This window comes from Candidatus Symbiopectobacterium endolongispinus (genome assembly GCF_018777385.1).
Lineage (GTDB): Bacteria > Pseudomonadota > Gammaproteobacteria > Enterobacterales > Enterobacteriaceae > Symbiopectobacterium > Symbiopectobacterium endolongispinus.
Genome location: NZ_JAFJYB010000004.1, coordinates 115,343 through 576,715 on the forward strand (window position 1 = coordinate 115,343; position 461,373 = coordinate 576,715).

At 52.6% G+C, this 461,373-nt stretch carries 380 protein-coding genes, 9 tRNA genes, 6 rRNA genes, 143 pseudogenes and 1 riboswitch; of the genes and pseudogenes, 239 read left to right on the top strand and 299 right to left on the bottom strand.

Translation table 11 applies throughout. The features are described from left to right. Window positions 1–126: 126 nt before the first annotated feature. A pseudogene (locus JZM30_RS15840) lies at window positions 127–273 on the top strand (GreA/GreB family elongation factor); the annotation flags it as partial. A 44-nt stretch (window positions 274–317) separates the two neighbouring features. On the opposite strand, the gene pmbA reads toward JZM30_RS15840, so the two are convergent. Next, a complete protein-coding gene (gene pmbA, locus JZM30_RS15845) occupies window positions 318–1,658 on the bottom strand; it encodes a metalloprotease PmbA (protein WP_252319830.1) in 1,341 nt (446 codons plus the stop codon). Between the two features lie 196 nt (window positions 1,659–1,854). Here pmbA and yjgA point away from each other — a divergent pair, with 196 nt between their 5' ends. After that, window positions 1,855–2,412: a ribosome biogenesis factor YjgA gene (yjgA, locus tag JZM30_RS15850; protein WP_252319832.1), complete on the top strand. Its 558-nt coding sequence runs from the start codon at window positions 1,855–1,857 to the stop codon at window positions 2,410–2,412. 42 nt (window positions 2,413–2,454) lie between these two features. Here yjgA and aaeB read toward each other — a convergent pair whose 3' ends face one another. Genes aaeB through aaeX form a run of 3 tightly spaced genes read right to left on the bottom strand, consistent with a single transcriptional unit; the run spans window position 2,455 to window position 5,539 of the window. Further along, window positions 2,455–4,416, bottom strand: a complete 1,962-nt coding sequence (gene aaeB, locus JZM30_RS15855) for a p-hydroxybenzoic acid efflux pump subunit AaeB (protein ID WP_252320583.1) — start codon at window positions 4,414–4,416, stop codon at window positions 2,455–2,457. A 12-nt stretch (window positions 4,417–4,428) separates the two neighbouring features. Further along, on the bottom strand, window positions 4,429–5,328 hold the full coding sequence (aaeA, locus tag JZM30_RS15860; RefSeq protein WP_252319834.1) for a p-hydroxybenzoic acid efflux pump subunit AaeA: 900 nt from the start codon (window positions 5,326–5,328) through the stop codon (window positions 4,429–4,431). Between the two features lie 7 nt (window positions 5,329–5,335). Then, a complete protein-coding gene (aaeX, locus tag JZM30_RS15865) occupies window positions 5,336–5,539 on the bottom strand; it encodes a p-hydroxybenzoic acid efflux pump operon protein AaeX (RefSeq protein WP_252319836.1) in 204 nt (67 codons plus the stop codon). A 321-nt stretch (window positions 5,540–5,860) separates the two neighbouring features. On the opposite strand from aaeX, the pseudogene aaeR reads away from it, so the two are divergent. Beyond that, window positions 5,861–6,775, top strand: a pseudogene (gene aaeR, locus JZM30_RS15870) (HTH-type transcriptional activator AaeR). A 213-nt stretch (window positions 6,776–6,988) separates the two neighbouring features. Continuing rightward, window positions 6,989–7,747 (top strand): hypothetical protein, encoded by a 759-nt coding sequence (locus JZM30_RS15875; protein WP_252319838.1) that lies wholly within the window; start codon window positions 6,989–6,991, stop codon window positions 7,745–7,747. A 49-nt stretch (window positions 7,748–7,796) separates the two neighbouring features. Here the strand turns inward: JZM30_RS15875 and tldD are convergent, their stop codons facing one another. The 9 genes and pseudogenes from tldD to csrD all read right to left on the bottom strand — a co-directional run bounded on the left by tldD (window position 7,797) and on the right by csrD (window position 20,333). After that, on the bottom strand, window positions 7,797–9,242 hold the full coding sequence (gene tldD, locus JZM30_RS15880) for a metalloprotease TldD (protein ID WP_252319840.1): 1,446 nt from the start codon (window positions 9,240–9,242) through the stop codon (window positions 7,797–7,799). 68 nt (window positions 9,243–9,310) lie between these two features. Then, window positions 9,311–13,136: pseudogene (gene yhdP / locus JZM30_RS15885) on the bottom strand (AsmA2 domain-containing protein YhdP). A 72-nt stretch (window positions 13,137–13,208) separates the two neighbouring features. After that, window positions 13,209–14,678: a ribonuclease G gene (gene rng, locus JZM30_RS15890; protein WP_252319842.1), complete on the bottom strand. Its 1,470-nt coding sequence runs from the start codon at window positions 14,676–14,678 to the stop codon at window positions 13,209–13,211. Then, a complete protein-coding gene (locus tag JZM30_RS15895; protein WP_252319844.1) occupies window positions 14,668–15,261 on the bottom strand; it encodes a Maf family protein in 594 nt (197 codons plus the stop codon). The genes rng and JZM30_RS15895 overlap by 11 nt, the downstream gene beginning before the upstream one ends. Window positions 15,262–15,332: 71 nt before the next feature. Beyond that, window positions 15,333–15,821, bottom strand: coding sequence for a rod shape-determining protein MreD (gene mreD / locus JZM30_RS15900; protein WP_252319846.1), 489 nt, complete (start codon window positions 15,819–15,821; stop codon window positions 15,333–15,335). Continuing rightward, window positions 15,818–16,789, bottom strand: coding sequence for a rod shape-determining protein MreC (gene mreC / locus JZM30_RS15905; RefSeq protein ID WP_252319848.1), 972 nt, complete (start codon window positions 16,787–16,789; stop codon window positions 15,818–15,820). Before mreC ends, mreD begins: the two co-directional genes overlap by 4 nt. Window positions 16,790–17,039: 250 nt before the next feature. Next, entirely contained in the window at window positions 17,040–18,083 is a 1,044-nt protein-coding gene (mreB, locus tag JZM30_RS15910) for a rod shape-determining protein MreB (RefSeq protein WP_252319850.1), read from the bottom strand. Between the two features lie 44 nt (window positions 18,084–18,127). Continuing rightward, window positions 18,128–18,316: a hypothetical protein gene (locus JZM30_RS15915; RefSeq protein WP_252319852.1), complete on the bottom strand. Its 189-nt coding sequence runs from the start codon at window positions 18,314–18,316 to the stop codon at window positions 18,128–18,130. An 84-nt stretch (window positions 18,317–18,400) separates the two neighbouring features. Next, window positions 18,401–20,333 (bottom strand): annotated as a pseudogene (csrD, locus tag JZM30_RS15920) (RNase E specificity factor CsrD). Window positions 20,334–20,620: 287 nt separating this feature from the next. Between csrD and msrP the strand changes: the two are divergent. The 9 genes and pseudogenes from msrP to fis all read left to right on the top strand — a co-directional run bounded on the left by msrP (window position 20,621) and on the right by fis (window position 28,822). Next, window positions 20,621–21,637, top strand: a pseudogene (gene msrP / locus JZM30_RS15925) (protein-methionine-sulfoxide reductase catalytic subunit MsrP). Continuing rightward, window positions 21,638–22,237: a protein-methionine-sulfoxide reductase heme-binding subunit MsrQ gene (gene msrQ / locus JZM30_RS15930; protein ID WP_252319854.1), complete on the top strand. Its 600-nt coding sequence runs from the start codon at window positions 21,638–21,640 to the stop codon at window positions 22,235–22,237. A 231-nt stretch (window positions 22,238–22,468) separates the two neighbouring features. Next, window positions 22,469–22,921: a type II 3-dehydroquinate dehydratase gene (gene aroQ, locus JZM30_RS15935; RefSeq protein WP_252319856.1), complete on the top strand. Its 453-nt coding sequence runs from the start codon at window positions 22,469–22,471 to the stop codon at window positions 22,919–22,921. A 38-nt stretch (window positions 22,922–22,959) separates the two neighbouring features. After that, entirely contained in the window at window positions 22,960–23,400 is a 441-nt protein-coding gene (gene accB / locus JZM30_RS15940; protein ID WP_252319858.1) for an acetyl-CoA carboxylase biotin carboxyl carrier protein, read from the top strand. A gap of 11 nt (window positions 23,401–23,411) precedes the next feature. Further along, a complete protein-coding gene (gene accC / locus JZM30_RS15945) occupies window positions 23,412–24,743 on the top strand; it encodes an acetyl-CoA carboxylase biotin carboxylase subunit (RefSeq protein WP_252319860.1) in 1,332 nt (443 codons plus the stop codon). An 87-nt stretch (window positions 24,744–24,830) separates the two neighbouring features. Beyond that, on the top strand, window positions 24,831–25,073 hold the full coding sequence (locus JZM30_RS15950; RefSeq protein WP_252320585.1) for a YhdT family protein: 243 nt from the start codon (window positions 24,831–24,833) through the stop codon (window positions 25,071–25,073). Further along, window positions 25,063–27,180 carry a sodium/pantothenate symporter gene (gene panF / locus JZM30_RS23650; RefSeq protein ID WP_286673610.1) on the top strand — a complete coding sequence of 706 codons (2,118 nt, stop codon included), beginning with the start codon at window positions 25,063–25,065 and terminating at the stop codon, window positions 27,178–27,180. Before JZM30_RS15950 ends, panF begins: the two co-directional genes overlap by 11 nt. 356 nt (window positions 27,181–27,536) lie before the next feature. Next, window positions 27,537–28,502 (top strand): annotated as a pseudogene (dusB, locus tag JZM30_RS15965) (tRNA dihydrouridine synthase DusB). A gap of 23 nt (window positions 28,503–28,525) precedes the next feature. Next, entirely contained in the window at window positions 28,526–28,822 is a 297-nt protein-coding gene (fis, locus tag JZM30_RS15970; protein WP_252319862.1) for a DNA-binding transcriptional regulator Fis, read from the top strand. 190 nt (window positions 28,823–29,012) lie between these two features. Here fis and JZM30_RS15975 read toward each other — a convergent pair whose 3' ends face one another. The 6 genes and pseudogenes from JZM30_RS15975 to JZM30_RS16005 form a co-directional block, all read right to left on the bottom strand. Next, on the bottom strand, window positions 29,013–29,324 hold the full coding sequence (locus JZM30_RS15975; protein ID WP_252319864.1) for a hypothetical protein: 312 nt from the start codon (window positions 29,322–29,324) through the stop codon (window positions 29,013–29,015). Window positions 29,325–29,381: 57 nt separating this feature from the next. Then, window positions 29,382–30,101, bottom strand: a complete 720-nt coding sequence (locus JZM30_RS15980; RefSeq protein WP_252319866.1) for a scabin-related ADP-ribosyltransferase — start codon at window positions 30,099–30,101, stop codon at window positions 29,382–29,384. Window positions 30,102–30,916: 815 nt separating this feature from the next. Beyond that, complete coding sequence (locus tag JZM30_RS15985; protein WP_252319868.1) at window positions 30,917–31,129, bottom strand: RraA family protein; 213 nt, start codon at window positions 31,127–31,129, stop codon at window positions 30,917–30,919. A 9-nt stretch (window positions 31,130–31,138) separates the two neighbouring features. Then, a pseudogene (locus tag JZM30_RS15990) lies at window positions 31,139–31,422 on the bottom strand (RraA family protein); the annotation flags it as partial. Next, on the bottom strand, window positions 31,419–31,580 hold the full coding sequence (locus JZM30_RS15995; RefSeq protein WP_252319872.1) for an RraA family protein: 162 nt from the start codon (window positions 31,578–31,580) through the stop codon (window positions 31,419–31,421). The gene JZM30_RS15995 and the pseudogene JZM30_RS15990, both read right to left, overlap by 4 nt. An 18-nt stretch (window positions 31,581–31,598) precedes the next feature. Then, window positions 31,599–32,854, bottom strand: a pseudogene (locus JZM30_RS16005) (mandelate racemase/muconate lactonizing enzyme family protein). A gap of 363 nt (window positions 32,855–33,217) precedes the next feature. Here JZM30_RS16005 and JZM30_RS16010 point away from each other — a divergent pair. The 6 genes and pseudogenes from JZM30_RS16010 to JZM30_RS16035 all read left to right on the top strand — a co-directional run bounded on the left by JZM30_RS16010 (window position 33,218) and on the right by JZM30_RS16035 (window position 37,699). After that, complete coding sequence (locus tag JZM30_RS16010; RefSeq protein ID WP_252319877.1) at window positions 33,218–33,421, top strand: RraA family protein; 204 nt, start codon at window positions 33,218–33,220, stop codon at window positions 33,419–33,421. A gap of 1 nt (window position 33,422) precedes the next feature. Next, on the top strand, window positions 33,423–33,824 hold the full coding sequence (locus JZM30_RS16015) for an RraA family protein (RefSeq protein ID WP_252319879.1): 402 nt from the start codon (window positions 33,423–33,425) through the stop codon (window positions 33,822–33,824). 60 nt (window positions 33,825–33,884) lie between these two features. Beyond that, a pseudogene (locus JZM30_RS16020) lies at window positions 33,885–34,882 on the top strand (Bug family tripartite tricarboxylate transporter substrate binding protein). Window positions 34,883–34,896: 14 nt separating this feature from the next. Next, window positions 34,897–35,672, top strand: a pseudogene (locus tag JZM30_RS16025) (RraA family protein). Between the two features lie 57 nt (window positions 35,673–35,729). Next, window positions 35,730–36,197, top strand: a complete 468-nt coding sequence (locus tag JZM30_RS16030; protein ID WP_252319881.1) for a tripartite tricarboxylate transporter TctB family protein — start codon at window positions 35,730–35,732, stop codon at window positions 36,195–36,197. Further along, window positions 36,194–37,699, top strand: a pseudogene (locus JZM30_RS16035) (tripartite tricarboxylate transporter permease). The gene JZM30_RS16030 and the pseudogene JZM30_RS16035 overlap by 4 nt, the downstream one beginning before the upstream one ends. 58 nt (window positions 37,700–37,757) lie before the next feature. Here JZM30_RS16035 and JZM30_RS16040 read toward each other — a convergent pair. Genes JZM30_RS16040 through JZM30_RS16050 form a run of 3 tightly spaced genes read right to left on the bottom strand, consistent with a single transcriptional unit; the run spans window position 37,758 to window position 39,392 of the window. Next, entirely contained in the window at window positions 37,758–38,117 is a 360-nt protein-coding gene (locus JZM30_RS16040) for a ketopantoate reductase family protein (RefSeq protein ID WP_252319883.1), read from the bottom strand. Window positions 38,118–38,163: 46 nt separating this feature from the next. After that, window positions 38,164–38,799, bottom strand: coding sequence for a ketopantoate reductase family protein (locus JZM30_RS16045; RefSeq protein ID WP_252319885.1), 636 nt, complete (start codon window positions 38,797–38,799; stop codon window positions 38,164–38,166). Window positions 38,800–38,816: 17 nt separating this feature from the next. After that, on the bottom strand, window positions 38,817–39,392 hold the full coding sequence (locus JZM30_RS16050) for a peroxidase-related enzyme (RefSeq protein ID WP_252319887.1): 576 nt from the start codon (window positions 39,390–39,392) through the stop codon (window positions 38,817–38,819). Between the two features lie 260 nt (window positions 39,393–39,652). Here JZM30_RS16050 and JZM30_RS16055 point away from each other — a divergent pair, with 260 nt between their 5' ends. The 9 genes and pseudogenes from JZM30_RS16055 to JZM30_RS24380 all read left to right on the top strand — a co-directional run bounded on the left by JZM30_RS16055 (window position 39,653) and on the right by JZM30_RS24380 (window position 45,930). Beyond that, complete coding sequence (locus JZM30_RS16055) at window positions 39,653–40,624, top strand: ABC transporter permease (protein WP_252319889.1); 972 nt, start codon at window positions 39,653–39,655, stop codon at window positions 40,622–40,624. After that, a complete protein-coding gene (locus tag JZM30_RS16060; RefSeq protein ID WP_252319891.1) occupies window positions 40,621–41,454 on the top strand; it encodes an ABC transporter permease in 834 nt (277 codons plus the stop codon). The genes JZM30_RS16055 and JZM30_RS16060 overlap by 4 nt, the downstream gene beginning before the upstream one ends. Then, window positions 41,451–42,308, top strand: a pseudogene (locus JZM30_RS16065) (ATP-binding cassette domain-containing protein). The gene JZM30_RS16060 and the pseudogene JZM30_RS16065 overlap by 4 nt, the downstream one beginning before the upstream one ends. Next, window positions 42,308–42,856 (top strand): ATP-binding cassette domain-containing protein, encoded by a 549-nt coding sequence (locus JZM30_RS16070; protein ID WP_252319893.1) that lies wholly within the window; start codon window positions 42,308–42,310, stop codon window positions 42,854–42,856. The pseudogene JZM30_RS16065 and the gene JZM30_RS16070 overlap by 1 nt, the downstream one beginning before the upstream one ends. Beyond that, window positions 42,802–43,269 (top strand): oligopeptide/dipeptide ABC transporter ATP-binding protein, encoded by a 468-nt coding sequence (locus tag JZM30_RS16075; protein WP_252319895.1) that lies wholly within the window; start codon window positions 42,802–42,804, stop codon window positions 43,267–43,269. The genes JZM30_RS16070 and JZM30_RS16075 overlap by 55 nt, the downstream gene beginning before the upstream one ends. Window positions 43,270–43,568: 299 nt before the next feature. Then, window positions 43,569–44,717 (top strand): annotated as a pseudogene (locus JZM30_RS16080) (ABC transporter substrate-binding protein). Next, a complete protein-coding gene (locus JZM30_RS16085; RefSeq protein WP_252319897.1) occupies window positions 44,674–44,949 on the top strand; it encodes a hypothetical protein in 276 nt (91 codons plus the stop codon). The pseudogene JZM30_RS16080 and the gene JZM30_RS16085 overlap by 44 nt, the downstream one beginning before the upstream one ends. After that, window positions 44,946–45,761: a ketopantoate reductase family protein gene (locus JZM30_RS16090; RefSeq protein ID WP_252319899.1), complete on the top strand. Its 816-nt coding sequence runs from the start codon at window positions 44,946–44,948 to the stop codon at window positions 45,759–45,761. Before JZM30_RS16085 ends, JZM30_RS16090 begins: the two co-directional genes overlap by 4 nt. Next, window positions 45,706–45,930 carry a ketopantoate reductase family protein gene (locus tag JZM30_RS24380; protein WP_291829429.1) on the top strand — a complete coding sequence of 75 codons (225 nt, stop codon included), beginning with the start codon at window positions 45,706–45,708 and terminating at the stop codon, window positions 45,928–45,930. The genes JZM30_RS16090 and JZM30_RS24380 overlap by 56 nt, the downstream gene beginning before the upstream one ends. A gap of 3 nt (window positions 45,931–45,933) precedes the next feature. Here JZM30_RS24380 and JZM30_RS16095 read toward each other — a convergent pair whose 3' ends face one another. The 11 genes and pseudogenes from JZM30_RS16095 to JZM30_RS16145 form a co-directional block, all read right to left on the bottom strand. Next, window positions 45,934–46,443 (bottom strand): isochorismatase family protein, encoded by a 510-nt coding sequence (locus tag JZM30_RS16095; RefSeq protein WP_252319901.1) that lies wholly within the window; start codon window positions 46,441–46,443, stop codon window positions 45,934–45,936. A gap of 9 nt (window positions 46,444–46,452) precedes the next feature. Continuing rightward, a complete protein-coding gene (locus tag JZM30_RS16100; RefSeq protein WP_252319903.1) occupies window positions 46,453–46,761 on the bottom strand; it encodes a helix-turn-helix domain-containing protein in 309 nt (102 codons plus the stop codon). A 253-nt stretch (window positions 46,762–47,014) separates the two neighbouring features. Next, window positions 47,015–47,416 carry an amidase family protein gene (locus JZM30_RS24805; protein ID WP_252319905.1) on the bottom strand — a complete coding sequence of 134 codons (402 nt, stop codon included), beginning with the start codon at window positions 47,414–47,416 and terminating at the stop codon, window positions 47,015–47,017. 27 nt (window positions 47,417–47,443) lie between these two features. Next, on the bottom strand, window positions 47,444–48,409 hold the full coding sequence (locus JZM30_RS16110) for an amidase (protein ID WP_252319907.1): 966 nt from the start codon (window positions 48,407–48,409) through the stop codon (window positions 47,444–47,446). Between the two features lie 15 nt (window positions 48,410–48,424). Beyond that, a pseudogene (locus JZM30_RS16115) lies at window positions 48,425–49,396 on the bottom strand (ABC transporter substrate-binding protein). Further along, window positions 49,393–49,752: an ABC transporter permease gene (locus JZM30_RS16120; RefSeq protein WP_252319909.1), complete on the bottom strand. Its 360-nt coding sequence runs from the start codon at window positions 49,750–49,752 to the stop codon at window positions 49,393–49,395. The pseudogene JZM30_RS16115 and the gene JZM30_RS16120 overlap by 4 nt, the downstream one beginning before the upstream one ends. Window positions 49,753–49,771: 19 nt before the next feature. Then, on the bottom strand, window positions 49,772–50,125 hold the full coding sequence (locus JZM30_RS16125; protein ID WP_252319911.1) for an ABC transporter permease: 354 nt from the start codon (window positions 50,123–50,125) through the stop codon (window positions 49,772–49,774). Between the two features lie 21 nt (window positions 50,126–50,146). Beyond that, entirely contained in the window at window positions 50,147–50,287 is a 141-nt protein-coding gene (locus JZM30_RS16130; protein ID WP_252319913.1) for a hypothetical protein, read from the bottom strand. Beyond that, on the bottom strand, window positions 50,284–51,036 hold the full coding sequence (locus JZM30_RS16135; RefSeq protein WP_252319915.1) for an ABC transporter ATP-binding protein: 753 nt from the start codon (window positions 51,034–51,036) through the stop codon (window positions 50,284–50,286). The genes JZM30_RS16130 and JZM30_RS16135 overlap by 4 nt, the downstream gene beginning before the upstream one ends. A 380-nt stretch (window positions 51,037–51,416) precedes the next feature. After that, window positions 51,417–52,025 (bottom strand): NAD(P)-dependent oxidoreductase, encoded by a 609-nt coding sequence (locus tag JZM30_RS16140; protein ID WP_252319917.1) that lies wholly within the window; start codon window positions 52,023–52,025, stop codon window positions 51,417–51,419. 245 nt (window positions 52,026–52,270) lie between these two features. Next, window positions 52,271–52,714: an RcnB family protein gene (locus JZM30_RS16145; RefSeq protein WP_252319919.1), complete on the bottom strand. Its 444-nt coding sequence runs from the start codon at window positions 52,712–52,714 to the stop codon at window positions 52,271–52,273. Window positions 52,715–53,026: 312 nt separating this feature from the next. Here JZM30_RS16145 and JZM30_RS16150 point away from each other — a divergent pair. The 3 genes and pseudogenes from JZM30_RS16150 (at window position 53,027) to JZM30_RS16160 (ending at window position 55,831) form a co-directional block, all read left to right on the top strand. Next, a pseudogene (locus tag JZM30_RS16150) lies at window positions 53,027–53,786 on the top strand (amino acid ABC transporter substrate-binding protein). 24 nt (window positions 53,787–53,810) lie between these two features. Next, window positions 53,811–54,476, top strand: coding sequence for an amino acid ABC transporter permease (locus JZM30_RS16155; protein WP_252319921.1), 666 nt, complete (start codon window positions 53,811–53,813; stop codon window positions 54,474–54,476). Between the two features lie 329 nt (window positions 54,477–54,805). After that, a complete protein-coding gene (locus JZM30_RS16160) occupies window positions 54,806–55,831 on the top strand; it encodes an amino acid ABC transporter substrate-binding protein (RefSeq protein ID WP_252319923.1) in 1,026 nt (341 codons plus the stop codon). Between the two features lie 124 nt (window positions 55,832–55,955). On the opposite strand, the gene JZM30_RS24810 is transcribed toward JZM30_RS16160, so the two are convergent. After that, window positions 55,956–56,123: a hypothetical protein gene (locus JZM30_RS24810; protein ID WP_438801513.1), complete on the bottom strand. Its 168-nt coding sequence runs from the start codon at window positions 56,121–56,123 to the stop codon at window positions 55,956–55,958. A gap of 119 nt (window positions 56,124–56,242) precedes the next feature. Here JZM30_RS24810 and JZM30_RS16165 point away from each other — a divergent pair, with 119 nt between their 5' ends. The 3 genes and pseudogenes from JZM30_RS16165 to JZM30_RS16175 all read left to right on the top strand — a co-directional run bounded on the left by JZM30_RS16165 (window position 56,243) and on the right by JZM30_RS16175 (window position 58,837). Continuing rightward, a complete protein-coding gene (locus JZM30_RS16165) occupies window positions 56,243–57,094 on the top strand; it encodes an amino acid ABC transporter permease (protein ID WP_438801522.1) in 852 nt (283 codons plus the stop codon). An 8-nt stretch (window positions 57,095–57,102) separates the two neighbouring features. Then, window positions 57,103–58,073 (top strand): annotated as a pseudogene (locus tag JZM30_RS16170) (amino acid ABC transporter permease). Window positions 58,074–58,080: 7 nt separating this feature from the next. Continuing rightward, window positions 58,081–58,837, top strand: a pseudogene (locus JZM30_RS16175) (amino acid ABC transporter ATP-binding protein). 46 nt (window positions 58,838–58,883) lie between these two features. Here JZM30_RS16175 and JZM30_RS16180 read toward each other — a convergent pair. From JZM30_RS16180 to JZM30_RS16210, 7 genes are all read right to left on the bottom strand, one after another. After that, entirely contained in the window at window positions 58,884–59,960 is a 1,077-nt protein-coding gene (locus JZM30_RS16180) for a DUF1176 domain-containing protein (protein WP_252319925.1), read from the bottom strand. A gap of 96 nt (window positions 59,961–60,056) precedes the next feature. After that, window positions 60,057–60,132: transfer RNA gene (locus JZM30_RS16185), tRNA-Trp, on the bottom strand. A gap of 8 nt (window positions 60,133–60,140) precedes the next feature. Then, window positions 60,141–60,217: transfer RNA gene (locus JZM30_RS16190), tRNA-Asp, on the bottom strand. A 47-nt stretch (window positions 60,218–60,264) separates the two neighbouring features. Next, window positions 60,265–60,380: ribosomal RNA gene (gene rrf / locus JZM30_RS16195) — 5S ribosomal RNA — on the bottom strand. A gap of 188 nt (window positions 60,381–60,568) precedes the next feature. After that, window positions 60,569–63,473, bottom strand: a 23S ribosomal RNA gene (locus tag JZM30_RS16200). A 206-nt stretch (window positions 63,474–63,679) separates the two neighbouring features. Beyond that, window positions 63,680–63,755 (bottom strand) — tRNA-Glu (locus tag JZM30_RS16205). Window positions 63,756–63,894: 139 nt separating this feature from the next. Next, window positions 63,895–65,436: ribosomal RNA gene (locus tag JZM30_RS16210) — 16S ribosomal RNA — on the bottom strand. Together the 16S, 23S and 5S rRNA genes with 3 tRNA genes alongside form the textbook arrangement of a ribosomal RNA operon. 529 nt (window positions 65,437–65,965) lie before the next feature. On the opposite strand from JZM30_RS16210, the pseudogene JZM30_RS16215 reads away from it, so the two are divergent. Continuing rightward, window positions 65,966–66,514, top strand: a pseudogene (locus JZM30_RS16215) (gamma carbonic anhydrase family protein). Here JZM30_RS16215 and JZM30_RS16220 read toward each other — a convergent pair. From JZM30_RS16220 to dprA, 6 genes and pseudogenes are all read right to left on the bottom strand, one after another. Then, entirely contained in the window at window positions 66,499–66,702 is a 204-nt protein-coding gene (locus JZM30_RS16220; protein ID WP_252319927.1) for a DUF1488 family protein, read from the bottom strand. The pseudogene JZM30_RS16215 and the gene JZM30_RS16220 overlap by 16 nt on opposite strands. Before the next feature lie 50 nt (window positions 66,703–66,752). Then, complete coding sequence (gene aroE, locus JZM30_RS16225; protein ID WP_252319929.1) at window positions 66,753–67,580, bottom strand: shikimate dehydrogenase; 828 nt, start codon at window positions 67,578–67,580, stop codon at window positions 66,753–66,755. A 15-nt stretch (window positions 67,581–67,595) separates the two neighbouring features. Further along, complete coding sequence (tsaC, locus tag JZM30_RS16230; protein WP_252319931.1) at window positions 67,596–68,165, bottom strand: L-threonylcarbamoyladenylate synthase type 1 TsaC; 570 nt, start codon at window positions 68,163–68,165, stop codon at window positions 67,596–67,598. After that, a complete protein-coding gene (locus tag JZM30_RS16235) occupies window positions 68,158–68,715 on the bottom strand; it encodes a DNA topoisomerase family protein (protein WP_252319933.1) in 558 nt (185 codons plus the stop codon). The genes tsaC and JZM30_RS16235 overlap by 8 nt, the downstream gene beginning before the upstream one ends. A 21-nt stretch (window positions 68,716–68,736) precedes the next feature. After that, a complete protein-coding gene (locus tag JZM30_RS16240; RefSeq protein ID WP_252319935.1) occupies window positions 68,737–69,210 on the bottom strand; it encodes a DUF494 family protein in 474 nt (157 codons plus the stop codon). Continuing rightward, window positions 69,182–70,326, bottom strand: a pseudogene (gene dprA / locus JZM30_RS16245) (DNA-protecting protein DprA). The gene JZM30_RS16240 and the pseudogene dprA overlap by 29 nt, the downstream one beginning before the upstream one ends. Before the next feature lie 107 nt (window positions 70,327–70,433). Here dprA and def point away from each other — a divergent pair. From def to mscL, 5 genes and pseudogenes are all read left to right on the top strand, one after another. After that, window positions 70,434–70,943: a peptide deformylase gene (gene def / locus JZM30_RS16250; protein ID WP_252319937.1), complete on the top strand. Its 510-nt coding sequence runs from the start codon at window positions 70,434–70,436 to the stop codon at window positions 70,941–70,943. Window positions 70,944–70,968: 25 nt separating this feature from the next. Beyond that, window positions 70,969–71,919, top strand: a complete 951-nt coding sequence (gene fmt, locus JZM30_RS16255) for a methionyl-tRNA formyltransferase (protein ID WP_252319939.1) — start codon at window positions 70,969–70,971, stop codon at window positions 71,917–71,919. Between the two features lie 73 nt (window positions 71,920–71,992). After that, complete coding sequence (rsmB, locus tag JZM30_RS16260; RefSeq protein ID WP_252319941.1) at window positions 71,993–73,288, top strand: 16S rRNA (cytosine(967)-C(5))-methyltransferase RsmB; 1,296 nt, start codon at window positions 71,993–71,995, stop codon at window positions 73,286–73,288. Between the two features lie 24 nt (window positions 73,289–73,312). Further along, window positions 73,313–74,689 (top strand): annotated as a pseudogene (trkA, locus tag JZM30_RS16265) (Trk system potassium transporter TrkA). A 119-nt stretch (window positions 74,690–74,808) separates the two neighbouring features. After that, window positions 74,809–75,156, top strand: coding sequence for a large-conductance mechanosensitive channel protein MscL (gene mscL / locus JZM30_RS16270; RefSeq protein ID WP_252319943.1), 348 nt, complete (start codon window positions 74,809–74,811; stop codon window positions 75,154–75,156). 38 nt (window positions 75,157–75,194) lie between these two features. Here mscL and JZM30_RS16275 read toward each other — a convergent pair whose 3' ends face one another. The 37 genes from JZM30_RS16275 to JZM30_RS16455 all read right to left on the bottom strand — a co-directional run bounded on the left by JZM30_RS16275 (window position 75,195) and on the right by JZM30_RS16455 (window position 92,665). Continuing rightward, window positions 75,195–75,446, bottom strand: a complete 252-nt coding sequence (locus tag JZM30_RS16275; RefSeq protein WP_252319944.1) for an alternative ribosome-rescue factor A — start codon at window positions 75,444–75,446, stop codon at window positions 75,195–75,197. Between the two features lie 122 nt (window positions 75,447–75,568). Next, window positions 75,569–75,898: a DnaJ family domain-containing protein gene (locus JZM30_RS16280; RefSeq protein WP_252319946.1), complete on the bottom strand. Its 330-nt coding sequence runs from the start codon at window positions 75,896–75,898 to the stop codon at window positions 75,569–75,571. A 133-nt stretch (window positions 75,899–76,031) separates the two neighbouring features. Next, on the bottom strand, window positions 76,032–76,424 hold the full coding sequence (gene rplQ, locus JZM30_RS16285) for a 50S ribosomal protein L17 (RefSeq protein WP_195316372.1): 393 nt from the start codon (window positions 76,422–76,424) through the stop codon (window positions 76,032–76,034). Between the two features lie 40 nt (window positions 76,425–76,464). Then, window positions 76,465–77,454: a DNA-directed RNA polymerase subunit alpha gene (locus JZM30_RS16290; RefSeq protein WP_252319948.1), complete on the bottom strand. Its 990-nt coding sequence runs from the start codon at window positions 77,452–77,454 to the stop codon at window positions 76,465–76,467. A 25-nt stretch (window positions 77,455–77,479) separates the two neighbouring features. Then, window positions 77,480–78,100, bottom strand: coding sequence for a 30S ribosomal protein S4 (gene rpsD, locus JZM30_RS16295; RefSeq protein ID WP_252319950.1), 621 nt, complete (start codon window positions 78,098–78,100; stop codon window positions 77,480–77,482). A 30-nt stretch (window positions 78,101–78,130) separates the two neighbouring features. Next, complete coding sequence (gene rpsK / locus JZM30_RS16300) at window positions 78,131–78,520, bottom strand: 30S ribosomal protein S11 (protein ID WP_002919257.1); 390 nt, start codon at window positions 78,518–78,520, stop codon at window positions 78,131–78,133. A 16-nt stretch (window positions 78,521–78,536) separates the two neighbouring features. Continuing rightward, window positions 78,537–78,893 (bottom strand): 30S ribosomal protein S13, encoded by a 357-nt coding sequence (rpsM, locus tag JZM30_RS16305; protein ID WP_252319952.1) that lies wholly within the window; start codon window positions 78,891–78,893, stop codon window positions 78,537–78,539. 146 nt (window positions 78,894–79,039) lie between these two features. Next, complete coding sequence (gene rpmJ, locus JZM30_RS16310) at window positions 79,040–79,156, bottom strand: 50S ribosomal protein L36 (RefSeq protein WP_002227352.1); 117 nt, start codon at window positions 79,154–79,156, stop codon at window positions 79,040–79,042. 32 nt (window positions 79,157–79,188) lie between these two features. Beyond that, window positions 79,189–80,520: a preprotein translocase subunit SecY gene (gene secY / locus JZM30_RS16315; RefSeq protein ID WP_252319954.1), complete on the bottom strand. Its 1,332-nt coding sequence runs from the start codon at window positions 80,518–80,520 to the stop codon at window positions 79,189–79,191. Between the two features lie 7 nt (window positions 80,521–80,527). Then, window positions 80,528–80,962 carry a 50S ribosomal protein L15 gene (gene rplO / locus JZM30_RS16320; protein ID WP_252319956.1) on the bottom strand — a complete coding sequence of 145 codons (435 nt, stop codon included), beginning with the start codon at window positions 80,960–80,962 and terminating at the stop codon, window positions 80,528–80,530. Window positions 80,963–80,965: 3 nt separating this feature from the next. After that, window positions 80,966–81,145, bottom strand: a complete 180-nt coding sequence (gene rpmD / locus JZM30_RS16325; protein ID WP_252319958.1) for a 50S ribosomal protein L30 — start codon at window positions 81,143–81,145, stop codon at window positions 80,966–80,968. A gap of 6 nt (window positions 81,146–81,151) precedes the next feature. Then, complete coding sequence (rpsE, locus tag JZM30_RS16330; protein ID WP_252319960.1) at window positions 81,152–81,652, bottom strand: 30S ribosomal protein S5; 501 nt, start codon at window positions 81,650–81,652, stop codon at window positions 81,152–81,154. Window positions 81,653–81,666: 14 nt separating this feature from the next. Further along, the gene (gene rplR, locus JZM30_RS16335) at window positions 81,667–82,020 is read right to left on the bottom strand and encodes a 50S ribosomal protein L18 (RefSeq protein WP_252319962.1); all 354 of its coding nucleotides are present in this window, start codon (window positions 82,018–82,020) and stop codon (window positions 81,667–81,669) included. Between the two features lie 9 nt (window positions 82,021–82,029). After that, a complete protein-coding gene (gene rplF / locus JZM30_RS16340; protein ID WP_252319964.1) occupies window positions 82,030–82,563 on the bottom strand; it encodes a 50S ribosomal protein L6 in 534 nt (177 codons plus the stop codon). Window positions 82,564–82,575: 12 nt separating this feature from the next. Beyond that, the gene (gene rpsH / locus JZM30_RS16345) at window positions 82,576–82,968 is read right to left on the bottom strand and encodes a 30S ribosomal protein S8 (protein ID WP_252319966.1); all 393 of its coding nucleotides are present in this window, start codon (window positions 82,966–82,968) and stop codon (window positions 82,576–82,578) included. Between the two features lie 33 nt (window positions 82,969–83,001). Continuing rightward, complete coding sequence (gene rpsN, locus JZM30_RS16350) at window positions 83,002–83,307, bottom strand: 30S ribosomal protein S14 (protein WP_252319968.1); 306 nt, start codon at window positions 83,305–83,307, stop codon at window positions 83,002–83,004. A gap of 8 nt (window positions 83,308–83,315) precedes the next feature. Next, window positions 83,316–83,861: a 50S ribosomal protein L5 gene (gene rplE, locus JZM30_RS16355; RefSeq protein ID WP_252319970.1), complete on the bottom strand. Its 546-nt coding sequence runs from the start codon at window positions 83,859–83,861 to the stop codon at window positions 83,316–83,318. 14 nt (window positions 83,862–83,875) lie between these two features. Beyond that, on the bottom strand, window positions 83,876–84,190 hold the full coding sequence (gene rplX, locus JZM30_RS16360; protein WP_222158733.1) for a 50S ribosomal protein L24: 315 nt from the start codon (window positions 84,188–84,190) through the stop codon (window positions 83,876–83,878). Window positions 84,191–84,200: 10 nt separating this feature from the next. After that, complete coding sequence (gene rplN / locus JZM30_RS16365; protein WP_252319972.1) at window positions 84,201–84,572, bottom strand: 50S ribosomal protein L14; 372 nt, start codon at window positions 84,570–84,572, stop codon at window positions 84,201–84,203. Window positions 84,573–84,736: 164 nt separating this feature from the next. Continuing rightward, window positions 84,737–84,991, bottom strand: a complete 255-nt coding sequence (gene rpsQ / locus JZM30_RS16370) for a 30S ribosomal protein S17 (protein WP_252319974.1) — start codon at window positions 84,989–84,991, stop codon at window positions 84,737–84,739. Then, on the bottom strand, window positions 84,991–85,182 hold the full coding sequence (rpmC, locus tag JZM30_RS16375) for a 50S ribosomal protein L29 (protein ID WP_024107517.1): 192 nt from the start codon (window positions 85,180–85,182) through the stop codon (window positions 84,991–84,993). Before rpmC ends, rpsQ begins: the two co-directional genes overlap by 1 nt. After that, window positions 85,182–85,592, bottom strand: a complete 411-nt coding sequence (gene rplP, locus JZM30_RS16380; protein WP_009111208.1) for a 50S ribosomal protein L16 — start codon at window positions 85,590–85,592, stop codon at window positions 85,182–85,184. Before rplP ends, rpmC begins: the two co-directional genes overlap by 1 nt. Before the next feature lie 12 nt (window positions 85,593–85,604). Continuing rightward, window positions 85,605–86,306, bottom strand: a complete 702-nt coding sequence (gene rpsC / locus JZM30_RS16385) for a 30S ribosomal protein S3 (RefSeq protein ID WP_252319976.1) — start codon at window positions 86,304–86,306, stop codon at window positions 85,605–85,607. 17 nt (window positions 86,307–86,323) lie between these two features. Then, window positions 86,324–86,656 carry a 50S ribosomal protein L22 gene (rplV, locus tag JZM30_RS16390; RefSeq protein ID WP_196908040.1) on the bottom strand — a complete coding sequence of 111 codons (333 nt, stop codon included), beginning with the start codon at window positions 86,654–86,656 and terminating at the stop codon, window positions 86,324–86,326. Next, window positions 86,640–86,948, bottom strand: coding sequence for a 30S ribosomal protein S19 (gene rpsS / locus JZM30_RS16395; RefSeq protein WP_252319978.1), 309 nt, complete (start codon window positions 86,946–86,948; stop codon window positions 86,640–86,642). The genes rplV and rpsS overlap by 17 nt, the downstream gene beginning before the upstream one ends. Before the next feature lie 16 nt (window positions 86,949–86,964). Continuing rightward, window positions 86,965–87,786, bottom strand: coding sequence for a 50S ribosomal protein L2 (gene rplB / locus JZM30_RS16400; RefSeq protein WP_252319980.1), 822 nt, complete (start codon window positions 87,784–87,786; stop codon window positions 86,965–86,967). A 19-nt stretch (window positions 87,787–87,805) separates the two neighbouring features. Then, the gene (gene rplW, locus JZM30_RS16405; protein WP_195316357.1) at window positions 87,806–88,108 is read right to left on the bottom strand and encodes a 50S ribosomal protein L23; all 303 of its coding nucleotides are present in this window, start codon (window positions 88,106–88,108) and stop codon (window positions 87,806–87,808) included. Continuing rightward, window positions 88,105–88,710, bottom strand: a complete 606-nt coding sequence (gene rplD, locus JZM30_RS16410) for a 50S ribosomal protein L4 (protein WP_252319982.1) — start codon at window positions 88,708–88,710, stop codon at window positions 88,105–88,107. The genes rplW and rplD overlap by 4 nt, the downstream gene beginning before the upstream one ends. A 10-nt stretch (window positions 88,711–88,720) precedes the next feature. Further along, the gene (gene rplC, locus JZM30_RS16415; protein ID WP_252319984.1) at window positions 88,721–89,350 is read right to left on the bottom strand and encodes a 50S ribosomal protein L3; all 630 of its coding nucleotides are present in this window, start codon (window positions 89,348–89,350) and stop codon (window positions 88,721–88,723) included. A gap of 32 nt (window positions 89,351–89,382) precedes the next feature. Further along, entirely contained in the window at window positions 89,383–89,694 is a 312-nt protein-coding gene (rpsJ, locus tag JZM30_RS16420; RefSeq protein ID WP_252319986.1) for a 30S ribosomal protein S10, read from the bottom strand. Window positions 89,695–89,949: 255 nt separating this feature from the next. After that, complete coding sequence (bfr, locus tag JZM30_RS16425; protein WP_252319988.1) at window positions 89,950–90,423, bottom strand: bacterioferritin; 474 nt, start codon at window positions 90,421–90,423, stop codon at window positions 89,950–89,952. Between the two features lie 109 nt (window positions 90,424–90,532). Then, complete coding sequence (gene bfd / locus JZM30_RS16430; RefSeq protein ID WP_252319990.1) at window positions 90,533–90,718, bottom strand: bacterioferritin-associated ferredoxin; 186 nt, start codon at window positions 90,716–90,718, stop codon at window positions 90,533–90,535. 219 nt (window positions 90,719–90,937) lie between these two features. Beyond that, entirely contained in the window at window positions 90,938–92,122 is a 1,185-nt protein-coding gene (gene tuf / locus JZM30_RS16435) for an elongation factor Tu (protein WP_252319992.1), read from the bottom strand. Between the two features lie 105 nt (window positions 92,123–92,227). After that, window positions 92,228–92,303, bottom strand: a tRNA-Thr gene (locus JZM30_RS16440). Between the two features lie 6 nt (window positions 92,304–92,309). After that, window positions 92,310–92,384 (bottom strand) — tRNA-Gly (locus JZM30_RS16445). A gap of 105 nt (window positions 92,385–92,489) precedes the next feature. Beyond that, window positions 92,490–92,574, bottom strand: a tRNA-Tyr gene (locus JZM30_RS16450). A 15-nt stretch (window positions 92,575–92,589) separates the two neighbouring features. Continuing rightward, window positions 92,590–92,665, bottom strand: a tRNA-Thr gene (locus tag JZM30_RS16455). A 363-nt stretch (window positions 92,666–93,028) separates the two neighbouring features. Here JZM30_RS16455 and JZM30_RS16460 point away from each other — a divergent pair. After that, window positions 93,029–93,560: pseudogene (locus JZM30_RS16460) on the top strand (GNAT family N-acetyltransferase). 200 nt (window positions 93,561–93,760) lie between these two features. Continuing rightward, window positions 93,761–94,711 carry a type I pantothenate kinase gene (gene coaA / locus JZM30_RS16465; protein WP_252319994.1) on the top strand — a complete coding sequence of 317 codons (951 nt, stop codon included), beginning with the start codon at window positions 93,761–93,763 and terminating at the stop codon, window positions 94,709–94,711. 38 nt (window positions 94,712–94,749) lie between these two features. Here the strand turns inward: coaA and birA are convergent, their stop codons facing one another. The 9 genes and pseudogenes from birA to btuB form a co-directional block, all read right to left on the bottom strand. Beyond that, window positions 94,750–95,709, bottom strand: coding sequence for a bifunctional biotin--[acetyl-CoA-carboxylase] ligase/biotin operon repressor BirA (gene birA / locus JZM30_RS16470; RefSeq protein ID WP_252319996.1), 960 nt, complete (start codon window positions 95,707–95,709; stop codon window positions 94,750–94,752). Further along, on the bottom strand, window positions 95,706–96,743 hold the full coding sequence (murB, locus tag JZM30_RS16475; protein WP_252319998.1) for a UDP-N-acetylmuramate dehydrogenase: 1,038 nt from the start codon (window positions 96,741–96,743) through the stop codon (window positions 95,706–95,708). Before murB ends, birA begins: the two co-directional genes overlap by 4 nt. A gap of 198 nt (window positions 96,744–96,941) precedes the next feature. After that, a 5S ribosomal RNA gene (gene rrf / locus JZM30_RS16480) occupies window positions 96,942–97,057 on the bottom strand. A 188-nt stretch (window positions 97,058–97,245) separates the two neighbouring features. Continuing rightward, window positions 97,246–100,150: ribosomal RNA gene (locus JZM30_RS16485) — 23S ribosomal RNA — on the bottom strand. 162 nt (window positions 100,151–100,312) lie between these two features. Then, window positions 100,313–100,388: transfer RNA gene (locus JZM30_RS16490), tRNA-Ala, on the bottom strand. Between the two features lie 103 nt (window positions 100,389–100,491). Then, a tRNA-OTHER gene (locus tag JZM30_RS16495) sits at window positions 100,492–100,567 on the bottom strand. Between the two features lie 75 nt (window positions 100,568–100,642). Further along, window positions 100,643–102,184 (bottom strand): 16S ribosomal RNA (locus JZM30_RS16500). A 390-nt stretch (window positions 102,185–102,574) separates the two neighbouring features. Next, entirely contained in the window at window positions 102,575–103,435 is an 861-nt protein-coding gene (gene murI / locus JZM30_RS16505) for a glutamate racemase (RefSeq protein ID WP_252320000.1), read from the bottom strand. Then, window positions 103,416–105,216, bottom strand: a pseudogene (btuB, locus tag JZM30_RS16510) (TonB-dependent vitamin B12 receptor BtuB). Before btuB ends, murI begins: the two are co-directional and overlap by 20 nt. A gap of 87 nt (window positions 105,217–105,303) precedes the next feature. Next, window positions 105,304–105,515, bottom strand: a riboswitch (cobalamin riboswitch). Between the two features lie 139 nt (window positions 105,516–105,654). Here btuB and trmA point away from each other — a divergent pair. Continuing rightward, on the top strand, window positions 105,655–106,761 hold the full coding sequence (trmA, locus tag JZM30_RS16515; protein ID WP_252320589.1) for a tRNA (uridine(54)-C5)-methyltransferase TrmA: 1,107 nt from the start codon (window positions 105,655–105,657) through the stop codon (window positions 106,759–106,761). A gap of 140 nt (window positions 106,762–106,901) precedes the next feature. Here the strand turns inward: trmA and JZM30_RS16520 are convergent, their stop codons facing one another. After that, window positions 106,902–107,273, bottom strand: a complete 372-nt coding sequence (locus JZM30_RS16520) for a YijD family membrane protein (protein ID WP_252320002.1) — start codon at window positions 107,271–107,273, stop codon at window positions 106,902–106,904. Window positions 107,274–107,383: 110 nt separating this feature from the next. Next, window positions 107,384–108,019 (bottom strand): HTH-type transcriptional repressor FabR, encoded by a 636-nt coding sequence (fabR, locus tag JZM30_RS16525; RefSeq protein WP_252320005.1) that lies wholly within the window; start codon window positions 108,017–108,019, stop codon window positions 107,384–107,386. Between the two features lie 196 nt (window positions 108,020–108,215). Between fabR and sthA the strand changes: the two genes are divergently transcribed. Next, entirely contained in the window at window positions 108,216–109,634 is a 1,419-nt protein-coding gene (gene sthA, locus JZM30_RS16530) for a Si-specific NAD(P)(+) transhydrogenase (RefSeq protein WP_252320007.1), read from the top strand. Here the strand turns inward: sthA and oxyR are convergent. Next, window positions 109,617–110,534 carry a DNA-binding transcriptional regulator OxyR gene (oxyR, locus tag JZM30_RS16535; protein ID WP_252320009.1) on the bottom strand — a complete coding sequence of 306 codons (918 nt, stop codon included), beginning with the start codon at window positions 110,532–110,534 and terminating at the stop codon, window positions 109,617–109,619. The genes sthA and oxyR overlap by 18 nt on opposite strands. Window positions 110,535–110,956: 422 nt before the next feature. Between oxyR and JZM30_RS16540 the strand changes: the two genes are divergently transcribed. Then, window positions 110,957–111,376 (top strand): hypothetical protein, encoded by a 420-nt coding sequence (locus JZM30_RS16540; RefSeq protein ID WP_252320011.1) that lies wholly within the window; start codon window positions 110,957–110,959, stop codon window positions 111,374–111,376. Window positions 111,377–111,418: 42 nt separating this feature from the next. On the opposite strand, the pseudogene metF reads toward JZM30_RS16540, so the two are convergent. The 12 genes and pseudogenes from metF to metB form a co-directional block, all read right to left on the bottom strand. Continuing rightward, window positions 111,419–112,148: pseudogene (gene metF, locus JZM30_RS16545) on the bottom strand (methylenetetrahydrofolate reductase). Between the two features lie 274 nt (window positions 112,149–112,422). Continuing rightward, entirely contained in the window at window positions 112,423–112,734 is a 312-nt protein-coding gene (locus JZM30_RS16550) for a metallophosphoesterase family protein (RefSeq protein WP_252320013.1), read from the bottom strand. 36 nt (window positions 112,735–112,770) lie between these two features. Then, complete coding sequence (locus JZM30_RS16555; protein WP_252320015.1) at window positions 112,771–113,118, bottom strand: metallophosphoesterase; 348 nt, start codon at window positions 113,116–113,118, stop codon at window positions 112,771–112,773. A 43-nt stretch (window positions 113,119–113,161) separates the two neighbouring features. Continuing rightward, the gene (locus JZM30_RS16560; RefSeq protein ID WP_252320017.1) at window positions 113,162–113,350 is read right to left on the bottom strand and encodes a substrate-binding domain-containing protein; all 189 of its coding nucleotides are present in this window, start codon (window positions 113,348–113,350) and stop codon (window positions 113,162–113,164) included. A 31-nt stretch (window positions 113,351–113,381) separates the two neighbouring features. Then, on the bottom strand, window positions 113,382–113,450 hold the full coding sequence (locus JZM30_RS24385; RefSeq protein WP_368858842.1) for a hypothetical protein: 69 nt from the start codon (window positions 113,448–113,450) through the stop codon (window positions 113,382–113,384). Beyond that, window positions 113,450–114,076, bottom strand: a complete 627-nt coding sequence (locus JZM30_RS16570; RefSeq protein ID WP_286673640.1) for a type 1 periplasmic-binding domain-containing protein — start codon at window positions 114,074–114,076, stop codon at window positions 113,450–113,452. Before JZM30_RS16570 ends, JZM30_RS24385 begins: the two co-directional genes overlap by 1 nt. A 69-nt stretch (window positions 114,077–114,145) precedes the next feature. Then, a pseudogene (locus JZM30_RS16575) lies at window positions 114,146–114,676 on the bottom strand (ABC transporter permease); the annotation flags it as partial. Window positions 114,677–114,953: 277 nt separating this feature from the next. Continuing rightward, the gene (locus tag JZM30_RS16580) at window positions 114,954–115,397 is read right to left on the bottom strand and encodes an ABC transporter permease family protein (RefSeq protein WP_252320021.1); all 444 of its coding nucleotides are present in this window, start codon (window positions 115,395–115,397) and stop codon (window positions 114,954–114,956) included. Window positions 115,398–115,469: 72 nt separating this feature from the next. Continuing rightward, window positions 115,470–116,603 (bottom strand): ABC transporter substrate-binding protein, encoded by a 1,134-nt coding sequence (locus JZM30_RS16585; protein ID WP_438801514.1) that lies wholly within the window; start codon window positions 116,601–116,603, stop codon window positions 115,470–115,472. A 1-nt stretch (window position 116,604) separates the two neighbouring features. Continuing rightward, window positions 116,605–117,798: an ABC transporter ATP-binding protein gene (locus JZM30_RS16590; RefSeq protein WP_252320023.1), complete on the bottom strand. Its 1,194-nt coding sequence runs from the start codon at window positions 117,796–117,798 to the stop codon at window positions 116,605–116,607. Between the two features lie 292 nt (window positions 117,799–118,090). Then, window positions 118,091–120,257, bottom strand: a pseudogene (locus tag JZM30_RS16595) (bifunctional aspartate kinase/homoserine dehydrogenase II). Beyond that, window positions 120,254–121,420: pseudogene (gene metB / locus JZM30_RS16600) on the bottom strand (cystathionine gamma-synthase). Before metB ends, JZM30_RS16595 begins: the two co-directional pseudogenes overlap by 4 nt. A gap of 186 nt (window positions 121,421–121,606) precedes the next feature. Here metB and metJ point away from each other — a divergent pair. Continuing rightward, entirely contained in the window at window positions 121,607–121,924 is a 318-nt protein-coding gene (gene metJ / locus JZM30_RS16605) for a met regulon transcriptional regulator MetJ (RefSeq protein ID WP_252320025.1), read from the top strand. Window positions 121,925–122,005: 81 nt separating this feature from the next. Here metJ and mnmE read toward each other — a convergent pair whose 3' ends face one another. From mnmE to rpmH, 5 genes are all read right to left on the bottom strand, one after another. Beyond that, window positions 122,006–123,370 carry a tRNA uridine-5-carboxymethylaminomethyl(34) synthesis GTPase MnmE gene (mnmE, locus tag JZM30_RS16610; RefSeq protein WP_252320027.1) on the bottom strand — a complete coding sequence of 455 codons (1,365 nt, stop codon included), beginning with the start codon at window positions 123,368–123,370 and terminating at the stop codon, window positions 122,006–122,008. A gap of 77 nt (window positions 123,371–123,447) precedes the next feature. Next, complete coding sequence (gene yidC / locus JZM30_RS16615; RefSeq protein ID WP_252320029.1) at window positions 123,448–125,094, bottom strand: membrane protein insertase YidC; 1,647 nt, start codon at window positions 125,092–125,094, stop codon at window positions 123,448–123,450. A 2-nt stretch (window positions 125,095–125,096) separates the two neighbouring features. Then, window positions 125,097–125,354 (bottom strand): membrane protein insertion efficiency factor YidD, encoded by a 258-nt coding sequence (gene yidD, locus JZM30_RS16620; protein WP_222159001.1) that lies wholly within the window; start codon window positions 125,352–125,354, stop codon window positions 125,097–125,099. Next, window positions 125,318–125,677 carry a ribonuclease P protein component gene (gene rnpA, locus JZM30_RS16625; RefSeq protein WP_252320031.1) on the bottom strand — a complete coding sequence of 120 codons (360 nt, stop codon included), beginning with the start codon at window positions 125,675–125,677 and terminating at the stop codon, window positions 125,318–125,320. Before rnpA ends, yidD begins: the two co-directional genes overlap by 37 nt. An 18-nt stretch (window positions 125,678–125,695) precedes the next feature. Next, on the bottom strand, window positions 125,696–125,836 hold the full coding sequence (rpmH, locus tag JZM30_RS16630; RefSeq protein ID WP_004093983.1) for a 50S ribosomal protein L34: 141 nt from the start codon (window positions 125,834–125,836) through the stop codon (window positions 125,696–125,698). Window positions 125,837–126,483: 647 nt separating this feature from the next. Here rpmH and dnaA point away from each other — a divergent pair. The 4 genes from dnaA to gyrB all read left to right on the top strand — a co-directional run bounded on the left by dnaA (window position 126,484) and on the right by gyrB (window position 132,581). Next, a complete protein-coding gene (dnaA, locus tag JZM30_RS16635; protein ID WP_252320033.1) occupies window positions 126,484–127,866 on the top strand; it encodes a chromosomal replication initiator protein DnaA in 1,383 nt (460 codons plus the stop codon). Between the two features lie 4 nt (window positions 127,867–127,870). Continuing rightward, window positions 127,871–128,971 carry a DNA polymerase III subunit beta gene (dnaN, locus tag JZM30_RS16640; protein ID WP_252320035.1) on the top strand — a complete coding sequence of 367 codons (1,101 nt, stop codon included), beginning with the start codon at window positions 127,871–127,873 and terminating at the stop codon, window positions 128,969–128,971. A gap of 94 nt (window positions 128,972–129,065) precedes the next feature. Further along, complete coding sequence (recF, locus tag JZM30_RS16645) at window positions 129,066–130,151, top strand: DNA replication/repair protein RecF (protein ID WP_252320595.1); 1,086 nt, start codon at window positions 129,066–129,068, stop codon at window positions 130,149–130,151. 18 nt (window positions 130,152–130,169) lie between these two features. After that, entirely contained in the window at window positions 130,170–132,581 is a 2,412-nt protein-coding gene (gene gyrB, locus JZM30_RS16650) for a DNA topoisomerase (ATP-hydrolyzing) subunit B (RefSeq protein ID WP_252320037.1), read from the top strand. A 27-nt stretch (window positions 132,582–132,608) separates the two neighbouring features. On the opposite strand, the pseudogene JZM30_RS16655 reads toward gyrB, so the two are convergent. Together JZM30_RS16655 and JZM30_RS23655 are read right to left on the bottom strand one after the other, a co-directional pair. Further along, window positions 132,609–133,804 (bottom strand): annotated as a pseudogene (locus JZM30_RS16655) (MFS transporter); the annotation flags it as partial. 77 nt (window positions 133,805–133,881) lie between these two features. Continuing rightward, window positions 133,882–135,786, bottom strand: a pseudogene (locus JZM30_RS23655) (methyl-accepting chemotaxis protein). Window positions 135,787–136,144: 358 nt separating this feature from the next. Here JZM30_RS23655 and yidA point away from each other — a divergent pair. After that, a pseudogene (gene yidA / locus JZM30_RS16670) lies at window positions 136,145–136,967 on the top strand (sugar-phosphatase). Between the two features lie 71 nt (window positions 136,968–137,038). Here the strand turns inward: yidA and bhsA are convergent. Continuing rightward, window positions 137,039–137,299 carry a multiple stress resistance protein BhsA gene (gene bhsA / locus JZM30_RS16675; RefSeq protein ID WP_222159009.1) on the bottom strand — a complete coding sequence of 87 codons (261 nt, stop codon included), beginning with the start codon at window positions 137,297–137,299 and terminating at the stop codon, window positions 137,039–137,041. Between the two features lie 1,295 nt (window positions 137,300–138,594). Between bhsA and JZM30_RS16680 the strand changes: the two genes are divergently transcribed. From JZM30_RS16680 to JZM30_RS16725, 9 genes and pseudogenes are all read left to right on the top strand, one after another. Next, window positions 138,595–140,169: an FGGY-family carbohydrate kinase gene (locus JZM30_RS16680; RefSeq protein ID WP_438801515.1), complete on the top strand. Its 1,575-nt coding sequence runs from the start codon at window positions 138,595–138,597 to the stop codon at window positions 140,167–140,169. Between the two features lie 124 nt (window positions 140,170–140,293). Further along, window positions 140,294–141,889 (top strand): annotated as a pseudogene (locus JZM30_RS16685) (signal transduction protein). Window positions 141,890–142,024: 135 nt separating this feature from the next. After that, window positions 142,025–142,729, top strand: a complete 705-nt coding sequence (locus tag JZM30_RS16695; RefSeq protein ID WP_252320045.1) for a dihydrodipicolinate synthase family protein — start codon at window positions 142,025–142,027, stop codon at window positions 142,727–142,729. A 9-nt stretch (window positions 142,730–142,738) separates the two neighbouring features. Then, a pseudogene (locus JZM30_RS16700) lies at window positions 142,739–143,785 on the top strand (sialidase family protein). Window positions 143,786–143,830: 45 nt separating this feature from the next. Beyond that, window positions 143,831–144,811: a tripartite tricarboxylate transporter substrate binding protein gene (locus JZM30_RS16705; RefSeq protein ID WP_252320047.1), complete on the top strand. Its 981-nt coding sequence runs from the start codon at window positions 143,831–143,833 to the stop codon at window positions 144,809–144,811. Window positions 144,812–144,860: 49 nt separating this feature from the next. Then, window positions 144,861–145,328: a tripartite tricarboxylate transporter TctB family protein gene (locus JZM30_RS16710; RefSeq protein WP_252320049.1), complete on the top strand. Its 468-nt coding sequence runs from the start codon at window positions 144,861–144,863 to the stop codon at window positions 145,326–145,328. 81 nt (window positions 145,329–145,409) lie between these two features. After that, window positions 145,410–147,089, top strand: a complete 1,680-nt coding sequence (locus JZM30_RS16715; RefSeq protein ID WP_252320052.1) for a tripartite tricarboxylate transporter permease — start codon at window positions 145,410–145,412, stop codon at window positions 147,087–147,089. Next, window positions 147,053–148,095: pseudogene (locus tag JZM30_RS16720) on the top strand (LacI family DNA-binding transcriptional regulator). Before JZM30_RS16715 ends, JZM30_RS16720 begins: the two are co-directional and overlap by 37 nt. Window positions 148,096–148,278: 183 nt before the next feature. Next, window positions 148,279–148,632, top strand: coding sequence for a hypothetical protein (locus JZM30_RS16725; protein WP_252320054.1), 354 nt, complete (start codon window positions 148,279–148,281; stop codon window positions 148,630–148,632). On the opposite strand, the gene JZM30_RS24390 is transcribed toward JZM30_RS16725, so the two are convergent. The 8 genes from JZM30_RS24390 to JZM30_RS16760 are packed head-to-tail and all read right to left on the bottom strand — an operon-like array spanning window position 148,601 to window position 153,501. Beyond that, window positions 148,601–148,957, bottom strand: a complete 357-nt coding sequence (locus JZM30_RS24390; RefSeq protein WP_367115778.1) for a bacterioferritin-associated ferredoxin — start codon at window positions 148,955–148,957, stop codon at window positions 148,601–148,603. The genes JZM30_RS16725 and JZM30_RS24390 overlap by 32 nt on opposite strands. Window positions 148,958–148,969: 12 nt before the next feature. Next, the gene (locus JZM30_RS16730; RefSeq protein WP_252320056.1) at window positions 148,970–150,133 is read right to left on the bottom strand and encodes an NAD(P)/FAD-dependent oxidoreductase; all 1,164 of its coding nucleotides are present in this window, start codon (window positions 150,131–150,133) and stop codon (window positions 148,970–148,972) included. Continuing rightward, a complete protein-coding gene (locus tag JZM30_RS16735; RefSeq protein WP_252320058.1) occupies window positions 150,130–150,438 on the bottom strand; it encodes a (2Fe-2S)-binding protein in 309 nt (102 codons plus the stop codon). Before JZM30_RS16735 ends, JZM30_RS16730 begins: the two co-directional genes overlap by 4 nt. Next, window positions 150,398–150,940, bottom strand: a complete 543-nt coding sequence (locus JZM30_RS16740; protein ID WP_367115780.1) for an NAD(P)/FAD-dependent oxidoreductase — start codon at window positions 150,938–150,940, stop codon at window positions 150,398–150,400. Before JZM30_RS16740 ends, JZM30_RS16735 begins: the two co-directional genes overlap by 41 nt. Further along, the gene (locus tag JZM30_RS16745) at window positions 150,883–151,140 is read right to left on the bottom strand and encodes an FAD-dependent oxidoreductase (protein ID WP_252320060.1); all 258 of its coding nucleotides are present in this window, start codon (window positions 151,138–151,140) and stop codon (window positions 150,883–150,885) included. The genes JZM30_RS16740 and JZM30_RS16745 overlap by 58 nt, the downstream gene beginning before the upstream one ends. A gap of 1 nt (window position 151,141) precedes the next feature. Further along, entirely contained in the window at window positions 151,142–151,516 is a 375-nt protein-coding gene (locus JZM30_RS16750) for an FAD-dependent oxidoreductase (protein WP_252320062.1), read from the bottom strand. A gap of 25 nt (window positions 151,517–151,541) precedes the next feature. Next, window positions 151,542–152,279, bottom strand: a complete 738-nt coding sequence (locus tag JZM30_RS16755) for an aspartate/glutamate racemase family protein (RefSeq protein ID WP_252320064.1) — start codon at window positions 152,277–152,279, stop codon at window positions 151,542–151,544. A gap of 13 nt (window positions 152,280–152,292) precedes the next feature. Continuing rightward, on the bottom strand, window positions 152,293–153,501 hold the full coding sequence (locus tag JZM30_RS16760) for a MalY/PatB family protein (protein ID WP_252320066.1): 1,209 nt from the start codon (window positions 153,499–153,501) through the stop codon (window positions 152,293–152,295). 248 nt (window positions 153,502–153,749) lie between these two features. Here JZM30_RS16760 and JZM30_RS16765 point away from each other — a divergent pair, with 248 nt between their 5' ends. Beyond that, window positions 153,750–154,466, top strand: coding sequence for a GntR family transcriptional regulator (locus JZM30_RS16765; RefSeq protein WP_252320068.1), 717 nt, complete (start codon window positions 153,750–153,752; stop codon window positions 154,464–154,466). 16 nt (window positions 154,467–154,482) lie between these two features. Here JZM30_RS16765 and JZM30_RS16770 read toward each other — a convergent pair whose 3' ends face one another. Both JZM30_RS16770 and JZM30_RS16775 read right to left on the bottom strand, forming a co-directional pair. Continuing rightward, complete coding sequence (locus JZM30_RS16770; RefSeq protein ID WP_252320070.1) at window positions 154,483–156,081, bottom strand: ABC transporter substrate-binding protein; 1,599 nt, start codon at window positions 156,079–156,081, stop codon at window positions 154,483–154,485. Between the two features lie 537 nt (window positions 156,082–156,618). Next, window positions 156,619–156,972 carry a YceK/YidQ family lipoprotein gene (locus JZM30_RS16775; protein ID WP_196905842.1) on the bottom strand — a complete coding sequence of 118 codons (354 nt, stop codon included), beginning with the start codon at window positions 156,970–156,972 and terminating at the stop codon, window positions 156,619–156,621. 289 nt (window positions 156,973–157,261) lie between these two features. Between JZM30_RS16775 and ibpA the strand changes: the two genes are divergently transcribed. The 6 genes and pseudogenes from ibpA (at window position 157,262) to dcuR (ending at window position 164,155) form a co-directional block, all read left to right on the top strand. Next, complete coding sequence (gene ibpA / locus JZM30_RS16780) at window positions 157,262–157,675, top strand: small heat shock chaperone IbpA (protein WP_252320072.1); 414 nt, start codon at window positions 157,262–157,264, stop codon at window positions 157,673–157,675. A 117-nt stretch (window positions 157,676–157,792) separates the two neighbouring features. Continuing rightward, window positions 157,793–158,248: a small heat shock chaperone IbpB gene (ibpB, locus tag JZM30_RS16785; protein WP_252320074.1), complete on the top strand. Its 456-nt coding sequence runs from the start codon at window positions 157,793–157,795 to the stop codon at window positions 158,246–158,248. A 198-nt stretch (window positions 158,249–158,446) separates the two neighbouring features. After that, a pseudogene (locus JZM30_RS16790) lies at window positions 158,447–159,849 on the top strand (Yide family putative transporter). Window positions 159,850–160,316: 467 nt separating this feature from the next. Continuing rightward, window positions 160,317–161,724 (top strand): annotated as a pseudogene (locus JZM30_RS16795) (anion permease). A gap of 113 nt (window positions 161,725–161,837) precedes the next feature. After that, window positions 161,838–163,455 (top strand): annotated as a pseudogene (locus tag JZM30_RS16800) (sensor histidine kinase). After that, window positions 163,433–164,155, top strand: coding sequence for a two-component system response regulator DcuR (gene dcuR / locus JZM30_RS16805; RefSeq protein WP_252320076.1), 723 nt, complete (start codon window positions 163,433–163,435; stop codon window positions 164,153–164,155). Before JZM30_RS16800 ends, dcuR begins: the two are co-directional and overlap by 23 nt. A gap of 93 nt (window positions 164,156–164,248) precedes the next feature. On the opposite strand, the gene JZM30_RS16810 is transcribed toward dcuR, so the two are convergent. Together JZM30_RS16810 and JZM30_RS16815 are read right to left on the bottom strand one after the other, a co-directional pair. Further along, window positions 164,249–164,632 (bottom strand): VOC family protein, encoded by a 384-nt coding sequence (locus JZM30_RS16810; RefSeq protein WP_252320078.1) that lies wholly within the window; start codon window positions 164,630–164,632, stop codon window positions 164,249–164,251. A 282-nt stretch (window positions 164,633–164,914) separates the two neighbouring features. Continuing rightward, window positions 164,915–166,262 (bottom strand): annotated as a pseudogene (locus JZM30_RS16815) (2-hydroxycarboxylate transporter family protein). A gap of 1,026 nt (window positions 166,263–167,288) precedes the next feature. Here JZM30_RS16815 and JZM30_RS16820 point away from each other — a divergent pair. From JZM30_RS16820 to dppD, 4 pseudogenes are all read left to right on the top strand, one after another. After that, window positions 167,289–168,711 (top strand): annotated as a pseudogene (locus JZM30_RS16820) (ABC transporter substrate-binding protein); the annotation flags it as partial. Window positions 168,712–168,725: 14 nt separating this feature from the next. Then, a pseudogene (locus JZM30_RS24400) lies at window positions 168,726–169,549 on the top strand (ABC transporter permease subunit); the annotation flags it as partial. Between the two features lie 14 nt (window positions 169,550–169,563). Beyond that, window positions 169,564–170,304: pseudogene (locus JZM30_RS24405) on the top strand (ABC transporter permease subunit); the annotation flags it as partial. A 16-nt stretch (window positions 170,305–170,320) separates the two neighbouring features. Further along, window positions 170,321–171,301, top strand: a pseudogene (gene dppD / locus JZM30_RS16830) (dipeptide ABC transporter ATP-binding protein). Window positions 171,302–171,372: 71 nt separating this feature from the next. Here the strand turns inward: dppD and JZM30_RS16835 are convergent. Then, window positions 171,373–172,167, bottom strand: coding sequence for an SDR family NAD(P)-dependent oxidoreductase (locus tag JZM30_RS16835; RefSeq protein WP_252320080.1), 795 nt, complete (start codon window positions 172,165–172,167; stop codon window positions 171,373–171,375). Between the two features lie 290 nt (window positions 172,168–172,457). On the opposite strand from JZM30_RS16835, the pseudogene JZM30_RS16840 reads away from it, so the two are divergent. The 5 genes and pseudogenes from JZM30_RS16840 to JZM30_RS16855 form a co-directional block, all read left to right on the top strand. Beyond that, window positions 172,458–173,374, top strand: a pseudogene (locus JZM30_RS16840) (EamA family transporter). A 125-nt stretch (window positions 173,375–173,499) separates the two neighbouring features. After that, window positions 173,500–173,622: a hypothetical protein gene (locus tag JZM30_RS23660; RefSeq protein ID WP_286673613.1), complete on the top strand. Its 123-nt coding sequence runs from the start codon at window positions 173,500–173,502 to the stop codon at window positions 173,620–173,622. Between the two features lie 264 nt (window positions 173,623–173,886). Continuing rightward, window positions 173,887–176,040: pseudogene (locus tag JZM30_RS16845) on the top strand (carbon starvation CstA family protein). A gap of 106 nt (window positions 176,041–176,146) precedes the next feature. Beyond that, window positions 176,147–176,350 carry a YbdD/YjiX family protein gene (locus tag JZM30_RS16850; RefSeq protein ID WP_195313178.1) on the top strand — a complete coding sequence of 68 codons (204 nt, stop codon included), beginning with the start codon at window positions 176,147–176,149 and terminating at the stop codon, window positions 176,348–176,350. Window position 176,351: 1 nt separating this feature from the next. Continuing rightward, window positions 176,352–176,877, top strand: a pseudogene (locus JZM30_RS16855) (GTP-binding protein); the annotation flags it as partial. 57 nt (window positions 176,878–176,934) lie between these two features. Here JZM30_RS16855 and JZM30_RS16860 read toward each other — a convergent pair. The 4 genes and pseudogenes from JZM30_RS16860 to JZM30_RS16875 form a co-directional block, all read right to left on the bottom strand. Further along, window positions 176,935–178,160 (bottom strand): annotated as a pseudogene (locus JZM30_RS16860) (MFS transporter). A gap of 162 nt (window positions 178,161–178,322) precedes the next feature. Beyond that, a pseudogene (locus JZM30_RS16865) lies at window positions 178,323–179,053 on the bottom strand (pyrroline-5-carboxylate reductase family protein). Between the two features lie 25 nt (window positions 179,054–179,078). Next, a pseudogene (gene proC, locus JZM30_RS16870) lies at window positions 179,079–179,900 on the bottom strand (pyrroline-5-carboxylate reductase). A 46-nt stretch (window positions 179,901–179,946) separates the two neighbouring features. Further along, on the bottom strand, window positions 179,947–180,435 hold the full coding sequence (locus tag JZM30_RS16875; RefSeq protein ID WP_252320082.1) for a VOC family protein: 489 nt from the start codon (window positions 180,433–180,435) through the stop codon (window positions 179,947–179,949). A gap of 41 nt (window positions 180,436–180,476) precedes the next feature. Between JZM30_RS16875 and JZM30_RS16880 the strand changes: the two genes are divergently transcribed. The 8 genes from JZM30_RS16880 to JZM30_RS16915 all read left to right on the top strand — a co-directional run bounded on the left by JZM30_RS16880 (window position 180,477) and on the right by JZM30_RS16915 (window position 184,749). Next, window positions 180,477–180,734: an ABC transporter substrate-binding protein gene (locus JZM30_RS16880; RefSeq protein ID WP_252320084.1), complete on the top strand. Its 258-nt coding sequence runs from the start codon at window positions 180,477–180,479 to the stop codon at window positions 180,732–180,734. Window positions 180,735–180,776: 42 nt separating this feature from the next. Continuing rightward, on the top strand, window positions 180,777–181,139 hold the full coding sequence (locus JZM30_RS16885; RefSeq protein ID WP_252320086.1) for an ABC transporter substrate-binding protein: 363 nt from the start codon (window positions 180,777–180,779) through the stop codon (window positions 181,137–181,139). A 15-nt stretch (window positions 181,140–181,154) separates the two neighbouring features. Continuing rightward, window positions 181,155–181,451, top strand: coding sequence for a hypothetical protein (locus JZM30_RS16890; RefSeq protein WP_252320088.1), 297 nt, complete (start codon window positions 181,155–181,157; stop codon window positions 181,449–181,451). 110 nt (window positions 181,452–181,561) lie between these two features. Continuing rightward, on the top strand, window positions 181,562–182,260 hold the full coding sequence (locus JZM30_RS16895; protein ID WP_252320090.1) for an ABC transporter permease: 699 nt from the start codon (window positions 181,562–181,564) through the stop codon (window positions 182,258–182,260). Next, window positions 182,260–183,075 carry an ABC transporter permease gene (locus JZM30_RS16900; protein WP_252320092.1) on the top strand — a complete coding sequence of 272 codons (816 nt, stop codon included), beginning with the start codon at window positions 182,260–182,262 and terminating at the stop codon, window positions 183,073–183,075. The genes JZM30_RS16895 and JZM30_RS16900 overlap by 1 nt, the downstream gene beginning before the upstream one ends. Beyond that, on the top strand, window positions 183,072–183,881 hold the full coding sequence (locus JZM30_RS16905; protein WP_252320094.1) for an ABC transporter ATP-binding protein: 810 nt from the start codon (window positions 183,072–183,074) through the stop codon (window positions 183,879–183,881). The genes JZM30_RS16900 and JZM30_RS16905 overlap by 4 nt, the downstream gene beginning before the upstream one ends. Before the next feature lie 158 nt (window positions 183,882–184,039). Then, window positions 184,040–184,285, top strand: coding sequence for an ATP-binding cassette domain-containing protein (locus JZM30_RS16910; RefSeq protein WP_252320096.1), 246 nt, complete (start codon window positions 184,040–184,042; stop codon window positions 184,283–184,285). Window positions 184,286–184,428: 143 nt separating this feature from the next. Further along, window positions 184,429–184,749 carry an ABC transporter ATP-binding protein gene (locus JZM30_RS16915; protein ID WP_368858843.1) on the top strand — a complete coding sequence of 107 codons (321 nt, stop codon included), beginning with the start codon at window positions 184,429–184,431 and terminating at the stop codon, window positions 184,747–184,749. A gap of 459 nt (window positions 184,750–185,208) precedes the next feature. On the opposite strand, the gene JZM30_RS16920 is transcribed toward JZM30_RS16915, so the two are convergent. Next, window positions 185,209–185,769, bottom strand: a complete 561-nt coding sequence (locus tag JZM30_RS16920) for a nucleotidyltransferase family protein (protein ID WP_252320598.1) — start codon at window positions 185,767–185,769, stop codon at window positions 185,209–185,211. A gap of 515 nt (window positions 185,770–186,284) precedes the next feature. Between JZM30_RS16920 and JZM30_RS16925 the strand changes: the two genes are divergently transcribed. The 3 genes and pseudogenes from JZM30_RS16925 to JZM30_RS16935 all read left to right on the top strand — a co-directional run bounded on the left by JZM30_RS16925 (window position 186,285) and on the right by JZM30_RS16935 (window position 187,490). Then, on the top strand, window positions 186,285–186,485 hold the full coding sequence (locus tag JZM30_RS16925) for a hypothetical protein (protein ID WP_252320100.1): 201 nt from the start codon (window positions 186,285–186,287) through the stop codon (window positions 186,483–186,485). After that, window positions 186,486–186,656: a nuclear transport factor 2 family protein gene (locus JZM30_RS16930; RefSeq protein ID WP_252320102.1), complete on the top strand. Its 171-nt coding sequence runs from the start codon at window positions 186,486–186,488 to the stop codon at window positions 186,654–186,656. Between the two features lie 93 nt (window positions 186,657–186,749). After that, window positions 186,750–187,490 (top strand): annotated as a pseudogene (locus JZM30_RS16935) (nitroreductase family protein). A 29-nt stretch (window positions 187,491–187,519) separates the two neighbouring features. Here the strand turns inward: JZM30_RS16935 and JZM30_RS16940 are convergent. Genes JZM30_RS16940 through JZM30_RS16960 form a run of 6 tightly spaced genes read right to left on the bottom strand, consistent with a single transcriptional unit; the run spans window position 187,520 to window position 190,584 of the window. Next, complete coding sequence (locus JZM30_RS16940) at window positions 187,520–188,395, bottom strand: arginase family protein (RefSeq protein WP_252320104.1); 876 nt, start codon at window positions 188,393–188,395, stop codon at window positions 187,520–187,522. Window positions 188,396–188,407: 12 nt separating this feature from the next. Beyond that, window positions 188,408–188,872, bottom strand: coding sequence for an MFS transporter (locus JZM30_RS16945; protein ID WP_252320106.1), 465 nt, complete (start codon window positions 188,870–188,872; stop codon window positions 188,408–188,410). A gap of 23 nt (window positions 188,873–188,895) precedes the next feature. Further along, on the bottom strand, window positions 188,896–189,618 hold the full coding sequence (locus JZM30_RS16950; RefSeq protein ID WP_252320108.1) for an MFS transporter: 723 nt from the start codon (window positions 189,616–189,618) through the stop codon (window positions 188,896–188,898). Continuing rightward, a complete protein-coding gene (locus JZM30_RS23665; protein WP_286673615.1) occupies window positions 189,618–189,752 on the bottom strand; it encodes a hypothetical protein in 135 nt (44 codons plus the stop codon). The genes JZM30_RS16950 and JZM30_RS23665 overlap by 1 nt, the downstream gene beginning before the upstream one ends. Continuing rightward, a complete protein-coding gene (locus JZM30_RS16955; protein WP_308167189.1) occupies window positions 189,752–190,150 on the bottom strand; it encodes a zinc-binding dehydrogenase in 399 nt (132 codons plus the stop codon). The genes JZM30_RS23665 and JZM30_RS16955 overlap by 1 nt, the downstream gene beginning before the upstream one ends. A 44-nt stretch (window positions 190,151–190,194) precedes the next feature. Then, a complete protein-coding gene (locus JZM30_RS16960; protein WP_252320112.1) occupies window positions 190,195–190,584 on the bottom strand; it encodes a quinone oxidoreductase family protein in 390 nt (129 codons plus the stop codon). A 174-nt stretch (window positions 190,585–190,758) separates the two neighbouring features. Between JZM30_RS16960 and JZM30_RS16965 the strand changes: the two genes are divergently transcribed. After that, window positions 190,759–191,451, top strand: coding sequence for a LysR family transcriptional regulator (locus JZM30_RS16965; RefSeq protein WP_252320114.1), 693 nt, complete (start codon window positions 190,759–190,761; stop codon window positions 191,449–191,451). Next, window positions 191,448–191,645 (top strand): LysR substrate-binding domain-containing protein, encoded by a 198-nt coding sequence (locus JZM30_RS16970; protein WP_252320116.1) that lies wholly within the window; start codon window positions 191,448–191,450, stop codon window positions 191,643–191,645. The genes JZM30_RS16965 and JZM30_RS16970 overlap by 4 nt, the downstream gene beginning before the upstream one ends. Window positions 191,646–191,771: 126 nt before the next feature. On the opposite strand, the gene JZM30_RS16975 is transcribed toward JZM30_RS16970, so the two are convergent. Further along, the gene (locus tag JZM30_RS16975; RefSeq protein WP_252320118.1) at window positions 191,772–192,119 is read right to left on the bottom strand and encodes a hypothetical protein; all 348 of its coding nucleotides are present in this window, start codon (window positions 192,117–192,119) and stop codon (window positions 191,772–191,774) included. A 605-nt stretch (window positions 192,120–192,724) separates the two neighbouring features. Next, a complete protein-coding gene (locus JZM30_RS16980; RefSeq protein ID WP_252320119.1) occupies window positions 192,725–193,609 on the bottom strand; it encodes a LysR family transcriptional regulator in 885 nt (294 codons plus the stop codon). A gap of 180 nt (window positions 193,610–193,789) precedes the next feature. Here JZM30_RS16980 and JZM30_RS16985 point away from each other — a divergent pair, with 180 nt between their 5' ends. The 4 genes and pseudogenes from JZM30_RS16985 to JZM30_RS17000 form a co-directional block, all read left to right on the top strand. Continuing rightward, a complete protein-coding gene (locus JZM30_RS16985; protein ID WP_252320121.1) occupies window positions 193,790–194,932 on the top strand; it encodes an alkene reductase in 1,143 nt (380 codons plus the stop codon). A gap of 336 nt (window positions 194,933–195,268) precedes the next feature. After that, window positions 195,269–195,490: pseudogene (locus tag JZM30_RS16990) on the top strand (EthD family reductase); the annotation flags it as partial. Between the two features lie 3 nt (window positions 195,491–195,493). Then, a pseudogene (locus tag JZM30_RS16995) lies at window positions 195,494–196,639 on the top strand (dicarboxylate/amino acid:cation symporter); the annotation flags it as partial. A gap of 67 nt (window positions 196,640–196,706) precedes the next feature. Next, a pseudogene (locus JZM30_RS17000) lies at window positions 196,707–197,327 on the top strand (insulinase family protein); the annotation flags it as partial. Window positions 197,328–197,456: 129 nt separating this feature from the next. On the opposite strand, the pseudogene kdgK reads toward JZM30_RS17000, so the two are convergent. The 3 genes and pseudogenes from kdgK to yhjD form a co-directional block, all read right to left on the bottom strand. Continuing rightward, window positions 197,457–198,364 (bottom strand): annotated as a pseudogene (gene kdgK / locus JZM30_RS17005) (2-dehydro-3-deoxygluconokinase). Between the two features lie 179 nt (window positions 198,365–198,543). Further along, window positions 198,544–198,747: a 2-hydroxymuconate tautomerase family protein gene (locus JZM30_RS17010; protein WP_252320123.1), complete on the bottom strand. Its 204-nt coding sequence runs from the start codon at window positions 198,745–198,747 to the stop codon at window positions 198,544–198,546. A gap of 18 nt (window positions 198,748–198,765) precedes the next feature. After that, window positions 198,766–199,746 (bottom strand): inner membrane protein YhjD, encoded by a 981-nt coding sequence (yhjD, locus tag JZM30_RS17015; RefSeq protein ID WP_252320125.1) that lies wholly within the window; start codon window positions 199,744–199,746, stop codon window positions 198,766–198,768. 386 nt (window positions 199,747–200,132) lie between these two features. Here yhjD and JZM30_RS17020 point away from each other — a divergent pair, with 386 nt between their 5' ends. The 4 genes from JZM30_RS17020 to JZM30_RS17035 all read left to right on the top strand — a co-directional run bounded on the left by JZM30_RS17020 (window position 200,133) and on the right by JZM30_RS17035 (window position 203,088). Then, window positions 200,133–201,344, top strand: coding sequence for an MFS transporter (locus JZM30_RS17020; protein ID WP_252320127.1), 1,212 nt, complete (start codon window positions 200,133–200,135; stop codon window positions 201,342–201,344). 270 nt (window positions 201,345–201,614) lie between these two features. Next, on the top strand, window positions 201,615–202,712 hold the full coding sequence (locus JZM30_RS17025; RefSeq protein ID WP_252320129.1) for an FAD-binding protein: 1,098 nt from the start codon (window positions 201,615–201,617) through the stop codon (window positions 202,710–202,712). Window positions 202,713–202,715: 3 nt separating this feature from the next. Continuing rightward, a complete protein-coding gene (locus tag JZM30_RS17030) occupies window positions 202,716–202,922 on the top strand; it encodes a hypothetical protein (protein WP_252320131.1) in 207 nt (68 codons plus the stop codon). Further along, complete coding sequence (locus JZM30_RS17035; RefSeq protein WP_252320133.1) at window positions 202,864–203,088, top strand: FAD-binding protein; 225 nt, start codon at window positions 202,864–202,866, stop codon at window positions 203,086–203,088. Before JZM30_RS17030 ends, JZM30_RS17035 begins: the two co-directional genes overlap by 59 nt. A gap of 41 nt (window positions 203,089–203,129) precedes the next feature. Here JZM30_RS17035 and JZM30_RS17040 read toward each other — a convergent pair whose 3' ends face one another. Together JZM30_RS17040 and JZM30_RS17045 are read right to left on the bottom strand one after the other, a co-directional pair. Next, entirely contained in the window at window positions 203,130–203,696 is a 567-nt protein-coding gene (locus tag JZM30_RS17040) for a DcrB family lipoprotein (protein ID WP_252320135.1), read from the bottom strand. 246 nt (window positions 203,697–203,942) lie between these two features. Next, a pseudogene (locus JZM30_RS17045) lies at window positions 203,943–204,566 on the bottom strand (7-cyano-7-deazaguanine/7-aminomethyl-7-deazaguanine transporter); the annotation flags it as partial. Between the two features lie 282 nt (window positions 204,567–204,848). On the opposite strand from JZM30_RS17045, the gene tusA reads away from it, so the two are divergent. After that, window positions 204,849–205,091: a sulfurtransferase TusA gene (tusA, locus tag JZM30_RS17050; protein ID WP_252320600.1), complete on the top strand. Its 243-nt coding sequence runs from the start codon at window positions 204,849–204,851 to the stop codon at window positions 205,089–205,091. An 11-nt stretch (window positions 205,092–205,102) separates the two neighbouring features. On the opposite strand, the pseudogene JZM30_RS17055 reads toward tusA, so the two are convergent. Continuing rightward, window positions 205,103–207,143 (bottom strand): annotated as a pseudogene (locus tag JZM30_RS17055) (zinc/cadmium/mercury/lead-transporting ATPase); the annotation flags it as partial. 332 nt (window positions 207,144–207,475) lie between these two features. Beyond that, window positions 207,476–208,105 carry a lysoplasmalogenase gene (locus tag JZM30_RS17060; protein ID WP_252320137.1) on the bottom strand — a complete coding sequence of 210 codons (630 nt, stop codon included), beginning with the start codon at window positions 208,103–208,105 and terminating at the stop codon, window positions 207,476–207,478. Window positions 208,106–208,284: 179 nt separating this feature from the next. Between JZM30_RS17060 and JZM30_RS17065 the strand changes: the two genes are divergently transcribed. After that, entirely contained in the window at window positions 208,285–208,605 is a 321-nt protein-coding gene (locus JZM30_RS17065; protein WP_252320139.1) for a DUF1820 family protein, read from the top strand. Window positions 208,606–208,609: 4 nt separating this feature from the next. Then, entirely contained in the window at window positions 208,610–208,963 is a 354-nt protein-coding gene (locus JZM30_RS17070; protein WP_252320141.1) for a DUF2500 family protein, read from the top strand. A gap of 34 nt (window positions 208,964–208,997) precedes the next feature. On the opposite strand, the pseudogene JZM30_RS17075 reads toward JZM30_RS17070, so the two are convergent. Together JZM30_RS17075 and rsmD are read right to left on the bottom strand one after the other, a co-directional pair. Further along, window positions 208,998–209,257: pseudogene (locus JZM30_RS17075) on the bottom strand (DUF1145 family protein); the annotation flags it as partial. Continuing rightward, complete coding sequence (rsmD, locus tag JZM30_RS17080; protein ID WP_252320143.1) at window positions 209,244–209,861, bottom strand: 16S rRNA (guanine(966)-N(2))-methyltransferase; 618 nt, start codon at window positions 209,859–209,861, stop codon at window positions 209,244–209,246. The pseudogene JZM30_RS17075 and the gene rsmD, both read right to left, overlap by 14 nt. Before the next feature lie 312 nt (window positions 209,862–210,173). On the opposite strand from rsmD, the gene ftsY reads away from it, so the two are divergent. From ftsY to rpoH, 4 genes and pseudogenes are all read left to right on the top strand, one after another. Further along, entirely contained in the window at window positions 210,174–211,526 is a 1,353-nt protein-coding gene (ftsY, locus tag JZM30_RS17085; RefSeq protein WP_252320602.1) for a signal recognition particle-docking protein FtsY, read from the top strand. Window positions 211,527–211,568: 42 nt separating this feature from the next. Beyond that, a pseudogene (gene ftsE, locus JZM30_RS17090) lies at window positions 211,569–212,238 on the top strand (cell division ATP-binding protein FtsE). Continuing rightward, window positions 212,228–213,188: pseudogene (ftsX, locus tag JZM30_RS17095) on the top strand (permease-like cell division protein FtsX). Before ftsE ends, ftsX begins: the two co-directional pseudogenes overlap by 11 nt. Window positions 213,189–213,438: 250 nt before the next feature. Continuing rightward, entirely contained in the window at window positions 213,439–214,296 is an 858-nt protein-coding gene (gene rpoH / locus JZM30_RS17100) for an RNA polymerase sigma factor RpoH (RefSeq protein WP_252320145.1), read from the top strand. A 576-nt stretch (window positions 214,297–214,872) separates the two neighbouring features. On the opposite strand, the gene JZM30_RS17105 is transcribed toward rpoH, so the two are convergent. Together JZM30_RS17105 and panM are read right to left on the bottom strand one after the other, a co-directional pair. Further along, window positions 214,873–215,199: a hypothetical protein gene (locus tag JZM30_RS17105; protein ID WP_252320147.1), complete on the bottom strand. Its 327-nt coding sequence runs from the start codon at window positions 215,197–215,199 to the stop codon at window positions 214,873–214,875. 359 nt (window positions 215,200–215,558) lie between these two features. Further along, window positions 215,559–215,960, bottom strand: coding sequence for an aspartate 1-decarboxylase autocleavage activator PanM (gene panM / locus JZM30_RS17110; RefSeq protein WP_252320149.1), 402 nt, complete (start codon window positions 215,958–215,960; stop codon window positions 215,559–215,561). A gap of 447 nt (window positions 215,961–216,407) precedes the next feature. Between panM and JZM30_RS17115 the strand changes: the two are divergent. From JZM30_RS17115 to JZM30_RS17130, 4 genes and pseudogenes are all read left to right on the top strand, one after another. Then, window positions 216,408–217,501: pseudogene (locus JZM30_RS17115) on the top strand (branched-chain amino acid ABC transporter substrate-binding protein). 100 nt (window positions 217,502–217,601) lie between these two features. Continuing rightward, window positions 217,602–219,614 (top strand): high-affinity branched-chain amino acid ABC transporter permease LivH, encoded by a 2,013-nt coding sequence (livH, locus tag JZM30_RS17120; protein WP_286673616.1) that lies wholly within the window; start codon window positions 217,602–217,604, stop codon window positions 219,612–219,614. Between the two features lie 35 nt (window positions 219,615–219,649). Continuing rightward, window positions 219,650–220,313, top strand: a pseudogene (locus tag JZM30_RS17125) (ATP-binding cassette domain-containing protein). Between the two features lie 101 nt (window positions 220,314–220,414). After that, window positions 220,415–221,520 (top strand): annotated as a pseudogene (locus JZM30_RS17130) (aminotransferase-like domain-containing protein). Between the two features lie 58 nt (window positions 221,521–221,578). Here the strand turns inward: JZM30_RS17130 and JZM30_RS17135 are convergent. Both JZM30_RS17135 and JZM30_RS24410 read right to left on the bottom strand, forming a co-directional pair. Further along, entirely contained in the window at window positions 221,579–222,361 is a 783-nt protein-coding gene (locus JZM30_RS17135; RefSeq protein WP_252320151.1) for a LysR family transcriptional regulator, read from the bottom strand. Window positions 222,362–222,438: 77 nt separating this feature from the next. After that, window positions 222,439–222,492, bottom strand: a pseudogene (locus JZM30_RS24410) (hypothetical protein); the annotation flags it as partial. 380 nt (window positions 222,493–222,872) lie between these two features. Here JZM30_RS24410 and JZM30_RS17140 point away from each other — a divergent pair. The 3 genes and pseudogenes from JZM30_RS17140 to JZM30_RS17150 all read left to right on the top strand — a co-directional run bounded on the left by JZM30_RS17140 (window position 222,873) and on the right by JZM30_RS17150 (window position 225,941). Beyond that, window positions 222,873–224,177 (top strand): annotated as a pseudogene (locus tag JZM30_RS17140) (MFS transporter). Between the two features lie 32 nt (window positions 224,178–224,209). Then, window positions 224,210–224,701, top strand: a complete 492-nt coding sequence (locus JZM30_RS17145) for a fumarate hydratase (RefSeq protein ID WP_252320153.1) — start codon at window positions 224,210–224,212, stop codon at window positions 224,699–224,701. 19 nt (window positions 224,702–224,720) lie between these two features. After that, complete coding sequence (locus JZM30_RS17150; protein ID WP_252320155.1) at window positions 224,721–225,941, top strand: ISL3 family transposase; 1,221 nt, start codon at window positions 224,721–224,723, stop codon at window positions 225,939–225,941. Here JZM30_RS17150 and JZM30_RS17155 read toward each other — a convergent pair. Beyond that, a complete protein-coding gene (locus tag JZM30_RS17155; RefSeq protein ID WP_252320157.1) occupies window positions 225,936–226,550 on the bottom strand; it encodes an FAD-dependent oxidoreductase in 615 nt (204 codons plus the stop codon). The genes JZM30_RS17150 and JZM30_RS17155 overlap by 6 nt on opposite strands. Before the next feature lie 490 nt (window positions 226,551–227,040). On the opposite strand from JZM30_RS17155, the gene JZM30_RS17160 reads away from it, so the two are divergent. From JZM30_RS17160 to JZM30_RS17175, 4 genes and pseudogenes are all read left to right on the top strand, one after another. Beyond that, the gene (locus JZM30_RS17160) at window positions 227,041–227,634 is read left to right on the top strand and encodes a DUF1454 family protein (protein WP_252320159.1); all 594 of its coding nucleotides are present in this window, start codon (window positions 227,041–227,043) and stop codon (window positions 227,632–227,634) included. A 103-nt stretch (window positions 227,635–227,737) separates the two neighbouring features. Continuing rightward, window positions 227,738–228,505, top strand: coding sequence for a triose-phosphate isomerase (tpiA, locus tag JZM30_RS17165; RefSeq protein ID WP_252320161.1), 768 nt, complete (start codon window positions 227,738–227,740; stop codon window positions 228,503–228,505). A gap of 390 nt (window positions 228,506–228,895) precedes the next feature. After that, on the top strand, window positions 228,896–229,903 hold the full coding sequence (glsA, locus tag JZM30_RS17170) for a glutaminase A (RefSeq protein WP_252320605.1): 1,008 nt from the start codon (window positions 228,896–228,898) through the stop codon (window positions 229,901–229,903). A gap of 66 nt (window positions 229,904–229,969) precedes the next feature. Beyond that, window positions 229,970–231,599 (top strand): annotated as a pseudogene (locus tag JZM30_RS17175) (MFS transporter). Window positions 231,600–231,797: 198 nt separating this feature from the next. Here the strand turns inward: JZM30_RS17175 and aguA are convergent. The 7 genes and pseudogenes from aguA to cpxP form a co-directional block, all read right to left on the bottom strand. Further along, window positions 231,798–232,699: pseudogene (gene aguA / locus JZM30_RS17180) on the bottom strand (agmatine deiminase); the annotation flags it as partial. Between the two features lie 9 nt (window positions 232,700–232,708). Further along, a pseudogene (gene aguB, locus JZM30_RS17185) lies at window positions 232,709–233,448 on the bottom strand (N-carbamoylputrescine amidase); the annotation flags it as partial. A 71-nt stretch (window positions 233,449–233,519) separates the two neighbouring features. After that, on the bottom strand, window positions 233,520–233,996 hold the full coding sequence (locus JZM30_RS17190; protein WP_252320163.1) for a 2TM domain-containing protein: 477 nt from the start codon (window positions 233,994–233,996) through the stop codon (window positions 233,520–233,522). Window positions 233,997–234,195: 199 nt separating this feature from the next. After that, complete coding sequence (pfkA, locus tag JZM30_RS17195; protein ID WP_252320165.1) at window positions 234,196–235,164, bottom strand: 6-phosphofructokinase; 969 nt, start codon at window positions 235,162–235,164, stop codon at window positions 234,196–234,198. 190 nt (window positions 235,165–235,354) lie between these two features. Then, window positions 235,355–236,253 (bottom strand): annotated as a pseudogene (gene fieF / locus JZM30_RS17200) (CDF family cation-efflux transporter FieF); the annotation flags it as partial. A 42-nt stretch (window positions 236,254–236,295) separates the two neighbouring features. Next, a pseudogene (locus tag JZM30_RS17205) lies at window positions 236,296–237,466 on the bottom strand (sugar transporter). Window positions 237,467–237,902: 436 nt separating this feature from the next. Further along, complete coding sequence (cpxP, locus tag JZM30_RS17210; protein ID WP_286673650.1) at window positions 237,903–238,418, bottom strand: cell-envelope stress modulator CpxP; 516 nt, start codon at window positions 238,416–238,418, stop codon at window positions 237,903–237,905. Window positions 238,419–238,570: 152 nt separating this feature from the next. Between cpxP and cpxR the strand changes: the two genes are divergently transcribed. Together cpxR and cpxA are read left to right on the top strand one after the other, a co-directional pair. Beyond that, window positions 238,571–239,269 (top strand): envelope stress response regulator transcription factor CpxR, encoded by a 699-nt coding sequence (gene cpxR / locus JZM30_RS17215; protein ID WP_252320167.1) that lies wholly within the window; start codon window positions 238,571–238,573, stop codon window positions 239,267–239,269. A gap of 16 nt (window positions 239,270–239,285) precedes the next feature. Continuing rightward, complete coding sequence (gene cpxA / locus JZM30_RS17220; RefSeq protein ID WP_252320169.1) at window positions 239,286–240,659, top strand: envelope stress sensor histidine kinase CpxA; 1,374 nt, start codon at window positions 239,286–239,288, stop codon at window positions 240,657–240,659. Between the two features lie 42 nt (window positions 240,660–240,701). Here the strand turns inward: cpxA and JZM30_RS17225 are convergent, their stop codons facing one another. From JZM30_RS17225 to JZM30_RS17250, 6 genes are read right to left on the bottom strand one after another with little or no spacing between them, the layout of a single operon-like run. Next, window positions 240,702–241,049, bottom strand: coding sequence for a metal-sensitive transcriptional regulator (locus tag JZM30_RS17225; protein WP_286673617.1), 348 nt, complete (start codon window positions 241,047–241,049; stop codon window positions 240,702–240,704). Further along, window positions 241,030–241,245, bottom strand: a complete 216-nt coding sequence (locus tag JZM30_RS17230; RefSeq protein WP_252320171.1) for a cation transporter — start codon at window positions 241,243–241,245, stop codon at window positions 241,030–241,032. The genes JZM30_RS17225 and JZM30_RS17230 overlap by 20 nt, the downstream gene beginning before the upstream one ends. A 57-nt stretch (window positions 241,246–241,302) precedes the next feature. Continuing rightward, window positions 241,303–241,986 (bottom strand): heavy metal translocating P-type ATPase, encoded by a 684-nt coding sequence (locus JZM30_RS17235; protein ID WP_252320173.1) that lies wholly within the window; start codon window positions 241,984–241,986, stop codon window positions 241,303–241,305. 26 nt (window positions 241,987–242,012) lie between these two features. Next, window positions 242,013–242,951: an HAD-IC family P-type ATPase gene (locus JZM30_RS17240; RefSeq protein ID WP_252320175.1), complete on the bottom strand. Its 939-nt coding sequence runs from the start codon at window positions 242,949–242,951 to the stop codon at window positions 242,013–242,015. Then, entirely contained in the window at window positions 242,860–243,375 is a 516-nt protein-coding gene (locus JZM30_RS17245) for a cation transporter (RefSeq protein WP_252320177.1), read from the bottom strand. The genes JZM30_RS17240 and JZM30_RS17245 overlap by 92 nt, the downstream gene beginning before the upstream one ends. Further along, window positions 243,332–243,604, bottom strand: coding sequence for a cation transporter (locus tag JZM30_RS17250; RefSeq protein WP_252320179.1), 273 nt, complete (start codon window positions 243,602–243,604; stop codon window positions 243,332–243,334). The genes JZM30_RS17245 and JZM30_RS17250 overlap by 44 nt, the downstream gene beginning before the upstream one ends. A gap of 47 nt (window positions 243,605–243,651) precedes the next feature. Here JZM30_RS17250 and JZM30_RS17255 point away from each other — a divergent pair, with 47 nt between their 5' ends. The 3 genes and pseudogenes from JZM30_RS17255 (at window position 243,652) to JZM30_RS17265 (ending at window position 245,598) form a co-directional block, all read left to right on the top strand. Next, window positions 243,652–244,626 carry a hypothetical protein gene (locus JZM30_RS17255; RefSeq protein ID WP_252320181.1) on the top strand — a complete coding sequence of 325 codons (975 nt, stop codon included), beginning with the start codon at window positions 243,652–243,654 and terminating at the stop codon, window positions 244,624–244,626. A 41-nt stretch (window positions 244,627–244,667) separates the two neighbouring features. Further along, window positions 244,668–244,883, top strand: coding sequence for a hypothetical protein (locus tag JZM30_RS17260; protein WP_252320183.1), 216 nt, complete (start codon window positions 244,668–244,670; stop codon window positions 244,881–244,883). Beyond that, window positions 244,853–245,598: pseudogene (locus JZM30_RS17265) on the top strand (DUF3142 domain-containing protein). Before JZM30_RS17260 ends, JZM30_RS17265 begins: the two are co-directional and overlap by 31 nt. Here the strand turns inward: JZM30_RS17265 and JZM30_RS17270 are convergent. The 8 genes and pseudogenes from JZM30_RS17270 to ugpB all read right to left on the bottom strand — a co-directional run bounded on the left by JZM30_RS17270 (window position 245,532) and on the right by ugpB (window position 252,480). Beyond that, a pseudogene (locus JZM30_RS17270) lies at window positions 245,532–246,025 on the bottom strand (tRNA (cytidine(34)-2'-O)-methyltransferase). The pseudogenes JZM30_RS17265 and JZM30_RS17270 sit on opposite strands and share 67 nt — an antisense overlap. 67 nt (window positions 246,026–246,092) lie before the next feature. Continuing rightward, complete coding sequence (locus JZM30_RS17275; protein WP_252320185.1) at window positions 246,093–246,410, bottom strand: hypothetical protein; 318 nt, start codon at window positions 246,408–246,410, stop codon at window positions 246,093–246,095. Between the two features lie 22 nt (window positions 246,411–246,432). Then, window positions 246,433–247,389: an AEC family transporter gene (locus JZM30_RS17280; protein WP_252320611.1), complete on the bottom strand. Its 957-nt coding sequence runs from the start codon at window positions 247,387–247,389 to the stop codon at window positions 246,433–246,435. Between the two features lie 175 nt (window positions 247,390–247,564). Beyond that, the gene (locus tag JZM30_RS17285) at window positions 247,565–248,254 is read right to left on the bottom strand and encodes a glycerophosphoryl diester phosphodiesterase (protein ID WP_252320613.1); all 690 of its coding nucleotides are present in this window, start codon (window positions 248,252–248,254) and stop codon (window positions 247,565–247,567) included. Continuing rightward, window positions 248,229–249,305 carry a sn-glycerol-3-phosphate import ATP-binding protein UgpC gene (locus JZM30_RS17290; RefSeq protein ID WP_252320187.1) on the bottom strand — a complete coding sequence of 359 codons (1,077 nt, stop codon included), beginning with the start codon at window positions 249,303–249,305 and terminating at the stop codon, window positions 248,229–248,231. The genes JZM30_RS17285 and JZM30_RS17290 overlap by 26 nt, the downstream gene beginning before the upstream one ends. Before the next feature lie 6 nt (window positions 249,306–249,311). Then, complete coding sequence (ugpE, locus tag JZM30_RS17295; RefSeq protein WP_252320188.1) at window positions 249,312–250,157, bottom strand: sn-glycerol-3-phosphate ABC transporter permease UgpE; 846 nt, start codon at window positions 250,155–250,157, stop codon at window positions 249,312–249,314. A gap of 11 nt (window positions 250,158–250,168) precedes the next feature. Beyond that, a complete protein-coding gene (gene ugpA, locus JZM30_RS17300; protein ID WP_252320189.1) occupies window positions 250,169–251,050 on the bottom strand; it encodes a sn-glycerol-3-phosphate ABC transporter permease UgpA in 882 nt (293 codons plus the stop codon). A gap of 96 nt (window positions 251,051–251,146) precedes the next feature. Beyond that, window positions 251,147–252,480, bottom strand: a pseudogene (gene ugpB / locus JZM30_RS17305) (sn-glycerol-3-phosphate ABC transporter substrate-binding protein UgpB). 435 nt (window positions 252,481–252,915) lie between these two features. Here ugpB and JZM30_RS17310 point away from each other — a divergent pair. The 3 genes and pseudogenes from JZM30_RS17310 (at window position 252,916) to JZM30_RS17320 (ending at window position 257,282) form a co-directional block, all read left to right on the top strand. After that, window positions 252,916–254,483: pseudogene (locus JZM30_RS17310) on the top strand (methyl-accepting chemotaxis protein). Window positions 254,484–254,991: 508 nt separating this feature from the next. Then, window positions 254,992–255,390: pseudogene (locus JZM30_RS24815) on the top strand (hypothetical protein); the annotation flags it as partial. 239 nt (window positions 255,391–255,629) lie between these two features. Then, complete coding sequence (locus tag JZM30_RS17320; protein WP_252320190.1) at window positions 255,630–257,282, top strand: methyl-accepting chemotaxis protein; 1,653 nt, start codon at window positions 255,630–255,632, stop codon at window positions 257,280–257,282. A 33-nt stretch (window positions 257,283–257,315) separates the two neighbouring features. Here the strand turns inward: JZM30_RS17320 and JZM30_RS17325 are convergent. The 4 genes and pseudogenes from JZM30_RS17325 to JZM30_RS17340 all read right to left on the bottom strand — a co-directional run bounded on the left by JZM30_RS17325 (window position 257,316) and on the right by JZM30_RS17340 (window position 260,514). After that, a pseudogene (locus JZM30_RS17325) lies at window positions 257,316–258,150 on the bottom strand (fumarylacetoacetate hydrolase family protein). 42 nt (window positions 258,151–258,192) lie between these two features. Further along, window positions 258,193–258,801, bottom strand: a complete 609-nt coding sequence (gene ttdB / locus JZM30_RS17330) for a L(+)-tartrate dehydratase subunit beta (RefSeq protein WP_252320191.1) — start codon at window positions 258,799–258,801, stop codon at window positions 258,193–258,195. Next, a pseudogene (locus JZM30_RS17335) lies at window positions 258,798–259,250 on the bottom strand (fumarate hydratase); the annotation flags it as partial. The pseudogene JZM30_RS17335 and the gene ttdB, both read right to left, overlap by 4 nt. A 43-nt stretch (window positions 259,251–259,293) precedes the next feature. Continuing rightward, window positions 259,294–260,514 carry an ISL3 family transposase gene (locus tag JZM30_RS17340; protein WP_252317149.1) on the bottom strand — a complete coding sequence of 407 codons (1,221 nt, stop codon included), beginning with the start codon at window positions 260,512–260,514 and terminating at the stop codon, window positions 259,294–259,296. On the opposite strand from JZM30_RS17340, the gene JZM30_RS17345 reads away from it, so the two are divergent. Then, complete coding sequence (locus tag JZM30_RS17345; protein WP_252320192.1) at window positions 260,488–261,114, top strand: SDR family oxidoreductase; 627 nt, start codon at window positions 260,488–260,490, stop codon at window positions 261,112–261,114. The two genes, JZM30_RS17340 and JZM30_RS17345, sit on opposite strands and share 27 nt — an antisense overlap. A gap of 252 nt (window positions 261,115–261,366) precedes the next feature. After that, entirely contained in the window at window positions 261,367–261,870 is a 504-nt protein-coding gene (locus JZM30_RS17350; RefSeq protein WP_252320193.1) for a DUF2569 family protein, read from the top strand. 272 nt (window positions 261,871–262,142) lie between these two features. On the opposite strand, the gene JZM30_RS17355 is transcribed toward JZM30_RS17350, so the two are convergent. The 4 genes from JZM30_RS17355 to JZM30_RS17370 form a co-directional block, all read right to left on the bottom strand. Next, window positions 262,143–262,427 carry an FmdB family zinc ribbon protein gene (locus JZM30_RS17355; protein WP_252320194.1) on the bottom strand — a complete coding sequence of 95 codons (285 nt, stop codon included), beginning with the start codon at window positions 262,425–262,427 and terminating at the stop codon, window positions 262,143–262,145. A gap of 229 nt (window positions 262,428–262,656) precedes the next feature. Next, window positions 262,657–263,043, bottom strand: a complete 387-nt coding sequence (locus JZM30_RS17360; protein WP_252320195.1) for a hypothetical protein — start codon at window positions 263,041–263,043, stop codon at window positions 262,657–262,659. Window positions 263,044–263,345: 302 nt separating this feature from the next. Further along, entirely contained in the window at window positions 263,346–263,852 is a 507-nt protein-coding gene (locus tag JZM30_RS17365; protein ID WP_252320197.1) for a LemA family protein, read from the bottom strand. A 212-nt stretch (window positions 263,853–264,064) separates the two neighbouring features. After that, the gene (locus JZM30_RS17370) at window positions 264,065–264,484 is read right to left on the bottom strand and encodes a winged helix-turn-helix transcriptional regulator (protein WP_252320199.1); all 420 of its coding nucleotides are present in this window, start codon (window positions 264,482–264,484) and stop codon (window positions 264,065–264,067) included. A gap of 230 nt (window positions 264,485–264,714) precedes the next feature. On the opposite strand from JZM30_RS17370, the gene JZM30_RS17375 reads away from it, so the two are divergent. Together JZM30_RS17375 and JZM30_RS17380 are read left to right on the top strand one after the other, a co-directional pair. Continuing rightward, the gene (locus JZM30_RS17375) at window positions 264,715–265,458 is read left to right on the top strand and encodes an SDR family oxidoreductase (protein WP_252320201.1); all 744 of its coding nucleotides are present in this window, start codon (window positions 264,715–264,717) and stop codon (window positions 265,456–265,458) included. 229 nt (window positions 265,459–265,687) lie between these two features. Further along, a complete protein-coding gene (locus JZM30_RS17380) occupies window positions 265,688–266,035 on the top strand; it encodes a hypothetical protein (RefSeq protein ID WP_252320203.1) in 348 nt (115 codons plus the stop codon). Window positions 266,036–266,067: 32 nt separating this feature from the next. Here the strand turns inward: JZM30_RS17380 and JZM30_RS17385 are convergent. The 11 genes and pseudogenes from JZM30_RS17385 to tssB form a co-directional block, all read right to left on the bottom strand. Further along, window positions 266,068–266,862: pseudogene (locus JZM30_RS17385) on the bottom strand (sigma 54-interacting transcriptional regulator); the annotation flags it as partial. An 8-nt stretch (window positions 266,863–266,870) separates the two neighbouring features. Further along, a pseudogene (tssH, locus tag JZM30_RS17390) lies at window positions 266,871–269,589 on the bottom strand (type VI secretion system ATPase TssH). A 13-nt stretch (window positions 269,590–269,602) separates the two neighbouring features. Beyond that, a complete protein-coding gene (gene icmH, locus JZM30_RS17395; protein ID WP_252320205.1) occupies window positions 269,603–270,376 on the bottom strand; it encodes a type IVB secretion system protein IcmH/DotU in 774 nt (257 codons plus the stop codon). Between the two features lie 12 nt (window positions 270,377–270,388). After that, window positions 270,389–271,729, bottom strand: a pseudogene (tssK, locus tag JZM30_RS17400) (type VI secretion system baseplate subunit TssK). A 2-nt stretch (window positions 271,730–271,731) separates the two neighbouring features. After that, a pseudogene (gene tssJ / locus JZM30_RS17405) lies at window positions 271,732–272,257 on the bottom strand (type VI secretion system lipoprotein TssJ). Further along, window positions 272,254–273,473, bottom strand: a pseudogene (tagH, locus tag JZM30_RS17415) (type VI secretion system-associated FHA domain protein TagH). Before tagH ends, tssJ begins: the two co-directional pseudogenes overlap by 4 nt. 38 nt (window positions 273,474–273,511) lie before the next feature. Beyond that, window positions 273,512–274,511, bottom strand: a pseudogene (tssG, locus tag JZM30_RS17420) (type VI secretion system baseplate subunit TssG). Next, a pseudogene (gene tssF, locus JZM30_RS17425) lies at window positions 274,475–276,241 on the bottom strand (type VI secretion system baseplate subunit TssF). Before tssF ends, tssG begins: the two co-directional pseudogenes overlap by 37 nt. 18 nt (window positions 276,242–276,259) lie before the next feature. Further along, window positions 276,260–276,691, bottom strand: coding sequence for a type VI secretion system baseplate subunit TssE (gene tssE, locus JZM30_RS17430; protein ID WP_252320211.1), 432 nt, complete (start codon window positions 276,689–276,691; stop codon window positions 276,260–276,262). Between the two features lie 5 nt (window positions 276,692–276,696). Next, window positions 276,697–278,176 (bottom strand): annotated as a pseudogene (tssC, locus tag JZM30_RS17435) (type VI secretion system contractile sheath large subunit). 32 nt (window positions 278,177–278,208) lie between these two features. Then, window positions 278,209–278,712, bottom strand: a complete 504-nt coding sequence (gene tssB / locus JZM30_RS17440) for a type VI secretion system contractile sheath small subunit (protein ID WP_252320213.1) — start codon at window positions 278,710–278,712, stop codon at window positions 278,209–278,211. Between the two features lie 1,086 nt (window positions 278,713–279,798). Here tssB and JZM30_RS17445 point away from each other — a divergent pair. The 8 genes from JZM30_RS17445 (at window position 279,799) to JZM30_RS17480 (ending at window position 286,138) form a co-directional block, all read left to right on the top strand. Beyond that, window positions 279,799–281,619 carry an ABC transporter permease gene (locus tag JZM30_RS17445; RefSeq protein WP_252320215.1) on the top strand — a complete coding sequence of 607 codons (1,821 nt, stop codon included), beginning with the start codon at window positions 279,799–279,801 and terminating at the stop codon, window positions 281,617–281,619. A 1-nt stretch (window position 281,620) separates the two neighbouring features. Beyond that, window positions 281,621–282,241 (top strand): ABC transporter ATP-binding protein, encoded by a 621-nt coding sequence (locus JZM30_RS17450; RefSeq protein WP_252320217.1) that lies wholly within the window; start codon window positions 281,621–281,623, stop codon window positions 282,239–282,241. A 9-nt stretch (window positions 282,242–282,250) separates the two neighbouring features. Further along, window positions 282,251–282,715, top strand: a complete 465-nt coding sequence (locus JZM30_RS17455; protein ID WP_252320219.1) for a TOBE domain-containing protein — start codon at window positions 282,251–282,253, stop codon at window positions 282,713–282,715. A 114-nt stretch (window positions 282,716–282,829) separates the two neighbouring features. Next, entirely contained in the window at window positions 282,830–283,639 is an 810-nt protein-coding gene (locus JZM30_RS17460; protein WP_252320220.1) for a substrate-binding domain-containing protein, read from the top strand. A 55-nt stretch (window positions 283,640–283,694) separates the two neighbouring features. Next, the gene (locus JZM30_RS17465) at window positions 283,695–284,168 is read left to right on the top strand and encodes an inositol monophosphatase family protein (protein ID WP_252320222.1); all 474 of its coding nucleotides are present in this window, start codon (window positions 283,695–283,697) and stop codon (window positions 284,166–284,168) included. Next, window positions 284,155–285,132 carry an inositol monophosphatase family protein gene (locus JZM30_RS17470; RefSeq protein ID WP_252320224.1) on the top strand — a complete coding sequence of 326 codons (978 nt, stop codon included), beginning with the start codon at window positions 284,155–284,157 and terminating at the stop codon, window positions 285,130–285,132. Before JZM30_RS17465 ends, JZM30_RS17470 begins: the two co-directional genes overlap by 14 nt. A gap of 52 nt (window positions 285,133–285,184) precedes the next feature. Beyond that, window positions 285,185–285,553 (top strand): LacI family DNA-binding transcriptional regulator, encoded by a 369-nt coding sequence (locus JZM30_RS17475; RefSeq protein ID WP_252320226.1) that lies wholly within the window; start codon window positions 285,185–285,187, stop codon window positions 285,551–285,553. A 42-nt stretch (window positions 285,554–285,595) separates the two neighbouring features. Beyond that, a complete protein-coding gene (locus JZM30_RS17480) occupies window positions 285,596–286,138 on the top strand; it encodes a substrate-binding domain-containing protein (protein ID WP_252320228.1) in 543 nt (180 codons plus the stop codon). A 28-nt stretch (window positions 286,139–286,166) separates the two neighbouring features. Here the strand turns inward: JZM30_RS17480 and JZM30_RS17485 are convergent. Further along, a pseudogene (locus tag JZM30_RS17485) lies at window positions 286,167–286,637 on the bottom strand (MarR family winged helix-turn-helix transcriptional regulator). A gap of 117 nt (window positions 286,638–286,754) precedes the next feature. On the opposite strand from JZM30_RS17485, the gene JZM30_RS17490 reads away from it, so the two are divergent. Next, a complete protein-coding gene (locus tag JZM30_RS17490; RefSeq protein WP_252320230.1) occupies window positions 286,755–287,636 on the top strand; it encodes an EamA family transporter in 882 nt (293 codons plus the stop codon). A 2-nt stretch (window positions 287,637–287,638) separates the two neighbouring features. Here the strand turns inward: JZM30_RS17490 and narP are convergent, their stop codons facing one another. Beyond that, complete coding sequence (gene narP, locus JZM30_RS17495; protein ID WP_252320232.1) at window positions 287,639–288,271, bottom strand: nitrate/nitrite response regulator protein NarP; 633 nt, start codon at window positions 288,269–288,271, stop codon at window positions 287,639–287,641. A 210-nt stretch (window positions 288,272–288,481) separates the two neighbouring features. Continuing rightward, a pseudogene (locus JZM30_RS17500) lies at window positions 288,482–290,036 on the bottom strand (nitrate/nitrite sensor histidine kinase). Window positions 290,037–290,284: 248 nt separating this feature from the next. On the opposite strand from JZM30_RS17500, the gene napF reads away from it, so the two are divergent. The 7 genes and pseudogenes from napF (at window position 290,285) to napC (ending at window position 295,790) form a co-directional block, all read left to right on the top strand. Beyond that, window positions 290,285–290,803 (top strand): ferredoxin-type protein NapF, encoded by a 519-nt coding sequence (gene napF, locus JZM30_RS17505; protein ID WP_252320234.1) that lies wholly within the window; start codon window positions 290,285–290,287, stop codon window positions 290,801–290,803. Then, complete coding sequence (napD, locus tag JZM30_RS17510; protein WP_252320236.1) at window positions 290,800–291,069, top strand: chaperone NapD; 270 nt, start codon at window positions 290,800–290,802, stop codon at window positions 291,067–291,069. Before napF ends, napD begins: the two co-directional genes overlap by 4 nt. Then, a pseudogene (napA, locus tag JZM30_RS17515) lies at window positions 291,066–293,550 on the top strand (nitrate reductase catalytic subunit NapA). The gene napD and the pseudogene napA overlap by 4 nt, the downstream one beginning before the upstream one ends. A 5-nt stretch (window positions 293,551–293,555) precedes the next feature. After that, window positions 293,556–294,248: pseudogene (napG, locus tag JZM30_RS17520) on the top strand (ferredoxin-type protein NapG). Continuing rightward, window positions 294,235–294,735: pseudogene (locus tag JZM30_RS17525) on the top strand (4Fe-4S dicluster domain-containing protein). The pseudogenes napG and JZM30_RS17525 overlap by 14 nt, the downstream one beginning before the upstream one ends. After that, on the top strand, window positions 294,735–295,181 hold the full coding sequence (gene napB, locus JZM30_RS17530; protein ID WP_252320238.1) for a nitrate reductase cytochrome c-type subunit: 447 nt from the start codon (window positions 294,735–294,737) through the stop codon (window positions 295,179–295,181). The pseudogene JZM30_RS17525 and the gene napB overlap by 1 nt, the downstream one beginning before the upstream one ends. Before the next feature lie 31 nt (window positions 295,182–295,212). After that, window positions 295,213–295,790: pseudogene (napC, locus tag JZM30_RS17535) on the top strand (cytochrome c-type protein NapC). Window positions 295,791–296,125: 335 nt separating this feature from the next. Here the strand turns inward: napC and JZM30_RS17540 are convergent. The 20 genes and pseudogenes from JZM30_RS17540 to JZM30_RS17630 form a co-directional block, all read right to left on the bottom strand. After that, window positions 296,126–296,641, bottom strand: a complete 516-nt coding sequence (locus tag JZM30_RS17540) for a tetratricopeptide repeat protein (RefSeq protein ID WP_252320240.1) — start codon at window positions 296,639–296,641, stop codon at window positions 296,126–296,128. Between the two features lie 30 nt (window positions 296,642–296,671). After that, entirely contained in the window at window positions 296,672–296,950 is a 279-nt protein-coding gene (gene ccmI, locus JZM30_RS17545) for a c-type cytochrome biogenesis protein CcmI (protein ID WP_252320242.1), read from the bottom strand. Between the two features lie 48 nt (window positions 296,951–296,998). Further along, on the bottom strand, window positions 296,999–297,460 hold the full coding sequence (locus JZM30_RS17550) for a cytochrome c-type biogenesis protein (RefSeq protein WP_252320244.1): 462 nt from the start codon (window positions 297,458–297,460) through the stop codon (window positions 296,999–297,001). A gap of 8 nt (window positions 297,461–297,468) precedes the next feature. Beyond that, on the bottom strand, window positions 297,469–297,936 hold the full coding sequence (locus JZM30_RS17555; protein WP_252320246.1) for a DsbE family thiol:disulfide interchange protein: 468 nt from the start codon (window positions 297,934–297,936) through the stop codon (window positions 297,469–297,471). Further along, window positions 297,933–298,954 (bottom strand): annotated as a pseudogene (locus JZM30_RS17560) (cytochrome c-type biogenesis CcmF C-terminal domain-containing protein); the annotation flags it as partial. The gene JZM30_RS17555 and the pseudogene JZM30_RS17560, both read right to left, overlap by 4 nt. Before the next feature lie 158 nt (window positions 298,955–299,112). After that, window positions 299,113–299,598 (bottom strand): annotated as a pseudogene (ccmE, locus tag JZM30_RS17565) (cytochrome c maturation protein CcmE). Then, window positions 299,595–299,813: a heme exporter protein CcmD gene (gene ccmD, locus JZM30_RS17570; protein WP_252320248.1), complete on the bottom strand. Its 219-nt coding sequence runs from the start codon at window positions 299,811–299,813 to the stop codon at window positions 299,595–299,597. The pseudogene ccmE and the gene ccmD overlap by 4 nt, the downstream one beginning before the upstream one ends. Then, a pseudogene (locus JZM30_RS17575) lies at window positions 299,810–300,471 on the bottom strand (heme ABC transporter permease). The gene ccmD and the pseudogene JZM30_RS17575 overlap by 4 nt, the downstream one beginning before the upstream one ends. A gap of 140 nt (window positions 300,472–300,611) precedes the next feature. After that, window positions 300,612–301,268: a heme exporter protein CcmB gene (ccmB, locus tag JZM30_RS17580; RefSeq protein WP_252320250.1), complete on the bottom strand. Its 657-nt coding sequence runs from the start codon at window positions 301,266–301,268 to the stop codon at window positions 300,612–300,614. Between the two features lie 22 nt (window positions 301,269–301,290). Then, window positions 301,291–301,886: pseudogene (gene ccmA, locus JZM30_RS17585) on the bottom strand (cytochrome c biogenesis heme-transporting ATPase CcmA). 138 nt (window positions 301,887–302,024) lie between these two features. Next, window positions 302,025–302,842 (bottom strand): annotated as a pseudogene (gene nrfG, locus JZM30_RS17590) (heme lyase NrfEFG subunit NrfG). Further along, window positions 302,839–303,217, bottom strand: a pseudogene (gene nrfF, locus JZM30_RS17595) (heme lyase NrfEFG subunit NrfF). Before nrfF ends, nrfG begins: the two co-directional pseudogenes overlap by 4 nt. Then, window positions 303,210–303,929, bottom strand: a complete 720-nt coding sequence (locus JZM30_RS24820; protein ID WP_498038017.1) for a cytochrome c-type biogenesis CcmF C-terminal domain-containing protein — start codon at window positions 303,927–303,929, stop codon at window positions 303,210–303,212. The pseudogene nrfF and the gene JZM30_RS24820 overlap by 8 nt, the downstream one beginning before the upstream one ends. After that, window positions 303,832–304,578: a cytochrome c biogenesis protein CcsA gene (gene ccsA / locus JZM30_RS25010; RefSeq protein ID WP_498038001.1), complete on the bottom strand. Its 747-nt coding sequence runs from the start codon at window positions 304,576–304,578 to the stop codon at window positions 303,832–303,834. The genes JZM30_RS24820 and ccsA overlap by 98 nt, the downstream gene beginning before the upstream one ends. Before the next feature lie 21 nt (window positions 304,579–304,599). Beyond that, window positions 304,600–305,527: pseudogene (gene nrfD, locus JZM30_RS17605) on the bottom strand (cytochrome c nitrite reductase subunit NrfD). Further along, window positions 305,524–306,194: pseudogene (locus JZM30_RS17610) on the bottom strand (4Fe-4S dicluster domain-containing protein). The pseudogenes nrfD and JZM30_RS17610 overlap by 4 nt, the downstream one beginning before the upstream one ends. After that, window positions 306,191–306,755, bottom strand: a pseudogene (nrfB, locus tag JZM30_RS17615) (cytochrome c nitrite reductase pentaheme subunit). Before nrfB ends, JZM30_RS17610 begins: the two co-directional pseudogenes overlap by 4 nt. Window positions 306,756–306,798: 43 nt before the next feature. Further along, on the bottom strand, window positions 306,799–308,235 hold the full coding sequence (gene nrfA / locus JZM30_RS17620) for an ammonia-forming nitrite reductase cytochrome c552 subunit (protein ID WP_438801517.1): 1,437 nt from the start codon (window positions 308,233–308,235) through the stop codon (window positions 306,799–306,801). 348 nt (window positions 308,236–308,583) lie between these two features. Then, window positions 308,584–308,856: an EAL domain-containing protein gene (locus tag JZM30_RS17625; RefSeq protein WP_252320254.1), complete on the bottom strand. Its 273-nt coding sequence runs from the start codon at window positions 308,854–308,856 to the stop codon at window positions 308,584–308,586. Window positions 308,857–308,872: 16 nt separating this feature from the next. Further along, entirely contained in the window at window positions 308,873–309,439 is a 567-nt protein-coding gene (locus tag JZM30_RS17630) for an EAL domain-containing protein (RefSeq protein ID WP_252320256.1), read from the bottom strand. Between the two features lie 684 nt (window positions 309,440–310,123). Between JZM30_RS17630 and JZM30_RS17635 the strand changes: the two genes are divergently transcribed. From JZM30_RS17635 to JZM30_RS17645, 3 genes are read left to right on the top strand one after another with little or no spacing between them, the layout of a single operon-like run. After that, window positions 310,124–310,264: a hypothetical protein gene (locus JZM30_RS17635; protein WP_252320258.1), complete on the top strand. Its 141-nt coding sequence runs from the start codon at window positions 310,124–310,126 to the stop codon at window positions 310,262–310,264. Window positions 310,265–310,294: 30 nt separating this feature from the next. Further along, the gene (locus JZM30_RS17640; RefSeq protein ID WP_252320260.1) at window positions 310,295–310,873 is read left to right on the top strand and encodes a PilZ domain-containing protein; all 579 of its coding nucleotides are present in this window, start codon (window positions 310,295–310,297) and stop codon (window positions 310,871–310,873) included. A 1-nt stretch (window position 310,874) separates the two neighbouring features. Next, the gene (locus JZM30_RS17645; RefSeq protein ID WP_252320262.1) at window positions 310,875–311,552 is read left to right on the top strand and encodes an HD-GYP domain-containing protein; all 678 of its coding nucleotides are present in this window, start codon (window positions 310,875–310,877) and stop codon (window positions 311,550–311,552) included. Window positions 311,553–311,559: 7 nt separating this feature from the next. Here the strand turns inward: JZM30_RS17645 and JZM30_RS17650 are convergent, their stop codons facing one another. Then, window positions 311,560–312,315: a DeoR/GlpR family DNA-binding transcription regulator gene (locus tag JZM30_RS17650; RefSeq protein WP_252320264.1), complete on the bottom strand. Its 756-nt coding sequence runs from the start codon at window positions 312,313–312,315 to the stop codon at window positions 311,560–311,562. Window positions 312,316–312,396: 81 nt separating this feature from the next. Between JZM30_RS17650 and JZM30_RS17655 the strand changes: the two genes are divergently transcribed. Both JZM30_RS17655 and JZM30_RS17660 read left to right on the top strand, forming a co-directional pair. Further along, the gene (locus JZM30_RS17655; protein WP_252320266.1) at window positions 312,397–312,981 is read left to right on the top strand and encodes an NUDIX hydrolase; all 585 of its coding nucleotides are present in this window, start codon (window positions 312,397–312,399) and stop codon (window positions 312,979–312,981) included. A 37-nt stretch (window positions 312,982–313,018) separates the two neighbouring features. Further along, window positions 313,019–313,377, top strand: a pseudogene (locus JZM30_RS17660) (NUDIX hydrolase). Between the two features lie 13 nt (window positions 313,378–313,390). On the opposite strand, the pseudogene JZM30_RS17665 reads toward JZM30_RS17660, so the two are convergent. The 4 genes and pseudogenes from JZM30_RS17665 to JZM30_RS17680 all read right to left on the bottom strand — a co-directional run bounded on the left by JZM30_RS17665 (window position 313,391) and on the right by JZM30_RS17680 (window position 315,448). After that, window positions 313,391–314,152: pseudogene (locus JZM30_RS17665) on the bottom strand (DeoR family transcriptional regulator). A gap of 91 nt (window positions 314,153–314,243) precedes the next feature. Beyond that, on the bottom strand, window positions 314,244–315,026 hold the full coding sequence (otnI, locus tag JZM30_RS17670; RefSeq protein WP_252320615.1) for a 2-oxo-tetronate isomerase: 783 nt from the start codon (window positions 315,024–315,026) through the stop codon (window positions 314,244–314,246). Window positions 315,027–315,044: 18 nt separating this feature from the next. Beyond that, window positions 315,045–315,332: pseudogene (locus JZM30_RS17675) on the bottom strand (class II aldolase/adducin family protein); the annotation flags it as partial. Continuing rightward, window positions 315,302–315,448, bottom strand: a complete 147-nt coding sequence (locus tag JZM30_RS17680) for a nucleotide-binding domain containing protein (RefSeq protein WP_252320617.1) — start codon at window positions 315,446–315,448, stop codon at window positions 315,302–315,304. The pseudogene JZM30_RS17675 and the gene JZM30_RS17680, both read right to left, overlap by 31 nt. Between JZM30_RS17680 and JZM30_RS24050 the strand changes: the two genes are divergently transcribed. Further along, a complete protein-coding gene (locus tag JZM30_RS24050; protein WP_252320649.1) occupies window positions 315,377–315,541 on the top strand; it encodes a hypothetical protein in 165 nt (54 codons plus the stop codon). The two genes, JZM30_RS17680 and JZM30_RS24050, sit on opposite strands and share 72 nt — an antisense overlap. Before the next feature lie 21 nt (window positions 315,542–315,562). Here JZM30_RS24050 and otnK read toward each other — a convergent pair. After that, a pseudogene (gene otnK, locus JZM30_RS17690) lies at window positions 315,563–316,563 on the bottom strand (3-oxo-tetronate kinase). Between the two features lie 413 nt (window positions 316,564–316,976). On the opposite strand from otnK, the gene JZM30_RS17700 reads away from it, so the two are divergent. The 9 genes and pseudogenes from JZM30_RS17700 (at window position 316,977) to JZM30_RS17735 (ending at window position 321,245) form a co-directional block, all read left to right on the top strand. After that, on the top strand, window positions 316,977–317,435 hold the full coding sequence (locus JZM30_RS17700; protein WP_252320272.1) for a TRAP transporter substrate-binding protein: 459 nt from the start codon (window positions 316,977–316,979) through the stop codon (window positions 317,433–317,435). 29 nt (window positions 317,436–317,464) lie between these two features. Next, a pseudogene (locus JZM30_RS17705) lies at window positions 317,465–317,971 on the top strand (TRAP transporter substrate-binding protein). A gap of 197 nt (window positions 317,972–318,168) precedes the next feature. Then, complete coding sequence (locus tag JZM30_RS17710; RefSeq protein WP_252320274.1) at window positions 318,169–318,681, top strand: TRAP transporter small permease; 513 nt, start codon at window positions 318,169–318,171, stop codon at window positions 318,679–318,681. Further along, complete coding sequence (locus JZM30_RS17715) at window positions 318,648–319,295, top strand: TRAP transporter large permease subunit (protein ID WP_252320276.1); 648 nt, start codon at window positions 318,648–318,650, stop codon at window positions 319,293–319,295. The genes JZM30_RS17710 and JZM30_RS17715 overlap by 34 nt, the downstream gene beginning before the upstream one ends. Continuing rightward, window positions 319,253–319,630: pseudogene (locus JZM30_RS24415) on the top strand (TRAP transporter large permease subunit); the annotation flags it as partial. The gene JZM30_RS17715 and the pseudogene JZM30_RS24415, both read left to right, overlap by 43 nt. Window positions 319,631–319,706: 76 nt before the next feature. Then, on the top strand, window positions 319,707–319,964 hold the full coding sequence (locus tag JZM30_RS24420) for a TRAP transporter large permease subunit (protein WP_367115875.1): 258 nt from the start codon (window positions 319,707–319,709) through the stop codon (window positions 319,962–319,964). A gap of 31 nt (window positions 319,965–319,995) precedes the next feature. After that, window positions 319,996–320,283: a GlcG/HbpS family heme-binding protein gene (locus JZM30_RS17725; protein ID WP_286673655.1), complete on the top strand. Its 288-nt coding sequence runs from the start codon at window positions 319,996–319,998 to the stop codon at window positions 320,281–320,283. Window positions 320,284–320,296: 13 nt separating this feature from the next. Continuing rightward, entirely contained in the window at window positions 320,297–320,869 is a 573-nt protein-coding gene (locus JZM30_RS17730) for an aspartate/glutamate racemase family protein (protein WP_252320282.1), read from the top strand. Beyond that, entirely contained in the window at window positions 320,814–321,245 is a 432-nt protein-coding gene (locus tag JZM30_RS17735) for a 3-keto-5-aminohexanoate cleavage protein (RefSeq protein WP_252320284.1), read from the top strand. Before JZM30_RS17730 ends, JZM30_RS17735 begins: the two co-directional genes overlap by 56 nt. 52 nt (window positions 321,246–321,297) lie before the next feature. Here JZM30_RS17735 and JZM30_RS17740 read toward each other — a convergent pair whose 3' ends face one another. Both JZM30_RS17740 and JZM30_RS17745 read right to left on the bottom strand, forming a co-directional pair. Beyond that, on the bottom strand, window positions 321,298–321,468 hold the full coding sequence (locus JZM30_RS17740; protein WP_252320286.1) for a DUF1869 domain-containing protein: 171 nt from the start codon (window positions 321,466–321,468) through the stop codon (window positions 321,298–321,300). After that, a complete protein-coding gene (locus JZM30_RS17745) occupies window positions 321,465–321,833 on the bottom strand; it encodes a TehB family protein (protein WP_252320287.1) in 369 nt (122 codons plus the stop codon). The genes JZM30_RS17740 and JZM30_RS17745 overlap by 4 nt, the downstream gene beginning before the upstream one ends. A 626-nt stretch (window positions 321,834–322,459) precedes the next feature. On the opposite strand from JZM30_RS17745, the gene JZM30_RS17750 reads away from it, so the two are divergent. The 5 genes and pseudogenes from JZM30_RS17750 to JZM30_RS17770 all read left to right on the top strand — a co-directional run bounded on the left by JZM30_RS17750 (window position 322,460) and on the right by JZM30_RS17770 (window position 326,667). Continuing rightward, window positions 322,460–322,717, top strand: a complete 258-nt coding sequence (locus tag JZM30_RS17750; protein WP_252320290.1) for a hypothetical protein — start codon at window positions 322,460–322,462, stop codon at window positions 322,715–322,717. A 126-nt stretch (window positions 322,718–322,843) separates the two neighbouring features. Further along, window positions 322,844–323,692 carry an inverse autotransporter beta domain-containing protein gene (locus tag JZM30_RS17755; protein ID WP_252320292.1) on the top strand — a complete coding sequence of 283 codons (849 nt, stop codon included), beginning with the start codon at window positions 322,844–322,846 and terminating at the stop codon, window positions 323,690–323,692. Then, entirely contained in the window at window positions 323,683–324,942 is a 1,260-nt protein-coding gene (locus JZM30_RS17760; RefSeq protein WP_252320293.1) for an Ig-like domain-containing protein, read from the top strand. Before JZM30_RS17755 ends, JZM30_RS17760 begins: the two co-directional genes overlap by 10 nt. A gap of 217 nt (window positions 324,943–325,159) precedes the next feature. After that, a pseudogene (locus tag JZM30_RS17765) lies at window positions 325,160–325,615 on the top strand (glutathione S-transferase family protein); the annotation flags it as partial. Next, window positions 325,594–326,667 (top strand): annotated as a pseudogene (locus tag JZM30_RS17770) (site-specific integrase). The pseudogenes JZM30_RS17765 and JZM30_RS17770, both read left to right, overlap by 22 nt. Here JZM30_RS17770 and JZM30_RS17775 read toward each other — a convergent pair. The 8 genes and pseudogenes from JZM30_RS17775 to rdgC all read right to left on the bottom strand — a co-directional run bounded on the left by JZM30_RS17775 (window position 326,662) and on the right by rdgC (window position 331,143). After that, on the bottom strand, window positions 326,662–326,916 hold the full coding sequence (locus tag JZM30_RS17775; RefSeq protein ID WP_252320619.1) for a pyocin activator PrtN family protein: 255 nt from the start codon (window positions 326,914–326,916) through the stop codon (window positions 326,662–326,664). The pseudogene JZM30_RS17770 and the gene JZM30_RS17775 overlap by 6 nt on opposite strands. A gap of 14 nt (window positions 326,917–326,930) precedes the next feature. Then, window positions 326,931–327,494, bottom strand: a complete 564-nt coding sequence (locus JZM30_RS17780; RefSeq protein ID WP_252320295.1) for a 3'-5' exonuclease — start codon at window positions 327,492–327,494, stop codon at window positions 326,931–326,933. A gap of 215 nt (window positions 327,495–327,709) precedes the next feature. Then, a complete protein-coding gene (locus JZM30_RS17785; protein WP_252320297.1) occupies window positions 327,710–328,099 on the bottom strand; it encodes a hypothetical protein in 390 nt (129 codons plus the stop codon). Then, on the bottom strand, window positions 328,093–328,407 hold the full coding sequence (locus JZM30_RS17790) for a hypothetical protein (RefSeq protein ID WP_252320299.1): 315 nt from the start codon (window positions 328,405–328,407) through the stop codon (window positions 328,093–328,095). The genes JZM30_RS17785 and JZM30_RS17790 overlap by 7 nt, the downstream gene beginning before the upstream one ends. Further along, window positions 328,404–329,207 carry a ParB/RepB/Spo0J family partition protein gene (locus JZM30_RS17795; RefSeq protein WP_252320301.1) on the bottom strand — a complete coding sequence of 268 codons (804 nt, stop codon included), beginning with the start codon at window positions 329,205–329,207 and terminating at the stop codon, window positions 328,404–328,406. Before JZM30_RS17795 ends, JZM30_RS17790 begins: the two co-directional genes overlap by 4 nt. Beyond that, window positions 329,200–329,757: an HD family hydrolase gene (locus tag JZM30_RS17800; protein ID WP_252320303.1), complete on the bottom strand. Its 558-nt coding sequence runs from the start codon at window positions 329,755–329,757 to the stop codon at window positions 329,200–329,202. The genes JZM30_RS17795 and JZM30_RS17800 overlap by 8 nt, the downstream gene beginning before the upstream one ends. Beyond that, window positions 329,757–330,152 carry a hypothetical protein gene (locus tag JZM30_RS17805; RefSeq protein ID WP_252320305.1) on the bottom strand — a complete coding sequence of 132 codons (396 nt, stop codon included), beginning with the start codon at window positions 330,150–330,152 and terminating at the stop codon, window positions 329,757–329,759. The genes JZM30_RS17800 and JZM30_RS17805 overlap by 1 nt, the downstream gene beginning before the upstream one ends. Window positions 330,153–330,230: 78 nt before the next feature. Beyond that, a pseudogene (gene rdgC, locus JZM30_RS17810) lies at window positions 330,231–331,143 on the bottom strand (recombination-associated protein RdgC). Between the two features lie 484 nt (window positions 331,144–331,627). Between rdgC and JZM30_RS17815 the strand changes: the two are divergent. Continuing rightward, window positions 331,628–332,122 carry a hypothetical protein gene (locus JZM30_RS17815; protein ID WP_252320307.1) on the top strand — a complete coding sequence of 165 codons (495 nt, stop codon included), beginning with the start codon at window positions 331,628–331,630 and terminating at the stop codon, window positions 332,120–332,122. 335 nt (window positions 332,123–332,457) lie between these two features. Here the strand turns inward: JZM30_RS17815 and JZM30_RS17820 are convergent, their stop codons facing one another. The 4 genes from JZM30_RS17820 to JZM30_RS17835 all read right to left on the bottom strand — a co-directional run bounded on the left by JZM30_RS17820 (window position 332,458) and on the right by JZM30_RS17835 (window position 334,261). Next, a complete protein-coding gene (locus JZM30_RS17820; RefSeq protein WP_252320309.1) occupies window positions 332,458–332,793 on the bottom strand; it encodes a hypothetical protein in 336 nt (111 codons plus the stop codon). Window positions 332,794–332,955: 162 nt separating this feature from the next. Then, window positions 332,956–333,333, bottom strand: a complete 378-nt coding sequence (locus JZM30_RS17825) for a hemolysin XhlA family protein (RefSeq protein ID WP_252320311.1) — start codon at window positions 333,331–333,333, stop codon at window positions 332,956–332,958. A 3-nt stretch (window positions 333,334–333,336) separates the two neighbouring features. Then, window positions 333,337–333,759, bottom strand: coding sequence for a hypothetical protein (locus JZM30_RS17830; protein WP_252320313.1), 423 nt, complete (start codon window positions 333,757–333,759; stop codon window positions 333,337–333,339). A gap of 52 nt (window positions 333,760–333,811) precedes the next feature. Continuing rightward, on the bottom strand, window positions 333,812–334,261 hold the full coding sequence (locus JZM30_RS17835; protein ID WP_252320315.1) for a hypothetical protein: 450 nt from the start codon (window positions 334,259–334,261) through the stop codon (window positions 333,812–333,814). A gap of 161 nt (window positions 334,262–334,422) precedes the next feature. On the opposite strand from JZM30_RS17835, the gene JZM30_RS17840 reads away from it, so the two are divergent. The 24 genes and pseudogenes from JZM30_RS17840 to JZM30_RS17955 all read left to right on the top strand — a co-directional run bounded on the left by JZM30_RS17840 (window position 334,423) and on the right by JZM30_RS17955 (window position 349,478). Further along, a complete protein-coding gene (locus tag JZM30_RS17840; protein WP_252320621.1) occupies window positions 334,423–334,656 on the top strand; it encodes a transcriptional regulator in 234 nt (77 codons plus the stop codon). A gap of 530 nt (window positions 334,657–335,186) precedes the next feature. Beyond that, the gene (locus JZM30_RS17845; protein ID WP_252320317.1) at window positions 335,187–335,726 is read left to right on the top strand and encodes a YmfL family putative regulatory protein; all 540 of its coding nucleotides are present in this window, start codon (window positions 335,187–335,189) and stop codon (window positions 335,724–335,726) included. Window positions 335,727–335,912: 186 nt separating this feature from the next. Continuing rightward, window positions 335,913–336,077, top strand: a complete 165-nt coding sequence (locus JZM30_RS17850; RefSeq protein ID WP_252320319.1) for a DUF4222 domain-containing protein — start codon at window positions 335,913–335,915, stop codon at window positions 336,075–336,077. A gap of 8 nt (window positions 336,078–336,085) precedes the next feature. Beyond that, a complete protein-coding gene (locus tag JZM30_RS17855; protein WP_252320651.1) occupies window positions 336,086–336,277 on the top strand; it encodes an ash family protein in 192 nt (63 codons plus the stop codon). A 1-nt stretch (window position 336,278) separates the two neighbouring features. After that, window positions 336,279–336,332: pseudogene (locus tag JZM30_RS24055) on the top strand (hypothetical protein); the annotation flags it as partial. A 39-nt stretch (window positions 336,333–336,371) separates the two neighbouring features. Then, complete coding sequence (locus JZM30_RS24060; protein ID WP_308167191.1) at window positions 336,372–336,944, top strand: Rha family transcriptional regulator; 573 nt, start codon at window positions 336,372–336,374, stop codon at window positions 336,942–336,944. Next, window positions 336,932–337,345 (top strand): hypothetical protein, encoded by a 414-nt coding sequence (locus JZM30_RS24830; protein ID WP_252320321.1) that lies wholly within the window; start codon window positions 336,932–336,934, stop codon window positions 337,343–337,345. Before JZM30_RS24060 ends, JZM30_RS24830 begins: the two co-directional genes overlap by 13 nt. Then, on the top strand, window positions 337,314–337,787 hold the full coding sequence (locus tag JZM30_RS24835) for a conserved phage C-terminal domain-containing protein (RefSeq protein WP_252320323.1): 474 nt from the start codon (window positions 337,314–337,316) through the stop codon (window positions 337,785–337,787). The genes JZM30_RS24830 and JZM30_RS24835 overlap by 32 nt, the downstream gene beginning before the upstream one ends. Next, window positions 337,768–337,989 carry a hypothetical protein gene (locus JZM30_RS17875; RefSeq protein WP_252320325.1) on the top strand — a complete coding sequence of 74 codons (222 nt, stop codon included), beginning with the start codon at window positions 337,768–337,770 and terminating at the stop codon, window positions 337,987–337,989. Before JZM30_RS24835 ends, JZM30_RS17875 begins: the two co-directional genes overlap by 20 nt. Continuing rightward, entirely contained in the window at window positions 337,986–338,210 is a 225-nt protein-coding gene (locus tag JZM30_RS17880) for a PerC family transcriptional regulator (protein WP_252320327.1), read from the top strand. Before JZM30_RS17875 ends, JZM30_RS17880 begins: the two co-directional genes overlap by 4 nt. 28 nt (window positions 338,211–338,238) lie before the next feature. After that, window positions 338,239–338,847 (top strand): annotated as a pseudogene (locus JZM30_RS17885) (phage N-6-adenine-methyltransferase); the annotation flags it as partial. 17 nt (window positions 338,848–338,864) lie between these two features. Further along, window positions 338,865–339,278, top strand: a complete 414-nt coding sequence (locus tag JZM30_RS17890; protein WP_252320329.1) for a hypothetical protein — start codon at window positions 338,865–338,867, stop codon at window positions 339,276–339,278. Between the two features lie 107 nt (window positions 339,279–339,385). Further along, entirely contained in the window at window positions 339,386–340,180 is a 795-nt protein-coding gene (locus JZM30_RS17895) for a KilA-N domain-containing protein (protein WP_252320625.1), read from the top strand. A gap of 100 nt (window positions 340,181–340,280) precedes the next feature. Further along, complete coding sequence (locus tag JZM30_RS24070; RefSeq protein ID WP_252320331.1) at window positions 340,281–340,961, top strand: DUF1133 family protein; 681 nt, start codon at window positions 340,281–340,283, stop codon at window positions 340,959–340,961. A gap of 767 nt (window positions 340,962–341,728) precedes the next feature. Then, window positions 341,729–342,049: a hypothetical protein gene (locus JZM30_RS17905; RefSeq protein ID WP_252320333.1), complete on the top strand. Its 321-nt coding sequence runs from the start codon at window positions 341,729–341,731 to the stop codon at window positions 342,047–342,049. Between the two features lie 273 nt (window positions 342,050–342,322). Then, window positions 342,323–342,529 (top strand): class II holin family protein, encoded by a 207-nt coding sequence (locus JZM30_RS17910; RefSeq protein WP_252320335.1) that lies wholly within the window; start codon window positions 342,323–342,325, stop codon window positions 342,527–342,529. Then, window positions 342,529–343,056, top strand: a complete 528-nt coding sequence (locus tag JZM30_RS17915; protein WP_252320337.1) for a lysozyme — start codon at window positions 342,529–342,531, stop codon at window positions 343,054–343,056. The genes JZM30_RS17910 and JZM30_RS17915 overlap by 1 nt, the downstream gene beginning before the upstream one ends. Further along, window positions 343,053–343,433, top strand: a complete 381-nt coding sequence (locus JZM30_RS17920) for a lysis protein (RefSeq protein WP_438801518.1) — start codon at window positions 343,053–343,055, stop codon at window positions 343,431–343,433. Before JZM30_RS17915 ends, JZM30_RS17920 begins: the two co-directional genes overlap by 4 nt. A gap of 214 nt (window positions 343,434–343,647) precedes the next feature. Continuing rightward, a pseudogene (locus JZM30_RS17930) lies at window positions 343,648–344,223 on the top strand (phage antirepressor N-terminal domain-containing protein). A gap of 276 nt (window positions 344,224–344,499) precedes the next feature. After that, on the top strand, window positions 344,500–344,757 hold the full coding sequence (locus JZM30_RS17935; protein WP_308167184.1) for a hypothetical protein: 258 nt from the start codon (window positions 344,500–344,502) through the stop codon (window positions 344,755–344,757). 75 nt (window positions 344,758–344,832) lie between these two features. Continuing rightward, a pseudogene (locus JZM30_RS17940) lies at window positions 344,833–345,652 on the top strand (IS3 family transposase); the annotation flags it as partial. 77 nt (window positions 345,653–345,729) lie between these two features. After that, window positions 345,730–347,154: a tail fiber protein gene (locus tag JZM30_RS17945; protein WP_252320341.1), complete on the top strand. Its 1,425-nt coding sequence runs from the start codon at window positions 345,730–345,732 to the stop codon at window positions 347,152–347,154. A 1,172-nt stretch (window positions 347,155–348,326) separates the two neighbouring features. Beyond that, the gene (locus JZM30_RS17950) at window positions 348,327–349,142 is read left to right on the top strand and encodes a T3SS effector SopD family protein (RefSeq protein ID WP_252320343.1); all 816 of its coding nucleotides are present in this window, start codon (window positions 348,327–348,329) and stop codon (window positions 349,140–349,142) included. Window positions 349,143–349,178: 36 nt separating this feature from the next. Further along, complete coding sequence (locus tag JZM30_RS17955; protein WP_252320345.1) at window positions 349,179–349,478, top strand: hypothetical protein; 300 nt, start codon at window positions 349,179–349,181, stop codon at window positions 349,476–349,478. 165 nt (window positions 349,479–349,643) lie between these two features. Here JZM30_RS17955 and JZM30_RS17960 read toward each other — a convergent pair whose 3' ends face one another. Continuing rightward, complete coding sequence (locus JZM30_RS17960; protein ID WP_252320347.1) at window positions 349,644–350,567, bottom strand: IS5 family transposase; 924 nt, start codon at window positions 350,565–350,567, stop codon at window positions 349,644–349,646. A 146-nt stretch (window positions 350,568–350,713) separates the two neighbouring features. Here JZM30_RS17960 and JZM30_RS17965 point away from each other — a divergent pair. Further along, window positions 350,714–350,937 (top strand): annotated as a pseudogene (locus JZM30_RS17965) (transposase); the annotation flags it as partial. Window positions 350,938–351,332: 395 nt separating this feature from the next. Then, window positions 351,333–352,477: pseudogene (locus JZM30_RS17970) on the top strand (tyrosine-type recombinase/integrase). A gap of 300 nt (window positions 352,478–352,777) precedes the next feature. Here JZM30_RS17970 and JZM30_RS17975 read toward each other — a convergent pair. The 13 genes and pseudogenes from JZM30_RS17975 to JZM30_RS18035 all read right to left on the bottom strand — a co-directional run bounded on the left by JZM30_RS17975 (window position 352,778) and on the right by JZM30_RS18035 (window position 367,471). Next, the gene (locus tag JZM30_RS17975; protein WP_252320349.1) at window positions 352,778–353,230 is read right to left on the bottom strand and encodes a carbon-nitrogen hydrolase family protein; all 453 of its coding nucleotides are present in this window, start codon (window positions 353,228–353,230) and stop codon (window positions 352,778–352,780) included. Between the two features lie 27 nt (window positions 353,231–353,257). After that, window positions 353,258–355,438, bottom strand: a complete 2,181-nt coding sequence (locus JZM30_RS17980) for an RNA-directed DNA polymerase (RefSeq protein WP_252320351.1) — start codon at window positions 355,436–355,438, stop codon at window positions 353,258–353,260. Beyond that, window positions 355,438–355,794 (bottom strand): hypothetical protein, encoded by a 357-nt coding sequence (locus tag JZM30_RS17985; RefSeq protein WP_252320353.1) that lies wholly within the window; start codon window positions 355,792–355,794, stop codon window positions 355,438–355,440. The genes JZM30_RS17980 and JZM30_RS17985 overlap by 1 nt, the downstream gene beginning before the upstream one ends. A 179-nt stretch (window positions 355,795–355,973) precedes the next feature. Beyond that, a complete protein-coding gene (locus JZM30_RS17990) occupies window positions 355,974–357,077 on the bottom strand; it encodes a DUF8606 domain-containing protein (RefSeq protein ID WP_252320356.1) in 1,104 nt (367 codons plus the stop codon). Window positions 357,078–357,169: 92 nt separating this feature from the next. Continuing rightward, a complete protein-coding gene (locus JZM30_RS17995; RefSeq protein ID WP_252320358.1) occupies window positions 357,170–358,837 on the bottom strand; it encodes a restriction endonuclease subunit S in 1,668 nt (555 codons plus the stop codon). Continuing rightward, window positions 358,837–360,309 (bottom strand): annotated as a pseudogene (locus JZM30_RS18000) (N-6 DNA methylase). Before JZM30_RS18000 ends, JZM30_RS17995 begins: the two are co-directional and overlap by 1 nt. Window positions 360,310–360,381: 72 nt before the next feature. Continuing rightward, window positions 360,382–362,823, bottom strand: a pseudogene (gene hsdR, locus JZM30_RS18005) (EcoAI/FtnUII family type I restriction enzme subunit R). Window positions 362,824–363,002: 179 nt separating this feature from the next. Then, window positions 363,003–363,677: a hypothetical protein gene (locus tag JZM30_RS18010; RefSeq protein WP_252320360.1), complete on the bottom strand. Its 675-nt coding sequence runs from the start codon at window positions 363,675–363,677 to the stop codon at window positions 363,003–363,005. A 618-nt stretch (window positions 363,678–364,295) separates the two neighbouring features. Next, a pseudogene (locus JZM30_RS18015) lies at window positions 364,296–364,544 on the bottom strand (nuclease); the annotation flags it as partial. Window positions 364,545–364,730: 186 nt separating this feature from the next. Continuing rightward, entirely contained in the window at window positions 364,731–364,958 is a 228-nt protein-coding gene (locus tag JZM30_RS18020; RefSeq protein WP_252320629.1) for a YdgH/BhsA/McbA-like domain containing protein, read from the bottom strand. A 203-nt stretch (window positions 364,959–365,161) separates the two neighbouring features. After that, on the bottom strand, window positions 365,162–366,040 hold the full coding sequence (gene cho, locus JZM30_RS18025; RefSeq protein WP_438801519.1) for an excinuclease Cho: 879 nt from the start codon (window positions 366,038–366,040) through the stop codon (window positions 365,162–365,164). A gap of 41 nt (window positions 366,041–366,081) precedes the next feature. Next, window positions 366,082–367,302, bottom strand: a complete 1,221-nt coding sequence (locus tag JZM30_RS18030) for an ISL3 family transposase (RefSeq protein WP_252320362.1) — start codon at window positions 367,300–367,302, stop codon at window positions 366,082–366,084. 19 nt (window positions 367,303–367,321) lie between these two features. Next, a complete protein-coding gene (locus tag JZM30_RS18035) occupies window positions 367,322–367,471 on the bottom strand; it encodes a hypothetical protein (RefSeq protein WP_252320364.1) in 150 nt (49 codons plus the stop codon). Between the two features lie 74 nt (window positions 367,472–367,545). On the opposite strand from JZM30_RS18035, the gene uvrA reads away from it, so the two are divergent. Both uvrA and JZM30_RS18045 read left to right on the top strand, forming a co-directional pair. Next, a complete protein-coding gene (uvrA, locus tag JZM30_RS18040; RefSeq protein ID WP_252320366.1) occupies window positions 367,546–370,377 on the top strand; it encodes an excinuclease ABC subunit UvrA in 2,832 nt (943 codons plus the stop codon). A gap of 655 nt (window positions 370,378–371,032) precedes the next feature. Beyond that, window positions 371,033–372,700 (top strand): annotated as a pseudogene (locus tag JZM30_RS18045) (methyl-accepting chemotaxis protein). Between the two features lie 55 nt (window positions 372,701–372,755). Here the strand turns inward: JZM30_RS18045 and JZM30_RS24075 are convergent. The 4 genes from JZM30_RS24075 to JZM30_RS18060 all read right to left on the bottom strand — a co-directional run bounded on the left by JZM30_RS24075 (window position 372,756) and on the right by JZM30_RS18060 (window position 376,589). Continuing rightward, window positions 372,756–373,652, bottom strand: coding sequence for a GGDEF domain-containing protein (locus JZM30_RS24075; RefSeq protein WP_308167185.1), 897 nt, complete (start codon window positions 373,650–373,652; stop codon window positions 372,756–372,758). Between the two features lie 102 nt (window positions 373,653–373,754). Beyond that, the gene (locus JZM30_RS24080; protein ID WP_308167186.1) at window positions 373,755–374,111 is read right to left on the bottom strand and encodes a PDC sensor domain-containing protein; all 357 of its coding nucleotides are present in this window, start codon (window positions 374,109–374,111) and stop codon (window positions 373,755–373,757) included. A 604-nt stretch (window positions 374,112–374,715) separates the two neighbouring features. Next, complete coding sequence (locus JZM30_RS18055; RefSeq protein ID WP_252320368.1) at window positions 374,716–375,909, bottom strand: amino acid aminotransferase; 1,194 nt, start codon at window positions 375,907–375,909, stop codon at window positions 374,716–374,718. A 65-nt stretch (window positions 375,910–375,974) separates the two neighbouring features. Further along, window positions 375,975–376,589: a YitT family protein gene (locus tag JZM30_RS18060; protein WP_252320371.1), complete on the bottom strand. Its 615-nt coding sequence runs from the start codon at window positions 376,587–376,589 to the stop codon at window positions 375,975–375,977. A 10-nt stretch (window positions 376,590–376,599) separates the two neighbouring features. Between JZM30_RS18060 and JZM30_RS18065 the strand changes: the two genes are divergently transcribed. Continuing rightward, the gene (locus JZM30_RS18065; protein WP_252320373.1) at window positions 376,600–376,740 is read left to right on the top strand and encodes a hypothetical protein; all 141 of its coding nucleotides are present in this window, start codon (window positions 376,600–376,602) and stop codon (window positions 376,738–376,740) included. 168 nt (window positions 376,741–376,908) lie between these two features. Here the strand turns inward: JZM30_RS18065 and JZM30_RS18070 are convergent, their stop codons facing one another. Further along, window positions 376,909–377,373 carry an Lrp/AsnC family transcriptional regulator gene (locus JZM30_RS18070; RefSeq protein ID WP_252320375.1) on the bottom strand — a complete coding sequence of 155 codons (465 nt, stop codon included), beginning with the start codon at window positions 377,371–377,373 and terminating at the stop codon, window positions 376,909–376,911. Between the two features lie 362 nt (window positions 377,374–377,735). On the opposite strand from JZM30_RS18070, the pseudogene JZM30_RS18075 reads away from it, so the two are divergent. Further along, window positions 377,736–379,116: pseudogene (locus JZM30_RS18075) on the top strand (amino acid permease). Between the two features lie 139 nt (window positions 379,117–379,255). Here JZM30_RS18075 and alr read toward each other — a convergent pair. Both alr and dnaB read right to left on the bottom strand, forming a co-directional pair. Then, a complete protein-coding gene (gene alr, locus JZM30_RS18080) occupies window positions 379,256–380,335 on the bottom strand; it encodes an alanine racemase (protein ID WP_252320377.1) in 1,080 nt (359 codons plus the stop codon). Between the two features lie 38 nt (window positions 380,336–380,373). Beyond that, complete coding sequence (gene dnaB, locus JZM30_RS18085; protein ID WP_252320379.1) at window positions 380,374–381,780, bottom strand: replicative DNA helicase; 1,407 nt, start codon at window positions 381,778–381,780, stop codon at window positions 380,374–380,376. Between the two features lie 116 nt (window positions 381,781–381,896). Here dnaB and JZM30_RS18090 point away from each other — a divergent pair, with 116 nt between their 5' ends. Then, a complete protein-coding gene (locus JZM30_RS18090) occupies window positions 381,897–382,886 on the top strand; it encodes a quinone oxidoreductase (protein ID WP_252320381.1) in 990 nt (329 codons plus the stop codon). 406 nt (window positions 382,887–383,292) lie between these two features. On the opposite strand, the pseudogene pspG reads toward JZM30_RS18090, so the two are convergent. The 4 genes and pseudogenes from pspG to JZM30_RS18110 all read right to left on the bottom strand — a co-directional run bounded on the left by pspG (window position 383,293) and on the right by JZM30_RS18110 (window position 386,291). Beyond that, window positions 383,293–383,515: pseudogene (gene pspG / locus JZM30_RS18095) on the bottom strand (envelope stress response protein PspG). 163 nt (window positions 383,516–383,678) lie between these two features. Next, complete coding sequence (gene dusA / locus JZM30_RS18100; RefSeq protein ID WP_252320383.1) at window positions 383,679–384,683, bottom strand: tRNA dihydrouridine(20/20a) synthase DusA; 1,005 nt, start codon at window positions 384,681–384,683, stop codon at window positions 383,679–383,681. Between the two features lie 109 nt (window positions 384,684–384,792). Further along, window positions 384,793–385,437, bottom strand: a complete 645-nt coding sequence (locus JZM30_RS18105) for a DsbA family protein (protein ID WP_252320385.1) — start codon at window positions 385,435–385,437, stop codon at window positions 384,793–384,795. Beyond that, window positions 385,425–386,291 (bottom strand): MBL fold metallo-hydrolase, encoded by an 867-nt coding sequence (locus tag JZM30_RS18110; protein ID WP_252320387.1) that lies wholly within the window; start codon window positions 386,289–386,291, stop codon window positions 385,425–385,427. Before JZM30_RS18110 ends, JZM30_RS18105 begins: the two co-directional genes overlap by 13 nt. A 117-nt stretch (window positions 386,292–386,408) precedes the next feature. Here JZM30_RS18110 and JZM30_RS18115 point away from each other — a divergent pair. Beyond that, window positions 386,409–386,570 (top strand): annotated as a pseudogene (locus tag JZM30_RS18115) (helix-turn-helix domain-containing protein); the annotation flags it as partial. On the opposite strand, the pseudogene JZM30_RS18120 reads toward JZM30_RS18115, so the two are convergent. Next, a pseudogene (locus tag JZM30_RS18120) lies at window positions 386,547–387,218 on the bottom strand (LysR family transcriptional regulator); the annotation flags it as partial. The pseudogenes JZM30_RS18115 and JZM30_RS18120 sit on opposite strands and share 24 nt — an antisense overlap. A gap of 453 nt (window positions 387,219–387,671) precedes the next feature. On the opposite strand from JZM30_RS18120, the gene JZM30_RS18125 reads away from it, so the two are divergent. From JZM30_RS18125 to JZM30_RS18170, 10 genes and pseudogenes are all read left to right on the top strand, one after another. Beyond that, on the top strand, window positions 387,672–388,742 hold the full coding sequence (locus JZM30_RS18125; RefSeq protein ID WP_252320633.1) for an ABC transporter substrate-binding protein: 1,071 nt from the start codon (window positions 387,672–387,674) through the stop codon (window positions 388,740–388,742). An 85-nt stretch (window positions 388,743–388,827) separates the two neighbouring features. Next, window positions 388,828–389,662 (top strand): annotated as a pseudogene (locus JZM30_RS18130) (ABC transporter permease). A gap of 17 nt (window positions 389,663–389,679) precedes the next feature. Continuing rightward, window positions 389,680–390,465: an ABC transporter permease gene (locus JZM30_RS18135; protein WP_252320389.1), complete on the top strand. Its 786-nt coding sequence runs from the start codon at window positions 389,680–389,682 to the stop codon at window positions 390,463–390,465. A 1-nt stretch (window position 390,466) separates the two neighbouring features. After that, window positions 390,467–391,435 (top strand): annotated as a pseudogene (locus JZM30_RS18140) (ABC transporter ATP-binding protein). Between the two features lie 108 nt (window positions 391,436–391,543). Then, the gene (gene lysA, locus JZM30_RS18145) at window positions 391,544–392,806 is read left to right on the top strand and encodes a diaminopimelate decarboxylase (RefSeq protein ID WP_252320391.1); all 1,263 of its coding nucleotides are present in this window, start codon (window positions 391,544–391,546) and stop codon (window positions 392,804–392,806) included. A gap of 385 nt (window positions 392,807–393,191) precedes the next feature. Then, window positions 393,192–394,247, top strand: coding sequence for a GntT/GntP/DsdX family permease (locus JZM30_RS18150; RefSeq protein ID WP_252320393.1), 1,056 nt, complete (start codon window positions 393,192–393,194; stop codon window positions 394,245–394,247). 11 nt (window positions 394,248–394,258) lie between these two features. After that, window positions 394,259–394,489 (top strand): hypothetical protein, encoded by a 231-nt coding sequence (locus JZM30_RS18155; protein WP_252320653.1) that lies wholly within the window; start codon window positions 394,259–394,261, stop codon window positions 394,487–394,489. A gap of 65 nt (window positions 394,490–394,554) precedes the next feature. Continuing rightward, window positions 394,555–395,650 (top strand): annotated as a pseudogene (locus JZM30_RS18160) (glycerate kinase family protein). Between the two features lie 30 nt (window positions 395,651–395,680). Then, window positions 395,681–397,123 (top strand): pyruvate kinase, encoded by a 1,443-nt coding sequence (pyk, locus tag JZM30_RS18165; protein WP_252320395.1) that lies wholly within the window; start codon window positions 395,681–395,683, stop codon window positions 397,121–397,123. Between the two features lie 293 nt (window positions 397,124–397,416). After that, window positions 397,417–398,571, top strand: a pseudogene (locus JZM30_RS18170) (CdaR family transcriptional regulator). Between the two features lie 21 nt (window positions 398,572–398,592). Here the strand turns inward: JZM30_RS18170 and JZM30_RS18175 are convergent. Next, on the bottom strand, window positions 398,593–398,913 hold the full coding sequence (locus JZM30_RS18175) for a PTS lactose/cellobiose transporter subunit IIA (protein ID WP_252320397.1): 321 nt from the start codon (window positions 398,911–398,913) through the stop codon (window positions 398,593–398,595). Between the two features lie 213 nt (window positions 398,914–399,126). Between JZM30_RS18175 and JZM30_RS18180 the strand changes: the two genes are divergently transcribed. The 5 genes and pseudogenes from JZM30_RS18180 (at window position 399,127) to JZM30_RS18200 (ending at window position 403,533) form a co-directional block, all read left to right on the top strand. Further along, entirely contained in the window at window positions 399,127–400,344 is a 1,218-nt protein-coding gene (locus tag JZM30_RS18180) for a PTS sugar transporter subunit IIC (RefSeq protein WP_252320399.1), read from the top strand. A gap of 20 nt (window positions 400,345–400,364) precedes the next feature. After that, window positions 400,365–401,792: pseudogene (locus JZM30_RS18185) on the top strand (glycoside hydrolase family 1 protein). An 18-nt stretch (window positions 401,793–401,810) separates the two neighbouring features. Next, the gene (locus tag JZM30_RS18190; RefSeq protein WP_252320401.1) at window positions 401,811–402,128 is read left to right on the top strand and encodes a PTS sugar transporter subunit IIB; all 318 of its coding nucleotides are present in this window, start codon (window positions 401,811–401,813) and stop codon (window positions 402,126–402,128) included. A gap of 125 nt (window positions 402,129–402,253) precedes the next feature. Beyond that, window positions 402,254–403,021 carry an FCD domain-containing protein gene (locus tag JZM30_RS18195; RefSeq protein WP_252320403.1) on the top strand — a complete coding sequence of 256 codons (768 nt, stop codon included), beginning with the start codon at window positions 402,254–402,256 and terminating at the stop codon, window positions 403,019–403,021. A gap of 49 nt (window positions 403,022–403,070) precedes the next feature. Next, window positions 403,071–403,533 (top strand): annotated as a pseudogene (locus JZM30_RS18200) (GNAT family N-acetyltransferase). 156 nt (window positions 403,534–403,689) lie between these two features. Here JZM30_RS18200 and JZM30_RS24840 read toward each other — a convergent pair. Beyond that, a pseudogene (locus tag JZM30_RS24840) lies at window positions 403,690–405,365 on the bottom strand (methyl-accepting chemotaxis protein). 722 nt (window positions 405,366–406,087) lie between these two features. Here JZM30_RS24840 and aas point away from each other — a divergent pair. The 3 pseudogenes from aas to JZM30_RS18225 all read left to right on the top strand — a co-directional run bounded on the left by aas (window position 406,088) and on the right by JZM30_RS18225 (window position 409,904). Continuing rightward, window positions 406,088–408,192: pseudogene (gene aas / locus JZM30_RS18210) on the top strand (bifunctional acyl-ACP--phospholipid O-acyltransferase/long-chain-fatty-acid--ACP ligase). Next, window positions 408,189–409,409: pseudogene (lplT, locus tag JZM30_RS18220) on the top strand (lysophospholipid transporter LplT). The pseudogenes aas and lplT overlap by 4 nt, the downstream one beginning before the upstream one ends. Before the next feature lie 32 nt (window positions 409,410–409,441). Beyond that, window positions 409,442–409,904: pseudogene (locus tag JZM30_RS18225) on the top strand (GNAT family N-acetyltransferase). On the opposite strand, the gene JZM30_RS18230 reads toward JZM30_RS18225, so the two are convergent. From JZM30_RS18230 to JZM30_RS18265, 8 genes and pseudogenes are all read right to left on the bottom strand, one after another. Beyond that, window positions 409,898–410,242: a hypothetical protein gene (locus tag JZM30_RS18230; protein ID WP_252320407.1), complete on the bottom strand. Its 345-nt coding sequence runs from the start codon at window positions 410,240–410,242 to the stop codon at window positions 409,898–409,900. The pseudogene JZM30_RS18225 and the gene JZM30_RS18230 sit on opposite strands and share 7 nt — an antisense overlap. An 807-nt stretch (window positions 410,243–411,049) precedes the next feature. After that, a complete protein-coding gene (locus JZM30_RS18235) occupies window positions 411,050–411,358 on the bottom strand; it encodes a hypothetical protein (protein WP_252320409.1) in 309 nt (102 codons plus the stop codon). A 152-nt stretch (window positions 411,359–411,510) separates the two neighbouring features. Beyond that, window positions 411,511–412,647: a radical SAM family heme chaperone HemW gene (hemW, locus tag JZM30_RS18240; RefSeq protein ID WP_252320412.1), complete on the bottom strand. Its 1,137-nt coding sequence runs from the start codon at window positions 412,645–412,647 to the stop codon at window positions 411,511–411,513. Beyond that, window positions 412,640–413,245 (bottom strand): RdgB/HAM1 family non-canonical purine NTP pyrophosphatase, encoded by a 606-nt coding sequence (gene rdgB, locus JZM30_RS18245; RefSeq protein ID WP_252320414.1) that lies wholly within the window; start codon window positions 413,243–413,245, stop codon window positions 412,640–412,642. The genes hemW and rdgB overlap by 8 nt, the downstream gene beginning before the upstream one ends. An 88-nt stretch (window positions 413,246–413,333) precedes the next feature. Continuing rightward, window positions 413,334–413,603 carry a DUF167 family protein YggU gene (gene yggU / locus JZM30_RS18250; protein WP_286673662.1) on the bottom strand — a complete coding sequence of 90 codons (270 nt, stop codon included), beginning with the start codon at window positions 413,601–413,603 and terminating at the stop codon, window positions 413,334–413,336. 14 nt (window positions 413,604–413,617) lie between these two features. After that, window positions 413,618–414,172 carry a YggT family protein gene (locus JZM30_RS18255; RefSeq protein WP_252320418.1) on the bottom strand — a complete coding sequence of 185 codons (555 nt, stop codon included), beginning with the start codon at window positions 414,170–414,172 and terminating at the stop codon, window positions 413,618–413,620. A gap of 44 nt (window positions 414,173–414,216) precedes the next feature. Then, window positions 414,217–415,041: pseudogene (gene proC, locus JZM30_RS18260) on the bottom strand (pyrroline-5-carboxylate reductase). A 90-nt stretch (window positions 415,042–415,131) separates the two neighbouring features. Next, window positions 415,132–415,839, bottom strand: a complete 708-nt coding sequence (locus JZM30_RS18265; RefSeq protein WP_252320635.1) for a YggS family pyridoxal phosphate-dependent enzyme — start codon at window positions 415,837–415,839, stop codon at window positions 415,132–415,134. A gap of 22 nt (window positions 415,840–415,861) precedes the next feature. Here JZM30_RS18265 and JZM30_RS18270 point away from each other — a divergent pair. Beyond that, window positions 415,862–416,894 (top strand): annotated as a pseudogene (locus JZM30_RS18270) (type IV pilus twitching motility protein PilT). 65 nt (window positions 416,895–416,959) lie between these two features. Here the strand turns inward: JZM30_RS18270 and JZM30_RS18275 are convergent. The 5 genes and pseudogenes from JZM30_RS18275 to JZM30_RS18295 all read right to left on the bottom strand — a co-directional run bounded on the left by JZM30_RS18275 (window position 416,960) and on the right by JZM30_RS18295 (window position 420,510). Continuing rightward, complete coding sequence (locus JZM30_RS18275; RefSeq protein ID WP_252320420.1) at window positions 416,960–417,646, bottom strand: glycoside hydrolase family 88/105 protein; 687 nt, start codon at window positions 417,644–417,646, stop codon at window positions 416,960–416,962. After that, window positions 417,615–417,887, bottom strand: a complete 273-nt coding sequence (locus JZM30_RS18280; RefSeq protein ID WP_252320422.1) for a glycoside hydrolase family 88 protein — start codon at window positions 417,885–417,887, stop codon at window positions 417,615–417,617. The genes JZM30_RS18275 and JZM30_RS18280 overlap by 32 nt, the downstream gene beginning before the upstream one ends. A gap of 15 nt (window positions 417,888–417,902) precedes the next feature. Then, window positions 417,903–418,073, bottom strand: a complete 171-nt coding sequence (locus JZM30_RS18285; RefSeq protein WP_252320424.1) for a hypothetical protein — start codon at window positions 418,071–418,073, stop codon at window positions 417,903–417,905. Between the two features lie 57 nt (window positions 418,074–418,130). Beyond that, window positions 418,131–419,462: pseudogene (locus tag JZM30_RS18290) on the bottom strand (ABC transporter substrate-binding protein). Window positions 419,463–419,521: 59 nt separating this feature from the next. Then, window positions 419,522–420,510: pseudogene (locus JZM30_RS18295) on the bottom strand (zinc-binding alcohol dehydrogenase family protein). A 151-nt stretch (window positions 420,511–420,661) separates the two neighbouring features. On the opposite strand from JZM30_RS18295, the gene JZM30_RS18300 reads away from it, so the two are divergent. Beyond that, on the top strand, window positions 420,662–421,582 hold the full coding sequence (locus JZM30_RS18300; protein ID WP_252320426.1) for a GntR family transcriptional regulator: 921 nt from the start codon (window positions 420,662–420,664) through the stop codon (window positions 421,580–421,582). A 25-nt stretch (window positions 421,583–421,607) separates the two neighbouring features. Here JZM30_RS18300 and JZM30_RS18305 read toward each other — a convergent pair. From JZM30_RS18305 to codB, 3 genes and pseudogenes are all read right to left on the bottom strand, one after another. Next, window positions 421,608–422,764 (bottom strand): annotated as a pseudogene (locus JZM30_RS18305) (amidohydrolase family protein). Beyond that, window positions 422,761–423,996, bottom strand: a pseudogene (locus JZM30_RS18310) (PucR family transcriptional regulator). Before JZM30_RS18310 ends, JZM30_RS18305 begins: the two co-directional pseudogenes overlap by 4 nt. Before the next feature lie 3 nt (window positions 423,997–423,999). Further along, a complete protein-coding gene (codB, locus tag JZM30_RS18315) occupies window positions 424,000–425,259 on the bottom strand; it encodes a cytosine permease (RefSeq protein WP_252320428.1) in 1,260 nt (419 codons plus the stop codon). A 499-nt stretch (window positions 425,260–425,758) separates the two neighbouring features. On the opposite strand from codB, the gene nsrR reads away from it, so the two are divergent. The 3 genes from nsrR (at window position 425,759) to rlmB (ending at window position 429,487) form a co-directional block, all read left to right on the top strand. After that, window positions 425,759–426,184, top strand: a complete 426-nt coding sequence (gene nsrR / locus JZM30_RS18320) for a nitric oxide-sensing transcriptional repressor NsrR (RefSeq protein WP_252320430.1) — start codon at window positions 425,759–425,761, stop codon at window positions 426,182–426,184. Between the two features lie 41 nt (window positions 426,185–426,225). Next, the gene (gene rnr / locus JZM30_RS18325; RefSeq protein WP_252320432.1) at window positions 426,226–428,691 is read left to right on the top strand and encodes a ribonuclease R; all 2,466 of its coding nucleotides are present in this window, start codon (window positions 426,226–426,228) and stop codon (window positions 428,689–428,691) included. Window positions 428,692–428,752: 61 nt separating this feature from the next. Then, entirely contained in the window at window positions 428,753–429,487 is a 735-nt protein-coding gene (rlmB, locus tag JZM30_RS18330; RefSeq protein WP_252320434.1) for a 23S rRNA (guanosine(2251)-2'-O)-methyltransferase RlmB, read from the top strand. A gap of 74 nt (window positions 429,488–429,561) precedes the next feature. Here the strand turns inward: rlmB and bsmA are convergent, their stop codons facing one another. Both bsmA and JZM30_RS18340 read right to left on the bottom strand, forming a co-directional pair. Further along, window positions 429,562–429,828, bottom strand: a complete 267-nt coding sequence (gene bsmA, locus JZM30_RS18335; RefSeq protein WP_252320436.1) for a biofilm peroxide resistance protein BsmA — start codon at window positions 429,826–429,828, stop codon at window positions 429,562–429,564. A gap of 89 nt (window positions 429,829–429,917) precedes the next feature. Further along, window positions 429,918–430,301 (bottom strand): annotated as a pseudogene (locus tag JZM30_RS18340) (YgiW/YdeI family stress tolerance OB fold protein). Between the two features lie 432 nt (window positions 430,302–430,733). Here JZM30_RS18340 and JZM30_RS18345 point away from each other — a divergent pair. From JZM30_RS18345 to JZM30_RS18365, 5 genes are read left to right on the top strand one after another with little or no spacing between them, the layout of a single operon-like run. Beyond that, the gene (locus JZM30_RS18345) at window positions 430,734–430,937 is read left to right on the top strand and encodes a hypothetical protein (protein WP_252320655.1); all 204 of its coding nucleotides are present in this window, start codon (window positions 430,734–430,736) and stop codon (window positions 430,935–430,937) included. A gap of 5 nt (window positions 430,938–430,942) precedes the next feature. Further along, a complete protein-coding gene (locus JZM30_RS18350) occupies window positions 430,943–431,416 on the top strand; it encodes a hypothetical protein (protein ID WP_252320657.1) in 474 nt (157 codons plus the stop codon). Window positions 431,417–431,472: 56 nt separating this feature from the next. Continuing rightward, window positions 431,473–432,768 carry a hypothetical protein gene (locus tag JZM30_RS18355; RefSeq protein WP_252320438.1) on the top strand — a complete coding sequence of 432 codons (1,296 nt, stop codon included), beginning with the start codon at window positions 431,473–431,475 and terminating at the stop codon, window positions 432,766–432,768. Beyond that, window positions 432,725–433,198 carry a putative adhesin gene (locus tag JZM30_RS18360; RefSeq protein WP_252320440.1) on the top strand — a complete coding sequence of 158 codons (474 nt, stop codon included), beginning with the start codon at window positions 432,725–432,727 and terminating at the stop codon, window positions 433,196–433,198. Before JZM30_RS18355 ends, JZM30_RS18360 begins: the two co-directional genes overlap by 44 nt. An 8-nt stretch (window positions 433,199–433,206) precedes the next feature. Next, entirely contained in the window at window positions 433,207–433,518 is a 312-nt protein-coding gene (locus JZM30_RS18365; protein ID WP_252320442.1) for a hypothetical protein, read from the top strand. A 175-nt stretch (window positions 433,519–433,693) separates the two neighbouring features. On the opposite strand, the pseudogene JZM30_RS18370 reads toward JZM30_RS18365, so the two are convergent. Next, a pseudogene (locus tag JZM30_RS18370) lies at window positions 433,694–435,458 on the bottom strand (methyl-accepting chemotaxis protein); the annotation flags it as partial. Window positions 435,459–435,816: 358 nt separating this feature from the next. On the opposite strand from JZM30_RS18370, the pseudogene yjfP reads away from it, so the two are divergent. Further along, a pseudogene (gene yjfP / locus JZM30_RS18375) lies at window positions 435,817–436,589 on the top strand (esterase). A 48-nt stretch (window positions 436,590–436,637) separates the two neighbouring features. Here yjfP and JZM30_RS18380 read toward each other — a convergent pair. Then, a pseudogene (locus JZM30_RS18380) lies at window positions 436,638–438,116 on the bottom strand (glycoside hydrolase family 32 protein). A 366-nt stretch (window positions 438,117–438,482) separates the two neighbouring features. Here JZM30_RS18380 and rpsF point away from each other — a divergent pair. From rpsF to JZM30_RS18405, 5 genes are all read left to right on the top strand, one after another. Then, the gene (gene rpsF / locus JZM30_RS18385; protein ID WP_252320444.1) at window positions 438,483–438,875 is read left to right on the top strand and encodes a 30S ribosomal protein S6; all 393 of its coding nucleotides are present in this window, start codon (window positions 438,483–438,485) and stop codon (window positions 438,873–438,875) included. 5 nt (window positions 438,876–438,880) lie between these two features. Beyond that, window positions 438,881–439,201, top strand: coding sequence for a primosomal replication protein N (gene priB / locus JZM30_RS18390; RefSeq protein ID WP_291831555.1), 321 nt, complete (start codon window positions 438,881–438,883; stop codon window positions 439,199–439,201). 4 nt (window positions 439,202–439,205) lie between these two features. After that, window positions 439,206–439,433, top strand: a complete 228-nt coding sequence (rpsR, locus tag JZM30_RS18395) for a 30S ribosomal protein S18 (RefSeq protein ID WP_000135199.1) — start codon at window positions 439,206–439,208, stop codon at window positions 439,431–439,433. A 41-nt stretch (window positions 439,434–439,474) separates the two neighbouring features. Beyond that, entirely contained in the window at window positions 439,475–439,924 is a 450-nt protein-coding gene (gene rplI, locus JZM30_RS18400; RefSeq protein ID WP_252320446.1) for a 50S ribosomal protein L9, read from the top strand. A gap of 145 nt (window positions 439,925–440,069) precedes the next feature. After that, window positions 440,070–440,447 carry a DUF488 domain-containing protein gene (locus JZM30_RS18405; protein WP_252320448.1) on the top strand — a complete coding sequence of 126 codons (378 nt, stop codon included), beginning with the start codon at window positions 440,070–440,072 and terminating at the stop codon, window positions 440,445–440,447. Here the strand turns inward: JZM30_RS18405 and JZM30_RS24425 are convergent. Beyond that, window positions 440,399–440,686, bottom strand: coding sequence for an OapA N-terminal domain-containing protein (locus tag JZM30_RS24425; protein WP_367115926.1), 288 nt, complete (start codon window positions 440,684–440,686; stop codon window positions 440,399–440,401). The two genes, JZM30_RS18405 and JZM30_RS24425, sit on opposite strands and share 49 nt — an antisense overlap. A 553-nt stretch (window positions 440,687–441,239) precedes the next feature. On the opposite strand from JZM30_RS24425, the gene bamJ reads away from it, so the two are divergent. Beyond that, complete coding sequence (gene bamJ / locus JZM30_RS18410) at window positions 441,240–441,860, top strand: BamJ family beta-barrel-assembly machinery protein (protein ID WP_252320450.1); 621 nt, start codon at window positions 441,240–441,242, stop codon at window positions 441,858–441,860. A gap of 161 nt (window positions 441,861–442,021) precedes the next feature. On the opposite strand, the gene JZM30_RS18415 is transcribed toward bamJ, so the two are convergent. From JZM30_RS18415 to JZM30_RS18440, 6 genes and pseudogenes are all read right to left on the bottom strand, one after another. Beyond that, entirely contained in the window at window positions 442,022–442,330 is a 309-nt protein-coding gene (locus JZM30_RS18415; protein ID WP_252320452.1) for a P-loop NTPase family protein, read from the bottom strand. A 325-nt stretch (window positions 442,331–442,655) separates the two neighbouring features. Continuing rightward, entirely contained in the window at window positions 442,656–443,321 is a 666-nt protein-coding gene (ytfE, locus tag JZM30_RS18420) for an iron-sulfur cluster repair protein YtfE (RefSeq protein WP_252320454.1), read from the bottom strand. Between the two features lie 202 nt (window positions 443,322–443,523). Then, window positions 443,524–444,120 carry a hypothetical protein gene (locus JZM30_RS18425; RefSeq protein ID WP_252320456.1) on the bottom strand — a complete coding sequence of 199 codons (597 nt, stop codon included), beginning with the start codon at window positions 444,118–444,120 and terminating at the stop codon, window positions 443,524–443,526. A 321-nt stretch (window positions 444,121–444,441) separates the two neighbouring features. Continuing rightward, a pseudogene (locus JZM30_RS18430) lies at window positions 444,442–446,390 on the bottom strand (bifunctional 2',3'-cyclic-nucleotide 2'-phosphodiesterase/3'-nucleotidase). Between the two features lie 183 nt (window positions 446,391–446,573). After that, complete coding sequence (locus tag JZM30_RS18435; RefSeq protein WP_438801520.1) at window positions 446,574–446,849, bottom strand: YtfJ family protein; 276 nt, start codon at window positions 446,847–446,849, stop codon at window positions 446,574–446,576. Continuing rightward, complete coding sequence (locus tag JZM30_RS18440; protein ID WP_252320458.1) at window positions 446,849–446,992, bottom strand: hypothetical protein; 144 nt, start codon at window positions 446,990–446,992, stop codon at window positions 446,849–446,851. Before JZM30_RS18440 ends, JZM30_RS18435 begins: the two co-directional genes overlap by 1 nt. A gap of 312 nt (window positions 446,993–447,304) precedes the next feature. Here JZM30_RS18440 and JZM30_RS18445 point away from each other — a divergent pair, with 312 nt between their 5' ends. Continuing rightward, window positions 447,305–447,511, top strand: a complete 207-nt coding sequence (locus JZM30_RS18445; RefSeq protein ID WP_252320460.1) for a DUF1107 domain-containing protein — start codon at window positions 447,305–447,307, stop codon at window positions 447,509–447,511. 79 nt (window positions 447,512–447,590) lie between these two features. On the opposite strand, the pseudogene paeA reads toward JZM30_RS18445, so the two are convergent. Continuing rightward, window positions 447,591–448,909, bottom strand: a pseudogene (gene paeA, locus JZM30_RS18450) (polyamine export protein PaeA). A 176-nt stretch (window positions 448,910–449,085) separates the two neighbouring features. After that, on the bottom strand, window positions 449,086–449,751 hold the full coding sequence (msrA, locus tag JZM30_RS18455) for a peptide-methionine (S)-S-oxide reductase MsrA (protein WP_252320462.1): 666 nt from the start codon (window positions 449,749–449,751) through the stop codon (window positions 449,086–449,088). Window positions 449,752–449,963: 212 nt separating this feature from the next. Here msrA and tamA point away from each other — a divergent pair, with 212 nt between their 5' ends. From tamA to JZM30_RS18475, 4 genes and pseudogenes are all read left to right on the top strand, one after another. Then, window positions 449,964–451,700: an autotransporter assembly complex protein TamA gene (gene tamA / locus JZM30_RS18460; RefSeq protein WP_252320464.1), complete on the top strand. Its 1,737-nt coding sequence runs from the start codon at window positions 449,964–449,966 to the stop codon at window positions 451,698–451,700. Continuing rightward, window positions 451,697–455,566, top strand: coding sequence for an autotransporter assembly complex protein TamB (gene tamB, locus JZM30_RS18465; RefSeq protein WP_252320466.1), 3,870 nt, complete (start codon window positions 451,697–451,699; stop codon window positions 455,564–455,566). The genes tamA and tamB overlap by 4 nt, the downstream gene beginning before the upstream one ends. Window positions 455,567–455,568: 2 nt before the next feature. Further along, window positions 455,569–455,910: a gamma-glutamylcyclotransferase family protein gene (locus JZM30_RS18470; RefSeq protein WP_252320468.1), complete on the top strand. Its 342-nt coding sequence runs from the start codon at window positions 455,569–455,571 to the stop codon at window positions 455,908–455,910. A 209-nt stretch (window positions 455,911–456,119) separates the two neighbouring features. Beyond that, window positions 456,120–457,027: pseudogene (locus JZM30_RS18475) on the top strand (siderophore-interacting protein). A gap of 68 nt (window positions 457,028–457,095) precedes the next feature. On the opposite strand, the gene ppa reads toward JZM30_RS18475, so the two are convergent. After that, complete coding sequence (ppa, locus tag JZM30_RS18480; protein WP_252320472.1) at window positions 457,096–457,623, bottom strand: inorganic diphosphatase; 528 nt, start codon at window positions 457,621–457,623, stop codon at window positions 457,096–457,098. Window positions 457,624–457,717: 94 nt separating this feature from the next. Next, entirely contained in the window at window positions 457,718–458,344 is a 627-nt protein-coding gene (gene plsY, locus JZM30_RS18485) for a glycerol-3-phosphate 1-O-acyltransferase PlsY (RefSeq protein ID WP_252320474.1), read from the bottom strand. 107 nt (window positions 458,345–458,451) lie between these two features. Here plsY and folB point away from each other — a divergent pair, with 107 nt between their 5' ends. Continuing rightward, window positions 458,452–458,805, top strand: a complete 354-nt coding sequence (gene folB / locus JZM30_RS18490; RefSeq protein WP_252320476.1) for a bifunctional dihydroneopterin aldolase/7,8-dihydroneopterin epimerase — start codon at window positions 458,452–458,454, stop codon at window positions 458,803–458,805. A 172-nt stretch (window positions 458,806–458,977) separates the two neighbouring features. Continuing rightward, complete coding sequence (gene bacA / locus JZM30_RS18495) at window positions 458,978–459,796, top strand: undecaprenyl-diphosphate phosphatase (RefSeq protein WP_252320478.1); 819 nt, start codon at window positions 458,978–458,980, stop codon at window positions 459,794–459,796. A 1-nt stretch (window position 459,797) separates the two neighbouring features. On the opposite strand, the gene JZM30_RS18500 is transcribed toward bacA, so the two are convergent. Next, a complete protein-coding gene (locus tag JZM30_RS18500; RefSeq protein ID WP_252320480.1) occupies window positions 459,798–460,526 on the bottom strand; it encodes a Crp/Fnr family transcriptional regulator in 729 nt (242 codons plus the stop codon). A gap of 110 nt (window positions 460,527–460,636) precedes the next feature. Here JZM30_RS18500 and JZM30_RS18505 point away from each other — a divergent pair. Continuing rightward, window positions 460,637–461,350, top strand: a pseudogene (locus JZM30_RS18505) (SAM-dependent methyltransferase). Window positions 461,351–461,373 lie beyond the last annotated feature (23 nt).

Below are 461,373 nucleotides of genomic sequence, written 5' to 3' on the forward strand. Positions count from 1 at the left end.
ACGTGCTTATATCCCTATGAACCTTGATCTTATTGCCATGACGTAACGTTGTTTGTTACCGCTATGCGTTTTATCAAGGGTTATGTTTTACCAACCTATTGGAGAGGAGTATGACGAAACCTAACTTCTGTGATGGCGCCGCTCGGCGCAGCCCTGCTGGGTCTGCGCGTTGGGAATACCATTAACTGGCAGTTGCATAACGGTACGGAAACTCGCGTGGAAGTGCTGGAATTGCTCTATCAGCCTGAGGCCGCTGGCGAATATCATCGCTAAGCACGCGCCCACTGCCCTGATTTCAGGGCAGTCATGTTGCCTGATTATATCCCGGCGATCTTCATGCCAGGCAGCAGAGCCGAACCGCACTGGATATTGCTGCGGGTTTCAATATCATCCCCCAACGTCACCATATCGCGCAGCATGGTTTTCAGGTTACCGGCAATAGTGATTTCACTCACCGGATACTGAATCTCGCCATTTTCCACCCAGAATCCTGACGCACCGCGCGAGTAATCGCCCGTGACCGCACTCACACCCTGCCCCATCAGTTCGGTCACCAGCAGGCCTTTATCCATCTGCTTGAGCATCTGTTGGAAATTAAGCCCCTGACCCGCAATACGCCAGTTGTGAATGCCGCCGGCATGGCCAGTGCTCTTCATACCAAGTTTACGCGCTGCATAGCTGGTCAACAGCCAGGTTTGCAGCACGCCGTCTTTAACGATGTCACGCTGCGCGGTACGTACCCCTTCACTGTCGAACGGGGTAGACGCCAGCCCTTTACGCAAATGCGGCAGCTCTTCGATGGTGAGCCAGTCCGGCAGGATCTGTTGGCCCAGCTTATCGAGCAGGAAAGTCGATTTACGGTACACGTTGCCGCCGCTGATCGCCCCCACCAAGTGGCCGAACAGGCCGGTAGCCACTTCGGCGGCAAACATCACTGGTGCTTCCATGGTCGGCAACTTGCGCGGTGATAAACGTGAGAGCGTGCGGCGAGCGCACTCTTCGCCGACCCATTCCGGACTTTGCAGATCGTCCAGCGCGCGCCCTACGGTGTAAGCGTAATCGCGCTCCATATCGCCGTTCACTTCGGCAATCACACAGCTCGACATAGAGTGGCGGCTCGACAAATAGCTTTGCAGCATGCCGTGGCTGTTGCCAAACACTTTGATACCGTAGTGGCTGTTAAAGCTGCCCCCTTCGGTATTGGTAATGCGCGTATCGGCTTTCAGCGCCGCCTGCTCGGCGCGCGCAGCCAGCTCAATACCCTTTTCCGCATCCAAGGCAGCAGGATGAAACAGGTCGAGATCGGGAGCGTCAAATGCCAGCAGTTCTTGTTCTGCCGGGCCAGAAAAAGGATCGGGCGAAGTATAACGGGCAATATCCAGCGCAGCCTGCACGGTGCGGGCGATAGCCTCCTGGCTCAAGTCGGTCGATGACGCACTGCCTTTACGCTGCTGGTGGTATACGGTAATTCCCAACGCGCCATCGCTGTTGAATTCCACATTTTCAACCTCGCCGTAGCGCGTGCTGACGCTGATCCCTGTGGTTTTGGAAATGGCCACCTCTGCCGCATCTGAAGCGGCGCGCGCCAGCTCCAACGCCTGTGCGACTGCCTGCTCCAATGCTTTACGCTGTTCTGCAACCTGAGTGATTATTGTCATCGTTCTGCCATACTGAGTTAAAAGCCGTTCAGAAGCCGGGAAATGGCGTCTGCCTTGCCCCTCTTCTGCGCCTAAAGGTGTATGCTTGAGTCTAACAGGATATCAGGATAATTTCGCAAAAAGCCCAAACCTGTTAGGATCGGCGTCTTTTTTATGGCGTTAACCGCGTCACATGCCCGAACTGTTACGGAAAGAGATGGTAAACAAACACCCTGAAGAGTGGCTGGACGACGTACCGGACCCGCACGCCGAAGATGATGAAGACGATGAGATCATCTGGGTCAGTAAAAGTGAAATCAAACGCGATGCAAAAGCACTGAAAGATCTTGGCGTGGAGCTGATTGAGCTCGGTAAAAATGCGCTGGAGCGCATCCCGCTGGATGACGATCTGCGTGCTGCGGTTGAGCTGGCGCAACGCATCAAAAAAGAAGGCCGCCGCCATCAGGTGCAACTGATCGGTAAGATGCTGCGTGCCCGCGATCCAGAACCGATTCAAATCGCACTGGATAAGCTGAAGAACCGTCACAACCATCAGGTCGCTCTGTTTCACAAACTGGAACAACTGCGCGACAGACTGATTGAGGAAGGGGATGATGCCATCCCGGATATCCTCGGGCTCTACCCGGCCGCCGACCGCCAGCAGTTGCGCTCACTGGTGCGCAATGCGCAGAAAGAAAAAGCCGCTAACAAGCCGCCCAAGTCTTACCGTCAAATTTTCCAGTATCTGCGCGAACTGGCCGAAGATCAGGCCTAGTCCCCAGAGGTAAATCACCCTGTGGTGGAGTCGCCCTTGGCGTTACTCCACCAACGCATGCTGATAGCGGTGCAGTATCTCCGTGATACGGCCACCAACCGATGCACCGATCTTCGGTGCTATCTGACGCTGGCATAGCGCAATCTGATACTCATCCAACATGGTCAACAACTGGGTAAAAGCGTGACGCCGGGAAATCTCTCGTCGCGCGTCACTGACCTGCTCTGCCGCCTGACGAAGACGACGATGAAATGCCGACAGTTCACTGTCCATCGGCAACGGCAGATTCCGCATACGTTGGTGCAGAATAATCAGCGACAACGCCAGACGGTATTTGGCAATGTCGTTGGGAAACAGGGTCAGCAGCAGGTAGAGCTGCTGATAGAGCGCAGGTAAGTGGTTTTCACGCCGTTTGGTTGGGTTGGTGGTCAGTGCCGATACCGCACTGTAAACAAAGCGGTTAAGTAGCGCCTGCCCAGTACGAGCACGTGAATTATCTCGAATCAACAAGATAACCAGCCACGCCAGCAAGCAGCCGATAACCTGCCCAATCGCGCTGTCCAGAAAGTGGCTGAGATTAAACGTCATCGGGTTATCCAACACCAGAATATTGATGGTGCTGGCCAGCGCCCCCAGCGATCCCATACGCCGCTTTTGCACCTCAATACCGATGATGAAGGCCATAATGCCCAGACTGAGGCACAGCAGCAGCATGCTTTGCTGCGTGGATGGCAATACAAACATGAACAGCAGCGATCCCAACGGCAAGGCATAGACCGTGCCGACCAGGAAATCGACCGCCATGCGTTTTGGGTTAGGCAGGCGCATCGCCAGCGCAGTCACCACAGCAATCATCACCATGCAGGCACTACCTGAGGTCCAACCGGTGATAAGCCAAAATAAACACCCTACAGCCGTCGCCACGCCGGTGCGCCAGCCGTTGATCATCGCATGATGGCGCTCAGCGGACGCCGCTTTCACCATCACTTCATCACGCAGCAGTTCGCCCTCAACCTGCGTCAGACGGGCGTTGGTCTGAATCCATTTAGCCAGTAACAGATAGCGCGTTGCGGTCCACACCCAGCCAATCAGCGTCGGCGGCACAGTCTTGCGCTCACCGGCTGCAATCGCGTGGCGCAGTTGCTTAACCCGTTTACGCACATCGGCCATCGACGCTACCGGCGCATTGATCAACAATGCCAGACTGGTTCTGAGCGGCTCAGGTTTATCCTGTAGCACCAAATAGGTCTCACACGCCTGAGTAATCAGAGTAAATGATTGCGCCAGCAGCGCCTTAATGCGCCGATGGCTATTTTGCCAGCGCGCTGATTCCAGCAACAGCGGATTGCCCATACCAGCCAATGCGGTGCTTTTACGCACCAGCCCATGCCAGGCAACGTCAAGCTCTTCACGCGATGCACCCCGAATACACAGTTGCAACAGGCGATAGTGATCCAGCAGCAGCCCTTCCAGGCTGCTGTCGATATGGTGTTTGATGGAACGTGGGGTAAACAGCAGATCGGCCACAATGGCACAAACAATACCCAAAACAATTTCGCTACAGCGTTCAACGGCGAACTGCGGCGTCAGCAGCGGCGCACTCTGGGTGGATACTATGATAATTAATGCGGTATAGCCCGCCAATCCCCATACGTAGGCGTTTTCTACCTTAACCAGCGATGACACCCAGGTGCAAAACCCCACCCATATGCAGCACAGCAGCAACATCACCACGGGTGCACGAATGGTCGCGATGATAATCACCAGCGCACCGGCACAGCCGATAAAGGTGCCCACAATACGCAATATCCCGCGATGATGAATCGCCCCGGAAAAGGGATCGCCACCGGCGGCAAAAGCAGGGCCAGCCGCGACGATGGCCGCAGTGAGCACTGACCAACGTAGCGTTTCCAACTGAAAGTGGAAACCGAGAAACAGTGACAGCACAACGGCAACGCTGAGTTTGCAGGCAAAACGCCAATGGGGAAAAGCAGGCATTTTCATCATGAGCTCGTCTTAACCAAACTCACGCAGCCGATAGAGCAAACGAATCAACGGTGAAGGCTGCTTGTTTTGCGGGGTGTCTGCCTGCGCGATCACCACGGTGGTCGTGGTGCCCGCCGGATAAGGAATATCTCGCTGTTGATCCAGATGGATTCTTACCAGCACGCGCTGTGCCAACCGCACCCATTCCAGATTGGCGTCCACCGCCGCCAGTCCTTTACTGTCTATGTTGGCGCTGCTGTTGGTGATCGCCGCCGCCACGCTGTCAACCGTACCGTAAAACAGCCGATCACTACCCAGCGGCGTGATCTCAACCCTGTCGCCAGCATGAACGCTTGCCAGCTTGGTCTCTTCCATATAGGCCACCAGATAGAACGAGTCCTTTTTCACCAGCGCCACGGCGGTCGCGCCGCGCGTAATGTATTCCCCACGCTGCACGTTGAGGTTGGTCACCCAACCGTCCGCTGGCGCGCGAATCACGGTACGTTCCAGATCCAACTTCGCCAGCGCCAACGTCGCTTGCGCCTTGGCTAACTGATGCTGCGCGGTTTCCAACGCGCTGCTAGACTGATCGATCGCTTCCTGCGACATAGCCTGTACGCCGAGGCGTGTGCGACGTCCAGACTCACGCCGCTTTTCATTGACCAGCGCCAGGTAGTAGTCCACATCCGCCTGTGCTTGCTGAAAACGGGGTGGATCGACCACAAAAAGCACATCCCCCTTTTTCACCTGCTGATTGTCATGCACCAATACCTCTGTCAGCAGCCCGCTGACATCCGGTGCGATCGCCACAACGTCTGCGCTGAACTTCGCATCTCGCGTCCACGGCGATTCGGTATAGAACGCCCAAACGCGCAGCAGCTTTTTGGTTATCAGCGAGACAACAGGAAATTTTATAGCAAGGGTTTTCACAGTGACCTCAAAGGGAGAAGCGAAAGATCAGATAAAACAGGCAGCAAAACAGAGCGGTGTTAAACAGCGCCGGATGCCATACCACGTCATAAACGCCGGTGGGCTGTAAAACACGGTTCAACACAAAAAACAGTACCAGCGATACCAGCAACACAAATAATACGGGCGGGAAGGACAGGCCAAACAGCACCATCACCGGGAGTGAACTCATCCTCTTTTCCTTTTCATTTCAATTGACGAATAAACAATACCGACCGTGTCACAGTAGACACAGGCATGGGGGTTCATTACCAACGACGACACAGGCCTTTCGCCATCAATGCTAAAAGGCATGAAGGGCATTACACTGATCAAGAGAGATTGCAGGTTGTTTAGTAGAAGCGAACGCAGCCTGTTACCTGATGGAAACAAGTAGCACGAAGCACACCGGTATTCTTCCCGCCCTATTCGTTCGAATGCGGTGTATTATGGATGTTTATTTGCATTTCATCTACTATTTGTGATCTAAATCACTTCTAAGCCAGAGTGAATAATGGAAAGACTAAAGAGCATGTCGGTCTTTGCGCGTGTAGTGCAGTGTGGCTCGTTTACCGCCGCAGCCCGACAATTGAACATGAGCGTTTCTGCCGTCAGCCAAACGGTGACCCGGCAGGAAGAAGAGCTACAGATCAAGCTGCTCAATCGCAGCACGCGCAGCATTGGGCTTACAGAAGGCGGCAAGATCTACTACCACGGCTGTCGGCGTATGCTGCATGAGGCGCACGATCAGCTCTACGCCTTTAACAACACGCCGATCGGCACACTGCGCATTGGCAGTTCCTCCACCATGGCGCAAAATGTGCTGGCGGCCATGACAGCAGAGATGCTGCTAAAATACCCAGGGCTCTCGGTCAATCAGGTCACCGGCATTCCCGCCCCCGACCTGATTGCAGACGGGTTGGATATCGTTATCCGCGTGGGTGCCTTGCAGGACTCCAGCCTGTTTGCCAAACGTCTCGGTTCTATGCCAATGGTGGTGTGCGCCGCCAAACGTTATTTGACCCAGCACGGCACTCCGGAAAAACCGTCAGACGTGGAAAGTTTCTCCTGGTTGGAGTACACCGTGCGTGCAGACAGTGAATTCTAACTGATCGCCCCAGAGGGCATTTCCACCAAAATCGCACCGCAGGGTCGTTTTGCCACTAACGATCCGCAGACGCTGGTACGCTGGCTCAAAACTGGCGCAGGCATCGCCTATATCCCATTGATGTGGATCATCGACGAGATTGCGCGCGGCGAAGTGGAAATTCTGTTCAGCCGCTATCACTCCGATCCGCGCCCGGTTTACGCGTTGTATACACGCAAGGATAATTTGCCGCTCAAAGTACAACTGTGCATCAACTATATGACAGAGTATTTTAAGAACGTTGCTCAGATTTATCAAAGCCATAGGGAAGAGACGTTGTGAAAATAATTATTTTCACACTACGGTATTAACCTGAAAATTAAGTTCAGTATAGATTATCTTCACGTTCACGCTGTTACACTGTGCTTTATTTAACCAAGGGGGCATTTATGACAACAGTATGTAGTATCTCAGGGAGTTTGTTTCCAAGAACGATTTCATTGAATGAAATAAAAAGAAATCAAAAATGCCAAAAATCCAAGTGAAATAAAAAGATTGTGGGATAGAATTGCAGACTGGTTTTGTGGAACTGATAAAGAAAATGCCAAAAAAGCGTTGTTTGAACTATTCAATAATGATGATGCCAATATAAAAATAGACGCCTTTAATCAGTTAAAGGCCATGGCGTCACCCGCGTTTAAAGATGCATTCACCTACACGACGACAGCGATAAATGATACCGCGTTTACCGTCAATCTGTCTATTGGCGCTCTGTTTTCTACGGGTGAGATCTCTACGGCGGGCGAAACAATCAACCTGAGTGACCATATCAAGACGTTCACGGAAAGATGTTTTAGCCAGGACGAGGACACTAATTATTTTATCCAATTAAAAAATATACCAAGAAGTACAATTTATTTTTATAACGCCAACGACGAGAAGACCCAATTCAAAATAGAAGATTTATCGAGCCTCGAGAATACAATATCAGAAAAACAGAAAAAATCGCTAAATGTGGCATTATCTCAAATAGGAGCAATTGATATAATACAGCAAATAAATGCACGATCAAAGGAGATACCAATTGTCGGAAATCCGAGTAAAAAGACATCTTTTTCTTTAGATGAGAAGGGGAATATCTCTGTAGAAATACATTTATTTCAAAACCTTGATGCTTATCATCATTCTGTTTATCAAAAACATTTCCCCGATTCAAAATATCCCTGTTTACACGCGAAAGCACGAGTCAATATAGCCAGCAACGGCAATTGTGATATCGTCGAAGCAACCCCATCACACCCTGGAATTGAGTAACCACCGCCACGCATTTTTACAATAACATGGCGGTGACAATTGCGCAGAATTACGCCGTACCGCTCACCGTCATGCTGTCCAGTTTCAGCGTCGGCTGCCCAACGCCAACGGGTAGGCTTTGGCCCTCTTTGCCACACACGCCAACGCCTTTATCAAATGCCAAATCGTTACCCACCATGGATATCTGCTGCATGGCTTCGATACCCGAGCCAATCAGGGTTGCCCCTTTAACCGGCGTCGTGACTTTACCATTTTCAATCAGATAGGCTTCGGAGGTTGAGAACACGAACTTGCCGGAGGTGATATCTACTTGGCCACCGCCAAAGTTAGGCGCATATAAACCGTATTCAACGCTGGAAATAATCTCTTCCGGCGTCGATTTACCCGCCAACATGTAAGTATTGGTCATGCGTGGCATCGGCAAATGGGCATAAGATTCGCGGCGACCATTACCGGTCGGCGCCACCCCCATCAAACGCGCGTTGAGCTTGTCTTGTATGTAACCTTTAAGCACACCGTTCTCAATCAGCACGTTGTATTGCCCGGCCACGCCTTCGTCATCCATCGCCAGCGAACCGCGGCGTCCTTCCAGCGTACCATCATCCACCACAGTACACAGTTCAGAGGCAACCAGCTTGCCCATCTGCCCGCTGAACACCGACGTGCCACGGCGGTTAAAATCCCCTTCCAGTCCGTGTCCGACAGCTTCATGCAGCAGCACACCCGGCCAGCCCGCGCCCAGTACCACCGGCATCGTGCCCGCAGGCGCAGCAACAGCGGAAAGGTTGACCAGCGCCATACGCACCGCTTCTTTCGCCCAGGCCTCCACCCGAGCTTCTCCGTACACCACTTGCCAGAAGTAGTCGTAACCTACGCGCGCGCCACCGCCGCTGGCACCGCGTTCACGTTTACCATCCTGCTCAACCAGCACGCTGATAGACAGGCGCACCAACGGACGCACATCAGCTGCCAGCGTGCCGTCGGTTGCCGCCACCAACACGTGTTCATAGACACCGGTCAGGCTGACGCTCACTTCCTGCACGCGGGCATCGGCCGTGCGCGCCACACTGTCTGCGCGTTGCAGCAGTGCCAGTTTCTCTTCACGGCTCAGGCTGTCCAGCGGATTGAGCTGCGGATACAGCGCACGATGAGCGTTTTCCCCCAGCGTGCGAACGCGGCCAGTGCCCTGCTCGCGCACGATGCTACGCGCGGCCTGGGCGCTTTGGTGCAGCGCATTGAGCGTGATTTGGTCTGCATAGGCAAACCCGGTTTTTTCCCCGCTTACCGCGCGAATACCGACCCCTTGATCGATATTGTAAGAGCCATCTTTAATGATGCGGTCTTCCAACACCCAGGATTCATGGTAACTGGATTGAAAATAGAGATCGGCATAATCCAGGCAACGTTCATTCAATACCTCTAACACCGAGAACAGGTCTTGCTGGCTCAAGTTGTTAGCAGTGAGTAACTGTCCACTGACAAACGAAAGACTCATATTTTTTCCACTTTAATTCACATGAAACCAATGAATAAACGGCACGTGGCCATCACTATGCTGGCGTATTAACGCCGCTCCTGCACCGCATTTTTTTGCGGCTCGCGCAGGATTTCCTTAATCGTAGGCTGATCCAGGCTGCCATGAATCTGGTAGCGAATCAGCGAGATTTTGTTCCAGAGCGGTGCCAGCACCTTGCTGGCCGCAAACACGGCAGCACCAATCACCGGGTTGACCACAAAGGCGGTAGCCGCACCCACCGTGGCTGATATTTCCGGTGCAATCACCGCTTCCATGGCAATTTGGCGGTTAGCCAGATCGACACTGCCCTTCATGGCGATATCGGCTTCCAATCCGTCTACCAGCAGATCGTCGGTATGCAACACACCGTCTTTAATCCAGGCCGTGCTACAGATGGAATCAAAATAGAAACCCTTGCCAAAGGTATCGCTAAAATCAAACTGCAATTTGCGCAGTAACGCATCAAAGCTCACCAGACGCAGCAAGCGTTCCGCTTGACCAGTACCCGCATTGACAAATATCGCCCTTGCCAATACGCGTGTGCAAAATACCGCTCAGGCTCGCCAGATGTGGTGCCCACGGCGAACCGTGCCAATAGAGATCATAGTCAACATCAAAGGTTGCTGCGCGCAGCGGCGTATCAATACCAAACCAGTCGGCATTTTGTTCCAGCGTACCGCCCGTCAAACGCCCTTTGAGTTCGGTGCGAACTCCTTTGGCATTCTCCTGCCAACTGCCGCTGGCAGTCAGCTTGGCTTTACCGGTATCGATCACCCCCTCACTGAGCGTCAGCTTATCTTTTTCTGGTTGCAGTGTCGCCGTGATTCGGCCCAGGTTCTGCCTGACAATCCAGCATTCCCAGCAGGCAAGCTGCAACGCGGGCCAGTCTTCAAAGCGGATGCTGGGGTCATTGAGCGGTGATTTCTTCTCCGCCAGCGCCACGGGGTTGGTTGCTTCATCCCCTTCCCACTGCGGGTTGTAGTAGAGATAGCGAATATCCGCGCGCCACATGCCGTTCTGTGGGACTGTCAAGTTAGCATCAATCTCACGCCCGGTAGTGTGAATTTCATTGCCCTGCGGCGTATTGCGGCTATTGAGTACCACGTCATGCCACTGCTGACCGAGCAGTTGCAGCGCGGGCGTACGCAGCGTCACGCTTTCCGGCACATGGAGATTGCTTTGCGCCCCTTTGCGCAAGGCGGTATCGCCACGCAGGGCAGGCAGTAATCCCAACCAACGCTCCGCATCCAGCGCGGGCAGAGCCAACACCAGTTCAGACTGTTCCGGCAGCGTGGGAGGCGTTTGCTCCCCCTGCTGCCAGATTGCGCGCGCTAACGTCAGCACATCGCCACGCAATAACCACTGGCTGTTAAACTGTGCCGTTTTTCCCAGACTGCCTGAAAGCGTGAACCCTTTGAGATCCCCTTTAGCGGCAATCTTGAGCGGCACCGTCGTCCCCTGTGCTTTATTGAGCGGCTCAGGTAAGCTAGTGCTTACATTTTTCAGGTCGGCATCGACGCTGACCTCATAGGTCTCAACACCTTTATAGGGCAGATGCACCGTTACATCGCTACGCCAGGTGGCGGTTCCCGACAGTGCGGTTTGCAATGTTTTTGGCTGACCGGGGAACAGCGCCGGTGCCCATTCACCATTCAGACCCACCTTTACCAGAAAAGCTTTTTCCTGCTCTTCGGTGTTGAAACTGAACGTGACGGGCTGCCCTAACCAGTTAGCCGCAATATCATCGCTGTTCAGGGTGCCATTGCGATAATGGAAGCGCCCTTTGAGCTGTTTCAGCGTGCTATTCAGCGGTTTGATATACAGGCTATTGTTACTGAGTTGAATATCGCCACTGGCCTCCACTGCGCCGTGTGCCAGGGGAATATCGAGGTGAAGCGTACCATTGACGTTACCGCCAATTTGCAGTTGCTTTAACGCACTCCCCACGCTGTCCTTGAGCGGCGTTTGTTCAAAATAGTGTCCGACATCGGGCCCTTCCCCTTGAAGTTCGCCATCGATCAGCAACTTTTCTTTGCTGTAGTCAGGGATAGCGGCAAGAATATTTCTGCCGGCAACATTCCCTAACTGCGTTGATGGCGCGTACATCCACAGGCCGTTGTTGGCAAAATTGAGATCGATATCCAACGGTGACAGCGCGGGCCAGCCTGCTTCAAATTCAAAAGTAGCCGCGCGTAGCGGCACCCACACCTGAAACTGACCTTCGTTATGCTCAAAGGGGAAATGCGACGGGTTACCGGCAAAAATCAGCGTGGCGTTGTCGACGTGCCCCCCTTTTAATGCACGGGTCAAGTAGTTCACCAGTTGCGCCCCCATCAGCGGTTCTGGGAAGTAACGCCAGGCTTCAGAGGCATCGGCTAGCCGAATTCCCGCCAGAATATCCAGACGTGGCTGCCCATTCACCGGATGACGGTATTGAAAATCGCCCTGATCCTGTAGCGCACGTGCCTGTACATTCAGCCCTTTACTCCACACTTCCCAGCCGTCGGCGGCATTGATCCAATCTACAGCACCGTTTGCCTGCTGAATCTCGAACGGTGCCCGGAACTGATTACCGCTGGGCAGTACACTTTGCGGCAACGCAAAGGTGACGCGCCCGCGTTCGACGCTGCCACTCAGCGTGCCAGCCAGCTTTTCGCCGCCCGGCAACCATTCCCACGCTTTCCAGCGCAGATCGCGCCATGCCGCTTGAAAACGACTTTTTTCCGGTTGTTTTAAGGGAATATCAAGGGCCAGTTGTGTCAGAAGCCCTTCCGGTTGCAGCGCCTCCCAGCGCGTTTTAAGCTCGGGCGTCACCGTGGACAGCAGCGGCAGCAAATCACGCAAACGTGCCAGGCTCAGTTCACTGGCACGCACACGCAGCATATCTTGTTGTTCTGCCGACGACGCTGGTATCCAGCTCGCCGCCAGACTCCCTTTCGGCCAAGCAACGCCGTTCGTAGCCAGATTCAAGACAGGCACGGCAACCTGCCAGCCTTCGCCTTCCCGCGTGGCATGCAGTGCCAGTTCGTCTACGCTCAGACGATGGATGTTGTCTCCTTCTTTCCAGGCTGCCGAGCCCTGAACCAAAAAGACATCGCTGGCAACCAGCGCTCCGCTGCGCACCTGCAACCAGGCTGCAAGATTGAAATTGGCGCTATCCAGCCCGGTATTATTTTTTAGCCATCGGCTGATCCAAGGCTTCATATCAATATTGTCAGCCTGTAGGTACACCGTGCCGTCATTCAGATGACCCTGAATAGCCTGCAAATCCATGCGTACCTGCACCACGCCGTGCTGCCCATTGAAACTCGACAGGCTGATTTGCCCTTCGGCACGATGTCGGTTGTTGCGGTTCAACCAGGTCAATTGTGGGATGGCGAGCTCCGCACGATCGCCAGAAGGCGTGAGGAAAGAGGGGCGGCTGTCGCGCAGATCGAAATGATCGAACTGCTGGAGGAACAGTGTGCTGAGATGATCGGTTTCGATCAGGCTACCGTCGGCGCGCTGCCCGGTCAATGTGGCATCCAGCGTCAAGTGCATGCGGTGGAACGTCAGATCGCGAAACTGCCAGCGCGCATGCAGCAATGACTGCCACACATCCAGCGCGAGCGTGATGCACTCTGCCCGCCAGCGCGCAGCAGGCGACTCGCTCGTCAGGCCATCGATCGAAAGCGTCGGCCCAAAAGAAGCCCAACTGCCAGTAAGGCGTTGCGCGTCAACCGATACGCCCGTCGTCGACGTAACCCACGCCATGATTTGCAGCCGAAAACGATCGAGCTGCGGCATCGCTAATCGTAAACCACTGACGATCAGCGCCACGACAACAACAATCGTAGCACCCGTCATCAGCAATAGGCCGGGCAGTCGCCTCACACTATTCTCCTTGATCTTCGTCGCAGGCGACGCGTGGAAGTCATTCTGTTCGGTTTATCATCGACATGGGGACTACATCATCACCACATCAAACTGTTCCTGGCTGTACAACGGCTCAATCTGCACCTTGACCTGTTTACCGACAAAAATTTCCACTTCTGCCAGGGCGTGGGACTCTTCGCTTTTCAATACCTCAGCCACCGCAGGCGATGCGTACACCAGGAAGCGATCGGTGTCATAGGCATGGTGCACCCGCACAATTTCACGCATGATTTCATAGCAAACGGTCTCGACGCTTTTCACCCTGCCGCGGCCATGGCAAGTCGGGCACTGATGACACAGCACATGTTCAATGCTCTCACGAGTGCGCTTACGCGTCATCTCCACTAATCCTAGTTGAGAGAAGCCGTTAATACTGGTTTTAACCCGATCTTTGGCGAGCGCCTGCTCCAGAGAGTGCAGCACCCGGCGACGGTGGTCCTCATTACTCATGTCGATGAAATCGATAATGATAATACCACCCATGTTGCGCAGCCTCAGTTGGCGGGCAATGTCCTGCGTCGCTTCGATATTGGTGTTAAAGATGGTCTCATCCAGATTGCGATGACCGACAAAGGCCCCGGTATTGATGTCTATCGTCGTCATCGCCTCGGTTTGATCGATGATCAGATAACCACCGGATTTCAGCTCAACCTTTCTGTCCAGCGAACGCTGAATTTCATTCTCCACGTCATAGAGATCGAAAATCGGCTGGCGTCCGGCGTAATGCTCCAGCTTATTGGTGGTTTCCGGAATATAGTCCGTGGTGAACTCCAGCAGCGCGTCATAAGTCAGACGGGAGTCGATGCGGATGCGATCCAACGCCGCACCGGCAAAATCACGCAGGATACGCTGTGCCAGCGCCACTTCACCGTACAGCTTACATTTGGTCTGGTTACGTTTTTTTCGCTCGCTGACTTTGGTCCACAGGCGTTTGAGGAACGCGGCGTCTGAAGAAAGCTCATCTTCCCCAATCCCCTCTGCCGCTGTGCGGATAATAAACCCACCCTGCTCGTCGCAATATTCACTGACGATTTTCTTCAGGCGTTCACGTTCCACTTCACTTTCAATACGCTGTGAAACCCCAACGTGGGCCGCGCCGGGCATGAAAACCAGATAGCGCGATGGCAGCGTAATATCGGTGGTCAGTCGGGCACCTTTGGTACCGAGCGGGTCTTTCACCACCTGCACCATCAAGTCCTGCCCCTGGCGCACCAGTTCAGCAATATCGCGCACGTGGAAGTTTTTCTGTTCTTCCCCGGCCACGCATTCAGTGTGGGGCATGATATCTGACGCGTGCAAAAACGCCGCTTTATCCAACCCGATATCCACGAACGCGGCCTGCATGCCCGGCAATACCCGGCTGACACGGCCTTTATAGATATTGCCCACGATGCCGCGTTTCGCTTCGCGCTCAATATGGATCTCTTGCAGTATTCCGCCGTCAATGTAGGCAACGCGCGTTTCCGACGGCGTCACGTTGACCAGTAACTCAGCTGTCATTTTCTGCTCCTGCCGTTCGTAACGCTATAATCTGATTATACAATTCATGTGTTTCCACCAGCGGCAAACCGACAACCGCGTGGTAACTGCCAGCGATCGCTTTGACGAAACAGCCGCCTTTACCTTGAATGCCGTAGGCTCCCGCTTTATCCATCGGCTCGCCGCTGGCAACGTAGTGGGTAATGTCCTGCGGCGTCAGCGCGCGAAACGTCACGTCGGTCACCACCAGCGCGCTGCACTGGGTGCGACGATCGGCCAACGTGACAGCTGTCATCACCTGATGCTGTCGCCCTGAAAGCATCGATAAGATGTGCGCGGCATGGGCTTCGTCGCGCGGTTTTTCCAGTACCTGCCCTTCCAGCACCACGATGGTATCGGCCCCCAACACTGGCAAATCTTGCGGTGCGGCAGCAACCCCCGCCTGCGCTTTATCCTGCGCTAGACGGCGTACATAGACCTCTGCCGTTTCATGTGCTGCCCGATGCTCGATAACATCAACACGCAACAGTTCAAAAGGGATATCCAGCAACGTAAGCAGTTCGCGACGGCGCGGTGAACCCGAGGCCAGATAGAGCGCAGTCATATATCCTCGCTACGTAGTCACTCTACGTATTCTACTGTAGGCGCTCCGGTTAAGGACTACGCCCTTATTGATTATTGTACTGTGAACTGACGGCGAATTTTGCGCATCAACAGGAATAGCCAGGGCCACAACACGCCATCGATCACACAGTTCCACAAATTTTCCGGCCTGAATGACACATTGCTTACCAGGAACTCTGCCCAGAAAACAATCAGATCCATCACCAGCGAAAGCACCATAACGATCATGGCTTGTTGCCAGAGCGCCATATTGCGGAACAGTTGAAACTTGAAGGCCACCAGATAGGCGACAATGCTGAGTGCCAGCGCACGCACGCCGAGCGTGGACCCTAAAATAAGATCCATCACCATTCCCAGCACAAAGCCGGTACCAACGTTAACCCGATGCGGCAACGCCATTACCCAATAAATCAGAAACAGCGAGAGCCACGATGGCCGGAAATGATAGAACTGATCCGGCCACGGCATGATTTGCAGCACCATGGCGATCAGGAACGATAACCAGATGATCCAGTTGCCGTGACGGCGATAGCGGTTCATTGGCGTCCTCCCTGTGCTGGCGTAGCAGCAGGCGGTGCCGGCGGGCCCATTTCATCGGGAGAAGGCAGAACCTGCGGCATCATCTGCATCAAGCGTTCGTTGGCGACACGATGCACTTCTTGCGGCGGCAACCCTTTGCCCGACACGTCGTCAACGCCCCATAGCAACAGCAGATAGCGTAAACGTTGCAGACCGGCAGTAGGATGCGCCTTGATAACGGTGTAGGCGCGTTGCGTATCCACCTTCACTTCGGAGACGACGCCCACCGGATACCCTTCAGGGAAACGACCACCCAGTCCGGATGTCACCAGCACATCACCGACGCGAATATCGGTGTTGTTGGGCAAATGCTCCAGTTGCAAATCGTCAGTGCAGCCATTACCGGCAGCAATCACGCGGATATCATTGCGCAGCACCTGAATCGGCAGCGCATGGGAAACATCGCAGATCAGCAGCACACGGCTGGTCAACTGACCGACCGCGACAACCTGTCCGACCACCCCTTTATCACTGATAACCGGTTGCCCTTCGTAGACCCCGTGCGCCGCCCCTTTATCAATCACCACCTGATCGCTATAGGGGTCTGTGCCTGCGGAAATCACCTGGGTCACCATTTTCTGCTCGTCCTGACGCAGCGGTGACCCCAACAGTTCGCGCAGACGCGCGTTTTCCTGTTTCAGTTGGCCGAGCAGCAGCAGATCGCTGTTACGTAGTTGCAGTTCCTGGCGTAACGCACGGTTTTCCAGCGCCAGCTGATTTTTGGTCGCCAGCGATTCAGAGACATTATCCAATACTTCACGCGGCCCGCTGGCGAGAAAATAGAACGGACTGACCGCCGTATCCATATAGGTACGGATCTTGAGAAACGTCCCCAAGCGGCTATCGGCGATAATGATCGCCATCGCCGTGAAGACGGCAAGAAAAAGTCGCAATTGCAGGGAAGGTCCCCTGCTAAAAATCGGCTTCATAAAGGTTGCGTATTCCTCAACGCAAATAAAGAACGCCCGACACGCTCGAAACGAAAGCTAACATTCGTGTTATTAACCGCCGTCATGCCCGCAGAAACGCAGGGGCAGAGGGGCGTCGGGCGCAGGGAATTACGCTAATGGCGATACCCGAGAAAACGACTCGCCACAAAATAAAAAAGAGGGGCTACCCTACGGGATGAAAAACAACGCTGTTTCCCCATACGGTTCCCCTTCCTTTTATTAGGCACTCTTACTCTTCGCTGAACAGATCACCGCCGTGCATGTCGATCATTTCCAGCGCTTTACCGCCACCGCGAGCCACGCAGGTCAGCGGATCTTCGGCAACCACGACGGGGATGCCGGTCTCTTCCATCAGCAGGCGATCCAGGTTACGCAGCAGTGCGCCACCACCGGTCAACACCATGCCGCGTTCAGAAATATCGGAAGCCAGCTCTGGCGGGCACTGTTCCAGCGCAACCATCACCGCGCTCACGATGCCGGTCAACGGCTCCTGCAACGCTTCCAGAATCTCGTTAGAGTTAAGGGTAAAGCCGCGCGGTACGCCCTCAGCCAGGTTACGACCACGCACTTCGATTTCGCGTACTTCATCGCCCGGATACGCAGAACCAATTTCGTGCTTGATGCGTTCCGTCGTTGCTTCACCGATCAGTGAGCCGTAGTTACGGCGCACATAATTGATGATAGCTTCATCGAAGCGGTCACCACCAATACGCACGGAAGAAGAGTAGACCACACCGTTCAGGGAGATAACCGCCACTTCTGTGGTACCGCCACCGATATCCACCACCATGGAGCCCGTTGCTTCAGAAACCGGCAGTCCAGCACCGATAGCCGCCGCCATCGGTTCTTCAATCAGGAACACTTCGCGCGCCCCGGCCCCTTGCGCAGATTCGCGAATGGCACGACGTTCAACCTGAGTAGCACCGACTGGCACACACACCAGTACGCGTGGGCTCGGACGCATAAAGCTGTTGCTGTGCACTTGTTTGATAAAGTGCTGCAACATTTTCTCGGTCACGAAAAAGTCGGCGATAACACCGTCTTTCATCGGGCGGATAGCTGCGATATTACCCGGAGTACGACCAAGCATCTGTTTGGCTTCATGGCCTACGGCAGCGACGCTCTTAGGCGAACCGGCACGATCCTGACGGATAGCGACCACAGACGGCTCATTCAGTACAATGCCCTGCCCTTTAACATAAATCAGGGTATTGGCGGTACCCAGGTCGATGGACAAGTCGTTGGAAAACACGCCACGAAATTTTTTAAACATAACGAAAGGATAATCCTGCAAGCTGGGGGCGAAAAGAAATCCGCCTACTTTACCAACCACACGGTGCAGCGACAAGGCACGACAGCGCTCTGCATCAGTGAAAAATTCCCCTGTGTCATACGCATCACGTTCCCCTGAAAAACCGTCGGGGCGATATTTCTTTGTGCGGTAAAGCGAGTTACCGCTTTTTCACGCAGTCGGATGGCATCAACACAGGGCACAAAATCTAACATTTTATCGGCCAGTCCATGCAATAAGCACACACTAACCGATTTATAAACCACGCATTCTACGTCAATTTACCTGCGACATTCACCCTAAACACGATGCCGAGATGAATATTTTTTCAACTCATCGCTGACAGGGATAGACGCCGCGAAAAAATCGCCCAGGCCACCATAAACACCGCGACTCGATAACGTATTCCACTCTTCCTGAGTTCTGACGCCTGCGGCAAACACGTTGGCGGAGGTTCCCTTGCAGGCTTCTATCAGGCTTTGTACAAAAAGTTGATTTTCCGTTCTGCGTTCAAAACGGCGCACCAGACCTGGATGCAACTTGATGATTTCCACCTGCAACGTTCTAATATAGGTCGTGCTGACCAAGGTCAGCCCGGCTTGCGTCACCGCCAGCCGACACCCCAATCCCACCAGCGTATTCAGAATAGGACGCAAGCGCCCGATATACTGACACACATCTGACTCAGCAAGTTCAAACAATATGCGTTGACGCTGTTGTTTCGGGCATTGCAATAGCACTTCTTGTAACCAACGCCAGAAAGGACTGCAACAGCGAATCCACATTGACGGGCATCGCCAGCGTCTCCTGCGGCCAGGAAGCAGACAACGCGATGATTTGTGTCACCAGCAGCCGATCATAATTGGGCGTCAGCCCCAATTGCTGTACCAGCGGCATATATTCGGCGGCCAGCAGAACCTGATCGCCATCGGTGATACGCGGCATGATTTCCCGATGATGCACCACGCCATCGCGCGTCACCGCCGGTTTTTGATACAGATGCGGGCCACCTTTTGCCGGCGTCTGTTCCAGCAATGTGCGCCATTTCACGCTGCCGCGCCCCTTGTCTGGCACCTGCCGGTCAAATACGCACCAGCCGTTTCCTCCCTGCAATACCGCATTGCGCGTAGCATCCTCCACACTCTCCATCACCTGCTCAGAGCTCTGCCCGCTGGCATAGGCACAGATGCCGATATGCAGTACATCCTCACGATCGATAAGCGGAGTGATCGGCAGAATATCCAGCGCTTTGACTAACTGCGCCGCAATAATATCCGCTTCTTTCAGCGAACGGTGTGGCAGCAGCACGGCAAAATCACTATTGAAATAGCGCGCCAGCAGCGCGGAGGGATAACGCATGACAAAGGTCGATAGCATATTGACCAGCGTATTGCGGTACTCACGCAGTTCATTGGCATAGCGATGCGTTTCCTGCAAGGTATCGAAATCCGGCAGACGAATCATCATTACCACGCCGTGGGTGCCGACATTTTCAGCGTCTTCCAACTGCGTGGTGAGTTGGTTATCGAAAAACAGGCGATTACTCAATCCGGTTTCCGCATCCTGGGCGGCGAATGCGCGGATCAGCGTATCCAGTCGGCTGCGTTCCTCGCGTGCGTCGGCAAGGTCCGACAGCAACTGATCGAACGCACCGCTAGCGCTATCGGGCCATTCGTGCACCGAACCGCGCGCCACCGATTCGCGTTCACCGCGCAGAATGTGGTTTGCGCGCGTCTCCAACTGTTCGTGCCCTGCCACCTTGCGGCGAAAACGCCGCACGGCAAACACCAGTAGCGCAGGCATGCACGCCATCGCCACCACCATGGCGATAGTGGAGAAAATACAGCGCGGCGAACCGAAAAAGGGATCAAGATAGGTAAGGTTGACGAGAAAATCGGCGTTTTGCATCAGCGGCAGTTGCATCACATGGTGCACATAATCGCCTTCTGCGCTCATCAGTTCCGGCAATCGCAGCGAAAATTGCAGGTTGTGATCTAGGTCCCGGATCTCCAGGAGCACAACCCCCGCCGCCTTCATCATTGAGGGCAGCCAAAAGCATAACAGTTCAGGAGGTTGTACCAACAGCGCCTGATCGATGCTGGTCGCGATAGAATGAAGCTGGTTATCAACCTGCTGTAGATTATCATCAACAATGGTGACTAACCCTATGATAAACAGCAGGGATATGACGACTATCAGCACCATCGTCATTAATGAAGAAAATTTCGTCATTCGCCCATCCCTGCATCCTCTCGCCGCACGAGGTCACACCCCGGTACCGTATTCACCACTGTTGTTAATACTACCTGTTACAAATATAGACACTAAAGGATTTTCCCTGACTTTTCCTCTCTGGTCACAATCACATCGCGATCGTGACGTGAACGCAACCGATAACCACCGACAGTTTCCCCTTCAGGCGAGTGGTGCAACGCTCTGCAATGAACTCTTTTTTGCTCGTGCCGTCTTATCTTCCATACTTACTGTACGCAGTCGTCGTAACCCATGGAGACATCATCATGTCTGACTCTCATCGTCAACGCCAACCGAGCGCCGCCGACGTTACCCCTGATGGGATTTTTCACCAGCGCCGCGCCGTGATGAAAGAGCTGGGTATCGCCGCCGCCTCACTGAGCCTGCCGCTTAGCGCACAGGCGGATGTGCTGGACTGGCTCACCGGCGGCGGCAAAAAAAACCGACAACACCGCCACCCACGCCGCTCAGTTTCACACCGGAACCCAATGCGCCAGCGTCACTCACGCTGACGCCCGAGGACAAGGTTACCGGCTACAACAACTTCTATGAATTCGGACTGGATAAAGCCGACCCGGCCGCCAATGCTGGCGGGTTGCGCACGGAAGGCTGGAAGATACAAATAGAAGGGGTAAATCGCCAGACCAGTCACGATGGATATCGATGACATTATCAAGCGCTTTCCGCTGGAAGAGCGCATCTATAGCTTTCGCTGTGTCAAGGCATGGTCAATGGTGATTCCCTGGGTGGGATTTCCCTTGGAGAAACTGATTCAGTTCGTAGAGCCGACCAGCGCCGCGCGCTATGTTGCCTTTCAAACCCTGCACGATCCCGAACAGATGCCAGGGCAGAAAGATCGCTTTCTCGGTGGCGGGCTTGACTATCCTTATGTAGAAAGCTTAACCATGGAAGAGGCGCTACATCCTTTTACTCTGCCGGCGCTGGGGGTTTACGGCAAAACCTTGCCACCACAGAACGGCGCCCCCATCCGTCTGGTGACACCGTGGAAATACGGGTTCAAGAACATCAAGTCCATCGTGAAAATCCGCTTTACGCGCGAACGACCGCCCTCAACCTGGAATCTGGCTGCACCGGATGAATATGGTTTTTATGTCAATGTGAACCCGGATGTTGACCACACGCGCTGGTCGCAGGCCAGCGAACGGGTGATTGGCGCAGGCGGATTGCTTAACGTTCAGCGCCAACCGACACTACTGTTTAATGGCTATGCCGAACAGGTAGCACACCTGTATCGCCGCCTGAATCTGCGGGATAATTTCTAAATGCGTCTGACACTCCGCCAGATGTTCTGGCTGAAAATCGTCTTGCATGCTGCCGCATGGTTACCGCTGCTGTGGCTGCTTTATGCCATTCAACAAGGGGCGTTGAGCGCCGATCCGGCTAAAGATATCCAGCATTTTACCGGACGAATGGCGCTAAAACTGCTGCTGGCAACGCTGATGGTGACACCGCTGGCGCGCTACGGCAAACAGCCGTTGTTGATCCGCTGCCGCCGCATGCTCGGCCTGTGGTGTTTTGCCTGGGCTACGCTGCATATGACCAGCTATGCGTTGTTTGAGCTCGGGCTCGCCAACCTCGCCTTGTTGGGCCAGGAGTTGATTAACCGCCCTTATCTTACGCTGGGCGCACTCAGTTGGATGCTGCTGCTAGCCTTGGCGGTAACCTCATTTCAGGCGGCACAACGTGCGCTTGGCAGTAACTGGCAGCGCTTACACAACCTTATCTATGTCATCGCGGTGCTCGCACCCATTCATTATTTGTGGTCGGTAAAAATCTTATCGCCGCAACCGATGATCTATGGGCTAAGTGCGCTGATCTTGTTGGCGCTGCGTTACAAAAAGTTCCGCCAGTGGCGGCGTTAATGCCGGGAAAGCGACTGTGGCGCAATGCCACACGCGGCGGGGGGTGTCAAAGCTATTTGCGTAGATAAGACCAGTATTTAGCTGCTAATTGCCACGATATGGTTATAATGCCCGACCTTATAGCCCTGTGAACAATTTACGTTGCCAAAAGGTGACAAACGATGTGCTTCGCGCTATGTTGTGCTACACGTTTTTCTACAAACTGGGTGTATCGCGGGAGATAGCTGCACAATGGCAGAGAGATTTCACATTTTGCTTTTGAACGGTCCCAACCTGAATCTGCTGGGAACCCGTGAGCCAGAGAAGTACGGCAGCACTACGCTTGCAGAGATCGTCAGCGGTCTGGAACATCAAGCGCAGGCGCTCAATGTACACTTCTCCCATGTCCAATCCAACGCTGAGCATGTGCTGATTGATACTATTCATCAGGCACGCGGCAATACGGATTTTATTTTAATTAACCCGGCGGCATTTACCCACACCAGCGTTGCATTACGTGATGCGCTACTGGCCGTTGAAATTCCGTTTATTGAGATCCATCTGAGCAACGTGCACGCTCGCGAGCCGTTCCGTCATCACTCTTACTTGTCCGATGTGGCGGTGGGTGTGATTTGCGGCCTGGGCGCGGATGGATATGGCTATGCGTTACAGACGGCGGTAAAACGCCTGTCCACGTCAAACTAAATAAACCCATTTCAACAAATGAGTACGGAACCACATCCATGGATATTCGTAAAATCAAGAAACTGATCGAACTGGTTGAAGAATCTGGCATCGCCGAACTGGAAATTTCAGAAGGTGAAGAATCAGTACGTATCAGTCGTGCCCCTGCTGCACCGAGCTACCCGATGATGCAGCAACCGGCCCCTGCGCTGGCAACCGCCGTGGCCCCGGAAGCAGCTGTTGCCGCAGCGCCTGCGGCCGTTAGCGGTCACACCGTGCGCTCTCCCATGGTTGGTACGTTCTACCGTACCCCAAGCCCGGATGCCAAGGCATTCGTTGAAGTGGGGCAACATGTTAACGTCGGCGATACCTTGTGCATCGTTGAAGCCATGAAAATGATGAACCAAATCGAAGCCGATAAAGCAGGCGTGGTGAAAGCCGTGCTGGTTGAAAACGGCCAACCGGTTGAGTTTGATGAGCCTTTGGTTGTCATCGAATAACGAGGCTTACCATGCTAGATAAAATCGTTATCGCGAACCGCGGAGAGATTGCGCTGCGTATTTTGCGCGCCTGTAAAGAACTGGGCATCAAAACCGTTGCCGTTCACTCCAGTGCCGACCGCGATCTGAAACATGTGCTGCTGGCCGATGAGACCGTGTGTATCGGTCCGGCTCCGTCGACCAAAAGCTACCTGAACATCCCGGCGATCATTTCCGCCGCGGAAATCACCGGTGCCGTGGCCATTCACCCCGGCTACGGCTTTTTGTCCGAAAATGCGGATTTTGCCGAGCAGGTCGAGCGTTCTGGCTTTATCTTCATTGGCCCACGCGCAGACACCATCCGCCTGATGGGTGACAAAGTCTCTGCCATTTCTGCCATGAAGAAAGCGGGCGTACCGTGCGTACCGGGTTCTGACGGCCCTCTGGGCGACGACATGGACAAGAACCGCGCCTTTGGCAAACGCATCGGCTACCCGGTTATTATCAAAGCCTCTGGCGGCGGCGGCGGTCGCGGCATGCGCGTGGTGCGCAGCGAGAAAGATCTGGAACAATCCATCCTCATGACCCGTGCGGAAGCGAAAGCCGCTTTCAATAACGACATGGTGTATATGGAAAAATACCTGGAAAACCCGCGTCACGTGGAAATTCAGGTATTGGCTGACGGTCAGGGCAACGCTATCTATCTGGCGGAACGCGACTGCTCCATGCAGCGTCGTCACCAGAAAGTGGTGGAAGAAGCGCCTGCACCGGGCATCACGGCAGATTTGCGTCGCTACATCGGCGATCGCTGCGCTAAAGCCTGTGTGGATATCGGCTATCGCGGTGCCGGTACGTTTGAATTCCTGTTTGAAAACGGTGAGTTCTACTTTATCGAGATGAACACCCGTATTCAGGTTGAGCATCCGGTAACGGAGATGATCACTGGCGTCGATCTGATCAAAGAGCAGCTGCGCATCGCTGCTGGTCAACCGTTGTCGATCAAACAGGAAGAGGTCAACGTGCGCGGTCATGCGGTGGAATGCCGTATCAACGCTGAAGATCCCAACACCTTCCTGCCAAGTCCGGGCAAGATCACCCGTTTCCACGCACCGGGCGGTTTTGGTGTACGCTGGGAATCGCACATTTACGCAGGCTATACCGTGCCGCCGTACTACGATTCCATGATCGGCAAGTTGATCACTTACGGTGAAAGTCGCGATATCGCGATTTCCCGAATGAAAAACGCCTTGGCGGAACTGATCATTGATGGTATTAAAACCAACATTGAGTTGCAGTTGAAGATTATGAACGACGAGAACTTCCAGCACGGTGGAACCAATATCCACTATCTGGAAAAAAGCTAGGTCTGCAATAATCTGCATCGTACAAGCGTATAAAGGCCAGCCATGCTGGCCTTTTTGCATGTTGGTACCGCTTTACAGGGAAAAACCATGGACAAACGTTTCCCCCAAGCGCACAAAGAGGCGCGATGGGCACTGTTCCTGACGCTATTTTACCTCGTAGGCTGGGTAGTCACCACCTACGTGTCTGACAACACCGCCGGGTTGACCGGGCTGCCGCGCTGGTTTGAGTTCTCCTGCCTGCTGCTGCCGCTGGTGTTTATCGTGCTGTGCTGGCTTATGACGCACCTGGTATTTCGCGATATTCCGTTAGGAGACGACGATGCACAATGATGTGATTCTGCCGCTGGTCGTCTACCTGATGCTGGTGTTTGGGTTGTCGATTTACACCTATCTGCGCCGCCGCGAGGGCAATTTCCTCAACGAGTACTTCCTTGGTAGCCGCTCAATGGGTGGGTTTGTGCTCGCCATGACGCTGATTGGCACCTATGTCAGCGCCAGTTCGTTTATCGGTGGGCCAGGTGCTGCCTATAAATACGGTCTGGGCTGGGTACTATTGGCGGTGATCCAGGTGCCAACCATGCTGCTTTCTCTCGGCATTCTAGGGAAAAAATTCGCCATTCTGGCACGACGCTACAACGCCATTACGCTGAACGATATGCTGTATGCACGTTACGGCAGTCGCCTGCTGGTATGGTTTGCCAGCCTGAGCCCGCTGGTGGCCTTTATCGGGGCAATGGCAGTGCAGTTTATCGGTGGCGCTCGCCTGCTGGAAACTGCCGCTAACGTGCCCTACGACGTTGGCCTGCTGATTTTCGGCGTTACGATAGCGCTTTACACCACCTTCGGCGGTTTTCGCGCCAGCGTGCTCAATGATGCGATGCAGGGCGTGGTGATGCTGATCGGCACAGTATTGCTACTGGTGGCGATTATTTCTGCCGCTGGCGGACTGGGCAGCGCGGTAGAAACGCTGCGTCAGATCGATCCGGCCTTGTTAGACCTGCACGGCAGCGGCCAGACGCTCACCTTCCCGTTTATGGCCTCATTCTGGGTATTGGTGTGCTTCGGCGTCATCGGCCTGTCTAACACCGCCGTACGCTGCATCCCTTACAAAGATAGCAAAGCGCTGCATCGCGGCATCATTATCGGTACCATCGTCATCACCGTGCTGATGCTGGGTATGCATATGGCCGGCGCGCTGGGACGCGCTATAATGCCGAACCTGACCATTCCCGATCAGGTACTGCCGGAACTGATGGTGAAAGTGCTGCCGCCGCTGGCAGAGGGCATCTTCCTCGCCGCGCCCATGTCCGCCATTATGGCCAACATCAACGCACACCTGCTGCAAGCGTCTGCCACCATTATCAAAGATCTGTATCTGAGCGTAAAACCGCACCAAGCACAGAATGAACGCCATATCAAATGGCTCTCCAGCGCCACCACGCTGCTGCTCGGCGTGCTGACGCTGCTGGCCTCCTGGCGACCGCCTGAAATGATTATCTGGCTCAATCTGCTGGCGTTTGGCGGCCTGGAAGCGGTATTCCTGTGGCCACTGGTGCTCGGACTTTATTGGGAACGCGCCAATGCGACCGGCGCGCAGGCTGAACAACTGGGCGATGCGCTTATCGAGAGCGGTGCGGTGTCCGTCACCTTTCAGGACACCCACGATACGCCAGTATTTGAGCCGCTGCCGGGTGAAACCAGTTTATGGGGCGATACCGATGTGATTGGGCTGTACGACGCCGAAACCGAGATGCCGGACGTGATTACCCAACTGGGGCAAGAACCGTTACTGGGTGCCGGTTTTCGCCATAAAATCGAGCAGTTGGAAGATAAGGACTGGGAACGGGAGTGGATGGACAACTTCCACCCGATGCAGTTTGGCAAACGCCTGTGGATATGCCCGAGCTGGCGTGACATCCCCGATCCGAATGCCGTTAACGTGATGTTGGATCCCGGTCTGGCCTTTGGTACCGGCACGCACCCCACCACCTCCCTGTGCCTGCAATGGCTCGACAGTCTGGATTTGGCTGGCAAGACGGTTATCGATTTTGGCTGTGGGTCTGGTATTTTGGCGATCGCGGCATTGAAACTGGGTGCCGCACAGGCGATTGGCATCGATATCGATCCTCATGCCATTCAAGCCAGCCGCGATAACGCACAGCGTAACGGCGTCTCAGAGCGTTTGGCGCTCTATCTGCCGAAAGACCAGCCCAATGACCTCTCTGCCGACGTCGTGGTCGCCAATATCCTTGCAGGCCCACTGCGCGAGCTGTCACCGCTGATTAGCACACTGCCCAAGGCGGGAGGACATTTAGGATTATCAGGCATTCTGGCTTCACAGGCAGAAAACGTGGCAGCAGCTTACACCGACCTGTTCGACCTCGACCCGACCGTTGAGAAAGAAGAGTGGTGCCGCATTACGGGCGTCAAGCGCTAAGCGTTACGGCGAGTGCCCTTAGCCGTTTCACGGTGGTTGGCGGCACTCGTCAGGCCTTTAGATAAAGCCATTGCGCGAGAAACCACCCGTTATTGCGCATGAAAACGCCACCGGGCGCGGTCTGTTCAGGCATTTGCGTACTGTTGCACAGAAATGTTTGATCGTACAATGGTTGGACCAATGAGTGACTTTTCTTATAACATGCTGTAATAAAAAGACAATTATAAAATTTAATTGCGCGAAGACACATTTCCTTGATCTGTTACGCTCAATTGCTCAAAGTTTGGCCTTTCATCTGGCGTAAAAAATGCGTAATATACGTGCCCTTGCAGACACAGTATGGTCACTCTTTGTCTATGCATATTGGACAATTTCAGCTAGCTAATCGATTGATCGCCGCCCCCATGGCTGGCGTCAGCGATAGCCCTTTCAGGACGCTCTGTCATGACATGGGGGCTGGGATGACGGTCTCCGAAATGCTCTCCTACAATCCGGAGGTATGGCGTTCGGATAAGTTGCGTCTGCGCATGGTACACAGCGATGAACCTGGGATCCGCGCCGTGCAGATTGCCGGAAGCGACCCTGATGAGATGGCTGCGGCAGCCAGAATCAACACCGATTTCGGCGCGCAAATCATTGATATCAACATGGGGTGTCCTGCAAAGAAGGTAAACCGCAAGATGGCGGGTTCTGCGCTGTCGCAGTATCCGGATTTGGTAAAACAAATCCTCTCCGCCGTGGTTAAGGCGGTGGACGTACCGGTCACGCTGAAAATTCGTACTGGCTAGGCACCGGAGCACCGTAACTGTGTAGACATTGCCAGACTGGCCGAAGCCTGTGGTATCCAGGCGCTCACCGTACATGGCCGCACGCGTGCGTGCTTGTTCAACGGTGAGGCAGAATACGACAGCATTCGGGCGGTTAAGCAGGCCGTTGCCATTCCCGTTATCGCGAATGGCGACATTACAAGCCCGCATAAAGCCAGAGCGGTTTTTGATTACACCGGGGCAGATGCCCTGATGATAGGACGGGCTGCTCAGGGAAGACCCTGGATCTTTCGGGAAATCCAGCGTTATCTGGACACGGGGGAGCAACTGGCACCGATGCCGTTGGCAGAAGTGAAGCGTTTGCTCTTCAAGCACATACGGGAATTGCACGACTTTTATGGTCCGGGCAAGGGATTCCTTATTGCTCGTAAGTACGTCTCCTGGTATCTCCAGGAGAACGCCCCCAATGACCAGTTTAGGCGCACATTCAACGCCATTGAGGATGCCAGCGAACAGCTGGAGGCGTTGGAGGCATATTTTGAAAATCTTGCGTAAATAGAAAAAGAGCTGACAGAACTATGTTCGAACAACGCGTGAATTCTGACGTACTGACCGTTTCTACCGTAAACTCTCAGGCTCAGGTAACCCAAAAACCCCTGCGCAACTCGGTTAAACAGGCACTGAAGAACTATTTCGCTCAACTTAACGGCCAGGATGTGAATGACCTGTATGAGCTGGTATTGGCTGAAGTTGAACAGCCACTGTTGGACATGGTGATGCAGTACACCCGTGGTAACCAGACCCGCGCGGCCCTGATGATGGGTATCAACCGCGGTACGCTGCGCAAGAAATTGAAAAAATACGGCATGAACTGATACTGGTTCATTACCGTTGGTTTTTTGTTATACAGCGATCTGTTTAATGAGGTTCTGAAATAGCTCAGCGGTTCACTAACGCTTTTGCTTTGTTCTACCATGTTTGCCATCCATTGAAATCGCCTTAAACCTGGACGACGGATAAGTGCAGTGTAATAGCAAGAATACCAACACCTCGATAGCAAGAACATCAATGGGTTGGTCTGTGAGATAAAATTTCAATACCGAGTAAGTAGCCATCTCCCGTTCTATCCAGACAAACATTGACCGGAATGCCCATGGCATTGGCCATTCTCGTAGTGCTAGAGAATTGATCCCTATATACGTCTTTCTCTTTTTCACTTCTTAGTACAACTTTAAACCATTCTTTTAGCACCCTGACATAAAACCCATATTCTTCACTAGGGAGAATGGTATTGATACTGTATCCGTCGATATAAACATCTTTCTTAAACTCAGCGCCTCTGGTATTACATGCATCCTCCATATTTTCTATTTTCATTGCCATTACATTCATCGGCATAGTTAAATAAAAAACGAAAAGAATAAAAAAACATTCTCATACGCACCTCATTAACATTGACATTTCACTCACCAAAAAAACCTCAAGATGCTTATGGCTGCACATAAGCCACAACTCAAATTCGTATTTGATACTCCTTTTAAATTTATTTACTGGCAAATTAATATCACAACCAGTACAGTTCCGCGGCTCATTTATATGTTCTGCAGGAAGATCAGGAATACTGTAAACAGTATCATTTGGTGCGCTGTCGGCATCAATGTAGGCTGCATTTGGATATTCCCTTATCAGGGTTGCTTCTTGGTGGGGGCCGTGACTCTGATATTCTATGGCACTGTGAATCTGTTGAGGACTAATCCCTCCTTCTGCAAACCATTCATCTTCAAGCATATAATACAAGTACGCCTCAAAAAATCGCTCATCATGCGTTCGGTTCATTGCTGCTTGTACGCTATTCATAGAGTTATAGAAGTTATCCGTTGGTCGAATTCGATATAAATAGTAATTTGAACCTATCGGGGTATTTGCATTTGCCATTTCCATTGCCATAAATTCTGATGACGATGTAGAAATAAATCTGGAATTTGCGTTACGATCAAAACAACTAACACCAGTGACGTGTTGATACACATTGCTATTGTTACCTAATGGAAGAAAACCCTGTTGGAAAACCTGTTCAGGAGGAACCACTGAGTAGCGAAAAAAGAATGCAGAGTATGCACCACCACTAAATAAACACACAACAAAAATCAACATAATTCTACCCATTTGATTCACCATAACTAGTACAAGCGCAAGAAAATAGCACAAGCGAAAGAACAATTTTTTTATTATTGAATTTTGCGATCAAGCTCGATTTTTTATTTTCACTCAAGCGTATTTGATAAAAACAATGTACTTAAGATAAATACATAACAAAAAAGAGAAATCATAATATTTCCAAAAAACCTACTCATAGGAACATTATATATTTATCTGATTCAGCGGATTTACCGTATAGGTATAAAAAGGTGTTATCTAAGAGGTACACCATACTTGATACAACATACCTGAAGTAGAGAGATCACTAAAGGTGAAAGCACAACGTTTTATTAACCTTATTTATTGCATCAACGATGAACCAGGTAATTTCACGATTAAGATCTGCATCCACACGCGCCATTTTATGAAGCAGAAAAAATATACGAGGAGAAAGTAGAAGGTCGCAAGCACATTAACAGGTGATGCACACAGAACATTCAATAAGTAGTGGATGCTTCTGCATCTTCAAGGGGAAAACCAGTTCCACTAAATAATGAGATAAATAGGAGGAGCGCCACACCACGCCCAACACAAAAGCGTGTTACCATGCAGCACTCATCCAGCAGGTTGTTTAGAATTAGACAGCTTGCATATACGTTAGATGTTAGTTACAAATGCCTTGATTGCGCTTGCTATTCGGCCCATAACGATTCCTCGCCGCAAGCGCCGTTCAAAACATAAACGTAATGTCCTGCAACTCGAACAACGCAGGCTATACAGCACTGGCTCACTCCATGACCTGCAGCGATCATGTAAATGTCGCGTGCAGATCAAATATCAACATCAATACCGTTACGCTTTAACAGCGCATTAAAATTATGCAGTCCCCAGATGGTTTTTCCCTGCTGAATTTGCGCTCGCAGTTTCACTTCTTTTTCATCACGGCTGCGCGAAGCGGCAAGCACTTCTTCAATCTTCTCGAGCGGGATCGCAACGACGCCATCATCATCGCCGATGATCAGATCGCCAGAGTTAATCGTCACGCCGCCAAAAGCGATCGGCTGATTGATTTCACCAAAGGTTTCTTTGACAGTGCCTTTGATGGAAATAGAGCGGGAAAAATTGGGAAACCCAACTTGTGAATACGTCCCACATCTCGTACCCCGCCGTTGGTGACCAATCCGGCGATACCGCGGCTAAGGGCCGCCGTCGCCATGACATCGCCAAACGAGCCTTGCTCCGTGTAGTCTCCGGCATCAATCACCAGCACATCTCCTGGTTTGGCTAACTGGAGTGCCGCATGGATAGTGAAATTATCCACGGCAGGGGTTTTCACCGTAAATGCGGAGCCCAGCCGGGGTAAATTGGCTTGATGGCGGAGTCGACCGCACTGCGTCGGCCAAAAGCCTCATGGGCTGTGGCAGCGGTGATGTCTTTAAAAGCGTCAATCAGTTCCTGGTCTGGGCGTATGAAATCTTGAGTAAGTTTTGACATGATCGTATTTTCCGTGAATCAGGCTGGGTTAAAGACATTAGGGGCGACGGCAGCGACTTTGCGCGGGAATTCCTCGCGGTAATCGCGCAGTCCTTTACCCGGTAAGGGGCTATAAGGGCGTTTCTTGAGTTCATTGATATCCAGATCGATTCCCAATCCCGGCGCATCCGGCACGTCAGCCCAGCCGTTGGCAATCGTAATGCCTGGCGTGGCAATCCCCTGCGTCGGTTCAATCAGGTTGACAAACACTTCCGCGATATTGAAGTTAGGAATAACGGCCGAGAGATGGGCCGTCGCTGCCAGCCCGACAATCGGACTGTTGTAGTTATGCGGTGTTACCGCCACGCCGTGCGGAGCGGCCAGCGCAGCAATCTCCAGCATGGATAACAGCCACCAACCGCACAAATATCCGGGTTGATAATGTCCGCCGCGCGTTTCTCAAACACCGGCACAAACCATTCTTTGGTGTAGAGCCATTCACCCAGCACGATAGGCGTGTGAGTACTGCGTTTAACCTCGACGGTAAGATCGATGTTTTCTGGTGGGCAGGGCTCTTCGTACCAGCCAATATCATATTCTTCCAGACGTTCAATCACGCGGATCGCATGATTCGGTGCCAAACGACGATGGCCGTCAATCAGCAATTCCACGTTTGGTCCAACGGCCTCGCGCACCGCCTTCACATTCTCCACGGCAGCGGTTTCATCAGCGCGGGAAATAAAAGTGCGCCACGGGCCGGGGAAGGGATCCCATTTGATGGCGTCATACCCTTGAGCAACCACGTTCAATGCGCGTTTTACCGTATCGTCAATGCTCTTGGCACCGAACCACCAGACGTTGGCGTAAAGACGAATTTTTTCGCGCACCGCGCCACCCAGAATACGGTGCAGCGGCAGCCCGGCTTTCTTGCCGACGATATCCCACAGCGCCAGTTCGATGGCACTCCAGGCGCACAGCAGGTCAACCGAATTACGACGAATCGCAAAATCATCAAGCAACGTCTGCCCAAGGTGACGGATATGGTAGGCTTCACGCCCAATCACCAGCGGAGAGATGGCATTAAGATATTCACTGACGACCTTCTCTTTGGTATTCATCACATAGGCTTCGCCCCAACCGTAAATGCCTTCATCGGTATCTACTTTGACAAAAAGCAGGTTTTTCCCGACCCCTGGATGATAAAAAAAGGTTTCAATATTTGTGATTTTCATTGTGGCCCTTATTATAAAAAAGCGCAGGGCGACAAGATATAACGCAAAATTGATGGGTAACATAGCCAATATAATTCTAACTATTTTCACTTACCGAATAATCGAATTTGTAATTAGAAAAAAACCATGACTGTTTAGCATTATTAATCTATTCGCTTCTTATTTAGAAAATAATTAGCCCTTATTTGAATAATGATCTATGGGATAATCACTAGACAAAAAAATTAATCGCCTTATTCTCGGTAACATCATCTTATTATTACGCCTTTTGTCGTTATTTTCGTATCTGTTTACTGGGTATGATTTATTGCACTCTGCCTGATTCATATATAAAAAACTTATGACACGTTAAAATGCTATTTATCGGGAGATAATCCTTTGGCCACCGTAATAAAAACAGATTTTCCCCGGCCCAATGCAAATCAATTGGCGGTCTTCAAAACGGCCAGTACCGCACTGATTTATCAGGCCGCAGGACAACACGGTGCACTGCATTCCACCATAAAACCGCTGCGCCCGGGATGTCGATTGCTGGGTGCCGCGTTTACCGCCGCCGGTTTTCCCGGCGACAACCTGACGGGGCACGCCGCCATCACGCTGGCACTGCCGGGGGGACATCCTGGTGTATAGCGTGGACGGTTTCACCCAGGGTGCCTCCTTCGGTGACATGATGGCGACGCTGGCTGCCAACCGCAGGCTGGGCGGTATCCTGATTGACGGTGCCATTCGCTATGCCGCGCTATTGCGCACCTGGGACCTCCCCATCTTTGCCCGTGGCATCAGCCTGAAAAGCCGGGGCGAAAAGGCCCAACTCGGCCCGCTGGCGACCCCGCTGACGGTGGCTGGCGTAGAAATCGCTCCTGGTGACCTGATTGTGGGCGATGACGACGGGGTGATCGCCATTCCCTATGCCCTGATTGATGACACGATTGCGCGTTTACGGCAATTACAGGACGAAAAAGCGCGCTTGCTACAGCGTTTCGCTTCCACCGCAACCCCAGAGGACTGGCAAGCGCTGAAAACATGGGAATAGCCCGCGCCATGACGGAATGAACACCATACCAACAATAAAATCATAGAGGAGTAACACGTTATGAATACATCGGGGATAACACGCCGTCGCTGGCTACAGTTCGCATCCGCATCGTTAGTGGCCGCAGGGATCACATTATGGTCACCCGCTGTGGCAGCGAACGCTGACTGGCCCACCAAAACCGTCAAGCTGGTGGTGCCTTTCCCACCCGGCGGAGGCACCGATCTGTTGGCGCGCGCGTTGGCGGAACGCCTGAGTAAATCGTTCGGTCAGACGTTTGTAGTGGAAAACCGTCCCGTAGCAGGGGCGGCTGGCGGCACCGAATACGTGGCGCGGGCAACCGACGGTCACACCTTCCTGTTCGCCTCATCCAATCACGTGACCGTACCGGCACTCAACACCCACTTGCGCTATGACATTTTCAAGGATTTCAAATCCATCTCTCTGGTGAGCGATCAGGCGAGCGTCTTCGCCGTCTCGCCCGATCTGCCGGGGAAAACCTCACAGAAGTGCTGGCGCACATCAAAGCCAATCCGGGTAAATACAACTACGGCACAGCGGGCATTGGATCCGGCCAGCATCTCAGCACCGCCTATTTACAACAGTTAACGGGTATTGATGTGGTGCATGTGCCGCTCAAAGGTCAGGGCGAAATCATTTCAGAGCTGCTAGGCAAGCGGATTCAACTGGGCTTCCTGGTGTTGAGCACAGCAGTGCCCTACTTTGAGGCAGGCACCATTCGCCCACTGGGCGTTTCAACCGAACAGCGCAGTCCGTTTGCCCCCGATATTCCTACCCTTTCAGAAGCTGGTGTCCCTAACTTTGTTGCCCGTTCCTGGCTGGGGCTGCTTGGCCCGGCATCGACGCCAGATAGTGTAGTTGCGCGACTGCACGATTCCGTGGTCGGGTACCAGAACGACCCGAGCTACATCGCGATCACCGATAAGGCAGGCATGACATTGGTCAACAGCACGCCAGCGGAATTCGATGCTGAAATCAAACGCGGTTACGAACAATGGCGCACCGTAGTGACCAATGCCAATATCCAGCAGCAATAGGTCAGGAGAGCACCATGAGTGAGACAAAATCAATAGCACAACAGTTGTTGCCTTATGCCGGTCGCCTGCTGGGCACGCTAAACCAGCCGTTAATCAGGCAAGTGGAGATCACCCGTCCCACCGCTAAGGTGATTCAGGGGTTTTTATCACTACCAGATCTCACTTCAGTAGTGGCGGACATCCTTGATGAACTTGGCTATGACACCGCGATTCCGGCACAGACGCTACGGCCACTTGCACCGGGGCAACGCATCGTCGGACCGGCGGTGACAGCGCGTCAGAGCCGCGCCAGACAGTTACCCGGTTTCACGTTGTCCGCAGGCAACGCGCCGCAAGGCGGCGGTATCGACCAAATCACGCTAACGCAATCCGGCGATGTGTTCGTGGTTGAAGCGGCAGGCAGCACCGATGCCTCCAGCTTTGGCGGCATTCTTGCGACGGCGGCTAAGGCCAAAGGGCTCGCAGGCGTAGTGGTTGACGGTGCCGTGCGCGACAGCAGCAGCATCGTTGAATCGGGGCTGAAAGTCTGGTCACGCCGCGCACCGGCAAGCGTCGTCTGGAGCTAGTGGCGTTTAACGATGTGGTCAATATCGGCGGCGTTCAGGTTAGGCCCGGCGATCTGATTCTGGCTGATAACGATGGCGTGATTATCGTTCCCAGCGATATTACGCAGACCGTGCTGGATCGCGCGCTGCAAGCGGCAGAAAAAGAGAGCCATCTATTGAAAGCGCTGGAACAGGGCGCATCGGCGCTCGACGCGGCGGGTATTCTGGCCCCCGGCAAGTGGTGATACCCCCGCGTATCGTCAAAACATCACGCTTAAACCATGATCAATTGAGGTAGACCCATGTCTGCAACGCACAAACATTTACAGGGCGAATTCCTGTCCGGCATCGCGATTGCCCTGCTTGGCGCAGGTGCCATTGCGATCGCCAATACCGAGTATACGCTCGGTACCGCCGCCAGAATGGGTGCCGGTTACATGCCGACCATTCTGGGTGCACTGCTGTTGCTGTTAGGGGGATTGATTGCCGTGCGTGCCTGGCTGTCATCGCCACGCCGTCGCTCCCCCGATGAAGCTGGTTTCACGCTGCGCGCTCCGCTATTGATGCTGGGCGCGGTGATTTTATTTGCCCTGTTGGTCGATCAGTGGGGCATCATTGTTGCCAGCCTGCTAACCGTGATTACCGCCGCCGTTGGCAGTCGCGAAGCAAAACTCAAAGAAACGCTGGCGCTGGCGACGGTACTGGCGTTTTCTGTTCCGCTGCTGTTTGTTCAGGTGCTGGGCTTACCGCTTAAGGTATGGCCGCTATGATCCCAGATGTATGGCAGGGGTTGTTCCACGGCCTGTCGATAGCACTGTTACCGAACAACCTGTTCTATTGCTTTTGCGGTGCGCTGTTTGGCACGCGGGTAGGCGTCTTGCCCGGCGTCGGGCCACTGGTCACCATCGCGTTGTTGTTGCCGTTTACCTTCACGCTGGAACCGACCAGTGCACTGATCATGATGGCAGGTATTTATTACGGTGCGCAATATGGCGGTTCTACCACGTCGATTCTGCTGAATATGCCGGGTGAAACCTCCTCGGTAATCACCTGTCTGGATGGGCACGCCATGGCGAAACAGGGTCGTGCCGGTCCCGCATTGGCGATTGCTGCGCTGGGGTCGTTTTTTTTGCCGGAACGCTGGCGACCTTTGTAATTGGTTTTTCCCCCGTCGCTCGCCAGTATAGCCATTCGCTTCGGGCCGACCGACTATTTTTCGCTGCTGGTGTTGGGACTCATTGGCGCGGTAGTACTGGCACAAGGCTCGCTGCTAAAAGCCATCACCATGGTAGTGGTTGGGCTGCTGCTCGGATTGGTGGGCACCGACATCAACTCCGGTGAATTACGCTTCACCTTTGGTATTCCCGAACTCGCTGACGGCATCGATTTTGTGCCGCTGGCAATGGGTGTGTTTGGTATTGGTGAAATTATCCGCGTGTTGGTGCAGCAGGAAAAAAGCGGCGGCACCGTGATTGAACAAGGTAAGCTGATGCCAAGCGCGCAGGATATCCGCCAGGCTTCGCCCGCCGTTTTGCGCGGTTCCTTACTGGGGTCAGTGCTCGGCCGGCTGCCGGGCGGCGGGGCTGCACTCGCCTCTTTCGCCGCCTACACGGTGGAAAAGAAGCTGGCAAAAGATCCTTCCCGGTTCGGCCAAGGAGCCATCGAAGGGGTCGCTGCGCCGGAGTCCGCCAATAACGCAGCGGCGCAAACCTCGTTTATTCCATTGCTCACGTTGGGATTACCGTCAAACGCCATTATGGCCTTGATGGTGGGTGCCATGATGATCCACGGTATTAATCCAGGCCCGCGCATTATGCAGAGCGAACCTGACCTGTTCTGGGGAATGGTGGCAAGCATGTGGGTGGGAAACGCGATGCTGCTGGTGCTCAACTTACCGATGGTCGGCGTGTGGGTCCGTCTGTTAAAAATACCTTACCGCTTGTTTTACCCGGCCATTGTGCTGTTTAGCTGCGTCGGCATTTACAGCGTATCCAATAATCCATTCAATCTGTTTTTGGCCGCTCTGTTTGCCTTATTAGGGTATACCCTGGCGATGCTGCGCTTTGAGCTCGCGCCGCTGCTGTTAGGCTTTATTCTCGGACCAATGATGGAGGAGAATTTACGCCGGGCGCTGATCATCTCACGCGGAGATTTCGGTATTTTCGTGCATGAGCCCATCAGCTTAGGGCTATTGATTGCATCGGGATTACTGCTGTTGATGACGCTGGCACCGATGGTGCGTTTGGGGCGGGATAAAATCTTCGTTGAATAGCTGGGAAAAAGCAGGATTAGATACGGAGAGTGAGCATGAAACCCACTCTCCGTATTCATCAGCGCTGCAATGATTCATCCAACTGGACGATCAATTCTGGTGAGGGTGAAAGCTGCCCGCGTTCAATCTTATGGATAGCATCAACAATCGTGGCATTCGCCGGAGTAGGCACGCCAACCTGTTGGCCGACCTCAACGATAAGGCCGTTCATATAATCGATTTCGGTGCGCCGCTGGCGGCGGATATCCTGTCCCATCGAGGGGCGCTGATGTTCACTTTGCGTCCCCAGTTCCACATAAGATAAAAAGTTCGCCTCTGCCTCCGCCAGCGCGAGCGAGTCACCTTGCGCAGCCTTAACCAATACCTCTGGCGTACTGCGGTTAATAGCATCCAGAGCCAGCCCCTGCGCCAGCCCCACCTGTGCCGCTTATCCTCCTAACCGGATGGCAAAGCGCCGAATCCGTTCATGACTTACCGGTCAGGCCGCTGGCTGCGGCAATCGAATTACGCATCGCGTTGATGCTGAGTTTGGTCCAACGGTGGGCGTACAAGTCAGGGGTCACCAGCACTAAATCGACAGGCTGTAACAGCTCACCCACACGCTGCAAACGCGGCATAGTGCCACCGCCAAACTCACCCACGCGCAGCGTTCCCGGCGCACCACGCTGATTACCGCGACGCACCTTGCCCGGTGCATACAGCTCGGCAGCGATGGTAATGACAATGCCCAGCGTATTCTCCTTGCCGGCAACCGACGCCACGCGTGCATCGTTGATACAATTCTGTGCGGAAGCAATCACGCCCTCCGGTCGGATAAAGGGACGGATAAACTGCGTAGCCCACAGCGTGTCGTAAGACTTGAGCACCACCAGACCAATATCAAACGGTGGTTCCAGGTGCAAGCGCTGCGCCTCGCCAAGGTGAAGAATGTTTAACGGCACGGTAAAATGCTCTTCCGGCGTCAGTCCTTCCAACGACAACCCGTCACGCCGGAGCGCCTCGACATTTTCTGCCCAGGGATCGATAAGCGTGACCTGACGCCCGGCACGAGTCAGGTATGCGCCAAGATAGCCGCCAATCGCCCCCCCGCCGATAGGCAAGGCGAGGCTTAGCGGAATTAAAGGAACGGCTCTTGGTTGGGTTGGACGCCAAGCCCGCTGTTGATGCGGTTACTGAAGTTAAAATAAGCGGCAATAGCAACCACCTCAATAATCTCCTGCTCCGTGACGCCACTTGCACGCAGCGGTGCCAAATCGCGCTCTTCCACGGTTTCCGGCGCTTCCGTCAACTTTTGCACATAGTCGGCAATCGCCCGCTCACGTGGGCTTAATTCCGCGTCACGGTAGTTCACTTCTATACCGCCAACCCAGAGTGCATCGCCAGTGATCTGGCGCAATTTCGCCGCGTGCCCCCAAACGCAAGGACGGCAACGGTTTTGTACGCTCACCACCAACGCAATCAATTCACGCTCTTTACCGTTCAATCCTCCCTCGTATTCCACAGTCAGCGCGCGGCTTAGTGCATCCTGTGCCAGCAACACGGCAGGAAATTGTCCCAATACCGCCTGCATATTGCGGATGAAACCGCGTGTTTCGATGGAGTCTTCGAATAGCTTTCCTGTCTCTTGCGTCGTTGTTGTATTTTTCAGTTTTAACCAAGAGATATTCTTTGTTTTCACATTCTTGATGGACATAGCCGGTGTTTCCCTTATTGATTTAGCGATACGGATGTTTAATGAATAAGGTCTGCATTAAGTGTCATTACTTTATTAATACTTAATAAAGTAATGAATAGGTTGTTTTAACGCTGGCATTAAAATAAGAAAAACATAATTAAAGAAGACAATCCAGTGCTATTTACATTGCCAATATTGGACTATTTATAGCTAAGACACGAAAGGCATTCTCCGTATGATTATTGGGATTAGTGACTAATCAGGACACACTGACTGAAATGATGCATTATCTATTTCGCCGGCTTGCACAGGTCAGTATTGTTGCCGGATTAGTGATATTGGGAAATTTTATTTTACTCAAATCGGTACCGGGAGATTTGGCGGATGTTATTGCCGGAGAATTTGGTGCAGCAACGCCAGAATATATGGAGATGTTGCGCGCGCAATTTGGTCTCTACCGCTCCGGTTTTGAACAACTTGCTACTTATTTTTCTCAGATAGCTCATTTCGATCTGTGGTTCTCGTTTCGCTATAACTTGCCAGTACAAACATTAATTCTGGAGCGACTGCCCGCCACGTTGCTGCTGATGGGCAGCAGCCTGCTGTTTTCCGTAATATTTGGCGTGATCCTGGGGTGTTTTGCCGCGCGCTATCGCCATGGCCTTTTCGATCAGGGCGTTACGCTGTTTTCCGCCGTCGTGTTTGCCATACCGGTGTTCTGGTTCGGCTTGATGGGCATTGTGTTGTTCGCGGTTCATTTACGTTGGCTGCCCATCGGTGGCATGGTCACAGTGGGCGCCACACCCGGCACACTGGGGGTGGCTGGCGATGTCGCCTGGCATCTGATTATGCCCGCCGTCACGCTGGGTTTATCGCATTTAGCACTGTATGCCCGCGTGACACGCGCCTCGATGCTGGAAGTATACCCGCTCGATTTTGTGCGCACCGCGCGGGCGAAAGGCATCAGCGAAACGGCAGTCACCCTGCGCCACATTTTACGTAACTCACTGTTGCCCGTGGTTACACTCACCGGTTTACAGCTCGGCACGCTGCTTGGTGGTGCCGTGGTGGTCGAAACCGTGTTTTCCTGGCCGGGTATGGGCAGACTGGCTTTCGAGGCTGTGTCCGATCGCGATATCAATCTGTTACTCAGCCTGTTCCTCTGCAACTCGCTGTTGGTAGTCTTGAGTAGCCTGTTGATTGATATTCTGTATGGCGTGCTCGATCCACGCATTGGATTGGCGTCATGAAAAACCGCTCTGACGCCCATCTCAATGTGTACCTGCGCATCTGGGCCTACCTGTTAGCAGGGCTGTTGGTTATCGCCGCCTGCGCCGGACTGCTGTTCCCTGGCGATCCCCAGGCAATGGTGGGGCCGCGCACGCTGTGGCCGCTGCAAAATGCGCAATTTCCGTTGGGCACCGATCAACTTGGGCGCGACGTGGCCGCACAGTTGGCGCACGGCGCACGGGTATCATTAGCCATTGGTTTCGGTGCCGCACTCATTGCCACGGTGATTGGCGTCAGCGTGGGTGCTGCCGCAGGCTATCTCGGCGGGTGGTATGACGATGTGCTGATCCGCATTTGCGAATACTTTCAAACCATCCCGACCTTTCTGTTTTCAATGGTGCTGGTCGCGCTGCTCTCCCTATCGCTGGGCAGCGTGGCGCTGGCAATCGGCCTCACGTCTTGGACTGAAATTGCACGTCTGACCCGTGCCGAAGTGTTCAAAATCCGTCACGCCGATTATGTACTGGCCGCCGAAACCATGGGTATCGGTCATCTCGGCATCGTACGCCAGCACATCCTTCCGAACAGTACCGCTCCGGTCATCGTGATGATTTCCGTGGTGATCGCCCATGCCATTCTGGTCGAAGCCGCACTCGCGTTTCTCGGCCTGGGTGATCCCAATACCGTGTCGTGGGGCGCGATGATTCGCAACGCCAGACCGTTACTGAGAACCGCCTGGTATCTCATCGCGTTGCCGGGGCTGGCGATCTTTATCACTGTCATGAGCTTTACGTTGTTAAGTAACGGCCTTACGGATCTGCTCAATCCACACAAGGGGATAACAAAATGACCGCACCGCTGCTTCAGGTTCAGGATCTCACCGTTGCGTTTTCGGCCCGCGATGCGTTACCACAACGCGTGGTACACGGCATCAGTTTCGATCTTTTCGCAGGTCAAACGTTGGCACTGGTGGGGGAATCCGGCTGTGGTAAAAGCGTGACCGAGCTAACGCTGATGGGGTTATTACCCGAGGCGCACAGCACTGGACACGTCCTACTAGGCAGCACCGATATTTTGCATACCACCCCGCGCCAGCGCCGTCAGCGCGGCGGCCCCGCATTGGCCATGGTATTTCAAGACCCGATGAGCGCGTTGAATCCGGTGTTGACCATTGGCAGTCAGTTGGTTTAGGCGATACTTGCCGCCAGCCCACTTTCCCAGCGCGAAGCAAAGACGCGCGCACTCGATCTGCTGCTACAAGTGCGTATTCCAGAACCCGAACACCGTTTTAACGAGTATCCGCACAAGCTCTCTGGCGGAATGCGTCAGCGGGTGGTTATCGCATTGGCACTGGCTACGCGCCCGGCCGTATTGATTGCCGATGAGCCGACCACTGCACTGGATGTCACCATTCAGGTCCGGATACTACAACTGCTGGTCAGCCTTAAAGACGAACTGGATATGTCACTGCTGCTGATTACCCACGACCTCGGGGTGATCGCCGAAACCGCCGACCGCGTCGCCGTGATGCGCCACGGCGTCATCGTTGAAGAGCAGGATGTGTTTTCCTTTTTTGATGGTCCACACCATCCCTATAGCCGCCAGTTGCTGCTGGCACGCCCCCAGCCGCGTGCACGTCATGGCACAAGGCCGCGTCTCCACAGTATCAATGATGCCCGCAGCAACACCGAGGAGGCCGCGTAATGTTACAGGTGCAAGATTCACATGTAACCTACCCCACCCCGCAAGGCAAGGCGTATGCCGTCAACGGCATCAACCTTGAGGTTGCGGCGGGCGAAACGGTCGGTATTGTCGGTGAGTCCGGCTGTGGCAAACCCCCACTGGCCCGAGCCGTGATGCGACTGCTGGAACCGAGCGCCGGACGCATTGTGATCGGTGATGTAGACGTAACCTCACTTCCGAAACGAAAGCTGCACCCGTTGCGCCAGCGCATTCAGATGGTGTTTCAAGATCCGGCGGCATCCCTCGATCCGCGTTTCACGGTGGGGCAACTGATTGGCGAGCCGTTAACGCTGACGGAAAAACACCGGGCTACGCGGAATAAACGCGTGCTGGCATTGATGGATGACGTCGGGTTACCCGTTGCGCTGTTCGACCGTTTCCCACACCAGCTTTCCGGCGGACAGCGTCAGCTGGTCGCCATTGCACGCGCCATCGCCCCCGTCCGGACATCATCGTGCTGGATGAGCCGGTCTCCGCACTGGACGTCTCGTTGCAGGCGCAGGTGTTGAATTTACTGGTGGATTTGCAGCAGCAGTACCGTATGGCGTACCTGTTTGTCAGCCATGATATCGGCGTGGTACAGCACATGGCGGACCGGATTGCCGTGATGTATTTAGGGCGCATTGTAGAAATAGCGCCTTATGCCGACATCATGGAATCGCCGCAGCATCCGTACACCCAGGCATTACTTCAGGCGATCCCGGTGATGGATCCGCGCCGTTCACGTATTGCCGATAAACAGATACTCACCGGAGATGTCCCCAGTCCGCTCACGATTCCCAGCGGGTGCGCGTTCCATACCCGCTGCCGTTTTGCTACCGATCGCTGTCGCCGCAGCGTTCCACCCCTGCATTCCGTCGGTTCGGATTCTCTCGTTGCTTGTCATTTATCCGCACCTTCAACGGAAAGCCCGTTCAACTGAAAGCCCGTGAAGTCACAACAATAAAAACCTTAACCACGTATTACACAACAGTAAGGGGAAATTTCATGCCTAAATACATCCGTTTTCTAAAGTACATTCATTTTCTAACGCGCCTGTTGATAGGCACTCTGTTGTTGAGTGGCTGTCTGGCCTACGCTGCTGAACCTGTGCGCGGCGGCACGCTGATCGCCGTCATTAATCCAGCGCCGAGTGTGCTGAGCAGTGCCATCAACAACCACTTCTCGGTTAACGCGGTATCGCCCAATGTGTTCGATGGTCTGCTTTCTTACGACAAAGACATGAACCCGCAGCCGAGCCTGGCGCTGAGTTGGGAAACCGCCGCAGACGGTCTCTCCGTACGCTTCAACTTGCGCCCCAACGTAAAATGGCACGATGGCGAACCCTTTACCTCACAGGATATTCGTTACAGCGCGTTGGAACTGTGGAAAAAACTGCACCCGCGCGGGCGCACCACCTTTGCCAATCTGGTGGATGTAGAAACGCCCGATCCACTGACGGCGATATTTAAACTGTCTCAACCCTCACCGATCTTGCTCATCGCACTGAGTGCGGCAGAATCGCAGGTATTGCCCGCGCATCTGTATCAGGGCAGCGATCCACTGAAAAACCCACATAACATTGCGCCGATCGGTACCGGCCCGTTCCGTTTCGTGAGCTGGCGTCGGGGCGAGTTCATCGAGTTGGCGCGTAATGAAAACTATTGAGATCAGGGCAAACCCTATCTCGACAAACTGATTTTCCGCCTGATTCCGGACGATGCGCCACGAGCTGCCACGTTTGAAACCGGAGAGGTAAAATACGGCCCGTTCGATCCGGTTCCGCTGGCCGATATTGCCCGGTTGAAAAAAAATCCGGCGCTGAAAATTACCAGCGAAGGCTATAACTGGCTCCCCCCGTTATTTACCTTTGAATTCAACACGCAAGACCCGATTCTGCGTCAGGTAAACGTGCGACAGGCGCTGACTTACGCGATTGATCGTCAGGGATTGATCGACAGCGCGTGGTACGGCATTGGTAAGGTGGCTACCAGCCCTATTCCGCACTATCAAAAATATTTCACCAATGATGTTCCACATTACCCTTACGACGCCAAGAAAGCGGAACAACTACTGGATGTGGCAGGCTACCCGCGTGGTGCCAACGGTGAACGCTTCTCGCTGTTTTTCGACTATGAGGGCAACAATGAATCCTTGCAGAATACCACGGGGTTTTTGCGCCAGAACCTGAAGCAAGTTGGCGTGACGCTAAAGCTGCGCACACAGGACACACCAACCTACTACCGTCGGATTTACACCGATTATGACTTCCAAACCCGTGCCTGTCAGTTCTCCGCGATGATCGATCCGGCCATGGGGCTATACCGCCTGTATGGCACCGACTCCATTGTCAAAGGCGTGCCAAACACCAACGGGGGCGCGTTACTCTAACCCGACGCTGGATGCGATTATCAAAACCACACAAACCGATACCAACCCCGCTAACCGCCTGAAAGCGTTCCATGAATGGCAGCGTATTGCGATGACGGATTTGCCTAACCTGCCGTTGTTCGAGTTACAACGTCAGACCATTTACAGTTCGCACTTGCACGGCATCAGCGACACGCCCGACCAAACCTTCAGTTCGCTGAAAAATGTCTGGCTGAATAAGGAGGGCCAATGATGGCTCCACACATTGCGGTTGTCGGTGCCGGCGCGGTGGGTGGGTTCATTGGTGCGCGTCTGGCCGCCGCGGGAGAAAACGTGACTCTTATCGACCGCTGGCGGGAACACGGAGACACCGCGCGCCGCAACGGTCTGCGCATTGACGGTGCCGTGCCGCAGGATAACGCCATCGCGCCAGTGCGTATTCTGGCTGACGACGACATTGACAGCCTAAAGGCACTGCCGCCGCTCGATATCGTCTTCATCAGCGTGAAATCCTATGACACCCGCTGGGCCGCCGAATTGGTGTTGCCCTATCTTCACGCGGATGCCGTGGTTGTCTCGGCACAAAATGGCTGCAACGAGGCGACGCTTGCCGAGATTGTCGGCGCGTCGCGAACTGCCGGGTTGATCGCCGCGCGTATCGGGGAACTGGACGGGCAGCGCAGTGCGCGCATCGAAACGCTGGCAACGTTGCTACGGCAGGTGGATTCCGTTGCGGTGATTGATAATCTGGCTGGGGAGCGCTGGTCCAAACTGGCGGTCAATGCGATGCGCAATGGCGTTTCTGCCGCTACGGGATTGACCATAGATGCGTTAGACAGCCACCAGCAACTGCGGCGTTTTTCCATCAAAGTGGCGGGAGAAGAGGTGCGTGTCGGACAACGATTGGGCTATTCGCTGACCGCGCTCGGCGCCATTCCCGCCGCATTATTTGCCGCCGCCACAGACGGCAGTGCGACAGCGCTCGCGGAGATCGAACAGCGCCTGATCGATGCGGCGCAGCGCGGCGCGGTCGGGCAACGACCGTCCATGGGGGCAGGATATTGAGAAAGGTCGCCGCACGGAAATCGATGAGATCTACGGCCTGGTTATTCAACGTGCCGCAGAACTCGAGATTCCGGTTCCGGCAAATCAAACCGTGTATGACCTGGTGCGAGCCATTGAAAATGGCACGCTCGCGCCCGCACCGGAAAATCTTTTGGACACAGTAGAGTAACGGTTATTCACTCAGTGCATCAGACTGGCGGTGACGGGTCGTTGACTCGCTCACCGCCATCGGCAAGGTTGCCAGCCAACCGGATACTTCCTCAAGGCTGAGCACATCGGCATAGCGCGCATTGAGATCCAGCAGGGTGAAATCCAGCAACGACTGGCTGCGATCGCCAATCACTTCGCGCGGCAACATCACATGAAACCCCATCTGGAATGCTTCAATGGCCGTGGCACGAATACTGCCGCTGGCGGTCACGCCGCCCAGAATCAGGGTGTCGATACCTTGTTGCTTCAGCCATGCAGCCAAATCATGGCCATAAAAATCGGACACATAACAGGTGGAATGATTACGCTCAAAAGGTGCATCCCCCAGAGCTTCATCAATGCGGTTCAGGTAGGCATCTTCCGTCAGCGTGGTGATAAACGGGTATTTTTTTCCCCATAGCCAGGAAAAGGGATGCTCTGGCCGATAAACCGTGCGGGTAAACACCGTCGGTAACCCACGCTGTGCCGCCATGGTCAGTAATCAATGTAGCCCCGCTTTATCAAACGGGGTATCAATCGCCAACGTCGAGTCGAAGTCCATGTAGGCGTAGGTCACATCCCGCACCAAAATCGCCGCTTTGGAACCAAAGCCTATTTTGTGGGCAAAACCGGTCTGAGAGAAAACGCGTTGAATCTCGTCGGCAAGGTAACGGCGCTGACCGCCGGGGGTGTAAACCACCTTCAGCCCATAGGTTTTGACTTCTCCGTTATCTTCCAGCCGACGCAGCGTGCTGGCGGAGATACCCAGCATTTTAGCCGCATCAGAAACCGTCAATAATTTATCGTACATTACATAGTGTCCCATTGACCGGAAAAGCGTGCTGTAGACAAAACCGGTGCTCCCTGCACGTGTGATCGCGAGCAGCCTTCTGAAAAGAAGGCGCAGACTGATGACAAAGTCACTTTACTCCTCGTCATCCTTGGTTTCCCTCTCGTCATCCTCGGCGAAAGCCGGGGATCTCTATGAGAACAAACGCGTTTCTTCCGTAAGAGATTCCCGCTTTCGCGGGAATGACTGTTTTAGGTAAGTCAGTGATCATCTGTTATGCCTGACAGAATGGCGGCAGGCAAGCATGCCAGTCCGTTATCTGCTGGTAAAGCATACCCAAATCCACCAGCGCCTGTTCATTGCCATGGCGGGCAATCCACAGCATCCCCATTGGCAGTCCCGTTGCGGAAATGCCCACCGGCAGCGCCAAGGTTGGCACACCAGCGTTGGTAAACGGCATATTGTAAGCAGGAGACCCGGTCGCCACCAGACCGTGTGGGGCTAATGTCGGCGTCACTGGCGTCATCAGCATATCCACGTCGTCGAACAAGGTCGCCAGTTCGTGGCGATAACGGGCACGCACCTGCTGCGCCTGTATGTACGCCTGCGCAGAGACAGCGAGGCCTTGTTGCATAAATTCCTGCAAATAGGCACCGAACAGCGTGGGCGTCTGCAAGAATGTGTCGCGGTGATAAGCAGCGCATTAGGCCTGCATCACAATATGGTGCGCACGGCAGGCATCGTCAAAACTGTCTGGTAGCGTGATACGTTTAAGCTTCACGCCACGCCCGGCCAGGGCATCCATTGCCTGCAAACAGGCCGCGCCAATTTCAGCATCCCCCCCCCCCCCGGCATAATAGGGATGCTCGACGATCCCCACCGTGTAATCGTGCTTCTCGCGCAGTTGCAACGGCGTATAGGGCAATGACAGCGTAGTGTCATCACGTGGGTCTGGGCCAGAGAGTGCATTAAACACCAGCGCCGCATCTTCCACCGTATGGGTGAAGGCTCCCACATGATCCAGCGACCAACTGGCGGGAATCACCCCCGCCTTGCTGATGCGCCCATAGGTGGCTTTCAACACCGTCACTCCGTTGAACGCCGCCGGGCGAGACAACGAGCCAGCCGTTTGAGTACCCAATGCCATCAGCGCCATACGCGCACCAACGGCAGCGGCAGAACCGCTGCTTGAGCCACCGGGGGTATACGCCGGGTTCCAGGCATTGCCGGTCTTGGGCGGCGTCCCCAGATTAGCAAACTCTGTGGTGGTCAGTTTCCCCAGCAGCAGGGCCCCCATGCCATCGAACTTATCGATCACGCTGGCGTTTTCACTGGAGATATTACCCTCCAGTACCTTAGAGCCGCCTTCCGTCGGTAAACCGCGCGTGTGGAAGATATCCTTGGCGCCGTAAGGGATACCAAACAGTGCGGACTTGCAGGCGATGGCCCCCATTTGTTGATCCAATTCCAGGGCGCGCTGGCGCGCCCCTTCTTTATCAAGATAGCGCCACGCCTTGATGTCGCCGTCGCGTTGCTCGATACGCGCCAGAAAATGGCTCAACAACTCGCTTGGAGAAACCTTGCGCGCGGCCAGTTGCCGCCGGGTGGCGGCAATCGTGGCAAAGGGCGAGGCATCCAACATGGTTTTCATACCCAATATAGCGTTCATGCCTTGATGTCCTTGTTATGGCTTGGCAGCAAACTGACCGTCAACGATTTGCGTATAAGGCATATCTTGCGTGATGTTGCCGACAAATTTCTGAATATCAATGGCCGTAGTAAAGGCTTCTGGCGAAATGACTGCGTTGGCCGGATAGACGTTGCTGTCGATCATCCGCTGTACTGCCGCATCCACCACGCTACCGTCCAATGCCGCGAACTCCTGGCGCGCCACCTGTTTGGCAACATCGGGATTCTGATGAATAAATGCCAGAGATTCGTTGATGGTTTTCACGAAGCGCGCCACCAGTTGCGGGTTATCAGCAATCATTTTCTCTGAGGTGTTGATGGTAGAGAATGCGTACTCAGGATAGTCGCGGGTGAAATCTTAAATCACTTTCAGCCCTTGCCCCACATCCTGATCCGCCTGCGGTTCATACACCACGGCGGCATCCGCACGGCCCGCTAACAGTGGCCCCAGTTCCGAACCGTTTTGCACTTCATTAATCGCCACATCCGTCTTCGGGTTTAACCCGGTCTGGCCGAGCAGGCGCAGCAACAGCGTGTTAGAGGTTCCCGGGGCCAGCCCCACCACCACACGTTTGCCTTTCAAATCCGCCGGTGAGGTGAATTTGAAATCGGGCTTAGCCACAATCCATACTGGCGCGCTGTTGGCCACCGCGCTCACCACCTTGGCCTTACCGCCTTTTTGCTGGGCGAACCCGACATGTTCAGGGCCATGTACGGAGAACTGCGCTTCACCGGACAGCACCGCCGCCAGCGCGGTCGGGCCTGAACCCGCCGAACGAATCGACGTTACGTCTATCTGATTTTTTTCGAATAACCCTTGGTGTTTGGCAACATATACCGGTAAGTACAACAAAGAGTGGAAAGCCTCCGTCACCAGCACGCGATCGGGCTTGGCATCAGCCGCTGACGCATTGACGGAACCCGCTGTAAACAGCGCCGCGCACACCCATGCAACGATTTTATTCATCTCACTTTCCTTCTTAACCAGTTAAGGAACAACGGAACGGATACCACTAGCGATGTGTTTGCTGACGCTCCCAAGGCAGCAGCCAGCGTTTGCAGTTGAACCACCACCAGATAGAGCACGATGGCGACCACCAGCAACGTAAAGACACCGACCCACACCACATTGAGATTGAAAAGATTGCCTGCGACGAAAATCATTTTCCCCAGACCATAATCGGAAGAGATAAACTCGCCGCCGATGTCGGCAATCAGGGCAAAACCGATATTTAGCCGGAAAGTGGCGATAATCCATGGCAGGGTCGACGGTACCACCACCTTGCGGAAAATCTGGTTGCGATTGGCCCCGAGGGAGCGCATCAGGTTGACCTGACTATCATCAATCTGGTGCGTGCTGCCACGCGGAGAGCAGCGCCACGACATAGGTAGCGATAAAGGCCAGCGCAATTTTGGAAAACAGTCCGGAGCCGAACCAAATGATGATGATGGGGGCCAACGCAATCTTCGGCAGGCTGTTTAGCGCGATGAAAAACGGGTCGAGAATGCGCGCCAGCGTCGGTGTATGCCTCAGCAATAGCCCGGAAAAGGAACCGAGCAAGCTGCCCAGCACAAATCCGGTCACGGTGGCATACACCGTGACATAGGTGTTCTGCAACAGTTCGCCGTTACCCACCAGGCGCACAAATTCCTGCCAAATCCCTGCCGGATAGCCCATTAAGAATGCATTGACCACGCCGGCATTCACCCCGAACTGTCACAACGCGACAATGCTGGCGAGCAGTAAGGCGCGCCACCCATTGTCGCGCAGTATCGACAACCAGCGCTTTCTGCGCTGACTTCCCTGACGTGAACGACCCGAGGCCGTTTTATCAGTAACGACAGCAGACTTGTTCATGCATGATCCCCCAGTTGGATATCCATATCAGCCCAGATCGCATCGAAGAAGGATTGGAACTCGGGATCTTTACGCGCGCCCATGGCGGAACCGTGCCGCTTGGCGAGGCCAATATCGTAGGTTTTCTTGTTCCAGGTGGGCCGCTGTGACATCACAGCAATGCGATCGGACATGGCAATGGCTTCACCAATGTCATGGGTGATCAACACCACGGCTTTGCCGTATTCGTTGAGGATCGTCAGGATCTCCTCTTCCAGCACCAGTCGGGTTTGGTAATCCAGCGCCGAGGGATAGGCGTGAGCAAAATCGCGCAGTCCATACTTATCGAGGTAGGTCATCGCCCGCTCGTGGCGTTCTTTCTTCGGCATCTCGCTGATTTCCAGCCCGAGACAGACGTTATCCAGAATGGTGCGCCACGGAAACAGCAGGTCTTTTTGCAACATGTAACCCACTCGCCCTTTGCCGGGCATGGCGTAGTACGGGTCGAACACCTGAATTTCGCCCGCAGTCGGAGGCAGTAGCCCCGCGATAATGTTAAACATGGTGGTTTTGCCGCAACCTCTCGGCCCGACAATGCTGATAAATTCCTGGTGATAAATATCAAGGGAAATGTCTTTGATAACGTCGACTGCGTTATCGTCTTGATCTAAAAACTGTTTTTTACGCCTTTCATGGCAATCGCCACCGCGGGAGCGGCAGGATCGCCAGAAGGCATTTTTTCTCTTGCAGGTGAAGGGGTCATCATACACTCCTGACTAACGGCGTTTCCGACTGCCAAAAACGCGAAGCCGGATAACAAGGATGTCGATTGCGCGCACTTCACCGTGCAATAACTTGTCAAACTTGTCTAATAAGACAAACTTATCATTCCTTCCATCAGGTTGGCATCAGACCGCACCAGCAAACGAGTACAGCGCCAGTCTCCCCCCTTTCAGGCATAAAAAAAGCGTCTGCCTGAAAAGCAGACGCTCAAACTGCTGACGAAGCCTATCAGCCTCTTTGTCGTTCTCGGCGTAGACCGGGGACCTCTGACAGAATGAACGCGTCTAGTCTGTAGGAGATTCCCGCCTTCGCTGGAATGACCGGGGGGATGTGGGAATACGCGTGTTAGGCAGGTTTGTCAGCAACCTCAATAACCGACGGTAAAGCGCAATTTCAGATGGTTGCCCTGCTCCAGTTCATCCACCAGTGCGACGGAAAAGTCACCCGCCGAAATGGCGCTGTTGCCCGCCTCATCGACCAGCAGGGTATCTTTGCCCAGACGGAAGTGCCCGGTGCGTGGCCCCGGCGTGAACAGCGCGGAAGAAGATAGGAACGACCATGACAGCTCATCGTGCTGGCGCAACACAGCCAGGAACTCAGCGCCTCGCGTGGCTTCCGGGCGATAGGCATCGGGGAAGTCTGGGGTATCCAACAAGCGGGTGCCCGCGACATCGAGTGAGCCTGCACCGCCCACCACCAGATAGCGTTTTACGCCCGACGGGCTGACAGCCTCAATCAGTTGCGACGGTTCGACCACCTGAAAGCGTACTGCACTGATCGCAGCATCATGGCCGCGCAGCGCGGCGCTTAATCCATCGCGATCGCTGACATCTAATGCCAGCGGCGTCACGGCGTCATGCTGTAGGATGGCAGTGGTGTTACGCGCAATCGCCGTTACCTGATGACCACGCGCCACCAACTCTTTCAGAATTTCGCTACCGGCCATGCCGGTTGCACCAATCAGGGCAACTTTCATCGTGTTCTCCGTAATCAGATCGTTTTACCAAGCTCATCGGTTGAGCTTGCCACTGACCTTAGTGTAAGACATCGCGTGAACAAGATAAGGCCTGATATCCGAGCAGCACTGTTGCAGCATTCGCACAAATATCCAGAAATGGTACGCGAATGCAGCTGGATTGGTACAAAAAAGGGAGCAATTCTGAGGCATCCCGGCAATCTATCAAACGAATAGCGCCGGGATGATCGACCGTTAAAGGCGTATCAGTTGAACGCCTGATTGAGCAGAATGGAGGTGATCACGCCCGTTGCCACCGCAATCAGCACGTAATTACCGTAGATATAGCGCCACTGGTGGCCAGGCGTAGGGCTGGGCAGGCCATAGCCACGCCAGTCACGTACCCAGTAGCGATCGCCGCGGTACGGACCGGGAATCGGATGCCCGGCACGAAAATCATAGCCACGCCAGCGGAAATGGTCGCGCCTGTCATCATAGCGCCCCCAATCACCCCTTGGGCCATTATCCCAGCGCGGACCGTGTCCTCGCCCGCGATCCCAACCGGGGCCGCCATTGCCACGCGGGCCGTCATCCCAATGACGTCCCCCTTCGCCTCTCGGGTCATCAGGACCGTGCGCATAAGCAAAGGAAGCAGAGAGTGGACCGAGAACCATAGCGGTCATGACGAGCGTCAGAATGGTTTTGCGCATGTGCGTATCCTCAAGATAACGACGGCAGCCACCGTTGCCGCTACTATCTGCCTTCGCCTCACGCGCGAATATCTCCTGTATTCCTAATTACACGGCGCCTTACGCGACTTTACATTGCTTAACGCTTTCCTCACTCAAAGCCTGATGGCAATAGCAAAAAGCACGGCTAAAACGCAGAAATCAGCATCTGGGCTATATTCATTTCAGTTCTAAATCATAGTCGAATGTGATTTAGAACCTTATGGCTTACGTCGTAGATTATTCAGCATCGAACGTTATATAACGTTCTCCACTACACGATAGGTAAACGCAATGAAAACACTGGCTTTGGCAGCATTCACTGGCGCACTGTTGATGGCGGGTACAGCCGCACAGGCACAAGACGATCTCAGCGCCATCAAGGCCGCTGGCGTACTCAAGATCGGTACAGAAGGCACCTATGCGCCTTACTATTTCCATGATAAATCAGGAAAACTTCAGGGCTTCGATGTGGATATCGGCCGTGCTGTTGCTGAAAAACTGGGGGTAAAAGCCGAGTTTGTGGAAGGTCGCTGGGACGGTTTGATTGCCGGTGTGGACGCAAAGCGCTATGACGCGGCGATTAACCAGGTGGGTATCACCCAAGAGCGTCGAGCCAAATTTGATTTCTCCAAACCCTATATCGATTCCAAAGCGGTACTGGTGGTGCGTAGCGACAACGATACCATCAGACCTCAAAGGCCGTAAATCGGCACAGAACCTGACCAGCAACTTCTCAAAACTGGCCAGCAGTCACGGTGCCGAAATTGTTCCCACCGACGGTTTCAACCAATCGCTGGAACTGGTACTGAGTGGGCGTGCCGAAGCAACGTTGAATGACAATCTGTCATACCTGGACTTCAAAAAACAGAAGCCGGATGCCAAGGTCAAAGTGGCAGCAACCGCTGCGGAAGGTGATCCTTCAGGGATTCTGGTGCGCAAAAACCAGCCGGAACTGGTGGCAGCCTTGAACAAAGCGTTGGATGAAATCAAAGCAGACGGTACCTATAAAACGATAGCGGTGCGATACTTTGGGGAAGATGTTTCCCAATAATCGTCGCGTTCGAGGTCACTATTGATGCCACCATGGCTACAACTTACGGCAGACTCCTTCTGGAGTCTGCTTTCTGCTGGGTTACAGTTTACCGTTCCGCTCGCCATTCTCTCTTTTGTGCTCGGACTAGCACTGGGCATTCTGGTGACGTTGATCCGTCTCTATGGGCCCAAGCCGCTGAAATGGTTGGCGGATTTTTACGTGTGGGTGATTCGCGGCACGCCGTTGCTGGTGCAGTTGTTTTTAATTTTCTATGGGCTGCCTAATGCAGGCATCACGCTGGATGCCTTTCCGGCTGCACTGATTGGCTTCACGCTCAACGTGGGAGCCTACAGTTCGGAAATCGTGCGCGGAGCCATCCTTTCAGTGGCTAACGGTCAGTGGAATGCCGCGGCCTCGCTGAGCATGAATCGACGCCAGACGCTGTGCTGGGTGATTATTCCACAGTCGATTTTTGTCTCTATCCCGCCGCTCTCCAATACATTCATTTCGCTGATCAAAGACACCTCGCTCGCCGCCGTCATCACGGTCCCGGAGATGTTTCTGGCGGCACAGCGTATTGTTTCCGTCACCTACGAACCCTTGATCCTGTACGTGGAAGCAGCGCTGATCTATTTGCTGTTCAGCACGGTACTGAGCAAGCTACAAACCCGGCTCGAAACCCACTATCAACGCCACATTCCCCACTGATTTTGCTTCCCTGCCTCGTCTTGGGGCAGGTGGCTTTTCTCCGCACAGTTCCTTCACCCAAAAGTGGGCACTTTGCACTCAAATAGCGCATATTTTGCAGCAAAGTGCCATTTAAGTGCACCTCAACCGAATAAACCTTATCGCGACTCGGCAATTTTTCTATTTTCTTGTTATTTATCATCAAAATAAATTATTGGCATCGGTTTTGCTTAACCCTGTCACGGCACGCTACCGTCTGACAAAACAACGGTGCCGACAGACAGGAATGGTGCAGCCGGATGGCCGCTACCTCACAGCAACACACAACGACTGAGCTACATAGGATCATTATGAAAAGAATGCTACTTTCCACGCTGGTTGCCGGCGCATCCCTCTTCGCCGTCATCAATCAAGCCCATGCGGGTGCAACATTGGATGCCATTCAGAAAAAAGGATTTGTTCAGTGTGGTATCAGTGACGGCTTGCCTGGCTTCTCCTATGCAGATGCCAGCGGGAAATACTCAGGTATTGACGTAGACGTTTGCCGCGGCGTCGCTGCCGCCGTGTTTGGCGATGCCAGCAAAGTGAAATACACCACGCTGACCGCTAAAGAGCGTTTCACCGCACTGCAATCTGGTGAAGTTGATATTCTGTCGCGTAACACCACCTGGACCTCTTCCCGTGACGCCGGGATGGGCATGCTGTTTACTGGCGTGACGTACTACGATGGCATCGGCTTCCTGACTCACAATAAAGCTGGCCTGACCAGCGCGAAAGAGCTCGACGGCGCAACCGTTTGTATTCAGGCCGGTACCGATACCGAACTGAACGTGGCGGATTACTTCAAAACCCACAACATGAAATACACCCCGGTCACTTTCGACCGCTCTGACGAAAGCGCCAAGGCGCTGGAGTCCGGCCGCTGCGATACCCTGGCGTCCGACAAGTCTCAACTGTACGCGCTGCGTATCAAGCTGAGCAAACCGGCTGAATTCATCGTATTACCGGAAGTTATCTCCAAAGAGCCGCTGGGACCGGTCGTACGTCGCGGTGATGAAGAGTGGTTCTCGATCGTACGTTGGACCCTGTTTGCCATGCTGAATGCGGAAGAAATGGGTGTGACCTCGAAGAACGTTGACGCGCTGGCCGCTAAGCCGACCACCCCAGACATGTCTCACCTGCTGGGTCATGAAGGTAACTACGGCAAAGATCTGAAACTGCCAGCTGATTGGGCTTTCAAAATCATCAAGCAAGTCGGTAACTACGGTGAAATTTTCGAACGCAATGTCGGTATGGACAGCGAGCTGAAAATCAAACGTGGCCTGAATGAGCTGTGGAACAAAGGCGGTATCCAGTACGCCCCAGCGGTGCGTTAATCGCTAACAGAAAACGGGTGCCGCGCCAGTGTGCGGCACCTCGGTATTCCCGCTTTTTCCGTGTTCCTGCTATTGAGGCACTCGCATGCAACAACGCCCAACCGTGAAACGTGATTTTTCACTATCAAATCCAGAGGTGCGCGCCTGGCTGTATCAACTTCTCGTCATCGTTATTGTGATTGCCGTGGCGGGTTATCTGTTGCACAACACCGTAACCAATCTGGCCCAGCGTGGTATTACCTCCGGCTTCGCGTTTCTGAATAACAGCGCAGGCTTCGGTATTGTCCAGCACCTTATCGACTACCAGCAGGGCGATACTTATGCCCGCGTGTTTCTGGTAGGGCTGCTCAACACGCTGCTGGTTTCAGCGCTCTGTATTGTTTTCGCTCAGTGCTGGGCTTTATGCTCGGGATGGCTCGGCTCTCGGATAACTGGCTGTTACGCAAACTGTCCACGGTTTATATCGAAACGTTTCGTAATACTCCCCCGATTTTACAGATCTTCTTCTGGTATTTTGCCGTATTGCGTAACCTTCCCGGTCCGCGCCAGGCGCTTAACACGCTTGATATTGCGTTCCTGAGTAACCGCGGTTTATACCTTCCCGCCGGAGAATTTGGCCCCGGCGCGCTGGGCGCTCTCTTCGCGTTGCTCATTCCGTTGGTGGTCGGCGTTATTCTGTATCGGCGCAATAAACAGATTCACACCCTTACCGGACAATATCACCGCACCTGGCCTATCGTTCTAGCACTGTTGGTGGTACTTCTTGGCGTGAGCCACGCGCTGTTTGGTCCTGCACTGCACCGGGATATCCCGCAGTTGAAGGGGTTCAACTTCCAGGGCGGCATGGTGCTGATCCCGGAACTGGCGGCGTTGACGCTGGCGTTGTCTGTCTACACCTCTGCGTTTACCGCAGAGATTATCCGTTCCGGCATTCAGTCTGTCTCCTACTGGCAACATGAAGCGGCTCGCTCCCTGGGGCTACCCAATCCGATCACGCTGCGTAAGGTGATTTTGCCGCAGGTGCTGCGCGTCATCATTCCGCCGTTAACCAGCCAGTACCTGAATATCGTGAAGAACTCGTCGCTCGCCGCTGCGATTGGTTACCCGGATATGGTTTCCCTGTTTGCCGGCATCGTGCTCAACCAGACCGGTCAGGCGATTGAAACCATTGCTATTACCATGTCGGTATACCTGATTATCAGCCTGATCATCTCCCTGCTGATGAACCTGTATAACCGCAAAATCGCGCTCGTGGAACGCTAGAGGCCGCTATGACGACATTGTCACAACCACATCGTCAGGCCCCACTCTTTGCGCTGTGGCACTGGGCCAAAAAGAACCTGTTTTCCAGCATCCCAAACAGCCTGATGACGCTGCTCTGTGTGGCACATTCTGCCGCCGCTATTGAACTGGACGCTGCTTCAGGCGAACTGGGTCGGTGAGACCCGCGCTGACTGCACCCGCGACGGTGCCTGCTGGGTGTTTATTAAGGCACGTTTCGGCCACTTTATGTATGGGCTGTATCCGGCGGAAGAGATCTGGCGCATTAACTTTGCACTGGTTTTGGGCTTACTCAGTATTCTGCCGATGTTCTGGCGTCGCATGCCGCGCCGTGGGCGCTATATCGCAATCTGGGCGGTGTGTTATCCATTATTAGCCTGGTGGCTGCTGTATGGCGGATTAGGCGGGCTGACACGTGTGGAAACGCGCCAGTGGGGTGGGCTGACGCTTACCCTGATCATAGCGGCGTACCGCTGATCACCGTGTTGTTTATGTCCTCCTGGTGATGCTACCGCTGTTTCTCACCGAAGGCACCAGCATCGATAAACTGCTGCGTGCACTGGTCGGCGTCATCCTGTTCCAGTCAGCCTATGTGGCAGAAGTGGTCAGAGGCGGGCTTCAGGCATTACCGAAAGGGCAATATGAGGCGTCCGCTGCACTAGGGCTGGGCTACTGGCGTATGCAGGGGCTGATCATCCTGCCTCAGGCGCTGAAGCTGGTCATTCCTGGGCTGGTGAATACCATCATCGCACTGTTCAAGGACACCAGTCTGGTCATCATCATCGGCCTGTTAGATCTGTTCAGCAGTATCCAGCAGGCGACCGTTGATCCAACCTGGTTGGGGATGTCGACCGAAGACTATGTTTTTGCCGCCATGATCTATTGAATCTTCTGTTTCAGCACGTCGCGCTACAGCCAGCATCTGGAAAAACGTTTTAACACCGGACACAAGTCGCATTGAGGCTCTTATGAACCAGAACGCATTAACATCAGATAACTATATGATCACACTGGACAATGTGAACAAGTGGTATGGTCAATTCCACGTACTGAAAAACATCAACCTGCACATGAAGCAGGGGGGAGCGCATTGTGCTGTGCGGGCCGTCTGGCTCTGGAAAATCGACGACGATTCGCTGCATCAATCACCTGGAAGAGCATCAGCAAGGCAAGATCACGGTTGATGGCACCGAATTGGACGGAGATCTGCGTAATATCGAGAAGATCCGTACCGAAGTGGGGATGGTGTTTCAGCACTTTAACCTGTTTCCACACCTGACCGTGCTGCAAAACTGCACGCTGGCCCCATGCTGGGTGCGCCATATGCCGAAGAAAGAAGCGGAAGAACTGGCGATGCGCTATCTGGAGCGCGTGCGCATTGCCGCACATGCGCACAAGTTCCCAGGCCAGCTTTCCGGTGGGCAGCAGAGTGTAGCGATTGCCCGCTCTCTGTGCATGAAGCCGAAAATCATGCTGTTCGATGAACCCACCCCAGCACTCGATCCGGAAATGGTAAAGGAAGTGCTGGATACTATGCTCTGGTTGGCGCAAGACGGCATGACCATGTTGTGTGTAACGCATGAAATGGGCTTTGCCAAAACGGTAGCCGGCCGGGTGATCTTTATGGATCAGGGGGAAATTGTGGAACAGGCTGCACCGGAAGCGTTCTTCAGCAACCCGCGTTCAGAACGTACACGCACCTTCCTGTCGCAGATTCTGCACTAAGGGGTGTAACGGCCCGCGCCAAATGTGGTCCGTTATTGTGCTACCGTCATGGCTGCACAACGGTAGTAACAAAATCGGACACGTTCCAGGTGCCCACGTTACGAATCAGATGGCAACGCCCCGTATTTCCGGCATAGCTGTGGACAAAAGCGTCACCATTCCATATCCAGCGTTCTCTGACCAAGCAATCACCCAGTCCACGCGCACGTTGCAGGGAATCAATTTCACCGTTGTTATACACGGTGCCGCTTTCCGTCACGCGTTGCGCGGGAGATTTCATTTCATTATCAACAACCCAGAATATTTCGCCCCAGTTGTAAGCGGCCATCCAGCAAGAGGCCGAAACGAGAGACTGTCGATCATTCAATCTGGCGATTTGCCAAGGCAGTTCGGGATTATCAAGACGCTCTTCAGTGCAATCATAGTCCTTGTGCTCAGCCAAACTGTTCATTAGATAAGGTTTATAAAAAGCTAATTCCTGTGCATTCATCACACGCAGTTCTGCTTCTTCGGCGCGCATTTTCACAATCACTGGAGCAATGACAGGTGCTTTAACACCAGACTCGTCTTTGACACCCTTTTTAAAAAGGGCGCTACGTGTGTCAACTCTTCCCTGCACATCATCCATTTTTAACAACACGGCGCTGGACCCCGCGCTGGAAAGCGGGTAAGTCCCCCATTTATCCTGGAAGGTAATTTGGCTACCACGGCGAAGTGCTCTGAGAAAAGCAGAAAACTGAGTCGCATTCATGCGCCATCGTTGACTCTGCTCATCAGCCCATTGAAGCGCCCCCAATCCATGGCCATCAATCAGTAAATGTGGTGTTCCTCGATGCGGCAGCGCTTCCGCATTATCCAATAAATCGGTCAGCATCACTTGGTTCTCCAGTGGCGTGGACGAACCCGCAAAACGAGTCAGTAATACCGCCACACTATAGAGTTCGTTGTCCGGAGAATAGCCTTGAGCACGACAAGTCAAGGTATTATCACACACCAAATACCACTGCTTGTGAGAGAAGTAAACCGGTATATTCTCAGCCTGTACGCGCGGGATCGTACAACTCAGGGCGATGAGTACGCCAGCAGCAAGCAGGGATAAGCGGGAAGATACAGTGGCATTCATTTAAGGATTCCTTTCCCAAAAAAGAAACAGTTTGCACCTGGTATAAAAGGCAAACAAAAAACCCTCCGTCTTTCGACGGAAGGTTTTTTGTTTGCCTGGCAGGGGCGGAGAGACTCGAACTCCCAACACCCGGTTTTGGAGACCGGTGCTCTACCAATTGAACTACGCCCCTAAATAGGGTGGCGGAACGGACGGGACTCGAACCCGCGACCCCCTGCGTGACAGGCAGGTATTCTAACCGACTGAACTACCGCTCCACCGATACTTTTTCATTACCAGACACCGTCTGATAATCGATATAAAAGCCTGGCAGTTCCCTACTCTCACATGGGGAAGCCCCACACTACCATCGGCGCTACGGCGTTTCACTTCTGAGTTCGGCATGGGGTCAGGTGGGACCACCGCGCTATCGCCGCCAGGCATATTCTGTTTTACATCCACCGCTTCTCAGCCATGAATGCCAATCTGTCAACAAGCTGAACTTCTCGAGCACGTGATTATTCGTATCATCCTGATACTCACCCCTTCGGGGCCAGCGCTCCGCGCTGTTCAAAATCGTTCCAGACGATTTTGTCTCTCAATCAACACCAAAACATCTTCGGCGTTGTAAGGTTAAGCCTCACAGGTCATTAGTACTGGTTAGCTCAATGCATCGCTGCACTTACACACCCAGCCTATTTACGTCGTCGTCTTTAACGGCCTTTCAGCGTCCTCTAGGGACAAGGGAGAACTCATCTCGGGGCAAGTTTCGTGCTTAGATGCTTTCAGCACTTATCTCTTCCGCACGTAGCTACCGGGCAATGCCATTGGCATGACAACCCGAACACCAGTGGTGCGTTCACTCCGGTCCTCTCGTACTAGGAGTAACCCCCCTCAATTCTCCAACGCCCACGGCAGATAGGGACCGAACTGTCTCACGACGTTCTAAACCCAGCTCGCGTACCACTTTAAATGGCGAACAGCCATACCCTTGGGACCTACTTCAGCCCCAGGATGTGATGAGCCGACATCGAGGTGCCAAACACCGCCGTCGATATGAACTCTTGGGCGGTATCAGCCTGTTATCCCCGGAGTACCTTTTATCCGTTGAGCGATGGCCCTTCCATTCAGAACCACCGGATCACTAAGACCTACTTTCGTACCTGCTCGAGCCGTCACTCTCGCAGTCAAGCTAGCTTATGCCTTTGCACTAACCTCCTGATGTCCGACCAGGATTAGCTAACCTTCGTGCTCCTCCGTTACTCTTTGGGAGGAGACCGCCCCAGTCAAACTACCCACCAGACACTGTCCCCAGTCCGGATTACGGACCCAGGTTAGAACATCAAACATTAAAGGGTGGTATTTCAAGGTTGGCTCCATGCAGACTGGCGTCCACGCTTCAAAGCCTCCCACCTATCCTACACATCAAGGCTCAAGGTTCAGTGTCAAGCTATAGTAAAGGTTCACGGGGTCTTTCCGTCTTGCCGCGGGTACACTGCATCTTCACAGCGAGTTCAATTTCACTGAGTCTCGGGTGGAGACAGCCTGGCCATCATTACGCCATTCGTGCAGGTCGGAACTTACCCGACAAGGAATTTCGCTACCTTAGGACCGTTATAGTTACGGCCGCCGTTTACTGGGGCTTCGATCAAGAGCTTCTCCTTACGGATAACCCCATCAATTAACCTTCCAGCACCGGGCAGGCGTCACACCGTATACGTCCACTTTCGTGTTTGCACAGTACTGTGTTTTTATTAAACAGTTGCAGCCAGCTGGTATCTGCGACTGCGCAAAGCTTCAGGAGTAAATCCCTACACCTCGCACAGCGTGCCTTCTCCCGAAGTTACGGCACCATTTTGCCTAGTTCCTTCACCCGAGTTCTCTCAAGCGCCTTGGTATTCTCTACCTGACCACCTGTGTCGGTTTGGGGTACGATTCAATGTTACCTGATGCTTAGAGGCTTTTCCTGGAAGCTTGGCATCTGTCACTTCAGTATCGTAGTACCTCGTCATCACGCCTCAGTGTTAACAGTGACCCGGATTTACCAAAGTCACACCTACACGCTTAAACCGGGACAACCGTCGCCCGGATGACATAGCCTTCTCCGTCCCCCCTTCGCAGTAACACCAAGTACAGGAATATTAACCTGTTTCCCATCGACTACGCCTTTCGGCCTCGCCTTAGGGGTCGACTCACCCTGCCCCGATTAACGTTGGACAGGAACCCTTGGTCTTCCGGCGAGCGGGCTTTTCACCCGCTTTATCGTTACTTATGTCAGCATTCGCACTTCTGATACCTCCAGCAAACCTCACAGTTCACCTTCAACGGCTTACAGAACGCTCCCCTACCCAACAACACCTAAGTGTCGCTGCCGCAGCTTCGGTGCATGGTTTAGCCCTGTTACATCTTCCGCGCAGGCCGACTCGACCAGTGAGCTATTACGCTTTCTTTAAATGATGGCTGCTTCTAAGCCAACATCCTGACTGTCTATGCCTTCCCACATCGTTTCCCACTTAACCGTGACTTTGGGACCTTAGCTGGCGGTCTGGGTTGTTTCCCTCTTCACGACGAACGTTAGCACCCGCCGTGTGTCTCCCGTGATAACATTCTTCGGTATTCGTAGTTTGCATCGGGTTGGTAAGTCGGGATGACCCCCTAGCCGAAACAGTGCTCTACCCCCGAAGATGAATTCACGAGGCGCTACCTAAATAGCTTTCGGGGAGAACCAGCTATCTCCCGGTTTGATTGGCCTTTCACCCCCAGCCACAAGTCATCCGCTAATTTTTCAACATTAGTCGGTTCGGTCCTCCAGTTAGTGTTACCCAACCTTCAACCTGCCCATGGCTAGATCACCGGGTTTCGGGTCTATACCCTGCAACTTAACGCCCAGTTAAGACTCGGTTTCCCTACGGCTCCCCTATGCGGTTAACCTTGCTACAGAATATAAGTCGCTGACCCATTATACAAAAGGTACGCAGTCACACCCCTAAGGATGCTCCCACTGCTTGTACGTACACGGTTTCAGGTTCTATTTCACTCCCCTCGCCGGGGTTCTTTTCGCCTTTCCCTCACGGTACTGGTTCACTATCGGTCAGTCAGGAGTATTTAGCCTTGGAGGATGGTCCCCCCATATTCAGACAGGATAACACGTGTCCCGCCCTACTCATCGAACTCACAACCTGTGCATCTTCGTGTACGGGACTATCACCCTTTACTGTGCGACTTTTCAGACGCTTCCACTGACACACAAGCTGATTCAGACTCTGGGCTCTTCCCCGTTCGCTCGCCGCTACTGGGGGAATCTCGGTTGATTTCTTTTCCTCGGGGTACTGAGATGTTTCAGTTCCCCCGGTTCGCCTCATGCCACTATGTATTCATGACATGATAGTGCAACGAATTGCACTGGGTTTCCCCATTCGGGTATCGTCGGTTGTAACGCTTCATATCAGCTTACCGACGCTTTTCGCAGATTAGCACGCCCTTCATCGCCTCTGACTGCCTAGGCATCCACCGTGTACGCTTATTCACTTAACCTCACAACCCGAAAATGTCTCGGGTGTGAAAGCTTGAGAGAATCACAATATTGGTAGTGAGCCACTATTGCTCGTTTCAATTTTCAGCTTGTTTCAGCTTGTTTCAGATTGTTAAAGAGCAAATATCGTAAACACGACTCGTAAGTTATCTTTACGTTATTGTCGGTTCCGCAGAACCGGTGATATGTCTTTTACTCATTATCGGTATGGCGTCCCCAAGGGGATTCGAACCCCTGTTACCGCCGTGAAAGGGCAGTGTCCTAGGCCTCTAGACGATGGGGACACGAAAACCAGATTAACTCAACTGCTCTAATCGGTTCGTATCAGCATGAGTCAGAGACTCATTCATCAACAGATGCTTTTTGCTCAGCATTTTCATCAGACAATCTGTGTGAACACTTCACAGAATCAGTATCATTAGGTAAGGAGGTGATCCAACCGCAGGTTCCCCTACGGTTACCTTGTTACGACTTCACCCCAGTCATGAATCACAAAGTGGTAAGCGCCCTCCCGAAGGTTAAGCTACCTACTTCTTTTGCAACCCACTCCCATGGTGTGACGGGCGGTGTGTACAAGGCCCGGGAACGTATTCACCGTAGCATTCTGATCTACGATTACTAGCGATTCCGACTTCATGGAGTCGAGTTGCAGACTCCAATCCGGACTACGACGTACTTTATGAGGTCCGCTTGCTCTCGCGAGGTCGCTTCTCTTTGTATACGCCATTGTAGCACGTGTGTAGCCCTACTCGTAAGGGCCATGATGACTTGACGTCATCCCCACCTTCCTCCAGTTTATCACTGGCAGTCTCCTTTGAGTTCCCGACCGAATCGCTGGCAACAAAGGATAAGGGTTGCGCTCGTTGCGGGACTTAACCCAACATTTCACAACACGAGCTGACGACAGCCATGCAGCACCTGTCTCAGAGTTCCCGAAGGCACCAAGGCATCTCTACCAAGTTCTCTGGATGTCAAGAGTAGGTAAGGTTCTTCGCGTTGCATCGAATTAAACCACATGCTCCACCGCTTGTGCGGGCCCCCGTCAATTCATTTGAGTTTTAACCTTGCGGCCGTACTCCCCAGGCGGTCGATTTAACGCGTTAGCTCCGGAAGCCACGCCTCAAGGGCACAACCTCCAAATCGACATCGTTTACAGCGTGGACTACCAGGGTATCTAATCCTGTTTGCTCCCCACGCTTTCGCACCTGAGCGTCAGTCTTCGTCCAGGGGGCCGCCTTCGCCACCGGTATTCCTCCAGATCTCTACGCATTTCACCGCTACACCTGGAATTCTACCCCCCTCTACGAGACTCTAGCTTGCCAGTTTTGAATGCAGTTCCCAGGTTAAGCCCGGGGATTTCACATCCAACTTAACAAACCGCCTGCGTGCGCTTTACGCCCAGTCATTCCGATTAACGCTTGCACCCTCCGTATTACCGCGGCTGCTGGCACGGAGTTAGCCGGTGCTTCTTCTGCGAGTAACGTCAATCAGCAAGGTTATTAACCTTACTGCCTTCCTCCTCGCTGAAAGTGCTTTACAACCCGAAGGCCTTCTTCACACACGCGGCATGGCTGCATCAGGCTTGCGCCCATTGTGCAATATTCCCCACTGCTGCCTCCCGTAGGAGTCTGGACCGTGTCTCAGTTCCAGTGTGGCTGGTCATCCTCTCAGACCAGCTAGGGATCGTCGCCTAGGTGAGCCGTTACCCCACCTACTAGCTAATCCCATCTGGGCACATCTGATGACGTGAGGCCCGAAGGTCCCCCACTTTGGTCTTGCGACGTTATGCGGTATTAGCTACCGTTTCCAGTAGTTATCCCCCTCCATCAGGCAGTTTCCCAGACATTACTCACCCGTCCGCCGCTCGTCACCCGGAGAGCAAGCTCTCCTGTGCTACCGCTCGACTTGCATGTGTTAGGCCTGCCGCCAGCGTTCAATCTGAGCCATGATCAAACTCTTCAATTTAAAGTTTGATTTGCTTCTGCTCGAGAAGCGATGCTCAAAGAATTATTACTGTTAGTTCGTAATGAATTAACTGTTGTTCACTCTTCAAGACTTTTATTTTTTAAGCCCTAAGGCTTTACGATAAAGTCCTGTGAGTGCCCACACAGATTGTCTGATTAATTGTTAAAGAGCGTTGCGACGCGGCTTGCAGCCTGCTGTCGCGAGGTGGCGTATACTACGCTTTCCTCTTTAAGAGTCAACGATTATTTTCATTTGAAAGTGAATCGTTTTTCTCTTGCTGACCTCGCCTTGAATCGCTTCGTGTCAGTGGAGGCGCAGTATATGGATCCCAATAATTTACACAACCCCTTTTTGGATCTTTTTTTCTGTTCGCGCGTTTTTTACCCCCCTTCGTTGAGATCCTGCGCAACCCGCGCTATTTTCAACCTACTTTTGCTGCTTCTGGCAGCAGCAGGACCACAATTAGGGTAATTTACTCTTTTCGAATGTATTGAGAGGTAAATATGGGCTCCCACGCATTGCGTTCTTATTGGGCTCCCACGCATTGCGTTCTTATAAGGATGCGTTACCCACTGTCGGGAAAAACGTGATGATCGATCCATCCAGCGTTGTGATCGGCAACACGACGCTTGGTGATGATGTCAGCATCTGGCCATTAGTCACGATCCGTGGCGACGTACATGAAATCCACATCGGCGCACGCACCAATATCCAGGATGGCAGCGTATTGCACGTAACCCACCGCTCAGCGAGCAACCCGCAGGGTAATCCGTTGATCATTGGTGAAGAGGCCACCGTAGGCCACAAAGCCATGCTACACGGCTGCACCATCGGCAACCGCGTATTGGTCGGTATTGGATCGATCCTGCTTGATGGCGTTATCGTAGAAGATGACGTGATGATTGGAGCGGGCAGTCTGGTACTGCCTAGTAAGCGCTTGCAGAGTGGTTATCTCTATCTTGGCAGCCCAGTGAAACAAATCCGCCCACTGACAGCAGAATAGATCGAGGGTTTACGCTACTCCGCCAATAACTACGCCACGTGGAAGAACGACTATCTGGCTCAGGACAGCGAGTAATATCCCTCACTGTCATCCTGTTCATTGAGCACCCTAGCTTCGAAAAGATCTTCGATATCCCAGCGGTGCTCTCTGAACAACGCCAGCCAGCTATCCGCATCAGTTCCCCCAAAACGCGTCTGAAGTTGCGCGGCACTGATACGGCATTCACGCTGAAAACCACCGATCAATACAGGTAAGTAGATCATACGATCCTCTTCGCTCCACGCTTAGCGATCGGGGAACTGGATCGCCTGATTCATGCGTTAAGTGCTTTTTTCATCTGTTCGATCACCGGGGTGGTATCTGGCATCACGCCGTGCCAGAGGAAGAACGCGTGTGCCGCCTGATTGATCAACATACCAAAACCATCTGCCAACTGTGATGCCCCCTGCTGCTGGCACCACAATAAAAACGGTGTCAGGCTGGCCTGATAGAACATGTCATAACAGCGCGTAGAGGCCGTGATCAACGAGGCAGGCAGATCGGGAATATCGCCGGCGATCCCTGACGAGGTGGCGTTGATGATCAAATCGAAGTTTTCGCCTTCCAGTCCATCCAGTGGCAACGCGTCAATCGGCCCCACCGGCTGAAACAGTGTCGCGAGCGCTTCCGCCTTGGCAAACGTCCGATTGGTCACCACCAGCGAACACCCATGGCTTAATAACGGCTGAATAACGCCACGGCTGGCACCACCCGCACCGATTAACAGCACCCGATCCTGCGGTGTCACCAGCGCAAGACGCTGCAAGTCGCTAAGCAGCCCAATGCCGTCGGTATTATCCCCCAACAGCCGACCGTCTTCGAGCCGCTTCACGGTATTGACCGCTCCCGCTAACGAGGCGCGTTGGCTCAGCTCATCGACTTCCTGATAGGCACGCTCCTTGAAAGGCATGGTGATATTCGTCCCCAACGCCCCCGCCTGAAAAAAATCACGCAGCGTTTGTTCAAAGCTGTCCAGCGGTGCCAACAGGCGTTCATACGTCAAGGGGATGCCGGTTTGCTCAGAAAACAGCGCATGTATCTGCGGCGATTTGCTGTGCGCAATAGGATGACCAAAAACCGCGAATGACGTTACTTCAGACACCGTTATCTCCACTTTTTAACCTTGCCGTATCAGGTTGCCCGTCAAGACATCCAGAATTTCAGACGGATTCTGCCGCCCGGATGTTTCTCCGTGCAGAACAGGAAAGGCCTCACCAAACTGGGTTAGAACCTCTTGTGCCGTGCGGCACGGCGGCAGTCCGGTCAGATTAGCGCTGGTTGACACGATTGGCTTGCCAAACGCCAGGCAGAGCTCACGTACTAGAGGATGCGCACTGACGCGCACCGCCAACGATGAGAATTGCCCGGTCAACCAACGTGGCGTACTCGGCCTGGCCGGCATCACCCACGTTACCGGTCCAGGCCAGGAGGCAAACATCACCGCCTTTTGCTCAGCTCTGAGCTGGCTGTCATCAATATAGGGGATGAGCTGTTGATAATCAGCCGCGATAAGGATAAGCCCCTTCTCGACAGGCCGTTGTTTCAAGGCCAGCAGTTGCATCACTGCGGCTTCGCTGTCAGGATCGCACCCCAAGCCGAAAACCGCTTCGGTAGGATAGGCGATGACATTCTGCTTTATCAGTTCCTGAATGACAGAAACCGGTTGTTCATTCACTACATTACTCATTGGTATCAATTTCTGCCGTTACCGGCTTTCCACAGGCTTTACTGGCGCAAAAACGTTTGACGCCCTGCGCCGTTTTCTTTTCGAACAATAGCGGATAGTGGCAGGTTGGACACGTCCCCGCCACCGGTTTATGGTTGAGCGCAAATTGGCACTCCGGGTAACGCTCACAGGCGTGGAACACTTTGCCAAAGCGCGATTTACGTTGCAGCAGTTTACCTTTGCCACATTGTGGACAGGTTAATGCGGTTTCATCAGGACGGTCGATGACCTCGGTATGGTCACACGCCGGGTAGTTGCTACAGCCAATAAACATGCCATAACGCCCCTGCCGCAACACCAGCGTCCCCTGACAGTGCGGGCAGAGTTGCCCAGACAGTTCCTTCACAATATGACCATCCGCATTGGCTTTCAGCGGACGAACGTATTCACACTCCGGGTAGCGCGAGCAGCCCAAAAAAGGGCCGCGGCGGCTGGAGCGAATCACCAGCGGCGCGCCGCACTCAGGGCAGCACTCCGCCTTTTTATCCGCTATAAGCGCAGGGATTACCATGGTTTATTCTGACTTGTCGATTTAATGCAAATACTCCTCACCTGCTTCAAACAGCAGATCTTCCATTTGCTGGTAGGAGTTTTCACATCCGGGTAGATTGAACAACACCATGAGGATCACCCATTTAAGATCGTCCAGATCGAACGATAAGGTATCCAGCGCCATCACGCGATCGATCACCATCTCACGCGTTTCAAGATTCAACACGTTGATTTGCCCCAGGAACAACAAAAAGCCCAGGCACTCGGTGTCGAAGCGCTGCTCCTCTTCCTGCGTATAAATGCGCAGTGCATGGGGATCGCTTGCCAAGGCAAAAGGCACTTCTTTGCCTTCCTGCAAATCCGCCAGACGCTCCAGCCAGTTCAATGCGCTATAGGTATCAGCACGATCGAACCCCGCCCGCGTGAGGTCATCAGTTAACGCATCCTGATCAACGCGTAGTTCCGTTTCGTTGTGGATGTAAGTTTCAAACAAGTACATGAGTACGTCGAACATGGCCAGCCATCCTCAATCGGACATAGCCGCCGGATACTGCTCCTATCCATCCAGCTAACTCCAGATCCAGCAACTTACCTACTACTTCTGGCACAGGTTGGCCCGCACGTTCAGCGACAACATCAACAGGTGTAACCTCATCTCCTACGTTAGCCAACACGTCGGCAAATGGCAATTCCACATCGGCGTCCATAGCATAAATAGTTTCATTTTCGCCAAGGGGCAGCCACGATAACCCACTGCCCAACTGTTCAATGATGTCTTTGGGACAGGTAACCAGATAAGCTCCCTTCTGGATGAGCCAGTGCGTACCTTGTGTAATTGGGTTATCCAGCGCGCCCGGTAGCGCGAAGAGATCGCGATTCTGCTCCAGCGCACAGCGCGCGGTGACTAAAGATCCGCTGCGCATGGAAGCCTCGACAATCAGCACACCGAGGCTCATCCCACTGATAATACGATTACGGCGGGGAAAGTTGATTGCCCTCGGGGGCTCATTCAGTGGAAATTCAGAGACAACCGCACCGCCTTGCTCCACCAACCGCTCTGCCAATGCGCGATGGCGGCGGGGATACGTCTGCTGCAATCCATTACGCAGCACCGCTACGCTTTTCCCGCCTGCATCCAGCGCCGCCAGATGCGCCACGCCATCGGTGCCTAATGCCAAACCGCTGGTGATAACAAAACCATTCAACGCCAGTTCCTGCGCAAAATAGTGTCCCCCACTGCGCGCCATACGCAGAAGGGTGACGGCTGCCGACCATAGCAAGTTGAGGGGCACAGAGAAGCTGAGGGTTACCACGCACAAACAGTGCCCGGGGAGAAGCAGGTATCTGCCGCAATAATGGGGGGGTAACGCGAGTCTGCGTACGTAAGCAGATGGTGAGTCGGTTCCTCCAGCCAGCGTAATACCGTTTCACACTCCCTTTCATCCTGCGTGAGAAATTGCGCGACCTGCTCTTCCGACAAGGCCAGCGCGGACAGTACCTCGGCAGTTACCTCTGCCAGCGGACGCAATTGCTCCACCAATTGCACCTTTTTCACCGCGTTGAGGCGTAGCACGTTCATTAACCGCAGCCACAAACCGCAGCCACAGCTCCACGTCCTGCATGCGTTCATCCTTGTGCCATTGCGCTTTACAGGGCAAATGCTGTCAATCAGAACCGGAAATGTCTAGAATAGATCCAGATACGCTTTCATCAACCGGATAAAGATCGAAATCAACTATGTCAGTTTTGCAGGTATTACATTTTCCAGACGAGCGGCTTCGCACTATCGCGAAACCTGTCGCAGAGGTTAATGCAGAAATTCAGCGCATCGTCGATGATATGTTCGACACCATGTACGAAGAAGAAGGCATCGGCCTTGCTGCGAGCCAGGTGGACGTGCATCAGCGCATTATCGTGATTGACGTTTCCGAAGAACGCGATCAGCGTTTGGTGTTGATCAACCCAGAGCTGCTGGAAAAAGACGGCGATACCGGTATTGAAGAGGGTTGTCTGTCCATTCCTGAAACCCGTGCGCTGGTGCCGCGCGCTGAGCGCGTGAAGGTCAAAGCGCTGGACCGGGAAGGTAACCCCTTTGAGCTGGAAGCTGATGGCCTGTTGGCAATCTGTATCCAACACGAAATGGACCATCTGGTTGGCAAGCTGTTTATTGATTATCTCTCGCAGTTAAAACGCCAGAGAATTCGCCAAAAGCTGGAAAAAATGGCCCGACTAAACGGTCGTCCATAATCTTATCACTACCACAGGAAACGCCGTGTCCGAAAGCTCCCTACGCATTATTTTCGCGGGTACACCTGACTTTGCAGCGCGCCACCTTGATGCGCTGCTGGCTTCACCGCATCAGGTGGTGGGTGTTTTTACCCAACCCGATCGTCCTGCAGGCCGAGGCAACAAACTGACGCCCAGCCCGGTCAAAGTGTTGGCTGAACAGCACGGCGTCCCGGTGTTGCAGCCCAAATCGCTGCGCCCAGCAGAAAATCAGCAACTGGTCGCTGATTTACAGGCGGATATCATGGTGGTCGTGGCCTACGGCTTGATCCTGCCGCAGGCGGTGTTAGATATGCCGCGCCTGGGCTGTATCAATGTGCACGGCTCGCTGCTACCGCGCTGGCGCGGTGCGGCACCGATACAACGCTCGCTTTGGGCCGGAGACGCTGAAACCGGTGTAACCATCATGCAAATGGATGCAGGGTTGGATACCGGAGCCATGCTGCATAAGCTGCCATGCCCGATAACGCCGCAAGACACCAGCGCCTCACTGTACGATCGCCTGGCAGAACTGGGCCCGCAGGGGTTGCTGACGACGCTGGCATCACTGGCGCAGGGAACGGCTGTCGCGGAAAAACAAGATGACAGTATGGCGACTTACGCCGAAAAACTGAGCAAAGAAGAGGCTAAGCTTGATTGGTCACTCAGTGCCGAACAATTAGAACGCTGCATTCGTGCCTTCAATCCCTGGCCTGTCAGCTATATCACCATTGACGAACAGCCAGTTAAAGTGTGGGAAGCCGGCGCATTGGACACTAACCATAGCGCACAACCAGGCACGATCATCAGTGCAGACAAGCAAGGTATACAGGTCGCTACCGCGCGAGGCGTACTGAACCTGCTGCAACTGCAACCTGCGGGCAAAAAACCGATGTCGGTGCAGGATCTGCTCAATTCGCGTCGCGAATGGTTCACTCCAGGCAACGTACTGGCATAATACACTCATCCATTAAAAGGCATCGCGTCTGCTGTTATGGCAGGCGCGCTACCGTTTCAGACAATCACTATCCATGAAAACAACATACAATCTGCGCGCCATCGCCGCGAACGTTATCGGCCAGGTGCTCGATAAAGGCCAGTCGCTAAGTTCACTAATGCCACAGTATCAGCGTGATATCTCAGAAAAGGATCGTGCCCTGTTGCAAGAGCTGTGCTTCGGCGTATTACGCGTGTTGCCACAGTTAGAGTGGATAATTCAGCAGTTGATGGCAAAAACGCTGACCGGGAAGCAGCGCACGTTGCACTACCTGATCATGGTGGGCATCTATCAACTCGCTCACACGCGCATCACGGCCAATGCCGCGCTGTCTGAAACAGTTAACGGTGCTATTGCACTCAAGCTCCCACAGCTCAAAGGGTTGATTAACGGCGTACTGCGCCAATTCCAACGCCAGCAGGCCGAGCTGGATGAACGCGCGGCTAACCATGCGTCGCGTTTCGCTCACCCCGAGTGGCTGTTAGCGCGCCTCAAGAAAGCCTATCCGCAGCAGTGGCAGCAGATTGTTGAGGCCAACAACCAGCGTCCCCCGATGTGGCTGCGCGTCAACCGTTTGCACCACACACGGGAACACTATTTGGCACTGCTGACTGAAGCCGGTATCGCCGCTCAGCCACATCCTGAACAGGACGAAGCCATCATGCTGAACGAGCCTTGTGCCGTAAGCCTGCTGCCCGGCTTCGCGCAAGGCTGGGTTACCGTGCAGGATGTCTCTGCACAAGGTTGCGTGCGCTGGTTAGCACCGCAGGACAATGAACATATTCTCGATCTGTGTGCTGCACCGGGTGGGAAAACCACCCATATTCTGGAAGCAGCGCCTCACGCTAAGGTATTGGCGGTCGATGTGGACCCACAGCGGCTCGCTCGGGTAAAAGAGAATCTGCAACGCCTTAATCTTCACGCAGACGTGAGGCAAGGCGATGGGCGCGAGCCTGCGGCCTGGTGTGGTGAGCAACAGTTTGATCGTATTCTGCTCGATGCCCCCTGCTCCGCCACCGGCGTGATTCGCCGTCATCCTGATATCAAGTGGCTGCGGCGCGACAGCGATATCGCCGAACTGGCACTGTTGCAGCAGGAGATTCTGGAGGCTATCTGGCCACGGCTGAAAGCAGGCGGCACGTTAGTTTATGCCACCTGCTCGATCTTACCGGAAGAGAATCAGCAGCAAATGCGGGCCTTTCTGACACGCCATGCGGATGCCGAACTGGTGGAAACTGGCAATGCGCAACACCCCGGTTTGCAAAAGTTACCGGTGGCAGAGGATGGCGATGGGTTCTTTTATGCTAAGTTGGTTAAGAACATTGGCTGATAGCAACGGCAACGGGCACAGATCATGAAAATCATTATTCTTGGTGCAGGTCAGGTGGGCGGTACGCTGGCAGAAACGCTCTCCGGAGAAAACAACGACATCACTGTCGTTGATACTGACACCGCGCGACTGCGGCAGTTGCAGGATAAATTCGATTTGCGTGTCGTTGCTGGCTACGCCTCCCACCCGCGCGTTCTGCGTGAAGCTGGCGCCGAAGATGCAGACATGCTGGTTGCCGTCACGAACTCGGATGAAACCAATATGGTGGCCTGCCAGGTCGCCTACTCGCTGTTTAATACGCCAAATCGCATCGCACGTATTCGCTCCGCAGAATACGTGCGCGCCGGTGAGCAACTGTTTCAGGCAGAAGCGGTGCCTATCGACCATTTGATCTAACCAGAACAGTTGGTCATCGACAATATCTACAAGCTGATCGAGTATCCCGGCGCGCTACAGGTAGTGAACTTCGCCGAAGGGAAAGTGAGTATCGCCGCAGTGAACGCTTACTACGGTGGTCCGCTGATCGGTAATGCGCTCTCCGCGCTACGTGAGCATATGCCGCACATCGAAACCCGTGTAGCCGCGATCTTTCGCCACGACAGGCCGATCCGTCCGCAGGGTTCAACCATTATCGAAGCGGGCGATGAAGTGTTCTTTGTTGCCGCTTCCCAGCACATTCGCGCCGTAATGAGCGAACTCCAGCGCTTGGAAAAGCCCTACAAGCGCATCATGATTGTCGGCGGTGGTAACGTCGGCGCGGGGTTGGCGCATAAGCTGGAAAAAGACTACAGCGTTAAACTGATCGAAAAGAACGAAGAGCGTGCGATCGCCTTGGCTGAACTGCTGCAAGACACTATTGTGTTTCACGGCGACGCTTCCGATCAGGAGTTGCTGGCACAGGAGCATGTCGAACAAATCGATGTGTTTATTGCCATTACCAACGACGATGAAGCGAACATCATGTCCGCCATGCTGGCCAAACGCATGGGGGCAAAAAAAGCTATGGTACTGATCCAACGACGCGCCTATGTCGATCTGGTCCAAGGCAGCGCTATCGATGTTGCCATTTCGCCACAGCAAGCAACGATTTCCGCACTGCTCGGCCATGTGCGTAAAGCGGATATTGTCAGCGTCTCATCATTACGACGCGGCGTGGCGGAAGCCATTGAGGCCATTGCTCATGGGGATGAAGGCACGTCAAAAGTGGTTGGCCGAATAATTGAAGATATCAAATTGCCGCCAGGCACTTTGATCGGTGCGATTGTGCGCGGTGATGATGTCATTATCGCCAACGACAATATGAAGATAGAACAAGGGGATCATGTGATCATGTTCCTGACGGACAAAAAGTTTGTCCCTGAAGTGGAACGCCTGTTCCAACCCAGCCCGTTCTTCTTGTAACAACGCTAAGCCTGCCGCCTTAGGCGGCACTTTCCTTTCAGTTTCACTGATTATCACCGCTGGCAATTATGTAACGCTGTGTTAAAATTTAGATGTTCATTTTATCAAGGAGTTGGATCATGAGTATGCTAAAAGAGTTTCGCGAATTAGCGATGCGCGGCAACGTGGTAGATTTGGCGGTGGGTGTCATTATCGGCGCAGCATTTGGCAAGATCGTCTCCTCGCTCGTGGCTGATATCATTATGCCGTCACTGGGGTTACTGCTGGGCGGCATCGATTTCAAACATTTCGAACTGGTGCTGCGCGACGCGCAGGGGGATATTCCTGCCGTGGTGCTGCACTACGGCCTCTTCCTGCAAAATATTTTTGATTTTGTCATAGTCGCGTTCGCCATTTTTATGGCAATCAAAGTGATGAATAACCTGCGCCGTAAAGAAGAGAAAGCACCGGCAAAACTGAGCGCTTAAGCGACGCTGTTAACAGAAATTCGCGATTTGCTAAAAGATCAGCAGCCGAAAGCGTAGCGCCGTTCAACGAAACCCAGTACAGCCATAAAGTGAGAGGCCAGTGGTAAAGCATCCTTTGATGATTTACCACTGGCCTCCCAGTCCTGGCCTTTACCCTGTTTGCCTTTGCGACAGTAGCTGCCTTTACCTTTCTTGTTCTTCTCAACGCGTTGTCGGAACAAGGGGTCATGCAACAATGCTTCCAGCGCATTGTCTTGGATCTTGCCTTTCTTGTGCTGATAAGTGCTCATCACATCTCTCTTGGTTACATTGTTAATCCGATTCATCGCCACGCGCCAACGCTTGCCGCGTTAGCCTATTTTTCGGGCGCTATTCTTTCACCAGAAAACGTACTGTGCAAGCGATCGGCATATTAACCGTGTAAAAAATCGGTACTCATCCCTTTCTGTTGCAGGTTAAGTTCCAGCAGGCATAGCCGACGACACAGGTTTTCATGCGCTTCCGATTCAGGGAGCGTATTGGCGAGCAGATCGTGTAGCGTCAAGGCATCTTTACGCAATGCCAATTCCGGCGGCAGATAGCCCGCATTCTTCAGTAAACGGTATCCCGTGCGCAGATCTTCGGGTACAGCGCTATCATCGTCAAGTTGCAGGGGCTTTCCCGCACCGGGAAGATTATCGAACTCACCCGCTTGCTGTGCCGTCTGGATATGACGCTCGCACATCGCATCAATCCACCACATGTTCCCTCCTCCAAAAACGTCTCAAGCAAACGGTGCTCTTGGCAAACGTGATACGTTAACAAAGCCGCCATTTGCTAAACAATAGACGTAAAAAAACCGGGTTGCCCCGGTTTTTTTACCCCACCGCTGATGATTACTCAGCAGCAGCGGTTTCTTCTGCTTGTGCAACTGAACGATCAACCAGCTCGATGTAAGCCATCGGCGCGTTGTCGCCTGCACGGAAGCCACACTTCAGAATGCGAGTGTAACCACCGGCACGGCTCGCGAAACGCGGGCCCAGTTCATTAAACAGTTTTGCCACGATCTCGTTATCACGAGTACGGGCGAATGCCAGACGACGATTAGCAACGCTGTCGGTCTTGGCAAGAGTAATCAGCGGTTCAACAACACGGCGCAGCTCTTTTGCTTTTGGCAGGGTCGTCTTGATGATCTCATGACGAACCAAAGAACCAGCCATGTTACGGAACATAGCCTGACGATGGCTGCTGTTACGGTTCAGTTGACGACCACTCTTACGATGGCGCATGACCTTATCCTTCTCAGTAAAACCTTAACCTGTGACCGGGTTATTCATCAGCAATGCTTGCCGGCGGCCAGTTTTCCAGGCGCATGCCCAGAGAAAGACCACGTGAGGCGAGCACATCTTTAATCTCGGTAAGAGATTTTTTACCCAGGTTAGGCGTTTTCAGCAATTCAACCTCGGTACTCTGTACCAGATCACCGATGTAGTGGATAACTTCTGCCTTGAGGCAGTTAGCAGAGCGGACAGTCAATTCCAAATCGTCAACAGGGCGCAGCAGGATCGGATCGAATTCTGGTTTCTCTTCTTTCACTTCAGGCTGACGTACATCACGTAAATCAACAAAAGCTTCCAGTTGTTCAGCCAGAATGGTTGCAGCACGGCGGATCGCCTCTTCAGGATCGATCGTGCCATTGGTTTCCATTTCGATGACCAGCTTGTCCAGGTCGGTACGTTGTTCAACACGAGCTGCTTCAACATTGTAGGCAATACGCTCTACCGGGCTGTAGCAAGCATCGACCAACAAACGGCCAATCGGGCGCTCATCTTCTTCCGTATGAATACGGGCAGAAGCCGGCACATAACCACGACCACGTTGAACTTTGATACACATGCTAATAGCTGCGTTTTCATCGGTCAGATGGCAGATCACGTGCTGCGGCTTGACGATTTCGACATCACCATCATGGGTGATGTCTGCTGCAGTCACAGGGCCAATACCAGATTTATTCAGGGAAAGGATAACTTCATCTTTACCTTGAACTTTCACCGCCAGCCCTTTCAGGTTGAGCAGGATTTCCAGGATATCTTCCTGTACGCCTTCTTTGGTGCTGTACTCGTGCAGTACACCATCAATCTCAACCTCGGTCACCGCGCAACCTGGCATGGATGAAAGCAGAATACGGCGCAGTGCGTTGCCAAGCGTATGGCCGAAACCACGCTCTAACGGCTCAAGGGTCACCTTGGCGTGCGTCGAACTGACTTGCTCGATATCGACCAGGCGCGGTTTTAGAAACTCTGTCACAGAACCCTGCATTGTGTCCTCTCTTTGGTACTAAGCTTTACTTGGAGTAAAGCTCGACGATCAGGTGTTCATTAATGTCCGCAGACAGATCGGTACGTTCAGGAATACGTTTGAACACACCTTCCATCTTGGCAGCATCAACTTCCAGCCAAGTCGGCTTTTCACGCTGTTCAGTCAGCTCCAATGCTGCTTTCACGCGAGATTGCTTTTTAGCTTTCTCACGGATGTTGACGACATCATTCGGCGATACCTGATAAGAAGCGATGCTGACAACGCGACCGTTTACCATAACAGCTTTGTGGCTTACCAACTGACGCGCTTCCGCACGAGTGGCGCCGAAGCCCATACGATAAACCACGTTATCTAGACGTCCTTCCAGCAGTTGCAGCAGGTTTGCACCTGTGTTGCCTTTCAGACGAGCAGCTTCTTTATAGTAGTTACGGAATTGACGCTCCAGAACACCGTAGATACGGCGAACTTTTTGTTTTTCACGCAACTGCACGCCATAATCAGACAGACGCGGTTTACGCGCACCGTGCTGACCAGGGCCTTGTTCGATCTTACACTTGGAATCGATCGCGCGAACACCGGACTTAAGGAACAGGTCGGTGCCTTCACGACGGCTCAGCTTGAGCTTAGGACCCAAATATCTAGCCATTTTCTTTCTCCAACTATCCTAAAAGCGGCGTTATACGCGACGCTTTTTCGGCGGACGACAACCGTTATGGGGGATCGGAGTCACATCAGTAATATTAGTGATGCGGAAACCAGCCGCGTTCAGAGCGCGGATAGTAGACTCACGGCCCGGACCAGGTCCTTTAACCATAACTTCCAAGTTCTTGATACCGTATTCTTTCACGGCTTCAGCGCAACGTTCAGCAGCTACCTGAGCGGCGAACGGCGTAGATTTACGAGAACCACGGAAACCGGAACCACCGGCTGTTGCCCAACCCAGCGCGTTACCCTGACGATCGGTAATGGTCACGATGGTGTTGTTAAAAGAAGCATGGATATGAGCCACACCGTCAGAAACTTGTTTTCTTACACGCTTACGTGCACGAATAGGTGCTTTTGCCATTATTCAATCACCCCGATTATTTCTTGATCGGTTTGCGCGGACCCTTACGGGTACGGGCGTTGGTCTTAGTACGCTGACCGCGCACTGGCAGACCACGACGATGACGCAAACCGCGATAGCAACCAAGGTCCATCAGGCGCTTGATGCTCATGCTGATTTCACGACGCAGATCACCTTCGACAACGAATTTGGCAACTTCTACACGCAGAGTTTCGATTTGCTCTTCAGACAGCTCACTGATCTTAACATCTTCAGCAATACCCGCCGCAGCACAAATGGCCTTGGAACGAGTCTTACCGACGCCATAGATCGAGGTTAACGCGATCAAGGCATGTTTCTGATCAGGAATGTTAATGCCTGCTATACGGGCCACTATGCACTCCTATTATTCAATATGTACGCTCCATGCTGAAAAGCCCGTTTTCAGGATACTCAAATGGAAACACACAGACATACAAAAGATTGGCTGGCTAATCTAGCCAGCTCAATCCAACTTTGCAAGAAAAATATGCGAGATAATCAGCCTTGGCGCTGTTTATGCTTCGGCTCGGCGCTGCAAATCACACGAACGACACCGTTACGCTTAACGATTTTGCAGTTACGACATAATTTCTTGACGGAAGCACGAACTTTCATTTTTACTCTCCGTAACTTCTCAAGCAACCCAATTAGCGGTTATAGCCTTTCAGATTTGCTTTCTTCAATGCAGACTCATACTGACTTGACATCATCAGAGTTTGCACTTGAGCCATAAAGTCCATGATGACCACGACGACGATCAACAGGGATGTACCCCCAAAATAGAAGGGGACCTTCATCGCATCACGCATGAACTCCGGGATCAGGCAGATAAAGGTAATGTACATTGCGCCGACCAGAGTCAGGCGGGTCATCACCTTATCGATGTATTTCGCCGTTTGCTCTCCCGGACGAATTCCTGGCACGAATGCACCGGACTTCTTCAGGTTATCTGCTGTTTCGCGCGGGTTGAAAACCAACGCCGTGTAGAAGAAACAGAAGAAGATGATTGCAGTCGCATAGAGTAGCACATAAAGCGGTTGTCCGGGCTGCAAATACATCGAAATAGTTGTCAGCCAGTTCCAACCGGTACCGCCCCCAAACCACGATGCAATCGTCGCAGGGAACAGGATGATGCTGGAGGCGAAAATTGCCGGGATAACCCCCGCCATGTTCACTTTCAGCGGTAAGTGCGTACTCTGTGCTGCATAAACCCGACGACCTTGCTGACGCTTTGCGTAGTTAACGACGATACGACGTTGGCCACGCTCAATGAAAACAACGAAGAAGGTTACTGCAAACACTAAAACTGCAACCAACAGCAGCACGAGGAAGTGCAGGTCGCCTTGCCGAGCTTGCTCGATAGTGTGGGCAATTGCCGGCGGTAAGCCCGCAACGATACCCGCAAAGATCAAGATAGAGATACCGTTACCGATACCGCGCTCAGTAATCTGTTCGCCCAGCCACATCAGGAACATGGTCCCGGTCACCAGACTTACAACAGCCGTAAAGTAAAATGCAAAGCCCGGATTAATCACCAGGCCCTGCATTCCTGGCATATTCGGTAAACCGGTAGCAATACCGATTGACTGGAATATGGCCAGTACTAACGTACCGTAACGGGTGTACTGGCTAATCTTGCGGCGGCCAGCCTCCCCTTCTTTCTTGATTTCCGCCAACGCGGGGTGAACCACCGTCAGCAGCTGGATAATAATAGAGGCCGAAATGTACGGCATAATACCCAGCGCAAAGATAGAAGCACGGCTGAGAGAACCACCAGAGAACATGTTGAACATTTCAATGATGGTGCCACGCTGTTGTTCGAGCAATTTGGCAAGCACAGTGGCATCAATACCAGGGATCGGAATAAAAGAGCCGATACGGAAAACGATAAGCGCGCCGATTACAAACAGCAGTCTGCGTTTCAGCTCGCCAACGCCACCCTTAGCACTTTGAAAATCTAATCCTGGTTGCTTAGCCATCTGCTACTTATTCCTCAATTTTACCGCCAGCAGCTTCGATAGCAGCACGCGCGCCTTTGGTCACACGCAGACCACGAATCGTTACCGGACGGGAAACTTCACCAGACAGGATCACTTTCGCGAACTCGATCTGAACGCCGATAACGTTAGCAGCCTTCAGCGTGTTCAGGTCAACGACGTCGCCATCTACGCGAGCCAGATCGGACAGACGGATTTCCGCTGTGATCATCGCTTTGCGAGAGGTAAAGCCGAATTTCGGCAGACGACGATACAACGGCATCTGACCACCTTCGAACCCACGACGTACGCCACCGCCAGAACGAGACTTCTGACCTTTGTGACCACGACCGCCGGTTTTGCCGAGGCCAGAACCGATACCACGACCTAAACGCTTCGGCGCGTGCTTCGCGCCTTCGGTCGGAGACAGAGTATTCAAACGCATCTGTTACTCCTCCACTTTAACCATGTAGTAAACCGCGTTGACCATACCGCGTACAGCAGGCGTATCTTCACGCTCAACGGTATGACCAATACGACGCAGACCCAGGCCAAGCAGCGTTGCCTTATGTTTCGGCAGACGACTGATTGCACTACGGGTTTGAGTAATTTTAATAGTCTTAGCCATGGTCAATTATCCCAGAATGTCGTCAACGGATTTGCCACGCTTGGCTGCAATCATTTCCGGGGAATTCATATTAGCCAAGCCATCGATAGTTGCACGAACCACGTTAATCGGGTTGGTGGAACCATAGGCTTTAGCCAATACGTTATGAACCCCAGCAACTTCCAGAACGGCGCGCATTGCACCGCCGGCGATGATACCGGTACCTTCGGAAGCCGGCTGCATGAATACGCGAGACCCAGTGTTAGCACCTTTAACCGGGTGCTGCAGGGTGCCGCCATTCAGCGCGACATTCAACATGTTGCGACGGGCTTTTTCCATCGCTTTCTGGATTGCTGCCGGAACTTCACGCGCTTTCCCGTAACCAAAACCAACGCGACCGTTGCCATCACCCACTACAGTCAGTGCGGTGAAGCTGAAAATACGACCACCTTTAACGGTTTTAGATACGCGATTTACCGCGATCAGCTTTTCCTGCAGTTCGCCAGCTTGTTTTTCGATGTGTGCCATCTTACACCTCTACCTTAGAACTGAAGGCCAGCTTCACGAGCAGCATCTGCCAGTGCCTGTACGCGACCATGATATTGGAACCCGGAACGGTCAAAGGACACATCTTTAATGCCTTTTTCCAATGCGCGCTCAGCGACTGCTTTACCTACAGCAGCAGCGGCATCTTTGTTGCCGGTGTACTTCAGTTGTTCTGCGATAGCTTTTTCTACAGTAGAAGCGGCTACCAGGATTTCAGAACCGTTCGGTGCGATAACCTGCGCATAAATATGGCGAGGGGTACGATGTACCACCAGGCGAGTCGCTCCCAATTCCTGGAGTTTGCGACGTACGCGGGTTGCACGACGGATACGAGCTGATTTCTTATCCATAGTGTTACCTTACTTCTTCTTAGCCTCTTTGATACGCACGACTTCGTCGGCGTAACGGACACCCTTGCCTTTGTAAGGCTCAGGACGACGGTAAGCGCGCAGATCAGCTGCAACCTGACCGATAACCTGCTTATCAGCACCTTTCAGTACGATTTCAGTTTGAGTCGGGCATTCAGCTGTGATACCAGCCGGCAGCGCGTGGTCAATCGGGTGTGAGTACCCCAGAGACAAATTCACGACATTGCCTTTAACTGCGGCACGGTAACCTACGCCAACCAGTTGAAGCTTCTTGGTGAAGCCTTCGGTAACACCGATAACGACTGCGTTCAGCAGTGCACGCGCGGTGCCTGCCTGTGCCCAACCGTCTGAAAAACCTTCGCACGGAGCGAAAGTCAGAGCGTTGTCAGCCACAGTAACTTCAACAGCATCGTTGATGGTACGAGTCAGCTCGCCGTTTTTACCCTTGATCGAAATAACCTGACCGTTGAGTTTTACCTCTACGCCGGCAGGAATGACGACGGGTGCTTTTGCAACACGAGACATTCTTTCCTCCGATTAAGCTACGTAGCAGATAATCTCGCCACCAAGACCAGCCTGGCGCGCTGCACGATCAGTCATAACACCTTTAGAGGTAGAAACAACCGCGATTCCTAAACCAGCCATAACTTTCGGCAGCTCATCTTTTTTCTTATAGATGCGCAGACTTGGGCGGCTGATACGCTGAATGCTTTTTACCACTGCCTTGCCCTGGAAGTATTTCAGAGAAATTTCCAGTTCAGGCTTGGTGTCGCCTTCGATTTTGTAATCTTGAATATAACCTTCTTCCTTAAGCACTTTGGCAATTGCCACTTTCAGCTTGGAGGAAGGCATGGTGATCGCAACTTTGTTCGCGGCCTGACCGTTGCGTATACGGGTCAGCATGTCCGCGATCGGATCTTGCATGCTCATCTGTCTTTACTCCCGTGATTCAATTGGTGACAATTACCAGCTAGCCTTTTTCAGACCCGGAATTTCACCGCGCATGGCGGCTTCACGGACCTTGATACGGCTCAACCCGAACTTCCGCAGGAAAGCGTGCGGACGACCTGTCTGGCGGCAGCGGTTACGCTGACGGGACGAGCTGGAATCACGCGGCAGAGTCTGCAGCTTGAGAACAGCATCCCAACGATCTTCGTCGGATGAGTTCACATTGGAGATGATAGCTTTCAATTCAATGCGTTTAGCAAAGAATTTATTAGCCAATTTCACGCGTTTGACTTCGCGTGCTTTTATGGATTGCTTAGCCATTAGTAACCCTACCTTAACTTGCGGAACGGGAAGTTAAAGGCGGCCAGCAGCGCGCGGCCTTCATCATCGGATTTCGCAGTGGTGGTAATGGTAATGTCCAAACCACGAACGCGATCGACTTTGTCATAGTCGATTTCCGGGAAGATGATCCGCTCACGCACGCCCATGCTGTAGTTGCCACGGCCATCGAAGGACTTGGCAGACAGACCGTGGAAGTCACGAATACGCGGTACAGCAATGGAAATCAGGCGCTCAAGGAACTCCCACATGCGTTCGCCACGCAGAGTTACTTTACAGCCGATCGGATAGCCCTGGCGGATTTTGAAGCCTGCAACAGATTTGCGTGCTTTGGTGATCAGCGGTTTTTGACCGGAGATAGCTGCCAGATCGGCTGCGGCGTTATCCAGCAGCTTCTTGTCAGCGATCGCTTCACCAACACCCATATTCAGGGTGATCTTCTCGACCCGAGAGACTTGCATGACAGAATTGTAGCTAAACTGAGTCATCAGTTTGCTAACCACTTCGTCTTTGTAGTAATCATGCAGTTTCGCCATCGTACTACTCCAAATTACTTGATAGTTTCGCTAGTAGATTTAAAGAAACGGACTTTTTTGCCGTCTTCGAATCTAAAGCCTACACGGTCAGCCTTGCCAGTTGCCGCATTGAACAGTGCAACGTTGGAAAGCTGGATTGCAGCTTCTTTTTCAACGATGCCACCCGGTTGGTTCAGGGCCGGAACCGGCTTCTGATGTTTCTTAACCAGGTTGATACCTTCAACAACGATCTTGCTGGAAGACAGAACATTCTTAACTTTACCGCGCTTACCTTTATCTTTGCCGGTCAGCACGATAACTTCGTCATCACGACGGATTTTCGCTGCCATGGTTCGCTCCTTAGAGTACTTCTGGTGCCAGAGAGATAATTTTCATGAACTTTTCAGAACGCAGTTCACGAGTTACCGACCCAAAAATACGCGTACCGATAGGCTGCTCGCTGTTATTGTTCAGAATAACGCATGCATTGCCATCGAAGCGAATGACAGAACCGTCCGGGCGACGAACACCCTTCTTGGTGCGCACCACAACCGCCTTCAGAACATCGCCTTTCTTCACCTTACCGCGAGGAATTGCTTCCTTGATGGTAATTTTGATGATATCGCCGACGCCTGCGTAGCGACGGTGCGAGCCACCTAGAACCTTGATACACATTACGCGACGTGCACCGGAGTTATCGGCCACGTTCAGCATAGTCTGTTCTTGGATCATTTTAGTGCTCCGCTAATGTCAACTACTACTTTTCAAACCCTTACGGGTCATTAACACCCCAGAATCGAGGGCGCAATATTATAACACCGCTTTTCGACCAATGGTAGAAAAATAAACGGCCCTTTGCAGAGCCGTTTATCGTTTTCAAGAAGAGCAATGCTGTATTACAGAATCGCTTTCCCTACAACGCGAACCAACGTCCAAGACTTAGTTTTGGACAGCGGACGGCATTCGCGGATTTCAACCATGTCACCGATACCGCATTCGTTGTTCTCATCATGTACGTGCAGTTTGGTCGTACGTTTGATGAATTTCCCATACAGCGGGTGTTTCACAAAACGTTCGATTGCAACAACCATGGATTTCTCCATTTTGTCGCTCACAACACGACCTTGCAGAGTACGGATATTATCGCTCATTACGCACCCGCCTTCTGAGTCAGTAAAGTCTTAACACGTGCAATATTGCGACGCACTTGTTTTACCAGGTGAGTCTGTTGCAACTGACCACTGGCCGCTTGCATACGCAAGTTAAATTGCTCGCGCAGCAGTTCGAGCAGCTCGGTGTTCAGCTCTTCAACGCTCTTTTCACGCAGCTCATTTGCTTTCATTACATCACCGTCTTAGTTACAAAGGTGGTTTTGATCGGCAGTTTCGCTGCTGCCAGTTGGAATGCTTCACGGGCTAACTCTTCCGGCACACCGTCCATTTCATACAGGACTTTACCTGGCTGAATCAAGGCAACCCAATATTCCACGTTACCTTTACCTTTACCCATACGTACTTCAAGCGGTTTCTCGGTAATTGGTTTGTCCGGGAATACTCGGATCCAAATTTTACCTTGACGCTTAACAGCACGGGTCATGGCACGACGTGCAGCTTCGATTTGGCGAGCGGTAAGGCGACCACGACCAACAGCTTTCAAACCGAAAGTACCGAAGCTGACATCCGTACCGGCAGCCAGACCACGGTTACGGCCTTTGTGCATCTTACGGAATTTTGTACGCTTTGGTTGTAACATCAGCGGCTCTCCTTACTTGCGGCCTTTACGCTGCTGCTTTTTAGGTTGAGCAGCCGGTTTTTCCGGTTGTTCAACGGCAGCCATACCACCCAGGATCTCACCTTTGAAGATCCACACTTTCACACCGATAACACCGTAAGTGGTGTGTGCTTCGGACGTGTTGTAGTCGATATCCGCACGCAGCGTGTGCAACGGAACGCGACCTTCGCGGTACCATTCGGTACGTGCGATTTCAGCACCGCCCAGGCGGCCACTGACTTCAACTTTAATACCATTGGCACCCAGACGCATGGCGTTCTGAACGGCACGCTTCATCGCACGACGGAACATCACACGACGTTCCAGCTGAGAAGTGATGCTGTCAGCAACCAGTTTCGCGTCCAGTTCCGGCTTGCGAACTTCCGCGATGTTGATCTGTGCAGGGACGCCAGCGATATCCGCTACGACTTTGCGCAGTTTTTCAACATCTTCACCTTTTTTACCGATAACGATGCCCGGACGAGCGGTGTGAATGGTCACACGGATGCTCTTGGCCGGACGTTCGATAACGATACGAGAGACGGAGGCTTTCTCCAGTTCTTTCGTCAGGTATTTACGAACTTTAAAATCGCTGTCCAGGTTGTCAGCGAATTCTTTGGTATTCGCATACCAGGTAGAGTTCCAAGGTTTGACAATACCCAGGCGAATACCATTAGGATGTACTTTCTGACCCATTGCTAGTCTCCAGAGTCTCAGCGATCGGACACAACCACAGAAATGTGACTGGTACGCTTCAGGATGCGATCCGCACGACCTTTAGCACGCGGCATAATGCGCTTCATGCTCGGGCCTTCGTCTACGAAGATTTTCGCAACTTTCAGATCATCAATGTCAGCGCCATCGTTATGCTCTGCGTTGGCAATGGCAGACTCCAGTACTTTTTTAACCAGACCAGCAGCTTTCTTGTTGGTGTAGGTCAGAATTTCCAGAGCTTGCGACACTTTCTTACCGCGAATCAGGTCAGCCACCAGGCGAACCTTTTGAGCAGAAGAACGAGCATGAAGATGTTTAGCGATAGTTTCCATCTCTTCCTCCTACCTTATTTTTCTTGGCTTTTTTATCAGCCGCGTGGCCACTATAAGTACGAGTCGGCGCGAATTCACCCAGTTTGTGACCGACCATTTCATCGGAAACAAACACCGGAACGTGCTGACGACCATTATGGACAGCGATGGTCAAACCGATCATAGTTGGAAAGATCGTTGAACGACGGGACCAAGTGCGCAGAGGCTTCTTGTCACCGCTTTCCACCGCTTTCTCTACCTTCTTCAGCAAGTGCAGGTCAATAAAAGGACCTTTCTTGAGAGAACGTGGCATGGTTTATCCTCTAATATTATTTAGTACGGCGACGTACGATGAATTTATCAGTACGCTTGTTGCTGCGAGTCTTCTTACCTTTGGTCTGAATGCCCCACGGTGAAACCGGGTGCTTACCAAAGTTACGACCTTCACCACCACCGTGCGGGTGGTCGACTGGGTTCATTGCCGTACCGCGAACGGTAGGACGAACACCACGCCAGCGTGCAGCACCAGCTTTACCCAGAACGCGCAGCATATGCTCAGCGTTACCTACTTCGCCCAGCGTAGCGCGGCAGTCAGATTCGACTTTACGCATTTCGCCAGAACGCAGACGCAGGGTCACGTACGCGCCGTCACGTGCAACGATCTGCACGTAAGCACCAGCAGAACGCGCCAGCTGACCGCCTTTACCCGGCTTCATTTCCACGTTGTGAACGTTGGAACCGACCGGAATATTGCGCATCGGCAACGTGTTGCCAGCTTTTATAGCAGCATCAACGCCAGACTGGATCTGATCACCGGCTTTCAGGCCTTTCGGCGCCAGGATGTAACGGCGTTCGCCGTCTTTGTACAGAACCAGAGCGATGTTGGCGGAACGGTTCGGATCATATTCCAAACGTTCTACAACAGCAGGGATACCATCTTTGTTACGTTTGAAGTCAACAATACGGTATTGCTGTTTGTGGCCACCACCGATATGACGGGTAGTGATGCGGCCATTGTTGTTACGGCCACCGGATTTGCTGTTTTTTTCCAGCAACGGGGCATAAGGTTTGCCCTTGTGCAGCTCAGGGTTAACCACTTTAACAACGTGGCGACGACCCGGAGATGTCGGTTTACATTTAACAATTGCCATTGTCCTTTACTCCTCCGACTTACTCTGCGCCGCCGATGAAGTCCAGATTCTGGCCTTCTTTCAGGGTGACGTAAGCTTTTTTCCAGTCGCTACGACGACCGATACGCTGTCCATGACGTTTCGTTTTCCCTTTAACCAGCAGGGTACGAACTTCATTGACTTCGACCTCAAACAGTTTCTGCACAGCAGCTTTGATTTCTGCTTTGGTCGCGTCTTTAGCAACTTTGAGCACGATGGTGTTGTGTTTTTCCATCGCAGTAGACGCTTTTTCAGAAACGTGAGGTGCAGTCAGCACCTTAAGCAGACGTTCTTCACGGATCATGCCAGCATCTCCTCAACTTGCTTAACAGCGTCAGCCGTCATTACGACTTTGTCGAAGGCGATCAGGCTAACCGGATCGATACCTGCTACATTACGTACGTCAACCTTGTACAGGTTGCGTGCAGCCATGAACAGATTTTCATCCAGTTCACCGGTGATGATCAGCACGTCATCCAGCGCCAGGTCTTTCAGTTTCTGTGCCAGCAGCTTGGTTTTCGGTGCTTCAACAGAGAACTGCTCGACAACGATCAAACGATCCTGACGTACCAGCTCGGACAGGATGCTTTTCAGCGCGCCGCGGTACATCTTTTTGTTTACTTTTTGACTGTGGTCCTGAGGCTTGGCAGAAAAGGTCACACCACCGGAACGCCAGATCGGGCTCTTGATAGAACCTGAACGCGCACGGCCAGTACCTTTCTGACGCCACGGTTTTTTACCGGAACCAGTTACTTCAGCACGGGTCTTCTGAGCACGAGTCCCTTGACGGGCACCAGCTGCATAAGCAACAACAACCTGGTGTACCAGCGCTTCGTTGAAATCACGACCGAAGGTAGTTTCGGAAACAGTCAGCGCGCTTTGCGCGTCTTTCAATACTAATTCCATTGCTATCCCCTTACGCCTTCACAGCCGGTTTAACGATCAGGTCGCTACCGGTTGCACCCGGGACAGCACCTTTCACCAGCAGCAGGTTGCGCTCAGCGTCAACGCGTACTACGTCCAGACTCTGAACGGTTACACGCTCGTTGCCCAGCTGACCAGCCATTTTCTTGCCTTTGAACACTTTGCCCGGAGTCTGGTTCTGACCGATAGAACCCGGAACGCGGTGAGACAAGGAGTTACCGTGGGTAGCATCCTGAGTACGGAAGTTCCAGCGTTTAACAGTACCCGCGAAACCTTTACCTTTGGACGTACCAGTAACGTCAACTTTTTTCACGTCAGCGAAAATTTCAACGCTGATGCTTTGGCCTACGGTGAACTCTTCGCCTTCAGACAGACGGAATTCACACAGGACGCGGCCAGCTTCAACACCAGCTTTAGCAAAATGACCTGCTTCCGGCTTGGTAACACGGTTTGCTTTTTTAGCACCGGTAGTTACCTGTACAGCCTGGTAGCCATCATTAGCCAGGTCTTTAACCTGAGTAACGCGGTTTGCTTCAATTTCGATAACGGTTATAGGGATAGAAACGCCGTCTTCAGTGAAGATGCGGGTTATGCCCACTTTTTTACCGACTAAACCAATCATTGTATCAACCTCTCAATCACTTGATGATCTGATTAACCCAGGCTGATCTGCACGTCTACACCGGCAGCCAGGTCCAGACGCATCAGAGCATCAACGGTTTTCTCGGTTGGCTCAACGATGTCAACCAGACGCTTGTGAGTGCGAATTTCGTACTGATCGCGCGCGTCTTTGTTGACGTGCGGGGAGATCAGAACGGTAAAGCGCTCTTTGCGGGTCGGCAGCGGGATCGGACCACGTACTTGCGCACCAGTGCGCTTGGCCGTCCCAACGATTTCCGCGGTTGCTTGATCGATCAGGCGATGATCAAACGCTTTCAGGCGGATACGGATTCTTTGGTTCTGCATGAGACCAGAGCTCCAATTATTTATAAACGTAAATGATTACTCCTCTCACCCATTTCGATTGATGGGGGAGTGTAATCGTTCGGCCATAACTCCCAAATCGGGAGTATTGTTGACCCATGCCTATTGCATGGCGTCTCTGTTCGTAAACGTACTGCATATACATGCACTACATTTAACGTAACAGGCCCGACTTAATTCAGACGGGCCCGCGCATTATACGTAAATCTGTTCAGGAAGCAACCGCGTTTTACAGAATCATGCCTCTTTTAGCTGCGCTTGCAAATAATTAGGCAACCCGAGGCGCGCTATCAGGTCAAGTTCCGTCTCAATCCAGTCGATGTGCCCTTCTTCATCGGCCAGGATTTCAATCAGCAAATCGCGGCTGACATAATCGCGCACCGAATCCATATACGCGATCCCCTCGCGCAAATCCTTGGCGCCATCCAACTCCAGTTTCAGGTCAGAACGCAGTATATCTTCAACATCTTCACCAATATTGAGCTTTCCGAGATCTTGCAGGTTGGGAACCCCTTCAAGAAACAGGATACGCTCTATATAACGGTCGGCATGTTTCATTTCATCGATGGATTCATGGTATTCGTGCTGGTCAAGACGGGTCAGTCCCCAATTTTTAAACATACGGGCATGCAAAAAGTACTGGTTAATCGCAACCAGTTCATCACCCAGCAACTTATTTAGATGTGCTATGACTTTTTTATCGCCTTTCATGACATTACTCCTTCGCTCCAGGTCTTAAAAGTGTAGAACTGGAGGGAGGAGAGTCAACGAAATCGCCTACATTTTGTGCGGTTTCAATAAAAGCGGCAATTACGCAACGTCAGAGATTAGGTGACAACATCGCCTGCTCTTCTTCCATAATCAGGCGAGCCTGGCGAATACACTTGCCGCAGTCACTGCCAATAGGCATTAACTGGCGCAGTTGATTGAGCGAGCGTGGTTGATGTTGGCGAACGGCGTGCCGAATAACTTTATCGGAAATGGCATTACACATACATACATACATACAGGATAACTCATTCTCTCAGTCGCGGAGCCACACCCTCTTTCGTTGCTACCTTCCGCACGGCAGTCGCAAAAGTGACTATAAAACAGTCAATGAGAGTGTAAATAAGAATGGTTTCCATTTCAATTACAGTTTTGTCAACGCTATAAAAAAAGGACACCTAAGTGTCCTTTTTCTTACGCTATCGCTAGCGCACGGGTGTTACTCGCGTATTGGCGATTACGCCATAACTTTGGCAACAACACCTGCACCAACGGTACGGCCGCCTTCACGGATTGCGAAACGCAAACCGTCGTCCATCGCGATCGGGTGGATCAGGGTAACAACCATTTTGATGTTGTCGCCCGGCATTACCATTTCAACGCCTTCCGGCAGTTCGATGGTGCCCGTTACGTCAGTAGTACGGAAGTAGAACTGAGGACGGTAGCCTTTGAAGAACGGCGTATGACGGCCACCTTCATCTTTGCTCAGGATATACACTTCAGATTCGAACTTGGTGTGCGGCTTGATGGAGCCCGGCTTAGCCAGTACCTGACCACGTTCGATTTCTTCACGTTTGATACCACGCAGCAGAACACCAACGTTCTCACCCGCACGGCCTTCGTCCAGCAGTTTGCGGAACATTTCAACGCCAGTACAAGTCGATTTCGCAGTATCTTTGATACCAACGATTTCAACTTCTTCACCCACTTTAACGATACCGCGCTCTACACGACCGGTAACTACAGTACCACGGCCGGAGATGGAGAATACGTCTTCGATAGGCAGCAGGAACGGACGGTCAATCGCACGCTCTGGTTCTGGGATGTAGGAATCCAGGTAGTCAGCCAGTTCGATGATTTTTGCTTCCCACTCAGCGTCGCCTTCCAGTGCTTTCAGCGCTGAACCACGAACGATCGGGGTATCATCACCCGGGAAGTCGTACTGAGACAGCAACTCACGGACTTCCATTTCAACCAGTTCCAGCAGCTCTTCGTCATCAACCATGTCACATTTGTTCAGGAACACGATGATGTACGGAACGCCTACCTGGCGACCCAGCAGGATGTGCTCACGAGTCTGCGGCATCGGGCCGTCAGTCGCAGCAACTACCAGGACCGCACCGTCCATCTGGGCAGCACCGGTGATCATGTTTTTCACGTAGTCGGCGTGTCCCGGGCAGTCAACGTGTGCGTAGTGACGGGTCGGGGTGTCGTATTCAACGTGAGACGTGTTGATGGTGATACCACGTGCTTTTTCTTCCGGCGCGTTATCGATCTGATCGAATGCACGCGCGCTACCGCCGTAGGTTTTAGCCAGTACGGTGGTGATCGCTGCGGTCAGCGTGGTTTTACCATGGTCAACGTGGCCGATAGTACCGACGTTAACGTGGGGTTTAGTACGTTCAAATTTTTCTTTAGACATCGACTGTCCCTCTAAGACACGGATAAATCGGTGATAGCACCACATTAACCAAGCTAACGCTTGACGAATATTTTACAGAAAGGAAATCAGGAGATGGAAAAGAAGTGGTGCTGATAGGCAGATTCGAACTGCCGACCTCACCCTTACCAAGGGTGCGCTCTACCAACTGAGCTATATCAGCACTTATTGGAGCGGGCAGTGGGAATCGAACCCACATCATCAGCTTGGAAGGCTGAGGTAATAGCCATTATACGATGCCCGCATCCTGAACTCGGCTACCTGATTTCTCTGTTGAAAACTTCCGCCTTCGCCAACACGATGATTGCCTCGTCGCGTTGGTTCAGCCATAACCTGTATGGCTTGAATTTGGTGGTGGGGGAAGGATTCGAACCTTCGAAGTCTGTGACGGCAGATTTACAGTCTGCTCCCTTTGGCCGCTCGGGAACCCCACCTAATTGTGTACTTGATGGTGCCGGCTGCCGGAATCGAACTGGCGACCTACTGATTACAAGTCAGTTGCTCTACCAACTGAGCTAAGCCGACATCAAGTGCTGCGCATTCTAGGTAGAGCGAGCCACCTATGCAACAAAAAAATTGCTTAAAATGCGCTATCGCTTAGATTTTATCCAAATTCGAGCATGAATTCACGTATCATGCGATAAAATGCCTAAAGAACATCCAAATTCACGACCAATCCCGCACATTCTCCCCTGTCGTGCATTCTTTTTTCACCATGACGTCAGCACGATTCTGCACCAACAATGACCTTTTGCTCCAAGGTAACGCACCTTCTTCGCCATAAATATGTGTTTAACCGCGTTAACGACGTAAATCTGGCCTGGCATGTATCTTGCTATGTTTTAGTAAATAGGGTCAGAGAGGGCTTATTTCGCTGGGGGCTGCATGATGAAAATCGTTTTACTTAATGACACAACCCTTCCGGTTTACCGCACAGAGCTGGCAGACCTGTTGCTAGATGCGGTAATGCATGGCGCATCTGTTGGCTATGAGATGCCTTTGTCTCACGATACCGCAGCCAGGCACCTCTCTGGCGTAAGGGACGCGTTTACTGTGGATTGCCCGTGATGCCCAAGGCATTATCGGAAGCGTGCAGCTTGAGCTGTGCCAGAAAAGCAATGGGTTGAACCGAGCAGAGGTGCAAAAACTGCTGGTACACAGCCGCGCGCGTCGCCAGGGTATTGGCCGCAAACTACTGTCGGTGCTTGAAACAACCTCCTTTGAGCTCAATCGTGGCCTGCTGTATCTGGATACTCAGGCTGGTTCTCCGGCAGAAGCCTTTTACCGCATGCAGGGATATAGCTATCTGGGGGAAATTCCTGATTATGCCAGTGCGCCCGACGGCAGCTATCATCCTACCGCCATCTACTACAAGCGCCTGTTTGTCGCCAATCGGATGACACCGGCCTTGGCAAGTTAATCGTTTCCTGACGCTATTGCGTCAGGAAATATCATATTGTTGTCTTCTTTTCTGCGTGTCCAACGTGTAACGTGCCTGACATCTACTAATCGAATCACAACATTACCGTGTATGACCACCCGCGGCTTATACTTCCTGCTCATACAACACATGGGCAGTTTCGCCTCCAGGCAGGATGGTCTATAGGATAAATTGGACAGATGAGAGACAGCGAGCAACCTTTGGCAACACCCTACCTACACTTCGATCGCCGTCAATGGGCTGCATTGCGCAATTCAGTGCCATTAACGCTGACAGAAGAAGAAATCATCCGGTTAAAATGGATCAATGACGAGTTATCACTCGATGAAGTTGCCGAAATCTATCTGCCTTTATCACGCCTGCTTAATTTTTATATCAGCTCAAACCTGAGACGCCAGGCAGTATTGGAGCAATTTCTCGGCACTAACGGGCAGCGTATTCCCTATATTATTGGCATAGCAGGCAGCGTCGCGGTTGGCAAAAGTACTACCGCACGCGTATTGCAGGCGTTGCTAAGCCGGTGGCCTGAGCATCGTCGAGTTGAATTGATCACCACAGACGGTTTTTTACATTCCAAACAGGTGCTTAAAGACAGGAACCTAATGCAGAAAAAAGGGTTTCCTGAATCTTACGATATTCATAGTCTGATGAAATTTGTGTCGGATATAAAATCGGGGGCTAAAAAAGTCACTGCACCAATATATTCACACCTGACTTACGATATCGTGCCAAACAGCAATAAAGTGGTGGAGCAACCGGATATTCTTATCCTTGAAGGATTAAACGTTTTGCAAAGTGGAATGGATTATCCGCACGCACAACCACGCACTTTTGCTTCTGATTTTATTGATTTTTATATATATGTTGACGCATCGGAAGAATTATTAAAATCCTGGTATATAAACCGGTTTTTGAAATTCCGCCTGGGTGCATTTTCCGATCCTAATTCTTATTTTCACGAGTATGCAAAATTAACGGAGGAGCAAGCGGTGACAATTGCGACCAAAATTTGGCGTGATATCAATGAACCTAACTTGCACCAAAATATTTTGCCTACCCGTGAGCGCGCCAGTTTGATTATGACCAAAAGCGCTAATCATGCCGTTGACTATGTGCGTTTGAGAAAATAGCAATATTACAAGACAGTGGGGGGAATCCCCCCTACTGTCTATTTGCCACGCAGTGAGATTTCGCCACCAATGTAGGCCTTAATCTCGCCGTTCTCTTCAAGTAACAGCGCGCCCTGCTCATCAATTCCGCGTTCAATCCCATGGATCTCGCGTTCGCCCATAATCAATTTCACCGGGCGATTATAGTAATTATCGATGGCTTGCCAGCGAGGGATGAACGAACGTAGTCCGCCTTGTTCAAACACTTCCAGCGCGTTACTCAATTCAGTGATAAGCGTAGCGGCCAAAATATTACGATCGATATCGATCCTGGCTTCTTGCAGGTTGATCCATTCCTGCGTCACGCCTTGCCCCGAAGAGGCCCGCATCCGCAAGTTGATGCCAATACCGATCACTAACTGCGCCGCATCTCCCGTTTTTCCCATCAGCTCAACCAGAATCCCGGCCAGTTTGCGATCGTGCATATAGAGATCGTTGGGCCATTTGACTTTGACATCATGTGCACCGAGACGATGCAGCACTTCTGCAATCACGATACCAATAGCCAGGCTAACCCCCACCGCAGCGGCAGGCCCCTGCTCCAAGTGCCAAAACATGGAGAGGTAAAGGTTAGCGCCAAACGGTGATTGCCACTTACGCCCACGACGACCACGACCAGCCTGCTGGTACTCTGCCACGCACGCATCGCCAGAGTGCAAGCTCTCCAGCCGGTCGAGCAGATACTGGTTGGTCGAATCAATGACAGGCAGTACCGCAACGTTATTTGCTGGGAGTGCGGCACGAATAACATTCTCGTCGAGCAATTGCATCGGTTCAGGCAAGCTGTACCCTTTCCCTGTAACGGGAAACACATCCAGTCCCCACTCTCTGATGGTTTGGATATGTTTGTTAATCCCTGCCCGGCTCATTCCCAACAGTTCACCGAGGTATTCACCTGAGTAAAACTCACCGTCGGAAAGGATCTTGATAAGCGTTAAAGGGACGCGGATATCTTTCATGACAGCACCTCTGTCGCGCTTACTTCACCCGTTGAAGCAATAAAGCGCACTTCCGGCTCAAGCCAGAGTACAAATGTCTCTGCAACGCTATTACGCACATAACGCGCCAGCGCAACAATATCGCCACTCGTCGCCTCATCAAGGTTGACCAGCACCAGAGCCTGCTGCTGATGAACCACCGCACCGCCAATGCGGTGTCCTTTTAACTGGCACTGGTCGATAAGCCAGCCAGAAGCAAATTTAACCGTACCATCGGGCTGCGGATAGTGTGGTGCATTGGGATACCGCATCAAGATAGCCAGTGCTTGCTCGGCGCTAACGACGGGATTTTTGAAAAAACTGCCCGCATTTCCCATCAGCGCCGGATCGGGTAATTTCTTACGCCGCATCGCACATACCGTAGTAAAAATAGCATCAGGCGTCGCGGTTGCAGGATCGAGCTGCGCCAAATCACCATAGCCCAACAAAGGCACCCAGGACTTAGTAAGATGCAGACCTACTGCAATAATGGCAAATCCCTGTCGGTATTCATGCTTAAAGATACTTTCACGATAGCCAAACTGGCACTGCTCAGCACTGAGGCGGGTCACCTGATTGAGGGTAAGATCCAAGACATCGACATATGCGCAAAACTGCTTAAACTCAGCGCCATAAGCGCCAATATTCTGGATGGGGGCCGAGCCGACGCAGCCAGGGATCAGCGCCAGATTTTCCAGGCCCGACACGCCCTGTTGCAGCGTATACTCGACCAGATGATGCCAGTTCTCACCGGCACCGACGTGCAGATGCCATCCGCGATCATCTTCAGCAATCTCAATCCCTTTTATGCGGTTAACAATGACAGTCCCTGCAAAATCTTCCAAAAACAGGACATTGCTACCCTCCCCCACAATCAACACCGGTTTATTCTGTTCACTCGCATGACGCCAGGAAGCAGCCAACGAATCCGGTGTATCGGCGCAGACGATCTCATCGGCATAAACGGGCAAAGAGAAGGTGTTGTATGGCTTAAGGGATGTGACACTGCTCGTCATCAGAACGTACTCTCCAGATTGAATACGCCGTAGTTTACCCGATCCCGCACGCCAAATCTCTACGGTACGCGGGCATCTTCGATCCCTGAGAGAGCAATGAAAGGCGAGCCATTCCTGATGATAAAAACCCTATACCACCAGAAACTACGCACAGCAAAAAGGGCTGTCCTTTCGGACAGCCCCTTCGCTATATTAAAAGCCTGGCAGTTCCCTACTCTCACATGGGGAAGCCCCACACTACCATCGGCGCTACGGCGTTTCACTTCTGAGTTCGGCATGGGGTCAGGTGGGACCACCGCGCTATCGCCGCCAGGCATATTCTGTTTTACATCCACCGCTTCTCAGCCATGAATGCCAATCTGTCAACAAGCTGAACTTCTCGAGCACGTGATTATTCGTATCATCCTGATACTCACCCCTTCGGGGCCAGCGCTCCGCGCTGTTCAAAATCGTTCCAGACGATTTTGTCTCTCAATCAACACCAAAACATCTTCGGCGTTGTAAGGTTAAGCCTCACAGGTCATTAGTACTGGTTAGCTCAATGCATCGCTGCACTTACACACCCAGCCTATTTACGTCGTCGTCTTTAACGGCCTTTCAGCGTCCTCTAGGGACAAGGGAGAACTCATCTCGGGGCAAGTTTCGTGCTTAGATGCTTTCAGCACTTATCTCTTCCGCACGTAGCTACCGGGCAATGCCATTGGCATGACAACCCGAACACCAGTGGTGCGTTCACTCCGGTCCTCTCGTACTAGGAGTAACCCCCCTCAATTCTCCAACGCCCACGGCAGATAGGGACCGAACTGTCTCACGACGTTCTAAACCCAGCTCGCGTACCACTTTAAATGGCGAACAGCCATACCCTTGGGACCTACTTCAGCCCCAGGATGTGATGAGCCGACATCGAGGTGCCAAACACCGCCGTCGATATGAACTCTTGGGCGGTATCAGCCTGTTATCCCCGGAGTACCTTTTATCCGTTGAGCGATGGCCCTTCCATTCAGAACCACCGGATCACTAAGACCTACTTTCGTACCTGCTCGAGCCGTCACTCTCGCAGTCAAGCTAGCTTATGCCTTTGCACTAACCTCCTGATGTCCGACCAGGATTAGCTAACCTTCGTGCTCCTCCGTTACTCTTTGGGAGGAGACCGCCCCAGTCAAACTACCCACCAGACACTGTCCCCAGTCCGGATTACGGACCCAGGTTAGAACATCAAACATTAAAGGGTGGTATTTCAAGGTTGGCTCCATGCAGACTGGCGTCCACGCTTCAAAGCCTCCCACCTATCCTACACATCAAGGCTCAAGGTTCAGTGTCAAGCTATAGTAAAGGTTCACGGGGTCTTTCCGTCTTGCCGCGGGTACACTGCATCTTCACAGCGAGTTCAATTTCACTGAGTCTCGGGTGGAGACAGCCTGGCCATCATTACGCCATTCGTGCAGGTCGGAACTTACCCGACAAGGAATTTCGCTACCTTAGGACCGTTATAGTTACGGCCGCCGTTTACTGGGGCTTCGATCAAGAGCTTCTCCTTACGGATAACCCCATCAATTAACCTTCCAGCACCGGGCAGGCGTCACACCGTATACGTCCACTTTCGTGTTTGCACAGTACTGTGTTTTTATTAAACAGTTGCAGCCAGCTGGTATCTGCGACTGCGCAAAGCTTCAGGAGTAAATCCCTACACCTCGCACAGCGTGCCTTCTCCCGAAGTTACGGCACCATTTTGCCTAGTTCCTTCACCCGAGTTCTCTCAAGCGCCTTGGTATTCTCTACCTGACCACCTGTGTCGGTTTGGGGTACGATTCAATGTTACCTGATGCTTAGAGGCTTTTCCTGGAAGCTTGGCATCTGTCACTTCAGTATCGTAGTACCTCGTCATCACGCCTCAGTGTTAACAGTGACCCGGATTTACCAAAGTCACACCTACACGCTTAAACCGGGACAACCGTCGCCCGGATGACATAGCCTTCTCCGTCCCCCCTTCGCAGTAACACCAAGTACAGGAATATTAACCTGTTTCCCATCGACTACGCCTTTCGGCCTCGCCTTAGGGGTCGACTCACCCTGCCCCGATTAACGTTGGACAGGAACCCTTGGTCTTCCGGCGAGCGGGCTTTTCACCCGCTTTATCGTTACTTATGTCAGCATTCGCACTTCTGATACCTCCAGCAAACCTCACAGTTCACCTTCAACGGCTTACAGAACGCTCCCCTACCCAACAACACCTAAGTGTCGCTGCCGCAGCTTCGGTGCATGGTTTAGCCCTGTTACATCTTCCGCGCAGGCCGACTCGACCAGTGAGCTATTACGCTTTCTTTAAATGATGGCTGCTTCTAAGCCAACATCCTGACTGTCTATGCCTTCCCACATCGTTTCCCACTTAACCGTGACTTTGGGACCTTAGCTGGCGGTCTGGGTTGTTTCCCTCTTCACGACGAACGTTAGCACCCGCCGTGTGTCTCCCGTGATAACATTCTTCGGTATTCGTAGTTTGCATCGGGTTGGTAAGTCGGGATGACCCCCTAGCCGAAACAGTGCTCTACCCCCGAAGATGAATTCACGAGGCGCTACCTAAATAGCTTTCGGGGAGAACCAGCTATCTCCCGGTTTGATTGGCCTTTCACCCCCAGCCACAAGTCATCCGCTAATTTTTCAACATTAGTCGGTTCGGTCCTCCAGTTAGTGTTACCCAACCTTCAACCTGCCCATGGCTAGATCACCGGGTTTCGGGTCTATACCCTGCAACTTAACGCCCAGTTAAGACTCGGTTTCCCTACGGCTCCCCTATGCGGTTAACCTTGCTACAGAATATAAGTCGCTGACCCATTATACAAAAGGTACGCAGTCACACCCCTAAGGATGCTCCCACTGCTTGTACGTACACGGTTTCAGGTTCTATTTCACTCCCCTCGCCGGGGTTCTTTTCGCCTTTCCCTCACGGTACTGGTTCACTATCGGTCAGTCAGGAGTATTTAGCCTTGGAGGATGGTCCCCCCATATTCAGACAGGATAACACGTGTCCCGCCCTACTCATCGAACTCACAACCTGTGCATCTTCGTGTACGGGACTATCACCCTTTACTGTGCGACTTTTCAGACGCTTCCACTGACACACAAGCTGATTCAGACTCTGGGCTCTTCCCCGTTCGCTCGCCGCTACTGGGGGAATCTCGGTTGATTTCTTTTCCTCGGGGTACTGAGATGTTTCAGTTCCCCCGGTTCGCCTCATGCCACTATGTATTCATGACATGATAGTGCAACGAATTGCACTGGGTTTCCCCATTCGGGTATCGTCGGTTGTAACGCTTCATATCAGCTTACCGACGCTTTTCGCAGATTAGCACGCCCTTCATCGCCTCTGACTGCCTAGGCATCCACCGTGTACGCTTATTCACTTAACCTCACAACCCGAAAATGTCTCGGGTGTGAAAGCTTGAGAGAATCACAATATTGGTAGTGAGCCACTATTGCTCGTTTCAATTTTCAGCTTGTTAAAGAGCAAAATACTTCGCAGCATACTGTCAAACAGTACACTCTGAAGTATTGGGTATCAAGACGGTAAATGGTGGAGCTATGCGGGATCGAACCGCAGACCTCCTGCGTGCAAAGCAGGCGCTCTCCCAGCTGAGCTATAGCCCCATCGAATAGTAAACTTTGCCAAATCGCTCTCAGGCAAGGCGCGAGTTCGCGAAGCATACATCAGTATGCGAGTGGGCGAGCAATGCAGCATTGAGAACGATTTTGGTAGGCCTGAGTGGACTTGAACCACCGACCTCACCTTATCAGGGGTGCGCTCTAACCACCTGAGCTACAAGCCTATAAGGTCTTCTAACCGCTCGATTTCTTTCATCAGACAATCTGTGTGAACACTTCACAGAATCAGTATCATTAGGTAAGGAGGTGATCCAACCGCAGGTTCCCCTACGGTTACCTTGTTACGACTTCACCCCAGTCATGAATCACAAAGTGGTAAGCGCCCTCCCGAAGGTTAAGCTACCTACTTCTTTTGCAACCCACTCCCATGGTGTGACGGGCGGTGTGTACAAGGCCCGGGAACGTATTCACCGTAGCATTCTGATCTACGATTACTAGCGATTCCGACTTCATGGAGTCGAGTTGCAGACTCCAATCCGGACTACGACGTACTTTATGAGGTCCGCTTGCTCTCGCGAGGTCGCTTCTCTTTGTATACGCCATTGTAGCACGTGTGTAGCCCTACTCGTAAGGGCCATGATGACTTGACGTCATCCCCACCTTCCTCCAGTTTATCACTGGCAGTCTCCTTTGAGTTCCCGACCGAATCGCTGGCAACAAAGGATAAGGGTTGCGCTCGTTGCGGGACTTAACCCAACATTTCACAACACGAGCTGACGACAGCCATGCAGCACCTGTCTCAGAGTTCCCGAAGGCACCAAGGCATCTCTACCAAGTTCTCTGGATGTCAAGAGTAGGTAAGGTTCTTCGCGTTGCATCGAATTAAACCACATGCTCCACCGCTTGTGCGGGCCCCCGTCAATTCATTTGAGTTTTAACCTTGCGGCCGTACTCCCCAGGCGGTCGATTTAACGCGTTAGCTCCGGAAGCCACGCCTCAAGGGCACAACCTCCAAATCGACATCGTTTACAGCGTGGACTACCAGGGTATCTAATCCTGTTTGCTCCCCACGCTTTCGCACCTGAGCGTCAGTCTTCGTCCAGGGGGCCGCCTTCGCCACCGGTATTCCTCCAGATCTCTACGCATTTCACCGCTACACCTGGAATTCTACCCCCCTCTACGAGACTCTAGCTTGCCAGTTTTGAATGCAGTTCCCAGGTTAAGCCCGGGGATTTCACATCCAACTTAACAAACCGCCTGCGTGCGCTTTACGCCCAGTCATTCCGATTAACGCTTGCACCCTCCGTATTACCGCGGCTGCTGGCACGGAGTTAGCCGGTGCTTCTTCTGCGAGTAACGTCAATCAGCAAGGTTATTAACCTTACTGCCTTCCTCCTCGCTGAAAGTGCTTTACAACCCGAAGGCCTTCTTCACACACGCGGCATGGCTGCATCAGGCTTGCGCCCATTGTGCAATATTCCCCACTGCTGCCTCCCGTAGGAGTCTGGACCGTGTCTCAGTTCCAGTGTGGCTGGTCATCCTCTCAGACCAGCTAGGGATCGTCGCCTAGGTGAGCCGTTACCCCACCTACTAGCTAATCCCATCTGGGCACATCTGATGACGTGAGGCCCGAAGGTCCCCCACTTTGGTCTTGCGACGTTATGCGGTATTAGCTACCGTTTCCAGTAGTTATCCCCCTCCATCAGGCAGTTTCCCAGACATTACTCACCCGTCCGCCGCTCGTCACCCGGAGAGCAAGCTCTCCTGTGCTACCGCTCGACTTGCATGTGTTAGGCCTGCCGCCAGCGTTCAATCTGAGCCATGATCAAACTCTTCAATTTAAAGTTTGATTTGCTTCTGCTCGAGAAGCGATGCTCAAAGAATTATTACTGTTAGTTCGTAATGAATTAACTGTTGTTCACTCTTCAAGACTTTTATTTTTTAAGCCCTAAGGCTTTACGATAAAGTCCTGTGAGTGCCCACACAGATTGTCTGATTAATTGTTAAAGAGCGTTGCCACATCTACCGTGGCGCGGGAGGCGTATATTACGCTGCACCGCTGAAAAGTCAACGTTAATTTTTCAATTTCGCGTTTAACTTTCCGACTGTTACCGCAACTGCGTGTCGCTGTTGCCGTGTCAGTGGAGGCGCTAGTGTAGACACTTCTCGCACCCTGACAAGGGCTAATTTCAATTTTATTTTCGAGTGCCTACTATTCCGCCAAAAAGCCACTAAAGCGGTAGTTTTTCCAACGATTCAAAGCCGAAACGCTGCAAAACGGGCCACAGGGTCGCCACTTTAGGCGTAATCGTCATGCAATAAGCCAGATTCTTTTCCGTGCTCAGCGCCGGTGGTTGTTCCAGGTTAGCGAGATGCCATGCGGTTCTTCTGGCGATTGCCGCCCCGGAATCCACCAGTCGCGTGCCGTTTGGCAACACCAACTGCAACTCTTCAGCCAAAAGAGGGAAGTGCGTACAGCCAAGCACTACGGTATCCGGAGGCTCAGGCAATTTCAGCCAAGGGTGCAAAATTTGCTGCAACGCCAATAACGATACGTTATCCCCTCGCAACTTAGCTTCCGCCAGTTCCACTAACTCCGCCGACCCCAGCAGCAATATCTGGCAATCCGTGGCAAAACTGGCAATCAGTTCATGTGTGTAAGAGCGCTGTACCGTGGCACGCGTTGCCAGAACGCCGACGATGCCATTGCGTGTCAGCTTTGCAGCAGGCTTCACGGCAGGCACAACGCCGACCACCGGGAATGTAAAACGCTCGCGCAGCGCGGGCAGTGAGATGGTGCTTGCGGTGTTACAGGCAATAACCACGGCAGCCAGTTGATGGCGCTGTTGTACCGCAGAAATGATTTGAACCACACGCTCAACGATAAAGTCTTGCGGTTTCTCGCCATAGGGGAACGCTTCGTTATCGAAGGCGTAGATATAATGAAGATCCGGCAGCAACTGCCGAATCTCGTTATACACAGATAACCCCCCCACGCCGGAGTCAAACACCAAAACCGTGGGGCGGGCGGGCAGGTTAGAAGGTGTAGCTTCCGGAGAGATAGTACTCTCTTCATGCAGTTTGATAGCCATATGCTGTCTCGTACTCTTTATCAAACAGGTTGGCGATTCTACCACAAACTGTGAGATGAGAGGTGACAGGATATGATACAGCGAGGTCCCAGAGACTTACGCCGCCAAGTTTGACAGGCTGATACGTGTTGTAGTCAGTGTCATAACGTTGACCAAGATACAAGATACTGGTAAGTCACCGACCAATCGATATCAGCAACGACCCAATCCAACTGATATTTGACCTGCTGTTTAGCTCGACGTAATAACACTTCATTGGTCTGGCTATTACGCGGATCGAGGTAATCAAATGAAACAGTGTGGGCTAAAGGACCAGTATCGAAGGACGCCGTTGCTTCAGCACCTTTAATACGCGCCTTCTTGATATTGCTAAAGTGATTGGTTGAATCATAATTAATCAGGTCATCGATATCATTACGATACCCAGACAAGCGCCAGTTCACTGACCCGGTTAATCCTTCGAAACCACCTTCCCACTGCTTGCTTTCTTCTGGTTTAAGGTTGAGATTACCATATTTTTCGCTATACACCTGATTCAGGTTCGGTGCTTTATACGCTGTACCATAAGAAGCAAAAATGCTATACCCTTCAATGAACTCCCACGCAGCATTTGATTGCCACGTGTTATGCCAGCCAAAAACATTATTTTCATCGCCTCTAACTGCTGCTTCCAGCGTCACACTGTCTATTTTTTGTTGAGCCGTGGCGTAGACACCAACGTTACGCTGCTCGTGCCCAGCAGCAACATAATTTGTACCCGGCTGCGATGTCTGTTTTTGCCAGTCCACACCCGCACTTACATTCCCAGCACCAACAACCAGCGAGTTACCCCATTGCAAGTTATATTGCTTCACATCATCCATGGTAGATGCGATGCCGTAGCGCCCCTTAACGGGATCGAAATTCAAATCTTTGGTATGGCTGTAGCTGGCAACGAATTGGCTTGAATAAATATCTCGATTGAATTGCAAGCCCGCATCCCACGATTGGCTGTAAAGCTGCCGAACATCCGGCGTGCCCAATCTCGCCCACGTCGTACTATCCAGTGCGTCATAGCCATCATAGTTGGTTCGGTTATCAAAGCCATAACCACGTAAAAAACCACTAAACCCATCATTGAATTGCTGTTTTACTGCACCATAGATAGATTTACTCATAAACCCATCACGATCAGGTTGGCGCGGCGCATCAGCGGCGGCTATATCGAACCCCTTGGTATAGGTATAGTTACCCGCTAACGTGAGGGTTGTTCCACTATCCAAAACCTGTTGGGTAGCAGCATCATAAGCTTGATACCTTTTTGAACCGACACCCGCTGTCAGTGTAGTACCCTCCTTCTCTCTAGTGGTGATGATGTTTACTACACCACCAATGGCGTCGGAACCATATACTGCAGAACGCGCGCCACGGATATATTCGATCTTTTGAACCAGAGAAAGTGGGATCTGGCTGAGATCAGAAGAACCGCTGATACCAGCTTGGTTCAATCGAATACCATCCATCAATATCAGTACATGCCTGCTCTCAGTACCTATGATGCGCAGTGCACTCTGTTGCCCCAACCCACCACTCTGCTCAATATCCACCCCCGGCAAACGGCGCATCACGTCGGTCAGGCTCTTCGCCTGCCAGCGGTCAATATCTTCGCGAGTAACCACTGTTGTAGGCGCCAGCACACTATTCACCGGCTGTTGAAAACGGTTAGCGGTAACCACCATGGTGTTGTTGTCAGTTTGCTGCGCCCAGCCAGAAAAAGCCGTGGCAGAGAGCGCCGCCAGCAGCGATAATTTTTATAAGACATGTAGTTAGCATACAAATCACATTGCGGATGCCGCATTACCACAATCGATAGCTCGCGACGATCGTGAACATTGCGACGTAAACCGGCAGGTCTTCGGGCTCGGGTGACATTGCTGTTGCAATCAGAAACGACGACTTCCCACCCGCAGGCAGTGTCTGCATTCAATGCTGTCGTTTCTCTTCCCCTTACCGCTGCGCGTCAGCTCCAGGTTTTCACTGGATTCCCTTTTAACTCACACTGCGTAGCACGCAGTGCAATACCGGCACGCTATGCTACGATGGCCGCTTACGGATGTCTAGACTTCCACGATGTGAAATTACTATCGCAGCAACAACGCTGGACATCCCTTCCAGATGCCCTACAATCCCGGCCAGTAAACTTCTTTTCACCTTTTCACCGTTTTGAAGCCGAGAACACCATGACGCCAGAGAACCTGCCCATCGAACAGTATGACGACCTGCTTGCGGAAAAGACGGAACGTCTACGGCAGATGATGGTGCCCTTTGCTGCTCCTGAGCCAGAGGTGTTCCGTTCTCCGGTGAGTCATTACCGTATGCGTGCCGAATTTCGCATGTGGCACGAAGGGGACGATCTCTATCACATCATGTTCGATCAGCAGACCAAACAACGGATCAGAGTCGATCAGTTCCCTGCGGCCAGCGTGTTGATTAATCGACTCATGCCCATTCTGATCGATGCATTACGCAACGATGTGGTACTGCGCCACAATCTGTTTCAGATTGACTATCTGTCGACAATGAGCGGTGAAGTGGTGGTGACGTTTATCTACCACAAGGCGTTAGATGAAGCGTGGCAACAGCAGGCACGCGCGCTGCGCGATGCACTACGCGCTCAGGGATTCGCTCTGCAACTGATTGGCCGGGCAACAAAAACTAAAATCTGTCTCGACGGAGATTATGTTGATGAACGCCTGCCAGTCGCCGGACGTGAGATGATCTACCGCCAGGTTGAAAACAGCTTTACCCAGCCCAATGCCGCCATCAATATCCAAATGCTGGAGTGGGCGCTGAAGGCTACTGCGGGATCAACAGGCGATCTGCTCGAACTTTATTGCGGTAACGGCAACTTCTCATTGGCACTGGCACGTAATTTCAATCGTGTATTGGCCACTGAAATCGCCAAACCGTCTGTCGCCGCGGCACAATTCAACATCGCCGCGAACCAGATTGATAACGTGCAGATTATCCGCATGGCAGCGGAAGAATTTACCCAAGCACTACAGGGTGAGCGTGAATTTACCAGTTTGCAGGGTATCGATTTGTCCGACTATCAGTGCGACACCATTTTTGTCGATCCGCCACGTAGCGGCCTGGACGACCAAACGCTGTCCATGGTGCAGAGTTACTCGCATATCCTCTACATCTCCTGCAACCCGGAAACCCTGTGCAACAACCTGACCAAACTCACGACGACGCACCGTATCACTCGTCTTGCACTGTTCGATCAGTTTCCCTACACCCACCATATGGAATGCGGCGTGCTGTTAGAAGAAAAGAAGGCGTGACCGCCTTCTCAGACTTATGACAAAGCCCGTTGTTAGGTGATGTGCGGCGATGGGGTCGTAGCGGCGTGAGCCGCCAGGGCGCCCCTCGTCGTGATTCGCCGAGAAACACGGACATGCCGAAAAGGGCTTGCCCGTAATCATCAGAATGCAGGCGCGTCGTCTACCGGGCGGCGCTTTTTAAGCCGCAAGCCAATCCAGAACACCAACACGACACACAGTAATGAAGGCAGGAAGTTGGAGCCAATCTGCGGATATTCAACGCGAACCAACGCGCTATACAGCAGCAACCCCAACAAAAAGCAGGCGGCAGCCAGCAGCGGTATGCCTTCAGGCATCTCAATATTGAGGTAACGCTGGTGCAGGCAGTAAACCGAGAGCACCAGGGCAACCAGCGGAAAGACGGAAAAGGGCACGATTGAACTGAACAAGGCGGCAAATGAACCATTGACCGACAAACCGGCGATCAATGCCAAAACCAGGGTGCCTTTTTCTTGATGAGGGTATTTTGTCATGATGTCTCCCGTAGTTTTAAACACTCAAGCGTTTTAAACACTCAGGAACACGATGAGACGCCTACTGCGTACCGCCTTAACAGATGGGAAACATCACCTCAGGTTCGCTGCTACACGTCAGAAGTATTCACTTCCTTCTCATGTTCCTTTCTGTACCAGTAGTAAGCCCCTTTGGCAATCAGGCGTAATTGCAGCACCAGGCGTTCTTCCAATTGCCGCCGCTGCTCAAGTCCAACGTCCAACGCCTCTGCGCCAGCGCTAAACACTATCGTGACCATGGCTTCAGACTGGGCCTCCGCAAATTCACGCGGGATATGATTTTCCACCTCAAGATAGTCCGCCAGTTCCGCAATAAAATGCTGGATTTCACGGGCTACAGCAGCACGAAACGCGGCGGAGGTGCCAGAACGTTCACACAACAACAGACGGAACGCATTGGGGTTGTTGCCAATGAACTCCATAAAGGTGGCGACCGATGTGCGAATAACGCTACCGCGTTTGGCAATGCGCTGGCGTGCCTGTCGCATCAGTTGACGCAACATCAGGCCGCTTTCATCGACCATCGTCAAACCCAATTCATCGACATCGCGGAAGTGGCGATAAAAAGAGGTGGGAGCGATGTCCGCCTCACGCGCGACTTCACGCAAGCTCAGGCTGGCGAAACTCCGTTCGGCGCTGAGTTGACTGAAAGCAGCTTCGATTAAGGAACGGCGAGTGCGTTCTTTTTGTTGTGCTCTGACACCCATATTCAGCTGACACCATCCGCTTTCCTATCCAGGAAAGCACTATAGCAAACTTTACTTGCGACATACTGAGACAAAGTTTGCCATATTGAAAATGAGACAGAGGATTGTCATACCAGCAGCAGGGATAAATTGGGTTATGCACGCGGCAGTGTTACAATAGCGTTATCGGCTTGTATAAAAACAGGATTACCCTACCATGACACAACAAGCACAAACTCAGCAACCGTTTGATTATGATGCCATCATTATTGGTTCCGGCCCAGGCGGCGAAGGGGCCGCGATGGGGCTGGTAAAGCAAGGTGCCAGAGTGGCCGTCATCGATCGCTATAACAACGTCGGCGGTGGGTGCACACACTGGGGAACCATCCCCTCCAAAGCGTTGCGCCATGCCGTCAGCCGCATCATCGAATTTAACCAGAACCCGCTGCACAGCGATAATGCACGCCCTATTCGCTCCTCGTTCTCCGACATCCTGCGCCACGCAGACAGCGTCATCGGCCAGCAAACCCGCATGCGTCAGGGTTTTTACGAACGTAACCATTGCGAAATATTTTCAGGTGAAGCGCATTTCATCGATGAGCACACAGTTGCCGTGCAGTACCCCGATAATATGCAAGATACGCTTACGGCCGCTCACATTATCATTGCCACAGGATCACGCCCCTACCATCCGGCAAACGTAGACTTTGCACATCCACGTATTTACGACAGCGATTCCATTCTGGAACTGGATCACGAACCACAGCACGTGATTATTTATGGCGCAGGCGTGATTGGCTGTGAATATGCCTCGATCTTTCGTGGCCTGAGCGTAAAAGTGGATCTGATCAACACCCGCGATCGTCTGCTGGCGTTTCTCGATCAGGAAATGTCTGACGCCCTGTCCTACCATTTTTGGAACAATGGCGTTGTCATTCGCCATAACGAAGAGTTCGAATCGATCGAAGGCACCGCTGACGGCGTCATTGTTCACCTTAAATCCGGTAAAAAGATGAAGGCCGACTGCTTGCTGTACGCCAATGGGCGCACCGGCAACACGGAGACTTTATGGCTGGAAAAAATCGGTTTGTTGCCAGACAGACGCGGCCAGTTGAAAGTCAACAGCATGTACCAAACCGCGCTGGCACACATCTATGCAGTGGGCGACGTCATCGGCTATCCCAGCCTGGCTTCAGCAGCATACGATCAGGGACGATTGGCGGCGCAGGCCATCGTCAAAGGCGATGCCAGTGCACACCTGATCGAGGATATCCCAACGGGGATCTACACCATTCCGGAAATCAGTTCCGTAGGGAAAACCGAGCAGGAGCTTACGGCGATGAAAGTGCCCTATGAGGTTGGACGCGCGCAGTTCAAACATCTGGCGCGGGCGCAAATCGTTGGCATGAACGTGGGAAGCCTGAAGATACTTTTTCACCGAGAAACCAAGCAAATCCTCGGTATTCACTGTCTTGGCGAGCGTGCGGCGGAGATTATTCACATCGGCCAGGCCATCATGGAGCAAAAAGGCGAAGGGAATACTATCGAATATTTCGTTAATACAACCTTTAATTACCCAACGATGGCCGAAGCTTACCGAGTGGCGGCACTTAATGGGTTAAACCGCCTGTTTTAATGCACTGTCCAAATAGTGCTGCATATGTTCCCGCACAGCGTCCGTCAGCTGTTCATAGCGACCGCGCAGTGGCGATCCTGGGCGGTACACCAGCGCGACAGTTCGCTTCGGCTCCGGCTTGTAGCACGGTAAATAACAGACACCATCACGCTGGCGCTCATGAGGCACCGCCAGTGAAGGCAGCAAGGTGATCCCACTGCCAGCGGCAACCATGTTGCGCAACGTTTCCAGGCTGGTGGCGCGAAAATGCGTATCTTCATCTGCCCCTGCCTGGAAGCAGAACCCCAATGCCTGATCGCGCAGGCAGTGCCCATCTTCCAGCATCAGCAGTTTTTCACCGGCCAGATCGGACATGGCAACACGCTCACGGTTTGCCCACGGATGATCCTGATAAATCGCCAGTTTCATCGGTTCATCAAACAGTGGTACTTCGATAAATGCTTCCGATTCCTTGACCATCGCGAGAATGGCGCAGTCCAGCTTGCCGCTATCCAGATGTGCCAGTAGTTGATGCGTCTGCGCTTCATGCAGGTACATTTCCAGCTTAGGAAACGTGCGATGCAGCATGGGAATGATATGCGGCAGTAGGTAGGGTCCAACGGTGGGGATAAGCCCAATATGCAGTGAACCAGACATGGTCTCTCCCTGTTGGCTCGCCATCTCTTTAAGCACTTTGACTTCGCGCAGCACGGTCCTTGCCTGTTCGACCAGTAGCAAGCCAGCCTGAGTAAACAACACTTTTCTGCTGGTGCGCTCCAATAACATCACGCCAAGTTCATCTTCCAGTTTACGAATTTGACCGCTGAGTGTCGGTTGGCTGACATGACAGGAGTCCGCCGCACGCCGGAAATGACGGTGTTCAGCTAACGCCACCAGATACTCTAGATCCCGAATGTTCATTTATCATTATCCTTAACACGATAGCCAAAAACGATAGGTAGGACACCAATCAATGGTAAGCACTATCAACAAAAAACGTTTGGTTCCCGACAACAACGGTATCTTATCGGTTAAAAAATATAACCAGCGACGGCGTTAAGAAAATGAAATTTGTTTCACTATTGAAATTTTATAAAACCTTCAATGCTGGATAATCATAAGATACCAAATATTAAAAACACACAAAGCCGACACACTTTACCGAGGTAGTGGTAATAACATAGCGCATCAATAATGTTTTACCCTGCAACATATCAATGAAGCTTGAATAAAAAGTGGAATCGAGCCGGGCGCATCGCAGGCATCAGTAGCGAAATTTAGTATTCCATCAGCTTCAATCGGGTTAATGTCCGAGAAATGCCGTAAACTGAGAAAGAATATTAATGAAAATATACCAGCAAGGGAGATGCCACCACTCACGTTTACCTGCGGATAAGCATGTCAGGAACGGTGATATCAATGATCTCATTTTGAGGTTATGGCGTGTTAAATCAATGCCTGATAATCCCCCAGCATTGCGTGCTGAGCGAAAAAAAGAACTGGAATCCATATTAAAAAAAACGCGAAGATGTTTAGAGATTATTATCAATAATCCTGAAAAGCATAACTTCAGTAAAATTCCCCGGTTAGATAAGCTAGAGGTAAAAACCCATGGCTATATTCTTGATGAGCAAGCCAAAGACTACGATACGGAATCGGATTCTGAGATGTCGCTCTGTGAATCAGAGCCGGAACCCGAGAGTAAAGATCGCCCGACAACCAGCAAAGCGATAGGTGAAAGAGGAAAAGAAAAACGCACGTAATGGCAGCACGCAACGGTTACGCACTGCCATGCTAGCTTTTGATCAGTTGGCAGCAGGTCTTACACCCAGTGTATGGCAAATCGCATAACTCAACTCCGCACGGTTGAGCGTATATGAAGTGGAAATATTTCACACCCTCACGGCTGAGGATTTTCACCATGTCTATGTCCATGGCGATGGCCGCGCCCACCATTTTGCTGGTGTCAGCATCGTTATCCAGTCCATCGAACATTGCCGTCATCCAGTTCGGCACGCGCACGTTCGTCATGGTGGCAAAGCGTTGCAGTTGTTTGAAGTTGGAGACTGGCAAAATGCCCGGCACAATCTCTACATCAATGCCCGTTGCGACGCAGCGATCGCGAAAACGTAAATAGCTTTCCACATCGAAAAAGAACTGCGTGATGGCGCGATTCGCACCCGCATCAATCTTTTTCTTCAGGTTAATCAGATCGACCTGCGCGCTTTTGGCTTCCGGATGAACTTCCGGATAAGCCGCGACCGAGATATCAAAATCACCGACGCTTTTGAGCAGGCTCACCAAATCAGCGGCATACATGTCTGGTTTACCCCCTTCCGACGGTAAATCCCCACGCAGGGCCACAATATGACGGATACCGCTCTGACAGTAATTCTGTGCGATCTCACGCAGTTGCTCGCGGGAAGCATCAATACAAGTCAGATGCGGCGCAGCTTCCATTTCGCTGGTTTTCGGCGGGAAAAAATCAAAGGAAACATTGGGTTGCCCCTGGATCTCCGCCAGGCTTTGATTCAGCGCTTCCCGCTAGTTTGCGTGAAAAAAACTCATACCCTTGCCACCCTTGTCGTCACGTTACCGTCATTATTTATCGAACGTCTATACGTTTAGACGTCCATATAGAAAATGACGGAATCTCAACCAAGAGTCAACGAATTTCGTTTAAAAACCGTTGATGATTGCTCAAGGTAAATGAATTTTTTTCATCATGCTGTCTCGTCCCACCTTACAGGACGGGAACGTCGTTGAAATGTACGGTATGCCCCTGCGTCGTTACCCAGAAAATAGCGTACTACGGCGTTTCCTGGCTGATGTCAAAACCGGGGACAAAACGCAGTGCAGACTGATGGTTGGTGCCACGCACCGTAGTAAAGGTGATGCCGCGCCAGTTACCGCTGGCAGGACGGTGCACATGGCCTGCGGCAATATGCCGAACGTTGCCATAACGTAGACAGCATTGATGCAACGCATCGGCGGCGTCCGGCGCTAACCGAACCTCATCCAGCGACGGCAAGCCGATGGGCATCGGCGGATGATGCAAAAACAACAATACCGCTTTGTCCTGAGCTCGGCGCAGCTGCCCTTCCAGCCACTGTAAGCGCATACTGCACAGGTTTCCCGCAACATCACCGCTTTGCAGTTAATCCAGCAGGATCACACAATGATCGCCGAGGTTCGTGACATTTTGGATAAAACCATGTTCATCGGCTAACGCGGGAAACGCGCGCAAGAAGGCCTCCCTGTCATCATGGTTTCCTAACGTCACGCGCCAAGGAACCTGCAATTCCGCCAGCGTATCAGCGAGGGCGGCGTAAGATGCCGCGCTGCCATCATCGGAAAGATCGCCGGAAATAACCACCAGCGCAGCATCACGCTGATGCGTATTAATATCCGCGATTGCTGCCTGAAAGTGTTGCAGCGGATCGCGTCCGTGCAACACACGACCTGGCGTCGTTAAATGAAGGTCGGAGAGCTGAATGATTTTCATGGTTTCCCTCTGTGCATCACAATGCGTGACATGTTCAAGATATTCAGGCCGATTGGCGGCGTACCAGTGGCGCGCTTACCTCGGCTTTGCTGGTTGGTGCCTGCGGCTGTGCTTGTCGACGTTCCAGCAACTGTAGCGCCTGTGCGGCCATCACCATCGGATCCTGACGGAAGGTGGTCAGCGAATAGGCATTCCAGCCAGCGGCAGGAATATCATCGAAACCGATAACCACCAGATCGTCAGATCGTCAGATCGTCAGATCGTCAGATCGTCAGATCGTCAGGGACAGACAATCCTCGCTGACGCGCGCAATCAATCACGCCAAACGCCATTAAGTCATTGATACAAAATACGGCATACGGCCAATCCACCGGCGATTGTGCAAACAGCGACTGGCAGGCACCAAGCCCCCCGCATAGTCTGATTCGACGCCACGTACCGTGCTCACATCCAATCCCAGCGTGCGCGCTTCATCGCAAAATGCCTGCTCACGCTCAACAATGTTCGGAGTGGCTGATGCAGAGCCCATCAGTGCCACTTGTTTTCTGCCGTCCGCAGCGAACAAGCGCGCCGCCGTGCGTGCCGCTGTGTCATTGTCGATATGCACGCTGTCGCAGGTATCCTCATTACGCCCAATGACAATCAACGGCTGGCCGTTCAACTGCGCCAGTTCAACAAATTCCTGCGGCGAAGAGCCAGACAAAACGATAGTCGCTTCAGCACGATGGCCGAAAAGAATCGAACGAGCCGCTGCCATCGCGCCGAGCGTGTGTCCGGTGTTGATCAGCACCGGAATCGAACCGCGCTGAATAAGTGCCTGAGAAAGTGCCGTGACCAGATTGGCACGAAAACCCACTTCCGGCTGTGTAACCACCAATCCCACTAAACGGCTGCTGTTCGCCAGCAGACCGCGCGCCAGATAGTTGACCTGATAGCCCAGTTCCTGCGCTGCCGCCATCACTTTGGTGTAAGTCTCTGCTGAGACGCTTGCACCCGGTGTGAAGCTGCGCGACACCGCCCAGCGCGCCACATCCGGCGCGCCGACAAAGTAGCTGCCCGTGAATTCATCCAACGATTCCAGAAAGACAAATATGGCCGCCACCATCAGCCACGGAAGTGCTTGCGGCAGGGAGATATCGATAAACGTGCGCCACGGCCCAGCCCCAATCGAACGGGCGGCCTGTTCCATCTCACGGCTGATAGCGGCAAACGCCGCTGAAGCAATCCACACCGCGAACACTAACCCATGCACCGTATGCACTAACACCACGCCAAACAGCGTGCCGTTCAGCCCCCACTGATAAAACAGGCGAGCGATATTCACGTATACCGTCAGATTGGGAAACGCTTGTGGAATCAGAAAAATCAGCAGAATAACGCCGCGCGCCGAGAATACGCGCCGCCAAAAAGCAAAACCCCATTCAGTGGGCAACAGGTGCGGATAAAACCATTTTTCCGCCACTGCCCACAGCAGCAAGTTAGCTAACGGACCAAAGATGAGAAAAATCATAACGCCCAGCATAAGCGCCGGAGCAATCCATCCCAATATGCGCCTCATGCTGATACGCAGATAGATAATCGCAAATACCGCCGTCATAAGCAACGAGATGGCACCCAGCGCATTCGCCACGCCGTAATCACCATAGGCGTTGATACGAAAGGCAATATTGGCGCTCAGCAGCGTTGGGGATTGCGCATTGATCATCAGCGGCACCGACAGCACCGACATCATGGTCACGAAAGACAGAATCAAGCCGGTCAGCAACGTGTGCCACACCTGCGGCGCCACAAACGGCGTCTGTTTCCAGACAAAGGCAAACACGATACCGCGCCAGTCAAGCCAGTTGCTTGCGCTGGCGATATCGACGATGCCCACCATATCCAATGCCCCCGTTTAGCCAGCCGTTTTTGGCCAGAAAGGTGCGTAAAATCTGTCCGGTGACAATAAACGGAATAAACAGCGGCCAGCGATAAACCCAGCGCAGCAGTGCGACCCAACGCGGATTTTCACCCAGCGTCAGGTAACCGCCGATCAACACGTAAAACAGGCCAATCAGTAACGTAGACACGCCAACTATCAGCAACGTAAACAAAATATCCGGGGTGTAGAGCGTCAACGCGGTAACAAAATTGGCCCCACCGATGCCCTGCTCGCTAACAAAGGCTACGCCAACGGACAGTCCGAGCGGAGCTATAAAGCACAGCGCCACCACCAGTAGCGCAGGCAGTACCAGCGCAATACCAGCTAGACGAGAAGAAAAAGAAGGGAGTGGTAACATGCGGTTCTCCCCTTCCCGGCTAGACAGGCCGGGAAGGATGCTATCAATAAATCAGGTCAAGAATGCGGGCGATTACTGCGCCATCGCGCGCTCATAAGCATTGAGGATCGCGGCGTTATACGGTGCGATGGGGAAAGTTTTTCCTTTGGTCGCCAGATCCTGCGGTGAAATATCGGTAAACAGACGCTGCCAGACTTCTGGCTTCAGTTCCGATTGAACGTATTTGGCATCGATACCCGGATACCAGTTGAAGCGCTCAACAATGCCCTGCGCCTGTACTTTCGGGCTGGTCGCCAGTTCGACAAACTGCTGGGCCAGTTCACGATTGGGGGCTTGTGCCGGGATCACGTAGTGCATCGGCTGGCCAGGCATGCCCGGTGCAGGCAGCAGAAGTTTAAAGTTATCCGGCAACTGGCCGTTCGCTTTCCACGAGTAGAGCATGTCTACCCACACTGGGCCGATGGCAATCTCACCCCGACTCAGCATATCCAGCGTGCCCGCATTGCCAGGCGTCAGGGTGACGTTTTTATTGAAGGCTTTCAGGCGATCAAAAGCCGGTTGCCATTTCTGTGCTTCCGCTTCTTCAAAGGGGCCGTTCATCAGCTTGTTGGCATCGCCGCCGTAAGCGTAAACCCATCCCATCACAAAGCTGACGCCCGACGCGCCCCCTTTAATGCCGTTATAGCCGAACTGTTTTGGGTGGGCTGCCGCCCACTGTTGCAGTTCGTCATAGCTTTTCGGTGGGTTCGACACCAGCGTCGGGTTATAGGTCAGTGCGGTTTGGCTGCTGAACATCGGCATAACATAGCCTTTGACATCACTGCCTAACGCTTCATCTGCCGCCGCCATAGTGACTAACTTGCCACTCGCAATCGCATCACGGTATTGCAGCAGTTGGCCTTCCTTCACCATCGGGCCGACAAATTTTTCATGCACCACGGCAACGTCGGTATCCCAGACTTTGCTGCCGGCTGCTTGCTGCGCGTTAAAGCGCTCAAGGATCTTCTGCGAGCCAGCATCGCCAGGTCCGGTGCCGACGGCTCTGACTTTGACGCCAGGATGCTGTTGCTCAAACAGCGGCCCCAGATAGTCGTTCACATAATCGACCACGTTTTGATCGCCAGCCGTCAACACGGTAAGCTCTTGCGCCTGCGCAGCAGAAAGTGAAGCGCTCATCATGAGCGTTACAGCAAAAATGCGTTTCATGTCAGTGGTCTCCAGTACAAGATTGGGTAGTCAGGCCGGGAAACGAATCGTGAGAAGCACAAGCCAGTGATGTTGAAGCGAATGGGGCTGGCGTGTCAGATGCAGGAAACAGGAATAGCGCCTCAGCCTGGATCTGCACCTCTACGCGCTGACCAACGTCATAAGGCGCATAGGCATGCACCTGCATCCGCCATATCCCGCTGACAACCGTATGCTGCCAATGACCACCCGGATAGCTTTGTGCCAACACTGTGCCCTGACGCACCAGCATGCCGGGAGCCGCAGGCGGCGCCTGTGTCGCATCGTAGAGCTGTGCGGCTTCGGCACGAAAGCGCGCCTCCACCGTGCCGGGTTGCAACGCCGCATGCCGTGGCACCAGCGCCGCACCCTGCTCATCGCCACGCAGCGTCAACCGATCGCCGTCATAGTAGGCTTCCAGCATCAGTTGGTTTTCAGCCACCATAAACGCCGCGACAAAGGCGCTGGCCGGGTGGTGGTAAACCTGTTGCGGGCTGCCCGCCTGCATCACGCGTCCTTGGTGCAGGATGACGATACGATCCGCCATCACCATGGCTTCTTCACGATCGTGGGTCACGTGAATGGCCGTAAGGCCCAAATGCTGCTGCAAAGCGCGAATCTCGTCGCGCAGTTGCAAGCGAATGCGGGTATCCAGATTGGAGAGGGGCTCATCAAGCAGCAAGATGTCTGGCTGTATCGCCAATGCTCGCCCCAAAGCGACGCGCTGACGCTGGCCGCCGGAGAGCTGTGCCGGTTTACGCGACCCCAATCCGGTCAGTCCCAGCATGTTTTCAAGCTGGGTCACACGGCGGGCAATCTCCGCTCTCGGCATACGTCGTAATTTGAGTCCGTAGACAATGTGTTGCGCCACCGTCATATGCGGCCACAGCGCGTAGCTTTGGAACACCAGCGCCATGCCGCGTTTTTCCGGCGGGTAGTGGGTAATATTCTGGCCGTTGACCAGAACCGCACCGGCATCCGGTGCCGCAAATCCTGCGATAGTGCGTAGCAAGGTGGTTTTGCCGCAACCAGAGGCACCGAGCAGCGCGACAAATTCCCCTTGAGCAATCTCCAGGTGAATATCATTTAAAACAGGCGTAGCGCCGTACCCGGCATGCAGGTGATCGAGCGTAATATGCGGCGTTAGCGCAGCGGAAGAAGACCTTCTATTTTGCACACCTGTGCACCCAAACAAACCTTTCGATGCAGCCGATTGTCCGGGGTAATGATGTCAACGACGTGTTAACGCCATGACATTTCAGTGACAAAAAGAACCTCAGCGGAGAGGGCCACTGAGGTAGCTAATAAACATATCTAAAACGGTCATTTCCGCGCAGACAGGAATCTCTTGCAGGTGAAACGCGTTTCTTCTCACAGAGATCCCCGGCTTTCGCCGAGGATGATGAGGGGAAAAATGGTTTTGTCATCAATCTGAGCGGCCAAAGGCCGCCCTGTTTCAGAGGCGTTTATTACAGCAATTGCGCCAATCGGTTGAGATCCGACTGAATCGCCCCGGCCATTACATCGCGCCCGGCACCCGGCCCGCGAATCACCAGCGGGTTGTCGCGATACCACCGGCTTTCGATCGCGAATACGTTGTCACACGGCAACAGGGAAGCCAGCGGATGATCCGGTCGCACCGCTTCCACGCCCACACGCGCTTTGCCGCTGACATCGAAACGCGCTACGTGACGCAGCACCAACCCCATTTCTTGCGCCGCTTCCAGACGCTGTACCATCTGCTCGTTGAGCGAATCGCCATTTTCAAAAAACTGATCGATCGACCCCGCTTCACTGCCCGCAGGCACCAGTGATTCCACCCACCGTAGCGTTATACAGCCAGTGACGTCCGGTTTTGGCAAAGGCATCGCGGATCTGGCGATAACGATCGCCACTGGATGCCCCCGCAATCTTGTTGGCGCTGATCACGTGAAAACCGTAGCTGGCGAAATCGAGATAGAGATCTGATACCGATTCACTGGCGGTCACATCCAACACCACCAGGTCATCGTAGGGATGAGCACGCATCCACAGGAAGAGATCTTCACCATCACGCTCCTGCGCTTCATCATCAAAGAAGGCCAGCACACGCGACTGGCTTCCAGCCAGTCATAGTTCAGCAGGCTACGCGGGCTGTCTACTACGCCCGCCAGCACAAACTCAAAGCCGGTACGCGCCGAAATCAGCGCCTGCTCGCGCGCAAACAGCTCCAGCCAGCGGGAGCCAATATTGCCCTTGCCGAACAGTACCAACCAGATCCGTTTTTCTGCACGGAATAACGACTGATGCAAACCACGGATCAAATGCTCCGTCGGGCCCACGCGCAGTACCGCTACCAGGCTAATGCCATCGTCGGACTGCCAAACAAACTCGATGGGCTGATCTTTTAACTGCTGATAAAAACGGTGGCTGTGCAGCGGGTTACGGCACACGCCGGCCCCAACCATGGCCACCAGTGCTAATCCTTCACGCTGCGTGAACGTCACGGGCAATCCGGCCTGTTCCAATGCATGCCAGGCGCTGTCCACCACTTCCGAGGTGTAACACAACTGCACCAGATTGCGATCGGCGTGCACGCCAATCGCCAGAGGGCGCACTTGCGCACGGCTAACGTATTGTTCGATCTCTTTGTGCACGCGCGCAAAATCATGCTGTGTAGGAATCTGCACGTCGATCAGGCAAACGTCATAGTGGCTGGTGACAATTTTCGCCCCCGTGCCCGACGCTAACACGCGTTCAATGCGCGTAGAGCCTTGTTCCGGGTTGTAACTGCAACGTAGTTGCAGATCGATATCGCTTGCTGACACTGGCTGCAAGGTGCGTGCATGCAGCACCGGCGCCGCCAGACGCGCCAGTTCGCTGGCCTCATCAAGGCGCAGCAGAGGCAGCAAACAGGCATCTTTCACCTTACGGGGATCGGCACTGTAAACACCGGCCACATCGCTCCAAATGGTCACACGCTCCACGCCCGCCAGCGCACCAATTTGCGTCGCCGAATAGTCACTGCCGTTGCGCCCCAGCAAGACCGTTTCACCGGCCTCGTTGCGGCTGATAAAACCGGTCACCACCCGCCTTTGCCCCGCATGCTGCGTCAACAACTGTTGCAGCAGCGGCCAGGAGCGACCTTCGTCCACCTGCGGCTGTGCAGCCAGTTCAGCGCGTAAAAAGTCGCGGGCGTCCAAGCCAGTTGGCATCGATGTTGCTCAAGTTCAGTACCGCCGCCATCAGGCGCGCAGACCAAATTTCACCGTGCCCCACCACTTCGGCATAAACCGCATCGGTCACGCCACCATCCAGCAGCGCCGCCAGACGCTCCAGATCGCGGATAAAAAGAGTGGTCAACCGCTCTGCGGCATCCGCAGGCAGCAAACCGGCAATCAAATCGCTTTGGTAACGACGCAGCGCCTGCTGCACCTGATGGGCAGACAGACGATCGCTCTGGCTCAGTTTCAGCCAGCTAATCAGTTGGTTGGTTGTGCCGCCAGCGGCTGACACCACCATCAAATCGCCGGGACGGCTATACTCGGCCATAATCCCCGCGATACGTTGATAACACTTCACATCTGCCAGACTGCTGCCGCCAAATTTATGCAGTTGGCGGCCAGAAACCGCCGCTGATACGCCTAACGCACTCATGCTGCTCCCTCAGTTGCCACCCGGAATGCTCGATCCAGATCGGCAAACAGATCGTCACCGTCTTCAATGCCGACCGAAATACGCAGCAGAGTTTCGGAGATACCTGCTGCCGCACGCGCTTCCGGTGCCATGCCCGCATGGGTCATGGTGGCTGCATGAGAAATCAGGCTTTCCACGCCGCCCAGCGATTCTGCCAGTGTAAACAGTTCCAACTCCCCCAGGAAACGGCGCAGGGTGTCTTCATCACCGTTCAGTTCAAAGCTCAACATGGCACCGAAACCGGACTGCTGACGACGTGCAATCTCATGACCGGGATTGTTCGGCAGCGAAGGGTGATAAAGCTTTTTCACCAGCGGCTGCGTTTTCAGGTAATCAATCAGTTGCAGCGCATTTTTCTGCGCAGCGGCCATACGCGGGCCAAGGGTACGCAATCCGCGCAGCAGCAGATAACTGTCAAACGCCGCTCCCGTCACACCAATATTGTTCGCCTACCAAGCCAGTTCCGTCACCACCGCCGGATCTTTGGCAATCACCGTGCCAGCCACCACATCGGAGTGGCCATTGAGATACTTGGTGCAGGAGTGAACCACCAAATCCGCCCCCAATGCCAACGGACGTTGCAACGCCGGACTCAAGAAGGTGTTGTCCACCACGCTGACCGCACCCGCATCACGCGCTGCCTGACAAATGGCGGCGATATCCACCACACGCAGCAACGGGTTGCTGGGGTTTTCCACCAGCACCAGTTTGGGTTTCTCTTCCAGTGCCGCTGCCAGCGCGGCCGAATCCCCCTGATCGACAAATTTTACGCGAAATGCACCACGCTTACTGAGGCTGTCAAACAAACGGTAGCTACCGCCATAGCAATCATGAGGCGCAACCAACAAATCACCCGGACGCAGAAACACAGTGCGCACCAGCAAAATGGCTGACATGCCGCTGCTGGTCATTACCGATCCAGCCCCGCCTTCCAATTCCGCCAACGCACGCTGCACCACATCACGCGTCTGGTTACCGCGACGCGAGTAATCATGGGCTCTGGGCTGGTTGAAACCGGTGAAGTTGTAGGTGCTGGAGAGATGAATCGGCGGAACTACACAGCCGCATTGTTCATCATCATTAAGTCCGCTACGAACAGCGATCGTTGCTTGTTTACGCGTCATGGTCATTTTCCTAACTGGCGGCAGGATATAGGCTATCAAGAGTAATCCCAAGCTCAACGGACGTCAATACATCTAGACCTCTAAACTTCTTTGCGTATAGATTGAGCATTGACGGAAATCCCGTTAGAATTACCCTCATATCATGACGGTTTTATCTTCCTGACGACTATATTTTTAAGGTATCCCATGGCTGAGTGGAACGGCGAGTATGTCAGTCCTTACTCTGAACACGGTAAAAAGAGCGAGCAAGTTAAAAAGATCACGGTCTCGATTCCGCTTAAAGTGCTGAAAATCCTGACTGATGAGCGCACCCGACGTCAGGTCAATAACCTGCGCCATGCAACCAACAGTGAATTATTGTGCGAAGCGTTTCTGCACGCATTTACCGACCAGCCACTACCGGATGACCACGATTTGTGTAAAGAGCGCAGCGATGAAATCCCTGAGGTGGCCAAGGCGATCATGCGTGAGATGGGGATTGACACGGATACGTGGGAATATTGATCTGTTGATCGGGTGGTATACCGCTCTGGCTATAGAAACAATAAAGACACCCGAGGGTGCCTTTCCGTGCGTGTAGGGCGACTACTTCCCAATACAAAAACTCGAGAAAATCCGTCCCAACAAGTCATCGGATGTAAATTCCCCGGTTATCTCACTTAGTGCCTGTTGTGCCAGCCGCAGCTCTTCTGCCAGCAGTTCGCCAGCGTAAGCGCTCACTAACTGTTCTTTGCCTTGTTCCAGATGCTGTGCAGCGGTTTCCAGCGCTTGCAGGTGGCGGCGTCGTGCCAGGAAGCCACCTTCGGTGTTGCTGGTAAAGCCCATGCTCTGTTTTAGATGGTTACGCAGGATATCGACACCATCACCGGTTTTGGCGGACAGGCGAATGAGTGAGTAAGTGTTTACCTCTTCAATGCCTTGTGGTTCACCAGTAATGTCGGCTTTATTGCGCACCACGGTAATCGGCAGTGTGGCGGGCAGGCGTGCCATAAACTCTGGCCAGATTTCGGCAGGCGAGGTGGCGTCAGTGGTGGTGCTATCGACCATAAACAGCACGCGATCCGCCTGTTCAATCTCTTGCCAGGCGCGTTCAATGCCGATGCGTTCCACTTCGTCGCTGGCATCGCGTAGCCCGGCAGTGTCGATGATATGCAGCGGCATGCCGTCGATATGGATATGCTCGCGCAGTACGTCACGCGTGGTGCCCGCGATAGCGGTCACGATTGCCGCCTCACGCCCGGCCAGTGCGTTAAGCAGGCTCGATTTGCCCGCATTGGGGCGACCCGCAATCACCACCTTCATGCCTTCACGCAGCAGGCTGCCTTGATGCGCCTCGGCCTGAACATCCGCCAGATCGGCCATCACGCCATTAAGTTCCGCCTCAATCTTGCCGTCAGAGAGGAAATCGATCTCTTCATCAGGAAAATCAATGGTGGCCTCGACGTAGATGCGCAGGTGAATCAGCGCTTCCACCAGTCGGTTAATGCGGGTAGAGAAGGCGCCTTGCAAGGAGTTCAGCGCAGAACGTGCCGCTTGTTCAGAGCTGGCATCGATCAGGTCTGCGATAGCTTCGGCCTGCGCCAGATCGAGCTTGTCATTGAGAAATGCGCGCTCGGAGAACTCGCCTGGGTGGGCAATGCGCAGGCCGGGCAGTGCCAGAATGCGCTGCATCAGCAAATCAAGAATAACCGGGCCGCCATGCCATTGCAGCTCCAACACGTCCTCGCCAGTAAAGGAGTTGGGGCCAGGAAACCAGATGGCAATACCCTGATCCAGCGCGTTGCCGTCGGCATCGCGAAACGGCAAATAATCCGCATGGCGCGGTTTGGGTAATTTACCCAGCACGGCACGCGCCACGTCGGCAGCCTGCTGGCCGGACACGCGCAAAATACCTACGCCACCGCGTCCGGGGGGCGTGGCTTGGGCTACGATGGTATCGGTATGGCTCATGATGGTTTCTCTGTAGCGATTAAACAAAAGAATAAGGCGGCTATGGGCCGCCTTATTCTCAGACTTGTACAGTCCGCTTATTTCTTCTCTTTCTTGTCGCGGCTGTGCAGGCCTTTCTTCTCCAGCCCGCGGTAAATCAACTGCTGCTGGATAATGGTGACCAGGTTGCTGACGATATAGTACAGCACCAGACCTGATGGGAACCACAGGAAGAACACGGTAAAGATAATCGGCATGTAGGTCATGATCTTCTGCTGCATCGGGTCGGTCACAGTGGTCGGCGACATCTTCTGAATGAAGAACATCGTGATACCCATCAGGATCGGCAGGATGTAGTAAGGGTCTTGCGCAGACAGGTCAGTGATCCACAGGATGAACGGCGCATGGCGCAGCTCAACCGAGCTCATCAGCATGTAGTACAACGCCAGGAAGATAGGCATCTGGATCAGCAGCGGGAAGCAGCCGCCCAGCGGGTTCAATTTCTCCGCCTTGTACAGCGCCATCATCTCTTGGCTCATGCGCTGCTTGTCATCACCGATACGCTCGCGCATGGCTTGCATTTTCGGTTGCAGCATACGCATTTTCGCCATTGAGGTGTACTGCGCCTTGGTCAGCGGGTACATGATGCCGCGCACGATAAAGGTGATGGCGATGATGGATAAGCCCCAGTTACCGATGAAGCCGTGCAGGAATTTCAGCAGTTTGAACAGCTGTTGGGAGATAAACCACAACCAACCGTAATCCACTGACAGGTCCAGATGCGGTGCAACGGCCGCCATCTTGTCCTGAATTTCCGGGCCAACCCACAGTACTGCGCTGATGTCTTTCTGCGCGCCCGCGTCAACGGTTACCGGTGTAGCTTTAAAGCCAATGGCTGCCAAACCGTTCCCCAACTGCGAGGTATAGAAGGTGTTGGCACCGGCGGTAGTCGGGATCCACGCGGTAGCAAAACACTGCTGCAACATGGCAACCCAGCCACCATCGGTGGTGACGTTCAGGTTTTCTTTCATGTCGCTAAAGCTGTATTTCTTGTACTTATCGTCACTGGAGGAGAACGCCGCGCCACGATAGGTGTGGAGTGCAAAGTTGCTGCTGCCGGTATCGCGGTGCTTCGGCAGGTCAATAGACTGTTTCAACTGACCAAACAGCGTTAACTCCAACGGCTGCGCGCTGGTGTTGTTCACGTTGTAGCTAACGTTCAGCGCGTAGTCACCGCGTTTAAGCACGAACGTTTTGGTGAAGGTTACGCCGTCAGCGTTGGTGTAGGTCAACGGAATGGTCAGTGCGTCCTGTCCGTCAGCCAGTTCAAAGTGATCCTGGGTGGCAGTAAACAGCGGACGTGCGCCATTTGCCGGATTATCCGGACCGTGTTTACCCGTCAATCCACTCTGTGCCTGATACACAAATTCCGGCGTGGTTTCCAGCAACAGGAATGGTGTAGCAGAGTGCAGTTTGTCAGGGAACGCCAGCAGATTGGCTTGTTCGATATCGCCGCCGCGCGTATTGATAGTCAGCGACAGTACGTCGGTTTTCACCGTGATCAGTTTACCCTGACCGCTGTTAGGCACGCCCTGGCTGGCGGTATCACCGTTGACTGCGTTCGTCGCTTGCTGGATGGCTTGCGTTGAAGCGGCAGGCGGATTTTTGTCCGTCTCCCACGTCTGCCAGATCAGAAAGCTTACGAATAGCAGAGCGATAAGAAGGAGATTGCGTTGCGAATCCATCGTTAATGTTCTCTGTTATTGTCGGGTTTTGGTGGTACGGGATCATCACCACCAGGGTTCAAAGGGTGGCATTTTAATACGCGTTTGAGCGTCAACCAACTGCCTTTTATCATGCCGAACCTGCGTATGGCCTCAATGCCGTATTGTGAACAGGTTGGGCGAAAACGGCAATGTGGCCCTAACAACGGACTTATAACGAGCTGATAACCGCGTATCAGCCCGATCAGTAGGCGCGAGCCAAGCGACAGTGCCGTTGCCATAATTTTTCCAATGCTTCCGTCAACGCGCGATTATCCAGGTCGGCTACCCCTTTTTTGGCGATCACCACAAAATCCATCGCAGGTAGGGTATGTTGATGTAAACGAAAGCTTTCCCGCGTCAGACGTTTAATCCGATTGCGTTCATGCGCCCGTTTGACATGCTTTTTAGCGACAGTAAGACCGATGCGAGGATGCCCCAGCGAATTCAGGCGGCCGAGGATGGTGATTTGCGGCGTGCCAGCCCGATACGGCTGCTGGAAGACGAAAGTGAAATGGCTGGGAGTTAACAAACGTAACTCCCTGGGAAAAGCGAGCTTAACCACTAGGAGGGTTAGCTTTTATTACTTAGAAACAGTCAGACGAGTACGGCCTTTTGCACGACGGCGGGCCAGAACCTGACGACCATTTTTAGTGGCCATACGAGCACGGAAACCGTGGCTACGGTTACGCTTCAATACGGACGGTTGGAAAGTGCGTTTCATGGCGATTTCTACCTAAACTTGGATAATTGACTTCACAGTAAACGCGTTTGGCGCTCCGGCGTGAACACTGACCGACGCCTCAATCGCATACATCAAAGATCAAAGAGGCGGGATTGTAATAATTGTACAGTCCCGAGTCAATTGGCATCACACGCCTATGGAGCCCTTTCCGCAATAAATTTGGGGAATTTTCTGCCTGAAATAGCACAGAAGAGCATCAACGCGTCGGGCTGAGGATTATACGTACTCTGCATTAAATCGCAAGGATCCTGACACGATCCTTGATGCGGGATCATGATCGCTGTCACTCCAGCGTGAATGCCTATTCAGTTATGCTAAGCGTCCGCATGATGCAAGCCTGTGTCATCGTTGTGCGGCACGTGGCGGCCACGAGTGATAAGAATAGCCTGTGGATAAAAAGGATCGAAACTGTGCAGAAAGGGAAGATCTCTGCCGAGTATTAGGTTATGATCCGCCGTCCCGTGAACGATCCTTCTTCGGGATCGTCTCGGCAACCGCATGGACATCATCAGATGCGCGGTGCACCCAGGAGACTGCCATTGCAGCTTCCTGGTCATAATCATGAATTACACTAAATAACGTATCTGATTCTTTTCTATTTTAATCTTGTTCGAGTGGAGTCCGCCGTGTCACTTTCACTTTGGCAGCAGTGTCTTGCCCGTTTGCAGGATGAGTTACCTGCCACAGAATTCAGCATGTGGATACGTCCGTTACAGACGGAACTGAACGACAACACGCTGGCGCTCTATGCACCAAATCGTTTTGTGCTGGATTGGGTAAGAGACAAGTACCTCAATAACATCAATGGCCTGCTGAACGATTTCTGCGGTATGGATGCGCCTTTGCTGCGTTTTGAAGTCGGCAGCAAGCCGCTGGCCGCGGTGGCTGTCAGCCAGCCAGCCAGCCCTCAGGCGGCGGTGCAGCCGGTCAGGCAGGCACCCGTGCGTCCCAGTTGGGACACACCGGCGACACAAACGGAGCACACTTACCGTTCCAACGTCAATACGAAGCATTCGTTCGACAACTTCGTTGAAGGTAAGTCTAACCAATTGGCGCGCGCGGCGGCGCGTCAGGTCGCTGACAACCCCGGCGGAGCCTATAACCCCCTGTTTCTCTATGGCGGCACCGGTTTGGGGAAAACCCACCTGCTGCACGCGGTAGGTAATGGCATTATTGCGCGCAAGCCAAATGCCAAAGTGGTCTATATGCATTCTGAACGCTTTGTACAGGATATGGTCAAAGCCTTACAGAACAATGCGATTGAAGAATTTAAGCGTTATTACCGTTCAGTCTATGCCCTGTTGATCGATGATATTCAGTTTTTTGCCAACAAAGAGCACTCTCAGGAGGAGTTTTTCCATACCTTCAATGCGCTGCTGGAAGGCAATCAGCAAATCATCCTGACTTCCGATCGTTATCCGAAAGAGATCAATGGGGTAGAAGATCGTCTGAAATCGCGCTTTGGCTGGGGATTGACGGTCGCGATCGAACCGCCGGAGCTGGAAACGCGCGTGGCGATCCTTATGAAAAAAGCGGATGAAAATGATATCCGTCTGCCGGGTGAAGTGGCCTTTTTTATTGCCAAGCGATTGCGCTCTAACGTGCGTGAGCTGGAAGGCGCACTGAACCGCGTGATCGCTAACGCCAATTTTACCGGCCGCGCCATTACCATTGATTTCGTGCGTGAAGCGCTGCGCGATCTGTTGGCGTTGCAGGAAAAGTTGGTGACCATCGACAATATTCAAAAGACGGTCGCAGAGTACTATAAGATCAAAGTCGCCGATCTGCTGTCCAAACGGCGATCCCGATCGGTGGCTCGTCCGCGCCAGATGGCGATGGCGCTGGCGAAAGAGCTGACAAACCACAGCTTACCGGAAATTGGTGATGCGTTTGGCGGTCGTGACCATACCACCGTGCTGCATGCGTGCCGCAAGATTGAGCAGCTGCGTGAGGAAAGCCACGACACCAAGGAAGATTTCTCTAATTTAATCAGAATATTATCTTCATAATATTATGAAATTCATTATTGAACGCGAGCATCTGCTAAAACCGTTACAACAGGTGAGTGGCCCGTTAGGTGGTCGTCCCACATTGCCTATTCTGGGCAATCTGCTGTTACAAGTGACGGACGGCGCACTGTCGCTGACCGGCACCGATCTGGAAATGGACATGGTGGCGAAGATCCCCCTGTCTCAGGCCCATGAATCCGGTGCGACCACGGTGCCGGCGCGTAAACTGTTTGATATTTGCCGTGGCTTGCCCGACGGCGCGGAAATTACCATCACGCTGGAAGGCGACCGGATGCTGGTGCGTTCCGGCTGTAGCCGCTTCTCGCTTTCTACGCTCCCGGCGTCTGATTTCCCGAACCTGGATGACTGGCAGAGCGAAGTGGCATTCTCGTTGCCGCAGGCGACGCTGAAACGCCTGATTGAAGCCACGCAGTTCTCCATGGCACACCAGGATGTGCGTTATTACCTTAACGGTATGTTGTTTGAAACCGAAGGAGAAGAGTTGCGCACCGTGGCGACCGACGGTCACCGTCTAGCGGTATGTGCCATGCCGATTGGTCAGTCGCTGCCGTCCCACTCGGTGATCGTGCCGCGTAAAGGGGTGATTGAGCTACTGCGCCTGCTGGACGGCGGCGATACGCCATTGCAGCTACAGATCGGTACCAACAACATTCGCGCCCACGTCGGGGATTTCATCTTTACGTCCAAGCTGGTCGACGGGCGTTTTCCTGACTACCGCCGCGTATTGCCGAAAAACCCGGACAAGGCGCTGGAAGCGAGCTGCGATTTGCTGAAACAGGCATTTGCACGTGTGGCGATCCTGTCTAACGAGAAGTTTCGCGGTGTGCGTCTGCACCTGATTGAGAATCAGCTGAAAATTACCGCGAATAACCCGGAACAGGAAGAAGCGGAAGAGATTCTGGACGTGCAGTACAACGGCACGGAAATGGAAATTGGCTTTAACGTCAGCTACGTGCTGGATGTGTTGAATGCGCTGAAGTGTGAAGATGTCCGTTTGCTGCTGACCGATTCTGTCTCTAGTGTGCAGATTGAAGACGGTGCCAGCAAGGCGGCGGCATACGTTGTCATGCCGATGCGTCTGTAGCGGGACGCGCTTGGTCTGCCCCCTTTTTTGGCGTGAATGCCGACGCTTGCCGTCGGCATTTGTGCCGGTTGTCGCGTACAGGATCTGGTTGTCCATTGCTCTGACCCGCCTTCTGATTAAAGATTTCCGTAATATCGCCTCTGCCGATTTGGCGCTCATACCTGGATTCAATTTTCTGGTAGGGGAGAATGGCAGCGGAAAAACCAGCGTTCTGGAGGCCATCTACACGTTGGGGCACGGTCGTGCGTTTCGCTCCATCCAGGCAGCGCGCGTGATTCGGCATGAACAGTCCGAGTTTATTCTGCACGGTCGGTTAGATGGCATGGAGCGTGAACGTTCGATAGGCCTGAGTAAAAACCGGCTGGGCGACAGTACCGTGCGTATTGATGGCAGCGATGGTCACAAGGTGGCGAATCTGGCGCAGTTGCTGCCGATTCAGCTCATCACGCCGGAGGGCTTCACGTTGCTCAACGGTGGGCCAAAATACCGTCGTGCTTTTCTCGATTGGGGCTGTTTTCACCATGAGCCCGGTTTTTTCGCGGCATGGAGCAACCTGAAACGGTTATTGCGCCAGCGTAATGCCGCGCTGCGTCAGGTGGGGCAGTATCGTCAACTGCGCGCCTGGGATCAGGAACTTATTCCGCTGGCAGAGCGCATCAGCGCCTGGCGGGCGGATTACACCACTGCGATTACTGCGGACATTACCGCGACCTGCGAGCAGTTTTTGCCGGAGTTTTCACTGAGCTTCTCTTTCCAGCGCGGCTGGGACAAAGAGAGCGATTATGCCGAACTGCTGGAACGGCAATTTGAGCGCGATCGGCAGTTGGGCTACACCTCGTTGGGGCCGCACAAAGCGGATTTTCGTATCCGGGCGGGCGGCGTCGCGGTGGAAGACATGTTGTCGCGTGGACAGTTGAAGTTATTGATGTGTGCGTTGCGATTGGCGCAAGGAGAGTTTCTCACTCGCCATAGCGGTGCCAAGTGTATTTATCTGATAGATGATTTTGCTTCCGAACTGGACAGTACCCGCCGCCGTTTGTTGGCTGAACGGTTAAAAGCGACCGAGGCTCAGGTATTTGTTAGCACCATCAGCGCTGAGCAGATAGATGACATGATCGGTGAAAAGGGCAAGATGTTCCGCGTGGAACAGGGTAAAATAACGGTTCAATTACAGGACTAAAATGAGCGAGAAACGTTGATGTCGAATTCTTATGACTCCTCAAGTATCAAAGTATTGAAAGGGCTGGATGCGGTACGTAAACGCCCGGGTATGTACATCGGTGATACGGATGACGGCACAGGCCTGCATCACATGGTATTCGAGGTTGTGGACAACGCTATCGACGAAGCGCTCGCAGGCTTCTGCAAAGACATTGTTATTACCATTCATAAAGATAACTCGGTTTCGGTGCAGGATGATGGCCGTGGCATTCCTACCGGTATTCATGAAGAAGAGGGTGTCTCTGCGGCCGAAGTGATCATGACCGTGCTGCATGCCGGCGGTAAGTTTGACGATAACTCCTATAAAGTGTCCGGCGGTCTGCACGGTGTTGGGGTTTCCGTGGTCAACGCCTTGTCTGAAAAGCTGGAACTGACCATTTACCGTGATGGCAAAACTCACCACCAAATTTATCGTCACGGCGAACCGCAGGCACCGCTGGCCGTGGTGGGGGATGCCGAACGTACCGGTACCACCGTGCGTTTCTGGCCTAGCATGGAAACCTTTAGCAACGTCACCGATTTCGAATACGACATTCTGGCCAAGCGCCTGCGTGAGCTGTCGTTCCTGAACTCTGGTGTTTCCATCCGTCTCAGCGACGAGCGTGAGCAGGGTAAGGCCGATCACTTCCACTATGAAGGCGGCATTAAAGCGTTTGTTGACTACCTGAATCGCAACAAGATGCCGATTCATCCGCAGGTGTTCTATTTCAGCGCGGAAAAAGACGATATTGGCGTCGAAATTGCCATGCAGTGGAACGACGGGTTCCAGGAAAATATCTACTGCTTTACCAACAACATTCCCCAGCGTGATGGCGGTACGCACCTGGCCGGTTTCCGTGGCGCGATGACGCGCACGCTGAACAGCTACATGGAAAAAGAAGGCTACAGCAAAAAGGCCAAAGTCAGTGCCACCGGTGACGATGCGCGTGAGGGCTTGATTGCTGTGGTATCGGTGAAAGTGCCGGACCCGAAATTCTCCTCACAGACCAAAGACAAGCTGGTCTCTTCCGAGGTGAAAACCGCGGTGGAATCGCTGATGAACGAACGTCTGGTCGATTACCTGATGGAAAACCCGGGTGACGCCAAAATCGTGGTCGGCAAAATTATTGATGCAGCGCGCGCGCGCGAAGCGGCCCGCAAAGCACGTGAAATGACGCGTCGTAAAGGGGCGCTCGATCTGGCTGGCTTGCCGGGCAAGCTGGCGGATTGTCAGGAACGCGATCCGGCGCTGTCTGAACTCTACCTGGTGGAAGGGGACTCGGCGGGCGGCTCTGCCAAGCAGGGGCGTAACCGTAAGAATCAGGCCATTCTGCCGCTTAAAGGTAAAATCCTTAACGTGGAGAAAGCGCGCTTTGACAAGATGCTCTCTTCTCAGGAAGTGGGCACGTTGATCACTGCGTTAGGCTGTGGCATTGGCCGCGATGAATACAATCCGGACAAGCTGCGTTACCACAACATCATCATCATGACCGATGCCGACGTTGATGGTGCGCACATTCGTACGCTGCTGTTGACCTTCTTCTATCGTCAGATGCCGGAAATCATTGAACGTGGTCACGTCTTTATTGCTCAGCCACCGCTGTACAAAGTGAAGAAAGGCAAGCAGGAACAGTACATTAAAGATGATGAAGCGATGGACCAATACCAGATTGCACTGGCACTGGATGGATCGGCGTTGCACATCAATGCTCAGGCACCTGCGTTGCGGAGCGAGCAGGTGGAACTGCTGGTGAAAGATCACCACAGCGTACAGCGGTTGATCGATCGTATGGAACGTCGTTATCCATGTGCGTTGTTGAATGCCTTGATTTACCAAGACACGCTGACAGAAAACGATCTGCAAGACCGCGCCAAAGTAGAAAGCTGGTTGGCGACGTTGGTGAAAACCCTCAATGAAGATGATGTGCACGGCAGCAGTTACAGCGGCACGTTGAGCGATAACTCAGTGCTTGCCGAACCAGTGCTGCGCGTGCGTACGCACGGGGTAGATACCGATTATGTGCTGGATGCCAACTTCGTACGCGGCAGCGAATACCGCAAAATCGTACTGCTGGGTGAAAAGCTGCGTGGCCTGTTCGAAGAGGGTGCGTACATCGAGCGCGGTGAGCGCAAACAGCCGATTAACAGCTTCGAACAAGCGCTGGAGTGGCTGGTGAAAGAGTCACGCCGTGGTTTGAACATTCAGCGTTACAAAGGTCTGGGCGAAATGAACCCGGAACAGCTGTGGGAAACCACCATGGATCCGGAAAGCCGCCGCATGCTGCGCGTGACAGTTAAAGACGCCATGGCAGCGGATGAGCTGTTCACTACGCTGATGGGCGATGCGGTTGAGCCGCGCCGCGCCTTTATCGAAGAGAATGCGTTGAAAGCCGCTAACATTGATATCTAGTAGGATGTAGTGACATAAAAAAACCGCGGCGGCGGCGCGACGCTTGCTGGCACGCATTTCCTGCGCCAGTGTGATAGCGGCGGTGTGATCAGCATGAAAATGACCGCAGACCAGAAAATGGCATGGGGATGACCATTATCCAAAAACCAGCCGAACAGCACCGGACCGGCAGACCCGCCGATATTGAACCCGGTGGACACAATACCAAATACCCGTCATTCCGCGCCTTTCGGTGATGCGGCCCGCACCAGCATATCCCGCGAGGGTGCAATCATGCCGGAGAGGAATCCCGCTGCCGCCAGCAGTGGCACCAGCACCATTGCTGGCAACGGATAGATAGCGACAATCGCCACCAGCACGGCGGTGACGGCTAATGCGCCAGTGGCAACCAGACCGTGGCGCTCGGTTTTATCGGCCAGAGCACCGCCCGCACGCACGCCAAAGGCACTGGCAAACAAAAATGCGGTCAGCACCGCATTGGCATCGGATAAGGGCAGATCGTAGCCGGTAACCAATGCGGTGACCGAGAAGTTTTGGATTGAATTAGTGCTCAGGCTCAGCATCAAAAAGAGACCCAGCAACGCCAGGATTGGCAGTGAAAACAGCGCCTTGTCGCTGGTTTGCACCGGGGCGGCACCGCTTTTAGGGGCCGCTAATTTAAGCCGCGCTGGCTCGTCTTTATGCATCAGCAGCATAACGACAACCAGTAATCCCACCACGCCAGACACAATAAAGGCGGCATTTATGCCGAGCCATGCTGCTACCGCGAGTAAAATCCCCGGCGTAACGGCGTTGCATAAAAAGCCGGAGAAGGTATGGATCGAGAACGCACTCCCCATGCGTTTGTCATCAATGCCGCGCGAGAGCAAGGCGTAATCTGACGGGTGATACACTGCGTTAGCCACACCGGCAAACCCCATCGCGATCAGCAGCCAAAGATAGTGCGGTGTCAGCCCAAGCGACATAAAGCTCAGGCTACCGAGCGTCAGTCCGGCAACCAGCGTACGCCGCGCCCCGATACGGTCAACGGCAAAACCGATGGGCGTTTGCACGCAGGCGGAGACGATGTTGAAGACGCTGATCGCCAGCCCGAGTTCAACGAAGCTGATGCCGCGTTGGGCAGACAGCAACGGGATCAGCACCGGTAGCACCATAATGTGAAAATGGCTGACCAAATGCGCACAGGAGATCTGGGCGAGCAGAGGAAGTTTCATCGTTTTCATGTTTGCGTTTGTCGCACTTTCTCTCGTGTAGTTTTGACCTCAGGCAGACCGAGGGCTCTCGGTCTGCCTGTGTCAGATCAGGATAAACGAAACACTTTGACCGTGAGCGCCAGTTGGCGCGCCTGTTCATCCAGCGAGGCGGCGGCAGCGGTGGCTTCCTGCACCAGCGCGGCGTTTTGTTGTGTGACGCCATCCATTTCATGTACAGCTTGCGTTACCTGGCTGATACCGCGTGATTGTTCATCGGATGCGGCAACGATGTCATCCATGATGGTTTTAACCGACGCGATGGCATCCAGCATCTTTTCCATGGTGTGACCGGCATTTTGTACCAGTTCGACGCCGTTTTTAACGCGCGAAGAGGATTCTACGATCAGTGCCGTGATGTCTTTCACCGCCGCTGCGCTGTGCCAGATTACGCACTTCACTGGCGACCACGGCAAAGCCGCGCCCCTGCTCGCCCGCTCGTGCGGCTTCCAGCGCTGCGTTCAATGCCAAAATGTTGGTCTGGAAGGCAATACCATTAATAATGCTGGTAATGTCGGCGATTTTACGTGAACTGTCGTCAATATCACCCATGATGCTGACGACTTGCCCGACGATGGTATTCCCATGCTGAGCGATGTCAGTCGCGTTTTGTGTTAGCTTGGTGGCGCTGTGTGCATTGTCAACATTCAGTTTTACCGTTGCGGTGATCTGCTCCATGCTGGCGGCCGTTTGTTGTAATGCGGCCGCCTGTTGTTCGGTGCGTGAGGCCAGATCGATATTGCCTGCGGCGATTTCTGTGGCGGCGAGGCTTACCGATTCGCTGGTGGTCAACAATTGCTGAGCAATATCGCGCAACTGATTTTGCATGGTGTGAATCGCATAGAACAGGCTGCTGGTGTCTTTGGGCTGCACCTGAATGGTGTTGGTGATCTGCCCATTGGCAACGGACAACGCGATGCGTGCCGCTTCTGCCGGTTCGCCACCGATGGGGCGCAATACCTTACGCGTAAAGATGACGCCCAGTGCGGCAGAGACCACGATAATGCTGATGACCATCAGCAGTAATGCGATATTGCGCTGATGCTCCGTTTCAGCAAGCACGACATCAATGGGAACCGATAGGCCCAATATCCACGGCGTGCCGGTGTTGCCAATGGTCACCGGAATGGTGAGGTCGTAGGATGCCGTTTTCAGTACCGGGTTTTCAGCGTTGGTGCGTATCGATACTCCTTGGGACACCCTTTTTAGCAGGCTGTCAGGGTGAGCAGCTGGTTTGGTCACCTGCGCCTGGTCGGGGTAGGCGATATAGGCACCGGATTGCGATAACAGTTCAGCGTAGCCCGTGCCTTTATAAGGCTTGATGGCATTGATGAGTTGTTGCAGCGTATCCAGTGAAAAATCTGCCGTTACCGAGCCAAGAAAGGTGCCGTCAACCACGATGGGTACCGCAATGGAGGTGAGCAACACCTCTACGCCTTATAGGGGTAGAGGTAAGGCTCAAGAACCACTTCCTGTTTCACCTTGCATGGCAGCAGATAGTAGTCGCCGCTGCCGGGCGTTTCATAATCCGTCAGATTGTGCAGCACCACGTTACCCGCCGTGTTACGATCGACATAGCGAACATAGCGGCCGTTCGGATAGTGCTCGGCTTGTCCGGCAAACTGCGCGTCGTTGCCATCAAAGGCGTTTGGTTCCCACGCCAGCGACATTGACAGGAAATCCGGGTTATTTTGTAGCGCATTTTTCAGCAGGGTGTCCGCCATGTCGCGATCGGCATGGCCGCTATTGCGCAGTCTGAGTACGCTTTGTCCCAGATTGCGCGCCACTGTTAACGCCAGATCCAGTTTGCGCTGTACCAGATAGCTATTGGTATAGGCGGTTTTGGTCAGATACTGCTGCGCATCGTTTTTCTGCTGCTGTGTGGACTGCCAAATCAATAAACCGATGGTGATGGCAAAGCCAAGGCCGATAGTGACGATGCCTGCCAACAGCATGAGAATGCGCGTCGAGAGCGTCTTTTTTTATTTTCAAAAGGGGTGTGCGGAACTTGAGCATGAAGCGCGGTGTGTGAAATCGGTGTCTATGGCGCGGGTGGTGCATAAGGCTGTAGGGATTTAGACATGGTGGTTATCCTCCCTGGGATAGACATTGTGTCAGAAATCTAATTTAGTGTTCAAAAATCAATAAGTTAATTTTCATTTTTTGCGCTGTATCCCTTCATGAAAAAGCCTGTTTTATGTGATAAGGATCACAGCATGATCATCGGCAGAATTCCGTAAATCTTTATCCTTCACTGGCTCACGGCGATAACTCGCGTTAGCATGCAAAAAAACCATTACGGCAGGATGAAGCATGACGATAAAGCTGATTGCAATTGATATGGACGGTACGTTGCTTAACCCGCAACACCAGATTTCGCCCGCAGTAAGCGCGGCGATTGCGGCGGCGCGGAATCAGGGAGTGCACGTGGTGCTGGCGATCTGGCGGCCCTTTATTGGCGTAAAACGCTATCTGGAGATACTTGGGCTGGATAAAACCGGCGGCTATTGCATTACCAACAACGGCGCGTTGGTTCAGCGTACCGATACCGGAGAATGTGTGGCGCAAACGCCGCTGAGCTTTGACGATTATCTCTACTGCGAAGCGCTTTCCCGCACCTTGAACGTGCACCTGCACGCGTTGGACTTCAACACCGTCTATACCGCCAATAAAGACATCAGTCGCTATACCGTTTATGAATCTCATCTGACAGGCATGCCGTTGAAATACCGGGCCGTTGAGGAGATGGACAGCACCCTGACCTTCCCGAAAGTGATGATGATTGATGAGCCAGAGCTTCTGGATAACGCGATTCGCCAGATTCCTGACGAAGCGCGAGCGCGCTACACCATTATCAAGAGCGCGCCCTACTATTTAGAAATTATGGATGATCGGGTTAACAAAGGCGAGGGGGGTGCGTTTGCTGGCGGAATATCTTGGACTGACCGCGGAAAACGTGATGGCGATCGGCAATCATGAAAACGATCTGGTCATGATTGGCTATGCGGGCGCTGGGGTTGCCATGGGGAACGCGATTGATGAGGTCAAAGCGATCAGCCAATTTGTCACTCATCCCAATACGGAAGACGGCGTTGCCTACGCGATTGAAAAATTTGTCCTGAAAACATCGCATTGAGTTGTTCTGATTATAAAAAAACGGCGCTTTTCCTCACGGAGAAGCGCCGTTTTTTTTGCTACAGCGGGTGATTATTTGTAGATAATCGCCGTGCCGCGTAGCAGATCGCTGCCGGTGGTGTTGGTGATAGAGAAGGCTTTCGCGCCTGCTTTATCGGCTTTCTCAGCCAGTTGTTCCTGAAGTGAACTCAGATCGTGCGCACCGCTAACGGAAATGACGCCGAATTCCTGGTATTTAGTGGCTTGTTGAGCGCTAACGCTTTCAGCAGCAAAAGCACCAAAGGAAAGGGAAGCGAGTACGGCAGCAGCAGCGATGGTTTTTACGTTTTTCATGATGTTTTATCCTGTTTTTAAATGTGTTGTTGAAAGAGCATGTCTTTCGATGAAGGGAATGTTACGCCCATGCTAAAAAATTAGAAAACGGATGTTATTGAGAAACTCTTTCAATAAATTTGAATGTTATTTTTGTGCTTTTTTAAATTTTATTACTTTAAATCATTTAGTTAGTTTTTTGTTTGTTGTTTTTTTATATTGATTTTATTTTTATGGTTTTTTGTTTTCTGATTTACATCTGTTTATCTCGTTTTGTTGTATTGATGGACAAGGGGGTTCAGACCTGTACATAGCAGGTCTGAACATGGTTTCTTAATGGGTAATTGGCTGTTTTATCAGAATATTTCGTTAAACTCTTTTACATAAACAGGGGGGGCTTTTATCTGCTGCCGGGTAAAGGTGAGGGGATGCTTACTTTGGTGCCCGTTGGTGTTTGCTGTATTTCGTTTTGCTAAAACAGCGTTGAGCTCACTAATAACAGAAGCAGGATGGCGTGTTGTCGTTGACCGCAGCGGCGCAGGTCGTAACAGGGGCGGTTATATTTTGCTACCCGATTTTGGTATTGCTGGAGTAACTACCCATTTATTGTAGGCCTCTGTCGGTGATAATTGAAATTCGCGTAGCGGTTGCGCTAGAAGTTGGGCGAGATCATGGTGAGGTTCAGGCGACGATGGGTGATAACGGGTTATTTCCAACGTCTTGTTTGTAAATCTATCTTGTGCATTTACTCTCGATGAATGATTTTCTACCAGCATGGTGGGTAGATTTTTTCTTGAAATATTCTCTGTGTTTAATTAGTTGTTTTTATTGTTATTTGTTTTATTCTCTCCTGTGTTTTTTGCAATTAATAATTTCTTTAAAAGTAGTAGCGTATTTTTTTTGGCTTACCTCTAGTTGTGAGTAAACAGCAGAAAACCCCTCTGACTAAATAATTTGTATTTATATTCATAATACAGGCTTTTAGGTAAAGAGATTAGTCTACTAAAAGCGTGAGGATGAGCATTCAAAAAAAACACATACCCCCTAAGCTCTGTTTATAAAATGTCATTATTTTATATTTCAAATCACACGAGCGCTTACTTTGTATGCTATCGCACAGGGGCGAGAGCCGGCCTTATAAAAAATAGGTCGGATTTTGTTATCTAATTGTTAGCAGATGACAAAATTAATCTGATTACTTTCAATCGGTTATTTTTTGTACCTCGATTAATCTCACAAATCAGAGCGAAACCCGTTGAGTCTGTGTTTACCTTGAAATGGATTGCTAACTCGAGTTAGCAATGAGGTTAACGGCAATGAATAACGCAGATTTCAGCGGAAAAACCGTTATCGAAAAAGGAGTTAACCCCTCCTCAGTGAGCTCCGCGTGCTTTATCGGCGTGGATGTCGGATCTGCCAGCGTCAGGGCCGGTGTCTTTGACAGTCACGGCCAGCGGTTAGCGTTTGCCGTCCACCCCATCAGCCAGTTCCATCCTCGCGCCAATGTGGTTGAACAATCTTCTGCTGAGATCTGGCAGAACGCCTGCGCGGTTATCAAAGAAGCGGTAGCGCTGTCCGGTGTTGCGCCGCAACGCGTGCGTTCGATTGACTTTGATGCTACATGCTCGCTGGTGGTGGTTGGCGCGCAGGGAGAGAGTATTTCCGTTGCCGAAGACGGGGAAGCCGCGCGTGACATCATCATGTGGATGGATCACCGTGCCGCACAAGAAACCGCTGACATCAATGCGACCGGCGATGACGCACTGCGCTATGTCGGCGGAGAAGTCAGTATCGAGATGGAATTGCCAAAAGTGCTGTGGCTGAAGCGCCATTTCCCCGATCGTTATCGTCAGGCCTGGCGGCTGTTCGATCTGGCTGACTATCTGGTATGGCGCGCCACCGGGGCCGATGTCGCCAGCGTATGCACCCTGACCTGCAAATGGAACTACCTGGCGCACGAACAGCGTTTCAGTCAGCCGTTGTTACAGGCGGTAGGTCTTGATGATTTGCCGGAGAAAATCCCCGCCACCATTTTAGATCTGGGCGTTAAAGCCGGGCAGTTGCAGCCTGATGTGGCTCTGGCGGGCGGCTTGGCGCTGGTGGGCAGCCAGCCCGAGGGCAGTCTGGCGCTGATCAGTGGCACGTCCAACTGCCACATGTTGGTGAATCGTGAACCGGTGATGGTACCCGGCGTCTGGGGACCATACTGGGGTGCGATGTTGCCAAACGGCTGGCTGAGCGAAGGCGGGCAAAGCGCCGCCGGTGCGTTGGTTGAGTGGACGCTGCGTCAACATGCGAGCTGGACCGACGCGCAGCAGCAAGCAGAACAGCAGGGTATCAGCTTTTATACCATTTATACCATTTTGAATCAATGGGTTGATGATCTGGAGCGGCGTGAGCCCTTCCCGACCCGCCATCTGCACGTGCTGGCTGACCATCATGGTAATCGTTCACCGCGCGCCAATCCTCACGCACGAGGTGCTGTCTACGGGTTGACGTTGGAACAGGGGCCGGATGCGCTGGCTCGGCTCTATCTCGCCACCTTGCAAGGCATTGCCTACGGCACGCGCCATATTATCGACAGCATGAATCAGGCCGGGCATCAGATTACCCGCGTGGTAATGTGCGGTGGGGCGACCAAGAATCCGCTCTGGCTGATGGAATACGCCAATATCACCGGTTGCGATATTCATCTGGCGAGCGAAGAAGATGCGGTCACACTCGGTGCGGCGTTGCTGGGGGCGGTGGCTGCGGAATGTTACCCCACGCTGCCTGAAGCGGCGGCGCTGGTGCGACCATTGCCACCGACCCGCAGTTCGGTGCATTCCATGCGGCTAAATATGGCGTCTACCTCCAGATGTATGACGATGTACAACGAGCACAGCGGCTGATGCAGGATTAACCGAGCGCTGTCGCGCGGCGGCAGCCTCAAGAGCGTTTATTTGAATCAGGAGCAGAACATGTTGAAACTACATCCCCCCCTTCCCCGGCCACCCTTAGCGCACAGGCAAATGGGTGCTGTTGGTGACCAACGCAGACCTGCGCGAGCCCGCTAATGTGACCTGCTGGCCGACACAGCGTGACTATGAAGCGCGTTTGGGGGTTGCGTTGGAAAAACTGGGCTATCAGATGAAGCGTGCGCACGCGGTGAATAATGAGCGCGGTCACGGCTTTATCAGCAGCCAGAAAGAGGGGAGCGATCTGTTCGCCACCATTGATCCGGACGCACCGGTGATTGTGCTACTGACGGCGTGGCAGTATTCCCACCACATCGCGCCGTCACTGGTACACCACCGTGACCCGATTCTGCTGTTGGCAAACTTTAATGGCACTTGGCCGGGACTGGTGGGGATGCTGTGTATGGCGGGGTGTATCACCAGTCTGGGCCGCCCGTTCTCACGCCTGTGGTCAGAAACCTTTGATGACGCGTTCTTCCATCAAGGTCTGGAAACCTTGCTGCGCGATGGTGCGGTCAGCCATAAAACCGGTTATCTGCGCCCGATCGCGCCGACCCATCCGGTGGTTGCCAGCGAAGCAGGACAAATCGGTCGTCAGGTGGGGGAACATATTTTACGTCACAAGGCGATTGTCGGACTGTTTGATACCTTCTGCATGGGGATGATTAATGGGGTATTCCAGCTTAAAGCGATGGTGGATATCGATATTCCGGTGGAATCGCTGTCGCAGTCGGCGCTGTTGGTGGAGATGGCAAAAGTCCCTCCCGCGCTGCGTGAAGAATGTCTGGCATGGTATGAAGCGCGCGGCATGCAGTTCCAGTTTGGCGAAGACGGTCGCTGTGAACTGACGCGTGAACAGGTGCTTGGGCAATGCGCCATGATGATCGCCACGACGCGTTTTGTGAAACGCTTTGGGCTTTCAGCCGTCGGCGTGCAGTATCAACAGGGTCTGAAAGATAGCTGTGCGGCCTCTGATTTCGCGGAAGGCGCAATCGGCAATCAGGAGCGTTTCCCCATCCCTGATGAGAACGGTGACATCATTTGGCCCGATCGCGCTATTCCTTGCGTGAACGAAGTGGATATGGGCAGTGCCATTCCGCAGGTGATGTTGGGGCAACTGCTCGAAGGTTTGGGACTACCGGCAGAAACCACGTTGCATGATATTCGCTGGGGAAGCGACTATCAGGGTACCTTCTACTGGGATTTGGAAATCTCCGGTGCTGTGCCGTTTGCTCACCTCAAGGGCGGTATTGCCGGGGCTACCTGGTATCGTCAACCTGCCATGTTCTTCCCTTACGGCGGTTCGATCATTGCCGGACAGGGTAAAGCCGGGCGTTTTATCTGGGCGCGTGCGCACTATGAGGGTACCTAGGTGGTGATGCATATTGGCACCGGCACCGGTGTTGAACTGCCCGAAGAGGAGTTCGAGCGTCGCCGCCGCGCGACCAACTACGAGTGGCCGCTGCTTAATGCCGTGTTGGATGGCGTGAGCCGCAATGACCTGATGGCAGGGCACCAGAGTAACCACCTGACCATCGCGTATGTTGACGAGGCGTTGCTGCCGGAAGTGCTGCAAGCCTTTGTTGCTCAGGCGCTGACGCAGAATATCAAGGTTTACACCGCCGGGAATGCCTGGCAGTTACTGTCAAAATAACTGGGTGTCAGGCGAGAGTATGCTCGGCGTTTGTGGCTATTGCCTGTGGGGTTTATCCCGGCGCTACCTCTGCGTATGCGCCGGGCAATACCGGGGAAAACGCTAAAAATTATAATTCGTTAAGGTAGAATCGCCATGGCCCAGAAACAGGATGCACAGCAAAATTATGTCGGCATTTGGCCCGTAATTCTGACGCCGTTTGATGAGAAGCGGGAAATTGATTACGACTCACTGGCTCGCCTGATCGAATGGTATCTCGCGGCGGGGGTTCACGGTCTGTTCGCCGCTTGCCAATCCAGTGAGATGTTTTTCCTGAGCGATCGTGAAACACAGCAACTGGTGCGCTTTATTGTGCAACAGGTGGATGGGCGTGTGCCGGTGGTGGCCTCGGGCCATACTGCCAACAGCGTGGCGCAGCAGGTTGATCAACTCAATGGTGTAGCGCAAGGCGGTGTGGATGGGCTGATTCTCATCAGTAACCGTCTGGCGCTGGCAGAGGGCAGCCGCCTGCACCTAGCGAATGCCAATGGCCAGACGTTGTTGGCCTCGTTCCAGGCAGGCTGTCAGGCTTACAGCGGCGTGATGGCGAATTTCCATCCGCAACTTTATGTCTGGCTGTATGAAAACTGGCGCACGCACCCGGAACAAGCGCAGGCGTTGGCGGAACACCTTGATTACCCGGCCTGCGCCAAATATTTCCAGCAGCAGGTGGGGAATTTTGCGACCCATTCTTGCCGAGTGCGTAACAGCGCGGGGCATGCCTCCACCTTCTTCCCGGCCGCCATTGATAGCATGATGCGCCTGGGAGAATCGCTGGTCCAGCGCGTGACGAAGCCATAAAAGGAGATGCTGATGCTGACCACACTGACGAGAGAAACGCTGTTGCCTGCGGATCAACGCGATTTCGCCAATTGCCATGCTTCTACCCTGGCTCTGTTGCCACAGGAGACGGTGGTAGTGGCCTATTTTGCGGGTACTAAAGAGGGGGCGGGCGACACCGCCATCTGGCTGTCTCGCCGTGAGCAGGGCACGTGGTTACCGCCACAGCGGGCGATTGCTGAACCGGGGCTGGCACACTGGAACCCGGTGCTGCACTGGCAAGCCGGGCGGCTCTGGCTGTTTTATAAGGTGGGCCCAGACGTGCACCATTGGCTGACGCGGGTTGCTGTGTCCGACGATGGTGGCGTGAGCTGGTCTACGCCGGTTGCGCTGGTGGAAAACGATGTGTTACCGCGCGGTCCGGTGAAGAACAAGCTGCTGGTGATGTCGAACGGCGAATGGCTGGCACCGGGATCGGTGGAGGATGAGCGTTATTGGGATGCTTTTGTCGATATCAGCGCCGATCACGGCTTATCGTGGCATAAAGCAGCAATTTCTTTACAACATCGGGCTCCGGCCGCGAGCGAAGCACAACAGCTTTGGCAGGGATTGCAGCAGAATGCGCTGTGGGAGAATGACCTGAACCGCGTGTTTCAGTGGGGCGGCGTAATTCAACCAACGGCGTGGGAGTCGTCGCCGGGCCATGTGCATGTGCTGATGCGCAGTACCCGAGGACAGGTTTACCGCAGTGATTCACAAGACTACGGCAGGCATTGGTGTCCCGCTTACGCCACCACTTTACCAAACAATAACAGTGGGATAGATGTGGTACGCACACCGGATGGCAATCTGGTGTTGGTGTTTAACCCGATCACCGGAAACTGAAATCGGCGTTATCCACTGTCGGTGGCGGTTTCCCGCGATAACGGTGAACAGTGGGAAATGGCGGGCGCACTGGAAACGGAGAATGGCGAATTTTCTTATCCGGCGATCGTTTGCGAAGAAAATGCGCTTCACATCACATATACCTGGAACCGAACCAACATCATTTATCAGAAAATAAACATTATGCAGTAAGTTATCCCTTTTTATCCGACCCTACCAATAAGAACGGAGAATACAATGAAGAAGACCTTGCTCCTGCTTTTGGCGTCAGTGATGCCGTTCTGCGCGAACCAGGCGTTCGCGGAACCCTCGACGATCAGCTATGCCAAGAAAAATATCGAAGTGGTTATTCCCAAAAACCCCGGTGGCGGTACTGACACCTCTGCCCGAACCCTGATCGAATTTTCCAAGGATCATTTACCGAAAGGTGTGATTTTTGTACCGGTAAACAAACCGGCTGGCAACGGTATCACTGGGCTGATTGAAGTCGCCAGAGCGAAACCGGACGGTTACAAGCTGGTGATGACCGCGGTGGAACTGGCGATGTTCCCGCATCAGAACAAATTACCGGTCACCTATAAAGATTTCACCCCGCTGGTCACCACTATTGCTGACCCGGTGGCTATCGTGGTGCGTGCCGATTCGGGCTTTGACACGCTGCAAGCCTTTATCGATTCTGCTAAGCAGCAGCCGGGCAAGCTCAAGGTGGGTAACTCGGGTATGGGGGCGATTTACCACCTCGCTGCGGTGAATATTGAGAAAACCACCGGCACCAAATTCAACCACATTCCTTATAACGAAGGCACCGGGCCGTCGATTGCTGCACTGATTGGTGGGCACATTGATGCGGTGTTAACCACGCCGGGCGCGGTGAAGTCGCAGGTTGACGCAGGCATTCTGAAAGTGCTGGCGGTGATGGATGAGAAACTCTTTGAACTGGTGCCTGACGTACCGACCATCAAAGAAGCGTTAGGGCTGGATGTGAACGTCAAGATGCGCGCCTGGGCAGTACTGGCGACGACGGCGAAAGTACCGCCGGAAGTGGCCGAACAACTGGTTAAAGCCTTTACCGAAGTGGTCAATACCCCCGCCTATCAGGATGCGGTGAGAAAACAGGGCATCATGCCAGTGACTATTGTCGGACAGGACGCTTACAACATGATGCGTGAAGATGATGAGCTCTACAAACAGCTTATTGCCGATACGCTGAAGAAATAACGCTGTCGATACGTTTGTCGGCCCGGTGCCGACAAACGGGAGAATTGCTATGCGCAAATATGATGTGTTAGTCGGCCTGTTCTCCTTTGGGTTTGGCCTGCTGATATTGTTCCTGTCCCGTGATATGTCGATGTTTGATGAATATGGTGTTCCGAGCAAGCGTTATTGGCCCTTTGGGCTGGCGTGCCTGTTTATTCTGCTCGGTGTGCTGCAATGGGGCGTGGTGCTGAAAAACCGTCTGATGGTGGACAGAAGCATCGATTTCTCGTCGGTAAATGTGCGCAAGGCCTACCTGATCGGCGCGCTGGCTGTGGGTTATGGCATCGTGATGGCTTGGGCTGGATTCATTATTTCGGCGGTGATTTTTATTCCCTGCACCATGGTGCTGATGAAAGAAAAGCGTGTCTGGTTTGTTGCGCTCTCCACGCTGCTTATTGTCACTGCGGTCTACCTGTTTTTCACCTATCTGTTCAACTCGCCGCTGCCAACGGCAGAGTTCAGTGATTTGGGCTTCTAGCGTCAGGTCTTTTCAGCCAGATGCTCTACGTAGGCGCTGGCGTGTAGCAAACCTGTAGCGAACATAAAGAAGGGCAGTATCATGAACGAAGTCCTTGCCGCGTTTTCCGTGGTATTCAGCTTTGACACGATCGCCGTGATTTTTCTCGGGGCGCTTGCGGGCATCCTGATCGGAATTATCCCCGGCCTGACGGCCAATATGGGTATCGCATTGTTATTACCGCTGACCTATTCCTTCCAGGGTGTTAGCGGGATTCTTCTTCTGCTAGGGGTGTATTGTGGTGCCGTTTATGGCGGCTCTATCACCGCGATACTGATCAGTACGCCGGGTACGCCCGCCTCTGCCGCCACCGTGCTGGATGGCTATCCAATGGCCAAGCGCGGCGAAGCCGGGCGCGCGCTGGGGCTGCCCACGATGGGATCGCTGTTCGGCGGCATATTCAGTACCATCGCGTTGATTGTGATAGCGCCGATGCTGGCGACCGTCGCGACCGGATTCTCTGCGCCGGAATACTTTGCGCCGGCGATTTTCGGTATCAGTATTATTACCAGTGTCTCATCGCAGTCCATCATTAAAGGGCTAATCGGCGGCGGTATCGGGCTGGCGATCGCCACGATAGGGCTGGATCCGATGACCAGCGGTATGCGCTTTACCTTTGACTCCATCTACCTGATGGGGAGGATCTCATTTATTCCGGTACTGGTTGGCTTGTTTGCTTTTTCTCAGGGGCTGCTCAGCACCGAGGAGCACTTCCGTGAAGGCGGCATCATGCAGAAACCGGTAGCGAAAATCACCCGCATTTTACCGAGCTGGGTTGATTTCAAACGCTGCCTGCCGACTTGGGTGCGTTCGTCCGTGATCGGTGCTGGCATCGGCACCATTCCCGGCGTGGGCGGCGATATTTCATCCTGGATTGCCTATAACGAAGCGAAACGCTGGTCAAAACATCCGGGAGAGTTTGGTAAGGGTTCACCGGAAGGCGTATCCGCACCTGAAGCCGGGGCAAACGCGGTCTCAGGCGGTTGTATGGTGCCGTTGATGACGCTGGGTATTCCCGGCGATGGCGCGACGGTCATCATCATGGGCGCGTTTCTGGTGCAAGGATTGGCGCTGGGACCACAGCTGCTCACTGAGCATCCGGTTGAAGTAAATACCATTTTTATTGGCCTTATGATGGCGAATATCTTCATGGGATTGCTGGGTTTCATGGGCATGAAGCTGTTCGTGAAGGTGATGGACGTGCCGCGCACGCTGCTGGTGCCGGTGATTTTGCTGCTGTGCGCCGTGGGGGCTTACACCGTTAACCACAGCATGATTGACGTTTTCGTCATGATGGGGGCCGGGCTGGTGGCCTACATCCTGATCAAGCTTGATTTCTCCATGTCGCCCATTGTGATTGGTATCATCCTTGGCCCGCTGGCAGAAACCAACTTGCGGCGTTCATTAATGATGTCGCAAGGGGATTTGTCAATATTCTTTATGCGCCCGGTGTGTGCCACGTTCATTGTGATTGCAATATTAACCCTGTTCCTGCCCATCGTTTCACCGATGTGGAAAAACTGGCATCAAAAAACGCTGAAAAAAAGCAGGACACGCAGAGTAATCAGCCAGGGGTGTAAACCTTCGCGCATTATTGGTTGCGTAGTGGTGCGATGTTATACTGCGAGCGGCGTTTCCCGTCGGGGAAACGCCCTTCGTGATGGAGTGTTATTCAGGATCTCACTATGGCAAAAACGGTCGAGCAGATCGCCAATGATTTAAATCTCTCCATCACCACCGTTCGGCTGGTGCTGAACGGTAAAGCCGAGCAATACCGTATCAGCGCCAAGACGCAGCAGCGGATAACCAACTATGTGACGGAGCACGGTTATACCGTTAACTACACGGCGCGCAGCCTGAAGTTAAATAAAACCGACACATTGGGGCTGATTATTCCCCGCCTTTCCAACCAGTTTTTTCCACGCTGGCGGAGAAACTGGAGATACGCTGCCGAGCCGTGAGCTATCAGCTGATGATCAGCTGTACCTACAGTGATGCAAAGTATGAAAACAAACTGGTAGACGCGTTGCTGCAACGCAATTTGGACGGCCTGTTTGTTGTGCCCTCTTCGCGCCAAACACAACAGCACCATGTGAAAATGGTTAACCGCCCACTGGTAGTACTGGACCGTGATTTCGGCGCGGAAGACGTTTCTTTGGTGGTGAGTGATAACTTGCAGGGCGGCGTTCAACTGGCGCAGGCGATGTTAGCACGCAGCCTCGACAAGGGAATAACGCTCAGCGATGAGCCGCTTTATTTTATGGCGGGAGACACCCGGCAGCCTGCGATTAAGGAGCGCTTGAAAGGGTATCAGCAAGCGTTGCTGCGTCACGGTATCAAAGCCCCGGCTGAGTGGATCTTGCGGGCCGAGCACAACCGTCGCGAAGACGGTATCGCCATGATGCAAACCTTTCTCACGCGCCATGCCGAAGCGCCTAAAGCTTTTATTGCGTCATCCTTGCCCGTGTTGGAAGGGGTTTTGAGTGCGCTCCTTGAACGTTATGGTGCAATTCCTGCGGACATGAATATTGGCACCTTTGATGAGCACGCCATGTTGGGCTTTCTTGCTAATAATCTCTGGTCAATGCGGCAGTATGAAGACGCCTGGGCAGAGCAGGCATTTATGCTGATGCAGCGTGCCTTGCACGGAGAAAATCAATTGGCACGAGCCATTATTCCCATGACGCTAATTCACCGGCGTCAGGCATTGGGTGACCTTTCCTCGTAAAAATCAGCTTGATATCGCGTTAATCACCGCGAAAATTCAAGAAAATCGTCATGTGATATGTGTATACTCTTGATACGAGTATATTTTTTCATGGCTGCTGATTGGCAACCCCATCAGTTTTCGTGTTTGCGAGTACTGAACACACAGTGTAATACGCGATTAAAAAAACAAGAGGCACATTGCGTGAAGCGATCCTATTTTTTATATTTTGGCAGTAATAGAAATAAGGAAGATGTTAACGCGTTGTTGAGTCAATATTGGGATATCGTTTGTGTGGCCCACGATAATTATTATTGTGGTTGTTACTATTTATATTACGGTTTTTATGCCGACCTACTCACCGTGAAAGATAATAAAATTGCAGGGACGGAGGAGTGGCTTGATGAAGATAATCGTCACTACCGTACCCTTATCGAAGTGACGTTTATTCACGGACGTAATGCAGACAAATTGAACCGATGCGAATTTATTAAAGAAGCGTTCGCACAATTGAAAATTGCCGAGGTCATCGGCGATAAGTGTATTGAAGAGATTTAACGTCTATTCCCTTTGCACCTTGGGCTGTAGCCGACAGTGCACGGGCTGCGCCAATGACGCCTACTGGAACCGGCCAATATTTATGTCTCGCTATCGTCACCGCTGAGTGCCAATTGCGCCAACGTGACGGGCTTAAGGGGAAAACGGGGCGCGCATATCCGGTTTCTGATACGTGGCGCTGCTGCGTGTCGGCCAGAATAACCGCCGCGTTGTGCCCGCACATCCGTCCCTGACAGGGGCCCATGCCGCAGCTGGTAAACGCCTTCAACTGGTTCATGCCAGAGCAGTCGGCGCGGGCGGCCTGATGAATTTCCCCGGCACTCACCTGTTCGCAGCGTCAGATGGTCACGTCGCCATGTGGTTTTTGTGCCTGTTTGGGAATGGGATAAAGCGCTGCCAGAAAAGGGCGCAGCGAACGCAGCGCGGCGCGCTGTTGCCGCAGTTCAGTATATTGTTGCTGATAGTCATCTTCTGGGAGCTTACCCGCTGCATGCACAATGCTTAATGCGGCAAGCTGTCCGCTGAGCATTGCCGCTTCTCCGCCCCCAATGCCGCCCGCGTCTCCTGCCAGATAGATACCGGGTTGGCTGCTTTCCTGACGTTCGTCTACTTCCGGCTGCCAGTGGTGTTTCTCATCATCCCAAACCAGTTTGCAACCGATGGCATTGGCGCACTGCGTGGCCGGAATCACCCCGATATGACTTAATACCGTTGAGGTAGCGCGCTGTCTCGGATGGCTCCGATGGGAAAAGCGCACGGCGGTGACCTGCGTTTCTCCTTGGATGGCAATATCGGTCACACCGGAATAATAAGGTACTTTAGCGCGTTGTAGTTCGCGCAACAGCTTGATGCCTTTGAACAGATCGCGCGATGTATGACGTAATGCCTTCGGCAAGCGTGGCAGCGCCCGCAGGTAATCCTGTGGGCGCGTGGTGTCCAGCACCGCTTGAATTCGGCCTCCCGCGCGGATCACCTGTGCGGCGAACAGTAACAACAGTGGGCCGTTGCCCACCAGAATGCTGTCCGCAGCGGGTAACAATCCCGCCGATTTCATTAACAGCTGTGCGGCACCCACCGTCATCGCACCGGGTAATGTCCAGCCCGGCAGCGGAAAACTGCGTTCTTGTGCGCCAGTGGCCAGCAGAATAAAACGCGCCTGCACCACATGTTGGCGCGGTGACTCGCCCTGTTCCAGCAGATAGGCCTGTTTCTCAGGTGTCACCTGCCAGACGGCAGTACGCGCCAGATAGCGCACGCGGGGAGAGAAGGCAACTTCTGCCAGGCTACGGCGTGCGCTGTACTCTTCGCCGAACAGGGTTTGTGGATTGGCAAACGGTGACTGGGTGACCTGTCGCAGCAGTTGGCCGCCCGGCAGTGGGTTTTCATCGGCCAGCCAGACGGATAAGCCTGCTGCGCTGGCGATCTGCGCGGTTTTTAGCCCAGCCGGGCCCGCGCCAATAATCAGCAGATCGCACGTATTCACCATCGTGGTCTGGGTCATGATAGCACCCTCGCGCCCTGTGGCAGGGTCACTCGCATACCGTCACGCACTGGCGTCATGCAAGATTGCACGTTGGGAATATCATCTACCGTGACACGACATTCGAAGCAGACGCCCATCATACAAAACGGGCCGCGCGGCTGCTGATCAATGGCAGTATGGCGCGTGGTGGTGATGCCGTTCGCCAGCAGCGCGGCGGCCAGCGTCCAGCCAGCGCGTGCGGTAATTGGCTCATCGTTCACCCACAGAGTTATTTGCGGTGTATCAACCGTGGGTAGCGGTTGGAACCGGGAAGCGCTGGACATGAAATACCTCGAAAAGCGAAGGAAGTGCACCGCCTAAAACCCACGCCGGAAGCAGCTCACTATGCAGCGCTGCCAGCGTAACACCGCTGTGGCAGGTGACAGCAAAAGCGCCTGGGTAGCGGCGGGATTCATCATAAACCGGCAAACCATTTGGCGTCATGATACGCAACGCATCCCAGGTGCGTACAATCTGTGCGTGAGCCAGACAGGGGAAAGCGCGTATTGCCCGTTGGGCAATCTGCTGTTGAACCTCGGGCTGCGTCCGGGTGTTAAACCCGACGTGCTCTTGCGAGTCCCCGATCATCACTGTGCCCTCCTGCGTTTGCCGTAGCAGGTTGGAGGGATAGCGCAGAAAAGGAGCCAGGCGTTCGGTCACCAATACTTGTCCACGCACTGGTTCAATCGGGATCGGGAGATCGACCTGTGCCCTAAGACGCGCATTTTCTAGCCCGGCGGCCAGCACGATACGTTTGGCGTGCCATTTGCCCTGCGGCGTGTGCAAGGTGAAACCGCCTTGATGGCTTTCAATCCCACTGACCGGATGGGATGGAAAATAGTGCCCCCTGCCTGCTGAAAGGCGTAGGACAGTGCGCGCAGCGTTAGCAGCGGATTGACATGCCCGTCATGGGGAGAATAGATAGCACCGGCTATCTGGTGTGATGCTTCAGGTACATGTTGGCGCAGCGTGGTGTTATCACACACCTCATAGCGAAAATCCGGGTTGCCCTAGTTGCAGTTTGCTGACGTTGCGTATGGCGCTGGTCAGTGTCTCTGATGTTAAGAAGAAATTGATGCCGCCGGGCTGAGACAACCCGCAATCAATACCGGTTTCAGCGCGTAGACGCTGCGCAAAATCGGGCCAGCGCGTGGACGCCAGACAGGAGAGTTGGCTGTAAGGCGGACAATTGACGCCTTTGCCCTGCACCCAAATCAGGCCGAAGTTGCCGCGCGTGGCGCGAAAATCCGTGTCGCCCCCGTCGAGAATCGCGGTATAGGCATGTTGGCGCTGCAAACCATAAGCGATGGCGTGGCCAACGATGCCACCGCCGATCACGATAACGTCATAACGTTGTATCATGAAGGGGTTACCTGATGAAAACCTGTTACCGACACCAATTGTCTCCCCCATCATAAGCACGCGGTTGCAGCGCGCCGTAAAACCAGCGAACCAGTGATACGGTGTCGAATACTGGCAAACCAAAGCGGGCATGCAACGTGGCGCTGAAGGGAGCCAGATTGGTGCATTCGAGAACCAACGCCCCGGTTTGCGGGTAGCGATCCAGCGCCTGCTGCGCGGTAGCCGGCACTTCTTGCTGTAAAATAGCATGCGGGACGCTATCGTCACCGTCACGAATTGAGCGCACAAACTCAGAGTCCGGGGCCATACCCACAACGTGCGCATTGCCGGGGATACCAACTTTTTCCAGATAATCGCCGCGTAGCGCACGATCGTCGAAGGTCAAAATCAGCGGTGTTTTCCCGGCTGGAAGCAGGCGCTGCACCAGCTGGTATTGCAGTAGGCTGCTGGTGACAATCGGCACCGGCGACCAAGCTGCCAACTCTTGCTGGTAGTAGGAGAGGAAGCCGCAACTGGTGATCAGCCCATCAACGCCCTCGTCGATTAATGCCTTCGCCGCACGTTTGAACGGCTCCAGCAAGTCGTGTTGATCGAGGTGTCCCATCCGTTGTGGGATGTCCTCTTCCACCACCCGATAGCGTACCGGAAACGGCCAGGTGCCGGGGTTACCAATATCGCCCAGATAGAGGCGAAAGTGGGTTTTCACCATCAAAATACCGAGTGTGGCCTGTGGTGTGGCTAAGCCAGTGTGAATGTCTGACATGGTTAGGGTTCCGTTAAGCGCGCCGTGAGGCGGCAAGCACTGCGTCCAGAATTTGTTGCAGCAGAGCCTTTGACGTGGCGAAGTTGAGGCGTGCAAAGGCTTCTGCACCGGGATTAAAGGTTTCACCCGCGGTGAGCGCTACTTTGGCATGCTCCAGATAATACGCGCCGGCGGCGGTCGGTAAGTGCAGTTCGCTAAAATCCAGCCAGGCGAAGTAGGTTGCCTCGGGGGTGTGGACGCGAACCTCCGGCAGAGCGGGGCGCACGGTGGTGATCACTTGCTCACGCCGTTCCAGCAGGTAATGGCGTGCGCCTTCCAGCCAACTGTGGCCGCGATCCCAGGCGGCCACGGTAGCATCAATACCGATACCGGAGGGATAGCCTAAAATCCGGGCGGGCAGACGTTGGGTAAAGCGCTGTTTTAACGCGCCGTCGCCGAAGTACATCAATGCACAGCGCAGTCCGGCGATATTGAAACTCTTACTGGCTGAGTTCAGGGTGATGGTGCGCGCTGCAAGGCCCAGTGCCACCGTAGCAAACGGAATATGTTCCTGCCCGGGATACACCAGATCGGCATGAATCTCATTGGCAATCACGATCAAATCATGGGCTTCGGCCAGTGCTGCCAGCTTTTCCAACTCATCACGCCGCAGTGCGCGGCCGGTGGGGTTGTGTGGGTTACACAGCAGCAGGATGCGCGTGTTGGCATCAATCTGGTTGGTAAGATGATCGAAATCGATTTCATAGCCCTGACCGTTGTCCAACAGTGGGCTGGCCTGTAAGCGGCGGCCGGTGTCATTGATGGCATCATAAAAGGGCGGATAGCTGGGGGCTTTCAGCACAATACCGTCACCTGGCTCACTGAAGGCCAAAATCAGCAAATAGACTGCCCGCACCAATTCGTTGAGCGCCAATACGTTGGCAGGGTCGGTTTCCCAGTTAAACTCGCGTGCGGTATAGCGACTGAAGGCGCGCGCCAGCAGATGTTCCGCCCGGTCGCGTTGCCGGTAAGGGTAGCCGGTATCCTGAGCCAGATACCAGTGACGTAATACGTCAGCAACGGCTGGCGATGGGGCGAAATCCATTTCCGCCACCCAGGCGGGGAGAATCTCCAGCGCGTGATACTGCCACTTCATGCTTTGGCGACGGCGTAGCGTTTCCAGCGGCAGCGTGTATTGCTCTGCAAACTGTTGCGCGATACCGGCATCGTAATGCGTGTTCATGTTATACCACCTGCGGGATGCGTTTCGGCAAGGGCATTTTCAGCCAGTAAACCGACGTATCCATGCGCAGATGCATGAGGATTCCTTCTGTTTTATTTGCCGTTGACAAGCCAATCATGGTTGGCTAAGTTGCGGTCAAATTAACAAATATATATTTTATATTGTATAAACTTTATCAGCTATGCATTGCCATTTAACGCATATGGCAGTGTGGTTATCCTGGCCGATAAATTAGCAATGAGGGCGCTATGGATCAGACTGACGCAGCAAACCTGGCCAACCCGGCCCCCCTTCCCGCCGTGGTGGTTGACCGGCGGCCGCTGACCGACCGCGTGGCGGACTATGTGCGCGATCTGATCGTGCAGGACATCCTGCAACCCGGCGATCCCATCAATGTGCAAAGCATTTGCAGCACCCTGCAAATCTCGCAGACCCCATTGCGTGAAGCGCTGAAAATGCTGGCAGCCCAGGGGCTGGTGGATTTGCGCCCCAATAAGCGCGTAGTGGTGGCGTCTCTGGCGGCGAATGAAATTGAAGACATGCTGGTGGTATATACCGAAATGGAAAAACTGGCAGGTCGGCTAGCGGCATTGCAAGCGACACCAGACGATCTGCACGCGTTGCAGCAGGAACAGGCGCTGATGGCGGCGTTTCATGCTGGAGAATTGTTGCGCTATTTTCATGCCAACCAAGCTTTTCATCAGGCGTTGGTGCACGCTTCGCACAATGCCACACTGATTGAGCTGCGCAATAATCTCAATGCCGTCTGTATCGCACTTGTTTCAAAGGAAATCAGTGGAATGCGCGCAGCGGTGACTGGCAGCGTGTGGCTGAAGAGCACAGTAAAATTCTGCGCGCCATTGAGACGCGCAACAGCGATCTGTGCGCGGAACTGCTGGCTCGCCACCAGAACGGTGCGCGTGCCTCCTTGCACGCGGACTGATCGGGTTAGCCTCCCCCGCTGATATTGCGGGGGAAATCTTACGGTTTAGGTTCTACCCATACGCCTGCCAGGTTCCCTTCAACACCATCTGCCGTTGGCGAATGGTCGTGAACGCGCGGGTTGTAAATGGTGATGAACTGTGGAGACAGCAGGTTAATGTCCGGCGCGTCATGCATTACGATCTGCTGGAACTGGCGGAATTGCGCAATGCGTTTGGTATTGTCGTTTTCTGTCTGCGCCGCTTCAAGCAGGCGATCGACTTCGGGGTTAACGTAATGCGAGGTGTTGGAGAACGGCAACCCGATGCGGTAGTTCTTCGACCAGTAGAGACGCTGTACGCCTGCGGTAGGATCGTATAAGTTGGCGAACATGTTCAGCGCCAGCGCAAAGTCGCGATCGGTATACACGCGTTTGGTATGCGACGAAATGTCCGATGAACGCAGCGTTACCGCAACCCCAATTTTTGCCAGGGCCGCCCGTGTGAAATCTGCGATGCGACGGAAAGCATCGTCATAGGTGTTGTGGTCCAGCGTGATGCTAAAGCGTGTACCGTCTGCGCCGCGCGGGTATCCAGCTTCATCCAGCAGTCGGTTAGCGGCCGCCAGATCGAAGGGATACGGGGTCGGCGACGGATCGTGGAAGGTTTTCAAACCGGGGGCAACGGGAGATGCTGTCGGCGTCGCCAGGACAAAGTAAGCAATACGCACCAGTGCATCCCTGTCAATGGCGTGAGAAAACGCCTGACGCACACGCAGGTCTTTGAAAATCTTGTCATCCAGGTTGAATTGCAGCGATGCGACGCTGTAAGAGTAATTGTTCCCTTTGGTTTCAAAGCCCAGCTTGCCCTCTTTCTTTAATCGGGCAATTTCACTCAGCGCAACCGGCGTTCGGTAAGCGATGTCCGCATCACCGGTTTCCAGCGCCAGCGTGCGCACCACGGCATCCGGCGAGAACTTGACGATCAACTGGTCCAGTGGGTTATCCCAGTAGTTGGGATTGCGTTTGTAGACAATATGGCTGCCTCGTACCCATTCGCTGAAAACATACGGGCCGGTGCCGACTGGCGCATTGTTATTGGCATTTTTCAGTGGGTCGCTGCCCGGCACGTCATAGATGTGTTTTGGCAGAATCGGTGTTTCACCGGCGGCAAACGCGCGCAGCAAATAAGGAGCCGGGTGTGATAACTCAAAGACGGCAGTCAGCGCATCGGGGGTTTTAATGTTGCTAACGTTAGCAAAGGTGCTTCTGGCACGTGGGTGTATTTGTTTCAGCAACTGAATGGAATAGGCAACGTCAGCGGAAGTAAAAGGCTGGCCGTCGTGCCACTTTACCCCCTGACGCAAATGAAAAGTATAGGTTTTGCCATCGGGGCTGATATCCCAGGATGTTGCCAACTGTGGCTGTGGATTAAGATCGTAATCGTAGGTCAGCAGCCCTTCCGTGACTTTGCCACTGACCGCAATCGCCGGTTTAGCGACGGTCGCGAGTGAAACCAATGTGGATGGCTCACTGGACAGTATCAGCGTCAGTGCACCGCCGCGCTGCGGCGTGGTGGCAGCGTGCGCGCTGGCAGCCAGCCATCCTGAAAGCAGGAGGGCGTTGCCTCCCCAGCGAGATAAACGGGTAAACCATGACATAAAACCCCCTGGTTGAAGATCAAAAAAACAAATATGAGCGAATGAAATTCAACCTAACAAATATATATTTTATATTGTATAAACTTTATGGGATAACCAATTGCGTAAACTGGAAATGCACGCCACACGGCCTGTCCATGCCTACCATTGAACCTTTCATAGCGCTTTTTCTTCCTCCCCAAGCACAATCATTTTCTGAGAGGCGTGAAGCCACACGCTTTTCACACGAGTCGCTTGGCGAAAGGCGACCGTACCCACGGGAGGAATCGGAATTTGCTGGTAACGTGCCAATTCAATACCATCGTTATCTATCTGATCGAGTTGGTTCAGGCGGTTAGGTTTTTGAAGCGAGTGGGGTATAAATTCCTCTTTACTGAACTGACGTGGAACATGCGGGAAAGACTGTCTAGCTTCATTAACTTCACATCCATAGATGTTCAGGTGGCAACATGTCCCCGAAATAACGGCGCTATTATGCTGATAAATAAAGGTATGTCTGTCAAAAACCGGTCTGTTTGAGACCGTATGGCAAACAGGCTACGGATGCGCAGTGCTGGATTGCACGGTACTTGCGGGGATGATGGGGAGTGGTTCATCGTGGTGGATACGTGCGCGTAACGAATCGTCCGGCTTTTCTTTGCCCGAGCGAGAATAGTCATAAGGCAGTAGCAAGGTATCCATAACGGCAGAAAACGGCATATCGAGGATCACCAGTGGCGTCATGGCCCAACTGGCATCTTCACTGTGCAGGGCGTCCATATTGGCACGCGTACCGGAATAGTAACCCTGATGGGGACCGGTGTGCGTCATCACGCTGGAACAACCGCCAGTAAGCGCCAGCCCGCTTCCTGCTATCAACAAAGAGAGTGCGGTACGTCTCAGTACTTTCATATCGCTGTCCATTGAGAAATGGTCGGCTTACGCCAGGCCTTGCCACGGTATAACGGGCTCTAAGTAAGATGTCATGTTTTGTGCTGTTGTGGTAGTACTTCATTTTCCGATAAATTTTTCGGAAAAGGAAAAATTGCTTCGATCGCGGCCTTGAAAGTTTGAGCCCGGTCCCCATCTTTATTGTAGCCTCAGATTATGACGCTACGCCGACAGGGTAGTCGATGGGGTGTAGGGCCTGTCTATCAAAGAAGGATCATATCAATCCTCGCTGAATGTTTAGGAGGCTGTAATGCGCAATTTCGATTTTTCTCCCCTGTGTAGTTCCGCCATCGGTTTCGATCGTTTGTTTAATCTGCTGGAAGCCGGACAAAGTCAAGGTAACGGTGGGTATCCTCTCTACAATGTTGAACTGGTGGATGACAACCATTACCGCATTGCCATCGCTGTCGCGGGTTTTGCCGAGCATGAGCTGGAGATTACCGCTCATGACAATCTGCTGATTGTGAAAGGCGCACACGGCGGTGAGCCGGTAACACGTAACTATCTCTATCAGGGCATTGCCGAGCGCAATTTTGAGCGTAAGTTCCAACTGGCTGAGCACATTCAAATTACTGGTGCCAATCTGGAACATGGCTTGTTGTACATCGACCTGGCGCGCGTGGTGCCGGAAACGATGAAGCCGCGCCGTATTGATATCAAGTAAGACGACGTTAACGTTTAACACCCAGTTTTAACGCCCGCCCGCCGTTAGGGGGCGAATTCGGTGGAGCCTGCATGCTCCTCTGAAGGCACACTTTCGCTTCAAAGAAGGAGTCACATTATGCGTAACTATGATTTATCACCGCTGCTGCGTCAGTGGATCGGTTTTGACAAATTGGCCAGCTCAATGCAGGGCAGTCAGGAGGCCGTTGAGTTTCCTCCTTACAACATTGAGAAAAAAGACGATAACCACTATCGTATCACGCTGGCCCTGGCCGGGTTTCAGCAAAGCGAACTCGCGATCGAAGTGGAAGGGCCACGTCTGACGGTAAGCGGTACGCCGACACTGCCGGAGAAGAAAGAGGAATATCTGCATCAGGGGCTGGCGTTTAAACCGTTCACCCTGAGCTTTACGCTGGCGGAGCACCTGTCTGTCTCCGAGGCGAAATTTGAACTCGGTTTGCTGCATATTGATCTGGTGCGTGAAGTACCGGCAGAACTGCAACCGCAGCGTATCGCCATTGGCGGCAACCGCCCTGAGTTGACGCACGCGCCTGAATCGGCCAGCGATGCTTAATCCGCAAAATAACGCGGTGAGTTTGTTACCCATCCCCGGTTTTGCCGGGGATTTTTATTTCCCTATCACCAATAAGGATTTGTGCTGAAAGGCACGGATTCTCGCTTCCCCTTCTGCCAGACTGCCTGTCAGTGGCGCTTTTGTCGCGTAGGTCTAGACTGATTTTCAAGCGAAAGACGGCTGCACAAGGATACGGCTATGAGTTATATCGCACTGACCGTGAGTATGCTGGCGTTAGTAGCAGTATTGGGGTTGTGGATAGGCAATTGGCGTATCTACGGCGTTGGGTTGGGCATTGGCGGCGTGCTGTTCGGTGGCATTGTGGTGGGGCATTTTGCCCAATACTTCCAGTTCACCCTCAACAACGACATGCTGCACTTCATTCAGGAGTTTGGACTGATCCTGTTTGTCTACACCATCGGTATTCAGGTGGGTCCCGGCTTCTTCTCTTCATTACGCGTTTCCGGCCTGCGGCTAAACGGCTTCGCGTTACTGACCGTGCTGTTGGGCTGTATTGTCACCATCATCATTCATAATCTGTTTGCCGTTCTGTTGCCGATTATTCTGGGGATTTTCTCCGGTGCGGTGACCAACACGCCGTCTCTGGGAGCCGGGCAGCAGATCCTGACCGATTTAGGCTCTAATCCGGCGCAGGTTATCATGATGGGCACGGGTTATGCGATGGCCTATCCGCTAGGCATCTGTGGCATTTTGCTGGTGATGTGGCTGCTGCGCGTGGGGTTTCGCATCATGGTTGAGGCGGAAGCCAGGCAATTTGATAACAGTAACGGCCATCACCATGAGCAGCTGCAAACCATGAACATCAAGGTGAACAACCCGAACTTGTAGGGGTTGGCCATTCAGGATGTGCCGATGCTCAATAGCGATGCGATTGTCTGTTCCCGCCTGAAACGCGGCGATACGCTGATGGTGCCCGCGCCCGCTACCTTGATTCAATTGGGCGATTATCTGCATCTGGTGGGACGCAAGGCGGCCATAGATGCGGTGGCGGATATTGTTGGCAATGCCCAGCAGAAGCTACAGCAGGTGCAAATGCTGCCGGTGTTCATCGGCATTGGTCTTGGCGTGCTGGTAGGTTCGGTGCCCATGTTTATTCCCGGTTTCCCCGTTGCTTTGCGGCTTGGATTAGCCGGAGGGCCTTTGGTGGTGGCTCTGATCCTCGGGCGAATCGGTGGCATTGGGAAACTCTACTGGTTTATGCCGCCCAGTGCGAACCTGGCGTTGCGCGAATTGGGTATTGTGCTGTTTCTTTCCGTGGTGGGGCTAAAATCGGGCGGTGATTTTTTTATACCTTGCTGTACGGCGAAGGCATCTGGTGGGTAGCCTACGGTGCCTGTATCACCATCATCCCACTGTTAATCGTAGGCGTGTTGGCACGAACGCTCGGGAAAATGAATTACCTGACGTTGTGTGGGATGTTAGCAGGTTCAATGACGGACCCGCCTGCGCTCGCCTTTGCCAATGGGTTGCACGCCACCAGTGGGGCCGCTGCGCTCTCGTATGCAACGGTTTATCCTCTGGCTATGTTTCTGCGCATCATGTATCCTCAACTGCTGGCGGTATTATTTTGGAGCCTGTAAGTGAAAATGATGCGGGCGAGATAATAACGCGGTATTATTTACCGCGTTATTATCTTATTTCGCGCATCACTTTTTCTAATAACTTAATTTCCATTTATTATCCTGTGATTGATCACGCTTTTTTTCAGAATACATCATGCTAAATGACCAATATATTTAAACTATTAAATCGATTTAGTAAGTAAAACAACGATCATTCAACTGCCGTTTACTCTATTATGTTCTACGTTAATCATACGATTTGATGGGGCGAGAAAAATACCCTGACCAATTGTTTTCTCGCTTTTTTTTCTGTTGCTGATGTATCCGCTTTACAAAATATCCTTATTACCGAATTAGAATGACAATCAAGAGAATAAGATATTGGTAATCGGGGTGATGAAGGAAGAATAACGAAACACCGCTCCTCCGCACTGCATTGGGTGGAAAAAACGAATTCCGTTTTAATCTTCTAGCGTGGTGTTTTTATGTCTGCAAACAATAGCAGGTTAGTTAAGCTCCTCATCATTATCGGTATTGCTGTCGCGTTATGGTTATTACCCGTGCCGGAGGGCGTCAAGCCTGATGCCTGGCATCTAATGGCTATCTTCATTGCCACCGTTATTGGTCTTATCCTCTCTCCGTATCCCCTCGGTGCCATGGCGATGTTCAGTTTGACGTCCGTGGCGATCCTTGGTTTGCTCTCGATTAAAGACGTATTGGCCGGGTTTAGCGACCCTACCATCTGGATGATCGTCTGTGCCTTCTTTATCTCGCGCGGCTTTATCAAAACCGGTTTTGGCCGCCGCATTGGTTTGCTGATGAACAGCAAACTGGGTAACAGCTCGCTCGGCCTGGCTTATGGTCTGGTGTTCACTGATCTGTTGTTTGCCCCAGCGATGCCTTCCACCTCGGCGCGCTGTGGTGGGATCATCACTCCGCTGTTCCGTTCTATTGCTTAGGCCTATGATTCTACGCCGGAGAAAGGCACCCAGCGCCGTATCGGTGCGTTTCTGGTGCAGTCCATTTTCCAGTGTAATGCCATTACCTCCGCTATGTTCATGACCTCCATGGCCGGTAACCCGATGGTGGCAAAACTGGCGGTGCAGCTCGGTATTCACATCAGTTGGACCGATTGGGCGCTGGCAACGCTGGTACCGGGTATCCTGTCTCTGGCACTGATCCCTTATCTCATCTATCGCTTCTATCCGCCTGAATTGAAACAAACTACGGAAATGCGTGCCATTGCCGTGGAGCGTTTGCGTGAAATGGGGCGTATGACGCGCGATGAATGGGTGGTGTTAGGTGTATTCCTTGGTCTGGTTACCTTCTGGGTGTTGGGTTCCACGCTGAATATTGATGCCACCTTGACCGCGCCGACGTGGCTTAGCGTGCTGCTGCTGAGCCGTGCGCTGAGTTGGGATGACGTGGTCGGCGAGAAAGAAGCCTGGCACACCGTGGTATGGTTCGCCGTGCTGATGACGCTGGCAAAGCAACTGAACAAGATGGGACTAATTGCCTGGTTAGGCCAACTGGCGGGCAACGCTGTCAGCGGATTCCACTGGTTGCCGATGCTTGGTATCTTGCTGCTGGTTTACTACTACAGCCACTACCTGATGGCGAGTGCGATTGCCCATATCAGCGCCATGTATGCCATCTTTGTTTCCATTGCTTTGGCGGCAGGCACACCGTCGATGCTGACCGTGCTGGCGTTTGGTATCTTCAGTAACCTGTTCATGTCCACCACGCACTACTCAAGCGGCCCGGCCCCTGTTTGGATGTGGTTATATGCCGCTGTCAACCTGGTGGAAAATTGGCTTCTTTATCAGCCTGGTCGTGATTCCTATTTGGTTGGGTATTGGTGGCATGTGGTGGAAGGTATTGGGATTCTGGTAATTCCTATCAGACTGCGATTTTCCTTGCCCCGTAACGCGGGGCAATAACGCAGGACGATAAATACGGAAAAACAGGTTAAAATAAGGATATCCAAGGTGATTCCGGAGCAAGACATGAGCAGGATAAAAGCACCGATGAAGCTGGGAACATCCGTTTTTCTGATGGTCTCTGTCGTGTTAGCGCAGTGTTGCTGGTGGTCTATGCTCTGCTGTTTTTCCGCATTAACCAACTCTCCGAAGACAGCCTGCGCGACAAGGCGTTTGCCATTGCGCGCACCTTTGCCGCTTCCCCGGTAGTGATTGATGAGTTGCAAGGATTGGGTAACCCCGAAGCGGTGCAGCGCGCCGCCGAGACCATCACGCACCGCAATCAACTGCTGTTTGTCACCGTGACCGACATGGACACGGTGCGACATACCCACCCGGAACGGGAGCGTATCGGTGAACATTTTGCCGGACGCGACATTTATCCTGCGCTGTTTGGGCTGGAAAATACCTCGATCAACCGTGGTACGCTGGACTCGGCGCTGTGGGTGTTTACACCGGTTTTTAATAATGATGGCAAGCAGGTCGGCGTTGTGGCGTTAGGCGTTGCGCTGACCAGCGTGCAGAAAGTGATCAGTGAAAACCGCTGGATGATCCCCTCGGCGCTGCTGGCCGGCGGACTCGGCACGCTGGTGCTGGTGAAAATCCACAAGCGCATCATGCTGGGGTTTGAACCATATGAGATTTCCAATCTGTTTGAGCAGCGCAACGCCATGTTGAAACAGATCAAGGAAGGGGGTGATTGCCATGGATGACAGCGGCCGTATTACGGTGATTAACGATGAAGCGCGCAGGCTGTTCCGACAAGGCAATATGGCGGCCAATGCGTCGGCAGAAACCATCAGCGAGCAGTGGATGGAGCACCTTCGACTCAGACAAGTGCTGGAAAGTGGTATCGCTCAGCGTGATGAAGAGATCAATATCAACGGCAATTTGCTGCTGACCAATACCGTGCCAGTGACGGTGAAAGGTAACGTGATTGGTGCTATAGCCACGTTCCGCGACAAGACTGAAATTGGCCAGTTGTTGCAGCGCTTGACGGGGATGTCCTATTACGCCGATGCACTACGGGCACAGTCCCACTAGTTTATGAACAAGCTGCATGTGATTTTGGGCATGCTCCATTTGAAATACTACTCGCAGTTGGAAGACTATATTTTAAAAACGGCGAACAACTATCAGGCAGAAATTGGCTCGATTATTCGCAAGGTGAAATCGCCGGTGATTGCCGGGTTCTTACTGGGTAAAATCAACCGGGTGCGCGATCTTGGCATACAACTGTCGATAACCGAATAGAGCCTGTTGCCCGAAACCGACGATATGGATGCCACCAATGAGTTGATCACCGTTTTGGGTAATCTGATTGAGAATGCCATGGATGCAATGAGTAACATGGAAAACGGAGAAATCAGAGTGAGTTTCCATCATCAGGATGGGCGCTTGCACTGTATCGTGGGCGATGATGGCCCCGGTATTACGCTGGAAAATCAGCACCGTATTTATGAACAAGGATTCTCCACCAAGGGATCCGGGCGCGGAATCGGTCTTTGCCTGACCAAGCAGAGCCTGGAAAAAGTGGGCGGCAGTATCGATTTTGAGTCGGAACCTGAGGTGTATACCCAGTTTTTCGTGAATATCCCTTATCAAGCCAAGGCTGTTTAACCATGATAAATGTACTGATTGTTGATGACGATGCCATAGTTGCAGAACTTAACCGTTCCTATCTGAGCCAGGTGCCCGGTTTCAACTGTTATGCAACGGTGCCAACCTTACAGCAGGCGCGAAATTTACTGATGCAACCCGATTCCGAGATCGATCTGGTGCTGCTCGATATCTATATGCAGCAGGATAACGGGTTGGATCTGCTGCCGACCATTCGTGAGTTCAGCGAACAAATGGATGTGATTATCATCTCCTCCGCCAGTGATGTGTATACCATTAAGAAAGCACTGCATTACGGCGTGGTCGATTACCTGATCAAACCGTTCCAGTTCTCTCGCTTTGAACAGGCGCTTACCGCCTATCGCGAAGAAGCGAACCTGCTTAAATATCGAGAATTTGTTGCTCAGTCGGATATTGATAGCTTGATTCGTCGCACCAGCGGCGGTGTGGCCGGTGAGCGTAAAAAACTGCCGAAAGGGCTGACCAGTCTGACGCTACGCACCGTCTGCGAATGGATTGAAGGCAACCAAGGGGCTGAGTTTTCCACGGAAATGCTGGCGAACGCGATTGGCATCTCTCGCGCTTCTTGCTGTAAGTATCTGATATATCTCGATGATACTAATATTCTTGCCACCAATATCCTCTACGGATCGACTGGTCGCCCTGTGTACCTTTACCGCCTGCTGCCCGAGAAACAAGACGCACTGCGCCAGTATTGCGAGTAATCAGTACGTTCACGTGAAATAAGAAAGGCCACGACAGATTGAAGCATCCTCACCCTGTCGCGGCCCTGTTTTATGTCACCTTGCGTTCAACGATTATGCCTCTTCCTCAAGAAAACAGACTCTGAGTCGATGCCCATCAGGATCGAGCACGGCAAAGGAATAGCCAAAGTCGAGCTGAGCTGGTTTTTGGATCACGGTGACTTGGTGCTGGGTTCCCCAAGCTTGATAAAGCGTATCAACCTCTGGTTTATCCTGTACCGTAAACACAATCTCACCCGACGGTATGCTGGCAATCTGGTTCACACCAGGTTCCACGGTGTAGCATGACCATAAGCCGAGCTTGAAGACATTTTCAAACACAAACAACGTGAAGGTGGGGCTTTTTTCTACGGGGGTGATGCCAAACAGCCCAGTGTAGACGTCGGCGCTTTTTATTACGTTACTGACATAGAGAATTGAAATATCGGCGTATAGCATGGCAGTCTCCTTGGTAGTAGACCGCCATGTTAATCAGGCGCAGTGACAGTTATTGTCAGCAGCCTATACCCGTCATACTTCAAGTTGCAGGTGCGTTGGCTGCGCTCGTTATTTGGCCCATCCCTGGGCCTCACCGCTAACGAGGCCGCCGCACGCGGCGTTCAAATCTGCTCCCGGCAGATTTGTCACCCGAATCACTTACTTGAGTAAGCTCATCGGGCTTCCTTCACTTGCCGCCTTCCTGCAACTCGAATTATTTAGGGTATAAATAGTGGGATTTCCTTACAGTAACCAGCCCATCAGCAGCGTTGCGCCGATCACGGTAGAGGCACCACCGATGCGCGTTGCGATTTGTGCAAACGGCATTAGCGACATTCGATTGGACGCCGAGAGAATGGCAACGTCTCCGGTGCCGCCCAGGCCGCTGTGGCAGGTGGTTACGATGGAGGCTTCAATCGGATACATGTTTAGACGTGGTGCAATCAGGAAGCTGACCAGCGCCATAGAAAGCACGACGGAGCCGCATACGATAACGTAGCCAACGGAGAACACGGCGACCACGCTTTCCAGCGGAATATAGAGCATCCCCAAGCCAATCATCAACGGCCAGACCAGTGAGCTGGAGACGAATTTATAGACGCTGTGCGCGCCGGTTTCCATGCTAGCGGGAATAACACGGCTGTATTTACAGAACACCGCTATCAGGATCATCAGTACCGGGCCAGGAATGTGTACCAGCTTCTCAAACAGGCCACCGACGATAAAGAAGGCGCAAATCATCAGCAGGCCGCCACCCATCAGATGGAAATCCACTGGTTTTGGTGTGTCGTTTACCGTGAACAGGTTCTGCTCTTCGTCACTGCGCACCAGACGCCCTTCGCCGTTCAGATCCTTACGACGCATGCCGAGACGTGACAGGATACCTGCGCAGAAAATGGCAAAATATTACCCACCACTGCCGCAGGGGCCAGTTGCGCCACATAGACATCCGGTGCCTGACCCAGCAGTGCGGAATACGCCAAGGACAACGGTAAAATGCCTTCGCCGATACCGCCGCCAATAATGGGCACAATGATAAAGAAGAAGGTGTGATACAGGCTGTAGCCGCACAGTTTACCTACCAGCAGGCCCGTTACCACTGCGGTGACGGTACCGATGACCAGCGGTACAAACATGCGTACCATCCCTTGAATCAGGATCTTGCGGTTCATGCCTAAAATACTGCCGACCACCAGACACGCGATGACGAAGTAGAGAAAGTTCGCTTCCTTCATCAGCAGGTGCACGGTCTTCATGGTGTTGTCGTTAAACAGGTGAAAATAGACCAGAATAGAGGGCACCATCAAACACAGGATTGCAGGGCCGCCGATATCTTTAAATACCGGAATAGTATGGCCAATATGCGCCAGCAAAAATCCCAGCGTCATAATAACAGCGAAGCCACCGATCATATTTCTCGGCAGATAGCCTTCATACGCAGCAGCAAAAACAACAGCCGCGATAGCAATAAATAATGCAACGGGTACTACCCCAACTTTGTTTTTAAAAACTGGGTGAAGAACGACAGTTGCGACGTTGATTCAGCAGCAAGCGTGCTCTCGTAGAGGACATCGGTTTCAGTTCTTTTCATTATGTTTACTCCACGTAAACGGGTTATATATTTACGGGTTGTTTTTATTGTTAGAAAGCTAAGTGTTTTACTATCAAAGAGTAAGGTGGTGCTTAAAGTGAATGGTTGGGTCAGTGGATATATTATCCATGAGTAACCTGTCATGATTAAATGTTAAATATAATAAAACATCCATGAGTAAATGAGGTAATTGTGAGGCTTGCGACAACTCTTTTTTAAATAAGTTATCTCAAATTAATGTAATTAAATTTATTTTTTATTCTCAAGGAGGCTATTCGTGAAAAACAAAATTAATTATTAAGTTACTCTATCAGTAATATAATTAAATAAGGCGATTTAAAATTTAAAAAAAACTACTGTTTGTAGGGTTATTTAGGCGTTGTTTGGCGCTCGTTTGCTGGTGCTTATCCACGATCCGTCGCGAGAAGTTTTTTCATGTAGCGTAACTAGTTAGCGCCAGGCTAATGATGTCTTTGATGGTTATCACTAATTTTTATGTTCTTTCGGAATTTTTACCTGACATTAACGTTTTTAACAAGCGTTGTTGCTCATTGATTCATCATTTGACATAAGATGTTTCATGTTTTTATGGTGATAATTTCTGTTTTAATAAAAATTTAAAGATTATTATCTGGTGTTTTGATTGAATTTTGTGATTTTGTTTAATTTTTTTTATAACTTTTCAGATTGTATGCTATTGTCGAAGATGTGGCGATTTTGTAAATCCACACCCATTATATTGACGTTAGGGTGATCTGTTGCCACATTGACGGGGTTGGAAGGGGGGACAACGGATTGTCAGGCTGACGCCGGGTTCGCAAACCTAATCCGCAGGCCACTCTCATATACTGCCTCGTCTCCCTCCTTATTAAGTGAATTATAGCCTTCGGGCAAAAAAGTACAGACCACAGCCACCACATGACGCGCTGCGTCGATGCTGATTAGAACGGCCTCTTGTCGGCGGCAAGTAAAAATATCCTGGTCTGACTTTCATCAACACACAACATCCACAATGGAGTACACGTAATGGAAAAATCCTTGGCAAAATCAAGGATGCTCAAAATCGGACTCGGCTTGCTGGCCATGTCTGTGGCAGCCGGTCTCCAGGCAAAAAACCTGGTCTATTGCTCCGAAGGTTCTCCTGAAGGTTTTAACCCGCAACTGTTTACGTCCGGCACCACCTTTGATGCCAGCTCAATTCCTATTTATAACCGTCTGGTTGAATTCAAAAGCGGTACTACCGAAATTGAACCGGGCCTGGCAGAAAAATGGGACATCAGCGAAGATGGCAAAACCTATACTTTCCATCTGCGCAAAGGCGTGAAGTGGCAAGACGGCAAAGAGTTTAAGCCGACGCGTGAATTCAATGCGGAAGACGTGCTGTTCTCCTTCCTGCGTCAGCAAGATCCGAACCATCCGTATCATAAAGTGCCTGGCGGCAGCTACGAATACTATCAAGGCATGGGCATGCCGGAGCTGATCAGCAAAATCGAAAAAGTGGACGACTATACTGTTCGTTTCGTGCTGACCCGTCCGGAAGCGCCATTCCTGGCCGACCTGGCGATGGACTTTGCGTCGATTATGTCCGCAGAGTACGGTGCCAACATGCTTAAGGCAGGCACCCCGGAGAAGATCGACCTGAACCCGATCGGTACCGGTCCGTTCCAGTTGCAGCAGTACCAGAAAGACTCCCGTATTCTCTACAAAGCGTTTGATGGCTTCTGGGGCAAGAAACCGGGCATCGATCGCCTGGTGTTCTCCATCACGCCGGATGCGTCCGTGCGCTATGCCAAGCTGCAAAAATATGAGTGCCAGATCATGCCGTATCCTAACCCGGCCGATCTGTCCCGCATGAAAAGAAGACAAAAACATCACGCTGCTGGAAAAACCGGGCTTGAACGTGGGTTACCTCTCTTTCAACGTGCAGAAAAAACCACTGGATAACGTCTAAGTGCGTCAGGCACTGACTTATGCGGTAAACAAAGGCGCCATCATTGACGCGGTGTATCAGGGCGCGGGCCAGGCGGCCAAGGACCTGATCCCACCGACCATGTGGGGCTTTAACGACGATGTGAAGGATTACTCCTAAGATCCGGAAAAAGCTAAAGCCTTGCTGAAAGAAGCGGGTATGGCTGGTGGCTTCACCGTGGATCTGTGGGCGATGCCAGTGCAACGTCCGTACAACCCGAACGCACGCCGTATGGCGGAAATGATCCAGTCTGACTGGGCCAAAGTTGGCGTGAAAGCCAAGATTGTCACCTACGAGTGGGGCGAGTATCTGAAAAGCGCCAAAGCGGGTGAACATCAGACGGTGTTGATGGGATGGGCCGGCGATAACGGGGATCCGGATAACTTCTTCGCGACCCTGTTCAGCTGTGACGCGGCAGAAAAAGGCTCTAACTACTCCAAGTGGTGCTACAAGCCGTTTGAAGACTTGATTCAGCCTGCCATTTCATGGGCACCCTGGCTGAGCTGTGGCTTGATAAGCCCCTATGGCAGCAATATGTCACCTATATCAACGGTGTGCTGCACTGCGATCTGGGTATTTCCCTCAAGAGCCGCATCCAGGTGTGGGATGAGTTTGTGCCGCACCCTGGAAATGGGTGTCTGCGCGATGCTGTTTGCCGTGATTGTCGGTGTTCCGGTTGGCGTGCTGGCAGCGGTTAAACGCGGTTCCATTTTCGATCACACGTCTGTCAGTCTGGCACTGACCGGCTACTCCATGCCGATTTTCTGGTGGGGCATGATGTTGATCATGCTGGTGTCGGTCAATCTGACGCCTGTCTCGGGCCGTATCAGCGATACGGTGTTTCTCGACGACAGTTTGCCGCTGACCGGCTTTATGCTGATCGATACCCTGTTCTTCGGTGAGCCGGGCGATTTTATCGATGCCGTGGTGCTGGGCACGATCCCGTTGGCGGTGATCGTGCGGATGACCAGCTCCGCCATGCTGGAAGTACTGGGTGAGGATTATATCCGTACCGCGCGCACCAAAGGGCTGAGTCGCCTGCGTGTCATCGTGGTGCATGCGCTGCGCAACGCCATGTTGCCAGTGGTCACTGTGATCGGTCTTCAGGTAGGGACGATGTTGGCAGGGGCGATTCTGACCGAAACCATCTTCTCCTGGCCGGGACTGGGACGCTGGTTGATTGATGCGCTGCAACGCCGCGACTATCCGGTGGTGCAGGGGGGGCGTGCTGCTGGTGGCGACCATGATCATTCTGGTCAGCCTGCTGGTCGATCTGTTGTACGGCGTGGTGAATCCGCGCATTCGACACAAGAAATAAGGGGAGAGGCAAAGATGACTCAAATCACTGAACCGGCTGTTGATAATTCGCCCGTGCCGATGACCACGCTACAGGAATTCTGGCATTACTTTAAACGTAACAAAGGCGCGGTGGTGGGCCTGGTGTATGTGGTGCTGATGTTGATTATCGCCATTGGCGCCAACGTGCTGGCACCGCATGCGCCCGCCGAGCAGTTCCGCGATGCGCTACTGCGTCCGCCGGTATGGCAGGAAGGCGGTAGCTGGCAGTTTCTGCTTGGCACTGACGATGTGGGCCGCGATATTCTTTCGCGCCTTATGTACGGCGCACGCCTGTCGCTGCTGGTCGGCTGTCTGGTGGTGGTGCTGTCACTGATTATGGGTGTGGTTCTCGGTTTGCTGGCTGGCTACTTTGGCGGCATGGTGGACACCCTTATCATGCGCGTAGTGGATATCATGCTGGCGCTGCCGCACTATGTGCGTCTGACGCGCGTGGCGGGTGCTGGCGCGATGCACCAAATGTTCATCAATATCTTCCCCAACTGTCTGGCACCGCTCATCGTGCAGGCGTCATTGGGCTTCTCCAACGCCATCCTCGGCATGGGCGCACAGCCGCCAACGCCGGAGTGGGGCACCATGCTGGCCGACGTGTTGCAGTTTGCGCAAAGTGCCTGGTGGGTCGTAACCTTCCCTGGCCTTTCGATCCTGCTCGCGGTGTTGGCGTTTAACTTGATGGGGGACGGCTTGCGTGACGCTCTCGACCCCAAACTCAAGCAGCGATCCGGGGGAAGAGATGGCATTACTCAACGTAGAAAAACTGTCGGTGCATTTTGGCGAAGGGAATAACCCGTTCCGCGCCGTTGACCGTATCAGTTACCAAGTAGAACAAGGGCAGGTGGTCGGCATTGTCGGTGAATCCGGCTCCGGTAAATCGGTCAGCTCGCTGGCTATCATGTGGTTGATTGACTTCCCCGGCAAAGTGATGGCAGACAAGCTGTAATTCAACCAGCGCGATCTGAAAAGCATTTCGGAAAAAGAGCGGCGTCAGTTGGTCGGCTCCGAAGTGGCGATGATCTTTCAGGACCCGATGACCAGCCTTAATCCCTGCTACACCGTAGGCTACCAGATTATGGAAGCCACCAAGGTGCATCAGGGCGGTAATCGCAAAACGCGCTATCAGCGTGCTATCGATTTGCTGACGCAGGTAGGCATCCCCGATCCGGCTTCGCGGTTAGACGTGTATCCGTACCAACTGTCAGGTGGGATGAGCCAGCGCGTGATGATCGCAATGGCGATTGCCTGTCGGCCCAAACTGCTGATCGCCGATGAACCGACTACTGCACTGGACGTGACCATTCAGGCGCAGATCATTGAACTGCTGTTGGAATTGCAGCAGCGGGAAAACATGGCGCTGATCCTGATCACCCACGATTTGGCGCTGGTGGCGGAAGCAGCCCACCACATCATCGTGATGTATGCCGGTCAGGTCGTGGAATCCGGTAAAGCGGCGGATATCTTCCATGCGCCGCGCCACCCTTATACCCAAGCGCTGCTGTCAGCGACACCGCGCCTGAACCCGGCGTTGCGCCGCGAGCGTATCAAGCTGATTGGGGAACTGCCCAGCCCGCTCAATCCGCCGCCGGGCTGTGCGTTTAACGCGCGCTGCCAGCATCGTTTTGATACCTGCGTCCAGTTCCAGCCGACGTTGAAAGCCTATGGCGATCAACTGATTGCCTGCTTTGCCGTCGACAGGGATGAAGCCGGTTCGCGGTGAGTTCGCTTGAGATGAAAAACGCGGGCAAAAGCAGCCCGCGTTTTTTTTACGTGAAGAACGCGTTCTATTCGTTAAAGAATATCGTCGACCACTCCGCCATCAACGCGTAGCGCCGCGCCTGAGGTGGCAGACGCTTGCTGCGAACAGATATAGACTACCATATTGGCGACCTCTTCCACGCTGGCAGCACGCTGAATGACCGAACTGGGGCGGTGCGCCATCACGAATTCCCGCGCCAGTACCTCAAGGGATTTGCCGGTGCGTGCCACTTCATCTTGCATCATGGTGGCGAAGCCGTCGGAAATCGTAGGGCCCGGCAGCACACTGTTCACCGTTACGCCAGAGCCCGCAACCCTTTTTGCCAATCCGCGCGCCAGCGCCAACTGCGCCGTTTTCGATACGCCGTAGTGGATCATGTCGGCAGGAATGTTGCGTGCGGATTCTGAGGAGATAAACACCACCCGCCCCCACTTTTTCGCCACCATGCCTGGCAGGAAAGCGCGTGACAGACGAACGCCCGACATCACGTTGGTTTGCCAGTAGTCTTCCCACACCGCATCGTCGGTGTCATAGAAATCACGCGGACCGTAAATACCGGCATTATTCACCAGAATATCCACGAACGGCACTTGATCCAGCAGCGCTGTTACCCCTTCGGTATTGCCAAGATCGGCAACGGCACCGCGAAGACGGGCCTGCGGGAACTGTTGTTGCAAACGGGACATCGCCGCATCAACCGACGAACTGCTGCGGCCATTCACGATCACCTTGGCATGGCTTTCCACCAGTCCTGCCGCAATCGCATACCCAATGCCACCGCTGGACGCGGTGACCAACGCCGTTCTTCCTGACAGATCAATATTCATACAGAAACCTTCCTCCGAGGAATGGACGCCGTGCCTTGCGCGGCGTTAGCGACGACCAAAAACCCGGCCGCCAACCGGAAACCGTTCCCTATTAGTAGGCCACTCTGTTCTCTTTTTTTATCCCCACGCAGGCGAAAGACCTTTGCTAAAACGTTGATAATCCCCCACTCAGCCAATGGCAAGGCGCTGTAGCCATAAGATTCGCTTACTTGTGTTTTTGTGAGCGATGTTTCATTTTAGGATGATGAAAGAGCGCGAGCGAAGCGGTCGCTCATCCGCTGGGGAATGAAATGTCGGTAAAAGATTGGCTGTTGGCGCTGTGCTTGGTGGTTGCCTGGGGCGTTAATTTTGTGGTTATCAAAGTCGGGTTGCAGGGAATGCCACCGTTTTTGCTGGCGGGGCTGCGTTTTACACTGGTGGCGCTGCCTGCCGTCTTTTTTGTGCCGCGCCCGCGTTTGCCGCTGCGCTGGCTGGTCGCCTATGGCATGACCATCAGTTTCGGCCAGTTTGCCTTTCTGTTTCTGGCGATAAAACTCGGTATGCCAGCAGGAATCGCCTCGCTGGTGCTGCAAGCGCAGGGTTTCTTCACCCTGTTGCTGGGTGCGCTGCTGCTGGGTGAAGCATTGCGTTGGAACCATTTCCTTGGCATTGCCATTGCTACGCTGGGTATGTTTGTACTGGCGGAAGGCGGCATGCTGAACCAGACCACCACCGGATTGACGCTGCTCACGATGCTGCTGACGTTAGGCGGCGCACTCTCTTGGGCATTCGTAATATCAGCAACAAAGTCATCATGAGCCGCCACGGTGCGGGGTTGAATGTGATGTCGCTGGTGGTGTGGAGTGCATTGGTGCCGATTGGGCCGTTCTTTCTCTGCTCCTGGATGTTCGACGGCCAGGAGGCGATAGTTGCCAGCCTGACCAACATGCATATGACGACGGTGTTGGCGCTGGGCTATCTGGCGTTTGTTGCTACCATCATGGGATTTGGTATCTGGAGCAGTCTGCTCGGGCGTTATGAAACCTGGCGCGTCGCCACGTTGACGCTGTTGGTACCAGTGTTTGGCATGCTGAGCGCTGCGCTGTTTCTTGACGAACACATTACCCTGCTTCAGGTGGCTGGCGCGCTGCTGATCATGGTTGGGCTGCTGGTCAATGTGTTTGGTGGACGTCTTGCTTTGTTGGCGCGGACGCGCAGCGCATCTTAACGAAACCTCATCACACCCTGTTGTTATGCCGCTTTTCTGCAATCCGATATCGGAGGGACGATCGTAAAATTGCAGAAAAGCAGCAATGTCTGTGGTTCTAGATATGGCAGGACAATTTTTCCCTCGTGTTCAGCCAAAAACCGAGATTTGCCACGCTGGGCATTGGTAGCCCTACGCCGCTCAAGGAGTATCGCCGCACGATCGACATTCGTGCATGGCAGGTAAAAGCGTTGCCGCCAGTGCATTGAGTACCGATGCGTGTCTGATGCTGCATGTTCCCCAACCGCTTAGCGTGTAATTCTAACCGCTTAATGCGCTATGCCACCGTCGATACAAATTGGTTCTGCGCGCTCGCTCGTATTCCCGTATCGTCGCGCCATCACCACACCCCACACAGTCAACGATTCCTGCCTTGTCCAACATGGACGCCAACGGCGTGGTGGATGCTCGATATTGTTCGATAAAGATTAAAAAACAGACCATTAAGACTTAATTTGCCTGAAGGATGTCTTATGAAAAGCAGTACCATACTCAAACACATTCCCTGGATGATGCTTGCCGTAATCGGGGCATCTTGCCTTGGCGTGGTTGCGCTGCGCCGTGGAGAACACGTGAGCGCACTGTGGATTATCGTCGCTTCCGTATCCGTCTATCTGGTGGCCTATCGCTACTACAGTCTCTATATCACACAGAAAGTCATGCAGTTGGACCCGACCAGCGCAACGCCTACGGTGGTTAACAACGATGGCCTGAACTATGTGCCCACCAACCGCAACGTTCTGTTCGGTCACCACTTTGCGGCTATCGCAGGCGCAGGCCAGCTGGTAGGGCCGGTATTGGCGGCGCAAGTGGGTTACCTGCCGGGCACGCTGTGACTGCTGGCAGGTGTGGTACTGGCCGGTGCCGTGCAGGACTTCATGGTGCTGTTCCTCTCCACGCGGCGTAACGGTGCGTCACTGGGTGAAATCGTCAAGAAAGAGCTGGGTCCGGTTCCTGGCACTATCGCGCTGTTCGGCTGCTTCCTGATCATGATCATCATCCTGGCGGTGTTGGCGTTGATCGTGGTGAAAGCGTTGGCAGAAAGCCCGTGGGGCGTGTTCACCGTATGTTCTACGGTGCCGATCGCGCTGTTTATGGGTATCTACATGCGTTACCTGCGCCCAGGCCGCGTAGCGGAAGTGTCTGTTATCGGTATCGTGCTGCTGGTCATGGCTATCTGGTTTGGTGGCGTAGTGGCTCACGACCCGTACTGTGGCCCTGCGCTGACCTTTAAAGACACTACCATTACCTTTACGCTGATTGGCTATGCCTTTGTATCCGCTCTGCTGCCGGTATGGTTGATTCTGGCACCGCGCGACTACCTGGCAACGTTCCTGAAAATCGGCGTTATAGTTGGTCTGGCTATAGGTATCGTGATCCTGAACCAGGATCTGAAAATGCCTGCGGTGACGCAGTTCGTTGACGGCACTGGTCCAGTATGGAAAGGTACCCTGTTCCCGTTCCTGTTTATCACCATCGCGTGTGGTGCCGTGTCTGGTTTCCATGCCCTGATTGCTTCCGGTACTACCCCGAAACTGCTGGCGAATGAAAACGACGCGCGCTTTATCGGTTACGGCGCAATGCTGATGGAATCCTTCGTAGCGGTCATGGCACTGGTGGCAGCGTCCATCATTGAACCGGGTCTCTACTTTGCCATGAACACCCCTCCAGCGGCGTTGGGCATCACCATGCCTAACCTGCACCAGTTGGGTACGGCGGATGCGCCGATGATCATGGCGCAGCTGCAAGAAGTCTCTGCGCACGCTGCCGCGACCGTTAGCTCCTGGGGCTTCGTTATCTCTCCTGAGCAGATCATGCAAACGGCGAAAGATATTGGTGAACCTTCCGTGCTGAACCGCGCAGGCGGTGCACCGACGCTGGCAGTCGGTATTGCGCACGTGTTCCACCAGATTATTCCTGGTGCCAACATGGGCTTCTGGTATCACTTCTGTATCCTGTTCGAAGCGCTGTTTATCCTGACGGCACTGGACGCAGGCACCAGTTCTGGTCGCTTCATGCTGCAAGACCTGTTGGGTAACTTCGTTCCGTTCCTGAAGAAAACCGATTCACTGGTAGCTGGTATCATCGGTACGGCTGGCTGCGTCGGTCTGTGGGGCTACCTGTTGTATCAAGGCGTGGTCGACCCGTTGGGCGGCGTGAAGAGCCCGTGGCCGCTGTTCGGTATCTCCAACCAGATGCTGGCCGCTGTGGCGCTGGTGCTGGGTACGGTAGCCCTGATCAAGATGAAACACGCGCAGTACATTTGGGTCACCGTGGTGCCTGCTGTGTGGTTGCTGATCTGCACCACCTGGGCGCTGGGCCTGAAACTGTTCAGCGACAACCCGCAGTTGGAAGGCTTCTTCTACATGGCCAACATGTTTAAACAGAAGATTGCCGAGGGCGGTGCTGATCTGAGTGCACAGCAGATTGCCAACATGAACCACATCGTGATCAATAACTACACTAACGCGGGCCTGAGCATCCTGTTCCTGTTCGTGGTGTACAGCATCATTGCCTACGGTGTGAAAGTGGCGATTGAAGCGCGTCAGGAAGATAAGCGTACCGATGGCGAAACTGATTATGTACCGGTTCCGGCAGGCGGCGTTAAGATTTCTAACGGTCACTGATACACGAATACCCGTCTCTTTACCGCCGCAGAGTGCGGTGGTAAAGAGACGAGTCGCCATACCCCGTATAAGATATATACGTGGTAGTTTTTTTAGGAGACCAGCTATGTTTGGCAACCTTGGCAAAGCGGGAAAGTATCTGGGGCAGGCTGCACGCATGCTGATTGGGATTCCGGACTATGAAACCTATGTTCAGCACATGCAAACCAACCATCCCGATCAACCACCGATGACCTACGAAGAGTTCTTCCGTGAGCGGCAACAGGCTCGCTACGGCGGCGATGGCAAAGGCGGCATGCGCTGCTGTTAACCTCGCCCAATCGCAAATTGGTTACGCCGATCGCATCTTGCTGACCAAAACCGACGTGGCAGGTCAGGATGACGCACTGCTTCAGCGTTTGCAGCGCATCAACGCGCGCGCCGATTTACACCGTGGTCAACAGCGAGATTGATCTCAGCCTGTTGTTCAACGTCGATGGCTTTATGCTTAACGACAAGCTGGCAGTAAAAGCGCCGCTGTTCCGTTTCGTGGCACCGCAGAAGAACAACGTGGAGTCTATTGTGGTGGAACTGGATCACGCGGTGGATTTTGCAGCGGTTTCCGACGTGATGGAAGGTTTCTTGCTCAAATATGCCGATAACCTGCTGCGTTACAAAGGCATACTGGCCATCAACGGTGACGATCGTCGCCTGCTGTTTCAGGGCATTCAGCGTCTGTATAGCGCGGACTGGGACAGAGAGTGGCTGCCGGAAGAAAAGCGCGGCTGCATCATGGTCTTTATCGGGCAGGAATTGCCCGAGCAGGAAATCCGTGACGGTTTTGCCCGTCTGATGTGACTTATCATCAACACACCACCTCTTCACTGCTTGCGAGAGGTGGTGTGCTGAATGCAGCTAGGCTGCACTGGCATCCTGCGCGGGTTCATTATGCAACCGCTGACGTTGGCGCAGTGACGGGAACCATTTAATCCACAGCGCGACCACTAACAGCGTACCAATGCCGCCGAGCGCCGCTGCGGGCACCGCACCTAACCACGCTGCCAATAGACCGGATTCAAACTCACCCAGTTGATTCGACGTATTAATAAAAATGGAATTGACCGCACTCACGCGACCGCGCATGTCGTCCGGGGTATCAAGCTGCACCAGCGAGCCGCGAATCACCATGCTCACCATATCAAATGCCCCGAGGGCAAACAGCGTCAGTAACGACAGCCACAGTTGAGTGGACAGCGCAAACACCAGCGTCGCGACACCAAAACCGGCCACGGAGGCGAACATAATCTTGCCTACGTTACGTTCCATCGCATGCCGGGTGAGCCAAAAGCCCATCAGCAGCGCCCCAATCCCCACGGACCGGTATGCAGGATATCCTTGGCAAAGATGGGCAACAGTGTCGTCGCCCCGCCCAGCAATACGGCAAACAGATCGAGAGAAATTACACCCAACACATCCGGTCGGGCTCGGATAAAACGCACGCCAGCAAAAAGAGTGGCGAAACTGGCCGGTACACGCCGCACCGGTTCCTGCACATAGCACAGTCGGCTGACCATCAACATGGAGATCAGATACAGCAGCGCGGCGGCGAGATACACCGTGCCTGCGCCCGCAACGTACAGCAGGCCGCCCAGCGCCGGGCTGACCATCATGGCGGCTTGTCCCGCCGCTGAGTTTGCCGCCATGGCGCGTGCCAGCATGTTGGGTGGCACCAACGCAGGCAGCATGGAAAGCAATGCCGGTGCTTCCAGGGTTTTGGCGATAGCGATGAGCAGCACCAGTCCAAGAATGGTTAACTCATCCGGCGGCTGGGTAAAAGCCAGTATCGCCAACAGCGCGATGGCGAACCACTCCACGAACTGGCCGATTAACACGATACGTCGGCGGTCAAACTGATCGGCGATATACCCAGCGGGCAGAGCCAGCAGCACAGAAGGTAAAAACCGCGCCAGACCAATCAGGCCCAGATCGAACGCGCGGCCGGTGACAGAGTAGATTTGCCAGCTCACCACGATGTTAAGCATCTGAAAACCAAACATAGACGCGCTGTGGGCCAGCCAAAATGCAACGAAAGAACGTTGACGCAGCAGAGAGTCTGCGCCCGGTGAGGCAAACAAAGCTATGGTGAATCCCGGTGTTAATCCAATACGACTATTCCACGTTGACGGGGTTTAGGGGGGAGTGACGTTATTTTTCTTACCATCCATGGCTTGGCACAGGCAAGGTTTTTTCGTGCTGGTCGAGCGCATTGCGCACGGTATGCGCTCGACTGGCATAATGATGGTTTAACTAGAGTTTGCCAGTGCGGTGGTGCGTTTCACGGCTGCCAGCACGCTGCGCTGGAGTCCGGCAGCAAAATCGCTGTTGTTCAGTTCATATAAACCGTGCATACCTACACCAGCGGGCGAGTTATTGATATCCAGCAGTTGGCGCGGATGCTTTCCGCTCAGGCGCAGCATTTCCACGGCGCCCAGCAGATTTTCCTGACCACTTTGGTTGCCAGCGGGCGCGGCAGCCCTGCCAGCACACCGGCATCGGTCAGCGATTCGATAAAGTAGTAAATATAGTTTGGTCCAGCCACGCCAAAACCGGTGAAGACATCGATCAGACGCTCTTCCAGATACAGCACTTTGCCGAACGCGGTGAAGAACCCATCGAGCATCTCGGCCTGAGCATGTTGATTCAGCGTCACACCGCTATAGCCGTAGCCAGTGTCCGTCAGGGTGTTCGGGATCAAGCGGGCGATGGCGCGCGTTTCACCCAACAGTGCCGTCAGCTGTGCCACGGCCGGAATATCATCCTGTGGGCGAACGGCAATCACTACCAGATCCGCGTTTTCCAACGCGCTATCCGGCGTTTGAGCGGGCAGCGCATAGGTGTGCGTCAGGGTGGCGACGCGTTCGGCATCGATATCTTCGGTGCTGAACTGTGCATCAGTCAGCGCCGGATTGACCCGTGCGGCGCGGATAATGGCTTCTGCCATTTGCCCCGCACCAATAAAATGAATGTGTGCCATAGCTTTTCTCTCGATCGAATGAACATCAGGCCGGTTTGGTGTCTTGCGACAGGCGCACTGACTTCAAGGTGCTGGCGCGCACCGCCTGATAAATGGCAGTGCGGAGACCTTTATCTTCCAATACGGCGACGCCTTCAATGGTGGTACCGCCGGGGGAGCAGACATTGTCTTTCAACGCACCGGGATGCTGCCCACTTTCCAGCACCATCTTGGCAGAGCCCAACACGGTTTGTGCGGCAAACTAATAGGCCTGTTTGCGCGTCAGACCCCCGGCAACCGCAGCATCGGCCATCGCCTCAATCAGGATAAACACAAAGGCAGGGGCCGAACCGCCGACGCCCGTGACGACGTGGATCAGGTATTCCGGCACCTGTTCGTAGCGGCCAATGCTGCCGATCAGGGTGTTGACCTGTTCCAGCTCTTCGGCGGTCACCTGAGCGTTGGGTGTCACGGAACAGATGGCTTCGCGCACCAGTGCCGGGGTGTTCGGCATTACGCGCACCACCTTGCGCTCTGCGCCTACCACGGCACCGATCGCCTCAAGCGAGATACCTGCGGCGATCGAAACCAAAACCTGATTGGGGTTCAGCAAATCGGCAATGTCGTGCAGCGCGCGATTTACCACATCCGGTTTCACCGCCAGAAAAATAATATCTGCCTGAAGCGCCAGATCGGCATTGCTGGTTGCGGTAATAATGCCGTGTTGGCTGGCAAGCCCAGCGGTAATATCAGGAATGATGTCGTAAGCAATAATCTGCTGCGGTGAAACCACTTGGCTGGAAATTAACCCTAACAGAATGGCGCGGCCTATATTACCGCAACCAATAAAACCAATTTTCTTATTCATGGCGCTATCTTTTAATGTGATAATTCTTTAATCGGATGCGTGAATATTAAACAAATTGATATTCGCCACCGCCCAAAATCACCGATTTTCCTTTAACGGCGTCATTATCCGTGGCGATTTGCAATGCCGTGAGGCGGTTCTCCTCACCCGGCTGGAAAATAAATTGCTGTTCATCGATATACAGGGTGGTTGGCGTGTGTTCACTGGCGGAGAACTGGAATAATCTTTGCCAATGTTGCGCCACCTGCTCTGGATGCTGCACCGTGAAGACCGCCGCCTGAAGGCGAGCCTGGCCCACCGGGTGCGGCCTGTCGATGTTGTGAGTACGCAGGAAATCAAGACGGGCGGCGTCATTAGTTTTCCATTGCAGGACAAAGGGATAAGGCACACCATGGAAATCACCGCTGATGGTGAAGATACGCCACTCAATCAGATTACCCTGCTTGTCATGGCGTTTGCCATCCACAATCGGCGACAGCGCTAACCCCTGCTCACACAGCGCCTGATGGGTAGTATCAATATCGTCGCTGCGCAATTACACGCGGTACAGCACCTGCTGTTCCGGCAGCAGGCGTTTTGCATCATGAGACAGCAGAAAATCTTGCGCCTGTTCCAATTCCTGTGCATCACGAACGCGGACAATATATCGTTGCCACGCGCAACTCGGACTATTGGCGCGAAGGGCAGCCTTATATCGAACGTATTGTCTGGCGTATTATCACCGATAAATCCGCCGCCACCGCCGCGCTGGAAACCGGACAGGTACAACTGAGTGCCTATTCGCAGCTCTCACTGGCCGACCTGGATCGCCTGCAACGCCACCCGGATTTCTAGGTCACGCCGCGCGGTTCTGAAGGCAACATCTTCAACAACACGGTGGAATTTAACTTCCGCCGCAAAGAGATTGCCGATATTCGCGTGCGCCGCGCGATTGCTCACGCCATCGATGTACCGTTCTTTATCGAAAACTTCCTATATGGTCATGGCAAGCCAGCTACCGGCATTATTCCGTCTACCGCCACCAACTTCTATCCGGCAAACAGCAAGCAGCCCTACCCGTTCGATCGTAAAAAAGCGGAAGCCTTGCTGGATGAAGCAGGCTACCGCCGCCAGACCAACGGTACGCGATTTACGCTGAAGCTGGTGCGGATTGTTAACGGTGAAGACGTGCCGCTGTTTGCCACTTTTATTCTGCAATCGCTGGCGGAAGTGGGCATCAAAGTGGAGATTGCCAACTAAGACTACGCAGGTGCATTGACGGCGGTCTACAAAGAGCACAACTTTGATATCGCCACCGGTTGGCACCAGTATCGCGGCGATCCGGCGGTGTCCACTACCGTGTGGCTGCGCTCCGGCAGCCCGGCGGGTGCTCCCTGGACTAACCAATATGGCTGGCAGTCTGATGCTATCGACAAGCTGATTGATGATGCTGCATCAGAAGTGGATCCGCAGAAGCGCCGCGAGCTGTATGCCACACTGGTCGCGCAGGTGAACGAGCAATTCCCGGTGTGGTTTGCTACCGAGCGCCAGTTCCTCACCGTCATCAATTAAGAAGGTGAAGAACGCATTGAACACGGCGCGCTGGCCTTCCAGCAGTTGGCATGACATCTGGTTAGAGGGTTAATCACCGATGAGGCTGTTACTGCTGAGCGGTCGCCAGTGTGATTGCTGAGCGTCTGCCGGTGACACTTCTACTGATGGGTACGTCGCTCGCCTTTGCTATTCCGATCGGGATGGTGTTGGGCATTGTGTCCGCACGGCGAGTTAACCGCTGGCAGGATACGCTGATCTCTCTGTTGGGCCTGCTCTGCTACGCCACGCCATCATTCTGGTTTGGGCTGATGGGCATCTTTCTGTTTTCCATCTATCTCGACTGGCTCCCTTCCGGCGGATTTGAAACCATCGCCAGCGGGCTGACGGGCTGGGCCAGAGTGCTGGACATCGCCTACCATCTGATATTGCCGACGTTAACGCTGGCACTGGTTTTTCTGGCGATCTATCTGCGCATTATGCGCGCATCAATGCTGGAAGTGTCGACGCTGGATTTTGTGCACACTGCGCGCGCCAATGGCGTGCCGGAGACGCGCATCGTGGTGCGCCACGTGCTGCGCAATGCGTTGTTGCCGCTGGTGACGCTGATTGGGTTGCAAACCGGCACCATGCTGGGCGGCTCGGTAGTGGTAGAGAGTGTGTTCGCGCTGCCGGGGTTGGGGCGATTGGCCTATGAATCGGTGATGCAGCGTGACTTGAACACCCTGCTCGGCATTGTGTTTGTCTCCGCGCTGTTAGTGATAGCAATCAATTTTCTGGTGTACCTGCTGTATGCCCGGTTGGACCCCCGTATTGCAGGTGAAGGCTGATGGTGAACTTTCTTAAACGCTATGCGCGCAGTCCGAGCGCGCTGTTTGGCTTGATCTTGCTGGTGCTGGTGATCGGCATGGCGCTCTCTGCGGGCTGGTTCTTCCCGGCCGATCCGCTGTGCCTGGCGGGACGTCCGTTGCAGTGGCCGTTGCACAACGCCCGTTTCCTGTTGGGTACGGACCATACCGGGCGCGATATTGCCGCGCAGATCTTCCACGGTGCGCGTGTGTCACTCACCATTGGTGTGGTCGCTATTGGCATTGTGGTGGGGGCGTTGGCCGGCTTTTATGGCGGCGTGGTAGACGACATGCTGATGCGCCTGACCGAAGCGTTTCAGATCCTGCCCAACTTCTTGTTGCTGCTGGTATTGGTGGCGGTGTTTGGTTCTACGCTGTCGACGGTGATTCTGGCGATTGGCGTGGTCTCCTGGCCGCCTGCGACGCGGCTGACACGGGCCGAGTTTCTGTCGCTGCGCCACCGCGAATTTGTGCAGGCGGTGCGCTCACTGGGGATGCGTGACATGCCCATTGTGTTCCGGGAGATTTTACCTAACGCGCTGCCGCCGATTGTGGTGTACGCCAGTGTGATCATGGCCGTGGCGATTCTCCTGGAAAGCGCGCTGGCGTTCCTGAACTTGTCCGATCCCAACGTGCCCTCGCTGGGCAACCTGATTGGTGGCGGACGCAGCGTATTGCGACAGGAGTGGTACGTTTCTGCCATTCCCGGCGTAGCTATCTTATTGACCGTGCTCGCTGTCTCCTTGGTGGGACAAGGGCTGAATGATGCATTGAATCCAAGGCTGAGAAACCGATGAGCGTACTGTTATCCATTAATCATCTCGGCGTGGCGTTGCCGCCGGATGCCGACCGCCCCTGGGCGTTACGCGACCTGTCGCTTGATTTGCGCTATAACGAAATTATGTGCGTGGTGGGCGAGAGCGGATCTGGCAAATCCATGACCGCCAGCGCCATTATGGGGTTGCTGCCTGAGCGGGTACAACCGACGCAGGGCAGCATTACCTTTGAAGGGCGTGACCTGCTGCAACTGACACAAGAAGAACTCCGGCAGTGGCGCGGTGCACGCATTGGCATGATTTTTCAGGATCCGATGACGGCACTTAATCCGCTGCACCGGGTGGGCGACCAAATTGCCGAAATGTTTCTTACCCATCGCCCCAAACTGACCAGGCAGGATGTGGACGCACGCGTACTGCGCTTGCTGGAAGATGTGCATATTCCTGACCCGACCGCCACGGTGCGTGCCTATCCGCACCAGCTTTCTGGCGGCCAGCGTCAGCGCATTGGTTTGGCGCGCGCACTGGCGGTGGAACCGAAAATTCTGGTGGCCGATGAGCCGGTATCGGCATTAGACGTCTCTGTGCAAGCGCAGGTGCTGGCGCTGCTAACAGATTTGCGGCAACGCCTGGGTTTGTCGTTAATTTTTATCACCCACGATCTGCGCGTGGCGGCACAAGTGTGCGATCGCATTATCGTGATGAAATCCGGCAAGATTGTGGAGCAGGGGCCGACCTATCAGGTGTATCAGCAGCCGCAGCACGCCTACACCCGGCAACTGCTGGAAGCGACTCCGGGGCGTGAGTGGCAAGTGTCGGCGGCGTGAATCTGCCCGCCGCCAGCATGAAGCGGGGATGGTGTTCCGACCTATTGAGGCCAGAGACAATGCGGCTATAGCAGAGATCATCCGCAACAGCTTTCTGGAAAACAAAATAGATCATTTAGATGGCGTTAGCCTCCACGATCCCGAACTAGAGCGGTTAAGTGAGGTTTATAGCCACGCTGCCGCAGGGCAGCACGTTGGGTATTTTCGGTGAAAGCGGTTCCGGAAAATCGACGCTGGCGCGCTGCATCGTGCGGTTATATCAGCCGGATTCCGGCGAAATTCACTTTGATGGGCACGATATGGCCCGACTGAAATCTCGCGCGCTGCGTGAACAGAGTCGGGATATTCAGATGGTATTTCAGGACCCGTTTGCCTCGCTGAACCCGCGCCAAACGGTGGGTTAAATCGCCGCCAAAGGGCTGCTGATTCGCGGTGTACCACGCGCGCAGGCGCTGGAGAAGGTCAAAGCACTGTTTGCGCTGGTGGGATTGGATGCCGGCGCGATACACCGTTACCCCATGAATTCTCCGGCGGCCAGCGTCAGCGCATTGGTTTGGCGCGCGCACTGGCGGTGGAACCGAAAATTCTGGTGGCCGATGAGCCGGTATCGGCATTAGACGTCTCTGTGCAAGCGCAGGTGCTGGCGCTGCTAACAGATTTGCGGCAACGCCTGGGTTTGTCGTTAATTTTTATCACCCACGATCTGCGCGTGGCGGCACAAGTGTGCGATCGCATTATCGTGATGAAATCCGGCAAGATTGTGGAGCAGGGGCCGACCTATCAGGTGTATCAGCAGCCGCAGCACGCCTACACCCGGCAACTGCTGGAAGCGACTCCGGGGCGTGAGTGGCAAGTGTCGGCGGCGTGAATCTGCCCGCCGCCAGCATGAAGCGGGGATGGTGTTCCGACCTATTGAGGCCAGAGACAATGCGGCTATAGCAGAGATCATCCGCAACAGCTTTCTGGAAAACAAAATAGATCATTTAGATGACGTTAGCCTCCACGATCCCGAACTAGAGCGGTTAAGTGAGGTTTATAGCCAGCCTGGAACCGGATACTGGGTTGCTTAGGCCAACAGCAACATTGTCGGGGGGGGGCTGGAATCGCTCCGCTTGGCGGTGAGGAAGGAACGTGTGAAATGCAGAAGCTGTATTTCAGTAGTGACGTTAAAGGCATGGGGATGGGCAGGAGCATGATCGCCTTTATTATTGCGCAGACTTGGCAATACGGGCCATAACAGCTGTGGCATCTGTATGCTTAGGACGCTGTGACAGCGCAAAATTGGTATGGGCGTGCAAAATGATAGTTTCAAATCAACGGATGTTGATTATGTGGGGACGATCAACTGCAACAGGGGATAACGCTCCATCCACCGTTTTGCAAAGACACGTTGCCTAAAAACATCTAACTTTTCATGCTCAAAGGGCGGCGTCGGTCGTAGGCGTAGTTCAAACAGATCGTCGAGTCCGTAGGGAGCGATAATCTCAATAACATTGTTATCTCCCACCCTGGCTGCGATATCCGTTGCGGTCTCAGGCCAATACAGCAGCGCATTCTCTGTTGAGTGGTAGCGATCATTACCGTTACGTTGATGCATTCTGGCTTGATTCTTCACCGACCAGTTGAACTCAGGAGCTTGTTGACGAAGTTTCTCTTCCAGGTCGCTATAGTGAGCTGGGTTAGCGCATTCTGCGCCGAACCAGACAACATCCACATCTCCAGATATGGGCCTTTGCCCATATCTGTGCAGGTGATCCCACATGGCATCCCGCACAAACCCAGCGCCGATCCAGCCATCATGCAGTATTAACGCCCGCGTGGCGTACAGAGCCTGCATCCTTACCGGATCGTCTAATAATAATCGCTGCAATGCCTCCTGATACTTAATCATTCTTCCTCTTAGAAAAATGGTCGTATATGTTCGTATCTGCCTGAGGGGAGAAATAGTATCAGCATTCTGGATGTCGTTACCTCATTGTTACCTTTACGTCTGCTTAGACCTTCCGCTTGAAGGTTCTGGCTGCTTTGTGCCAGGAGCGTACTTCCAGTCAATTACAAACCCATGTCTGATAGATATAATCCCCCAGCACCACTTAGTGACGCTATGACGATAGAACAACACAACGCCGATTGTGACTTTTGGAGTTATCGGAACCTTATTGTACATAAATATGAATAATGTTATCGGCATTGTAGGGTTTTTCAACATCAAGTTAGACAGTATTCTCTCATCATCAAGTCAGCGCCACGCCCTGCTAAGCAGTAAATGATTATGCAGGATATGGAATAACCCATATTTAAAGTGAGAGATTAAAATGTCTGATTCTCAGGTTGAACGTAATAAAGCCGCTTTCCGTCTTCTGATTTAAGATGCCATGCCTAACGGTCGTTTCGATGTTATTCGTGAGCTGGTTTCTAAAACAGCCGTCACCGAACGCGCTGGTTTTGCCAGCCTGTATAAAGCTCTCAGTGACGCGATTCCTGAGCGTGGTAACTTCCTGGAATGGCTGGAAACCGCTTTCAGAAGCGCTTGGCGGTCAGAAAGTCACTATGCACCACGTGGTCGGTGACGGTAACACCGTAATGATGAAATGGTTCTACTAAGTGCAGCATAAAGGCACTTTTGTCGGTGCCCCCGCTACTAACAATACCATTACATGGGAGGAAGTGGGTATCGCACACTTCAATGACGACAGCAAAATTGAAAACATGTGGTTCATGTGTGAAGAGCTGAAACTGGCTGTCCAGATTGGTTATGAACTTAATCTGAAATAACAGCAGCCCTCTCAGCCTTATACCATCAATAAAACCATTCCCTGTAACGTTGTTGCAGGGAATGGTTTTACCGTGTATCCGGAGAAAGTCCATATGAACGAAACTATCAAGCTGCTGCTGTCACATAAAAGCGATCGTAGCTACCTGGAGAAAGAACTCCCTGAAGAGGTACTGAATAACGTGATTAACGCTGCATGGCGTGCACCCACATCGGTCCACACTCAGCAAGTTTCAGTGATCGTGACACGCGATCCGGTAACGAAAGCCCGAATCACAGAGCTTTCGGGTGGTCAGCCCTGGATTGCCCGTGCCCCGGTGTTTCTGACTTTTGTGCTCGACCTGAATAAAACCCACAAAGGTCTGGACGCTATCGGTGAAAAGCAGCTGGCTCATACCAGCATTGAAGGGATTGTTTCCGGAACTCAGGATGTCGGATTGCACTCGCATCTGCCATGCTGGCAGCCCGGGCGCAGGGCCTGGGTGTGGTACCTATTGGTGGTATCAGGAAAAACCCGCAGGAGATCATCGAACTGCTCGGACTCCCTGAAATGACATTTCCTATTAACGGTTTAACCCCTGGGCTATGTGGATAAACCAGGGCACCTTAAACCTAGTTTGCCGAATCCTTCCTTTCGCCACGAAGAGAAGTACAGTAGCGATAAAATGGGCGCAATGATTGAACAACATAACGCTGAACTTACCGCTCACTGGCAGGCGATTGGCCTTAAAGACGGAGATAACTGGAGCCGGACGGTGGGTGACTATTACAATTGCATCTATTATCCGGATATTCTTCAGAGCCTGCTGAAGCAAGGTTTTAAACTGGATAAATAAGCAAAAGCGGAGCCTGAGCTCCGCTTTTTTTACGCTTTAGTCGCTCCCAGTAACGGAAGCGCGTTCAGCATATTTTTCAGGTTAATCGCATCCCAGGGGAGATGCTCGGTAATTCCCAGCCCCACGATATCCGCCGCAGCATCGGCTTCGCTGATGATCCAGAGTACATCCTCGATACCCAGTTTCCCCTTGGCAACGCCATCCCATGAAGGGGCATCCTTGTCTGTACGGGCAAACATCACGGCGCGGAATTTATGATAATCCAGTACATCCATATCAAAATGGACAGCAAGGTGTGTAATTTTTTCCTTTTCTATCCATTCGCGAATAGCAGATGTTTTTGCCCGCACGTCCTCTGGTGAGCTGGTCTGAATGTTATGAGCACTCAGAAACTCTGCTTCATACTCGTTCGGACTATGAATACCGGCAATAAAGACTTTTGATGAAGGAACCGGATGTGAAACGCGTTTTGTCAGCGCCTCATCACCGTTACCCATAAGTGCGCCAAGCACGTGGGCATGCGCATTCTCATACTGCGCAGGTGTCATCACATCTGGATGGGTATCAATCCATAAAATGCCAAATCCTTCACCCCAGCGCTTGCTGAGCCACGCAAAGGGTTCAAGATCTACAAGGCAATCCCCGCCCAGGACGGTCATTCGATTGGGGGCATGTTCCCGGATAATGTCAGCCGCTTTATCAAGCTCAGTCATCACTTCGCTGCGTCCACGGATGCCGTCTTCCACTGCATAGACTGTCCCCGTATCAGCAACCGGGACGGTCACCGTGGGTTCTTTTCCTTCCGGAGCCAGCCATGCGAGCATTTCAGCGCCAAATTTATAGGCAGGCAGGTTGCCACCCAGCCACAAAGGGAAAATCAGTCTCAAATCGCTGCGGTTGTTCATCGATACCTCTCCTTAAATGTTTTCAGTATTGGGTTGTCTGCGGACGTGTCTGTGAGGGTTGGTTTTCCAGCCCCACAGAATCAGCCCGCTCAGCACAACCACTATTCCACCGGTTAAAAAATCCACCGCCAGTCCCGCCGGGTCCACAATCGTTCCGCCAATGGCGGAGCCCGCGGCAATAGAAACCTGTGCGGTAAATGTGAATATGGCCGAGCCTGCTTCCAGTTCATTACCTGATGCTTCACGATTGCTGAGATTCAGACAAAGCGGAATAATCCCCCAGGCGGCCCCCCATATCAGCACGCCGAGAATAAGCCCTGTAGAATGCTCCAGCCATGACATCGCAATCAATGCACCCGCGAGCATGGCAAGCCCGACAGTCAGCATCACAGGTAGATTTTTATTCACAAAACGGGGAGCAAAGAAGTTAGCCGCAAAACCGGTTACCACGAAGTCCAGTAATACCCAGGATATCATCTGTGAATCGATGCCTGCCTGTTTCAGCAGGGGGCAAGGTAGGTATAGGTACCAAAATGTGTGCCATATATAAGTGCAATAAGAAGCAGACTTTTTCGCCCACGCTGATGTCTGGTGAATGACAGTAACGACTTGATGCGTATAGGGTCACTGGTTTTAATCACGGGCAGGAATACCGTTTGCAATATCAGAGATATTGCAGCCATGAGGGCTGCTGCGCCAAATGCTCCTCGCCAACTAAAGTACTCCGCAACAAGCGAGCCAAGCGGAACGCCAATAATCATAGCGACGGTTACTCCACCGAATACAGCAGCAATCGCAGTCCACGCCTTATCTATGGAAACAAGATTACCGGCGACCGCCAGGCCCATGGCCCCAAAAGCCCCCAGACTAACACCTGCCAGCGCTCTGCTGGCCAGCATGATTAACCAGGATGAGGAAAGTGCTGAAGTCATGGCCGATACCAGCAGCACCAACAATGTAATCAACAGCTTTTTTCTGTCTGTCTTTCCTGCAACGATAAGCACGCCTGGTGCTGCAATAGCGCCAAGTATTCCCGGTAAGGTCATCATTAATCCTGCCTGCCCGGAGGTCACACTAAAGGTCTGCGCAACGTCAGGCAAAACGCCTACCTGGATAAATTCAGTGGTAACCGATGAAAATGCTCCAATGGCCAGAGAGAATACCGCTGGCCAGTTATTCCGTGGTTTTCCGCTACTGTATTGCTCTGACTGAACCTTAAACATCAGGCCCCCAGATTCAGAATAACGGAGTAAGTTGCCTGGCGCGACAGCAATCTCTGGTAGCCAGATTCCAGCTCATTCATTTCGTAAGTACGGTCTATTACCGGTCGCAAATATCCTTGCGTAGCCAGCATCATCAGCTGTTCAAGTCCTGCTCTGGCGTGTCAGAGTGAAGCGCATAACCCTTCACAATTTTCTCCCGGCCGATAATATCAAGCAGATTTACGGAGACTTCTTTGCCACCGGTAAAACCAATTGATATCAGCTGCCCCATGCGACGAAGAGACGCAAGCAGTAGCGAGAAAAGATGTCCGCCAACAGGGTCAAAGGCCACATCAGCCTCTTTTCCTTCGGTTAAAGCCATGACATCTTCCACCACATTTCCATGTTGCCAGTTAATAACGAAATGGGGCCCAGCCTCTCGCGCCTGGCTGGCTTTTTCATCAGAGGACACCAGGGCGATAACGCTGGCACCCGCCGCCCGGGCAGTCTGAACCAGCGCGTGGCCGACAGAGCCTGTGGAGCCAGATATCAGAACAGTCTCCCGGCCTGAATTTTTGCAATACGGTTCAGTGCGTGCTAGGCCGTCAAATAGTTAACGGTCAGTGCAGCCCCCTCATCGAGGGTAATTGAGTCAGGCAGCGCCATGATTCTTCTGTTATCCACAACAACCCATTCCTGGAACATACCGTCTTCTGTTATCCCTAGCTGACCACCGCCATACACGGCAACTCGTGTTCCTTTGGCAAAGATATCGCTCTCTTCAATAATTCCGGAGCCTTCATTCCCCAGAACAAGCGGAAAAGGCGTATCACTAAAGGCCCCGGTACGGATCGTATTCGACAGCTGATTGATGGACGCCCAATGTATTCGGACCAGTGACGTGCCGTCTCTTTTTTGCGGTATATTCCGCGATTCGATGTTCATAACAGGAGCACTGCCTGTCGTACGTGTGATGATAGCTTTCATAGGAGTACCTTTACCCGGAGGAAAAGAGACAGGTAACGGTTATAAAAACCTGTCTGGAAAAATAGTATTGGTGCTCTAAGGATAGGGACTGGTTTGGAAAGAAAAAGAGAACAATAATGTTATCTATATTCACAAATATGGATAATGAACGATGATGATGTTTAAGGTAGCCGGATGAATCAAGTGTTGGCTATGCGGGTCTATGTACGCACCGTTGAGGCAAAATCGTTCAGTCGCGCGGCAGATCAGCTCGAGCTACCGCGGTCAACAGTCAGTAAATTGATTACCGATCTGGAAAAACATCTTGGTGTGAATCTGATACATCGAACGACACGGTCGGTAAACGTGACTGCAGAAGGATGGGAATATTACCGGCGGGCGATAAAACTTGTTGCAGACATCGATGAAGCTGAACAAGCGGTGAGGGGAAAGAAAGATAAACCTCAGGGCCACCTGCGAATCGATGTTCAGGTCTCGTTTGCGCATAATCTCCTGATCCCGGCGCTGCCCGAGTTTAATCAGGAGTACCCCGATATCACGATGGCGCTGGGGATTAGTGACAGAACCATCAACATAGTGGGAGAAGGTGTGGGCTGTGCTATAAGGGCTGGCTCCATTCAGGACCAGACTCTGGTTGCTCGTAAAATTACAGATCTCGAATACGTGACCTGCGTATCTGCAGACTATTTCAAAAGTATGGGTATCCCACGAACCCCCCGGGAAGTCGCCGATGCACATAAAAAAATTATTTATTTCTCGTCCACAACCGGAAGAATTGTTCCATTAACCTTAACCGGCAAGGTGAAACGCTGGAAATTACAGAAAGCCAGTATTCTGCTAACGATGGGGATGTGGTTATCAATATGATGCTGGCAGGGATGGGCATTGCGCAGCATCTCAGAGCGTTTATTCAGCCCCATCTGGATTCGGGTCGACTGGTGCCTGTTTTGAAAAACTGGCATCAACCGGCGCTGCCGTTTTATGTCGTATATCGGCAAAACATACATCAGAATGAGCGACTAAGGGTTTTTATTGACTGGTTGATGAGAAAATTTGGTTAACGTCCGCTTTTCGCTCACAGTTGACGGAATACAACATAACGGCAGCTCGCTGGCCGGCCGATATAATCATCAGACAGTACAATGCCTGACTACCTGAAACTAAGGTAAAAAACCGCTCATGAGGCGTTACAGTGCTGTGCCGGGATACAGATTAGGATCCGGGTGGTAGTTAGGGTCTTCGAATCTGGAATTACTGAATCGCTTTTCCGCCGTTGACCCATTGGATTTGTAAGTCACTTCAGGATTGGGCGTGAGGTGCCATGTAGTGCCATTTTTATCGCGTTCGATGAAAGAAGCGTCCGAGGTACAAAAATCGTCTGAGCCTTTGTTCAGCATAAACTGGTAATAGCGTCCTGCTTTTGGGGTGAACTTGATTGTGATGAAGCAAGAGAGCGTTCGCGGGCCTCCCCACATCATCGACACCTCGGTTTCTAAATCAGGCTGGACGCGTGTTTCGTAGTAATCGAAGGTCAAATCTTACCTGGCTTTGGGCATGCTCATGTCCTGCGTGTTAATGAAGGGCAAGGGGTCTGACCGGATGACGCCCCCAGTGCGGACGCCCTTTTCATATTGATAGATACCCGCATGTTGCGTGTAGTTAACGATACGAACCCACGCGGGGTTTGGCTCATTAACAGGTGCGGTAAAGTAATTAGTATGAGGGATAAACTGGCAACCCGCTAACAAGGGGAGAGCCAGTGAGCATAGAGAAGGGCGTGATGACACGGTGAGCATCCTTTGCAATGTATCTAGTGTTCTTTCTGAAAACAAAAACACCCTACGTTAAGTACAAATTCGTCATATGGGACAATTCCCTAATTTTCAGTCCACCCTAAATTCTAGAGTGTTAATCAATGGGGGCCGGTCAGTCCCAGGAGCGGACGTTGATATTAATCTATGGTGAGGAAATTATGATGCCCGCTCTGCATGGAGTCATCGCGAGGCCACGATTTTCCTCACGTGGCTTTTGATGATATGTAATGCAAGTCTGCTACTGACTCACACGGTGAGTATACCTGTTTCACTCCATGCAACTTAGCAGGACCACTGATCCCAGTAGGGTGGCGTCCCAAATTCTTTCACAAAAAATTGGAAACCTCCCGGACTTTCCTTGACCTCAGCCTATTTTCTGGAGAGAGGATCTGTATAAAAGATTCTTGAACTGTCGCTGACATCTGCCATTCCGGCATTATGCTGACAAGCTGATTCCCAGCAAAACTCTCAGGTAGAAACATCCAGGTTGGCAAAAGCACAATACCACGTGAGGCCAGAGCTGCGGAGACCAGGCTTTCCGAGTTGTTGCTCCTCAGCGAACCGGATACATCATATTGCTTCAACCCCTGATCCGAATTGCGCCGAAAGAACCATTTTTGTGTTCCTCTGACACCTCGATACAGAAGGCAGTTATGCCTTTGCAAATCAGCGGGACGGGTGAGAACACCGTATTTGTCGAGATAAGAAGGACTGGCGGCCAGAATATAGCGTTGAGCTGCGATGACTTTGCCAATAAGTCCTGAATCTGTCAGATGGCCCACCCGAATCGTGATATCCGCGCCTTCCCGTACCGGATCGATATAGGTATCAGTCAGTGTCAGTTCAACTGACAGGTCAGGAAATCGCTCCTGTAGTTTATTGAGTACGCCTGCAACATGCAGTCGTCCCAGGGCTTCTGTGGCATTAATACTCAGTTGGCCGTGGATTTGTTCATCCCTCAGGGCAAGTTCACCAACGGCACTGTCGAGTAGGTCAAGCGCTTCATTAAACTGTAACCTAAAGCGAGCCCCTTCCTCTGTCAGCCTTATAGCTCGGGTGCTTAGGTAGAGCAACTGATGGCCGAGATCCTTTTCGAGAGCAGATATATACCGCGATACCGAAGATGCTGGCGTGTTGAAAATCCGCGCAGTTTCAAGAAAACTGCCTGTTTCAGCTGCTTTTAAAAAGTAGCGCAGGCCTTTCAGGTCCATATTCACCCCCGCAAAACGCCATAGAAATCAAAGCTTGAATCATGAGTGCAATTTTAGCAATAGTGATATGCCATATCATGGCATTGTTACTAATAATGCAACCTATTAAGCTTGCCAATTGCGATAGTGACTACCTTATATGAGGTGCACTGATCTTAACTTCTGGCATATGGACACAGTATGAAAACGCTATTTGAACCGTTTAATCTTTCGGGTGCGATGTTGCAAAACCGCATCGTAATGGCCCCGATGACACGCGCTCGCGCAGCAAACGATATTGCAGATGAACAGACCGCTTTGTATTACACACAACGCGCCACCGCCGGTCTGATCGTGAGTGAAGGTACGCCCATCTCTCGCCAAGGGCAGGGGTATCTGCTTAATCCGGGCATTTTCACCGCTGCTCAGATTGCTGGCGGGCGTCTGACGACGGATTCTGCCCATTCAGTTGGTGGTAAAATTTTCGCTCAGCTTTGGCATGTTGGCCGAGTTTCACATTCTTCCATTCAGGGAGACGATGCGCTGCCAGTTAGCGCCAGCTCAAAAGCAGCGAAAAGCGCGATGGCCTTTGGATACGACCAGAATGGCAAATCAGGCCCAGTTCCTGTCCCAGCGCCACGTCAACTATCAACCAACGAAGTCGAGGACGTCATCAGACAGTTTGCCCGCGCGGCAGAAAACGCAATAAAGGCGGGCTTTGATGGTGTGGAAATCCATGGGGCAAATGGTTACCTTCATGAACAGTTCCTTAACCCCAGGGTTAATGACCGTACAGATCGATATTCCGCTGAATCTTTGCAAAATCGCCTTCGCTTTACGATCGACGTCATTGATGCCATCACCAATGCGATTGGTGCAGAGCGAACCGATATCCGTCTCCCACCCTACGGCCAACTTTTTGATATGCTACTGTATGATGAGATAAATGAAACCTACACCGCGCTTGTCGGGGCTATTGGTCAACGTAAGCTTGCCTATGTCCATATTATGAATCAGACCGGATTCAAACGTATTGATAAAGGTTCTGAGGAGACTAACCATGGCAATTTCTTTGCATTGTTGGAAACATTCAAACATTTCTTGCCCCATACCGCACTGATACTGGCAGGTGGACTGACACGGAATATTGCAGAAAAAATGATTAATAACAATATTATTGATCTTGCTGCGTTCGGTGTACCTTACATCAGTAACCCGGACCTGGTAGCACGATTAAAAAATAACTGGCCTATTGCCGATGCAGATCGAAATACATTTTATGGTCAGCATGCGATAGGTTATATCGATTACCCTCCCTACAAACCGCAGCAATACAATAAATAAGGGAACTCTGATTGAGATATTCTGTGGTATCGCATGCACTGAATAAATTTATTCGTATGGAATAAGGTTTCAACGACTTACTACGAAAAATAATAAATTATTGCTACTGATACTGTCAGGGGCAGTTTTCGGCGCTATCACGGCATAAAATTATTGTCACTGGTATTGGACAGGATTTAAGGAACAAAGGGTTTATTTGATTTCGCTGCGCAGGCCGGCCTGCTTACTTTTTGGATGTCTTTTGGACTCGCCTACGTCAAGCTTGCCGTGAAGGTTGAGTAAAATTGCCCAAACCCAGCGCTGTCCACTAACTACATTAATGAACAGGAAAATATGATGTTATTGGTTAAAGGTTTCAAGCATGTTGGATTTCTAACCCGTAAAAAAGACCAAAGCTTTGAAGATTTTGTTAAGTATTGGGATGAGGTACATACAGCCATTACTCTCAGACTCCCAGGATTAAAAAGCTATGTACTGAATCCCATAGATCGTGAAAAATACCCTGATTCACCCGTGGATGGTTTCTCCGAGCTCTGGTTTGACTCCCTTGATGATGCGTAGATTGGCCCCGTCATCTTCTGTACCGTAGTGACCGGTATTGCCGGTATGGAAAGTATGAAGTCGGTAGGCCGTACTGGCGCTGTCGCACTGCTTTACTTTGAAATTGTCAGCACCGTGGCACTGATTATCGGTCTGCTGGTGGTGAATATCATGCAACCGGGTGCGGGCATGAATGTCGATACCTCCACACTGGATGCCTCTGCGGTGGCGGCCTACACCCAACAGGCGCAACAGCAGGGCGTGGTCGCGTTTCTGATGGATGTGATTCCTGCAAGCGTGGTGGGCGCTTTCGCCAGTGGTAACATTTTGCAGGTGTTGCTGTTTGCGGTGATGTTTGGCTTCGCACTGCATCGCCTGGGTGAGAAAGGACGCGTCATTTTCAACGTGATTGACAGCTTCCCACACACCATTTTTGGCGTGATCAATATGATCATGCGTTTGGCACAGATCGGCGCATTCGGCGCGGTGGCGTTCACCATTGGTAAATACGGTGTTGGCTCACTTGTGCAGTTGGGACAGTTGATCATCTGCTTCTATATCACGTGCCTGCTGTTTGTTTTCCTGGTGCTGGGCAGCATCGCCCGCGCTACCGGATTCAGCATTTTCAAATTTATCCGCTACATCCGTGAAGAGCTGCTGATTGTGCTGGGGACCTCCTCGTCAGAATCCGTGCTGCCTCGCATGCTGAACAAGATGGAAAAAGTGGGGTGTAAAAAATCGGTGGTGGGTCTGGTGATTCCTGCCGGCTACTCCTTCAACCTGGATGGCACCTCCATCTACTTGACCATGGCGGCGGTGTTTATTGCGCAGGCTACCAATAGTCATATGGATATCTGGCACCAGATTACGTTGCTGGTGGTGTTGTTGCTCTCCTCGAAAGGTGCTGCTGGCGTCACCGGTAGCGGGTTTATCGTGCTGGCAGCGACCATTTCTGCGGTGGGGCATCTGCCAGTGGCTGGTCTGGCGTTGATCCTGGGTATTGACCGCTTTATGTCAGAAGCGCGTGCCCTGACCAACCTGGTCGGCAACGGTGTCGCGACGATCGTGGTTGCCAAGTGGGTGGGTGAGCTGGATGAGAAGCAGCTGGAAAGCGAACTCTCTGGGCATAAAAAAGACGATACGTCTGCACCGACCGTACTTTCATAAATGGGTTTTACCCTGCGCCAACTCCCGTTGGCGCAGTGGAGCCGATTGGTTTTATCTTGATAAGGCGAAGCGCGATACGCTCTCGCTGATCTGGGATATGCCCGGGCATCCTATCCGCGAATCGCAGGCGCTTACCCGCTACTGGCAAAGTGATTTAGCGCGCGAAGCGCTGTTCTGGCATGTGCAGCAGGCATTGGAAAAGAGCGGGCTTAAAGAAACCAGCGTGCGCGTTAACTGCTATGTGTACTATACCCGTGCGCAGTGTGGCATCCATCTGGACAGTCCCAACAGCGAGAACGCCGAGGCCGCCTTCCTGGCAAAAGAGCTGATGAGCTTGCGTGACAAGGGGTTAACGCAGCAAGAGTTTGATGCGCTGATCGCGCGCAAGAGCAACGAGCTCAGCAAGCTGTTTGCGACCTACGCCCGTACCAGTACCGATGTGTTGATGCAGCAGCGCTTGCGCTCACAGCGTAACGGCGTGGTGGATATTGCACCGAAACAATATCAGAAGTTGCGTCAGGCCTATCTCTCTGAACTGACGCTACCTTTGCTGAATCAGGAACTGCACCAGCAGCTTTCTCAGGAAACCACGCTGATGCCCAAGCAGCAAAAGGGTGAGCCGGAAGTAAACACCAAGGCGTTATATGAGGTGTACAGTAAAATCATGACACCTCCTGTCGCGGTGTAGGCTGCTTCAGCCGCGCCATCGGAGGAGGCGGCACAGGCAACACCGGCACAGTAATGTGCCCTGGCCGTTACCTCGCCCAATAAAAAGGGAAGCCATCTGGCTTCCCTTTTTCGCTGTAGCGCTGTGTTATCAGGTCGGCATGGCATCTTGCGGGATGATGGCGCCACGGTAGTGAATCACCGTGCTGGCGGTCAGGTGGCCGCGTTTGGCCGCCGCTTCCGTCGAGCCGCCGCACAGGCGCACTGACAGATAGCCTGCGCTGAAGGAGTCACCTGCCGCAGTAGTATCCACTACGCACTCTTTCGGCAATTTCACCGCCGGAACATCCACTAACGGCTGGCCGTTTTCAGAAATCAGGCAGGAGTCTGCGCCGCGTTTAATTACTACTTCAGACACGCCGAAACCGTGCGTGCGCGCCAGCACGGCATCCACCGTCTGTTCGCCCCACAGCATGTCTTCGTCATCCAGTGTCAGGAGGCGATATCGGTGCATGCGAGGATGTCACTGTAGGCTTGCTGTGTCTCTTCTTTGCTTTGCCACAGGCGCGGACGGTAGTTGTTGTCGAAAATGACCTTGCCACCGTTGGCGCGGCAGGCGCGCAGCAACGTCAGCAAACGCTGGCGGCTGGCTGGGTTAAGAATCGCTACGCTGATACCGCTCAGATAGAGATAGTCAAAGGTGGCCAAACGTGCGCAGATGGCATCGGCATCTTTGCCGTCCAGCCAGAAACGCGCGGCGGCATCATTACGCCAGTAGTAGAAGGTGCGCTCACCGGTATCGTCGGTTTCAATGAAGTACAGGCCCGGCAGCTTGTTGTCCAGACGCTGAATCAGCGAGGTGCCTACCTTCTCTTTTTCCCAGGCCGTCATCATTTCCGTGCTGAAGCTGTCCGTGCCCAGAGCGTCGGTATTCACCTGGCGAGCGACATACACGGCGGGGTTCAGGGTGTCGCCACCAAAGCCGCGGTTGAGGTCCGCGCCATTTTGCGACAGTTCAATCATGCATTCGCCAATTACGGCAATGTTTTTAGTGGTCATCAGAAGCTGGCCCGTTCGAAAAAGTGAAGAAAAAGGTCATAAAAAAAAGAGCAATGGGCTTCAGTCTCAACGTTCGCACGCATTGAGTCAATAGTCTTAAAACGATGTTTTATTTTTTCATGACCTGGATCGGGAAAATTGACTACTCCCGATCCTTCTCGTGCTCAACGTGCGAAATATCAGGACTTCGGCTTACGCAATTCGGTGACGCTTTCGCCGCAAAGCCCCCAGTTGTCGGTATCCACTTCATCAATGATAACGGTAGTGGTGGCCGGGTTTTTACCCATGACGTCGACCAGCAATTGGGTGACGCCCGCAATCAACTGGTGTTTTTGCTCTGTGGTTGCGCCATCGCGCGTGATTTTGATGTTAACAAATGGCATGGGATCTCCCGTTATTGGTTAGCGTGATGTGTCATCTGTTGATTTATCGCCTTTATAGTTCGCCGTTGCAATCCATGCCGCACAAAACAGCGTGAGGCGAGCAAAGAAGTAGAAGAAGGCCATCAGGCCAATCACCGAGCCAAAAGCGGCGCCGGACGGAGTGCTGGCGAGTTTTGGCAACGCGACCGTCATAGCGAATTTGATGGCCTCAAACCCCACGGCGGCAAGCAGCGTGCCGCGCAGCAGCGCTTTGTGCTTCGGCTTATGGCGCGGCAATATCATGAAAATCCAAAGAAACACCAAATAGTTAGCAGAAATGGAGATGGTGAGTGTTATCACGCGGAGCAGGGGCCGCAGCCATTCGATACCTTCTAGCCCGAGAGCAGAAACGATAGCGCTTTGTGCCGTACCCGCTGCCAAAGTGAGAAACATCGTAATGGTCAGCGCGATCAACAGCCCTATCAGGGAGAGGAAATCCCGCACGTACTGAAAATAGATTTTTTCTTCTTCATGCGGCTTACGTTCCCATACATCACGGGATTGGGCGCGGATCGCTTCACGTAAATTGCCCATCCAACTGATACCTGAATAGAGCGCGATCAGCAGCCCGGTGACACCGACGGTGGTGCGTTGTTCCACGGCGGTCTTTACCGTATTTTTTAACGTCAGCGCCAGATTGGGATCGCTGATGCTGTTGACGATGCGGTCAATCAACTGCGTCAGCATATCAGGGTTAGAGGCAAGTACGAAACCGATGGTAGCGAAGGAGACCATCAAAATAGGGATCAGTGATAGGAAGGAAAAATAGGTGATGGCTGCGCCAAACTGGTTTCCCATGCGATCGTTGAAACGCTCCCCGGCACGGATCAGGTGTGCAATGCTGGGAATAGCCTGAACACGTTGTGCAATACGCTTACATAGTGAAAGCCATGAAGATGCCGCCTTCTGTGCTGATGAAGCGGTGGATGTTGAACGATGCGGATCGACCGGTGCGGGCATCCGTTTCCTCCTGTTCAATGAAAAGCCGACGTGTTGATGGTGCCTGCAATCAACGGGTTATATAAACAAATTTAACCGCAAACGTCGTACAGCGATGGATTGATTATAACCAACAATCGGCAGAGGAAGGCGTCCTTTGTGTCTTTGGCATGTCTGATGTGCAAGCTGGAGAATAAAAGCGCGCAAAGAAAAAAATCAGGATGACCTGCGCCATAATTCAATCTGTAAAAGATTTTGCACTGAATAATCACTCAGGTGATGATATGCGCACATTTACGATGAAAGCGTGTTGACGCTTGTTTATACTCGTTAAAGACCGCTTGAGGTCTGTTTGGTTGGCGCTATTGCGCTGATGCTGCCACGCCGTTAATCGAGTAAAACCTTTCATGCCTGCTTCAGAGTCTGCGCCAAGCGCGTTGCGCCTTAATTTGCGTATTTTTTCCGTGGTGATGTTCAACTTTGCCAATTACCTGACCATTGGGCTGCCGCTTGCGGTATTGCCGGGCTATGTGCATGAACATCTTGGGTTTAGCGCCTTTTGGGCCGGATTGGTAATCAGTTTACAGTACTTCACTACGCTATTGAGCCGACCGCAATCCGGACGCATCGCGGATGAGAAAGGGCCGAAGAAAGTGGTAGTGTTGGGGCTATGTGGTGCCGTGGTCAGCGGGGTGTTTTATGCGCTGGCGGCCTGGAACGACAGTTCACCCATCGTGGCGTTGACATTGCTGTGCATCGGTCGCTTGATTCTGGGCGCGGGGCAAAGTTTCGCTGGCACCGGGGCGACGCTGTGGGGCGTGGTGGGGTCACGGCATATCGGACGGGCGATCTCCTGGAATGGCGTGGCGACTTATGGCGCGATGGCGATCGGCGCGCCGCTCGGGGTATGGATTAATCACATCGGTGGGTTAAAGCTGGTGTCGTATACTGTCATCACCATTGTCCTGCTGTTTGTGCTGCTCGCGTTGCCGCGTGAGGCGGCGAAAGTGACACCGGGTAAAAAGCTGCCGTTTCGCGAAGTGCTGGGCAAAGTGTGGGTTTACGGCATTGTGCTGGCGTTGGCATCCATCGGGTTTGGCGTGATCGCCACATTTATCACCTTGTTCTATGCCGATCGACACTGGGGAGGCGCCGCGCTGACCCTGACCATTTTCAGTTGCGCCTTTGTCGGCGTGCGTCTGCTATTCCCCAACAGCATTAACCGTTTTGGCGGGCCGCGCGTGGCTATCGTCTGTTTTACGGTGGAAATTACCGGTCTGCTACTAATCTGGAGTGCAGCGCTGCCGCTGATGGCGGAACTGGGCGCTTTTCTGGCCGGTGCCGGTTTCTCGCTGGTGTTCCCCTCGCTTGGCGTACTGGCGGTCAAAGTGGTTGCGCCGCAAAATCAGGGTAGTGCGCTGGCGACCTATACGCTGTTTCTTGATTTATCCCTTGGGTTGGTCGGCCCGTTGGCGGGGGTAATGATGGGCTACACCGGCGTAGGCGCTATTTATCTGGTGGCGGCGATATTAGTGAGCGTCGGCTTGCTGATGACGCTGCGTCTGAGCCGCAGTGGTATCACGTTGGCGCAGGAAGAAACCCTCCCGTCGCGGCAATAAGCGTTGTTACCCAACCGGCAATGTTTATGGCGTTTCCGGTTGGGATATGTTGTCTGAGCTTCTCATTTCAGAATGATTCCCTACATTGGGCAGCGCTTCACGTTTAATCCCTTACTTTTCATGGTGAAGTAGCGCATCGTCGTCGACTCAAGGCGCGAGCGCGCATCGTATTCTGCCCGCTCGCTACACCACGCCAATTTTCGTTATCCTTTGATTGCAATGGATTTTTTCTCAGATCGATTCGATGTTTCTGAACATGGAGATAATCTTATGAGTAAAAACACCAAGCAAGACCCAAATCCACAGGGGCGCCATCACTTCCTCAAATCTACCGGTATCATGATGGGTGCATTGGGTGGCATGGCGCTGTCCCGCCCTGCGGCGGCCGTTGCGCCACCTGCGCCGGTGCCGCAGAAGTGGGATACCACGGTGGATGTGCTGATTATCGAGAAAATGCCGCTGTTTGGCGGAAACTCGACACTCAACGGTGGCGATCTGTCAGCGGCAGGCTACAGCATGCAGCAGGCGCTGGGCATCGAGGACTCCCCAGAACTGATGTATCAGGACATGATGAAAGCGGGCAACTGGCTGAACTACCCCGAACTGGTGCGCACCGTTGCCGATCATTCGGTGGAGGCGCTGGAGTGGGCCAAAAGCCTCTGGGCTGAGTTTGACCGAGTGAATTATCATGGCGGCCATGCAGTGAAACGCGCTCACCAACTGAAGCAGCGCTCCGGTTCCGGGCTGGTGGTGAAACAGTACCAGAAGGCCAAAGAGTTGGGTGTGGTCATTGAGCAGCGTACCAAGCTGGAGCGGTTGATTATTGACAGCCAGGGACGGGTGCTCGGGGCGGAAGTGCGGCGTGGCTATAAGTTCCCAGACGATGCTTCCGGTTCCATCGCGTTTATCCGTGCAACAAAAGGGGTGGTGCTGGCATCCGGCGGCTTCTCTCAAGGGGTGGCGTTACGGCAAATGTACGACCCGCGCCTGACGGATACGTTCACCTCCACCAACCAACCGAGCGCGACAGGAGAAGCGCTGATGGCAGCCAGCATGATTGGTGCTTTGGCGACGCAGATGGATTGGATCCAACTCGGCCCCTGGACCAGCCCGGATGAGCAGGGTTTCGGCTATATCCCGCAGTGTGTTGAACGGGTGGTGAGTTATGGCCTGATGGTCGACCCTGCCAACGGCAGGCGCTTCTTTAAAGAAACCGGCAACCGTAAAGAGCGTGCTGATGCCATTATTCAACTGTGGCATCCGGCGTTGATTATCGCGGACAAAACCAACACGCTGAAAATGGTCGATGAAGGGCGGATGAACGGCGCGCTGAAAAATGGCTCGCTCAAAACCTACAACACGCTGTAAGAAGTGGCGCAGGCTTACGGCATACCGGCGGCGGCTTTTGTTGAACAGGTGAAACGCTGGAACGGCTACGTAGAGCAGCATCTGGAAAACGACCCCGACCTGGGCTGTATGATTTTCAAAGATGCTTCGCCCAATATCACGCCGCCTTACTATGTGGCGCGCCTCTGGCCGCGCGTTCACCACACCATGGGGGGGGCTGGCGATCAATAAAGATGCACAGGTGATTGGTTTTGATTTGAAGCCGATTGTGGGGCTTTATGCCGCCGGGGAAGCCGCAGGCGGGGTGCACGGTGCGGTGCGTCTGGGTAGTGTTGCCATGACGGATTGCATCGTGTTTGGGCGTATTGCCGGGAAAAACGTGGTAAAGGCGAGCTGAGGGTATTAAGAAGAGAGGCCGCGTCAGCGGCCTCATCATCATTACTTCAACGTCAGCGTGCGAATGATGCTTTCCGCTTCGGTTTGCGCCGCTTGTTGATTATCGGCAGGCAGCGTGATTTGCAGCGTCAACAGTTGGTTCGCCACGTTCCCCAGCAGCACGGAAGAGTAAACCTGCTTGCCGCTGCCACTGTTGGAGATGCTGTCGAGCTGTTGCAGCGCATGGCCGTTAACCTCAATGGCTTTATTGGTGACAACCTGCAAGTTGGCATCGCGGGCGCGTTGCTGATCTTCAAGGCGCTGCGTTAATACTGGCAGGGTTTCGTTGCTGCTATCGCCCAGGATGACAATCACTGCGCGCTGGCCATTATCGTTGGCGTAGACATGCATGTTGTTGGACTGCGAACCCACTTTTCCACTTTGATCATGCATATCCGCAGGCAGCGTGAACGTGATGTTGCCAGACAGCAGCGAGATGGTTTGACTGGCGGCCTGCGCGGCCGGGACATCGTGTCCTGCGTGGCCCGCATTGTCGTCTTTCTTACCGTCGCAGGCGGCCAATAGTGCGGCAAGCAACGTAATTCCAAGATATTTCACTAGCTTCGGCATAAGCGTCCTTCTCTTTTATCAGGCATACACGGGTAAACCGCTATATCGCACCCTATTCACTGGTGAAACTCAAGCGTTTTGTTGTCACAAAACCTATTTTAGGACGGTTCCTGAGACACTGCCACTTTACTCCTCGTCATCCTCGGCGAAAGCCGGGGATCTCTGCCAGAAAGAATGCGTTTCTCCTGTGCGAGATTCCCGCCTTCGCGGGAATGACGGAGGCGGGCGAGAATGACAGAGGTGGGATTCGCTCAAACGCTTGAGGAGCATATTGAGCATCACGCCGTACATCGGTAAGAAGAACAGCAAGCTAATCAGCAATTTGAAGGTGTAATCGACCAATGCGATTTCCACCCAGTTTGCCGCCATAAAAGCATCGGTGCTGCGATAGAAAGCGATGAAGAAGAAGGCCAGTGTATCGCTTAAATTACCAAACAACGTGGAGGCTACCCACCACGCCTTGCGCTGGCGCAGGCGGTTAAACACATGCACATCCAGAATTTGCCCCAGCACGTAGGCCATAAAGCTGGCGCACGCGATACGCGCAATCACGATATTGACGCTAGCGAGCGCACTGAACCCCCGCCACTCTCCCTGATAAAACAGCGCGGATACCACATAGGAAATCACCAGCGCTGGCACCATCACCGTCAGAATAATCCGGCGCGCCAACGGTGCGCCAAAGATACGTACGGTCAGATCGGTGGCCAGAAAGATAAACGGGAAGGTGAATGCGCCCCAGGTGGTATGGAACCCGAAGATGGAGATCGGCAACTGCACCAGATAATTACTGGAGGTAATGATCAGAATGTGGAACAACGACAGCCTGGCAAGCGCGCTAAGCCGCTGCTGGGCGGTAAAATGAAACATGGCAATGTGACCTTTTTAGTGATTGGGGTGAGGGAACCCAAGTGGTGCCGTTAACAATGATATTATGGCACGTAATTCATGCTGCTTATTCAATGCGACTGACACAAGGAGGAGCAGCGCGCGGCATGATACGCTGTTAGGTGGGGATTGCAATGGTGAATTTATGCGCAATCGATATCGTAGGTTGCGCAGGAAAATCTGCGGCGTAAACTAGGGCGGTTTTGATGGCTGCCACACTGGGCGGTCGTTATCTATGCCCTTATGCCATTGCCGAGAATAATGATGACCGACACCTTCACCAACCCGGATAAAACCCTCGATGCACAGGGGCTGCGCTGCCCGGAACCGGTGATGACGGTGCGTAAAACCGTGCGTCAGATGGAGACGGGGCAGACGCTACTTATTCTGGCTGATGACCCGGCAACCACGCGCGATATACCGGGCTTTTGCGTCTATATGGAGCACGAGCTTCTGGCACAGGAGACGGCATCACTGCCCTATCGCTACCTCCTGCGCAAGAAGTAGTCTTTTTGCCGTTACCCGGCGTCTTGTGGTTTTTCGCGTCGCAATAAGCGCAGTGCATTGGCGGTCATCAGCGCCGTGGCACCGGAATCATCAAGCACGGCGAGCCACAATCCGGTGATCCCCAGCAGGCTGGTCACCAGAAAGATGGCTTTCAGCCCCAGCGCCAGCGTGATGTTTTGCCGGATATTATTGCGCGTGGCGCGCGAGAGCCGAATCATGCCCGCCAGTTCGCTTAGCCGATTATGCGTGAGCGCCGCATCGGCGGTTTCCAGCGCAACGTCGCTGCCCCCTCCCATGGCGATGCCGATAGCCGCCGATTTCATTGCTGGCGCATCGTTAATGCCATCGCCCACCATCGCCGTCGGATGGATCTGGTTCATTTCGCGCACGGCATCGACTTTGTCGGCGGGCAGTAGACCCGCTTTATAGTCAATGCCCAGCGTCGCCGCGATGGCTGCCGCCGAACGTGGATTATCACCGGTGAGCATGGTGCAGCTAATTCCCAACGTGCGTAGTGCTTCAATCGCCTGCGGCGTATCCGCCCGCAAGGTGTCACGCAGCGCCAGCAAGCCAATGATGTGCGTTTCTTCCTGTACCACCACCACGGTTTTTCCGTCGCTTTCCAGGGTGTGAATCTGATTGCGCCAGTCTGCGTTGAGCGCCTCGGGTGCGATTTTAGCGGGTGCTTTGACGCTGATTTTTGCCTGCGATGAGACCCTCAACTCCCACGCCAGCCAGCGCACGCTGTGCCGTTGCCACCGGCAGCATCGGGGCAACCGTGCGGGCATGCTGGACAATTGCTTTCGCCAGCGGGTGGTGTGAACCCGTCTCGATCGCCGCCGCGCGTGCCAGCAACGCAGCCTTGCTCACGCCCTGCGCGGGTATCACATCTGTCACCTGAGGTTTGCCCTGTGTCAGGGTGCCGGTTTTGTCGAAAACGATGGTATTGATGGTGCCCAGAATCTCCAGTGCCGCGCCGCCTTTGATTAGCGCGCCGCGCCGGGCAGCGGCTGCTAAGCCGGATGTGATGGCCGCTGGGGTGGAAATCACCAGTGCACAGGGGCAGCCAATCAGCAATAGCGTCAGGCCGCGATAAACCCACTCTTGCCACGGCGCACCAAATAGCAGTGGCGGCACCACGATGGTCGCCGCGGCAAGCAGCATGATGGCTGGGGTGTAATAGCGGCTAAAGCGATCGAGAAAACGCTCTATCGGCGCACGGTGGCTCTCGGCTTCTTCAATCAAATGCAAAATACGGTCGATGGCGCTGTTGCCCGGTTCTGATATCACGCGCAACTGTATCAGGCGATCGACGCTCAGGCTGCCTGCTGAGACCTTGTCACCCTGCTCACGCTCTACCGGAAGGGATTCCCCGGTCAATGCGCTTTCATCAAAGCTGGCATGGGGAACCAGCAGTTCACCATCGGCGGGCAATCGGCTGCCCGGTGCCACTTCGATCACATCGCCGGGTTGCAGTGCGGCAATGCTGGCCTGAGTACGCTGACCAGCACGGATCACCGTTGCGGTTTCTGGCATCAACGCCATCAACGCGCTGACGCCGCGACGGGCGCGCTGTGCGGCGTAGGCTTCCAGGCGCTCTCCCAGCATAAACAGCAAAATCACCATGGTGGCTTCGCTGGTAGCACCAATCAACAAGGCACCCAGCGCGGCGACGCTCATCAGCATTTCGATGGCAAAGGGCGTGCCGCTGCGAATCAGTTTAATGGCCTGTGAGAGCAGCGGCATCAGCCCCAGCAGTGTGGTGGCGATAAAGGCTATCTATGAAGCGCTAGGCGAAAACAGCGAAAGTATCCCGCTGACTGCGGTCAACACCGCAAACAGAATGAGAAAACCGTGTTCACGCAGGATACGGCGTAAAGGCGTTTCGGCAGAGGTGGATGATGTTGGGACGGTTGCGCTGGGGGACGTATCTTGCCAGGTAAACCCAGCGAGCTCTACGGCACGTTGAATCTCTGTGCGAATATTGGACTGTGCATCAACAATGAGTTTTTCGGTGGCGAAGCGAACGCTTGCTTGAATAACGCCGGGAAGCGGGTGAGGCATCACTGTCGCTGCCGTCGGGGTCACCGGAATCGCCGCTCTCTCCATCGTCAGACGCGCTGTGTTCCGCGCTGGGTGTGGTGTCGCATGCAGAGATTGTTGTAGTGCTGTGTTTAACCGCGCAGCAACTGCGATCGGCATGGCTACTGCGTTGCGCATGGCGTTGGCAGCAAGCATTGGCACCTTTGATCGTGGTGAGTGTGGCAAGAATGAGTCTGGTGATGAGAATGCATCATGCTCTCCTATTTGATGATAGTGGTTCTCATCCAAGACTTTATCACTGCTGCCAGTAGCTGCACAGCGCTTTTGATATTCAGCACTGATTAAAAATAGAGCGCTCTTACGATTAAAAAATGGCCCGCGAAATAGCTGGCAGCCACAATCGCCTGATGGGCACGAAACGGAAAGCGGTAATGGTGAATCAGCCAGACGCCGTGGGCGATAAACAGCAGCACGCTGCCCGCAAACCAGGAGAGATTATTACTGCTGCCAAGCGCAAAGTACTGTTCCCCGGCAACCCACACCATGACCGCATTCATTGCGACAAATGCCACGACCGGCCAGCGCAGGGTGTCGAGTCGTGACCACAGGATGGCAAGCAGTATCGCGATAATCACCAGCAGCAACAGTGGCAGCGGCCAGAAAAACGTGAGTGACGCTTTCGCCACCAGAAACCCGATGGTGTAGAGCAGATGGCAGGCGGAATAGGCACCGATGGCGAACATCATGCGCTGTATTGGCAGCAACAGCAGGATATCCGCAGCTAACGTTGCCAACAGGCCGAGCACGATAAAGTAACCGGTGACGCTCATCAGCGGCGTTTGCCAGGCCAGCGCGAGCAGCAGCGCGATGGTAATGGGCTTGAACAGCCAGCGTTGCCAGCCAGGCCCACGGTAGCTGGCATCGACGTAGAGCCAGCCTGAAAAGAGAACGGCAATAAACGACCAGAGCATAGGGTATCCTTATCACCTTATTGGATTTTTCATCATTGAGTGTAGGAGATCGCACGCGGGATGAACAACACGCCGTGTGACAAGTGCGAAGTCACGCGCTTCATGTTATGTTGGCGGCAATAATGATCGTTTTTTGTATATATATCTTCGCGATACTACTGAAGGGGGACGGTTTTTGCATGAGCAGTGAGTCAGCGCTCTACCGGATTCAATTTATGAATAACGGCAAAAATTATCAGCTTTACGTGCGAGAGTTGGTGCAAAGCAGTCTTTTTGGGTTTATCGAGATTGCGGATTTCGTTTTTGACGGTCCCTCCACCCTGCTGGTTGGCCCTTCTACCGAGAAGCTGAAAACGGAGTTTTCCGGCGTAAATCGCAGCTTTATTCCGCTGCAAGCGGTGATCCGCATCAATGCCGCGACGGAGAAAGGGGCGGCCCGTATTTCCGAGCTGGGCGACAATGTAACCGCGTTCCCTTTTCTTTCTGGGAAAAAGCCATGATGTCGTGGGAAATGTCCCATTGGTGGTCTTTGGTTGTCAGCCTGATCCTGTTTCTGGGGGGGGGGGGCGACAGTTTCTGCGGCAACGACGCCAGCGCGTAGAGGACGATGCCACACCGCTACGCACGGTAGAGGCCGAGATCGCCGCGCTGCGCGCCATACCGTTGGCGCGCCCCACGCGCGCGCAACCGATGAATCCCGATCTTCCCGAGCGCTATGAGGCGACGTTTATGCTATTGCCCGCAGGGGAAAACCTCACCTGCCACCTGAGCGAGACCCAATATCGAGTGCTGGCGTTGGGTATGACGGGCAGATTGCAGGTCCAGGGCTCACGTTTTGTGTCCTTCGAACCTGCATAGGGCTATTTTTTGTCCCGCTAGTGGGTTGAACACCCTTCATCTTTTTCTGCCACGCCAGCAGTTCAAACACCCCGAACAGGAAAATACGTGCTTCCAGCGCGCGGCTCAATGGCCCCTGTTCTTTACCGTGGCTGGCACGTAACAACAGCACCTGAAAACCGTGCATCAACAGCGTAAACCCCATCGCGACCATCATGAAGATGTTCAGTGGGCGGGGAAAGGGCGCAATCAGGTTGGTAATCAAAAAGCCCCACACGCCGATCATCAAATCCGACCCAGGTTAATCCAAATCATCGTCTGCCTCTTCATGCTGTGTGGGCGTAGCCTGGCGGATATACAGCCGGTATGCCACTTGTCCTGCCACTTTTTCGCGGTGTAGCGTCCAGGTAACCGGAATCTCTAGCTCGCCATTCTCGGCCTCGGTTTCCACATAAATCCACGCCTCGGGTGCCAGCCAGCCCTGCTGTTCCAGCAAACGGAGCGTCTGGTTTAATAAGTCCCGGCGAAAGGGGGGATCGAGAAACACCACGTCATAGGGCTCACCGGTCTGCGCAAGCCAGTTCAACGTATTGGTATTGATGATGCGGGCGTTGTTCGCCTTCAACAGTACCGCATTCTGTTCCAGTTGCCTGGCGATTCTGCGTTCGTTTTCCAGCAGGGTGACATGTGCCGCATAGCGTGACAGCGCTTCAAACCCCAGTGCGCCACTGCCTGCGAAGCCATCCAGGCAACGGGCCTGCTGAATGACCGGCGCCAGCCAGTTAAACAGCGTTTCACGAACGCGATCGGTGGTGGGGCGCAGCCCTGGGCTGTCTGGCACGGGAAGTTTTCGCCCGCGCCACTGGCCGCCGATAATGCGGATTTGGCCTGCCTGTGCAGGTGCATTTTTTTTTGCCATCGTCTGTTTACTGTAGAACTCCGGGTTGCCGGGTGCTGAGATTCGCTATCGGTAATAGGTAGGCGCTATTCTAACGAGGGTTAGGAGGGGAAGGAATGTTAATATCAGGTTTCTCTGCGGTGACGCGTGGTTTTGGCCTACCCGGTTATCGAGATGACATACTTCGTTACCGAGATTGTCTCCACCTGCCCTGCCATGGTGCGTGTTGCTGCCGGGCGGAAAGTGGTAGACTCTGGGCTCGACTCTGACCGGGCTATTGACTTCAATTATTTAAGCGCTGCTGTGAGCAGCAGCATGGGGCGCGATTGCGATATGACAAAAGAGAAAAAACGCGGTTTCTTTTCCTGGCTGGGATTAGGGCGTCAGGAAGAGGAACAGACTGAGCAACCGCAAGCAGCAGAACAGCAGCAGGATATGGCACAGCCTCAGGACAATGATGTGCCTGTGGTATCGGAGGTTCACGCCGAAACGCCAAACGATGAGCCTGACGTGCAGACAGAGGTTCACAGTGCACAGGTGCCTGAAGAACCGGCCGCCGTGCAGCCAGAATCGCCACGCGTTGTTGATGTCGTTGAAACCGCTGAGACGGTAGATCGTGCAGAGGCGCAGGCGAGTCCTGAAGCGCAGGATACTTTGCTATCACAAGATGTTCTGCCATCACAGGACAGTGCCGATGAGCAAGCGATAACGGAAGTTGCAGAACACGTTGTTGAGCCTGTGGCACAGGAGCAGGAAAGGCCGACCAAAGAGGGTTTTTTCGCCCGGCTAAAACGCAGTCTGGTAAAAACCCGAGAAAACCTCGGTTCCGGATTTATCGGATTGTTTCGCGGTAAGAAAATCGACGACGATCTGTTTGAGGAACTGGAAGAGCAATTATTGATTGCTGATGTCGGCGTGGAAACCACGCGCAAGATTATTGCCGACCTGACAAAGCAAGCCAGCCGTAAACAACTGAAAGATGCCGATGCGCTGTTGGTGAAACTGAAAGAAGAGATGGGCGCTATCCTTAACAAGGTGGACGAGCCGCTTAACATCGACGGAAAAACCCATTACGTAATCCTAATGGTGGGCGTTAACGGCGTCGGGAAAACCACCACCATCGGTAAATTGGCGCGCCAGTTCCAGGCGCAGGGTAAATCGGTGATGCTGGCCGCCGGGGATACCTTCCGTGCCGCCGCCGTAGAGCAGTTGCAAGTATGGGGCCAGCGCAACAACGTGGCCGTGGTCGCGCAGCACACGGGGGCGGATTCTGCCTCGGTGATTTTTGATGCCATTCAAGCGGCAAAAGCGCGCGGTGCTGACGTGCTGATCGCTGATACCGCAGGACGCTTGCAGAACAAAACGCACCTGATGGAAGAATTGAAGAAAATTGTCCGCGTGATGAAAAAACTGGATGAGTCTGCGCCGCATGAAATCATGCTGACGTTGGACGCCAGCACCGGACAAAACGCCGTCAGCCAGGCGAAACTGTTTAACGATGCCGTCGGCTTGACCGGCATCACCCTGACCAAGCTGGACGGCACCGCGAAAGGCGGGGTGATCTTCGCCATCGCCGATCAGTTTGGGATTCCTATCCGCTATATTGGGGTAGGGGAAGGTATTGATGATTTGCGTCCCTTTAAGGCTGACGATTTTATTGAGGCGCTTTTTGCCCGCGAAGACTGATGTCTCTGAGGATAAACAGCTTGCCCGAGATGATGAAAACGGATGATTCGCTTTGAACAAGTCAGTAAGGCTTATCTCGGTGGACGTCAGGCGTTGCAGGGGGGTGGATTTCCATCTGCTTCCTGGGGAGATGGCGTTTCTGACGGGCCATTCTGGTGCCGGGAAAAGTACCATGCTGAAACTGATTTGTGGCATAGAGCGCCCGAGCGCGGGCCAGATTTTGTTCAGCGGGCACAATATCAGCCGCTTGAAAAAGCGTGAGGTGCCCTTCTTGCGCCGCCAGATCAGCATGATCTTTCAGGATCACCATCTGCTGATGGATCGTACCGTCTACGATAACGTGGCGATGCCGCTGATTATTGCCGTGGCGAGCAGTGAAGATATCCGCCGCCGTGTTTCGGCCGCTCTCGATAAAGTGGGCTTGCTGGACAAAGCCAAGAGCTACCCGATTCAATTGTCTGGCGGTGAACAGCAGCGTGTGGGCATTGCCCGCGCGGTGGTGAACAAACCGACGGTACTGCTGGCAGATGAGCCGACCGGTAACCTGGATAACTCGTTGTCTCAGGATATTTTGCGTTTGTTCGAAGAATTTAACCGCGTTGGCGTTACGGTGTTGATGGCAACGCACGACACGACGCTGATTGCCAGCCGTCAGTATCGCGTACTGACGCTGTCGCAAGGACGTATGCTGGGAGGCGTTTATGGCGACTAATTCCCGTAACCCGAAACCCGAAACCCGAAACCCGAAACCCAGCGTAAATAAGGAAAAGGCACTGCGCGGTGGTTGGCAAGAACAGTGGCGCTATGCCTGGGACAATACGTTGGCGGATATGTTGCGCCGGCCGCTGGCGACGCTGCTGACCGTGATGGTGATTGCCATCTCGCTGACCTTGCCAAATATCTGTTATCTGGTGTGGAAAAACGTCAGTCAGTTGCGGCGCAGTGGTATCCCACGCCGCAACTGACGGTCTATCTGGATAAGGCGTTGGACAATGATGCGGCGCAGGGCGTGATTAACACGCTTCAGGCAGAGGACGGGGTGGAGAAGGTCAACTACCTGTCCCGTGATGAAGCGATGGGTGAGTTTCGCAACTGGTCTGGTTTCGGTGGGGCGCTGGACATGCTGGAAGAGAATCCGCTGCCTGCCGTTGCCATCATTACGCCAAAGCTGAACTTCCAAAGCTCACAGACGCTGACCTCGCTGCGCGATCGCGTGGCGGCGGTGCACGGTGTGAGTGAAGTCCGTATGGACGATAGCTGGTTTGCGCGCTTGGTGGCGCTGACCTCACTGGCGGGTCAGGTGGCCACTACCATCGGTATCCTGATGATTGTTGCCGTGTTCCTGGTCATCGGTAATAGCGTGCGTCTGAGTATTTTCAGCCGCCGTGAAACCATTAATGTCATGAAGCTGATTGGGGCGACGGACGGCTTTATTTTACGTCCCTTCCTCAACGGTGGCGCGTTGCTGTCGCTGATTCTGTCGCAGGCGTTGGTCTGGAAGCTCTCTGCCGCGGTCGATCAGGTTGCTACGGTATTTGGTACGCGCTTTGCCGTAACCGGACTCACCTGGGATGAATCACTGCTGCTGTTGATTGCTGGGATGATTGGCTGGCAGCATGGCTGGCAACCGTGCAACATTTACGTCGCTTTACCCCAGAATGAGTTTTTTCTGGTAGGATTTTCTGGTGCCTTGGCGCGCTGAGGGTTGGGTAAAATCATCGACAGGTTCGCCTTGATCTGTCGCCGTCAGGCGATAAAATAGAGTTAGTCGATGAACAGAATGAACTCTTGGCATACGACATAGTCAAAGGTTCTGTGCCGGAGCGGCATTTAAGGTTCATCGGTTTTGTTGTACTTAATGTGAGGTTTAACGTTGTATTTTATTCACTCACGCTAATTGAAGAGGGGTCGAATGACCAAAGATATGCAAACTTTCACCTTAGTTCCCCAGGGCAGTCTGGAAGGGTATATTCGTGCCGCCAACGCCTATCCGATGCTGACGGCGGAGGAAGAGCGGGCACTAGCTGAACGGCTGCATTACGAGGGCGATCTGGAATCGGCGAAAGCGTTGATCCTATCGCATCTGCGCTTTGTGATTCACGTAGCCCGTACTTATGCTGGTTACGGATTGCCACAGGCAGACCTGATTCAAGAAGGCAATATCGGCCTGATGAAAGCGGTGCGCCGCTTCAACCCGGAAATGGGTGTGCGTCTGGTGTCCTTTGCTGTGCACTGGATCAAAGCCGAAATTCACGAATATGTGTTGCGTAACTGGCGTATCGTCAAGGTTGTGACCACCAAAGCGCAGCGCAAGCTGTTCTTTAACCTGCGTAAGACTAAACAGCGTCTGGGCTGGTTTAATCAGGACGAAGTAGAACTGGTGGCCCGTGAATTGGGTGTCACCAGCAAAGATGTGCGCGAGATGGAATCGCGTATGGCCGCGCAAGACATGACGTTCGATCCCACTCCGGATGACGAATCGCACGATGGCCAAGCGATGGCACCCATGCTCTATCTTCAGGATAAATCTTCTGATTTTGCCTATGGCATCGAAGAAGATAACTGGGATAACCACGCAGCGGACAAGCTTGCCTACGCGTTGGAAGGGCTGGATGAACGCAGCCAGCATATTATCCGGGCGCGCTGGTTGGATGATGACAATAAATCCACCTTGCAAGAACTGGCCGATCAATACGGCGTGTCCGCAGAACGTGTGAGTCAGTTAGAGAAAAACGCCATGAAGAAACTGCGGGCAGCGATTGAAGCTTGATGACAGTACTTATTCAGATAGTGAAAAGGCCAACGTATGTTGGCCTTTTTTGTCGCGCATATTGAAGGATAAGTAGAGGGAATATTAGTCAGAGTAAGATGTGATTTCATCCTTGATTTCCTGAGGTATAAATAATACGGTTTCTGTTGTTATTGAATGGTATTCTTTCTTTAAATGAAAATACTCACCATGCGTTTTTGACATCATATACATGAAATAAAAGTCGTTTAATTTTTTTATATTCAATGCGAGTATTTCATAATCTTTCTCATCAACTCTTTTCGTCAATATATCATTGAAAATAAATTCAGCCACCCTTGCGTTAGTAATGCTATTACCAACACTTTCGGTAATGCCTATGTCATATTGATTACTATATTGAAACTCAGAGGGTAAAAAATTTTTTCAAGCAGTGTTTCTTTATATATCAACTGAATAAGGGAATTTTGTATGCAATATGACCATCTTAACTCAATGTGTTCTTGTTCAATATATTGTTTGCGTGCCTCATCATGGGTGATCATATAATGGTGTGATGACATAAGGTTTAGTATGTCTTTGTATATGTTTGATGCGTTACTGAACAGCCCCCATGTTGTATATCCAGTTCCGATGATGTTCATTGCATATTTTATAATGAGGATTTGCAAGTATTCTATATCTTCTTTTTTTGGTCTTTTTTTTGTAAGGTATACTCATCCAGGCATCGTTTAATGTTTTTAAATGTTCAGTTTTAACTGAGGGTTCATCATTCAACCTATTTATTTGTGCATCACAAAGATCTTTTTTCTGATAGATCTCATTTTCTATTTTTAGTAAATCAGAATTGTATTCTGATACATTAGTAATCGATTTTTCTTGGTTATAATATGATGGGTAAACATTTGATAATGTTATTTTCATTTTCCCCCTGATGTAAATGTACTTATTAGTGTCTATTGTCATTTAATTGTTTTAAAATTTCATACATAATGAAATTTTTTCACGGTATTTATTATAAATATATCAATTTTAATGGTGTTCTAACGAGCTTTACATGATGGGAACTACAATAAGATTTGTTAACTAGGGAAGTGGGGATATATCGTCATCCGTACCCTAGGCTAACGGATGAGGTGTTTTATCGCGTAGTCGAAAAATGAGTCGTATCAGATGGTATTATTAAGAGGCCAATAGATTTACCTAGCGCTACGATAGGTAGCGCGTGGGTTATGCATGAATCCATCACTATTTCTGGTAGGGCTCCTGCCGTTTGTTAGCGGTTAACTTAGGGTGTAGAGCCACCCTCCTGATACCGGGAAGAATCCACAACTTTCCATAAAGCGGTCCAGCACGACTTCATTAACGCCAGCATGATCTGCTGTTGTCAGCCAAAATTCTTTCACGCCCGGTAACTGGCGCACCACTTCCTGAATCAGGTGCAGGCCAACGCCACGGCGGCGCGTCGCTTCTCTGACCATCAGATCATCGAGTTCCGCGTATTCGCCATCAATTTCCACCATCACCGCTGCCAGCAAGCGGCCATTGAAGCGTGACGCGAACAGGCGCTGGTGCAGATCAAGACTCTGTTCCAGCAGGTCGAGATTATGGTGGGGCCAAATCTTGGCGAGATCAATTCTATCCTGGTCGCTGAATAACGAGAGACATTCGACGGCGAGCTTCATTTCGATAACCCTCTCAATGCGTTTGCATAAAGCATAGCTGTAGCCTAAAGCATAATGTAGTAGCGATGTAGATAAACAGTTGTGTAAGTTTTTCTTTACGGTTAATAGGGGAAAATGTTTTCCTCGCCGATAATTTTTCGAGTATTGAGTTGCCCATTGCCGTATAAAGCCGTATAAAGCCGTATAAAGCCGTATAACTGATTATGTATAAAATAAATAGTGGCTTATAAGGCTGGTATTTTATGCTGTTTACACCGCTTATTTCTGATTGCGAGAGTTGATTTGCAGCATAAAATTCCTATTTAATGACATGAAAAATAACGCCTTATTAGCTAAGTATAGCTAATAAAAAGCCTAACCTGTTCTTACTTATAAGAAAAAGATTGAGTACGGCGGGTTGATACAGGTTTGCAGGCGAACTCCATAACGACAGATAGGGTGAATCGAATGAAAGTAGCTAAAGGTAAAGTCGTACTGTTAGGGTGTATGGCCACAGCGTTCGCACACATGGCCCATGCAGAAGACATCAAGGTTGCCGTTGTCGGTGCCATGTCCGGCCCGGTTGCAAAGTACGGCGACATGGAATTTATCGGTGCGCGTCAGGCGATTGCTGACATCAACGCCAAAGGTGGCGTGAAGGGTAATAAACTGGTTGCCGTGTAATATGACGATGCCTGTGACCCGAAACAGGCCGTTGCCGTTGCCAACAAAGTGATTAACGATGGCATTCGTTACGTGATTGGTCACCTGTGCTCCTCTTCTACCCAGCCGGCCTCTGATATCTATGAAGACGAAGGCGTGCCGATGATTACGCCAGCGGCGACTGCACCGGATCTGACTACCGGTGGTTACAAACTGGTGCTGCGTACCACCGGTCTGGATTCCGATCAGGGCCCGACCGCCGCTAACTACATCGTGAATACCATCAAACCGCAGCGTATCGCTGTGGTACACAACAAACAGCAGTACGGTGAAGGTTTGGCGCGCTCTGTTCAGGACAGCCTAAAAAAAGCGGGTGCCAACGTGGTACTGTTTGAAGATGTAACCGCTGGGGACAAAGATTTCTCCACGCTGGTGGCGCGTTTGAAGAAAGAGAACGTGGATTTCGTCTACTTTGGCGGCTACTACCCGGAAATGGGCCAGATTCTGCGTCAGGCACGCCAGGCTGGGTTGACCACCAAATTCATGGGTCCAACTCCTCACTGCCCAACATCGCGGGCGCGGCGTCTGAAGGCATGCTGGTAACCCTGCCGAAACGTTATGACCAGGTTCCTGCTAACCAGCCGATCGTGGATTCACTGAAAGCGAAAAAACTGGATCCGACCGGGCCGTTCGTCTGGACTACCTACGCCGCGTTGCAGTCTCTGACTACCGCGATGGAGCGCAGCGGTACAGAACCGGAAGCTATCGCAAAAGACCTGAAAGCCAACACCGTGGAGACCGTAATGGGTCCGTTGAGCTGGGATACAAAAGGTGACCTGAAAGGGTTTGAGTTTGGCGTATTCGAGTGGCGTGCAGACGGCACTTCTAGCGCAAAATAATCGCTGCCGCCCACTCAGTTCCTGAACACCGATGCCCCCCACCGCCTTCAGGCCGTGGGGCAAAATCTTAAGGTGTAAAGGTTAATTCTAAGGTAAAGGTATGTCCGAGCAGTTCCTCTATTTCCTTAAGCAAATGTTCAACGGCGTGACGTTGGGCAGCACTTATGCGCTGATTGCCATTGGCTACACCATGGTTTACGGCATTATCGGCATGATTAACTTCGCCCACGGCGAAGTCTACATGATCGGTAGCTATTTCTCTTTTATCGTTATCGCTGCACTGATGATGATGGGTATCGACGTCAGTTGGGTGTTGATCGGTGCCGGATTTATCGCGGCCATTGTGATCGCCAGTGCTTACGGCTGGAGCATCGAACGGGTGGCCTATAAACCGGTGCGTAATTCCAAGCGCCTTATTGCGCTGATTTCCGCCATCTGGATGTCCATCTTTCTGCAAAATTACGTCAGTCTGACGCAAGGTTCGCGCGATGTAGCGCTGGTGCATGGTCAACTGGTTGTCGGGGAAAGCAATGGCTTTGCCGCCACCATTACTACCATGCAGGTGACCATCTGGGTTATCACCTTCATCACCATGCTGGCACTAACCACCTTTATTCGCTATTCCCGCATGGGGCGCGCCTGCCGTGCCTGTGCGGAAGACCTGAAAATGGCCAGCCTGTTGGGCATCAGCACTGGCCGCGTGATCTCGCCGACCTTTGTGATCGGCGCGGCGATGGCGGCGGTTGCTGGCGTGTTGCTGGGCCAGTTCTATGGCGTGATCAACCCCTACATAGGTTTTATGGCGGGCATGAAAGCCTTTACCGCCGCGGTGTTAGGCGGGATCGGCAGCATTCCGGGCGCCATGATTGGTGGTCTGGTGCTGGGGGTGGCGGCGTTCCTCATGGGAATGCAACTGGGGCTTGATGACACCACGTTGGTAGTGCGCGGGGCAGATGCCGTGCGCTGGAACCTGATCGGCGTTGGCTGTGTGGTGGTGGTGTTCTTCCAACTGCTGCGCCCCTTCTTCCAAAGTGGAATGTGCAAACTGTCGGGCGGCGGCTCCTCACTGGCACTTCCGAGCTTTGACGGTAGCACGCCGCGTCAAAAAGTGCTGGCGGTGGCGCTGATTATTGCTGCGGTGGTCTGGCCGTTTTTGGTGTCGCGCGGTTCGGTGGATATCGCCACGCTGACGCTGATCTACGTCATGCTGGGCCTGGGCCTGAATGTTGTCGTTGGGCTGTCTGGTTTGCTGGTGCTGGGCTACGGCGGCTTCTACGCCATTGGCGCTTATACCTACGCGTTGCTGAACCACTACTACGGGCTGGGCTTCTGGCAGAGCCTGCCGCTGGAGGGTATCGCTGCTGGGTTGTCCGGTTTCCTGCTCGGTTTCCCGGTGTTGCGCCTGCGCGGTGACTATCTGGCGATTGTGCCGCTCGGTTTCGGTGAAATCGTGCGTATTCTGCTGCTCAACAACACCGAATTTACCGGTGGCCCTAACGGCATCAGCCAGATTCCTAAACCTACCTTCTTTGGGCTGGAGTTCAGCCGCCGCGTCAGCGAAGGCGGTTGGGGCACTTTCCACGACATGTTTGGCCTGAAGTATGACCCCAGCGATCGTATCACTTTCCTTTATCTGGTGGCGCTGCTGCCGGTTATCGCAACTCTGTTTGTCATCAATCGTTTACTGCGTATGCCGTTGGGGCGTGCCTGGGAAGCGCTACGTGACGATGAGATTGCCTGTCGTTCGTTAGGATTAAGCCCAACCCGTATCAAGCTGACAGCGTTTACCATCAGTGCGGCGTTTGCCGGTTTCGCTGGCACGTTGTTTGCCGCGCGTCAGGGGTTTGTCAGTCCGGAATCCTTTACCTTTGCTGAATCGGCGTTCGTGCTCGCCATTGTGGTGTTAGGCGGTATGGGCTCTCAGTTTGCGGTGGTCCTCGCGGCCATTCTGCTGGTGGTATCGCGTGAATTGATGCGCGATCTGAATGAGTACAGCATGCTGCTGCTGGGAGCTCTGATGGTGCTGATGATGATTTGGCGTCCGCAAGGGCTGTTGCCGATGAAGCGCCCAGAGATGAAGCTGAAGGTTGAGAAGAAGGAAGAACAGGCATGAGTACGCAACCATTATTATCGGTTCGTGGCCTGACCATGCGCTTTGGCGGTTTGCTGGCGGTCAACAATGTGGAACTGGACCTGAATCAGGGCGAAATCGTCTCTCTGATTGGTCCGAAGGGCGCGGGTAAAACCACGCTGCTCGGCACCGCGTGCGACGGCGGGTTCCATCATTTATGAGGGAAAAGACATCACCCAGTGGCAAACGGCGCAGATTGTGCGTGAAGCCATCGCCATTGTGCCGGAAGGTCGCCGCGTGTTTTCACGCATGACGGTGGAAGAGAATCTGGCGATGGGCGGCTTCTTTGCTGACAAAGAGCAGTATCAGTCGCGTATTGCGCTGGTATACGATCTGTTCCCGCGTCTGTATGAGCGCCGCGCGCAGCGTTCCGGCACCATGTCCGGCGGTGAGCAGCAGATGCTGGTCATCGGACGTGCCTTGATGAGCCAACCGCGTTTGCTGCTGCTGGACGAGCCCTCTCTGGGGTTAGCGCCGATTATTATTTTGCAGATTTTTGATACTATCGCTCAACTGCGCGAAGAAGGGATGACCATCTTCCTGGTCGAGCAGAATGCGAATCAGGCGCTGAAATTGGCGGATCGTGGTTATGTGCTGGAGAATGGTCGGGTAGTATTGGAAGATACGGGTGCCGCCTTGCTGGCAAATGAAGCTGTGCGTTCTGCCTATCTCGGTGGATAACCATGCTGTCTGAACGACCATTATTGCGCGACAATCGTCGCGTCTGGGTGGGCCAGCATTGTCTGGCCCATCGTGTTATCTGATGAATCAAGAGAATGAAAATGGCAACTGAAGGATTACTGTCTCAGCGTATGGCGAGACTGAAAAGCTCGGCGATTCGGGAATTATTGAAACACAGCAAGATGGATCATGTGATTTCTCTGGCTGGGGGAATTCATTCAGATGCCTTGTTCGATTTTGAGGGATTAAACCAGGCGACCCAGCGTGCGATTACCGAACAGCCGAAAAACGCGTTTCAGTATGGTTTGACGGAAGGCAGCGATACGCTGCGTGTGCGTATTGCTGAACTGTGCGCGCTGCGCGGTATGAAAACCCACGCTGACGACATGGTGGTCACGGCTGGCTCGCAGCAGGCGTTGGAACTGGCGGAAGCGCGCGTGATGTCGGTCGCGTCCGACAAAGACGGCATGGTGGTGGACGAGTTGGAAACCCTGCTGCACACCCAGCGCATTAAAGCGGTGTATCTGGTGCCGAACTTTGGTAATCAGAGCGGGTGGTACTGAATGAAGCGCGTCGTCGCCAGTTGATTACGCTCGCCGATCGCTACGGCTTTGTGATTATTGAAGATGACCCCTACGGAGAACTGCGTTTCACCGACGAGCGCAACCAGACGCTGTTCCAGCTTGGGCAAGAGATGCTGGGCCACAACGATGCGGTGATCTACACCTCGACGTTCTCAAAAATTCTGGCACCGGGCCTGCGCCTCGGCTGGGACATCCTGCCGCAGTGGTTGCTGCATAAAGTGGCGATCATCAAGCAGGTGGCGGATTTGCATGCCAGCTCGCTGTCGCAAACCATCGCGGAATACTATCTGGCGTCGGGGCGTTTACCGACCCAAATCGACAAGATTCGCGAAGCCTACAAGCATAAAGGTGAACTGCTGGGATCGCTGATTGAACAAGAGTTGGGCGACGTGATGACCTTCAACAAACCCAAAGGCGGCATGTTCCTGTGGGCGCGCTTCCGCGAGCCGTTCAACACCACACAGTGGCTGGAAAAAACACTGTAACAGGGTGTGGTGTTCGTGCCGGGTGAGTTCTTCTTCCCGGAACGCCCTGATTACGCCACGCTGCGTTTCTCGTTTGCTACCGCAACGGATGAGAAGATGCACGAGGCGGTTGCTCGCCTGAAACGCGCGCTAAGTTGAGTGGTGTACCAAAACCGCTGCCTGTGGGCAGCGGTTGCCTCCTAGGTTAAACCGCGCGTCAGCACAGTTGCCGAATCAGATGCGGCAGTTCCTGACTGACGATCTCCAGCAGGGTATCGCGCGCTGCGTCTGGCGCATTTCCTACCCACGCCACCGCCAGCGGTAAGGCAGTAAACGCCCCCTCGCCATGATCGATAGCCACAAAACGCACGTGCTGGGTTGCCATGCGCGCTGCCCAGCGCGGCATGATGGCTCCGCCCACTTCGCTTGCCACCATGCTGAGAATGGTCTGTTTTTCATCGACGAGCTGCACAATATGGGGTTTAAGCCCGGCCTGATAGAACAGCTTGATGGCGACATCGTGGCTGTGCGGACGTGCGCGGCGTGCCGGTACGATAAGCGGCAGCGTGGCGATATCCTTGATGGTTACGCTATGGCGCGTCGCTAACTGATGGTGTTCGGCGATGGCGAGCACCACATTTTCGTAGAGCAGAAAGCGGGTGGTGAGTTGCGGATCGCTCTCTTTCAGCGGGCGGATAAATGCCATATCCAGTTGGCCGGATTTCAACTTGGGCAGCAGTTGCGCGGTTTTGTTTTCATCAATGCGCACATCTACGTCGGGACAGGCGTGACGAAATGTGGGTAGCAGATGAGGCACTAGCGCAATCGCTGCGCTGTCGATGGCCACAATGCGCAATGTGCGTGCCTGAAGGCGTCCCTGACGGCGAAAGTGGACTCCCAGCACATCCACGTCAGCCACGATTTTCTTCCCTTCTTCCAACAGTTTGTGGCCGTGTGCCGTAAGCGCCACGTTGCGTGTGGAACGTACGAACAGACGCACGTTGAGGCTCTCTTCCAACAGGCGGATATGGCGTCCGGGGCGGAGGGCAACATATCGAGCTGCTGGGCTGCGCGGCCGAAATGTAGTGCGTCTGCCACCGCGATAAAGCAGCGCAACTGGCGGAGTTCCATGGGCGACCCTCAGTAGTAGGTAGAGCGAGCGCGTAGATAATAGCGCCGTTTTCAGCCTGAACAAGCGGTGAAAAAATGCTCATGTTGTTGGCGGTGATCCCTATCACAGAACCGCAAGGCGTAAAATGGGTGTGATTGTTGATTACATGTATCTTAAATGTTTGTTTTTATCGCTTTCCCACATTAAAAATAGGTGAATATTGATCGCCATCATCGAATTCAACGCCACCCTGGTGACGCCGCTGGATTATGCAAAATTTTTATATAATCCCAGGTGAATGATCCCGCCAATGTTCTGACGCATAGTCTGACCAGAAATAACGTGTATTAACCAGCCTTATTATTTTTTCTACTCTTACCCTATTATTCTGGAATGCATAATGAAAACAGATATTGAAAGTGTGACGCTAAAAAAGATCACCTGGCGGATTATTCCCTATGTCATGGTGGTTTATTTTGTCGGCTTTTTTGACCGTATTAATATCGGATTTGCCGCGTTAACCATGAATCAGGATTTAGGTTTTTCCGATGCGGTTTTTGGTTTGGGAGCGGGTTTGTTTTTTCCCGGTTATTTTCTGACGGATGTACCTTCTAACATTATTTTGCAGAAAGTCGGACCGCGTATTTGGCTCACGCGTATTTTGCTAAGCTGGGCCGTGATCACCGCGTTTATGATTAATGTGAAAACCGTGGAAGGGTTTTATATTCTCCGTTTTCTGCTGGGTGTTGCGGAAGCCGGTTCTTTCTCCGGCATTATTCTCTATCTCAGTACCTGGTTCCTAATGAAACGGCGGGCACAGATGATTGCCTTGTTTATGGCCGCCGCCCCGATTTCCGCGATGGTGGGCTCACCGCTGGCAGGGACTATTCTCAGTGCTCACGGCGCGCTTGGCCTCGCAGGGTGGCAGTTAATGTTCCTGATTTGTACCGTCGCGGCGACGGTCATGGGTGTGTTCACCTGGTTCTATGTTAACGACAAGCCGGAGAAAAACCGCTGGTTGACGGAGGAAGAAATGCAGTGGCTGGTGGCGACGCTGGCGGCGGAAAAACAGAACAAAGGTGAAGTGGTTAAAGTCAGCATCTGGAAAGGGATGACCGATATCCGTGTTCTGACGCTGGCCGTGGTCTATTTCGGCACCTCTGCCGGGCTCTATTCTCTCAATATCTGGTCGCCGTAGTTTATCAAATCCTTAGGTTTAACCACCATGCAGATTGGCCTGATCAATGCAGTGCCCTCGGCCATGGCCGCTATTGCGATGGTGATGTGGGCGCGGCATTCCGATAAAACGAAAGAGCGCACCCGGCATGTGGTGAGCGCGTGTTTGCTGGCGAGCACCGGGTTTGTGCTGGCGGGCTGGGCGCAGTCGTTACCGCTGGCGATTGCCGCGCTTGTCATGGCCAATATGGGTATCTCTTCTTGTAAACCGCCGATCTGGAGTATCCCGTCGCTGTTCCTGAGCGGGCCTGCTGCTGCCGTACTGGCCGCCATCAACTCTATCGGTAATCTTGGCGGCTTTGCGGGTCCCGCGCTGATCGGCTTGCTAAAAAGCAACACTGGCAGCTTTTCCATCGCGCTGTATTGCGTCGCGGGCATGTTGGTCGTTTCCACGATATTAACCCTGTCTATTGAAGTGCGTCGTTGTCGCGACGCCGCAAAGCTCGAATTAACCCATTCAACGAAATAAAGCCGTATCTGTTTTTTATTGGAGGTTGTGTGATGTCTCAAAATGATGTGTCGACATTGACAGAGATAATGACCCACTTTACCGGTTATGTTGGCAAACGTCTGCCAACCGATGTCATCAAGAAATTGGAAGAACTACGCAGTAAAGAAAAAGATGAACTGTCGCTTGCCAGAGTGGTTTATGACTCAATGTTTGAAAACCAAAAGCAAGCGGATCTATTAGATCGACCCTGCTGTCAGGATACCGGTGTAATTCAGTATTTTATTACGGCAGGATCGGCATTCCCTTATTTAGGTGAGTTGGAAAGCATATTACAAACGGCTACCGAAGAGACCACTAAAAAAGCGCCATTACGCCATAATGCGGTCGAAACCTTTATTGAGAAAAATACCGGTACCAATACCGAATCGCGTATTCCGTGGCTCGATTGGGAAATCATTCCTCATGATGATAGTTGCACCATTGAAGTCTATATGGGGTCTTCCCTTGTTGTGGTGGCTGAAGGCATGATAATGGCGTATTAAATCGCCAGAGGTCACCACCATGGACGAAAAGTCTCTCTACGCTCATATCCTCAACCTGTCTATTCCGTGGCATGTAAAGTCTCTTTCTCTCGATGAAAATGCCGGTTCTGTTACCGTTACAGTTGAGATTGCGAAAAACACTCAGTTAACCTGTCCAACCTGCGGGAAATCTTGTCCTATTCACGATCACCGACATCGTAAATGGCGCCATCTCGATACCTGTCAGTTCGCGACAATAGTCGAAGCTGATGTACCCCGTATTATGTGCCCGGAGCATGGCTACCAGACGCTGTCTGTTCCATGGGCCGGCCCCGGTAGCCGGTATACGCTGTTGTTCGAGTCGTTCGTTATCTCATGGCTGAAAATCAGCACCGTGGATGCCGTCAGGAAACAGCTGAGGCTGAGCTGGAATGCTGTCGATAATATTATGCAACGGGCGGTTAAGCGTGGACTGGCCCGTCGAAAAACACCTCAGGCCGCACGTCATCTCTGTGTTGATGAGGTCGCTTTCAAAAAGGGGCATCAGTACGTCACCGTTATCTCTGATACCCAAGGACAGGCATTGGAACTCAAAGATGATCGCGGAGTTGAAAGTCTTGCTGGCTATCTCCGGAGTCTGGGTGACCGCCAGATTGAATCCATTAAAACCCTGTCGATGGACATGAATCTATCCTATATAAGCGCAGCGCGGCTCCATCTGCCTAACGCGGTGGAGAAGATCGCGTTCGACCACTTCCATGTAGCGAAAATGCTCTGTGCCGTCGTAGATAAAACACGACAGTTGGAGATGAAAACCATCCCGTTACCGGCACGAAAAAGTGCACATCGTTCCCGTTATCTGTGGTTGTACGGTCGCCATAAACGTCATGGTCGAATAGCAGAAAGACTGGAAGCAGCGCAGATGGTTCTGCCTGATACCAGCCGTTGCTGGGCAATGAAGGCGCTGGCCCGGGAACTCTGGAACCGCCGGTATGACGAACACAGCAGGCGTCTGTGGCTGGAATGGATAGGGATGGCAAAAGACGTTGGTGTCCCGCTACTAAGCAGCGCCGCCCGGACGTTACGTAAACGACTGTACGGGATCCTGAATGCCATGAAACACAGGGTATCAAACGGTAATGCAGAGTCACTAAACAGCAAGATAAGGCTGCTGCGGATCAAGTCCAGAGGATACCGGAACAAAGAACGCTTTAAGGTGGCAGTGATGTTCCATTACGGCAGGTTAAACATGGGGTTATGAGTCTCCCACCATGATAGGGGAAGACCCTGTTTTCACCAGCAGTTTCCCGCCCTTTTCGGCAAAATGCTGTTGCAGAACATCAATCACTGCGCGCCCACGGCCCTGATAAATATGCCAGGTATAATAGCCACCGGGATAATTCGAGGTCAGCTTATCAAAATGAACCACGAGATCTTGTAGCCAATCAATGGTATCTGCTGATTTATTAATATAATTGCGTACCAGCTTGGCATTAGGTCGCCAGTGGCTATAATCCATCACTAGCTTAAAAGCCTGATCGCGGGTAAATACATGATTATTTTCCCGCTGTATTTTACTTTCTACCGCAAATATCCCTTCCGAAAATTGTCCGGTGCCCCCGGTTTGCGGAAGTTTCTCCAGATTAATAACTTTCAGACCCTGTTCGGTTAATGCATAGGCTGCCGCAGACCCTGATGCTCCGGCACCGACCACCACCACATCCGTGTCCATGACTTGTTCCGCATTCGCGGTCATTCCAAAACACGAAAGAATAGCGGCAGTTAGAATTGATTTTACTCTTATTTCGCTCCCCTTGATGTTATACTCGCCATACTTCGAGTTGCAGGTGCGTTGGCTACACTCGCTCACCCGAATCACTTACTTGAGTAAGCTCATCGGGATTCCCTCATTTGCCGCCTTCCTGCAACTCGAATTATTTAGGGTATATATTTTTATTATGTTGAAACCGATGTGGTTTACACACTGGTTAACGGGTTATATATCAAGAGAAATCGTCATTTACGTATACCGTGATACATTATTGCGAATATTTTAAATACTGTTAATAACCTCTCATTTTGGTTGATAATATTTATTCACCCTACAACCACAAATAAACAACAATGCGTAATATAACGCTAACAAAGAAAAGGTATTGTATATTCTCGTATCGACACGTTTATTCTCAGGGTGAATACCTCTTACTGACAGTAATGTTTCGACAAGGGTGTGCCAGCACGTGCCTTTTAACAATCGCGCCCAAATCCCGCTTTAATCAGACAAGCGCCCGTTGTCAGTGTCTCCAATCTTGCTCTGACAACGCTCTCTTTTGAAAACGGAACACTTCAATAGCGGAACTATGACTATACGACTCGTTGCCCCAGCGTTACTCCTGCTTTTACTGACGTCTGGACCGGAGGTTCACGCGCAACCCCTTGTGCCGTCAAAAGACTCCACGGTGGCACCGTACCTGCTGCCCGACGCGCCAACATTCGACCAGACTATCCCACAATTTCGCACGCGCTATAACCTCAGCAACCCCTCATTAACGATGGGTGAATTCCGCGCAGTGGATACTGGAGAGCCCGGCGCACCGCTGACGCGGGCTGCGAGCAGAATCAATGCCCAACTCTACGCCTCAACCGCGCTGGAGCGAGGCACCGGCAAAATAAAAACCATGCAACTGACCTACCACCCTCAGGCGGGCGATCCTGAAACCGGCGCTCGCCGTGCGCAGGCTATCCAGTATATGGCCGCGCTGCTGCGTCACTTCATTCCCTCGCTCTCCGAGGAACAAAGCAACAAGAAGATTACGGAATTGCTGGATATCGGCAAACGTCAGGGCTTTTACCAACAAACGGAAGGCGCATTGCGATATGTAGTGGCAGATAATGGGGAAAAAGGGATAACATTCGCTGTTGAACCGATTAAGCTAACGCTATCTGAACCGTGATCGCGCTGGCATTGAGTGATGAAAATCCGAACTTCTCGCGGGTTTGGTTTCTATACTGTCTGAAAAATAAAATTACTTGCTATCCCTATTCGGAGGAAAAAAGATGCGTCATCCATTAGTAATGGGTAACTGGAAGCTGAACGGCAGCACGCACATGGTTATCGAGCTGATCGCCGGTTTGCGTAAAGAACTCAGCACAGTGACTGGCTGCAACGTCGCCATCGCGCCGCCCGAGCTGTATCTGGATCAGGCAAATCATCAATTGGCCGGTGGCCGCATTGCGCTCGGCGCACAGAACGTCGATGTTAACCTGTCCGGTGCCTACACGGGCGAAACCTCTGCCACCATGCTGAAAGACATCGGTGCGAAATACATCATCATCGGCCACTCCGAACGCCGCACCTACCACAAAGAAAGCGACGCATTCATTGCGAAAAAATTTGGCGTGCTGAAAGAAGCCGGACTGATCCCCGTGTTGTGCATTGGTGAAACCGAAGCCGAAAACGAAGCTGGTGAAACCGAAGCGGTTGTCGCCCGTCAGTTGGATGCGGTATTGAGCACATTGGGTGCCACAGCCTTCAACGATGCGGTTATCGCCTACGAACCCGTATGGGCCATTGGCACTGGTAAATCAGCAACCCCGGCTCAGGCACAAGCGGTGCATAAATTTATCCGTGACCATATCGCCAAGCAGGACAAAGCGGTCGCCGATCAGGTCATCATTCAGTATGGTGGTTCGGTCAACGCAGCCAACGCCGCAGAACTCTTCACGCAGCCGGACATCGACGGCGCACTGGTAGGTGGCGCGTCGCTGAAAGCCGATGCCTTTGCCGTGATCGTAAAAGCCGCCGCAGAAGCCAAGCGCGCGTAATGCGGTAATACTGCAACAGCGCATCTGTTTTACGGATGCGCTGTTTTACTCTCTTGTTCCCGCCCCTCGCTGTACTCCTTTTCTGAAACTCTTGTACCGCCTCGCACCAGGCACTTAATCATTCGCAGTGACTTTTTCACGTTACTAAATTAAAAATTTTATTTCTGAAAAACAAAACCCTCATTTACGGGATTAAATATTTTAAATGTCTGGATATTTATTATTTTCTATAAAACCTACCTTTTACCTCAAGACGCATACGTCTCAAATCACACCGTAATCATCATGCCACGCTGTACTACGCTCTATGGAGGGAGAAAGCGCCTCAGTGAGGCCATCATATCAAATTGATAAGTAAGGAAAATGTCGGTCTATTACGGAGATATCACCATGCCCTTTGACGAATCCAGCAATACTTTCAGCCACTATGTTTCAACCGGACATCTGCCGGACCAGGACACCGTTGCACAATTGATTCAGGAAGCCCACCAGCGTTTCGGGCAGAACCACGAGGGCGTCGTTTCTAAGGTTTATCCTGCTCTTGAACGCGTGCCTCCTGCGCTCTATGGCATTTGCATGGTTGGCACTAACGGCGCAGTACACGCCGCAGGTGATGTGGATTATGAGTTCACCATCATGAGCGTATCAAAGCCCTTTGTCTTTGCGCTGGTGTGTCAGGCACTGGGTGCCCGCGTCGCGCGCGAAAAGTTGGGCGTAAACAGTACCGGTATGCCGTTCAACTCTGTCACAGCCGTTGAGTTCACCGCAGACGCCCGCACTAATCCGATGGTAAATCCAGGGGCAATCGCCACCACCAGCCTGATCCCCGGCAACACCAGCAACGAGAAATGGAATTTTATTTACAGCGGGTTATGCGGTTTCGCGGGCAGAGAACTCACCTTTAACGAGGAAGTGTATCAATCCGCCAGTGAGACTAATTTCCGCAATCGCGGCATCGCCAATCTGCTTTACAGTTACGGGCGGCTCGGCTGCGATCCGGCCATTGCTGTTGATTTATATACCCGCCAATGCTCACTCAACATCAGCGCCCGCGATCTGGCGGTGATGGGGGCGACGCTGTCCGATGGTGGTGTTAATCCCATCACCCGCGACCGCGTGGTCAACAATGACGTGTGCCATTACGCCCTGGCCGTGATGGTCACCGCTGGGCTGTATGAAACATCCGGCGACCGGCTCTACGATATCGGCCTCCCCGGCAAGAGCGGCATTGGCGGTGGCATCGTCACTGTCTCGCCCGGTAAGGGCGGTTTAGGCACCTTTGCGCCCTTACTTGACGGTGCAGGCAACAGCGTCAAAGGCCAGTTGGCCGCACGCTTTCTCTCCCGCAGCCTGGGTATGGATATGTTCGTCTCCGAACCTTACACCGAAAAAAGCTGATCATCGTTGCTGTAACCAACGCAAAAATTCGCATAAAAATCTAAGGACAATAAGGGGATAACCATTATGGTGAATCAATCAACACCGCACACAGTGACAGACGAGAAAGCGTCATGGATACCGATGATCGCCATCGCACTCGCCCAGATTCTGATGTCATTCAACGTCGCTTCACTCCCCGTCGCGCTGGGTGGTATGGTGAACAGTTTCAATGTGCCGCCTACCACCATTGCGACGGGTATCGTCGTCTATTCACTGTCCGTCGCCGGTTTCGTTATGTTGGGTGCAAAACTCAACCAGCGATTTGGCCCACTGATCATCTTCCGCTCTACCGTGCTGCTGTTCGGTGTCGCTCAGGTGATGATGACTTTCAGCCCTAACGCCACCATCATGATCAGCGCACAGGCACTCAGCGGCCTGACAGCGGCAGCGTTGGTGCCCTCACTGGCGGCACTGATTGCGGAGAATTATCGCGGTGCACAACAAGCCTCCGCGCTAGGCACATTGGGTTCTGCACGCGCTGGCGCGGGTGTGGCGGCATTTTTAATTGGCGGGGTGCTGGGCACCTATATCGGCTGGCGTCCGGCGTTTGGTCTGCTGATCGTCTTGTCTGCCGTCATTTTCTTTCTCAGCTTCCGCATGAAAGCCGATAGGGGCCGGCCAGAAATCAGCATTGATATTGTCGACGTGGTACTGGCAGCAACCACAATCATTCTGCTCTCTTTCGGCTTCAACAACCTTAACCGCTGGGGAATGGGTCTGGTTCGAGACGCTGCGCCTTTCGATCTGCTTGGCTTCTCTCCGGCACCCTTTATGATCGCGCTAGGCATCGTGCTTGGTCAGCTCTTCGTGGTCTGGACGCGACGCGTAAAAGAAAAAGGCAAAACCCCATTGCTGGCGCTGGAAGTGATTACCTCGCCAACGGAGCGAGCAGCCGTGGTCGCCATGTTTGCAGTGGTGGCGCTGGAAGCAATGCTGAACTTTTCCGTGCCCACTCTACATTCAGATTGTGCAGGGCAGCACGCCGCTGGCAACCGCCATCGCCATGATGCCGTTTAACCTGTCCGTATTCTTCTCCGCAACGCTTATCGTACGCTTTTACCACAAGCTGACGCCGCAAAAGATTGGCCGCTACGGCTTCATCATTTGTACCCTTTCTATGCTGTGGCTCGCTTTTGTAGTGCGTAACAACTGGAGTGAGTTCGCGGTGCTGTTCGGCCTGGTAGCGTTCGGTATTGGTCAGGGCTTACTGGTCACCCTGCTGTTTAACGTGCTGGTGAGTGCTTCACCGAAAGAGTTGGCGGGCGACGTCGGCTCACTGCGCGGCACCACCAACAATCTGGCGAACACGATTGGTACCGCCGTGGCCGGTGCGCTGTTGGTAGGATTGCTCAGCTCCAGCGTGATGCGCAATATTGTGCAAACGCCTGTGCTGACCCATGAAATTCAGGCACAGGTGAATCTCGATAATATTAACTTTATCAGTAACGATCGCCTGCTCACCGTGCTGTCGCAAACCACAGCAACGCCAGAACAAGTGGCTGAAGCGGTGCACGTCAACGAGGAATCGCGCCTGAAAGCGCTGAAGTTTGGTCTGCTGATCATGGCCTTCTTGTCCATGATGGCGATCATCCCGGCAGGCCGACTGCCTGGCTATCTGCCTGCGGATAATCTGGATAAAGAGCCAACCAAATAGATTAATATCGGCGCGTAAAAAGGCACCGGTAATAACCGGTGCCTCCCGTCATCCTCGGCGCAAGCCGGGGATCTCTGCGAAAAAAATGCATCTCTTCTGCAAGAGATTCCCGCTTTCGCGGGAATTACAGAGGTGGGCGGGAATGGCTGTTTGATGCTCCGGTGACTACCGGAGCCTTTTGATGATAGAGAAACCGGCTTAACGGACCGACGGGATCTGCTGAGTAATGCAGTGAATGTTGCCACCGCCTAACAGAATTTCGCGCGCAGGCACGCCTGCAATGGCGTAATCCGGGAACATCTGTTGCAGCAGGTCACGCGCCGTATCATCGGTACGCGCATCCAGTAACAGGAAGATAATTTGCTGATTGCTGATTGCTGATTGCTGATTGCTGATTGCTGATTGCTGATCAGAAAATTTACGTAAGAACCCGCCAGACGCGAACCGGCTAAACGTTCAATCGCATCACCCGATGCGACACCCGCCGCTTACTCTTCCGTGGCATAAAGCGGGCCCGGCGCAGGCAGCTTCCAGATCTTCAGAGCACGCCCTTGCGCATCCCGAGCCTGGGATAAAACCTGATACGCCGCGACAGAGCGCGCATACTGCGGATCGTTTTCATCATCCGTCCAGTGTAGCGCCACTTCACCGGGGTGCACAAAGCAGCACATGTTATCGATGTGGCCGTCGGTTTCGTCGTTATACACCCCTTCTTCCAACCAGATAATGGTGGAAATATTGAGGTAGTCACGCATCAACTGCTCAATCTCAGCCTTACTCAGATGAGGGTTGCTGTTCTGGTTCAGCAAGCATTCTGCCGTGATCAACAGCGTGCCTTCTCCATCAACGTGAATAGAGCCGCCTTCCAGAATCAGCGGTGCCGCATAGCGTGCATCACCGTGGTGCGCCAACACCTGCTGCGCGACTTGTTCATCCTGTCGCCAGTCGTCGTACAACCCGCCCAACTCGCCACCCCAGGCGTTAAACTGCCAGTCGATACCCCGGCGCTCACCGTTACCGTTTAGCACCACGGTCGGTCCAGTATCACGCATCCAGGCATCATCGCTTTCCATCGCAACCAGCGTCACCGTTGCAGGCATCAGGCTACGCGCCTGCGCCAACAGCGCACCGGTTTGATCGGCAATGAAAGAAGAGCCGTAGAAGGTCATTTCCAGCCCATCGATTATTTGCTCGCTTCAGTCCCAATACGGTTAGAGGCAATCACCGGCACCAGATTGGCAGCCGCGTGGCCCTGCTGCACGCGCGTCCAATGTGGCTGGCTGTCAATATCCGGATAAGCCGGTTCAGAACCGATAGCGGTAGGGTAGAAAATCAGCTCTGCGCCCTGCAACGCCAGGCTGCGCGCGGTTTCCGGGAACCACTGGTCCCAGCAGATGCCCACACCCACTTTAGCGTAACGCGTCTGCCACACCTTGAAGCCGGTATCACCAGGGATAAAGAACCGCTTTTCCTGATACGCCGGACCATTGGGAATGTGCGTTTTACGGTACACATCCAGCACGCTACCGTCGGCGTCAATCATCACCAGCGAGTTGTAATAGGCATTATTGGCGCGCTCAAAGAAGCTCAGCGGCAATACCACCTCAAGCTCAGCCGCCAGTGCGGAGAAGTGTTTGATAAGCGGGCTGGTTTCCAGCGTTTGTGCCAGAGCATATTACTCGGGACTCTGATCGATACAGAAGTAAGGCGCGGCGAACAGCTCCTGAATCAGGATTATTTGAGCACCCTTGGCGTGCGCCTGTCGCACCAGTTTTTCGGCATTCTCAATATTCTTGGGCAGATCCCAGGAACACGCCATCTGCGTTGCGGCAACGGTCACTTTTGTCATGCGAAGACCTCTATTATCTCTCTATTACGCTGGCTCAATGCCAGCCCTACCCGTTTAAGTGTACGATGCTATTATGGCTTACGCAGCACCCGCTGTACACGCGCTTGCTCCCAGCGCTGCCAACGATCGCGCAGCCAGAACACCTTCACGGCATTCAGCGCCAGAAAACTGCCCCAGATTAGCAGCGGCCACAGGAACCAGTGGGAGCCTGGCGATGTCATTCGGTTCACCACGAACAGTACCAGATTGACCACAACATAAACCACAAGCGAGCGCCAAAAACGGCTCTCTTGCCGCACCTGACGTTTCGCTGCCTGAACGCGCAGCTCAAGCGATTCTCCGCTCAGGGTTTGCTCACTCTCTTCCGTCATCAACTCGGTAATATTCACACCAAACGCTGCGGCGATGGCACCGAGCGTATCCAAACTGGCACGCTCACCATTCTCGATACGCTGAACGGTTCTGACGCTCAAGGAGGAGAGTTCCGCCAGTTGCTCCTGGGACCAGGCGCGGGCAAGGCGTAATGTTTTAATCGGATTGGTATTCATGGTTGTTTTCCTCATGGCTGTTTTTTCAACGATATTTTTTAAAGAAATAAAAAACACAGCCTCAACCTACGCTCGCTTAGCTGCCGCGAACACAACAGCGACCTGACAGGCTCCCGACAGACTGCCACATCAAGAAAAAAACCACCCTGTCGTCATACGGCGGGATGACTTTTATTGCGAAAGAATACAGACACCAGATTTAGAACAGCTTTCTCGCCGTCTCCAGCCAATCACGCTTGAAGGGCCGTTTCATGTTCTCAATGGCATCAATGATATCGTGGTGCACCATTTTTTCGTTTTGAATACCGACGCAGCGACCGCCGTAGCCTTGCAGCAGCAGTTCAATAGAGTACGCGCCCATACGCGACGCCAAAATACGGTCATAAGCTACCGGGGAGCCGCCACGTTGAATGTGGCCCAGCACCGTAGAACGCGTTTCACGCCCGGTTTCTCTTTCAATATAGCGTGCCAGTGCAAGTTCGTCGATATCGCAGATGTGCTCAGTAATGGCGACAATGGCGTGTTTTTTCCCTTTAGCGATGCCTGCTTTGATTTCACACACCAGATCTTCCGGTTTAAACTCTTCTTCCGGTAACACAATAAATTCGCAGCCCCCGGCAATCGCCGCGGCCAGCGTCAGATCGCCGCAGTGGCGTCCCATCACTTCCACGATGGAAATACGTTGGTGAGAAGAAGAGGTATCGCGTAAACGGTCAATGGCTTCCAGTACGGTTTCCAGTGCGGTGAAATACCCAATGGTGTAGTCGGTGCCTGCCACATCGTTATCGATGGTGCCCGGCAGGCCAATACACGGAAAGCCCATTTCAGTCAGGCGCTTGGCACCCATGTAAGAACCGTCACCGCCGATCACCACCAGGGCATCCAGACCACGGCTTTTCATGTTCTGTACCGCGACTTCACGTACGTGATCGTCGCGAAACTCGGGGAAACGCGCCGATCCTAAAAAGGTGCCGCCGCGGTTGATAACATCAGACACGCTGTAGCGGTCCAACTGCTCCATGCGATCCTGGTACAAGCCCTGATAGCCATCATAGATACCGTAGACTTCCAAACCTTCCGTCAGCGCCGCGCGTACTACGCCGCGAATCGCCGCATTCATGCCTGGCGCATCGCCACCGCTCGTCAATACTCCGATTTTCTTGATCATGACAACCTCTGGACTTGTAGATGTAGTTTTGCAGGATGTTTCTATCGGACGGGCCGCCGTGGCGAACCATCGCTCACCTTTTTAGGCATATTATAACAAATGTCCTGAGCTGAATTGATTCAGGTCAGGCAAAATAATGCCGCACAACCCATTTTCCATCACATTTCTCAAACAAATACAGGCTGGACCACACCTCGATGCGCCCGCGCTGTTCTTCCGGTACAGCGGAGGACGGGTCTTGATGGATAAGAATATCGGCACCGGGAAAACGCTGACGCAACGCCTGCTCCAAACGGTCCGCAACCTCATGTGCTCGAACCAGCGGCAGCGAATCATCCATTTCCAGATGCAGTTGAATAAAACGGGTCGGCCCTGAGCGCCGGGTACGCAGTTGATGTGCGCCATGAATGCCCGGCCAGCCACGAATCAGCTCAACGATCGCCTGCTGCTCTTCTTCTGGCAGCGCGCGTCCAGCAGCGATTGCACCGCGTCATAGCCGATGCGCAGGGCGCTGTAGAGAATATAAACCACAATCCCCAACGCAAACAGGGCATCAGCGTAGGTGATACCGCGCCAGCTTAATACCAGCGCCACCAGAATAGCGCCGTTCATAAGCACATCAGACAGGTAATGCAATGAATCGGCGCGTATCGCTTGGCTCTGGGTCTTGCGTACCACCCAACGTTGAAAAGTCACCAGCAGCAGCGTTGCCACCAGGGCAATCACGGTGATGACAATCCCCACTTCTGGTGCATACAGCGGTTGCGGCGCATTGAGCCGTTGGAACCCGGTGAGGATCAAGAACAGCGCGGAGCCAGCAATGAACATGCCATGCGCAATGGCGGCCAGAGACTCTGCTTTGCCATGACCGAAAGCATGCTCATCGTCAGCGGGTTGGAGCGCATGACGCACGGCCAGCAGGTTCACCAGCGACGCGCTGATATCCACCAGTGAATCCACCAACGAGGCTAATAAACTGACCGAACCGGTGTACCACCAGGCGAAGGCCTTAATGATAAATAACAGCAGCGCCACGGCTGTCGCAACCACTGCGGCGCGCGTTACCCAATGTGCATACTGCAAATCCATCACGCACCTCGCCTCAACAAAGCATGTTATCCAATCATGACATTACTTCATAACAGCATGGCTAAACACGAGCGCATAGCGCCGAAAAATGAACAGGCACCACAGCAACGCCACCCAGTGAAGCCCCCACAAAACCAATCTCATTCATGCCGACATGCGTGATGATCTGGTTGCCCAGCAGCGCACCGCCGCCGATACCCACATTATAGATGCCGGAGAACAATGCCATAGCAACATCAGTGGCATCAGAGGCCAGCGTCAGGACTTTTACTTGCATGCCAAGGCCCAGCGCCATGATAACGATGCCCCACAGCACACAGACTATGGACAATCCCAATGGATTATTGGCCATTGGCAACAAAAGTGCCATGTACAACGGCAATGCCGCGATGCTCGCCACCAGAAAGCCCGCTGGATAGCGATTGCTGTAGCGGCTGAAAAGCATGCTGCCGATGATACCGGCACCGCCAAAAATCAGCAGCAATACGGTGGTGAAATTTTCACTTAATCCGGCAACCCGCTGCACGAAAGGTTCGATATAGCTGTAAGCGGTAAAATGGGCCGTCACCACCAGCACCGTCAGTGCATAATACACAGCAGCGCCGGGCGCTTAAGCAGCAATGGCAGGCTTTTCAGCGAACCAGAATGGCTGCCGGGCAACGGAGGCAACAGTTTCATCAACACTAGCAGAATCACAAAAGCCACCACGCCAATACCGCTGAAGGTGACACGCCACCCCATGTACTGCCCGATTATACGACCGAGCGGCCATTGCCAGCGCGGTGCCAGTTGCCAACAGGCTCAGCGCCTGCGCTTTCTTGCCCGGCGGTGCCAAACGCACCGCCAACGAGGCCGTAATTGACCAGAAAATGGCATGTGCCAGCGCCACACCGATACGCGCCGCCACCAGCACCCAGAAATTCCAGGCCAAACCGGAAATGATGTTGCACACGGCGAACAGGATAAACACTTTGATCAGCAGCCCACGCCGTTCCATATCACTGCATACCAGCATAAAGGGCAACGACATGGTGCCCACCACCCAGGCATAAATCGTGATAATCAACCCGACCTGTGCAGCGCTCATCGAAAAACTGACGGCAATATCGGACAACAAGGCAACGGGCGTAAATTCAGCGGTATTAAAAATAAAGGCCGCCATAGCGAGGCTGATAACACGAAACCATGCTATCGAACGGGATGAAAGGGTCATGGGATGCACACTACCAGATATCAACAAAGTAGAAAGAAAATCGGCAGCGCGTCGCGCCGCAGGAAGCGGCATCGAACGCTGCACGTGAACAGAAAAATGGCCGGGCTACGCCAAAGGCAGCGCCTACATCGACCAAAATCTGTAAAGCAGATCACATTTTACGCTGAATCGAGGCGAGCTGTGGTACTTTTTTTAAGCAGTTAATCGAAGAACAGCGCGGATTTTAGGTGCCAACGCAGGCGTAATCACTGTTTAGAGTGATGAATTTAATGGTTTTGTATGGCGTTTCGTTCCCTAACACCCCACTGTTTTTGAAAGCCTTTTCCTAAAAAACAGCAAAGAAAAAGCCCGTCATCATGACGGGCAAAAGACAGGGATGGTGTCTATGGCAAGGAAATCAACTTCTTACTACTCTCACTACACACTACAGGGTTACTCAGGGATTTGGTTCACTGTTCAGCGCCCCACAGGGGGGGGACATGGAGGCTTCAACTTGGGATAACTGCTGCCGCATCTCGTTCATTCGCTGTTGATAACGCTGTTCCAGAACTATTTTTTGCTCATAATTCAGCAAGTTATACATTTGATTGCGCACACGTGTCATTTCTATCTGGCGTTCAACCTGTGCTTGGATCATCTGCGAAATCTGTTTTCTGACGGCCGCTTCATCAAATTTCTCTGCGGTCACCAAAGTGTGCATTTTTTCTATATCATTTAAGTGCAGCACGGGCGCATCTTGCCTTGCCTGTTGCATCAGGTCACGCAAGTGTTGACGCTGTTGTTCCGTCAGTTTCACACAGTCAAACAGACCGCGCTGACTGATGGCGTTTCGCAAGGCTGCATCGCCAGGGTGCCAACCAGGCAGTGACGCACTATCGCTATCGGCTACTGATGCGTTAACGACACCGAACATCAGCAATGAAATGAGAGAGATTTTTATGCGCCGTAGCATCATCACCCCCCGGTACAATGCGCCAATCTGTGAATCAATGAACACAAGTCTAAACACCTTGCTGCAAACATGCGTCAGAGGATGTAAAACTACGTAAAGTCATGGAATGGCGTCGATCTATGACGTATTTTGCCCCTGGAGGTAGCCTAATCATGAACAAGATTCTGTTGGTGGATGACGACAAAGAACTCACCGCTTTGTTGAAAGAGTTGCTCGAAATGGAAGGCTTTAACGTTGTCGTTGCCCACGATGGCGAACAGGCATTAAACGTATTGGACAGTACGGTAGATTTGCTGTTGTTGGACGTCATGATGCCGAAGAAAAACGGCATCGACACCTTGAAAGAGGTACGGCAGCAGCATCGGACGCCCGTCATCATGCTAACCGCGCGCGGTAGCGAACTGGATCGCGTTCTGGGGCTGGAACTGGGGGCGGATGATTATCTGCCTAAACCGTTTAACGATCGTGAACTGGTGGCCCGTATTCGCGCCATTTTACGCCGCTCATCGTGGGCCGAGCAGCAGCAAACCACGGATAACGGTTCACCGACCGTTGAAGTGGACGGCTTGCGCCTCAATCCGGGGCGCCAGGAAGCGAGCTTCGACACCGAAGTGCTGGATCTCACCGGCACCGAGTTCACGCTGCTCTACCTGTTGGCACAGCGGTTGGGACAAGTGGTGTCGCGCGAGCATCTTAGTCAGGAAGTGCTGGGTAAACGTCTGACGCCGTTCGATCGTGCGATAGACATGCACATTTCCAATCTGCGACGTAAACTGCCGGAGCGTAAAGACGGACAACCCTGGTTCAAGACGCTGCGCGGACGCGGTTATTTAATGGTATCAATAAGTTAAAATAGGTATCTGCGGCATGATCGACAGTTTGACTTCGCGCATTTTCGCCATTTTCTGGCTGACGCTGGCGTTGGTGCTAATGCTGGTGCTGATGTTGCCCAAGCTGGACTCACGCCAGATGACGGCGCTATTGGAAAACGAGTATCGTCAGGGCGTGATGCTGGAACAGCATATCGAAGCCGATCTTGCCGTCGATCCGCCTAACGACCTGTTTTGGTGGCGACGCTTGTTTCGCGTGATCGAAAAATGGTCACCGCCGGGGCAACGTCTGGTTTTCGTCACGAGTGAAGGGCGAATTTTCGGTACGCTGCAAAAAACCGAAATGCAGATTGTGCGTAACTTTATCGGCCAGTCTGATAATGCCGACCATCCGCAGAAGAAAAATTATGGTCGGCTCGAACTGCTCGGACCGTTTTCCGTGCGCGACGGTGAGGATAATTACCAGGTTTATCTGATCCGCATGGCAAACAGCCCGCAGTCCGATTTCATCAATCTACTACTGGACCGCCCGCTGCTGTTACTCATTATCACTATGCTTATCAGCACACCGCTGTTGCTTTGGCTGGCCTGGAGCCTGGCAAAACCTGCGCGTAAGCTGAAAATTGCGGCCGATGAAGTGGCGCAAGGCAACCTACGTCAACACCCCGAGCTGGAAGCCGGGCCGCAAGAGTTCCTCGCCACTGGCGTCAGCTTTAACCAAATGGTCAGCGCGCTGGAACGCATAGTTACCGCGCAACAACGTCTGCTTTCTGATATTTCCCATGAACTGCGCACACCGTTGACACGCTTGCAATTGGCTACCGCGCTGCTGCGCCGTCGTCAGGGTGAAAACAACGAGCTGAACCGCATTGAAACCGAAACGCAGCGGCTGGACAGCATGATCAACGACCTGCTGGTGTTATCGCGCAACCAGCACAAGAACGAGTTGGGGCGTGAATATATCCGCGCCGACGAACTGTGGGGAGACGTGCTGGATGACGCCCGCTTTGAAGCCGAGCAAATGGGTAAAACGCTGGACGTGCCCTATCCACCCGGCCCTTGGCCGCTGTTCGGTAACCGTTCCGCACTGGAAAGCGCTTTCGAAAATGTGGTGCGCAACGCCCTGCGTTACTCAAACACCCATATCAGCGTCGCCTTTGCCGTTGATAATCAAGGACTCACCATTAACGTTGACGATGATGGCCCCGGCATTAACCCGGAAGATCGCGAGCAAATCTTCCGCCCGTTCTATCGCACCGATGAGGCGCGCGATCGGGCGTCGGGCGGTACGGGGTTAGGGTTGGCGATTGTGGAGAATGCGATTACGCAACATAAAGGCTGGGTTAAAGCAGGAGACAGTTCGTTAGGGGGGTTACGTCTGACCATCTGGCTACCGCTGAACGAACGCTAAGCGCAGCTATACATGTGGGGTACGGCGCGTTGCGCCGCCCCGCTAGCGCATACGCTGAATCACTTGCAGCAGTTCCGCGATCGCTGCTTCCCCATCATCGTCCAATACCGTCTTACGCACGCAGCCGTTGGTGTGATCGGCCAGCAATTGATTGGCAAAAGCATTAAGCGCAGAACGCGCTGCAGAAATCTGATTGAGGATATCAACGCAATAACGGTCTTGTTCGATCATATGACCGATGCCGTTAACCTGACCGTTAATTCGGTTGAGCCGGTTCAGCAGCGCTTTTTTACGCGGCTGAACCACACGGCGAACATCCGATTCATCGGCTGAACTGGCCGCTTCAGTGGCAGCGGCACAAAACTCGCACTTACGACGCGGCGACGTCAAATCCTAGTCCTTCGACAGTGTCGCGGAAGACGTCTGGGTTGGCTTTTTCTGTCTCATTGTACTCCACGTTTACCAGACCGGTTTCCAGCGTGACCTGCACACCCTGAATCCCATTAAGCGCTTCCAGCGCGTTCTTGACCTTACTGGCGCAGCAGCCGCAGGACATACCTTGGACGTTGATTGTAACATAGGACATAAAATACTCTCAATTTCACATTGTGTGACACCGGGCGGAGCCGGAAGGCTCAGAATATCAGTCGCGCCGGGTCGGTTTCCAATGACGTAACAGCAGTGAATTGCTCAGCACGGAAATCGAACTGAGCGCCATGGCACTCCCGGCAATAACCGGATTCAGTAACGACAACGTCGCCAGCGGAATGCCCAGCACGTTGTAGAAAAACGCAAAAAACAGATTCTGTTTCACCTTACCGAGCGTCGCGCGCAACAGGCTGATGGCATCCAGCAGGCTATCAAGGCGGTTACGCATCAGCACCACGTCCGCCGTATCCAGCGCAATGTCCGAGCCCGCGCCAATGGCGAAGCCTACATCCGCCGCTGCCAATGCAGGCGCATCATTGATACCGTCGCCCACCATACCCACACAGCGTCCATTGGCCTGAGGGCGCTGTATCTCCGCCGCTTTGTGCTCCGGCAACACCTGAGCCACCACGTTGGTGATCCCCACCTGTTTGGCAATCACCGCCGCCGCACGAGGATTATCCCCCGTCAGCATCATGACCTCGATCCCATGATGTTGCAGGTCGGCGATTGCGGTACGTGCATCGTCGCGCACCTTATCTGCCAGCGCAATGTACCCCAATAGAAGGTCAGCGCGGGCCACGGCAATCACCGTTTTTCCCTGGGCTTCCAGTTTGGCAATCTGCGCCTGATCGAGCACGATATCATTTTCAGCCAGAAAACGCGGTGACCCCAACAACCAGTTTTCACCTGCAACCTCGCCTTTTACCCCCCCCGGCCAATCACCGCCTGAAACGCACTCACCTCGACGGCTTCCCGCGCATGCTGCACCAGCGCTTGCCAGAGGGGATGCTCAGAATGCTGTTCGAGAGAAAGTGCGACGCGCAGCAGTTCAGCGTCGGCCACCGCAGCTTCTGGCAGTACATCACTGACCGAAGGCTTACCTTCAGTGATGGTGCCTGTCCTATCCAGTACCAGTACCTGCAAGCGCTGCACTTGCTCTAACGCATTGGCATTGCGGAACAAGATACCGGCACGCGCCCCTTGCCCAGTACCCACCATGATCGCCGTCGGCGTCGCTAACCCCAGCGCACAGGGGCAGGCAATCGCCAGCACAGCTACCGCACTCACCAGGATGGAGGCCAAATCCCCGCTGATAAACCAGTGTGTCAGCCAGGTGAGCAGTGCGATCGCCACCACCACCGGCACAAACACCGACGAGATTTTATCTGCCAACCGCTGCACTGCGGCTTTTGAGCCCTGTGCGTCTTCGACCATACGAATGATACGCGCCAGCGCCGTATTTCTTCCCACACCGGTGGCTTTGACACGCAGCATGCCGCTTTGGTTAAGCGTCGCGCCAAACACCTCGGCACCCACCGCTTTCACCACCGGTACACTCTCACCAGTAAGCATTGATTCATTGACCTCCGAGAGGCCATCGAGAATGACGCCGTCAACAGGAATACTCTCGCCGGGACGCACCACAAAGATATCGCCGCTGTGCAGGCTGGTTACATCACGATCTTCAATTTCACCGTCCACTTCCACCACTTCCACATGTGCGATGGGCGGTTGCAGGTTTAGCAAACCTTCAATGGCGGCACCGGCTTCAAAATAGAGATGACCGTGCGGCGTGGTCAGCAACGTGAACAGACTGAACAAATAGGCCACGCTGGTCCCTAGCGTGACCAGCACGTCCATGTTGGAGGTGCCGCTGCGTAATGCAACTCCAGGCACAGCGGTAGAAATGGCGTCCGCTCCAGAACTGCACTGGCGTTGCCAGCAGTGCTTGCAGCCAACCGGGCAACAGATGCCCGCTGCCGAAAAACATCCCGACCATTTCCGCCATCAGCGGCACCGTGAGCACGGCAGCAATCAGAAATTCCCGGCGTTCACGCTGCCACGCGCGTTCGCGTCGTGCACGTTCTTCGCCACGCTGACCGCCCTCGACGGCATGGGCTTGAAAGCCACCCAGCTCAACCGCACGCACCATCTGTTCCGGGCTAACCACGCCGGGGCGATAGCGAACACTGGCTCGGCTGCTGGCAAACAGTACCGTCGCATGTACATCCGGTAGGGCTTCAAGTGCCGCCTGAATACGTTCGGCACAGCGTTCGCTGCTCATGCCGGAAAGTTCCAACGTCAGAGCCGACTTTATGTATCGCCGCGACCACATCCTGCACCGTGCTGCTTTCCCCTTGCAGCCGAACACGCGCACGCTCGCTGGCGAAATTGACATTGGCTTCCACCCCCGGCAAGCGGTTTAACACGCGCTCAAGACGCACAGCACAGGCCGCGCAGGACATGCCGCTGATTGGAAGGTGCAATGAGAGAGGATCGCTTGCATTAGTCATTTCGTTGTTATCCTTAGACTTTCCGTTAAAAGGCGTCGATATATGCCTTGTCGGCACGCTATCAGCGTGTGATTGCCGCGCAAAAAGATCTGGATGCGTTGCAGACCATCAATAACGAAATCGACAATAAGCTGCTGGAAAGCAGCAGTTTTATTCAGACACCAGACGCGCCGTTGCTGATGCTGGTGCAAGATCTGAAATGGCTGCGCAGTGACAAAGGCTGGATGCAGCGGCCCGCGTTATCAGAAGCTGAACTGATCGCCCAGCAGGCGATGTTTGACGATGCCGGTATGCAGCAGTATCGCTATCTGCACGCCGCCTTCCACTATTATCAGCAGCGGGATGCGGTGGCCACGCTGGCGTTAATTCCGGAAGAAACGGGCAAGGATCTGACGGACACCACCGACTTCAACCTCCAGGTACTGCGCGGTTTGGCGCTAGAGGTCGAACACGGCTGGCAGGCGGCAGAAACGCACTGGCGACATCTGCTGACGTTGAAAACCAACGAAACGCAGCAACAGTATCTGCAACTGTCGCTGGCAGAAACGCTGGTCAAAGCAGGCCACCATGAGGCTATTTTTGCGCCTGACAGCCCGGTCAAAAATTTGCGTTTCCGCTCTGCGGTGCTGAAAAGTGTTGCCAATGCCGACCTGCTGCGCCAACAAACCGGCGAACAACAAACCCATGAAGAACACGCCGTGGCACTGCACACGCTGCTGACCCAATCGCTGGTACACCGTGACTATGCGGCCTATCTCAAAGACAGCGAGCTGTTGCGCACCATCGCGCCATTAAAAAGCGCAGAAAACGCCAGTTGGAATATGGAAGACCTCACCGCCTTCACCTGGGATGGCAGCGATACCGAAGATGGGTATCAATGCCCGGCGCTGACCACGGTGGTATCCACGTTAAATAAACGGCCGAATGACGCTCACCCACCAATTGTCTGGGGGAGTTCTTTTTCCGTACCGGCAATGAGGTCGGATTCGATTGTGGTGAGAGCAATCAGCTGGAAGCATTAACCAACACACCCAGTCAATTCAACGGGAAAGTCTATTCCCGGTTGGATGCTTATCTGAAAGTGATTGCCGATCCGCAGGCGCCACCGGAAGACAAAAGCTACGCACTTTATCGCGCTATCTACTGCTATGCGCCCAGCGGCATGAACGATTGCGGCACACAAGAGATCAGCAAGGCAACGCGCAAAGCCTGGTTTACCCAGTTGAAAACCGAATTCAAAGGCAGCCAATGGGCCACGCAGCTCAAATATTATTGGTAGTCACCTACGTTCTGTTCACGAACGTCGCCCATGCTGAACGCGTCAACGCCGCCCATTACCAGGATTTTGGTTATGGGCGGCCGTCAAACCGCAGCCGGTGCTACATCAGGCACACACGCTCTACCTGCATCAGGGTGAAATCGCCCGCCGTCAGGGGAAAACCGTGTTTTTACGTCAAGGGTTACCGGCTAGCGCGATGCGGGTAGACAACCTGTGGCTCTCCTACCGCATTACCATGTTGGATCTTTCGGATAAACACCTGAACCGTATACTGAAAGAACAGGCACGCTGGCGCGCATTAGGTAACCAGGTGAAGGGTATCCAGATCGATTTTGATGCCCGCAGCTATCAGTTGGCTCGCTACGTGAAATTTCTACAAACCCTACGCCAGCGTTTGCCCGCCGATACACAGCTCAGCGTCACCGGGCTGTTGGACTGGGCTAAAACCGGGGATGTCGGCACGCTTAATCGGCTGGGCGGCGTTATCGATGAGTTGGTGGTACAGACTTATCAGGGCCGCTCGACGGTAACACGCTATGCGGAGTACCTGCCCGCCCTAATGAAACTGCAAATTCCATTCCGTCTCGGCCTGGTACAGCACGGGCAATGGGACGAACGCTGGCAGCGTCGATTGGCCGCCTCAGCGTATTACCGTGGCAACGTAGTGTTTCTCGTCAATCCGCCGCCAAATCCGTTTTGCCGCCACGCTTCGTAGCTGATGATGGCAACCGCATTCGAGAGGTTGAGACTACGATTATTCGACTGCATGGGAATGCGAATACGCTGTTCCGGCGTAAAACCGTTACGAATCGCATCCGGTAATCCGGCAGTTTCCGAACCGAACAGCAGTACATCCACCGGCTGATAGTCCGGTTGATCGTAAGGACGGCTGCCTTTGGTGGTACAGGCAAAAATGCGCTGACCGGCTACGGCAGCCAGAAAATCCTGATAATTTTTATGGCGGCTAACATTCGCCAGATCGTGATAATCCAGCCCGGCGCGGCGCGGCGCACCTTTTTCTCATCCGGATCGAAGCCCATCGGTTCAATCAGATGCAATTTGCAGCCATTATTGGCAACCAGACGGATGATATTACCGGTGTTCGGGGCAATTTGTGGCTCATAGAGCGCAATATGAAACATGAGAATAGGTCAAGCGTTTTCAGGCCGCCAGTATATAACACGCCGCCCCTGCCCCCGAAGCAGGAATTCAGACAACATGCCGCGACGTTTTTCGGCCAGACACGTACACTGTATACAGGAGGTACGTATCATGACCCGTTATCTGATTCCGATATTTTGTCTGGCCTTGGTGTCGCTGGGCACGCAGGCAAATACGCAAAGGCTCACCACCCAGCAACAACAACTTGAAAACGGTATTCCCAGCCAGCAGCGCCTGCAACAACAAATGCAGCAGAACTAGCAGTTGCAGCAACAGCGGTTGAATCAGGACATTCAGCGCCGTAGCGAGCAACAACAAGAGTTGCGGCGTCAGCTCCAGCAAAATCAGCAGCGGACGCAGCAGCAAAACCAGCCCCGCTACTGATCCGCTACAGACTCACCCCCATCAGCGCCAGAATCAACGGCGTGGTCAGTGCCGCCAGCGCTGTCGATAACAGCAGGCTGGCGGCAATGGGGCCGCCCAGTACGTTAAACTGCCGCGACATCAGGTAGAGGTTAACCCCTACCGCCATTGAGCCCAGCAGAACCACCACGCGGGTTTCCATTTCCGGCAGCCCAAGCATCACCGCCAGCCCCCAGATCACCAAAGGCTGCACCAGCAGTTTAAGCACGCACACCACCGCGCTGATTTGCCAGCCATCACGCACCCGGTATTCTGCCAGCCCCATACCGAGTGAAATCAGCGAAAGCGGCACTGCCGCCTGTGACAGCATCCCTACCGGTTGATCGACAAAATCCGGCAGGGAGAATCCGGTCAGACTGAACAGCGTGCCGGATAAGGTCCCGATAATCAGCGGGTTTTTCAGCACTCCGACCGCCGTTTTGCCAAATCCTTGCAGCGACAGCGCGCCGTTGCGCGCCCACTCTACCGACACGGTGACCAGCGTCCACAAAATCAGGCCATTAAACACCAACACCAGCGCCACAGAAGGCACCGCCTCTTTGCCAAGAATTGTGGTCGCCAGCGGCAACCCCAGCATGACGTTGTTGGAAAAGATACCGCTCAGCGCGAATACCGAGCCGGAGACGCCATCCAAATCAAACACCTTGCGGGCAACGATACGGCCAATCACGAACACGATCAGGCAACTGCCGAAAAACGCGATCAGCAATCGGGCATCCACCGGGGGTCGTTTGGAGAAATCACTCATCATGCGGAACAGCATGGCAGGCAGGGCAATAGAGAAGACAAAGCGGCTGACGCCATCGGTGAACGCGGTAGGCCATTTGGCAAACCGGATCAGGCTGTAGCCAAGAATAATCAATACAAACAGCGGTAGTGAAATCACCACCTGGTGCCAAAAGGAGAGTACAAAGGGGGACATAGGGTAATCCTTCAATGCCTCACTCAGCAGCGCCAGATAGCCTGAGTAATGTAAGCGCCCACTAACAAGTCCGGACACATCAGGCAACCTCGCACATACGAAAAGGCGCGCAATCACCGGCTTGTTAGACGAATTATTATTTCCCATGAGCATCGCTCTGGGGATATGGGCGGATTTAGCCGGCGAAAAACTCTGCGCCGATTAAATCTATCCGGTCTGTACAGATGCAGTCAACGCCCCAGGCTAGCAAATCACGCGCACGCGCCGGTGCGTTCACGGTATAAACCAAAATGCGTAGCCCAGACGCTTTCAGCAGCGCCACCCGTTGCGCATCCAGCAGTTCATGGTTGAGGTGGATGGAGACGCAGCCGAGATCGCGCGTCAGACGCAGCCAGTCCTCTTCCCACTCATCCAGCAACAGCCCGCGCGGCAGCGCTGGCACCGCCTGCTGTGCGACGATGCGACCGGTGAGGGTTTCTTGTCCGGTACTCGGTTTGATCTCGATGTTGGCCGCTAAGTCATACTGCTTGCAGCGCGCCGCCACGTCAGATAACAGAGGTGAGCGCTCACCAACAAATTGTTTGTTGTACCACCCACCTGCATCCAAACCCACCAGTTTATCCCAGGGCAAATCGCCCGCCACGCCCCAGCCGTTCGTGGTTCGCTCCAACGTATCATCATGCAGCAAAAAGATTTCGCCATCCTGAGAGAGCTTGGCATCAAACTCGATCATTTTATGCCCGTGATACGCCCCCATATCGATGGCGGCCAGCGTGTTCTCCGGTGCCAATGCGCCGCCGCGATGGGCGACAATTGCCGGATAAGGCCACTGTTTTCCATTATTCCACCCGCAATCCGCTTTCAGTATCAACAAAGAAATGCCACGCCTGCGCTGGCAGAGCCAGCCACAAGGTGTCGCCGCGCGCCGGGCTCTGTTCGTGGGAAAGGCGCACCACTACCAGCTGTTCCCCCCATGCACCGTGCGCCAGGTTATCCGCGCCCAGCAGCTCAAGGGTGGTCAGCAATAGCGGTATGCCACCCGCCTCACACGTGGTCAACTGAATATGTTCCGGTCTGACGCCCAACGTCAATGCCCGTCCGCCCCACGCTGGTTTTGCCACCGGTAACGGCAAGACAAACTCCGCGCTGAACATAAACTGTGTGCCGTCATCGCTGATGCGCCCGGCCCACAGATTCATGGCATGGGAGCCGATGAAACTGACGACGAACAGCGAGGCAGGACGGCGATAAATTTCCGTCGGCGGCCCAATCTGTTCGGCAATCCCTTTGTTCATAACAATCACGCGCTCTGCCAGCGTCATGGCTTCCACCTGATCGTGCGTGACATACAGGCTGGTGGTACGTAACCGCTGATGCAGTTGCTGGAGCTCAAGACGCATCTGCACACGCAGTTTAGCATCCAGGTTGGGGAGCGGTTCATCGAACAAAAATACCGCGGGCTCGCGCACGATAGCACGGCCCATGGCGACACGCTGACGCTGCCCGCCGGAAAGCTCGCGCGGTTTACGCTGCAACAGCGGCAGAAGTTCGAGAATACGCGCAGCATCTTCAACACGCTGGCGGATTTGCGCTTTACCAAAGCAGCGGATTTTCAGTCCATACGCCATGTTGTCATAGACGCTCATGTGCGGGTACAGCGAATAGTTCTGGAACACCATGGCGATACCATGATCTTTCGGTTCCCGCTCGGTCACCCGTTCGCCATCGATATAAATATCCCCGCTGGTAGTGCGTTCCAATCCGGCCACCATGCGCAGCAGGGTAGATTTACCACAGCTAGAAGGTCCCACCATCACCACAAACTCACCGTCCGCCACATCCAGATCGATGGGCTGAATTACCTGTGTTTTACCGTCATAGGATTTGGTGACGACCTGAAGTTTTAAACCTGCCATATCGTCTTATTTCTCACTATCCACCAGACCACGCACAAACCAGCGCTGCATCAACAGCACCACCAACAGCGGCGGCAACAACGTCATCAACATCGCCGCCATCACGTGGTTCCACTGGGTGGCGACATCGCCAGAGGCGATCATGCTTTTCAACCCAGCCACCGCGGTGCCAAGGTTGACGTCGTTGACGATCAGCAGTGGCCAGAGATACTGGTTCCAGTCGTAAATAAAGGTAATCACAAACAGCGCCGCCAGATTGGTACGCGAGAGCGGCAACATCATATCGAAAAAGAAACGCATCGGGCTGGCACCATCAATGCGCGCCGCCTCCATCAGTTCATCCGGCAGCGTCATAAAAAACTGCCGAAAGAGAAAGGTGGCGGTAGCCGAGGCCATCAGCGGCAGCGTCAAACCGGTCATGCTGTCCGTCATGTTCAAATGGGCAATCACTTCCACCGTCGGGAAGATACGCACTTCCACGGGCAGCATCAGCGTCAAAAAAATCATCCAAAAGAACAGCGAGCGGCACGGGAAACGAAAGTAGACAATGGCGTAAGCAGAGAGAATGGAGACGGTAATTTTGCCGAAGGTAATGGCTAACGCCATCACGGCGCTATTGAACAGCATCTTACCGAACGGCGCGTTGTTCGAACCGGCACCGTGGTGCCAGACATAAACCAGGTTATCCCACAGTTGGGTACCTGGGAGCAGCGTCATCGGCGTTTGAAACACCGCCTGATTGTCCAGCGTTGCAGCCACCACGGCGACATAGAGCGGAAACAGAATGGCGAGTACGCCGACTATCAGCATCAAATGGCTGAAGATATCCAGCCCGCGACGGTTTTCGATCATCGGTGCGCCCCTTAGTAATTGGCCTTGCGTTCCACAAAGCGGAACTGAAGGACTGTCAAGCCGACCAGCAGCAGCATCAACACCACCGACTGCGCCGCAGAGCTGGAAAGATCCAGACCGGCAAACCCTTCACGGTAAATTTTGAAGATCAGGGTGGTCGTAGCCTGCATCGGCCCGCCCGCCGTGGCAGCATCGATAATAGGAAAGGTGTCGAAAAAGGCATAAACCAGATTGACTACCAGCAGAAAGAAGCTAAACGGAGAAATCAGCGGCAGCACCAAATTGAAGAAACGGCGCACCAGACCTGCACCGTCAATGGCCGCGGCCTCCACCAGAGAGCGCGGAATGGACTGCAACGCGGCCAAGAAAAACAGAAAGTTATAGCTTATCTGCTTCCAGATGGACGCCAGCACCACCAGAAACATCGCCTGGCCACTGTGGGTGGCGTGATTCCAGTCATAACCCCACAGGCTTAAGCCATACGTGATTAATCCGCCGGGGCTGAATAAAAACATCCACAGCGCGGCCACCACCACCGGCGCCACCGCGTAAGGCAGAATAAACAGGGTTTGGTAAAGGCGGCGACAGCGCAACACATAATCCACCAACGCCGCCAGCAGTAACGACACGCCCATGCCGCACACGGTTACCAGCGAACTGAACACCATGGTGGTATAGAACGCGTCCAGATAGTAACTGTCGCTCATCAGATGGCGGAAGTTTTCCAGACCGACAAACTCGCTGGAGAGACCAAAGGGATCAATACGCTGCGTGGAATACAACAATGCCTGACCAGCGGGCCAGATAAAGAAAATCACCGTGATAGCCAGTTGGGGAAACACTAACGCATAAGGTAACCAGCTACGGCCAAAGACAGGGCGGGATGAGGTCATGCCACATACTCAATCAAAGAAGGGGAAAACAAAGCGACATCTGTCGCCCTCCGTCATTCCCGTACAGGCGGGAATGACGAGAAAGTGCCTGTGACCTTACTTAGTGGACTGCTCGAAGCGACGCAACAACACGTTGCCGCGCTCAACCGCCGTATCCAACGCTTGCTGCGGCGTTTTCTTACCGGTCCAGACGCTTTCCAGCTCTTCTCATCCACGATGGTACGGATCTGCGGCATATTGCCTAAACGCAGCCCTTTGGTGAAAGCCAATGGTGGCTTGTTCAGCATCTGACGCGTCGCAATGTCCGCACCGGGGTTCTTCTCATAGAAACCCTGCTGCTTGGTCAACTCATACGCGGCGGTGGTGATCGGCAGATAGCCGGTCTTCTGGTGCCATTCGGCGGCCATTTCCGGCTGTGCCAGGAACTGCATAAACTGAGCAACGCCTTTGTAAGTGGCATCGTCTTTACCGCCCATCACCCACAGGCTGGTACCACCGATAATGGCGTTCTGCGGCGCATTCGGCACCCCAGCGTCATACGGCATCATTCCTACGCCATAGTTGAATTTGGCGTGAGCGCGGATGTTAGCCAACGAACCGGAAGACGCGGTGGTAATGGCGCAATCACCGTTGTAGAACTTCTCGGTCGACTCATCCTTGCGGCCATAGTAAGTGAAGTCCCCTTTCTTGTTCATGTCCTGCAACAGTTGGATATGCTTGATTTGCGTCGGCTTGTTGAATTCCAGTACCGCATCCGTGCCGTCGAAGCCGTTATTTTTGCTGGCAATCGACAAAGCATGCCAGGCGCTGAAGTTTTCAATCTGGATCCAACCCTGCCAGCCGCTGGCGTAGCCGCACTTCATGCCTGCCGCGCGCAGCTTGGCCGTATACTCTGCCATTTGCTGCCAGGTTTTCGGTGGCTGTTCTGGGGCCAGCCCGGTTTTTTTGAAGGCATCTTTGTTGTAGTAAAGCACCGGGGTTGAGCTGTTGAACGGCTGTGATAGCAGGTGTCCCGTTTTTGCGTCGGCGTAGTAACCGGAGACGGTCGGCACAAACACACTCTCATCAAAGTCGATCCCAGCATCTTTAAATACCTGATACACCGGTTTTATCGCCTTGCTCGCCATCATCGTGGCGGTACCCACTTCATACACCTGAAGGATGGCGGGCGCGTTACCGGTGCGGTAAACCGCAATCCCTGCCGCCAGGCTCTGCTCATAGTTGCCTTTGTAAACCGGCACAATTTTGACATCGGGGTGCGATTGGTTAAAACGCGTTGCCAGTGAATCCACCGTTTTTCCCAGTTCGCCTTCCATCGAATGCCAGAAAGGGATCTCGGTCACCGCGTTGGCGTTAGCCTGATACGCCAACGTCAGCGCCACTAGAACTGCTGCATTACGCAGCGTCCGTGTCTTAAGCGCGTTAAACATGCCTGTCTCCTACCATAAAGGTGAGCACCTGTGCAAAGGGGGCGTTTCTTGGTCGAGGGGTAACATGGCACGGACGCATGACAGCAAGATAACCAAACGATGACACCCGCATGACACCCTGCCTGTCACGCTCGCGTAGCAGAATTACCGACAATATTTGTGGCCCATATCGCGGTTCGGGATAAATGTTTACCAACGGGGTGCCGATACCAAATACATCATCTGTTTTTTTACTCATTTACCGCGTGAAATCACACAGCAAACGAATAATAAAGTAAATAAACCATTGATGATGCAAGCATAAAGATAACTGTGCGTTCGCAACACCGTTCTCGTGAATGGACGCAATGAGCAATGCCAGGGTGACTCACCTCTTCTTATGCCGTGCAGAGGCTAACCTGCTTTACCGACAAACTCGAAAAAAATGGGGAACATATGCATAGCATACGCAACATCAAATTGGGAACATTACTCGGCAGTTGGTTCGCTGCCGTGATTATTATCGGCGTGCTGGTCGCGGGTTTTGGCCGCATGCATCTTGCCGGTTTGGGCCAAACCACCGACAGCCTCACCAAACAGCATCTGAATAACCTGTTTGTATTACAGGAACTGAAAGACAACCTGAACGTCACCATTAAAGCCACGCTGCGTATGCTGCTGATGACGGACAAAAAAGAGCTGAGCGACAGCCAGGCATTGATTGGAAAAACCAGCGCACAAAACGGTAAGTTAGTGGAAAAACTGGAAGCTAATCTGCATGCGAAAGAAGTGCGCGCCATCTTGGGTGAACTTCAGCAAAATCGCGTCGCCTTTGCCAAACTGGGATGTGAAGCGATCGGCATGACGCTGACAGATCGTCAGGCAGAAGCAGCTGTACTGGTTAAAAGTCAGTTGGAACCGGTGCAAACTGCCATGTTTGGCAACCTCAATACAATGATCCAACTACAAAAAGATCTCACTACCCAGATAGCGACCAACGCCGTGGCTGAAGCAGAAGAGAATGGTAACAGCCTGCTGATGCTGGCAGCCCTTTCCGCCCTGTTAGCCGCCGTTATAGCCTGGTTCATCACCCGCCACATCAAAAAGTTGCTGGGCGGCGAACCGCTCTACGCCATGCAGGTGGTGCAAGAAATTGCGCAGGGTAATCTGGCCGTTCCGGTAACGCTCGCCGACGCGGACAACAGCAGCCTGCTGGCCGCCATGAACCACATGCGTGACAGTCTGAGCAAGCTGGTGATTCAGGTGCGGGAAAGCAGCGAGTCTATCTCGACCGGTGCCAGTGAAATCGCCGCAGGCAGCACCGATCTCAGTCAGTGTACCGAAGAGCAGGCTGCCGGCCTGCAACAAACGGCGGCTTCGATGGAACAGATCAGCCAGACGTTGCAGCAAAACACTGATACGGTACGCTCCGCTACCGACCTTGCCAACACCGCTAGCAACACCGCCGCCAAAGGCGGAGAAGCGGTGGGCAATATCGTGCGTACCATGACCGAGATTCGCGACAGTTCCCATAAAATCAGCGACATTATCACCTTGATCGACTGGATTGCCTTCCAGACCAACATTCTGGCCCTGAACGCGGCGGTAGAAGCGGCTCGTGCCGGGGAGCAAGGCCGTGGTTTCGCCGTGGTGGCAGGTGAGGTCCGTTCGCTGGCACAGCGCTCGGCATCGGCGGCCAAAGAGATCAAAACGCTGATTCAGGATAGCGTTAGCCGCGTAGAAACGGGCTCGAAGCTGGTCACCGATGCTGGAGAAACCATCGATGATTGGTGCGCCAGTCGCGTCATGTGGCAGATATGATTGATGAGATTAGTGTCACCACTCGGGAGCAGGGTTCTGGCATTCACCAGATCAATGATGCCATCACCCAACTGGATCAGGTCACACAGCAAAACGCGGCGCTGGTGGAGCTGATGAGCGCCTTTCAGGTAGAAGGTGGCGCATTCCAGTACCGCGCCTCAACACGTCCCACTGCGGCACCTATGGCCCTGGGACATAAATAACCGCATCACACACAATATCGGCGATGTCACCATCATCGGTGGCATCGTTTATAACGGTATACAGAGAAAGATACCGCCAACGTGATACTGAATACGCCTTGCGCGAAAGCGTTATTCTTTTTTATTAAGCCAAATTAAAGGAGTATTTGATTACATTATTAGCAACATCATAAAAAATAAAATAAATCGTTAACCATCAGTCACTATTATTTCTCCCACCTGTAAAACCACCTCTTTTTAGCCGTTTATTTTCCCTGGAACATTCCTGATAATGGTGCGTTATTTCGCCCAACAACAAAAAAACGTGCCCCACAGCCGCTATTTACATAAAACATCCCTCCCCTATGGCGCAAATACGGCATTACAGAAATTCGCGTCCCACAGGACATTGTTTAATTAAGGGATGTTATGCACATTATAAACACCATGAAGATAGGCACCCGATTAGACGCCGGCTTTAGCGGCGGCGTTGCCAGAGGCATTAGTCTCCTTTCTGGCCACCGGTACGCTGCGTCAGGCACACAACGTCGCAGACCCGATTGCCAAAATCGGCGTTACCACGCAGGAACAGGAATCGGGCATTGCACAAATCCATGATGCGATCGCCCAGCTCGATCAGGTCACACAACAAAATGCCGCGTTGGTGGAAGCATCTGCCAGCGCCGCTGACAGCCTCAACGAACAGCTGGACAATCTGGTTGATTTGATGCGCGTATTTCGCATGCGCTCGGGCAGTCATGTACAACGTCAATCGTTACCGCCACCGGCACCTATAAAAGCCATCGTCACGCCAACGCTCAAGCTAACGCAGGGGCACAGTGGGAACGCTTCTAACCTTATCACCATAACTCTCGGCACGGCATTTAATAACGGGAGCGTCATTCCAGTGAAAAGTACGTTTTTTTGATAGTTTATATTATCGCTCACTAAGCAAAATTAAATGAAGCACAGGCCCGTACACCAGAAACGATTTCCCTTAATACAGCACAATATCTTTCCGCATTAAACCAAGCTGACGCTCCATTCTATTATTTACCGATTTTTCTCGCGCTTATCTTTTCAGCAGATATCCATTAATAATCACGCACAAGACGCGCATTAAGGACGCCGCCACACATCAGGACTATATAAGGAATAAGGACGCCTATGCGATTTATTAAAAAGATGAAAGTCAGCACCATGTTGGGCTCGGGCTTTGCGTCAGTGATTATCATCAGCCTGTGCGTGACCATTCTTGGTCGCTCCCAGTTGATTTCACTGGGGAATGACATTGAACTGCTCGCCAACCGTTCGCTTAATAATCTGTTAATCACTCAGGAATTAAAAACCGGATTTGATGCCGTCGCCAGCTCCGTGCGCAATATGGCGTTGTATCAGGATCGTGCACGGAAACAGGAAGAGAAGCAGGTGATTGACCTTACGATTGCCCGCAATACTGAACTTCTGGAAACATTGAACCACAATGCCAGTATCCCCGCCGGTAAAGCACTGTTGGCACAGTTCGCTCAGGTACACCCAGCCTATATGAAAGCAGTCAGCGAAGTCGTTGCCCGGGAACTCAGCGATAACCCGGAAGAAAAAATGAAGCTGGACGAGATGCGGCGCGCGCAGTTACCCGTGTTCGAAACGCTGGATGATATGATTACACTGCAAAAAAATCAGGCGATAAAGCTGGCCCAACAAGCCATGACGCAGGCCAGCAATGGCGGAAACCTGATGTTGCTTCTGGCGCTACTGGCAACGGGATTGGGTGCGCTGATCGCATTCCTGATAGCCTATACCTTGAGAAAGCAGCTGGGTGGCGAACCGGCCTATGCAACCATCATCACCCAGCAAGTCGCTCAAGGTGATTTGGCCGCAGAGATTACCCTGCGCGAGAACGACAGCAGCAGCATGTTTGCCGCCATGAACACCATGCGTAACAGTTTGAGCGCCATGGTGGAACAGGTTCGCCACAGTAGCGAATCCATCGCCACCGGCTCCAGTGAGATTGCCATCGGCAGTACCGACCTGAGTCAACGCACAGAAGAGCAGGCGGCGAATTTGCAGCAAACCGCCGCCGCGATGGAACAGATAAGCCAGGCGGTACGTCAAAATGCCGATGCGGTGCACAGTGCCACACAGCTCGCTAATCAGGCCAGCGCCACGGCAGCGAAAGGCGGAGAGGCCGTTAACCAGATCGTAGCAACCATGAAAGCCATTACCACCAGTTCCGGCCAAATCAGCGATATTATCGGCGTGATTGACGGCATTGCGTTTCAAACCAACATTCTTGCACTAAACGCCGCCATCGAAGCCGCCCGCGCAGGCGAGCAAGGGCGCGGTTTTGCCGTGGTGGCCGGTGAGGTTCGTTCGCTGGCGCAGCGCTCAGCCTCCGCCGCCAAGGAAATCAAAACGCTGATCCATAACAGCGTCGAAACCGTGAATGCCGGATCTACGCTGGTTGAAGAGACGGGCAGCACCATTGCAGCGTTGGTGACTCAGGCCATTGAAGTCGCCCACCTGATCGCCACCATCGGGGGAACCACGCGGGAACAAGGGTCGGGCATCGAGCAGGTTCACAGTGCAATCAATCAGCTCGATCGCGTGACTCAGCAAAACGCCGCGTTGGTCGAACAGTCGGCCAGCGCGGCCGGAAGCCTGAACGATCAGGCGGCCAACCTGGTGTCACTGATGCAAATGTTCCGCATTGCCTCAAACAGCAAAGCATTACCGCCCCACACCACGCCCCAAAGCCCCCCGTCAGCACGCGAACTCCCGCTACCACAGGGCAGCCGGGAGAACTGGACACAGTTTTAGCGCACAAGCTCCCAGACCGCGCTGGGAGCCGCCTCAGGCGTAGGCCAACACGTCACGCTCTGCGGCAACCGTATTCACCAGCCGCCCAATCTGGCTGATTTCCACTTCAACCACATCACCGGCTTTCATAAACAGCGGCGGCGTGCGCTTTTTCCCCACGCCCCCCGGTGCCAGCGGCGTAAAGCGCGAAATGTAGGCAATCAGCTCCGCCACGGGGCGCACCATATTGTTGGTGGTATCATGCTGCACGCGAACGCCACTCAGGAAGGTGCTGATATCCAACTGTTGCGGATCGCCAATCTCATCAGTAGTGACCATCCAGGGACCAAATCCGCCGGTATGGCGCCAGTTTTTGCCTGAGGTGAACCAGGTGTATTGCATATCGCGCACCGAGCCATCCATAAAGCAACTGTAGCCTGCCACCACGTCCAGCGCGGCTTCACAACTGACATTATCCGCGTGCTGAACGATAACCACGGCCAGTTCACCTTCATAGTCAAACTCGTTGCTCAATTCCGGTTTCATCAGCGGCTGACGGTGGGCAGACAACGTATCGGCAAAACGGATAAACAGGGTTGGCGCATCAACGGTTTGTTGGAACTCAATGCGTTTTTCCATGTAGTTCATGCCAACACACAGGATTTTTCCCGGCTGTTCAATCACCGGCAAAAAAAGTGACTTGTTCAAAACGAAAGTCCGGCGTGCCCTGCACCGCCTCAAACTGTTTCAACGCACCGGCGCGCAGTGCAGCGGGGATATCCGCATAGCTGTCGGAAAAGCGCCGTCCCAGATCGATGATGCCGTCAGCATCGATACGCCCATAGGTCTTTTGCCGGTTTTCCGGGTTAATAAAACTTGCCAGTTTCATAGGTTACCTTCAGTGTTTCAGGGTGGCGCTGTGCGCCAGAACTCATTTGATAAAGCGAATCTTCTCGTTGATGGCTGCAATCACCGGCGCTTTGAGGGCGTTGTAGACCTTCTTGTTTTGCTCGAACAGGTTATTGCCGTGAGTATCGATAGAGATAATCAACGGACCAAAGGCTTTCACCCGGTTTACCCACAGCGTTTCGGGCATACCAAGATCGCGCCACTGGGCATCCTCAATCTCTTCAACGCAGGTCGCGGCAAGCACCGCACAGCCGCCGGGGAACATGGCGTGCACCGCCTTGAAGGTTTTGCAGCCCTCTTCAGTGTTCGGCCCCATACCGCCTTTACCAACAATCAGCTTCACGCCGGTTTGTTCGATAAACTCTTTCTCAAATTTTTCCATGCGCATGCTGGTGGTTGGCCCGATGGAGATCATTTCAAAGCCGCCATCATCCTTTTCCACCACAATCGGCCCGGCGTGGAAAATAGCGCCTCCGCGCAGATCGACTGGTAATTCGCGGCCCAACTCAATCAGACGACGGTGAGCAACGTCGCGGCAAGTCACCAGCGTACCGGTCAGGTACACCACGTCGCCAATGTTCAGTTCGGTCAACGCTTCATCGCTAATCGGAGTAGTAAGCACTTTTTTCATAGTACGGCGCCTTTATGGGAAAGAATTTCATAGGCCAAATCAGCGGAGAAACGGATGGTTCCACGACGGTGCGCCCAGCATCCGGTCGACACCGCCACACCAATGGTGGAAGGGTGGTGCGCAGAGGACTCGATATTGACGCCCATCACCGATGAGGCACCGCCCAGCCCATGCGGACCCAGGCCCACGCTGTTCAGCCCCTCTTCCAGCAGCTTCTCCATCTTCGCTGCATCGGCATTTGGGTGGGACGAATCTACCGGACGCAGAATCGCTTTTTTCGACAACCGCGCCGCCGTTTCCACCGACGTGGAGACCCCGACGCCAACCAACAGCGGCGGGCAAGCATTCACGCCGTAAGAAGTGATCACATCAAACACGAACTGGTTAACGCCTTCATAGCCCTGGCCCGGCATCAATACTTTCACGGCACCCGGCAATGAACAGCCGCCCCTCTGCCATATAGACGGGTCTTCCCCTATCATGGTGGGAGACTCATAACAACATGTTTAACCTGCCGTAATGGAACATCACTGCCACCTTAAAGCGTTCTTTGTTCCGGTATCCTCTGGACTTGATCCGCAGCAGCCTTATCTTGCTGTTTAGTGACTCTGCATTACCGTTTGATACCCTGTGTTTCATGGCATTCAGGATCCCGTACAGTCGTTTACGTAACGTCCGGGCGGCGCTGCTTAGTAGCGGGACACCAACGTCTTTTGCCATCCCTATCCATTCCAGCCACAGACGCCTGCTGTGTTCGTCATACCGGCGGTTCCAGAGTTCCCGGGCCAGCGCCTTCATTGCCCAGCAACGGCTGGTATCAGGCAGAACCATCTGCGCTGCTTCCAGTCTTTCTGCTATTCGACCATGACGTTTATGGCGACCGTACAACCACAGATAACGGGAACGATGTGCACTTTTTCGTGCCGGTAACGGGATGGTTTTCATCTCCAACTGTCGTGTTTTATCTACGACGGCACAGAGCATTTTCGCTACATGGAAGTGGTCGAACGCGATCTTCTCCACCGCGTTAGGCAGATGGAGCCGCGCTGCGCTTATATAGGATAGATTCATGTCCATCGACAGGGTTTTAATGGATTCAATCTGGCGGTCACCCAGACTCCGGAGATAGCCAGCAAGACTTTCAACTCCGCGATCATCTTTGAGTTCCAATGCCTGTCCTTGGGTATCAGAGATAACGGTGACGTACTGATGCCCCTTTTTGAAAGCGACCTCATCAACACAGAGATGACGTGCGGCCTGAGGTGTTTTTCGACGGGCCAGTCCACGCTTAACCGCCCGTTGCATAATATTATCGACAGCATTCCAGCTCAGCCTCAGCTGTTTCCTGACGGCATCCACGGTGCTGATTTTCAGCCATGAGATAACGAACGACTCGAACAACAGCGTATACCGGCTACCGGGGCCGGCCCATGGAACAGACAGCGTCTGGTAGCCATGCTCCGGGCACATAATACGGGGTACATCAGCTTCGACTATTGTCGCGAACTGACAGGTATCGAGATGGCGCCATTTACGATGTCGGTGATCGTGAATAGGACAAGATTTCCCGCAGGTTGGACAGGTTAACTGAGTGTTTTTCGCAATCTCAACTGTAACGGTAACAGAACCGGCATTTTCATCGAGAGAAAGAGACTTTACCTGCCACGGAATAGACAGGTTGAGGATATGAGCGTAGAGAGACTTTTCGTCCATGGTGGTGACCTCTGGCGATTTAATACGCCATTATCATGCCTTCAGCCACCACAACAAGGGAAGACCCATATAAATGCAGGTGATGTGACGCACAAATCCCTGGGAGAATGGGATGAGCAAGCATTCGATCGTCTAATGAACACTAATCTTAAAGGTCCCTTTTTCTTGATCAGGGCACTGCTCCCTATGCTTTCTAATCCCTCTTCCGTCATTATTTGTGGCTCAGTGAGCGCTCGGATTGGTCTTCCACAAAGTAGTGCTTACGCAGCAAGTAAAGCCGCGCTACTGTCTCTGGCACGAACACTTTCTGCGGAGCTTCACCCCCGTGGGATCCGGGTAAATGGCTTAAGCCCTGGACCTACTGAAACACCAGCATTGAACAAACTGAGTGGTGGGCAACATGAAGATAAGCTCAGAGAAGATATTCGAGCTCTGGTACCTATTGGTCGTTTAGTAACACCGTATGAACTAGCTAAAGCGGCAGTTTTTCTTGCTTCTGATGAATCATCATTTGTCGTTGGTACAGAGTTGCTGGTGGATGGCGGGGTTGGTAATCTTCAGCTGAATAATATACCTACAAGATTATGTGTCACTTACTGACTGTGAAGGACACATAATCCGCTTCTGGCACGAAACTGCCAGCCTAAAAGCTAGATGGGCCAGCTATGAGCGAGGCGCGGACCTTAGTAACCGCCTTCTAAACAATGAATACTGATACTGTAAATATTCACTCTAAACACAAGTTAATATCGAAATTATCAGCATCATATAAATTACTCTCGGTACAGTTGCATCCGCGGTACTGATCACATAATCTAATGATAACTATAAAAATATTTTTAAGGTCCGTATATGGAATGGGGATGCACAAAGTGTGGGGTGGGAATACCCCAGGACAGAGAGTTTTGCGATAAATGTGAAGAAAAACATTTCAGAAAAATTGGAGGGTTTCTGTTTTTACCCCTAATAGGACTCGTAGTTACTGCTGCTTCTTATCTGTTTGTAATGGCAGATACGTTTAACGTTATGACAGAAAACTATTCGCACCTGAGCGCAAATGCAAAAATCTTCTTCATATCCTCTCTTGCTATTTATATTGGAGAGTTTTTATTTGCAGCCACAGTCCTTTCATTTTTCTTAAAAAAGAAAAAGTTTCTGCCAAAGCTTTTTATTTTCTTTATGATATCAGTCGTGGCAATAATGTCATTAAATGTCTACATGCTTTACATTCTAATCCCCGGCGTTAAAATTGGACACCATGAACTTGCCCCAATTTTTAGAAATGTAATATCGGCTCTTATTTGGATTCCATATTTTATTACATCAGTTCGTGTAAAAAGAACATTTATCCGATAGGAAGCCGCATTACTGACTTCCCATTACCGATTATTGAAAATGCAGAGTGCTCCCCCCAATAATCAAAACAGAGCGGACACTATTAACGTCCGCTCTTGGCTCGGGGCGGGCAGAAAGTAAGGTCATAAGGTCAGTTATGAGCGAGAGGCGGTACTTTTAGTTAGCTCCGCATGGATGACTAATGAGTTAAAAGAATACTAACGGCCCCTAAACCCTGACTACAAAGGGTGAGTATATTCTTATGCCCCACCCATCTTCTTTCTGCTGCCCAATTATAAGTTGGCACCAAGCCCCTCTTTTTTCTTTTCAGACCACTGATGACCGCAGTCTTTACAACGATAGTCATATTTATTGATAGTAAGCGTTGCGCTGACGGCTCGAGTATTAACTCCTCTCGAATTCTTCTCCTGAACTTTTACATATCCTTTAAAACGCTCTAACTCAGTAATATTATAAACAGCGAAATTAAGAGCCTTGCAGCGAGAACAGCGTTTACGGATAAATTTATTCCAGATGAAAATTGCAAAGATGGCCACAACGATCAGAAAAGAAATCATTTTTATAGTATTTGCTCTATTCAATTCTGATTGAGCGATGTGTTTTCTCTTGATTTCTGAATTGGCAATTTCTTTCTCTTTCTCGGCTTTTTTCTGATTTTCAATTAATAATGTTTGCTGTTGCAGCTTTTCCTGTTCCTTTATTTTCGCGTTGGATTGTTGGATCCAATACTTAAATCGTGGAATGTTTTCAATAAAAATATTTATATCTCGAGCTTGAAAAACTGAATCATCTTCTGGTTCGGTTTTTTAAATTTCTTTTAACATAAAAGGATCCGGTTGACTCCAAATCAGCATCGATCTCTTTATTTAATCTAAATTCCACGTAAGAAAAATCACTATCTGTCCACTGAATAATTGGTTTGCCAAATAGCTTATTATGAGGATTGCTCCAATACGCTTCGGATAACAAAGTTGAAGAGTTATGAATTAATGTTATATCAAATAGTATTTGAATAGGGTTGTCAGCGGAAAGTTTTGGTTCTTGAATTTTATTTTCACGATACGAGGTACTCATTGGCAAAGCTGTAGATATCGGCAAAGCTACCGAACTTAGATCCTTCACCCCATGTTGACTATTTATATTTCGCAAAATTTCCAATTGTTTTTGATACACACTGATGAGGCATTCTACCTGTGAATCACAGTTTTCACGTGGCCCATGAAGCCAAGTTTGTTGAATTTTTTTATATTGGGATTGTGTAAAACAGCCTGTCGATACTCGAACGATAAGCTTTCATCCATTGACGAAAGTTGTTCATTTCCACAGATTGCAAACTCGACAGCAAGCGTGGCTTTGTCGCAATTAAAGCTGGCTGAGTAATCAATTGTAAAACCCATAAAAAAACAAACAGCGTTAGTGTGATTTTTTTTTAAAAAAACTCTCATTTTTGAGTCCATATTTTAAGAGATGTAAATTCACGAGTTTATATAGACAATGGACAGGAAATCTTTAGGCTTAAAACCTAATAACCTGAGGAAAACGTTGTCTGGGAATAATGTCAGCACAGTATTATAAGCACGTACACTAGTATTGAATTTTTCGCGTCTGTTGGTAATGTCTGTTTCTACATCTGCCAGTTCAGTTAGCAATTGATTATACAATCCGTCAGCTTTCAGCTCTGGAAATGCCATTCTCAAATAAGCAAGTCGATCAACTATAGGTTGGCCTTTTGATGGTTCTCCACGGCCAAAATAAAAACTAACGTTTTCAGTTGTTCCTTTTTCGTGTAAGCCATATGAGTCTACAATTGCGACCATTTTTGTGATCAAATACCCTTTCTTTTTGCGAAGGATTTCGATATTAGATCTGTTTTCAGGGATTATATTTTTTAGTCTAATGGCCTTATTATAAATTGAAATGACATAAGTGAACCCAATTATCAATATGCTTGCTAAACCGATAAAATATTTATCCATATCCATAAGAACCCCCTAATGCTGAAAACAACAAATACAACCAAGAATGCAATATACAGGCCTCTCTATTTTACACTTTCTCCCCTCGATGGGGAAGTTATAATAAAATACAGGGGTGATTATTTTATGAACTTACAGAGTTTTAAATAAATCTGATTCAGATACTCGGACTATTCAAATATCTGCTTTTAGCTCATTCCTGACAAGGACAGTGCATTTTATTCGCCCTTTTTTCTTTGAACAAAAGCGGCACGAGCATACTTGATCGTTGCAAGGTTTTCTTCAGCCCACACCCACACACCACAAAATGCAGCCCCCAGACTGAGACCAAGATCCGTCAACTGGTATTCCACTTTTGGTGGTACGACAGGATAAACCGTACGAATAACCAGTCCTTCTCGTTCCATATCTCTCAGCGTTTGCGTAAGCATTTTCTGGCTGATACCAGCCACGTGTTTTGTCAGTTGCGTAAAGCGCAGTTTGCCATGTTCTGCCAGTACTTCGAGGATCAGCATTGTCCACTTGTCAGCAACCCTTGCGATGACATCATTAACCAGCGCTTCAACGAGAGGGTCTGGTTTATCTGCCTGCGAGAGCTTTTTCCGGACATCTTCATGACGGAGTACGTTATCGCTCATACTCTTACTCTCTTTTAGGGGGTTATAGCCCTTTTGGACGGTTTGTTTCAGGAAGTATGCGGTAAATCGAATTTTCTTTCCAGAATGAAATCGCTCACCGCCTCGCTACGCCTAAATTTAACCGAAAGGTAAGTAGGGTACTTTTCAGTGCCTACTTCCTAAAAGACATAAATGCTCTTACTGTCTGAAGCGTACCTACTCTTACTCCAACCCAAAAGGCACACTTCAACATGAAAACAGCAGATAACACCATACTTATCACCGGGGGTGGCTCGTGCATTGGCCGGGAACTTGCCTTGCGCTTCCACGAACTGGGCAATACCGTCATTGTTAGCGGCAGGCGCTTGCAGTCCCTCAGGGAGACGATTGCAGGAAGAGCAAATATGCATGCGATTGAGCTTGATATCGATGATCCAGCAGACATTAGCGCGTTTGCACTGCGAGTCGTGGATGAGTATCCAGCCCTTAACATCCTGATAAACAATGCAGGTATTATGCGTTACGACGATCTCAGTTCAAAGGGCGATTTGCTTGATGCTGAGGCGCATATTACTACCAATTTACTCGGACCTGTCCGTCTCACTAACGCTCTGCTTGACCATCTTAAAAGCCGCTCGGACGCTGTCATTGTCAATGTTTCGTCCGGTCTGGCGTTTGTACCGCGCACTGACGCAGCAATCTATAGCGCAACCAAAGCGGCTATCCATTCCATGACCCAATCTTTACGCCATCGACTCACCGGGCAGATAGAAGTCATCGAACTGGTTCCACCCGCAGTCCAGACTGAACTTACGCCAGGTCAGGCCAACCGGGAGGGATATCTGCCGCTCAAGGCGTTTATCGATGAGGTGATGACGCTCTTTTGCGAAAAGCCAACGCCTGAAGAAATCATTGTCGAACGCGCCCGGTTGCAGCGACTGGCCGAACGGGAAGGACGCTTTGATCAGGTATTTGAACGGATCAATGGGCATTGAGAACGATAGCAAGCCTGCGAACCAGGACGAGCGGCGCCCCATGATTCCCAGTGTGACTTGCTGAGTGGGGCCGACCGTACTGTATCCGGCAGAACTCTTTATCGTTTTAACATACGCTAAATAATCTTCATCCTTTACCTAAAAGATACAGTACGCAATAAACATCCATATATTCAATCAGATATAATGAAGTATACTTGTATTACAGTAAAAAGTTGAAGGATCAAACATGAGCAACGATGAAATGGAAGCAACACTGCTGGAAAATGGCTTCACGCCTAAAGACATTGCTCATATGCAAAAGCTCATCAGACGTAGGGTAAAAGAAGGGGATACTGAGACAACATTACTTTCGTTAGTACCTATTTTAAAGCATCGCTTTTATAACGTATTTTCGATAGTTTCGCTGATAATAGCTGTGTGTATTCTAAACATTTATTTTAAACACCCAATAAGCGCAGCATCTTTTATCAGTAATGTCATTGTGACCCTCGTGGGCCTGTGTTGTACATATCATATTGGCGCTTTATCCCTGAGTTACAAATCTTATCGCTATTGTAAGAAAAAACAGGGCTAACAAGCCCTTTTATCGCTAAGTCTCCGCGTTATTTCCACCAGATTCTCTGGGATCGCCGCACAGTTGATCGCGATGTAGGGCTTATCCGCTCGGTCAGAGCACTGGTGCAACAAGCGCGCCACCACATCCTTGCCAACACCGGTTTCGCCCAGTATCAATACCGAGAGGCGATGATGCGCCGCCTGATAGATCTGCGTATGCAGTGTCTTGGTGGCAGCAGACTGGCCGATCAGTGTCGCTTCAACCTGTTTTTCGCGATCGCGACGATGCACGTCTTCGTTTTTTATTTGGCGTAGCGAATCGCGCAGCGCCGTCTGTTCACGCTGGGTAATGGCTAACTGACGTAGCAGCAGCATCAGTTGACGGCAGAACACGTGCCCAAGGCGCACCCCCTCGCCACTGTGATGCAGCCCGAGCAGGCGTTTGGAGGAATCCAGCAGTGCTAACACCGCCAGCGGCTTGCCATTTTCAGCCAACAGCGGCAGCGCATGCAGCCCGCAGGCCGGACCAACACGGCACAGCATCTGACGAAAATCGTGATGATCGATGCGTGCGCCACCGTACAGTGAATCCCAGGTGCGCACCTGATTTTTGTGCAATACATAGGCCAATGGGCGGCTGAAATCATCCACCGCCAGTTGCAACGATACAGGTACATCGAGGACGCGTCCGTAGCACGTCAGTTGACGACCGCTGACATTCAACATGCCTAGCAGCACGCCATGTGGTTGCCAGACGCGCTGAATGGTCTCCAGCAGCCAATCACGCAACGCCACTTCGTCTCGGGGTTGCGTGAGTGCCAGCACCAGATCGAGGGCCCGCTGCATACTCATCCCTACACCTCAGACTGGAACTGGTCATCTTTCACGTGAAAATGCACCCGACGAACCGACTCACCCGCTGAAAGGCGTTGTAGCAGTTACAATGAAACCGGGGGTAGCAACGCACCATCGATCACCGATTCCAGCATCCGCGCACCGTTTTCACTGCGGTTTGTCAGCCGCAGGATCGCTTCTGGCACCGCCTCGTCAATCACGGTTTCAGCACCAAAACGCTGTTGCAGCAGCGACACCAAGCGCGCCAGCTTGCCGTGAACGATGTCGACCATCGTGGCGTGATCCAACGGCAGGTAGGGAATGGCCTCCATGCGCGCTAACAGCGCTGGCTTGAAAAATGCCGCCAGTTCGGGATAGGGCGCATCCAGCAGATCATTCGAGCGTGCATCCTGCACATCCAGCGATGCATGGGCAGCATAGTTAACAATGGTTTGGTAACCGAGGTTAGAGGTAAGGAAAAACACCACGTTACGGCAGTCGATAACCCGCCCTTCACCATCGGCCAATTCACCTTTATCAAACGCCTGATAGAACAGGTTAAGCACATCCGGATGGGCCTTTTCCACTTCGTCCAGCAGTACCACGGAGTAAGGTTTCTGACGAATGGCCTCCGTCAACACACCGCCTTCACCAAACCCCACATAGCCAGGCGGTGAGCCAATCAGACGCGACACCGTGTGTTTTTCCTGATATTCCTACATGTTGATGGTGGTCAGATAATTGCGTCCGCCGAACAGCAGATCGGCAATCTGTAACACCGTTTCCGTTTTCCCGACGCCACTCGGCCCAACCAGCAGGAAAGCGCCCAACGGCCGGCCGGGACGACGCAGATCGGCTCGCGCCGTCAACAGATGTTTGTGCAGGTGCGCGATGGCTAAGCTCTGACCTTTGATGGTTTCGCCCAAGAACTCAGGAAGGCGAGTTACCACCTCCATTTCCCCTTGTGAAATCCGGTTGAGCGGCACCCCGGTCCACTCGGCGATCACGGCGGCAATCTGGGTTTTATCCACGTGGGGTGACACCAATACAGACGCCTGCTGGAGTGCTTCTAATTCACGCTCGCAGGCCGCCAGTTCATCGGCCATCGCCTCGATATCATCCGGTGATTCAACGTCGGATTGCTCAACATCGAGTTGTGTCGCCTCAGGACGCTCATCGGCCAGCAGTGCACTGCGCAATGCGATAATGCGCTGTACGTAATGCTTTTGCTGCTGCCAGTCAGCCTCCCGTTGCGCTAGATCTGCGACACAGGTTTCGCACTCGGCACGCAATGTCGCCAGTCGTTCAACGGTATCACCCAGCCCAATGCGACGTTGGCGTTCCTGTTGTGCAATTTCCATCTCCTGCTGATGCAGGCGCATCTGTAACTGGCTGACAGCGCGTGGTGGCGTGGTGGCGTGGTGGCGTGGTGGCGTGGTGGCGTGGTGGCGTGGTGGCGTGGTGGCGTGGTGAGGTTGATGGCAACACGCGCGCAGGCGGTGTCCAGCATATCAATAGCTTTATCCGGCAGTTGACGACCAGAGATATAGCGCGGAGAGATGTGCCGCCGCATGCAGCGCATTCTCATCAATGAGTACGCCATGTGCTTTTTCATAAATGGCACGCAACCCACGCAGGATAACGGCACTTTCGTCCGCACTCGGTTCCCCCACGTTGACCCGTTGGAAACGGCGCGACAGCGCGGCATCTTTCTCAACGTATTTTTTGTATTCGCTCCAGGTGGTCGCGGCAATGGTACGCAACTCCCCCCGAGCCAGCGCCGGTTTCAGCAAAGTTGGAAACATCCAACCCGCCAGCCTGATTGCCAACACCAATCAGGGTATGCGCTTCATCAATAAACAGAATGATGGGCCGAGGCGAGTCTTTGACCTCCTGCATCACCCCTTTGAAACGCTTCTCAAATTCACCTTTTACCGATGCGCCAGCCTGCATTGCCCCGAGATCCAGCGTCAGCAGTTCCACGTCGCGCAACCGTTCCGGTACAAACCCGGCAACGATGCGCAAGGCCAATCCCTCAATCAACGCACTTTTACCCATCCCCGCCTCCCCAACCACCATCGGGTTGTTTTTACGGCGGCGAGACAGGATATCGATCATCACATCGATTTCACGATCGCGACACAACACCGGATCGAACTGCCCTTGACGCACAGCCTCTGTCACATTCTGGGTATAGCGGCCAAGTTGAGTGCTCACCGCGGCTGCTTGCTCTGTCGTGGTACTCGCATTTACCGCTACCGGGGTTTCAGATGACGCTTTCACCCATTCGTCAAACTGCTGGCGCAGCAGTTCACGGTTGATGTGTGCCAGCGGACGCGCTGCGGCTGTCGACAGATAGCGGTTTGGCATCATCAGCAGCACCAATAGCAGCACGCCGCTGCGCAGATGGCTGTGCTGGAACTCGGCCGATGCCAGCAGCCAGCTATCTTGCAACCACTCTACCAACAGCGGTGAGAACGAGGGATAACCCGCTGCCACAAAATCGCTGTCTGCAACGGTTGGCCGAAGCTGAGCGCTAAGGGCCCGCACATCCACGTCGGCGCGTTTGCAAATCTGGCGCACATCGCACAGCGGGGTATCCAGCATGTTCATCAACAGGTGCTCGATGCGGATTTCCGCGCCCTGATGCCGTATGCAGAGCGCCGCCGCTTGTTCCAGCATATGGCGACACACAGGGTTGAGACGTTCAACCAGCGTAGTCAGTTCGATTCGAATCACGATCCAGCTCCTGTTACTGTAATAATTCACCCAGTTGACGTAGCACGTCCTGGGTTTGATGAATCAGCGGGTAGTAGTAAGCCACAAACGCCGCCAGCACGACACACAGGCCGAGAAACAGGACGCTGAGAGACACCTGTTTGCGTAGGCGATAGCGCGATGCCTGCTGTCCGAGATTCTGGTGAAATACCGTAGGAACGGCGGCAGGTTCCGGATGTAACGCGTCGTACAGTTTTTGCACCACACGATCCAGTTCCTCACGACCTTGCACCATCACCCGGTAGCGCCCTTCAAACCCCAGACACAGGCACAGATAGATAAATTCAAGAATGTCGCGATAGCGCGCCGGGTCCTCCTGAAGGCGATCCAGCAGCACGAACACTTTTTCGCCACCCCAGGTTTCATTGTGAAAACGCGTCAGCAGCGAATGGGCGGACCAGATACTCTGTGCCCCCCATTCTCGCGCCATCACGGCCTCATCGATAACAGTGCACAGAATGTAGCGAAACGACAGGATCACACCGTTTTCATAGCCATGGGCATGCAACTCTTGCTCAATGGCCTGAATTTCGGACACCACCCGCTTATAGAGGTCTGGCACGTCTTCGTAAGCCACAAGTTGACGCACACTCTCCACCATCCCCAACAGCGGCGTCATCGCATCGATCATCGGGTTGATACCCTGGCCGGGCAGACTGAACCAGTAATCAGAGTCGCTATCCAGTTGCCGGGCATGGTCATACAGCAGGTCGCCCAGTTGATCGTTTTTAATCACGTCGATGCTCATCGTTTCCCTCAGTTAACCCTGACCACGGATGACCCACAGCTGCATATCCAGCTCCGGGAATTCGCCCGCAACATGGAACGCCAGGGTGTTGCCGGACACCAGCACCTGCCAGGAAGGGCTTTGTCTGTCCAATTGGAAATAGCTGCAGCCGGCGTGATACGGCAGTTGGCGTGGTGCAACCGGTAACGGCAGCAGCGGCACGCCCGGTAATTGCAGACTGATCAGTTCGCGGATCTTCTCGCTGGAGGCAATCTTGGTCTGTTGCAACAGTTGCTTGCGCAGGTGCTCCTGCGGCATCCGTGCCTTGACCGACAGCACAAACTCGGCGCTGGACAACGGCTCAGCATCACCCACCACCGCTACCATGACCCCATAGGGCTGCTTGATGAGCTGGACAGATACAGCACGCGGCGACAACACAGTGCTCAGCGCCTGACGCAGCGCCAACATTATCGGTTCGAATCTGCTCTGTGGGTGTTCGTGGCGATAGGCAGGAAACTCCGGCGGCAGTCGAGACTCGTCGGTAAAGGTCATCAATTCGCCACACAGCGCTACCAGCACTTCATGCAACCGTTCAGGATGCAACGTGCCGAGGCGCGCCAGATGGGACAACCGGGGCTGCGCACGGTTAAGCAGTTGCAGCATCATGAATTCCGCCACATCGGCGACGCCTTGTTGCCCCGGCGCGGCGATGCGTTGTGCCAGACTGCGCGCACGCTCGGCAACCAACCCAGCGGATTCCCCCAAAAAGCGTTTTAGGGCAGGGATAGCCGTGATGCTCACGCTGCACGGCATAAAGTTTGGATCGAGCACCAGCCCGCCATCGTGGCGTTTATCGAGAATAGTGGCGATGGCCAACTAGGCGTAGGCGCTGCGATCGTCGCGCTCCAGCATAAGACGCAGGCTGACCTTGCCCACTTCGAGCGATACCACATCGCCACCCTCGCTGTGCAGATCGTGCACGTCGTGGCGATGCGCCTGCAAGAGGCTGGCAACCCCCTGCCCCGGCTGTCCGACTTCGCTGACACCGCTTACCGCCAGCGGCAAGGCGAGATAGACCTTCTGATTGGCCAGTGCTACGTCGGTGATCTCCAGCGGCGGTGGCAGCACATCGTCACCGGGAATATTGAACACGGTGCCATTTGGCATCACACCGCTGGCGTTAACCAGCACAATACGGCCAAAGTTGAGATACTCTTTGTTAATCGCCAGCGTTTGCAGGCCATAAAAATAGTCGCTGAGCGCGCTAAGACGCGCGTGCAAGGTGTAGTTGCTATGCCGTAGCTGCTGTTGAAAATGCTGCGGTTTGATGAACAGCCCTTCCCGCCAAATAACGCGATTTCGACTCGACATGGTTATTCTTCTTCCTGGTCTTTTTTGATGTCGACTTCATCCCGGCGCAGGTGCACCAGAACCTGATAACTGCGGCCGGTGTTTTTCAGTTTGATCACCTTGCGCCACTCCGCACTCTCCGGATCAGCATAGCGCGCGATGACACCGATGTAATGCACCTTGGCATCCAACGCTTCGGGCGGCAGATACTTAAACTGCCCCGGCAGCAGGGTGTAGTCCTGATGACTGACATAGTTTTTGGTCAGTGCCTTTTCGATATCCTCCGTTATCTGGTCGTAGTCGGCGGCCAGCAAGCGAGAATCCTCAGCCAGTAACACCAGTTGGAATTTGATAGGCGCGGCATCACCGCTCTCGTTGGGGTTTACGTCTGGCTCTGCCAGCAGGCTAAACCCCACCGTGGAAGGGCTGATGATCGTTACTGCCCACCTGAATATCTGGATTGGCAGCAACTTTCGCCATCTTGCCGAGGGTGGCACAGCCTGGTAGCAACGCCAACAGGCTGATAAAACAGAACACTCTCCACATCATTGCTGCGCCTGCTGTTGACGCACCGCGCGGTCTACGCCCAGGCGTAGACCTGCTGAAACAGCTTCTGAAAACCCTGCTGGCGCACAGAGATCAGTTCACGGTAGTAGTGCTGGTATATTCCCCATGCCCAACCGTCATCCACCATATCCAGCTCGCAGCTACGGCGATAATGGGCAAAACGGTCGAGCAAGGCGGCTGGAGAGAACGCCTGCAGGATGGTTTCCAGCGCGACGCTAATTGCCTGCTGGTTTGCCGCCTGATGCACCCGGACGTTATTCAGCACTTCAGCCACCGGTGCCGGTGCAGAAAGGTGGACTGAGCTTTTTCCGTCAGCAAACAACAACGGCAAGGTGTCGGCATAGTCCAGCCCCAAACGCAGCGGGTTATCTTCAATCGGGCGCAGATGGGTATCCGCCAATGCGCCTTGCCCACACTACAAGACCAGCAGGCCTTCCACCATGGCTCGCAGACTTTTTCCCATCTCTTCCAGCATCTCTCGCTGTTGTTTTGCATCCTCCAGCGTCAACGTTTGACCCAGACCACGCATCAACGGCGCCAACAGGTGGCTATCCAGTGAACCCGATGCATCGTGGGTCACAAGTGGATTGTTGATATCGGGTAATTCCATAAATTTTTGGTCCATGGTGTCCTCAGCAGCTGAAAAAGCGGTAAGCGCAGTCGATAACACTGCCTCCACATGGTCACCGTGGGCATTCAGCAGGCTCTGATGCTGCTCTTGCTGCAATACCCACAGTGGATCGTTAGTGACGTCATCGCGTAGCGCGTCCGTCTTTGTTTGACGTTTGGTCACGTCCCCGAGCCAGCCATCAAGCCCACTCGCGGTATCCTGCCCCAGCAGTTGGTCGATATTTTGTTCCTGCATCAGGTCGTTCAGGTACACACCAAGACTAAATGGGCCAATAACCAGTTCATCGCCATGTGACGACAGCACGTTGCGCCCACGACCAATCGGCGACAGCGAGGCATTGATAAAGGACTGCCCGCTCAGATCGCACAGGCTGAAATGGCCATCGCACATCTCAATTCGAGCATGTTCCGGCAGCACGGCACCCAGCCTGTCGCGCAGTTGCCAATGGTCCTTTTCTGACGCCCCCAGCGTGCCGCCGTTGTAGTCAAACTGGTGCTGCACCTGAGAATTGATATCCAGCTGTTCGCTATTGAGAACAACCAGAGTGAGTGAATGACTAACGGTCACATTGACTCCTGAACGCGATGTACACGTGAACACACGATTTACTCTTGAACGCAGATCGTTACGTAAGGCTCTAACGGAGGCTGCCCAAGGAAACTGCTCCAGCCTAAAATACCGCTCTGCTCACTGCCCAACCTCAACCCTTGAGCTTCATCCTCGGCAAAGCCAAGGCGTAAATCCCACGCCAACTGATCGCGCAGAATAAAAGAGACGAAGCGCACCAGCGGCTGGAAGTGCTCGCCGTTGGGCAAGAAGCTGAAGAATCGGCCAAAACTCAGACTGCCAATCTTCAGCAGGAACTTACCCACGCAGTCATTGACGTTGTCGCCAATGACAAAATCGCCCCCCCAGCGCAATGTTGGATTTGCCAAGCCGGTTCTGCTGGCTTTTATGGATCGCCACCCGACGTTTTTGCCAGGCCAGCACCTCCACGTCCTCGAGGTCAAAACAGTGACTCACCAACCCCGCCACCACTTCCGTCGAACGGCTGGGACTGGCGAGCACCCCGGCATACGAGAGCATCTTGGCGCGGTTCACCGGCAGGCTCTCGCGTACTGCGTCATTCCCCAGCCCAACCAGCGCAAACATCAGTCGTGAAAAGCCATCCTCACCATCGTTCTGAAAACGCACGTGGTAGCGGTATTTACGCCAGGCACGGTGCAGCAACGTGAGCAAACGGTGATGGAAAAAATCGAGAAATAGCCCCAGTTTCTGTTCCCCCTGCGCGTACTCCCAGGCGAGATCGTCCAGGTAGTAGCCCGGCATTGGCGACTGACTGCCGTGCAGGCCCAAAAACGCGACTTCAAGCGCCTGACGTCCGTTCTCATCGCGTTCCACCTGCACGATATCGCCAGGATGAAAGCCGATGGATGCCGTGGAGCGAAAACACAACCGCTCCCGCTCCTGGCGAAAATCTAATGCCCGTTCCAGATCCAAACCTTCCAACTGATTGAGCAGTTCAACCAACTGGTAGAAATTAAAGCGCGATACGTCCTGATAGAACGTCACATCATCGAGTGCTGACCTATCTGCACCGGCCATCGGTCGCGCTCCTTGTTATCGACATTAACCACCTCCAGCAGGTGGAAGGCGTTGACGCTAGCGTACAGTGAGAAAAAGTGTGCCAGCACGGTACTGAACAGATACAGTTCACCTTCGTTACCAAAGGCCGATTGCCGCACCGACAGCACCGATTTCAGACCTAGCACAGGCATCCCCTGTACCAACCGATCAATCGGTGTGGTTTCAATAGTTTCTATCCCTGCCAATCGCTTACGCGATGCTTGTTACGCCTGCTTATCGTGCAGCGCGGGAAAATCGTAAGTGCGCAAAATCTGCACCAGCGCATCGCGGCGCAGTAACGACACATAGTTGAGCGACAGATTAGAGATCAGCGTCCAGTGCAGGCTACCGTCCATCGCCGGACGCAGCGGACGGGTGGGTCGAATCAGGTTGCGAAAGGTGGCGAACGTTGGCGATGTGCCGGTTGGCACACAGATGCTGCCCACAGGCAGTTGCGCGGCGCGAGCGCGGTTCGTGCAGGTCAACGCCACCGAGATCGATTCGTCGAGATTGGTCGCTTAGCGTTCATCCCCGCGCACAAATGACAGTTGGTGTTCGAAACCGTTTCCCTCTACTGACTCTTTCACCCGAATACGGTAGTAAAGCGTCAGCCGCCCTTTGGCACGTTCGATCTGATGCTGGAAACTTTCAAAGGGTTGATAACGCCGTGGCACGCCGCGCGATCGTCCGGCACGACCTTCCACCCACCCTTCGACGCTGTCCACCGAAAAAATCTCAAAGCTGTCAGCATGACGGAAGCTGGCTTTGAGTGGATACTCCGTCTGACGGCCGTTGAGATTAATCGGCTCACTGTCGTGTTGAAACAGGTTAATGGCGGGCACACAGTTGAGCAGAAAAGCGTACGACCGGATTTTCAGCTCGGCAGGCAACGGACGATCGAAACAGAAATGCAGCCGGAACGACGTAAGCATCATCGGCAAATCGGGCCAAAGAGCACCTGACAGTTCAAAGAACTGGAAGCTTTCCGGAAAGCAGAAATATTCCTGCAAAATGCGATAACCGGAGTAGACATTACCGGGGTATGGCAGCAGCGCATCTTCGCGTTCAAAGCCGACCATTTTCAACGCGCTCGCCTCCTGGCGAAAACGCTGTCCCTCTACCTTCAGCTCAATGTGCGAGAGTTTACTGGCAAGCCAGAAATAGAGTTCAGAGGCGGTATAGGTATCGCCACCAAGGTAGAAGCGCAGCTTATCCAATTGCAGCTGTTGTAACGATTGCGGGCCGTGCAGCGCGATATCTACAGTGATGGTGGAGAGGTCGTTGCCGCTTTGTACGTGGATGTGGCGAATGTCTGCCGGGTAGATCCAGGTGTCATGGCAGGTTCGAAAATGGCACACCACGTCGTCCATAGGCAAGCTATCCAGCTCACACCCTCCAGCCACGAAAGCCGGTTGCGCCAGCGCCCCTGGCAGCACCGAAAACTGCATGATGGACATGCTTGGCGCCGGACGCAGATAGTTCGGCCACAGCATACCCAGCAAACCGTGAGTCAATTCCGGAAACTCATCCTCAAGCTTGGCGCGCAGGCTTCCGGTCAGAAAGGCAAACCCTTCCAGCAACCGCTCAACATCCGGGTCCGTGGTCTGCTCGGACAAAAAGCACGTAAGCTCAGGATGTGCCTTGGCGAATTCACGCCCTTGCAAGCGCAAGAAGGTTAACTCATCCCTGAAAAACTGTTCCAATGACATAGCGCCTCAATGACAGAGTCAGACCATTCGGTAATGGCGGTGGTTATCCATCTGAATGTTGAACGACGTGACCTGCTCCAGATCGTCCAGCTTGACGTGAGCGGTCACCAGAAATGACATCTCCAAGGGATTCGACAACGACCCCGAATCCATGACATCCACATGCACAATACGCGGCTCAAAGTGGCAAATGCACTGCCGGATCGCTTCGCAAATTTTGCCGTAAATATCAGCGCCCCCCTGCGTTGCGTCATTGAAATCAATCACGCCCAACTCAGGTGCACTGCGGCAATTGCCCGGACGGGTATTGAGCACGTTGTCCAACTGGCGTTTGATGGACAAAATCAGTGTCTCAAGTTCCGTTTCAGGGGACGCGCGCCGCGTCTCCCCCCGAATGCGATCGAACAGACTTGCCGTACTTCCCCGTTCCCAGGCAGAAAGTGACGGCATCGGTCTTATTCCTTATCCAAACGCCCAACCAGTGACAGCTCAAAGTTAGCGCCCATGTATTTAAAATGGGGGCGCACTGACAGCGAGACCTGATACCAGCCCGGTTCCCCTTCCACATCCAGCACTTTGATCTGCGCGGCACGCAGCGGACGACGGCTACGTACGTCTGCTGGCGGGTTTTCCTGATCCGCTATGTACTGTTTGATCCAGGTATTCAACTCGCGCTCCAGATCCTGGCGTTCTTTCCACGCGCCAATCTGTTCGCGCTGCAACACCTGGATGTAGTGCGCCAGACGGTTGATGATGAACATGTACGGCAGTTGGGTACCCAACTTGTAGTTGGTTTCCGCCTCTTTACCTTCTTTGGTATCGGGGAATACTTTGGGTTTCTGCACCGAGTTGGCGGAGAAGAATGCGGCGTTATCGCTGTCCTTGCGCATGGTCAGCGTGATGAAACCCTCTTCGGCCATCTCATATTCGCGACGGTCAGTGATCAGCACTTCCGTCGGAATTTTTGCCTGCAATTGCCCCATGGCTTCATACACGTGTACGGGCAGGTCCGTAATGGCACCACCGCTTTGCGGGCCGATAATGTTCGGGCACCAGCGGTATTTGGCGAAGCTGTCGGTAATTGCCGTCCCCATCAGATAGGCAGTATTGCCCCACAGATAGTGATCGTGATCGGCACTGATCTCTTCTTTGTAATTGAAGCCATTGATGGGGTTTTCTACCGGATGGTAAGGCAGGCGCGCCAGAAAACGCGGCGCTGTCAATCCCAGGTAGCGGGCATCATCGGACTCACGCAGTGAGCGCCACTTGGTATAGGCAGGGCCTTCGAATACGGATTTCAGATCCTTGATAGTCGGCAGCTCGGTGAAGCTGTCGACGCCGAAAAAGGTCGGCGCGCCGGAAGACACGAACGGTGCATGCGCCATTGCCCCCACGGCACTGACATATTGCAGAAGTTTGATATCGTGTGCGCTTTGCGTCATGGCATAGTCACCGATCACCCCACCGATTGACTGCCCACCGAATTGCCCATAACCACTGGAATATACGTGTTTGTAAAAACCAGATTGGGTAATTTCCGGCGCAAACTCAAAATCATCCAGCAGCTCTTCTTTGGTGGCATGGAGCACCAGCAGCTTGATGTTTTCACGAAAGTCAGTGCGATCGACGAGCAGTTTCAGCGAGCGCCAGGAGGATTCTAGCTCCTGTAGCGGTTTGGCATAGCAGAATAACATCGACCTGCTTGCTCAATGTTTTGTCCAGTTCGACGATCATGCTATCGACCAGCGCTTTGTTTACCGGTTCTGCGGCATTGCCGTTGTCAAGAATATTGGCCACCAGCGCCGCAATTCCCTGTTTGGCGACGTTGTAGCCTTCATCGACCGGCGTAATGCGTGCCTGAGTCATGATTTCATCCAGCAACGAACCGGAGGCACCGACGGCGCTGGCCTGTGTTTGTTCTTCAATGATTGACATCCTTATTTCCCTATCTCGTTAGTAGGCACTGATTATTCGGCAGGTTTCACCAGATCCAACTCTTTCAGCAGTTGTTCTCTGGCTTCATCGCTGGCTAACAGATCCTGTAACCGGTTACGGAAAGCGGGAATATTGCCAAGCGGTCCATTGAGGGCAACGAGTGCTTCACGCAGTTCAAGCAGCTTGCGCAATTCAGGCACCTGCTGAGCAATACGGTCGAGAGAAAAGTCATTCAATGAAGTAATATTCAACTTCACCGACATATCATCTTGAGCATCATCTTCCAGGCGATTCGGAACTTTGAAATTCAATTCCAACTTTGCTTCTTTCATTACCGAGGCGAAATTATTTTTTTCGATCGATACCGTGTCACGCTCCTCAATCGGCGTATCCTCGGTACGGCCTTTCATATTTCCCACGACCATCAGCATCAGCGGCAACTCTATTTCTGCCTGCCGGCCTCCGGTGGCGGGGACATATTTGATATTAATACGCTCTTTTGGTGCGACAGATGCACCGTCAGTTCCTTTTGCCATAAGTCAATACTCGTATAGGGGCGCCATCACCCAAAAAAAGTAAAGCCGAATCCTACCGGATGCTGTCATTAAAAATGAGAGAGCAAATAAGATTTGTCATTCGACCAGCGACATAAAATTTAAAAACAGTGTTAAAAAAATGAAAAAATATTTAAAAACGTTCACGCACGGCAAATCGGAGTAAAGAAATTTACTCACAACCAATAAAAAAACAAATGTTGTCATCCGTTAGGCAATCATACACATAACATAAACCAACGGTCAACGGATCTTAAATAAGACACTTTACACATTGAAACAACAAATAAAAACGAATAAACACAATACATTGATGAATCCCTTTAAGAAAACCGAAAAAATCGAACAAAAAACGTCTGATTTTCATTAGGAATGATACAGGTATATTTATACGCTTTTTATTTTGATAAAAATAAAATAGTTAGCGCGTTAAGTAATTAACTTAGATATTATTCTGATTTTTACGTTTTTCTTTCGGTTAATTAAACACCATTATTCAAGAATAAATCCTTAATATCACGAGTTTGATTTAAGATTATTCTTATCTCTATTTTTTACGTTAAGGCAGAGGATAACAACATCATAAACCATAAAACCTGCGCATCTATACCAACGACAAACCAGCAAAATCCAATGAATCAGGAAACGATAAAAGAGCAATGTAACAAAGCCTTAAACCCACACGCTTTAAGTGGAATTGCCAGATAAAAATGAAGCAGTCCCGCAATACGCTACCTGCTGGCCCACGTACAGAAAAAATATTTTCCAAGGAAAGGGAATGAGAAGATTCTGATAACTAACCATCGGGCAAACTGGAAAAAGTCGCTCCGTTTAATCCATTAATCCGACTTTTTACCTCACGTTAATCGTACTACCCCAATCAAATTTATCAGTGTTAACACCAAGACTGAAGAAAGAGAATACGCCCGAGGTGGGGCCCACTTACCCTCCAGATCTTAACAACAATAAGCAACAACATATGTTTTGCACATAGGTGCAAACAACTCGAAAAACTGTAACATTGCCACGCTATATTCCTGCCTGTCGTCAACAGTCAGGGGTAAATCAGTGTTTTACCAAGCCGAAATCCGCCACCGAAAAACCGCGTGGCCAAAGATACGCCACACGCTGTCTATCGCCAGCCACGAACCTGCCAATTGGCTTGGCGCACTGCTGCTGATGCTGTTTAGCGGGATCATTCTGGCACCGGTGCTTTCCGTTTTGCTGAATGCGGCACGGGTGCAAAGTGGTTATGGAGGCCGCACCGATGCTGCCGAGGGGGCATTCACCGCTTACTACCTGCTGCGCACTGTAGCCTCAAGAATGTCCGACTTGCTGCTGTGGACACCGTTACTGAACACCTTGGCTGTGGCAGCGAGTACCGTCGTAGGTGCATTGGTGGTGGGCATCGCGCTCGCCTGGCTTATTCACCGCACCGATATTGCCGGCCGCAAAGGTTTTGCCACCCTGCTCATTGTGCCGTTTATGCTCCCTTCCTGGACCTTCGCGCTAGCCTGGACCACCTTGTTTAAGAACCATGCGATTGGCGGCCAACCCGGCTGGCTAGAAGTCATGGGGATCCAGACGCCTAACTGGATGGCCTATGGTTATTTTCCCATAGTGGTCATCATGACCTTGCACTACACGCCACTGGTTATCCTGATCGTCGGGAATGCCCTGAGGCGTATCGACAGCCAGATGGAAGAGTACGCCCGTGTTCTGGGTGCCTCACGCAATGTGATTGCATTCAAAATCATTATCCCGCTGGTGCGTCCTGAGCTGCTATCGGCGTCGTTGCTGATTTTTGCCGACTGCATCGGCGAGTTTGCCCTGCCCTATATTCTCGGTCTGCCGGTCCATTTTGATACGTTATCAACCAGCCTGTATCGGGCCATCAGCACCCGGCAGTCCGGTGTGGCAGCGGTTATCGCCACGGTTATTATGCTGATGGGCATGATCACCTTGCTGCTGGACATGAAAATGCTGCGCGAGGCGAAACGCTTTGCCACGGTAGGCGGCAAAGCGTTCATGGAGCGTCGCCGCTCACTCGGGCGTTGGCGTATTTTGGCCGCCGCCGTGCCTCTTACTTTCATTTTGTTAGGGGTTGCCATCCCTCTGCTGACGCTGTTTCTTTCTACGGTGATGCTGCTGCCCGGTCGCTTCACGGCGGATAATTTTACGCTGGCCTACTGGATTGGTCATAACCTAGACACGGTAGCGCTGCATAACGGCATACTGCTGACGCCCGAGTTTTGGCGCACGGTGGGAAATACCTTGCTTATCGTCGGCTCAGCTCCTGTCACCTGTGGCGTACTCGGTCTGCTGGTGGGCTATGCCGTGATGCGCTGCCACTTCCGCTGGATTGCCGCCTGCTTGCGTCAGTTGACGTTTCTGCCCTATCTGGTGCCTGGCATTGCCTTTGCCACGGCGTTTCTCTCTCTTTGCGGTAGCAAGAGGCCCCGTTCCGGCGCTGTATGGCACGCCGCTGATCTTAATTCTGGCGCTGATTGCAGAAAAAATGCCTTATGCCAGCCGTTCTGGCATAAGGCCATGACCCAACTCGGTAAAGAAGCCGAAGAAGCCGCGCAGATTGCCGGCGCCGGTTGGTTGGCGCGCCTGCGCCGCATCGTGATTCCGATTCAAGCGGGCCCGCTGGCGACCGGCATCCTGCTGCCGTTTATCTCCGGCATCAAGGGCGTCAGCCTGTTTGTCATTCTCGCTACACCCGCAACCGACGTGCTGACAACCTATTCCCTGCGTTTGATTGCCTACAACTACCAACAGGCGGCCAACGCCGTGGTACTGATGATTGCGCTGATTTCATGGGCAGGCACGGTGATGATCCAAAAGATCACCGGCACTGGCCTGGCTGACGCGCTGGAGAACTAACATGCCTTCCATCCAGTTGTCTCATCTCACCAAAACCTACGCCAGCAGCAATAGTCCGGCAGTAAACAACCTCAGTCTGACCGTCAACGACGGTGAGTTCATGTGCTTGCTCGGACCGTTAGGCTGCGGCAAAACCACCATTTTGCGCATGATAGCTGGAATTGAGCACGCCAGCGGCGGAGAGATTGTCATCGGCGACAAGGTGGTCGATTCCGTTACACAGGGCATTTATGTCCCGCCCGAGAAACGCGGCATCGGTCTGGTGTTTCAGAGCTATGCGCTCTGGCCCCATATGACGGTCGAACAGAATGTCGATTTTGGACTGCGTTTACAAAAAGTCTCGGCGCAGGCGCATATCGCACGCACTCAGGATGTGCAGGATGTGATGGAAAAATTACGCATCGCAGATTATGCCAAACGCTATCCGGCGCAACTCTCCGGTGGACAGCAGCAACGCGTCGCTCTGGCGCGTATGCTGGCAGTTAACCCTGGCGTGCTGTTGCTTGACGAACCCCTCTCAAACCTGGACGCCACGTTGCGTCTGGAAATGCGAGCCGAATTGCAACGTTTACACGAAACCTTCGGTACCACCATTGTGTTTGTCAGTCACGATCAATGGTAGGCGATGACCATGGCGACAACCATCGCAGTGATGAGTGCCGGGCAGATGCAGCAGGTCGGCACGCCGGATCAAATCTATGCAGCCCCCGCCAGCCGCTTTGTCGCCGAGTTTATTGGCACGCCCAAGCTCAATATGATCCCGTTGCACCCGCCATTGAGCCATTTAGCGCAGCATCTGCACCAGCGTTTTTCCCTACACGACGGCGAGCATACCGAGCTGTGCGGTATCCGACCCGAAGAGATTGTTCTCAGCGCTGACGCAGGCAATAACGGCGTTGCCATGACCATCGATAACATTATGCCCACCGGTGGCAGTTGGATCATTGAGCTGGTCACCGGCAACGATCGTCTGTTCCATTCGACGCAACTGCGTCCACGCTGGCAGCCTCAGCAGCAAGTGTTCTGCCAGTTGCCGTCCCACTCACTGCATTTCTTCAATCGCCATGGGTTTCGCCACGAGATAGCCACCCAGTAACCCCCTTACTTATTATCAGGAGTCACGATGAAGCGCACATTCACTGCACTGTTGGTCACCAGCACTTTGCTAATCAGCCCGTTAACCCATGCTGAAACCGCCTAACTGCAAGCCTTGATCGCCGCCGCACAGCAAGAGCACCCGTTAACCGTTTATGCTTCAACCGGTAAAATCGTGCAGCAGGCCAAAGCCTTTAGCGAAAAGTACGGGCTTAAGGCCACTGGCGTAAAAGCCGATGCGCCGCAGATCATCGAAATTATCAGCCGCGAAGCGCAAGCAAAAAACGTCCGGGCCGATGTCGCTATCGTGGAAGATACGCCGGCGGCAATCACACAGTTGCTCAGTAAAGGCTATGTGCAAAGCTGGGTTCCGGATGACCTGAAAGGCAACGTCGCTGCCCGTTATCAAAACCCGTTAACCGTGGTGCTGGCACCCAACGTGTTTGCTTACAATACCGCGCGTCACACCACCTGCCCCGTCACCAATATCTGGCAGCTCACCCACTCCGATAATGATGCGGCCTCAGCCATTAGCGCACCGGATGGAAACGCCGATTTTGTCGGTCTGGTTTCAACCGCGAAATTCCGTGATAACCAACAAGGGATGAAGTTGGGGTTGTGTAACGGACTTAAACCGTTTATCGGCTGGAATTATCCCAGTCTGGGGGTGATCTCCACCGGCAGCCACAGCCCTAACGCCGCTAAACTGTTTATCCACTATTTGTTGACCGCAGAAGGGATTGGGCCGCAGAGCGTCGATGGCAAAATGTCCACCAACCAGACAGTCTCACTGCCCGCAAACGAAGCGTACGGGATTGAAAAATACCGTTCAGAATTGATGGAATACCTGACAGATACGGCTAAAGAGGACTGGAAAAGCCGTCAGGACTGGCAGGATATCTGGAGCCTTAACTACAAGAAATAAGGTTTGACTCAAACCGTAGCATCGCCCCTTTTCACTTTTAAACAGGCAGATTACGTTGACGAACATCGACATTGAGCAGCGCGAAGCGGCATTAAAACGCATCATTCTGGGCGCTGGTGATACCGCCCTGCGTTATTTTCGTTCGCGCAAAGCGGGGGAATATGAACTCAAGGGCCATCAGGATATCCTGATCGAAGCAGACACTCTGGTAGAAGCCCTGATTTTACGTGAGCTTGGCGCAACCTTTCCCGGCGATCTGATTCTGGGTGAAGAGTCCGCACGCCAACCAGACAACACAGCGAGTTTATGGGTTGTCGACCCGATTGATGGCACCGCCAACTTTGCGCGCGGAATCGCCCATTTCTGCGTGTGCATCGCCTGGGTGTATCGTGGCATTACAGAACTGGGGGCCATCTATAACCCAGTCAGTCAGGAACTCTATCTGGCACGCCGCGGACACTACGCCTTAAAAAAACGACCAACCGCTGCGCTGCACCGCCATTGCGGACACACAGTTGGCCTCTTTTGAACTGGGGTGGTCTGCGCGTCACAGCCAGCGCCGCTATCTGGATGTGATGTCCGCCCTGCTCAATCTGGGGGCCAGTATCCGCCGTGGTGGTTCCGGTGCACTGGCGCTGGCCTGGGTCGCGGAAGGCCGCACTGATGGCTATGTGGAAATCCATACGAACGCCTGGGACTGCCTGGCAGGATTACTGCTGATGCGTGAAGCGGGAGGACAAACCGGTATCATCCCGCAGGATGCCGCCGGCCTGTATAACGGCTTGCCGGTACTGGCAGCAGCACCGGGCGTTGCCGCAGCGTTAGCACGCGCCGCCAGCATTCCGTTGGCAAACGAGGCAGTTACGCCCGCGCCAACGCCGCCATCTACACCAGTATACCCGCGTCCCCCCATCAGCCTGATCAGCGAAAATTTCCCTGGATGGGGCATGGATATCTATATCGGCGGTGCCAGCGGTGTCTGTGATGCCGCGCTGCTGGCCGAACACGATTTCGGCATCGTGATCAATTGCGCGGTGAATCTCGATATCGATTGGGTGACGATCCAGGAAGCGACACCCGATACCCATCTGCTTTCCCACGGTGCCGGGCCGGTTCGCTATTACAAACTCGGGCTGATTGACGGCGAAGGCAATGCGCCGGCGATGCTGCACGCAGGCTATCATTTGATGCGCTCCGCGCTGTTACAGCAAATTCCCGATAAGCCGTCTTATCGCAACCGCAGGCGGGGCAATATTCTGGTCAACTGTCGTGGCGGGCGCAGTCGCTCTGTGGCACTGGTCGCCCTGTTTATGCATCTCGAATGCCCTGAACGTTATCCGACGCTTGGCGATGTCATCGCACTGATTCGAGAGAAACGTCAGCTACACCCAGATGAATGGTTTGAAACGCCGAAGCCGTCGCTGACGCGTCTGGCTGAACATGCCATCCTGCGTGAAAAGGCATTGATTGCAACGGAATGGCACGATGAGTGAGAGCAGTTACAGCAAAAGCAGCGGGTTTGCCAGCGCCGCCTAAGTCGCGCAGTTGGCGAGCGTATCGCGTTCAGCGGTATCGCGCACCTTTACACCCGGCAGCAGCGTCTCAGCAGAGACGCGGCGCAAAGTCCTTGCCGCCGCACAAACGCTTAACTACTACGTCAATCACCTGGCGCGTAGCCTCTCCAAAGAGGCCTGTCGTCCGGTATGTATTCTTGGCGGTAATCTGGCCGCACCTTATCAGGCAAGCCTGCTGGAGCACCTCACCCGCCGTCTGAACCACGCTGGACGCGCGGTGATGGTGATCAACACTGACGACGGTGAAGAGTCTGTCAGGGATGCCCTGCAACAAACCATGAATTATCGTTCAACGGCAACGATTGTGTTGTCAGGAAAACCGCCGGGCGCGCTGATCTAAACCTGCCTGCAAAGCGGACAGCGGGTAATTTTTATTAACCGTATGGGACAGTTTGAGGGGGCGGACAATATCGATATTGACTACCGCTCAACGATGGCCGATGCATTAAACTTGTTGCTCACTGCTGGCTGTCAGCAGATCGCGTTGGTATCGTCATCGGCACGTTCCCCCAGCATGGTAATGCGCGAAACGCGCTTTCTTGATGCGGCGGCCGAACGAGGGATTAACATCACGCTGACCCAACCGGGCAGCGCCAGTTACCTTACTGGCGTTACCGCCACGCGCGAATTGTTAAGCACAGAAACGCCTCCGGAAGGGGTATTTTGCGTCACCGATCTGATTGCCTGCGGTTTTATCGACGCCGCTCGACACGAGTTCGACCTGCAGATTCCGGAAGATATCAGTATCATTGGCTTCGATGATATCGAACAGGCCAGTTGGCTGGGCTATGATTTGACCACCTTCGCTCAGCCTTTGGCTGAGATGGCTGAAGCCGCGTGCCAGTTGGTGATCGCTCCGGCAACGGGAACACCGTCCCGACGCGTGTTCAACGCCCTTCCCGTGCGGCGCAGCACCTTAGGCTAGATTTTCCCGGCTGAGAGGACAGGCAGGGTTACTCGTTCTCCAGCAGTTGCATCAGGGTGGATAGCGCCTCGTTCAACTGCTGGCGCTCTGCCGCAGATAGCCCGGACAGCAGTTGCCGCTCGTTTTAGATATAGGTTTCGACGGCGCGGTCGATCACCGCGCGGCCTTGCGGCGTTAATGCCACCAGCATGCTGCGTGCATCTTCCGTATTGGGCAAACGTGAAATAAACGCACGTTTTTCCAACGCTTTCAGCCGGTGTGTGATGGTACCAGAGGTGATCATCAGGGTGGAAAACAGCTGTGTGGGTGACAGCACAAACGGCGCGCCAGCGCGCCGCAGCGTGGCGAGAATATCAAATCCCCAGCGTACCAGCCCGTGCTCTACGAAGGCCTCGTCAACACGCGGCTCCAGCAGCAACGCACAGCGCTTCAGGCGGCCGATCGGCCCCATCGAGCTGCAATCCAGATCCGGACGTTCACGCTTCCACTGTTCTAAAATTCGATCGACGGCATCCGTCTGAGTTTTTTTGTCATCACCCGCTCATTTATCTTGATATCAAGATAATTATCACTGCATACTTTGCTCACTAATTTAGCTTGAAGCAAAGATAAAATCATGGCCTTTTTGTCACGTTATCCCCTTTTCGATCTGCTGCTCACCGCGCTGGCACCCACAATTTGGGGCACAACCTATATCGTTACCACGCAGTTTCTGCCGCCTGACAGACCCTTTATCGCGGCTCTGCTGCGTGTCCTGCCTGCGGGATGTGCTCTGCTGTTATGGTGTCGTCATTTCCCGTTGCGCAACGAATGGTGGAAGCTGATCGTTACCGGCATCCTCAATATCGGCGCGTTTCAGGCGCTGTTGTTTGTTGCCGCCTACCGTTTACCCGGCGGTTTGGCCGCCGTTATCGGTGCGATACAACCGCTGCTGGTAATGCTGCTGGCCTGGGGAATTGATCGGCAGCGATCCCCGCTAACCGCCGTTCTGGCTGCCTTTACCGGAATTATCGGCATGGCGATGCCGCTGCTTTCACCGCAAACAATCGTTGACACCATCGGGATCGGCGCGGCGTTTCTGGGGGCGGTCAGCATGGCATTAGGCACCTGGCTATCGCGGCGTTGGTCGCTCTCAATGCCAGTGATGGCACTGACCGGATGGCAGTTACTGCTCGGCGGAATGTTTTTATTGCCGGTAGCACTGCTGGTCGATCCGCCGCTACCTGTGCTAACAGCCACGCAGATTGCCGGTTACGTATGGCTGTGTGTGGTAGGCGCTATGCTAGCCTATGCGCTGTGGTTTCGCGGCATTCGCCATCTTTCGCCGGTCGCGGTGTCGGCAATGAGCCTGCTGAGCCCGGTCACGGCCGTGGTGCTGGGGTGGGTATTTCTCGGGCAACGCATTCAGGGAATGGCATTGCCTGGGCTGATTATCGTGATGCTGAGCGTATTGTCGATCCAGTGGGTGCTGATCAAAAACCAAAGATCTGACCCCTGACGTCATAAACCGCGCGTTTGCAGATACAGCGCGGTAGCTGCCACGCGCGAACTCACGTTCAACTTACGCAAGATATTGCGGATATGCACCTTCACGGTCTCTTCCGAAATAAACAGCGCAGAGGCAATCTGCTTGTTGGACAACCCCGATGCCACCTCCTGAAGCACGTCCAGCTCACGCTCGGTGAGTACGGTAAACGGCGAAGGGATCTCTTGCATCGCCATGCGGTTTTGTAAAACCGCTTCCACCTGTTCGCTGAAGGCGTCGCCGTTACGGATCGCCGCCAACAGGCTCTCCGGCGCGCTGTCTTTAAGCAGATACCCATCAGCCCCCGCATCCACCAGCGCGTAAATATCGCCCGGTGAATCCGACACGGTCAGCACGATAATGCGCGCACAGATGCCATCATGCCGCAGCGCGTGCAGCGTATCCAATCCGCTCAACCCTTTCATATTGAGGTCGAGCAAAATAATATCGGGTGAATCACGATTGGCGAGGCTGAGCGCCTCCACACCATTGCTGGCTTCCCCAATCACCTCAAAAATAGCATCGGTTTCCAGTAACTGACGGATACCCAGGCGCATAAGCGGATGATCGTCGACAATCATCACGCGGTAGCTCAATGTTTCTGACATTACTCACTCCCAAAGGACATACCCGTCATACTTCACGTTGCAGATGCGTTGGCTGCGCTCACTCACCCAAATCACTTACCTAAGTAAGCGCATCGGGATGGATGAACCTCATCCCTGAAGTTCACCTTTCGGGTCAACGCAAACGCTGTGCAAATTTGTTGTCATTCACTTGCCTCCTTCCTGCAACGCGAATTATTTAGGGCAGAGATCTTATTCTTCTTTATCATTGATATCGTTGGTACTGCTGTGTGCGGTCGCTGGTGCTGAAAAACATACGCTGACCCGCGTTCCCCCCTCAGGATGGGAACCAATAGAGAGCGTGCCGCCCAAACGCCCGGCGCATTCATGCATAATGTTCAGGCCGTAGTGCCCCGCGGGCTCTTCGTGACTGCCAATACCGCGTCCATCATCACGAATGTCAACACAGTGACCACCATCGGGCTGAGTGCGACAACTGACCACGATGGCCGTTGCCTGAGCATGCTTGATGGCATTCAACACCGCTTCACGGATGATCTGCAACAAATGCACCTGCTGCGCAGCATCCAGCGCCTGAGTCGGAATGCGGCAATCGATCTGGATATTAGCGCTGGTTTGTGCACGCAACGGTTCAATCATCTCTTGTAATGCAGCCGGTAAATCCGCCTGCTGCAACGTCAAACGAAACGTCACCAACAGCTCACGCAGTTGACGATAAGCATCTCTCAACGCCTGCTCAAAATCTGTGATGATGTGCCGGGCCTGCACATTTTCTTCCGATACCGCACGCTTGAGCAGCGTCAGTTGGATATTCAAATAGGAAAGCACCTGCGCCAACGAGTCATGCAGCTCTCGGGCAATCGTGGCGCGCACTTCCATCAGCAACAGCTGTTGGTAGTGCTTCTGTGCCTGATTAAAATAGAGGCCGCGCCCCAGCATGTTGGCGACGCTCTCCATAAGTTGCGTCGATGGCTGCTGCGTGGAGGCCTGCCAGCGCAGTTGCCCAAACTCGACGTCTTGCAAACGGATAGGCAATGCCTGCCACGTCGCCCCCGCATTCTCCTTCCCTTCGCTCAGCCGCCAGTTCTCACCGACACACATTTCCAGACAGCCAACCGTTTCATAGCGGTGGGCGATCTGCAATATGCTCTGGAAACAGTGCCGGTCGATAGTGCTGACATTCAGCGCCTGCGAGCAGTTATACAGCACCTTCAACATGCGGTTCGCTTCTTGCAGGCGCAGCGTTTTCTGCCGAACTTTCTCCTCGAGCGAGCGATAGAGCTTGTGCAATTCATCCGTCATGCGGGTGAACGTTTGCGCCAGCAGCCCCAATCATTGATGTCGCCACCACTATCTTCATTTTGCGCTCGGAATAGTGCTGCAATGCGAGTACAAAATGGTCAATCTGGGTGACATAGCGGACAATATTCTGTTGATACCAATCAAGATCTCCCGCGTCCATCATCGTCCAGTTCACCAACAGCGTGGTATATTGCTCGTGCACCTCTCGCGGCACGTACCAGCGTGCCAGCAGATGAAACACCGGCGAATCCAGCGTTTGCGCATAAAACTGGCGATGCTGGGTTAATTCGGTGCGATCGCCCTGCAAGTCATAGCCCATGCGATAGCTCTGCATACGCATATAGCCTGCGATGTTGATCGCTTCGGCATCGCGCAGGCCGATCGCCAAGGTCAACAACGCGATACCGGTTGTCAGGAATGACAGCAAGGCGATGTAAAAGAAAGCGCGAGCAAGGCTGGTAGAGACAGGACGTTTGACCATCACGACGATTAATCCCCTTTCACATCACATAAATCACCCAGAGAGCATCAAAAATGCTGCTGGCACCATTATCCCTTTCTGCCATCAATCAAGCGAGCAGGCCGCATGGTAATCCAGCATAAGCTTGATCCTGCATCCATATTTACCTCTAAAGGGTGATTATCCACTAAACGGTAAGAGGAATAGTGTAACCCCTACAAAAACAGTGTTTTTTCTGGGGGCATTTTCCCCTGCCGGAGCAACGTATTGCCATGACCGATCTCTCCCGTCGTTTCCTGTTTAGCGGTGGCCGACAGCGTGCATACAGCACGTTGCGTCCCCCGTGGATCGGGGAAGAAGCGGGTTTTATCGATGCCTGCACGCGTTGCAACGCCTGCGTTGCTGCCTGCCACACGGGCATTGTGCAACGCGGGTCGGGGGGATTCCCGGTAATCGACTTCCTGCGCGGTGAATGCACGTTTTGCTATGTGTGTGCCAGCGCCTGCCCACAAGCACTGTTTGCCGAGCGTCACACAAAGCCCTGGGAATACAGCCTGTCAATCGGCGAACGCTGTCTGGCACAGCAGCAGGTGGAGTGCCGCAGTTGTCAGGACAGTTGCGAAACGGAAGCCATCCTGTTTCGCCCAACGCTTGGCCGCGTTGCCACACCACGGCTTGATGAGGCGAATTGCACCACCTGTGGTGCCTGTATCGCTGGGTGCCCCGCCCACGCGATATCAATAATAAACATCCCCGCAGAGCGTCTCACGGCGCAACAGGAAAACCGATGAACACAGTCTGGTACGTTTGCAGTTTGGTGGTTCACGCCCACACGCAAAACACCGCGAGCGTGGCAGCGACAGTAGGCGCACTCCCTAACGTGGAGGTTGCCGCCTGCGACAACAAGAGCGGAAAAATGGCCGTGGTGCTGGGGTCAGATTCAGAAGACACGCTGTTAACACACATAGCGTCAATACGTGAAGTTGCAGGCGTACTGGCGGTTTCGCTGGTTTACCACCAGCTTGATGAACAACCTCAGGGTGAGGAAACACCATGAAACTCAGTCGACGACACTTTATGAAGGCTAACGCTGTCGCAGCGGCGGCAACGGTAGCAGGCATAAGTATACCGACGGCTGTCCGCGCCGTGACCGAGCAGTAGGACAGTATCCACTGGGATAAAGCGCCCTGTCGCTTCTGCGGCGTGGGATGTGGCGTACTGGTCGGAACGCAAAATGGCCATATCGTTGCCAGTCAGGGCGATCCTGATGCACCGGTCAACCGCGCCCTCAACTGCATCAAAGGCTATTTCCTGCCGAAAATCATGTACGGGCAGGACCGCGTGACCCAACCGCTGCTGCGTATGCGTGATGGTGCGTTCGACAAAGATGGGGAATTTACCCCCCATCTCCTGGGATCAGGCGTTTGACATCATGGCGGAGAAGTTTAAAACCGCACTGAAAGAGAAAGGTCCGAACGGTATCGGCATGTTTGGCTCCGGCCAGTGGACTATCTGGGAAGGTTACGCCGCCGCCAAATTGTTCAAAGCCGGATTCCGCTCCAACAATATCGACCCGAATACGCGTCACTGCATGGCCTCTGCCGTTGTCGGCTTCATGCGCACCTTCGGTATGGATGAACCCATTGGCTGTTACGATGACATCGAGCAAACCGATGCGTTCGTACTGTGGGGATCAAACATGGCCGAAATGCACCCGATCCTTTGGTCACGCATCACCGATCGCCGCCTGTCCAACCCCAGCGTCAACGTAGCGGTGCTCTCCACCTACCAACACCGCAGCTTCGAACTGGCGGATAACGGCATGGTGTTTACGCTGCAAACCGATCTCGCCATTCTCAACTACATCGCCAACTACATCATTCAGAACAATGTGGTTAACGAGAAATTCCTTACCCAGCATGTGAATATTCGCAAAGGCGCGACGGATATTGGCTATGGCCTGCGCCCGACCCATCCGTTGGAAAAAGCGGCGAAAAACCCCGGTTCTGATGCCTCGGAGCCGATGACGTTCGAGGCTTATAAAGCCTTTGTCGCGGAATACACATTGGAGAAAACCGCTGCACTCAGTGGTATTCCCGCCGATCAGTTGGAAGCGCTGGCAAAACTCTACGCCGATCCAAACAAGAAAGTGATCTCTTACTGGACCATGGGCTTTAACCAGCACGCGCGCGGCGTATGGGCCAACAATCTGGTCTATAACATTCACCTGTTGACCGGCAAGATCTCCCAACCGGGCTGTGGTCCGTTCTCGTTAACTGGCCAGCCTTCCGCCTGCGGCACCGCGCGTGAAGTCGGCATCTTCGCCAATCGCCTGCCAGCTGACATGGTGGTCACCAACGAAAAACACCGCGACATCACGGAGAAACAGTGGCAACTGCCCGCTGGCACCATCCCTGACAAAATTGGTTTGCACGCCGTAGCCCAAGACCGTGCTCTGAAAGACGGTACGCTCAATGCCTATTGGGTGATGTGCAACAACATGCAGGGCGGCCCCAATATTAACGAGGAACGTATGCCCGGCTGGCGCGATCCGCGCAACTTCATCGTGGTGTCCGATCCCTACCCCACCATCAGCGCACTGGCCGCCGACCTGATTTTGCCCACCGCCATGTGGGTAGAAAAAGAGGGTGCCTACGGCAACGCCGAGCGCCGCACACAGTTTTGGCGCCAGCAGGTTAAAGCCCCCGGTGAAGCCAAATCCGATCTGTGGCAGGTCGTCAGCTTTGCCAAGCGTTTCAAGGTAGAAGAGGTGTGGCCGGAAACGCTGCTGGCGCAAAAACCTGACTATCGCGGCAAAACGCTCTATGACGTACTGTTCGCCAACAATGCGGTTAAACGCTTCCCGCTCAGTGAACTGGCGGAAAACCAGCTCAACGATGAATCGCGCGAGCTTGGTTTCTACTTGCAGAAAGGCTTGTTTGAAGAATGCGCCGCCTTTGGTCGGGGCCACGGCCACGATTTAGCGCCGTTTGACACCTACCATCAGGTGCGCGGCATGCGCCGGCCGGTGGTTGACGGCAAAGAAACCCAGTGGCGTTACAGCGAAGGGCACGATCCTTACGTCAAAGCGGGCGAGGCATATCGCTTCCACGGCAAGCCGGATGGCAAAGCGGTGATCTTCGCTTTGCCCTATGAACCAGCGGCGGAAGCGCCTGACAGTGAGTGCGATCTCTGGCTCTCCACCGGTCGCGTTTTGGAACACTGGCACACCGGCAGCATGACGCGCCGCGTACCGGAGTTGCACCGCGCGTTTCCCGAGGCGGTGCTGTTTATCCATCCGCTGGATGCCAAAGAGCGCAATCTGCGCCGCGGTGAAAAAGTGAAGATCATCTCGCGCCGGGGAGAAATCGTCTCCGTCGTCGAGACGCGAGGCCGTAACAAGCCGCCGCGCGGTCTGGTGTATATGCCGTTCTTCGACGCCGCCCAGTTGGTTAACATCCTAACGCTGGACGCCACCGACCCGTTGTCAAAAGAGGCGGATTTCAAGAAGTGCGCCGTCAAGCTGGCTAAGGTGTAACGCAGATGGCTCGCCCGGAAAATTCATCGCCTGCCCGCCGTCGCTTTCTACGCGACGCGGCACGTACCGTTGCCGGATTATCGGCTGCGGTGGCGGTGCTCGGTATTCAGCAGCGGCGCAGCCAGGCCGATGTGCTGCGGCTGCGCCCGCCGGGTGCCGTGCCTGAAGCGGCATTCTCCGGTGCTTGCATCCGCTGCGGTCAGTGCGTGCAGGCGTGCCCGTACCAGACGTTGAAACTGGCGACGCTGGTTTCTGGCCCGGCGGCGGGTACCCCATATTTTACCGCGCGCGATATTCCCTGCGAAATGTGTGAAGACATCCCCTGCGTTGCGGCCTGCCCCAGTAGCGCTTTGCAACCACTGGAAGCCATTGATGATGCCAGCATGGGGTTAGTGGTGCTGTTGGACCAGGAAAACTGCCTGAATTATCAAGGGTTACGTTGCGATGTCTGTTATCATGTCTGCCCCCTGATTGACAGTGCGATCACGCTGGAGCCGGAACGCAACCCGCGTACCGGCAAGCACGCCCGCTTCCTGCCGACGGTACACAGCAATAACTGTACCGGCTGCGGAAAATGCGAGAAAGCCTGAGTACTGGAGCGACCGGCTATCAAGGTGTTGCCGCGTTCGCTGGCAAAAGGGGAACTTGGACATCACTACCGCTTTAGCTGGCTGGAGGCGCGCGATGGCAAATCGTAAGCAAGATGCCGGACGCGAGGCACAAACCAGGAAAGGTTGGTAGCGCAGTCACCGCTGGCTGGTGCTGCGGCGGCTGACACAATCGCTGGTACTGCTGATGTTTCTCAGTGGTCCGCTGTTCGGTGTCTGGATCCTGCACGGCAACTACAGCGCCAGCCGGTTGCTTGATACCGTGCCGTTCAGCGATCCGCTAATGGTGCTGCAAAGCCTCGCCAGCGGTCACCTCTGCCCAACGGGTGCGCTGTATGGCGTGCTGGGCTGTAAAAGCACACTGGTGGTGGAAGCCGCCGAACGCACGCGCTGTACCCGCTGCATGGACTGCTTTCATGTCTGTCCGGAACCGCAGGTGCTGCGCGCGCCCTTACTCGATAAACACAGTCCAGTGCAGGTCACCGACCGTGACTGCATAACCTGCGGACGCTGTATTGATGTCTGCGCAGAAGACGTTTTTAAAATAACCCTTAGATGGAAATCGGGAACAAAATAATGAAAAGCCAGAGCTTAAGAACGGGATGGTGTCGCTGGATACCCGACCTGGCGATGATTGTCAGTACCTTCGCAACGGCGCAGGCCGATCTGTTAAGTCAGTCACCGGAAGTCTCCACCGCCCAACCGGGCAATACGCGCATGCCCAAGCAACAAGAGAAAATGGCGCTCAACTACGTCAACCAGCCGCCAATGATCCCGCACAGCGTCGATGGCTATCAAGTGACGCCGACATTTAACAGTTGCCCACAATGCCATAGCGTAGAAAACTACCGCTCCACCAACGCACCGCGCGTCAGCCCGACCCACTTTGTAGATCGTGACAGCAAGACGCTAGGCAATGTCGCACATGCTCGTTACTTCTGTCTGCAATGCCACGTGCCGCAGACGGATGCCACACCGATTACCGGCAACACCTTCGCCCCTTCTAAAGGTTTTGGACAGTGAGGTTTTCAATGAAACAACCTGAAAAAGCGGGATGGCTACACAGGGTAGGCAGTGGTGGCGTCGACCGAGTCGTCTGGCATTAGGGACGCTGTTAATTGCCGGTTTTGCTGGCGGTATTTTCTTTCTGGCTACGTTTCAAAAAACCATGGAGAACAGCAACAGCGAAGCGTTTTGTATCAGTTGCCATGATATGAACAATACCATTTATCAGGAATACATGACAACTGCCCACTACAACAACCGTAGCGGGGTGCGTGCTACCTGCCCGGACTGCCATGTTCCCCATGAGTTTGTGCCCAAGATGGTACGTAAAATTCAGGCCAGCAAAGAGCTTTACGGCAAGATCATGGGCACCATTGATACGCCGCAAAAATTTGAAGCACACCGATTGACGATGGCGCAAAACGAATGGCGACGGATGAAAAATAACAACTCACAGGAGTGCCGTAACTGCTACAACTTTGACTATATGGACTACTAAGGGCAAAAAAAACGGTGGCGATGTAGAAACACACCGAGGAGATTAAAACCGGCCAAACCTGCATTGATTACCACAAAGGCATCGCGCATCAGTTACCGGATATGCATGGTGTCAAAAGCGAATTCTGATCCCTTCTAAGCCTGGTGGGACGGCTAGAGCCGTCCCAAGCCCCGATTCCCATCGCAATGCCAGAGAATCCCCCCAACAACACATCAGAATTATTTGGTCTTAATGTTTTGATTTTTTATATCGCATAAAGAATAGCGCTGAGGTGAGCGTACTCGCCGGATGAGAGGCATGGATGCCGCGAAAGTCTGCGAACAGCCAGGGGCCACGGGGCGACGGCGATTAAGCCGCCCCGTGTCGGGCGCGTGCGACACGCGTTGCAAATAAGAACAGGGGTTAACGCGCACGAAACCCTAACGGTAGAGACAAAAATATACGATACGAACAACAACCGAAGTTACGGACGCTGCTGGGTTGCCGCCAATGCGGCTTCCGCCTGCTGAATGCTGCGCTCAATCACCCCACGGCGCGTATAGTTTTGCGGCAAGACGCGCAACATTCCCTTCCAGGCGTCGATGGCTTCCTGATAACGTTGCCCTTCGTAGGCATTGAACGCCAACAGGCTCAAGGCGCGCACATTGGTGGAACCCGCTTGCAGCAGTTCACGGAGCATTTCACCGCCACGCTCGCTGTCACGCTGGTTGGTCGAGCGAGACAGGATATCCGCATAATCCAACGCCAACTCGCTATTGTGCGGATCGCGTCGATAGGCATTAGCATAGGCCTGCACTGCCGTATTATAGTTGTTGAGCAGGCTGGCAATCCGCCCCAGCAACCACCAGTACTGCGCATTCTCCGGCTGCTTTTCCAACTGGCTACGCAGCCCGAAACCAAGACGGGCGACCTCTTCAACGGTCAGCGGCTCCGCTTGTGGGCCAAGCGCACGTTTCAACAGATCGGGCGTCAATGCCACAACCTGCTGCCACTCCTGCACCCGATTGATCTAGGCGGTGTGCCAAAACACACTCAGGCTTACTGCCGCCAACAGCACGATGCCCGGCAATAACACCCAGCGGCTAAGCAGACGCTGCGGCACGCCCGTACTGCCTGGAATGTCCTGCAACAGCGTGTGTTGCAGGTCTTCCACCAGTTGCGAGCGCTCGCTTTCGTTGGCGATATCCGAGTGAATTTCACGCAACCGATCGTGATACAACGCCTGATTTATCGCGTCGCGCGAATAGTCGCTTTTCGAAGACCACGGCGCAAACAGCAATGCAGTCATCCCTACCAACGATACAATAAGATACAATAATCACGGTTGTCAGTAACATCATGGTCGTTTCTCCGTGCGTCCCAACAACGCTTGCAACCGTTTTTTCTCTTGTTCGCTCATCGGTGGCTTAGTGTGCGTGATGCGATGCGCGCGTCGCACAATCATCCAGAGTCCCGCAACCAGAAAGAGCGCAGGCAATAGCCAGAGCAACACCGTAAATGGTGTTAACGGCGGTTCGTACGTCACAAAATAGCCATAACGGTTTACCATGTAGTCGACAACCTGCCGCTTGCTCTGCCATTGCTGCATCAGATCATACACTTTTTGCCGCATATCCGAAGCAATCATCGAATTCGAGTCGGCAATGCTGTTGTTTTGGCATTTCGGGCAGCGCAGTTGCGTGGTTAATTCACGAAACTGTTGCTCTTGCGCCTCATTGTCAAAACGCCACGCGTCCGTCGAGGAGGCCAGTACGCCAAACGACAGCAACAAAGCCTCAAACAAAGCCATCAGTTTCATGCGCCCCCCTAACGACTGTATTGCTCCCACAGCGGCTTCAGCGTCTCCTGCCACACCTGCATGTTAAGGTCGCCAGCATGGCGGTAGCGAATAATGCCACGGCCATCGATCAGAAAGGTTTCCGGCGCACCGTACACCCCAAGATCCAGCCCTAACATGCCGTTGCCATCAAACAGGCTCATGGCATACGGGTTGCCCAACTCTTTGAGCCAGTCAACTGCTTTGACGCGATCGTCCTTGTAATTCATCCCCACAATACGAACGCCCTGCGCCGCCAGCATATTCAGGAAACGGTGTTCCGCACGACAGGTTGGACACCATGTCGCCCAGACGTTGAGCAGTAGCGGTTTGCCGATCAACGCGGATTCAAGTCGCATAGGATCATCACCGTCGCTGTTGCGTACCAGTTGCCACAGCAGCGCCACGGCCAACACTGAAAACAATGCCAGAGGAATAAATAACACTCTATGGCTCATGGTTGACTCTCCCGAACGGCGCGGCGCAAGCGATAACGCGGATCGAACATGCACAGGATACAGCCCAACTGCCATCATCCAGCTCTTCCCCCAGTGCAGCGTAAAGATTGCGGGTGATGCCCGCATCAATTGCCGCTTCCGTCATAATCATGCCACTGGTGGTGTAGAAGCGCTTTTCCGCTTTCAAGGTTGCTTCATGCTTGTCATTGCGGGTGATCACAATGGTTCCTTTGGCGCTGTGTCAGTTGGGGCCAGCCACATCGCGCACGCCTTCAAAGGTAAAGCGGTAATCATGGATAAGCGCACTGTCACCCGCCTTCATATGTACATCCCGCTCAACGCTGTAATTTTGGCTGAACGCGATGCCCACGACGGTGACCGCAACACCAAGGTGAGCGCAAGTCATGCCCCACTGACTGCGGGACAACGACGCCAATCCACGCAGCAGACCGTGACGCCGGGTTGCATTGCTGTGCAGTTCGTAAAACGTCAGAAAGAACACCCAGAGCGCCATCGACAGCCCAACCACTGTCATGGCAATAATGGTGTCTTGCAACAGCCACGGCAGCAGCAGTTTACGCAGTGTTTGCGGCTCATCGCGCCGCCAGCGCACCAGCGGCCACACCCCCAGCAGCAGTGCAAAAGGGGCCATCAGAACGGTAAACATGATGTTGAAGAACGGCGCACCAATAGAAATACTGCCAAGTCCGAGCTGCTTGTGCACCAGCGGTAGCAACGTACCCAGTAATACCACCAGCGTCGCCGCCACCAGAATCAGGTTATTACCGAGCAGGAAGGTTTCACGTGACCACAGCGAGTTGGTGACCCGCGAGCGCACCCGGTTACCTTTGATGGCAAACAGCAGCAACGAACCACCGATCGCCATCACTAAAAATGCCAGGATAAACATCCAGCGCGAGGGGTCAGACGCAAACGCGTGCACCGAGACCAGCACGCCCAAGCGCACCAGGAAAGTGCCGAGCAGGCAGAGCGAGAACGCGCCGATGGCTAGCAGCAGGAACGATGCCAATACCAAGGTAAATAGTACACAGGCAAGCGGACGTGGCAGCGCCATTAAGCGTGCATCCTGCCGCGTTGCCCCCCACAGCGGATAAATACCGAGCAATAACGCGACGCCCAGTGCCAGACACAGCAGATAATTCCCGACTTCCGGCATCATAAGCGGGCACCCTCTTTGGCCGTGGGCGATGGCTGATGTTGATATTGCCCGTCCATGGCGGCTTTCACTTCCGGCGGCGTGTATTTTTCATCATGGCGCGCCATCACTTCTTTTGCCGCAATGCGATTTTCAGACTCCAACACCCCCTGCGCCACCACCCCTTGCCCTTCGCGAAACAGATCCGGCAGGATGCCATGATAGGTCACTTACACCGATCCCTGAGCGTCATACACGGTGAAGTGCACGTGCAAACTTTATCTATCACGCCTTACGCTGCCCGGCATCACCATACCGCCAACGCGTAAACGTTGCCCGATAACCGGAATTTCCTGCGTCTCATTTTTTCCGTACAGAATTTCGCTGGGCGTATAGAAGAGATCGATATTCGAGCGTAACGCATAGAGCGTCAGACCAATCGTCAGCGCCAGCCCGCAAACAACGGCCACCATGGCATAAAGTCGGGTTTTGCGCACTACACTCACGGCATCACCTCCTCGGTATTCTGGCGCGCCTGGTGCTTACGCTGTTCACGCGCCTGCTGGCGCCCAATATCTCGCAGCAGCAGGCGACGATACCACAGGGTATGACCCAGCAGCGCGCAGAGCGGCAGCAGCGTTAACGCGGCCGCCAGCCAGACATAAAAGGCGTAGCCGCCCATTGCAAAGAATGCCTGCCAACTGGTAAAGGCGATATTCATCGTGCGGCTCCTTTTGGATTAACCAGCGCAGCTACCCAGGAAGAACGGCGCTGTTGTATAAGGATCAGGTTGCACAAACGCATCAGTGACACAGTCACAAACAGGCTCATAAACCCTAACATCATCAGTCGCAGAGGAAGACGCATCGCCGGATCGATGGTTTTTTGCATTTTCGTCGACCAATGATGCAGGGTGTTCCACCACTCCACGGAAAAATAGATGATTGGCAGGTTCACCACGCCAACCAGCACCATAATGGCTATGGCTCGCCCAGCCAACCGGCGATCGTCAAACGCGTTATAGAGCGCAATCACGCCAATATAGATAAACAGCAACACCAGCTCAGACGTCAGGCGAGCATCCCAGACCCACCAGGTGCCCCACATCGGTTTCCCCCAGGTGGAGCCGGTGGTCAGCGCAATAAAAGTGAATGCCGCGCCGACGGGTGCCATCGCTGCGATCGCCAACTCTGCCGTTTGTGAGCATTTACTCAATGCCCACACGGCAAAAATGGCCATGGTGGCATAGACGCCCATAGACCAGACGGCGGCAGGCACATGCAGATACATGATGCGGTAGCCTTGCCCTGCTGATAATCTGCGGGTGCAAATCCAAATCCCCACACCAGACCGCCGATCAGTATCACTGCGCTTATCAGCGCAAAGAGGGGAACAAGCGTGCCACAGCGGTGATAAAGCCGCTCCGGCTGGGTATGCTGATGGTTTTTTTCAACATAATCGTGTGCTCACTTTGCGTAAAACGCATCTCTGCGGGACGATAAAATCTGAAAATCGATAATCAATTCAGGCCTACCCGTAACGCCGCGGCAGTAGCGAACGGACACAGCGTTGCGCTACCCGCCAGAAAGGCCCCGAGGATCGCCAGATAGCCACCGACGGGCAGTTGCGTCATGGCGGCCTCAATGGCTGCCGTGGTAAAAATCAATAACGGGATGGTGAGCAGCAGCATCAGCAGACTGAGCAGCACACCGCTGCGCCGTAACCAGACCGTTAACCCAGCCCCGATGGCGCCCAAAAAGCTGAGTGTTGGCGTGCTCAATAACAACGTCAGCGCCATCACTGACCACTCACGAAAGCTCAGACCAAACAGCAGAGCCGCCAGAGGAGAAAGCAGTGACAGCGGCAACCCGCTGACCATCCAATGCACCGCCACTTTCGCCAGGACCACTAACGGCAAGGGCAGAGGCAGCAACGTTAACTGTTCCAACGACCCATCCTGATAGTCGTCGCGAAACAGGCGATCCATCGCCAGCAGTGATGCCAGCAAGGCGGCGACCCACACCACACCAGAAGCGATACGCAGTAACAACTGCGGCTCAGGCCCAATCGCCAGCGGGAACAGAATGATCACAATCAGAAAAAACCACATCGGGTTAAGGATTTCAGCGTTGTTGCGTATCGCGACGCGCAATTCGCGCACCATAAGCCGCCGCATTATCGGTCTCCCTCTTCCGGCACTAATTGATACAGCGAATTTTCTGAGTGCGCGGACGCAGCGGCTGATGCGTGGTAAGAATAATGATGCCGCCCTGCGTTACATGGTGCTCCATGCGTTGCGTCAACATATCGACACCGGCAACATCGAGCGCGGTCAAAGGCTCATCCAAAATCCACAGTGGGACATCCGTCAACCACAAACGCGCCAGCGCCACGCGGCGCTGTTGTCCTGCCGACAAGCGCGCGACGGGCACATCCTCATAACCTGCTAATCCAACAGCGGCCAACGCTTGCCACAGTGAGGGCTGGCTGTGCTGCGGATAAAAAAACGCAGTTTTTCTTCCCCGGTCAACACGCCCTTGATGCCCGGCTGGTGCCCCAACCACAGAAGCTGCTGGTTGAAATGCGCCCGCACCCGATCCGTACGTTGTCCTTGCCAGTACTCCTCACCCGCAGCGGGCGTTGCCAAGCCGCTCAATATGCGCAACAACGAGGTTTTCCCAACGCCATTCGCACCGGCGATCTGCACCATGTCGCCCGTGCTGGCCGTGAACGATAAGGCACTAAACAGCACATGTTCATCACGAATGCAGACCACATCGCGCGCTTCGAGCATCAGGCGTTAACTCCTTACCTTATTGAGGGTTTTAGCATACCATGACGCCCTTGTTTCCCCCCGTCAGCGGCCTACTCATAAAGAGTTAATCTGTTTTATCGAGATCAATAAAACCGACGATTGGGGGCAGTAGCGTGTTTATTGTTGGCTCTGCTGCAACAGCTTTGCCGTGTTAATGGCTTCTATCAGTTGAACCCGGTTAATGCGCTAGCTGTAACTATCGAGCAGCCGCTGCCAAAGGGCCACGGCAGCCGCGTAATCCGCGCGCAAGAAAGCGTCCGATGCCAACAACATCAACGCGGTCACTTCATTGGCATCCAGCGCCAGCGCGTTATCGATCATCTGCCGCGTCGCTGGCGTCATTATCTGACCGGACTGGTAATACAGCACGGTGGCTAATGCCGAATAGAGCTCGGCATTCTCGCCTTTCAACGCCATCGCTCGCCGGTAGGCGCGCTGTGCGTTGTCATAGGCGTTACGATAGAGGTAATACTCCCCCAGTTCGGCCCACAGCACGCTGTTATCAGGTGTGGCACGAATCGCGCGTTGCATGGTCGCAAGCTGTTTTTCCTGCTGCTGCGTGTCAGTGAAATCACGCAGCGGATCGGCAAGCCGCTGGCGTTCGACCCGTAGCGCTTCAGTGCGGTGACTCAGGGAATAGCCGGTAAAAGCGCTCACCACGATAACGGCAACGGCGATAACCAGCGGTAACATCGGCATCGTCTTCTGCACCGTCGCTGCGCGCTCGGCAACGGGCATGTCACTCTCCAGTTCTTCGCTCAACGCCTGCGCGTCATGGGCCGGGAGTTGCGTTTGCGCCTGTCGGCACTGCCATTGCAAAATACGCACGGGTAAACCGGATAACCGGTTGTCTGCTTTGTTTTTTTAACGGGAAGCAGCGGCCATAACAGGCCACTGACGATAACCACCAGCACAGCGGCAGCAGCGACTATCATGACCGCCCCCTGGCTTGTTGGCGTATCACGCGCCACAGGATGGCAACAACAGCCAGCAGCAGGAGTAGCGGCGTGAACCACAGCAGGCCGGTATGCATTTTTAACGGCGGGTTATACTGCACAAAATCGCCATAGCGCTCGCTCATGAACGCCATGATGTCTGATTTAGTTTTCCCTTGTTCGACCATAAAGAAAACTTCATGACGCATACTGACCGCCACGGGCGAAGTAGACTCCAGTAGGCTTTGGTTTTGGCACTGCGGACAGCGCAATTCTCCGGCGATGTTCCGGACTGGAAAATGCCCAGGTATCGACCACTTGCGCCGGTGCAACCACACTCAGTAACAGCAAAAGCAGCATCGCACGTTTACACATACGCCCGCCTCCCGCGCAGCCACCCGAGCAGCGCGCCGCCGATCATCAGCAGGCCGCCACCCCAAATCCAACGAATACCGGTTTGCACATAAAAACGCATGGCGTAGCGGTTCTCACCGGTTTTTTCGCCCATCACGGCGTACCACTCGCGGATTGGTCCCCAGGCGATGCCCGGCTCCATCATCTGCTGCTGCCGTACGTTGTAGTGGCGGCGTTCCGGTGTGACGGTGGCGATGGGCTCGTCACCGCGAGAGATAGCAATCACCGCTTGTTCAGCGGTATAATTTTGCCCGACCAACAAATTAAGCTGGCGAAAATGGAAACGGTAATCCCCCAGCGCAATCTGTTCACCCTGCGCGACATTGGCGCTGATCTCCTGTTTGCTGCCCGTAGAGAAGATAATCCCCAGCGCCAGCAGCGCAACGCCGCTATGTGCCAACAGGGCAGGAAGTTGCTGGCGTAGCGCCGTTATCGGTTGTAGCCACTGTGCCGCCAACATCCACACCACTAGCCCAGCACCGAGTGCAACGTTAACGCCCTGCGGCCACAGCATCAACATCGTCAGAACAGCCAATGCCAACGTGCCACCAACACGTCGCCTTGACCAACGCGCACTACGTTTCCAATATCCCCCCACCGACAGTCCCATCAGCAGCATCACACCCGCGAAAGGCAGTAACACGCTGTTGAAATAGGGCGCTCCCACGGACATTTTGCCCCACCCTGCCAGCCCATAGACCATCGGATAGAGCGTGCCCAATAACACCACCAGTGCGACAGCCGCAAATAACAACAGCGCCAGCAAAATAGCGATTTTTCCGCGACCAGCCACAAAAGCGTGCCGCTGGACGGTGCGTTGTGGAGCGCCACCCATAAATCAGCAGCGCGGCCATGCTTAGCGCGGCAAACAGGATAAACAGCGGCACGGCTCTGTCATGTTCAAGCGCAAAAGCGTGAACGGACACCAGAATGCCAGAACGCACGATCAAGGTACCGAGTAGGCTGAGGATAAATGTCAACATCGCCAGTATCATCGACCAATGGCGGAAGATCCCACGCATTCTGGTCACGTATAAACTGTGCAACAGCGCCTGGCGGTGATCCAGGGAAGCAAAGAGGCGTTTTCTACCGGGTCCCAAAACCACCAGCCGCCCCAGCTCGTTATAAGCCCACCACGACCCCAGCATGATGCCCAGCGTTAACGCACACCAAGCCGGCAGCGCCCACGTCCATACGCGCGCCAGTCGACACACATAGTGCCAATGGCGATAGCAGCCGGATGCGGTCAGCAGCGTCGTCGCCACGCCGATGGCGCTTGCAAGCAACAACGCAACATAGCCAAACTCTGGCAATAGCAACATCAACATGCCTCTTGTCGGGGGCTACACAACGGTCAACTGTCCCGCATACAAAATAAAGAAACGCAGCAGCAACACACCGGTCAGGCTCATGCCACTGACGGCCAACACGCCATAAGGTGAGCGCCACCGATTGGCCCAGGGTTTTAGCAGCAACGGGGCGACTAACCCAATCCCCACCACGCCACACCAGAACCATATGGCCCAAAATCCTCCCGTCAGCGCATTGACCAGTGCACGGTGTTTCCCCTCATCGCCCAATGCCAGACCGATAAAGAAGGCAAACAGCACAAAGATTTCCAGCCAAACGATGGGCGTTTCCAGCCGATGAATAAAGTGTGCCTCTTCACTGTGCGGATTGCGACGCGCACGCAGCGCCAGAGGAGATACCCGATAACAAAAACAGGATCGGCAGAATGGGGTTATTGAGCGGCGGATAGGTCTTCAGCGCCGAAAGCAGGGAGCCGGTGTAGGCCCCGAGCATCACTGCCAGCACCAGCATCACGATATCCAGCGTTTTCATCAGCGGTGTCAACCGTGCCAGCACCGTGGGAAGAACGTGAAGTTTCGGCAACCAGCGCTGTTGCAGCCCAATCAGTTGCTGATCAAAAATCTTTGCCAGCCAGACTATCAGCACCGCCATGTAGACCTGGAACAGCATCACCCCCACCGACATCACGGAGGTAAAGCTGTAATGGAACATCAGTTTCCAAAACGTCAAGGGGCGCGTCAGGTGGAACACCAAAATCAGTAATCCCAATATAATCACGCTCGGGGCCAGCAACAGCGTAGTGCGCATCAGGGTGCTGTCCGAGGTTGCCAATGCCGGGCGATAACGACGTAGCAACACCGACAGCGTGACCAATCCCGCGATCAGAAACAGATAAATCGCGATAGGCCAGTCCCACACTAAGGAATCAAAGTGGAACGGGCTTGAAGAGACGGGCGTCATTGATGAACCTCCCCAAATTTAAACGGTACGCGATACATCTTGGGCCGCGTGCCCAGAGCGATTTTGTAGCGATAGGTCGCCCTTTGATTCAGCAGTCGGGAGATGTCGCTGTCCGGATCGTCAAGGTTGCCAAACGTCAACGCCTTCGTCGGGCACACTGCCACGCAGGCCGGCGGTTTTCCCTGTTTCAGATTGGTCTTGCGGCAAAAATCGCACTTGTCCGCGGTCTTGTTCTCAGGATGAATAAAGCGCACCTGATAAGGACAAGCGGCAATACAGTACTGACAACCGACGCACAGTGAAGGATCGACATCGATGATACCGCTTGCCGCATCGCGGTATGACGCCCCGTAGGGCAGACATCCACGCACGGTGGGTTGTCACAATGCTGGCAAGAGTGACGGAAAAACCGGTACTTCACATCCGGAAACACACCGATCGGCTCGCTGCGCCTAATCGTCAGGCGCGATACCCACTCTGGCACCTGATTGACGTCCCGGCAGGCTGCCATGTAGGCGTTGCAGCCAATGTACAGGGATTCATCATGGACCATACCGTAGCGCACACCGTTGATGTTCAGCGTCTGCGCAACCACCTGCCCGGTGACGCTGGTGATGGCAATCAGCCCGCCCGTGCGAGCGATAAATTGACGACGAGAACAACTCATGGCTGCCTCTGACCCAAATGCACGGAGGAAGGATTGAAAGCCGGGTTGTTGCGTTGATCGCTATGGCAATCGACGCACAGCTTTATGCGGCCTTTGTCATCCAGCGCCTGCATTTTATCCTGTGTCGGGTGTAACTGATGGCAGCTGGCGCAGGCGACTTTCGCCATGTGAACATCGTGCGGCCAGAACGATTTCTGCAACTGTTTCGGGGTATGGCATGACATACAGACGCCGTTTTGCTGCTCTACCGTATACATCGGATCGTTAAAGCGCATCACGTCTTTAATCCCTTCACGGTGATGCAGACGGTTTACCGTGACAACTGGTGCAGGTTATCGGTTGCCGGTTCTGCGGGTTCATCGCCTTTGCGTGTTTCCCCTTCATGCCCTCTTCTTCCGGCTTATGGCACTGCAAACACGCCTCATCAGGGTTGCGTTGCGGCATTACCGTCCACCGTTTTCCAGTCGCTGTCTGAGATGCGGGTTCGGTCTGCCCCGGCACTGTCCAAAACATGCCCAGCACCAACACCCCGGCAGTTAATAACGAACGTAATACGCTCATATCCACCCCACGTAATGACCGCCCGCACTCGGGCGGTGAGGGGTTATTGGCTCAGTCGCCCGGCTGTGCGCGCCTGCTCATCCCACTGCGGCACCACTGTGTTGAGGAAATCCTGTTTCTCCGCGCTGATTTGCTGCATGTTGAGCCCTATCGCCTGCTGCGCTTTTTCTTTGGTGGAGATATCCGGCAGTTTGACCTCTTGCGTGATCCCTTTGGTCGCCAGCAGGCGCACCAGTTTGGTTCGAGCATCGGCCGCTTTATCCAGAGAGGTACCGAGCATTCTCAACCCTTCGTCCGGCGCATGCATATGAATGCCGTGGGAGGCGATCGCCAGATCCCAGCGCCGCTGCGCGTGGCGTATGTCGGTCAGAATCGGCTGCATTTCCGCTTCGGTCGCGCCGGCATCCCAGGCGGCTTTGGCTTCAAAATGTGCGTGAACCAGTTGCTCTTCCGCTTTGAGTTTCAGCGACCGGATAGCGGCTTTGCGCTCCGCCATGATACCCTGCATGGACGCTTTGTCTTGCGTGTGACAGTTGGTACAGGTTTGTTCGTAACTGTCGAAGGGGTTGCCAATTTTGTGATCGGTATACAATTTACCTTTCGCGTTCTTCACTTTCGGCATGTGGCAATCGATACAGGTCACGTTGTTTTTGCCGTGAATGCCCGCGCTCCAGGTTTCATATTCCGGGTGCTGCGCCTTGATCATCGGCGCACGAGAGAGCGAGTTTGTCCAGTCAGAGAAGGCAATGGCATCATAATATTTTTCCATGTCCTCCACTTTGGTGCCATTGTCCCAAGGCAGTTTGACCGCTTTGTCTTTGCCGGAAAAATAGTACTCCACGTGGCACTGCCCACAGACCATCGCTTGCTGGTCGAAACGACCGGCTTTTTCAAATGACTTACCGATCGACGCCATCCCTCTGGCGGCGTAGGGGCGGGAAAGCGTCAGGACAGATTTCCCCTGTGCGAACTCTGGCGAAGCGGTGTTGTGGCAGTCAGCACAGTCAAGATCGTTGACAATCTCTAGCCCGCCGCGTGCCCATTTTCCTTTGAAATAGCCGTCCTCCCCTTCCTGCTGAATCAGGCGGGCAACATCCGGACTTTTATAGCTCCAACACGCCATGGGTAGCGGACCGTCCTCAGCATTTTTGGGCGCCCCGGTACGCAAGGTTTCGCGCACATCAGTAAGAGCAAAAGCGTGGCCGCGCGGTTTGTTGTAATCCCGTGAAAACGGATAACCCGCCCAAAGAATTACCATATTCGGGTCTTCGGCCAGGGCATTGTGGCGCTCAGATTGTTCACTGGTCGCTTTCCACGAATTGTACTGATCGGGGTGTTTTTGCGTGAATGTATCGTTACGCGCTTCAACCGCGGCAGGCGCTTTAGCAGGCGCTGCCTCCTCCTCGTGCACGGGAAAAAGAAGAAAAAGGCTGGCTACCATGCCCCATAGAGAGGGGATTAACATGCTGATCCTGACCATGCGTATATGTCCGAATTGAGCCACCCGCTGGCGGCCATTTTAACTATCTTGATGACAGCAATACGACATAACCCCAAAAACTGTCATGACATTACCCGCGACTATAAGTAGCAAAAAGATGCATTCAAAATATTGCTTTTAATCAAAAATAAGAAGAAGTGATGAAATGTGTCAGCGTATTTATGAAGGCCGCCGCATATCCACATTTTTTTTGTGGCTTTAGGATCGGCAGCGTTCTGTTCGCCTTGCAAGTGGAGTGCGAAACCGCTATGGGATATGGCTAGCCAACGGTGGGGTTCAGGTGCCTACAGACACCTGATGGATGGTGGGCAACGACAGGGGGAAAAGTTAAAAGTTTTCCAGTAGATTGAGCTGATTAAGCGTCAAAGGACGGTAAAAAATATACCCCTGAATAAAAATGGGTAAATAACGTTTCAACTTGTTTAAGTCTGCCGCTTTCTCGACACCTTCACAGATGATATTGACACCGAGAGGAATTAATACATGCAATAATTTTTGCATCCTTTCCAACTTACTCGGATCCGTTCCAATACCATTAACAATCGAGCGATCGATTTTTATCGTATCGAAATTAAACAAAGAAAGGCTGTCGGTCTTCAAACACCCGGCACCAAAATCATCCGAGTGAGATCATAAAGTCATACGCTTTCGCTTTGTTTAAAAACGTGACGCCCTCCATCAATTGTTTTTGCGTAATTTTTTCACTCAACTCTATTTCGATATTGCTCGGGTTAACATCATATAATAAGCATATTTGATGCAACTTATTCAGATACTCAATATTGTTGAAAATAAGCGGAGAGAGGTTGAAAGAGATTGATAACGTTTTCTTACAATTGATTAATCGGCAGACCAGATCAAAGATAAAATCGGTGACCTGGTTAATCAATCCGCACGCTTCGAGCTCTTCTATCATTGATTGCGTTGGGATTAACTCGCCGTTTGAAGTGTAAAACCGGTCGAGGGTTTCATACCTGAATATTCTATTTTCAGGAAGATGAATGATAGGTTGGTACTCGGCTTTTAGCCAAATACGTTTCCCATTTACGTATAACAGAGTCGTGTTCATCTTACCGTTTTGCTCCCTCTCCATAGGAATTGGGCTTTTTAATTTCGCCCTTATAAGTTCTAAACATTTATTCAAAGCGTTTGAAAATTGTTTAGAATGATCAATAATCTCCATTTGATAGATTTTGTCTATTTCTCGCAATTTAATAATCGCTAAAATCTATATCATAGACTAGCATTAAAAACCATTTAAAAAGAATTTAATAATTATAAATTTCAATATTTTTACACAAAAAGAAAATTATATCGTTTTATCCCAAAATACCTCAATTTAGTCCAATAATAGAGTCATTGTAACCGCGTATAAACCTTGTTAGGATGAAAAAACGCTGATTTTATTGGCTTATTGACAGTATTGGCGTTTGCTTTTAACAAATAAATCATTAGATTTTTTTGATTATTACCATCTCTAATCCATCAAATAATTTGCTTGCAATTCGGCTAAGAAAACGGAAACGTCGCCAAACACCAGGGCTTATCTATACCAATAGGGATATCGTATGATGGAGCATTACGCCCCCCGCCAAATAATGTTATTCGTTCACTGATTCAACACCCGCACGCGATGTCAATTTATGCCAAAAATATGCCGTACCCCCTAAAGGCCGATGTCAGGGAGCTCAGTCTCGATACCAGCAGTATGATATTGGAAGTCGAATACTCTGGATCGGATATTTAGCATTACCTCGATGAAGGGGGGCTCAATTTTGATCTGGAGGCCCTCAAAGGCGTCGATAATAGTGAGCGAGAGACCTACAGCCTGTGTAATATCCCGACCAAGTTGTTTAAGGTAGATAGCATGCTGTACCGACTTGAATGCCAACTGCCAGAGTCGGTGTTTATCAATGAAAATCGTGGCGCCATTCGTATTCCTTTTATTCTCGGAATGCAGGTACGCGTGCGCGTAGAAATCTATCGCCATGTGCTTACTGTAACCTGAAAATTGCGCAATCTTTCAACCGGTGGATGCTTGGTCGAAATCGATCTGGTTGAAAGTATTGCCGTGGAAGTGGGTCAGGAGATTCCTGGTATAACGATAGAATTTCCGAATGGAACCACACTGTTTGCCGAGGGCAAAATTAGGCATATACGTCCCTTTGGTAATAACGGTTATGCCGCGGTGGGTGTTCAATTCATTAATTTATCTTCATCACAATCTGAAGCACTGTTTCATTGCACGAATGAAGTGGAAAGAGAGGCGACATTTCGCACCAGTATCACCGGCAGCATGATCTATCAATCTCCACTGTTCATTCCGAGTGCCAAGGAGAAAAGCATTCTGTTACGGGAAAATCAGGAACGCGAGAAGCGTACTCGCCAAACCCCAATGGAACGCGGCGTACTGGAAGTCGCTCATCGCCTCCAAATTGGGCTGATGTACGTAAAAACCCGCAACCAGCTGCCGCTGGAAATTTTTTATGACTGCGTCGACACCTTGCTGTATCTGATCAAAAACGATCGCAAAGCCTTCTTGTATGCGCTCTCTATTCCTGCACGACGAAGCCGACTGGGTACGGCATGCAGTTCAGGTCTCTGGAACATTAGCTGACATGTTGCTGCTTCACGATCCTCACGATGCGCAAATACGCGAAACCGTTCTCGGTACGCTGCTGCACACCATGGGTAAACCGCTGTTAGTCAATGCCAACCTTCCCTCACTGAAGGTCAATATGAACCCGGCGCAGAAAGCCATACTGCGCAGCCACGTTACCGTGCTGTGCCAGACATTGAGCAAACTTGGCTGGGAAATGAGCCCGGTGTGCCGTGAAGTGATCGAAAACGCCAATGAACGTCTTGATGGCAGTGGCTATCCGGCGGGCAAATCGGGCACACAGCTGTCGCCGCTCGTCAGGCTGGTATCGGTGATTAAAGCAGTCAACACATTGCGACACGCACGCAACAGCATCTCACCTCGTACGCCACTTGAGGCTTACCGCAAAATTCATGAAGCGCACGACGTCTACGATAAGTCGCTGTTGGTAAAATATATCCAGATTTATGGCCCTTATCCTATCGGTAGTCTGGCGAAATTCTCGGCCGGTTTCCTGGGCTGGATCCTTGATATTGACAACAAAGGCCGGCCTACGGTGGTGCATTTGGTAAAAAATCTGCGCTTTCCCGATACCAATATCAGCAGCGTGGTATCCAAAGGGGATTTAGCGCAGGTTGGCAAACTGGTTAACATCGCCAACCAGCAAGAATATGGACTCAAGGTGCAGAAGTTATAGCGTGGGCTCAGGCGTTAACAACGCTAACGCCTGCGGTCACCAGTGCTGCTCGCAATGTCGCATCGGTGTCATCTTCCACCACCAGCGTATTCATCAATGACAAATCACCAATAATGAACGGTGAAGCAGCGTTTATTTTTTCTGCCGAGGCCAGCACAATGGTCTCGGCCGCACGTTTTGATAGCGCACGCTTGATGCAGGCTTCTTCATAGTCGCCGGTGTTCAGCCCCGCTTCCGGATGCACACCGGTGACCCCCATAAAGAAAATATCCGCGTGATACTGCGCAATCCCTTCCAAAGCGGCGGCCCCCACGGTCACGATAGAGTGTTTATAAAGCTTGCCACCAATCAAAATCACTTCAATCAGCGGGTGCTCAACCAAACCCAGCGCAATGCTTGGGCTATGCGTCACCACGGTAATGCGTAAATCAATGGGCAGAAATTTGATCAATTCAGCCGTAGTGGTACCGCCATCAATAATCACTACCTGGCCTGGTGCGATCAGTTCAGCGCCTTTTTTCGCCACCTTCATCTTTGAATCCATACGTAGCGACTGACGTTCGGAAAAGGTCACCTTGGCATCGGCGGCAGGCACGGCACCGCCGTGTACCCGTTGCAGCAGCCCTTGTGCAGACAGTTCCCGTAAATCTCGGCGCACCGTATCTTCCGAAACGTCAAGCCACTCACTGAGTGCTTTAGATAACACCTGTCCTTCACTGGTCAGCTTTTCGAGAATAGCTTTTTTACGTTGTGGCGTAAGCATCGCCCATCCAATGCGTTAAATTAATTGACCTTACATGTTTTTGCTGTTTATGATGCCAAAAATACACCATAAGGCCACAAAATGCCATTTAAACATGCGGAAATACGCATACAAAACTGCCAAATCCTCTCTGATGATTGGTACACGCTAAAAAAATACACCTTTTATTTTCAGCGCCGCGACGGTGAATGGCAGCGACAGAACCGTGAAGTTTACGATGGTGGCAACGGTGCCACCATCCTGCTCTATAACCGGCAACGTCGCACGGTAGTGCTCACGCGCCAGTTTCGTTTTCCAACCTATGTGAATGGTTATCACGGTTTTCTGATCGAAACCGCAGCCTGCATGCTTGATAACCTGGATCCGGAAAGCCGCATCAAGGCGGAAGCAGAAGAAGAGACAGGATACCGCATCACTAACGTGCAAAAAGTGTTCGAGGCTTTTATGAGCCCTGGCTCGGTCACCGAGAAGCTGTTTTTCTTCATTGCGGAATATCACGCGCACGATCGCGCAAGCTCCGGAGTGGGGATTAAAGCGGAATGGGAAGATATCAAAGTGCTGGAAATGCCTTTGGAACAGGCCCTTAGGGCAATTGATGATGGCCTGATCGCCGATGGTAAAACCATCATGTTGTTACAGTACATCGCACTGAAAGGCATTCTTTGAGGTCACTATGTCGACACCATCTACAGCAACACAGCCTATAGCAGCACAACTGATTTTAATCGCCGGGCCATATCGTAGCGGCACCGAGGGAGACCCCGCGCGTATCGCCAGCAACCTGGCACGTCTGGAAGCCGCTGCGCTGGCCGTCTATCAGAAAGGGCATGTTCCGGTGATTGGCGAGTGGCTGGCCTTACCGTTAGCTAACGCAGCGGGCTCGCAACAGTTCGGCGATGCCATCAGCGAGACGTTTCTTTACCCCGTGGCCCACCGGCTGATCATGTAATGTACCGCATTCCCGGTGAGTCCAACGGCGCGGATAAAGATATCGAAGTAGCACTGCGTGCAGGACTGAACGTGTATTATGCGCTGGACACCATCCCGCAGGTCCGCGCGTAACGCCCCGCGTTCCCTACTCCGCCACCACCAGGTGTACGCCGGTTTGCAGCAATGCACTTTTTGCGCTTTCCGGCAAATTGCTATCGGTGATAACGATATCCATCTCTTCCAGTGATACCGCATTAAACGTGCCCACCTTGCCGTATTTGCTGGAGTCACAAATCAGGATGCGTTTATTCGCTGCCGCCACCGCTGCTTTCTTGATGGCTACTTTGGCCTCAGTCGGCGTGGAGATCCAACGCGCATTCCACGATGAGGAGGAAATAAAGCTGATATCTACGTTAAGGTTACGCAGAAAATGGGTGGAACTGTCGCCGACGCAGGAACGGTTCTCCCGCAGTACCAACCCACCGGTGTGGTAGAGCTTACATTCGGAATGTTCGATGAGGTAGTTGATCACCATCAGATCGTTACTGACGATCAGCAGATCGTCCAGAGATTCCAACGCCTGCTCCAACGCCAGTGAGGTAGTGCCCGCATCCAGATAGAGTGACATACCCGGCTGAACGTACTGCGCTGCCGCATGGGCGATCAGCGTTTTTTCGGCAAATTGCAGCGCACGTTTAGTCAGGTGTGACGGCTCCGAGGTGATTTTCTACGACAGTTGCACACCTCCCGATACAGAAAGCACGCAACCTTCCTGTTCCAGCTTTTGAATATCCCGGCGCACGGTCACGTGTGACACGCCCAACAGCTCGGTCAATTCGGTAATCGAGATCAGCTCGCGTTCAACCAGTGCTGTGAGTATCAATTGCTGTCTTTTAGCTGGGATCATCTATCGCCTTTTTATGCTGTTTTCACCGGCCGTGTGCCGGTAACCACCTGATGGGATACGCTTATTGCCAAGGCGTATTGTTCAATTCTGTTTATGGTTCGTCAAACGCTTTCCGCCAGATGAGCCCTACATGCGTGCCGGATTCGGGATGATACTCACAGCCTATCCAGTCACGGTATCCCGCCTTTTCCAATTCCCGGAAGATATGGGCATAATTGATTTCCCTCGATACCGGTTCATGCCGGTCCGGCACCGACGCAATCTGTACGTGGCCGATACGTCCCGCGAGCGAACGGATCAGCATGCTGAGATCGCCGTGGGTAATCTGTGCATGATAGAGATCTAACTGTACGCGTGCATTAGGTCGGTCAATCATGCTCACCAGTCGATCGGTAAGGCGCTGGTCGTGCAGGAAATATCCCGGCGCATCGCGCGGATTGAGCGCCTCGCACAGCAGTGTTATCTGTTGCTGCGCCAACCGATCTGCCGCCAGCCGCATGTTGGCAAGCCATAACGCCGTGGTCTCGTCGATTGGCAGCGAGGCTGGGGTATTGCCAGACATCACGTGTAGCTTCCCGCATCCCAGGTGCCCTGCATAGTCTAAAGCCTGCTCCAGCGTTTCTTTAAATTCACGCTCGCGGCCGGGCAGCACCGCCAAACCGCGTTCGCCGCCCGCATAATCACCGGGGTTGACGTTAAACAGGGCAAGCTGCAATCCATTACGACGCAATTCCTGACCAATGTCCTCCGCCTGATAGGCGTAAGGAAACAAAAACTCTACCGCACTGAACCCGGCTCTGGCTGCGGCCTCAAACCGCGCCAGAAACGGCACTTCGGTAAACAGCATCGAGAGATTAGCGGCAAATCTGGGCATCATGTCTCCTTTTCATCCTCAGGGACGCAGTTCACTGACTTCGGCCTCAGTGAGATAACGCACGTTGCTATCTTTGAGCAAAAACATCAGCTTTGCGGTCTCTTCCAGTTCATCCATGGCGTTGGCAGCCTCCGTCAGCGACGCTCCCAACACCACCGGCCCATGATTTGCCAATAAAAAGGCATTAGCCTCGTACGCTCGCTGCGCCAATGTTTCCACAATCCTGATACTGCCCGGCTTAAAATAAGGCAGCAGCGGCATCTTGCCTACTTTCATTACATAGTAAGGGGTGAAAGGGCGAAAAAGCGCGCAGCATTCGCAGCTCGCACCCAGGGAACACCGGGCGCAATTTGTGGACCGATGTACAGCGCCCCTACCTGCAAGCGCTGCATCACCGCACCAGAGGTTTCTCCGCCTGCCACGATAAAATGATCGAATCCGCGCTGGGTCAGCGCCAACGCCAATGCGGCAAAAAAAAAGCCTCCACCGCAGCACTGGCCTGTTTGGCACCGTAACGCGCCTGAATGCGCGCCACATCATCGCCAGCGGTGTTGGCAGACCCACTCAGTCACCTTTGCAACATAATCTGCAAGACCTTCGATACAACAGGCCACATCAAGCGGCAGCGCGGGCGCCTCAGCCGCATAGGCGGCGACCTGCGCATTGGTCATCACATAGCAGGAACCTGACAATATAACCGTCTTGCCGCCGTCAGCGGGTTTGCCCGCCTCACTGGCATCAACGTTGCGCGACGATGAACCTCGCGTCAGCACCGCGGCCAGTCCACCCGCCAGACCCGAGCCACCGGTAAGCAGCGGCAGTGTTTGACTCGCCTCGGCAATGGTTTCCAGGTGTGTAGAGGTCAGCGCATCGGGCACCAGATAGCGATAGCCCGCCTGACGCAAATCAGCAATCACCTGCTGCACCGCCTCCACGCCCGCATCAATCACGCAAAAGGGAATGTTTGCTGCACGCCCAGCGGCCTGCGCTTCCATTAAGCGCATCACGTTGGCATAGCGCATCGGCGTCACGGGGTGGTTACGCATACCAGACCCATTCAGCGGTACGCCGTTCACAAACAGGTAACCGTGGTAAACGGTGCGCCCGTTCACCGGCAATGCAGGACATAACAGCGTGATGTCCTGAGCCAGTGCTGCCAACAGGCTATCCGTTACCGGGCCAATGTTGCCTTGCGCGGTGCTGTCGAAAGTCGAGCAATATTTAAAGTAGATCTGCTCACACCCCTGCTGTTGCAACCAGCGCATACCTCCAGGCTCAGGGCGACGGCCTCTTCTGCCGGACAGGAACGGCTCTTCAGTCTGACAACGATGGCATCCACATCGGTTGTGATTTTTTGTGCATCCAGTTGTGTGACCTGAGTGGCAGATAACCCGCCGTTAACCAAAAAGCTGGCGATATCGGTGCCACCGGTAAAATCATCGGCGATCACACCTATTCTGGGCGGCACGGCGCGGGGCCGCTGAGTGTTGGTTGGCATAGAGATAACCCTGTTCCGTCGTCGAGGAAAGTGTCTCATTATAATCGCTACTTGTGAAAAAATATTAAATACGGGTCACACTATCGCTGATTCGCGCACTTTTTTGTGATTTATTTTTAAAAAAGGTCGATAAATTATAAAAGCCACAAATTGGGCGTTAAGTCATTGTGGTTTATTTCGATTAACGCATACTGATGCCGGACACAAAACGCGCTAGCACTCAGGTGACGACATTTATAAATCATAATAAAAACTTGATAAATAAGCACGTTATAGAAATAAAAACGAGAACGCGCCAGCGGTCGATGCTCGTAAACCCGCCCGACGCAGGACTTAACAAAAAACAACAAAACACTTCAGAACTGAACGAGAGATAAGCCAACCGGCCGATCCAGCGGTTCTACCCGGTCAATATTCTCTGTACCTAACCAGAATGATTGAGAGAGGACATCATGTCGAACATCACACGACGCACATTTTTAAAAGCCGCCGCCGTTGGCGCGCCGGCCACTGCGGTTATGGGGTTCCCTTTTATTGCTAAAGCCGCGCAGCCTGAATTCCATTTCAAATACGGCACCAATTTGCAGCAAGAGCACCCGTTTAGCATCTGGACACAGAAAACGGCCGATCTGATCAAAGAACGTACTCAAGGGCGCGTGGTGATTGATGTCTTCCCTAACAACCAGTTAGGAGGCGATACCGACATGCTGGCCCAGGTAAGGCGCGGTGGTATCGATATGTTCAACCCCTCTTCGCTGGTGATTGCCACGCTGGCCCCGGTGGCGGCGATCAATGCCGTTGGCTTTGCCTTCGCCGATTACGATCAAGTGTGGAAAACCATGGATGGCCCGCTTGGGACTGCATGCAATGGAAAACATGTGGGACAACGGCTCCCGCCAGATAACCAGTAATGCCGGACCGGTAAACACAGTGGGCCGATATGCAGGGGCTGAAAATTCGCGTACCGGTCAGCCCGATCATCGTGGATATGTTTAAAGGCATGGGGGCAGCGCCGGTCGGCATGCAGTATTCCGAAGTTTATTCCTAGTTGCAGACCCGCGTGATTGACGCGCAGGAAAACCCGCTGGTGGTGCTGAAAACCGGCAAGCTGTTCGAAGTGCAGAAATATTGCTCGTTGACCAACCATATTTGGGACGGCTACTGGTGCATCATGAACAAAAAGTCCTGGCAGAGTTTGCCGCCTGATTTACAGCAGATTGTCGCCACGGCGTTCAAAGAAGGCGCGATGAATCAGCGTGCCGAAATCAGCCGCCTGAACGCTAGCCTGCTGGACGATCTGAAGGCCACCAGTCTGATCTTCAACACCACTGACCCCACCAGTTTCCGTCAAAAACTCAAAGAAAGCGGCTACTACGCCACCTGGCACAAGAAATTTGGTGATGAGGCCTTGGCCCTGCTGGAAGGGGCGGTGGGCAAACTCTCCTAAAGGCGTTCAGAACGATTGCCACGTGCCAAGGTAAACGCCCCTGGCACCGTGGCGAACCGTTGAGGCCAAGGTCTGTTCTGAACGAACCGTTTTATCAAAAATTCACAAGAGTAAAGCGAATGGAAGTTTAACATCAAATCAAGCCGCTCCTGCCACCAGGGAGACTCGCCAATGGTCTGGAAATTTTTTATGACTATATGGGCCGCGGCATCGAGGCACTGGCGGGGCTTCTGGTGCTGGCGGAAATCATCGTCCTGCTCTCCGGCGTCATCTCCCGCTATGTGTTTCACGCACCGCTGGTCTGGTCCGACGAAGTAGCAACCATTGGCTTCGTCTGGCTGACCATGCTGGGCGCGGTCATTGCGCTGCGACGCGGACAGCACATGCGCATTACGGCACTGGTGTCACATTTGTCAGAAGATAAACGCGCCTTTGTTGAAGCCCTGGCAATGGGCGTGTCGTTAGCCTTCTTGATTCTGATTTTTGAACCGGCCTGGGAATACGCGCTGGAAGAGTTGATTGTGGTGACGCCGGCTCTGGAGATCAGCGTATTCTGGCGCGCAGCGTCGATCCCGGTTGGCATCACGCTGATGCTGATCACCATGCTGCTGCGTCTGGTATTATCCGCACCGCGCTCACAGGCTACCTATCTCGCCTGCTGGTCGTGGCGATCGCGATGGTGGCGTTCTCCTTCTCCGGCTCGATTCTGATGCCACTCGGTAAACTGAACCTGATCCTGTTCTTTGTGGTGATTGTCGCTATCGGCGTGCTATCCGGTGTGCCTATCGCGTTTTCATTCGCGCTGGCTACCTTCGGTTATCTGGCGCTAACCACGCGTACCCCGATGCCGACAATGGTCGGTCGGTTGGAAGAAGGCATGTCGCACATGATGCTACTGGCGGTGCCGCTGTTCGTGTTCCTCCGTGGATTAATCGAGATGACCGGCATGGCGAAAGCCATGGTGCAGTGCCTTTCCAGTCTGCTCGGCCACGTGCGCGGGGGGCTCTCCTATGTACTGGTAGGTGCCATGTATCTGGTCTCCGGCATTTCGGGTTCTAAAACCGCCGATCAGGCGGCGATCGCGCCAGTGCTGCTACCTGAAATGACCTCACGCGGTGCCAAACGCGGGGATTTGGTCGCCCTGCTCTCCGTCACCGGTGCACGAACGGAAACGGTTCCACCCAGCATCGTGCTGATTACCATTGGCTCCGTCACCGGTGTTTCCATCGCTGCGCTGTTTGTCGGTGGGCTACTGCCATCCGCCGTGCTCGGTGCCATGCTGTGCCTCTGGTTATCTGGTGGCGTAACCGCCGCGAAGATTTGAGCCAGGTTAAACGCTATCATAAAAAAGAGATCGCCAAGCTGTTTGTGATTGCGCTGCCAGTATTGATCCTGCCGTTCATCATCCGCGCCGCAGTCATCGAAGGCGTCGCTACCGCAACCGAAGTCTCCACCATCAGAGTAGCCTATACCGTGTTGGTCGGGGCCGTGTATTACCGCCATTTTGATATAAAACGCGCCTGGTCGATGCTGATCGATACTGCATCACTGTCTGGTGCCATCATTTTCATCATCGGTGCGGCAACGGCCATGGCCTGGGGCTTAACCCAATCGGGATTCTCCAAAGATCTGGCCACGCTGATGGCTTCACTGGGCGGAGGGATGACTTTCGTGGCTATCTCAGTGGTGGCGTTCATCATCCTGGGCAGCGTGCTGGAAGACATCCCCTTCTATTGTGCTGTTCGGGCCTCTGCTGTTCCCGATTGCACGCGATTTGGGCGTACACGAAGTGCATTACGCCATGGTTGTAGTGCTGGCAATGGGCATTGGGCTGTTCGCGCCGCCGTTTGGCGTTGGCTATTACGGCTGCTGCGCGGTCAGTAAAACCGACCCGAATGAGCCACTGCCCTATATCTGGGCTTATCTGGGGGCTGCGACCATAGGGCTGATTATTGTTGCCATGTTCCCGTGGATTTCCATTGGGTTCTTATAACGACTGACGCTGACACCATTCGATCCTGCTGCTGGCCTACGCGCGTATGGATGGCACCAAGGCCTTCACGGCTACGCTGACACAGCGCAAAGCCTACACCGCCGCGCAGTTTGGTATTCCCACGGCGAAACTGCTGGAACGGCTGCAAAGGGAGAATCTCGCACTCTCCTATTTTGCTGACGACAACTTTTCACCGCTGCCGGGCGGCATCCCAGTACTGCGCGGTCAGGCGGTGGTGGGTGCCGTCGCCGTGGGCGGAATCAGCGTTGCTGAAGATGTTGAAGCGGCTGAACTGATCGTTTCCGCGCTCTCAGAATAATAAGGGGTTAACAATGAAAAAAGCGGCCATATTTCACACCAGTAAAGGGACGTTCGCTATGGTGGACGAGCTGGCAAAACGTATCATGCCGGACGTCACACTCATGCACATCGTGGAAGATTCCATGATTGCCGATGTCATGGCACAAGGCGGGGTCACACCCGCCATCAACGCACGCACCGCCGCCTATGTCACCAGCGCCAATCTGGCTGGCTGCGACCTTTTCTTTACCGCCTGCTCCTCGATTGGCGCAAGCGTAGAGCGCTGTCAGTTTATCAGCCCAATCCCGGTGATGCGTATTGATGAGGCCATGGCGCTAGAGGCAGTTGAACGCTATCACACCATTGCCGTACTGGCGACAGTTGGCACTACCCTGGCACCCACTCTTGAGCTGATTCAACGCAAAGCGGCCGAACACGGTAAACAGACAGTCATTCACTCACAGTTGATGTCCGACGCGTTCACCGCGTTTCTGGCCGGTGAACTGGATAAACACGATGCCGGAGATCAAGTACGTCACCGAGCGCTGTGTGCAGACCGGCATTGTACCGGAAATCGAAGTGTTCGAGTTGGGCATGATCCATAACATGCAGCTTATCGCGCAGGAAATGCCGCTGCCAACGCCGGTTATCTATGCCATGGTGTTAGGCCATAAAGGTGGCTGCCCGGCAACGCCTGCCACGCTGGCGCTGTTTAGCCAATATATCCCACGTGATGCACTGTGGAGCATTACCCACTACGGGAGGCGTGATGATTTTTCGATATTAACGGCGGCGTTAGGGTTAGGTGCCTGTATGGTCAGAGTCGGTTTTGAAGACAGTGCCTACCTGTCCCCCACGCAAAGAGTGGAGCGCAATGCGATATTGATTGAGCGCATGAGCACCATCATCAAAAATATCGGTTTCGAGGTTGCCACACCGGAGGATGCCCGACAGATGTTTGGTTTAAGGCCATTGCCCTGACGGGATCGCGATAACAAGCAGACGTCAGAGGGCGTCTGCTATTTCTTTTGCCCTACCAGCCGCAGACGTTGTGTTCCTCTTCCGTGTAATATGCACGCACGGTATTGATCAACTCCCTGACCACCTCCGCCGCTAATAAGGTCATTGGGGTTTCAGTCTCATAGTCGGCCGACACGCCGTTACTGTTATTGGTGACCGTCACCGTATACGTTATCTTGCTCATTCTACACCTCGCGCTACGTTCAACACTTTGTTCAACCCAAACCCTTGCAGCTTCACCTCAGGCTCGGCGAAGAAATCAATCATAAAATAGCTATCTTCCGTCATGACTTCGATGCAGTGCCATTTCTCTGGCGGAAATACGCCAAAGTGCCCGGCAGTAATCAGCAACTCACGCTCAGGTTCGGGCGTGGTTGCATCGGCAAAACCCAAATACTTCACGGCACCACGCATCACGGATAAGCGCGGGTACACGCCGGGTTGGGTACCCGCATCCAGATGTCGTTTAAAAATGCCGGCTGGCGCGGTGTCCTTATTCCAGAAAGGCGTTGACCGCGTATGAATACATTGCTGTGGAATAGGTAGCATGTTTATCCCCCTTTATGGGTACAGCGTGCGTTTGAACCCTTTCAAACGACCTCATGCAATACTGACAACACAAAAGATTCATGTAAAATACAACTTTAAAAATACCGTACTCTTATGGATAAAAAACCATTAATACCTTCTGTAAACATAAAGTATGGAATAGCATGTTGAGTTAAATTAAAATAAATCACGCCTACATATACTTTATTCTTTATTGGCATTAAACTTCTTTTATGTAATACATATAATTTTATAAAAGGATAACATTCATCTCATCACCTGAATACACTGGACAAGCACCTTCACTCCACCTACAATCCTCGGGGTATTATATGCCACTGCGCCATTCTCTATAAACATTCTATCAACAACGGATTTACATGCAGCATTAATATAAACACATATTTATATTTATCTTTTAATTAAATGAAATGCTTTAATCTTTTTTAAAAAACCTATAAGAACATATTAAACACCTTCATTATAAATACAAAAACCAGTTTAAAATCTCTCATGTAATTCCTTTGAGACTCCTGCTCTCATTAGGACTGTTTATTATAAAAACTTCGTTTGGGTAGCATTACTCCCATACATATCATGCAATTATAATTTTCAGGATGACGCTGATGCGAAATTATTTGGATGGAAAACCCTCTAAAGACTACTGCGATACGCCAGTAACCGCACCAGTATTACCTAAAAACAAGACAATGATTGTTTGGATTAACATTACCGTCCAATTGTTGTTACCATTAAGCCTTTCTTTTACCCCCACTATTGCATCTGCACAGAGAGCACAGGATTCCGTATTCAGTACCCCTACGGAGCGTTACACGCTTGGTGTTAATGAAGCCATTGATACTGTTGAAAAAAACTCGAGTTAACGGTTGACGACCTCAAAAAAATAAATCGTTATAGCCTATTCTCCAAACCGTCTGAGCAATTAACAAAAGGCGATGAGATAGATATTCCCCGCACAGCCCCCCTTTTATCCGCAAGTGGGAGGCAAGATGATGTATGAAAAATATCGCAGGAATGACGTTGCTTTATTTGGTAAAGACCAACGTCAGAAAAATCCGCATGCCTTGACCGCTGGCATCAATTATACCCCATTCCCATTACTGACCGTGGGGGCAGATCACCGGATGGGCAAAGGTAGCCAAAGTAGCAGCAACATTAGCGCTCAGTTGAACTATCGGCTGGGTGAATCCTGGCGCTCACACATTAACCCTTCTGCCGTTGCCGCTTCACGTACCTTGGCAGGTAGTCGTTATGATTTGGTTGAGCGTAATAACAATATTGTGTTGGATTATCAAAAACAGGAGTTGTTGCATCTGACGCTTCCAGAGCAGATCACCGGTCGGGGGGGATCTGCCACATCAGTCACAGCTAACGTTACCTCTAAATACGCGATTGATCGTATCGAGTGGGACAGCAGCGCGTTAACGTCAGCGGGCGGCCCACTGTCGCCGGTCTCGGTGCAGACGGCTGATATCAGGCTACCCCCTTATCAACTTACGCGTGGTGGGCTGGTTAATACCTATACCCTCAGCGCAGTAGCCTACGACACCCAGGGCAATATGTCACCCAGAGCAACGCTGAGGATAACGGTAATGCCAGGGGAGCCCACCCTGTTGGCCACCAACTTGGCAGTCACCAAAGATAATGCGGTAGCGAACGGTCTCGATACCAACGCCGTACAGGCAGTGGTAACCGATGCCGGTAGCAATCCACTGTCTGGTCAAGTCGTGAGATTTCTCACTGACAACGGTGCGACCGTTAGCAACGTCGCGGTCACCACCAACGCGGAAGGCATTGACTCCACCACAATACACTCACCAATACCCAAGTGGGAGTGACTACCGTAACAGCCAGACTGACCAATAATGCCAGCCAGCGCGTAGAAACCCGCTTTATTGCTGATGACAGCACGGCGCAAATTACTGCAACCAAACTGACCGTCACCCAGGACAATGCGGTCGCTGACGGTAATGCGTCTAACCACGTGCAGGCTGTCGTGACGGATGCCAATAACAACCCGCTGGCCGATCAGACGGTAACCTTTACCGCAGACAACGGCGCAACGGTGATTACCGTTATCGGTACCACCACGGCTGAAGGTATCGCGTCAACCACACTCACCAATACAAATGCAGAGCAAACAATCGTGACAGCCAGACTGGATAACAATGCCAGTCAGAGTGTAAAGATTACCTTTGCGCAAGATCTGAGTATCGTTTTAGAAACCACAGCCAATAATGATATTGCTGGGGAAGAATCTAATACTGTCAAGGCCAGAGTGGTGAATGCGCTTGGTAACCCCGTCGCCAATGTGAAAGTTGATTTTTCATCCGTTGAATCGGGGGTTACGCTATCGCCATCGTCAGGTACAACCGATTCAAATGGCGAAATATCGTCTTCTGTATCGCGAAGCCAATCTACAGGTGTGGCATTTGCTGTTATAGCAAACGTTTCGGAACAAACGCATAATGATACGTCTACGGTTAACTTTTTAACATTGCGTACCGTGAGTAGTATCGGGGCACCCTATGGTCATACATTCCCGCAAGCGGCTGGGTTCCCGACAACTGGATATCCCGGTGCCAAATTCCAAATAAATGCTAATGGTAACGCAGCATCAAATATCAACTATACCTGGAACTCAACCGACGACGCCTCTGCGGCCGTTGATAATGAAGGAAATATTACATTAGCAGCCAGCAGTCTCAATAAAATGGTGAGTATTACCGCAAAAGACAATACCTATGCTTACAGGTATACCTTTAAAGTAACTCGTTTGTTTAGTCGGTTATCGGGTAATTTGAAAACATTTAATGATACGCAAGATGCATGCATGGAATTAGGGATGCATGTTGCCGATGCCCAACACTTAACCCAGGGGCAGAATATCCGGGGAACTGGTTCTTCATGGTCTGAATGGGTACTTCCAACTGGTTGGCCAGGAGGTGATATAAACACAGCATATTGGACAAGAACCAATTCAGCCCCAGGTAAACATTATCTGGTCATTCTTAGGGATGGTAGCAAAACAGAAAAAACCCCCTCGGGTTCCTACATAGAATATGGTGTCTGCACTCAATCTGAGTGATCACTCCCGATATAGCGTCGTGCCTATTTTACCAAACAAATAGCGGATCGGTCGCCAAGGGAAATAGGCATATTGATAAAAAGGAGAATGCTGTGGCTTCGGCGTCTCATTGCTGACTTTGCCACAGATTAGCGCTATAACTGGACCGTGAATTTTTGTGCGCGTGGCAGCGATTATTGTCTGTTGCGCGCTACGTCCCCCATCATGGAGGTTTTTCATAGCCAGTTCTTCGACCTATGTGCCGCCCGACGTATGGCAGCCAGCCCCCTCTGGCGGAGCTTTCGCCAATATCAACCGGCCGGTTTCCGGACCAACCCACGAAAAAGTATTGCCCGTCGGCAAGCACCCGTTACAACTCTACTCGCAGGGCACCCCGAACGGCGTAAAAGTCACGGTGATGCTGGAGGAGTTGCTGGCGCTTAGACATACCGGTGCTGAATACGATGCCTGGCTGATTCGTATCGGTGAAGGCGACCAGTTCTCCAGCGGTTTCGTTGAGGTCAACCCCAATTCCAAGATCCCGGCGTTGTTCGATCGCAGCGGGGAAACGCCGGTGCGGGTGTTTGAATCGGGTTCGATTTTACTCTATCTGGCTGAGAAATTTGGTGCCCCGCTGCCACGCGACGCTGCCGCACGCACCGAAGCCCTCAACTGGTTGTTCTGGCAGATGGGACGGTCAGATACCGCTGCACAGTGGGGGGTGAAAGATCAGGGTAAACATCTTTATCGAGAAAGTAAAACGTTTGGGAAATTAGCCCTGGCAAAAACATGGGGTACACGCCGTGCATCCGAACTTGAAGAGCATGGTGTCCCATCCGATTCAGATGCAAGCCAAATAAGCGTGTGACAACTATTGATGAAGTACATCAATGATCCGGACTTGGGCGGTAAATCTGGACGAACAAAGCGTTATGTTCTCAACATGCTGGTGGACTGCGATATTGCAGAGATAAAACTGGCCGATCTGTCCGTAAATGATGTGGTTGAGCATGGGCGCTTGCGTGCCGGTTCTGGTGCTGGGCCTGCAACGGTTTCTCACGATTTGAGCTACTTGTCTTCCGTTTTAGCCGCTGCCAAGCCTATTTTCGGGATTGACTACACCGCAAACCCAGTCTCCGATGCACGGACCATTCTGGTTAACATGGGGATGGTGGGCAAATCACAGCGTCGCAGCCGTCGTCCTGCTGGGGATGAGTTAATCCGTCTTGAGGAAGGGTTGCGGGAGCGACAGGAACATCACTCAGCAGCTATCCCTTTCGTAGATATTCTCAATTTTTCAATTTTATCGTGTATGCGTATTGGAGAGGTATGTCGTATCCGGTGGGATGATATAGACGAGAAGCAAAAAGCGGTGCTAGTCCGGGATAGAAAGGACCCGCGAAAGAAGGATGGCAACCACATGATGGTGCCGTTGCTGGGGGATGCGTGGGTGATCGTTCAGCGCCAGCCTAAAAAGTCAGAGTTAATTTTCCCCTACATGGCAAAATCTGTCACCGCAGGTTTTCAGCGTGTACGCACCGCATTGGGCATTGAAGACCTACGCTACCACGATTTGAGGTGCGAGGGTGCCAGTCGGCTTTTTGAGGCTGGATTTAGTTTAGTATAGAAGAGGTTGCCCAGGTAACCGGGCACCGTTCTTTGAATGTGCTGTGGCAGGTCTACCGGGAGCTTTACCCGCATAGCCTGCATCAGCGCTTTGATGAGTTGAAAAAGCAGCGTTCATGACGAACAGTGCCGCAGTTCTTCTGCCGCCTCCTTTCGCCGCTTATCAATGAAATCAGCCAGATCTTTAACGTGTACCATTCTCGGGGCTTTCTGTGAGTCCCCTATGCGAAATGTGGGAATAGGGAGTTTCCCAGCCCCTGCTTTACCATCAGCAGTCACTGGTTTCATCCCCAAATAACGTTCGGCTATATCTGACAGTGGGATGGTGGCTGTATTGAATTCAGCCATCAGCAAAAACATTGTGTTCATCATAACCCCTTATTCTATTGATGCTGGTGGGGCGCAAACAATCGCTGCCAGATAGCAGATACATATTTAGCCTGGTGCTCAGCGTCAGCCAGTGCATTATGGCGTTCGCCTTCAAACGGCATTTCCTTCTTAGGGTCAAAACCGATTTCACGCCCTAATTCCACAATCGTTCTGACGTCACGGTCATTGAACCATTGCCAGATATCCTCGAAATATTCCCGCTTACATGACTCCCGCAAAATCACGTTATCGAACCCCGCGCCATTACCCCAGACGCGCACATATTTAGGATCGCAATTGCTGACAACAAACCGTTTGAGGTCGTGCAGTACAACAATCAGAGGAAACCCTTTAACGCAGATTGCCTTTCTGGCTTCTTCGCTTTGCTCCATCCACCAAAGGATGGTCTCGGCGTCAGGAATGCCGCCGCCGTGCATGGCACTTTTGAGGCTGACTGGGCTATAAAATTTTTCACCGAGTTGGCTGGTGGCCGGGTCAAAGAAAACAGCGCCAATGGAAACGATTGGTGCCTGCGTGTTATTACCCATGGTTTCAAGGTCGATCATTAAGTGGTTCATTTGCTTTCCTTATGCTGTGGAGCAGCAGTAAGCATGGCCTTATCTATGGCCTGCCTGACCGTCATAACCGGAAAATTGCAGTCATTTAGCATCATGGTGTTACGCTGGTAATTCGCGTCAAACCTCCACCCGTAATATGTACCGTAATGCTCATTAAGTCTGTTGTTCTGTGCATCAAGCCAATCGAGGCGTTTGGTGTCCTCTGAACTATCCGGCTATACCGGAGAGTTGGTAGTGCTAATTCCCAGCATTTCTCTAAACTCATCGATCGCTGCGTCGTGCTCTTTTCGCTCTTCTGGTGTTATTGCCTCCAATGCGGCCACGTTAGCGGCCCGAGAATTAAGAGCGAGGAAAAGCGTTGTTGTTGGACACCCTTTGCCGATCTTTACTCCCGGAACTAACTTCACATCGCACGGCAGGGTTTCCGGATATGCCGGGGAGTTGGTTGACGTTTCCGCATTTTCCCGAAATAATTTGGTTGACGAATTCTCGTTTTCCCGAAAATTACCAGACTGGAGCATTGCGGCGCGTTCGATTGCGTTATTCCAGCAATCCGCCTCGCCATCTCTGCCCCATCCGATATTTTTGCTCGGCAACTTCACCACCCGCGCCCGCTCTGCTGCTTAAGGTCGGCAATGCGGATCTGATATTGATTACCAACGCGCATATGCTCTGCATTCAGCTTTGCCTGATACTCCTCACGCCAGCGGGTTAATTCGGCGTTCTGTTGCTCAAGGTCTGCGATGTGGTCGATGAGGCGCTTGACGTTCTCAGCACCAAACAACGTATCTGCCCGGTCATAGGCATGAAGGAGATCATCATTGCCTTCTGGAAACTCCTCAATTATTTCTATGATGTGAACCGCATGCTCACGCATATCTCGGATCACTTCACTAATAGGTTTGTTGGTCATGCTGCATCTTCCTGCTGGTGGCCGTTATCGCCAAGTACCCAACGCAAGGCGGCAGCATAATAACCGGTCGCAGCATCGAGAGCTTTGGTGATTTCTTTCCGGCTCCTGAGTTTCGGTTTCGCATTGCCCAACACTTCACGTTGACGGCGAACACGCTCATGCCCGGATACACCGCTGGTGGCCTGAACCAGTTCTCTCACCTTTTCCCGCTGCTCTGGCTCCATCGCTGCTAGTTGACGCGCTTGGGTTACATTCACGTGACCAGCTTCAACAGCGGCTTGTACTGCCTGGGTACAATCAAGCAACGCTAGCGTTGTGCGAACGGTCTGTACACTACAGCCAAAGGTCAGCGCCAGATCTTCCTCGTCGTCTCCACGCTCCAATGCAGCGGCCATCTTTTTTGCACGTCCCAGCGGGGTATCTGGACGGCGGATTTCGTTGGCGCTCACCATTGCTTTAGACACACGGCTTGCTGATCCGCGTCTGACTACACCCGGCACCAGTAGCGGTTTTCCGCCTTTTCCCAGCAAGCGCCGGTTAGCTTCGATGGTATGGCGTACACGTTGGCGACCATCAACAACGCAAACCTTTCCCGATTCCGGGTCTTTCCAGACGATGATGGGTTCCAGCACACCTTGGTCCATGATGTTCAGCACCATGGCTTCATCAATCGGCAGGTAAATGCGCTCGTCATACAGTGGGTGCGCAGGATCATCGATCATGTGCAGCGATTCTGGCTTAAACGTGAGCACGTTGGTTTTGCCGCTGGCCCCGTAAACGTCCTTCGAGTTCTTAGTCATGCCGTATCCACTCATAACTCATGTCCACATAGGGACCAGCCAACTCAGAGAAACGGGCCATAAACTCGCGTTCTGCTTCAAACGCCGTCATATGAATAATGCTCCGCTCTGAGCGCTCAACACCATCCAGAATGGGCCAGTGACCGGAATCAGGGTGCAGCAATGCATCCTTTTCAGTCGCCAGCATGATGAGGTCTGCACGCTTCACTTCGGGGCTTGTTTTCAATGGCAACCCATAGCGCAGACGGACGATCACCTCTACATCGGTTTCAACGCGCTGATAGTCCGGCAGCAGGTGTTTCAGCGGCGACACCATGTCGTTGACATACGCTTCGTGCGCATCATGCATCAGCGCTTCAAAAGCGAATTCAGGAGGCACCAGGTAGCTTGCACCAATGCTGTGCTGAGCGACGGAGTAGGGCCAATGCGTGGCCCCGCAGAAACGATTGATCACAGAAAGATGGTGGGCGATATCACGGATATCAACATCATCCACACTCGGGGCGGTGTAATTGAAATGCCGCCCGGTAAAAGTAGAAATCCACGTCATTATTCACCCGCCTTATTGAGTTTCACTGTCAACTCAGCAACACAATCCCGCGCAGCCTGTTTGTATGTTTCAGCCGCATCACTGGAATAGCTTCCATCAACGGCAGATTCGAACGCATCAAGCGTGTCCCAGAAACAACCTGCGGCGATCCGGAAATTACCCTGTACCCATGCGGCGAAAATGGTACGGCTTGAGTTGCCGCAGTTATCGCGGTGGGTGACGTTGTCAAAGCGTTGCGGATCGAGATAAAGCGAGTCGCAGGACAAGCCCTCAGGCAGACTGGTGATATCAGTACGTCCCAGCAGAGACAAATCACCTTCAATTACGATAGAGCCATCATCATTAACCAAATGGTTAATATTTTTCTTTTTCAAAACATCCAAAATATTAGACATTTATATTTCTCCACACCGATTTTAGGTTGAGTAAATCCCTCACCGTGAGGCGATTAAATTGCACAGATAAATGATTAATTAACGGGAGGCTTCGCCGCCCAGCACTTCAATCAGGCTTTTAATTAATGCTGACAGTTCACCAGTAATAAGCACCGCATCGGCATCAAACCGTTGGTTAATATCTTCCCGGTCGATATCGTCGTTCTGCTCCAGAATCTGATCACTAAACTTAATCTTCTTAATAGGTGCCAGCATCGTCAAGAACAAAGGTGATCCGCTCTTGCCAGTCCAGCGCCAATTTTGTTACCAATTTGCCAGCAGCGATATGACCAGCAATTTCATCACTGATAAGGTCTTGCTGTTTGCTGCGCAGAATACCGCCATCTTCCAGAATCGCTTTCAGTTCAGCTTCATCGCGCAAAGCAAAACCAGCAGGAACGGCACCATCACGCACCCAACTTGTCATTGTTAACTCAATGGGTGTTTCCGTAACGACAGGCACAATCGGCAGTGAGCCAATGGTTTTACGCAACAAGGCGAGGGCGTCTTCTGCTTTCCGCGCACTGGCGGCATATACGATAACCAGTGAGGACGGAGTGTCGATCCAGAGTGTAGTCCGGCTGAACTTTGTGAATGCCCGAGGCAGCAGAGAATGGAGAACCTCATCTTTGATGGCGTCCTTCTCGATCTTTTTCAGCTTGCGGCCTTGTTCAACTTCCAGTTTCGCGACCTTGGCGGCAGTTTCACGAGCGACAACCGGCGTGTGCAGGATCTTCTCTTCCCGCTGCACAACGAGAATGATTTGCCCATTGGGCTGGTAGCTAAGCTGGTCGCACGAAACAGAGAAGGGGGATACCCAGCCAGTTTTCGCCATGTCCTGGCTACCGCAGGTAGTAAATGCAAATGCTGGCAACTGCTCGGACAATTCAGCGAAACTCACATCTCGCGTTAGCCGGTACACCTGCGCATTTTTGAAGTTAAAAAGACTCATGATTTTCTCCACACCGTTATATTTGTTGCTGCACACACAGAAAGGTGAAGGGCGTCGGGATACAGACCTCAGCATTGACCCACCAATAATTGAATGGATCCGATACCCTTCTGTCTGTGCAGAAAAAAGTGCAGCTATTGGGAGATGGGCCCGCAAGCAGCTAAGAGCTACACCTCTGAATGTCCACAACTCACAATGCTGGTTACGCCGCATTAGCGGTCGTACCCTGGTGTGGACGCTTACAAATGCCGCAAGGCCAATAATGAAGTGATGCAGCCGATAAGCAGCAGGACAAAGACATAGAACGCTGCCCATTTTCTTTGCTCACGTTTTACCTCTGCTTTACTCATCGGAACCTCATCACATTCTGATTGATCGGTGCCTGGCTTACTTCACCACCTCAGGCGGCAGTGGTCCCTGCCATTCCCCAACATACAGGAATGCGTTAATCTGGATATCCCCAACAGTCAGAAGAGAATTCAAAGTGATCGCTGAATTATCTGCGGCCATGGCTGCAATTCGTGAAACTGCGCAACTTGCCAAACTGATCAATGACGCCAAAACCGAGGCCGAAGTAAACGCTGCGGTTAATGAGTTAAATTCGAAACTTTCGTCTATTCAGTGTGAATGCGTATCTCTCGTTGAGCTCGTGGGCACTTACCAAGAAATGAATACATCTCTCAAAGCAAAAATTGCAGAGTTCGAAAACTTTAAAGTTCAGGCGGTAGATTATTCTCTGAATAAAGTTGATTCGGGTACGCTTGTTTATTCGAAGAATATTGTTTTGAGTGATGGTGAGACCGCAGTGAATGCCTGCCCACATTGTTTTCATCAAAATAAAATATCGATACTTCAGCCAGATAGTGTGACTGGCTTTGGCGGGTTTTATGTTCATTTCTGCCCCGAGTGTAAAAATAAGTTTAGGATGAACAGGGTGCCTCCAAGTAAATCGAGAAACATAAGCCACCATGTCGTTTAACCATATTGCAGATCATTTTAAAAAGTTCTCTCCAGCCCCTTCTTTTGGGATATCCAGATTGTTAAAGAGCGAAGCGTCCATTAGGGCGCTTTTTTGTTACCAGCGAATCATCCCGTACTTCTACGCCACGGGCGGCCTGGATTTCAGCCGTGTAAAGCCCCGAGGCCCAAACATGCTTCAAATCGAATTCAGTCAGTCGGTTTATCGCACGGACGAAGATATTTTGGTGGTTCAAGACCATTCACGATAGCCGCCGCATAAACAGATGCCTTATCGCGACTTACAGGTGCATAACCTTCGAGTAATGCACCGTTTTCAAACCTTTCAAAATAAACCTAGTCTTCACCTACAACGACAATCCATTTCGATATAGCGTCTTTTTTGTTGCTGGCCTCGGCATTGGCAAAAAGAAAATCAATTTGGTTCTCAGCCTGCCTCTTTACGCCCCGCCACATTTCCAAAACCGACTTTTCTGAGATGCGGTAAGGTGCTTCGTCTTCACGCGATGAGTTGCCAATGTCGCGCTTTACGTTCTCAGCAACGTCTACCACAACTCCAATCCCACGAATCAAGCACCCTGAACATATACAGTTCGGATTCAGATCGGAACGAAGCGCCAATTTCACATCACTGATTTCTACTTTGCAAATAACACATGTAGCTTCACTCATCTGCTGCTCCTGCTTTGTTCCGTGTAGGTTGTTCGCTGTTGATGGATTAAAGATAGCGTCACGCTAATTACTAGTCAATAGCGTGGTGCTATTATTTTTTCTTGAGGCGAAAAAAATCCCGCTGTTGCGGGATGAGTGTGGGCGGGTAGCGGAATTAAATAGTTACTGGAGTACGAGATTGTTGATGGCCTCAATAATTTTACTGACATAGGAACCGAATACGTAAGCGCAAAACACAAAAACAGCACTTACAACGGCAGCTGTTGCTTTAAGTGTTGTTTTCATGGAAGTAATTCCAGTTTCAATCCGCGAAAGTCGACTATCAACAGACTTCACATCGGTTTTGATCTCACCAATATCGCGCTTGATGTATTCCACATCTGATTCAAGTCTAGCTATGCGAGCTTCCAAGTCTAACCTCCCGCCATCACCACTCTGGGATTGCTCTGGTTCGTAAATCCGACCGCTTTTCGCTGTCATGTAAAAGCTTATACTACCTTGCTGATAAGGGGGAAGTGAAATTGTCGAATCAGAAAGCATGGACTATTCCTTAATCCTGATATCCACGAAGGCCACAGCTCTCCTGGTCTCAGATGATGTTTCATCACCTCCGAAAAGCGTAGCTTCCAGGCGATATTGCCCTCCGAAAAATGGTGATTGCAAATCAATAGGTACTTCAAAGGTCGCAGGGCTTAATCCTTCAATGCCTGCTACATTGGAAACCTTGAATTTCTTTTTAGCGACATACTGAGGATATTTTTGCGAGTCATCATCAAGTCCAATTGAATAATAAACTGTGTAGGTGACATCGGGAACCAATCCAACAAAAAACATGGATAATTCGAAACTAACACCCTTTTCTTTCTGTGCGTTTATCAGTAGTACTGGTTCACGTCCTTTTTCGGCAACTACGTGTTGGAAGGGGATTATATAAGCTATTTTTGCGTGCTTCATTTCATTAGACATTTTGATTTCTCGCTGTTATGTATCGCAAAATTCCCCATCAGACCATACAAGCCTAAGCCCTTGCTTTTTGGGGATTGTATGAACTCTTTCCTTTATCGATCCACTTCCTTACCCTTAGCTCTATTGCATCTAAGTAAGCGCGAGTATCTCTGTCTGCCCAATCAGGCGGTGTTGAAGTGTCTTTAGATAGAATGAAATCAACTATAAGTTTGATCGCCTCATCTGCTACTTGGTAGTCATTCCATGGGTGTGAATCGACATCACTAATTGGATGGTCTAGCGTACCTATTTCCAGTCCTAGCTTTTCTTCGATTTCTCTCGCAAGTGGCGATCCCATATTTCTTGGATTGCCGCTTTTGCTGTCCACAGCCTGATTTTTTATCTGTGACAGAGTTGCATCTGTCCTTGCTCTACCAAGAACGACATTGAGTCCGGCAATAGTTTGATGCTGGTTGATTAGTTCAAGTAGCCACTCTCGCCTTATTTCTTCAATCGTCTGCATGTTTTCATAAGCTCTTTGGCCCGGATAGCGTTATTGAATAGCACTTTGCTAAGTATAGGAAGATGTGAAACGCTATTGACTTGTGTTAGCGTGGCGCTATTATTCGCATGTGAATAGCATAGAGGATCGACAATCGAATGAACCTTAAAACATACACAAACATGCTTCGTGGGCGAGCAGCAAGGTTGGGGCGTGAATTAAACGTTCCATCTGTACTGATTTCCCAGTGGGCTAACGGAACCCGACCAATTCCCGCTGAACGATGCCCTGAGATCGAGAAAGCAACGAACAGAGCTGTTACCTGCGAAGAGCTTCGCCCTGATGTTGACTGGGCATACCTGCGCAGTGCCGATCGAGGGGGGACGATCACTTTCAACGACATTTATGGTTCCTGATTCATCGATGTATCGCGTTTTCTCATGTTTTACGACAAAGCGGAGTAGGGCGAAACCACAGAATTACGGGGGTTAACCGTGGGTAACAAAATAATGCAACGAGCGACCATTAATTATGACGGGGAAACATTAACCGAGTCGCCGTTAACGATGAGAGTCGCCAAATGGTTCGCTAAGGAAATATCGTCTTGCGGCGGATTGACTATTATCGCTGCGGATACCAAAAAATCGGGCACGGAAGCATCCTTGAGTGTTCATGTGCGCTATAACTCCCCATGGATAGATTTCGTAATGCCTAAATTCATAGCGGCAATTACTATCACTAACGAGGACAATGGATATGTATGAGTGCTCATCGATCCTCGAATGGCGCTGGTTTTCCATGTTCACGCCTGAATCGGTCAATTTCCACCTGGGTGCTGTGATGAAGGTTCAGATGCAAAGACATGCCGAACCTCCTTCGGTTCTTAGTTGTGGAAAACCAAGAATATCACCGGAGGAAGGTTCGGCACTAACTGAGGTAAAAACCTATGAATAAGCTGCACTGGAAAGTCGAAAAGCAACCAGCATGGCTGGTGGCCGCAATCAGAAAAACAATCGCTGCATTGCCCGGTGGGTATGCGGAAGCGGCAGAAATTTTAGATACCACAGAAGACGCAATATTTAACCGTCTGCGTACTGGCGGCGATCAGATATTCCCTATGGGATGGGCAATGGTACTGCGAAAAGCCGGTGGGGTTTCCTTCATTGCTGATGCGATTTCACTCGAGACGGACAACGGCATACATATTCCAGGGGCTACTGCTGAGGATGCTAACGAAGAAATTGGTAGCAAGTTGGCAGAGCTGGAGGGGCAACTTGGAGATTTGGTCAATGCCTACCGCAAGTACATCGAGGATGACGTGGTGACGCGCGCAGAGTGGAAAAGCCTGAATGACATTGCCTATCGGTTCCGCGTGACCCTTATGACATTCCTTAACCTGATATCCCGTGTTTATTGTGAGCCAGAAAAGGGTGACGCCAGCAGTGTGCAGCCGCTGGCGTCGGGTGCGCGTAATAAATCGGTGTAGAGAAATTAAACGCATGAACATGTTACAGCAAAAAACAGGTTTACCGCAATTTCGTTGTCTGCCGGTCGTTGGCGGTCGTAGCCCGTCTTCGTTTCGGTATGAGCGGATGATAAAGGGCCGCTGGATCTCCTGCAACCACAGGCGGGTGAGGGGAATTGTGGGTGTGATAAACCGCAGGGGGTTGGTGTGGACGAACAAGCCACAGAACTCGACAGGCGTTACCTTGATCCGTATGGAAGAGTTGTCCACGTCATCGGATACGACCGCCAGAACGAGCGCGTTATTTTCATGCGAGAGGGCTATGAGCATGAATGCGTTCAACCCCCTGTGGCATTTCAAAGCAAAGTTTAAGAGGCGAGATGAATAATCTTGATCTGGTGAATTTCGGGCGCTATAGTCCACTTGCAGCGGCAAAATCCGCTGCCGGGATTTGCAACCAGGGATTCAACTTAGCGCACAACCGCGCTCATTGCGTTTTTTTGTGTGCGGTGCACGGCTACACCTCTCAATGGTGGGGCGTGCAGGGCAGCGAAAGGCTGGCCGGGTTCTGAGTTGACCGGTATTGCAAACCCTGTACGTCTCACCACCATTGAGATTTGCAACTCTGGTGGTGAGTTATTAAAACCCAACTCAGAGGCTGCCATTATGGCTACTACCCCTACCCAAATTGCACCCGAAATCACTGCCGTAGACGGTCACGCCGTCACCACCTCAATCGCTATCGCTGAATATTTCCGCAAGCTGCATAAAAACGTCATCCAGAAAATCGAATCCTTAGAGTGCTCACAGAAATTTAGCGAGCTGAATTTTCAGCCCGTTGAATACATCGACGCCAAAGGTGAACGCCGCCCAGCCTACCAAATCACCCGTGACGGTTTCGCTTTTCTTGCTATGAGCTTCACAGGCAAACGCGCCGCTGTGTTAAAAGGGGCGTATATCAACGCCTTCAACCAGATGGAGCAAGCGCTGATGGCGCGGCTGCTTCTGGATGACCCTCGTCTTGAGGATGCCCTGACTCATGCACAACGCCTGCACCACAACCTAAAAATTGTTATGGAACTGTGGCAAGAGCACATTCTACCGCTTAACCCACCGATCATGGTTAGCGGGACATTCCTGGATTCGCTCTACCGATCCGGCGTGGTGGCCGAGGGCATTGAACGTGTGATGCAAGGTACCGTTCCCGACAGGCTGAGGGGGAAAACATGGGTGCTCTGATTCAATTACTTGACCGCCCAATTGCCTATAACCCAGCTTTTGCAAAGCTGAGGGCAGGGTCAGTTAAAGCAGGGCCAGTCGCTGCGGTGTTCCTATCGCAAATGGTCTACTGGCATAATCGCATGGGTGGCGTATGGATGTACAAAACTCAGGCAGATATAGCATCTGAAACAGCCTTAACCAGGGATGAGCAAGAAACCGCCCGTAAGCGCCTGATCGCGCTTGGTGTTCTGGAAGATGATCTCCGTGGTGTTCCTGCAACCATGCACTACCGCATTATTGTGGAGCGACTTGAAGCGCTGTTGCTGGAAACCACAGAACCCGCAAAGAAGACCAGTCGGAGTAAAACCAGATCGGGGAACTTCAAGAATGTGGGAACCCCGCAAACTAGATTGTGGTGATGCCGCAAACAAGTATGGGGGATCCCCCGAACAAGCATGTGGGGATCCCGCAAACTTTCTTACAGAAGATTACACAGAGATTAAAAAAACCTCTTGTCAGGCTGGACCGCATGACGACCCTGCACAACGAGTTCTTGATCACTTCAATCAGGTAACTAACTCCCGCTATCGGGATGGCAAAACCACGATGGGATATATCCGTGGGCGACTTGCTGAGCCTGATTATGTCGCAGAGGACTTGATTCAGGTAGTGGATTACCTGACGGCGAAATGGCTTAACGATCGGAAGATGTGCGATTTCCTGCGTCCCAAGACAATTTTTGCTCCTGAAAACTTCCCCGAGTATTACGACAAAGCCTGTAAATGGGATGCCGGCGGTCGCCCTGCATGCGTCGATGGAAAATGGGTTAGGCCGGGAGATTTTGCCAGCGGTTTCGGTTGATTCCTCCGAACGTGACGCCGCCTACCGCCGTTTCATTGGCAGTGCATTACCCGCCAAGAACCCCAGCCAGATTGAAATTCAGGTACGCACAGAAGCCAGCAAAGCTGGGCTGAAATCAGCGAAACCAGAGTTTGTAATGAGTCGCTGGAATTCAATCGGGAAAGACGTCACCCAGCGCCAGCAGGGAGGGAAAGCCGCATGATCACCGACGATATCGCATTAGCTGAACAGCTGGAACGCAAGCACCTGTGGCGCAGAGCAGCCCATGTATGGCTGACGGTACTTGACCAGACCCAAGGAGTGCGAGCACGTGCCGAGGCGGTACACTGCCGTAAGAAATGCCAGATCAGCGCAAACGGACTGAGAAGCCAATACAGCGGCATCAGGGTGATAACGGCAGCGGGAGGTGTGCTCAATGACTGACTTTTCCCAAACCGAGTACGTTTAGGCGCTGAATGCCTACAAAGCGGAAGCAACCCACGAGCTTAAGGATGTTGGCGATCAGTGGCGCACTCCAGATCCGCTGTTCTGGGGAATCAATGCCATGTTTGGCCCGCTGGTGCTGGACCTGTTCAGCGATGGCGAAAACTCGAAGTGTGAAGCCTACTACACCGCCGAAGATAACGCGCTGGCGCAGGACTGGTCCGCGCGCTTGTCTGAACTGAATGGTGCAGCGTTCGGCAATCCTCCGTATTCCCGCGCCAAACAGCACGAAGGCCAATACATCACCGGCATGCGTCACATCGTCGAGCACGTTATTGCGATGCGTGAACTTGGTGGTCGCTACGTGTTCCTCATCAAATCAGCTACATCCGAGGTCTGGTGGCCTGAACAGGCGGATCACATTGCGTTCATCCGTGGCCGTATTGGTTTCGATCTGCCGACCTGGTTCAAACCGAAAGACGAAAAACAGGTAGCAACCAGTGCATTCTTTGCCGGCGCTATTGCCGTGTTTGACAAGCAATGGCACGGTCCTGCGATTGCTTATATCGAACGTGATCGTCTGTATGCGCAGGGTGAAGCATTCATGGCGCAGATCCGCAGAGAAGCGGCTCGACTGGCAGTGAGGGCCGCAGCATGAAAAAGCAAAACTGCATGTTCTGTGGTGCACCTGCAACCCTGTTATGCGATGGGGTAATCGGCTATGACACTGACGAGGACGAAAACGGCATGATGGTGAGCATGCCCCTTAAGATGCATACCTGTGATGCGCCTATGTGCCGCGCCTGTGCTACCTGGCAGGGGAACATCTTCTGGCATGGGAAGAGTAGCGGCATGGATTCAACGGATTATTGCCCGATCTGTATGGCTCTATGCAATAAGGGGCAGAACATCCGCAATCACCGACTCCAAGGAATATCCCGCGAACCTTGCATGACTGATGAACAGGCGTCGATCATCCGTCGTGTGCATTGGGCCAGTTACCAGAACAAATACCAGCATGGTTTGAAAATAGAGCAGGGAGGTGGTCAACAATGCCTGCCGTTCTGAAACTATCGCTGCCATTTCCACCCAGCGTATGTAGTGTAAAAAGTGTGCATCGTTTCCCGCGTGTGCAGATGTCGGGAAGCGGATTAAAAACAGGTGTAGGGGAATCTATGAGTCAATTAATCGTAATTGACGGCGTATCTGTACGCCGTGATCAGTCTAGTCGTTACTGTCTGAATGATTTGCATCGTGCCGCTGGCGGCGCGAAACGTCATCAACCAAGCGACTGGCTGTCTGTCAATCAAACGCAGGAACTTGTTCAATTATTAAACTCCGGTAATCCCCGGAGTTTGTCTGTAGAGGCCATCCAGGGGCGCAACGGCGGGACGTACGTATGCAAGGAATTGGTATATTCCTATGCTATGTGGATCAGTGCCGAATTTAACCTGAAGGTCATCAGAACATTTGATGCCTTGTTAGCGTCGAAAACCACTGGTGCAGCCGATCTGATGCAAGCAGGGATAACCCTTCTTGGTTTCATGCAGCAATCACTAAATCTTTCCAATTCATCAGTGCTTGGAGCCTGCCAGAAGTTACAGGATGCCGTAGGCTTACCCAGCATTGCGCCATCATATGCTATTGATGCCCCTTCTGATGCTGTAGACGGATCTAGCCGTCCAACGATGGCGCTTAAAACAATCCTCAGTAATCGCGGTATCAACGTTCCTGTGACAGAGGCGTATCGACGCCTTGAGGGATTAGGGATCGTTGAGCGTCGTTCCCGTCCGAGTACATCATCACGCGCCAAAAATGGCCGTAAAGAGTTTTGGGTAGTCAGTTCCAAAGAGCTACGTTATGGGAAAAACATCACATCGCCAAACAACCCACGAGAAACGCAACCACACTTTTACGAGTCCCGCATAGACGATCTGCTGACATTAATGCTGACAGCAAAAACAGTGTAGGGACGATTGATGAGAGCGCTGTTTAAACCCGTCATCGTGCCAGAGCTGGGGCAAGTCATATTGCGCCCCGGTAAAAACCTGCTGCCGTTATTCCATCGCCGTGTGCCAGCGCGAAAGCGACTACCATGACAAGAACTTCATCACCATGAGGTACGGGCATAGCGCCATACGGTTGTGCTGGCACTGTGACAACCAGGTACATGGGCATAATTCACCGGCACATGATGAACTGGCGGATCGGAATGCTGCCGAGTGGGTAATTAATCAAGCCCGTATCTGGCTGGCATTACCGGAAGGGCATCAGGTGACGACCCATGAGCTTAGCTGGTGGGCTGTGGTGAAACAGATATCAGACCTGCTGCCAGAGCATGCCATTCGCATCAGTCTGCGTATGCCAGCACCTGAGGAGAAACCAGGGCTCAGCAAATCCGAGTTGGCGATCTATTTGGCGGATATTATTAACGATAAGCATAAAAATAACCTGGCGTTCTGTACTGACGGCGAGGGAATATTGATAGACCAAGTGGTTGGGAGTGTATTGAGCCGACACAGTGGGCTAATCGCGCTGCTTCATGAGCGATATGACGGCAAAGGGAAGAACAAAATAGTAATGGCGGCAAACCTTCAGAGGCACCATCAAGAAATGAGTATTATGACATGCCGCCGCCGGATTGATACTTGGCTAAGTTTGGCGGAATCGATGTTACACGAACCAATGTGTGATGCGTTCGATACAAATAGTGAAAGATTTTACTTGAAATGTGAGCAGAAAACTGCTTAAATCATTGTATGCTTTGCAAAGCTGTATCCCAAGCGATAGAATTTCAGAAACCCGCCATCAGTGCGGGTTTTTCGTTTCCTGAAATCACCCTCCATGCGTGATTCGTGGTTAAAAGTGAGGTACGTTATCATGCTAATTCCGTTTAAAAATTGTCTGGAGGGTGGCATGGAGACGACATTCAATGATCTGAAAGAAAAGCACCTGAAATTAATTGAGACTCAGTGGCGTCTACGGGAGCGCTTGCAGGATAAAACGGATGATTTATTGCGAGAATATGCCGAATCGCTATCTCTTCCTGCCACCTCGTGGACTGACTCTCAGGGGAAAGGCATCCTTATGTTGAAACAGGGGTGTGGTCCTCGCCTGGCAAATTTGAGGCAACGCCTCTCCCTCGTTTGCAGATGGACGCCAATTACAGCCTGAATTTTGTGATTGCGACAACGCTGGATGATTCACCGATGACCGGTGGTTACAGGCATGGTGTTAGCATTTCCCTTCGATATTAGCATGTGGTCCTTTATGCATTCATTGGTTCGGGTGATGACACTGTGCAGTTACAGGTTTCACCAAAGTCGGGTGGATTCTTCGAAGTGTGCGCGGCAATTAAACAGCTCATCAATATTTCTATCGACAAAGCGATACCTGCTGCTGCGCTTGTCTGATTCATAATTTATTTGGCGGCAACACTGGCGGGGTTAGTCACGGTCAAGGCTAATCAGTGATGGTTCGATCCCATGGGTTTCCACCAATTTTTAAGGCTCACTTCGGTGGGTCTTTTGCTTTTCTACGAGGGCGTAATGAAAATTTATGCATGTCACTTTCACCCGAATGGTTTTTTCATCAGCGGCGAAGCACAGGAAAGTTTCTGGGTATTGTTGAGTCATGCGGTTGGGTGGGGGCGTTTCACCATGATCCGCCCTGATGATGAATTCAGTGCTACTGGAGGGCTTTTTCAATTGACTGAATTACGGCCAGCGGATTCAGAACAGCCGGAGTCAGTAATTGAAGGGTCAAATGTTTTATGGCGTCTGCCGGAAGCTCTCGAAGTTTTGAAATCATTCCAGCATTCTTCTCTTCAGGAAGATTAGCCACTCGAATGATGTCTTCCAGCGCAATGATTGTACTGTCGTGGAATTTTATTGTCTGAACATTCAGGATCGCGCCGAGACCGCCATCATCACGGATAAAATCGATACCATTGCGTGTTGTGGTTACTTCTGGCGATTTAACAATACCAGATGCGGGAATGCGCAGCCAGACGCTTACTCTGGCACAACTTTTAAGGCTACGCTCCAGCGCGGCCTTTTTTATTTACTTCAAATTACACAGCGCCCCGTTACCGCGGAGGTGGGGTCATGCGTATGTCAAATATTACAACGGGCGTCTCATACGGCGCGTCGGGCGTTAGCGGCGGCTACTGGATGTTGCAACTGCTCGACACGGTTTCTCCGACGCAGTGGGCTGCTATCGGGGTTCTCGGTAGCCTGCTATTTGGCTTACTCACGTTTCTGACCAACCTGTATTTCAAGGTCAAGGAAGATCGCCGCAAAGAAGCGCGGGGTGAATAATGTCAAAAGCAAGCAAACTCAGTGCTGCAATGCTGGCGCTAATCGCTGCTGGCGCGACTGCTCACGTGATGATGGCGCAATTCCAGACTGAAAAAGAGTCTGTCCGTATGAATGCCTACCCTGATGGCGGCGGTATCTGGACGATTTGCGGTGGCGTGACGTGGGTAGATGGCAAGCCGGTAGTGAAGGGCATGAAGCTGACCACTGAACAGTGCTCGAAAATCGATGCCATAGAGCAGCAAAAGGCGCTCGATTGGGTGGACCGTAACGTTAAAGTGCCGCTCACTGAGACTCAGAAAGTCGGCATTGCCTCATTTTGTCCGTGGAATATCGGTCCCGGTAACAGCTTCCCCTCAACGTTCTACCGCAAATTGAATGCAGGCGATCTGATGGGTGCCTGTAAAGAGATTAAGCGCTGGATTTGGGACGGGGGCAAAGATTGCCGTATCCGCTCAAACAACTGTTACGGTCAGATAGAGCGGCGTGACCAGGAGTCTGAGCTGTCATGTTGGGGGCTGGGGGCATGAGGCCATATTTCCATGCTGCTCTTGCCGCCATAATTGCTGCGCTGTCATTCGGCGTCTACTACTACCACGACGCATACAGTGACGCAGCAAACGATTTGGCGCTGGCGAAAGACACCATCGCCGACTTGCAGACGAGACAGCGTGATGTTGCCGCGCTTGATGCCAAATACACAAAGGAATTATCTGATGCGAAGAAAGCCATTGGCGATTTACATCGCGATGTCGCTGCTGGTCGTAAGCGGCTGCTCATCTCCGCGACCTGTAGCACTAACCCCACCACCTCCAGCGTGGTTAATGCAGGAGCCAGCGAACTCAACCCAGACTCTCGACGAATTTATTTCCTTCTCAGAGAGCAACTAATCACTACAGAAAATTAGGTGCGCGGATTGCAGCAATACGTCCGTGAGCAGTGCTTGAAATAACCACCCCGTTAATCCGGGCTTTTTTGTGTCCTGCAATACCAAAGCGCCCCCACGCGCACATTCAACGATAGCCTTACAGAAAGTGAGCCTGAGAAATGCCGTTATAGTCGGCTGACTCTCTCGGGCGGCATTTCTGTGGGACAGACTCACTTTCTAAAAGGTAAACGCTATGCAATATCCAGTAAGCAACGAAGTAGAGTTTTACGGTGATAAGTTAACCACTGTCCGTGAGGGGGGTATTGAGTATGTTGCTCTCAGACCCATTGTTGAGGCAATTGGCCTTGATTGGGCATCACAAACGGTCAAGCTGAATAAGAACCGTGAAAAATACGAGTGTTGTGATATCGCAACACCTTCCAAGGGTGGAATTCAATCCATGCTTTGCCTCCCATTGAAAAAACTCAACGGCTGGTTATTCAGCATTAACCCTGAAAAGGTGAAAGCATCCATTCGGGGTAAGCTGATTGCATATCAGGAAGAATGCTTTGCTGTTCTGCATGACTACTGGAAAAAAGGACTAGTTGTCAACCCGCGCAAAGTAAGTGTTATGGAAGAGCTCAACCAGGCATGTGCTGATATAAAGCGTGATAAAGGGATAGCCAGTTTATTTGGTACCGGTCTGAATGAATGGAAAAGCGTTAAGGCGGCTCACGTCAAAAAAATCCAGTAGCTGATCAGTTAAGCTGAGTTGTCACTGGAGCTTATTCTTGTTGATACAGGGAAAGGAAAATTGACACGCTCATAGCTGCTGCTGACTGTGATTAACCAGGCTAATAGCCAAGTATCAGGGAAATCGAAGGATCACGCAAACAGTGACGAGTTTTCTACAAGCATGACCGAGGTCATTGTTACAGTGACCTCGGGAAAATCAAGAAGATGTTTGACGATTGCTTTCGCATAGCAAAGGCATGGGCGATGAAATACCAGCCAAAGAAGAAATAACTTTTACCCAGTGCGCCGTAAAGCCCCGTCCTTTAGGGCGCGGAGGATGTCAACGTGATTAAGATGATTGAGGTGGCAGATGCCCGGATTAAACGATCCGCTTAATCAGTTGCAGAGAGTGAGAAAACAAATCCCATTTGCTGTTGCTCAGGCATTAACTCGCGTTGCAAAGCAAATAAAAGAGGCACAAACAACGGCAATAAAGCGGACGTTTGATAATCCAACGCCATTCACCGCTAACTCGGTAAGGGCACAAGGGGCAAGGAAAGATAATCTCAAAGCGCGGGTATTCATCATGGATACCGCTGCTGGGTATCTTGATAGATTGGCCCCTTAGATCTCCAGACAGATAGACACTCTTAAAATAAGAGGTAGTCTAAAAACTATGTTTAATACCGGTCACAACGAAAAAATGATCTCAGTTCTGTCAGGGCCTGAACGCCGCCATCGGCGTACCGCTCAGGAAAAAATCGCTATTGTTCAGCAGACTATGGAGCCCAAGATGACAGTATCTCACGTGGCTCGCCTGCACGGCATCAATCCTAATCAGGTAGTTACTTGGCGCCGGCAGTATCAGAATGGCAGCTTCACTGCTGTCAGTGCCTCAGAAGAAGTGGTTCCGGCCTCTGCACTCACTGCTGCCATGAAGCAGATTAAAGAGCTGCAACGGCTGCTGGGGAAAAAACGATGGAGGTTGAGCTCCTCAAAGAAGCCGTGGAGTACGGCCGGGCAAAAAAATGGATAGCGCACGCGCCCTTGCTGCCCGGGGATTCGGACTGACACAGGTCAGCCGCGCTCTTAATGTGTCGCGTGCGCAGTTATCGGTTTATCTTCTAAGCTCTGCCGAGTGGCAGGATCGCCGACAGAAGCCTAACCACAACGATGCTGAGCTTATCAGCAGAATACGGCATCATACTGCTGAATTGCCGACCTATGGCTACAGACGAGTCTGGGCATTACTGCGTGATGAAAGCCAGCAGGATAGGCTTGCGATAGTTAATGCCAAAAGGGTCTACAGAGTAATGCGCGACAATCATCTGTTGCTGGATAGAAAGGGCGTTACTAAAGAGCAGCGAAGTCACAACGGCAGGGTTGCGGTTGCTGAAAGTAACCTCAGGTGGTGCTCGGATGGCTTCGAGTTCAACTGCGATAATGGCGATAAGCTGCGTGTCACGTTCGCGCTTGACTGTTGTGACCGTGAGGCGCTGGACTGTATAGCGACAAATGGCGGGAGTTCATTTATCGGGAATCCTCTGAGGAGGAGGCAATTGATGGAACAGATAGCCACACTCTAATCACCCCGCGGCGCTTGCACGATGGAGCCAGTTATCTCGATGAGCAACTAAAAACCGCGTTGACGCCATACTTGTTGCCGATTGGTGAAATCATCATGTGGCCGTCTGTCACCGCCCCTGAAGGATGGTTGGAATTGAATGGGCAGCAGTTTAATGTAACTGAAAACCCTAAACTGGCTATAATGTTTCCATCAGGACAGTTACCGGATTATAGAGGGCGATTCCCGCGTGGCTGGGCAAATGGTTCTCTCGTTGATCCTGATTCAAACCGTGAAATTAATAGTTTGCAGGATGATGCGCTTCAGGAAATTCAGGGAGAGTTTGTTGTTGATGACTGGGGGTGGGTTGATGGTAAATTATTCCGTGAAATAGGTGGACGTAGCAGCGGTTGGGATTCTCAGGGCGGGGGGAAAGCTGTCGAATTTAAAGCGGGTAACGCAGCACGTACATCCACCGAAACCCGTCCAAGCAATATCGCTACGATGTTCATCATTAAAACGGACAAGGCGGATTCAACACCTGGCGTGCCGGTACCCTCTGCTGTTGTCGTTACGCCGCGACCAGCTACTGTTAACGCTGGCACATTCGTACAGTTTTCAGGGCAGGTTTTGCCGTCTAATTTCGGCGCAGAATACCCTGTTTCATGGTCTGTCAGCGATGCTGCGCTGGGTTCTATTGACGCAACAGGTCGCTACACAGCAACGACAGGACAAACAGGTAATCAGACTGTTATTGCATCGATCAGTACCGGGTTAACGACGCTAGTAACGTTTGATCAGCACATCTATTTGACGAGCATTTCTATTGCAGCAATACCAAACATCCAGGTGGACAGCACATATAATCTCGTTGTGACATTTAACCCGTCGAACCACACAGAACCGGCTGACTATGCCAGCAGTGATGCGCAGATTGCTAGTATCATTGGCGGCGTTGTAACGGGCGGAGGGGCAGGGACGGCTACGGCCAGTGTGACTGGCCGTTACTCTGGCATTACCGCATCACGGCAGGTCACGATCACGCCGAAAGTTATTGTTGAAAAATATCTTCAGATTAACGAAAACCTCTCTGAAATAGCGGAGAAAGGCGCTGCTGCGCAAGCGGGAGCGCGTACTAATCTGGGGCTAAAGGCGTTGGCGACAAAGGATACCCTTACTGCATCCGATGTTGGTGCCGTTCCTCAGGCTGATACCTCGCTGGGTACTGAAAACCTAAATACCATGATTGCATTGGGGCGTAAGTTCCAGTCACTGACGAGCAATGCGACATTAGCGCGAAATTACCCCGTAGCACTGGCTGGCGCGGTTGATGTGCTTAAAACCACCGATACAGGGATTCGTCAGATTTACTACCCGTACAACAATACTGATGCATATCACCGCTATTGTGTTGATGTGACAGCGGCATCGCCGGTGTTTAGTGATTGGGTGGCAAAATAAGCTGGTACTATGCGACTGATTATTGTGCCCCTAATGATGTACATGCAGATACTGGAACAGACAACGACGGGGCCGAAAACGATGTGTTACAACGATGTGTTACAAAGTTGATTGAGGGATTACGTCCGGTAATGTAACCGTTTAAGCTATAATCCCACGGCGCTTGGCTATAAGGTCGAGCACATCCTCAAGCGTGAAAACTGGAGTTGGATGGATGACCCAGGCGTTGCTACCCATAGCCAGCAGAACCGCATAAAAGCCGGAGTCCTCGATCACGGCATCAGAACCTTACGGGCACCGTTCGGTAACTTATTCTCTTTGGCGATCGTGACTTCAACTTTCATGGCGAGATACTCATTATGGAGGTGTGCCAGATTTGTGTCATACACGGTAAATCACCATCCTCTTCCTTACATTATGTGCCGTTAAGTTGTTCAGTGTGAATTCGGAAATATGCATGTAAAACAGTTAGTTAAATGTAACTCTACTAATTCGTAATGCGAAGGTCGTAAGTTCGACTCCTATTATTGGCACCATTTTTTTCTCATAAAATCACTAAGTTACCGTTGCAGTGTTTTGCTTTATTCAACATTAATGTGCAGTTTTGCGCGTTGCAGGTGTGGCAAAATTGTGGCAGGTACAGTAAGATTGTTCGTGGATCAATGCAAGGGTATGCTGACAGCATGTTTACCTTGTAACTCCCCCTTGTCTTTTGAGCAATACACTACTTGATGGCTGCTGGTTACGGATGTTGTCAGAGATTGCTATCACAAGGGGAAGGCGCTGAGAATTCATCCTAACTGTTTGAGGCCGGTATGGAAAAGGAATTACAGCTTAAAGCTGATAAACAAATAAAAGCGCACTCGGCGTTGTTGAATAAATAGATATTATGCTGCGCAGCCATAAAGACTGCAAACACCCTTAACGTAAAATCAGCATGTTACACACAGAGTTAGCTGATGCATCCCGGGGTTAGCAGCATTTTCGTCCAAAACAGGCATGTCAGAACAGCATCATTCCCTATTATTCAACAAAGCCTTTCTCTAATTCCAGATCTCTGCAATTATCCGCTGTTTGACCGATTTGCGCAGATGGATAATCTGTTTAGAGTAACTATTTTATAATGTCTATTATCAAAAGATTTGAGTCACAATCAGAAAAGTAGCAATATTATGTCACTTTCTATTCAAGGTAATTCTTCATTTCTATTAAATAGAACGCTTAGCCATGAAGATGTCCAACGCGCTATTAATAGTTCATCAAAAGAAGAAGCTGCACATGTTGACATATGGGAAAAAGTTAAAGATTGGTTTTGTGGAACCAACACAAGTGAAGCGCTGGAAAAAATTTATGAGCTAAAGCATAACAATGATGAACCTGATACTGAATCCATCTTAAAAAAAGTGGCTGCGTTTTACCAACTTAAGGAAATGGCATATCCTGTTTATCAGGACAGATTTCAGACATCTATTACTCCAAACGAAGATGGAGCATATACTTTTTCTTTTTCCATTAAAGATGTCATGGATGAACGCGCATTGGTTTATGGGAACACTGAAAAAGATATTTATTCTTTAAAAGAAAGAGAATTAACTAATAATAGTGAGTTATTAGACTACAATACTGTTATCCGTGAAGGTCTCGATGTAGCTTTAAATCAAGTAAAATATGATGATGAGAAAAATAAATTAGAGGGCGTTTGTTTAGCTAATCAGGGAAGAGTGAACCTGCATTTATTGCATGAAGAAACAAAGCAAGAAATGGGTATTAATCAGCATTTAGCCCAAAAATGGGTTTCATTACAAATGAAATGTTTTGATTATTATGCTGCACAACGTTCCTCGCTAGACTCTATTGATGGCTTGGATATTACCAGTGTAATAGGAACAGAAAATGAATGGATTCATCATTTTGCTCAATCAATTAACGAAATAAAAAGAAATACACGAGGAAATCTTGCCAAAGAATTTAATAATGAGATAAAGTAATTCAATGATTTAAATATCTATGCCAATCCCTATGAATTGAATAACGAGCTTATATATTCAAAACCATATGACCAAAACGATGAACCAATATATTCAGTACCATATAATCAAAGCAATCAACCTATTTATGAATATATTCAATTTTATTCATCAGAAACCCCATCTAATAAATATTATAAAGGACCAATAAATGATGATATTTATGCAAAAGTAGATAAAACAAATATTGATAAATCAGAATTACTCAAAAAAATAGATAATTTTATTTTAGAGAATAGTGAAAACTATCCATTGGTATATCAGCATGTTAAAAAAGTACGTTTAAATCTTAAATAACACGTTGTGTTCAAAATTAGTCATAACGCGTACTTGAATACCACGCCCCCTAATCAGGGGGCAATAGTCAGGGACATTTTAATTTTCTAGCGGCAATAACGTATGGGTACCGGCTTTGTTGAATAAATCAGAGTCAGCCGACAGGAGCTCCCGCTGGAACCCTTGTTATGCGATCCGGACGCTGTCCGGCATACCCAACAACGTCATCCGGTTTAGCGCTTTGACCATCGCCAGCGCTTCACCTACCTGTGCATCATAGTCCCGCAGGTTCAGATGACCGCCCAGCAGGCTTTTGATACGGAACATACCCGTTGCTGCCACTGAGCGACGATGGTAACCAACTTTCTTTTTCCAGACGCTATTACTCCCGCTCTGGTGCTGATTCGCTACCGCATGGTTACGCTCATGGTACTTGTCGGGCCAGTATTGCACTCCGTTTCGCGGTGGGATAGGTGGCCTGATTTTTTTCTTCATCATGGCATCATGGCAATAGCAGACATCGTAAGCTCCATCTGCTGAGGCTTGTTTGATTTTGCGGTGAGTCTGCTTTATTAACGCAGGGAGTGCCTGCGCGTCAGTAGTTCCACCGAGAGATAAATCGGCACAGATAATCTCATGCGTGACGCTGTCTGCTGCCAGATGGAGCTTTCTCCATACTCTGCGCTTATCTGCCCCATGTTTCCGGACCTCCCATTTCCCTTCACCGAATACCTTCAGTCCGGTAGCGTCGAGCACCAGATGTTCAATCTCACCGCGTGTTGGTGTTTTAATGCTGATATTAACGGTCTTTGCACGTTTGCTAACCAGTGAATAATCGGGGCAAACAAGTGCCGCTCCCATCAACTGAAAAATAGAGTCAACGAATCTCTGCAACACCCGTAACGAAAGGTTAAACACGCGCTTCATCATCAGAACCGTGGTGATAGCCATATCGGTGTAGTGGGGTGGCCGGCCACGATGTTCGGGTGGCGTATTCTCAGTCCATGCCGCAATGGCTGACTCATCAAGCCATACCGTCAGGGAACCGCGCTGCCTGAGTGCTTTGTTGTATGCGGGCCAGTTGGTGATTTTAAACTTTTGCATTGCCATAGGAGCCTGATGTTGAAATGAATATATCGTTCAGATCCTCTGATCACCTGAAAGTTCGATTTATTCAACAACGCCTCAAAATGATTCCTGATTACGTATCTTACCCAGCCAAGCTTGAGCCACACTGGAAATAGACACTTCTCAAGTGGGTGAGTACTCTGCTGGGGAATGTCAAAAATGCCATAATGGGCACTTACCAAGCAATTCGTGGCCAACACACCTCTCATACCTGGCAGAATTTGAGTATCGATTTAACCGGCGTTATGACTTGGGAACACTGATACCGCGCTTCTTGGTAGCGGCATTGAAAGCACCCCCAATACCATACGGGCTGTTGAGGCTAGCTGAGCAATATGCGTTAATCAGGTAGGATTTTTGTGTCGTATTTGTGTCGCCACAAAATGTGCATAGAATACACGAAACTACACTAAAGAACCTCAAACGACGCAAAACCAAGCGCGGGCGTGGATAATTTGTTTATTTACAGTGTATTACGTTTGGATCTTCGAACTTCTAAGCCGTAGGTCATAGGTTCGAATCCTATAGGGAGCGTACCATTTCGAAGTAAACAGACGTCAACCGACGTTTTTTATGCCTAAAATTAAGTGAATTAGCTATAAACCCGCTGTTTTAAGTCAACCAGACTCTACCGACATCTCCGTACATCAAGTAGGATTTATTGGTATAAGTGATGGTACAAGCCCATTCAATGAATTCTTATACCAACAGCCAGCGTATGCCGACACCGCAATATGGAGATCTGCTATGCCACTCACCGATGTAAAAGTCAGAAGTGCCAAACCAAAAGACAAGGCTTATAAACTTACCGATGGTGAAGGGATGCATCTGATGGTCCATCCTAATGGCTCAAAATACTGGCGTCTGCAATACTGCTTCGACGGCAAACAGAAAACGCTGGCGCTTGGGGTATATCCTGAAATTACCCTGTCTGAAGCCCGGCAACGCCGTGATGAAGCCAAACGCCAGATTACTACCGGGACTGACCCCAGCGAACAGAAGAAGGTGGATAAACAACTACGCCAAACGCTCGTTGATAACACCTTCAAAGCCATTGCTCTCGAATGGCATGAATATAAGCGCCCTAACTGGTCGAAGGGCTACGCTGAAGATCTGATGGAAGCGTTCGAGAATGACATCTTCCCTGATATCGGCAAACGCCCTATTGCTGAGATCAAGCCGCTGGAAATGCTAACCTCGCTGCGCAAACTGGAAAAACGCGGCGTACTCGACAAGTTGCGTAAAATCCGCCAAGCCTGCAATCAGGTATTTCGCTATGCGATTGTCACAGGCCGCGCAGAGAATAATCCAGCATCAGAATTGGCAAGCGCCCTTCCCCCACCCAAAGCAACGCACTACCTCACCTGCTGCCAGATGAACTGCCGGATTTTCTACGCACTTTATCAACTTATTCAGGTAGTAAGGTCACACAACTGGCAACACGCATCCTGATGCTTACCGGCGTTCGTACTATCGAATTACGACAAGCAGAATGGAAGGAGTTTGATTTTGAAAAAGGGCTCTGGGAAGTACCGAAAGAACGCATGAAAATGCGCCGCCCTCACCTCGTTCCCCTCTCCGCTCAAATGATTGATGCACTACAACAGCTTTACACCGTTACCGGACGCTACAATCTGGTTTTCCCTGGACGTAACGACATAACCAAACCGATGAGTGAAGCCAGTATTAATCAGGTACTGAAACGGATTGGTTATCATGGCAAAGCGACAGGACACGGCTTTCGCCACACAATGAGCACCATTCGTGGGACGTATAACCATGCGCAGTATTTGGAGCAGCGTAGAGGAATGTTGCAGTGGTATGGGGATTTTATTGATGGGCTGGAGCATAAGGATGCGAGGAAGGTTGTGGTGATGGGTAAGCGGAAGTAGGCAGGAAGACATTTAGCCGTAATAATGTCCAAGTATATTTTTTAGCATAAGAATATAAATAGCCATCCTCACAATTAGATGGCTATTTGTATCTTCAAATTGTAAGTATACCCGTTTTAGTTCTGCGTAATTTTTCAGGGACACACATGAGAGCACCTCTTATTTTTTCTAAAGATTAGACACTTAAATCAACGGTAGCGATCAACATTCAATTTCAACTTACATCTATTGATTATGCGTTCGTAATGTCATGATGCCTCATATTCAATAATCTGAATCGATATTTTATGGCAGTTTCCCTTATCCTTCTGGCAACATTTTGCGGGAATGCTCTATTTCAAATCCATCTGGTACAGGTTTAAAGGGTTTGTCTGGTGAACGGTAGATACTTTGAAATTGTCGCAAAGCATGTACATCAATCTCACCAACTACACAATAATCTGTAATACCGCCTTTGACTCGCAGTACATCACGCTTCCAGCTATCTTTGAATGAGCCTCGGATGCGGCTATCACCATATTGGCGGTCATTGCATTGGATGATGTAAGCATGGATATCCAGCGCAGCAGATTCAACCAATGCATTGAAAGTTTCAATATCCTGATTCCACTCCGGCACAAATAGCGCGTCAACGTCGCCACGCAGCGCTACGCGATGACTAATATTGGTCAACTCACTACAAATCAGCAAGGAAAAACGAAAATCACCGTGTTGAATGATTGGAGGCGTTATCCACCTCTTTTCTGGCTTCATTTCCAACCCCGCTAGTCGTTGTAATTCCTACTCTTCATGCAGTGCTGGACGTTGTTTGTCCTGACGGTAAATCATTAGTGACGGAAAACCCAACCCATCATGAGACAAGGAAGTCCATACCTGATTGCGAACCCGCGCTTTACTGGCATGTAAATATTCAATACCCGTGACAAGTGAAATCCCCCGACCTTGTAACTTACGGGCAATCCTAATAAACCAGTGCGCAGGGAGTGAGAGCTCCGGCAGAATTAAGTAACGACTGTTATGTGGTTGGGCTATCACACCGTCAAGCAAGCGACATAATCGAGTGTAACGGCTGGCATCCGGATCGGCTGAACGCATGACCGCCGCAGTCCAGCTTGCCATGGACGTTTTCCAGCTAGAGACGGCAACCCCATATCTTCCAGCAGATTGGCCGTCAGGGATTTGCAATACGCCTTGTTTATCGACACAAGGTGTTTTATTACCGAGGACAAAACCACGAACAGCGAGAACAACAGCTCGCATTTCTTGCCGAGCTGAGGCTGTATAAGCCTCATTGTTTAGGATAAAGAGTTCCGGCAGGCTGAAAGGCCGTGTAGCAAATAACAGTCCATGTGGCAGGATTTTAAATTTGCACCATTTCGCTACTACCTGATTACCTAAAACGACATTATCAGGCAGTAATTCTGATGCTTCCGCACAGTGGGCTACTGTTTTCGGAGCGGGTATGCCCAGCTGAGCAATCATCTCTTTTGGTAGACCGATAAAGCGGAATGGCATGTGTGCTAAGTCGAAAGAGAATAATCTCGCCTGCTGTTTTTGGTAGCCATTTAATGAAAAATCACGACCCAAATATTCTATGTCTAGCCCACACCGGGTGTGCCAATTTTTCAAATGGTCATTCCAGATTTGCTTACCAACCTTGGAAATACGCGGAGGAAATGCTGCAACGATAGCTTCAAGTACACTACTAAAAAGCTGAACCCTCCATTTGCCAATAATCTCTTCTTCAGAAGGGAGGTTATCATCAGGACACGCCTTGATCGCAAGTAGGCATTTTTCTCGTACTTCATTACAAATATTCTCGAGCGCGAAGATAAGTTTGCGCAGTTCGGCAAAGTCCTCACAGGCCGTGGCCAGTCGGATCACTCGGGGTAGGTAGACCGATAAATCAAAAAATTGTGGCAGAACCATCACATAATCAATAAATGCCCGGAAAAAAGCTTGGCGATAGCCTTTCCATGTGCCCGGTTGCAGGTCACGCTCATAGGCTTCAAAGTCGCGTAGTTTGATGGCAAAACCCGCCCTACGCATAGTCAGTGCATCTGCTTTACGCAAATTATCAGCGACTTCGCCATTACTTTGAGTTGCTGCAAGCAAATCAGTACCGACATTGCTGGAGGAGTGCGGTAACCGAGGCATGGCACGCCACTCGCTGGCTCGTTCATAAATCTGATGAGCAATAGCTTCCACTAAGGTTTTGCCGGGGTCACCCGCCAAGATAAACACTTTATTCTTCGCATTTGCAAAACGAATCTGGCTGTCATGCAGATAGTTTGGTTGAAAACTGATCTGTTTGTTTTCCTCGCCCTTCACCCAGTCCAGTTTGCCGGAAGAACGGGCGAACAACCATTGCCACAGCTCTGCCATGGAACGGAAATTTGCACCATTTTCCATGACCAGCATGATGTCATCTACATACCGTCCGTAATAGATAGGTGCGACTTGCTGCTCAATAACACGATCCAGCTCGATCAGAGCTACGTTGGCAACAACAGCTGAAGCAGGGAGACCTACTGGTAATCCTTTCTTCAACGGGGTCTCAATTGCCCATGTTTTTAACGCATTAATAAATAATCGATTAAGCTTGCTTTGTTCAGTAGTGAGTTCCAACTCCAAAATATCTTTGACGTAGGTTGGATCAAGCATAAACCCGGGATTCAGTTCGTGATAGAAAGAACTAACATCAGCAGTGAGTGCCACGATTCTTTTGCTATCACTTAGCGCGCTCCGCATGAGGTTAATGCCATTATCACGCCAATCACGAAAAGGTCTGAGATAAGGTTGAAAAGAACCAATTGAAAGTTCATTGATGTCCTTTCCATCCAGAGTACGGCGCAGGCGGTTACCGTAAGCACAGGCAGATAATTTGGCATCAAAAAGATGTCCGACTTTCAACATCCATAAAGTCGAGAGAACATGAAAATCCAGGCTGCATTGAGCCATTACTCTAAACTCGGCTTTGATTTTTTTTGCTCGTTTTTCTCAGCCATTGAGTTGCAAGCATACGTCCACTTTTCAGCAGGTGAAGAAAATATGAGACCGTTAGCTTGCGGCTCGCGCCGCTGCTCCCAGCAAGTCATGTCTACAGATTTGGTAGCCAGCAACCAGTTGCCGGTAAACTCATTCTCTTCCACCCATGATTCGTCGTCTCCTTGTATTTTTTCCTGCAGATCCGTCAGATTCGTGTGTAGGGATTCTTCGTATTCCGCAATTGCTTCCAGTGAAACATGGGATGAATAGTACAGATCGACTTTCGCTTTGCGGTAGGCAAGGTCAAGGTCTTCAAGGCTAATAATCATGCCAATTCCTCTTTAAAAAATAACTACATTCTAAGCTTCTGAATTACCGTCAGCCGATCGGGATCAACCGCTTTAATTGGCGAGAATGCAACTGTTCCAATAAAACGAATCATCCACTTTTAGATGTCTTCAGAAGTACTGATTTCTTGTATACTTGGAAAGCGATACTTCTTTGGAAATTACAATTCGGCGTTCCAATTTTCGAAATAACACTTTAATTTCTCGACAGTGTGTCGCCATTTCTGAGTTGTAGGCTTGCAGACCGTATTTTGGTTTCCGAAGAACCCCACTTCGTTAACAGCTTCTTGTTCAGTGCGGGTTTCAAGCCATTTTACGGGAACAAAATACTCAGACTTCTCAGATTCATCCGCATGCTGGCGATAGAGATCGCTGTGCTTCAGAACATCCATCGCCAGCTTTTCACCGTCTTCGGTGTTGATGGTGAAGCTGCTGGCAGGCTCAACGGCGCTCTGCACTATACCAACGCCAACATAACCAGTTTTCGGTATGTTCACCCAGACTAGATTACCGGGCTGAAGCTGTTTTAAGGTTTGGCTATACCAACTGCCACCACCGGCACTGATAAATCCGTAACGGCGTGCCTCTTCCCAATTGCGACTGTGCGGGTCGCCAAACGAGACGTAAAACTCCCCGTTCCAAGGCTCCTTCGCATTGGCGCTTGCTACGGAGATGGCCTGTGCAGCATTGGTTTGTGTCTCGCTTGGGTCAATAAGCCAGGTGCGGCTTAAGAATTGCTCGTCTCCGCGCTGGAATACCTTAAAGAACAGTACGTTAATCGAGATGCTGTTTTTGCTCAGATAGTCGACAATGCGCTCGGTGGGCGGATCCAGCTCTGCCGCCACAATGATGATTTGGTGCGACGGGTTGAGTGACTCTTCTTCCAGTTCAGTATTGAAGCGCTGCTTAAACGCCTCGCCCAGATTGCCGCCGCCGGAGAATTTTTCATAAATCTGCGACAGACGATCGGCAGTCAAATCATCCACCCAGGAGGCGTAATCCAGCGCCTGCGCCACCACTTCACGCGGCGTACGGTCGCGTTTAAGCTCAATCAGAATCAGCGAAGCATCCGGCGCGATAGCCAACAGATCGATACGCCCTTTATCGAGCGTAGGCTCCTGATGCCCGATAATCATCCACTGGTCAGAGAGGATGGTGGGATCATTTAAGATCATCTTCTCCAGCAGTTGTTCGCTGGCGAGTTTGCTGATAGTTAGGGGTTGAGGGTTCTCCCCTGCTAGCCAGATAGCATGATGAACCGGCATCGTCTGTTCCTTAGTTTAAAGCAGCTTCGGCAAGCGCATCCGCCAGGTGGAGCTGGGTTTGCCGGGCGGATTGCAGGCGGGATTTGAGTTGATCACATATTTCTGACATCATTCCAATAGTTGTGATTATTCTGTCCTGCTCTGCAGTTGGTGGCACTGGAAATTAGAAGCTCCGTTATATCATTCATTTTTAAGTTGGGTTGTAAACCAGAGTTATTAAACCTCGATTGATAAATATTTAATACAGTTTCACAACTCATATATTTATAATAAAAACTTGATTTACGATATGGCCTGATAGCACAAACTCGTTGATTTAACAAAGATCTATCATATAAACTAGGGCACACACATACTTTAAGGCCATAACTAATATAAGGTCTGGTCATGGCCAATAATAAATCACCGCATTGAATCAACGCATCGCTATAAATATTTAAAAAATCAATAGGTAAGTAGTCATTAGTATGGGCGAAATTATTAACACCTACATTTGTTATTTTAATACACTTCGCACCACTTTCGTTATTAAAATCTTCGCTTTTGAAAGTGATCCCAGAAAATACATAAGCAATATCAGCTAAACGACACCACTCCCATCCCAGCGGTAATTCAAACGGTTTTTCCTCATCACTCACCGACGGCAACAGTTTTTGTTTTTTAATTTTGCCTTCTTTCACCAGTTGCACTTTTTCCTGCTCAATACGTTTAAGCAGTTCAGGCGCGGGTTCATCGTTAGGGTCTTGCGGCACCAGTTTACCCATCACCGCCAGTTGCAAAATGGTTTGCTTAAGTGCGTCGATACTCGCTTCGGTGGTAAAGAGCGTGTCGAAATTCTGACTGATTCGCGCCCAGTTCTCAGAAAATTCTTCGGCATTTTGGCTGTCGGTCAGGGTTGCTAGCAGGGTTTCCACCAGTTGCTGATGGACGTCCAAATTGGTTAGAGATTGCTGTTCCAGTTGATCACAGAGGGACATAAGTTTTTTAACATTGGTCACTATCTGTGCCTGTTCTGAAAGCGGTGCTATAGGAACTAACAACGACTCCCATTTCCCTTTATTTAGAATGGCTATAGTTGTGCTTGATGAATAATCCCACGCTAGTGATTGAAAATAAGAGGGTGAAACATCAAGATAGATAAAATCAGATATATCAGCAAAAGGAGTAATGGAATTTATTTGCTGGTTAAATGAACATATACAATTTATAACCTGGCATTTCCCAATGGTACCAATACAAACCATTAAAATAGAGCCACTTGGGGCGACACGACCTAAGTTTTCTGCCCCTTTAATTGAGAGTCCCTCATTATCGTATATGACTCCTTGCGCAGTAATATCAGCGGGTTTTATAAAGGGAATATCATTCCCATAATATTCAGCATTAGATTTTGAAGGTGTGCCTCCGGTTTGGGTGTATCCTAAGGTTCCCAACCTCACCCACTCCCACCCCCACGGCAGCTCAAACGGTTTCTCATCCTCGCGAATCTCCAGCAGCGGCTTCTGTTTTTTAATTTTTCCTGCTTTGACCAGTTCCGCTTTCTCAGCGGCAATGCGTTTGAGTAGCTCAGACGCGGGTTCATCATTCGGATCCTGTGGCACCAGTTTGCCGCGCACCGCCAGTTCCAGAATCAGCTCACGCAGTTTCTTAATGCCATAGAGGTCAATTTTGCCGTTACTGCCACGTCCCGCTGTCGAGCGAGTTTGTAGCGCAGAAGACCAGATAGCTATATGGTCGGTGATCAGCTTCTCAACGGTCATCAGTTCGCCCCCTTGTTGCCAGCTAGCGCAGCGCCGAGGATGTCGCGCAATTGGTTACGCAGTTCGCTGATTTCCGCCTGCTGCATCTGGTACTGCGCCAGCAATTCATCAGGGTCGTGGCTGATAGTTTCACCCTGATAAGGGTTCTTGATATCAAGATTGAAGTTGCGGGCAATGATGTCGTCGATACTGACTTTTCACGCCTGATGGTTCTCTTCGCGACTGGCAAAACCATCCGCTTCACTGCCCCACCAGTCGATCTCGGTCTGGAACTCCTTAAACTTCATCGGTTTGGTTTTGCTGTAGTTCTTCACGCCGTCCGGGTACGGGTGTTCGTAGAACCACACCTGTTTAGTCGGCTGACCTTTGGTGAAGAACAGAATATTGGTTTTGATACCGGTATACGGGTTAAACACGCCGTTCGGTAACCGCACGATGGTATGCAGGTTGCACTCTTCGGTGAGCAGCTTTTTAATTTTGGTTTTCACGCCTTCGCCAAACAGTGTGCCGTCTGGCAATACCACCGCCGCGCGGCCTTTGTCTGCCAGCACTTCGATAATCAGTTGCAGGAACAGGTCCGCCGTTTCACGGGCCTGCATCTCTGCCGGGAAGTTTTTCTCAATGCCGTCTTCTTCGGTGCCGCCAAACGGTGGGTTGGTCACAATCACATCAACCTGCTCATCCCACGAGGAAAGCGGCTTGTTGAGGGTATTGTCATGGCGAATTTGCACCGGCACTTCAATGCCGTGCAACAGCATATTGGTGGTACACAGCAGGTGCGGAAGCTGCTTTTTCTCCACGCCATAGATCTGCTTTTGCAGCGTTTTGTGGTCTTCGGTGGTGTTGACTTAATGTTCTTTCACATGGTCGAACGCACAGGCGAGGAAGCCACCAGTACCGCAGGCTGGGTCCATAATCGACTCGCCGAGCTTCGGATCGATGCGGTTGACCATAAAGCGCGTCACCGCACGCGGCGTATAGAACTCACCCGCATTACCGGCGCTTTGCAGGTCGCGCAGGATCTGCTCGTAGATATCACCAAACAGGTGGCGCTCCTGGCTGCTGCCGAAGTCGATTTCATTAAGCTTGTTGATCACCTGGCGCAGCAGCGTACCGTTTTTCATGTAGTTGTAGGCATCGCTGAACGCCTGTTTGACCACAAAGCCACGCGGGTTCTTATCGATCGGCGCGGTGAGGTTTTTCAGAGCCGGGAACAGATCGTCATTCACAAATTCCAGCAACGCATCACCGGTGATGCCATCGCTGTTTGCCGCCTAGCTACGCCATAAATAGCGCTGCGGGATCGGGAACTGGTAGTCATCCTGCTCCAGTTCCAGTTCTTCTTCCTGGGTATCAAAAATTTTCAGAAACAGCAGCCATGAAAGTTGCCCCAGACGCTGGGCATCACCGTCCACCCCGGCGTCTTTACTCATAATGTCCTGAAGGGATTTAATGACTGAGCTAATCGACATGTTTTATTTCCATACTTAAAAAAGGATGCCACCGATCGCAGGCGCGACCCGTGGCAATGTGTTTATACGTTATCAGGCTGAGCGTGGCGGTAGCTGGTAGATTTCGTTCTCCAGTTCGTTAACGGCTTGCTCATACGCCTTCTTGTCACCAAAACGGGTTTTGATGATCTCTATAGGACACCCCAGCGCATCGAACGGTTTCAGTTTCAGCACCTGCACGTCTTCGATTTCCTACACTCCTTCATCGGCGTATTTGTCCAGCAGGGTATTAAGCACCTGCTGTGCCGGTTCAGCGTATTTCGTAAAATAGTTACGCTTACGCACATTGGCCGCGCGCTACTGACGCGTTAACGGCGGCTGACCGTACACCACATGACAGAGCAAATCAAACGGGTCGAGATCTTTACCCACCTCTTCGGCCAGCACGTCCCACAGAATCCCCAGTTGCTCCAGCTCTTCAATGATGACCTGTTTGCGGGAGGCATCCTGCCATTTGCACACAAAGCCATCCAATGAGGCATATTCGCTATCTTTGAGCATCGTTTTACGGGTGTAATCCTGGAAGGATTCAGTCACCAGTTTGCCATCAGAATCGTAATACTGAACGCGCTTAGCCAGCACTTTCACATCCACACCATTCACATAGAATTTGCGGACTTTGTTGTCGTCATCGTCATGAAACTCACCACTTCCGACGCCTTTGTCGCGGTTGAACTGATAATCAGCGGCGTTTTCTTGCGCTTCACGGGAAACATTATCGCCGTTATCCACGTTATCTTCCGCATCCATCCTTTCATTGAAATCGGAATCTTGGTCGGAAATGTCGTTGGGTTTTACCACCAGCACTTTTTCTGGCAAGCCGTCAAAGCGTGGATCGGCAAATAACTCGGTGGCTTTTTTGAAGTCGAGAATGGTAAACCACAGCTTCCCGTGCTTTTCGTTGATTCGCGTGCCGCGCCCGATGATCTGTTTAAATTTAGTCATCGATTGGATGTTTTGATCCAGTACCACTAGCTTGCAGGTCTGCGCATTGACGCCAGTGGTCATCAACTCGGAGGTTGTTGCAATAACCGGATAGGCTTTTTTGGGATCGATAAAATTTCCCAACTGCGCCTTGCCGATGTCGTCATCACCGGTGATTTTCATCACATATTTTTCGTTCTTCAACACGTGTTCCGCATTGAGTATCACGAGCGCATGGCGCATGCGGTCGGCATGATCGATGTCGTTGCAGAAAACAATGGTTTTATCCATTGGGTTGGTACGTTTCAGGTAATCGGTGATAGTCTGCGCCACCAGCATGGTGCGCTCATCAATCACCAGCGTGCGGTCAAAATCTTTCAGGTTGTAGATACGGTCTTCAATTTCTTTCCCGTATTTATCCAACTGACCTTTGACGGGCCGCCAGCCTTGCACATCGACGTCAATATCGACACGCACCACTTTGTAAGGGGCAAGAAAACCGTCTTCAATGCCCTCTTTCAGCGAATAGTTGTAAACCGGTTCCCCGAAGTAATCGATATTAGAGACCTCTTCGGTTTCTTTCGGTGTTGCAGTTAGGCCCACCTGAGTAGCGCTGCCAAAATACTCCAGTATCTCACGCCAAGCAGAATCTTCAGATGCGCTGCCACGGTGGCATTCGTCAATCACTATCAGGTCAAAGAAATCCGGTGAAACTTGTTTATAGGCTTTCTGGCACTCTTCCGGGCCAGTTATCGCTTGGTACAACGCCAAATGTACCTCATAAGCCGGATCGATGGTGCGCCCAGTGACTTTGGTCATCGCAGTGCCGAACGGCTGAAAATCATTACGCTTAGCCTGATCGACCAGAATATTGCGGTCTGCAAGGAACAGAATGCGTTTTTTGTTTTTGGCTTTCCACAGTCGCCAGATTATCTGGGACGCGGTATAGGTTTTGCCCGTCCACGTCGCCATGACCAACAGAATACGGTTCTTACCTGCCGACACGGCATCCACCGTCCGGTTGATCGCCTGCATCTGATAGTAACGGGGAGATTTCCCACTGCCGTCATCGTAATAATTCTGACTGATAACTGGCAACTGCTCCTGAGTGAACCCTTTCCAGACACAGTATTTTTGCCAGAGCTGTTCAGGCGTTGGGAAGTCGCTGAGGGCAATTTCGGATTCGAGCTGCTGCGGATTGGTTTTATCGTGGAAGATGAACCCATCACCGTTGGAGGCAAATACAAAGGGAACATCAAGCAGGCTAGCGTAGTCCAGTCCCTGCTGCATCCCTTTGCTGATGGCGTGCTTGTTGGCTTTGGCTTCGATGACTGCCAGCGGCAAGTTAGGCTTGTAATACAACACGATATCGGCAGATTTAACTTTGATACGTGAGGCCAGTTTTCCACGAACCACAATCTTGCCATCACGCAGTTTCACTTCCTGACGAATCTGAACCAAATCATCCCAACCAGCATCCTTAACCGCAGGAAGGATAAATTTGCTGATGATGTCCGTTTCAGTCAGATGAGTTTTATTTATGCCAGCCATAGCAGAACTCTCAATGAAATAGGGTTAGCTCTGATTTTACACAGATTAGTACGTCAGGTAATGACCAAAATAGTTTTTCAGGTCGTTGACCTGAAAATCCATTGCTATCTTGTCCGCGGCTAATAAAGTCATTTTTAGAGACAACACCGTGTTCCACCGATACCTAATATAAAAGATATTTATATTGATGGCAGACCAAGTCGGTCAAAAAACGCACGATTACGCTCGTTAGCAGAATTCAGCAACCGATCAAAAGAGATCACTTCTATATAGGCTTTGAAGTTTGGATTGTAACCAAAATAACCGAGGTTATCATTTGTTGCCGTGAGCCCCAACATTTTACATCTTTTGACTACAGAGGGCGTAAGATCACAAATCGCGTAACAGAATCCAGGAATATCTTCAGAACGTGGAATTTGTCGTCCATTTGCCGTTTTCACGCCACCTTCCCGTATCCGCTCCAGATAACCTAACGCCTGCTCAACTGGATCTTTATCCTCGCCAGGGCCAGCATCATTTCGCATAGGACGCTTAATTTCCACAATAACAATTGATGCCAGGGGAACCTGCTGGCCCTCTGAAAATAAAATTGGCTCGTCGTATACATTGAGAGCACAAATATCCGGCTTTTTATTCTCGTTGCAACCTGTTATTGGCATAGAAGAAAGCCCTTTATCAGAGGCCAAGAAATCATGAAAAGCAAGACGTTCATCAATCAACCAAAGATTACAACTATCAAGGTGAATTTCATCTGATGTTTTACGCAGAGGCATAATTAACTGATGAATAACCTCCTCTTTGACGTATTTTCCGTCCGACCCTCGCTGAATTGCCTTTGCAAGAATATCCAACACCACTTTACGATGGAAAACATAATCGGCAAGATCAGACTTTTTAGATCATCTACCTTCTCAAGATACTTTGTCAGACGGATTCTATACTGCTCCGTGTTTTCATTGATGCCAAATTTCATCATTTCTTGGCCTTCAGAAAGTAAAGTACTTTCCAGTTCGGCCAGTTGCTTATGAAGAAGAAGATCTAACTCTTTGTCAGATATATCTGGATCAACAACCAAGCGAGCTTCATCAATTCGCTTCAGTATTGGTCGATAACGTGGAACCGACGTCTTTTTCTATCTCTAAAATTCAGTGAATTAACTATAAATCCGCTGTTTTAAGTCAACCAGACTCTACCGACATCTCCGTACATCAAGTAGGATTTATTGGTATAAGTGATGGTACAAGCCCATTCAATGAATTCTTATACCAACAGCCAGCGTATGCCGACACCACAATATGGAGATCTGCTACGCCACTCACCGATGTAAAAGCCAGAAGTGCCAAACCAGAAGACAAGGCTTATAAACTTACCGATAGTGAAGTGTCAGTCTCCTGATAGAACGAGCCCTTCACGTTTAGCGCGCTTCTGACATACGCATTTCTTTTATATCGGAAAAAATCCTCATCTGGACATTACAATTCGGCGTTCCAATTTCCGAAATAACGCTTTAATTTCTCTACCATGTGTCGCCATTTCTGGGTTGCAGGCTTGCAGACCGTATTTTGCTTGCCGAAGAACCCCACTTCGTTAACGGCTTCTTACTCACTGCGGGTTTCCAGCCATTTTACGGGGACAAAATATTTGGGCTTGTCGGGGTCATCCGCATTCCAATGATAGAGCTCGCTATGTTTCAACACATCCATCGCCCGCTTTTCACCGTCTCAGGCATCTCGCCCAATCCGTCCCTCATGATGGTCCCCCATAGGAGATCCATCACGGAATTGGGACAGCAACTGGTTAAACCAATTGTAATACCGTTCCTGCCTCGGCAAGTGACAGGTCAATGATCTTAAAACAAAAAGGGAGCTTCCGCTCCCCTTTTGTGTGTTGCATCAACGATGATGAAATCATTTGTACAGGATCGCAGTGCCACGCAGTTGATCGCCACCGCTAGCAGAGACAATCTTGTAAGACGTTGCGCCCGCGGCTTCAGCCTTTGCAGCCACTTGTGCTTCAAATGCGCTCAGGGTTTCTGCACCGCTGACTTGAACAGTTCCAACTTCTTGGGCAGCAAAGCTACCGAAAGAAACCAGGCCAAGAGCAACAACTGCGGCAAATTTTTTGATAACGTTCATGAGGGTAATCCTTCTGTTTGATGTTTGATTAAAAGGCTGTTTGCCTTCGATGTGATAAATCATAGCGCCATCATTCAGAAGTGAATATCAGATAAAATTGCCATTATCATTCAAAAATATTGATATACTTTATTACCCGCGGCTCGTAATCATAATGTTGGTGGTCGGTATCGATCCGGAACTATACCGTTCAACGACAGCACTCACGCCAATAACACGATCTCATGCTGCTCATTGAACAGCGGCCAGCTTAAGATCTTGTATCCATCGCGGTCAAACCCGTGCACTACCTTGGTCAGTTGTGCTGCGTCGGCGATATTCTCTACCGATCCAAGGTAATACCAGTTGTTGATAACATGAATCTGCCGCACATCGCCGTGTTGCTCTACCAGCCCGACAGCACCGGCGTAGGGCCAGTTGAACAAGCGCATCTGTTGCAGCCCATCGAGCAGACGCAGTTGATGTTCCACCATCGGCTCTTTGCCACAACAGGCACCCGCACATTTCCCCAGTTGATGCCTGAAACAAGCGCAGCCGTGCTGATTTTTTTCCAAACCTAACAGCCCGTAACACAGCAACTCACTGTCGGCGATATCCAACAGCGCTTGCTGCGCAGCACGCCGGTTGGAGAATAGGCCATATAAATCGGGCGTATGGGAAAAGTCGATCTCTTTTGCCGACACAATATGGGGGACGCCGTTACGCAAATGCAACGGGCAGAGCTGGCGGCTACGCCGCAGCCGTTTATTGTGCAACGGCTGTAGCTGCTTGATCATTTGCGCTTCCAGCAGCAGCGCGCCAATCTCGCCCGCCGTCAAATGATAGCTGATACGGCGAGACTGGTGCAGCATGCGCGCCTCGGAAACGGTCCTGAAATGCGACATGACTCGACTGCGAATATTGATGCTCTTACCGATGTAGAGCGGCATAACATCGCTGTCACGATGAAAAACATAGACTCCGGGCGCAGCAGGCAACCCTTCGAGAAATGGGCGCAGGTGTTCGGGGTAGCGATAAGCCTCCATGGCATCAAACGGCTTATCCATAGGGGCTTGATACGGATTCACTGGAATACTCACCATTACTGTAATTACATGGGTCTTCCCCTATCATGGTGGGAGACTCATAACCCCATGTTTAACCTGCCGTAATGGAACATCACTGCCACCTTAAAGCGTTCTTTGTTCCGGTATCCTCTGGACTTGATCCGCAGCAGCCTTATCTTGCTGTTTAGTGACTCTGCATTACCGTTTGATACCCTGTGTTTCATGGCATTCAGGATCCCGTACAGTCGTTTACGTAACGTCCGGGCGGCGCTGCTTAGTAGCGGGACACCAACGTCTTTTGCCATCCCTATCCATTCCAGCCACAGACGCCTGCTGTGTTCGTCATACCGGCGGTTCCAGAGTTCCCGGGCCAGCGCCTTCATTGCCCAGCAACGGCTGGTATCAGGCAGAATCATCTGCGCTGCTTCCAGTCTTTCTGCTATTCGACCATGACGTTTATGGCGACCGTACAACCACAGATAACGGGAACGATGTGCACTTTTTCGTGCCGGTAACGGGATGGTTTTCATCTCCAACTGTCGTGTTTTATCTACGACGGCACAGAGCATTTTCGCTACATGGAAGTGGTCGAACGCGATCTTCTCCACCGCGTTAGGCAGATGGAGCCGCGCTGCGCTTATATAGGATAGATTCATGTCCATCGACAGGGTTTTAATGGATTCAATCTGGCGGTCACCCAGACTCCGGAGATAGCCAGCAAGACTTTCAACTCCGCGATCATCTTTGAGTTCCAATGCCTGTCCTTGGGTATCAGAGATAACGGTGACGTACTGATGCCCCTTTTTGAAAGCGACCTCATCAACACAGAGATGACGTGCGGCCTGAGGTGTTTTTCGACGGGCCAGTCCACGCTTAACCGCCCGTTGCATAATATTATCGACAGCATTCCAGCTCAGCCTCAGCTGTTTCCTGACGGCATCCACGGTGCTGATTTTCAGCCATGAGATAACGAACGACTCGAACAACAGCGTATACCGGCTACCGGGGCCGGCCCATGGAACAGACAGCGTCTGGTAGCCATGCTCCGGGCACATAATACGGGGTACATCAGCTTCGACTATTGTCGCGAACTGACAGGTATCGAGATGGCGCCATTTACGATGTCGGTGATCGTGAATAGGACAAGATTTCCCGCAGGTTGGACAGGTTAACTGAGTGTTTTTCGCAATCTCAACTGTAACGGTAACAGAACCGGCATTTTCATCGAGAGAAAGAGACTTTACCTGCCACGGAATAGACAGGTTGAGGATATGAGCGTAGAGAGACTTTTCGTCCATGGTGGTGACCTCTGGCGATTTAATACGCCATTATCATGCCTTCAGCCACCACAACAAGGGAAGACCCGTATTTATTCAGTTTTTTGTTAGCGTGTTTCTTCTGCTTGTCCCCCCACTGAGCCGCCATTTGCGGTGCTAAAAAACGCAGCGGGTGTTTTTTTTGTGTCATAATTGCACGTTTCGTATCGGTTATCTCCGCCTGCTGGATGATGAAAAATAGCGTTAACTCCGGGATGTATGTGAATGGATAAGATCGAAGTTCGTGGTGCCCGTACTCATAACCTCAAAAATATCAATCTGGTAATTCCGCGCGATAAACTGATTGTGGTCACCGGGCTGTCCGGGTCAGGTAAATCGTCGCTGGCGTTTGATACCCTGTATGCGGAAGGGCAGCGGCGCTACGTTGAATCGTTGTCTGCCTATGCGCGCCAGTTTCTCTCTTTAATGGAGAAGCCGGACGTCGATCATATCGAAGGGTTGTCACCGGCGATTTCCATTGAGCAAAAATCCACGTCCCATAACCCGCGCTCAACCGTGGGCACTATCACCGAGATTCACGACTATTTGCGTCTGCTCTTTGCCCGCGTGGGTGAGCCGCGCTGTCCGGATCACGATGTGCCGCTGGCGGCGCAGACCGTCAGCCAGATGGTGGATAACGTGCTGGCACAGCCGGAAGGTACTCGCCTGATGCTGCTCGCCCCCATTGTTAAAGATCGCAAAGGGGAGCACACCAAAACGCTGGAAAACCTGGCGACACAAGGCTATATCCGCGCCCGTATCGACGGCGAGGTGTGCGATCTTTCCGATCCGCACAAGCTGGAATTACAGAAGAAACACACCATTGAGGTAGTCGTCGATCGTTTCAAAGTGCGTGAGGATTTGGCACAGCGTCTGGCGGAATCGTTTGAAACCGCGCTGGAGCTTTCCGGCGGTAGCGCTATTGTGGCGGATATGGATGATAGCAAGCAGCCAGAACTGCTGTTTTCCGCCAATTTCGCTTGTCCGCAGTGTGGCTATAGCATGCATGAGCTGGAGCCGCGCATGTTCTCCTTCAACAATCCGGCTGGCGCTTGTCCGAGCTGTGATGGGTTGGGCGTGCAGCAGTTCTTCGATCCGGCACGTGTGGTGCAAAACGGTGAGCTGTCGTTGGCAGGCGGTGCGATTCGCGGCTGGGATCGACGTAACTTTTACTATTTTCAGATGCTGCGTTCATTGGCGGAGCATTATCGTTTTGATGTCGAGGCACCCTACGACAGCCTGAGTGAAAAAATTCGTCGCGTCATTCTGTACGGTTCCGGTAAAGACACTATCGAGTTCAAATACATCAACGATCGTGGTGATACGTCCGTGCGACGCCATCCTTTCGAAGGCGTGTTGAACAACATGGAACGGCGTTACAAGGAAACCGAATCAAGCGCGGTGCGCGAAGAACTGGCCAAGTTTATTAGTAACCGTCCTTGTGCCAGTTGCAGCGGTACGCGTCTGCGTAAGGAAGCGCGCCATGTGTTTGTCGAACAGACCACGCTGCCGCAGATTTCCGACATGAGCATCGGCCATGCGATGACGTTCTTCCAAAACATGAAGCTAAGTGGTCAGCGCGCGCAGATTGCTGAAAAAGTGTTGAAGGAGATCGGCGATCGCCTGAAATTCCTGGTGAACGTGGGATTGAACTACCTGTCGCTGTCGCGTTCTGCCGAAACGCTTTCAGGCGGTGAAGCACAGCGTATCCGACTGGCGAGCCAAATTGGTGCCGGGCTGGTGGGGGTGATGTATGTACTGGATGAACCTTCCATTGGCTTGCACCAGCGGGACAACGAACGCCTGTTGGAGACATTGATCCACCTACGCAATCTGGGCAACACAGTGATTGTGGTGGAGCATGATGAAGACGCCATTCGCGCGGCGGATCATGTGATTGATATCGGACCGGGTGCGGGGGTGCGCGGCGGCCAGGTGGTAGCGGAAGGCTCGGTAGAACAGATCATGGCGGTGCCAGAATCGTTGACCGGCCAGTACCTGAGCGGTGAGCGAAAAATCTCAGTGCCGTCACAACGCGTGCCTGCCGATCCTACCAAAGTGCTGAAGCTGGTGGGGGCCAAAGGCAACAACCTGAAAGATGTCACGCTGACGCTACCCGTCGGGCTGTTCACCTGTATCACCGGTGTTTCTGGTTCCGGCAAATCGACGCTGATTAACGATACGCTGTTTCCGCTGGCGCAACGTCAGCTCAATGGCGCAACGCTGGCGGAACCGGCACCGTACCGTGAGATTCACGGCCTTGAGCATTTTGATAAGGTGATCGATATCGATCAAAGTCCGATTGGGCGCACACCGCGTTCCAACCCGGCGACCTACACAGGCGTATTTACCCCCATCCGTGAACTTTTTGCCGGTGTGCCAGAAGCGAGAAGCCGCGGGTACAACCCTGGGCGCTTTAGTTTCAACGTGCGCGGCGGGCGCTGTGAGGCCTGTCAGGGCGATGGCGTCATCAAAGTGGAGATGCACTTCCTGCCGGATATCTATGTGCCGTGCGATCAGTGCAAAGGCAAACGCTATAACCGTGAAACGCTGGAAATCAAATACAAGGGTAAAAGCATTCACGAAGTGCTGGAAATGACCATTGAAGAGGCGCGTGACTTCTTTGATGCTATTCCTGCCTTGGCGCGTAAGCTGCAAACCCTTATCGATGTGGGGCTTTCTTATATTCGTCTTGGCCAGTCGGCGACCACGCTCTCCGGCGGTGAAGCACAGCGTGTGAAACTGTCCCGCGAGTTGTCCAAGCGAGGAACGGGGCAAACCCTGTATATTCTTGACGAGCCAACCACCGGGCTACATTTTGCCGATATTCAGCAATTGTTGGACGTGTTGCACCAGTTGCGCGATCAGGGGAACACCATTGTGGTGATTGAGCACAATCTGGATGTGATTAAAACCGCAGACTGGATTGTGGACCTTGGTCCGGAAGGGGGCAGCGGTGGCGGTCAAATACTGGTGTCCGGCACCCCGGAGACAGTTGCCAATTGCGAAGCATCGCACACTGCCCGTTTCCTCAAACCGATATTGGCACGCAAGTAGTGCTGTTCACGACGCCCGGTATTGCGCCGGGCGTCGTGATTATAAGGCTATTCACGTTTACTTTTTATTTCGATAAACACCGCTTTCGTTGTCGTCATGTTATTTCACGCTATTTTTCTTAGCGATAAATATCCTTTCTACAAGAATCACACGAGAAATATTTTCTATTTTCTCTGCATCTGACGCGGCGCTTACCCTATTAAATAATATCAACAGAGGTATCTTTTACTTATTGCATGATTCTGTCGATCGATCCACTTAAATTGATAGGTGTTAGATTTTATTTGTTAATTTTTAAGTGATTAAAACGATCAATATGGTAAAGATGATATGCTTAATGCCGATAAACCTAGAGACATCAGGGGTAGTCTGGGGCTAAACGAAGCAGACAATAACCATCAGCAACGTATTTTGACGGTGACTGCTGGGGAACATTAAGCAGCAATTCTTAGCGTCAGATTTTATTTTTTTGATGATAGCACTGAATCATGGGTGAGGGGATGCTATTTCCCTAACATAGGCGAAACAGCCATTTATATTGCTTAGTGTTAACGCGAGACAGGCTTCGTCAGCAACAGGTCATCACTCATTCTGATGGGATTAAACAATGGAAGAATAACCTGGCTGTGATACGCAATATGGAAAGGAGTGAAGAATGAATATCGCTAACTGGCGCATCGGTTATCGCCTCGGCAGTGGATTTGCTTTTCTGGTGCTGATGCTGTTTGTTGTCAATGCGTTCTCAATCTCGAAACTGTCGTTGTTTCATGAAGATGCGAAGCTGATTGTCACGTGGGTTTACCCTGATACGGTGACAACCACCGGCCTTATCGATGTGGTAAACAGCACGTTGGTTGCCTATCAACGACTGTTGCTGGTCACCGATCCGGCCCAAGTCAAAAGCACGCTGGACATGCTGGGCGATCTGCGCAAACGCGGCGGCCAGTTGCTGGATAAATTGGTTGCCAGCAACAGCCCTGAGGCATCGCAACAGGTCATTCGGGATATCCAACAGATTCGTCCACAGTTTCTGGCATAAGGCGATAAGATTATTGCAGCGCTGAACGCCGGAGATCGTGAGGCCGGTGTACGGGAATTTTCCACCGCCATGAATGACATACAGCGCAACTACCGCGAGCAAGTGCGCAAACTGGTCGCTTTTTAAAACGGCACCATGACCAAAACCCTCGACACCATGACCACCACCTACAACCAAACGCGGCTGCTGTTGGTGTTGATCTGCCTGGCGGCAGCGGCGGCGGGCGGTATGATCGCCTGGCTGATTACGCGTAGCGTGACACGTCCGATTCATCAGGCGCTGGCGCTGGCCGATCGTGTAGCGCAGGGCGATCTTACTTATCGCGTACAGGCTGTTCATCAGAATGAAACCGGTCTACTGCTCAAGGCATTGGATAACATGAACAGCAGCCTGCGTCATATTGTGGGCCAAGTACGCGACGGTGCCGAGGCGATTTCCACGGCGGCTTCACAGATTGCCGCGGGGAATCAGGATCTCTCTGCGCGTACCGAAGAGCAAGCCAGTTCGCTGGAACAAACTGCCTCCTCCATGGAAGAGCTGACCTCAACCATCAAGAACACCGCAGATAATACCCGCCAAGCAACGTCGGTTTCGCATCAGGCATCAGATGCAGCCAAAAACAGCAGTGAAGTGATGCTCTCGGTGACGCAAAAAATGCGTGGTATTCAATCATCATCGCAGCGCATGGCTGAGATTATTGGCGTTATCGACAGCATTGCATTCCAAACCAATATTCTGGCACTCAATGCAGCCGTAGAAGCGGCGCGCGCGGGTGAGCAAGGGCGCGGTTTTGCCGTGGTCGCCAGCGAAGTGCGTTCACTGGCGCAGCGCAGTGCGACGGCAGCCAAGGAGATTAAGACGCAGATCGATGATTCCGTCAGCAACATTCAGGACGGGATGAATCTGGTAGACAGTGCCGATGAAACTCTGGGTCGTTTGACCAACCATGTGCAGGACGTTAACGCCATCATTGCGGAGATTTCTCAAGCCAGCCAAGAGCAGAGCGATGGCGTTAGCCAGATTAACGTCGCGGTTGGGCAGATTGATACCACGACCCAGCAGAATGCCGCGCTGGTGGAAGAGTCAGCGGCCGCGGCGATGTCGCTGCAATCCCAAGCGTCAGCATTAACCCATACAGTGAGTGCATTCAAACTTAATGCCGGAGAGGCGACTGCCACGCCGTTGCCCACACGGGAATCAACGGTTGCCCAGCCAGCCAAGCCCACGCTGGCCTTGGCCACAGGCACATACGCACAGAATAATCATGACTGGACCTCGTTTTGATCCATCTTCTGGGCGCAGCATCGCCAGCGCCCAGTTTTTCTTTGCCACAACACCGCTAATCCTTGTGCAGCATTAGCGCCAAGTCCTCTGGGATATCCTGCACAATCACTTTGTTGCGCCCAGCCTTTTTAGCGCGATACAGCGCGTTATCAGCGGTTTTAAGTGCGGCATCGATAGGCACTTCTTTCGGCAGGAAGGAGGTTACGCCAATCGAAATGGTGATGTGTTGGCAGATGGGAAAACTCATTTCCGCGACATTTTTGCGTAGCCGCTCGGCAATGACCACGGCCAGGTGGATATCAATGCCGGGCAGCAGCATTAAAAACTCTTCACCGCCGGTTCGGCAGATCAGATCCGTTTTGCGCGAGTTGGTTTTTAAATGTCGTCCCAGCATTTTTATCACTTCATCACCCACATCATGCCCGTAGGTGTCATTCACATTTTTAAAGTGATCAATGTCGATAACAATCACTGAAACGACGCTGTTGTTGAGCAGCGACATTTCAATGTTTTCGTGCAATCCACGCCGGTTAAGTAGGCCGGTGAGCGGGTCAGTGTGAGCCTGTGAGCTGAGTTTTCCGATACGTTTATGTAGCAGAATTGTACCCCACAGGATGACGCGCTTAAGGTGCTCGACCTCGAAATACCAGGAGGATACCGCACGAATTTTGCTGATGACATCAGGATCGTCCATACGGCTGGCTGCCAATCCCAGCATGCGCAACGGTTTGGCGATGTAGATCGTCAACAAGGTAATCATGAACAAGGTGATGAGCAGTACGGGAGCACTTTTCTTTGTCACATCAATCATTACGTTATTTAATGCCTGAGTGACAATTTGTTCTGTTTGTAGTGTAAGAATAACCCAATCCGCGCGTTTAACTTTGGCGAACCCGGCTAAAAATGTTGCTCCTTGCGAATCAGTCAGACGAAAATTACCTTTATTCCCCAATAGCGCCATCTGTTTTAAAGAGTTGTCGTCTATTTTTTGCCCGATTCGGCTTTTATCATGATGATAAATAATTGTGCCATCTTTATTGAGGACATAAGTATCTTAATTATCGTCATCAAACTGCGAATTCATAAATTCATTTGTCGCATTGCGGTTGTTGAGATAAATAGAACCGCCGACGTACCCTAGCTGTTCGCCCTCGGCATTGTGGATAGGAACAGAAATATAGACAATCAGTTTACCAATCAGAGAAACATAGGGCTGACTGATAAAAAAGGTGTTGGCCTGAACCGTCGCTGCATGGGAAGAGGAGGTCAGACGCGCATCAATGACTCCTGGTTGCAATGGGGAAAACGCGCGAATGTAGCCCTGTTTGTCAATGACCGAGACGGAATTGAAGCGATGACCAATCTGCCGAATTCGCTCGACCTCTTTTTGCAGCGTGTCAGCGTTTTTCATGTTATCGGCGAGCAGTTGAGCACTAAAACTGAGCTGTGATTGGGAAGAGGAAAAAAAGTATCGACGGTATTTGCGAGTTTTAATGAATAGTTGAGGTTTATTTTAAAAAACTGATCGGTCAATAACTTTTTGTGTGTGTCGTAGAAGGCGAAATAGCTATTTACAAAAATAACTGACATACCCGAAAGTGCGATGAAAAGAATGAGACGTCGTAAATTGACCTGAAGAATAAAATGCTTCTGAAATGGTTTCATTTATTGTCTTTCTGCTTATTATTGTTATCGCAAATCAGCGAGCGATCGGCTGTTCAACATCATGATGTAAGTTAATGATTAAGACAGTGAATGTTGAAAATACCCTTTCTCTTTCACAGTAGGGGGAGACTGGCTCCCGTACACCTCAGACTCAGCTGAGGACTGCGCCCTATCCATCGAAATCTGTTGGGTAATAAATTATGGGATATGTCTTAAATAGTAGTTCAGAGCAAGCGGAGTGTCAATGTCGTGCTATATAAAAATTTATTATGAATCACGGTGAAAGAGGAATGGTTAGATAAGTGGAATGGCAAAAAAAGGCTTAACGTTGGCGTTAAGCCTTTGATGGGTTATTGAACCGCAGCGAACGCTTTGGCGACGTGTACGACGTTGCCCGAATTCAGACCCGCAACGCACATTCTACCGCTGGCGATCAGATAAACACCAAATTCGTCGCGCAGGCGATCTACCTGTAGCGGGCTGAAACCGGTGTAGCTAAACATGCCGCGCTGTGTCAACAGGTAGTCAAAATTGCGCGTTGGCAATTCTGCTTTCAGAGCATCCACCAGCGCTTTACGCATGGCGAGAATACGTGAACGCATTTCTTCGACTTCCGCTTTCCACTCTGCATTGCGTGCTACATCATTCAGCACGTTAGAAACCACCTGAGCACCGTAATTCGGCGGTGTTGAGTAGTTACGACGTACTGTGGCCTTCAACTGCCCCAAAACGCGCTGTGCGCTTTCGGCATCTTCACACACCACGGAGAGCCCACCCACGCGTTCACTATAAAGAGAAAAAATCTTGGAGAAGGAGTTGGCTATCAGGGCAGGAACGCCCGCGCTGGCAATGACGCGCAGCGCGTAAGCATCTGCATCGATGCCGCCGCCAAAGCCTTGATAGGCGATATCCATAAACGGAATAAGTTCGTGTTTGATCACCGTTTCAATAATGCGATCCCATTGCGCATTAGTCAGATCGGAACCGGTTGGGTTATGGCAGCACGGGTGCAACAGTACGATGCTGCACGCTGGCAGGCTTTCTAGCGTGGCAACCATGCCATCGAAATTTACGCCCAGCGTTTGTGCATCAAAATAGGGGTAAGTGTGTACCTTAAATCCGGCACCGGCAAAAATAGCGATGTGGTTTTCCCAGGTAGGATCGCTGACCCATACCTCAGATTCAGGGAAATAGTGTTTCAGGAAGTCAGCACCCACTTTCAGTGCGCCGGAACCGCCCAGCGTCTGGATAGTGGCGATGCGGTTTGTAGCCAGCGCCGTGTGTTCTTTGCCAAACAGCAGCGTCTGAATAGCGGAACGGTAGGGTTGGAAACCTTCCATGGGCAAATAGGAGGAAGCCGCTTTGGGCTGCGCTTCAAGTACATCAACGGCACTGCTCACGGCGCGCAATTGCGGGATGATATTCTGTTTGTTGTAATAGAGCCCGATACTGAGATTGATCTTATCTGCGCGCGGATCTTGCTTGTATTTTTCCATCAGAGACAGGATAGGATCTCCGGCATAGGCGTCGACATGTTGGAACACGGTTTTTCTCCTGAAATAATTATCTGCCACGCTTAACGCGCAGCGCGCAACCACTGGGCGGTCATTTAGACCGTATAACGCCCCGGGCGGTGATTCATCGCAATGATTAAGTTAAGAATCACGGCACCTAATACGGAAACCACCAGCATAGGTACGCTTACCACAAACAGTGAAGCCAGCGCAATCACCACACCAACCGCCATTTGTAACTTGCCAGCGCGTATGCCGTAGTGATCCTGAAGGTAGAGCGCCAAAATATTCACGCCACCCAGACTGGCCTTGTGACGAAACAGCACAATAAAGCCTAGCCCAATGATGATGTTGCCAAACAGCGTGGCATAGAAAGGCTGAAGTCTATCGAAGTAAATAAACAGCGGATGCACGTCTGACAGTAGGAAAACCAACCCGACGGCACAGAAGGTCTTGATGGTGAAATGCCAGCCCATGCGGCGAACGGCCAGATAATAAAACGGCATATTGATCAGAAAGAAAATAGTGCCAAATGAAATATGCGTGATGTAGTGCGGCAGGAATGCCACCCCTGCCGTGCCGCCGGTGAGCGCGCCGGATTGACGTAACAGGATGATCCCAAAAGACACCATCAATGAGCCAATCAACAGTGCCAGAACATCTTCCAGCAGCGTGTGTTTTAGATTTTCAGTTGCGACAACGTTATCCATGATGTGCTCAATGGCAGAAAAAAATCAAAATGTGGCGCAAGCAAAGCAAAGCAAAGCAAAGCAAAGCAAAGCAAAGCAAAGCAAAGCAAAGCAAAGCAAAGCAAAAAGTGCACCAAAAATGGCGCTGAAAGTGGAGAGGTTGGCGCATTAACACGAATAATAAGTATAAGTTATTGAAATAAATTAATTACCATCCGCATGAAAGGTGCATTAAACTTAATTTTTTGCGTGATTCACGCATTATTTAATGGTTTTGTGCGTGATGTGACGGTTGGTGTGCACTAAAAAGAAGCATCTTGCCATAATAGGGTGCAAGCCTTCAGTTAGGCAGCATCAGTCCATTTTCTTTCAGCCGATTCAGCACAACTGAGGTCTTCAGGTGAGAGACGCTTTTATTCTGCGACAAGATGCGACTGATCAAATCGCTCAGTCCTTGCAGATCGGCTACCGCAACTTTCAGTAAATAGTCGGCATCGCCGGTGGTTTTGTAGGCATCAATGATCGCATCTACCTCTCCTAACATCTGGTGAAAGCGCTCTACGTAGTCGGCGGTATGGTTGATCAGGCGCACTTCGATCAAACCGAGACATTCCAGACCGATGGCATTGGGTGCCAGGCGGGCGTGGTAGCCCAGGATCTGCCCAGTCTGCTCAAGCGCAATGCGACGGCGCGAACACTGCGATGCGGATAACCCGATCAGTTCGCTTAACTCCTGATTGGTCAAGCGACCGTTGGTTTGCAGTAAGGTCAGCATTTTCAAATCATAATCGTCTATCTGGTACATGGCGCTTTATCTGCATGATGTATCGGGAGATAAAACAGACTAACAGCTTTTTATCACCGCGTGCCGCTTCTTTTTATATACCGGCCCTACAGGGGATTGCACAATAAAAGGGCGTGCACCGTGCTGGCGCAATATCGTGCGTATGGTGATGCAATTAAGGGCGTTCTGTGCATAAAGGTGCCTGTTTATGCATCAATCTGTTTTTTGCCTCCATGCAATATCATGTTAAGTGATAATAAAAAAATAATGAGTATATTCATGATATTAGTTTCAGTTATAACTGGAATTCGCCGTGGCCTTGCTGAGGCTGGCCTGATTGTTGCTATGAGATTGCCAACACAACATCATGTTCGGGGAATGTCATGGATACTTCGCAGACAACGGATCAGCTTAAAAGAGGGTTAAAAAACCGCCATATCCAGTTGATTGCATTAGGGGGCGCGGTAGGCACCGGGCTGTTTTTAGGGATTGCGCAAACCATCAAAATGGCCGGGCCATCGGTATTGCTGGGCTATGCGATTGCCGGGATTATTGCTTTTTTCATTATGCGTCAGTTAGGGGAAATGGTGGTGGGGGAGCCCGTAGCCGGTTCATTTAGCCATTTCGCCATAAATATTGGGGCAGCTTTGCCGGTTTTATGTCTGGTTGGAACTACTGGGTGCTCTATGTATTGGTCAGCATGGCAGAGCTTTCTGCGGCCGGGATTTACATTAAATACTGGTTTCCCGATGTGCCGACTTGGGTTTCGGCGGCCGTTTTCTTCCTGCTGATTAACGCCATCAACCTCACTAACGTGAAGGTTTACGGCGAAATGGAATTATGGTTTGCCATCATTAAAGTGGCGGCGATTATCGGCATGATTGTGTTCGGCTGCTATCTACTGATAAGCGGAAGTGGCGGGCCGGAGGCCAGCGTGGCTAACCTGTGGCAACACGGCGGGTTTTTCCCCAATGGTTTTGGTGGCATGGTGATGGCGATGGCGGTCATCATGTTCTCCTTGGCGGTCTTGAACTGGTCGGAATCACTGCCGCTGAGGCCGATAGGCCAGAAAAAAGTATTCCGCGCGCCACCAATCAGGTTATTTATAGCATTCTGCTGTTTTATGTGGGCGCGTTGGCGGTGCTGCTGTCGCTGTACCCCTGGCAGAAAGTGGTGGAAGGCGGCAGCCCGTTTGTGCTTATTTTCCACGCGCTGGATAGCAACGTGGTGGCAACTGTGCTGAATCTGGTGGTGCTGTCCGCGGCGCTCTCGGTGTACAACAGCTGCGTCTATTGCAACAGCCGTATGCTGTTTGGCCTAGCTAAACATGGCAACGCACCTCGCGCACTGTTGAGCATCAACAAACGCGGTATTCCGCTGAACGCGTTGGGCGTATCAGCGCTGGCAACCGGGCTGTGCGTGGTGTTGAACTACCTGATGCCGGGCAAAGCGTTTGAGCTGCTGATGGCGCTGGTGGTGTCCGCGTTAGTGATCAACTGGGCGATGATTTGCATTACACACCTCAAGTTCCGCCATGCGATGCAAGTGGCCGCAAAGGAAACGCGTTTCAAAAGTTGGGGCTATCCGGTGACCAACGTGATTTGCCTGCTGTTTCTGGCGGGTATTCTGGTGATCATGGCGATTACGCCCGGCATCCAGATCTCGGTATGGCTGATCCCTGTGTGGCTGGTGGCAATGTCTGTGGCTTATCGGGTGAAGAACCGTAACCGCGCGCCGGCAGATATCGCGGTCAGTGACGTGTAATTGATGAAAAAGGTACGCTGATAAACCTGCTCAAAACAGTCATTCTGCCCACCCCCGTCATTTCGCTGTGGATGACGAGAGAGGAACGTGGATTTGTCATCGATTTCAGGCGTACCTTTCGGTACGCCTTTCTTAAGCATTAATCGTCGAGGTACTCCAGCGCCAGGCGCTGCGTCACACGGGTAATCAGTTCGTAAGCGCTGATCTTGGTGTGTGCGACGATCCGCTCGACGGGCAGCACATCTCCCCACAATATCACTTCATCGCCCACCTGCTCCTGTGCATTGGGTCCCAGATCGACCGTCAACATATCCATCGATACGCGTCCCACCAACGGCACCTCACTGCCATTGACCAGCACTGGTGTACCAAACGGCGCTGAGCGCGGATAGCCATCGCCATACCCCATCGCGACCACGCCGAGCAGGGTATCGCGATCGCTGGTCCAGATACAGCCGTATCCCTCGACTTCACCAGCTTTGTGCTCGCGCACCGCGATCAGGTGTGAGGTGAGCGTCATAGCCGGTTGCAGTCCAAAATGTGCGGCAGTTTCGGTGGCCAGTGGTGATACACCGTAGAGAATAATCCCCGGTCGTACCTGATTGCGATGCGCCTGTGGCCACAGCAGAATACCGCCAGAAGCCGCGATAGATTGCGCGCCCGGTTTTCCCTCAGTGAAGACATCAAAGCAGGCGATCTGTTTCAGCGTGGTATTGAACTCAGACTCATCTGCGCGGCAAAAATGGCTCATGATATTCACCGGTTGCACCACATTGCGGCACTGAGTCAGCCGTTGATAAAACGCTTCTGCTTTATCAGGACGTACACCCAAACGGTGCATGCCAGTATCCAGCTTCATCCACACGGTAAGTGGATGCGGTAAATCAGCCTGCTCCAATGCTTCCAACTGTTCGACGCTGTGCACCGCAGTTTCCAATTGATGCTGCGCCAGTAAGGGAAGATCGTCGGCAGAGAAAAACCCTTCCAGCAGCAGGATGGGTTTGCTGATGCCCGCTTGGCGCAGTGCCAACGCCTCCGAGAGTCGGGCGACGCCGAAGCAGTCGGCATCCTGAAGGGTGGTGGCGCATTCCACTGCGCCTTGGCCGTATGCATTGGCCTTGACGATGACGACCAGCCGACTGTTAGGCGCTAACTGGCGCACGCGCTGCATATTGTGACGCAATGCGCGGCGACTGATGACGGCGGTTGCCGTTTTCATTTCTACTGTCCTTAGCGCTGCCCGCTCAGGTGCGCTATTTATTCATCATCGTATTGTGGACCGGCGTAATTATCAAAACGCGACCACTGCCCGTTGAAGGTCAACCGAACGGTACCGATAGGGCCGTTACGCTGTTTCCCTAAGATAATCTCAGCTATGCCTTTCAAATCGCTGTTTTCATGATAAACCTCATCACGATAGATAAACATAATCACGTCAGCATCCTGCTCGATAGAGCCAGATTCACGCAGGTCGGAGTTGACCGGGCGTTTGTCCGCTCGTTGCTCCAGACTACGGTTAAGCTGAGAGAGTGCGACCACAGGCACTTGCAATTCTTTTGCCAATGCTTTGAGAGAACGGGAAATTTCGGCGATTTCAAGGGTTCGGTTATCCGAAAGGGCGGGCACCCGCATCAGTTGCAGGTAGTCGATCATGATCAGGCTGAGGCCATCATGCTCGCGGAAAACGCGGCGTGCACGGGAACGTACTTCCGTGGGCGTCAGGCCGGAAGAGTCATCGATATACATGTTCTTCTTCTCAAGCAGAATGCCTATGGTACTGGAGATGCGCGCCCAGTCCTCATCATCCAACTGCCCGGTACGGATACGGGTTTGATCCACACGTGACAGCGAGGCCAGCATACGCATCATGATCTGTTCGCCGGGCATTTCCAGACTGAAGATCAGCACTGGTTTTTCTTGCATCATGGCGGCGTTTTCGCACAAGTTCATGGCGAACGTGGTTTTCCCCATTGAGGGGCGCGCCGCGACGATGATCAAATCCGATTTTTGCAGTCCGGCGGTTTTTTTATCCAGATCCTGATAGCCGCTGGAAACGCCGGTTACCCCGTCGTGCGGACGTTGATACAACTGCTCGATGCGTGAGACGGTATCTTCCAGAATGCGATCGATACTTTTTGGGCCTTCATCCTTGCTGGCGCGGTTTTCAGCGATCTGAAACACGCGCGATTCCGCCAAATCCAGCAGATCTTCACTACTGCGACCTTGTGGATCGTAACCCGCATCGGCGATTTCATGGGCAACGGCGATCATCTCACGCACCACAGCCCGTTCGCGCACGATATCGGCGTAGGCACTGATATTAGCGGCGCTGGGGGTGTTCTTCGCCAGTTCTGCCAGATAAGCAAAACCACCGACCGTGTCCAGTTCGCCTTTTTGCTCCAGCGACTCGGACAGGGTGATGAGATCGATGGGTTTTTTCAATTCCAACAGCCGCTGCATTTCGCTGAAAATCAGACGGTGGGCATGGTTGTAGAAATCGTTGGCGACGACGCGTTCTGCGACGTTATCCCAGCGCTCGTTGTCGAGCATCAAGCCGCCCAGAACCGACTGTTCCGCTTCCAGTGAGTGGGGCGGAAGCTTTAACCCTTCTACCTGTCGGTCGCGGGGCTGTTTCGATGGGGGGGCGGTGCGCTTTTCTGCCATGGGATTACGTTCTTTATTAGTTGATTTGTCATTCCATAATGGGGCATTGTATACGAAACTGACGTGATAAAAACGCGCCCGTGTGTTTATCGCACCGGACTGCATCAGGAGAAAACATGGCGAAACGCATTCAATTCAGCGCACACTGTGGCCCTGAGGTGCTGGAGTACGTTGATTTTACCCCGCGTGAACCGGCTGCAGGTGAAATACAAATTGAAAACCGTGCTGTCGGGATCAATTTTATCGATACCTACGTGCGCAGTGGGCTTTATCCGGTACAGGCCTTCCCATCTGGGCTGGGCACCGAGGCGGCGGGTGTGGTGGCGAAAGTCGGCGCGGGCGTAAGCGGGTTTCAGATCGGCGATCGCGTGGTGTATGCGCAAGCGGGGCTGGGGGCTTACAGTGCGGTGCACAATGTAGTGGCGGATCGCGTTGCGCATCTGCCGGATGCAATCAGCTTTGAGCAGCGTGCGGCGTCGTTCCTGAAAGGGCTGACGGTATACTACCTGCTGTGTGAAACCTATGAGATCAAATCCGGTGAGACATTCCTGTTCCACGCGGCCGCTGGTGGTGTTGGCCTGATCGCCTGCCAGTGGGCCAAGGCGCTGGGCGCGAAACTTATTGGTACGGTAGGGTCAGATGATAAGGCGGCGCTAGCGCGCCAGGCAGGTGCCTGGGCGACCATCAACTATCGCAGTGAGAACATTGCGCAGCGGGTACTGGAATTAACCGATGGGAAGAAGGTGCCCGTGGTGTACGACTCGGTGGGTAAGGACACCTGGGAAGCCTCGCTCGACAGCCTGCAACGTCGCGGTGTGATGGTGAGCTTCGGTAACGCTTCCCGCCCGGTGACCGGCGTGAACCTGGGCATTCTGAATCAGAAAGGGTCGCTTTACGTGACGCGTCCGTCGCTGTTTGGCTATGTGACTAATCGCGCAGAACTGGATAAAGCGAGCAGCGAGCTGTTTTCGCTGATTGCCAGCGGCGCTATCAAGGTAGATGTTTCTGCCAATCAGATCTTCGGGCTGTCGGAAGCGCAAAAGGCGCATCGCGCACTGGAGAGCCGTCAGACGCATGGTTCCTGCCTTCTGATCCCTGGACGATAAGTGAGCCGCTGTAGTCTGTCGTAATGGCAATAGTAGGTGGTCAGCGTAAAGAGTAAGGGCCCCAAACGGGGCCCTTGTTGCTGCATTATTTTTGATATTTCATCATGCTGTATGTAGGGTACAGCGTGGCGAACGTCAGCGCATCGAGGCGTAATTTTTTTGGATGATGATGCTCTGATGCGGATGAAATCATTTTTTATTGATTCGCGCAGGCCGCGTGTCCTGTGCGTGTTACCGGTTACGCAAACCGCCTTGCTACTATGGAGGCAGTCATAGTGACCAAGAGTCGCCATCCTAACAGCGGCTTAGGGGAAAAAATATCTGCTGGCGCACAAAATTGGCGTAAATTACCGGGGATCGTGGTGCTCAGAAGCGGTATTTGCTGCTGCCGTCACAACGTGTGACATCAGCGGTAATCACGCAGTGGTTTTTGCTGCCAGTAACGCCACAGCCAGACGATAGCCACCGCCAGCAGCAGCCAGGGCAGCACTTCAATGGCGGTAACAATCAGCCCCCCCCACCAGCATGACCACCGCAGCAATGACCAGTGCGCCCAGTACGCCAATCAGTGAAATCCCGGTGACCATTAGCATCACGAAAAAGCCCGCAACGCACAAAAACTCCAGCATGATTTCTCTCCTCAATCAGATGTGCCGTACTAACGGCGCGTTCTGCGGGAGGTATTACAAGAAGTATTACAACCTTCCCCTTCTGATAACGTATTGATTTATCAGAATGGAATGTCGGTGTGGGCAATAGTTTGTGGCTATTTTGACTAACAGTTTGTGTTTTTTATGCCGCGCGATCGCGTACCAGCGCCAGTGCCGCTTCCACCACCGGGATGCCTGCGCCGGGTTTGTGGGCATTTTCGCTTAAATGACGGCGCCATTGACGCGCGCCGGGAATACTTTGGAACAAGCCCAGCATATGGCGGGTGATATGGCCCAAATAGGTTCCGTTGGTCAGTTCATGCTCAATGTATGGGTACATCGCTTCCACCACGCTAAACGGGCTGACGGCGGGTGCATCAATACCGAACAGTTGCGAATCGACATCCAGTAGCAGGCCGGGATTTTGATAGGCTTCGCGTCCCATCATCACCCCATCGAGCTGCGTCAAATGGGTTTTTGCCTCTTCCAGCGTTTTTACACCGCCATTAATGGCGATGGTCAACGCCGGAAAATCGCGCTTGAGCTGATAGACGCGTGGATAATCCAGCGGCGGGATCTCGCGATTCTCTTTTGGAATCAGGCCTGAAAGCCAGGCTTTGCGTGCATGGATAATAAAGGTATCGCACTGGCCGCGCTCGGCCACGGTGTGAACAAAATCGCACAGAAAAGCGTAGCTATCCTGATCGTCGATGCCGGTACGGGTTTTCACCGTAACGGGGATCGATACTCGATCGCGCATCGCTTTGATGCAATCCGCCACCAACTCGGCTTCTGCCATCAGGCAGGCACCGAAGCGTCCATTCTGCACGCGGTCCGAAGGGCAGCCAACGTTGAGATTGATCTCATCGTAGCCGCGCTGCTCTGCCAACTGCGCGCACTGCGCCAGCGCGGCAGGATTGCTGCCGCCCAACTGCAACGACACCGGATGCTCGGTATCACTGTAAGCCAGATAATCTCCCTTGCCGTGAATAATGGCGCCGGTCGTGACCATCTCAGTGTACAGCAGAGTTTGACGGGTCAGTTGGCGGTGGAAATAACGGCAATGGCGATCGGTCCAATCGAGCATCGGCGCGATGGAGAAGCGTTGTGCTGGGAAGCGGTGCTGAGTATCAGAAGATGGGCGCATACGTCTTACTGTGTCTGGTCAATCGTGATCCCAATGCAGGGAAACCTGAGCACAGTGTATCATTGAAAGCCGGTGTCATCGACACCGGCTTACGGGCTGTGGATACCACCTACGCAGCAAACCTGCCGATTTTAACCTGCAAGAAGGCGCGCCACGCATCGATATTGCCCAGAAATTCGACCGTCTGGACAATTTCTCTGTTACCGTCGGCGGTTTCCAGCACAAAGGTGGGGAAGCCGTGTCCGCCCACTTTCGCCAACAATGCGCGGCTTTCCTTGAAATGTTGCTCCAGTCCATCGGCGTTAACGAAGGCATACTCATTAGCAAAGGCAACGGAGTCCAGCCCAATTTCACTGGCGCACTGTGTCAATACATCGACATCAGCGATTTTTCTGCCCTGTTCGTAATGCGCACGTTGCACATGGTGCAGCATCTCATAGCCTTTGTTAGCTATACGTTCTGCCGCGATGACGGCTGCTGTCGGCGGCGCAGAGTCCAGTACGACGCTGGTATCGCGCAGCAGCTTATCGAAGTAAGGCTGGCCGGTCAGTTCTGCGATACGCTGGTCATAAGGCAACACGTAGTCATGCCACTGCGGGGTGACCTGACGGCGGTTGCTGCCCGTCATCATTCCGCCACCGTGCAGCACCACATTGACGCCTGGCATTGCATGCGCTGCCTGCGCCAGTGGCGCGGCACCGTAGCACCAGCCACACAGCGGGTCATAAATATAGTGTAGGGTTACTGCGGCCATTTCATTTCACCTTTAAGCACTTTGGCACTCAGTTCCAGGCTGGACTCTTCGTGCAGGTCTGGGTACTGCTTTTTCATGGTATCGATCAGCGCAGCTGAATCTTTACTGGTAGCCAGCGCTTTTTCCAGCGTGTTCAGGTATTGCAGGCTGAACGTGACGCTGCTCAGGCTGTAATCCATCGGCGGCAGGAAGTGACCCGGTACCACTTGTTTCGGTTTTAACTGCTCAATCTGTTGTAACGTCTGACGCCAGTCAGCGCGAGATTGTGGCGTTTGGGTATCGGCAATCCACAGGTGGATATTAGCGGAAACCGGAATCCATCCCACCACGGTGCTCATCGACGGGATCCACACGAAAGTGCGATCCGGCGTAGGTCCTGTCAGACCTTTCACTTCCAACTTCTGACCGTCAACGGTGAAGCTGTCACCCTTCAATGGCGTTGGCACGATAATCTTTTGCGGCGCATTCTCTTTCATGATCGGGCCCCAGTAGGCGACTTTACCCACCTGGCTGGCTTCGATCGCCGCGATGGCAATCACTTTTGCGTCTGGAAAGGCGACCTTGATCACATCCAGACCGAAATAATAGTCCGGATCGGAATGGCTGATATAAATAGTTTTCAGCGGCTTGCCTGTGGCTTTAATGCGACCCACCAACGTTTGTGCATCGTTACGTTGGAACTGGGCGTCAATCAGTGCCACTTCATGTTCACCAACAATCAGCGCGGATGATACCGGGAAAATACTGGCTTCACCGTGGTTAAAGACTTCAAGCTTCAACGGAGAGGCGGCGTGAGCCACGGTAGTCATGCTCAGGATGGCGGCAGCAACAAGCGTTAAGGTAGATTTTTTCATAGCAGAAATTCCATTCATTATTCGTTAAAAGTTCGCAACGGGGGTTATCTTAAGTTGCAATTATCGTAATAAAAATGGCTAAATGGTGGCTTCTCTGTTGCATAAATCTAGCTAATCATGGATCGCATCACTGCTGCTGAAGTGTTTGTCGCTATTGTTGAACGAGGGAGCATGAGCGTTGCCGCCGAGCTATTGGATATGTCGCGCGCTATGGTGAGCCGCTACCTGAATGAAATGGAAACCTGGGCGCAGGCTCGTTTGCTGCATCGCACCACGCGCTATCCCGACGCTATCAAAGAGTTTGTCCAGCAGTTGGCGATAGCTATCGCTGCTTGAAAGGCTGATAAATCGCTCATGGCGAAAATCTTCTGGCGTCAGTATCTGACGCGCGGCTAAACGGTGCTGTGTGGGCAGCACGCACACTTCGTTCAACGTCAGCAGGGTGTGGCGCTCGGTGCCTGCGGGCGTCACGCTGTTCTCCGTCAACCCCAGATCGTGGCGCTGTGCTGACAGCCACTCTTCCAGCAGCGGCGATTCCTGAGGTATGACGTGTAGGCTGAGTGAGGGATAGCTGTCCAGCAACGGTTTGCATACGTTAGGAAGCAGGGACTGAGAAAATACCGGCAGGCAGGCGATAGAAAGCTGTGCCTGTTCAAAACGTCGAATGTCGCGCGCGGCATTGATGATGCGATCCAACCCGTAGTAGGAGCGTTGCACCTCTTCGAACAGTTGCAACCACTGCGCCGTCGGGTGAAGGCGTCCGCGTACCCGCTCGAACAACGGCATCTGCACCAGATGCTCGAAGCGTGCCAGCTCACTGCTTACGGTGGGTTGCGAGGTATTGAGCAACGCGGCTGCCTCGGTGAGGTTACCGGTGGTCATGACGGCATGAAAAATTTCAATGTGGCGCAGTGAAATGGTCGGCATCGTGGCCTCGGTCGTGGTTGCCTCGCTAACCAATATCATAAATGAATAGCTTGGCCGGAATTTATTTATTTTTTCACCAAATGCGGATGGAGTCGCGCTTGGTGGTTGTTCAATCAATCGCAAAGCACATTTTCTGCGGTTAATGTCACATGACGGTAATGTTATCACTGTGGTTCACAGCCTCTGAATGGATGAAGACATGAGGCTGAACTATCATCGGGTTACTGCGCTTCATGCAGGCGCATTTCACCAGAATTAAACACCGATATCGCGCAATGTGCACCATGACGGGGAATGTCGAGCTTGGCCCGATGGGTATGTTCTCGTCCCACCTTGCGCTGACATGCGGTTGTCATACACCCGACATATAACTTTCATCCCGCTGTGCTGAATTGGCGTAGTTATTGCTGGCTAAGACCAGCGTCGCGAACCTATGAAATCAGGAGCATCATGATGAAGAAATTGTTGTCTTCCGTGTTAATCAGTAGCGCACTGTTCTCCTCAATCGCTTTTGTTTCCGCCCCGGTGTTGGCACAGGATCTGGCTGCGTTGGAAAAAGCTGCACGGGCTGAAGGCGCGGTAAACAGCGTAGGGATGCCGGACAGCTGGGCCAACTGGAAAGACACCTGGCAGGATCTCTCAAAAAAATACGGTTTGAAGCACAGTGATACCGATATGTCTTCCGTGCAGGAAATCGCCAAATTTGCGGCTGAAAAAGAGAATGCCAGTGCCGACATCGGTGACGTAGGCGCTGCGTTTGGACCGATTGCGGCGCAAAAAGGTGTAACCCAGCCCTATAAACCGACCACCTGGGAACAGGTGCCTGACTGGGCTAAAGATAAAGATGGACACTGGGCGCTGGCTTATACCGGATCTATCGCCTTTATTATTGATAAACAGCAGGTGAAAGAGATCCCACACAGCTGGGTCGACTTGCTTAAAGGCAATTACGTTGTGACCATTGGTGACGTTAACTCCGCCTCTCAGGCGGTAAGCGGCGTACTGGCAGCCAACTTTGCGCTGGGTGGTGACGAAAAAAACCTGAAACCGGCGTTGGAGTTCTTCGGCAAGCTGGCGAGAGCCGGGCGTCTTGGCGTTACCGATCCGGTGATCTCAAATATCGAAAAAAGGGAAGTGCAGGTTGGTGTGGTGTGGGATTTCAACGGTCTGAACTACCGCGACAAAATCAACAAAGATCGTTTTGAAGTGCTGATCCCTTCCGATGGTTCCGTGATCTCCGGTTATACTACCATCATCAATAAATACGCCAAAAACCCCAAAGCGGCCAAGCTGGCGCGTGAGTACATCTTCTCTGATGCCGGACAGATCAATCTGGCGCGTGGCTATGCGCGCCCGATCCGCGCGCAGCACATCACGCTGCCAGATGATGTGAAGGCTAAACTGTTGCCGGAAGAACAGTACAAAAGCGTACGCCCGATTGCTGACGGCGAGGCCTGGGATAAAACGGTGAAAACGTTGCCGCGTCAGTGGCAAGAGCACGTTATTATCAATATGAAACAGTAAGGCCTGTTCCTGTGCGCACCCTGTCCGGATACGAAGAGGTGGCGCACAGGGTGTATTGGTCCACGCCGCAGAGGGAGGATAACGCGTGAGAAAAAACTGGCTGGTCGCAGGGATCCTGTTGCCGTTTTTTGCCGTCTTTTTTGCGTTTCAGATAGCGCCGCTTATCTGGATCCTGGTGAACAGCTTTTACAGCCAAACGGAAGAGGCGTGGGGGTTGGCGAACTATACCGATATCCTTTCTTCGCCGTTTTACCTTCAGGCGATCCGCTTTTCATTGGATATCTCGTTTTGGTCCAGCTTGTACGGCGTCATTATCGCCCTGATTGGTGGCTACTCGTTGCGCCAGCTGGGGACGGGGCGTTTGCAACGCTTCGTGTTGTCGTTTGCCAATATGACCAGCAACTTTGCGGGTGTTCCGCTGGCCTTTGCCTTCGTAATTATGGTAGGGCTGAACGGTTTTATTACTGAAAAAATATGGCGTGATCGACGGGTTCAACATCTACTCCAGCGATGGTTTGATCCTGATATACACCTATTTTCAGATCCCTCTGGGGATATTGCTGCTCTATCCCGCGTTTGACGGACTGCGCACGGAGTGGCAAGAGTCGGCGGCTTTGCTGGCTGCACCGCGCTGGCGCTTCTGGCTGCATATCGGCATTCCGGTGTTGACCTCCGCGCTGCTCGGCACCTTTGTTATCCTGCTTGCTAATGCGCTCGGGGCTTACGCCACCATTTACGCGCTTACAACGGGTAACTTCAACGTGGTGCCGATACGCATTGCTGCGTTGGTCGCCGGGGATATCACCCTGGATCCTAATCTTGGCAGCTCGCTTTCCGTGCTGCTGGTACTGCTGATGGCGTTGATTACCGTTGTCCACCAGTGGTTGCTGCGGCGGAGCTATCTCCATGCCGCGCCGTGACCTGACCGGAGGTTGCCATGTCATCCTTTGAACGGCGCTACCATCAGACGGTGGTATTATTGGTGTTGCTGATTTTGCTGTTGCCGCTGCTCGCGACCTTGGGCTATGCGCTGGCGACAGAGTGGGGTGCCACCATTCTGCCCAACGGCGTGACACTGAAGTGGTTTATTGCCCTGTGGGGCGATAGCCGTTTTTTGGTGGCGTTGGGCCATTCGTTGCTGATCTGTTTTGGCGCACTGCTGTTTTCGCTGCTGCTGGTGTTACCCGCGATGTTTGTCATCGCCTGGCGGTTTCCGCGTTTAGATGGGGTGATGAACGTGCTGATTTTGCTGCCGTTCTCTGTGCCGTCGGTGGTCTCTTCGGTAGGATTATTGCAGCTCTATTCCTCAGGCCCGCTCGCCATTACCGGCACGCCCTGGATTCTGATCGGCTGCTACTTTGCTATCGCGCTACCCTTTATCTATCGCGCCATTTCCAACAATATTCAGGCGATTAACCTCAAAGAGCTGCTTGATGCGGCGCATTTATTGGGGGCCAGCACTTGGCAGGCGGCGCTGTGGGTGGTGCTGCCTAATCTGCGTAAAGGTGTGATGATCGCGGTGTTGTTTTCGTTCTCTTTCCTGATTGGCGAGTTTGTGTTTGCCAACTTGCTGGTAGGGACCCGTTTTGAAACGTTGCGGGTGTATCTCTACAACAAACGTAATGACAGTGGGCACTTTACCGGTGCGCTGGTGATCTCCTATTTCCTCGTCGTGCTGCTGGTGACCTGGCTGGCCAATATTCTTAACCGGGAGAAATCATGATATGCCCTATCTCGATGTAAAACAGCTCAATAAACACTACGGGCCAACCAAGGTGTTTCACAATATCGATTTCTCAGCGGCCGAAGGGGAGTTTGTTACTCTTTTGGGGCCGAGCGGCTGCGGCAAATCGACGCTGTTGCGTTGTCTGGCGGGCCTGACGCCCGTGGACAGATACTGTTACAGTGGCAGGATATTGTGCCAGTGTCTCCGCAAAAGCGCGGCATTGGTATGGTGTTCCAGAACTACGCGCTGTTTCCCAACATGACGGCGGAAGGGAACGTGGCTTTCTGGTTAAAAATGCAGAAGCTTGGCGCGGGAGATTCGCCAGCTGGTGGCCGAGGTGCTGGCGCTGGTTGAATTGAATGAATTTGCCCACCGTTACCCACATCAGCTTTCCGGCGGCCAGTGTCAGCGCGTGGCGCTGGCGCGCTCGTTGGTCACGCGCCCGCGTTTACTGTTACTGGATGAGCCTCTTTCCGCACTGGATGCGCATATTCGCCGCCATCTGCGTGAACAAATCCGTCGCATTCAACGTGAACTAAACCTGACGGCTATCTTTGTTACCCACGATCAGGAAGAGGCGTTGACGCTCTCCGATCGTATCGTGCTGATGAACAACGGGGAAATCGTACAAGATGGCGATGCGGTGTCGCTGTATACACAGCCTGCTAATCTGTTTGCCGCCAGCTTTATCGGCAGCTATAACCTGTTGAGTGCCGCGCAGGCGCAACAGTTGACGGGAGAACATTTCACCGGTCAGGTGGCACTTCGTCCTGAATCCATCACGCTGGGTACGCCTGAACAGGGCATCGCCGGGAAGATCCTCAACCACAGCCTGCGGTACCGTATCGTGGTTAACGGCGTAGAGCTGGCTGTCGATGTACTGAATCGTGCACCGGGCGATCTGCACCGAGCAGGCAGCACGGTAGGGGTGCATATTACTGCCGATGCGTTGCGCGAAGTGGCTTAGTTAAGCCATATCATGGATGAATAGAATATGCGAAAATCGATATTTGTTTAAATCGTTGCAGCCCGTTACCGTGTGGCCATTGCTCCCCTTTTGTTGCACGGAAACCCTATGCCGCACGATCTGAATGACCTTACCCACGCGCTTAACGCGCATAGTCTGCGTGAATTACCCGCTCGTTTTGGATGCCCGGTGTGGGCCTATGATGCGCACACCATCGTGGCGCGTATTGCACAACTCCGTCAGTTTGACACCATCCGCTTCGCGCAAAAAGCCTGCTCCAACACGCATATTCTGCGCCTGATGCGCGCACAAGGTGTAAAAGTGGATTCGGTATCGCTGGGGGAAATTGAGCGCGCCCTGGTGGCCGGGTTTGTGCCGGGTACGGCAGATCACGAGATTGTGTTCACCGCCGACATGCTGGATATGCCGACGCTGGCGCGTGTGGTGGAACTGAATATTCCGGTTAATGCCGGTTCAGTGGATATGCTGGCTCAACTGGGGGCGGCTCAGCCGGGTCAACCGGTGTGGCTGCGCGTCAATCCGGGATTTGGTCACGGCCATAGCCAGAAAACCAACACCGGCGGTGAGAACAGCAAACACGGTATCTGGTATGCCGATTTACCGCTGGCGCTGGCGCAAATCCAACGCTACTCCCTGAAGTTGGTCGGCATTCATATGCATATCGGTTCCGGCGTGGACTACGGCCATCTGGAGCAGGTGTGTGATGCCATGGTGCGTCAGGTGGTTGAGTTTGGTCAGGATGTTGAAGCCATTTCCGCTGGCGGCGGACTTTCCATTCCTTATCGCGTGGGTGAGCCGGTGATCGATACCGAGCACTACTTTGGCCTGTGGCACGCAGCGCGTCAGCGTATTGAGGCACACCTTGGCCACCCGGTGACACTGGAAATCGAACCGGGACGTTTTCTGGTGGCGGAGTCTGGCGTGTTGGTGGCGCAGGTGCGTGCGGTCAAAAACATGGGCAGCCGCCACTTCGTGTTGGTGGATGCCGGATTTAACGATCTGATGCGCCCAGCCATGTACGGCAGCTATCACCATATTTCGTTGTTGCCGGCAGATGAGCGTTCTCTTGCTGGCGCACCGTTGCGCGATACCGTAGTAGCAGGGCCATTGTGTGAATCCGGTGATGTGTTTACGCAACAGGCTGGCGGTGGCGTGGAAACGGTGGCGTTACCTGCGGTACAGGTTGGCGATTATCCGGTGTTTCACGACACCGGGGCTTACGGTGCCTCCATGTCCTCCAACTACAACAGCCGCCCACTTCTGCCGGAAGTGCTGTTCGAAAATGGTGAAGCACGCTTGATTCGTCGCCGCCAAACCATTGAAGAGTTACTGGCGCTCGAGGCGCTGTAACCACGCCATGTTGTGTATCCTCCTCAGCGTCTGCGGATGCTGGGGAAAGGATGACGCCACGATAAGCCGCAGGAATACGGTCCTCCCCTCCCCAGCAATGTGATAAACCTCTCGCTTTCTTGTTCCGCGACACAAAAATATTTATATAAATGCCCAATTTTTTCGTGTTGCAACACATAGGTTATTTTATTGCCAAGTCATAGAATAATTCTCAATCCATAAGAGCATGTGATAAGGAATTATTTATCGATTCTAATCTTTTCCAAAAGAAAACTATTTAGAACGGCATGATTTATTACCACATTAAATAATGCAGATTCCACCAGGAATGAATTTGCATTAGCACCCTATTGTCGAAGACATATAAAATATAAGAGGTCTCATTATGCATACCATAGAACCCTTGGCATGGTACGGGGCGTTGATTGGTCTTTTTATTGCCATTGCGCTCATCCTGAAAAAAATTAATCCGGTGTACTCCTTGTTCCTCGGTGCCATTCTCGGTGCGGTGATCCGCGTGCTGGCAGCCGGTGTACTGGCTGGCGTGATGATGGAGTCGGGCGCGGCAGAAACTATCGCCCAGGCCATTGTGAGGAAGATGTGGGAGAGCAAAGCGATTTTAGCGCTGGCGCTGGCCACCATGATCATTACCGCAGTGGGCGTATTTATCCCCGTCGCAGTATTAATTGTTGCACCCATTGCGTTATCGGTGGGTAATAAAATGGGGATTTCCAAATTGGCATTATTACTGGCGCTTTCCGGCGGCGGTAAAGCCGGTAATATTATATCGCCGAACCCCAATACCATTGCCGCAGCAAACGGTTTTCACCTGAATTTAAGCGATGTAATGATCGCCGGTTTTATTCCAGCCGTATTCGGTTTGATTATTACTGTCGTTGTCGCTTCGATGTTGAAAAATAAAGGGATCATGGTAAGTGGTGAAGAAGCTGCCGCTGCTTATGGCACCCAGAGCGCGAAAAATGACAAAACCTACCCAACGCTGGGTAAGGCTATCGTCGCGCCAGCGGTTGCCGTTATCTTATTGATGATTAACCCGATTGGTTCCATTTTCCACATCAGCGCGCTGACCGCGTTCAAGCTGGATGCGATGTATGTACTGCCGATCGCCGGTATCGTTGGGCTGATTGCCATGGGGCAAAAGCACAAGGTGATTGCCTATACCGCTTCAGGTCTGGAAAAAATGACCGCTACCGTACTGATCCTGATTGGTGCTGGTGCGATTGCGGGCCTGATTGCCGCATCCAATCTGTCGGCTCAGGTGGTGCAACTGATTAACGTCATGGGCATTTCCGGCACCTTCCTGGCACCTATCTCCGGTATTTTGATGGCGGCAGCCACGGCTTCCACCTCCACCGGGACCATTCTGGCGACCGGTACCTTCGGTAACGCCATCGCCACTATCGTCATTGCGCGCCGATAGCCTCTGCGGTCATGGTACACACCGGGGCCACCGTTATCGACTCCTTGCCGCAGGGCAACTATTTCCACGTTACAGCGCAGAGCATGAGCATGAACATGAACATGAACATGAACATGAACATGAACATGAACATGAACATGAACATGACCATTAGACAGCGTATGGGCTTGCTGCCTTACGAAGCGATTGTCGGTGGTACCGTGACCATCGTCGCTACCGTGCTGTACGGCTTTATTCTTTAGTTTGAGGCAACCCACAATGAAAAAAAGAAACGTTTGTATTAGCGCCCGATTCATTTAAAGAGAGCATGACGGCGAAAGAAGTGTGTAACGCGATGGAAAAGGGTTGCGTAAGGTATTCCCCGAAGCGAATTTCGTGCACGTTCCGATGGCAGACGGCGGTGAAGGCACCACCCAGTCGCTGATTGATGCCACCGGAGGCACACTGTATGCGTTGAACGCGACCGGACCGTTGGGAGAAACGGTTGAGGCCAGCTACGGCATCATGGGTAACGGCGAGATTGCCGTGATTGAAATGGCGTCTGCCAGCGGTATTCAATTTGTTAACCGCGACACCAAAAACCCGTTGGTGACCACCACCTACGGCACCGGTGAACTGATCCGCGCCTGCCTGGATAAAGGCATCAAGAAAATCATTCTGGGTATCGGTGGCAGCGCAACCAATGATGGCGGCGCGGGCATGGCAGAAGCGCTGGGCGTGCGTTTTTATGATGAAGCGGGCAATACGCTGCCGCGCGGCGGCGGCGCGCTGGATCGTTTGCACCACATCGATCTTTCCTGGTTGGATAGCCGTTTGGCACAGGTGGATATTCAGGTTGCCTGTGATGTTACCAACCCACTGTGCGGCGAGCAGGGGCATCAGCGATTTTCGGCCCGCAGAAAGGGGCAACGCCAGAGATGGTTGCACAGTTGGATAACAATCTGGCGCATTACGCGGCGGTGATCCGCAATTAGTTAGGCAAAGAGATTGCCACTGTGCCGGGTGCCGGTGCGGCGGGCGGTTTGTGCGCGGGGCTGATGGCTTTCACCCAGTGCACACTGCGTCGGGGTATTGATATTGTTGTCGAATTCAGTGGGCTGAGTGACAATCTGGTTGGTGCGGATTTTTGCTTTACTGGTGAAGGGCGTATCGATTACCAAACCAAGTTCGGTAAAACCCCTTACGGCGTTGCCAGAACCGCCAAAGCGCAGGGTGTACCGGTTATTGCAGTATCCGGCTGCGTTGGCGAAGGTATTGAAGCACTGTATGGCGAAGGTATCGACACCATTTTCGGCATTATTCCACGTGCAGACAATATTGAAGCGCTACTGAAAGATGGTCCGATTAATATGGAACGTGCGTGCGAGAATATTGGCCGTCTATTGAAAAAAGCAGCAGCATAATTAAGCGCCAGTAATAAAAAGGGAAAGAATATGACTGAAACTATTCGGCGCACCAAGATTGTTGCTACCCTCGGCCCGGCAACCGATCGTGATAATAACCTGGAAAAAATAATTAGTGCAGGCGCTAACGTAGTCCGCTTTAATTTCTCGCACGGTGTGGCAGACGATCATATTGCTCGTGCGGAACAGGTGCGCGCAATTGCCCAACGCTTGGGTAAGTCAGTGGCTATTCTGGGAGATTTGCAAGGGCCTAAAATTCGGGTATCAACCTTTAAAGAAGGTAAAGTATTTCTGCACGTCGGAGATACCTTTATTCTAGATGCCCTATTGGAAAAAGGCTTGGGCGATAATACTCAGGTTGGCATCGATTATAAGGCGCTGCCGCGCGATGTGGTGCCGGGTGATATTCTGCTGCTGGATGATGGCCGTATTCAACTGCGTGTCGTGCGCATTGACGGCGAAAAAATCATTACAACTGTCACCGTAGGCGGAACCCTCTCCAATAACAAAGGCGTCAATAAGTTCGGTGGCGGGCTTTCCGCCGAAGCGCTGACGGAAAAAGACAAGGCAGATATTCTGCTGGCAGCCAGAATGAAGGTGGATTTTCTGGCGGTCTCATTTCCACGCACCGGAGACGATTTACGCTATGCGCGTCGTTTGGCGCGCGAAGCGGGCTGTCAGGCGGCCATTGTTGCCAAAGTGGAGCGCGCGGAAACTGTTGCCACGCCAGAAAACATGGATGACATGATTCTGGCTGCGGATGCCATCATGGTAGCGCGTGGCGATTTAGGCGTAGAAATTGGTGATGCCGCTCTGGTGGGCGTCCAGAAGCGTCTGATTCAGCGCTCGCGTCAGTTGAACCGCTTGGTGATCACCGCGACGCAAATGATGGAATCGATGATTTCCAGCCCGATGCCGACGCTTGCTGAAGTGATGGACGTCGCCAATGCGGTGCTGGACGGCACCGATGCTGTAATGCTATCGGCTGAAACCGCCGCAGGCAGCTATCCGGAGCAAGCGGTATCGGCGATGGCGAACGTGTGCCTTGGGGCTGAGCGCAGCCCCAGCATCACCACCTCGAAACACCGCCTTGATGTGCAGTTTACCAATGTCGAAGAGATGGCGGCGATGTCTGCGATGTATGCGGCTAACCATTTGCAGGGCGTTAAAGCCGTGATAGCGATGACGGAGTCGGGCCGTACTGCCCGCATGATGTCTCGCATTAGCTCTCGTTTGCCGATTTATGCGCTATCACGTCATGCCGAAACGTTGAATCAGGTTGCGCTGTATCGTGGCGTTACGCCCCTGCCGTTCAATGGCCGTGCCGAAGGGCTGGGCGCGGCGCAGGATGCCATCGCGCTGCTGAAAGCATGCGGCGCGATTGCGACCGGCGACAGCGTCATTTTGACACAGGGTGACAGCGCCGGACAAATTGGCAGCACCAACACCTGTCGTATTTGCATCGTGGAATAAGCGCGTGCTGCCCATCGCCGTCTGTTGGCTATGGCGGCGATGTATCGCGTTAATTTCCTGTATCGATATTCATGATTTATTTTTTATCGCTGTTGAAGTCTTTATTTTTAAACAGAAATAAAATACAAAGCACGTTATGAAATAAAGTTATTCGTCTTTCCCTTTATAATAATTGGGTTGGTGTAAATAACTTTATTAAATTACAAAAGGCAGTGGTTGTTGATGTGGCGTATTTGCATGCGGGGTATTTCCTGCTGGCGAAATATTTTTGCGCTGCACCAGGGGAATAGTAAATGACAGATTATGATTTCGACGCGAAATTAGCTTATTCGATCGTTGAACGCATCATGAAAATTATTGACTGTAATATCAATGTCATGGATGCCAGAGGTCGTATTATTGGCAGCGGCGATCGCGAACGTATTGGTGAAATTCACGAAGGGGCGCTATTAGCGCTCAGTCAGCAACGAGTCGTTTCGATTGATGATGCGTCAATGCATACGCTGCACAGTGTCAGGCCCGGCCTGAACCTGCCACTGTGGTTAAATAACCAAATCGTCGGCGTCATTGGCCTAACCGGCGATCCCGATGGTCTGCTGCAATTTGGCGAGCTGGTGTGTATGACGGCGGAAATGATGCTGGAACAGGCTCATTTGCTTCAACTGTTGGCGCAAAACAGCCGTCTGCGAGAAGAGCTGGTGTTAAGCATGGTGCGTAACGACAGTTACTCAGCCACCATGCAGGAGTGGGCGCAACGTTTGGGCGTCGATCTGACATTGCCACGTGTCGCCATGGTGGTGGAACTGGACAGCGGCCAGCTCGGTGTCAGCACGGCAATGAGCGAATTGCAGCAGTTGCAGTCTTTGCTGATGGAGACCGGTAAAGACGATCTGATGGCGATTGTGTAACTCACCGAAATGGTGGTGTTGAAACCAGCTTATCTGCATGCGGAGCGCTGGGAACCCGAAGAGCATAAGCGTCGCATGACACAGCTCTATCAGCGTTTACAGCAGGGCAGCCCGCTAAAAGTACGCCTGGCGCTGGGAAACTTTTTTCCACAGGAAGGAGGCGTGGTGCGCTCTTATCACACAGCAAAAACCACCATCAGTGTAGGCAAACAGCGGATGCCTGACGTGCATTGTTTCTGCTATCAGGACATCAAACTGCCAGTGCTGCTCGATAGCCTGCGCGATGGCTGGCAAGCGGCAGAGCTGGTAAGCCCGTTGCATCGGCTAAAAACCAATGACGGCAACGGGGTGTTTCGAAAAACATTGCATACCTGGTTTCGCCATAATCAGCAGGCCGGTGAGACAGCCAAGGCGCTGTTTATTCACAAAAATACGCTTGAATACCGCTTACGGCGCATTGCTGAACTGACGGGACTAAACCTGGCGAATTTTGAGGATCGCTTTCTGCTCTACGTGGCTGCACAGTTGGATCAAGACTAGCGCAACCTGGTGTTATGCTGCTCAGGCAGCACCGGCGAACTCTTGGCGCAGCATCACAATCTCTTCAGCCAGATCGCGACACAGCATCTCCGTCATCAAATGATCCTGGGCGTGTACCAGGATCAGATTGACCGGTATCTTTCCTTGCCCTTCATCTTCCCCAATCAGTTGCGTCTGGATCAGATGCGCGGCGCGCACCGCGTCCTGGGCGGCGGCTAATGATGCTGCGGCCAGTTCCCACTTCTTCTGGCGCGCTGCCTGAATGGCCATCATCGCCTGAGAACGCGCTTCTCCGGCATTGATGATCAACTCCATTACGGTGGTTTCCATCTCAATCGTCATTTTTAGCCTCTTATGGTATGCCAAATGTTGCGTGGATCATCATATTAGAATTCCAATATTGGTTTATGGGAGTGTTGTCACAGAAAAATAACGCATATTGGTCGAATTTTGGTATGCCAAAAGCACATGCGCGATGAGCGGTATGCATTCTGCGCGTAACGGCTATCTGGGGCGCTGTCCCGCACGACACAACCATTGTGATGAGGTGCTGTTATGTCATTCAAGGACCAAGTGATTGACGCATTGGGTTCTTTTACCAATAAGTTCAATAGTCTGCGTTATATTATGGCCATCAAGGCCTCGTTTATTACCCTGATGCCGGTGATTATCGTCGGTGCCTTTTCCGTGCTGATCTCCAACATGGTGCTCGATCCGAAAAACGGTCTGGCCAGTTTCGCGATGTTTTCTTTTTTGGCACCTCTCAAACCCATCATGAGCTGTATCAACTATGCAACGCTCAATTTTCTGACCATTGGCGCGGTGTTTCTGATCGGGATCGAACAGGGGCACATTAACGGCTCACGCAGCCTGTTTCCCGGCATGTTTATTGCCATCCTCTCGGTGGAGATCTACAGCAAGCTGGAAAAAATAGACCGTTTGCGCATCAAAATGCCAGACAGCGTACCGCCTAACGTTGCCGCATCGTTTTCGGCGTTGATCCCTGGCATCATCACCGTGACGTTCATTGCTACCCTTGGTTTCACTTTCCACGCTATGACCGGTATGCGCCTGTATGACGCCATTTATAAAGTGGTGCAGCAGCCGCTGGAGTCGGTGGTGCAGAGCCTGCCGGGGTTGCTGGTACTGATGTTTGTCGCACAACTGTTCTGGGTTATCGGTATTCACGGCAACCAGATGATCAAACCGATCCGCGAACCGCTGCTGCTGGGGGCGATCGCCGTCAATATGACCGCTTTTGAGCAGGAACAAGAGATCCCCAATATCATCACCATGCCATTTTGGGACGTCTATATGAGTATAGGGGGTTCCGGGCTGACCATCGGACTTTTGCTGGCGGTGATGATTGCCTCTAAACGGCGGGAAATGAAAGAGATCGCCAAGATCTCCTTTGGCCCCTGCGTGTTCAATATCAATGAGCCGGTGATTTTTGGTATGCCTATCATGCTGAATCCGATCCTGGCGATTCCCTTTATCATCACGCCGTTGGTTACCGGCACCACCGGGTACTTTGCCACCAGCATGGGCTTTGCCGGTAAAGCGGTTGTGATGGTACCTTGGACCACGCCACCTATTATCAACGCCTGGCTCTCTACCGCTGGCTCCATGGGCGCTGTAGTGACGCAAATGGTGTGCATTCTGACCGCTACCCTGATCTATCTGCCCTTCTTGCAGGTGGCATCACGTCGTGCCGATCTGGCGCAGCGGGAAGCGGAGCAGGCGGCACAGCAGGCTAACGCGGCGAGCAAATAACCAGGGTAAGGAGCTGAACGATGAGTAAGGTTACTGTCACCATCCCCGAGGATTTTATCCTGGGTGCTGCGGCATCCGCTTGGCAAACCGAAGGGTGGAGCGGAAAGCGGGCATGGCAGGATTCCTATCTGGACCTGTGGTACAAGTAGGATCGTCAGGTGTGGCATAACGGCTATGGCCCGGCGCGCGCTACCGAGTTTTATCACCGCTATCGCGAAGACATTGCGTTGATGAAACAGTGCGGATTGACGCACTACCGTACCTCGATCAACTGGTCGCGCTTTATGATCGATTATGAACATGGCATCGTCGATGAAACCTATGCTGACTATGTGGATAGCGTCATCGATGAACTGTTGCGGCAGGGGATTACCCCGATGTTGTGTCTGGAACATTATGAACTGCCCGCTACTCTGATGGAGAAATATCAGGGCTGGGCATCGAAGCAAGTGGTGGAGTGGTTTGTCACCTACGCACAAGCGGTGTTTGACCGGTATGCTCATAAGGTGAAGCGCTGGTTTGTGTTTAATGAGCCGATTGTGGTGCAAACCCGTGTCTATCTGGATGCTGAGCGTTATCCTTATGAGCAAAACACTGGCACTTGGGTGCGGTGGAATCATCACAAAAATCTGGCGACAGCGAAAGTCATTGCCTGCTTTCGTGCCAACGGTCACGAGCGCGACGGTGGGCGTATCGGCACCATCCTCAATCCGGAAGTGACCTACCCGCGTTCCCACGCCGCGCACGACGTTGAGGCGGCGCGCCTTTACGATCTGTTCTTCAACCGCGTGTTTCTCGATCCGGCGGTGAAGGGCGAATATCCGGCAGAGTTGTTGGCGTTGCTGGAAAAGCATCAGGTGAAATGGACCTATACCGATGATGAACTGGCGGTCATCCGTGATAATCGAGTGGATGAACTGGGCATCAATCTTTACTTCCCACACCGGGTGAAAGCGCCAGAGCGGGCATGGCATCCCGATACGCCGTTTCATCCCGCCTACTACTATGAACATTTTGCCTTGCCGGGACGCCGTATGAATCCCTCCAGAGGTTGGGAAATCCAACCCAAAATCATTTATGACATGGCGCAACGCATGACGCAGGAATACGGCAATATTCCCTGGTTTGTGGCAGAAAACGGCATGGGGGTGGAAAACGAAGTGCGCTTTAAAAACAGCGGCGGCGTGATTCAGGATCACTACCGCATCGATTTTATTGCCGAACACCTTTACTGGACGCTGAAAGCGCGCGAAGAGGGGGCGAACTGTCAGGGCTATATGCTGTGGGCCTTTACCGATAACGTCTCCCCGATGAATGCGTTTAAAAATCGCTATGGCCTGATTGAGATCGATCTTGAGCAGGAACGGGCGCGTCGACCAAAGGCGTCGGCAGGCTGGTTCTCGGCAGTTGCGCGACACGCACACGCGCTGGATGATGAAGACAAATAGCACCCAAGGAGATTCGCCATGAAACGTATCGTATTGGCCTGCTCGGCGGGCATGTCCACCTCGTTGGTGGTGACAAAAATGGAGAAAGAAGCCACGACGCGCGGCTTGGAACTGAAAATTTACGCCATTCCTGAACAAAATCTGCGTGAGGAACTGCAAGATTACGGTCAGGACATCATCGCGGTATTGCTGGGGCCGCAGGTTCGCTTCAAACTGGCAGAAAATCAAAAGCTGACTGACAGATATCAGGTGCCGATTGCCGTGATCGACTCCGTCGCCTATGGCACATTAAATGGTGCCAAAGTGCTCGATCAGGCGTTGAGTTTGGTAAACTAGCCGCAATATCCTGACGCGCGGCATGCCGCGCGTTGTTGTTAACCGGTGTGTCGTCGTGCTCTGGCACGGTGGCATCTGGTCAACGTGCGCGTTATCTGTTGGGCTGCGGTATCTAGGGTGAATGTGTGGCGAAAGATGTGGTTCTGCAAGAAAAGAAACAGTATCAGGTGATCGGCAGCGATCTGCGCGTGAAAATTCAGCAGGGAAAATACCCTGTTGGGTCCCGCCTGCCGCAAGAAAGAAACATTGCTGAAACCTACGGCGTTAGCCGCACCATTGTGCGCGAAGCGTTGCTGATGCTGGAATTTGAAGGCACCGTTGATATTCGTCAGGGATCGGGTGTCTATGTGCTCTGCATCCCTGATGAGGAAACGCAAGAGAGTCAGTCTCATCACCGCATTGGCGCTTTTGAAATGTTGCAGGCGCGCCAACTGTTGGAGAGTAATATTGCGGCGTTTGCCGCACGCATGGCGACCCGCGCTGATATCGAAAATCTGCGCGTTACGCTGGAAAAAGAGCAGGCGGCGATCGCGGCAAACGACTACCGCAGCGATTATGACAAGCTTTTTCACCTGCAAATTGCCGGCGCGACGCAAAACCATATGCTGCTGGAATCGGTCAGTCATATCTGGACCTGCCGTGACGATAACCCCCTGTGGCAGCAGCTTTATGCTCACGTTGGCAAACACGATTATCGTCTGAAATGGCTGGTGGATCACCAGACCATCCTGGCGGCACTGCGCCGACGTGACGTACCAGGTTCCTATCAGGCGATGTGGGAACATTTGGAAAATGTCAAAAGCACGCTGATGGCGATTTCCGATGCGGATGCGCCAGAATTTGATGGTTATCTTTTCGATTCGGTACCGATTTTTCAGGGAAAACTGGTCTGAATAGACATGTTGGGTGCTCGCGTTGTGCCCGTATCAGGATTACTGGGTTATGGTTGAGATTGTTCCTTTAGCCTCCCATCCGCACCATCAGGCTCAGGTGACGGACTGGTTGTGGCAGGCGTTCGATCGCCACAATGGTCGTGAATTTTTCGCCAGTATTGTACAAAGCAGTATGCGGCAATAGGCAATAGGGGTTGCCCCTGACCTTTATCGCACTGGATGAAGGGCAACTGGTGGGCACCGTAGGGCTGTGGCTGTGCGATCTGCAAAGTCGCCAGGATCTCTCTCCCTGGCTGGCAGCGCTCTATATTGATGAAAATTATCGGGATAGAGGATTAGGTAAAGCACTGCAACAGCACGTGTTGACCTATAGTCGTCACGCTGGTTTTTCATCCCTTTACCTGTATGCCACCTTTAGCGGTTACTACGAAAAAATGGGCTGGCACTATATCGGTGATGGTTTGGAATACCCGGCCAAACCGGTACGGCTCTACCATCAGGCGTTGGTATAAACCCACTGCCGTTCCCGCGCACGCGGGAATCTTCTACAGGCTAAACGCGTTTCTTCTGTCAGAGGTCCCCGGCCTACGCCGAGGACGACAAGGGTGTGATAGGCTTTGTCATTAATCTCAGTTCGCCCCTTAAGGCGAAATGAGACGGGTATTACATCAGAACGATGTCCAATCACCTTCTTTATCTGCACCAGGCTTGTTGACGCCGAGCGCTGGCTTGAGCAGAAGCGCATTCGGTGCCGCCGTAGCCGTCGCAGGCAGCGGTTTAGCTGCTAACGCGGCGCTGTTTTCCCGGTTGCTCAGGCGGAAAATGCTGACGGTACGCGCCAACTGTGCCGCCTGCTGTTGCAGCGATTGCGTTGCCGCCGACGCCTCGTTCACCAGTGCGGCGTTCTGATGGGTAGTGGTTTCCATCTGGTTGACGGCCACGTTTACCTGCTCAATCCCCAGCGTTTGTTCCTGGCTGGCGGAGCTGATTTCACCGACCAGATCGCTCACTTGGCGCACACCGTTGACGATCCCGACAATCGATTCACCCGCCTGTTCAACCAGACGATTACCGGCTTCCACCGTTTGTACGAAATGGTCGATCAGTTCCTTGATCTCTTTGGCGGCACCTGCACTGCGCTGCGCCAGATTACGTACTTCGCTGGCGACCACGGCAAAACCGCGACCTTGTTCACCGGCACGGGCGGCTTCTACGGCGGCATTCAGTGCCAGAATGTTGGTCTGGAAGGCGATGCTGTCAATCACGCCAATGATATCAACGATTTTTTTCGATGACGCATAGATAGAGCCCATGGTTTTCACCACGTCCGTCACCAACTGTCCGCCTGCTTGCGCCTGACCGCGGTGGATTGTGCCAGATGATTTGCCTGTTTGGCGTTGTTGGCGTTTTGACGCACGGTGGAAGCCAGTTGTTCAATGGACGCCGCGGTTTCTTGCAGCGCGCTGGCTTGTTCTTCGGTGCGGCTAGAGAGATCGATATTACCTGCTGCCAATTGCCCTGACGCCCCGGCAATGGATTCAGACCCTTCACGTACTTCACCCACAATATTACGCAGGCGCTGGGTCATGTTGTGCAGGGCGTGCAGCAGTTGCGCGGCTTCATCGCGCCCTTCCGGCCGGACGTCATGGGTCAAATCGCCATCGGCTACCGCCTGTGTCGCCTGCACGGCACGCTCTAAAGGATGCACAATACTACGTGTTAATACCCAGGCAATCAGCACGCCGACCACGGCAATCAGCAGGCCGATAACCCAGAGAAACAGATAACCATTGTGTGTGCTGTTGTCGATGGCTTTCCCCATTTCATCGATGGCGCTGCGCTGGTGTTCACTCAACGCTTCTACGCTGGCCAGATAGCCGCACGATGCGGACATGAATTCGTTTTCGAACAGTTGCTTGGCCTGTTCCATATTGCCCGCTTTTTTAGCAGCGGTGATGGCGTTGCGCTTGTCCAGATAGAGCTGACGGAATTCACCGAGTTTATCAAACAGGGCTTTCTCTTCGGGCGTCGAAATCAGGCTGGCAAAGGCGTCCTGACGTTTAGTGCTCTCTTTGCTCGCGGCGACATTCTCCGCCTCGAACAGTTTTGCCAACGCCGGATCATCACTCATCGCAACGGCCATACTACGCTGTACGCCAGCCACCAGCGCGCCGTGCCAGTCTGCGGCCAGACGCTCTTTCTGCAACGGCGCCTGCATCATCCATGCGGTACTGCTTGAGATTTGTTTCAGTTGGTATACCCCGGAGACCAACATGACCAGAGAAAAAAGGATCAGCAAGCCGAATCCCCCAGCGAGCCTGGTGCCAATCTTATAATTCTTCATTATTTTCCATAACCTTTATACGATTTTATGAACTTGCCCGATGCAAGCGTGATTGATAGTAGCGCGTGAGTGGGAAACAATTCCGTTGAAAAAAGCGCCTAAATGCACGTTATTTGTGTGGTTATTTGTTCCTGTAAAATGCAGTGCTGTTTTCCCTTACGAGGACAACCGCATCCAGAAATCCACCGAGCAACGCCAGATAGCTATCGGCAAACAGGGCCGATCAGCGTGAGATGTAGATCACGTTTTAGACCGGAAGGGGATTTTTATCACAATATGGGATGCCGACTTTACATGACTCGGCAGAAATTTACAGTTGGTTGCACTTAGAGCAGATCTCTTGCGATTGTCCACTGGCCTCATTAGGGGGGAGTCTCTAGAGTAGACCATCCCAGAGGTATTGATTGGTGGTAAATCGATGGACTCTGTCGAGTAAATCGCAGAAGTACATTGAACCATGAAATTGCACCAACCTACGCGGATGCGTAGGTTTTTTTTGCCTGTCGTTTGCTCCCCACTTTTTCCATTTTCTCTCGTTATTTCTGCATCATGCGTGTGGCGCAGTTGCCCTGACACTCTTGGGCTAGCTATAGTAGTTTATATGTCCCGCCGTTTTTATGTGGTCGTTTAACTGTGAAGGGCCAGTTTGCTTCCCGCACGCTGATGGCCTGACTATGGGAGAAGGAATGATATACACCCTGCTGCGCTGGCTGTTCTAGCGCCTGTATCGCATACGGATTGAAGGCGATAGTGCGGTATTTAAACAATCAAAACTGCTGATTACGCCAAATCAATCCTTTTTAGACGGTGTGCTGTTGGCGCTGTTTTTGCCGATTAAGCCAGTGTTTGCCGTCTATTCCAGTATCAGCGATCGCTGGTTTATGCGTTTCCTGAAACCCTATATCGATTTTGTGCCGCTCGACCCGACCAAACCGTTGGCAATCAAGGGGCTTATCAAAGTGATTGAGCAGGGCCGCCCGGTGGTGGTGTTCCCCGAAGGGCGTATCACCGTTACCGGCTCCCTGATGAAGATCTACAGCGGTGCAGCTTTCGTCGCAGCAAAATCGGGCGCTACGCTGGTGCCGGTGCGCATCGAAGGTATTGCGTTCAGCCCGTTTGGTCGCCTTAAAGGTACGTTTAAGCAACGCCTTTTCCCTCAGGTCACCCTCTCTTATTTGCCGCCTACCACATTACCGATGCCGGTAGCGGGCAGCGCGCGTGAACGGCGCGAACTGGCCGGTGAACACTTGCACCGCATCATGATGGCCGCGCGTATGGAAACGCGCCCGCGTCAGACGCTGTATCAGGCATTTCTCTTTGCCCGCCAACGCTATGGCTACAGCTCGCCGTCCGTTGCGGATATCGCCTTCAGTGAAGACAGTTATCAGGGGTTGCTGAAAAAGTCCCTCGGCGTTGGCCGCATCCTGCAACGTTTTACCCGAGAAAAAGAGCACGTCGGCCTGCTGCTGCCCAATGCCACGGTGACGGCGGCGGCCATTCTCGGCGCCTCGTTGCGCGCCCGCGTGCCTGCCATGCTGAACTACACGGCGGGGGCAAAGGGCATCAAGAGCGCGATGCTGGCGGTGGAAATCAAAACCATTGTCACCTCACGCCAGTTTCTGGAAAAAGGGAAGCTGACCCACCTGCCGGAGCAGGTGAAAGAGGCCAACTGGGTTTATCTGGAAGATTTAAAGGGCACGGTAACCCTGGCCGACAAAGCGTGGATTTTATTCCACCTGTTGTTTCCGGTGCGAGCTATGGTGCCACATCAACCTGATGATGCCGCGATGATCCTTTTTACTTCCGGTTCTGAAGGCAACCAGAAAGGCGTGCTGCATTCTCACGCCAGTCTGCTGGCAAACGTCGAGCAGATTCGCTTACCCCGCGCGATCGCTTTATGTCGGCTCTGCCGCTGTTCCACGCCTTTGGCTTGACCGTGGGTTTATTTACCCCGTTGCTGACCGGCGCGCGGGTTTTCCTTTACCCCAGTCCGCTGCATTACCGCATCGTTCCTGAGCTGGTTTACGATCAGAATTGTACCGTACTGTTTGGCATCTCCACCTTCCTTGGACACTACGCGCGCGTGGCGCACCCTTATGATTTTGCTCGCTTGTGCTACGTGGTTGCCAGGGCTGAGAAGCTGTCTGAGAACGTGCGTAACGTCTGGCAGGATAAATTCGGTATCCGCATCCTTGAAGGCTATGGCGTTACCGAATGTGCGCCGGTGGTGGCGATCAACGTTCCGATGGCCGCAAAGGTGCATACCGTAGGGCGCTTGCTGCCAGAGATTGAATCCCGGCTGATTCCAGTGCCGGGCATCGAACGCGGTGGCCGGTTGCAATTGCGTGGTCCCAATGTGATGAAGGGCTACCTGCGGGTAGAAAATCCTGGCGTGCTGGAGCGCCCGGCGGCGGAAAATGTCGAGGGTGAACTGCAGGAGGGGTGGTATGACACCGGCGATATTGTCGATTTGGATGCGCAGGGCTTTTGTACCATCGTGGGCTGAGTGAAGCGCTTTGCCAAGTTGGCCGGAGAAATGGTGTCGTTGGAGAGCGTGGAGCAGTTGGCGCTGCTCGTTTCTGCGGATAAACAGCATGCTGCCAGCGCGAAAAGCGACAGCAGTAAAGGGGAAGCGCTGGTGCTGTTTACCACTGACAGTACGCTGACCCGCGAGCGTTTGTTGGCGCAGGCGCGCAGCAGCGGGGTGCCGGAATTGGCGGTGCCGCGTGATATTCGCGTGCTTAAAGCGCTGCCTCTGTTGGGCAGCGGCAAACCGGATTTCGTAACGCTGCGCCAGATGGCAGAGCAGCCGGAGGGCGCAGAATGAGTTCGCAGGAAGGTGCCGTGCCGCCGTTGCTGTCGCGCAGTATGAATGCGGTCATCGTTGCGCAGTTTTTCTCTGCCTTTGGCGATAATGCGCTGCTGTTTGCCACACTGGCGCTGATCAAATCGTTGCTCTATCCCGAGTGGAGCCAGCCGGTGCTGCAAATGGGATTTGTGGCGGCCTATATCGTACTGGCCCCTTTTGTTGGGCAAGTGGCTGACAGTTTTGCCAAAGGGCGGGTGATGATGTTCGCCAACGCCTTGAAGCTGTTGGGTGCCCTGTCTATCTGCGTGGGGGGCAATCCATTCCTTGGCTATGCGTTGGTCGGCGTCGGGGCGGCGGCATACTCGCCGGCCAAATACGGCATTCTTGGCGAAATCACCCACGGCGATCAGTTGGTGAAAGCCAACGGATTAATGGAAGCGTCGACCATTGCGGCTATTCCGATTGGTTCGGTCGCTGGCGGCGTGCTGGCTGACTGGAACCTGTATCTGGCGTTGGGTGCCTGTGCGTTGGCCTATGGCATTGCGTTGGTGGCGAACCTGATGATCCCACGCCTGAAAGCGGCGTGACCGGGCACCTCCTGTCACCCGAAACGCATGGCGCAAGGCTTCTTCTCTGCGGCTATCACACTGTGGCGTGACGGTGATGCCAGACTCTCTTTGATCGGCACCAGCCTGTTTTGGGGTGCGTGCGTAACGCTGCGCTTTCTGCTGGTGTTGTGGGTGCCGTTAGCGCTCGGTATCACGGATAACGCAACGCCGACGCTGCTCAATGCCATGGTGGCGGTTGGGATTATGCTAGGTGCGGCGCTGGCGGCCAAATTGATTACGCTGAAAACCGCGCGCCGTTGCCTGCCTGCCGGGGTGCTGATTGGTGTCGCGGTGGTCTTTTTCACCTTGCAGACCAACCTGGTAGGCGCCTATGGCCTGTTGGTGGTTACCGGTGCGCTGGGAGGCTTTTTTATCGTGCCGCTTAATGCGCTGCTGCAAGAGCGAGGACGTATCAGCGAGGGGGCGGGTAACGCGATTGCAGTACAAAACCTGGGTGAGAACACTGCGATGCTGCTGATGCTTGGCCTCTACTCGTTGGTGGTGAAACTGGGGGTTCCGGTTCTCAGCATTGGCGTTGGGTTTGGCGTATTATTTGCCTTAAGTATTGTGGTGCTATGGGTGACGACGGCGCGTGCGCGACGTTCAACCGGTGGGGCGAAGGGATAGACGAAATGGCGGTAATGGCTCAGGAAATGAAAATGAACCTGATTTGGCACGACTGGAGTGCCAAGGATCTGAACCTGTATGCGCTGTATGACATCTGGCGTTACGCAATCAGGTCTTTGTGGTGGAGCAGAACTGCCCGTATCAGGATATTGACGGACAGGATTTGGTGGATAGTCATCGCCATGTGGCCGCGTATCATCAAGGAAAAATGGTGGCTTACGTCCGCTTGCTCGCGCCTAAAACAATAAAAGACAGTGTGAAAATTGGGCGCGTTATCGTTGCGCCCAGCACATGCTCCATCAGCATGTGCTGGTGGTTTGCACTCGCCACTGGGCTGAAAAGCCGCTCTTCCTCTCAGCGCAGGCCCACTTACAGCACTTCTACGGCAGCTTCGGCTTTATGCCTTGCAGTGAGGTGTACGATGAGGACGGCATCCCACACATTGATATGCGATCACCGCATCGAAGCTTGTTTCAGCATGCAAAATATCAATGAGTGTCTACGGGCTTTGATGTTTCTGAGCGAATTTTCCATAAGTCCGTAAATTGATTAATCATGATAGGATCAATCTCATTAGACTTGCTGCTATGACCAATATTGAGAGCTAGTGCATAATGCGTCACATCAATAGGCGATTGGTAAGTTAAAAAACCAGAAATAAACGCTTTTCCCCGATTGTTGATAGCATTGTCTTCGCCTATTCCAACGGATTTTCCCCTTGGCGCATTGTCGCATATCTCGTTAACGGTTTTTTCTGTTTGCGCATCTACCTTAATATGATGAGGATATGCATTGTTAATCATGTCAATATTGGCTACGGTGGTCACTGCCATGCCGAGTGAGTGTAACTGATCATCTTGTAGGATACTCTCTATTGACCGAAGGCATTTCTTTCAAGTTAGGGTTTTTTATTGCCGCCTGATATAAAAGCGTTTCTTTTTCTCTGATTTTAAGTTCCAACGGTTCATTTTTTATGGTGTGGAAAGAATTAGAAAGTAGATTATGTGGATGAGCACTTTTTCTGTATGAATAACCTGACTTTCTTTTGCTGAAGACGATGGCTGTATTGAACCGAACATAAGCTTTATCTCCGTGTTAATTTTAGTTTTCTTAAAGCTAACATCATCGAAATATTGAATCTATAAAGAATAGCCCACCGTTGATTTTTTTAAATTTGATTTAGTATTGGTTGAATAATGCAGTAAATTTTTGACGTACTGCGAAGGTTAGTAAACGACAACCGCTTTCTGCACGGTACTGTTATCATTTTTTAAGATAAATAAAAAATTGTTTTTAAACATCTATCTGCATTTTTCATGACGCTGGTACGTTGAGGCAAAGAAAATAATAGAGATACTACTGTTGAGCTAACTTGGTACGAAGATCCCAAACGGTTGAGAATTTATTTATTGCCATTTGATCAACAGAAGCAGGATTGGCACTATTTTTTCTCATTTTGTCCCCGATACTCAACAGCTGCGCATAACTTATCTTATCGACAGCGGTTCCTTTTGATGAAAGAAATTCAGAAATAAAATTATTCCCACGCAACAGATAGGCGTTATCGTGTGTGAAGTTTTCTTTTTTATTGACAGGGAGTGCATTACATATGTTTTTTATCCTTTCGGTAATAGCGATATTCAGCGTTGGTTTTTTTCCGAATTTGGTGAGTCTGTTTTTGCACGCTGTTCTAATGCTGTGACGGCAAGCCCGATAGTACGGAGGCGTTCCCGTTGATTTTTCAGGATGCCGGGGGTGTCACATAAAATATCGTCAACAAGAAGATCATATTTTAATGATATTTCTTTTGCTTTTGTTTTAATGTCATTGCTTGAGTTTTCGGTAAAGCTAATAGATCGGGAAAGGCTATTTTTTTGTGCGGTTTTCCCTGCCGCTCGATCGGTAATACTTGCGTTGATTGTTGGTGAGGAATAGATTTTTATTATCATTGATAATGCCCTTCAGCTCCGTGCAGGGGCATGAAATTATCACCTTGTAGATTTGCCAACAATCAAAAAACAGGCGTTATCCATTTTTAGAGAGCAAGTGACGGTCAGCACTGTCTAACCGTTCACCTGTTTTTTTCTTTCTCTGGCTGCGATTATTCCGCCAGAAATCCTTCCAGCAAAAAATTCAGAAACAGCTTGCCGTGTTCGGTAACCTGCCAGTGGGTAGCGGTTTCCGTCAGATAACCTTGCGCCAACGCCCAGTCTATTTGTGGGCGCACCACGCTCTCGGACAAACCGGTGTAGGCGCTGAATTCGCTACGCGGCGCGGGTTCCAGCAACCGAAAACGGTTCATGAAGAATTCGAACGGCAGATCTTCCACTTGCACTTCATTGCGCTGGTCCAGGTAAGTGCCGCGCATATAACCGCGCGGATGGCGGGTTTTTACAGTTCTCAGGATACTCCCGTCAGCGCGCGTGATCTTGCCATGTGCACCACACCCAATCCCCAGATAATCGCCAAAACGCCAATAGTTGAGGTTGTGCTGACACTGATAGCCCGGTTTGGCGTAGGCAGACGTTTCATACTGCTGATAGCCTGCGGCAGTGAGCAGCGCATGGCCCTGCGCGAAGATATACCATAGCGCATCGTCATCGGGCAGCACCGGCGGACGCGAACCGAACATGGTATTCGGCTCAATCGTCAATTGATACCACGACAGATGCGGTGGATTGAGCGCAATCGCTTGACGCAAATCATCCAACGCTTCTTCCAGCGTCTGATCCGGCAAGCCGTGCATCAGGTCCAGATTGAAACTGCGCAGCCCAAGCCCGGCCGCCAGACGTGCGACCCGCTTGGCTTCTTCCGGGCCGTGAATACGTCCGAGACGCGTCAGTTTTTCCGGGCTGAAACTTTGCACGCCAATGGAGATTCGATTAATTCCCGCACGCTGGTAGCCGCTAAAGCGATCGGCTTCTACCGTGCCGGGGTTGGCTTCCATGGTGATTTCGGCATCCGCGCTAAGGGGAAAGCGGGCACGCACGCCATCAAGCAGTGCCTGCATGTCTTCTGCGCTCAGCAGGCTGGGCGTGCCGCCGCCGATAAAGATTGAACTGAGAGCTCGGTCGCCGCTCAGCGGAAGATCCGCATCCAGATCCGCCAATAAGTGCTCTACATATTCCTGATGCGACACCTCACCTTTGAGGGCGTGGGAGTTAAAATCGCAATACGGGCATTTTTGCACACACCAGGGAATGTGAATGTACAGGCTGAGCGGCGGCAGTTTATGCATGACGCAGCGCATCCAGCAGTAAACGCAGCGCCTGACCACGGTGCGACAGCGCGTTTTTCTCATCGTGCGTCATTTCTGCGGCCGTTTTGCCTGCGCTCGGCACGTAAAAGATAGGGTCATAGCCGAAGCCGCCTTCGCCCACAGCTTTACGCGTCAGCACACCATGCCAGCGGCCGTGGCAGACCAGCGGCGTCGGGTCATCGGCGTGGCGCAGATAGACCAGCACGCAATGGAAGCTGGCTCCGCGTTGTTCGTCAGGGACATCCTTGATGGCATCGAGCAGTTTGTCCAGATTGGCTTGATCGCTGGCATATACTCCGGCGTAGCGCGCGGAGTAGATACCCGGCGCACCGCCCAATGCATCAACCGCCAGACCCGAGTCATCGGCCACTGCAGGCAATCCGGTGATGTGCGCCGCGTGGCGCGCTTTGAGCAGTGCATTCTCGATAAAGGTCAACCCGGTCTCTTCGGCAGAATCAACGCCCAGCTCGGTTTGTGCGACGATATTAATGCCAAAATCCGCCAGCAGATCGGCGAGTTCGCGAACTTTTCCGGGGTTGCCGGTGGCTAAAACGACGTTTTGCCTCGTGGTATCCATGCGTGTGTCCTGCATTCTATTAATGCCATCGTCGGGAATGGCGGGGAGTTATCTGTTGCGATGCGCAGTCCCCTGTGGAGGGTTACTACTAGATCAATGCGGCGATTTCCGTAGGAATGTGCTGCGGATTAACAATTCTAATCTGTTTATGACGGCCCAGCTCACCTTTTTCAATGCTCACTGCGCCTTTTGCCACCCGGAACTGCTTGGCAAGGTATTTGACCAAATGCGCGTTGGCCTGACCATCAACCTGCGGCGCGGTGATGGCGACTTTAAGCTCATCACCGTGCAGGCCGACTATCTGGTCTCGGCTGGCCTTCGGCTGAATATAGAGCCGAATGACCAACCCGTCGGGCATCAGTGCTATTGCACTCACAGCAGGAACCAAAATTCAGGAAACAGATCCATGCCGAGGTAGTTCAGAAGATACAGGATCAAAATCACCGCCATGGCGGATAAATCGATGCCGCCCATGGCTGGAATAATACGGCGAATCGGGGCCATAAACGGTTCGGTAAGTTGGAACAGCAGGTAGTCCACCGGGCTGCGTCCCTGACTCACCCAACTCATCAGCGCACGGATAATCACTACCCAGAACACCAGATAGCCCGCGGATTTTAACAGTGCCAACAAACCCACCAGCAAGTTGACCGGGCTTATCGCGAAGGCTCCAACCTGAATCAGCATCAGCAGGGGGTATTTCAACGTGGTCAGCAGAAACGCCAACAGCAGCGATGTGCTATCGATGGGGCCGAGTGCAGGCAGAATACGGCGCAGCGGCCTGACGATAGGCTGCGTGATTTTCACCACGAATTGTGACAACGGGTTATAAAAATCACTGCGTGACCATTGCATCCAAATGCGTAACAGCAGCACCATTACATACAGGTCGATCAGTGTCTTGACCAGAAACGTCAGGGTTAGCATAGAAACATCGATTCCTTATCAGCTATATAGAGAATAACGGTGCGTTAAAACAGTTTTTCCATTTCCTGCGCGCGATGCACGGTAGCCTGCATGGCATCGGCGACGGTTTTGTGTCAGTTGGCGTTCGTTAAACACCCGCAGCGCCTCTGCGGTGGTGCCGCCTTTGGACGTCACATTCTCACGCAGCGTCGCAAGCGGCGTATCCGGACTGGCTTCTACCAGTGCAGCTGCACCCAGTGCGGCTTGCTGCACCAACTGACGTGCACTTTCCGGTGTGAATCCTTGGCGTATGGCCTCTTTCTGCATCGCTTCCATAAACAGGAAAAAAATAGGCCGGTGCGCTGCCTGCGGCGGCAATAACGCCGTTGATGCCGCGCTCTTGCTCAACCCAGCATACTTTACCCACGCTTTGCATCAGTTCAGCGCTAAAGGCACGATCTTCCGCCGATACGTTAGCGGGCGCATAAAGGCCGCTCATGCCTTTGCCCACACCAATGACGGTGTGTTTGGCATAATGCGCACCAGCGTTAGCGGCTCCCCTAACAGCGCTTGAAAGCGCGCCACACTCACTCCAGCCGCGATAGACAGCACCAACTTACCCGGCGCGTTCAGCACGCCGCGCAGCGGCTCGCATACGCTTGCCATCAACTGCGGTTTCACCGCCAGCACCACGACGTCAGCATCCTGCGCGCCCGCGAGGTTGTCGTCACTGCTGATAACGCCATAGCGCTGTGCCAGCGCATCCCGTCGTGCGGCGCTCGGTGCGCAGACACGGATACGATCGGCAGGATAACCGCCGTTAATCAGCCCTGCAATGATGGCCTGAGCCATGTTTCCGGCACCAATAAAGTAAGCTTGCGGTGTTGCATATTTATGTTCTCTCGTGTTCGTCAACCGGCCAGTGGCAGCGTTCAGTCCCGAATGGGATTATCCATGGTGAGAATTATCCATGTTGAGGCCTATACATGCTGAGGATAGTCCCGTGTGCCGAAAATGGCGGTGCCGATGCGTACCAGCGTACTGCCTGCCGCAATCGCGGCGCTCATATCATCCGTCATCCCCATGGAGAGGGTATCCACCTGAGGATAATGCAATTTTAACTGCGCAAACAGGTCATTCATCGATTGAAACACGGCTAATTGCCGTGCGTAGTCACTTTCCGGTGCCGGAATTGCCATCAGGCCCCGCAGCGTCAGGTGCGGCAGGGCAGCGACGGTAGCGGCCAGGGCGGGAAGATCTGCTGGTTTGATCCCCGATTTGCTGGCTTCACCGCTAATGTTCACTTGCAGCAACACGTTCAATGGCGATAATGCCGCTGGGCGTTGTTCGCTCAGACGTTGGGTGATTTTATGGCGATCGACGGTGTGACACCAGTCAAAATGTTCGGCAACCAGACGGCTCTTGTTGGATTGCAGCGGTCCGATAAAGTGCCATTGTAATGCCACCTGAGGCATGACCTCACGGAAATAAAGCACCTTGTCCACGCCTTCCTGTACATAATTTTCCCCAAAACCTCGCTGCCCGCTGGCAATCGCTTCTTCGATCGCTGCCACAGGTTTGGTTTTACTGACGGCAAGCAAGGTCACCGCGTGCGGGTAGCGCCCACATGCGGCAGCGGAGGCGATCTTCTCTCTGACGTTCTGTAGATTCTGCTCAATCGGGTTCATGGTCATGCTAAGGATAGGGTCTATGGATATCAATGAGTGGATAACCTGTAGTGTAAAACAGAATGCCTCCGATCTGCACCTGTGTAGCGGATATCCACCGATGTGGCATATTGATGGCGAGTTACAACCGATACAGACCAGCGCCTGCTGCAACGCTGCGCAGTTGGAGCGTTGGGGAGACAGTTGGATGACGGCCCATCAGCGCCAGCAATTACACACTGAGGGGCAGGCCGATGGCGCGTTGACCACACCCGACGGCATTCGGCTGCGCGCACATCTGTTTCGTCAGCATGCCTGGCTTTCCGTTGCGTTACGTACCATTGCTACGACGGCACATGCGTTGGAAACACTGCATGCGCCACCGATCCTTGCTTCGTTAATCACGCGACACGCCTGGTTGATTCTGGTGACCGGCGCAACCGGCAGTGGGAAATCCACCACATTGGTGGCGATGGTGAATGCGCTCAGACAGCAGCAGGCTTGCCATGTTATTACGTTGGAAGACCCTATTGAATTTGTCTACTCATCTGCGCCTTGCGCAGATCGCGGCCTGATCCAACAGCGTGAGATCCGTACACTGCCCGTCGTTTGCCCACGGCTTGCGCGGTGCTCTGCGTGAAGACCCAGATGTCATCTTGCTGGGGGAATTACGCGACGGTGAAACCATTCGGTTGGCGTTAACGGCGGCAGAAACCGGGCACTTGGTGCTGGCGACGCTGCATACACGCGGTGCCGCTCAGGCGGTAGAACGTCTGCTGGATGTTTTTCCCGCACAGGAGAAAGATTTTGTGCGCAGCCAACTGGCGCTGTGCCTGCAAGGTGTGGTGGCGCAGCAACTGGTGCCACGACGCGGAGGAGGGCGCGTCGCTCTGTATGAAGTGTTGCTGACCAATACAGCTGTGGCCAGCCTGATTCGTGAGGGCAAAAGCCATCAGTTGCCGGGGCTTTTGCAGATGGGCGGTCAAAGCGGGATGCAAACTTTTGCGCACAGCTGGCAGCAACGCTGGAAAGCCGGATTGTTGCCACCGGATGCGGAGCAGGTTTTTACCCCATAAACGGCGCGGTAAGCAGCAGTGAAAAAAGCCCCGCGACGGCCCGATACGCCACGGGGCTGCCAGAGTTACTTCAGCCCGGCTAATGCCTCTGTCAACGCCAGCATGGTAAGCGACTGACCATACGCGCGCTGTTTGATGGCAATCTTACGATAGTAATCGAGATCGTGCCCGACTGACGTCCCTGCGGAGACATCCGCGACTTCTCCCTGCGGACTGATACGGCTCAACAGGGCATTGACACCTTTCCAGGCGGCATCGTGATAGCGTTCGTCGAGCAGACCAAGGCGTATGCCTTTTAACAGCGCGTAGGTGAAACCGGCGGTGCCGGAAGTCTCCAGATAGCTGTCCTGCTGGTTAAGCAGGGTACGCCACATACCGCTGGCATCCTGATAGCGCACGGCTGCATCGGCTTGACGGCGGAACGTGTTGAGGATCATCTGATAGCTGGCATCTTGGTGGTCCAGCATCTCAAGGAAATCGACGGTGCTGATGGCTGCCCAACCATTACCACGTCCCCACAGTGCCTTACCGTAGTTGCCATTGCCGGTGAAGTTCCAGCCGTGCATCCACAGTCCGGTATCTCTGTCGATCAGGTATTTGATATGCAACAGGAACTGATAGCTGACTTCATCCAGATAGCTTGGGCGATTGAGGTAGGTGCTGGCGCGAGCGTAGAACAAGCCGCTCATAAACAGCGTATCGACCCAGAGCTGCTCTTCATTAAGGTGATCGCTGGTGCAGTGGGAACCCATTCTCCTGGGTGCGCAACAGTTCGTGCTCAATCCAGTGTGCGTATTCCTCGATCAGCGCCTGATGCTCGCGTGTCTCCTGGACGATCCCCATGGTGGTGAGCGTCAGCATTGGTGCCATGCGATTGATGTTTTTCTCCGGTAATCCTTCCGCCAGGCGGCGTTGGTACCATGCCAGCACATAGTCCAGATAACGCTGTTCGCCCGTGACCTGATAAAGACGCCAGATACCGTAGATCCCCACGCCTTGCGACCAGTCCTAGTTTTCGATCGAGAGATTGGAGGCGATCACCTTTTGCTTCTTCAATGCGGCATCGTCCGCGCGAACGGTAATGATCTTATTGAACAACAGCTCAAGTTTTTGATAAATCGCGTCGTAGCGGCGTGCGTATGCCGCGGTGTCCATGTGCGCAGTGTCAAAGGCGTTCATAGTTTTCTCGCATGTTTACAAATAACGTAGTGACAGAATAAAACGGTTTACCCATTGCTAATAGCGCCTACGCCACACGGCTGTGTAGCGCAGGTGCAGGTATTCCATGATTTTTTTCAGAATGCGCTGCCCCGATTTTGGGAACGACTGCGCCATCTCTTCCAGCGTCATCTGGCCATAGTCGTATTTTTGCAGGTGTTCCAGGAACGAGGCCAACAGCTGTGGGTTCTCCATATAGGGAGACGGCGCAATATTGCCATACAGCGATTCCACCTGTTTCAGTCCCTGCACGGGCAACTGCGTGGCATTGAGCGTACCCGCATCCATTAACTGTTTGCTGGCAACCTGACTCAACGGCACACCGCGTTGCAGCCCCATGGCGCTGACCCCTTCTGGCGCATTCAGCAAGAAGTTGATCAACTGGGCAGACTCCTGGGGATATCGAGTGTTTTTGCCGATGGATAACATCATGGCAGGCTTGTAGAACATGCCGCTGTCTTTGGCGCCCGGCAGCGTCGGATAGGGCCCCATTTCCAGCGTGGCCGGCGCTTTCAGGCTGCCGGAGAAGGTGTTGTCGGTACTCCTGGTGTGAACTCCGCCAATCTTGCCTTCCAGCCAATTGGGAATTTCCCAAGCGTTGGTTTTGCCGTAGGCGGCGAAAAACTTCATATTAGGGATGACGTGCCCGTCGACCAGTTTTTTATACATCCCGAAGTAGTCCAGCCACTCCTGCGGGGTAAAGGTGAAGGACTGGGTTTTATCATCGATCATGGTTTTGTTGTATTTCTGAATCATGTACGAGTTCAGAAACGTCATGATGGTGGTGTCGTTATTAGCCAGCACTAACGGGTAGTGATCGTCGCCCAGTTTCTGTTTAAAAACCGGACCAGCCGCCAGCATGTCATCCCAGGTCTGCGGATAGCTCAATCCCACTTTTTTCCACAACTCCGGGTTGTAATACATGGAACGCCCCGTCATAGCGACAGGAATAGCGTTAAGCTTGTTGTCCACGCTGGTCATTTTGAGCGCTTGCGGTGAGAACTGTGTCAGGTCTATCCCTTTGGCATTGTTGAGGTTATAGAAACCGTTGCCGTCCTTGGAAAACAGCACCAGCTAGTTCCAGTTGGTTTGCATCACGTCCGGCTCGGTGTTGCCCGCCAACTGGGTGGTTAATTTGGAGAGGTAGCCATCCCACCCCGCGGGTTCTGCTTTCACCTTGATGTCCGGGTGCGCTTTTTCAAACGCGGCAATGGCGGCGAGCGTTGCCTGGTGGCGCTGGTTGCCTCCCCACCAGGAAAAACGCAGTTCTTTGGTTTGAGCCTGTGCACCAGCGATTCTTGTTACGGCAAAACTCACAGCAAAACATAAGGGCAGTAATTTTATTTTCATAGCAACCTCATTATTTTTTGTAGGGTAAGGCATTCGTCCAATGATTTCGCGAAGTGAGATTAAAACTCCACGACAGCCTTCAACAGATTTTTATTATTAACTATTTCAGTTTCATAAATCGCCGCGAGGGATGAAAAGTCATATCGATGGCTTAACATCATTCCCGCACTGATTTTTCCTTCACTCATCAATCTTGCCACTTTAGCAAAATCCTCATGGTTGTCTCTTTTTTATGAAAATCAGGATCGGAAAAGGAGAGGTTTCCTTTAAATAAACCAACAAAAATAATTTGTCCTCCGTGGCGAATAAGATTAACGCTGTTATTCATCGCAATTTCATTTCCGGTGGCATCAATCACTTTATTTGGCAGTTCTCCCTGGAAGTTGGCACGAAGTTGTTGCTCAAACTGGGGGGATGCCGGGTCCAGTACCGGTATGCCCAGCAGGTTATGGGTATGCGCCCGCCGTTCTGCTTGGGTATCGGCCAGTGCGATATTCAGACCGTCCGCCAGGCCAATGGCCGCGACGCCCAGCCCAATCTGGCCGCCGCCGACGACCAGCACGCTGTCGCCCGGCACACATTCAGCGCGACGGATTGCGTGAGCGCTGATGGCAAAGGGTTCAATCAGCGCCGCCGCAGCTTGGTCAATGCCTTCTGCCAGCAGTACGTTACTTTCCGGCACGGCGATATATTCCACCATTCCGCCATCCTGATGTACGCCGATAACCGAGATATTTTCACAGCAATTCGGACGATGATTTAAACAGGCGCTGCACGCGTTACAAAAAAGATAAGGAATAACGGCCGCCTGTTGCCCAATATGAAAACGGGTGACATTATTCCCGATGGCAACAACGTCACCACAAATTTCATGACCGAGCACGCGAGGAAAATTAAAGAAAGGCTGTTTCCCCGCCCAGGCATGAATGTCGGTGCCGCATATGCCGACCGTTTTGACTTTTAATAATACTTCGTTTTCCGCTGGTGTTGGCACGGGTCGTTCTTTATATTTGAATTGTGTGGGCTGTCGGCATATAAGACTTTTCATTTTTTATTCTCTACATCAATTTCCCCTGGTGCATTTATCTTTTCCTAAAACTAAGGACCATGTTGCAGAGTGTTTTCAGTAATGTGATAAATCACACTGACTTCGGCTCTTAATAGGTTTTTAATGAATAAAAAACCATAACGGGTACTTTATGAGCCGCACACCGACCTTACGCCAGCATGTAATTAATCAGTTTCTCGATGCGATAAATCAGGCTTCGCTGGTTTCTCCGTTGCCTTCGCAGGCGGTGCTGGCCGAGATGTTCAACATCAGTCGGACTACCGTGATGCACACGCTGGATTACCTGACGGAGAGCGGCATCGTGGTGCGCGAGGGCGGCAAATATCACATCGCGCGCGTGCTGGAGAACAATGACGGTTTTGATGTGATTGCGGAAACGCTGGAGGAACAGACGGCACTGTTCGAAAAGCGCTTTTATCACATGATCAACCAGCGCCAGATCGTGCCGGGCGATGCTTTTACCGAACTGCAATTAGCGCGTTGGTGCCACGTCCGACCGGTAGTCGTGCGCGAGTTTCTGCTGCGTTTCTCACGTTACGATCTGATAGAGAGTCTGCGCCGGGGCTATTGGCGTATGAAGCAGTTCGATCAGGCCTATGCCGAAAAACTGTTTGAACTGCGGGAGATGTTGGAAACGCACGCGCTAAACGCCTTTATGAACTTGCCTGACATTGACCCGCGTTGGATCACGGTGAAAGAACTGCTGGAGAGCCATCGTGAACTGCGTAATCGCATTCAGGAATACTATCGCCTGTTTTCGCCGTTGGATCAGCAACTGCAACAACTGATTGTTTCTGCTGCGGATAATCCGTTTTTTGATCAGATGAGCGAGATAATCTCGGTGGTGTTCCACTTTCACTACCAGTGGGACGAGCGCTCGCTCAAGCAACGCAATACGCTGGCGGTGGAGGAGCATCTGGCATTGTTGAGCGCGATGCTGTGTCGTAACGATCTGCTCGCAATGCGTGAACTGCGCCGCCATTTGGATACCGCGAAGCAGTCGATGATCGATTCGATGGAACGACAAATGCCCGCCAATGCGGCGTCCTGAGTGCCGCGTTGACGGGAGGGGCGGGTTATGCCTGGTAGATCAGTTGTTCCGGCACGCGCTGCATGATGATCTTGCCATGACGAATGGAAACGCGCGCTTTGGCCTGCTTGCGCACGGCTTCGTAGTCGTTTTCTGCATCCAGAATCACCAGATTTGCCGGGCGACCCACAGCAATCCCGTAACGATTGCCGAGGTTGAGCGCCTTGGCGCTGTTATCGGTGACGAAATCCAGACAGCGTTGCAGGTCGTCATACCCCATCATGTGGCAAATGTGCAATCCGGCATCGAGTACGCGCAAGATATTGCCATTGCCCAGCGGGTACCACGGATCTTTGATGGAGTCTTATCCGAAGCAGACGTTCATACCCGCACGATCCAGTTCCGCCACGCGGGTAACGCCACGGCGTTTCGGGAAGGTGTCAAAGCGCCCTTGCAGGTGAATACTCTCGGTGGGGCAAGAGACAAAACTGATCCCTGGGCGCTTCAGCAGACGGAACAGTTTGGAGCAGTAGGCATTATCATAAGAGCCCATCGCCACGGTGTGGCTGACGGTCACTAATTCACCCACTTGACGCGCACGCGCCTCTTCCGCCAGCACTTCGAGAAAACGCGACTGTGCGTCGTCGGTTTCATCGCAGTGCACATCCACCAGACAACCGGTGCGTTCAGCCAAATCCATCAAGAATTTGATGGAGCTGACGCCTTGTTCACGGGTGTATTCGAAATGGGGAATGCGACAATCTGAAGATCGATCAGATCGCGCGCTTCTTCTTTCACTTCCAGCATCGCTTGCAGCGCGGCCAGCGTCGGGTCGGTTACGTCGATGTGGGTGCGCACATGCTGAATGCCGTGATCGCGCAACATACCGATGGTGGTGTGGGCGCGACGCTTGGTGTCTTCGTGGTCGATGATGGCTTTGCGTTGGCCCCAGCGCTCAATGCCTTCAAACAATGTGCCGCTCATGTTCCATTCTGGCTCTCCTGCCGTCAGGGTAGCATCCAGATGGATATGGGGCTCCACCAGCGGCGGGATCACCAGATTGCCTGCGGCATCAAGCACATCGGAGGCAGTAACTGGCGCGATTAAGGTCGGTTGCGCATCGATAGTGGCGATAGCGCCATCCTCCAGAGTGAGGGTGAACAGGCCGGATTGATGACGCAGTTCAGCATTGATGATTTTCATAGAAACTCCTGCTGTTTCGCATGAGACATGCGCCAGATTAAGAGGGCAACGGAGACGTTTAGTCGCCACTGCTGGTCATTCACGCGGTGGTCGGATTGACGTTCGATCCGTTGCAAACGTTGATTGAGGGTGTTGCGGTGAATACCGAGACGCTCGGCGGCTTTGATAACGTTGCCGTTTTCTTGCAGTATTGCTTCCAGCGTGTCGATCAACAGCGCCGGATGTTTACGGTTGGCGGCAAACAGCGGTCCCAGTGTTTCTTTCATAAAACGGTTGACCAGCTCTTGGTCGGGGATAGCTGTCAGTAATTGCAGCACGCCCAAGGCGCTAAAGTCACAGATCCCTTTGTCGGGACGCATGCTTTCAGCCACTTCCAACGCGCGCCGCGCCTCACCTAATCCGCGTCGATAATGGTGTGCCTGGGTGACTGTGCAAGAGAGGCCACAAAATAGCGACAGCGGTTGGAGCGACGGGCTTAATGACTGGCGCATTTCTGCCAGTCAGGCTTTGCCATCAAGAAACGCAGCATCCTCTTCTGGCCAGAACAGAATAAACAGTTCACTCAGCGTGACCAGCGGCAGTGAAGCGGGCTGGGTGGCAAGCCGCTCTTCCAACGCCTGTTGCAGCGTCTGACGCGCGGCTTGTAGCTGCGATTCTGCACTGTCCGGCGGATGGTTATCAAACAATGCGGGGATACCTGACAGGCGCAGAGTAATCACCCGGTGCGGGCGGTTCAGCGTCAACTGTAAATGCGAAGCACGTTGACGCGTCAGTTCGATGCTGGGGTAATCGCCGGTAAGCAGTTGGGTCAAAATTTCCCGCTGTGAACGTAGCAGGCTGTCGCGTTGTACCAGCACTGTGCCCACAAGCTGAGTGACGATGACCATCTTCAGCATGTAGGGCTGTTCAATCAGGGGTATACCCAGCAGATCTGCCAGTGCAACGACAGAATCATGGATTGCATGAATAAACGCCTCGCCGGTGAGAATAACCATCCCGGCTATGTCGCTCTGATGGCCTTCCTGCAACAAACGCAGCAGGTTCGCTTCATCACGGGCGTGGTTGATGCCGGTAACGAACACCAGTTCACCGCCCATGATCCAATCCGCGATCCCTTCGTTTTCTGCCACGTAGTACCAGCGTACCGGTCGATGGCAGTGGCGTTGGCCTGCGCGTAGCCGCAGGGCTTCAAGCCCTGGTAACGCCAGAATGTCGCCCACCGTGAGGTTCATGGCTTATTCTCCTGACAGCGCCATCGTGGGCGCAAAACGTTTTGCCAGCACGCTCAGCAGAACATAGCTGCCTGCCGAAGCGGCAATCCCCACCAGTGGTGCAATCCACGGTGACAAATAAGCCATAACTGCTCCGATAGCATAGGCACTGAGGCCGATGTAGTTGAAACGGGGCAAAGTAGCGGATTGAATGGACGGATACTGGCAGCGATAGCGGAAAACATAGTCCGCCATGATAACCCCGCCAATCGGAGGGATGATCGACCCCAGCAGGATCAGAAACGGAATCAGCATTTCATACATGCCACCAATCGCGAGCACAATGCCAATGGCGGCACCTATCAGCGTCAAGGTACGACGTCGCTCGCTGCGCAGCAGGTGGCAGGCAGCGGCGGAAACGTTGTAGATGGTCGGCCCTTGAATGGTCCACAGGTTCAAACACAGCATGATCACCGCAGCGATTGAGAGCCCCTGCAACATCATTACGGCAACAATATCGGCCTGTTTGTAGACGATGGCGCAGTAAGCGCCGGAAATGATCATCAGCCCGTTACCGCCGAGAAAACTGATAAAGCTGGCGCTGACGGCGATGCGGCCGCTGCGTGCCAGGCGTGTCCAGTTGGTGGTCTGCGTTGCACCACTGGCTAAGGTGCCGAACACCATGGTGATAGCGGCGTAAAAGCTCATGGTTTGGTCTGGTACAATTTTCGCCAGTCCTTGCCAGCCGCCGACGTCATGCGTGGCAATCCACATGGAGACAATCAGCATCACAAACATCAGTGGTACCGAGATGCGTGACAGCGCATCCAGCCCTTTGTAGCCGACGATGGCGGTAAGGCAGAAGCCGAGGCCAAACAGCACCATCAATAGTGATACGCTCTCTGGCAGCGCCAGCAGCTTGACCATCGCAATCGCCACGGTGGCGGTTCCCCAGGCATACCAACCCAGTTCGGCAAAACCGAGCAGAAAATCAGAGAGTTTGCTGCCATGTTCTCCGAAACAAAAACGGCCCATCAGCACCGAGTTCAGGCCGCTGCGCGCTGCGATCAGTGCCAGTGCGGCAGCATAAGTGGCCAGCAAGACATTACCGATAATTGCCACCCACAGCATATCGACGATATTGAATGCGACGCCGATTTTTCCGCCAGCAAACATGGTGCCGGTAAAAAAGGTAAAGCTGAACAACACCATGGAGATGGAGAGTAATCCCTTGCGCCCCTCTTTGGGGGCTTCGCTAAGGGGAAATTCGTTTTGAGCCGACATCGTTGCGTTTCTCTGAATATGCCCTCGCGAGGGCTGATAAAAACGCGGGAAATACAGCAATATCCGTGCCCGTTTTACGGCAGAAAAAGATGGGTAAACAGAATAACGTTATCAGTGCGTGGCGCACACTTATAGCTGTTTTTCACTGTTTATCCGCCCCGTCTTTGTGCAGGGTGGTGTGCATTGCACAAAAATGGGGGATGTCTTTTAGCAGGGAAAAAGGCAGAACCGACGTTCAAATCCAGGGAATATGCTAAATAATTCGCCGGATCATTTGCGACTGGTTTATTATTGCTAGTAAATCTGGCTCTTATGTTATTTTCCGTTCATGTTAGTGGCGTATTTTCTTTCTGCGGCGTTGCGGCTCAGGCTGTAGAAACGCAGTAGTGTGCTGTTGGCATGAGCTTTGATGATTTGACGAACGCTGTTGTGATGAGCATTGTTGCGATGAACATTGATACGACGTTCCTACCGATACCCGAGGGTATCCGAGGTTTCTGTGCAGTTAACCAGTTTTACGGATTACGGATTACGCGCGCTGATATACATGGCATCACTGTCTGAAGGGAAGATGACGAACATTACTGAAGTGACGCAAGTGTATGGCGTCTCTCGTAATCATATGGTCAAAATTATCAATCAACTTAGTCGGGCTGGCTTTGTGATGGCAGTGCGCGGTAAAAATGGCGGCATCCGTTTGGGCAAGCCAGCGCAAACCATTCGCATTGGCGATGTGGTACGCGCGCTGGAACCGCTGTCTCTGGTCAACTGCAACCATGATTTTTGCCACATCACGCCGGCATGCCGCTTAAAAGGGGTACTGCAAGAGAGCCTTCAGCGCTTTCTCTCCGAACTGGACCAACATACGTTGGCCGATATGGTGAAAGAGAACCCGCCGCTTTATAAATTATTGTTGGTTGAATGAAGCCCGTTCAGCCTTCTGCTGAAGACAACGGAGGAACCGCAATGTCCCAAGATCCATTCCTGGAACGAGAAGCAGAAAAATACGAATCACCCATCCCCAGCCGCGAATACATTCTGGCTCACATCGAAAAACGCAATACGCCCATTAGCCGCGATGAACTGGCTGCCGATTTGGAACTCACTACGGAAGAGCAGCAAGAAGCGCTGCGTCGTCGTTTGCGCGCGATGGAGCGTGACGGTCAACTGGTGTTTACCCGCCGCCAATGCTATGCGTTGCCGGAAAAACTGGATTTGCTGCGTGGCACGGTGATCGGCCACCGCGATGGTTTTGGTTTCCTGCGTGTAGAAGGGCGCAAGGACGACTTGTACCTGTCGGCTGAAGAGATGAAACGCACTATGCATGGCGATGTGGTGCTGGCGCAACCGCTGGGTGCCGATCGCAAAGGGCGGCGTGAGGGCCGTATCGTGCGGGTTCTGGAACCGCGTACCGGGCAGGTTGTCGGTCGCTACTTCCTCGATGCCGGTATGGGGTTTGTGGTGCCGGATGACAGCCGCCTGAGCTTCGATATTCTTATCCCGCAAGAGAACATCAACGGCGCCCGTATGGGCTACATGGTGGTGGTTGAGTTAACGCAACGTCCCACGCGCCGTACCAAAGCCATCGGGAAGATTGTTGAGATCCTGGGCGATAAAATGGGTACCGGCATGGCGGTGGATATCGCATTGCGCACTCACGATATCCCGCACACCTGGTCGAAACAGGTCGAAGAACAGATCAAAGATTTCAACGAACAGGTGCCGGAAAGTGCGAAAAAAGGGCGCGTCGATCTGCGTTCGCTGCCGCTGGTGACGATTGACGGTGAAGACGCGCGCGATTTTGACGATGCGGTCTACTGTGAGAAAAAACGCGGTGGCGGCTGGCGTTTGTGGGTTGCCATCGCTGATGTCAGCTATTACGTGCGTCCCAATACGCCGCTGGATCATGAAGCGCGGGCGCGCGGCACCTCGGTCTATTTTCCTTCGCAAGTGGTGCCTATGCTGCCGGAAGTACAGTCGAACGGCCTGTGTTCGTTGAACCCGGACGTGGATCGGCTGTGTATGGTGTGCGAGATGACCATTTCTGCGACTGGCAAGCTGACGACATACAAATTCTACGAAGCCGTGATGCGTTCCCATGCGCGCCTGACTTACACCAAGGTGTGGCATATGTTGCAAGGCGATGCGGAACTGCGTGCGCATTACCAGCCGCTGGTAGGCGGATTGGAAGAGCTGCACAAGATGTATCAGGTGTTGGAAAAAGCGCGTGAAGAACGCGGCGGCATTGCCTTTAAAACCGAAGAAGCGAAGTTTATCTTCAACGCGGAACGCCGTATCGAACGCGTGGAATCGATGGTGCGTAACGATGCGCACAAACTGATTGAAGAGTGCATGATTCTGGCCAATATCTCGGCGGCCAGATTCGTTGAGAAAAATCAGGAGCCTGCACTGTTCCGGGTGCACGATCGCCCGAGTGAAGACCATGTGCTGGCACTGCGCAGCGTGCTGGGTGAGCTTGGTTTGACGCTGAAAGGCGGTATGAAGCCGGAACCCAAAGATTATTCAGAACTGATGACGCTGGTGGCGGATCGCCCCGACCATGAAATGCTGCAAACCATGATGCTGCGCTCCATGAAACAGGCAATTTACGATCCGGAAAATCGCGGTCACTTTGGTCTGGCGCTGACATCATACGGTCACTTTACGTCGCCGATTCGCCGCTACCCCGATCTGTCACTGCACCGTGGCATCAAGTATTTGCTGAGCGATCGTCGTGAACGTTGGACGCCGACTGGCGGTTGGCACAGCGATCTTAATGAGATGCTGCAACTGGGCATGCACTGTTCGCTGACTGAGCGGCGGGCGTATGAAGCCACGCGCGATGTCGCCGACTGGTTGAAATGTGACTTTATGCAGGATCACGTCGGTGAATCTTTTACCGGGATTATTTCCAGCGTGACCGGCTTTGGCTTCTTTGTGCGTCTCAACGATCTGTTTATCGATGGTCTGGTGCATGTCTCGACGCTGGATAACGACTACTACCGTTATGACAATGTGGGCCAACGCTTGATCGGTGAATCAAGCGGGCAGGTCTATCGTCTTGGTGATGATGAAGTCGAAATTCGCGTGGAAGCGGTTAATATGGACGAACGCAATATCGATTTCTCTCTGTTCTCCAGCACACGCAAAGTGCGCGGTGAAGGCAATACTGCACGCGACAAGGCGAAAAAACCGGAGCGCCGTGAGGCGCGGCCAGCACGGCGCGGTGGTAAGAAACCGGCTAATTTTGAGCCTGACAGTGCGTTTCGCAAGGACGATAGAGCAGGGAAAAAGGCTGCGCCCGATAAGGTGAAAGCAAAGGCCAAGGCGAAGAAAAAGACCGACAAGGCGCAGAAAAACGCCGAAAAAACGCGTAAAATCGCCGCCGCCACCAAGGCGAAACGCGCCAGTAAAAAGAACGCGGCACAGTAATGCCCGCAGCGAACGGCGGAGCTTACGCCGTTCGTTAACACACCACGTTTGAAGAGTATCAATGAGCGAAATTATTTACGGTATCCACGCAGTCAACGCCCTGTTAGAACGCGATCCACAGCGTTTTCTGGAAGTCTTCATCCTTAAAGGGCGTGAAGATCGCCGCTTGCAACCGGTGATCGCGGCCTTGGAAGCTAATGGCATTGTGATTCAGGTAGCGAATCGTCAATGGTTGGATAGCAAGGTTGAAGGGGCCGTGCATCAGGGGATCGTGGCGCGCGTCAAAGAGGGGCGTCAGTATCAGGAAAACGATCTGCCGGATCTGCTGGCAAGCGTAGCACAGCCGTTTTTGTTGGTACTGGATGGCGTTACTAATCCTCACAACCTCGGTGCGTGCTTGCGTAACGCGGATGCCGCCGGGGTGCATTCGATCATTGTGCCGCGCGATCGTTCTGCGCAACTCAATGCCACCGCGAAAAAAGTGGCCTGCGGGGCGGCGGAAAATGTGCCTTTGATCCGCGTGACCAATCTGGCGCGCACGCTGCGCCTGTTGCAGGAAAATCAAGTGTGGATCGTTGGGACCGCGGGTGAAGCCGACCACACGCTCTATCAAAGCAAGCTGACTGGACCGCTGGCGCTGGTTATGGGCGCGGAAGGGGAAGGGATGCGTCGTTTGACGCGTGAACACTGCGATGAGTTGATCAGCATCCCGATGGCCGGTAGCGTTTCGTCGCTTAACGTTTCGGTTGCGACCGGTGTTTGTCTGTTTGAAGCGGTGAGACAGCGTCTGGCGTAACCATCCTCTGTTTTGTGCATCAACGCGTCTGCTTAGCGATACAGCACGGCGCGTGATGTCCACATGTTGGTCAATTAGTGCTCTTGCTTCAACGTGATGGTGTAATAGCGTGCGCCGTAAGCGTCAGCTTTTTGTTGAATGGCACGATCGGCGTCGTCGCTACTGCCTCGCACGTTGACCGATATCGATCCCATTTTCTCTAAGGTGCTGGTTTGGGCATAGACGATAAGCTGCGCCTGCTGTGTTGGCGGCGGCAGCGGCATTGGCTTACTTTGAAAAGCACTACAGGCGCACAGCAGCGTCATGAGGGAAAAGGTGATGAACCGTGTAAGCGCAGTCATAAGTTCCTTGCAACTGTAAAAAAGGGCGGGGAGTGTTTCGCAGCTTGCCCTGAGTGAACAGGGGCGTCAAGCCCCTCGGTGGTGACGCGCTATTTCACCAGATGTACTGATTTAACGTCGATCTCTACGCTATTCCAGTCTTTATCTACTTCGCCTTCGATACGTATTTTGTCATTGGGCGTGACGGTTTGCCCTACCCAGCGTTTGTCATCGATATCAACATTCACGGTGCCAGAGCTGTCGCGAAACTCGTACAGTTCATGTCCTAACTGCCGCACCAGATGACCTTCCAATACCACCCAGACATCGTCCCTGAGCGTTTTAGCCTGTTCTACGGTGGTCAAACCGGGCACCGGGCCTTTAAATCAGCCAGACGTAGTGCCTGCGCTGTTCGGTGCGACAAATCCCCCTTGTTGCGCAACCGCACCAACAGAAACAGCACCTAATAAAAGGGCGATAAACGTTCTCTTCATCATGATGTCCTTGAGGTTATGGCCTGAGATAAGTGTGGATGGTTGTGCTCTTATTCTCAAGAAATGAAACGCTTTATTCTGTCTTTTAGCGGTTTTATTGTGTCTTATAACAAGGGTGTTTTCTGTAACATGCTGTTTATTATTTGATTTATCATCCCGCCTTTTTTCACTCGTCTTTTTTAACCCTTTTAGAAAGGTCTCTTTCCATGACGTTGTTACCTCCGGTTTCGGGCGCATCTGGCGGCTCGAGATATTCTGTGATGCCACCGTCCCGATGTAAAACGCCATCAAACCTGGGTCACGATGAACGTAAACCGCTACGAGATACGTTGCGTGCGGTATCCGTTTCCCCTCTGACGTTGGAATCCGGTGTAGAGACCGCTAACAAGGCATTCAAGCCTAGTAACACGCAGGCAAATACAGGAGCATCATGTGTTAAAAAAACGTTGCTACTGGGGGGGCTTCTGCTATTGGGCGAAATGGCGTGTCGGGCAGGGGCTACCGGGATCGCCACTTTTCGCTCGCGATACCAGGATGAACCTGAGAGGCTGCCTATCGATTTGTATCCTGGAACTGCCCACGTTGGAACATTTTCACCCTATTTACCTCCCGCCGGATATCGCGATAGCGCATTGACGCTTTTGCCGCTAGCGTCCGAGTCGGTGGAACACGCCAGCGCGCTTGCTGACGTGAACCCGGAGGTGTATTCGCAGGTTGAGGTGCTTTCAGACGCTGAGCATACGGCGCTGGCGGATTATTTGCGTCAGTTTCAGACCTCAAAGGAAAGGCATGCGGATCGCGCCATAAGAGCGCGGCGCAATACCAAGCATTCTTCCTCACCGATCTCTCGTTTTAACCTGATGTATGACCGCGCTAAATTACCAGCGGCGGATAAGTCTCATGTCATTGCCATATTGAGTGATGAATTTTTGCGTTTTCCCTTGCCAGACATTAAAACACGAGGACCCGCCTACACCTGGATGGTTATCGATATGCTATTGCTGGGGCTGGGGAAAAAGAGACGCCGTTTCGCCTTAGCTATCAAAAGCTGGGACGCGCAGCCCGCCGACGGCTGGCGAAATTCAGCCACATCAGCTACGTCAAACAGTATCTGAATGAAACGCCTCCGCATTTTGCGCCCAGGCGCAAGACGGCCGCAGCGCAATCATTGATGAAAAAATATGCGCAGGAATCACGTCAACATGCTATTCAACACTCCGCATACTGGCAGGGAAATGCGGCAGGTCTGAACCGTGTAATAACAGACGTGTACAAGAAATATTATGCGCAACTGGCGGAACATTTTCCGCCTCCTGCGCTCGATCAATCTCATCGAATCATGTTTGCCCATAGGATGCTCAATGGGGATCGGATCTACCTGCCTGAGCATTTCACCACTAAGGCGCTTTATTTGGGGGTTCACACGCGAGAGGCTCTCGCACAAGGGGACACTTCCTTCTACTTCCCTGCCGATACCAATCCCTTTTTGCGTCTGGCGTGTACGAGAACGCCGAACATTGCGGACCATATCGCTACGGAACTTGGTACGTTGCTCAGTGCACTGAAGGCCAACACCACGTTTCAGCGCCTGTTTGAAGCGACGCCCGACTTCCGTGCCATTGGTATTGTGATTCATGCGCTTGAAATGCTCCATTCATCTAATATTCCCCATGCCATTCGCCATTTTCTTGAAGGTAAACTCAATCCGCAGTTGGTAACCGTGAAGGATCGCGTTGTTCCGCATCTTCTTGCTCTGTCCACCGTGCTTGATTCGCGCGTGGTGTATATTTCTCTGGCCCATTCAGAGATGAAAATTGCCGATCATTATGCATTTGATCCTGCGTTTGAAGATTTTATTCGTAAGCATCTCTCTATGTTTGATGAGCAGCGCTTGGCTGAGGGGGGATTGAAACCTATGCTGATGTGTAATCCGAATATTTATCGTGGAGTGGATCTGCCCGCATTTTGCCTACGGCCAGAGCTGCGGCTCGAATATCGACAGCATTATCAACATCGGCTGTATCAGGCTCTGCTGGAGCTGATGAAGAAGAACATCTATGCAGTGGTGTATACCCGCGATGAGTTTACCCGCGACAGGAATTTGATGTTTTATAAAAGGGCTCTGGCCGCCACTGGCACCATTGCTGGCATGCTGTTGCTGATAGTGACTGGCCCCACAGGCGCTGCGGTACTGGCAACGATCGGGCTTGCCTCTGGTTTGGGCGAAATAGCGGTCAATTTGAAACAGGCTGCCAGCACTGATAATGGTGTGGTGTATGAGCAGGCATTCTCCGAAGCACAAATCGGGGGCGTGGTTTCTTGCATTCGGTACCCTGGGCGATGTCATTGGTGCCGGTCGCTTGAGTGTCCAACAGATACAGGCACGACAAATGATGGTATCTGCGGGCAAGCGTCAATCATTTGTGCCAAAGCTGGTTCGATTAAAAGGAAAAAAAATCAGAGGTGAGCGGCGCTATCGCGGCGATCGACTCTATAAAAGCAGCCCGGATTTTACGCCCATCAAACTACGTAATGCGCGTGAGGTTGGCACCGTCGGCTATCGTACCCTGGCAGATGACCATTATGTGCAGTTTTTTACCAAAAGCCCCAAGGGCGTCCAACAGCATGGCAGCAAAACCCTGGTGATTTCTGCCCATGGCGGCTATTTTGATAGCGATCTGGCTCAACCCAGCGTCATTATCCCTGCGGATATCACGTTAAAAATACTCTCTCCACATGGTACTCTTCTTGAGGATCCGGGGCTGGATACTGTGATGAACGATGACGTGGGTTTTCGGGCATTTTTAACGGTAAAAGGGAAAAGCAGGAGACGCATTTTATTCCCCAGCACCACTATGAGTGGCGATATAAAGATGATTATCAGCCGCACACACTAAAAAACAGTATGGGACGCGCTGATGGGTTGCAGAATTATCGCCATTTCCATTATGAAGGTGACACAAAATGGAAGATTGGCCAGGCACTGGTGAAAAATCGGCGATTGGCTGTGGAACACAAAGCTGCGTTAAGCGATGTGTTGATCGTTAACACTCAGCTTAAATATGAGATTGATCCCGATCCGCTGTTGGCGAGCGTTCAGCGCGTGATTGATCTCGACAAGGAAAGGAAACTGCTGAACGTCAACGGTGAGCGCTATAACACGCTGGTGTTCCCCCATTGCCGCTCTAATTTTGCACTGCCGGATGATCAGATATAAACTTACCGATTGGTGTATCTCGCACCGGATAACCTGTCTGAGGGGCAGAGTCTGGTCAGAGTAATGCGCACCACATTGACGCGCGAACACGATGGCTTGCCCTTTCAGCGTTACGATGAAGATCTGGGCGACGCTGCGTTATCCTCTGGCGCAGTCCTTGTGCCGTGTACTCCTAATTACTCACCAGTTCAGTGCTTTTCTGCGTTGCCTGACCAATTTGCACCACGGCGACATTGACCTGTTCGATGCCTGTCGATTGCTCACGTGAGGCGGTGTCAATTTCATTGATGATGGTGCTGAGCTGATGAATACGTTGCAGTAAATCGTCCATTGCCGACTGAGTTTTGGCGGAAATGCGATAACCCGCTTCAATTTTTTCCAGCGATTCGTTAATCAGCGTTTCAATCTCCTTCACCGCGGTTGCACTGCGTTGTGCCAGCGCACGCACTTCGGCGGCGACTACGGCGAAACCTTTACCGTGCTCTCCGGCGCGAGCCGCTTCAACTGCCGCGTTCAGTGCCAGAATGTTGGTCTGGAACGCGATGGATTCGATCATTGAGGTGATATCGGAAATACGCTGCGATGAATCCTTGATGTCGCTCATGGTAGAGACGCTGTCGCTCACGCGCTCGTTGCCGTGCTGGGCGGCGTTGGCGCTCTCTTCCGCCAACTGGCGCATGCTGGAAACGTTGTCCGCGTTTTGCCTCACCGTCGCTGAAATCTGCTCCATGCTGGCAGAGGTTTCTTCCACGCTGCTGGCTTGACGGCTGATTTGCTCGCTGATGTTTTCGCTATCTTGCGCCAGCGCATCGGTACTGGCGCTGATCTCTTCTGCGGAGGCGCGCACCTGGGCGTCGATCGCGCCAACCCTTGCCCGATGCCATTGATGGCACCGATCAGGCGGCCCACTTCATCATTGCGTTGCGTGGTCAACGTGGCTTGCAGGTTCCCGGCAGAGAACTGTTCTGCCACTTTCACCACGTCTTCCAGCGGTCGGCTTAGCCACTGGCGCGTCAGTAACATAAAGAACACGGCAAAAATCAGCGTCAATAAGGCACCCCCAGCCAGGAACAGATTGCGTGTGTGAGTGATGTTAGCCAGCAGACTGCTTTTGCTCAGCGTACCAACGATCACCCATCCCCACTGCGGCACTGCCTGAAAAACCATCACCTGTTGCTGTTCGTTCGGCGACAGGCTGTTGTCACGGTACTCCAGCGTGCCGTCATTGGCACCCAGAATCTGGCTCAGCGCGCCTTCGGACCAGTCAGGGCGCTGGTTAGCGCGCGTTCGGTGGTAGGGTAATTGCCGAGTTCGTTGCCTTTTTTCGCATTAATCACGAAGAAATGCCCATCTTCGCCAATGCGCTTTTCCAAAATGCGTTGCTGCGTCAGGGTGAATTCACGCGTGATATCGATGCCGACAAACTGGATGCCGATAATCTGGCCTAATGTATCCTTGATGGGCGTGTATTGGGTGATGTACTGCTTGCCGAACAGCGGAGCCAATCCGCTATAGGTGCCACCCTTCATAATGCTGGTGTAGGCTGTGCTTTCCCTGTCGAGCCGGGTGCCGATGGCGCGGGTGCCATCCTCTTTTTTCAATGAGGTCGTGATGCGCACAAAGTCATCGCCGTCGCGCACAAACAGTGTTGAAATCGCGCCAGTGCGGCTGAGAAAATCATCTACGATGGCAGTGTTCACATTCAACTGCGTATCGCCCGCTTTCAGCGTAGGCTGTGAACCATCGCCGTAAGGTACTCGCTGGGTGGTATCAATGCTGTATTGGGTAGGGAGGAAACTGGCGAACAGCGTGCTGTAGTTGCCCACTTCCGCTTGTAACCTGGCATCGTACATAGTGATCATGTCCGTCACATCGGTCACCTGGCTCTGCATATCGTGCAGCGTCAGCGCTTTTAACTGATCGCCCGCAGAACGCGTCAGTGACAATGTGAAAACCAAAAACAGCACGGCCACACTCAGCGAGGCGATCGCCGAGAGCTTGATGTCTAAACCCTAGTGTCGAAAAGAAGAAAATTGCAGCATGCTATGTCTCTTTTATTAGTGCAATCCGTGCTGGAAAATAACCCATGATGTTGTCCGTACAGCTAAGCGCCAGCAGTTAACGCCAGTAACGGCAGAGTAAGTAAATAATTCATCTGATTTGTGTAACTTTACATTGCAATCTTTGTTATAAATCATTGCGAATTTGTATTTAAAAAAATTTATTTTTGGTGATAGGGTGTTAGGCAACCCGAGTTTATGCTTAACGATGTGCGGAAAGAAAAAAGAGAGAACCCACATGGTAGAAATTTCGCCAGATACCCTGAACGGGATTGATGTCCTGCATGCGACCCCCAGCGGTCAGCAGGCATATCCGTTACCGACGATATTCTTTTTTCATGGCTATACCTCGTCCAAGGAAGTATACGCCTATTTTGGCTATGCGTTAGCACAAGTGGGGTTTCGTGTTATTTTGCCTGACGCGGCGATGCACGGCGCGCGTTATGACGGTGATGAGGCCCGCCGTTTACGCCATTTCTGGGACATTCTGCAATTTAACGTGCAAGAACTGCCGGGGCTGGTGGATGCCGCGCGCCAGCGCGGGTGGATTGCGGATGAGAAAATTGGCGTTGCGGGGGCATGACCGCGTTGGCCAGCATGGCGCGCTATCCGTGGATTTCAGCCGTCGCGGCGTTTATGTGGTCTGGATATTTTTCTGCGCTGTCGCGCTCGCTTTTCCCTCCGGTCCCTGCAGGAAGCCCGGGGTCTGACGATCTGCTGCGCCAGTTGGCGCAAACGCTGGTCAATTATGATGTCACCGACCGGCTGTCTGCGTTAGCAGATCGCCCGCTATTGCTGTGGCATGGCGATGCTGATGACGTTGCCCGCTGCCGATAGCGCGCTTGTATGCGGCACTGAAAGCGGATAATCAGCACCATAATGTCACCTACACCTACCTGACGGAACGTGACGTGGGGCCACCGCATCACCCCGTTAGCGCTAACGGCGGGCAGTCGCTTCTTTGCCCGGCATTTTGCCTCTGTGCCATTGACCGAGACGCCGATAGCCTGATGCGACGATAGACGATACTGCCTGATGTATCCCGTTGACGCGGCGTGATTACTGCTCAGGATAGATGGATGCCATCTGCCAGTGGGTAAAGGTCTGGCAGTACGCCACCCCATTTTCGGCATAAAGCGCGATGCCGCGTCCTTCTGTTGGTGGATAAATACGGCTGGTGAGACAAGTTTACCCTTGATTGACAAAGACTTCCACTGAGGAACGATCGATAAAAATCCGCAGATCAAGCGTGTCGCCATCGGGCAGTGCCACACTGCGATAGCCGCCGACGCCCAGTCCGGATTGACTGCGATCCAACACCAAACGACGAGACTGCGTATCGACATAAAACCGGGTGACGTAGCGCCGATCGTCGCTGACGGCAATCTCGATGCCGAAGCGTTCCGCTTGGCTTTTTTGAATATCCCACGTCATGTGAATTTCTGCCTGAAGTGCGCTGATCCCCAGCCTGCGTCGTTGGTTTTTCAGCGAAAAAGCGGGTAGGGTATGCGCTTCTCGGCGCAGTGCTTGCAGTTCACGCACTGGCATCATTCTGACGCGCCCTTGCGCATCCAGCGACAGTTCGCGCGGCAGCGTGAGGCATCCGGCCCAGCCGTCGGCCTGAGTGGGTCTTTCGGACTCCCACATATCCATCCAGCCGAACAGCAAGTGGCGCCCATCGGTAGTGACGAAAGATTGTGGTGCATAGAAATCGTGACCGGAATCCAATTCCTGAAAATGCTGCTCAAGCGTAAAAGGATGGCCCGGCTGCTAGCGTCCCAAAATATAGCCGCTCTGAAAGCGATTACGGTAGCGATAGCCTTCGGGCGTCATGCCCTGTGGTGAAAACATCAGCAGGTATTTATCCCCAAGCTGGAAGAAATCCGGGCACTCCCACATATAGCCCAACCAGCGATCGGCTTTAGCCAGCACCCCTTCCAGACGCCATTGGAATAGAGAGGTGCCGCTGTAAAGCAATACCTGCCCCCTATCATGGGTATCACGCGCGCCAACCACCATAAACCAGCGGCCATTCTGCTTCCAGACCTTGGGGTCGCGGAAATGCATGATGCCGTCGGGAGGGGTGACTATCACCCCGTGTTTGGTGAAATGGAGGCCATCTTCGCTGGTGGCAATACATTGTACCTGGCGGATCGCGCCATCATTACCGACACCCTGTAACCACACGTGGCCGGTATAGATAAGCGTAAGCACACCATTGTCATTCACGGCGCAACCGGAAAAACAACCGTCCCTGTCGAAAGCGTCCCCGGGTGCCAACGCAATGGGTTGATGCTGCCAGTGCACCAGATCGTGGCTTGTCATGTGCCCCCAATGCATGGGGCCCCAGTGTTCATCATAAGGATGGTGTTGATAAAACACATGATAGCGGCCATCACAGTACGCCAACCCGTTCGGATCGTTCATCCAGCCCGTGGGGGGAGCGAGATGGAAAGCCGGGTAAAAACGCGCTTTTCGCTGCTTTTCCAGCAGGCGCTGGGCCTGACTAGCATCGTGAAGCGTTTGGTTTTTTATCATGGCATGCACCTGTCATCGTTGCTGAACAACGGTTCCGCTGGAGAGGGCCGCCCGGATTGGATGATAAAAATTGTCGACGTTGACACTGATACTGGCAAACAGTCGTGTCGGGTAACTGAGAGATATATCACGATTATTGGCGCTAACTAGTTAATAATACGTTATTTGTATTGGTTTTTGTAAGTTTGGTTTCCCAAAAGCGGCACAGAAGCTCATGACAAAACGGTGAGAGAACGCCTTGCGCTTATTAACGGGGGTAAGTATACTGACGCGTCATTTTTTCAGCCGCATACACACACGTTCCTTGCTTCCATGGGCCGCGGCTGACCCTGACAGGAGGCTGAAAAATCCGTAAGGAGCTATTCGATGCGTCATTACGAAATCGTATTTATGGTCCATCCTGACCAAAGCGAACAGGTTCCGGGCATGATCGAGCGCTACACTGGTGCTATCACTGGTGCAGAAGGCAAAATCCACCGTCTGAAAGACTGGGGGCGCCGTCAGCTGGCTTACCCGATCAACAAATTGCACAAGGCACACTACGTTCTGCTGAACGTTGAAGCTCCGCAGGAAGTGATCGATGAGCTGGAAACTAACTTCCGCTTCAACGATGCCGTTATCCGCAGCATGGTTATGCGTACCAAACACGCTGTAACTGAAGCGTCTCCGATGGTGAAAGCGAAAGACGAACGCCGTGAGCGTCGTGATGAATACGCTGAAGCCGGTGATGATGCTGAAGCTGGGGATTCTGAAGAGTAATTGCCGTGGCGACCGCTAATCGTCTGGAACTGTCTGGCATGATATGCAAGGCACCGGTACGAAAGGTCAGCCCGTCGGGCATTCCTCACTGCCAGTTTGTGCTTGAGCACCGCTCGGTACAGGAGGAAGCCGGACTTCGTCGGCAAGCATGGTGTCGTATGCCCGTGATTGTCAGCGGACGTGAGTCGCAAGCAATTACCCACAGTATAACGGTCGGTATGCACATCTGGGTTCAGGGCTTTATTTGCAGCCATCAAGGGCGCAATGGGCTGAACAAACTGGTGTTACATGCCGAGCAGATTGAATTGATAGATTCTGGAGACTAGCCAAATGGCACGTTATTTCCGTCGTCGCAAGTTCTGTCGTTTCACCGCGGAAGGCGTTCAAGAGATCGACTATAAAGATATCGCAACGCTGAAAAACTACATCACTGAAAGTGGTAAAATTGTCCCGAGCCGTATCACCGGTACTCGTGCCAAGTATCAGCGTCAACTGGCCCGTGCTATCAAGCGCGCGCGCTACCTGTCTTTGTTGCCGTACACTGATCGTCATCAGTAATCGGCCATAGTCCACTAACGAGACTTTGAGAGGATAAGGTAATGCAAGTTATTCTGCTTGATAAAGTAGCAAACCTGGGCAGCCTGGGTGATCAGGTAAACGTTAAAGCGGGCTATGCTCGTAACTTCCTGGTTCCGCAGGGCAAGGCTGTGCCAGCAACCAAGAAAAACGTTGAGTTCTTCGAAACGCGTCGTGCAGAACTGGAAGCCAAACTGGCTGACGTTCTGACTGCTGCTCAAGCGCGTGTTGCGCAACTGACTGAACTGGGTGCTGTTACCCTCGCGTCCAAAGCGGGCGACGAAGGCAAACTGTTCGGTTCTATCGGTACGCGTGACATCGCTGATGCTGTCACCGCTGCTGGCGTTGCTATCGCTAAAAGCGAAGTTCGCCTGCCGAACGGTGTACTGCGTACACTGGGCGACCACGAAGTGAGCTTCCAGGTTCACAGCGATGTGTTCGCTACGCTGAACGTGCTGGTTGTTGCTGAATAAGCAATGCCAAGGTGCCTTCGGGCGCTGAGCGTTATGCGTGAAACGCCGACTTAGGGTCGGCGTTTTGCGTTTTATGGGCTATCAGTAAGCACTGCAAAGGTAATTGGGCGTATGCTAACCTGGTTTATGACTGGAGGTTATCGCTATGTCCGCAGCCACTGATGTACCGCACATTCATTTACAGCGGGTTTATGATGTGCAATGGCCTTTTGCGCACCCCACGTTTCTGGTGGACCGGCTCTGGCCACGCGGTGTTCGAAAAGAGCGGCTGGAAGGCGCACAGTGGCTTAAAGAGGTTGCGCCCAGCACAGCACTGCGTCAGGCATTCCACGCAGCGCCAGACGCGTGGGACGCTTTTGTTGCGCAGTATCGCGCCGAACTGGCACAACAACGCCATTGGCAGATCATTACGTTGGCACTTGCGCGCTCGGGTGAAGTCACATTGCTCTATGGCAGTAAAGATCCACAGCGCAATCATGCGCTGGTACTACGGGATTTTCTGCTCGCGCAGTGTAACGTCTGAACAGACCTTAACGCGTGCGAAGAAGTACGCCATCGGATTGGCGCGTGAAGTGCACCCGCTGGCCATCCGCTGTTGTCTGCGAGGTTAGCGTGCATTGGCGCTGATTCATTGAGTGTGATGGGTGTGGCAGATGACGGAGTCCGCGACGTTGGCGGCGAATAGGGCCACAGTAGTGCGATCAGCAGCAGTGCGAAGGCAATCAGAATCGCACGGCGGTGGAAGGCTGGCAACGGATCCATCAAGTGGTAGCTGTCAGGGTGATGCCACAGTCCTCTCAATAGATCACGCACACGCTCAAGCAGTGCTGGCAGAAGGAGAGAGGGCGCATTACGCTGTTTTTCGGCCCGAGCCAAAGGCAAACGCGGAAGAACGCGTAGAACGCTGCGAATCAGCGCTTGATAATCCCTTGCGGGGGCTAATCGTTTCCTGGGCGCGATTCTGCCCACGGTGACCTCTCTTGCAACGATAGCAACCTGTAAAGCTGCCCAGTATATAGGTAACGCGCCAACGAAAGTAATACAAGAGTCATAATCACTAACGCGTTGATGCTTAAGGTAAAAATTTGAGAGAAAGTGGAACCCTTAGTATAGAATAGGGCATGGTATTCGCTCGCCTTTCATACTGGTAGAGTCGATTTTCTCGACTGTGCGCCGACTTTCGCGGTATCTGCGCGCTGCCAACGTCTCTGCAACGTGAAGTATGACGAGTATAACGATCACACAGAAGATTTTACCCTGCCGTCCAGCGCTGTTATGCTGCGTTTTCATTTTTTTTACACAATGAGGAACATCCGTGAGCACCCCTTCTTACGAGAGCATTGAGGCGCAGGCCAGTTACGGTATTGGTTTGCAGGTTGGTCAACAGTTGCAAGAATCTGGCCTGGAAGGGTTGATCCCTGAAGCCCTGGTGGCAGGTCTGCGTGATGCACTGGCAGGCAACGCGCCCGCCGTGCCTGTGGATGTTGTACATCGCGCGCTGCGTGAAATTCATGAACGTGCTGATGCGGTGCGCCGTGAGCGCCAGCAAGCGTTGGCCGTTGAAGGTCAAAATTTCTTGGCAGACAATGCCGGTAAAGACGGCGTCAACCAGACTGAGTCCGGTTTGCAATTCCGCGTGTTGACTCAGGGGGAAGGGGCGATCCCCGCACGTCAAGATCGCGTGCGTGTGCACTATACGGGCCGCCTGATCGATGGCAGCGTGTTTGACAGCTCCGTGCAGCGCGGGCAGCCGGCAGAGTTTCCGGTGAGCGGTGTTATTCCTGGCTGGATTGAAGCGCTGACACTGATGCCGGTCGGTTCCAAATGGGAACTCTATATTCCGCATAACCTGGCGTATGGCGAACGTGGCGCAGGCGCATCCATTCCGCCGTTCAGCGCACTGATTTTTGAAGTCGAACTGCTGGAAATCCTCTAATGCAGGAGCGGGGGCGTTGAGTGATGCTCCCTGCAAACGCTGATAAAGACGGTTCAAACGGGCGGGTTCAACGCCCACTGTGACACTATATCGCTTACGGTTTCGTCAACGGTGCTTTCATTCATGATGTGGATGACAGGGCAGGGGATCTTCTCCAACCACTATTTGTGCCGAAGTGCGTTTTGGCTAACATCCACCGTGGTTTCATAACCTGCCGCCCATTCAATAAACGCCTGATATCGTCCATGCTGCTTGCCTCCGGGCAAAATGTCGTCCCCAAATCGCATTTGTTCTCTTTGCTTGAGCCGTTCAAGGCGTTTTTCATTCTTAACATAGAAGTAGATAACGAGTTCAAAGCTCGGGATAAAGATATCTCCCCAGCCACACAGCGAGCCGCTGAGAATCCATTGTTCGTGTGTTTTCAGTGCGCCAGCGAGTTGTAACTGCCTTTCTTGCGGTTCGTTTGCCACCGTATAGGGAGGGGATGTGTCGCACTAATAAAAATTATCGGTATCAAGGTGTTGATAACCTACCCGCTCGGCGAGGCATTTGGCAATGGACGTTGTGCCGGAGCCCGAGGCACCTAAGATATGTATCCTGTTTTTTGGCGACATTTGATCTCTTTTTGAAGGAGAAGAAGGTCCGAAAACGTTACTTTACGCTGGTGCTGAATAAAGGGAAGAGGTCAATCTATTCGTTGGTAACGAAAATAGGGTTAATAAAAATAGTCATTAGACAAGGCGGTTGCAGGATAGCCTATTTCATCCTGCAACCAGAGTACTGCGGGTTTCGGAACTACTCGCCGCGTAGCGCGCGAGGGAACAGGATTTTGTTCTCCAGATGGATATGCTCCATCAGGTCGCTGATAAAAACATTGATGCCAGCGTACAACGCGCGCCAGGTGTTGCAGGCGTTTTCCGGTGGCGTCACGTTGTTGGTCAGATTTTTCACCACTTCCAGTTGTTGCCCTGCGTCATCATGCTCATGTTCCATCACCGAGATCGGTCCTGAAGCTTGTGCGCCCATACCCGCCTCGATCATGGGGAACAGGATGCGTTCTTCTTTCATCATGTGCTGGGATAAATCGTCAAGGATCAGCGCTAACTGCGAGGCCAGCCAGCGTGGGCACGCCGATTTTTCATGGTGAACACGTTCCACTTTTTCAGCCATCAGGATCAATTCCGGCAACTGCTCGCGGTGACGATCGTGATAACGCTGGATGATGTGGGGAATGATGTCGCCCAGCGGTGCTGAAGGCCAGTGGGTTTCCGTCGAAGGCTGCTCTGCCAGAGCGCTCAGGCGCGCTTCAAGTGCCTCGATATCCAGCTCCAGTTTGTTGGCAGCACGCAGCAGCGTTTGTTTGCCGCCGCAGCAAAAATCGAGATTAAATTCACGGAAAAGTACAGTAGCGCGAGGAATGGCGATGGCCAGTTCCCCCAGTGTACGATCGCGGTAATGCATGATAAGGCCCCCAGCGGCAAAAATAATAAGATGTATTTTAAACGCATCTTATTGTGATGGATATAACTAAAAAGAGGTACGCAGAGGGGGCATTTAGGGTTAAATTTAACCGGGTGATACCCAGACCAGAGCTGTTGCTTTTCTGGTTCCTTCGGTAGCGTTTTCCGCACAAAACTCCTGCCCGTATTGGTGAGTAAGCGGTTCAGATCAATCTGGGTATTGCCTTCGCTTTTGAACACGTGGTTAAACTTTTTTCTTCAATCGATTCTGGACTTAACGAATCGACATAACCAGAAAACGCTTTCGTCTCTCGTTTGAAAGCGTTGGCAATTTGTTGACCCAAAGGGTTTGATCCATCTGCTGAGTAACAGGAAATGACGCGGATGTACTGATAAAGCGCCAGTGTTTCTGCTCGGTAATGATAGTCATACATGTACTTTAGATCTGCACCATCAACCCTATCCAGTTTTCCCTCTAGCAACAGACTCATTTCTCCCTTGCCGCTGGCGCTAATGCAGCCATGGCCAAGGATTTTTAATCGTTTGGTGCCTTTATACGTATCGTCGAACCAGTAAATATGAAGTTCATCTGGGTTAGTTTTTAAGTCACGAAAATCATGGCCCCAGCGGACATAGTGATCGTCCGACTTATCAGGGCTAAGCAGATGAGTGTCCGCATCATGAACAATGGAGGTTAACTTTTGCAAAAAAGACGGCGTGAGTTGTTCTTTGGGAACCGATGATCGCGTGCCGGATGGCTCGCTCATTGGTTGGGTGGGTGTCAATGGCGTAATCGGCATCGTTAATCAATGGTAATCACCTGATGTAAACCTGTGTACATTTTGACAGCAAGGCCGTTAGTTAATCATTCATAAACAGATTGCTGGGCTACTGCGCTGTACTCCCTGTCGTGACGGGCGGACTGGATTACTTCAATCTGATCGCTGACACCGTCAATCATATCAGCGTTGTCGCTGCGAAAGCCGCTCCGGTTAAGCAAGGAGGAGAGTTGAGGTTTTCTTTCTGTAGCAGATCCTCCGCCTGTACGGAGGATGAACAATGGGTAGAGTGATGTTGTCAGCCGTTTGAGAACGCCGCTTGATGCGGCGTTCTGTAACCGATTACTGTTTTTGCAGATCGAGGCGGTATAACGCAAAGCCCACGTCATCATGGCCGAGGGATGTCATCGGGTATTGCGCTTTTTCTTTGATAAAAGCCGCAGCCTTCGCTGAAGGTGCCGTTTCCACGCGGATATCCAGTGGTGTGTCGCTCTTGATCGGCGCCAAACGCCAATTGTTGTCCGCTTGAGGTTTCACTTCGCCCTGTTTTTGCGTTTCTGCACTGATATAGGCGGCCAGCACAGAACGGTTTTCATCAGGCGAAGCAAAGGCAACGTACTTTTCTCCGGTTCCGGCAAATTTTTCGCCGTAGGCGCGGTAGTTGTTGGTGGCGATCAGGAACGTCATCTTGGGATCGATGGGTTTACCCTGGTAGGTCAAATTAACGATGCGCTCGGCGTTGGGATTACGTGGCGCGCACTCCCCGTCGTAACGGGCAGGTTGTGTCACATCGATCTGGTAATTGACACCGTCAATCACATCAAAGTTATAGGTGCGGAAACCGTTCCAGTTAATCAGGGATTGTGGCGCCTTGCTGTGAACATCGATTTGATTGAACTGGTCCGCTGAGCACTCCAGCCACTCTTTCACCTGCTGCCCGTTCACTTTCACTACCACCAGCGTATTGGGGTAGAGATAGAGATCGGCGGCGTTACGGAACGTCAGCTCACCCTTTTCCACTTCCACATAGCTATTCGGATCGTTCTTTCTGCCGCCCGCTTTAAACGGTGCGGCGGTGGAAAGCACCGGAATATCTGCCAGATCGTGGTCGCCCTGAATAAAGTGCTGCACATAAGCGCGCTGCGCGTTATTGACGATCTGCACGGTGTGGTCATCCTGCACCAGTGACAAATAGCTGTACATGTTGTCAGCGGCCTTACCGATAGGCTTGCCGACAAAGGTGCGCGTTTGTTGATGCGCGTCGGACAACACATTCACCAGATCTTTATCCGCTTCGGCACGCGATTGTTTTTGCACCTTGTCGAAAATAGGGCGCGCTTGAGCTTTCCCCTGCGTCACCTGCCATTGGCCGCTGTCATTGTTGACCACTAAATCAACAATACCCAGATGATCGCCCCATTGGCCGGGCATCACGGCGGGAATACCGTTCAAGGTGCCCTGCGCAATATCACTGCCGGGAATAGCGGCAAAACTTTGCTGGGGAACACGGCGTGAGCATGGCCGAACAGAATGGCATTGATGCCCGGTATCTGGCTCAGGTAGTACACTGAGTTCTCTGCCATGGCCTTGTACGGCTCGCCAGAAAGGCTGAAGTGGGGGATGGCAACCACAATATCCGCACCTTTCTGCCGCATTTCTGGCACCCACTTCTTCGCGGTTTCGGTTATGTCGGCCACGGTAACTTTGCCGCTCAGGTTGGCCTTATACCACACCATGATTTGCGGCGGCACAAAACCGATATAACCGATGCGTAAAGTATGAGTCTTACCATCGCGATCCTTTACCGGTGTGTCCTTGATCAGATAAGGCGTGAACAGCGGTTTGCCGGTTTTCGCATCGAGCACGTTAGCGTTTACGTAAGGGAAAGCAGCACCGGACAGCGCTTTGTGCAGATAATCCAAACCGTAGTTGAATTCATGGTTGCCGATGTTGCCGACCGCATAGTCGAGCCGGTTCATGGCGAGATAAACCGTATGCACCTCCCCCTGTTGCAGCCCATTGGCCGCCATGTAATCGCCCAGCTGGCTGCCCTGGATCAAGTCGCCGTTATCCACCAGAACACTGTTAGTGGCCTCCTGACGTGCGCCGTGAATCAAGCTGGCGGTGCGTACCAGACCGAATTTATCGGTGGTGGTATCTTTGTAATAATCAAAATCCATCATATTGCTGTGCAGATCGATGGTTTCCAAAATGCGCAGATCGACGGTGGCAGCGTGCAGTGTGGTGGTAACAAACAGGGCCACTAAACCTGGCGCGAGCGCGTGCTTCATATAGCCTGACTCCTTCATGTTGGCGTTGCACTTGGATTTGATACTCATAAAGTATCCTACCAAAGGAAGTAAATTGGCATAGAATCATGACAGGTCAGTGGCGCATATCACTCTTTTGACAAAGAATAGGTCCGTTACTGCGTTGTATTGTGTACACAGCGGGCACCAGAAAGACGAGGTTCATTATGTTGGAACAAATTTGCCAGTTGGCGCTTTTTTACTCTCTTCAAGACTGCTGCGAACAAACGGGCCAGTGTCGATGATGGCGTCGTCGGTATTGACGATTGTCGTCGTTTGGTAATATTCACGCGCTAGATTAGCGGCCTTGATGGCACTTATCAGCGGATCGTTCATTTCTTTGGCCGATGTCCTACCTGCAATGTGCTGGATGACGCGCACCTTTCCCACGAGCTGTGCGCTGTCCCAGTTCTGGTAGCTAAACTGTTGGTTTTGATACATCAGTTCCCCTTTATCGGCAATGCCAGTGGGGGCAAGGTACTGTTGAGCGTAAGGTTGTGCGCCATGCAGGGCAGCGCCAACAGGGTACGCAAGCTAAGTAGGGCTATTCGCAGGCGCAGCGTCGAGGTGTGGCAGGCAGTCATAACGTGTCCTCTGGTAGAAAGCGGCGAAGGTTACGCGAAACCGTTGCTTAAGCGTAGAGGAAGATATCTGGTCTGTCCTGTCTGAAATGTGATCGAGCTTCACAATTTTTGTTACGTAAAGGTAAAAATAAAACTATGCTGATCGATAACGGAACTATCTTATAACAGTCTGAAAACCCCGTGAATTATGCTGTTTTTTGTGTGTAACTAAATGCCATCTGGCGACCCTAATAGTTAGGGATTCTTTTAACGCATGATTTTATACCCCAGCTTGGGGCCGAAGAGAAAAATGAAAACGGGAGGATACATACAATGCGGATCTTCGAACGTTACAACCCGTTAAAAGTTGCGAAGTACGTGAAAACGCTGTTTCGTGACCGGTTGTATATCAGAGGCATCGGTGCTTTCGAGTTTGATTACGGCAAAATATTACTGCCGAAAACCCAAGAAAAACAGCATTTGCTGGTGATGTCTGAGGTGAACCGTCAGGTGATGCGGCTGCAAGCCGACATGGGCTAACGGTTTGAGAGGAATGCTGCTGCCGCCAGTGATGGGCAGCAGCAACGGGCCAGCGGTTCAGGCTGGCGCAGGTTGAAGACTAGCTTTTAGGTTCTGCCGCAGCGTCTGCGGCAATTGCCGCAGACGCTGCGTTCTTCTCTTCAAGACGAGTGGCCAGCAACTGGTCAATCTTGTAGCTGTCGATATCCACCACTTCAAATTTGTAGCCTGCAAAACGGACAGAATCGGTACGTTTCGTAATCTTGCGCAGCGTATACATCATAAAGCCGCCGATGGTTTCGTAATTGTCCGAATGGGGAAAATCGTCGATATCCAGCGCACGCATCACGTCTTCAATCGGCGTGCCGCCATCGATGAGCCACGAGTTTTCATCACGCGCCACAATCTGTTCTTCCATGCCCTGACCAACCAGATCGCCCATCAGCGTGGTCATCACATCGTTCAGGGTGATAATGCCGACCACCAGTGCATACTCGTTCAGGATCACCGCGAAATCTTCGCCCGCCGCTTTAAAGCTTTCCAGCGCTTCCGACAGTGTCAGCGTATCTGGCACGATCAGCGCGGTGCGGATTTGAATACCGCCGTTGAGCGCCAGGCTCTGGTTGCCCAAAACATGGTTGAGCAGATCCTTGGAGTCAACATAACCGACGACCTGGTCGATATTGCCGTTGCACACCAGAAATTTGGAGTGTTGTTGTTGGGCAATCTTCTCTTTTATTTGCGCTTCGTCTTCGTGCAGATCGAAAAAGACCACGCTTTCCCGCGGTGTCATCGACGAGGGCACCGTGCGAGATTCCAGCTCAAAGACGTTTTCAATCAATTCATGCTCTTGCTTACGCAGCACGCCCGCCAGCGCCCCAGCTTCCACCACTGCGTAAATGTCATCGGAGGTGATGTCGTCGTTGCGTACCATAAGATCACATTCGACAGGCCGTTAAAAAACCACACCAACGGACGGAAAAAGAACAGGCAGAAGCGCATGGGATTGATAATCCGGATAGCAACGGCTTCCGGTGTCGTCATGCCAATGCGCTTCGGCGTTAAGTCGCCTAACAGAATAAACAGACTGGTTACCAGCACAAAGGAACAGGCAAAACTGACGGAATCGGCCATTTCTGGCGTCATAAAGCGTTGGAAAAACACAGTGAAATAGGGAGAGAACGCTTGATCGCCGATGATACCGGCCAGAATGGCCACGGCGTTAATACCGATTTGAATAACGGTAAAAAAGATACCGGGCGTTTCCTGGAGCTTTAATACCATGGCGGCGTTGAGATTACCCTCATCGGCCATCTGTTTAAGTTTTATTTTGCGTGAAGCGGCCAGTGATATCTCGGACAATGAGAAAAACGCACTGAGCTCGATCAGAAGAACTATCAGTAATAAACTGTTTAACATATGTTTTCCGGCCGTCGTGGCCAGATCCTCAGGAAGGTCATGAATGCATGAATAGTAATAATCGCATTAGATGACAGAATGAATAACGCCGCCGTAACGGATGTCAGGCGGCGCAAGCATTATAACGGTGTTGATGGACCATTTGGCAAACATGGCGTAGAATATGGGCAATTTTATCAGGCGTTGGGCGGCAAACACAGGCCGATGCCCGCCAATCCGCAATAGCCGCCGGGATTCTTGTGCAGGTATTGCTGGTGTTCATCTTCCGCGTAATAAAAGGGGCCCGCCTGGACGATTTCTGTGCTGATGGTGCACGCATCACCGCTGGCGCGCATGGCTTGCTGGAAACGCGCCAGACTGGCCTTCGCCAACGTCATCTGTTCTGCGGTGAGCGTGTAGATGGCTGAGCGATACTGCGTGCCGAGATCGTTACCCTGACGCATGCCCTGCGCCGGATAGTGATTTTCCCAAAACAGTTGTAGCGGGCGATCGTAGCTGATGACAGCCGGATCGTAGACGATGCGCACCGCTTCGGCGTGATCGGTCAGCCCGCTACAGACTTCACGGTAGGTGGGATTGGGCGTAAAGCCTCCAGTGTAGCCTGCTGCGGTACTGTATACGCCCTCCTGCTGCCAGAACAGGCGTTCCACGCCCCAAAAACAGCCTATGGCGAACAGCGCAACGTCCATGTTGTCAGGAACGTGAGTCATTGAATGTTGGCTGACAACGTTCAGGCGTGCCAGTGGCATTGGTGTGCTTCGCCCTGGCAGCGCTTCTGATTGACGGATACGTTTGTTTTTATCACTGTGCTGTACCACGTTGTTACTCCCACGATAATCCATGTTATTCATAGGTAACAGAATAACTAAGAAAATTCACGCTGTCTTTATGGTTCAAGCCCGTTTAAGGTTAAGGTGTTACGCAACCTGCATTTTTGAAATTACTAATTACACTTTAGAGTGGGTGTAGATGAGGATGTTGAGTGGGATTGTTTTTGACATGATTTTCAACACACGCCTGTATAGAACAATATAAACGAACGTGGGGAGTTGGCGTGTCACGATACCGTACTTTGTTTTTTGTGTGCCTACTGGCAACTGCATCGTCCTATGCAGCGAACGTGCGTTTGCAAGTGGTGGGATTAGAAGGGGAATTACAGCGCAATGTGCGTGCGCGGCTCTCTACCATCGGCCCTGATGAGGTCAGCGCCGACGGGCGCTTTCGTGCTCGGGTTGATGATGCGATCCGGCGCGGGTTACAGGCGTTGGGGTATTACGATCCGCTAATCAATTTTGAGTACCACCCGGCAGAAAACGGCGGACGACCGCTGCTGTTGGTGACGGTGACGCCGGGTGAGCCGGTCAAAATCGCTGGCACCGATGTTCTGCTGCGCGGCGATGTGGGCAGCGACAGCGATTTCCTCCAACTGCGCCGCCGTAGCCTGCCTGCGATGGGCAGTGTGCTGAACCACGGCGACTATGATGATTTTAAACGTTCATTAAATAACCTGGCACTGCGTAAAGGGTATTTCGATGCGCACTACGACAAAAGCCAGTTAGGCGTGATCCGCGAAACGCGGGAAGCGTTCTGGGATATCGATTATGACGGCGGCACCCGTTACCGTTTCGGTGACGTGCACTTTCAGGGGAGTCAGATCGATGAAGCCTATCTGCGCAATCTGATCCCGTTTAAGCGTGGCGATGAGTATACCAGCGAAGATCTGGGCGAATTTAACCGGCGTTTGTCTGCAACTGGATGGTTCACCTCGGCAGTCGTCTCCCCCAATTTCGCGGCGGGAAAAACCGATAAAATGCTGCCGCTGGATGCGGTCGTTACACCGCGTGCTCGCAATTTACTGGAAACCGGGGTGGGGTACTCTACTGACGTGGGGCCACGCTTTCAGACCACGTGGCGCAGGCCGTGGATCAACGAGCGTGGACACAGTCTGGAAAGCAGCCTGAGCGTCTCTGCACCGGAACAGTCGCTGGATTTTAGTTACAAAATCCCCTTGCTGAGAAGCCCGCTGGAGCAGTTCTACTTGCTGCAAGCCGGTTTTAAACGCGAAGACCTGAATGACACCAAATCAGATGGCACCATGCTCAACGTGGCGCGCTTTTGGACGCTTAATCGAGGTTGGCAGCGCTCAATCAACCTGCGCTGGAGTCTCGATCACTTTACTCAGGGCAGTGTCACCAATACCACCATGCTGCTCTATTCCGGCCTGACGCTGAATCGCACGCGACAGCGCGGCGGGACTATGCCCACCTGGGGTGATTCACAGCGCTATTCGCTGGATATCTCAGATACCACCTGGGGCTCGGATATCGATTTCGCGGTGATACAGGCGCAGAACGTCTGGATCCGTACGTTGGAGGATAAGCACCGTTTTGTCGCGCGTGGCAACGTCGGTTGGATTGAAACCAATAGCTTCTCCCGCGTGCCGCCGTCGCTACGCTTCTTTGCCGGGGGCGATCGCAGCATTCGCGGCTATAAGTTCCGCTCTATCTCACCGCGTGATGACGAAGGCAAACTGACCGGTGCGTCAAAATTGCTAACTGGTTCTCTGGAATACCAGTACAACTTTACCTGGCGCTGGTGGGGGGCGGTGTTTGTCGATGCCGGTGATGCGGTAAACGATCTCAAGATCAACGACCTGAAAACCGGTGCCGGGGTCGGGATTCGTTGGGCCTCGCCGGTGGGGCCGGTCAAATTCGATTTTGCCGTTCCGGTAAATGATTCCGAGAAACGTAACGATCTCCAGTTCTATATTGGTTTGGGGCCTGAGCTATGAGCCTGATAAAGAAAATAGCCATTGGGGCCATCGCATTTTTGTTGTTGTTGCTCATCGCGCTGGCGGGGTTACTGTTTACCACGCCGGGGTTGCATTTGCTGCTTAATGGCGCGGCGCGTTGGGTACCGGGGTTGGGGATCGCCGAGGTGCAAGGCGGTTGGCGCGATCTGACACTGCGCGGTGTCAGTTATCAAACACCGGGTATCACGCTCAACGCTGGTGAGCTGCACCTCGCGTTGGAACTGGGCTGCCTGACGCGCAGTCAAATTTGTATCAATGATATTGGGCTACGCGATCTTGATGTCGTCATCGACAGCAGCGTCATGCCGCCGCCTGCGGAGACGCCTGCCCCCAGTGCGCCGGTGGGCGAACTGACGGCACCGTTCCCGATACGTCTTAGCCAACTAACACTCAACAATATCCGCGTTACGCTGGACGATACGGCGGTTTCGCTGGGTGAACTGCACACCGGTATGCACTGGGAAGGGCGCGCGTTGACCTTGCTGCCGACGCAAATCAATGCGCTGCTGGTGGCACTGACGAAAACCAAACCAGCATCTACCGTTGCAGAAAGTACGTTGGTGGCCACCGAAGATGGCAAAGTCACCGCTTCTGAAGTGGGTGATATCGCCTCCGCGACGGCGCAGGCTGCTGCCGCATCGCAACCTGAAGCAACGCCACCCGCACCGGAAAAAGTGGCGATGCCGCCCGCATTGGGCGAGCAGCTACAGGCGCTTTTTGCCAAGCCGCTGTTGCCGGCGTTACCCGTGTTCATGCTACCGCTTGATATAGACATCAGCGATTTGCGTGGTGAACACCTGCGACTGACTGGCGATCAAGATATCACCCTCACCACGCTGCAACTCAAAGCCGCTACCCAACAACAACATATTCAGTTGGAAAAACTGGCAATCCAGTCACCGCAAGGTGCCCTGCATGCGGCGGGCGAGGCCACGCTTAGCGATAACTGGCCGCTGTCTTTCGTTCTGAACGGGGTGGTGAATACCGCGCCGTTGAAAGGCGAGAAGATCAAACTGACGGTGGAGGGCAGCCTGCATGACTGGCTGAACACCACGCTTAACCTGTCCGGGCCGCAGCGTGCGCTGCTTACCCTGAAAGCCCAGTTGGCCCAGCCTGAACTGCCGTTGGCGCTGACCGTGCAGTCTGAGCGTCTCGCCTGGCCGTTAACAGGAGAGGCGGAGTATCAGGTTAATAATCTGGCGTTAAGTCTGACCGGTAAGGCTACGGATTATGCCTTGAAGATCAACGGTGATATTCGCGGTAGCGCTGTGCCTCCCGCCACGCTGGCGTTGGAAGGCAAAGGCAATTTGCAGCAGTTTGATATAAGCCCGCTACGACTCTCTGCGTTGCAAGGCACCACTGAATTGCGCACACTGGTGGACTGGAGCAAGGCCATCAGTTGGCGCAGCGAACTGGTACTTGATGGCATTAATACGGCGAAGCAATGGCCGGAATGGCCTGCGCGCATTGACGGCAAGATCAGTACGCGCGGCAGCCTGTACGGTGGTAACTGGCAGGTGGCGGTGACTGAACTGCGCCTGAACGGCAATATCAAGCAAAACAAATTGACGGCGCAAGGCTCGTTGAACGGCAATGCCGCAGGCCAGTGGCACATTCCCGGCATCAACCTGGCATTAGGGCGTAACCAGCTTGATGTTAAAGGCGATTTAGGTCAGCAATGGAAACTGGACGGCGTCATTGACGCCCCAGAGTTAAACGGCGCCTTGCCGGGGCTTGCGGGTCGCGTCGCTGGCACGGTAAGGCTGCGCGGCAATCAGACCGCACCGCAGCTATTGGCGGATCTCAACGCCACAGGGCTGCGCTGGCAGGGGTTATCGATCAATCGCCTGACGCTGGAAAGCGATGTGCGCTCGGATGCACAGGTCAATGGCCGAATGGCGTTGCGCGTTGAGCAATTGCAACAGGAAGGCGTGAAGGTTTCTTTGCTGACACTGAATGCGCAAGGTAATGAGCAGCAGCATCAGTTGCGCTTGAACGTGGAAGGGGAACCTGTCGCCGGACATCTGACCGTGACCGGGCACTTTTACAGAGCACAGCGGCGTTGGCGCGGTACGCTGGATCAAACTCAGTTCACTACGCCGGTGGGGGAATGGCGTTTGTCGCCCTCAATGTCGCTGGATTATCAGCAAGCGCTGGCGCGCATTACGCTCGGTGCACACTGTTGGCAAAACACGAATGCGGAGCTGTGCGTGCCGCGTGCCGTCGACATTGGCCCGAGCGGACAAGCCAGCGTGGTGTTAAACCGTTTTGATTTGAAGATGCTGGAACCGTTTTTGGGCGCAGACACTGCGCTGAGCGGCGTATTTACCGGCCGTGCTGATGTGGCCTGGCAACCGAACGGTGGGTTGCCACACGCAAAAATCGCACTCACCGGGAACAAGATTGCACTGCGTCAGCAGATGAACGACAACACGCTGCCAGTCGATTTTGACACTTTCACGTTGAACGCGGGCGTCGATCGCGGCCGCGCGACGCTGGGATGGCTCATCGCTATTCACAATAACGGCCAGTTCCGGGGTGATATTCAGGTGACGGACCCGCAGGGGCGACGCCAACTGGGCGGTGATATCGCCATCGACAAAATCTCCCTTGCGCTGCTGAATCCGGTGTTAAGTCGGGGGGAAAAAGCGGCGGGCATGCTGAACGGTGCGTTACGTGTGGGTGGTAATGTGCGTCAGTCGCAGCTGAACGGACAGCTGGCGCTGGAAGAGCTGGATATCGACGGTCACTGGATGCCGGTCGATCTGACCGATGGCCGTTTGGCGGTGAACTTCAATGGTATGAGTTCTACGCTACAGGGCTTCCTGAAAACCACACAAGGGCAGCTTAATCTTAACGGTGATGCGGATTGGCATCAGCCGGAAGTGTGGCGGGCACGTATTGCGGCGAAGGGCGATCGGGTGCGGGTGACGTTGCCGCCGACGGTGCGGCTTGATGTTTCCCCGGATATTGAGTTTGAAGCCATGCCGCAACTTTTCACGCTCAATGGTTCGGTCAGGGTGCCATGGGCGCGTATTACCGTACAAGAGATGCCGGAAAATGCGGTGGATGTCTCCTCAGATGAAGTGCTGTTGGACGAACAACATCAGCCGCTAGCGCGTAAAAACGCTGCGATTCCTATCAACAGTAACCTGACCATTCGCGTAGGTGACGATGTGCGCCTTGATGCCTTTGGCCTGCGGGCCAGTTTGCAAGGTGACCTGAAAATGGTGCAGGACGAGCGCGGTTTGGAGTTGAACGGCCAGATCAACATCCCTACCGAGCGTTTCAAGGCCTACGGACAGGATTTAATCGTGCAAAAAGGGATTCTGGTGTTCTCCGGGCCACCAGCCGAACCGAATTTGAACATCGAAGCGGTGCGCAACCCTGATAATACGGCGGATGGTGTGACTGCGGGTGTGCGTATCACCGGTGCGGCGAGCGCACCGCACATCGAGGTGTTTTCCACACCGACATTATCGCAGCAAGAAGCATTATCTTACCTGTTACGGGGTCAAGGGCTGGACAGCACCGGTTCAGACAGTAATATGATGACCTCGGCCTTAGTAGGGTTAGGGGTTGCGCAAAGTGGTCAAGTTGTGGGTAAAATCGGCGAGGCCTTTGGCGTAAGTGATTTAGCTCTGGATACACAGGGCGCTGGCGACGAATCTCAAGTTGTGGTCAGCGGTTACGTCCTCCCAGGCCTTCAGGTCAGATACGGCATTGGCATATTTGACTCTTTAGCAACGTTGACGTTGCGTTATCGGTTAATGCCAAGACTCTATTTGGAAGCGGTGTCTGGTCTCGATCAGGCACTGAATGTGCTCTATCAGTTCGAGTTTTAGCGATGCGAATTATTGTTTATGGCAGTTTACGACGCAAACAGGGAAACAGTCACTGGATGACGAACGCACAGTGGCTAGGGGATTGTCAACTCGGTGGTTACGAGATGTATGACCTTGGCCATTATCCTGCGGTGGTAGTCGGGGAGGGGGAAATTTTTTGCGAAGTTTATCGCATAAGCTCATCTATCCTGACAGAACTCGATGCGCTAAAGCGTGATGGTCACGAATACAAGCGCGAGTTAATCAACACCCCGCTCGGGAGTGCGTGGATATATCTGTATCAACACTCGGTAACAGGGTTGCCGCGTATCGACAATGGCGATTGGCTGACGCGCGAGCAGTAATGGTACTGGGTAGTTTGTAAATAAAAGCGTAACCGGCGCGGTGTAGGTTACGATTCACTTTCCTTGCACCATCCTTTCTCACGCCATTCTGTTATCCTTTTATTAACAATAATGTTTCTCATTATCAATCTCGAGTGCTAAGGTAAACGCCCCTTTTGGCCCGATATGGGGCCATTATGGTCGCCCCTGCGGATAAGATGAGAAAGGTCATGGCAGAAAAACAGAAATACCGCATTTTTAAGTCGTGCTGGCGCATAAGGCTTACCTGACGCCTTCCCTGATGCGCTGTGTGTTCTCCGGTGAGTCAGTGCGTCAGATGAAAATGGATGCACCGGATCAACGCATCAAGCTGTTACTTCCTCCCGCCGATGGCGTTTTCCCCGAATTGCCTGACAGTGATGAGTGGTACCGTCAGTGGCTGGCGCTGCCCAAGGCGCTGCGGCCGGTGATGCGCACCTATACCCTACGCGACGTGGATGCGGCTAACGGTGAAATGGCGGTAGAGTTTGTTGTTCATGGCACCGAAGGACCAGCGTTTGCCTGGGCAATACAGGCGCAACCGGGGGATGCATTGCGCATTGTTGCGCCGTGCGTGGGAGATGATGAAGGTGATAGCGGCGGCTATGAGTGGCTTCCACCAGCGGAAATGACCCATGCCTTGTTAATTGGCGATGAAACTGCATTGCCTGCTATCAAGGGCATTCTGGAACAACTGGCGCAGCGGTCGAATCCCGTGCAGGTGCAGGTATTTATCGAAGTGCCGCTGGAGGCCGACTTTGTGGATATGAGCGCGTTTGCCTTTGCCGAGGTGCACTGGCTGCCGCGTAAGCCGCAGGGAGCTTCTTACGGTGAACGACTGTTGCACAGCGTGCGAGCACATGTACGTTTGCCGGATATTCGCCCGGAAGCAGAGACTACCGAATTGCACGAGTTGGCAGAAGGTGAATTGCTATGGGAGTCGGCCAGTCAGACGCACGGCCAATTTTTTGGCTGGGTGGCGGCGGAATCCTCGGTGGTGAAAAACCTGCGGCGTTACTTGTCCGGTGAACGTCAGGTGCCACGCGATATCATCACGTTTATGGCTTACTGGAGCCGCGAACGGCAGCGGGATCTTTGACTGTGCGCTGAAAAGAAAATGGTGAGGAGATCCCCGCTGTTAGATACGTTGCGCAGTGCGCTACACGCTTATTTTTTTGCGCGTTCGAAGGAGGCAACGATCTCGGCTTTGGCCGCGCCCACGTTTCCCCAACCTTCTACTTTCACCCATTTGCCTTTTTCCAGCGCTTTGTATTGCTTGAAGAAGTGGGCGATTTGGCCACGCAGCAGTTCCGGCAGGTCGTTCACATCCTTGATGTTATCGTATTCTTTGCTCAGCTTGGTGTGCGGCACGGCAACCACTTTAGCATCTTCACCGGATTCGTCGGTCATTTTCAGTACGCCAACCGGACGGCAGCGGATCACTGAACCGGGTTGCAGCGGATAAAGGGTCGGTACCAGTACGTCAACCGGGTCACCGTCCAGAGACAGGGTGTTGTTGATGTAGCCGTAGTTGCACGGGTAGAACATGGCCGTTGCCATGAAACGGTCTACAAACAGGGCACCGGTTTCTTTATCGACTTCGTACTTGATGGGGTCAGCGTTGGCCGGGATCTCAATGACTACATAGATATCATCCGGCAGTGATTTACCCGCCGGGACGTTGATCAAACTCATGTCTGTTTCCTTTTTTCTAACGTCAGAAATGGAGTGGCGGCCATTATAGCCAACCCATTGGTAAAGTGCTGCGGTTTTTCAATCTCAGTGGCGTTTAGTCAGCGTCATCGTTTGGCGGGGTCTCTTCTTTGCTACGGCGCTTCCAAATCTTGCTTTCCTGCCCGCGCCACAGACGTTGAATATTGTCGTGATGCCGCATCAGGATCAGGCAAGAGAGCATGGCTACCGGAAAGGTGAACTGGGGTTTAAACCACCACACATAAAAGGGCGCGATCAGCGCACTCACGATGGCACCGAGGGAGGAATAGCCGCTAAGCAGTACGGTAAGCAGCCAGGTGACGGTCATCACACCGGTCAGATCCCAGCCGACAGGCGCGATGGCACCAAACGCAGTTGCCACGCCTTTCCCGCCGCGAAAACGGAAAAATACCGGATAGATATGGCCCAAACAGGCGGCAATCGCGGTAATACCAAGATAAAGCGGTGTGACGTCAAGCGCATAAGCGCCCCAGACCGGTAACATGTCTTTCAGCACGTCAAACACCAATACGGTAGCGGCGGCGGCTTTGCCTCCGATACGTAATACATTCGTCGCGCCGGGATTTCCTGAACCATGCTGGCGTGGATCGGGCAGACCCGCGATGCGGCACACCAGAATCGCACTGGAGATGGAGCCGCACAGATACGCGAAAATTATCATGCCAAGCGCGGTAGCACTCATAACGCGGTTCCGTTGAATAAAGGTCGTTTTACAGTTGCCATCCGTGGATAATACGCATATTCCGGCGGAAGTGATACCAAACAGCGCCAAAAACAGAGAATGACGTGATGGATATTGTATTTATAGAAGAACTTACCGTGATTGCCACTATCGGCGTTTACGACTGGGAACAAACCATTTCGCAAAAGCTGGTGCTCGATATCGAAATGGGCTGGGATAACCGCAAGGCCGCCGCAAGCGACGATGTAAATGACTGCCTCAGCTATGCCGATGTCAGTGACGCGGTGATTGCCCATGTATCCAGTCAGCCGTTTGCGCTGGTCGAGCGCGTGGCAGAAGAAGTGGCGCAATTGCTGATGCAGCGCTTTGCTATTCCTTGGCTGCGTATCAAAGTGAGCAAACCGGGTGCAGTCGCGCAGGCACGCCAGGTGGGCGTAGTGATCGAGCGCGGCACACGGTAAATGCGTACGGGTTTGCACATGTGGTTTTTTTTATGAATCTTTTTTGTCAGTGAAACTAACATCGCGTTTTTTAGTCTATTGTGGTGGTGTTTAAAGTGGCGCACGCGGACAGCGTAGCCACTTTTTTTATGGGTGCTTCTTTTATTTCGGTTCGGGAAGGCAGGGCGCGAGCATGACAGATCTTCACACGCTGGTGGTGGCATTTATTCTTGGGGTTGTTGAAGGGTTAACGGAGTTTTTGCCCGTGTCATCGACGGGGCACATGATTATTGTTGGCAGTTGGTTGGGGTTTGATGATGAGAAGGCGAAAACCTTCGAAGTCATTATACAATTGGGCTCTATCCTGGCGGTCGTCGTGATGTTTTGGCGTCGTCTGTTTGGGCTGATCGGGATCCACTTTGGTGCCGTGCCCCATGAAGGACGCAGTAACGATCGTCTGAAACTGGGGCATATTCTGCTGGCGATGATCCCGGCGGTGGTGTTGGGATTGGTGTTTCACAGCACTATCAAGTCACTGTTTAATCCGCAGAATGTGATGTATGCCTTGATTGTTGGCGGTTTCCTGCTGCTGGCGGCGGAGTGGCTGAAGCCGAAGACGCCGCGTGCCAGCGGATTGGATGATATCACCTATCGCCAGGCATTTATGATTGGCTGTTTTCAATGTCTGGCGCTGTGGCTGGGATTCTCCCGTTCGGGCGCGACCATTTCCGGCGGGATGCTGGTGGGTGTCAGCCGTTGCGCCGCCTCTGAGTTCTCCTTTATTTTGGCGGTGCCAATGATGATGGGCGCGACGGTGCTGGATATGTATAAAAGCTGGCATTTCCTGTCGCTGGCCGATGTGTCGATGTTCGCCGTGGGCCTTATCACCGCGTTTCTGGTTGCGCTGGTCGCTATCAAAACCTTCCTGAAACTGATCAAACGCATTTCGTTTGTCCCGTTCGCGATTTACCGCTTCTTCGTGGCGGGCGTTGTCTATCTGGTGTTCTTCTGACTCAGAACTGGCGCTGTGCCTGTGCGGCCAACGCGCGCAGGTAGTCCAGATTGCATAACGTGATGTAACTGGCGCGGCAGGTGATGTAACCCTGCCGCTGCCACTCCGCCATCAGGCGGCTCAAGGTTTCTGCGCGAATACCCAACTGTGTTGCCAACTGTCCGCGATTGAGCGGTAGTCGAACCTGCGCGTTTGGCTGGGTATCTTGCCGGGAGCGATGTAGACGCAGCAGGTAATCCGCCAACCGTTCGCCCGCCGAACTGGAGGTCAGCCAGTCGATCTGGTTGATGGTGGCGTAAAGCTTCTGGCTGAGGTTGCCCAGCAGTTGTAGCGCCAGCGTCGGCCGTTGCAGACAAAACTGATGCAGCGTCTCTCGCGGAATCAATATTGCCTGTCCTGCGCTGAGTGCCCGAATGTTCATCGGGAAGCGACCGTGCTCCATAAAAACGGCGGCGAGCGCCACCCATTCGCCGCGTACAAACTGCCCGAAGACCTTGTCATCCCCCTGATAGGTATGGCGAAACGCCTGTAGTTCACCCTGTTCCACCAGCGGACAGTAGCGCATCTTATCCCCTTCGCGAAACAGCATTTCCCCTGCCTGAAAGCGGATACGACAGCATGCGCGCTGTAAGACGAGCACCACCGCTTCAGGCTCGTTGCGTAGCCACTGATGGGAAAACAGCACCTCGCAATGTTCCTCTGTCGGTAGGGGTATTTTGACAAACGTCATTGGTGCCTCACTCACGGGGTTCTACAGTATCTGACATCAAATGGAAATAATAATCATTTGCTTGTTTTCAGCAAGCACCTGAGCACGGTAATCGCTAGTAGGACGTAAGCATGTCAGAGAAACTGGCGGGACATAAATTTCTGGCGAGGTTAGGTAAAAAGCGCCTGCGCCCCGGCGGACGTGCGGCCACCGAGTGGTTGATGCAGCAGGGCGCGCTAACGCCATCGACGCGTATTCTGGAAGTGGCGTGTAATATGGGCACCACCGCCATTGAGATGGCGCAGCGTTACGGGTGCGCTATCGTCGGGGTGGATATGGACAAAGCGGCATTACAGCAAGCACGGCACAACATTCTGGCTGCTGGCGTCGAAGGGCGTGTGACGGTGATGTAAGCGAATGCCTTGGCATTACCGTTCCCTGATAACCACTTTGACGTGGTGATTAACGAAGCGATGCTCACCATGTACGCCGACAAAGCCAAGCGCCCGCTGATTCAGGAATATTTACGCGTGCTAAAACCCGGAGGGCGGTTGCTGACCCATGACATCATGCTGCTGCCGCAGGCCTCGGGTGATGTCACGGCGCAGATGCGCGCGGCAATCAATGTCAACGTCCAGCCGTTAACGCTGGCGGGGTGGCGCAACCTGTTTCTTGAAAGTGGTTTCAGCCGGGTGGAGAACGCGCAGGGGGCGATGACGTTGATGACGCCGTCTGGCATGATTTACGATGAAGGTTGGGGTGGCGCGGCAAAGATTGTGCGCGACGCGTTGAAGGCGGAAAACCGCGCAACCTTCCTTCGGCTGTTTCGCACCTTCCGCCGCTAACGGCACCAGCTTAACTATATTGC

Bases quoted from the DNA above. Each gene is read 5' to 3' on its own strand.
- yjgA (WP_252319832.1), top strand. From the start codon at position 1,855: ATGGTAAACAAACACCCTGAAGAGTGGCTGGACGACGTACCGGACCCG.
- rplN (WP_252319972.1), bottom strand. From the start codon at position 84,572: ATGATCCAAGAACAGACTATGCTGAACGTGGCCGATAACTCCGGTGCA.
- JZM30_RS16755 (WP_252320064.1), bottom strand. From the start codon at position 152,279: ATGTCAGACATTCACACTGGCTTAGCCACACCACAGGCCACACTCGGT.
- rpmC (WP_024107517.1), bottom strand. From the start codon at position 85,182: ATGAAAGCAAATGAGCTGCGTGAAAAGAGCGTTGAAGAGCTGAACACC.
- JZM30_RS16130 (WP_252319913.1), bottom strand. From the start codon at position 50,287: ATGAACAAGTCTGCTGTCGTTACTGATAAAACGGCCTCGGGTCGTTCA.
- JZM30_RS17745 (WP_252320287.1), bottom strand. From the start codon at position 321,833: ATGCTACCTATTCCACAGCAATGTATTCATACGCGGTCAACGCCTTTC.
- JZM30_RS17345 (WP_252320192.1), top strand. From the start codon at position 260,488: ATGAGCGTAGAGAGACTTTTCGTCCATGGTGGTGACCTCTGGCGATTT.
- JZM30_RS16730 (WP_252320056.1), bottom strand. From the start codon at position 150,133: ATGACCCAGACCACGATGGTGAATACGTGCGATCTGCTGATTATTGGC.
- JZM30_RS16905 (WP_252320094.1), top strand. From the start codon at position 183,072: ATGAGCGTACTGTTATCCATTAATCATCTCGGCGTGGCGTTGCCGCCG.
- JZM30_RS17290 (WP_252320187.1), bottom strand. From the start codon at position 249,305: ATGGCAGGTTTAAAACTTCAGGTCGTCACCAAATCCTATGACGGTAAA.
- bfr (WP_252319988.1), bottom strand. From the start codon at position 90,423: ATGAAAGGCGATAAAAAAGTCATAGCACATCTAAATAAGTTGCTGGGT.
- rplF (WP_252319964.1), bottom strand. From the start codon at position 82,563: ATGTCTCGTGTTGCAAAAGCACCCGTCGTCATTCCTGCCGGCGTAGAG.
- panF (WP_286673610.1), top strand. From the start codon at position 25,063: ATGCACAATGATGTGATTCTGCCGCTGGTCGTCTACCTGATGCTGGTG.
- hemW (WP_252320412.1), bottom strand. From the start codon at position 412,647: ATGCATAAACTGCCGCCGCTCAGCCTGTACATTCACATTCCCTGGTGT.
- dnaB (WP_252320379.1), bottom strand. From the start codon at position 381,780: ATGGCAGAAAAGCGCACCGCCCCCCCATCGAAACAGCCCCGCGACCGA.
- rplB (WP_252319980.1), bottom strand. From the start codon at position 87,786: ATGGCAATTGTTAAATGTAAACCGACATCTCCGGGTCGTCGCCACGTT.
- ibpA (WP_252320072.1), top strand. From the start codon at position 157,262: ATGCGCAATTTCGATTTTTCTCCCCTGTGTAGTTCCGCCATCGGTTTC.
- JZM30_RS18155 (WP_252320653.1), top strand. From the start codon at position 394,259: ATGGTACACACCGGGGCCACCGTTATCGACTCCTTGCCGCAGGGCAAC.
- rplC (WP_252319984.1), bottom strand. From the start codon at position 89,350: ATGATTGGTTTAGTCGGTAAAAAAGTGGGCATAACCCGCATCTTCACT.
- JZM30_RS17800 (WP_252320303.1), bottom strand. From the start codon at position 329,757: ATGACGTGGATTTCTACTTTTACCGGGCGGCATTTCAATTACACCGCC.
- JZM30_RS15980 (WP_252319866.1), bottom strand. From the start codon at position 30,101: ATGTTGATTTTTGTTGTGTGTTTATTTAGTGGTGGTGCATACTCTGCA.
- JZM30_RS16290 (WP_252319948.1), bottom strand. From the start codon at position 77,454: ATGCAGGGTTCTGTGACAGAGTTTCTAAAACCGCGCCTGGTCGATATC.
- JZM30_RS17105 (WP_252320147.1), bottom strand. From the start codon at position 215,199: ATGAAAATAACATTATCAAATGTTTACCCATCATATTATAACCAAGAA.
- JZM30_RS16050 (WP_252319887.1), bottom strand. From the start codon at position 39,392: ATGTCCATCAAGAATGTGAAAACAAAGAATATCTCTTGGTTAAAACTG.
- mreD (WP_252319846.1), bottom strand. From the start codon at position 15,821: ATGAACCGCTATCGCCGTCACGGCAACTGGATCATCTGGTTATCGTTC.
- napB (WP_252320238.1), top strand. From the start codon at position 294,735: ATGAAAAGCCAGAGCTTAAGAACGGGATGGTGTCGCTGGATACCCGAC.
- yhjD (WP_252320125.1), bottom strand. From the start codon at position 199,746: ATGCCCGCACCGGTCGATCCGCATCGTTCAACATCCACCGCTTCATCA.
- JZM30_RS18365 (WP_252320442.1), top strand. From the start codon at position 433,207: ATGGGACGCGCTGATGGGTTGCAGAATTATCGCCATTTCCATTATGAA.
- JZM30_RS18435 (WP_438801520.1), bottom strand. From the start codon at position 446,849: ATGTATCAAAACCAACAGTTTAGCTACCAGAACTGGGACAGCGCACAG.
- JZM30_RS18445 (WP_252320460.1), top strand. From the start codon at position 447,305: ATGCGGATCTTCGAACGTTACAACCCGTTAAAAGTTGCGAAGTACGTG.
- JZM30_RS17975 (WP_252320349.1), bottom strand. From the start codon at position 353,230: ATGAAGCCAGAAAAGAGGTGGATAACGCCTCCAATCATTCAACACGGT.
- JZM30_RS17845 (WP_252320317.1), top strand. From the start codon at position 335,187: ATGAATAAGCTGCACTGGAAAGTCGAAAAGCAACCAGCATGGCTGGTG.
- aaeX (WP_252319836.1), bottom strand. From the start codon at position 5,539: ATGAGTTCACTCCCGGTGATGGTGCTGTTTGGCCTGTCCTTCCCGCCC.
- ccsA (WP_498038001.1), bottom strand. From the start codon at position 304,578: ATGTTGCTATTGCCAGAGTTTGGCTATGTTGCGTTGTTGCTTGCAAGC.
- JZM30_RS17245 (WP_252320177.1), bottom strand. From the start codon at position 243,375: ATGAGCAGCGAACGCTGTGCCGAACGTATTCAGGCGGCACTTGAAGCC.
- rpsE (WP_252319960.1), bottom strand. From the start codon at position 81,652: ATGGCACACATCGAAAAACAAGCTGGCGAACTGCAGGAAAAGCTGATC.
- JZM30_RS18275 (WP_252320420.1), bottom strand. From the start codon at position 417,646: ATGGGTTCCCACTGCACCAGCGATCACCTTAATGAAGAGCAGCTCTGG.
- JZM30_RS16940 (WP_252320104.1), bottom strand. From the start codon at position 188,395: ATGAACAACCGCAGCGATTTGAGACTGATTTTCCCTTTGTGGCTGGGT.
- JZM30_RS17280 (WP_252320611.1), bottom strand. From the start codon at position 247,389: ATGTCCCCCTTTGTACTCTCCTTTTGGCACCAGGTGGTGATTTCACTA.
- mreB (WP_252319850.1), bottom strand. From the start codon at position 18,083: ATGTTTAAAAAATTTCGTGGCGTGTTTTCCAACGACTTGTCCATCGAC.
- JZM30_RS17375 (WP_252320201.1), top strand. From the start codon at position 264,715: ATGAAAACAGCAGATAACACCATACTTATCACCGGGGGTGGCTCGTGC.
- JZM30_RS16750 (WP_252320062.1), bottom strand. From the start codon at position 151,516: ATGATACAACGTTATGACGTTATCGTGATCGGCGGTGGCATCGTTGGC.
- JZM30_RS17715 (WP_252320276.1), top strand. From the start codon at position 318,648: ATGGTGGCGTTCTCCTTCTCCGGCTCGATTCTGATGCCACTCGGTAAA.
- rplW (WP_195316357.1), bottom strand. From the start codon at position 88,108: ATGATCCGTGAAGAACGTCTGCTTAAGGTGCTGACTGCACCTCACGTT.
- yggU (WP_286673662.1), bottom strand. From the start codon at position 413,603: ATGCCCGACGGGTTGGTCATTCGGCTCTATATTCAGCCGAAGGCCAGC.
- sthA (WP_252320007.1), top strand. From the start codon at position 108,216: ATGACACAACAAGCACAAACTCAGCAACCGTTTGATTATGATGCCATC.
- trmA (WP_252320589.1), top strand. From the start codon at position 105,655: ATGACGCCAGAGAACCTGCCCATCGAACAGTATGACGACCTGCTTGCG.
- JZM30_RS16835 (WP_252320080.1), bottom strand. From the start codon at position 172,167: ATGAATATTGATCTGTCAGGAAGAACGGCGTTGGTCACCGCGTCCAGC.
- JZM30_RS18090 (WP_252320381.1), top strand. From the start codon at position 381,897: ATGGCGAAACGCATTCAATTCAGCGCACACTGTGGCCCTGAGGTGCTG.
- rplP (WP_009111208.1), bottom strand. From the start codon at position 85,592: ATGTTACAACCAAAGCGTACAAAATTCCGTAAGATGCACAAAGGCCGT.
- rpmH (WP_004093983.1), bottom strand. From the start codon at position 125,836: ATGAAACGCACTTTCCAACCGTCCGTATTGAAGCGTAACCGTAGCCAC.
- JZM30_RS16555 (WP_252320015.1), bottom strand. From the start codon at position 113,118: ATGAAAATCATTCAGCTCTCCGACCTTCATTTAACGACGCCAGGTCGT.
- tpiA (WP_252320161.1), top strand. From the start codon at position 227,738: ATGCGTCATCCATTAGTAATGGGTAACTGGAAGCTGAACGGCAGCACG.
- pfkA (WP_252320165.1), bottom strand. From the start codon at position 235,164: ATGATCAAGAAAATCGGAGTATTGACGAGCGGTGGCGATGCGCCAGGC.
- JZM30_RS16240 (WP_252319935.1), bottom strand. From the start codon at position 69,210: ATGTTCGACGTACTCATGTACTTGTTTGAAACTTACATCCACAACGAA.
- JZM30_RS17160 (WP_252320159.1), top strand. From the start codon at position 227,041: ATGACTATACGACTCGTTGCCCCAGCGTTACTCCTGCTTTTACTGACG.
- rpsH (WP_252319966.1), bottom strand. From the start codon at position 82,968: ATGAGCATGCAAGATCCGATCGCGGACATGCTGACCCGTATACGCAAC.
- JZM30_RS17780 (WP_252320295.1), bottom strand. From the start codon at position 327,494: ATGAACCACTTAATGATCGACCTTGAAACCATGGGTAATAACACGCAG.
- JZM30_RS18150 (WP_252320393.1), top strand. From the start codon at position 393,192: ATGCATACCATAGAACCCTTGGCATGGTACGGGGCGTTGATTGGTCTT.
- JZM30_RS16550 (WP_252320013.1), bottom strand. From the start codon at position 112,734: ATGCGCTTACAGTGGCTGGAAGGGCAGCTGCGCCGAGCTCAGGACAAA.
- rplX (WP_222158733.1), bottom strand. From the start codon at position 84,190: ATGGCAGCGAAAATCCGTCGTGATGACGAAGTTATCGTGCTGACCGGC.
- JZM30_RS17795 (WP_252320301.1), bottom strand. From the start codon at position 329,207: ATGACTAAGAACTCGAAGGACGTTTACGGGGCCAGCGGCAAAACCAAC.
- yidD (WP_222159001.1), bottom strand. From the start codon at position 125,354: ATGGCAACGGCACTGTCGCTTGGCTCGCGCCTACTGATCGGGCTGATA.
- ytfE (WP_252320454.1), bottom strand. From the start codon at position 443,321: ATGCATTACCGCGATCGTACACTGGGGGAACTGGCCATCGCCATTCCT.
- accB (WP_252319858.1), top strand. From the start codon at position 22,960: ATGGATATTCGTAAAATCAAGAAACTGATCGAACTGGTTGAAGAATCT.
- JZM30_RS17555 (WP_252320246.1), bottom strand. From the start codon at position 297,936: ATGAGCCATAGAGTGTTATTTATTCCTCTGGCATTGTTTTCAGTGTTG.
- JZM30_RS17755 (WP_252320292.1), top strand. From the start codon at position 322,844: ATGATGTATGAAAAATATCGCAGGAATGACGTTGCTTTATTTGGTAAA.
- rplV (WP_196908040.1), bottom strand. From the start codon at position 86,656: ATGGAAACTATCGCTAAACATCTTCATGCTCGTTCTTCTGCTCAAAAG.
- def (WP_252319937.1), top strand. From the start codon at position 70,434: ATGTCAGTTTTGCAGGTATTACATTTTCCAGACGAGCGGCTTCGCACT.
- JZM30_RS15915 (WP_252319852.1), bottom strand. From the start codon at position 18,316: ATGTTAGATTTTGTGCCCTGTGTTGATGCCATCCGACTGCGTGAAAAA.
- yidC (WP_252320029.1), bottom strand. From the start codon at position 125,094: ATGGATTCGCAACGCAATCTCCTTCTTATCGCTCTGCTATTCGTAAGC.
- rpsR (WP_000135199.1), top strand. From the start codon at position 439,206: ATGGCACGTTATTTCCGTCGTCGCAAGTTCTGTCGTTTCACCGCGGAA.
- JZM30_RS17350 (WP_252320193.1), top strand. From the start codon at position 261,367: ATGGAATGGGGATGCACAAAGTGTGGGGTGGGAATACCCCAGGACAGA.
- JZM30_RS18065 (WP_252320373.1), top strand. From the start codon at position 376,600: ATGGCAGAAAAAAATCAAAATGTGGCGCAAGCAAAGCAAAGCAAAGCA.
- JZM30_RS17035 (WP_252320133.1), top strand. From the start codon at position 202,864: ATGTGGCGCGCCTCTGGCCGCGCGTTCACCACACCATGGGGGGGGCTG.
- ibpB (WP_252320074.1), top strand. From the start codon at position 157,793: ATGCGTAACTATGATTTATCACCGCTGCTGCGTCAGTGGATCGGTTTT.
- tssB (WP_252320213.1), bottom strand. From the start codon at position 278,712: ATGGCAAAAGGAACTGACGGTGCATCTGTCGCACCAAAAGAGCGTATT.
- JZM30_RS16280 (WP_252319946.1), bottom strand. From the start codon at position 75,898: ATGTGGTGGATTGATGCGATGTGCGAGCGTCATATCCAGACGGCACAG.
- aroQ (WP_252319856.1), top strand. From the start codon at position 22,469: ATGGCAGAGAGATTTCACATTTTGCTTTTGAACGGTCCCAACCTGAAT.
- msrA (WP_252320462.1), bottom strand. From the start codon at position 449,751: ATGGATTATCGTGGGAGTAACAACGTGGTACAGCACAGTGATAAAAAC.
- JZM30_RS16810 (WP_252320078.1), bottom strand. From the start codon at position 164,632: ATGCTATACGCCGATATTTCAATTCTCTATGTCAGTAACGTAATAAAA.
- mscL (WP_252319943.1), top strand. From the start codon at position 74,809: ATGAGTATGCTAAAAGAGTTTCGCGAATTAGCGATGCGCGGCAACGTG.
- folB (WP_252320476.1), top strand. From the start codon at position 458,452: ATGGATATTGTATTTATAGAAGAACTTACCGTGATTGCCACTATCGGC.
- JZM30_RS15895 (WP_252319844.1), bottom strand. From the start codon at position 15,261: ATGACTGCGCTCTATCTGGCCTCGGGTTCACCGCGCCGTCGCGAACTG.
- JZM30_RS16980 (WP_252320119.1), bottom strand. From the start codon at position 193,609: ATGGACCTGAAAGGCCTGCGCTACTTTTTAAAAGCAGCTGAAACAGGC.
- JZM30_RS16965 (WP_252320114.1), top strand. From the start codon at position 190,759: ATGAATCAAGTGTTGGCTATGCGGGTCTATGTACGCACCGTTGAGGCA.
- JZM30_RS17820 (WP_252320309.1), bottom strand. From the start codon at position 332,793: ATGAGTGAAGCTACATGTGTTATTTGCAAAGTAGAAATCAGTGATGTG.
- JZM30_RS16235 (WP_252319933.1), bottom strand. From the start codon at position 68,715: ATGGTAATCCCTGCGCTTATAGCGGATAAAAAGGCGGAGTGCTGCCCT.
- plsY (WP_252320474.1), bottom strand. From the start codon at position 458,344: ATGAGTGCTACCGCGCTTGGCATGATAATTTTCGCGTATCTGTGCGGC.
- ttdB (WP_252320191.1), bottom strand. From the start codon at position 258,801: ATGAAAAAAGTGCTTACTACTCCGATTAGCGATGAAGCGTTGACCGAA.
- JZM30_RS17480 (WP_252320228.1), top strand. From the start codon at position 285,596: ATGGGACAGTTTGAGGGGGCGGACAATATCGATATTGACTACCGCTCA.
- JZM30_RS17710 (WP_252320274.1), top strand. From the start codon at position 318,169: ATGGGCCGCGGCATCGAGGCACTGGCGGGGCTTCTGGTGCTGGCGGAA.
- JZM30_RS18180 (WP_252320399.1), top strand. From the start codon at position 399,127: ATGTCATTCAAGGACCAAGTGATTGACGCATTGGGTTCTTTTACCAAT.
- oxyR (WP_252320009.1), bottom strand. From the start codon at position 110,534: ATGAACATTCGGGATCTAGAGTATCTGGTGGCGTTAGCTGAACACCGT.
- ftsY (WP_252320602.1), top strand. From the start codon at position 210,174: ATGACAAAAGAGAAAAAACGCGGTTTCTTTTCCTGGCTGGGATTAGGG.
- JZM30_RS18175 (WP_252320397.1), bottom strand. From the start codon at position 398,913: ATGACGATTGAGATGGAAACCACCGTAATGGAGTTGATCATCAATGCC.
- JZM30_RS17455 (WP_252320219.1), top strand. From the start codon at position 282,251: ATGGCGACAACCATCGCAGTGATGAGTGCCGGGCAGATGCAGCAGGTC.
- rplQ (WP_195316372.1), bottom strand. From the start codon at position 76,424: ATGCGCCATCGTAAGAGTGGTCGTCAACTGAACCGTAACAGCAGCCAT.
- JZM30_RS16585 (WP_438801514.1), bottom strand. From the start codon at position 116,603: ATGAAACGCATTTTTGCTGTAACGCTCATGATGAGCGCTTCACTTTCT.
- tssE (WP_252320211.1), bottom strand. From the start codon at position 276,691: ATGCCGTCACTTTCTGCCTGGGAACGGGGAAGTACGGCAAGTCTGTTC.
- glsA (WP_252320605.1), top strand. From the start codon at position 228,896: ATGCCCTTTGACGAATCCAGCAATACTTTCAGCCACTATGTTTCAACC.
- metJ (WP_252320025.1), top strand. From the start codon at position 121,607: ATGGCTGAGTGGAACGGCGAGTATGTCAGTCCTTACTCTGAACACGGT.
- tldD (WP_252319840.1), bottom strand. From the start codon at position 9,242: ATGAGTCTTTCGTTTGTCAGTGGACAGTTACTCACTGCTAACAACTTG.
- cpxP (WP_286673650.1), bottom strand. From the start codon at position 238,418: ATGCTACGGCGCATAAAAATCTCTCTCATTTCATTGCTGATGTTCGGT.
- JZM30_RS16705 (WP_252320047.1), top strand. From the start codon at position 143,831: ATGAAGAAGACCTTGCTCCTGCTTTTGGCGTCAGTGATGCCGTTCTGC.
- JZM30_RS24830 (WP_252320321.1), top strand. From the start codon at position 336,932: ATGGGTGCTCTGATTCAATTACTTGACCGCCCAATTGCCTATAACCCA.
- JZM30_RS16970 (WP_252320116.1), top strand. From the start codon at position 191,448: ATGATGCTGGCAGGGATGGGCATTGCGCAGCATCTCAGAGCGTTTATT.
- JZM30_RS17825 (WP_252320311.1), bottom strand. From the start codon at position 333,333: ATGCTTTCTGATTCGACAATTTCACTTCCCCCTTATCAGCAAGGTAGT.
- JZM30_RS16275 (WP_252319944.1), bottom strand. From the start codon at position 75,446: ATGAGCACTTATCAGCACAAGAAAGGCAAGATCCAAGACAATGCGCTG.
- JZM30_RS17230 (WP_252320171.1), bottom strand. From the start codon at position 241,245: ATGTCCTATGTTACAATCAACGTCCAAGGTATGTCCTGCGGCTGCTGC.
- mreC (WP_252319848.1), bottom strand. From the start codon at position 16,789: ATGAAGCCGATTTTTAGCAGGGGACCTTCCCTGCAATTGCGACTTTTT.
- JZM30_RS17065 (WP_252320139.1), top strand. From the start codon at position 208,285: ATGAGCAGTGAGTCAGCGCTCTACCGGATTCAATTTATGAATAACGGC.
- rpsC (WP_252319976.1), bottom strand. From the start codon at position 86,306: ATGGGTCAGAAAGTACATCCTAATGGTATTCGCCTGGGTATTGTCAAA.
- JZM30_RS18030 (WP_252320362.1), bottom strand. From the start codon at position 367,302: ATGGACGAAAAGTCTCTCTACGCTCATATCCTCAACCTGTCTATTCCG.
- rpoH (WP_252320145.1), top strand. From the start codon at position 213,439: ATGACCAAAGATATGCAAACTTTCACCTTAGTTCCCCAGGGCAGTCTG.
- JZM30_RS17240 (WP_252320175.1), bottom strand. From the start codon at position 242,951: ATGGACGTGCTGGTCACGCTAGGGACCAGCGTGGCCTATTTGTTCAGT.
- JZM30_RS17730 (WP_252320282.1), top strand. From the start codon at position 320,297: ATGAAAAAAGCGGCCATATTTCACACCAGTAAAGGGACGTTCGCTATG.
- cho (WP_438801519.1), bottom strand. From the start codon at position 366,040: ATGGTGAGTATTCCAGTGAATCCGTATCAAGCCCCTATGGATAAGCCG.
- rpsD (WP_252319950.1), bottom strand. From the start codon at position 78,100: ATGGCTAGATATTTGGGTCCTAAGCTCAAGCTGAGCCGTCGTGAAGGC.
- JZM30_RS16770 (WP_252320070.1), bottom strand. From the start codon at position 156,081: ATGTCATGGTTTACCCGTTTATCTCGCTGGGGAGGCAACGCCCTCCTG.
- ppa (WP_252320472.1), bottom strand. From the start codon at position 457,623: ATGAGTTTGATCAACGTCCCGGCGGGTAAATCACTGCCGGATGATATC.
- dusA (WP_252320383.1), bottom strand. From the start codon at position 384,683: ATGCGCCCATCTTCTGATACTCAGCACCGCTTCCCAGCACAACGCTTC.
- JZM30_RS18425 (WP_252320456.1), bottom strand. From the start codon at position 444,120: ATGCCGATTACGCCATTGACACCCACCCAACCAATGAGCGAGCCATCC.
- JZM30_RS17635 (WP_252320258.1), top strand. From the start codon at position 310,124: ATGCTGTACCGACTTGAATGCCAACTGCCAGAGTCGGTGTTTATCAAT.
- JZM30_RS17980 (WP_252320351.1), bottom strand. From the start codon at position 355,438: ATGGCTCAATGCAGCCTGGATTTTCATGTTCTCTCGACTTTATGGATG.
- JZM30_RS17355 (WP_252320194.1), bottom strand. From the start codon at position 262,427: ATGATTTCTTTTCTGATCGTTGTGGCCATCTTTGCAATTTTCATCTGG.
- JZM30_RS18035 (WP_252320364.1), bottom strand. From the start codon at position 367,471: ATGACACAAAAAAAACACCCGCTGCGTTTTTTAGCACCGCAAATGGCG.
- pmbA (WP_252319830.1), bottom strand. From the start codon at position 1,658: ATGACAATAATCACTCAGGTTGCAGAACAGCGTAAAGCATTGGAGCAG.
- rpsQ (WP_252319974.1), bottom strand. From the start codon at position 84,991: ATGAGCGATAATATCCGTACTCTGCAAGGTCGTGTTGTGAGCGACAAA.
- JZM30_RS16140 (WP_252319917.1), bottom strand. From the start codon at position 52,025: ATGAAAGTTGCCCTGATTGGTGCAACCGGCATGGCCGGTAGCGAAATT.
- murB (WP_252319998.1), bottom strand. From the start codon at position 96,743: ATGACGAGCAGTGTCACATCCCTTAAGCCATACAACACCTTCTCTTTG.
- JZM30_RS16095 (WP_252319901.1), bottom strand. From the start codon at position 46,443: ATGGCGGCACAGCGTGGGTTACCGACGGTGTTTACCCGCACGGTTTAT.
- JZM30_RS16765 (WP_252320068.1), top strand. From the start codon at position 153,750: ATGGATCAGACTGACGCAGCAAACCTGGCCAACCCGGCCCCCCTTCCC.
- JZM30_RS16945 (WP_252320106.1), bottom strand. From the start codon at position 188,872: ATGATATCCTGGGTATTACTGGACTTCGTGGTAACCGGTTTTGCGGCT.
- JZM30_RS16180 (WP_252319925.1), bottom strand. From the start codon at position 59,960: ATGAATGCCACTGTATCTTCCCGCTTATCCCTGCTTGCTGCTGGCGTA.
- rplE (WP_252319970.1), bottom strand. From the start codon at position 83,861: ATGGCGAAACTGCATGATTACTACAAAGACGAAGTGGTTAGCAAACTG.
- tusA (WP_252320600.1), top strand. From the start codon at position 204,849: ATGACCGACACCTTCACCAACCCGGATAAAACCCTCGATGCACAGGGG.
- JZM30_RS16090 (WP_252319899.1), top strand. From the start codon at position 44,946: ATGATGGCTCCACACATTGCGGTTGTCGGTGCCGGCGCGGTGGGTGGG.
- JZM30_RS17145 (WP_252320153.1), top strand. From the start codon at position 224,210: ATGTCTCAAAATGATGTGTCGACATTGACAGAGATAATGACCCACTTT.
- rpsK (WP_002919257.1), bottom strand. From the start codon at position 78,520: ATGGCAAAAGCACCTATTCGTGCACGTAAGCGTGTAAGAAAACAAGTT.
- JZM30_RS23665 (WP_286673615.1), bottom strand. From the start codon at position 189,752: ATGATGCTGGCTACGCAAGGATATTTGCGACCGGTAATAGACCGTACT.
- JZM30_RS17450 (WP_252320217.1), top strand. From the start codon at position 281,621: ATGCCTTCCATCCAGTTGTCTCATCTCACCAAAACCTACGCCAGCAGC.
- JZM30_RS17750 (WP_252320290.1), top strand. From the start codon at position 322,460: ATGCGAAATTATTTGGATGGAAAACCCTCTAAAGACTACTGCGATACG.
- codB (WP_252320428.1), bottom strand. From the start codon at position 425,259: ATGTCGGCTCAAAACGAATTTCCCCTTAGCGAAGCCCCCAAAGAGGGG.
- JZM30_RS17985 (WP_252320353.1), bottom strand. From the start codon at position 355,794: ATGATTATTAGCCTTGAAGACCTTGACCTTGCCTACCGCAAAGCGAAA.
- JZM30_RS17490 (WP_252320230.1), top strand. From the start codon at position 286,755: ATGGCCTTTTTGTCACGTTATCCCCTTTTCGATCTGCTGCTCACCGCG.
- JZM30_RS17835 (WP_252320315.1), bottom strand. From the start codon at position 334,261: ATGCAGACGATTGAAGAAATAAGGCGAGAGTGGCTACTTGAACTAATC.
- cpxR (WP_252320167.1), top strand. From the start codon at position 238,571: ATGAACAAGATTCTGTTGGTGGATGACGACAAAGAACTCACCGCTTTG.
- JZM30_RS17890 (WP_252320329.1), top strand. From the start codon at position 338,865: ATGAAAAAGCAAAACTGCATGTTCTGTGGTGCACCTGCAACCCTGTTA.
- rlmB (WP_252320434.1), top strand. From the start codon at position 428,753: ATGAGCGAAATTATTTACGGTATCCACGCAGTCAACGCCCTGTTAGAA.
- panM (WP_252320149.1), bottom strand. From the start codon at position 215,960: ATGAAGCTCGCCGTCGAATGTCTCTCGTTATTCAGCGACCAGGATAGA.
- JZM30_RS18110 (WP_252320387.1), bottom strand. From the start codon at position 386,291: ATGAAAAAATCTACCTTAACGCTTGTTGCTGCCGCCATCCTGAGCATG.
- JZM30_RS18235 (WP_252320409.1), bottom strand. From the start codon at position 411,358: ATGATAATAAAAATCTATTCCTCACCAACAATCAACGCAAGTATTACC.
- JZM30_RS18440 (WP_252320458.1), bottom strand. From the start codon at position 446,992: ATGACTGCCTGCCACACCTCGACGCTGCGCCTGCGAATAGCCCTACTT.
- rpsN (WP_252319968.1), bottom strand. From the start codon at position 83,307: ATGGCTAAGCAATCCATAAAAGCACGCGAAGTCAAACGCGTGAAATTG.
- JZM30_RS17020 (WP_252320127.1), top strand. From the start codon at position 200,133: ATGCCTGCTTCAGAGTCTGCGCCAAGCGCGTTGCGCCTTAATTTGCGT.
- JZM30_RS18135 (WP_252320389.1), top strand. From the start codon at position 389,680: ATGTCATCCTTTGAACGGCGCTACCATCAGACGGTGGTATTATTGGTG.
- secY (WP_252319954.1), bottom strand. From the start codon at position 80,520: ATGGCTAAGCAACCAGGATTAGATTTTCAAAGTGCTAAGGGTGGCGTT.
- JZM30_RS16710 (WP_252320049.1), top strand. From the start codon at position 144,861: ATGCGCAAATATGATGTGTTAGTCGGCCTGTTCTCCTTTGGGTTTGGC.
- JZM30_RS16985 (WP_252320121.1), top strand. From the start codon at position 193,790: ATGAAAACGCTATTTGAACCGTTTAATCTTTCGGGTGCGATGTTGCAA.
- mnmE (WP_252320027.1), bottom strand. From the start codon at position 123,370: ATGAGCCATACCGATACCATCGTAGCCCAAGCCACGCCCCCCGGACGC.
- JZM30_RS16540 (WP_252320011.1), top strand. From the start codon at position 110,957: ATGAAAATATACCAGCAAGGGAGATGCCACCACTCACGTTTACCTGCG.
- JZM30_RS16155 (WP_252319921.1), top strand. From the start codon at position 53,811: ATGCCACCATGGCTACAACTTACGGCAGACTCCTTCTGGAGTCTGCTT.
- JZM30_RS17150 (WP_252320155.1), top strand. From the start codon at position 224,721: ATGGACGAAAAGTCTCTCTACGCTCATATCCTCAACCTGTCTATTCCG.
- JZM30_RS17010 (WP_252320123.1), bottom strand. From the start codon at position 198,747: ATGCCATTTGTTAACATCAAAATCACGCGCGATGGCGCAACCACAGAG.
- rng (WP_252319842.1), bottom strand. From the start codon at position 14,678: ATGACAGCTGAGTTACTGGTCAACGTGACGCCGTCGGAAACGCGCGTT.
- JZM30_RS17630 (WP_252320256.1), bottom strand. From the start codon at position 309,439: ATGGAGATTATTGATCATTCTAAACAATTTTCAAACGCTTTGAATAAA.
- JZM30_RS18125 (WP_252320633.1), top strand. From the start codon at position 387,672: ATGAAGAAATTGTTGTCTTCCGTGTTAATCAGTAGCGCACTGTTCTCC.
- JZM30_RS17910 (WP_252320335.1), top strand. From the start codon at position 342,323: ATGTCAAATATTACAACGGGCGTCTCATACGGCGCGTCGGGCGTTAGC.
- JZM30_RS16580 (WP_252320021.1), bottom strand. From the start codon at position 115,397: ATGTTACCACTCCCTTCTTTTTCTTCTCGTCTAGCTGGTATTGCGCTG.
- uvrA (WP_252320366.1), top strand. From the start codon at position 367,546: ATGGATAAGATCGAAGTTCGTGGTGCCCGTACTCATAACCTCAAAAAT.
- JZM30_RS17340 (WP_252317149.1), bottom strand. From the start codon at position 260,514: ATGGACGAAAAGTCTCTCTACGCTCATATCCTCAACCTGTCTATTCCG.
- lysA (WP_252320391.1), top strand. From the start codon at position 391,544: ATGCCGCACGATCTGAATGACCTTACCCACGCGCTTAACGCGCATAGT.
- JZM30_RS17855 (WP_252320651.1), top strand. From the start codon at position 336,086: ATGAATAATCTTGATCTGGTGAATTTCGGGCGCTATAGTCCACTTGCA.
- bhsA (WP_222159009.1), bottom strand. From the start codon at position 137,299: ATGAAAAACGTAAAAACCATCGCTGCTGCTGCCGTACTCGCTTCCCTT.
- JZM30_RS16570 (WP_286673640.1), bottom strand. From the start codon at position 114,076: ATGGCGGCAGCGCAGGAACTGGGCTATCAGGTCAACTATCTGGCGCGC.
- birA (WP_252319996.1), bottom strand. From the start codon at position 95,709: ATGAAAGATATCCGCGTCCCTTTAACGCTTATCAAGATCCTTTCCGAC.
- JZM30_RS16900 (WP_252320092.1), top strand. From the start codon at position 182,260: ATGGTGAACTTTCTTAAACGCTATGCGCGCAGTCCGAGCGCGCTGTTT.
- tamB (WP_252320466.1), top strand. From the start codon at position 451,697: ATGAGCCTGATAAAGAAAATAGCCATTGGGGCCATCGCATTTTTGTTG.
- napF (WP_252320234.1), top strand. From the start codon at position 290,285: ATGACCGATCTCTCCCGTCGTTTCCTGTTTAGCGGTGGCCGACAGCGT.
- coaA (WP_252319994.1), top strand. From the start codon at position 93,761: ATGAGAGACAGCGAGCAACCTTTGGCAACACCCTACCTACACTTCGAT.
- rplD (WP_252319982.1), bottom strand. From the start codon at position 88,710: ATGGAATTAGTATTGAAAGACGCGCAAAGCGCGCTGACTGTTTCCGAA.
- livH (WP_286673616.1), top strand. From the start codon at position 217,602: ATGTCCGAGCAGTTCCTCTATTTCCTTAAGCAAATGTTCAACGGCGTG.
- JZM30_RS16220 (WP_252319927.1), bottom strand. From the start codon at position 66,702: ATGATCTACTTACCTGTATTGATCGGTGGTTTTCAGCGTGAATGCCGT.
- JZM30_RS16680 (WP_438801515.1), top strand. From the start codon at position 138,595: ATGAATAACGCAGATTTCAGCGGAAAAACCGTTATCGAAAAAGGAGTT.
- JZM30_RS17790 (WP_252320299.1), bottom strand. From the start codon at position 328,407: ATGACCAACAAACCTATTAGTGAAGTGATCCGAGATATGCGTGAGCAT.
- JZM30_RS16060 (WP_252319891.1), top strand. From the start codon at position 40,621: ATGAAAAACCGCTCTGACGCCCATCTCAATGTGTACCTGCGCATCTGG.
- JZM30_RS16960 (WP_252320112.1), bottom strand. From the start codon at position 190,584: ATGAAAGCTATCATCACACGTACGACAGGCAGTGCTCCTGTTATGAAC.
- JZM30_RS18255 (WP_252320418.1), bottom strand. From the start codon at position 414,172: ATGCTAACCCTGACGTTTCTGGTCAAGACACTGATCGACCTGTATGTA.
- JZM30_RS17655 (WP_252320266.1), top strand. From the start codon at position 312,397: ATGCCATTTAAACATGCGGAAATACGCATACAAAACTGCCAAATCCTC.
- bsmA (WP_252320436.1), bottom strand. From the start codon at position 429,828: ATGACTGCGCTTACACGGTTCATCACCTTTTCCCTCATGACGCTGCTG.
- otnI (WP_252320615.1), bottom strand. From the start codon at position 315,026: ATGCCCAGATTTGCCGCTAATCTCTCGATGCTGTTTACCGAAGTGCCG.
- rpmD (WP_252319958.1), bottom strand. From the start codon at position 81,145: ATGGCTAAGACTATTAAAATTACTCAAACCCGTAGTGCAATCAGTCGT.
- rpsF (WP_252320444.1), top strand. From the start codon at position 438,483: ATGCGTCATTACGAAATCGTATTTATGGTCCATCCTGACCAAAGCGAA.
- gyrB (WP_252320037.1), top strand. From the start codon at position 130,170: ATGTCGAATTCTTATGACTCCTCAAGTATCAAAGTATTGAAAGGGCTG.
- JZM30_RS17950 (WP_252320343.1), top strand. From the start codon at position 348,327: ATGTCACTTTCTATTCAAGGTAATTCTTCATTTCTATTAAATAGAACG.
- rplO (WP_252319956.1), bottom strand. From the start codon at position 80,962: ATGCGTTTGAATACTCTGTCTCCGACCGAAGGCGCGAAGCACGCGCCG.
- JZM30_RS24425 (WP_367115926.1), bottom strand. From the start codon at position 440,686: ATGGATCCGTTGCCAGCCTTCCACCGCCGTGCGATTCTGATTGCCTTC.
- JZM30_RS17880 (WP_252320327.1), top strand. From the start codon at position 337,986: ATGATCACCGACGATATCGCATTAGCTGAACAGCTGGAACGCAAGCAC.
- rsmD (WP_252320143.1), bottom strand. From the start codon at position 209,861: ATGGCAAAAAAAAATGCACCTGCACAGGCAGGCCAAATCCGCATTATC.
- JZM30_RS17025 (WP_252320129.1), top strand. From the start codon at position 201,615: ATGAGTAAAAACACCAAGCAAGACCCAAATCCACAGGGGCGCCATCAC.
- JZM30_RS17995 (WP_252320358.1), bottom strand. From the start codon at position 358,837: ATGACCGTTGAGAAGCTGATCACCGACCATATAGCTATCTGGTCTTCT.
- narP (WP_252320232.1), bottom strand. From the start codon at position 288,271: ATGTCAGAAACATTGAGCTACCGCGTGATGATTGTCGACGATCATCCG.
- JZM30_RS16775 (WP_196905842.1), bottom strand. From the start codon at position 156,972: ATGAAAGTACTGAGACGTACCGCACTCTCTTTGTTGATAGCAGGAAGC.
- JZM30_RS17840 (WP_252320621.1), top strand. From the start codon at position 334,423: ATGCTTCGTGGGCGAGCAGCAAGGTTGGGGCGTGAATTAAACGTTCCA.
- JZM30_RS16165 (WP_438801522.1), top strand. From the start codon at position 56,243: ATGGCTCGGCTCTCGGATAACTGGCTGTTACGCAAACTGTCCACGGTT.
- cpxA (WP_252320169.1), top strand. From the start codon at position 239,286: ATGATCGACAGTTTGACTTCGCGCATTTTCGCCATTTTCTGGCTGACG.
- JZM30_RS18190 (WP_252320401.1), top strand. From the start codon at position 401,811: ATGAAACGTATCGTATTGGCCTGCTCGGCGGGCATGTCCACCTCGTTG.
- JZM30_RS16070 (WP_252319893.1), top strand. From the start codon at position 42,308: ATGTTACAGGTGCAAGATTCACATGTAACCTACCCCACCCCGCAAGGC.
- JZM30_RS16735 (WP_252320058.1), bottom strand. From the start codon at position 150,438: ATGTCCAGCGCTTCCCGGTTCCAACCGCTACCCACGGTTGATACACCG.
- JZM30_RS24820 (WP_498038017.1), bottom strand. From the start codon at position 303,929: ATGTCCGTGGGAGCGCCCTATTTCAACAGCGTGTTACTGCCTTTCGCG.
- JZM30_RS17775 (WP_252320619.1), bottom strand. From the start codon at position 326,916: ATGAACACAATGTTTTTGCTGATGGCTGAATTCAATACAGCCACCATC.
- JZM30_RS24380 (WP_291829429.1), top strand. From the start codon at position 45,706: ATGCGGCGCAGCGCGGCGCGGTCGGGCAACGACCGTCCATGGGGGCAG.
- rpsS (WP_252319978.1), bottom strand. From the start codon at position 86,948: ATGCCACGTTCTCTCAAGAAAGGTCCTTTTATTGACCTGCACTTGCTG.
- accC (WP_252319860.1), top strand. From the start codon at position 23,412: ATGCTAGATAAAATCGTTATCGCGAACCGCGGAGAGATTGCGCTGCGT.
- JZM30_RS18405 (WP_252320448.1), top strand. From the start codon at position 440,070: ATGTCCGCAGCCACTGATGTACCGCACATTCATTTACAGCGGGTTTAT.
- JZM30_RS16160 (WP_252319923.1), top strand. From the start codon at position 54,806: ATGAAAAGAATGCTACTTTCCACGCTGGTTGCCGGCGCATCCCTCTTC.
- JZM30_RS18105 (WP_252320385.1), bottom strand. From the start codon at position 385,437: ATGGCCGCAGTAACCCTACACTATATTTATGACCCGCTGTGTGGCTGG.
- JZM30_RS16695 (WP_252320045.1), top strand. From the start codon at position 142,025: ATGGCCCAGAAACAGGATGCACAGCAAAATTATGTCGGCATTTGGCCC.
- rpmJ (WP_002227352.1), bottom strand. From the start codon at position 79,156: ATGAAAGTTCGTGCTTCCGTCAAGAAATTATGTCGTAACTGCAAAATC.
- JZM30_RS17060 (WP_252320137.1), bottom strand. From the start codon at position 208,105: ATGCTCTGGTCGTTTATTGCCGTTCTCTTTTCAGGCTGGCTCTACGTC.
- bfd (WP_252319990.1), bottom strand. From the start codon at position 90,718: ATGTATGTATGTATGTGTAATGCCATTTCCGATAAAGTTATTCGGCAC.
- JZM30_RS17990 (WP_252320356.1), bottom strand. From the start codon at position 357,077: ATGCCGGTTCATCATGCTATCTGGCTAGCAGGGGAGAACCCTCAACCC.
- JZM30_RS24835 (WP_252320323.1), top strand. From the start codon at position 337,314: ATGTGGGAACCCCGCAAACTAGATTGTGGTGATGCCGCAAACAAGTAT.
- ccmI (WP_252320242.1), bottom strand. From the start codon at position 296,950: ATGACTGCATTGCTGTTTGCGCCGTGGTCTTCGAAAAGCGACTATTCG.
- JZM30_RS17915 (WP_252320337.1), top strand. From the start codon at position 342,529: ATGTCAAAAGCAAGCAAACTCAGTGCTGCAATGCTGGCGCTAATCGCT.
- rdgB (WP_252320414.1), bottom strand. From the start codon at position 413,245: ATGGATACCACGAGGCAAAACGTCGTTTTAGCCACCGGCAACCCCGGA.
- JZM30_RS17550 (WP_252320244.1), bottom strand. From the start codon at position 297,460: ATGAAACTGATGGCTTTGTTTGAGGCTTTGTTGCTGTCGTTTGGCGTA.
- fabR (WP_252320005.1), bottom strand. From the start codon at position 108,019: ATGGGTGTCAGAGCACAACAAAAAGAACGCACTCGCCGTTCCTTAATC.
- JZM30_RS16850 (WP_195313178.1), top strand. From the start codon at position 176,147: ATGTTTGGCAACCTTGGCAAAGCGGGAAAGTATCTGGGGCAGGCTGCA.
- nrfA (WP_438801517.1), bottom strand. From the start codon at position 308,235: ATGGTCAGGATCAGCATGTTAATCCCCTCTCTATGGGGCATGGTAGCC.
- aaeB (WP_252320583.1), bottom strand. From the start codon at position 4,416: ATGAAAATGCCTGCTTTTCCCCATTGGCGTTTTGCCTGCAAACTCAGC.
- JZM30_RS17650 (WP_252320264.1), bottom strand. From the start codon at position 312,315: ATGCTTACGCCACAACGTAAAAAAGCTATTCTCGAAAAGCTGACCAGT.
- JZM30_RS16110 (WP_252319907.1), bottom strand. From the start codon at position 48,409: ATGAACGCTATATTGGGTATGAAAACCATGTTGGATGCCTCGCCCTTT.
- JZM30_RS15975 (WP_252319864.1), bottom strand. From the start codon at position 29,324: ATGAAAATAGAAAATATGGAGGATGCATGTAATACCAGAGGCGCTGAG.
- rpsJ (WP_252319986.1), bottom strand. From the start codon at position 89,694: ATGCAGAACCAAAGAATCCGTATCCGCCTGAAAGCGTTTGATCATCGC.
- JZM30_RS17250 (WP_252320179.1), bottom strand. From the start codon at position 243,604: ATGACTAATGCAAGCGATCCTCTCTCATTGCACCTTCCAATCAGCGGC.
- JZM30_RS16100 (WP_252319903.1), bottom strand. From the start codon at position 46,761: ATGTACGATAAATTATTGACGGTTTCTGATGCGGCTAAAATGCTGGGT.
- JZM30_RS18470 (WP_252320468.1), top strand. From the start codon at position 455,569: ATGCGAATTATTGTTTATGGCAGTTTACGACGCAAACAGGGAAACAGT.
- ccmD (WP_252320248.1), bottom strand. From the start codon at position 299,813: ATGAATATCGCCTTTACCAGTTGGCAGGCATTCTTTGCAATGGGCGGC.
- ccmB (WP_252320250.1), bottom strand. From the start codon at position 301,268: ATGCGGCGGCTTATGGTGCGCGAATTGCGCGTCGCGATACGCAACAAC.
- tsaC (WP_252319931.1), bottom strand. From the start codon at position 68,165: ATGAGTAATGTAGTGAATGAACAACCGGTTTCTGTCATTCAGGAACTG.
- JZM30_RS18265 (WP_252320635.1), bottom strand. From the start codon at position 415,839: ATGAACCCGATTGAGCAGAATCTACAGAACGTCAGAGAGAAGATCGCC.
- JZM30_RS15995 (WP_252319872.1), bottom strand. From the start codon at position 31,580: ATGTCAAAACTTACTCAAGATTTCATACGCCCAGACCAGGAACTGATT.
- napD (WP_252320236.1), top strand. From the start codon at position 290,800: ATGAACACAGTCTGGTACGTTTGCAGTTTGGTGGTTCACGCCCACACG.
- JZM30_RS16950 (WP_252320108.1), bottom strand. From the start codon at position 189,618: ATGTTTAAGGTTCAGTCAGAGCAATACAGTAGCGGAAAACCACGGAAT.
- JZM30_RS17920 (WP_438801518.1), top strand. From the start codon at position 343,053: ATGAGGCCATATTTCCATGCTGCTCTTGCCGCCATAATTGCTGCGCTG.
- JZM30_RS17645 (WP_252320262.1), top strand. From the start codon at position 310,875: ATGTTGCTGCTTCACGATCCTCACGATGCGCAAATACGCGAAACCGTT.
- JZM30_RS17040 (WP_252320135.1), bottom strand. From the start codon at position 203,696: ATGCCGAAGCTAGTGAAATATCTTGGAATTACGTTGCTTGCCGCACTA.
- rplI (WP_252320446.1), top strand. From the start codon at position 439,475: ATGCAAGTTATTCTGCTTGATAAAGTAGCAAACCTGGGCAGCCTGGGT.
- JZM30_RS18020 (WP_252320629.1), bottom strand. From the start codon at position 364,958: ATGAACGTTATCAAAAAATTTGCCGCAGTTGTTGCTCTTGGCCTGGTT.
- JZM30_RS18500 (WP_252320480.1), bottom strand. From the start codon at position 460,526: ATGACGTTTGTCAAAATACCCCTACCGACAGAGGAACATTGCGAGGTG.
- JZM30_RS24060 (WP_308167191.1), top strand. From the start codon at position 336,372: ATGGCTACTACCCCTACCCAAATTGCACCCGAAATCACTGCCGTAGAC.
- JZM30_RS16055 (WP_252319889.1), top strand. From the start codon at position 39,653: ATGATGCATTATCTATTTCGCCGGCTTGCACAGGTCAGTATTGTTGCC.
- JZM30_RS17830 (WP_252320313.1), bottom strand. From the start codon at position 333,759: ATGTCTAATGAAATGAAGCACGCAAAAATAGCTTATATAATCCCCTTC.
- murI (WP_252320000.1), bottom strand. From the start codon at position 103,435: ATGGCTATCAAACTGCATGAAGAGAGTACTATCTCTCCGGAAGCTACA.
- JZM30_RS17960 (WP_252320347.1), bottom strand. From the start codon at position 350,567: ATGGCAATGCAAAAGTTTAAAATCACCAACTGGCCCGCATACAACAAA.
- ugpA (WP_252320189.1), bottom strand. From the start codon at position 251,050: ATGACCTCATCCCGCCCTGTCTTTGGCCGTAGCTGGTTACCTTATGCG.
- JZM30_RS17380 (WP_252320203.1), top strand. From the start codon at position 265,688: ATGAGCAACGATGAAATGGAAGCAACACTGCTGGAAAATGGCTTCACG.
- JZM30_RS18355 (WP_252320438.1), top strand. From the start codon at position 431,473: ATGAAAAAATATGCGCAGGAATCACGTCAACATGCTATTCAACACTCC.
- JZM30_RS17740 (WP_252320286.1), bottom strand. From the start codon at position 321,468: ATGAGCAAGATAACGTATACGGTGACGGTCACCAATAACAGTAACGGC.
- JZM30_RS16145 (WP_252319919.1), bottom strand. From the start codon at position 52,714: ATGCGCAAAACCATTCTGACGCTCGTCATGACCGCTATGGTTCTCGGT.
- alr (WP_252320377.1), bottom strand. From the start codon at position 380,335: ATGAAAACGGCAACCGCCGTCATCAGTCGCCGCGCATTGCGTCACAAT.
- JZM30_RS18230 (WP_252320407.1), bottom strand. From the start codon at position 410,242: ATGGCAGTGACCACCGTAGCCAATATTGACATGATTAACAATGCATAT.
- tuf (WP_252319992.1), bottom strand. From the start codon at position 92,122: ATGTCTAAAGAAAAATTTGAACGTACTAAACCCCACGTTAACGTCGGT.
- ugpE (WP_252320188.1), bottom strand. From the start codon at position 250,157: ATGATCGAAAACCGTCGCGGGCTGGATATCTTCAGCCATTTGATGCTG.
- JZM30_RS16120 (WP_252319909.1), bottom strand. From the start codon at position 49,752: ATGCGCTCCCTCGGGGCCAATCGCAACCAGATTTTCCGCAAGGTGGTG.
- JZM30_RS17365 (WP_252320197.1), bottom strand. From the start codon at position 263,852: ATGGATATGGATAAATATTTTATCGGTTTAGCAAGCATATTGATAATT.
- JZM30_RS16030 (WP_252319881.1), top strand. From the start codon at position 35,730: ATGTCTGCAACGCACAAACATTTACAGGGCGAATTCCTGTCCGGCATC.
- JZM30_RS17805 (WP_252320305.1), bottom strand. From the start codon at position 330,152: ATGTCTAATATTTTGGATGTTTTGAAAAAGAAAAATATTAACCATTTG.
- JZM30_RS17190 (WP_252320163.1), bottom strand. From the start codon at position 233,996: ATGAATACCAATCCGATTAAAACATTACGCCTTGCCCGCGCCTGGTCC.
- JZM30_RS16520 (WP_252320002.1), bottom strand. From the start codon at position 107,273: ATGACAAAATACCCTCATCAAGAAAAAGGCACCCTGGTTTTGGCATTG.
- JZM30_RS15950 (WP_252320585.1), top strand. From the start codon at position 24,831: ATGGACAAACGTTTCCCCCAAGCGCACAAAGAGGCGCGATGGGCACTG.
- JZM30_RS24080 (WP_308167186.1), bottom strand. From the start codon at position 374,111: ATGAAAAACGCTGACACGCTGCAAAAAGAGGTCGAGCGAATTCGGCAG.
- JZM30_RS18285 (WP_252320424.1), bottom strand. From the start codon at position 418,073: ATGAACGCCTTTGACACTGCGCACATGGACACCGCGGCATACGCACGC.
- JZM30_RS17895 (WP_252320625.1), top strand. From the start codon at position 339,386: ATGAGTCAATTAATCGTAATTGACGGCGTATCTGTACGCCGTGATCAG.
- JZM30_RS17700 (WP_252320272.1), top strand. From the start codon at position 316,977: ATGTCGAACATCACACGACGCACATTTTTAAAAGCCGCCGCCGTTGGC.
- msrQ (WP_252319854.1), top strand. From the start codon at position 21,638: ATGCGTCTGACACTCCGCCAGATGTTCTGGCTGAAAATCGTCTTGCAT.
- JZM30_RS18070 (WP_252320375.1), bottom strand. From the start codon at position 377,373: ATGTACCAGATAGACGATTATGATTTGAAAATGCTGACCTTACTGCAA.
- fis (WP_252319862.1), top strand. From the start codon at position 28,526: ATGTTCGAACAACGCGTGAATTCTGACGTACTGACCGTTTCTACCGTA.
- pyk (WP_252320395.1), top strand. From the start codon at position 395,681: ATGACTGAAACTATTCGGCGCACCAAGATTGTTGCTACCCTCGGCCCG.
- rsmB (WP_252319941.1), top strand. From the start codon at position 71,993: ATGAAAACAACATACAATCTGCGCGCCATCGCCGCGAACGTTATCGGC.
- JZM30_RS17370 (WP_252320199.1), bottom strand. From the start codon at position 264,484: ATGAGCGATAACGTACTCCGTCATGAAGATGTCCGGAAAAAGCTCTCG.
- JZM30_RS16760 (WP_252320066.1), bottom strand. From the start codon at position 153,501: ATGAACACGCATTACGATGCCGGTATCGCGCAACAGTTTGCAGAGCAA.
- JZM30_RS16715 (WP_252320052.1), top strand. From the start codon at position 145,410: ATGAACGAAGTCCTTGCCGCGTTTTCCGTGGTATTCAGCTTTGACACG.
- bacA (WP_252320478.1), top strand. From the start codon at position 458,978: ATGACAGATCTTCACACGCTGGTGGTGGCATTTATTCTTGGGGTTGTT.
- JZM30_RS18060 (WP_252320371.1), bottom strand. From the start codon at position 376,589: ATGGATAACGTTGTCGCAACTGAAAATCTAAAACACACGCTGCTGGAA.
- JZM30_RS17320 (WP_252320190.1), top strand. From the start codon at position 255,630: ATGCGATTTATTAAAAAGATGAAAGTCAGCACCATGTTGGGCTCGGGC.
- dnaN (WP_252320035.1), top strand. From the start codon at position 127,871: ATGAAATTCATTATTGAACGCGAGCATCTGCTAAAACCGTTACAACAG.
- JZM30_RS17935 (WP_308167184.1), top strand. From the start codon at position 344,500: ATGCCCGGATTAAACGATCCGCTTAATCAGTTGCAGAGAGTGAGAAAA.
- rplR (WP_252319962.1), bottom strand. From the start codon at position 82,020: ATGGATAAGAAATCAGCTCGTATCCGTCGTGCAACCCGCGTACGTCGC.
- JZM30_RS18300 (WP_252320426.1), top strand. From the start codon at position 420,662: ATGAGCCGCACACCGACCTTACGCCAGCATGTAATTAATCAGTTTCTC.
- icmH (WP_252320205.1), bottom strand. From the start codon at position 270,376: ATGAGCATCGACGTGATTAAAAACGATCAACTGGGCGACCTGCTGTAT.
- rnr (WP_252320432.1), top strand. From the start codon at position 426,226: ATGTCCCAAGATCCATTCCTGGAACGAGAAGCAGAAAAATACGAATCA.
- dcuR (WP_252320076.1), top strand. From the start codon at position 163,433: ATGATAAATGTACTGATTGTTGATGACGATGCCATAGTTGCAGAACTT.